This is a genomic window from Aquamicrobium sp. NLF2-7, from assembly GCF_022359935.1.
Lineage (GTDB): Bacteria > Pseudomonadota > Alphaproteobacteria > Rhizobiales > Rhizobiaceae > Mesorhizobium > Mesorhizobium lusatiense.
In genome coordinates this window covers 2056501-2517873 of the sequence record NZ_JAKSED010000001.1, presented here as the reverse complement: position 1 = coordinate 2517873, position 461373 = coordinate 2056501, and the positions used below count along the sequence as shown (strand labels likewise).

At 63.2% G+C, this 461373-nt stretch carries 421 protein-coding genes, 4 tRNA genes, 1 other RNA gene, 8 pseudogenes and 1 riboswitch (2 of these 435 cut by a window edge); of the genes and pseudogenes, 252 read left to right on the top strand and 182 right to left on the bottom strand.

Features of this window, described 5'->3' with window-relative positions:
* The 4 genes from MIC97_RS12375 to MIC97_RS12360 all read left to right on the top strand — a co-directional run.
* On the top strand, positions 1-34 hold the final stretch of the coding sequence (locus tag MIC97_RS12375) for a FecR domain-containing protein (protein ID WP_239800269.1). The gene continues 920 nt to the left of window position 1, outside the view; only the last 34 of its 954 coding nucleotides appear in the window; its start codon lies beyond the left edge, outside the window; it ends in the stop codon at positions 32-34.
* Between the two features lie 135 nt (positions 35-169).
* Entirely contained in the window at positions 170-3070 is a 2901-nt protein-coding gene (locus tag MIC97_RS12370; RefSeq protein ID WP_239800268.1) for a TonB-dependent receptor, read from the top strand.
* A gap of 191 nt (positions 3071-3261) precedes the next feature.
* Positions 3262-4407, top strand: a complete 1146-nt coding sequence (locus MIC97_RS12365) for a GGDEF domain-containing protein (protein WP_239800267.1) — start codon at positions 3262-3264, stop codon at positions 4405-4407.
* 84 nt (positions 4408-4491) lie between these two features.
* The gene (locus tag MIC97_RS12360; RefSeq protein ID WP_239800266.1) at positions 4492-4821 is read left to right on the top strand and encodes a hypothetical protein; all 330 of its coding nucleotides are present in this window, start codon (positions 4492-4494) and stop codon (positions 4819-4821) included.
* A 292-nt stretch (positions 4822-5113) separates the two neighbouring features.
* On the opposite strand, the gene hisG is transcribed toward MIC97_RS12360, so the two are convergent.
* The 4 genes from hisG to MIC97_RS12340 all read right to left on the bottom strand — a co-directional run bounded on the left by hisG (position 5114) and on the right by MIC97_RS12340 (position 9234).
* Positions 5114-5830: an ATP phosphoribosyltransferase gene (hisG, locus tag MIC97_RS12355; protein ID WP_239800265.1), complete on the bottom strand. Its 717-nt coding sequence runs from the start codon at positions 5828-5830 to the stop codon at positions 5114-5116.
* Positions 5827-6951: an ATP phosphoribosyltransferase regulatory subunit gene (locus MIC97_RS12350; RefSeq protein ID WP_239800264.1), complete on the bottom strand. Its 1125-nt coding sequence runs from the start codon at positions 6949-6951 to the stop codon at positions 5827-5829. The genes hisG and MIC97_RS12350 overlap by 4 nt, the downstream gene beginning before the upstream one ends.
* A 25-nt stretch (positions 6952-6976) precedes the next feature.
* A complete protein-coding gene (gene hisS, locus MIC97_RS12345; protein WP_239800263.1) occupies positions 6977-8482 on the bottom strand; it encodes a histidine--tRNA ligase in 1506 nt (501 codons plus the stop codon).
* A 116-nt stretch (positions 8483-8598) separates the two neighbouring features.
* Complete coding sequence (locus tag MIC97_RS12340) at positions 8599-9234, bottom strand: DNA-3-methyladenine glycosylase I (RefSeq protein WP_239800262.1); 636 nt, start codon at positions 9232-9234, stop codon at positions 8599-8601.
* A gap of 206 nt (positions 9235-9440) precedes the next feature.
* Here MIC97_RS12340 and MIC97_RS12335 point away from each other — a divergent pair, with 206 nt between their 5' ends.
* Entirely contained in the window at positions 9441-10262 is an 822-nt protein-coding gene (locus tag MIC97_RS12335) for a L,D-transpeptidase (protein ID WP_239800261.1), read from the top strand.
* A gap of 124 nt (positions 10263-10386) precedes the next feature.
* Here the strand turns inward: MIC97_RS12335 and glcF are convergent, their stop codons facing one another.
* From glcF to MIC97_RS12315, 4 genes are all read right to left on the bottom strand, one after another.
* Positions 10387-11688, bottom strand: a complete 1302-nt coding sequence (gene glcF, locus MIC97_RS12330) for a glycolate oxidase subunit GlcF (protein WP_239800260.1) — start codon at positions 11686-11688, stop codon at positions 10387-10389.
* A gap of 3 nt (positions 11689-11691) precedes the next feature.
* The gene (locus MIC97_RS12325) at positions 11692-12927 is read right to left on the bottom strand and encodes an FAD-binding protein (protein ID WP_239800259.1); all 1236 of its coding nucleotides are present in this window, start codon (positions 12925-12927) and stop codon (positions 11692-11694) included.
* Between the two features lie 2 nt (positions 12928-12929).
* Positions 12930-14426, bottom strand: a complete 1497-nt coding sequence (locus tag MIC97_RS12320; protein ID WP_239800258.1) for an FAD-linked oxidase C-terminal domain-containing protein — start codon at positions 14424-14426, stop codon at positions 12930-12932.
* 161 nt (positions 14427-14587) lie between these two features.
* Positions 14588-15862 carry a DUF3422 family protein gene (locus tag MIC97_RS12315; RefSeq protein WP_239801122.1) on the bottom strand — a complete coding sequence of 425 codons (1275 nt, stop codon included), beginning with the start codon at positions 15860-15862 and terminating at the stop codon, positions 14588-14590.
* 232 nt (positions 15863-16094) lie between these two features.
* On the opposite strand from MIC97_RS12315, the gene MIC97_RS12310 reads away from it, so the two are divergent.
* Genes MIC97_RS12310 through MIC97_RS12300 form a run of 3 tightly spaced genes read left to right on the top strand, consistent with a single transcriptional unit; the run spans position 16095 to position 18829 of the window.
* Positions 16095-16886: an FCD domain-containing protein gene (locus MIC97_RS12310; protein ID WP_239800257.1), complete on the top strand. Its 792-nt coding sequence runs from the start codon at positions 16095-16097 to the stop codon at positions 16884-16886.
* A gap of 7 nt (positions 16887-16893) precedes the next feature.
* A complete protein-coding gene (locus MIC97_RS12305; protein WP_239800256.1) occupies positions 16894-18033 on the top strand; it encodes an alpha-hydroxy acid oxidase in 1140 nt (379 codons plus the stop codon).
* Positions 18034-18037: 4 nt separating this feature from the next.
* Positions 18038-18829 carry a metallophosphoesterase gene (locus tag MIC97_RS12300; RefSeq protein WP_239800255.1) on the top strand — a complete coding sequence of 264 codons (792 nt, stop codon included), beginning with the start codon at positions 18038-18040 and terminating at the stop codon, positions 18827-18829.
* Here MIC97_RS12300 and MIC97_RS12295 read toward each other — a convergent pair.
* On the bottom strand, positions 18802-18942 hold the full coding sequence (locus MIC97_RS12295; RefSeq protein ID WP_183826522.1) for a hypothetical protein: 141 nt from the start codon (positions 18940-18942) through the stop codon (positions 18802-18804). The two genes, MIC97_RS12300 and MIC97_RS12295, sit on opposite strands and share 28 nt — an antisense overlap.
* Before the next feature lie 238 nt (positions 18943-19180).
* Complete coding sequence (locus MIC97_RS12290) at positions 19181-19885, bottom strand: type 1 glutamine amidotransferase (RefSeq protein ID WP_239800254.1); 705 nt, start codon at positions 19883-19885, stop codon at positions 19181-19183.
* Between the two features lie 105 nt (positions 19886-19990).
* Between MIC97_RS12290 and MIC97_RS12285 the strand changes: the two genes are divergently transcribed.
* The gene (locus tag MIC97_RS12285; protein WP_239800253.1) at positions 19991-20641 is read left to right on the top strand and encodes a hypothetical protein; all 651 of its coding nucleotides are present in this window, start codon (positions 19991-19993) and stop codon (positions 20639-20641) included.
* A gap of 31 nt (positions 20642-20672) precedes the next feature.
* Positions 20673-21407, top strand: a complete 735-nt coding sequence (locus tag MIC97_RS12280; RefSeq protein WP_239801121.1) for a 16S rRNA (uracil(1498)-N(3))-methyltransferase — start codon at positions 20673-20675, stop codon at positions 21405-21407.
* A 103-nt stretch (positions 21408-21510) separates the two neighbouring features.
* Here MIC97_RS12280 and MIC97_RS12275 read toward each other — a convergent pair whose 3' ends face one another.
* Positions 21511-23373, bottom strand: a complete 1863-nt coding sequence (locus tag MIC97_RS12275) for an AI-2E family transporter (RefSeq protein ID WP_239801120.1) — start codon at positions 23371-23373, stop codon at positions 21511-21513.
* A gap of 320 nt (positions 23374-23693) precedes the next feature.
* On the opposite strand from MIC97_RS12275, the gene MIC97_RS12270 reads away from it, so the two are divergent.
* Together MIC97_RS12270 and MIC97_RS12265 are read left to right on the top strand one after the other, a co-directional pair.
* The gene (locus tag MIC97_RS12270) at positions 23694-25067 is read left to right on the top strand and encodes a glutamate--cysteine ligase (protein ID WP_239800252.1); all 1374 of its coding nucleotides are present in this window, start codon (positions 23694-23696) and stop codon (positions 25065-25067) included.
* 165 nt (positions 25068-25232) lie between these two features.
* Positions 25233-26132 carry a DUF937 domain-containing protein gene (locus MIC97_RS12265; RefSeq protein WP_183826508.1) on the top strand — a complete coding sequence of 300 codons (900 nt, stop codon included), beginning with the start codon at positions 25233-25235 and terminating at the stop codon, positions 26130-26132.
* A 210-nt stretch (positions 26133-26342) separates the two neighbouring features.
* Here MIC97_RS12265 and MIC97_RS12260 read toward each other — a convergent pair whose 3' ends face one another.
* Positions 26343-26627 carry a DUF1127 domain-containing protein gene (locus MIC97_RS12260; protein ID WP_239800251.1) on the bottom strand — a complete coding sequence of 95 codons (285 nt, stop codon included), beginning with the start codon at positions 26625-26627 and terminating at the stop codon, positions 26343-26345.
* A gap of 223 nt (positions 26628-26850) precedes the next feature.
* Here MIC97_RS12260 and MIC97_RS12255 point away from each other — a divergent pair, with 223 nt between their 5' ends.
* Complete coding sequence (locus MIC97_RS12255; protein ID WP_239800250.1) at positions 26851-27804, top strand: LysR substrate-binding domain-containing protein; 954 nt, start codon at positions 26851-26853, stop codon at positions 27802-27804.
* Between the two features lie 63 nt (positions 27805-27867).
* A complete protein-coding gene (gene xseA / locus MIC97_RS12250) occupies positions 27868-29442 on the top strand; it encodes an exodeoxyribonuclease VII large subunit (protein WP_239800249.1) in 1575 nt (524 codons plus the stop codon).
* A 114-nt stretch (positions 29443-29556) separates the two neighbouring features.
* On the opposite strand, the gene MIC97_RS12245 is transcribed toward xseA, so the two are convergent.
* The 3 genes from MIC97_RS12245 to MIC97_RS12235 form a co-directional block, all read right to left on the bottom strand.
* Positions 29557-29859: a hypothetical protein gene (locus MIC97_RS12245; RefSeq protein WP_239800248.1), complete on the bottom strand. Its 303-nt coding sequence runs from the start codon at positions 29857-29859 to the stop codon at positions 29557-29559.
* Positions 29860-30156: 297 nt separating this feature from the next.
* Positions 30157-30233 (bottom strand) — tRNA-His (locus MIC97_RS12240).
* Positions 30234-30496: 263 nt separating this feature from the next.
* Positions 30497-30946, bottom strand: a complete 450-nt coding sequence (locus tag MIC97_RS12235; protein WP_183826492.1) for a phasin — start codon at positions 30944-30946, stop codon at positions 30497-30499.
* 246 nt (positions 30947-31192) lie between these two features.
* Between MIC97_RS12235 and MIC97_RS12230 the strand changes: the two genes are divergently transcribed.
* Positions 31193-34513 carry a PAS domain S-box protein gene (locus MIC97_RS12230; protein ID WP_239800247.1) on the top strand — a complete coding sequence of 1107 codons (3321 nt, stop codon included), beginning with the start codon at positions 31193-31195 and terminating at the stop codon, positions 34511-34513.
* A 538-nt stretch (positions 34514-35051) separates the two neighbouring features.
* The gene (locus MIC97_RS12225) at positions 35052-36920 is read left to right on the top strand and encodes an AsmA family protein (protein WP_239800246.1); all 1869 of its coding nucleotides are present in this window, start codon (positions 35052-35054) and stop codon (positions 36918-36920) included.
* 36 nt (positions 36921-36956) lie between these two features.
* On the opposite strand, the gene MIC97_RS12220 is transcribed toward MIC97_RS12225, so the two are convergent.
* Positions 36957-37679, bottom strand: coding sequence for a L,D-transpeptidase (locus tag MIC97_RS12220; protein WP_239800245.1), 723 nt, complete (start codon positions 37677-37679; stop codon positions 36957-36959).
* Positions 37680-37963: 284 nt separating this feature from the next.
* Here MIC97_RS12220 and asnB point away from each other — a divergent pair, with 284 nt between their 5' ends.
* From asnB to nadE, 4 genes are read left to right on the top strand one after another with little or no spacing between them, the layout of a single operon-like run.
* A complete protein-coding gene (gene asnB, locus MIC97_RS12215; protein WP_239801119.1) occupies positions 37964-39889 on the top strand; it encodes an asparagine synthase (glutamine-hydrolyzing) in 1926 nt (641 codons plus the stop codon).
* 24 nt (positions 39890-39913) lie between these two features.
* On the top strand, positions 39914-40174 hold the full coding sequence (locus MIC97_RS12210) for an acyl carrier protein (RefSeq protein ID WP_239800244.1): 261 nt from the start codon (positions 39914-39916) through the stop codon (positions 40172-40174).
* 9 nt (positions 40175-40183) lie between these two features.
* Complete coding sequence (locus MIC97_RS12205; RefSeq protein WP_239800243.1) at positions 40184-41764, top strand: class I adenylate-forming enzyme family protein; 1581 nt, start codon at positions 40184-40186, stop codon at positions 41762-41764.
* A gap of 2 nt (positions 41765-41766) precedes the next feature.
* The gene (nadE, locus tag MIC97_RS12200) at positions 41767-42747 is read left to right on the top strand and encodes an NAD(+) synthase (RefSeq protein ID WP_239800242.1); all 981 of its coding nucleotides are present in this window, start codon (positions 41767-41769) and stop codon (positions 42745-42747) included.
* 7 nt (positions 42748-42754) lie between these two features.
* Here nadE and hutC read toward each other — a convergent pair whose 3' ends face one another.
* Both hutC and MIC97_RS12190 read right to left on the bottom strand, forming a co-directional pair.
* Positions 42755-43480: a histidine utilization repressor gene (gene hutC / locus MIC97_RS12195; protein WP_239800241.1), complete on the bottom strand. Its 726-nt coding sequence runs from the start codon at positions 43478-43480 to the stop codon at positions 42755-42757.
* Between the two features lie 76 nt (positions 43481-43556).
* Positions 43557-44900, bottom strand: coding sequence for a formimidoylglutamate deiminase (locus MIC97_RS12190; RefSeq protein WP_239800240.1), 1344 nt, complete (start codon positions 44898-44900; stop codon positions 43557-43559).
* Between the two features lie 115 nt (positions 44901-45015).
* Between MIC97_RS12190 and hutI the strand changes: the two genes are divergently transcribed.
* Genes hutI through MIC97_RS12165 form a run of 5 tightly spaced genes read left to right on the top strand, consistent with a single transcriptional unit; the run spans position 45016 to position 50872 of the window.
* Entirely contained in the window at positions 45016-46242 is a 1227-nt protein-coding gene (gene hutI, locus MIC97_RS12185) for an imidazolonepropionase (protein ID WP_239800239.1), read from the top strand.
* Between the two features lie 23 nt (positions 46243-46265).
* Positions 46266-47801 carry a histidine ammonia-lyase gene (gene hutH, locus MIC97_RS12180; protein WP_239800238.1) on the top strand — a complete coding sequence of 512 codons (1536 nt, stop codon included), beginning with the start codon at positions 46266-46268 and terminating at the stop codon, positions 47799-47801.
* A gap of 1 nt (position 47802) precedes the next feature.
* Positions 47803-48606 carry an N-formylglutamate deformylase gene (gene hutG / locus MIC97_RS12175; protein ID WP_239800237.1) on the top strand — a complete coding sequence of 268 codons (804 nt, stop codon included), beginning with the start codon at positions 47803-47805 and terminating at the stop codon, positions 48604-48606.
* 14 nt (positions 48607-48620) lie between these two features.
* Positions 48621-50294, top strand: coding sequence for a urocanate hydratase (gene hutU / locus MIC97_RS12170; RefSeq protein WP_239800236.1), 1674 nt, complete (start codon positions 48621-48623; stop codon positions 50292-50294).
* An 8-nt stretch (positions 50295-50302) separates the two neighbouring features.
* Complete coding sequence (locus MIC97_RS12165) at positions 50303-50872, top strand: HutD family protein (RefSeq protein WP_239800235.1); 570 nt, start codon at positions 50303-50305, stop codon at positions 50870-50872.
* A 35-nt stretch (positions 50873-50907) separates the two neighbouring features.
* Here MIC97_RS12165 and MIC97_RS12160 read toward each other — a convergent pair whose 3' ends face one another.
* Positions 50908-51363 carry a helix-turn-helix domain-containing protein gene (locus tag MIC97_RS12160; protein WP_239800234.1) on the bottom strand — a complete coding sequence of 152 codons (456 nt, stop codon included), beginning with the start codon at positions 51361-51363 and terminating at the stop codon, positions 50908-50910.
* 142 nt (positions 51364-51505) lie between these two features.
* Between MIC97_RS12160 and MIC97_RS12155 the strand changes: the two genes are divergently transcribed.
* The 3 genes from MIC97_RS12155 to MIC97_RS12145 are packed head-to-tail and all read left to right on the top strand — an operon-like array spanning position 51506 to position 53597.
* Positions 51506-52696 carry an FAD/NAD(P)-binding oxidoreductase gene (locus MIC97_RS12155; RefSeq protein ID WP_239800233.1) on the top strand — a complete coding sequence of 397 codons (1191 nt, stop codon included), beginning with the start codon at positions 51506-51508 and terminating at the stop codon, positions 52694-52696.
* A gap of 41 nt (positions 52697-52737) precedes the next feature.
* The gene (locus tag MIC97_RS12150) at positions 52738-53163 is read left to right on the top strand and encodes a DUF1641 domain-containing protein (RefSeq protein WP_239800232.1); all 426 of its coding nucleotides are present in this window, start codon (positions 52738-52740) and stop codon (positions 53161-53163) included.
* On the top strand, positions 53160-53597 hold the full coding sequence (locus tag MIC97_RS12145) for an iron-sulfur cluster assembly scaffold protein (RefSeq protein ID WP_239800231.1): 438 nt from the start codon (positions 53160-53162) through the stop codon (positions 53595-53597). Before MIC97_RS12150 ends, MIC97_RS12145 begins: the two co-directional genes overlap by 4 nt.
* Before the next feature lie 77 nt (positions 53598-53674).
* Here the strand turns inward: MIC97_RS12145 and MIC97_RS12140 are convergent, their stop codons facing one another.
* Both MIC97_RS12140 and MIC97_RS12135 read right to left on the bottom strand, forming a co-directional pair.
* On the bottom strand, positions 53675-54544 hold the full coding sequence (locus MIC97_RS12140; protein WP_239800230.1) for a carbon-nitrogen hydrolase family protein: 870 nt from the start codon (positions 54542-54544) through the stop codon (positions 53675-53677).
* Positions 54544-55131: a GNAT family N-acetyltransferase gene (locus MIC97_RS12135; protein WP_239800229.1), complete on the bottom strand. Its 588-nt coding sequence runs from the start codon at positions 55129-55131 to the stop codon at positions 54544-54546. The genes MIC97_RS12140 and MIC97_RS12135 overlap by 1 nt, the downstream gene beginning before the upstream one ends.
* 98 nt (positions 55132-55229) lie before the next feature.
* Here MIC97_RS12135 and MIC97_RS12130 point away from each other — a divergent pair, with 98 nt between their 5' ends.
* From MIC97_RS12130 to MIC97_RS12120, 3 genes and pseudogenes are all read left to right on the top strand, one after another.
* Entirely contained in the window at positions 55230-55631 is a 402-nt protein-coding gene (locus tag MIC97_RS12130) for a ketosteroid isomerase-related protein (protein ID WP_239800228.1), read from the top strand.
* Positions 55632-55702: 71 nt separating this feature from the next.
* Positions 55703-56656: pseudogene (locus MIC97_RS12125) on the top strand (IS481 family transposase); the annotation flags it as partial.
* Positions 56657-56702: 46 nt separating this feature from the next.
* Positions 56703-56855, top strand: a pseudogene (locus MIC97_RS12120) (transposase); the annotation flags it as partial.
* 99 nt (positions 56856-56954) lie between these two features.
* Here the strand turns inward: MIC97_RS12120 and MIC97_RS12115 are convergent.
* The 6 genes from MIC97_RS12115 to MIC97_RS12090 form a co-directional block, all read right to left on the bottom strand.
* On the bottom strand, positions 56955-57776 hold the full coding sequence (locus MIC97_RS12115; RefSeq protein WP_239800227.1) for an ABC transporter permease subunit: 822 nt from the start codon (positions 57774-57776) through the stop codon (positions 56955-56957).
* A gap of 1 nt (position 57777) precedes the next feature.
* Positions 57778-58743, bottom strand: coding sequence for an ABC transporter permease subunit (locus MIC97_RS12110; RefSeq protein ID WP_239800226.1), 966 nt, complete (start codon positions 58741-58743; stop codon positions 57778-57780).
* Positions 58744-58752: 9 nt separating this feature from the next.
* A complete protein-coding gene (locus MIC97_RS12105) occupies positions 58753-59892 on the bottom strand; it encodes an ABC transporter ATP-binding protein (protein ID WP_239800225.1) in 1140 nt (379 codons plus the stop codon).
* Positions 59893-60125: 233 nt separating this feature from the next.
* On the bottom strand, positions 60126-61223 hold the full coding sequence (locus MIC97_RS12100; protein ID WP_239800224.1) for a polyamine ABC transporter substrate-binding protein: 1098 nt from the start codon (positions 61221-61223) through the stop codon (positions 60126-60128).
* 258 nt (positions 61224-61481) lie between these two features.
* A complete protein-coding gene (locus MIC97_RS12095) occupies positions 61482-62429 on the bottom strand; it encodes a DMT family transporter (RefSeq protein ID WP_239800223.1) in 948 nt (315 codons plus the stop codon).
* Positions 62430-62534: 105 nt separating this feature from the next.
* Entirely contained in the window at positions 62535-63965 is a 1431-nt protein-coding gene (locus MIC97_RS12090) for a helix-turn-helix domain-containing protein (protein ID WP_239800222.1), read from the bottom strand.
* Positions 63966-64214: 249 nt separating this feature from the next.
* Between MIC97_RS12090 and aceA the strand changes: the two genes are divergently transcribed.
* From aceA to pyrC, 4 genes are all read left to right on the top strand, one after another.
* The gene (gene aceA, locus MIC97_RS12085) at positions 64215-65504 is read left to right on the top strand and encodes an isocitrate lyase (RefSeq protein ID WP_239800221.1); all 1290 of its coding nucleotides are present in this window, start codon (positions 64215-64217) and stop codon (positions 65502-65504) included.
* Between the two features lie 44 nt (positions 65505-65548).
* Positions 65549-65788: a hypothetical protein gene (locus tag MIC97_RS12080; RefSeq protein ID WP_183826419.1), complete on the top strand. Its 240-nt coding sequence runs from the start codon at positions 65549-65551 to the stop codon at positions 65786-65788.
* Positions 65789-66027: 239 nt separating this feature from the next.
* Entirely contained in the window at positions 66028-66474 is a 447-nt protein-coding gene (locus tag MIC97_RS12075) for a response regulator (RefSeq protein WP_239800220.1), read from the top strand.
* Between the two features lie 133 nt (positions 66475-66607).
* Positions 66608-67702, top strand: a complete 1095-nt coding sequence (gene pyrC / locus MIC97_RS12070) for a dihydroorotase (RefSeq protein ID WP_239800219.1) — start codon at positions 66608-66610, stop codon at positions 67700-67702.
* A gap of 98 nt (positions 67703-67800) precedes the next feature.
* Here the strand turns inward: pyrC and MIC97_RS12065 are convergent, their stop codons facing one another.
* Both MIC97_RS12065 and MIC97_RS12060 read right to left on the bottom strand, forming a co-directional pair.
* Complete coding sequence (locus MIC97_RS12065) at positions 67801-69285, bottom strand: trimethylamine methyltransferase family protein (RefSeq protein WP_239800218.1); 1485 nt, start codon at positions 69283-69285, stop codon at positions 67801-67803.
* 137 nt (positions 69286-69422) lie between these two features.
* On the bottom strand, positions 69423-70913 hold the full coding sequence (locus MIC97_RS12060) for a PLP-dependent aminotransferase family protein (RefSeq protein ID WP_183826409.1): 1491 nt from the start codon (positions 70911-70913) through the stop codon (positions 69423-69425).
* 296 nt (positions 70914-71209) lie between these two features.
* On the opposite strand from MIC97_RS12060, the gene pgi reads away from it, so the two are divergent.
* The 3 genes from pgi to MIC97_RS12045 are packed head-to-tail and all read left to right on the top strand — an operon-like array spanning position 71210 to position 74411.
* A complete protein-coding gene (pgi, locus tag MIC97_RS12055) occupies positions 71210-72856 on the top strand; it encodes a glucose-6-phosphate isomerase (protein ID WP_275592448.1) in 1647 nt (548 codons plus the stop codon).
* A 4-nt stretch (positions 72857-72860) separates the two neighbouring features.
* Positions 72861-73568, top strand: coding sequence for an HAD family hydrolase (locus MIC97_RS12050; RefSeq protein ID WP_239800217.1), 708 nt, complete (start codon positions 72861-72863; stop codon positions 73566-73568).
* A 51-nt stretch (positions 73569-73619) separates the two neighbouring features.
* On the top strand, positions 73620-74411 hold the full coding sequence (locus MIC97_RS12045) for an Asp/Glu racemase (protein WP_239800216.1): 792 nt from the start codon (positions 73620-73622) through the stop codon (positions 74409-74411).
* Positions 74412-74471: 60 nt separating this feature from the next.
* Here MIC97_RS12045 and MIC97_RS12040 read toward each other — a convergent pair whose 3' ends face one another.
* Positions 74472-76091, bottom strand: coding sequence for a long-chain-fatty-acid--CoA ligase (locus MIC97_RS12040; RefSeq protein WP_239801117.1), 1620 nt, complete (start codon positions 76089-76091; stop codon positions 74472-74474).
* Between the two features lie 35 nt (positions 76092-76126).
* On the opposite strand from MIC97_RS12040, the gene MIC97_RS25215 reads away from it, so the two are divergent.
* The 7 genes from MIC97_RS25215 (at position 76127) to MIC97_RS12005 (ending at position 83450) form a co-directional block, all read left to right on the top strand.
* A complete protein-coding gene (locus MIC97_RS25215) occupies positions 76127-76369 on the top strand; it encodes a hypothetical protein (protein ID WP_239801182.1) in 243 nt (80 codons plus the stop codon).
* A gap of 439 nt (positions 76370-76808) precedes the next feature.
* Positions 76809-78404, top strand: coding sequence for an ABC transporter substrate-binding protein (locus MIC97_RS12030; protein ID WP_239800215.1), 1596 nt, complete (start codon positions 76809-76811; stop codon positions 78402-78404).
* A 296-nt stretch (positions 78405-78700) separates the two neighbouring features.
* Entirely contained in the window at positions 78701-79705 is a 1005-nt protein-coding gene (locus tag MIC97_RS12025; protein ID WP_183826392.1) for an ABC transporter permease subunit, read from the top strand.
* Between the two features lie 10 nt (positions 79706-79715).
* Positions 79716-80624 (top strand): ABC transporter permease subunit, encoded by a 909-nt coding sequence (locus MIC97_RS12020; protein ID WP_183826390.1) that lies wholly within the window; start codon positions 79716-79718, stop codon positions 80622-80624.
* Complete coding sequence (locus tag MIC97_RS12015) at positions 80624-81472, top strand: ABC transporter ATP-binding protein (protein WP_239800214.1); 849 nt, start codon at positions 80624-80626, stop codon at positions 81470-81472. The genes MIC97_RS12020 and MIC97_RS12015 overlap by 1 nt, the downstream gene beginning before the upstream one ends.
* On the top strand, positions 81469-82314 hold the full coding sequence (locus MIC97_RS12010; RefSeq protein ID WP_239800213.1) for a dipeptide ABC transporter ATP-binding protein: 846 nt from the start codon (positions 81469-81471) through the stop codon (positions 82312-82314). Before MIC97_RS12015 ends, MIC97_RS12010 begins: the two co-directional genes overlap by 4 nt.
* Positions 82315-82490: 176 nt before the next feature.
* Positions 82491-83450 (top strand): DUF1402 family protein, encoded by a 960-nt coding sequence (locus MIC97_RS12005; protein WP_239800212.1) that lies wholly within the window; start codon positions 82491-82493, stop codon positions 83448-83450.
* A gap of 78 nt (positions 83451-83528) precedes the next feature.
* Here the strand turns inward: MIC97_RS12005 and MIC97_RS12000 are convergent, their stop codons facing one another.
* Both MIC97_RS12000 and MIC97_RS11995 read right to left on the bottom strand, forming a co-directional pair.
* Complete coding sequence (locus tag MIC97_RS12000; RefSeq protein ID WP_239800211.1) at positions 83529-84902, bottom strand: dicarboxylate/amino acid:cation symporter; 1374 nt, start codon at positions 84900-84902, stop codon at positions 83529-83531.
* 228 nt (positions 84903-85130) lie between these two features.
* A complete protein-coding gene (locus MIC97_RS11995) occupies positions 85131-87410 on the bottom strand; it encodes an NADP-dependent malic enzyme (protein ID WP_239800210.1) in 2280 nt (759 codons plus the stop codon).
* A 147-nt stretch (positions 87411-87557) separates the two neighbouring features.
* On the opposite strand from MIC97_RS11995, the gene mutS reads away from it, so the two are divergent.
* A complete protein-coding gene (gene mutS, locus MIC97_RS11990; RefSeq protein ID WP_239801116.1) occupies positions 87558-90302 on the top strand; it encodes a DNA mismatch repair protein MutS in 2745 nt (914 codons plus the stop codon).
* 5 nt (positions 90303-90307) lie between these two features.
* Here mutS and MIC97_RS11985 read toward each other — a convergent pair whose 3' ends face one another.
* Positions 90308-91099, bottom strand: coding sequence for a crotonase/enoyl-CoA hydratase family protein (locus MIC97_RS11985; protein WP_239800209.1), 792 nt, complete (start codon positions 91097-91099; stop codon positions 90308-90310).
* Between the two features lie 86 nt (positions 91100-91185).
* Here MIC97_RS11985 and MIC97_RS11980 point away from each other — a divergent pair, with 86 nt between their 5' ends.
* Both MIC97_RS11980 and map read left to right on the top strand, forming a co-directional pair.
* The gene (locus MIC97_RS11980) at positions 91186-91773 is read left to right on the top strand and encodes a TetR/AcrR family transcriptional regulator (protein WP_239800208.1); all 588 of its coding nucleotides are present in this window, start codon (positions 91186-91188) and stop codon (positions 91771-91773) included.
* Between the two features lie 63 nt (positions 91774-91836).
* Positions 91837-92589 (top strand): type I methionyl aminopeptidase, encoded by a 753-nt coding sequence (gene map / locus MIC97_RS11975; RefSeq protein WP_239800207.1) that lies wholly within the window; start codon positions 91837-91839, stop codon positions 92587-92589.
* A gap of 31 nt (positions 92590-92620) precedes the next feature.
* Here map and MIC97_RS11970 read toward each other — a convergent pair whose 3' ends face one another.
* From MIC97_RS11970 to MIC97_RS11960, 3 genes are read right to left on the bottom strand one after another with little or no spacing between them, the layout of a single operon-like run.
* A complete protein-coding gene (locus MIC97_RS11970) occupies positions 92621-93460 on the bottom strand; it encodes an aldo/keto reductase (RefSeq protein ID WP_275592447.1) in 840 nt (279 codons plus the stop codon).
* 20 nt (positions 93461-93480) lie between these two features.
* Positions 93481-93789, bottom strand: coding sequence for a DUF1244 domain-containing protein (locus MIC97_RS11965; RefSeq protein WP_239800206.1), 309 nt, complete (start codon positions 93787-93789; stop codon positions 93481-93483).
* A 16-nt stretch (positions 93790-93805) separates the two neighbouring features.
* The gene (locus tag MIC97_RS11960) at positions 93806-94603 is read right to left on the bottom strand and encodes an N-formylglutamate amidohydrolase (RefSeq protein WP_239800205.1); all 798 of its coding nucleotides are present in this window, start codon (positions 94601-94603) and stop codon (positions 93806-93808) included.
* 304 nt (positions 94604-94907) lie between these two features.
* Between MIC97_RS11960 and MIC97_RS11955 the strand changes: the two genes are divergently transcribed.
* A complete protein-coding gene (locus tag MIC97_RS11955) occupies positions 94908-95315 on the top strand; it encodes a DUF1036 domain-containing protein (protein ID WP_239801114.1) in 408 nt (135 codons plus the stop codon).
* Positions 95312-96757, top strand: a complete 1446-nt coding sequence (gene pyk, locus MIC97_RS11950) for a pyruvate kinase (protein ID WP_239800204.1) — start codon at positions 95312-95314, stop codon at positions 96755-96757. The genes MIC97_RS11955 and pyk overlap by 4 nt, the downstream gene beginning before the upstream one ends.
* 189 nt (positions 96758-96946) lie before the next feature.
* On the opposite strand, the gene MIC97_RS11945 is transcribed toward pyk, so the two are convergent.
* Positions 96947-97540: a hypothetical protein gene (locus MIC97_RS11945; protein ID WP_239800203.1), complete on the bottom strand. Its 594-nt coding sequence runs from the start codon at positions 97538-97540 to the stop codon at positions 96947-96949.
* A 100-nt stretch (positions 97541-97640) separates the two neighbouring features.
* Positions 97641-97766: a type B 50S ribosomal protein L36 gene (gene ykgO / locus MIC97_RS11940; RefSeq protein WP_035022199.1), complete on the bottom strand. Its 126-nt coding sequence runs from the start codon at positions 97764-97766 to the stop codon at positions 97641-97643.
* Between the two features lie 266 nt (positions 97767-98032).
* Here ykgO and MIC97_RS11935 point away from each other — a divergent pair.
* A pseudogene (locus MIC97_RS11935) lies at positions 98033-98299 on the top strand (glycine zipper domain-containing protein); the annotation flags it as partial.
* Between the two features lie 197 nt (positions 98300-98496).
* Here MIC97_RS11935 and rpsP read toward each other — a convergent pair.
* The 3 genes from rpsP to ffh are packed head-to-tail and all read right to left on the bottom strand — an operon-like array spanning position 98497 to position 100880.
* On the bottom strand, positions 98497-98886 hold the full coding sequence (rpsP, locus tag MIC97_RS11930) for a 30S ribosomal protein S16 (protein ID WP_239800202.1): 390 nt from the start codon (positions 98884-98886) through the stop codon (positions 98497-98499).
* A gap of 55 nt (positions 98887-98941) precedes the next feature.
* Entirely contained in the window at positions 98942-99268 is a 327-nt protein-coding gene (locus tag MIC97_RS11925) for a chorismate mutase (RefSeq protein ID WP_239800201.1), read from the bottom strand.
* Positions 99269-99275: 7 nt separating this feature from the next.
* Complete coding sequence (gene ffh / locus MIC97_RS11920) at positions 99276-100880, bottom strand: signal recognition particle protein (RefSeq protein ID WP_239800200.1); 1605 nt, start codon at positions 100878-100880, stop codon at positions 99276-99278.
* 419 nt (positions 100881-101299) lie between these two features.
* On the opposite strand from ffh, the gene MIC97_RS11915 reads away from it, so the two are divergent.
* Positions 101300-102115: a lytic murein transglycosylase gene (locus MIC97_RS11915; protein WP_239800199.1), complete on the top strand. Its 816-nt coding sequence runs from the start codon at positions 101300-101302 to the stop codon at positions 102113-102115.
* Between the two features lie 82 nt (positions 102116-102197).
* Here MIC97_RS11915 and MIC97_RS11910 read toward each other — a convergent pair whose 3' ends face one another.
* From MIC97_RS11910 to MIC97_RS11890, 5 genes are all read right to left on the bottom strand, one after another.
* Positions 102198-103256: a sn-glycerol-3-phosphate import ATP-binding protein UgpC gene (locus tag MIC97_RS11910; RefSeq protein ID WP_239800198.1), complete on the bottom strand. Its 1059-nt coding sequence runs from the start codon at positions 103254-103256 to the stop codon at positions 102198-102200.
* A gap of 3 nt (positions 103257-103259) precedes the next feature.
* On the bottom strand, positions 103260-104108 hold the full coding sequence (gene ugpE, locus MIC97_RS11905; protein WP_239801113.1) for a sn-glycerol-3-phosphate ABC transporter permease UgpE: 849 nt from the start codon (positions 104106-104108) through the stop codon (positions 103260-103262).
* Positions 104109-104142: 34 nt separating this feature from the next.
* Positions 104143-105027, bottom strand: coding sequence for a sn-glycerol-3-phosphate ABC transporter permease UgpA (gene ugpA, locus MIC97_RS11900; protein WP_239800197.1), 885 nt, complete (start codon positions 105025-105027; stop codon positions 104143-104145).
* Between the two features lie 243 nt (positions 105028-105270).
* On the bottom strand, positions 105271-106578 hold the full coding sequence (ugpB, locus tag MIC97_RS11895) for a sn-glycerol-3-phosphate ABC transporter substrate-binding protein UgpB (RefSeq protein ID WP_183826333.1): 1308 nt from the start codon (positions 106576-106578) through the stop codon (positions 105271-105273).
* A 135-nt stretch (positions 106579-106713) separates the two neighbouring features.
* Positions 106714-107397, bottom strand: a complete 684-nt coding sequence (locus MIC97_RS11890) for a TlpA disulfide reductase family protein (protein ID WP_239800196.1) — start codon at positions 107395-107397, stop codon at positions 106714-106716.
* A gap of 32 nt (positions 107398-107429) precedes the next feature.
* Here MIC97_RS11890 and argH point away from each other — a divergent pair, with 32 nt between their 5' ends.
* The 4 genes from argH to MIC97_RS11870 all read left to right on the top strand — a co-directional run bounded on the left by argH (position 107430) and on the right by MIC97_RS11870 (position 113143).
* Positions 107430-108830: an argininosuccinate lyase gene (gene argH / locus MIC97_RS11885; protein ID WP_239800195.1), complete on the top strand. Its 1401-nt coding sequence runs from the start codon at positions 107430-107432 to the stop codon at positions 108828-108830.
* 67 nt (positions 108831-108897) lie between these two features.
* The gene (locus tag MIC97_RS11880) at positions 108898-109104 is read left to right on the top strand and encodes a lipoprotein (protein WP_239800194.1); all 207 of its coding nucleotides are present in this window, start codon (positions 108898-108900) and stop codon (positions 109102-109104) included.
* A 16-nt stretch (positions 109105-109120) separates the two neighbouring features.
* The gene (lysA, locus tag MIC97_RS11875) at positions 109121-110386 is read left to right on the top strand and encodes a diaminopimelate decarboxylase (RefSeq protein ID WP_239800193.1); all 1266 of its coding nucleotides are present in this window, start codon (positions 109121-109123) and stop codon (positions 110384-110386) included.
* 156 nt (positions 110387-110542) lie between these two features.
* Complete coding sequence (locus tag MIC97_RS11870) at positions 110543-113143, top strand: TIGR02302 family protein (protein WP_239800192.1); 2601 nt, start codon at positions 110543-110545, stop codon at positions 113141-113143.
* On the opposite strand, the gene MIC97_RS11865 is transcribed toward MIC97_RS11870, so the two are convergent.
* Genes MIC97_RS11865 through MIC97_RS11855 form a run of 3 tightly spaced genes read right to left on the bottom strand, consistent with a single transcriptional unit; the run spans position 113144 to position 114832 of the window.
* On the bottom strand, positions 113144-113527 hold the full coding sequence (locus MIC97_RS11865; protein ID WP_183826315.1) for a response regulator: 384 nt from the start codon (positions 113525-113527) through the stop codon (positions 113144-113146). It lies immediately after the preceding gene.
* Positions 113528-113586: 59 nt separating this feature from the next.
* Positions 113587-114129 (bottom strand): hypoxanthine phosphoribosyltransferase, encoded by a 543-nt coding sequence (gene hpt / locus MIC97_RS11860; protein WP_183826313.1) that lies wholly within the window; start codon positions 114127-114129, stop codon positions 113587-113589.
* Between the two features lie 37 nt (positions 114130-114166).
* The gene (locus MIC97_RS11855; protein ID WP_239800191.1) at positions 114167-114832 is read right to left on the bottom strand and encodes a hypothetical protein; all 666 of its coding nucleotides are present in this window, start codon (positions 114830-114832) and stop codon (positions 114167-114169) included.
* Between the two features lie 183 nt (positions 114833-115015).
* Between MIC97_RS11855 and ftsE the strand changes: the two genes are divergently transcribed.
* The 4 genes from ftsE (at position 115016) to MIC97_RS11835 (ending at position 118390) form a co-directional block, all read left to right on the top strand.
* Positions 115016-115675 (top strand): cell division ATP-binding protein FtsE, encoded by a 660-nt coding sequence (gene ftsE / locus MIC97_RS11850; protein WP_183826308.1) that lies wholly within the window; start codon positions 115016-115018, stop codon positions 115673-115675.
* Complete coding sequence (locus MIC97_RS11845) at positions 115668-116660, top strand: ABC transporter permease (protein ID WP_239800190.1); 993 nt, start codon at positions 115668-115670, stop codon at positions 116658-116660. Before ftsE ends, MIC97_RS11845 begins: the two co-directional genes overlap by 8 nt.
* A 119-nt stretch (positions 116661-116779) precedes the next feature.
* A complete protein-coding gene (locus MIC97_RS11840) occupies positions 116780-117457 on the top strand; it encodes a YdcF family protein (protein WP_239801112.1) in 678 nt (225 codons plus the stop codon).
* A gap of 141 nt (positions 117458-117598) precedes the next feature.
* Entirely contained in the window at positions 117599-118390 is a 792-nt protein-coding gene (locus MIC97_RS11835) for a 1-acyl-sn-glycerol-3-phosphate acyltransferase (RefSeq protein WP_239800189.1), read from the top strand.
* A gap of 64 nt (positions 118391-118454) precedes the next feature.
* Here the strand turns inward: MIC97_RS11835 and MIC97_RS11830 are convergent, their stop codons facing one another.
* The gene (locus MIC97_RS11830; protein WP_239800188.1) at positions 118455-120989 is read right to left on the bottom strand and encodes a heavy metal translocating P-type ATPase; all 2535 of its coding nucleotides are present in this window, start codon (positions 120987-120989) and stop codon (positions 118455-118457) included.
* A gap of 160 nt (positions 120990-121149) precedes the next feature.
* Between MIC97_RS11830 and MIC97_RS11825 the strand changes: the two genes are divergently transcribed.
* The 5 genes from MIC97_RS11825 (at position 121150) to MIC97_RS11805 (ending at position 128280) form a co-directional block, all read left to right on the top strand.
* The gene (locus MIC97_RS11825; RefSeq protein ID WP_239800187.1) at positions 121150-123945 is read left to right on the top strand and encodes a [protein-PII] uridylyltransferase; all 2796 of its coding nucleotides are present in this window, start codon (positions 121150-121152) and stop codon (positions 123943-123945) included.
* A 167-nt stretch (positions 123946-124112) separates the two neighbouring features.
* Positions 124113-125699 carry a murein biosynthesis integral membrane protein MurJ gene (gene murJ / locus MIC97_RS11820; protein ID WP_239800186.1) on the top strand — a complete coding sequence of 529 codons (1587 nt, stop codon included), beginning with the start codon at positions 124113-124115 and terminating at the stop codon, positions 125697-125699.
* Positions 125700-125859: 160 nt separating this feature from the next.
* The gene (trpS, locus tag MIC97_RS11815; RefSeq protein ID WP_239800185.1) at positions 125860-126927 is read left to right on the top strand and encodes a tryptophan--tRNA ligase; all 1068 of its coding nucleotides are present in this window, start codon (positions 125860-125862) and stop codon (positions 126925-126927) included.
* Between the two features lie 86 nt (positions 126928-127013).
* Positions 127014-127505 (top strand): universal stress protein, encoded by a 492-nt coding sequence (locus MIC97_RS11810; RefSeq protein WP_183826285.1) that lies wholly within the window; start codon positions 127014-127016, stop codon positions 127503-127505.
* Between the two features lie 205 nt (positions 127506-127710).
* Entirely contained in the window at positions 127711-128280 is a 570-nt protein-coding gene (locus MIC97_RS11805; protein WP_239800184.1) for a NifU family protein, read from the top strand.
* 139 nt (positions 128281-128419) lie between these two features.
* Here MIC97_RS11805 and MIC97_RS11800 read toward each other — a convergent pair whose 3' ends face one another.
* A complete protein-coding gene (locus MIC97_RS11800; RefSeq protein WP_239800183.1) occupies positions 128420-129034 on the bottom strand; it encodes a L,D-transpeptidase in 615 nt (204 codons plus the stop codon).
* A 199-nt stretch (positions 129035-129233) separates the two neighbouring features.
* Here MIC97_RS11800 and cueR point away from each other — a divergent pair, with 199 nt between their 5' ends.
* Positions 129234-129635, top strand: a complete 402-nt coding sequence (gene cueR / locus MIC97_RS11795; protein ID WP_239800182.1) for a Cu(I)-responsive transcriptional regulator — start codon at positions 129234-129236, stop codon at positions 129633-129635.
* Positions 129636-129691: 56 nt separating this feature from the next.
* On the opposite strand, the gene MIC97_RS11790 is transcribed toward cueR, so the two are convergent.
* Positions 129692-129898 carry a hypothetical protein gene (locus tag MIC97_RS11790; protein ID WP_239800181.1) on the bottom strand — a complete coding sequence of 69 codons (207 nt, stop codon included), beginning with the start codon at positions 129896-129898 and terminating at the stop codon, positions 129692-129694.
* A gap of 360 nt (positions 129899-130258) precedes the next feature.
* Between MIC97_RS11790 and MIC97_RS11785 the strand changes: the two genes are divergently transcribed.
* A complete protein-coding gene (locus tag MIC97_RS11785) occupies positions 130259-130759 on the top strand; it encodes an MmcB family DNA repair protein (RefSeq protein WP_239800180.1) in 501 nt (166 codons plus the stop codon).
* Between the two features lie 9 nt (positions 130760-130768).
* Here MIC97_RS11785 and MIC97_RS11780 read toward each other — a convergent pair whose 3' ends face one another.
* The 8 genes from MIC97_RS11780 to MIC97_RS11745 form a co-directional block, all read right to left on the bottom strand.
* Positions 130769-131332 (bottom strand): ActR/PrrA/RegA family redox response regulator transcription factor, encoded by a 564-nt coding sequence (locus MIC97_RS11780; RefSeq protein WP_183826269.1) that lies wholly within the window; start codon positions 131330-131332, stop codon positions 130769-130771.
* 183 nt (positions 131333-131515) lie between these two features.
* Complete coding sequence (locus tag MIC97_RS11775; RefSeq protein WP_183826266.1) at positions 131516-132838, bottom strand: ActS/PrrB/RegB family redox-sensitive histidine kinase; 1323 nt, start codon at positions 132836-132838, stop codon at positions 131516-131518.
* A complete protein-coding gene (locus tag MIC97_RS11770) occupies positions 132835-133341 on the bottom strand; it encodes a GAF domain-containing protein (protein ID WP_239800179.1) in 507 nt (168 codons plus the stop codon). Before MIC97_RS11770 ends, MIC97_RS11775 begins: the two co-directional genes overlap by 4 nt.
* Positions 133342-134256: a DMT family transporter gene (locus tag MIC97_RS11765; RefSeq protein ID WP_239800178.1), complete on the bottom strand. Its 915-nt coding sequence runs from the start codon at positions 134254-134256 to the stop codon at positions 133342-133344.
* 164 nt (positions 134257-134420) lie between these two features.
* Complete coding sequence (locus tag MIC97_RS11760) at positions 134421-134672, bottom strand: hypothetical protein (protein WP_183826257.1); 252 nt, start codon at positions 134670-134672, stop codon at positions 134421-134423.
* Positions 134673-134802: 130 nt separating this feature from the next.
* Positions 134803-136638: a dihydroxy-acid dehydratase gene (gene ilvD / locus MIC97_RS11755; protein ID WP_239800177.1), complete on the bottom strand. Its 1836-nt coding sequence runs from the start codon at positions 136636-136638 to the stop codon at positions 134803-134805.
* A 221-nt stretch (positions 136639-136859) separates the two neighbouring features.
* A complete protein-coding gene (locus MIC97_RS11750) occupies positions 136860-139958 on the bottom strand; it encodes an efflux RND transporter permease subunit (RefSeq protein ID WP_239800176.1) in 3099 nt (1032 codons plus the stop codon).
* On the bottom strand, positions 139955-141169 hold the full coding sequence (locus MIC97_RS11745; RefSeq protein WP_239800175.1) for an efflux RND transporter periplasmic adaptor subunit: 1215 nt from the start codon (positions 141167-141169) through the stop codon (positions 139955-139957). The genes MIC97_RS11750 and MIC97_RS11745 overlap by 4 nt, the downstream gene beginning before the upstream one ends.
* Before the next feature lie 125 nt (positions 141170-141294).
* Here MIC97_RS11745 and MIC97_RS11740 point away from each other — a divergent pair, with 125 nt between their 5' ends.
* Positions 141295-141882 (top strand): TetR family transcriptional regulator, encoded by a 588-nt coding sequence (locus MIC97_RS11740; RefSeq protein ID WP_239800174.1) that lies wholly within the window; start codon positions 141295-141297, stop codon positions 141880-141882.
* A gap of 36 nt (positions 141883-141918) precedes the next feature.
* Here the strand turns inward: MIC97_RS11740 and MIC97_RS11735 are convergent, their stop codons facing one another.
* From MIC97_RS11735 to MIC97_RS11705, 7 genes are all read right to left on the bottom strand, one after another.
* On the bottom strand, positions 141919-142155 hold the full coding sequence (locus MIC97_RS11735) for a formate dehydrogenase subunit delta (RefSeq protein ID WP_239800173.1): 237 nt from the start codon (positions 142153-142155) through the stop codon (positions 141919-141921).
* Positions 142145-143032 carry a formate dehydrogenase accessory sulfurtransferase FdhD gene (gene fdhD, locus MIC97_RS11730; protein ID WP_239800172.1) on the bottom strand — a complete coding sequence of 296 codons (888 nt, stop codon included), beginning with the start codon at positions 143030-143032 and terminating at the stop codon, positions 142145-142147. Before fdhD ends, MIC97_RS11735 begins: the two co-directional genes overlap by 11 nt.
* Before the next feature lie 68 nt (positions 143033-143100).
* Positions 143101-145974 carry a formate dehydrogenase subunit alpha gene (fdhF, locus tag MIC97_RS11725; RefSeq protein WP_239800171.1) on the bottom strand — a complete coding sequence of 958 codons (2874 nt, stop codon included), beginning with the start codon at positions 145972-145974 and terminating at the stop codon, positions 143101-143103.
* 41 nt (positions 145975-146015) lie between these two features.
* The gene (locus tag MIC97_RS11720; RefSeq protein ID WP_239800170.1) at positions 146016-146237 is read right to left on the bottom strand and encodes a DUF4287 domain-containing protein; all 222 of its coding nucleotides are present in this window, start codon (positions 146235-146237) and stop codon (positions 146016-146018) included.
* The gene (locus MIC97_RS11715; RefSeq protein WP_239800169.1) at positions 146234-147790 is read right to left on the bottom strand and encodes an NADH-quinone oxidoreductase subunit NuoF; all 1557 of its coding nucleotides are present in this window, start codon (positions 147788-147790) and stop codon (positions 146234-146236) included. The genes MIC97_RS11720 and MIC97_RS11715 overlap by 4 nt, the downstream gene beginning before the upstream one ends.
* Positions 147787-148266, bottom strand: coding sequence for a formate dehydrogenase subunit gamma (locus tag MIC97_RS11710; RefSeq protein ID WP_239800168.1), 480 nt, complete (start codon positions 148264-148266; stop codon positions 147787-147789). The genes MIC97_RS11715 and MIC97_RS11710 overlap by 4 nt, the downstream gene beginning before the upstream one ends.
* A 151-nt stretch (positions 148267-148417) precedes the next feature.
* Positions 148418-149317 (bottom strand): LysR family transcriptional regulator, encoded by a 900-nt coding sequence (locus tag MIC97_RS11705; protein ID WP_239800167.1) that lies wholly within the window; start codon positions 149315-149317, stop codon positions 148418-148420.
* Positions 149318-149499: 182 nt separating this feature from the next.
* Here MIC97_RS11705 and MIC97_RS11700 point away from each other — a divergent pair, with 182 nt between their 5' ends.
* From MIC97_RS11700 to MIC97_RS11690, 3 genes are all read left to right on the top strand, one after another.
* Positions 149500-150141 carry a DUF47 domain-containing protein gene (locus MIC97_RS11700; protein WP_239800166.1) on the top strand — a complete coding sequence of 214 codons (642 nt, stop codon included), beginning with the start codon at positions 149500-149502 and terminating at the stop codon, positions 150139-150141.
* Positions 150142-150147: 6 nt separating this feature from the next.
* The gene (locus MIC97_RS11695; RefSeq protein WP_183826225.1) at positions 150148-151152 is read left to right on the top strand and encodes an inorganic phosphate transporter; all 1005 of its coding nucleotides are present in this window, start codon (positions 150148-150150) and stop codon (positions 151150-151152) included.
* A gap of 190 nt (positions 151153-151342) precedes the next feature.
* Entirely contained in the window at positions 151343-152509 is a 1167-nt protein-coding gene (locus MIC97_RS11690; protein WP_239800165.1) for an Mrp/NBP35 family ATP-binding protein, read from the top strand.
* Positions 152510-152548: 39 nt separating this feature from the next.
* Here MIC97_RS11690 and MIC97_RS11685 read toward each other — a convergent pair whose 3' ends face one another.
* Positions 152549-153388, bottom strand: coding sequence for a transporter substrate-binding domain-containing protein (locus tag MIC97_RS11685; RefSeq protein ID WP_239800164.1), 840 nt, complete (start codon positions 153386-153388; stop codon positions 152549-152551).
* Positions 153389-153633: 245 nt separating this feature from the next.
* Here MIC97_RS11685 and MIC97_RS11680 point away from each other — a divergent pair, with 245 nt between their 5' ends.
* The gene (locus MIC97_RS11680; RefSeq protein ID WP_239800163.1) at positions 153634-154329 is read left to right on the top strand and encodes an SH3 domain-containing protein; all 696 of its coding nucleotides are present in this window, start codon (positions 153634-153636) and stop codon (positions 154327-154329) included.
* 53 nt (positions 154330-154382) lie between these two features.
* Here MIC97_RS11680 and MIC97_RS11675 read toward each other — a convergent pair whose 3' ends face one another.
* Entirely contained in the window at positions 154383-155129 is a 747-nt protein-coding gene (locus MIC97_RS11675; protein ID WP_239800162.1) for an SDR family oxidoreductase, read from the bottom strand.
* A gap of 263 nt (positions 155130-155392) precedes the next feature.
* Here MIC97_RS11675 and zwf point away from each other — a divergent pair, with 263 nt between their 5' ends.
* The 3 genes from zwf to edd are packed head-to-tail and all read left to right on the top strand — an operon-like array spanning position 155393 to position 159489.
* Positions 155393-156862 carry a glucose-6-phosphate dehydrogenase gene (gene zwf, locus MIC97_RS11670; RefSeq protein ID WP_239800161.1) on the top strand — a complete coding sequence of 490 codons (1470 nt, stop codon included), beginning with the start codon at positions 155393-155395 and terminating at the stop codon, positions 156860-156862.
* Positions 156863-156864: 2 nt separating this feature from the next.
* Entirely contained in the window at positions 156865-157602 is a 738-nt protein-coding gene (gene pgl / locus MIC97_RS11665) for a 6-phosphogluconolactonase (RefSeq protein WP_239800160.1), read from the top strand.
* A gap of 60 nt (positions 157603-157662) precedes the next feature.
* Positions 157663-159489, top strand: coding sequence for a phosphogluconate dehydratase (gene edd / locus MIC97_RS11660; protein WP_239800159.1), 1827 nt, complete (start codon positions 157663-157665; stop codon positions 159487-159489).
* 9 nt (positions 159490-159498) lie between these two features.
* On the opposite strand, the gene MIC97_RS11655 is transcribed toward edd, so the two are convergent.
* Both MIC97_RS11655 and MIC97_RS11650 read right to left on the bottom strand, forming a co-directional pair.
* Complete coding sequence (locus MIC97_RS11655; RefSeq protein WP_239800158.1) at positions 159499-160416, bottom strand: bifunctional methylenetetrahydrofolate dehydrogenase/methenyltetrahydrofolate cyclohydrolase; 918 nt, start codon at positions 160414-160416, stop codon at positions 159499-159501.
* Positions 160417-160525: 109 nt separating this feature from the next.
* Positions 160526-161482, bottom strand: coding sequence for a hypothetical protein (locus tag MIC97_RS11650; RefSeq protein ID WP_239800157.1), 957 nt, complete (start codon positions 161480-161482; stop codon positions 160526-160528).
* Between the two features lie 241 nt (positions 161483-161723).
* On the opposite strand from MIC97_RS11650, the gene MIC97_RS11645 reads away from it, so the two are divergent.
* Positions 161724-161808 (top strand) — tRNA-Leu (locus MIC97_RS11645).
* 138 nt (positions 161809-161946) lie between these two features.
* On the opposite strand, the gene MIC97_RS11640 is transcribed toward MIC97_RS11645, so the two are convergent.
* Entirely contained in the window at positions 161947-162684 is a 738-nt protein-coding gene (locus tag MIC97_RS11640) for an SIS domain-containing protein (protein ID WP_239800156.1), read from the bottom strand.
* Positions 162685-163085: 401 nt separating this feature from the next.
* On the opposite strand from MIC97_RS11640, the gene MIC97_RS11635 reads away from it, so the two are divergent.
* Positions 163086-163757: an ankyrin repeat domain-containing protein gene (locus MIC97_RS11635; RefSeq protein WP_239800155.1), complete on the top strand. Its 672-nt coding sequence runs from the start codon at positions 163086-163088 to the stop codon at positions 163755-163757.
* 39 nt (positions 163758-163796) lie between these two features.
* Here MIC97_RS11635 and MIC97_RS11630 read toward each other — a convergent pair whose 3' ends face one another.
* Positions 163797-164435, bottom strand: a complete 639-nt coding sequence (locus MIC97_RS11630; RefSeq protein ID WP_239800154.1) for a PAS domain-containing protein — start codon at positions 164433-164435, stop codon at positions 163797-163799.
* Positions 164436-164580: 145 nt separating this feature from the next.
* On the opposite strand from MIC97_RS11630, the gene MIC97_RS11625 reads away from it, so the two are divergent.
* The 8 genes from MIC97_RS11625 to MIC97_RS11590 all read left to right on the top strand — a co-directional run bounded on the left by MIC97_RS11625 (position 164581) and on the right by MIC97_RS11590 (position 173671).
* Positions 164581-165762 (top strand): amidohydrolase, encoded by a 1182-nt coding sequence (locus MIC97_RS11625; RefSeq protein WP_239800153.1) that lies wholly within the window; start codon positions 164581-164583, stop codon positions 165760-165762.
* Positions 165763-165871: 109 nt separating this feature from the next.
* Positions 165872-166843, top strand: coding sequence for an ornithine cyclodeaminase family protein (locus tag MIC97_RS11620; RefSeq protein WP_239800152.1), 972 nt, complete (start codon positions 165872-165874; stop codon positions 166841-166843).
* Positions 166844-166868: 25 nt separating this feature from the next.
* The gene (locus MIC97_RS11615) at positions 166869-167654 is read left to right on the top strand and encodes a transporter substrate-binding domain-containing protein (protein WP_183826187.1); all 786 of its coding nucleotides are present in this window, start codon (positions 166869-166871) and stop codon (positions 167652-167654) included.
* A gap of 54 nt (positions 167655-167708) precedes the next feature.
* Positions 167709-168374, top strand: coding sequence for an ABC transporter permease subunit (locus MIC97_RS11610; protein ID WP_239800151.1), 666 nt, complete (start codon positions 167709-167711; stop codon positions 168372-168374).
* A gap of 3 nt (positions 168375-168377) precedes the next feature.
* Positions 168378-169085 (top strand): ABC transporter permease subunit, encoded by a 708-nt coding sequence (locus tag MIC97_RS11605; RefSeq protein ID WP_239800150.1) that lies wholly within the window; start codon positions 168378-168380, stop codon positions 169083-169085.
* Positions 169082-169816 carry an amino acid ABC transporter ATP-binding protein gene (locus tag MIC97_RS11600; protein WP_239800149.1) on the top strand — a complete coding sequence of 245 codons (735 nt, stop codon included), beginning with the start codon at positions 169082-169084 and terminating at the stop codon, positions 169814-169816. Before MIC97_RS11605 ends, MIC97_RS11600 begins: the two co-directional genes overlap by 4 nt.
* A 12-nt stretch (positions 169817-169828) precedes the next feature.
* Entirely contained in the window at positions 169829-170791 is a 963-nt protein-coding gene (locus tag MIC97_RS11595) for a pyridoxal-phosphate dependent enzyme (RefSeq protein ID WP_239800148.1), read from the top strand.
* Positions 170792-171166: 375 nt separating this feature from the next.
* The gene (locus MIC97_RS11590) at positions 171167-173671 is read left to right on the top strand and encodes a DNA translocase FtsK (RefSeq protein ID WP_239800147.1); all 2505 of its coding nucleotides are present in this window, start codon (positions 171167-171169) and stop codon (positions 173669-173671) included.
* A 168-nt stretch (positions 173672-173839) separates the two neighbouring features.
* On the opposite strand, the gene MIC97_RS11585 is transcribed toward MIC97_RS11590, so the two are convergent.
* Positions 173840-175477: a GMC family oxidoreductase N-terminal domain-containing protein gene (locus MIC97_RS11585; RefSeq protein ID WP_239800146.1), complete on the bottom strand. Its 1638-nt coding sequence runs from the start codon at positions 175475-175477 to the stop codon at positions 173840-173842.
* A gap of 322 nt (positions 175478-175799) precedes the next feature.
* Between MIC97_RS11585 and MIC97_RS11580 the strand changes: the two genes are divergently transcribed.
* From MIC97_RS11580 to MIC97_RS11565, 4 genes are all read left to right on the top strand, one after another.
* Positions 175800-177896 carry a 3-hydroxyacyl-CoA dehydrogenase NAD-binding domain-containing protein gene (locus MIC97_RS11580; protein WP_239800145.1) on the top strand — a complete coding sequence of 699 codons (2097 nt, stop codon included), beginning with the start codon at positions 175800-175802 and terminating at the stop codon, positions 177894-177896.
* Between the two features lie 21 nt (positions 177897-177917).
* Entirely contained in the window at positions 177918-179099 is a 1182-nt protein-coding gene (locus tag MIC97_RS11575) for an acetyl-CoA C-acyltransferase (protein ID WP_239800144.1), read from the top strand.
* 100 nt (positions 179100-179199) lie between these two features.
* Positions 179200-181014 (top strand): acyl-CoA dehydrogenase, encoded by a 1815-nt coding sequence (locus MIC97_RS11570; RefSeq protein WP_239800143.1) that lies wholly within the window; start codon positions 179200-179202, stop codon positions 181012-181014.
* Between the two features lie 30 nt (positions 181015-181044).
* On the top strand, positions 181045-182199 hold the full coding sequence (locus tag MIC97_RS11565) for an acyl-CoA dehydrogenase family protein (RefSeq protein ID WP_239800142.1): 1155 nt from the start codon (positions 181045-181047) through the stop codon (positions 182197-182199).
* 72 nt (positions 182200-182271) lie between these two features.
* Here the strand turns inward: MIC97_RS11565 and MIC97_RS11560 are convergent, their stop codons facing one another.
* From MIC97_RS11560 to MIC97_RS11510, 11 genes are all read right to left on the bottom strand, one after another.
* Positions 182272-183318, bottom strand: a complete 1047-nt coding sequence (locus MIC97_RS11560; RefSeq protein ID WP_239800141.1) for a phosphotransferase — start codon at positions 183316-183318, stop codon at positions 182272-182274.
* Between the two features lie 2 nt (positions 183319-183320).
* Entirely contained in the window at positions 183321-184076 is a 756-nt protein-coding gene (locus tag MIC97_RS11555; protein WP_239800140.1) for an SDR family oxidoreductase, read from the bottom strand.
* 78 nt (positions 184077-184154) lie between these two features.
* A complete protein-coding gene (locus MIC97_RS11550; protein WP_239800139.1) occupies positions 184155-185048 on the bottom strand; it encodes a TetR/AcrR family transcriptional regulator in 894 nt (297 codons plus the stop codon).
* A 135-nt stretch (positions 185049-185183) separates the two neighbouring features.
* Positions 185184-185966, bottom strand: a complete 783-nt coding sequence (locus MIC97_RS11545; protein WP_239800138.1) for an enoyl-CoA hydratase-related protein — start codon at positions 185964-185966, stop codon at positions 185184-185186.
* 278 nt (positions 185967-186244) lie between these two features.
* Positions 186245-187180, bottom strand: coding sequence for a hypothetical protein (locus MIC97_RS11540; protein WP_239800137.1), 936 nt, complete (start codon positions 187178-187180; stop codon positions 186245-186247).
* A gap of 50 nt (positions 187181-187230) precedes the next feature.
* The gene (locus MIC97_RS11535) at positions 187231-188520 is read right to left on the bottom strand and encodes an FAD-binding oxidoreductase (RefSeq protein WP_239800136.1); all 1290 of its coding nucleotides are present in this window, start codon (positions 188518-188520) and stop codon (positions 187231-187233) included.
* Positions 188507-189265, bottom strand: a complete 759-nt coding sequence (locus MIC97_RS11530; protein WP_239800135.1) for an amino acid ABC transporter ATP-binding protein — start codon at positions 189263-189265, stop codon at positions 188507-188509. The genes MIC97_RS11535 and MIC97_RS11530 overlap by 14 nt, the downstream gene beginning before the upstream one ends.
* Positions 189266-189278: 13 nt before the next feature.
* The gene (locus MIC97_RS11525; RefSeq protein WP_239800134.1) at positions 189279-189932 is read right to left on the bottom strand and encodes an amino acid ABC transporter permease; all 654 of its coding nucleotides are present in this window, start codon (positions 189930-189932) and stop codon (positions 189279-189281) included.
* On the bottom strand, positions 189929-191518 hold the full coding sequence (locus tag MIC97_RS11520; RefSeq protein ID WP_239800133.1) for an AMP-binding protein: 1590 nt from the start codon (positions 191516-191518) through the stop codon (positions 189929-189931). Before MIC97_RS11520 ends, MIC97_RS11525 begins: the two co-directional genes overlap by 4 nt.
* 40 nt (positions 191519-191558) lie before the next feature.
* On the bottom strand, positions 191559-192566 hold the full coding sequence (locus tag MIC97_RS11515; protein ID WP_239800132.1) for a hypothetical protein: 1008 nt from the start codon (positions 192564-192566) through the stop codon (positions 191559-191561).
* 173 nt (positions 192567-192739) lie between these two features.
* Complete coding sequence (locus MIC97_RS11510; RefSeq protein ID WP_239800131.1) at positions 192740-193492, bottom strand: ABC transporter substrate-binding protein; 753 nt, start codon at positions 193490-193492, stop codon at positions 192740-192742.
* Between the two features lie 418 nt (positions 193493-193910).
* Here MIC97_RS11510 and MIC97_RS11505 point away from each other — a divergent pair, with 418 nt between their 5' ends.
* Positions 193911-195215 carry an FAD-dependent oxidoreductase gene (locus MIC97_RS11505; RefSeq protein WP_239800130.1) on the top strand — a complete coding sequence of 435 codons (1305 nt, stop codon included), beginning with the start codon at positions 193911-193913 and terminating at the stop codon, positions 195213-195215.
* An 82-nt stretch (positions 195216-195297) separates the two neighbouring features.
* On the opposite strand, the gene MIC97_RS11500 is transcribed toward MIC97_RS11505, so the two are convergent.
* On the bottom strand, positions 195298-196413 hold the full coding sequence (locus MIC97_RS11500) for an ABC transporter ATP-binding protein (RefSeq protein WP_239800129.1): 1116 nt from the start codon (positions 196411-196413) through the stop codon (positions 195298-195300).
* A gap of 173 nt (positions 196414-196586) precedes the next feature.
* Between MIC97_RS11500 and MIC97_RS11495 the strand changes: the two genes are divergently transcribed.
* The 9 genes from MIC97_RS11495 (at position 196587) to MIC97_RS11455 (ending at position 206526) form a co-directional block, all read left to right on the top strand.
* A complete protein-coding gene (locus MIC97_RS11495) occupies positions 196587-197897 on the top strand; it encodes an aspartate aminotransferase family protein (protein WP_239800128.1) in 1311 nt (436 codons plus the stop codon).
* 113 nt (positions 197898-198010) lie between these two features.
* The gene (locus MIC97_RS11490; protein WP_239800127.1) at positions 198011-198457 is read left to right on the top strand and encodes a thioesterase family protein; all 447 of its coding nucleotides are present in this window, start codon (positions 198011-198013) and stop codon (positions 198455-198457) included.
* An 84-nt stretch (positions 198458-198541) separates the two neighbouring features.
* The gene (locus MIC97_RS11485) at positions 198542-199603 is read left to right on the top strand and encodes an ABC transporter substrate-binding protein (protein WP_239800126.1); all 1062 of its coding nucleotides are present in this window, start codon (positions 198542-198544) and stop codon (positions 199601-199603) included.
* A 20-nt stretch (positions 199604-199623) separates the two neighbouring features.
* Positions 199624-200823: an ABC transporter permease gene (locus MIC97_RS11480; RefSeq protein WP_239800125.1), complete on the top strand. Its 1200-nt coding sequence runs from the start codon at positions 199624-199626 to the stop codon at positions 200821-200823.
* 76 nt (positions 200824-200899) lie between these two features.
* Positions 200900-201694 (top strand): ABC transporter permease, encoded by a 795-nt coding sequence (locus MIC97_RS11475; RefSeq protein WP_239800124.1) that lies wholly within the window; start codon positions 200900-200902, stop codon positions 201692-201694.
* Positions 201695-201710: 16 nt separating this feature from the next.
* Complete coding sequence (locus MIC97_RS11470; RefSeq protein WP_239800123.1) at positions 201711-202922, top strand: acyl-CoA dehydrogenase family protein; 1212 nt, start codon at positions 201711-201713, stop codon at positions 202920-202922.
* Positions 202923-202995: 73 nt separating this feature from the next.
* A complete protein-coding gene (locus MIC97_RS11465) occupies positions 202996-204687 on the top strand; it encodes a long-chain-fatty-acid--CoA ligase (protein ID WP_239800122.1) in 1692 nt (563 codons plus the stop codon).
* Positions 204688-204794: 107 nt separating this feature from the next.
* Positions 204795-205586 (top strand): IclR family transcriptional regulator, encoded by a 792-nt coding sequence (locus MIC97_RS11460; RefSeq protein WP_239800121.1) that lies wholly within the window; start codon positions 204795-204797, stop codon positions 205584-205586.
* 103 nt (positions 205587-205689) lie between these two features.
* Positions 205690-206526, top strand: a complete 837-nt coding sequence (locus MIC97_RS11455) for an IclR family transcriptional regulator (RefSeq protein ID WP_239800120.1) — start codon at positions 205690-205692, stop codon at positions 206524-206526.
* Positions 206527-206664: 138 nt separating this feature from the next.
* Here MIC97_RS11455 and MIC97_RS11450 read toward each other — a convergent pair whose 3' ends face one another.
* A complete protein-coding gene (locus MIC97_RS11450; protein WP_239800119.1) occupies positions 206665-206901 on the bottom strand; it encodes a hypothetical protein in 237 nt (78 codons plus the stop codon).
* A gap of 111 nt (positions 206902-207012) precedes the next feature.
* The gene (locus MIC97_RS11445; protein WP_239801111.1) at positions 207013-207222 is read right to left on the bottom strand and encodes a cold-shock protein; all 210 of its coding nucleotides are present in this window, start codon (positions 207220-207222) and stop codon (positions 207013-207015) included.
* 509 nt (positions 207223-207731) lie between these two features.
* Here MIC97_RS11445 and MIC97_RS11440 point away from each other — a divergent pair.
* From MIC97_RS11440 to MIC97_RS11430, 3 genes are all read left to right on the top strand, one after another.
* The gene (locus MIC97_RS11440) at positions 207732-208748 is read left to right on the top strand and encodes an AraC family transcriptional regulator (RefSeq protein ID WP_239800118.1); all 1017 of its coding nucleotides are present in this window, start codon (positions 207732-207734) and stop codon (positions 208746-208748) included.
* Between the two features lie 101 nt (positions 208749-208849).
* Positions 208850-210043, top strand: a complete 1194-nt coding sequence (locus MIC97_RS11435) for a serine hydrolase domain-containing protein (protein WP_239800117.1) — start codon at positions 208850-208852, stop codon at positions 210041-210043.
* Positions 210044-210125: 82 nt separating this feature from the next.
* Positions 210126-211010, top strand: a complete 885-nt coding sequence (locus MIC97_RS11430) for an AraC family transcriptional regulator (protein WP_239800116.1) — start codon at positions 210126-210128, stop codon at positions 211008-211010.
* A gap of 64 nt (positions 211011-211074) precedes the next feature.
* Here the strand turns inward: MIC97_RS11430 and MIC97_RS11425 are convergent, their stop codons facing one another.
* The 3 genes and pseudogenes from MIC97_RS11425 to MIC97_RS11415 all read right to left on the bottom strand — a co-directional run bounded on the left by MIC97_RS11425 (position 211075) and on the right by MIC97_RS11415 (position 215762).
* Positions 211075-212724, bottom strand: a complete 1650-nt coding sequence (locus MIC97_RS11425) for an NAD(P)/FAD-dependent oxidoreductase (RefSeq protein ID WP_239800115.1) — start codon at positions 212722-212724, stop codon at positions 211075-211077.
* A gap of 164 nt (positions 212725-212888) precedes the next feature.
* Positions 212889-214460: pseudogene (locus MIC97_RS11420) on the bottom strand (DHA2 family efflux MFS transporter permease subunit); the annotation flags it as partial.
* 129 nt (positions 214461-214589) lie between these two features.
* On the bottom strand, positions 214590-215762 hold the full coding sequence (locus MIC97_RS11415) for an HlyD family secretion protein (RefSeq protein ID WP_239800114.1): 1173 nt from the start codon (positions 215760-215762) through the stop codon (positions 214590-214592).
* Between the two features lie 155 nt (positions 215763-215917).
* Here MIC97_RS11415 and MIC97_RS11410 point away from each other — a divergent pair, with 155 nt between their 5' ends.
* Positions 215918-216634, top strand: coding sequence for a TetR/AcrR family transcriptional regulator (locus MIC97_RS11410; RefSeq protein ID WP_239800113.1), 717 nt, complete (start codon positions 215918-215920; stop codon positions 216632-216634).
* A 42-nt stretch (positions 216635-216676) separates the two neighbouring features.
* Here the strand turns inward: MIC97_RS11410 and MIC97_RS11405 are convergent, their stop codons facing one another.
* Entirely contained in the window at positions 216677-218059 is a 1383-nt protein-coding gene (locus MIC97_RS11405) for a glycosyl transferase family protein (RefSeq protein ID WP_239800112.1), read from the bottom strand.
* 262 nt (positions 218060-218321) lie between these two features.
* Between MIC97_RS11405 and MIC97_RS11400 the strand changes: the two genes are divergently transcribed.
* The 11 genes from MIC97_RS11400 to MIC97_RS11350 all read left to right on the top strand — a co-directional run bounded on the left by MIC97_RS11400 (position 218322) and on the right by MIC97_RS11350 (position 230874).
* Positions 218322-220490 carry a TonB-dependent receptor gene (locus MIC97_RS11400; RefSeq protein WP_239800111.1) on the top strand — a complete coding sequence of 723 codons (2169 nt, stop codon included), beginning with the start codon at positions 218322-218324 and terminating at the stop codon, positions 220488-220490.
* A 104-nt stretch (positions 220491-220594) separates the two neighbouring features.
* Positions 220595-221521, top strand: coding sequence for a siderophore ABC transporter substrate-binding protein (locus MIC97_RS11395; RefSeq protein ID WP_239800110.1), 927 nt, complete (start codon positions 220595-220597; stop codon positions 221519-221521).
* A gap of 92 nt (positions 221522-221613) precedes the next feature.
* Positions 221614-222582: an ABC transporter permease gene (locus MIC97_RS11390; protein ID WP_239800109.1), complete on the top strand. Its 969-nt coding sequence runs from the start codon at positions 221614-221616 to the stop codon at positions 222580-222582.
* A gap of 49 nt (positions 222583-222631) precedes the next feature.
* Positions 222632-223540 (top strand): iron chelate uptake ABC transporter family permease subunit, encoded by a 909-nt coding sequence (locus tag MIC97_RS11385; protein WP_239801110.1) that lies wholly within the window; start codon positions 222632-222634, stop codon positions 223538-223540.
* Complete coding sequence (locus MIC97_RS11380; RefSeq protein WP_239800108.1) at positions 223537-224295, top strand: ABC transporter ATP-binding protein; 759 nt, start codon at positions 223537-223539, stop codon at positions 224293-224295. Before MIC97_RS11385 ends, MIC97_RS11380 begins: the two co-directional genes overlap by 4 nt.
* A gap of 293 nt (positions 224296-224588) precedes the next feature.
* Complete coding sequence (locus tag MIC97_RS11375; protein WP_239800107.1) at positions 224589-224843, top strand: hypothetical protein; 255 nt, start codon at positions 224589-224591, stop codon at positions 224841-224843.
* Between the two features lie 183 nt (positions 224844-225026).
* Positions 225027-227735 (top strand): magnesium-translocating P-type ATPase, encoded by a 2709-nt coding sequence (gene mgtA / locus MIC97_RS11370; RefSeq protein WP_239801109.1) that lies wholly within the window; start codon positions 225027-225029, stop codon positions 227733-227735.
* A 96-nt stretch (positions 227736-227831) separates the two neighbouring features.
* Positions 227832-228128 carry a hypothetical protein gene (locus tag MIC97_RS11365; RefSeq protein ID WP_239800106.1) on the top strand — a complete coding sequence of 99 codons (297 nt, stop codon included), beginning with the start codon at positions 227832-227834 and terminating at the stop codon, positions 228126-228128.
* Positions 228129-228247: 119 nt separating this feature from the next.
* Positions 228248-228964 carry an MgtC/SapB family protein gene (locus MIC97_RS11360; protein WP_239800105.1) on the top strand — a complete coding sequence of 239 codons (717 nt, stop codon included), beginning with the start codon at positions 228248-228250 and terminating at the stop codon, positions 228962-228964.
* Between the two features lie 177 nt (positions 228965-229141).
* Positions 229142-230212 carry an ATP-binding protein gene (locus MIC97_RS11355; RefSeq protein ID WP_239800104.1) on the top strand — a complete coding sequence of 357 codons (1071 nt, stop codon included), beginning with the start codon at positions 229142-229144 and terminating at the stop codon, positions 230210-230212.
* Positions 230209-230874, top strand: coding sequence for a response regulator (locus MIC97_RS11350; protein WP_239800103.1), 666 nt, complete (start codon positions 230209-230211; stop codon positions 230872-230874). Before MIC97_RS11355 ends, MIC97_RS11350 begins: the two co-directional genes overlap by 4 nt.
* A 19-nt stretch (positions 230875-230893) precedes the next feature.
* Here MIC97_RS11350 and MIC97_RS11345 read toward each other — a convergent pair whose 3' ends face one another.
* A complete protein-coding gene (locus tag MIC97_RS11345) occupies positions 230894-232027 on the bottom strand; it encodes an MFS transporter (protein ID WP_239800102.1) in 1134 nt (377 codons plus the stop codon).
* A 106-nt stretch (positions 232028-232133) separates the two neighbouring features.
* Between MIC97_RS11345 and MIC97_RS11340 the strand changes: the two genes are divergently transcribed.
* From MIC97_RS11340 to MIC97_RS11325, 4 genes are all read left to right on the top strand, one after another.
* Positions 232134-232922, top strand: coding sequence for a helix-turn-helix transcriptional regulator (locus MIC97_RS11340; RefSeq protein WP_239800101.1), 789 nt, complete (start codon positions 232134-232136; stop codon positions 232920-232922).
* A gap of 208 nt (positions 232923-233130) precedes the next feature.
* Positions 233131-233364, top strand: a complete 234-nt coding sequence (locus MIC97_RS11335; protein WP_183826031.1) for a hypothetical protein — start codon at positions 233131-233133, stop codon at positions 233362-233364.
* A 430-nt stretch (positions 233365-233794) separates the two neighbouring features.
* Entirely contained in the window at positions 233795-234481 is a 687-nt protein-coding gene (locus MIC97_RS11330) for a siderophore-interacting protein (protein WP_239800100.1), read from the top strand.
* Positions 234482-234869: 388 nt separating this feature from the next.
* Complete coding sequence (locus tag MIC97_RS11325) at positions 234870-235772, top strand: DMT family transporter (RefSeq protein WP_239800099.1); 903 nt, start codon at positions 234870-234872, stop codon at positions 235770-235772.
* A gap of 100 nt (positions 235773-235872) precedes the next feature.
* Here MIC97_RS11325 and MIC97_RS11320 read toward each other — a convergent pair whose 3' ends face one another.
* From MIC97_RS11320 to MIC97_RS11295, 6 genes are all read right to left on the bottom strand, one after another.
* Positions 235873-236832: an ATP-binding cassette domain-containing protein gene (locus MIC97_RS11320; protein WP_345773558.1), complete on the bottom strand. Its 960-nt coding sequence runs from the start codon at positions 236830-236832 to the stop codon at positions 235873-235875.
* On the bottom strand, positions 236832-237740 hold the full coding sequence (locus MIC97_RS11315) for an ABC transporter ATP-binding protein (protein ID WP_239800097.1): 909 nt from the start codon (positions 237738-237740) through the stop codon (positions 236832-236834). The genes MIC97_RS11320 and MIC97_RS11315 overlap by 1 nt, the downstream gene beginning before the upstream one ends.
* Positions 237737-238558 (bottom strand): ABC transporter permease, encoded by an 822-nt coding sequence (locus MIC97_RS11310; RefSeq protein ID WP_239800096.1) that lies wholly within the window; start codon positions 238556-238558, stop codon positions 237737-237739. Before MIC97_RS11310 ends, MIC97_RS11315 begins: the two co-directional genes overlap by 4 nt.
* A gap of 5 nt (positions 238559-238563) precedes the next feature.
* The gene (locus MIC97_RS11305) at positions 238564-239499 is read right to left on the bottom strand and encodes an ABC transporter permease (RefSeq protein ID WP_183825998.1); all 936 of its coding nucleotides are present in this window, start codon (positions 239497-239499) and stop codon (positions 238564-238566) included.
* Between the two features lie 104 nt (positions 239500-239603).
* Complete coding sequence (locus MIC97_RS11300; protein WP_239800095.1) at positions 239604-241196, bottom strand: ABC transporter substrate-binding protein; 1593 nt, start codon at positions 241194-241196, stop codon at positions 239604-239606.
* A 75-nt stretch (positions 241197-241271) separates the two neighbouring features.
* Positions 241272-242900: an amidohydrolase gene (locus MIC97_RS11295; protein WP_239800094.1), complete on the bottom strand. Its 1629-nt coding sequence runs from the start codon at positions 242898-242900 to the stop codon at positions 241272-241274.
* 198 nt (positions 242901-243098) lie between these two features.
* Between MIC97_RS11295 and MIC97_RS11290 the strand changes: the two genes are divergently transcribed.
* Positions 243099-244034: a LysR family transcriptional regulator gene (locus tag MIC97_RS11290; protein ID WP_239800093.1), complete on the top strand. Its 936-nt coding sequence runs from the start codon at positions 243099-243101 to the stop codon at positions 244032-244034.
* Here MIC97_RS11290 and MIC97_RS11285 read toward each other — a convergent pair.
* The 4 genes from MIC97_RS11285 to MIC97_RS11270 form a co-directional block, all read right to left on the bottom strand.
* Positions 244021-244821: a M55 family metallopeptidase gene (locus MIC97_RS11285; RefSeq protein ID WP_239800092.1), complete on the bottom strand. Its 801-nt coding sequence runs from the start codon at positions 244819-244821 to the stop codon at positions 244021-244023. The two genes, MIC97_RS11290 and MIC97_RS11285, sit on opposite strands and share 14 nt — an antisense overlap.
* 54 nt (positions 244822-244875) lie before the next feature.
* A complete protein-coding gene (locus tag MIC97_RS11280) occupies positions 244876-245913 on the bottom strand; it encodes a P1 family peptidase (protein ID WP_239800091.1) in 1038 nt (345 codons plus the stop codon).
* 52 nt (positions 245914-245965) lie between these two features.
* The gene (locus tag MIC97_RS11275; RefSeq protein ID WP_239800090.1) at positions 245966-246832 is read right to left on the bottom strand and encodes a D-amino-acid transaminase; all 867 of its coding nucleotides are present in this window, start codon (positions 246830-246832) and stop codon (positions 245966-245968) included.
* Positions 246833-247015: 183 nt separating this feature from the next.
* Positions 247016-247459, bottom strand: coding sequence for a hypothetical protein (locus MIC97_RS11270; protein ID WP_239800089.1), 444 nt, complete (start codon positions 247457-247459; stop codon positions 247016-247018).
* 199 nt (positions 247460-247658) lie between these two features.
* On the opposite strand from MIC97_RS11270, the gene MIC97_RS11265 reads away from it, so the two are divergent.
* Both MIC97_RS11265 and MIC97_RS11260 read left to right on the top strand, forming a co-directional pair.
* Complete coding sequence (locus tag MIC97_RS11265) at positions 247659-250448, top strand: bifunctional aconitate hydratase 2/2-methylisocitrate dehydratase (RefSeq protein WP_239800088.1); 2790 nt, start codon at positions 247659-247661, stop codon at positions 250446-250448.
* A gap of 271 nt (positions 250449-250719) precedes the next feature.
* Complete coding sequence (locus MIC97_RS11260; RefSeq protein WP_239800087.1) at positions 250720-251769, top strand: biotin/lipoate A/B protein ligase family protein; 1050 nt, start codon at positions 250720-250722, stop codon at positions 251767-251769.
* 63 nt (positions 251770-251832) lie between these two features.
* On the opposite strand, the gene MIC97_RS11255 is transcribed toward MIC97_RS11260, so the two are convergent.
* From MIC97_RS11255 to MIC97_RS11240, 4 genes are read right to left on the bottom strand one after another with little or no spacing between them, the layout of a single operon-like run.
* Positions 251833-252660 (bottom strand): MetQ/NlpA family ABC transporter substrate-binding protein, encoded by an 828-nt coding sequence (locus MIC97_RS11255; RefSeq protein ID WP_239800086.1) that lies wholly within the window; start codon positions 252658-252660, stop codon positions 251833-251835.
* Positions 252657-253349: an ABC transporter permease subunit gene (locus tag MIC97_RS11250; RefSeq protein WP_239800085.1), complete on the bottom strand. Its 693-nt coding sequence runs from the start codon at positions 253347-253349 to the stop codon at positions 252657-252659. The genes MIC97_RS11255 and MIC97_RS11250 overlap by 4 nt, the downstream gene beginning before the upstream one ends.
* On the bottom strand, positions 253342-254109 hold the full coding sequence (locus MIC97_RS11245) for an ATP-binding cassette domain-containing protein (RefSeq protein ID WP_239800084.1): 768 nt from the start codon (positions 254107-254109) through the stop codon (positions 253342-253344). The genes MIC97_RS11250 and MIC97_RS11245 overlap by 8 nt, the downstream gene beginning before the upstream one ends.
* Positions 254110-254139: 30 nt before the next feature.
* Entirely contained in the window at positions 254140-254664 is a 525-nt protein-coding gene (locus tag MIC97_RS11240; protein ID WP_239800083.1) for a hypothetical protein, read from the bottom strand.
* A gap of 506 nt (positions 254665-255170) precedes the next feature.
* On the opposite strand from MIC97_RS11240, the gene MIC97_RS11235 reads away from it, so the two are divergent.
* From MIC97_RS11235 to MIC97_RS11175, 13 genes and pseudogenes are all read left to right on the top strand, one after another.
* Positions 255171-256100 carry an amino acid ABC transporter permease gene (locus tag MIC97_RS11235; RefSeq protein ID WP_239800082.1) on the top strand — a complete coding sequence of 310 codons (930 nt, stop codon included), beginning with the start codon at positions 255171-255173 and terminating at the stop codon, positions 256098-256100.
* Positions 256100-256930 (top strand): amino acid ABC transporter ATP-binding protein, encoded by an 831-nt coding sequence (locus MIC97_RS11230; RefSeq protein WP_239800081.1) that lies wholly within the window; start codon positions 256100-256102, stop codon positions 256928-256930. The genes MIC97_RS11235 and MIC97_RS11230 overlap by 1 nt, the downstream gene beginning before the upstream one ends.
* Positions 256931-256958: 28 nt before the next feature.
* Positions 256959-257864, top strand: a complete 906-nt coding sequence (locus MIC97_RS11225) for a transporter substrate-binding domain-containing protein (protein ID WP_239800080.1) — start codon at positions 256959-256961, stop codon at positions 257862-257864.
* A 60-nt stretch (positions 257865-257924) separates the two neighbouring features.
* Positions 257925-259289 (top strand): NtaA/DmoA family FMN-dependent monooxygenase, encoded by a 1365-nt coding sequence (locus MIC97_RS11220; protein WP_239800079.1) that lies wholly within the window; start codon positions 257925-257927, stop codon positions 259287-259289.
* Positions 259290-259561: 272 nt separating this feature from the next.
* Positions 259562-260185, top strand: a complete 624-nt coding sequence (locus MIC97_RS11215) for a GntR family transcriptional regulator (protein ID WP_239800078.1) — start codon at positions 259562-259564, stop codon at positions 260183-260185.
* A gap of 89 nt (positions 260186-260274) precedes the next feature.
* Complete coding sequence (locus MIC97_RS11210) at positions 260275-261306, top strand: ABC transporter substrate-binding protein (protein WP_239800077.1); 1032 nt, start codon at positions 260275-260277, stop codon at positions 261304-261306.
* Between the two features lie 82 nt (positions 261307-261388).
* The gene (locus MIC97_RS11205) at positions 261389-262219 is read left to right on the top strand and encodes an ABC transporter ATP-binding protein (protein ID WP_275592338.1); all 831 of its coding nucleotides are present in this window, start codon (positions 261389-261391) and stop codon (positions 262217-262219) included.
* Positions 262216-263058: an ABC transporter permease gene (locus MIC97_RS11200; RefSeq protein ID WP_239800075.1), complete on the top strand. Its 843-nt coding sequence runs from the start codon at positions 262216-262218 to the stop codon at positions 263056-263058. The genes MIC97_RS11205 and MIC97_RS11200 overlap by 4 nt, the downstream gene beginning before the upstream one ends.
* 113 nt (positions 263059-263171) lie before the next feature.
* Entirely contained in the window at positions 263172-264437 is a 1266-nt protein-coding gene (locus MIC97_RS11195; RefSeq protein WP_239800074.1) for an aspartate aminotransferase family protein, read from the top strand.
* A gap of 33 nt (positions 264438-264470) precedes the next feature.
* A pseudogene (locus MIC97_RS11190) lies at positions 264471-264647 on the top strand (CoA transferase); the annotation flags it as partial.
* Positions 264648-264704: 57 nt separating this feature from the next.
* Positions 264705-265664 carry an IS481 family transposase gene (locus MIC97_RS11185; RefSeq protein ID WP_239800073.1) on the top strand — a complete coding sequence of 320 codons (960 nt, stop codon included), beginning with the start codon at positions 264705-264707 and terminating at the stop codon, positions 265662-265664.
* Positions 265660-266073, top strand: a pseudogene (locus MIC97_RS11180) (TrbI/VirB10 family protein); the annotation flags it as partial. The gene MIC97_RS11185 and the pseudogene MIC97_RS11180, both read left to right, overlap by 5 nt.
* A gap of 2 nt (positions 266074-266075) precedes the next feature.
* Positions 266076-266291, top strand: a complete 216-nt coding sequence (locus MIC97_RS11175) for a DUF2274 domain-containing protein (RefSeq protein WP_239800072.1) — start codon at positions 266076-266078, stop codon at positions 266289-266291.
* Positions 266292-266322: 31 nt separating this feature from the next.
* On the opposite strand, the gene MIC97_RS11170 is transcribed toward MIC97_RS11175, so the two are convergent.
* Positions 266323-267054, bottom strand: a complete 732-nt coding sequence (locus tag MIC97_RS11170; RefSeq protein WP_239800071.1) for a DUF2971 domain-containing protein — start codon at positions 267052-267054, stop codon at positions 266323-266325.
* Between the two features lie 171 nt (positions 267055-267225).
* Here MIC97_RS11170 and MIC97_RS11165 point away from each other — a divergent pair, with 171 nt between their 5' ends.
* Complete coding sequence (locus MIC97_RS11165) at positions 267226-267519, top strand: AlpA family phage regulatory protein (protein ID WP_239800070.1); 294 nt, start codon at positions 267226-267228, stop codon at positions 267517-267519.
* On the opposite strand, the gene MIC97_RS11160 is transcribed toward MIC97_RS11165, so the two are convergent.
* The 5 genes from MIC97_RS11160 to MIC97_RS11140 form a co-directional block, all read right to left on the bottom strand.
* Complete coding sequence (locus MIC97_RS11160) at positions 267509-268765, bottom strand: integrase arm-type DNA-binding domain-containing protein (RefSeq protein WP_239800069.1); 1257 nt, start codon at positions 268763-268765, stop codon at positions 267509-267511. The genes MIC97_RS11165 and MIC97_RS11160 overlap by 11 nt on opposite strands.
* A gap of 319 nt (positions 268766-269084) precedes the next feature.
* Positions 269085-270647: a glutamine-hydrolyzing GMP synthase gene (gene guaA, locus MIC97_RS11155; RefSeq protein ID WP_239800068.1), complete on the bottom strand. Its 1563-nt coding sequence runs from the start codon at positions 270645-270647 to the stop codon at positions 269085-269087.
* 76 nt (positions 270648-270723) lie between these two features.
* Positions 270724-271380: a 5'-methylthioadenosine/S-adenosylhomocysteine nucleosidase gene (locus tag MIC97_RS11150; protein ID WP_345773548.1), complete on the bottom strand. Its 657-nt coding sequence runs from the start codon at positions 271378-271380 to the stop codon at positions 270724-270726.
* 100 nt (positions 271381-271480) lie between these two features.
* On the bottom strand, positions 271481-271939 hold the full coding sequence (locus tag MIC97_RS11145) for a PaaI family thioesterase (protein ID WP_239800067.1): 459 nt from the start codon (positions 271937-271939) through the stop codon (positions 271481-271483).
* Between the two features lie 79 nt (positions 271940-272018).
* Positions 272019-272651, bottom strand: coding sequence for an HAD family phosphatase (locus MIC97_RS11140; protein ID WP_239800066.1), 633 nt, complete (start codon positions 272649-272651; stop codon positions 272019-272021).
* A gap of 230 nt (positions 272652-272881) precedes the next feature.
* Between MIC97_RS11140 and MIC97_RS11135 the strand changes: the two genes are divergently transcribed.
* The 8 genes from MIC97_RS11135 to MIC97_RS11100 all read left to right on the top strand — a co-directional run bounded on the left by MIC97_RS11135 (position 272882) and on the right by MIC97_RS11100 (position 282048).
* Complete coding sequence (locus MIC97_RS11135; RefSeq protein ID WP_239800065.1) at positions 272882-274282, top strand: MATE family efflux transporter; 1401 nt, start codon at positions 272882-272884, stop codon at positions 274280-274282.
* 224 nt (positions 274283-274506) lie between these two features.
* A complete protein-coding gene (gene pncB / locus MIC97_RS11130; protein WP_239800064.1) occupies positions 274507-275811 on the top strand; it encodes a nicotinate phosphoribosyltransferase in 1305 nt (434 codons plus the stop codon).
* A gap of 9 nt (positions 275812-275820) precedes the next feature.
* Positions 275821-277233: a hypothetical protein gene (locus tag MIC97_RS11125; protein ID WP_239800063.1), complete on the top strand. Its 1413-nt coding sequence runs from the start codon at positions 275821-275823 to the stop codon at positions 277231-277233.
* 163 nt (positions 277234-277396) lie between these two features.
* A complete protein-coding gene (locus MIC97_RS11120) occupies positions 277397-278701 on the top strand; it encodes an ABC transporter substrate-binding protein (protein ID WP_239800062.1) in 1305 nt (434 codons plus the stop codon).
* Positions 278702-278733: 32 nt separating this feature from the next.
* On the top strand, positions 278734-279615 hold the full coding sequence (locus tag MIC97_RS11115; protein ID WP_239800061.1) for a branched-chain amino acid ABC transporter permease: 882 nt from the start codon (positions 278734-278736) through the stop codon (positions 279613-279615).
* Positions 279612-280568, top strand: a complete 957-nt coding sequence (locus tag MIC97_RS11110) for a branched-chain amino acid ABC transporter permease (RefSeq protein WP_239800060.1) — start codon at positions 279612-279614, stop codon at positions 280566-280568. The genes MIC97_RS11115 and MIC97_RS11110 overlap by 4 nt, the downstream gene beginning before the upstream one ends.
* 14 nt (positions 280569-280582) lie before the next feature.
* Positions 280583-281320: an ABC transporter ATP-binding protein gene (locus MIC97_RS11105; protein ID WP_239801107.1), complete on the top strand. Its 738-nt coding sequence runs from the start codon at positions 280583-280585 to the stop codon at positions 281318-281320.
* Positions 281317-282048 carry an ABC transporter ATP-binding protein gene (locus MIC97_RS11100; RefSeq protein WP_239800059.1) on the top strand — a complete coding sequence of 244 codons (732 nt, stop codon included), beginning with the start codon at positions 281317-281319 and terminating at the stop codon, positions 282046-282048. The genes MIC97_RS11105 and MIC97_RS11100 overlap by 4 nt, the downstream gene beginning before the upstream one ends.
* Positions 282049-282065: 17 nt before the next feature.
* Here the strand turns inward: MIC97_RS11100 and MIC97_RS11095 are convergent, their stop codons facing one another.
* The 4 genes from MIC97_RS11095 to MIC97_RS11080 all read right to left on the bottom strand — a co-directional run bounded on the left by MIC97_RS11095 (position 282066) and on the right by MIC97_RS11080 (position 285908).
* Positions 282066-282491 (bottom strand): hypothetical protein, encoded by a 426-nt coding sequence (locus MIC97_RS11095; protein ID WP_239800058.1) that lies wholly within the window; start codon positions 282489-282491, stop codon positions 282066-282068.
* Positions 282492-282510: 19 nt separating this feature from the next.
* Positions 282511-283908: a sodium:proton antiporter gene (locus MIC97_RS11090; protein ID WP_239801106.1), complete on the bottom strand. Its 1398-nt coding sequence runs from the start codon at positions 283906-283908 to the stop codon at positions 282511-282513.
* Positions 283909-283972: 64 nt separating this feature from the next.
* Complete coding sequence (gene pncA, locus MIC97_RS11085; RefSeq protein WP_239800057.1) at positions 283973-284572, bottom strand: bifunctional nicotinamidase/pyrazinamidase; 600 nt, start codon at positions 284570-284572, stop codon at positions 283973-283975.
* 85 nt (positions 284573-284657) lie between these two features.
* On the bottom strand, positions 284658-285908 hold the full coding sequence (locus tag MIC97_RS11080) for a D-amino acid dehydrogenase (protein WP_239800056.1): 1251 nt from the start codon (positions 285906-285908) through the stop codon (positions 284658-284660).
* Positions 285909-286122: 214 nt separating this feature from the next.
* Between MIC97_RS11080 and hemA the strand changes: the two genes are divergently transcribed.
* Complete coding sequence (gene hemA / locus MIC97_RS11075) at positions 286123-287400, top strand: 5-aminolevulinate synthase (RefSeq protein ID WP_239800055.1); 1278 nt, start codon at positions 286123-286125, stop codon at positions 287398-287400.
* Positions 287401-287510: 110 nt separating this feature from the next.
* Positions 287511-288326: a pyrroline-5-carboxylate reductase gene (gene proC / locus MIC97_RS11070; RefSeq protein WP_239800054.1), complete on the top strand. Its 816-nt coding sequence runs from the start codon at positions 287511-287513 to the stop codon at positions 288324-288326.
* 102 nt (positions 288327-288428) lie between these two features.
* On the opposite strand, the gene MIC97_RS11065 is transcribed toward proC, so the two are convergent.
* Both MIC97_RS11065 and MIC97_RS11060 read right to left on the bottom strand, forming a co-directional pair.
* Complete coding sequence (locus tag MIC97_RS11065) at positions 288429-289421, bottom strand: adenosine kinase (protein ID WP_239800053.1); 993 nt, start codon at positions 289419-289421, stop codon at positions 288429-288431.
* A 96-nt stretch (positions 289422-289517) separates the two neighbouring features.
* Positions 289518-290330: an isocitrate lyase/phosphoenolpyruvate mutase family protein gene (locus tag MIC97_RS11060; RefSeq protein ID WP_239800052.1), complete on the bottom strand. Its 813-nt coding sequence runs from the start codon at positions 290328-290330 to the stop codon at positions 289518-289520.
* 1012 nt (positions 290331-291342) lie between these two features.
* Here MIC97_RS11060 and MIC97_RS11055 point away from each other — a divergent pair.
* A complete protein-coding gene (locus MIC97_RS11055) occupies positions 291343-292854 on the top strand; it encodes an APC family permease (RefSeq protein WP_239800051.1) in 1512 nt (503 codons plus the stop codon).
* Positions 292855-292866: 12 nt separating this feature from the next.
* Positions 292867-293361, top strand: coding sequence for a universal stress protein (locus tag MIC97_RS11050; protein ID WP_239800050.1), 495 nt, complete (start codon positions 292867-292869; stop codon positions 293359-293361).
* 44 nt (positions 293362-293405) lie between these two features.
* Here MIC97_RS11050 and dut read toward each other — a convergent pair whose 3' ends face one another.
* Positions 293406-293888, bottom strand: coding sequence for a dUTP diphosphatase (dut, locus tag MIC97_RS11045; protein ID WP_239800049.1), 483 nt, complete (start codon positions 293886-293888; stop codon positions 293406-293408).
* A gap of 190 nt (positions 293889-294078) precedes the next feature.
* On the opposite strand from dut, the gene MIC97_RS11040 reads away from it, so the two are divergent.
* Positions 294079-295665, top strand: coding sequence for a peptide chain release factor 3 (locus MIC97_RS11040; RefSeq protein ID WP_239800048.1), 1587 nt, complete (start codon positions 294079-294081; stop codon positions 295663-295665).
* A 27-nt stretch (positions 295666-295692) separates the two neighbouring features.
* On the opposite strand, the gene MIC97_RS11035 is transcribed toward MIC97_RS11040, so the two are convergent.
* From MIC97_RS11035 to MIC97_RS11020, 4 genes are read right to left on the bottom strand one after another with little or no spacing between them, the layout of a single operon-like run.
* Complete coding sequence (locus tag MIC97_RS11035) at positions 295693-296061, bottom strand: helix-turn-helix transcriptional regulator (protein WP_239800047.1); 369 nt, start codon at positions 296059-296061, stop codon at positions 295693-295695.
* 6 nt (positions 296062-296067) lie between these two features.
* Positions 296068-296595: a Smr/MutS family protein gene (locus MIC97_RS11030; protein ID WP_239800046.1), complete on the bottom strand. Its 528-nt coding sequence runs from the start codon at positions 296593-296595 to the stop codon at positions 296068-296070.
* On the bottom strand, positions 296592-297734 hold the full coding sequence (locus MIC97_RS11025; RefSeq protein ID WP_239800045.1) for a murein transglycosylase A: 1143 nt from the start codon (positions 297732-297734) through the stop codon (positions 296592-296594). The genes MIC97_RS11030 and MIC97_RS11025 overlap by 4 nt, the downstream gene beginning before the upstream one ends.
* 21 nt (positions 297735-297755) lie before the next feature.
* On the bottom strand, positions 297756-298454 hold the full coding sequence (locus tag MIC97_RS11020) for a Tim44/TimA family putative adaptor protein (RefSeq protein ID WP_239801105.1): 699 nt from the start codon (positions 298452-298454) through the stop codon (positions 297756-297758).
* Between the two features lie 187 nt (positions 298455-298641).
* Between MIC97_RS11020 and MIC97_RS11015 the strand changes: the two genes are divergently transcribed.
* Together MIC97_RS11015 and secB are read left to right on the top strand one after the other, a co-directional pair.
* On the top strand, positions 298642-299145 hold the full coding sequence (locus tag MIC97_RS11015) for an FxsA family protein (RefSeq protein WP_239800044.1): 504 nt from the start codon (positions 298642-298644) through the stop codon (positions 299143-299145).
* Between the two features lie 111 nt (positions 299146-299256).
* Positions 299257-299757, top strand: coding sequence for a protein-export chaperone SecB (secB, locus tag MIC97_RS11010; protein WP_183825748.1), 501 nt, complete (start codon positions 299257-299259; stop codon positions 299755-299757).
* 120 nt (positions 299758-299877) lie between these two features.
* Here secB and dnaQ read toward each other — a convergent pair whose 3' ends face one another.
* Genes dnaQ through MIC97_RS10985 form a run of 5 tightly spaced genes read right to left on the bottom strand, consistent with a single transcriptional unit; the run spans position 299878 to position 303550 of the window.
* Positions 299878-300591, bottom strand: coding sequence for a DNA polymerase III subunit epsilon (dnaQ, locus tag MIC97_RS11005; RefSeq protein ID WP_239800043.1), 714 nt, complete (start codon positions 300589-300591; stop codon positions 299878-299880).
* A gap of 51 nt (positions 300592-300642) precedes the next feature.
* Positions 300643-301248, bottom strand: coding sequence for a dephospho-CoA kinase (coaE, locus tag MIC97_RS11000; protein ID WP_239800042.1), 606 nt, complete (start codon positions 301246-301248; stop codon positions 300643-300645).
* On the bottom strand, positions 301245-302087 hold the full coding sequence (locus MIC97_RS10995; RefSeq protein WP_239800041.1) for a shikimate dehydrogenase: 843 nt from the start codon (positions 302085-302087) through the stop codon (positions 301245-301247). The genes coaE and MIC97_RS10995 overlap by 4 nt, the downstream gene beginning before the upstream one ends.
* Positions 302080-302679, bottom strand: coding sequence for a Maf-like protein (locus tag MIC97_RS10990; protein WP_239800040.1), 600 nt, complete (start codon positions 302677-302679; stop codon positions 302080-302082). Before MIC97_RS10990 ends, MIC97_RS10995 begins: the two co-directional genes overlap by 8 nt.
* A 49-nt stretch (positions 302680-302728) precedes the next feature.
* Positions 302729-303550: a pyruvate, water dikinase regulatory protein gene (locus tag MIC97_RS10985; protein ID WP_239800039.1), complete on the bottom strand. Its 822-nt coding sequence runs from the start codon at positions 303548-303550 to the stop codon at positions 302729-302731.
* 403 nt (positions 303551-303953) lie between these two features.
* Here MIC97_RS10985 and hemE point away from each other — a divergent pair, with 403 nt between their 5' ends.
* The 3 genes from hemE (at position 303954) to rho (ending at position 306936) form a co-directional block, all read left to right on the top strand.
* Positions 303954-304988: a uroporphyrinogen decarboxylase gene (gene hemE / locus MIC97_RS10980; protein WP_239800038.1), complete on the top strand. Its 1035-nt coding sequence runs from the start codon at positions 303954-303956 to the stop codon at positions 304986-304988.
* Positions 304985-305518 (top strand): protoporphyrinogen oxidase HemJ, encoded by a 534-nt coding sequence (hemJ, locus tag MIC97_RS10975; protein WP_239800037.1) that lies wholly within the window; start codon positions 304985-304987, stop codon positions 305516-305518. The genes hemE and hemJ overlap by 4 nt, the downstream gene beginning before the upstream one ends.
* A gap of 152 nt (positions 305519-305670) precedes the next feature.
* The gene (gene rho / locus MIC97_RS10970) at positions 305671-306936 is read left to right on the top strand and encodes a transcription termination factor Rho (RefSeq protein ID WP_183825725.1); all 1266 of its coding nucleotides are present in this window, start codon (positions 305671-305673) and stop codon (positions 306934-306936) included.
* Positions 306937-307041: 105 nt separating this feature from the next.
* Here the strand turns inward: rho and MIC97_RS10965 are convergent, their stop codons facing one another.
* Entirely contained in the window at positions 307042-309057 is a 2016-nt protein-coding gene (locus MIC97_RS10965) for a thioredoxin domain-containing protein (RefSeq protein WP_239800036.1), read from the bottom strand.
* Between the two features lie 61 nt (positions 309058-309118).
* On the opposite strand from MIC97_RS10965, the gene mnmE reads away from it, so the two are divergent.
* From mnmE to MIC97_RS10940, 5 genes are all read left to right on the top strand, one after another.
* Positions 309119-310441 (top strand): tRNA uridine-5-carboxymethylaminomethyl(34) synthesis GTPase MnmE, encoded by a 1323-nt coding sequence (gene mnmE, locus MIC97_RS10960; protein ID WP_239801104.1) that lies wholly within the window; start codon positions 309119-309121, stop codon positions 310439-310441.
* 155 nt (positions 310442-310596) lie between these two features.
* Positions 310597-312471, top strand: a complete 1875-nt coding sequence (gene mnmG, locus MIC97_RS10955; protein WP_239801103.1) for a tRNA uridine-5-carboxymethylaminomethyl(34) synthesis enzyme MnmG — start codon at positions 310597-310599, stop codon at positions 312469-312471.
* A complete protein-coding gene (rsmG, locus tag MIC97_RS10950; protein WP_239800035.1) occupies positions 312468-313097 on the top strand; it encodes a 16S rRNA (guanine(527)-N(7))-methyltransferase RsmG in 630 nt (209 codons plus the stop codon). Before mnmG ends, rsmG begins: the two co-directional genes overlap by 4 nt.
* A gap of 39 nt (positions 313098-313136) precedes the next feature.
* Positions 313137-313937, top strand: coding sequence for a ParA family protein (locus MIC97_RS10945; protein WP_239800034.1), 801 nt, complete (start codon positions 313137-313139; stop codon positions 313935-313937).
* Positions 313938-313986: 49 nt separating this feature from the next.
* Positions 313987-314862, top strand: coding sequence for a ParB/RepB/Spo0J family partition protein (locus MIC97_RS10940; protein WP_239801102.1), 876 nt, complete (start codon positions 313987-313989; stop codon positions 314860-314862).
* A gap of 160 nt (positions 314863-315022) precedes the next feature.
* On the opposite strand, the gene holA is transcribed toward MIC97_RS10940, so the two are convergent.
* A complete protein-coding gene (gene holA / locus MIC97_RS10935) occupies positions 315023-316066 on the bottom strand; it encodes a DNA polymerase III subunit delta (RefSeq protein ID WP_239800033.1) in 1044 nt (347 codons plus the stop codon).
* Between the two features lie 351 nt (positions 316067-316417).
* Between holA and MIC97_RS10930 the strand changes: the two genes are divergently transcribed.
* From MIC97_RS10930 to lpdA, 4 genes are read left to right on the top strand one after another with little or no spacing between them, the layout of a single operon-like run.
* Positions 316418-317650: a 3-methyl-2-oxobutanoate dehydrogenase (2-methylpropanoyl-transferring) subunit alpha gene (locus MIC97_RS10930; protein ID WP_239800032.1), complete on the top strand. Its 1233-nt coding sequence runs from the start codon at positions 316418-316420 to the stop codon at positions 317648-317650.
* 3 nt (positions 317651-317653) lie between these two features.
* Positions 317654-318667 carry an alpha-ketoacid dehydrogenase subunit beta gene (locus tag MIC97_RS10925; protein ID WP_183825704.1) on the top strand — a complete coding sequence of 338 codons (1014 nt, stop codon included), beginning with the start codon at positions 317654-317656 and terminating at the stop codon, positions 318665-318667.
* 1 nt (position 318668) lies between these two features.
* Complete coding sequence (locus tag MIC97_RS10920) at positions 318669-320030, top strand: dihydrolipoamide acetyltransferase family protein (RefSeq protein WP_239800031.1); 1362 nt, start codon at positions 318669-318671, stop codon at positions 320028-320030.
* A gap of 55 nt (positions 320031-320085) precedes the next feature.
* The gene (gene lpdA, locus MIC97_RS10915) at positions 320086-321480 is read left to right on the top strand and encodes a dihydrolipoyl dehydrogenase (RefSeq protein WP_239800030.1); all 1395 of its coding nucleotides are present in this window, start codon (positions 320086-320088) and stop codon (positions 321478-321480) included.
* A gap of 30 nt (positions 321481-321510) precedes the next feature.
* Here the strand turns inward: lpdA and MIC97_RS10910 are convergent, their stop codons facing one another.
* The 3 genes from MIC97_RS10910 to MIC97_RS10900 form a co-directional block, all read right to left on the bottom strand.
* On the bottom strand, positions 321511-322167 hold the full coding sequence (locus MIC97_RS10910; RefSeq protein WP_239800029.1) for a CatB-related O-acetyltransferase: 657 nt from the start codon (positions 322165-322167) through the stop codon (positions 321511-321513).
* A gap of 105 nt (positions 322168-322272) precedes the next feature.
* Positions 322273-322349: transfer RNA gene (locus MIC97_RS10905), tRNA-Arg, on the bottom strand.
* Positions 322350-322447: 98 nt separating this feature from the next.
* Entirely contained in the window at positions 322448-323611 is a 1164-nt protein-coding gene (locus MIC97_RS10900) for a M20 aminoacylase family protein (protein WP_239800028.1), read from the bottom strand.
* Positions 323612-323802: 191 nt separating this feature from the next.
* Here MIC97_RS10900 and MIC97_RS10895 point away from each other — a divergent pair, with 191 nt between their 5' ends.
* Together MIC97_RS10895 and MIC97_RS10890 are read left to right on the top strand one after the other, a co-directional pair.
* The gene (locus tag MIC97_RS10895; RefSeq protein WP_239800027.1) at positions 323803-324918 is read left to right on the top strand and encodes a D-alanyl-D-alanine carboxypeptidase family protein; all 1116 of its coding nucleotides are present in this window, start codon (positions 323803-323805) and stop codon (positions 324916-324918) included.
* A gap of 10 nt (positions 324919-324928) precedes the next feature.
* Positions 324929-326032 (top strand): GTP-binding protein, encoded by a 1104-nt coding sequence (locus tag MIC97_RS10890; RefSeq protein ID WP_239800026.1) that lies wholly within the window; start codon positions 324929-324931, stop codon positions 326030-326032.
* 92 nt (positions 326033-326124) lie between these two features.
* On the opposite strand, the gene MIC97_RS10885 is transcribed toward MIC97_RS10890, so the two are convergent.
* The 5 genes from MIC97_RS10885 to MIC97_RS10865 all read right to left on the bottom strand — a co-directional run bounded on the left by MIC97_RS10885 (position 326125) and on the right by MIC97_RS10865 (position 330143).
* Complete coding sequence (locus MIC97_RS10885; RefSeq protein ID WP_239800025.1) at positions 326125-326358, bottom strand: sulfurtransferase TusA family protein; 234 nt, start codon at positions 326356-326358, stop codon at positions 326125-326127.
* A gap of 7 nt (positions 326359-326365) precedes the next feature.
* Positions 326366-327655, bottom strand: a complete 1290-nt coding sequence (locus MIC97_RS10880; protein ID WP_239800024.1) for a murein L,D-transpeptidase family protein — start codon at positions 327653-327655, stop codon at positions 326366-326368.
* Positions 327656-327959: 304 nt separating this feature from the next.
* A complete protein-coding gene (locus tag MIC97_RS10875) occupies positions 327960-328910 on the bottom strand; it encodes an acetyl-CoA carboxylase carboxyltransferase subunit alpha (protein ID WP_239800023.1) in 951 nt (316 codons plus the stop codon).
* 106 nt (positions 328911-329016) lie between these two features.
* Positions 329017-329994, bottom strand: a complete 978-nt coding sequence (locus MIC97_RS10870) for a site-specific tyrosine recombinase XerD (RefSeq protein ID WP_239800022.1) — start codon at positions 329992-329994, stop codon at positions 329017-329019.
* Positions 329991-330143 carry a histidine kinase gene (locus MIC97_RS10865; RefSeq protein WP_239800021.1) on the bottom strand — a complete coding sequence of 51 codons (153 nt, stop codon included), beginning with the start codon at positions 330141-330143 and terminating at the stop codon, positions 329991-329993. Before MIC97_RS10865 ends, MIC97_RS10870 begins: the two co-directional genes overlap by 4 nt.
* A 129-nt stretch (positions 330144-330272) precedes the next feature.
* Here MIC97_RS10865 and MIC97_RS10860 point away from each other — a divergent pair, with 129 nt between their 5' ends.
* From MIC97_RS10860 to MIC97_RS10845, 4 genes are all read left to right on the top strand, one after another.
* Positions 330273-330869, top strand: a complete 597-nt coding sequence (locus MIC97_RS10860; protein WP_239800020.1) for a shikimate kinase — start codon at positions 330273-330275, stop codon at positions 330867-330869.
* Positions 330866-331981 (top strand): 3-dehydroquinate synthase, encoded by a 1116-nt coding sequence (gene aroB, locus MIC97_RS10855; RefSeq protein WP_239800019.1) that lies wholly within the window; start codon positions 330866-330868, stop codon positions 331979-331981. Before MIC97_RS10860 ends, aroB begins: the two co-directional genes overlap by 4 nt.
* Positions 331981-332877 carry a transporter associated domain-containing protein gene (locus MIC97_RS10850; RefSeq protein ID WP_239801101.1) on the top strand — a complete coding sequence of 299 codons (897 nt, stop codon included), beginning with the start codon at positions 331981-331983 and terminating at the stop codon, positions 332875-332877. The genes aroB and MIC97_RS10850 overlap by 1 nt, the downstream gene beginning before the upstream one ends.
* A 107-nt stretch (positions 332878-332984) precedes the next feature.
* Positions 332985-333878, top strand: a complete 894-nt coding sequence (locus MIC97_RS10845) for a dihydrodipicolinate synthase family protein (RefSeq protein WP_239800018.1) — start codon at positions 332985-332987, stop codon at positions 333876-333878.
* Positions 333879-333890: 12 nt separating this feature from the next.
* On the opposite strand, the gene MIC97_RS10840 is transcribed toward MIC97_RS10845, so the two are convergent.
* Entirely contained in the window at positions 333891-334193 is a 303-nt protein-coding gene (locus tag MIC97_RS10840) for a BolA family transcriptional regulator (RefSeq protein ID WP_239800017.1), read from the bottom strand.
* Between the two features lie 192 nt (positions 334194-334385).
* Here MIC97_RS10840 and MIC97_RS10835 point away from each other — a divergent pair, with 192 nt between their 5' ends.
* The 5 genes from MIC97_RS10835 (at position 334386) to MIC97_RS10815 (ending at position 339490) form a co-directional block, all read left to right on the top strand.
* Complete coding sequence (locus MIC97_RS10835; RefSeq protein ID WP_183825655.1) at positions 334386-335000, top strand: J domain-containing protein; 615 nt, start codon at positions 334386-334388, stop codon at positions 334998-335000.
* A 126-nt stretch (positions 335001-335126) separates the two neighbouring features.
* The gene (gene cobS / locus MIC97_RS10830) at positions 335127-336113 is read left to right on the top strand and encodes a cobaltochelatase subunit CobS (protein WP_183825652.1); all 987 of its coding nucleotides are present in this window, start codon (positions 335127-335129) and stop codon (positions 336111-336113) included.
* A 16-nt stretch (positions 336114-336129) separates the two neighbouring features.
* Positions 336130-336477, top strand: a complete 348-nt coding sequence (locus MIC97_RS10825) for a GFA family protein (RefSeq protein WP_239800016.1) — start codon at positions 336130-336132, stop codon at positions 336475-336477.
* A complete protein-coding gene (gene cobT / locus MIC97_RS10820; RefSeq protein WP_239801100.1) occupies positions 336474-338381 on the top strand; it encodes a cobaltochelatase subunit CobT in 1908 nt (635 codons plus the stop codon). Before MIC97_RS10825 ends, cobT begins: the two co-directional genes overlap by 4 nt.
* A 107-nt stretch (positions 338382-338488) precedes the next feature.
* Positions 338489-339490, top strand: a complete 1002-nt coding sequence (locus MIC97_RS10815) for an esterase-like activity of phytase family protein (protein WP_239800015.1) — start codon at positions 338489-338491, stop codon at positions 339488-339490.
* 12 nt (positions 339491-339502) lie between these two features.
* On the opposite strand, the gene MIC97_RS10810 is transcribed toward MIC97_RS10815, so the two are convergent.
* Positions 339503-340672, bottom strand: a complete 1170-nt coding sequence (locus tag MIC97_RS10810) for an FAD-binding oxidoreductase (protein WP_239800014.1) — start codon at positions 340670-340672, stop codon at positions 339503-339505.
* A 177-nt stretch (positions 340673-340849) separates the two neighbouring features.
* On the opposite strand from MIC97_RS10810, the gene MIC97_RS10805 reads away from it, so the two are divergent.
* A complete protein-coding gene (locus MIC97_RS10805; RefSeq protein WP_239800013.1) occupies positions 340850-341728 on the top strand; it encodes a CoA ester lyase in 879 nt (292 codons plus the stop codon).
* A gap of 30 nt (positions 341729-341758) precedes the next feature.
* Positions 341759-341968 carry a DUF1737 domain-containing protein gene (locus MIC97_RS10800; RefSeq protein WP_183825634.1) on the top strand — a complete coding sequence of 70 codons (210 nt, stop codon included), beginning with the start codon at positions 341759-341761 and terminating at the stop codon, positions 341966-341968.
* Positions 341969-342067: 99 nt separating this feature from the next.
* On the opposite strand, the gene MIC97_RS10795 is transcribed toward MIC97_RS10800, so the two are convergent.
* Both MIC97_RS10795 and MIC97_RS10790 read right to left on the bottom strand, forming a co-directional pair.
* Complete coding sequence (locus MIC97_RS10795; RefSeq protein WP_239800012.1) at positions 342068-342412, bottom strand: hypothetical protein; 345 nt, start codon at positions 342410-342412, stop codon at positions 342068-342070.
* Positions 342409-342831: a metallopeptidase family protein gene (locus MIC97_RS10790; protein WP_239800011.1), complete on the bottom strand. Its 423-nt coding sequence runs from the start codon at positions 342829-342831 to the stop codon at positions 342409-342411. Before MIC97_RS10790 ends, MIC97_RS10795 begins: the two co-directional genes overlap by 4 nt.
* Before the next feature lie 172 nt (positions 342832-343003).
* Between MIC97_RS10790 and MIC97_RS10785 the strand changes: the two genes are divergently transcribed.
* From MIC97_RS10785 to MIC97_RS10775, 3 genes are read left to right on the top strand one after another with little or no spacing between them, the layout of a single operon-like run.
* Complete coding sequence (locus MIC97_RS10785) at positions 343004-343966, top strand: hypothetical protein (protein WP_239800010.1); 963 nt, start codon at positions 343004-343006, stop codon at positions 343964-343966.
* Positions 343908-345353 carry a DNA polymerase Y family protein gene (locus MIC97_RS10780; RefSeq protein ID WP_239801099.1) on the top strand — a complete coding sequence of 482 codons (1446 nt, stop codon included), beginning with the start codon at positions 343908-343910 and terminating at the stop codon, positions 345351-345353. Before MIC97_RS10785 ends, MIC97_RS10780 begins: the two co-directional genes overlap by 59 nt.
* The gene (locus MIC97_RS10775; RefSeq protein WP_239800009.1) at positions 345350-348694 is read left to right on the top strand and encodes an error-prone DNA polymerase; all 3345 of its coding nucleotides are present in this window, start codon (positions 345350-345352) and stop codon (positions 348692-348694) included. Before MIC97_RS10780 ends, MIC97_RS10775 begins: the two co-directional genes overlap by 4 nt.
* Before the next feature lie 288 nt (positions 348695-348982).
* Here MIC97_RS10775 and MIC97_RS10770 read toward each other — a convergent pair whose 3' ends face one another.
* The 4 genes from MIC97_RS10770 to MIC97_RS10755 form a co-directional block, all read right to left on the bottom strand.
* A complete protein-coding gene (locus MIC97_RS10770; RefSeq protein WP_239800008.1) occupies positions 348983-349192 on the bottom strand; it encodes a Trm112 family protein in 210 nt (69 codons plus the stop codon).
* Positions 349193-349252: 60 nt separating this feature from the next.
* Positions 349253-349927 (bottom strand): LON peptidase substrate-binding domain-containing protein, encoded by a 675-nt coding sequence (locus tag MIC97_RS10765; protein ID WP_239800007.1) that lies wholly within the window; start codon positions 349925-349927, stop codon positions 349253-349255.
* A 57-nt stretch (positions 349928-349984) separates the two neighbouring features.
* Entirely contained in the window at positions 349985-350947 is a 963-nt protein-coding gene (gene trxA, locus MIC97_RS10760; RefSeq protein ID WP_239800006.1) for a thioredoxin, read from the bottom strand.
* 97 nt (positions 350948-351044) lie between these two features.
* Entirely contained in the window at positions 351045-351542 is a 498-nt protein-coding gene (locus MIC97_RS10755) for a prolyl-tRNA synthetase associated domain-containing protein (protein ID WP_239800005.1), read from the bottom strand.
* Positions 351543-351821: 279 nt separating this feature from the next.
* On the opposite strand from MIC97_RS10755, the gene MIC97_RS10750 reads away from it, so the two are divergent.
* From MIC97_RS10750 to MIC97_RS10740, 3 genes are all read left to right on the top strand, one after another.
* Positions 351822-351896: transfer RNA gene (locus tag MIC97_RS10750), tRNA-Gly, on the top strand.
* Between the two features lie 216 nt (positions 351897-352112).
* Positions 352113-352649 (top strand): hypothetical protein, encoded by a 537-nt coding sequence (locus MIC97_RS10745; protein WP_239800004.1) that lies wholly within the window; start codon positions 352113-352115, stop codon positions 352647-352649.
* A gap of 70 nt (positions 352650-352719) precedes the next feature.
* Positions 352720-353787: a hypothetical protein gene (locus MIC97_RS10740; RefSeq protein ID WP_239800003.1), complete on the top strand. Its 1068-nt coding sequence runs from the start codon at positions 352720-352722 to the stop codon at positions 353785-353787.
* A 123-nt stretch (positions 353788-353910) separates the two neighbouring features.
* Here MIC97_RS10740 and MIC97_RS10735 read toward each other — a convergent pair whose 3' ends face one another.
* Complete coding sequence (locus MIC97_RS10735) at positions 353911-353997, bottom strand: helix-turn-helix domain-containing protein (protein ID WP_239801098.1); 87 nt, start codon at positions 353995-353997, stop codon at positions 353911-353913.
* A 243-nt stretch (positions 353998-354240) separates the two neighbouring features.
* Between MIC97_RS10735 and MIC97_RS10730 the strand changes: the two genes are divergently transcribed.
* The 4 genes from MIC97_RS10730 to MIC97_RS10715 are packed head-to-tail and all read left to right on the top strand — an operon-like array spanning position 354241 to position 357785.
* Positions 354241-355155 (top strand): metal ABC transporter substrate-binding protein, encoded by a 915-nt coding sequence (locus MIC97_RS10730; RefSeq protein WP_275592335.1) that lies wholly within the window; start codon positions 354241-354243, stop codon positions 355153-355155.
* Between the two features lie 19 nt (positions 355156-355174).
* Complete coding sequence (locus MIC97_RS10725; RefSeq protein ID WP_345773547.1) at positions 355175-356086, top strand: manganese/iron ABC transporter ATP-binding protein; 912 nt, start codon at positions 355175-355177, stop codon at positions 356084-356086.
* A complete protein-coding gene (locus MIC97_RS10720; RefSeq protein ID WP_183825605.1) occupies positions 356083-356943 on the top strand; it encodes a metal ABC transporter permease in 861 nt (286 codons plus the stop codon). Before MIC97_RS10725 ends, MIC97_RS10720 begins: the two co-directional genes overlap by 4 nt.
* Entirely contained in the window at positions 356940-357785 is an 846-nt protein-coding gene (locus MIC97_RS10715; protein ID WP_239800002.1) for a metal ABC transporter permease, read from the top strand. Before MIC97_RS10720 ends, MIC97_RS10715 begins: the two co-directional genes overlap by 4 nt.
* Positions 357786-357854: 69 nt before the next feature.
* On the opposite strand, the gene MIC97_RS10710 is transcribed toward MIC97_RS10715, so the two are convergent.
* Both MIC97_RS10710 and MIC97_RS10705 read right to left on the bottom strand, forming a co-directional pair.
* The gene (locus MIC97_RS10710) at positions 357855-359507 is read right to left on the bottom strand and encodes an AarF/UbiB family protein (RefSeq protein ID WP_239800001.1); all 1653 of its coding nucleotides are present in this window, start codon (positions 359505-359507) and stop codon (positions 357855-357857) included.
* Positions 359508-359511: 4 nt separating this feature from the next.
* Positions 359512-359904: a YkvA family protein gene (locus tag MIC97_RS10705; protein ID WP_239800000.1), complete on the bottom strand. Its 393-nt coding sequence runs from the start codon at positions 359902-359904 to the stop codon at positions 359512-359514.
* A gap of 185 nt (positions 359905-360089) precedes the next feature.
* Here MIC97_RS10705 and MIC97_RS10700 point away from each other — a divergent pair, with 185 nt between their 5' ends.
* The 4 genes and pseudogenes from MIC97_RS10700 to MIC97_RS10685 all read left to right on the top strand — a co-directional run bounded on the left by MIC97_RS10700 (position 360090) and on the right by MIC97_RS10685 (position 365651).
* On the top strand, positions 360090-361319 hold the full coding sequence (locus MIC97_RS10700; RefSeq protein WP_239799999.1) for a putative DNA modification/repair radical SAM protein: 1230 nt from the start codon (positions 360090-360092) through the stop codon (positions 361317-361319).
* 27 nt (positions 361320-361346) lie between these two features.
* A complete protein-coding gene (locus MIC97_RS10695; RefSeq protein WP_239799998.1) occupies positions 361347-362789 on the top strand; it encodes a UdgX family uracil-DNA binding protein in 1443 nt (480 codons plus the stop codon).
* Between the two features lie 123 nt (positions 362790-362912).
* Positions 362913-364805, top strand: coding sequence for a PAS domain-containing protein (locus MIC97_RS10690; protein WP_239799997.1), 1893 nt, complete (start codon positions 362913-362915; stop codon positions 364803-364805).
* Positions 364806-364892: 87 nt separating this feature from the next.
* Positions 364893-365651: pseudogene (locus MIC97_RS10685) on the top strand (IS5 family transposase).
* Positions 365652-365763: 112 nt separating this feature from the next.
* On the opposite strand, the gene metH reads toward MIC97_RS10685, so the two are convergent.
* From metH to soxR, 3 genes are all read right to left on the bottom strand, one after another.
* Complete coding sequence (metH, locus tag MIC97_RS10680; RefSeq protein WP_239799996.1) at positions 365764-369573, bottom strand: methionine synthase; 3810 nt, start codon at positions 369571-369573, stop codon at positions 365764-365766.
* Positions 369574-369827: 254 nt separating this feature from the next.
* Positions 369828-371252, bottom strand: a complete 1425-nt coding sequence (locus tag MIC97_RS10675; RefSeq protein ID WP_239799995.1) for an MFS transporter — start codon at positions 371250-371252, stop codon at positions 369828-369830.
* 64 nt (positions 371253-371316) lie between these two features.
* Positions 371317-371766 carry a redox-sensitive transcriptional activator SoxR gene (soxR, locus tag MIC97_RS10670; protein WP_239799994.1) on the bottom strand — a complete coding sequence of 150 codons (450 nt, stop codon included), beginning with the start codon at positions 371764-371766 and terminating at the stop codon, positions 371317-371319.
* Positions 371767-371978: 212 nt separating this feature from the next.
* On the opposite strand from soxR, the gene MIC97_RS10665 reads away from it, so the two are divergent.
* Both MIC97_RS10665 and MIC97_RS10660 read left to right on the top strand, forming a co-directional pair.
* Positions 371979-373415 carry an NAD-dependent succinate-semialdehyde dehydrogenase gene (locus MIC97_RS10665; RefSeq protein WP_239799993.1) on the top strand — a complete coding sequence of 479 codons (1437 nt, stop codon included), beginning with the start codon at positions 371979-371981 and terminating at the stop codon, positions 373413-373415.
* A gap of 192 nt (positions 373416-373607) precedes the next feature.
* Positions 373608-374978, top strand: coding sequence for an aspartate aminotransferase family protein (locus MIC97_RS10660; RefSeq protein ID WP_239799992.1), 1371 nt, complete (start codon positions 373608-373610; stop codon positions 374976-374978).
* Between the two features lie 81 nt (positions 374979-375059).
* On the opposite strand, the gene MIC97_RS10655 is transcribed toward MIC97_RS10660, so the two are convergent.
* Positions 375060-375323, bottom strand: a complete 264-nt coding sequence (locus tag MIC97_RS10655) for a helix-turn-helix domain-containing protein (protein WP_239799991.1) — start codon at positions 375321-375323, stop codon at positions 375060-375062.
* Positions 375324-375410: 87 nt separating this feature from the next.
* Here MIC97_RS10655 and MIC97_RS10650 point away from each other — a divergent pair, with 87 nt between their 5' ends.
* The 6 genes from MIC97_RS10650 to mnhG are packed head-to-tail and all read left to right on the top strand — an operon-like array spanning position 375411 to position 381453.
* A complete protein-coding gene (locus MIC97_RS10650; protein ID WP_239799990.1) occupies positions 375411-378326 on the top strand; it encodes a monovalent cation/H+ antiporter subunit A in 2916 nt (971 codons plus the stop codon).
* Positions 378323-378664, top strand: coding sequence for a Na+/H+ antiporter subunit C (locus MIC97_RS10645; RefSeq protein ID WP_239799989.1), 342 nt, complete (start codon positions 378323-378325; stop codon positions 378662-378664). The genes MIC97_RS10650 and MIC97_RS10645 overlap by 4 nt, the downstream gene beginning before the upstream one ends.
* The gene (locus tag MIC97_RS10640; protein ID WP_183825567.1) at positions 378664-380286 is read left to right on the top strand and encodes a monovalent cation/H+ antiporter subunit D; all 1623 of its coding nucleotides are present in this window, start codon (positions 378664-378666) and stop codon (positions 380284-380286) included. The genes MIC97_RS10645 and MIC97_RS10640 overlap by 1 nt, the downstream gene beginning before the upstream one ends.
* On the top strand, positions 380283-380768 hold the full coding sequence (locus MIC97_RS10635) for a Na+/H+ antiporter subunit E (protein WP_239799988.1): 486 nt from the start codon (positions 380283-380285) through the stop codon (positions 380766-380768). The genes MIC97_RS10640 and MIC97_RS10635 overlap by 4 nt, the downstream gene beginning before the upstream one ends.
* On the top strand, positions 380765-381046 hold the full coding sequence (locus tag MIC97_RS10630; RefSeq protein ID WP_239799987.1) for a K+/H+ antiporter subunit F: 282 nt from the start codon (positions 380765-380767) through the stop codon (positions 381044-381046). The genes MIC97_RS10635 and MIC97_RS10630 overlap by 4 nt, the downstream gene beginning before the upstream one ends.
* Positions 381043-381453 (top strand): monovalent cation/H(+) antiporter subunit G, encoded by a 411-nt coding sequence (gene mnhG, locus MIC97_RS10625; RefSeq protein WP_239799986.1) that lies wholly within the window; start codon positions 381043-381045, stop codon positions 381451-381453. The genes MIC97_RS10630 and mnhG overlap by 4 nt, the downstream gene beginning before the upstream one ends.
* 139 nt (positions 381454-381592) lie before the next feature.
* Here mnhG and MIC97_RS10620 read toward each other — a convergent pair whose 3' ends face one another.
* The gene (locus tag MIC97_RS10620) at positions 381593-382021 is read right to left on the bottom strand and encodes an Lrp/AsnC family transcriptional regulator (protein ID WP_183825555.1); all 429 of its coding nucleotides are present in this window, start codon (positions 382019-382021) and stop codon (positions 381593-381595) included.
* A 121-nt stretch (positions 382022-382142) separates the two neighbouring features.
* Between MIC97_RS10620 and MIC97_RS10615 the strand changes: the two genes are divergently transcribed.
* The 7 genes from MIC97_RS10615 to MIC97_RS10585 all read left to right on the top strand — a co-directional run bounded on the left by MIC97_RS10615 (position 382143) and on the right by MIC97_RS10585 (position 390853).
* Positions 382143-383261, top strand: coding sequence for a saccharopine dehydrogenase family protein (locus tag MIC97_RS10615; protein ID WP_239799985.1), 1119 nt, complete (start codon positions 382143-382145; stop codon positions 383259-383261).
* Positions 383262-383912: 651 nt separating this feature from the next.
* On the top strand, positions 383913-384938 hold the full coding sequence (locus MIC97_RS10610) for an ABC transporter substrate-binding protein (RefSeq protein ID WP_239799984.1): 1026 nt from the start codon (positions 383913-383915) through the stop codon (positions 384936-384938).
* A gap of 159 nt (positions 384939-385097) precedes the next feature.
* Entirely contained in the window at positions 385098-386594 is a 1497-nt protein-coding gene (locus MIC97_RS10605; RefSeq protein ID WP_239799983.1) for a sugar ABC transporter ATP-binding protein, read from the top strand.
* Positions 386594-387586 carry an ABC transporter permease gene (locus MIC97_RS10600; protein WP_239801095.1) on the top strand — a complete coding sequence of 331 codons (993 nt, stop codon included), beginning with the start codon at positions 386594-386596 and terminating at the stop codon, positions 387584-387586. Before MIC97_RS10605 ends, MIC97_RS10600 begins: the two co-directional genes overlap by 1 nt.
* Positions 387583-388539 (top strand): ABC transporter permease, encoded by a 957-nt coding sequence (locus MIC97_RS10595; RefSeq protein ID WP_239799982.1) that lies wholly within the window; start codon positions 387583-387585, stop codon positions 388537-388539. Before MIC97_RS10600 ends, MIC97_RS10595 begins: the two co-directional genes overlap by 4 nt.
* Before the next feature lie 22 nt (positions 388540-388561).
* Positions 388562-389581 (top strand): LacI family DNA-binding transcriptional regulator, encoded by a 1020-nt coding sequence (locus MIC97_RS10590; protein WP_239799981.1) that lies wholly within the window; start codon positions 388562-388564, stop codon positions 389579-389581.
* A gap of 27 nt (positions 389582-389608) precedes the next feature.
* Positions 389609-390853 (top strand): Gfo/Idh/MocA family oxidoreductase, encoded by a 1245-nt coding sequence (locus MIC97_RS10585; RefSeq protein ID WP_239799980.1) that lies wholly within the window; start codon positions 389609-389611, stop codon positions 390851-390853.
* A gap of 17 nt (positions 390854-390870) precedes the next feature.
* Here the strand turns inward: MIC97_RS10585 and MIC97_RS10580 are convergent, their stop codons facing one another.
* Together MIC97_RS10580 and MIC97_RS10575 are read right to left on the bottom strand one after the other, a co-directional pair.
* Positions 390871-391179, bottom strand: a complete 309-nt coding sequence (locus tag MIC97_RS10580) for a hypothetical protein (RefSeq protein ID WP_239801094.1) — start codon at positions 391177-391179, stop codon at positions 390871-390873.
* A gap of 102 nt (positions 391180-391281) precedes the next feature.
* Positions 391282-392163 (bottom strand): LysR family transcriptional regulator, encoded by an 882-nt coding sequence (locus tag MIC97_RS10575; protein ID WP_239799979.1) that lies wholly within the window; start codon positions 392161-392163, stop codon positions 391282-391284.
* 178 nt (positions 392164-392341) lie between these two features.
* Here MIC97_RS10575 and MIC97_RS10570 point away from each other — a divergent pair, with 178 nt between their 5' ends.
* Entirely contained in the window at positions 392342-393838 is a 1497-nt protein-coding gene (locus tag MIC97_RS10570; RefSeq protein WP_183825530.1) for a CoA-acylating methylmalonate-semialdehyde dehydrogenase, read from the top strand.
* A gap of 66 nt (positions 393839-393904) precedes the next feature.
* Here MIC97_RS10570 and MIC97_RS10565 read toward each other — a convergent pair whose 3' ends face one another.
* Positions 393905-394537, bottom strand: a complete 633-nt coding sequence (locus MIC97_RS10565; RefSeq protein ID WP_239799978.1) for a GntR family transcriptional regulator — start codon at positions 394535-394537, stop codon at positions 393905-393907.
* A gap of 68 nt (positions 394538-394605) precedes the next feature.
* Between MIC97_RS10565 and MIC97_RS10560 the strand changes: the two genes are divergently transcribed.
* Positions 394606-395082, top strand: coding sequence for an OsmC family protein (locus MIC97_RS10560; RefSeq protein WP_239799977.1), 477 nt, complete (start codon positions 394606-394608; stop codon positions 395080-395082).
* 116 nt (positions 395083-395198) lie between these two features.
* Here the strand turns inward: MIC97_RS10560 and MIC97_RS10555 are convergent, their stop codons facing one another.
* Positions 395199-395861 (bottom strand): GntR family transcriptional regulator, encoded by a 663-nt coding sequence (locus tag MIC97_RS10555; protein ID WP_239799976.1) that lies wholly within the window; start codon positions 395859-395861, stop codon positions 395199-395201.
* A 688-nt stretch (positions 395862-396549) separates the two neighbouring features.
* Here MIC97_RS10555 and MIC97_RS10550 point away from each other — a divergent pair.
* From MIC97_RS10550 to MIC97_RS10515, 8 genes are all read left to right on the top strand, one after another.
* The gene (locus MIC97_RS10550; RefSeq protein ID WP_183825519.1) at positions 396550-397452 is read left to right on the top strand and encodes a branched-chain amino acid ABC transporter permease LivH; all 903 of its coding nucleotides are present in this window, start codon (positions 396550-396552) and stop codon (positions 397450-397452) included.
* A gap of 9 nt (positions 397453-397461) precedes the next feature.
* Entirely contained in the window at positions 397462-399021 is a 1560-nt protein-coding gene (gene livM, locus MIC97_RS10545) for a high-affinity branched-chain amino acid ABC transporter permease LivM (protein WP_239799975.1), read from the top strand.
* Positions 399021-400502: an ATP-binding cassette domain-containing protein gene (locus MIC97_RS10540; RefSeq protein WP_239799974.1), complete on the top strand. Its 1482-nt coding sequence runs from the start codon at positions 399021-399023 to the stop codon at positions 400500-400502. Before livM ends, MIC97_RS10540 begins: the two co-directional genes overlap by 1 nt.
* A complete protein-coding gene (locus MIC97_RS10535; RefSeq protein ID WP_183825510.1) occupies positions 400502-401230 on the top strand; it encodes an ABC transporter ATP-binding protein in 729 nt (242 codons plus the stop codon). The genes MIC97_RS10540 and MIC97_RS10535 overlap by 1 nt, the downstream gene beginning before the upstream one ends.
* A gap of 295 nt (positions 401231-401525) precedes the next feature.
* Positions 401526-401882: a DUF6867 family protein gene (locus MIC97_RS10530; RefSeq protein WP_239799973.1), complete on the top strand. Its 357-nt coding sequence runs from the start codon at positions 401526-401528 to the stop codon at positions 401880-401882.
* 250 nt (positions 401883-402132) lie between these two features.
* A complete protein-coding gene (locus tag MIC97_RS10525) occupies positions 402133-403251 on the top strand; it encodes a branched-chain amino acid ABC transporter substrate-binding protein (protein WP_239799972.1) in 1119 nt (372 codons plus the stop codon).
* A gap of 212 nt (positions 403252-403463) precedes the next feature.
* Positions 403464-406922 (top strand): pyruvate carboxylase, encoded by a 3459-nt coding sequence (gene pyc / locus MIC97_RS10520; protein ID WP_239799971.1) that lies wholly within the window; start codon positions 403464-403466, stop codon positions 406920-406922.
* 141 nt (positions 406923-407063) lie between these two features.
* Positions 407064-407324 carry a DUF2312 domain-containing protein gene (locus tag MIC97_RS10515; protein WP_183825499.1) on the top strand — a complete coding sequence of 87 codons (261 nt, stop codon included), beginning with the start codon at positions 407064-407066 and terminating at the stop codon, positions 407322-407324.
* 95 nt (positions 407325-407419) lie between these two features.
* Here the strand turns inward: MIC97_RS10515 and MIC97_RS10510 are convergent, their stop codons facing one another.
* Together MIC97_RS10510 and MIC97_RS25095 are read right to left on the bottom strand one after the other, a co-directional pair.
* Positions 407420-408454, bottom strand: a complete 1035-nt coding sequence (locus tag MIC97_RS10510) for an aspartate-semialdehyde dehydrogenase (RefSeq protein WP_239799970.1) — start codon at positions 408452-408454, stop codon at positions 407420-407422.
* Positions 408455-408570: 116 nt separating this feature from the next.
* Positions 408571-408705, bottom strand: a complete 135-nt coding sequence (locus tag MIC97_RS25095; protein WP_275592334.1) for a hypothetical protein — start codon at positions 408703-408705, stop codon at positions 408571-408573.
* A 194-nt stretch (positions 408706-408899) separates the two neighbouring features.
* Between MIC97_RS25095 and MIC97_RS10505 the strand changes: the two genes are divergently transcribed.
* Positions 408900-410783: a DEAD/DEAH box helicase gene (locus MIC97_RS10505; protein WP_239799969.1), complete on the top strand. Its 1884-nt coding sequence runs from the start codon at positions 408900-408902 to the stop codon at positions 410781-410783.
* A gap of 124 nt (positions 410784-410907) precedes the next feature.
* On the opposite strand, the gene MIC97_RS10500 is transcribed toward MIC97_RS10505, so the two are convergent.
* The 4 genes from MIC97_RS10500 to tkt all read right to left on the bottom strand — a co-directional run bounded on the left by MIC97_RS10500 (position 410908) and on the right by tkt (position 416533).
* Entirely contained in the window at positions 410908-411933 is a 1026-nt protein-coding gene (locus MIC97_RS10500; RefSeq protein ID WP_239799968.1) for a class I fructose-bisphosphate aldolase, read from the bottom strand.
* A 138-nt stretch (positions 411934-412071) separates the two neighbouring features.
* Positions 412072-413271, bottom strand: a complete 1200-nt coding sequence (locus tag MIC97_RS10495) for a phosphoglycerate kinase (protein ID WP_239799967.1) — start codon at positions 413269-413271, stop codon at positions 412072-412074.
* 118 nt (positions 413272-413389) lie between these two features.
* Entirely contained in the window at positions 413390-414400 is a 1011-nt protein-coding gene (gene gap, locus MIC97_RS10490) for a type I glyceraldehyde-3-phosphate dehydrogenase (protein WP_183825484.1), read from the bottom strand.
* A 141-nt stretch (positions 414401-414541) separates the two neighbouring features.
* Positions 414542-416533: a transketolase gene (gene tkt, locus MIC97_RS10485; RefSeq protein WP_239799966.1), complete on the bottom strand. Its 1992-nt coding sequence runs from the start codon at positions 416531-416533 to the stop codon at positions 414542-414544.
* Between the two features lie 244 nt (positions 416534-416777).
* Here tkt and MIC97_RS10480 point away from each other — a divergent pair, with 244 nt between their 5' ends.
* The 6 genes from MIC97_RS10480 to MIC97_RS10455 all read left to right on the top strand — a co-directional run bounded on the left by MIC97_RS10480 (position 416778) and on the right by MIC97_RS10455 (position 420066).
* Positions 416778-417050: a DUF4164 domain-containing protein gene (locus tag MIC97_RS10480; RefSeq protein WP_183825478.1), complete on the top strand. Its 273-nt coding sequence runs from the start codon at positions 416778-416780 to the stop codon at positions 417048-417050.
* Between the two features lie 15 nt (positions 417051-417065).
* Positions 417066-417437, top strand: coding sequence for a cell division protein ZapA (locus tag MIC97_RS10475; RefSeq protein ID WP_183825475.1), 372 nt, complete (start codon positions 417066-417068; stop codon positions 417435-417437).
* A 167-nt stretch (positions 417438-417604) separates the two neighbouring features.
* Positions 417605-418264, top strand: a complete 660-nt coding sequence (locus tag MIC97_RS10470) for a peroxiredoxin (protein WP_183825472.1) — start codon at positions 417605-417607, stop codon at positions 418262-418264.
* A 128-nt stretch (positions 418265-418392) separates the two neighbouring features.
* Positions 418393-418911, top strand: coding sequence for a ClbS/DfsB family four-helix bundle protein (locus MIC97_RS10465; protein ID WP_239799965.1), 519 nt, complete (start codon positions 418393-418395; stop codon positions 418909-418911).
* Positions 418904-419515 carry a class I SAM-dependent methyltransferase gene (locus MIC97_RS10460; RefSeq protein ID WP_239799964.1) on the top strand — a complete coding sequence of 204 codons (612 nt, stop codon included), beginning with the start codon at positions 418904-418906 and terminating at the stop codon, positions 419513-419515. Before MIC97_RS10465 ends, MIC97_RS10460 begins: the two co-directional genes overlap by 8 nt.
* A 134-nt stretch (positions 419516-419649) precedes the next feature.
* Positions 419650-420066: a GNAT family N-acetyltransferase gene (locus tag MIC97_RS10455; RefSeq protein WP_239799963.1), complete on the top strand. Its 417-nt coding sequence runs from the start codon at positions 419650-419652 to the stop codon at positions 420064-420066.
* An 81-nt stretch (positions 420067-420147) separates the two neighbouring features.
* On the opposite strand, the gene rpoH is transcribed toward MIC97_RS10455, so the two are convergent.
* On the bottom strand, positions 420148-421059 hold the full coding sequence (rpoH, locus tag MIC97_RS10450; RefSeq protein ID WP_239799962.1) for an RNA polymerase sigma factor RpoH: 912 nt from the start codon (positions 421057-421059) through the stop codon (positions 420148-420150).
* 186 nt (positions 421060-421245) lie between these two features.
* The gene (locus MIC97_RS10445) at positions 421246-422256 is read right to left on the bottom strand and encodes an RluA family pseudouridine synthase (RefSeq protein WP_239799961.1); all 1011 of its coding nucleotides are present in this window, start codon (positions 422254-422256) and stop codon (positions 421246-421248) included.
* Positions 422257-422313: 57 nt separating this feature from the next.
* Between MIC97_RS10445 and MIC97_RS10440 the strand changes: the two genes are divergently transcribed.
* The 9 genes from MIC97_RS10440 (at position 422314) to MIC97_RS10400 (ending at position 431307) form a co-directional block, all read left to right on the top strand.
* The gene (locus MIC97_RS10440) at positions 422314-422697 is read left to right on the top strand and encodes a fimbrial protein (protein ID WP_239799960.1); all 384 of its coding nucleotides are present in this window, start codon (positions 422314-422316) and stop codon (positions 422695-422697) included.
* Between the two features lie 195 nt (positions 422698-422892).
* Positions 422893-423327: a ribosome silencing factor gene (gene rsfS, locus MIC97_RS10435; RefSeq protein WP_239799959.1), complete on the top strand. Its 435-nt coding sequence runs from the start codon at positions 422893-422895 to the stop codon at positions 423325-423327.
* A gap of 27 nt (positions 423328-423354) precedes the next feature.
* Entirely contained in the window at positions 423355-423864 is a 510-nt protein-coding gene (gene rlmH / locus MIC97_RS10430; protein WP_239799958.1) for a 23S rRNA (pseudouridine(1915)-N(3))-methyltransferase RlmH, read from the top strand.
* 142 nt (positions 423865-424006) lie between these two features.
* On the top strand, positions 424007-425293 hold the full coding sequence (locus tag MIC97_RS10425) for a murein hydrolase activator EnvC (protein WP_239799957.1): 1287 nt from the start codon (positions 424007-424009) through the stop codon (positions 425291-425293).
* Position 425294: 1 nt separating this feature from the next.
* Positions 425295-426620, top strand: a complete 1326-nt coding sequence (locus MIC97_RS10420) for a S41 family peptidase (protein ID WP_239799956.1) — start codon at positions 425295-425297, stop codon at positions 426618-426620.
* A 122-nt stretch (positions 426621-426742) separates the two neighbouring features.
* Complete coding sequence (locus MIC97_RS10415; RefSeq protein WP_239799955.1) at positions 426743-427915, top strand: divergent polysaccharide deacetylase family protein; 1173 nt, start codon at positions 426743-426745, stop codon at positions 427913-427915.
* A 122-nt stretch (positions 427916-428037) separates the two neighbouring features.
* Positions 428038-428568, top strand: coding sequence for an RNA pyrophosphohydrolase (locus tag MIC97_RS10410; protein WP_239799954.1), 531 nt, complete (start codon positions 428038-428040; stop codon positions 428566-428568).
* Between the two features lie 314 nt (positions 428569-428882).
* Positions 428883-430016 carry an alanine racemase gene (alr, locus tag MIC97_RS10405; protein WP_239799953.1) on the top strand — a complete coding sequence of 378 codons (1134 nt, stop codon included), beginning with the start codon at positions 428883-428885 and terminating at the stop codon, positions 430014-430016.
* 34 nt (positions 430017-430050) lie between these two features.
* Positions 430051-431307, top strand: a complete 1257-nt coding sequence (locus MIC97_RS10400) for a D-amino acid dehydrogenase (RefSeq protein ID WP_239799952.1) — start codon at positions 430051-430053, stop codon at positions 431305-431307.
* Positions 431308-431426: 119 nt separating this feature from the next.
* Here MIC97_RS10400 and MIC97_RS10395 read toward each other — a convergent pair whose 3' ends face one another.
* Positions 431427-431795 carry a helix-turn-helix domain-containing protein gene (locus MIC97_RS10395; protein ID WP_239799951.1) on the bottom strand — a complete coding sequence of 123 codons (369 nt, stop codon included), beginning with the start codon at positions 431793-431795 and terminating at the stop codon, positions 431427-431429.
* 91 nt (positions 431796-431886) lie between these two features.
* Between MIC97_RS10395 and MIC97_RS10390 the strand changes: the two genes are divergently transcribed.
* Both MIC97_RS10390 and MIC97_RS10385 read left to right on the top strand, forming a co-directional pair.
* On the top strand, positions 431887-432636 hold the full coding sequence (locus MIC97_RS10390; RefSeq protein ID WP_239799950.1) for an SDR family oxidoreductase: 750 nt from the start codon (positions 431887-431889) through the stop codon (positions 432634-432636).
* Positions 432621-433061, top strand: a pseudogene (locus MIC97_RS10385) (FAD-dependent oxidoreductase); the annotation flags it as partial. The gene MIC97_RS10390 and the pseudogene MIC97_RS10385, both read left to right, overlap by 16 nt.
* Before the next feature lie 70 nt (positions 433062-433131).
* Here MIC97_RS10385 and msrB read toward each other — a convergent pair.
* The 3 genes from msrB to MIC97_RS10370 all read right to left on the bottom strand — a co-directional run bounded on the left by msrB (position 433132) and on the right by MIC97_RS10370 (position 435364).
* The gene (msrB, locus tag MIC97_RS10380) at positions 433132-433536 is read right to left on the bottom strand and encodes a peptide-methionine (R)-S-oxide reductase MsrB (RefSeq protein WP_183825430.1); all 405 of its coding nucleotides are present in this window, start codon (positions 433534-433536) and stop codon (positions 433132-433134) included.
* A 136-nt stretch (positions 433537-433672) separates the two neighbouring features.
* Positions 433673-434866 carry a VWA domain-containing protein gene (locus MIC97_RS10375; RefSeq protein WP_239799949.1) on the bottom strand — a complete coding sequence of 398 codons (1194 nt, stop codon included), beginning with the start codon at positions 434864-434866 and terminating at the stop codon, positions 433673-433675.
* Between the two features lie 54 nt (positions 434867-434920).
* Complete coding sequence (locus tag MIC97_RS10370; RefSeq protein WP_239799948.1) at positions 434921-435364, bottom strand: GNAT family N-acetyltransferase; 444 nt, start codon at positions 435362-435364, stop codon at positions 434921-434923.
* 166 nt (positions 435365-435530) lie between these two features.
* On the opposite strand from MIC97_RS10370, the gene leuD reads away from it, so the two are divergent.
* From leuD to MIC97_RS10345, 5 genes are all read left to right on the top strand, one after another.
* Positions 435531-436136, top strand: coding sequence for a 3-isopropylmalate dehydratase small subunit (gene leuD, locus MIC97_RS10365; RefSeq protein ID WP_239799947.1), 606 nt, complete (start codon positions 435531-435533; stop codon positions 436134-436136).
* A 311-nt stretch (positions 436137-436447) separates the two neighbouring features.
* Entirely contained in the window at positions 436448-437290 is an 843-nt protein-coding gene (locus MIC97_RS10360) for a hypothetical protein (protein ID WP_239799946.1), read from the top strand.
* Between the two features lie 2 nt (positions 437291-437292).
* Positions 437293-437643, top strand: coding sequence for a VOC family protein (locus tag MIC97_RS10355; RefSeq protein ID WP_239799945.1), 351 nt, complete (start codon positions 437293-437295; stop codon positions 437641-437643).
* A 99-nt stretch (positions 437644-437742) separates the two neighbouring features.
* Entirely contained in the window at positions 437743-438846 is a 1104-nt protein-coding gene (gene leuB / locus MIC97_RS10350) for a 3-isopropylmalate dehydrogenase (protein WP_239799944.1), read from the top strand.
* 186 nt (positions 438847-439032) lie between these two features.
* A complete protein-coding gene (locus MIC97_RS10345; RefSeq protein WP_183825410.1) occupies positions 439033-439191 on the top strand; it encodes a DUF3309 family protein in 159 nt (52 codons plus the stop codon).
* Positions 439192-439213: 22 nt separating this feature from the next.
* Here the strand turns inward: MIC97_RS10345 and MIC97_RS10340 are convergent, their stop codons facing one another.
* Positions 439214-440395 carry an MFS transporter gene (locus MIC97_RS10340; RefSeq protein WP_239799943.1) on the bottom strand — a complete coding sequence of 394 codons (1182 nt, stop codon included), beginning with the start codon at positions 440393-440395 and terminating at the stop codon, positions 439214-439216.
* Between the two features lie 184 nt (positions 440396-440579).
* The gene (metA, locus tag MIC97_RS10335) at positions 440580-441500 is read right to left on the bottom strand and encodes a homoserine O-succinyltransferase (protein ID WP_239799942.1); all 921 of its coding nucleotides are present in this window, start codon (positions 441498-441500) and stop codon (positions 440580-440582) included.
* Positions 441501-441553: 53 nt separating this feature from the next.
* A riboswitch (SAM riboswitch) is annotated at positions 441554-441632 on the bottom strand.
* A 183-nt stretch (positions 441633-441815) separates the two neighbouring features.
* Here metA and MIC97_RS10330 point away from each other — a divergent pair.
* Together MIC97_RS10330 and MIC97_RS10325 are read left to right on the top strand one after the other, a co-directional pair.
* A complete protein-coding gene (locus tag MIC97_RS10330) occupies positions 441816-442925 on the top strand; it encodes a histidinol-phosphate transaminase (protein WP_239799941.1) in 1110 nt (369 codons plus the stop codon).
* A 4-nt stretch (positions 442926-442929) separates the two neighbouring features.
* On the top strand, positions 442930-443865 hold the full coding sequence (locus MIC97_RS10325; protein WP_239799940.1) for a prephenate/arogenate dehydrogenase family protein: 936 nt from the start codon (positions 442930-442932) through the stop codon (positions 443863-443865).
* 209 nt (positions 443866-444074) lie between these two features.
* Here MIC97_RS10325 and MIC97_RS10320 read toward each other — a convergent pair whose 3' ends face one another.
* Positions 444075-445070, bottom strand: a complete 996-nt coding sequence (locus tag MIC97_RS10320) for a DUF2125 domain-containing protein (RefSeq protein WP_183825397.1) — start codon at positions 445068-445070, stop codon at positions 444075-444077.
* A gap of 95 nt (positions 445071-445165) precedes the next feature.
* Here MIC97_RS10320 and MIC97_RS10315 point away from each other — a divergent pair, with 95 nt between their 5' ends.
* Positions 445166-445693: a gamma-glutamylcyclotransferase gene (locus MIC97_RS10315; RefSeq protein WP_239799939.1), complete on the top strand. Its 528-nt coding sequence runs from the start codon at positions 445166-445168 to the stop codon at positions 445691-445693.
* Positions 445694-445804: 111 nt separating this feature from the next.
* Here MIC97_RS10315 and MIC97_RS10310 read toward each other — a convergent pair whose 3' ends face one another.
* Complete coding sequence (locus tag MIC97_RS10310) at positions 445805-446224, bottom strand: GNAT family N-acetyltransferase (RefSeq protein WP_239799938.1); 420 nt, start codon at positions 446222-446224, stop codon at positions 445805-445807.
* Between the two features lie 213 nt (positions 446225-446437).
* On the opposite strand from MIC97_RS10310, the gene MIC97_RS10305 reads away from it, so the two are divergent.
* On the top strand, positions 446438-447388 hold the full coding sequence (locus tag MIC97_RS10305) for an aldo/keto reductase (RefSeq protein WP_239799937.1): 951 nt from the start codon (positions 446438-446440) through the stop codon (positions 447386-447388).
* A 25-nt stretch (positions 447389-447413) separates the two neighbouring features.
* Here MIC97_RS10305 and MIC97_RS10300 read toward each other — a convergent pair whose 3' ends face one another.
* Positions 447414-448226, bottom strand: coding sequence for a class I SAM-dependent methyltransferase (locus MIC97_RS10300; protein WP_345773546.1), 813 nt, complete (start codon positions 448224-448226; stop codon positions 447414-447416).
* Between the two features lie 228 nt (positions 448227-448454).
* On the opposite strand from MIC97_RS10300, the gene gloB reads away from it, so the two are divergent.
* Positions 448455-449222: a hydroxyacylglutathione hydrolase gene (gene gloB / locus MIC97_RS10295; RefSeq protein WP_239799935.1), complete on the top strand. Its 768-nt coding sequence runs from the start codon at positions 448455-448457 to the stop codon at positions 449220-449222.
* 43 nt (positions 449223-449265) lie between these two features.
* Here gloB and MIC97_RS10290 read toward each other — a convergent pair whose 3' ends face one another.
* On the bottom strand, positions 449266-450150 hold the full coding sequence (locus tag MIC97_RS10290) for an EamA family transporter (RefSeq protein WP_239799934.1): 885 nt from the start codon (positions 450148-450150) through the stop codon (positions 449266-449268).
* Positions 450151-450219: 69 nt separating this feature from the next.
* Positions 450220-451029: a DUF3108 domain-containing protein gene (locus MIC97_RS10285; protein WP_239799933.1), complete on the bottom strand. Its 810-nt coding sequence runs from the start codon at positions 451027-451029 to the stop codon at positions 450220-450222.
* Positions 451030-451288: 259 nt separating this feature from the next.
* On the opposite strand from MIC97_RS10285, the gene rpmB reads away from it, so the two are divergent.
* Positions 451289-451585 carry a 50S ribosomal protein L28 gene (gene rpmB / locus MIC97_RS10280; RefSeq protein WP_183825376.1) on the top strand — a complete coding sequence of 99 codons (297 nt, stop codon included), beginning with the start codon at positions 451289-451291 and terminating at the stop codon, positions 451583-451585.
* Positions 451586-451654: 69 nt separating this feature from the next.
* Positions 451655-452332 (top strand): queuosine precursor transporter, encoded by a 678-nt coding sequence (locus tag MIC97_RS10275; protein WP_239799932.1) that lies wholly within the window; start codon positions 451655-451657, stop codon positions 452330-452332.
* A gap of 183 nt (positions 452333-452515) precedes the next feature.
* Here MIC97_RS10275 and MIC97_RS10270 read toward each other — a convergent pair whose 3' ends face one another.
* The gene (locus MIC97_RS10270) at positions 452516-453355 is read right to left on the bottom strand and encodes a MoxR family ATPase (RefSeq protein WP_239799931.1); all 840 of its coding nucleotides are present in this window, start codon (positions 453353-453355) and stop codon (positions 452516-452518) included.
* Between the two features lie 195 nt (positions 453356-453550).
* Between MIC97_RS10270 and ssrS the strand changes: the two genes are divergently transcribed.
* The 4 genes from ssrS to MIC97_RS10250 all read left to right on the top strand — a co-directional run bounded on the left by ssrS (position 453551) and on the right by MIC97_RS10250 (position 456213).
* Positions 453551-453707: non-coding RNA, 6S RNA (ssrS, locus tag MIC97_RS10265), on the top strand.
* A gap of 109 nt (positions 453708-453816) precedes the next feature.
* A complete protein-coding gene (locus MIC97_RS10260) occupies positions 453817-454425 on the top strand; it encodes a 5-formyltetrahydrofolate cyclo-ligase (RefSeq protein WP_239799930.1) in 609 nt (202 codons plus the stop codon).
* Positions 454426-454537: 112 nt separating this feature from the next.
* Positions 454538-455362 carry a TIGR00282 family metallophosphoesterase gene (locus MIC97_RS10255; protein WP_239799929.1) on the top strand — a complete coding sequence of 275 codons (825 nt, stop codon included), beginning with the start codon at positions 454538-454540 and terminating at the stop codon, positions 455360-455362.
* A gap of 86 nt (positions 455363-455448) precedes the next feature.
* The gene (locus MIC97_RS10250) at positions 455449-456213 is read left to right on the top strand and encodes a TerC family protein (RefSeq protein ID WP_239799928.1); all 765 of its coding nucleotides are present in this window, start codon (positions 455449-455451) and stop codon (positions 456211-456213) included.
* Between the two features lie 22 nt (positions 456214-456235).
* Here the strand turns inward: MIC97_RS10250 and MIC97_RS10245 are convergent, their stop codons facing one another.
* A complete protein-coding gene (locus MIC97_RS10245; RefSeq protein WP_239799927.1) occupies positions 456236-456718 on the bottom strand; it encodes an SRPBCC domain-containing protein in 483 nt (160 codons plus the stop codon).
* A gap of 52 nt (positions 456719-456770) precedes the next feature.
* Between MIC97_RS10245 and MIC97_RS10240 the strand changes: the two genes are divergently transcribed.
* Positions 456771-457094: a metalloregulator ArsR/SmtB family transcription factor gene (locus MIC97_RS10240; protein ID WP_239799926.1), complete on the top strand. Its 324-nt coding sequence runs from the start codon at positions 456771-456773 to the stop codon at positions 457092-457094.
* A gap of 6 nt (positions 457095-457100) precedes the next feature.
* On the opposite strand, the gene MIC97_RS10235 is transcribed toward MIC97_RS10240, so the two are convergent.
* Positions 457101-457988, bottom strand: coding sequence for an MBL fold metallo-hydrolase (locus MIC97_RS10235; RefSeq protein ID WP_239799925.1), 888 nt, complete (start codon positions 457986-457988; stop codon positions 457101-457103).
* A gap of 298 nt (positions 457989-458286) precedes the next feature.
* Here MIC97_RS10235 and MIC97_RS10230 point away from each other — a divergent pair, with 298 nt between their 5' ends.
* Together MIC97_RS10230 and MIC97_RS10225 are read left to right on the top strand one after the other, a co-directional pair.
* On the top strand, positions 458287-459033 hold the full coding sequence (locus tag MIC97_RS10230; protein WP_239799924.1) for a YebC/PmpR family DNA-binding transcriptional regulator: 747 nt from the start codon (positions 458287-458289) through the stop codon (positions 459031-459033).
* Positions 459033-459329: a SelT/SelW/SelH family protein gene (locus MIC97_RS10225; RefSeq protein ID WP_239799923.1), complete on the top strand. Its 297-nt coding sequence runs from the start codon at positions 459033-459035 to the stop codon at positions 459327-459329. Before MIC97_RS10230 ends, MIC97_RS10225 begins: the two co-directional genes overlap by 1 nt.
* 81 nt (positions 459330-459410) lie before the next feature.
* Here MIC97_RS10225 and rpmE read toward each other — a convergent pair whose 3' ends face one another.
* Entirely contained in the window at positions 459411-459632 is a 222-nt protein-coding gene (gene rpmE, locus MIC97_RS10220; protein ID WP_183825350.1) for a 50S ribosomal protein L31, read from the bottom strand.
* Between the two features lie 192 nt (positions 459633-459824).
* Here rpmE and MIC97_RS10215 point away from each other — a divergent pair, with 192 nt between their 5' ends.
* Positions 459825-461373: the 5' portion of an ABC transporter transmembrane domain-containing protein gene (locus MIC97_RS10215; RefSeq protein WP_239799922.1), read on the top strand. Its footprint extends 251 nt past the window's final position; 1549 of the gene's 1800 nt are visible here — the first part of the coding sequence; the start codon lies at positions 459825-459827; its stop codon lies off the right edge, out of view.

The following is a 461373-nucleotide window of genomic DNA, read 5'->3' as shown; positions in this document are numbered from 1 at the left end:
CGGCCCGCTGATGACGGTGATTTCGCCCGTCTGAAAAAAGATCGGCAAAAAACAGAAAAAAACGCAGACCCGTTCGTAAGGCTTGAATAGGAGCTGCACCACCCGGCGATCAGGCATGTCAGCTCTCCCAATTCGAAAACGGAGTGCATAGGACATGGGGTTCGGGCCTGTGAAGAATAAAGCCGGCCGCATCGGCGGTAAAATGCTTGCTGCGGCGCTGCTGGCAACCACGGCATTGCCGCCGGGCATTGCGTTGATGTCGACCGGCAGTTTTGCCCAGTCGCGCTCGGAAACGACCTTCAACATCCCCTCAGGCTCGCTCAGCCGGGCTCTGGCCGCATTCGGCAGCCAGTCGGGAACTCAGGTCTCCTATGAAGCTTCGATCGCGGCGGGCAAATCGTCGCCCGGGATTCGCGGTGCGGCTACACGCGAGCAGGCACTGGCGCAGATCCTGCAAGGCTCCGGCCTCGTCTACACGTTCAAGGATCCGTCGAACGTTCTCATCACCGATCGTATCTCGGCGGCCCATGCCACCACACCTTCGGGCAGCTCGATGCTTCTGAGCACCATCAACGTTTCCGGACGCGGCGGCGCGCAGTCCGTCTACACCGACCCGGCGTCTTCCGTTTACATCACCGCCGAGCAGCTCGACCGCTACGGCCGGCTGTCCCCCTCGGACATGCTCAGGGGCCAGCCCGGCGTCCAGGTCGGCGACAGCCGCAACGGCGGCGGTGTCGACGTCAACATTCGCGGGCTGCAGGGCCAGAGCCGCGTTGCCGTCACCGTCGATGGCTCCCAGCAGTCGCTCAATGTCTATCGCGGCTATGCAGGCACGCAGCAGCGCAGCTATTTCGATCCGGACCTGATCAGCGACGTGACCATAACCAAGGGTCCGGGACTGACACCTTCGGCCGCAGGCGCGATCGCCGGCACCGTCAACATGACGACGCTTCGCCCCGAGGACATCATCAAGCCCGGCAAGAACTGGGGCGTGCGCCTGAAGGGCGAGTTGTGGGACAATGGCGTGAAGCAAGCCTATCGGCCCGAATATCTGGGCAGCAGCACCGAACTTGGCACCACGCCTCATGACAGCCGCCCCAACCTTTTCGATTCCAAGGCCAAGTCCGGAAGCGTGGCGGCTGCCTTCACCAGCGACCATATCGATCTGGTGGCCGCCTATGCGCGCCGCAATCAGGGCAACTACTTTGCCGGCAAGCATGGCCGTGAAAAGTACCGCGAGTTCGACAGATGGGGTTATGAGAAAAACACGGTCGCCAAGTCCTACATGGCGGGCGAAGAGGTTCTCAACACCTCGGTCAACACCGAGTCGGCCCTGCTGAAGGCCACCATCAAGCCGACCGACGAGCAGCAACTGGAACTCAGCTACCGCTATTTCGACGGCGAGTTCGGCGAGATCATGCCCTCCGACATTTTCAGGTTCGGCACCGGCGGCGTCTATCAGTATCCTGTCGGCAGCATGGTCATCAACTCGGCCTCGGCGCGCTACTCGTTCGACCCGAAGGACAACGACCTGATCGACTTCAAGGCCAATTTCTGGGCCACGGGCGCCAAGAGCGACCAGATCAACGCCACCAACGGTCCGAAGTCGCAATGGGTCTACGGCAGCAGCGACCGCAGCTGGGTGCGCATGGACAACACACGCGTCGGCGGCGATCTTTCCAACCGCTCGGAGTTCAAGACAGAGGCTGGCGCCTTCGCCCTCGATTTCGGCGGCGGATTCCAGTACGAGGACATCCGGCCGCAGGACGGAGTCGTGATCACCGAACACGACCTGAACTCCAACCGCAACCTGCGCGACGGCTACCGCACCGAAGTCAACCTCTCCGGCAAGCTCGAATACAAGCCTCGCGAGAACCTGCAGTTCTGGGCCGGCGGGCGCTATGGCCGCTACTCCTCGCACGACCGCAACGCGCCTTCGGTGGCCCGCCGTGAGAACGTCTATGGAAAGTGGGTCTCGGTCTGGAACGGCAAGGTCTTCGGCAACATGTACTGGACGCCTGACGAAAACGGCCAGTTCACCGACGCCAACGATCCGCGCCTGAACAACGGCATGGTCATTACCGACGCGAACAACCCGTTCGACGGCATACCGTTCGACGAGTTCGGCACGCCGAGCTACATGGCGGAGAGCAATCCGGGCTACACAAACATGGTGGTCGGCTTTGATCGCGGCGAGAGGATGTCGAACAGCGCCAGCGGCTTCACACCGGCCATCGGCGTCAACTACGAGATTTCGCCGCAGACCTTCCTCTATGCAAGCTATACGCAGGGCTATCGCCTGCCATCGCTGTTCGAGACGACGATCGGCACGTTGCAGGTCGACCCGGCCTCGGGACTGAAGCCGGAGCGCTCGCGCGCCATAGAGATCGGCGCCAGCACCACGCGCGAAAGCCTGATCACCGAAGGCGACGTGGCGTCTTTCAAGCTCGCTTACTTCAACAATGACGTGAAGAACTACATCGTCCGCTACTATGATCCCTTCGGCACCGGACTGATGACCTTCTCCAACGCCGACAGCTATCAGACCAGCGGTCTGGAGTTCCAGTCGAACTACGACAACGGCCGCTTCTTCGCCGAGCTTGGCGCGACCTACTATCTGCGCACCGAGACCTGCGATGCCGACTTTGCCGCCTATCTGCGCGATAAGGCGAATGCCTATGTGAAGACACAGGATGCGCCGGACTGTACCCCGGGCAGCTATGTCGGCTCCTACATCAACACCCAGAACCCGCCGAAATATGCGTTGAACCTGACCGTGGGCGGCCGCTTCTTTGAAGACAAGCTGACGGTGGGCGGTCGCATGACCTACACATCCGGTCCGACCGAAACGATCGACAAGCCATGGCAGAGCAGCGACACCACCCCGCAGCTCTACTATCACCCTGTCACCGTCTTCGACGCGTTCCTGAGCTACAAGCTGCGCGAGGACACGATCCTCAACGCCTCGGTGCACAACATCACCGATCGCTACTATCTGGACCCGCTGGCGCAGAGCTACATGCCGGCCCCCGGCCGCACCTTCAGGGCCGGCCTGACGGTAAAGTTCTGATCACTCCATTCCCCTGCCCGGCCTGAGGTCGCGGCAGGGGAACCTCGTTTTCGACCCTGTTATCCCCGGCATTGCAGGACAGGACGAGAACGCGTAACCTTCTGTTTACCCTTCTCGTAGTCGCTTTCGTATCACCTGCAGCCTTATGTTACGGGCAAGGAATCGGACCCACGGCAAGAGGCGTGACCAGAATGGGGATGGATTCGGACACGCTGTTCTTTGCAGCCGGCATCTGTGCGACCGCGCTTGCCCTGACGATGCTGAGTGTCTGGCTTCAGAACAGGATGGACCGTTTCCTGATCGGATGGTTCATCGGCATGGTGCTGCTGGGCTGCGGCGTCGTCATCTATTCGACGATCCCTTTCGAATCCACGGCCGTGATTGCTTCCGGTTTCGCGCTCCAGACGGCCGGCTTCATCGCCGTCTATGCCGCAGCAAAGCTGTTCGTCGGGAAACGAATGAACTGGCCGGCCATGGCAGCTCTGTTCGTCTGCCTCAGCTTTCCCGTAAGCGGGCTCATCGTCATGGGCTTCGAAGGGATCGGCATCGCTCTCTACAATCTGATCGCGGCAGGCCTGATCGTGCTGACCGCCCGGCTCTACTGGAATGCCCGGAGTGAGGCTCCGACTTCGATCACCGGCGTAACGGCGCTTTACCTGCTGACTTCCCTGTCGTTCCTGGCCTGCGCCGCCGTGCTCGTGCTGGACGGAAAATGGTCGCTGGAGCACCGGCCCGACAACTGGGCGGAAAACCTCAATGCCATCATGGCCATCGCCGGCATAACCGGCATCGGCGCCCTTTCGCTCGGGCTCAATCAGTCGCGTGTGGCGCGCCGGCACCGGATCGAAGCCCGGACCGACCCGCTGACCGGCACGCTGAACCGGCGCGCGCTGCTGGACAGCCTGAAGATGGATCATCTGCAACCGGGCGACGCCGTAATCGTCTTCGATCTCGATAACTTCAAGTCCATAAATGACCAGTATGGGCATCATGCAGGCGACCGCATCCTGTGCCAGTTCGCGCATGAACTGCGTTCCATCCTGAGGCGCGGGGATGTGGCTGCCAGAATGGGCGGCGAAGAGTTCGTCGTGGTGATCCGGCAGGCTTCGGTGCCGTCGTCGATTGCGATAGCCGAGCGCGTGAGATCTGCCTTCGCGGCCAACCAGATCCAGACGGATCAGGGACCAGTTCCGGCCACGGCAAGTGCCGGAATCGCGATCATGCTTCCCTCTGACGATGGCTTCGAGAGCGTCTTTCGCAGAGCCGACAGCGCGCTCTACCGCGCCAAGAACAACGGCAGGAACCGCGTCGTCACCGAATTGCAGGTGGTTGCCTGAGGCTGCATCCTGCCGGTTCGGCTTTGACAGGCGCGGTAACATGTTTCAGTTTCTCTGGCGTCATTCGCACAGAGGGAGAACAGCATGCACATACGAGGGGTGCTCACGGTGATCGCGGCCGGCGTCATGCTAGGCGGCTGCGTAACGGAATCGAGCTACAAGCAGGCGCAGGAGATCGTGCGCGGCAGCCCGGCCATGAAGCGGGACGCGATCAACAAATGCTACAGCGGCGCCTCCAGGGCCTCGCCGGCCCGCAAGGTGGAGATGGCGAAGATCATGAATGTCAGCCCGCGCAGCAATGTCGCACGCACCTATTGCACGCGCGCCTTCAACGGCATCGCCAGCGGCCGCATCACCTATGAGGATTTCCGCACCAAGAGCCCACGGTTCATCCGCGTCATTCAGGGCAGGTGACTGCCGCAGAAGGCAGGAGCCGGCGGGCCTGATGCCAGTAAGATCATGAAGCCGATCAGCTGTGGCGTGGCCACACGCTATCGCTCGGCCGGGATGCGGCCTCTTCCGGACCCCGGATGGCGGGAGCCTCGATCCCGCTGTCGTTCGGAATCAGAATGCGCCTGAAATTCTGTTCCTGTTCCTGCGGCAGCAGCCAGCCGGTCTGGCCGCTGCCGCATGAGCAACCTACCCCATATGTGAACTGAGCGATCTCAGGCGGCGGCGGCGCGTGCTCTTCCGGAACCGCCGCCGGTCAGACTGATGCGGTTTCGACCACGGAGGTACTGACGGCAGCGGCGATCTCGCGGATCAGCGCCTCGTCGGATGCCGGGCGCTCCCTGCGCGATGCAACCAGACAGGCCTGCGAGCGCAGGATCACGCCATCCCCCAGAATTTTGAGATGATTGGCACGCAGCGTCGAGCCGGTGGAAGTGATGTCGACGATGACATCGGCCGAGCCTGCCGCCGGAGCGCCCTCGGTAGCGCCGAGGCTTTCGACGATGCGATAGACCTGAATGCCGTGCTTGCCGGAAAAGAACTGCTGCGTGAGACGCCAGTATTTGGTGGCGATGCGCAGCCGCCGGCCATGGCGCTGGCGGAAATCGGCCGCCACGTCGTCAAGATCGGCCATGGTGTCGACATCGAGCCACATGTCGGGCACCGCCACCACCACGTCGGCATGGCCGAAGCCGAGGCGCGCGACGATTTCGGCGCGGCTTTCCCAGTCGGCCAGGTTCTCGCGCACCAGATCCTCGCCGGTGACGCCGAGATCGATGCCGCCGCTGCCGATCTCGCCCGAAATTTCCGAAGCCGACATGAACACGACCTCGATGTCACTGCGCCCCTCGACATGGGCATGGTAACGGCGGTCATCCTCGGGCAGGCTGACGGCAAGACCTGCCCCAGCCAGTATTTCCAGCGTCTTTTCCTTCAGGCGTCCCTTGGAGGGTATGGCCAGCGTCACGCTCATGCCCGCGCCTCCCTCAGCGCTTCCACCCGGTCGAGCCATACGGAGAAACCGACGCCGGGAATGGCGTGCTTCGCGCCGAGCAGCGTCAGCAGGCGGTCGTAGCGGCCGCCGCCGGCGAGCGGGCGACCATCGGTTCCCTCGGCCCCGATCTCGAACACCAGCCCGGTATAATAGTCGAGCGGACGCCCGAAGGCCGCATCATAGCGCACGGTCTCGGAAGCCAGCCCATGGCCGGCAATCGCCTGCGCGCGCTCCGCGAACAGGTCGAGCGCACCGCCAAGCTCCAGCCTGGCCTCGCGGGCGAAATCGCGCAGCGCGTCGGCCGCGCCGGCAAGCGGCGTGTCGATGGCCAGAAAGCTCTTCAAAGCGGCGAAGGCGTCATCGGAGAGGCGCACGCTGCGCAACTGCACCTTCTCGATCAGACGCCGCGCGATCTCGGCTGGCGTACGTCCGACAGAGAGCGGCAGTCCCGCCTGCTCCATGCACTTCGCGATCTGTGTGGTCAGCCCTTCCGCGTCGCCATCGACGGCAAGCAGCGCCACCGGCCCGGCCAACTGGCCGTTGCGCGGCGGGTTGGCGAGATCGGCAAGGGCTGCATCCAGCATCTCGTGCGAGCCGAAGGCGCGCGCCAGCCGCATGCGCCAGCCGCGCGGCAGGCCAAGCGCGGCCAGCACCGCCTCGAACACGGACTGGTCGCCGATGGTCAGTTTCAGGCTGGCCTGCGGAACCGCCTTCGCCAGCAGGTCATGCGCATCCGCCACCAGCCGCGCGTCGGCGGCGGCGGTATCGGCGTCGCCAAGATCCTCGATGCCGGCCTGAAAGAATTCGTTCGATCCGTCGCGGTGCTGGCGAAACACTTCCCCCAGATAGCCATAACGGCGCGGCGTTCCGGCCTGTGACGCGATATGATCGAGGCACACGGGAATGGTGAATTCCGGGCGAAGGCACAGCGCCTGCCCGGTCTCGCTTTCGGTGAGGAAGATGCGGCGGCGCAGATCCTCGCCGGCAATGTCGAGAAACGGATCGGCCGGCTGCAACACGCCGACTTCGACCAGATCGACGCTTTTGGCGGCGAACAGCGCTCTGACGTCGCCCGCGACGGAAGGAGAGCGCGATGTCATCGCCATTCCTCGTTCATCGCAGGGTTCATTGACCGGCCCTGTCGGCAGCCTGTGCGTCGAGGATCTTCTTCACCTCGGCGACCAGATCGCTTTCCGCAACGGTGACCTGCGCGGGCCTAGCGGCACGCCATTCGGCATTGTCGGAAATCTCGGCCGACATGCGCGCGCCTTCGATCAGGTCCTTGATCTGGACCTCGCCCTTCTCGCGCTCGTCGCCGCCCTGAATGACGGCCACCGGACAGCCGCGCCGGTCGGCATATTTGAGCTGCGCCTTCATGCCCGCGCCGCCGAGATACATCTCGGCGCGGATGCCGGCTCGGCGCAGATCCGACACCATCTTCTGATAGCGGCCGAGGCTTTCCGTATCCTTGTCCATGACCAGCACCACGACCGGCTGGATGACATCGGACATGTCAAGCTTGCCGAGGTTCTTCAGCGCCGTCATCAGGCGCGAGACGCCGATGGAGAAGCCCGTGGCCGGCACCGGCTCGCCGCGAAAGCGCGACACCAGACCGTCATAGCGGCCACCGCCGCCGACCGAGCCGAAGCGCACGATCTTTCCCTCGTCATTGGGAACCTCGGCCAGCAATTCAGCCTCGTAAACGGGGCCGGTGTAATATTCGAGGCCGCGCACCACGGAGGGATCGATTTTGATACGGCCGTCGTCGTAGCCGGCAGCGGCGACCATCGCACCGATATCGGCCAGTTCCTGCACGCCCTCTTCACCGCGCGGGGAGCCGGCAACGGCACCGCGCATTGCAGCCAAGGCGCCTGCAAGGTCGTCGCCGGTGGAAGATGTCAGCAGCAGCACGCGATCCGCCTGCGCCTCGTCCAGCCCTGCACCTTTGGTGAAGTCGCCGCTCTCGTCCAGACGGCCTTTGCCGAGCAGAGCGCGCACGCCGTCCGCCCCCACCTTGTCGAGCTTGTCCACGGCGCGCAGCACGGTGAGGCGGCGTCCCGCATTGTCCTCGCCGCCAAGACCGATGGCCTCAAGCACACCGTCCAGAACCTTGCGGTTGTTGACACGGATGACATAGTCGCCGCGCGCGATGCCCACGGCCTCCATCACGTCGGCCATCATCATTGCCATTTCGGCGTCGGCGGCCACGCCCGGCGTGCCGACCGTGTCGGCATCGAACTGCATGAACTGGCGGAAGCGCCCCGGACCGGGCTTCTCATTGCGGAACACCCAGCCCGCCCGATAGGAGCGGAAGGGCTTTGGCAGCTTCTCGAAATTCTCTGCCACGAAACGGGCCATCGGCGCGGTCAGATCGTAGCGCAGCGACAGCCACTGCTCGTCATCGTCCTGAAAGGAAAAGACGCCCTCGTTCGGCCGGTCCTGATCGGGCAGGAATTTTCCCAGTGCATCGGTGTATTCGATCAGCGGCTGGTCGACCGGCTCGAAACCGTAAAGCTCATAGACCTCGCGGATACGTGCCATCATCCTGTCGACGGCCCGGATGTCGTCGGGGCTGCGGTCGACAAAGCCGCGCGGCAGGCGTGCTTTCATCTTTTCCGGTCGTTCGGCCATGGCGGGTACTCTGCGGTTCGGCAATAGGGCGGCAGCGGGCCGGCGTGCGCCAGACCGCGCGCTGTCCTAACCGATGCCGCACCCAGCGGCAAGGGCGGCTTAAGCCGGAGTTCGGCTCAGACCGGCCTGCGGAAGCCGGCGCGCGCGGCTTCCACCCCGGCGCGACAGGCGCAGCCCTCGATATGGTCGTTGACCATGCCCATGGCCTGCATGAAGGCATAGACGGTGGTGGGGCCGACAAAGCTCCAGCCGCGCTTCTTCAGTTCCTTCGAAATGCGCGTGGAAACGGCAGTGGTTGGATTGGCCCGCAGATGGGCGAGGTCCATCACCGCCGGCCGCTCTTCCGGTGCAGGCTCGAACTTCCAGAACCACGCCGCCAGCGAGCCGGCCTCATCCACCAGCTCGCGGGCGCGGCGCGCATTGTTGATGGTGGAGACGATCTTGCCGCGATGGCGCACGATGCCGGCATTGCCGAGCAGGCGCTCGACATCGGCCTCGGTGAACTCCGCAACACGCTCGAAATCGAAACCGGCGAAGGCCTCGCGAAAATTCTCGCGCTTGCGCAGGATCGTCAGCCACGAGAGGCCTGACTGGAAGCCTTCGAGGCAGATCTTCTCGAACAGGCGGCGATCGTCCGCCACCGGGCGACCCCATTCATGGTCGTGATAGTGAATGTAATCCGGCAGGTTGCCATGCCAGAAACAGCGGTCCACCCCATCCGGGCCGGTGATGATGCCGTCTTTTTCGCTCATGTCCCAAATCCGTTAATGCAGGGTCCCGGTGCTTTACCGGCGCTTTACCAGATTCCTGAACCGCCGGATAACCATACCGAAAGCTTTACTGACAAAACGGCATTCGACGCGTCCGGGATTCACCTTTCGGTTGTCCTTCGCGCACAGGATCGCGCCATGACCGGACACGCGTTTCCGGCCGACGACCGAACCCAGGATTGCGTCACATGAAACGAGCCCTTTTCCTGTTTACCTGCCTGGCCGGGGTCCTCTCCATGGGCTTTTCGCCGGCAATGGCCAACGACCGCTACATCGAGCGCCCGCCGGTGCGGGTGAGCCCCGACCTTGCCGCGCCATGGGTGCTGCAGCTCGGCAAGGCTCCTGACAATGCGAGGCGGGACAATGTCAGGCGCGTGGAGCCTGAGCCACGCCGCGTCTACCGCACCCAGCCGGCGACGCGCACCGCGGTGCAGGCGCAGCCGCGCCAGCGCGTTGTTGTTCAGCCGCAGGCCACGCAGCAGGCGCGCCCGGCGCGCGTGCAGCAGGCGTCCGCCGCCCGCACCGTGCAGAAGCGCGCTGTGCGCCCGCAGATCAACCCGATCTACCTGCCGCAGGTCGTGAATTATGACGGCAAGCACAAGCCCGGCACTGTCGTCATCGATACGCGCGACAACTTTCTCTATCTGGTGGAAAAGGACGGCAAGGCGCGCCGCTACGGCGTCGGCACCGGCAAGCCCGGCTTCGAATGGGCCGGCACCCACAAGGTGACGTCGAAGCGCGAATGGCCCGACTGGCGCCCGCCGGCAGAAATGATCGCGCGCGAAAAGGCCAAGGGCCGACATCTGCCGACATTCGTGTCCGGCGGCATCGAAAATCCGCTCGGCGCGCGCGCCCTCTATCTCGGCTCGACGCTCTACCGCATTCACGGCACCAACCAGCCATGGACGATCGGCGCCGCCGTCTCTTCCGGCTGCATCCGCATGCGCAACGAGGACGTCGTCGATCTTTACGAACGCGTGCCTGTTGGCGCGACGGTCGTTGTCATGTAAAAGCTTTTCCCAACAACGGGGGACGGGCCGTGTCGGGGGACGTGGCCAGTCGCAGAAAAGGCAGCCGGTGAACGCCGTGCTGCCTTTTCTGTTTTCGGACACTGCCGGGCTACTGCAACTGGCTTTACTGCAATTGTCTGGGCCGTTCCCCGCCATAGGCCCAGTCGAGCAGTTCCACCGTATGCACCACGGGCAGCTTCGCGGCGGAAGCGATCTGGGTGATGCAGCCGATATTGCCGGTGGCGACGAGCGTCGCGCCCGTGGCCGTGATGTTCTTCACTTTTCGGTCGCGCAGCCTTGCCGAAATTTCCGGCTGCATGATGTTGTAGGTGCCGGCCGAGCCGCAGCACAGATGCCCCTCGCGCGGCTCCTTAACCACGAAGCCCGCTTTGGCCAGAAGCGCCTTTGGCTGGCGGGTGATCTTCTGGCCGTGCTGCATGGAACAGGCCGAATGATAGGCAATGATGAGGCCGGGTTTCGCCGCCGGTTCCGGCAGGTCGAGCGTGTCGAGATATTCGGTCACGTCCTTGGCCAGCGCCGAGACTCGCGCCGCCTTTTCCGCATAGGCCGGGTCGAGCCGCAGCATGTAGCCGTAATCCTTGATCGTCGTGCCGCAGCCGGAAGCGGTGATGATGATGGCGTCGAGCCCACCCTCGTCGATCTGGCGCGTCCAGGCATCGACATTGCGGCGGGCGAAATCCAGCGCCTCGCTTTCGCGGCCCATATGATGCACCAGCGCCCCGCAACAGCCCTCGCCCGGCGGCACCACGACCTCGACGCCAAGCCGATTGAGCAGCGAAATGGTGGCCTCGTTGATGCCGGGATCGAGCACCGGCTGGGCACAGCCGGTGAGGATGGCGACGCGTCCGCGTTTTGCGCCCTTGCCCTGATGCACGCCCGGCAAGGCCGTGGAGGATGCGCGCGGCACGCTTGCCGGGGCGAGCTTCAGCATCGCCGCCAGCGGCTTCAGCGCGCTGGTCCGTTCAAAAAGGCCGGCGAAGGGCCGGCCCAGTTTCGCCAGCTTCAGGGCGGCGCGGAACCGCGCCGGATGAGGCAGCACGGCGGCCAGAACGGCGCGGATCAGCCTGTCAGGCAGCGGGCGCCTGTAGGTTTCCTCGATATGGGCGCGGGCATGATCGACCAGATGCATGTAATTCACGCCCGAGGGGCATGTCGTCATGCACGACAGGCAGGACAGGCAACGATCGATATGTGTGACGATCTCGCGGTCGGCAGGCCGGCCGCCCTCCAGCATGTCCTTGATCAGGTAGATGCGGCCACGCGGGCTGTCCAGCTCGTTGCCGAGCGTCACATAGGTCGGGCAGGTGGAGGTGCAGAAGCCGCAATGCACGCATTTGCGCAGGATCTTTTCCGACTCCGCCACATGCGGATCGGCAAGCTGCTCAGGGGTGAAATGGGTCTGCATGTCTCAGGCAGCTCCCTTCCGGGTCATGTCGGGCGCAACCACCCGGCCCGGATTCAAAATGTTCTTCGGGTCAAATTCGGCCTTCAGCCGTGCTGACAGGGCGGCAAGCGCCGGTGGCTGCGGCTGGAAGACCGGAATTTCGGCGCGCTGTTGGGGCGTCGCGCGCACCAGCGTGGCATGGCCGCCGCCGTATTTTTGCACCAGCGAACGCACCAGCCCGGCTTCCGGGTCGCCCGCCGCCATGGCGAGCCAGACCAGCCCGCCCTGCCAGTCGTAAAACGCCTCGACCGCCACCTGCATGCGCAGGGCCATGACCATGTTGTGGCCATCCGCCGGCGGCATGGAGACCCGCCACACCGGCATATGCGGCACCGAGGCGAAGGGGATGCAATCGCGGACTTCACGCCACAAAGCGCGCGAGGCTTCCGCCTCGATTTCCTGCATCGGCCCGGCTTTTTCCAGAAGCTGACGCAGCAGCTTCACCCGGTAAGCCACCGATGGCCCGAACCCTTCGACGCGCAGCATGGTCGCCGGGTCACTGCCGAGTGACCCGGCGGCAACGCGGGTGACCGCCGGATAGGGCAGATGCGCGGCACCCGACACTTCTGCGCTCGAACCCAGCGCCAGCCCCATGGCCGCCACCGCATTGTCGTCGAGCAGGCCACTGATCACCAGCGTCGTTTCCGTTTCAGCCGCAGGCAGCACCTTGAAGGTGACATCGGTGGCCACGGCCAGCGTGCCCCAGCTATTGGCCAGCGCCTTGGAGAGATCGTAGCCGGTGACGTTCTTCACCACCCGGCCCCCGGATTTGAACGCCTCGCCCCGCCCCGAAACGGCATGGATGCCAAGAATATGGTCGCGCGCGGCGCCCGCCTTCAGCCGCCTTGGGCCGCTGAGATTGGCAGCCAACACCCCGCCGATGGTGCCGCGCCCCCGCTGCCCGCCAAGCAACGGGCCATAATCCATCGGCTCGAAGGCAAGCTCCTGCCCGCGCGCCGCCACCGCCGCCTCGATCTCAGCCAGCGGCGTGCCGGATTTGGCCGACAGCACCAGTTCCTCCGGCTCGTAGAGCGTGATGCCGGACAGGCCGGAAAGATCGATCACATGCTCCGCCGCGACCTCATTGCCAATGGCGCGTTTCGAGCCATGGCCGATGATTTCCAGCGGCTGCTCTGCGGACACCGCCCATTGCACGGCCCCCAGAACATCAGCATCCGTTTCGGGTTTGAACGCGGTCATTGTCAAAACCTCGGAATGTCCGGGAACGGCATCTGGCCGCGATGGATGTGCATGCGGCCGAGCTCGGCGCAGCGGCGCAGTTGCGGAAAGACCTTACCCGGATTGAGCAGATGCCCCGGATCGAAAGCGCATTTGACCCGCATCTGCTGGTCGAGGTCGGTCTCTGAGAACATTTCCGGCATAAGGTCGCGCTTTTCCACACCGACGCCATGCTCACCGGTCAGCACGCCACCAACCCTGACGCACAGCCGCAATATATCAGCTCCAAATGACTCGGCCTTGTCCAGTTCACCCGGCACATTGGCGTCGTAGAGAATGAGCGGATGGAGATTGCCGTCGCCGGCGTGGAAGACATTGGCGACGCGCAGGCCGTAGTGCTCCGATAGCTCACGCATGCCGGCCAGAACGCGCGGCAGCTCCTTGCGCGGAATGGTGCCGTCCATGCAGTAATAATCGGGCGAGATGCGCCCCACGGCCGGGAACGCCGCCTTGCGGCCGGCCCAGAAGCGCAGCCGCTCCTGCTCGCTCTGCGAAATGCGGCAGGATGTGGAGCCGTTGCGGATGGCGATCTTCTCGACCAGATCGATGAGGTGGTCGACCTCGACCGCCGGGCCATCCAGCTCGACGATCAGCAGCGCCTCGCAATCCAGCGGATAGCCGGCATGGACGAAATCTTCGGCCGCGCGGATCGCCGGCAGGTCCATCATCTCCATGCCGCCGGGAATAATGCCCGCCCCAATGATGTCGGCCACGCATTGGCCTCCCTCTTCACTGGTGGGAAAGCCGATGAGCAGCGCCCGCGCCGTCTCCGGCTTGCGCAATATGCGCACCGTCACCTCTGTGACGACGCCGAGCAGACCTTCCGATCCGGTCATGACGCCCAGAAGATCGTAGCCCTCGGCATCGAGATGCCGGCCGCCGAGGCGCACCACCTCGCCATTCATCAGCACCATTTCCAGCCCCAGCAGATTGTTGGCGGTGAGGCCATATTTGAGGCAATGCACGCCGCCGGAATTCTCGGCCACATTGCCGCCGATGGAGCAGGCGATCTGCGAGGAGGGATCGGGCGCATAGTAAAAACCCTCGGCCTCGACCGCATGGGTGATGCCGAGATTGGTGACGCCCGGCTGGGCGACCACGGCGCGGTTGGGATAATCGATTTCCAGAATGCGGTTGAAGCGGCTCATCACCAGCAACACCGCATCCTCCAGCGGCAGCGCGCCGCCCGACAGCGAGGTGCCGGACCCGCGCGGGACGACACGGATGTTGCGCTCACTGCAATATTTCAGCACGCGCGACACCTGGGCGGTCGTTTCCGGCAGCACCACGACCAGGGGAAGCTGGCGGTAGGCAGTCAGCCCGTCGCTCTCGAAGGCGCGCATCTCATTGACCGTCTCTACCACGCCCTCGCCCGGCACGATGGCGCGCAGGGCGGCAACGATTTCACCGCGGCGGGCAAGCGTCGCGCCATCGGGCGCAGGCATGGCAAGTCCGGACATGCGAAACAGCTCCTCCAACTGGTAAACTCCTTTTACCAGTTATCGATAGTGCCTGTAAATCGGGCAATAGTTCAAAGCAAGAGGCGAGCGCGCGCAAGACGGCCAGCGTCAATGTGACGCTGGACCGGGCGGCGCGGCGATCGGAAAGGCCGGATGGCTGACTACTCGGCGCCCGCGTGCCTCGCCGGCTCGGAATGCATACGGCGCACCCGCCGCACCGCCCACCACACGAGCAGGATAGCCACCGGCACGGAGACGGCCGTCACCACCTCGGGCGCGATGGCATGGCCGAACCATGAGGAGACGCCCTTGGCCAGATAGCCGATCAGCCCCACCACATAATAGGACACCGCCGCCACCGACAGGCCCTCGACCGTCTGCTGCAGGCGAAGCTGGAGGCGGGCGCGGTTGTTCATGGAAGCCAGCAGGTCGCGGTTCTGCTTCTCGACCTCCACGTCCACCCATGTGCGCAGCAATGTCGTGGCGCGGGTGAGCTTGCGCGACAGGTTGGCCTGCCGCTCCTCGACCGACCGGCAGGTGCGCATGGCCGGCGCCATGCGGCGTTGCAGAAAGCTGCCCCATGTCTCGTGGCCCGGCACCACGGCCTCTTCGAGCGCGTCCAGACGCTCGGTGACGATGCCGTCATAGGCGCGGCTGGCGCCGAAGCGGTAGAGGCTGGAGGCGGCATCCGCTTCCAGTTCAGCTGCAAGTTCCGTCAGGTCGGCGAGAAGCTTCTGGTTGTCGCGCGTTTCCGGCACCCGCATCTCGGCGGTGATGACGGCGAGCTTGTCCTCGATGCGCCGCACGCGGCCCGACAGCGACAGGGCCAGCGGCAGGCCGAGCATGGCCAGCGTGCGATAGGTTTCGATATCGATGAGGCGGTGCGACAGCGCGCCGGCGCGGGCTGGCGTCAGGCCGCGATCGAGAATGAGGATGCGCGTCAACCCGTCGCCGTCCTGCCGGAAATCGGTGACGATGGCCGCATTGCCGCCCTCGACCAGCGAATAGCAGAGGCTGGTCGGGTCGAAACCCTCGATCAGCTTCTCGCTGGCCGGCATCCAGTTACGGATTTCCAGCCTAATACCGGAAATGACCGTGCCGGGCGGCGAAAACCCGTTTCCGAAGGGCGAATCCTCCTGAGCGCGTCCACCTTCGGAAAGGGGGCCTTCCCACAGATAGGTGGAGAATTCGGTGTGCCGCTCCCAGCGCAGCGTGCCCTTGCCCCATTTCATGGCATGGTGGCGGGCCTGCCGGTCGGGTGCCGCGATGCCAAGGCGGCGCGACAGCTCCGACAGCACCGCCTGATCGACGACGGAGCCGCCCTCGGTCATGAAGGAAAGCTGCACCAGAACGCGCGGCGTGGTCACCAGCGGATAGGGTCTGGAGTGAACTTCGCCGAGCGCACCGGGTCGTGCCTCATGCGCCGGAAAGCCCATGACGCTGCCGGTCGGGCGCGTTTCGAACTCGGGACCGATCGGACCTTCCTGCACGGCTCATATTCCCGGAACTGGTTTGCAAATGCCGGTTTAAGGCCGTTCCGCGCCCCGCGCAAACGTTCAGTTCAACCCCAGCGAACGGAGGAAAGTCGGCAAACTGGATAAACTATTTGACCAATTTTGGCGATTGCCGTTATGTTTTGCCACCGTCGCTCCTTCATCTGGCACTCAAGTGACCGAAATCTTCACCCGGATCGAACATTCGCGCACCGCCGACGAGGTGGTGCAGCAGATCGAGAGCCTGATTCTCGAAGGCGTTCTGCGCACCGGCGACAGGCTGCCGGGCGAACGCGAACTGGCGCGGCAGTTCGAGGTTTCGCGGCCGATCCTGCGGGATGCGCTGAAGGCGCTGGAAGCGCGGGGCCTGCTCGTCACCCGCCATGGCGGCGGCACCTTCGTTGCCGACGTCATCGGGCAGGTATTCTCTCGACCGGTAATCGAGCTGATCTCCAGCCACCGCAAGGCAGCGGCCGACTATCTCGAATACCGCCGCGAGATGGAAGGCGTGGCAGCCGAATACGCGGCGCGGCGCGCAACGGCCGACGACCTCGCTTTGCTCGAAGAGATCATGGCGCGCATGGACACGGCCTACCGCGCCGACGATTTCGAGGCCGAGGCCGAGGTCGACGTGGAATTCCACCACGCCGTCGGCGAATGCGCGCACAACATCATCCTGCTGCACACGCTGCGCTCCTGCTACCGGCTTTTGTCGGAAGACGTGTTCCAGAACCGGCTTCTGGTTTTTGCGCTGCCCGGCGCGCGCGAGATGCTGCTCGAACAGCACCGCGCCATTCATTCCGCGATCGTGGCCGGGGATCCGGCTGCGGCGCGCAAAGCCGCGATGGATCACATCGCCTATGTCGAACGCACCACCGCCGAGGCCGAAAGGGCCGGAGACTGGCAGCGCGTTTCCCGGCTGCGGTTGCGCCAGCGCACCGAACCGGGCCCCCAACAGAAAGACTGAAGCAGAAATGACCGAACCGCTGACCATAGACGAACTGAAGCAGCTTGCCCGGCGGCGCGTGCCCAAGATGTTCTTCGACTACGCCGATTCCGGCTCGTGGACGGAAGGCACCTACCGCGCCAACGAAGAAGATTTCGCGAAGATCAAACTGCGGCAGCGGGTGCTGGTGGACATGACCGACCGCTCGCTGAAGACCACCATGCTGGGCGAGGATGTGGCGATGCCCGTGGCGCTGGCGCCCACCGGCATGACCGGCATGCAGCATGCAGACGGCGAAATGCTGGCGGCGCAGGCAGCCGAGGAATTCGGCGTGCCGTTCACCCTCTCCACCATGAGCATCTGCTCGATCGAGGACGTCGCCTCGGTGACGAAGAAGCCTTTCTGGTTCCAGCTCTATGTGATGAAGGACCGCGGCTTCGTGGAGAACCTGATCGAGCGCGCCAAGGCCGCCAGATGCTCGGCGCTGGTGCTCACCCTCGATCTGCAGGTTCTCGGCCAGCGCCACAAGGACCTGCGCAACGGCCTTTCGGCCCCGCCCAAATTCACGGCAAAGCACATCTGGCAGATGGCAACCCGCCCGAAATGGTGCATGGGCATGCTGGGCACCAAGCGCCACACGTTCCGCAACATCGCCGGCCACGTCAAGGGAGTCGCCGACCTGTCGTCGCTGTCTTCCTGGACGGCTGACCAGTTCGATCCAAAACTGTCGTGGGAGGATGTGGAGTGGATCCGCAAGCGCTGGGGCGGCAAGCTGATCCTCAAGGGCATTCTGGACCACGAGGACGCGGAACTGGCGGCCAAAAGCGGCGCCGACGCCATCATCGTCTCCAACCATGGCGGACGGCAGCTCGACGGCGCGCCGTCCTCGATCTCGGTGCTGGAACCGATCGCGGACAAGGTCGGTGACCGGATCGAGGTGTTCATGGATGGCGGCATCCGCTCGGGCCAGGATGTGCTGAAGGCCCTGTGCCTTGGCGCGAAGGGCGTGTTCATCGGCAGGCCCTTCCTCTACGGGCTGGGCGCTCAGGGCAGGCAGGGCGTTACCAATGCGCTGAACATCATCGCCAAAGAGCTGGACACGACCATGGCGCTGTGCGGCAAGCGCGACATCCGCGACCTTGGCAAGGACATGCTCTACAGGGGCTGACAACATGGCCGACGGCATCGATTTCAGCCATGCCCGAACGCCACCGGGCCTGCGTCTCTATGCTGTCGGCGATCTCCACGGCCGCCTCGATCTGCTCCGGGCTTTCCACCGCCATGCGGTGGCGGAATTGCAGGCCGATGCGCCGGCGGACTGGCGCATCATCTATCTGGGCGACCATGTGGATCGTGGCCCGGATTCGCGAGGCGTGCTGGAGTTTCTGGCTGAGGCGAAGGCCCGCGACCCGCGCCATGTCGTTCTGGCGGGCAACCATGATCTCGGCCTGCTCGACTTTCTGGCCAGACCCGATCCCTGCGGGATTTTCATCACGCATGGCGGCCTCGAAACGGCTGCGTCTTATGGCGTTCATGCCGCGCATTTCGGCGCCGTGGAAGAAGGCGGCGATGCCCTGCGCGCGTTCCACGCGGCGCTGGCGGCCGCGATACCGCAATCCCATCTCGCGCTGCTCCATGCGCTGGAGGCGTCGTTCGACTGCGGCGACTTCTTCTGCTGCCACGCCGGCATCCGGCCGGGCGTGGCGCTGGAGCGCCAGTCAGCTGACGATCTTGTCTGGATCCGCGGCGAATTCCATCGCCATGAAGGGCTCTATCCGAAGGTGATCCTGCACGGCCATACGCCGTCAGGCAAGGTCACGGTGAGGCCGAACCGCGTCAACCTCGATACCGGCGCCTATCGCACGGGAAGGCTGAGCGTCCTCCGCGTCGAGGACGCGCGCAAGACGATACTGACGGTGACAGAAGAAAGCGTGTTTCAGTCCAGCGCTGCGGTGACGCCGTAGCCGTCAACCGCATTGTGGCCGTTTGCCGCGTCAGCGGCATAGATGCCGAAACCACCGATGGCGAGACCGGAGAGCATGGCGAAGGTCAGAAGGGCTGCTTTCACTGAGGTCATCTCTGAATTCTGTCTGCCGCTTATCCTGCACGGATATGATTACCATTGCATTGAAACGCAGAAGTCCCGGAAGGGTTCGTCAGCAGAAAGGAAAAATCTTTCGGCCCAGCGCCATGCCTTTGCGAGCGCGTTCTAGAAGCAGGGGAAGGCCGGGCCAAGGCCTGAAAAGGTCCTCCACAGGAGTTTCGCCGCGACGTGCCAAAATTGTCACGTCCCGAGACCTGGAAGGAGGCGAGCCTCATGCCCTGATGGAGGAAACCCAGGCGCTGGCAATGGACAGGCCCGCCGCATCCGCCTGCTGCCCCCTTGTGGCCGCTTCCTCGTCCAGATCTTCTGCCCAGCCGGGGCGGCGCTCCGCGATCGTTGCCGCGAAAAGCTCGCTCCACTGCCGCACCAGGCCGGTATCAGCCTCGAAATGGAACTGGAAGCCATAGGTGGCGCGGCCGATGCGATAGGCCTGGTTCTGCGCCACCGCGCTGCCGGCAAGGCGCGTCGCGCGCTCGGGCAGCGAGAAGGTGTCGTCATGCCACTGGAAAATGGGGAAACTTTGCGGAAGCTTGCCGAGCACCGCATCGCCTTCCGCCTCGGGTGCCAGGTCGACCTGCTGCCAGCCGAATTCGCGGGCCCCGCCGATGCGGTTCTCGCCGCCGAAGGCGCGGGCGATGAGCTGGCTGCCGAGGCAGATGCCGGCAACGGCCCGGTCTCTCGCTTCGAAATCGCGGATGAGGTCGAGAAGTGCCGGGAAATAGGGGCTGACATCGTCGGCAAGCGCATTCTGCACACCGCCCAGCACGATCAGCGCGTCATGGCCCGCCGCATTTAGCGGAAGCGCCTCACCCAGATGAGCCCGGCGCATGTCGATCGCGCCGCCGGCTTCCTCGATGGCCGGTCCCATCTGGCCAAGGCCGGTATTCGCGAAATTTTCCACGACAAGAACACGCATTGACTCACCCACCCGTGACAAAGCTGTGGCGACCGATACCATGGCCGGCACAGGCAGGCCAAGCGGTGCAGGCCTGTCGCCAGCCGGCAGTTTCAGGAAAAAGCTATGCCACTGCAGAACCGGGTCGATCCCTTCGGTGCCATCCATGCGGTGGCGGAACGCGGCATGTTCACCGGCAATCGCGGCATCATCCACGATCCCGACACCAGAACCCTGCTCCCGCGCCGCTGGACGACGAAGGCATGGATCATCTGCGAATGCGATTTCGGCGAACGGCGGCGCATTCCCATGGGGCGCAATGGGGGGCACAACCGGCCCGGCGCAACAGCAGGCTGGACTGAACTGTTCTTCCTCGATGAGGTGACGGCGCTCGCGGCCGGGCACCGGCCCTGCTTCTATTGCCGGCGCGAGAGGGCAAGGGATTTTCTTGGCCGCTTCGCAACGGCCTCCGGCATTGCCGAACCACGTGCGCCGCAGCTCGACACGCGCCTGCATGGCGAAAGGCTGGCCAGCAGGGCAAAGCCGGCAATGGTAACGCCTGCGGACATCGCGAAGCTGCCGGAGGGCGCCATGTTCAGCACTGGAGCCAGCTGCTTCACCAGACGGGATAGCCGCTATCTCCAATGGTCGTTTGCCGGCTATATTTCGACTGCGGTGCCCGAAGCAGATGGCTTTGTGCTGCTGACCCCACCAACCACCGTGGCGGTGCTGCGCGCAGGCTATCGGCCCGACTGGCATGCTTCTGCGGGTGCTTGACGCGAAGGCCCGCCTGCCGCATCAAGCGCCGATGCGCGCCAATTACAAGCTCCAGAGACTTTTCGTGCCCGGCGATCTTGCGGCAGGCATGGAAATCGACGCCGATCCGCAGCAGAGCCATTACCTCGCCCATGTGCTGAGACTTGGTCCGGGCGCCGAGCTTCTCCTGTTCAACGGCCGCGACGGGGAATGGTCGGCTGCCGTTTCCGAGGTCAGGAAGAAGGTGGTGCGGCTCACCGTGAACAGCCTGCAACGCCCGCAACCGGCCCCCTGCGATCTGGTCTACTGCTTTGCCCCCCTCAAGCAGGCGCGGCTGGACTATCTGGTGCAGAAGGCTGTGGAGATGGGTGCGGGGGTGCTGCAACCCGTTCTCACCCAGCACACGCAGGTGACGAAGACCGGCTCCGACCGCCTGCGCGCAAATGTGATCGAGGCGACCGAGCAGTGCGGCATCCTTGCCGTGCCGGAGGTGCGCGAGGCGGTGCGGCTGGAACGCCTGCTGTCCGGCTGGGACAGGGAGCGACGGCTGATCTTCTGCGACGAGGACGCCGCCACCAACAATCCCGTTTCCGCGCTGCGGGCCATCGGCGAGAAGCGACTGGCGCTGCTGGTCGGCCCGGAAGGCGGCTTCTCCGAAGACGAACGCCGCATGCTACGGGCGCTCGAATTCGTCACCGCCATTCCGCTCGGGCCGCGCATATTGCGTGCCGACACGGCAGCGGTCGCCGCACTCGCCATCATTCAGGCAACGATCGGCGACTGGTAGGATCAGAGCGCCGGACCGAAAAGGAGACTCCGGTTTCCGGTTGTTCCGATGCCCTCTCGACAGTCAGGTCGTCCTTTTGCGCCCGAATGGGCCGCAGGGCGATCTAGGCGGTTTCGGCCACCGGCGTCTTCGGTCGCGTTTTCCGGCGCGTCAGGCGGGCCGTCGTTGCCTTCAACTTCACCGCCGGCTTATCGTCGAGCCCTTCCTTCACCGCCTCGGCAATGGAGAAGGCGATGAAATCCGCGCTGATGGAAGCTGCCTCGATGGATTTTTCGCCGTCGGCACGCGGCATGAGGATGCCGACCCGCAAGGCGGGCCTTGCCCGCTTCAGACGCCGCACCGCATGGCGGGCGTGGGCGAGTGACGCCGCGTTGAGGAAAGCCACGATGACGGTATCGACGTCGGCCAGCGGCAGGGAAGATACGGCGCGGCCTTCCAGAACGGCATGAGCCGCGGTGGCAACCTCCGCGCCCTGCACCTCCAGCACCTGCGCCAGCATGGCGGCCGCGGCATCGTCCAGTTCGCCGCGCCCGCCGAGGCACAGCAATGAGTGTCCTTCGCCGTCCGGCAGGTCGGGTGTTTCGATATCATCCTCGCCGGAGGGGGTGGAGCGCTTGCCAGCTTCTTCAGCGGCTTCCTCTTCCTCCTCCTCTTCCTCCTGCGCCACGTCCTCCAGATTTTCGACCAGCGCCAGCGCGCTGGCTGCGATCTGGCGGCGTTGCTCGTCGGTCATGACGCCACGCTGGCGATCGGTCTCGCCGATGAGCAGGGCGGGAATGCCGATATGGTCGTAGTAGTCGACCAGATAGCGTTCCTCCAGAAATTCCTCCGCATAATCGGTCGCCTCGTCGGGATCGCCGGCCAGCAGGCGCTGGTAGAGCCTGGCATGCGGCTCCAGCACCGGCTCGTTGCCGAGCATCACGTCCAGAAACGCGAATTGCGGCACATGGCGGCCGAGCACGACGAGACAGACCGTCAGCGGCGTCGAGATGACCAGGCCGAGCGGCCCCCACAGCCATGTCCAGAAGATCGCCGCCACGATGATGGCGAGCGACGACAGCCCGGTGCGCGACCCGTAGAGCCACGGCTCCATGATGTTGTTGGAGATCAGCTCCATAACGAGGAAAAGCCCCGCCGTCCACAGCACCATCGACCAGCCGGGCGCGACGGCCAGTGCCAGAAGCATCGGCAAGAGCATGGCGATGGCCGGCCCGATATAGGGCACGAAGCGCAGCACCAGCGCCAGCAGCCCCCACAGCAGCGCATTGGGAATGCCGATCAGCCACAGACCGATGGTTATGGGAATGGCATAGGTGGTGTTGACCACGAGCTGCATGAGCAGGTAGCGCCCGACGCGCTTGCCGGCATCCTGCAACGCCTCGGTAGTGCGGTGCAGGTCGCTGTAGCCGACAAGGCGGATGAAGCGGTCGCGCAGGTCCTCACGTTCCAGCAGCATGAAGATGACGACGACGATGATGAGGCCGGCAGTGGCGAAGGGAGCTGCCAGCGGCACGATGACGTTCTTCAGGATCTCGACGGGGTTCTGGCGCGAAACGATCTCCACCGGCAGCGGCTCACGCGCCGGCTCCTGCGGCTCTGCCTGCTCGGGCACCCGGGTTCCGCGCTGGAGCTCGGCACCCACGCGTTCGACCGCATTGCTCAACCGCTCGATGATGCCACCATTGGCCCCCACCTCCCGCAGCGACCGGACCTTTTCCAGAATGTTCGACTGATAGGTGGGAATGTTCTGCGCCAGATTGCTGACCTGCGTGGCGACGACGAAGGAAAAGAGCCCTATGGCGAGGAAGGCGAGCGTCACCGTCACCACGACCGCCGGCACCTTCGGGATCGAGCGCTTGCGCAGCGCCGACACGATGGGCGCCAGCGCGAAGGTCAGCAGGAAGGCGATCGCCAGCGGCAGGAATACCTCGCGCCCGAGATAGAGGATGGCGACGACGCCCACCATGGTGACGGCTGTGGGCACGAAGGGGCGCACATAATCGCCCGCACCGGACGCATTCGCCGGACGCTTTTCCGCTTCATCCGTTGCAGCCATGGCAGTTCCCCCTCGCCTGTGGTGATGCGCACATTACGCTACAACCGGAAATGTCGCAGCCCGCGCAAGGTTCCCGTCCCTCCCGGACGAAACATCCATGCTACGCATCCGCGCTTGCGCAGCATGAAGTTTCGTTGAAGCGTGGCTCTACAGTTTTCGCTTGATCGGGTACGGTCATATCGTCCAACTAGCCCGAAAATTTCCCGGAAAGCCCCGGCAATGAGGTATTCATGGCGCGCGATACGACCGATTTCAGCCCGATAGAGGGCATCGACGAGCTGGTGGATTACCTGTCCGATGGCTGCAAGCCGCAGGAGAAATGGCGCATCGGCACCGAGCACGAGAAGTTCCCCTTCTATGTCGATGGCCATGCGCCGGTGCCCTATGGCGGCGAGCGCGGCATCCGCTCCCTGCTGGAAGGCATGCAGGAGAAGCTGGGCTGGGACCCGATCGTCGACGCGGGACGCATCATCGGGCTTGTCGAGCCGACAGGTCAGGGGGCAATCAGCCTTGAACCCGGCGGGCAGTTCGAGCTTTCGGGCGCGCCGGTGGAAACCATTCACCAGACCTGCCGCGAGGGCAACGCGCATCTGGCGCAGCTGCGCGAGATCGCCGAGCCGCTCGGCATCCGTTTCCTCGGCCTCGGCGGCAGTCCGAAATGGACGCTGGCCGAAACGCCGGTGATGCCGAAATCGCGCTACGAGATCATGACCCGCTACATGCCGAAGGTCGGCAGCCACGGCCTCGACATGATGTACCGCACCTGTACCATTCAGGTTAACCTCGACTTCGGCAGCGAGGCCGACATGCGCCGCAAGATGCAGGTTTCGCTTAAGCTGCAGCCGCTGTCGACGGCGCTGTTCGCCAATTCGCCCTTTACCGACGGCAGGCCCAACGGCCTGCAAAGCTGGCGCGGGGAAATCTGGCGCGACACCGACAACGAGCGCTCGGGCATGCCGCGTTTCTGCTTCTCGCCCGATTTCGGTTTCGCCGATTATGTCGAATGGGCGCTGGACGTGCCGATGTACTTCGTCATCCGCGACGGGCAGTACCACGACATGACGCACATGACCTTCCGCCAGTTCATGAACGGCGCCGCCCGCAACGAACTGAGCGACGGGTTGCCGACCATGGGCGACTGGGCCAACCATCTTTCGACCCTGTTCCCGGATGTGCGCCTGAAGCGCTTCCTCGAAATGCGCGGCGCCGATGGCGGCCCATGGCGGCGCATCTGCGCCCTGCCGGCCTTCTGGGTGGGCCTGCTCTATGACGAGGAGGCGCTTGCCGCCGCCGAGACGCTGACTTCGAGCTGGACATATGAGGAAGTCGTGGCGATGCGCGATGCGGTGCCGGCTAAGGGTATCGCCACCCCGTTCCGCAACACCACGCTGCGCGAGATCGGCCGCGAGGTGCTGGCGCTCTCCCGGGTCGGCCTGAAGAACCGCGCCCGCCTCAACCGCGACGGTTACGACGAGACCTCCTTCCTGCAGACGCTGGACGAGGTGGTCGGCCGCGGCACGACGAGCGCCGAAGAGATGCTTTCGGCCTATCACACGCGCTGGGGCGGCTCGATCGAGCCCGTATTCCTCGAATACGCATATTGATCGGGCGCCTCACTGCGGCAGCAGGATTCCGGAGCCTTTTTGCCTGTCTCCCCGGGGCAGAAAGGCTTCAACCCTTTGCGTTGAGGCAATTGACAACGCAAAACCGCTTCGCACTTGCGCCGGAATTGCTATAGGTTCTTCGTACAATTTGTCGGAGACCCGCCTATGCAAAACCTGTTCGAAATGCTGACCCAGGCCCAGAACGGTCAGGGCATGGAAGCGCTCGCCCGGCAGTTCAACCTCTCGCAGGAGCAGGCGCAGGCTGCCGTTGAAGCGCTTTTGCCCGCCTTCTCGCAGGGGCTGAAGCGCAACACGGCAGATCCCTACGGCCTCGGCAGCTTTCTCAATGCGCTGTCCAGCGGCCAGCATGCGAAATATTTCGAGGATGCCAGCCGCGCCTTCTCCCCGCAGGGCGTCGAGGAAGGCAACGGCATCCTCGGCCATCTGTTCGGCTCCAAGGACCTCTCGCGTGCCGTGGCCGCACAGGCCGCACAGGCCACCGGCCTCAGCCAGCAGCTTCTGCAGCAGATGCTGCCGGTCATCGCCTCGATGGTCATGGGCGGCCTGTTCAAGCAGACCGCCGCCCAGCCACAGGCAGCCGCCGGTTTCGGCGACAACCCTCTGGGGCAGATCATCGGCGAGATGATGAAGCAGATGGGTGGCGGACAGGCCACACAGGGCCGGAGCGCGCCGCAAGGCGGCGGCAATCCCCTCGGCGACAATCCGTTCGGCAAGATCCTGACCGACATGTTCGGCGGCGGTCAGGCTGCGCCGCAGACCCGGCAGCAGACGCAAAGCCCGGCACAGAATCCGTTCGGGGATACTCCCTGGGGCAAGATTCTCACCGATATGCTGGGCGGGGCGGGGCAGGCAACACCCGAGCCGCAGACCCGGACCCAATCTCGCAAGCCGCGTCAGGCTGATTCCGGCGAAGCCGCGAAAAACCCGTATGACGATCTGTTCGGCCAGATGTTCGAGACCGGCCGAAAGCAGCGCGACGAGTACCAGAAGGGCATGGAATCGGTCTTCGACCAGTTCCTGCGCGGCATGGACCGCAACCGGTAGAGCGTTTCCAGGAAAAGTGGAACCGCTTTTCCGGTTCGGAAACGTGACAAACCAAAGACCTGAAGCCGTTCAGTGCTCCCGTGAAACACTGAACAGCGCTACGCTGGCATGAAAAAAAGCCCGGTGCCCTTCTGCCGTTGCGGCGAAAGGAACCGGGCAATGCAGGCAAGCCGGAGGGGAACCGGGCGGGAGGATGCCTGCTCGGGGAATTCAGACGGACTTCGCGGCCGCCGTCAGGCCTGCGCGCGCTTCGGCAATGGCCATCAGCCGCGCGGTGGGGTCATCTGAAAGCGAAACCTCAATCGCGGCATCGAGATCGGCGCGGGTGATGCCGATATCGGCAAGTTCCGCGTCGGTCATTTCCGAAAGCCGGCGGAATGTGCGTCGGTTCCTCCACAGCGTCACCAGCCGCAGGACAGCATGGCCAAGGCGCGTGACGGCCGAAGGCCGGACAGACAGGCGCGGCGTTTCTGCAGCGCAGTCACATGCAGTCATTTCACCGTTCTCCGACATCTGCGCGCAACAATACCCGCCATCCGTGATGACGCGTTCGTGGGCGCACTTTCCATTCATTGTTGGGTCGACACGAGGCAGGACATCGGGCGAAACGCACATCGCATCCGGCCTTGTGCAGGCATCGTCTGTTTGTCACAGGCAGATTGATTAATCCAACGAATGTTTTTAATGTTTGAGATCAATCTTGCTGATAGGTATGCCGATGAAGCCGCCCCTTGATCTCGACCAGTTGCAAACCTTCATCACCATTGCCGATACCGGCAGCTTCACGCGCGCCGCCGAAGGCGTGCATCGCACCCAGTCGGCGGTGTCGATGCAGATGCGGCGGCTGGAGGAGCGCATCGGCAAGCCGCTGTTCGAAAAGGAAGGCCGCACCAACCGGCTGACTGAAGAGGGCGAGCGGCTGCTTTCCTATGCACGGCGGCTTCTGTTTCTCAACCGCGAGACGCTGGCCGCATTCGACGACCAGCGGCTGGAAGGCACCATCCGCATAGGCACGCCCGACGATTATGCCGACCGCTTCCTGCCCGAGATCATGGCGCGCTTCTCGCGCTCCAACCCGCGCGTCGAGCTGACGGTGGTGTGCGAGCCGACACCTGGGCTGGTCGACCAGATCAGGCGCGGCCAGCTCGACATCGCGCTCGTCACCCACAGCGATGCCCGTGGCCAGTCCGAAGTGGTGCGGCGCGAACCCCTGCTGTGGGTCAGTTCCATCAACCATGCCACCCATGAGCAGGAGGTGCTGCCCATGGCCTTCGGACGGCCGACATGCGTGTGGCGGCGTGCCGCCTGCGATGTGCTCGACGGCATGAACCGCGAATACCGCATTCTGTTCACTTCCTTCTCGGCCACCGTCATCACCGCTGCCGTGCTCTCCGGTCTCGCCATTTCCGTGCTGCCGGAATGCGCGCTGCGGCCCGGCATGCGGGTTCTGGGCGAGGCGGACGGTTTCGGTCCCCTGCCCGACTGCCGCATCGGCCTGATGCGCGGCCAGACGGACCAACCCGAGATCGTCGACGCGCTGGCCCGCCACATCGCCGAAAGCCTCGACAACATCTCGGTGCCGGCGCTCGACGATGCGACCGGGCTCGGCTTTGGAGGGCAGGCATTCAACCGCGCGCGGCGCGGCGCACCGACAGTGTTGCCCGGCTGGTGAGGAAACAGCGGACAACGCCCCGCACGCCTTGACCGGGCGCGGCTGGCACGGCCCTATTGCCCCATGAACGAGACTGCATCCGAATCACGCACCAACGCCACGGAATTCAGCGTCAGCGAGATTTCCGGCGCGCTGAAGCGCACGGTCGAGGACGTGTTCGGCAATGTGCGGGTGCGTGGCGAGATTTCCGGCTATCGCGGGCCGCATTCCTCCGGCCATGCCTATTTCGCGCTGAAGGACGACCGCGCCCGGCTGGAGGCGGTGATCTGGAAAGGCACCATGTCGCGCCTCAAGTTCCGGCCGGAGGAAGGCATGGAAGTGGTGGCAAGCGGCAAGCTCACCACCTATCCGGGCTCCTCCAAATACCAGATCGTCATCGACAATCTGGAACCGGCAGGCGCAGGCGCACTCATGGCGCTGCTGGAAGAGCGCAAGCGCCGGCTGGCCGCCGAAGGCCTGTTCGATCCCGCCGCCAAGCGCCGCCTGCCCTTCATGCCCGCGGTCATCGGGGTCATCACCTCGCCGACAGGAGCCGTGATCCGCGACATCCTGCACCGCATCCGCGACCGCTTTCCGCTGCATGTGATCGTGTGGCCGGTGCGCGTGCAGGGCGAGACCTCGGGCGCGGAAGCAGCCGCAGCCGTCACCGGCTTCAACGAGCTGACCTCTGACGGGCCAATCCGGCGGCCGGACGTGCTGATCGTGGCGCGCGGCGGCGGCAGCCTGGAAGACCTGTGGGGCTTCAACGACGAGGCGCTGTCGCGCGCCGTTGCCGCCTCGCGGATCCCGGTGATCTCGGCTGTCGGCCACGAGACCGACTGGACCCTGATCGACCTTGCGGCGGACGTGCGCGCCCCGACGCCCACGGGTGCCGCCGAAATGGCGGTGCCGGTGCGGGCCGAGCTGGAAGCGACGCTGGCTGCACTGGCTTCGCGGCTGCAAGGTTGCGTCACCCGCCTTCTGGAACGCGACCGGCAGGCGGTGAGGGCGGCGGCGCGGGCCCTGCCCACGCCGGACCAGTTGCTGGGGCTGAAGCGCCACCGCTTCGACGAGGCCGAAAGCCGCCTGCAACGGGCGCTGGAAGTGGGACTTGAACGCAAGCGGGCGCGGCTGGCGGCAATCCGGCTGACGCCGGCTGCCCTTTCGCGGCGCATGAGCGAGGCGCGCCTGCTGATCGGCCGCGACATGGCGCGCGCGCAGGCAGCCCTTTTCGCCGTGGTGCGCGAACGGCGCGAGCGGTTTCGCAACAGCTCCGCGAGGCTGACGCCGATCTCCATCCTGCGACGCCAGCGACAGCAGACTGAGACACTCGCCGGACTGGCACGGCGGGGCGATCAGGCGCTGGATGTGCGGCTTGAACGGCTGCGTGCCCGGCTGACGCAGGCAGACCGGCTTCTCTCCACGCTGAAGCTTTCGGAACAGTCCATTCTTGAACGCGGCTACGCACTGGTGCTGGACGAACAGGGCGCACTGGTGCGGCGGGCGGGCGACATCGCCGCCGGCCAGACGCTGGAGCTGCGCTTCGCCGATGGCGCGGCAACGGCAATCGCGAAAGGCGGCAAACCAGTGGCCGAGCCGGCACGCGCCCGCCCCGTACCGAAGTCGAAGGACAGTGGCAGTCAGGGTTCGCTTTTCTGAACTCGGGATTTTCTCAACTGCCGCCAGCAGCATGACGCCTGACGGCCGAAGCCGCTTCAACGATATGCCAAAAAGCAGCGCAAGGTGCGAGGCTCAAAGATTGGGCCCCGCGCTTCAGTGGCTTCCGTCTGCGGCAGCCGGTGGAGCAGACTGGCCGTCCTGTCCGGCTTCGCCATTTTCGGCGTCCGTTTCGGCGGCATCTTCCAGATGCAGGGCGATCAGTTCCTGTATGTCGCCCACCTCTTCCTGAATGTCCTCAAGCGGAATGCCGGCCTGAGCGGCTTCCTCGGTGCATTCGCGCGCCAGCGTTTCGGCCTGCTCGTCGATTTTCACGGGGTCGGTGCCGACCGGTACGGAAGGGGACTGGCAATTTTCGCCGATCCATTCCTGAAGGAATTTGATCGCTTGTTCACTCATTTTCCTGCGTACCCCGTATCTGGTGATCCGGTTCCGTTACAGCCCAAGGCTGGCTAGCTTAAAAAATCGCCGGATGCTCATCACACTGCGTTGCCGCGTGTCAGAAAACGCCGCCGCCCACCGGGTCCGGACAGCATATGTGGTTGCCGCTTATGGGGGCGAGGCGATGGATCATCGTCGGGAACACCATTCCGGCAAACTTGTTCTTCGGCAGCCTCAATCTAGGCATTCACGCCTGAAGCTGCAATATGCACAAGACGACACCCACAGGCCGATACACAACGAAGGCGGGAGAGGTGGTACCGTTGGCTGGGTTCGAACCAGCGACCTCCGGATCCACAATCCGGCGCTCTAACCAACTGAGCTACAACGGCACAGGCCCGTTTCGGGCATATCCCGAACCTCACCTTCCACAGACAGCGGAACGGCTTCGGCCCGGCGAAGCGTCAATACGGTTTAATGAAGCCTAATTCAAGCCATGTGTGAGGGAAAACAACACACGAGGCGCAGAAGCTTCCACATCTTGTTCCCGAACAGGCCGGAAACGCAAAAAGGCCAGCGGGTAGAGGCCGGCCTTTCTGGTATTTTCCGAAATTCCCGGTGCCGGGTGGGAGGAGACCCGGCTGCCGGAAGCGGGTCAGGCAGCCTTGCCGGTCTTGAAGGACTTCTCGACAGCCGACTTGATCGGCTTGGAGACGTCTTCGGCAGCCTTGGCAGCAACAGACTGGAAGTCCTTGGCCTGAGCCACGGCATCTTCGAAACGCTGACGCAGGAACGAGGTCTGAAGTTCGACCACTTCCGACAGCGAACGGGCGCCGACCAGGGCTTCGAGGTGGTTGAAGCCGGCTTCTGCGTTGGCGCGCAGAGTGGAAATGGCCTTCAGCGACAGATCGCTGGAGTTCGAACGGACGGCTTCATAGGTCGACTCGAACGCCTTCTGGGCTTCTTCGGTGCCGGCCTTCAGCTTGGTGTAGGCTTCCTTCGACTGCTCGATGCCCTTTTCAGCGAAATTGCGAACGCTGTCAGCGGCCTTGGAGGCGTCAAAGGTGGGGAATTCAACGGTTTCTGCGGTTTTGGTCTTGGTCATGTCGATCCTTTCGGGGGCTGGGTCTTTGACTCAACGCCAATGTGTTCCACGGTGATGGGAGGTATATAGCATAAATTTTGTGCAATGCAATATCTTTGCTGCATCGCAACATGAAGCGCCGCGCGCGTTAACCACACAGGCAGGATTCGGCGTTATGGAAGCCTGAGGTTGTGGACGAGCGCGCGCTGGCCTTTTACTAACAAAGCGTTAATCTCAACCAGCCGACCCTGAGGGTTCGTCGAGAGCATGTCGTCTCAAGCCTACTCCTTTCTGGACGTTGCCGTACTCGATACGGTACGGCGGCGCTTTGCCGCGGGGGATGCGATGGTCATCCTGTCAACGGATCTGGAACTCGTTCTGTGGGCGAACGGTCCGGGTTCTGCCCTGTTTGGCCACGCGGGTGTCGATGATGCAATCGGTGCGGCAGCAGGCCTGCCGGCAATCGCCAGGCGCCAGATAGCGTCCACCGGCTCATTTCCCGACATCGGCACGGACCGGCCGCTTCTGGTGCGCCTCACCGCAGGCATAAGCGGTGCGAGCACTCCGCTGCTCGCCAGCAGCGTGACGATGCCGGATGGGGAGAAGGCCATCCTGCTGGCCGTACCAAAAGCGCCGGGCGATGCCGCGCCTGCCAGGCCCGATCCCGGTGCGCTGAGCGGTTTTGATGCCGACGTGCAGTTTCTGGCTTTTATCGACGGCAAGGGCCATGTCGAAGCGGATTCCGCCGGCTTTTCCGATCTGGGCATTCCCGCATCGACCCTTGCGGCACTGGTCGCGGAGGTGGCGGGAGAGCGGGACCGCATGGTCAAGCGCCTGATCCGCGCCGGTGCGCGCTCCTATCCGGCAGGCATTGCGCGTCTCACCGACGAACCGCTGCGCCATCTTCTGGTTGTGGTCGATGATGGCATGGCCGAGCCGGCAATCACGCCACGAGTGGACGGCAAACCTGCCCACGCGCCCGGTGACGAAGTGGGCAACCGGCACGACCACTGGTATTTCAGCCACGTCGACAAGCCGTCTGCCATGCAGGAGCGAAACAACCCCACCCCATCCGGCAACGGAACCCGCGATGCACATGCGGCGGCTCCGCAGGAAAACGCCCCTGCCGTGCGCTTCGTGTGGCGCACCGATGCGGAGGGACGCTTCAGCACTCTTTCCGATGAGTTCGGCGCTGCTGTCGGCGCGGAAGCGGCGAATGTCATCGGTCGCCGGTTCCGTGAAGTGGCCACGACCTTCGGCTTTGACCCCGGCGGCGAAGTTGCAGGTCTGCTGGAACGGCGCGACACATGGTCCGGCCGCTCGGTGCTGTGGCCCGTCGCCGGCACCGATCAGTGCGTGCCGGTCGATCTGGCGGCCCTGCCCGTTTACAACCGCGATCGTGAGTTTGAAGGGTTCCGCGGCTTCGGCATCGTGCGCATGGCGGAAATGCGGGCGGATCCGGAAAAGATCGGGCTGGCGCTGGTTCCCAATCCACCGCAGCCGGCTGAACATTTTCCTTCCGATGAAACGGGGCTTACAGCCGATCCGTTCAATGGCGAGGTTCCGGCGATCAGCATCGCTCCGCAACCGGAACGCCGCCTCGCCGACAAGGTCATAAGGCTTGCCGAACATCGCCCGCCGGCACAGGAACCTGCGGGCAAGGACAGGGGGCTTTCCTCGTCCGAGCGCAATGCCTTCCGCGAGATCGCGGAACGCCTGAGAAGAGACAGCACCGCCGCCGCGCCGGCCGACGAACCGAAGGCAGAGGCGCCCACCGCCGCTGAGGAGCAGCAGACGCCCCCCCTCAGATCGCCGGAACAGGTGGTGGATGTGCCTTCCCGTCGGACCAGCCGTTCGCTGCTCGACTACGCACAGGACGATGACAGTGACAGCATGGCAGATGCGGATTTCCGCGACGCCCGGCTGGATGGCGATGCCATAGAGGTGTCTTTTGTAGAAGATGCCGGGACCGGTGCAGATGAGCCGAGCGAGACGGCGCAAGCCGGCATACCGTCACAACTGCCGGAGGCCGAACCAGCGGAAAACGCGATTGCCGGCACCGTTTCCCCCGACACCACCATTCTCTCGCACCTGCCTGTGCCGCTGCTGATCCATTCCGGCGACGAGCTTCATTACTGCAACGACGAGTTCCTTGCTCTCACCGGCTATGAATCGCTCAGCGATCTCGCGGCGTGCGGCGGGCTGGAGGCCCTGTTCATCGACCATCCGCAGGAACAGGGCGCGGCAGATAGTTCCGATGAGGACCATGGTCGTCACGCCCTCTTCCTTCGCACGAAGGATGGCGGTGAATTTCCTGTCGAAGCCGTGCTGCGGTCCGTGCCGTGGCAGGAGCGCAAAGCGCTGATGCTCGTTCTTCGCCGTCTGGGCGACGATCCATCCGGCGCCGGCACCGACGCGGAGGCGATCGCCCGCGCCGCGAACGCAGCCCATCAGGCCGACATCGCCGAGCTGAAGATGCGCATCAGCGAGATGCGCACCATCATCGACACCGCCACCGACGGCGTGGTTCTGATCGGCCGCGACGGCACGATCCGCTCCATCAGCCGGCCGGCCGAGGCCCTGTTCGGCTTCGACAGCGACGAGGTGGCCGGCAAGACCTTCGCCTCGCTTTTTGCCATCGAAAGCCAGCGCGCGGCGCGCGATTATCTGGCGGGGCTGACCGAACCCGGCGTCGCCAGCGTCCTGAATGACGGGCGCGAGGTCATCGGGCGCGAAGCGCAGGGACGTTTCATCCCGCTGTTCATGACCATCGGCCGTCTGCCCAACGACAGCGGCTTCTGCGCCGTGGTGCGCGACATCACGCAATGGAAGCGCGCCGAGGAAGACCTGACCCAGGCGCGCGCGCTGGCCGAACGGGCCTCCTCGCAGAAGAGCGACTTCCTTGCCCGCATCAGTCATGAGATCAGGACGCCGCTCAACGCCATCATCGGCTTTTCCGAACTGATGGTGGACGAAAAATTCGGCCCCATCGCGAATGATCGCTACCGCGACTATCTGCGCGACATCAACCGCTCCGGCACCCATGTGCTGGATCTGGTCAACGACCTGCTCGACATTTCCAAGATCGAGGCCGGGCAGCAGGAGATGGACTACGAAGCGGTGTCGCTCAACGACACGCTTGCCGAGACCGTGGCGCTGATGCAGCCGCAGGCCAATCGCGAACGCGTCATCATCCGCTCCAGCTTCGCCTCGAAGCTGCCGGATGTGGTGGCGGATCTGCGCAGCGTGCGCCAGATCGCGCTCAACATCCTGTCGAACGCGGTCCGCTACACGCAGGCCGGCGGGCAGGTGATCGTCTCCACCGCCTACGAGCCTTCCGGCGATGTCGTGATGCGGGTGCGCGACACCGGCATCGGCATGACGCAGGCTGAGATCGAACAGGCACTGAAGCCGTTCAAGCAGGTCAACGCGCTGAAGCGCGGCCGCAGCGACGGCACCGGCCTCGGCCTGCCGCTGACCAAGGCCATGGTGGAAGCCAACCGTGCCCGTTTCACCATTACCTCGACACCCGGCGAAGGCACGCTGGTCGAAGTGGCGTTTCCTTCGGTGCGGGTGCTGGCCGGATAAAGCATGTCGCCCAAACGTGGGAATCCGGTTTCGGGCGCCATGCGCGAAAACAGGAACCTGAAGCGCAAGGAAGCGATCTGAAAGATCGCGGCACCTTTGGTCTGCGCCAGGGCTTCGGCACGGCGAGCGCAAAAAGAAAGGCGCCCGAAGGCGCCTGAAATTGAATTGTCACAACGGGCAGGGAAAATTCCATCAGGCGCGGGGGCGTTACCGGACAGGAACTCTCTTAACTCGAGCGTAACTATCGCCGCCAACCCCTTAACAAGTCCTTACCCGGATGCGGAAAAATTTACGAATCGGTTCCACATCTGAACTTTAGGTAAACTTCGTTCTTAAGCCTTCATTGACCATGTCGCGCCCTTTTTCCCGCGGTTTTCGGGGCCATAGCACAGCGGCAAGGCGCCAGACCCCTCCGGTGAAGCTCTCAGGTTTGACGGCCGGATGTGGGCAACAGGCCATCAGCAAGCCATAAAGACTTGAAAAGCGTCATCCACTGGTTACACCTTGCGCCCACCTGACATGACGCGGAAAGGGCGAGATGACGTCGAGCTGGATCCGGCGTGGCTTATGGGTCGTCGGCATCGCTGCGGTTGCCGCGGCGCTGATGGTGGCTGCCCTGCCCTATGTCGCATCCAACCGCATCGTTCGCGATCGCATCGCATGGGAAATGAGCCGCTGGACCGGTTACCGCGTCACCATCTCCGGCTCCCCACAGGTCGAGGTCTGGCCGCAACTGAGCGCCGTGCTGACGGAAGTCTCCATGTCACGATGGAGCGACCCGGAGCATACCCCCGTCATCTATGCGGAGCGGGTGGAGGTCGGTCTGGCCGCCATGGCCGCACTGCGCGGCGAGGTGTCGTTTTCATCCACCCGGCTTGTGCGCCCCACGGTCAGGGTGGAGCGCACGGCATCCGGGCTCTATCTGCCTTCCCTGCCGGAAAGCGGCAGCATCGGCTATTCCATCGAACTGGCGCGCGGCATGGTCAGATCCGGCGCGGCGGAACCTGATCCGAAGCTCGTTCCGGGAGGCGCGCTCGGCAATATCGAAATCCGCGACGGGCGCATCGTCACCGCCATCAACGGCAAGGACAGCGAGGTTCTCAGCGGCGTCAGCGCGAAAGCCAACTGGCCCGCTCCCGGTGCAGCGGCTTCCTTTTCAGCCTCGGCGATCTGGCGCGGCGAAAACGTCACCGTCGAGGCCGCCACGCAAAAACCTCTGGCGCTGGCGGCCGGCAGTTCCGCGCCGATCAGCTTCTCCGTCAAATCGGCACCGGCAAACCTGTCGTTTGAAGGCAAGGCCGGGCTCGCCGCCAATCCTTTCATCGATGGCGATGTCAAGTTCCAGTCGCCCTCCATACGCCGTGTCATGGAATGGACAGGCATGCGGATGGCGAGCGCCACCACCATCGCGGCGATGTCGGTTTCGAGCCATGTTTCGGGCGATGCGGAGCGCGTGAAACTCGACAACACCCAGATCACGCTGGGCAAGAACCCCGGCACAGGCGTGCTCGACCTTGCCTTTGGCGAACACGGCCAGCCGACCCTTTCGGGCACGCTGGCCTTCGAGACGCTGGATCTCGGGCCCTTCGTGTCGGCGTTCACGCCGCTGGCGGCACCGGCCAGCCCCGGTGCCGACGACATCGACGCGACGCTCGCCGGCTTCATCAATCTGGACCTGCGCCTTTCGGCGGCCAAGGCCACGGCGGGGCCCATTCCGCTGAATTCGCTGGCAGCAACGGCTCAGGTAAGGGATGGCCTTTCGGTGTTCGACGTTTCCGACGCCAGCGCCTTCGGCGGCAACATCCAGACCGGCATCCGCTTCGACCGCACCCCCGGCGGCACCCAGGCCGAGATGAGACTGCTGGCATCGGATATCAATGGCGCTGCGTTCGGCGAAGCCGTGGGCATGACGCGCCTGATGCCGACGGGAAAGGGCAACATTTCCGTCATCCTGAAGGGACCGGGCAAGGGCTGGAATTCCATCATGGAGAATGCCGACGGCTCCATCTCCGCCACCTTCGGACCCGGCTCGCTTTCCAGCCTCGATCTGGCGGCTTTCGTGAAACGCAATGCCGAAGGCGGCTTTTTCCCGCTCGACGAGGTCGCCAATGGCAGCGTGCCGATCGACGGCGCAGAATTCAAGGCCAATGTCGCCAAGGGTGTGGTGCGCATCGAAAAAGCGCAGGCCAACCGCGGCAATTCGCGCCTGTGGCTGACCGGCATCATGCCCTATGCCGGACGTGGCCTTGCCCTGACGGGTGGCATTTCCAGCCAGCAGCCACCGCCCGCATCCAATGGTGAGAACGGCGAGACGCCCGCTCCGCCCACGAACCAGACATGGTTCTTCGTCGGAGGAAGCTGGAGCGCGCCTTTCATATCGCCGATTTCCGGCTCGGCCCCGAACTGAGCCCATGGCAGCCGTCATCTTGCGACGGCAAATGGGTTACACGGCGAGGAGGTGCCTCTTGGAAGGATCGGGGATCACCACGATCGGGCTGCCGTCCCTGACATTGTCGTGAAGGTGGATGATGTCCTGATTGACCAGCCGGATGCAGCCGGACGACACTTCCTTGCCGATTGACCATTCCTCCGGCGAACCGTGAATGCGGTAGAGCGTGTCCTTGCCGTCCTTGTGAATATAGAGCGCCCTCGCACCGAGCGGATTGCGCAGGCCCGGCGGCATGCCGCCATTGGCGATGCTGTAGGGTTCGAGTTCCGGCTGGCGCGCCACCATCTCGTCGGGCGGTGTCCAGCGCGGCCATTCGCGCCTGTAAGCCATGATTGCGCGCCCTGCCCATGAGAAGCCATCGCGTCCGACGCCGATGCCGTAGCGGGTGGCGCGCCCGCCGGACTTTACATGGTAGAGATATTTGCCGGGCGTATCGACGATCAGCGTGCCCGGTTTCTCGGGCGTCTCATAATCTATCTCCGTGCGCCAGAACCGTTCGTCAAGTTTGGCAATGTTGACGGCCGGCACGGGAAACTGCTCGTACGGCAACGCATCGTAGATCGGCGGCCTGACAGCTTTCGGCGGAGCAGGAGCCAAATTCGGCACTATTTTTTTAGGAGGCCGGGTCGACGTGCAACCGGCAAGCGTTACCGCGCCAACTCCGATAACAAACACACGGCGCGTGACGGCGGCCGGAATTCTGCTTTGATCACCCAAGGTCCGGAGTTCCTCTTCATCATTGCCTGGGCGGCGGATGAAACCGCCCTGCCTTAAGCCCACCTTAAGGCTATCTGCGGGATGCAACCTCGCGGGGGCCGCGCTTGAGGGGTTGTTAGGAATCGCAGCCTAATTTGGCCGGTAACGGAAAGTTCATCGGGGAATGATTTGGCAAGCCACGTCCGGCCATCGCCATGGGACAGCGCAACGCTGACAACCTGCCTGCCCGCCACAGGCGTCAGGCCGGGCAAGGCCGTGCCGTGGCATATTGCCGGGAGCCGATCATGTGCGGGATAGCCGGCTATCACGGCCATCTGCCGGCTGGCGAAGCGCAGGCGCTGTTGCAGCGCATGTGCGCGGCAATCGCCCATCGCGGCCCGGACGGGCAGGGAATCCATGTCGAAAGCGAGGCGGGGTTAGGTCACCGCCGTCTCGCCATCATCGACCTGTCGGAAGACGGCGCGCAGCCGATGGCCAATGACGACGGCACCGTCCGCGTCACCTACAATGGCGAGATCTTCAACCATGTGGAGCTGCGCTCCATGCTGGAGGTGCGCGGGCGCCGTTTCCGCACATCCAGCGACACGGAAGTGCTGCTGCGGCTTTACGAGGAATTCGGCGCAGAGTGCGTGAGCCATATCAACGGCGATTTTGCCTTCGCCATATGGGACGGGGCGCGCCGCCGCCTGTTTCTGGCGCGCGACCGCATGGGTGTGCGGCCACTGTTCCACACCATGCACGAAGGCCGGTTCTATTTTGCCTCGGAGGCGAAAGCCCTGTTCGCGGTGCCGGGCATCGCGCCGGAGATCGACCCTGTGGCGCTCGACCAGATCTTCACGCTGTGGGCGCCGATCGCACCGCGCACCGCCTTCAAAGGCATTTCTGAGCTTCCGCCCGCGCATCTGATGATCGTGGAGGAAGGCAGGGCCGAGCTTCGTCCCTACTGGGCGCTTTCCTTTCCCGACGCCGGTGACGGGGACAACCGTTCACATGCAGCACTGGCCGAAGAGCTTCGTACGCTTCTGGAGGATGCAACCCGCATACGCCTGCGCGCCGATGTCGAAGTGGGTTCGCTTCTGTCGGGCGGTCTCGATTCCTCCGTCATCACGGCGCTTGCCGCGCGGCTGGCTCCGGGGCGGCTGCGCAGCTTCGGCGTCACCTTCGACGATCCCGAATTCGACGAAAGCGCGTGGCAGCAGACCATGGCGCAGGCACTCGGCGTGACCCACCATGCCGTCGCCTGCCGGGCCGGCGATATCGCCGGCATGTTCCCCGCCGTCATCCGCCATTGCGAACGCAGCGTGCTGCGCACCGCACCGGCTCCCCTTTACCGGCTCGCCCGATCGGTGCGGGAACAATCGGTGAAAGTCGTTCTCTCCGGGGAGGGCGCGGACGAAATATTTGCCGGCTATGATATTTTCCGCGAGGCGCGCATCCGCCGCTTCTGTGGACGCCAGCCCGAATCCAGAACACGACCGCATCTGTTCCGCAGGATCTATCCCTACCTGCCCTCCCTGCAGCAGCAGTCGCCCGAATATCTGGCCGCCTTTTTCGGTGTGGGCGTGGATTCACCGGAAGACCCGCTGTTCTCGCATCGGCCCCGCTTTCGCACCACGGCGGGCGCCAGGATGTTCTTTTCGCCGGAGCTGCGCTCGACGCTCGCCGGATACGATGCCGCCGGCGAACTGGCGAGCCTTTTGCCCGACGACTTCAGGCGCTGGCATCCGCTGCATCAGGCGCAATATCTGGAAACGCGCTTCCTGCTGCCCGGCTACATATTGTCCAGCCAGGGCGACCGTATGACCATGGCGCATGGCGTCGAAGGGCGCTTTCCCTTCCTCGATCACCGCATGGTGGAATTCGCCAGCCGGCTGCCACCCGAGGCCAAGCTCAACGGCCTGCGTGAGAAGCACATCCTGCGCGAGGCTGCCGCAGGCCTGCTGCCGCCCACCATCGCCAACCGGCCGAAGCAGCCCTACCGGGCGCCGGACAGCGCCTCCTTCCGGGAAGCGAACTATGCGGTGGACCTGCTTTCTCCCGTGGCGATATCGGCCACTGGCCTCTTCAATCCGGCCACGACCGCGAAGCTTCTTGAAAAGAGCCGGCGCAGCGGACTTTCCGGATTCCGCGACAATGCCGCCTTCGTCGGCATTCTCTCGACCCAGCTATTGTCGAAAGACCTCCCGAAACCAGCGCCCTCTGGCGCGTGATCGTTCATGAAAGGCCAGAATTCCATGTCAGAAACCATCTACAGCCAGATCCGCACGTTCGTGGTCGACAATTTTCTGTTCGGCGACCACAGCGCACCGCTCGCCGACGACCAGTCGCTGATCGAAAACGACGTCATGGACTCCACCGGCGTGCTGGAACTGGTGTCCTTCATCGAGGAGCGCTACGGCATCGCCATGGCGGATGCCGACATCGTGCCGGCCAATCTGGACTCGGTGGCGCGCATCGTTTCCTTCATCGAGCGCAAGCGCGAACCCGTGAACTGAGCTGACCCCGTGCGCGTCGAGACCTTCCTCAGGCAAAGTGCTGCGGCCGATCCCGACAGGATCGCGATCACGGCCGGCGACACATGCCTGAGCTATGGCGCGCTCGATGCCGCCTCCGACCGTCTCGCCGCCGCGCTGATTGCACATGGCGCGAAACGCGGCGACCGCATTGCCGTGCTGATGGAGAACGTCCCGGAAGCCGCCGTCTCGATCTTCGCGGTGCTCAAGGCCGGTGCGATCTTCTGCCCCGTAAACCCGCAGCTCAGGGCCGATGGCATCGCCTTCATCCTGCGCGACGCCCGCCCCATCGCAATCCTGACGCAGGCAAAGTTCCTGCGCGCCTGCGAGGAGGCCGCCGCCGAGCTGGACACGCGGCCGCTGCTGATTTCGACGCGCGCGCTGGCCGCCCTACCGCAAGGCGTTGTCGCATTCGACACAGCAGTGTCGGACGCAGAGCATGCGCCGCTTGCTGATCCCGGCGACGACGACGACCTCGCCATGATCCTCTACACATCGGGCTCCACCGGCCGCCCCAAGGGCGTGATGATGACGCATCGCGCCATGGATGCGGTGTCGGCCTCGATCGCGCTCTATCTGCGCAACAGCGCCGACAACGTGGTTCTGTGCGCGCTGCCGCTTGCCTTCACCTATGGGCTCTATCAGCTTCTAGTCTGCGTTCGCACCGGCGCGCGGCTGGTGCTGGAGCGCAATTTCGCGTTTCCGCAGGCAGTGCTGGACAAGGCGCGCGCCGAAGGCGTGACCGGCCTGCCGCTGGTGCCTACCATCGCCGCCATGCTGCTGTCGATGAACGACCTCGGCCCGCAGGCGCTGCCTTCGCTGCGCTATCTCACCAATGCGGCGGCGCCCCTGCCGCCTGCCCATGTCGAGGGCCTGCGCAAGCTCTTCCCGCACGCTGAGCTCTACTGCATGTACGGGCTGACCGAATGCGCGCGGGCTGCTTATCTTGAGCCGGAGGAACTGGAGCGCCGCCAAGGTTCGGTCGGCAAGGCCATACCGGGCACCGAAGCCGTGGTCGTCGACCCGCAGGGACGCGAGGCTGAACCCGGCACTGTCGGCGAACTGGTCGTGCGCGGCCCGCATCTGATGCGCGGCTACTGGGAAAACCCGGCTGCCACCGAAGCCGTGCTCCGGCCGGACCCGCAAACCGGTCTGCCGCAGCTCCATACGGGCGACCTGTTCCGCACCGATGCGGACGGCTTCCTCTATTTCGTCGGCCGCAAGGACGACATGCTGAAGGTTCGCGGCGAGAAGGTTGCCCCGCGCGAGGTGGAGGCGGCTCTTTGCACCTGCCCCGGCGTGGTCGAGGCGGTCGTCTGGGGCGTGGCGGACCCCGTTCAGGGCACATTGCTGCGTGCCGCCGTCGTCGCCTGCGACCCTGCCCTTGCCGAACGCGACCTGTTGCGCCACTGCGCCCGCATGCTGCCCGACTACATGGTGCCCCGGACGATCGGGTTCCGGGACGAATTGCCCAAGACCGCCAGCGGCAAGATCGCCCGCCGGCTGCTCATCGAAACAGATGCCCCAATCCTCGCGCCCGCCACCGGCGCGGCTGCGAAAACCGGAGACTGAGAATGTCCGACACCAAATCCTTTTCCGCGCGCACGCTGGACATCGATCCGGAAGCCGAAACCGCGCGTATCGTCGAGGCTTTGCGCATGCAACTGCGCACGGCGGTTCGGCGGCGCGGACTGGTTCTGGGGCTCTCGGGGGGTATCGATTCCAGCGTCTGCGCCGCACTTGCCGCGCGCGCCGTAGGCCCGAAAAACGCCTTCTGCCTGTTCATGCCCGAGCATGATTCCGATCCCGAAAGCCTGCGCCTCGGCCGCCTCGTCGCCGACACGTTCGGCCTTGCGGGAACCGTCGAAGACATCGGGCCGACGCTGGCCGCGATGGGCTGCTACGAGCGCCGCGACGCCTTCATCCGCGAGGTGGAGCCCGAATACGGGCCGGGCTGGAGCAACAAGATCGTGTTCGCCAACGCGCTCACCACCTCCGGCTTCAACATTTCCTCGCTGGTGGTGCAGACCCCGCAGGGCGAAATCCGCAAGCACCGCCTGCCGGCGCAGGCCTATCTCGGCATCGTCGCCGCCACCAACATGAAGCAGCGCACCCGCAAGCAGTTCGAATATTACCATGCCGACCGGCTGAACTATGCCGTCATCGGCACGCCGAACCTTCTGGAATACGATCAGGGTTTCTTCGTCAAGAATGGCGACGGCGCCGCCGACGTGAAGCCGATCGCCCATCTCTACAAGAGCCAGGTCTATCAGCTCGCCGAATATCTGGGCGTGCCGGAAGAGGTGCGCCGCCGCCCGCCGACCACCGACACCTATTCGCTGGCGCAGACGCAGGAGGAATTCTATTTCGCCCTGCCCTATGACCGCATGGACCTTTGCCTCTACGGGCTGAACCACGGCGTTCCCGCCGCAGACGTTGCGAAAGCCGTGTCGCTGACGGAGGAACAGGTGTGGCTGGTGTGGAACGACATCGCCGCCAAGCGCAAGGTAGCCCGCTATCTGCACTTGCCGCCCCAGACGGTGGTGCCTGTCTGAACGGAGATCAGGAGGCGGGCGCGAAACGGGCGACGAGCGTGTGGTTGTCGCCCGGATAGGTCAGCCGCACGAAGGTGACCGGCCCCGCATGGCTCCAGGTGCGGCGCTCGACCACGAGGCAGGGGGTGTCCTTCGGGCGGTTGAGCAGGCGGCCGATCTCTGAGGTCGCGGCCACCGCCGATATGCGGTTTTCGGCTGCGCTCCACGGCACCTGCGCGATCAGCCAGCCGCCCGGCGCATTGATCGTGAAATCGGTTTCCGTCGCCTCCGGCACGACGCCGGCATTGATGCGGCGCTCTTCCACGCAGAACGGCTTGCCGCCGGCGAAGTGCACGGCGAGCAGGTCGATCATCGGGGTGGGCTCTGCCAGTTCCATCAGGCGCTTGTCTTCCGCGTTGGAGCGGCGCTGCTTTCTGGAGATGAGCGTGTAGCTGTAGGGCAGGCCGAGCGAGCGGACTTCCGCCTCGATGTCATGAAGCTCCAGGACGGCCGACTGGGCGCGCGGCATGGTGACGAAGCTGCCGGCCTTGCGATGGCGCTCGATCAGCCCGGCCTTGGCAAGCTGGGTCATGACCTTGTTCACGGTCATGCGCGAACAGCCGTAATGTTCGGCCAGATCGACCTCGAACGGCAGGCGGAAGCCCGGCGGCCATTCGCCGGACACGATGCGGCCCTCGATCTCGTTCAGGATCGTCTGGTGGAGGGTCGCATCCTTGCCGTTACCGTTTGCCACGTCGCCTTCGCTCTTGCCGCTGCCTGAGCTTCCCTATCGTATCGACAGGCTCATCGGAATCCTTTTTCCGCAACAATCAGGTAGACAGCTCGGCCATCACCTTGGCGAAGCGCGCTGCAATCGCATCGCGCCTGCGATGGCGGCCGCCCTCGACCTGCTTCGTCCCACCGACCCAGACGCTGTCGACGCCGATGCCACGGGCGAAGACGAAATGGTCGAGCACCTTTTCCGCCGGCAGATATTGCGTGGCCGAAAGATCGAGCGCGAGAAGATCGGCCGGACGGCCTGCCTCGATGCCGCTGGTGGTGCCGAGTGCCTGCGCACCGCCCTTCAGCGCCCGTGCGTACAGGTTCAGGCCGGTGGACTGACCGGGGTCGGCCACCACATTGCGCGAGCGGCGCAGGAGGCGCTGCGAATATTCCAGCGTGCGCAGCTCTTCTTCCAGCGAGATCAGGATGTTGCTGTCCGAGCCGATGCCGAAGCGCCCGCCGGCGGCGAGGAAGTCGGGGGCCTCGAACACGCCGTCGCCCAGATTGGCCTCGGTGATCGGGCAAAGACCCGCGACCGCGCCGCTTTTCGCCATGCGCGCGGTTTCGTCAGCGGTCATGTGGGTGGCGTGGATCAGGCACCAGCGCTCGTCCATATCCATGCTGTCGAGCAGCCACTCCACCGGACGCTTACCCGACCATGCAAGGCAATCCTCGACCTCCTTCACCTGCTCGGCGACATGGATGTGGACCGGCCCGCCCTTTGCGAAGGAAATGACCTGCTGAAGCTCTTCCGGCGTGGCGGCGCGCAGGCTGTGCGGGGCGATGCCGAACACGGCACCCGGCAGGCCTGCCACGATTTCCTCAGAACGCTGCATCAGGCGGGCGAAGGCATCGACATCATGGATGAAGCGGCGCTGCCCCTCAATGGGAGCGGCTCCGCCGAAGCCGGAATGGGCATAGAAGACCGGCAGCAGGGTGAGCGCGATGCCGGTTTCCGCGCTGGCCGCACCGATACGCGCGGCCATCTCGGCCGGATCGGCATAATGCGACCCGTCCTTGTCGTGATGCAGATAGTGGAACTCGCCGACCCGGCAGAAGCCCGCCTCCAGCATCTCGACATAGAGCTGAGCCGCGACCGCCTCGACCTGCTCCGGCGTCATGGACAAGGCAGCGCGGTACATTTCCGTGCGCCAGCTCCAGAACGAGTCCGCACCCGGTCCGCGCGTCTCGGCCAGACCCGCCATGGCCCGCTGAAAAGCGTGGCTGTGCAGATTGGGCATGGCCGGAACCACGAAGCGGTGGCGCTCGTCACCGGCCTGCGCCGGCACGCCCGTTTCCACACGTCCGATGCCGGCATCGGAGAAGGTGATGCGCACATCGCGCGCCAGCCCGTCCGCCAGAAGGGCATTCTCGGCGTGAATGACTGTCATGAAGGACCTCCCGGGTCAAAGTAAGCAACATTTTTTGGCTTGCGCCGATGCGGATTAAGTATATACATAACAGCAAGGCGAACCTGACGCAACTTGCTTGTCGAGGAGATCACCAATGGCAAAAGGCGACCGCATCTGGACCAATGCGCGGCTGGCGACACTCGATCCCGCCCGGTCGGGGCTCGGTATCGTTGACAATGGCGCGATCGCCGTTCGCGACGGCCGCATCCTGTTTGCCGGCCCTGCCGCCGACCTGCCTTCCACCGAGCTGTCCGGCGCCGGGACCATTGATTGTGACGGCCGCTGGATCACGCCCGGCCTGATCGACTGCCACACCCATATCGTCCATGCCGGCAACCGGGCGCGCGAGTTCGAGATGCGGCTGGCAGGCGCTTCCTATGAAGAGATCGCGCGGGGCGGCGGCGGCATCGTTTCCTCCGTCACCAATGTGCGCGCCGCCGACGAGGACACGCTGATCGCTGAGAGCCTGCCGCGTCTCGACGCGCTGCTGGCCGAAGGCGCCACCACGATCGAAATCAAGTCCGGCTACGGCCTCACCATCGCCGATGAACTGAAGATGCTGCGCGCCGCGCGCGCACTCGCCGGCAAGCGCGACGTGGACATCGTCACAACTTATCTCGGCGCCCATGCGACGCCCGCCGAGTACAAGGGCCGCAACGGCGACTTCCTGCGCGAGGTCGTGCTGCCGGGGCTGGAAGCCGCACATGCCGCGGGCCTTGTCGATGCCGTCGACGGCTTCTGCGAAGGCATCGCCTTCTCGCCCGACGACATGCGGCTGGTGTTCGATGCTGCACAGAAGCTCGGCCTGCGGGTCAAGCTGCATGCCGACCAGCTCTCCAACCTGCATGGCGCCGCCCTTGCCGCTTCCTATGGCGCGCTTTCGGCCGACCATCTGGAATATACGGACGATGCGGGTGCTGCCGCCATGGCGAAAGCGGGGACGGTCGCGGTGCTTCTGCCCGGCGCCTTCTACTTCATCCGCGAGACGAAGAAGCCGCCGGTCGAGCTGTTCCGCAAGCAGGGCACCCACATCGCGCTCGCCACCGACAACAATCCCGGCACTTCGCCGCTGACCTCGCTGCTGCTCACCATGAACATGGGTGCGACGCTGTTTGCGCTGACCGTGGAAGAATGCATTGCCGGCATCACCCGCGAGGCCGCGCGTGCGCTGGGCAAGCTGGACACCATCGGCACGCTGGAAGCCGGCAAGCAGGCCGACCTTGCCATTTGGGACATCGCCGAGCCGGCCGAGCTTGTCTACCGCATCGGCTTCAACCCGCTGCATGCCCGCATCCGCGCCGGCCGCGACGCCACGATCTGACCCCTTCCCGGAGGAAACCACGCATGACCATCACGCTTCATCCCGGTTCCGTGCCGCTGGCCGATCTGGCCGCGATCTACTGGAATGGCGAGAATGCCGTTCTCGACCACAGCTTCGATGCCCGCATCGAGAAGGCAGCGGCCCGCATCGCCGCCATCGCCGCCGGCAACGAACCGGTCTATGGCGTCAACACCGGCTTCGGCAAGCTGGCCTCGATCAAGATCGACGCCGCCGACACCGCCACCCTGCAGCGCAACCTCATCCTGTCGCATTGCTGCGGCGTCGGCGCTCCCATGCCGGAAAATGTCGTGCGCCTGATCATGGCGCTCAAGCTGGTTTCGCTGGGCCGTGGCGCTTCGGGCGTGCGGCTTGAGCTGGTACGCCTGATCGAAGGCATGCTGGAAAAGGGCGTGGTGCCGCTGATCCCCGAAAAGGGCTCGGTCGGCGCTTCGGGCGACCTTGCCCCGCTCGCCCATTTCGCCGCCGTGATGATGGGCGAAGGCGAAGCCTTCTATCAGGGCGAGCAGCTTTCGGGCCGCGCCGCACTTGAGCGCGCCGGCCTCACCCCGGTCGTGCTCGCCGCCAAGGAAGGTCTGGCGCTGATCAACGGCACGCAGGCCTCGACCGCGCTGGCGCTGGCCGGCCTGTTCCGCGCCCACCGCGCCGCACAGGCGGCACTGATCACCGGCGCGCTCTCGACCGACGCAGCCATGGGCTCCTCCGCGCCCTTTACCGCCGACATCCACACTCTGCGCGGCCACAGGGGCCAGATCGATACGGCAGCATCCTTGCGCGCCCTGCTCGACGGATCCGCCATCCGCCAGAGCCATATCGACGGCGACGAGCGCGTGCAGGACCCTTACTGCATCCGCTGCCAGCCGCAGGTGGATGGTGCCTGCCTCGACCTGCTTCGTCAGGTCGGCCGCACGCTGGAAATCGAGGCCAACGCCGTTACCGATAACCCGCTGGTGCTTTCTGACGACAGCGTCGTCTCGGGCGGCAACTTCCACGCCGAGCCGGTGGCCTTTGCCGCCGACCAGATCGCGCTTGCCGTGTGCGAGATCGGCGCTATTGCCCAGCGCCGCATCGCACTCTTGGTCGATCCCGCCCTCTCCTACGGCCTGCCGCCCTTCCTCGCCCGTAATCCCGGCCTCAACTCCGGCCTGATGATCGCCGAAGTGACCTCTGCGGCGCTGATGAGCGAGAACAAGCAGATGTCGCATCCGGCCTCGGTGGATTCCACGCCGACCTCGGCCAATCAGGAAGACCATGTGTCCATGGCCTGCCACGGCGCGCGCCGCCTTCTGCAGATGACCGACAATCTGTTCAACATCATCGGCATCGAGGCGCTGGCCGGCACGCAGGGCGTGGAGCTGCGCGGACCGCTGACCACCAGCCCCGAACTTCAGAAGGCGATTGCCTGCCTGCGCGCTGCCGTTCCGGCTCTGGAAAACGACCGTTACATGGCGCCTGATCTTGCCGTCGCGGCAAAGCTGGTCGCCGACGGATCGCTGACCGGCAGCGTTTCGGCCGGCCTGCTGCCGGCTCTGGAGGGTTGAGATGGCTGACGTCTTTGAAGTCCGTCAGGGCACCTCGCCGGTCATTCTGGGCCTGCCGCACACCGGCACCGACGTGCCGGACGACATCCGGGTGCGCCTGAACGACAACGGTCTCAAGCTGGCCGACACCGACTGGCACATCGAGCGGCTCTATGATGGGCTGCTCGACAACGTGACCACGGTGCGCGCCACCTTCCATCGCTATTGCATCGACGCCAACCGCGATCCGGCTGGCAGCAGCCTCTATCCCGGCCAGAACACCACGTCGCTGATCCCGGAGACCGATTTCGACGGCGTTTCGATCTGGAAGGACGGCGAGGCCCCGACCGAAGCCGACACGGCCGACCGCATCGCGCGCTTCCACAAGCCCTACCACGATGCGCTGGCCGCCGAGATCGAGCGGGTGAAGGCGATCCATGGCGTGGCGATCCTCTATGACTGCCATTCCATCCGCTCGCATATTCCCTTCCTGTTCGAGGGCAAGCTGCCGGATTTCAACATCGGCACCCTCCTGGGCAAGACCTGCGACCCCGCGATCGAAGCCGCTGTCGTTGAGATCACCGGCAAGGCAGAAGGCTACACATCGGTGCTGAACGGCCGCTTCAAGGGCGGCTGGACGACACGCCACTACGGCAGGCCGGAAACGGGCGTGCACGCCATCCAGATGGAGCTTGCCCAATCCACCCATCTCGCCACCGAGGCGGTGCCCTTCAACTATGACGAGACGAAAGCCGCGCGCCTGCGCGTGCCTTTGAAAGCCATTCTCGAACGCATCGAAGAGATCGCGTCCGGGCTTAAACGCTGAGAGGAACTTAACCCATGTCAAATCCCCGTCACAACGAACGCGAAGTCCGCGCCCCGCGCGGCGACGAGCTCAACGCCAAAAGCTGGCTGACCGAAGCGCCGCTGCGCATGCTCATGAACAACCTCGACCCGGACGTGGCCGAGCGCCCGCACGAGCTGGTCGTCTATGGCGGCATCGGCCGCGCCGCCCGCACCTGGGCCGATTTCGACCGCATCGTCGCCACGCTGAAGACGCTGAATGAAGACGAGACGCTGCTGGTGCAGTCGGGCAAGCCGGTCGGCGTGTTCCGCACCCACAAGGACGCGCCGCGCGTGCTGATCGCCAACTCCAACCTCGTGCCGCACTGGGCCAACTGGGACCACTTCAACGAGCTGGATAAGAAGGGCCTCGCCATGTACGGCCAGATGACGGCCGGTTCGTGGATCTATATCGGCGCTCAGGGAATCGTGCAGGGCACCTACGAAACCTTCGTGGAAGCCGGCCGCCAGCACTATGAGGGCAACCTCAAGGGCAAGTGGATCCTCACCGGCGGCCTCGGCGGCATGGGCGGCGCACAGCCGCTGGCGGCCGTGATGGCCGGCGCCTGCTGCCTTGCCGTGGAATGCGACGAAACCCGCGCCGACTTCCGCCTGCGCACCCGCTATGTCGACGAAAAGACCCACAGCCTCGATGAGGCGCTGGCCAAGATCGACGAATGGACGAAGGCCGGTGAGGCGAAGTCCATCGCCCTGATCGGCAATGCGGCGGAGGTGTTCCCCGAGCTGGTCAAGCGCGGCGTCCGCCCCGACATCGTCACCGACCAGACCTCGGCGCACGATCCGGTCCACGGCTACCTGCCCATCGGCTGGACCGTCGCCGAATGGCGCGCCAAGCAGGAGAGCGACCCCAAAGCCGTCGAGAAGGCCGCCCGCGCCTCGATGCGCATTCAGGTCGAGGCGATGGTTGCCTTCCACGACATGGGCATCCCCACCGTCGACTACGGCAACAACATCCGTCAGATGGCGCTGGAAGAAGGCTTCGAAAACGCCTTCGCCTTCCCCGGTTTCGTGCCGGCCTATATCCGCCCGCTGTTCTGCCGGGGCGTCGGTCCGTTCCGCTGGGCGGCGCTGTCGGGCGATCCGGAGGACATCTACAAGACCGACGCCAAGGTCAAGGAACTGATCCCCGACAACGCCCACCTGCACAACTGGCTGGACATGGCGCGCGAGCGCATCGAGTTCCAGGGCCTGCCGGCGCGCATCTGCTGGGTCGGCCTCGGCGACCGCCACCGCCTCGGCCTCGCCTTCAACGAGATGGTGAAGAACGGCGAACTCAAGGCGCCGATCGTCATCGGCCGCGACCACCTCGATTCCGGCTCGGTCGCCTCGCCGAACCGCGAGACGGAAGCCATGAAGGACGGTTCGGACGCCGTGTCCGACTGGCCGCTGCTTAACGCCCTCCTCAACACCGCCTCGGGTGCGACCTGGGTGTCGCTGCACCATGGCGGCGGCGTCGGCATGGGCTTCTCGCAGCACTCCGGCATGGTGATCTGCTGCGACGGCACCGATGATGCGGCCCGCCGCATCGAGCGCGTGCTGTGGAACGACCCGGCCACCGGTGTCATGCGCCACGCCGATGCCGGCTACGACATCGCGCTGGACTGGGCAAAGCAGCAGGGCCTGCGCCTGCCGGGCATCCTCGGAAACTGAGGCAGGCCATGAAGATCGCGCGCCGCGCCGACCATAAGCGCATGGCATGGAAGAACGGGCAGGGCCTCACCGAAGAGGTGGCGGCCTTCCCGGCGGGCAGCGACACCGACAGCTTCGACTGGCGGCTGTCGATCGCCCATGTCGGCGCCGACGGACCCTTTTCGGTGTTCGCCGGCATCGACCGCACCATCGCCCTGCTCGACGGTCCGGGGCTGGCGCTCGATCTGCCTGAGGGGAAAACCGTCGAACTGCGGCCCGACGGTGCGCCCTTCGCCTTCCCGGGCGACTGGACGATTTCGAGCCGCAACACGGGCGGGCCGACCATCGACCTAAACATCATGACACGGCGTGGGCGCTGCACGCATGAGATGCAGCGCCTGACGCTCGAACCGGGCGCGCGTTTCACCACAACCGGCGCGGGCTGGGCGGTTTTCAACACCGCGGCCAGAATCGATGCCGATGGCGAGGAACTGACCATCGAGCGTTTCGATGCAATCGCGCTCGACGCAGGCGAAGGCTTCGTCAATCGCACGGAGACAGCCGCGCAAATCCTGCACATCGTCATCGCGCCGGTCTGACCGATCAGGCCGGCGCTGCGTCTCCGGCCGCCCGGTCAGTGCGTCTGCGCAGCCTCGTCGTCCGTTTCGCCATAGAAGCGCAATGCCGGGTGCGGCCCGGCGTCCACCACATATTTCAGAAACGTCTGCGGCGAGGGCATCCGGTAGAGCAGCCGCACCGCGCGGATCATCTCCTCGAAGGATTTGTCCAGCTTCACGCAGGTGCGCTGCGTGGGGCGCAGATAGGCCGAGCGGCCGTCACGCTGCCTGTAGAGAAATCCCATTTCCTCCAGTTCGCGCACCTTACGGTGTACGGTGGTGAGGGGCAGGTCCAGCACATTGGCGATGGCTGAAATATCGTAGAGCCGGCCCTGATTTTCACCCGCGATCACGGTGCGGATGATCAGGGCATGGAGCGGCCCGCCCCACATGCCCGTCTCGATCGCGTAGAACCGGTTCAGGCATTCGATGATCTGCGTTTGCACAACGGCACGGATGTGTTGATCGTCCACGTCTCGCCTCCTGCATGATACGCTGGAACAGCATGCTTCCAGATTGGAAGCATTGCCGCAACCGGCACTTAATTTCCCATGCTAGCGTGAGGTCATGACATGTTGCCGCCGACATGCAGGCGGCCGCCTGAGGGAGGCTTTCTTGACCAAGCACATACTTGTTGTGGGTGGCGGCATTGGCGGCACGATGACCGCCAACAGCATCGTGGCCAAGCTCTATCCTGAAGTGGCGCGCGACGCCGTGAAAGTCACCCTGCTTTCGGATTCGCCCTGGCACTATTACAAGCCGGCCTTCATGTATGTCGCCTTCGACATGTTCTTCGAGGGCGAACTGCGCCGCAAGCAGCAGTCGCTGCTGCGCCCGGAAATCGATTTCCGCGTCGACAAGGTCACCAGCTTCGACTTCGCCGGCTCCAAGGTGAAGACGCAAAGCGGCAAGACCATCGGCTACGACTACATCGTCGTTTCGACCGGCTGCCTGCCTGCGCCGGAGCGCATTCCCGGCCTGAAGGAAGCCGGCGATTATTTCTATCAGCAGAAGCCCGCGCTTCAGATGGCCGAAAGACTGCGGAAGTTCGAAAAGGGCCGCATCTTCATCACCGTCAATTTCCCGAAAACGCCGAACGTTCCGCATCAGTGCGGCATCGCGCCGGTGGAAACCACGCTGATGCTGGACGAATATCTGCGCCGTAAGGGCGTGCGCGACCAGGTGGAGATCGTCTACACCTATCCGACCGTTTCGCAGCTTCTGCGCAACTGCCTGTTCCTGCAGCAGGAGGTGTGCGAGGTGATGCCGGCGATCTTCGAGAGCAAGGGCATCAAATACCAGCGCGGCTTCACGCTGGCCTCGGTCGACCCCGAACGCAAGGTCGCCACCTCTGAGGAGGGCAAGGAGGAAGGCTTCGACCTGCTCATGTGCACGCCACCGATCCGTGCCGTCGACGCCGTGCTTGAAAGCGGCGTTTCGCAGGCTGCCAACAATGAAGGCTGGCTGCCCACCAACCGCCAGACGCTTCAGCTCGAAGGCTTCCCCAACGCCTATGTGATGGGTGATACGGTCGACCTGCCGATCTCCAAGGCCGGCGGCTCCTGCCACAACCAGTGCCCGATCATCGCCAACAACATCGCCGGCGACCTGCGCCTCGGCCGCACCGTGGATGTTTATGACGGCAAGGTGCAGGCGGTGGCCCAGATGGGTCTCGAGGCCGGGATGCCGCTCTGGTACGACTATGACGAGGACGTGCACCCGACCCCGCCGACGAAAGTGGGCGGGCTGCTGCGCAAGGCCTTCAACCGCGGCATCTACTGGTCCGTCGCGCGCGGCATTATCTGAACATCACGAAAAGACATGCAGCCTCCGGGGAGGACATCACCTTGAACACATCCAGTTCGGACACAGGCGCAACGCTGCCGGAAACCGCTGCCGCACTTTCGCCGCTGCTGGACGAGGCGACGGAACGCGGCCTGAAGGAGCTTCTGGAAAAGGTCGCGCCGCTCATTCAGGGCCGCCGCTTCCACAATGTCGTGGACCTGCTCTCTCTGGCCTCCGACGGCGTCGACATGTTCGACGACGCCATGGTCCAGAAGCTGATGAAGGCCTATGAGGAATCCATCGGCACCGCCTGGGCGCTGGGCAACGCCGCCCGCTATGCGCAGAACCAGGCAGCTACCCTGCCGGTGCCGACGCTGTTCGGCCTCCTGCGCACTGCCGGTAACGAGGACGTGCGCCGCGGCCTGCATTTCGTGCTGCAGTTCCTCGCCGTGCTCGGCCGCCAGATGAACAACGACGTGGAGGAATGACCACGGAGGGCGACCTCGACAGCCTCTATCAGGCGCGGGTGCGGGACTGGGCGCGCAAGGTGCGCAACGATGCCCGCCTCGTGCCAGCCGACCTCACCGTCAGCCGCACCAGCCCGCTGTGCGGCAGCACGCTCGCGCTCGACATACGCCATGACGGACGAACCGTGAACGCGCTGGGCTATAGGGCCCGCGCCTGCACGCTCGGCATGGCCTCGACGGCGGTCATGGTTGCAAAGGCGCCGGGGCGAAGTTTTGCCGAGATCGGAGAAGCGGGCGCACAGCTCGCCGCCCTGCTGACGGGCGAAGATGTGGTCTTTGCCGATCATTGGGCAGAACTCGGCATGTTCACGGCGGCACGGGCATTCCCGACCCGCCACGGCTCGATCATGCTGCCTTTCGACGCGCTTGCGGAAGCTGCCGGCAAGCTGGGCTGAGCTAGGCTGGCCTGAACGGCTGGAGCATTCTGCTTTTTCCGAATTGAAAACCGCTTCGGACCTCCGCCGGAATTGCTTTACACTCCGAACTGTTCCGGCCAGTCGCGATAAAGCGCCACCTGGCCCTCGCGCCGCATGGCGGCGACCTTTTCCAGATCGATCTCGCCGATCAGCCACTGGCTAGTTTGCGTGGCGACGGCGTCGCTTTCGGCAAAAACCCCGCTCGGCGGCATGCCGTAGTCGGCCGGCACATAGAGTGCCGCGCGACCGAAATTCTCGTCCACCGCCGGCGACCATGGCGCGAAGCCGGCGGTCGGCGACACCAGCACGGCCAACTGGTTTTCCAGTGCGCGCGCCTGCGCGCCGATGCGTACGCGATGATAGCCGGCCTCGGTGTCGGTGCAGCTTGGCGCAAGGATCAGGTCCACCCCGTCCTCCGCCAGCGTGCGGGCCAGCATCGGAAACTCATTGTCGTAGCAGATCAGGATGCCAACCCTGCCCAGCGGCGTGTCGAAGCTGCGCAAACCCTCGGTGCCGGCGGCGATGAACCATTGCTCGCGCTCGAAGCGCGTCATGATGATCTTGTCCTGATGGCCGGCAAGCCCCTGCGGCCCGAACAGAAAGGCGCGGTTGCGGTATTTGCCGTCCGGATCGAGAACGGGAGCCGAACCGGGGCAGAACCACACGCCATGGCGGCGGGCGATCGTGCCGCACAGGTCCATCCAGCGCGGAATGAACGGCTGGATCGCGGCGATCGATTTGTGCAGGTCGCCGCGATCCTCTTCCGGTAACAGCCCGGTCAGCGCCATGGCGGCATATTCGGGCAGCAGCAGCAATTGCGCTCCGGCTTCCACCGCTTCACCGGCCAGTTGCTCCAGATGCATGGCGTAGGCATCCCAGCCGTCGAACAGCTCGATGGCATATTGGCAGGAGGCAAACTTCACCATCAGCGCAGTTCCTTCATCCAGAACGACATGGGCTTGGCGCTTTCCTCATGCTCGCCAATGTCGCGCCACGAGAATTCGGTGCGAAGCTGCGGCTGATGCACGTAGCCGCGCTTGCTCCAGAAGCCGTTGAGCGGAACGTAACCGGCAGGGCGCAGCGGATGATCGGCAGGACGCTCCACCGCGCAGAAGCAGCAATGCGCGAACCGGCCAAGGCTGCGGGCATAGGCCTCCCGCTCCTCGAAGAAGCGTACGCCGATGCCCTGTCCGCGATAGGAGGAGAGCAGCACGGATTCAGCGAAATAGAAGATGCGCGAGGGGTCCCAGCCACCCTCGACAAAGGGCTTCCTGAACGCCTCGGTCTCATGATCCATGGGCATTCCGGTCGAGACGCCGACGACGCTCTCTCCGTCGAAGGCCAGCACGAACAGGCTTTCGGGCGAGTTGGCATAGGTGGCGAGATAATTCTGCTCGTAGTCCAGAGACCCTTCATAGAGATAGGGAAAAGCCCGGAACACCTCGATCCGCAACCGCGCCAGATCATCAATATGGGGGCCGATCTCCGGCCCTTGCCGAACCACGATATGCATTGTCGCTTCCAGACCCCTCCCGGACTTCAAAAGCCTGACAAGCTGCTATAGGGCTTGAAACCGGAATTGGCCATTGCGTTTGCGAACAGGGAGAGATCATGAGCGCCAAAGACATCATTTCCGCCTATTACGACGCCTTCAATCGTCAGGACATGGATGCCTTCCTTGGCCTGCTGACGGATGACGTGGCGCATGACATCAATCAGGGCGAACGCCAGACCGGCAAGGACATTTTCCGGGGCTTCATGGACAAGATGAACCGCAGCTACCGCGAGCGGCTCACCGACATCGTCATCATGGAAAGCGCCGACGGCACGCGCGGTGCCGCCGAATTCACCGTCAACGGCGAATATCTGGCGACCGACGAAGGCCTGCCGGAGGCCAAAGGCCAGAAATACGTGCTGCCCGCCGGCGCCTTCTTCGAGATCCGCGACGGCAAGGTCGCGCGCATCTCCAACTACTACAATCTCAACGACTGGATCGCGCAGGTCAGCGCCTGATCCGACCGGATTAGGTGTTTGATCCCATGGTTTAATGGTGCGATCCTTTCTTTGGAATGGAAGGAAGCCCTATGGGACAAATTCATCATGGCAGCGCCACGACTACGCACGCTGTCCGAGCAGCAATACAGCGATCGCAAGCTTCGCTCGCGCAGCTGAGCAGAGAGCTGGGCATCAATCCCAAAACGGTTGCGAAGTGGCGCAAGCGCGCGACGGTCGAGGATATGAAGACCGGGCCATCGGTGCCGCGTTCGACGATCCTGACGGAGGCCGAAGAGGCGGCCGTCGTCGCGTTTCGACGCCATACGTTGCTGCCGCTGGACGACTGCCTTTATGCCTTGCAGCCGTCCATCCCGCACCTGACACGCTCGGCGCTGCATCGGTGCCTTCAGCGCCACGGCATCTCTCGACTGCCCGACGTGGGCGGTGACAAACCGAAACGGTCGAAGTTCAAGCGCTATCCTATCGGCTTCTTCCACATCGATATTGCTGAGGTGCAGACCGCTGAAGGAAAGCTCTACCTATTCGTCGGCATCGACCGCACAAGCAAGTTCGCCGTAACCCAGCTCGTCGACAAAGCCGACAGGAAGACGGCCTGGGAGTTCCTTCAGCACATGCTCGAGGCCGTGCCTTATCAGGTCCACACCGTCCTCACGGACAACGGCATCCAGTTCGCAGAACAGCCTCGGAACCGGAACACCATCACCTCCCGTCCGATGCGCTTCGACATGATCTGCGAGGCAAACGGGATCGAGCACAGGCTGACCAAACCCAATCACCCTTGGACCAATGGCCAGGTCGAGCGGATGAACCGCACGATCAAGGAGGCCACCGTCAAACGCTTCCATTACGACAGCCACGACCAGCTACGAACGCACCTCGCCGACTTCATGGCGGCCTATAACTTTGCGCGCAGGCTCAAGACCCTCGGCGGCCTCACTCCCTATGAATACATCTGTAAAATCTGGACTTCAGAGCCAGATCGATTCATCCTAAACCCGATCCACCAGATGCCGGGACTGAACACCCGTCATCCCGCCCAATCCCACGCGCAAGAACCCACACGCCTACGACCGCGATGCCTATCGCGGCCGAAACCTCATCGAGCGCATGTTCTGTCGGCTCAAAGACTTCCGCAGAATCGCCACACGCTACGACAAACGCGCAGACATCTCCATGTCCGCCGTCTGCCTCGCCGCCGCAATCACTTGGTGGACAAATTGAGTCTCGACCCTAAAGCAGCGCCCCGCTGAAAAAGCGGGGACAGGCATAAAAAACGGGCGCCGGGAAAAACCATCGGCGTCCGTTTCGTTTCAGGTCCGCTCAGTCGAGCCGCATGGCCGCCTGCTCGTCACGCCGGCGCTGCACCTCGCGGCGCTTGTTGACGATCGAGGCGGCGATGACGCCGACCGAGACGATGGCGATCAGGATGGTGCACGCCGCGTTGATCTCCGGCGTCACGCCAAGCCGCACCTGGCTGTAGATTTTCATCGGCAGCGTCGTAGCACCCGGCCCGGAGGCGAAGCTGGCGATGACCAGATCGTCGAGGGACAGGGTGAAGGCCAGCATCCAGCCCGAGATGATGGCGGGTGCGATCACCGGCAGGGTGATCTGGAAAAAGGTTTTCACCGGCGGCGCGCCCAGATCCATCGCCGCCTCTTCCAGCGAGCGATCGAACGAGATCAGCCGCGACTGCACCACCACGGCCACGAAGCACATGGAAAAGGTGATGTGGGCGAGCGTGACGGTGAGAAAACCGCGATCGAGGCCGATGGCCACGAACAGGAGCAGCAGCGACAGGCCGGTGATGACTTCCGGCATGACCAGTGGCGCGAACACCATGCCGGTGAACAGCACCCTGCCCCGGAAGCGCGTGTAGCGGGTCAGCACCAGTGCCGCCATGGTGCCGAGCACGGTGGCGGCGGAGGCCGAGACCAGCGCCACGCGGATCGTCACCCACGCGGCATCCATCAGGCCCTGATTGCGGAACAGCGACACATACCATTGCGTCGAGAACCCGCCCCAGACCGTGACGAGGCGCGAGGCGTTGAAGGAGAAGACGACGAGAAGCACGATCGGCAGATAGAGAAAGGCAAAGCCCAGCACGATCGAGACGATGTTGAAGCGGCTCCAGGTGGCGTTCATGTCAGCGATCCTGTTCCTGGGCGCGGGCCTGCGCGTGCTGGAAGAGGACGATCGGGATGACCAGCACCAGAAGCAGGATGATGGCCACCGCCGAGGCCACCGGCCAGTCGCGGTTGGCGAAGAACTCGTTCCACAGCGTGCGGCCGATCATCAGCGTCTGCGAGCCGCCGAGCAGGTCGGGGATGACAAACTCGCCGACGGCCGGGATGAACACCAGCAGGCAGCCGGCGATGACGCCCGGCAGCGACAGCGGGAAGGTGATCTTCCAGAAGGCGCTGATCGGCGGGCAGCCAAGGTCCTGCGCCGCCTCGATCAGCGAGTTGTCCATCTTCTCCAGCGACGAATAGAGCGGCAGCACCATGAAGGGCAGGTAGGAATAGACGATGCCGATATAGATCGCCGTATAGGTGTTCATGATCACCAGCGGCGTGGAAATGACGCCGATGCTCATCAGGAACTGGTTGAGCAGCCCTTCCGGCTTGAGAATGCCGATCCAGGCGTAGACGCGGATCAGGAACGAGGTCCAGAACGGCAGGATGACCAGCATCAGCAGCGTGGGGCGGAGCGATGCCGGCGCGCGCGCCATGCCATAAGCGATCGGATAGCCGACCAGCAGCGTCAGCAGCGTGGACACGCCGGCAATCATCACGCTGGAAATATAGGCGTTGAAGTAGAGCGGGTCTTCCGTCAGCCAGACATAATTGTCGAAGCTGAGTTCCTTCAAAGCGGCCCACAGGCCCGCAATCCCCTCGCTGAAATCGATGGACGGCGCATAGGGCGGCATCGAAATGGCGCTCTGGGACAGCGAGATCTTGAAGACGATGACGAAGGGAACGAGGAAGAAGAACAGCAGCCAAGCATAAGGCACGATGATCACGAGCCGGCTGCTAATGCCGGATGCGAGGCGGTTCAGAAAGGGTTTTTGCGCAGCGGCGGCAACGGGGGCGGAAGCGGCAAGGTTCGACATGACCGCCCCCTAGCTCGTCAGCACCACGCCGGCATCAGGCCGGAAGGAGATCCAGGCGCGGTCGCTCCAGGTGAGCGGATCGTCCATGATGCGCGCCGCATTGAGAATGGAAGCCCGCACGATCTGGCCGTCATCGAGCTTCACATAGTAGGTCGTCATGTCGCCAAGATAGGCGATGTCATAGACTTCCCCTTCCAGAACGTTCACCGCATTTTCCGGCCGGCGCGACGAAATCCTGATCTTTTCCGGGCGGATGGCGAAGGCGACGTCATTGCCCTTCGCAGCATCGCCCACATTCTCGACCGTTATCTGCGCGCCGGTCCCGCCAATGATGCGCACGCTGTTGTCGGCGCGCTCGGCGACATTGCCCTCGAACAGGTTGACGTTGCCGACGAAGCCGGCGACGAAGCGCGAATTGGGTGCCTCGTAGATCTCGGCCGGCGTCGCCACCTGCATCACCTCGCCCTTGTCCATGATGGCGATGCGGTCGGCCATGGTCATGGCCTCTTCCTGATCGTGGGTAACGACCACGAAGGTCAGGCCAAGCTCCTGCTGCAGGTCCATCAGCTCGAACTGGGTTTCCTCGCGCAGCTTCTTGTCGAGCGCGCCGAGCGGCTCGTCGAGCAGCAGCACTTTCGGGCGCTTGGCGACCGAGCGGGCAAGCGCCACGCGCTGCCGCTGGCCGCCGGAAAGCTGGTGCGGCTTGCGGCTGGCGAAGCGCTCCAGCTTGACCAGCTTCAGCATCTCGGCCACGCGCCTGTCGATGTCGGCCTTCGGCATGCCTTCCTGCTTCAGGCCGAAGGCAATGTTCTTTTCCACGCTCATATGCGGGAACAGCGCATAGGACTGGAACATCATGTTGACTGGCCGCCGGTAGGGCGGGATGCCGCGGAGATCCTGTCCGTCGAGCAGAATTTTCCCGGAAGTGGGTTCCTCGAAGCCAGCCAGCATGCGCAGAAGCGTGGACTTGCCGCAGCCGGAAGCACCCAGCAGGGCGAAGAACTCGCGCTCATAGATGGACAGCGACAGGTTGTTGACGGCGGTGAAGTCGCCGAAGCGCTTGGTGACGTTCTCGAACCTGATATAGGGCTTCGCCTGCGGATCGCTCCACGGCGCGAAATCCCGGCGAATGCTGCCCAGTGACTTCATGCTTGCCTCTCCCCCGCCGCGCGGCAGACCATTTTCCCGAAAGCGTGTCGCGATCTTTCAGATTCGCTCATTACGCTTTCAGTTGTTGTTTTGACGCATGTCGTTGTCCCAAAACCGGTTCCCACTTCCGGGCGACATGCTTGAGTGGCCGTCCGGACGCTTCTCGTTCCTGTTCCGGCACCGCCCTGCAACTGAACGGAAGAAAGCCCCGGCGCGAACCGGGGCTTCCTCAATTACTGACCCGTCACCACCTTGGTCCATGTGCGGGTGAAAAGGCGCTGCGTCCTGGAATCGAGTGGCGTGTTGACGAACAGCTTGGCCATCACATCATCCGGCGGATAGACGGCGGGGTCATCATGCACGCCCTCATCGAGGAATTCCTGCGAGGCCTTGTTGCCATTGGCGTAGTACACATAGTTCGATGACTTCGCGATGACCTCCGGCTTCATCATGTAGTTGAGGAAAGCGTGGGCCTCTTCCGGATGCGGTGCATCGGCCGGGATCGCCATCTGGTCGAACCACATCTGCGTGCCTTCCTTTGGAATCACGTAGTTCAGCTCGACGCCATTATCGGCTTCCTCCGCACGATCACGCGCCTGAAACACGTCACCCGACCAGCCGACCGCGATGCAGATGTCGCCATTGGCGAGGCCGTTGATGAATTCGGAGGAATGGAACTTGCGCACGAAGGGGCGAACCTTGAGCAAGGCTTCCTCGGCCTTCGCGATGTCGTCCGGCTCGTGGCTGTCGGGATTGAGGCCGAGATAGGCCAGCGTGACCGGGATCATGTCCGTGGGAGAATCGAGGAAGTTGATGCCGCAGTCCTTCAACTTGGCGGCCTGCTCGGGATCGAACACCGTTTTCCAGCTGTCGATCTCGTCGGTGCCCAGCACCTCCTTGATCTTGGCCACATTGTAGCCGATGCCGATCGTGCCCCACATGTAGTTGATCGAATATTCGTTGCCGGGGTCGAACACCACCGTGCGCTCGCTCACCATGTCCCACATGTTCGACAGATTGGGCAGCTTCGACTTGTCGAGCTTCTGATAGACGCCGGCTTCGATCTGCCGCGCGAGGAAACTGCTGGTCGGCACGACGACATCATAGCCGCTGCCACCGGCCAGAAGCTTGGTTTCCAGAATTTCGTTGGAATCATAGACATCGTAGACGACCTTGATGCCTGTGTCCTTGGTGAAATCGTCAATGATCGAGGAATCGATGTAGTCGGACCAGTTGTAGACATTGACGACACGCTCCTGCGCCGCAGCCGCGAAGGCGAAGCCTGTCGCAAGCATTGTGGTCGCCAGAAGCACGGCTGATTTGCGCTGCATTAAGATACTCCCTTCCCAAGTATTCCCCTGCCGGCCCGCGCTCAGGCGGTTCAGCCGGACATGTATTTCAATCTATTGAGCTTTCTCAGGATCAACAAGCGACATTCGGCGTGCGCACGATGACGTTTGTGCGAAGTTTGCCGGTTCTGCGGAAAAACCCGTTCTGGCAAGATCGGCCTGTCTCATTGTTGCCTTTGGCCCAGCCTGCCTGTGGCACGGAGGCTTTGTCAATGGTCCTGTGCTGACGCTGGGGCAGGCTCAGTTGGGGGCCGGCAGACCGCTGACGCCCGGCCGGGGCGGCTGGGAATGACGCCGGAATTCGCGCGCGATATGCATGAGCAGCGCGGCGAACACGATGGCCCCACCGATCAGCGTGCGCCCCGACGGCACTTCCGCATGGGCCAGCCAGACCCAGACCGGACCCAGTATGGTCTCGAAGGTGCCGAGCAATGCGGCCATGGCGGCAGGAATCAGGCGCGCCCCGGTGGCGAAGCAGGCAAGGCCGAGGCCAAGGTTGATGACGCCAAAGGCGAACAGGAAGGCCATGTCGTGCGCCGACACGGCAAGCGAAGAGGCCTGCGTGAGCGCGATGAGGGCGGCGAAGACGGTTCCGAGGCAGGTCGCGGGCGTCATGCGCACATTGGAGAAACGACGGGTGATGACGGTGGCGGTGGCGAGCGCGCAGGTGATGGCCAGTGCCAGCCCGTCGCCGATCGGCGAGACCGATCCGCCCAGCGTTTCCGACACCATCACGCCGACCCCGACGATGACGAAGAAGATCGCGACCCATGTACTGCCGGACACGGCCTCACGCAGGGCGATCCACGCAAACAGCGCCGCGATCAGCGGAACGCCGGCCTGTATCAGCAGGATGTTGGCCACGGTGGTGTAGGAAAGAGCCACCACGAAGCAGATCGATGCCGTGGCAAAGCAGGCGGCCACGGCGAGCCCCGGCAGCCCCATGTCGCGGAACATCCGCACGGTGCCGCGCCAGCCATCGCGCCAGAGCATGTAGGCGATGAGGAAGGCCGTCGCCCACAGCGATCGCCAGAAGATCACCGCCCACGGATCGGCAGCATCGATATAGCGGGCAATCGCGCCGCCAAGGCTCCACAACAGGGCCGACAGGAAGACCAGTGCGGCGCCATATCGTGAGGTACGCGCCGGCGCTCCAGCAACGGCATCGGACGATGCAACCTCAGCCATGCTACCCTCCCAAGCGCCGCGCTGTAGTCGGGAGCACACCTAACGCACAAAGCCGTGCCGAAGAAGGTCCAGACTGCACCGAACCATTGGCCTCAGGACCAGTTCCTACTGGAAATCGAAGGCGCTGAGACCCGTCACCATCTCGTCGAGACCGAGCGGGCGCGTTACTGGCGGCGCTGCACGCGACAGGCAGCCCGGCCGCTCGCACAGCCGGCACGCCGGGCCAACCTGTGTGATTGCGCCCGAACCTGACATCGTACCCGACAGTGCCGCGCCGTAAACGACCTCGTCCTTGTAGGCGATGTCGCAGGCAAGCAGCAGCGCGGTGCGGCGCGGCCGCTCGTTGAAGGCGCCCTGCGGCCCTTCCAGCGTGCGGGCCATGGTGAGGAATTCCGCCCCGTCCGGCATTTCCACCGCTTCCACGAAAATCTGCCCCGGCTGGGTGAAGGCGGCATGTACGGCGAGCTTGGGACAGCCACCGCCGAAGCGGCTGTGCGGAAAGCCGGCGCTGCCCGCCTTGCGGAAGGGGTGGCCGGCATTGTCCACCTCCAGCATGAAGAAGGGCACGCCGGCGCTGCCCTGCCGCTGAAGCATGGTGAGCCGGTTGGCGGCCTGCTCGAACGAGACGGAAAAGCGCGAGCGCAGGACATCGACGTCGTAGCGGGCGCGCTGGGCGGCGGCGAGGAAGGCCTGATAGGGCATCATCAGCGCGTGGGCGGCGTAGCGGCCAAGCTCGAAGCGGGCCAGCCGCCGCGCCTCGTCGCTCGACAGCTTCAGCGCGGCGATCTCGGCCGCGATGGCCACCGACATGCGCATCAGGCAGGCTTCCATCGCCAGTTCACGCAGCTGATCGAAAGGCGACAGCCGCTCCGACAGGAACAGGCGCTGCGAATGCCGGTCATAGCGGCGGCGCCAGTTGGGCATGGTCGCCACCGGCAGCACGCGCACGGTGATGCCATATTCACGCTTCAGCCAGGCCTTCAGCGCACCATGGAGATCGTCGCCCGGCTCCAGCACACGAATGAATGCTTCGGCCTCCTCCTCCAGCGCGGGATAATGGTTCGGCCGCCGCTCGAACACCTCGTGCACCTCGTCCATCGGCAGGCGCGCGCCGGAAAGCGCGGTGCCCCGCCCTTCGCGCGCCAGCAGCTCGTTGAGGTCCGACAGACGTTCGGCCTGCTCGCGATAGGCGCGGTAGAGCTTGATCATCGCCGCCGCCGCATTGGGCGCGGCCTCCGCCACCTCGACCAGCTCCTGCTCGCCCGGCAGTTCGCCCGAAAGCAGCGGATCGGCGAACATTTCCCGCAGGGCCGCGATCGACCCGCCGGCCTGCGCCTGCAACTCATCCGGCTCGACCTTGTAGACGGACGCCAGCCGCAGGATGAGCTGCACGGTGAGCGGTCGCTGGTTGCGCTCGATCAGGTTGAGATAGGAGGGCGAGATGCCCAGCCCCTCGGCCATCGCCGTCTGGGTCAGCCCCTTGGCGTTGCGGATGCGACGGATGCGGGGTCCTGCAAAGATCTTCTGTTCAGCCATGGGACAGCATTTTACACGATTTTACAAAACCTGTCGGGAATTTCCCATTTATTGGGTTTTACAATTTTGACAAATTTACAACCGCAATCTGTCAAACGCAACACAGATTTTCCTTTATTTTCAGCCGAGAATCCCGGTTTTTCTCGCCTTTACCGCAGCGCAATGTAAATCAAGTCGCAGAGGCAGACGCCAATCCGGATGGCAAGGCGAATGCCGGAGACTTTCACAACCGAACTGCTGGAGCTGTAAATGACCGATTTTTACAACCTCGTCCCGTCCGCGCCGGAAGGCCGTTTCGAAGGCATCGAGCGTCCCTACACCCCGGAAGACGTGAAGCGGCTGCGCGGCTCGGTGCAGATCAAGCACACGCTGGCCGAGAACGGCGCCAACCGCCTGTGGAAGCTCATCCATGAGGAAGACTTCGTCAACGCGCTGGGCGCGCTGTCGGGCAATCAGGCCATGCAGATGGTCCGCGCCGGCCTGAAGGCCATCTATCTGTCGGGCTGGCAGGTCGCTGCCGATGCCAACACGGCATCCGCCATGTATCCCGACCAGTCGCTCTACCCGGCCAACGCCGCACCCGAGCTTGCCAAGCGCATCAACCGCACGCTGCAGCGTGCGGATCAGATCGAGACGGCTGAAGGCAAGGGTCTTTCTGTCGACACCTGGTTCGCGCCGATCGTTGCCGACGCCGAGGCCGGCTTCGGTGGTCCGCTCAACGCCTTCGAGATCATGAAGGCCTTCATCGAGGCAGGCGCCGCAGGCGTTCACTTCGAGGACCAGCTCGCTTCTGAAAAGAAGTGCGGCCATCTGGGCGGCAAGGTCCTGATCCCGACGGCGGCTCACATCCGCAACCTCAACGCCGCGCGCCTCGCCGCCGACGTGATGGGCGTTCCGACGCTGATCGTCGCCCGCACCGACGCCGAAGCCGCCAAGCTGCTCACCTCCGACATCGACGAGCGCGACCAGCCCTTCGTCGACCATGATGCCGGCCGCACCGCCGAAGGCTTCTATCAGGTGAAGAACGGCATCGAGCCATGCATCGCCCGTGCCATCGCCTATGCGCCGCATTGCGATCTGATCTGGATGGAGACCGGCAAGCCGGATCTGGAACAGGCCCGCAGGTTCGCCGAGGCCGTGCACAAGGCGCACCCGGGCAAGCTGCTCGCCTATAACTGCTCGCCGTCCTTCAACTGGAAGAAGAACCTGGACGACGCCACCATCGCCAAATTCCAGCGTGAACTGGGCGCCATGGGCTACAAATTCCAGTTCATCACGCTGGCCGGCTTCCATCAGCTCAACTACGGCATGTTCGAGCTGGCCCGCGGCTACAAGGATCGCCAGATGGCGGCCTATTCCGAGCTGCAGGAAGCCGAATTCGCGGCGGAAGCCAACGGCTACACCGCGACCAAGCACCAGCGCGAGGTCGGCACCGGCTACTTCGACGCCGTGTCGCTCGCCATCACCGGCGGTCAGTCTTCGACCACCGCCATGGGCGAATCCACCGAAACCGAACAGTTCCGCCCGGCTGCGGAATAACAGACCCGGCGGCCAGAAAGCCGTCATTCCCAGGGAGAACCAAAATGGCACCGATCACCCGAGTCAAGGAAAGGGCCGAGGAACAGTCTTCGGCCATGAACACCGACCAGCAGTCCGCGATCCGCATGCTGGCCAATGACCTGCATCGCCTTAACCAGTCCGTGATGAAGGCCGTCGAAGCCGGCGTGTCGGTCGAACTGGTCCGCTCGGCCCGCCATCACAGCGGCGAAGGCAACTGGGGCGACCTGCTCATCCCGGTGATCGTCACCCAGGCTCACAACTGAGCCGCACGCAATCCGCCACCCCGCATGCCTCGTAAGCCGGGGTGGTGGACGAACCGTGGGGACACGGTTCATCCGGGCTCCCTGCCCTGAAGTCGCCTCCGCAGCCGCTGCGGAGGCGATTTTCCTTTTTGCGGCGGTGGCACACGGAGTGCCACTTTCTATTAACTTGACAGGTGGGATGAGGTCACCCAAAAGGAGGATAGTTTCAACCCTGCATTGAGCAGACGGTGTAGGTCGACTTGTCCTCGTACTTCGATCACAACGGCAACACTGGCCTCGGACGCGGCAAGTTTGCGAACGATGGCGGCCCCGCCGATCTGTCCCGAGTCATGGTCGTCGGCAGATCGCGCATCACCCAGATCGTGGTCGCAAAGATCGTCGAGGGGCTGGGGCTGAAGCCGGTCATGGAATCCCCCGAGACTGCCGTGCGCGCACTTCGGTCTCTGTTGCCGGGCATCATCGTGCTCGACGGCGGGTCCGAAAACAGCGACTGTGATGCGCTGATACCTGTGATCGCCGCGCTGAGGCGCGCCACTGGCGGCCTGCGGCCCGCGCTTGTGCTTTTGTCAACGCGTCTTGGCGCCACCACCGACGCACTTACGCTGTCCGGTTTCTTCGACGCCGTGGTGGCCAAGCCGATCACGCCGGAACAGTTGCAGCCGGTGCTGAGTCAGTTGCTGAGCTGAGGGCGCCCTTACGGCCGTAATTTTTCGTCGCAGGCCCCCAAGCCGACTGCCTTTTTCAGCCGCCCCATGTATATCGCTCTGTCAGGGACGAGTGCGCGCATCTGCGCGTCATCACAGGTGAGAAGGAGTACCCATGTCCATTGACGCGCTTTTTGACGCCAGCGCCGATCAGAAGGCCGGGACCGTGCCCACGCTCACCATCCCCCGCCCGGACGACTGGCATGTTCACCTGCGCGACGGCGCCATGCTGACGGCGGTTCTGCCCTATACGGCGGCCCAGTTCGCGCGCGGCATCATCATGCCCAATCTGGTTCCGCCGGTTGTAACTGTGGCCGATGCGCTCGCCTATCGTGAACGCATTCTGGCGGCGCGTCCCGAAGGCTCCGCTTTCGAGCCGCTGATGACCTGCTATCTCACCGACCGCACCGATCCCGACGAAATCGAGCGCGGCTTTGCCGAACGCGTGTGGATCGCGGCCAAGCTTTATCCAGCGGGCGCCACCACCAATTCCAGCCACGGCGTTTCTGATCTTGCCGGGCTTTCACCGGTGCTGGAGCGGATGGAGAACATCGGCATGCCGGTTCTGATCCACGGCGAATCCACAGATCCGGACGTCGACATCTTCGACCGCGAAGAAGTGTTCATGGAAGGCACGCTCCTGCCGATGCTGAAGCGGCATCAGGGGCTGAAGGTGGTTGTCGAGCACGCCACCACCTCCGGAACGGTCGACATTGTGCGCGCCCATGCGCCGCGCGTGGCCGCCACGATCACGCCGCACCATCTCGTCATCAACCGCACCTCGATCTTTCAGGGGGGCCTTCGCCCGCATCTCTACTGCCTGCCGGTCGCCAAGCGCGAGAGCCATCGCCTCGCGCTTCGCAAGGCGATCACCTCCGGTGAAAGCTGCTTCATGATCGGCACCGACAGCGCCCCGCATATGCGCTCAGCCAAGCAGGCAGAATGCTGCTCGGCCGGCGTGTTCGGGGGCGTCACCGCCCTGCAGACCTATGTGCAGGTCTTCGACGAGGAAGGCGCGCTCGACCGCTTCGAGGCCTTCGCATCGCTCAATGGCGCACGCTTCCATGGGCTGGAGCCGAACAAGGGCACGGTAACGCTGGTCAGGAAACCCAGTGTCGCGGTCGCCGCCGTACCGATCGAAGACGAGGACATCGTGGTGTTTCGCGGCGGCGAAACCCTGCCGTGGTCGATCGGCGAGGTGACCGGCTGAGACAGGATCGCTCATCATCTCCACGTCGCCGTTTCGCTGGGATGATTGCCTGTTGCAACCATTTTCCAGCTTGCGGGCCTGTCCGTCCATAACAGGCCCTACCCGCCCATCGCCCCACGCGGCAGGCGAATAAGGTCGCCGAAGCGGGACCGCAGGCGGTCTTCCATCCCACGCGTGATATGGCGGGGAAAGCGCTCCGCCAGCAGGCGCTTCTTTTCGGCCACGGCATGGGTGACGATATCGCCGAGGCCGTTCTGGTCGCGCTCGCGAAACTGCCAGCGCTCCCGGCCGGGCACGGTCGTGGAGTCGTCCTGCCCCCTGCCGCTGCCCAGATAATGGCCGGGGCCACCAAGGCAGGTCCGCGCGATCAGGGATGCCGACAATTGCTCGTCGCCAGCCGCCATTCCCGCACAGCTTTGCAGGCAATGGCCCAGCATGTCGTTGTCGATGATCAGGCTTTCCAGACAAAAGCCGAGCAGCGAGCCATGCATGCCCGCCGCCTCATAGACCAGATGCGCACCGCTCAATGCGGCAAGCATGTCGGTGATGCCTTTCTCATAGCCCGACTGGCTGTCCGGCAATCCGGCATCGGTCATGCCGGCTGCCGTCGACGAAGGCAGATCGTAAAAGCGTGCCATCTGGGCGCAGGCAGCCCCGAGCAGCGCCTGCTGCGGCGACCCGCCGGCCATGGCCCCGGTGCGCGGATCGGAGGCAAAGGGCCAGGCCGCGAAGATCGCCGGATGGCCGGGCTTCAGCGCATTGACATAGACAAGGCCGGCCAGCACCTCGGCCACGGTCTGCACCACGGCTCCGGCCAGATCGGCAGGGGCGGTGATACCGGCCTGCCCCACGGACAACACCAGGATCGGCAGGCCGCCGCGCACGCATTCCTCCATCACGCCGCAGGCATCCTCGGCAAACTTCATCGGGGAAACGACGAAGCAGCTTGAGCTGGAAACGAAGGGCCGGGCGCGGAACTTGTCCTCGCCGCCGGCGATCATGTGCAGCATCTCAAGTGCCGGCTTCACGTTCTCGCGGACGGTGAAGGAGGTGCCGACATGCTTGGTGGTGCCGGTGACAGAGGCATAAAGCGTGTTGAAATCCAGCTCCAGCGGATCGGCGATATCGCGGGCGACCATGGGGCGCTGGAAGAAATGAATGTTGTCCAGCCCTTCGACAAGCCGGGCCGCGTCGTAAATGTCCTGCAGGCGCGTTTCGCGCCAGATGCGCTGCGCGGCATCGACCAGATTGACGGCGACGCCGGCCGTGCCGAAATGGACATGGCTTCCGTCAAGATGCAGGTCGTGGCGAGGATCCTGCCCATGAAGCGTGATGTTGCGGGCAGCGCGGCTGATCGTATCGCGCACAAGATTGCGCGGGAAGCGGATCCGCCCGTCCTCCCCCAGTACGGCACCGGCACCCGTCAGCGCCTCGATGCAGGAGGGGATGGCATCGGCAAAACCCACCGTTTCCAGAACGGTGAGCACAGCCTCATGGACGCGCCCGATGTCGCCTTCGCTCAGCGGCAGATAGCAGGAGCCCGCCGCCCCGGCAGCCGGCGGTTCCGGCAGGGCCTGTTTCATCACCGCATCTCCCGCTTGCAAGACCGCATCCGGGAAACATTATGCGCGCCCGATGCAGGCCAGCGATGAGCCATGGGTGTCCGGCTTCTGTGCCAAAGCATTGGCTCAATCAAGGAAGGCGATGGCAAAGCAATGGCTCAGGCAGCGGCCGGCCGGCGACCGGCTGCTGTGGCCAGTTCGCGAATGCCCGGCTCGATATGCTGCAGGGCGATTGACGAAATACCCAGCCGCACGAAGCGTGATGGCTGCTCATCGAAACCGAAATAGCGGTTGCCGGGTTCGATGATAACGCTGCGGCTGGCCGCGGCAGCGGCGAGGTCGAAGGCGTTGACACCTTGCGGTGCCTCCAGCCACAGTGACGTTCCGGCACCCGGATGCTTTGAGCGCCACTCCGGCAGGAAGGCGGCAACGGCCTGCCGCAGGCGCTTGCGGCGCTCTTCGAATGCGGTGGAAAGCCGCCGCACCAGCGCTTCATGATGGCCGAGGGACAGGAACAGCGCCACGGCGCGCTGATTGTTGGCCGGCGGGTGGCGCAGCATGAAGCGGCGCAGCGCCCGAAGCTCGGCGATCAGCCCCGCCGAAGCGACGATGTAACCAAGCCGCAGGCCGGGTGCCAGCGTCTTCGACATCGACCCGACATAGATGACGCGCCCCGAGCGGTCGCTGCTCTTGAGCGCCTGCTGCGGCGCATCGTCCATCAGCTGGCTGTCATAGCCATCCTCGATGATGATCTGGTTGTAGCGGTCGGCACGGTCGAGCAGGTCCTGACGGCGCGCCTCGGAAAGCGGCACCATGGTCGGACAGTGATGGCTCGGCGTGGCGAACACGAAACCGGCATCCGTCGGAATGCGGTCGGTGACGATGCCCGACTGGTCGACCGGCACCGGCACGGTCTCGGCGCCGGAAAGCTGGAAGATGGAGCGCGCATCGGGATAGCCGGGGTCCTCCATCGCCACTTTCGAGCCCTTGCCCATCAAAAGCGTGGCCAGCATGTAGAGCGCGTTCTGCGCGCCCAGCGTGACGATGATCTCGTCGGGATTGGCGAAGATGCCCCGGCGCGGCAACAGGCGCGCCTGGATCTGCTCGATCAGCAGCGGGTCGTCGCGGTCGACCATGTCCGAGGCCCAGTTGCGGATTTCCAGCACCGCCAGCGCCATGCGGTTGCATTCGCGCCATTCGGCGGTCGGAAACAGGCCCGGATCGAACTGCCCATAGACGAAGGGGTAGGAGGACTTGATCCAGTTCTCGTGCTTGTTCGGCGGCGGCATGTCGGATGCCGCAATGCGCCGGCGCGCCTTCCAGTCGATCTCATTCGACTGTTCCGGCGCCTTCTGCGGCTTGGCCGGCGTCGCCAGCACATCGGGGTTGACGAAATGGCCGCGCCGTTCGCGCGCGATCAGGAAGCCCTGATCGACGAGCTGCTGGAAGGCCAGCACCACGGTGCCGCGCGCGACGCCAAGCTTTTCCGCCAGAATGCGGCAGGACGGCAACGGCATGGAAGCGGCGATCTGCCGGTCAAGGATGGCGGCGACGATGGCCTGCCTGATCTGCGCCTGAAGGGTTTGCCCCGATTCCGCGGATATACGGAAAAGGCCCGACCAGATGGCCGTGTCGTTTCGCTGGGACATGATCACCTCCCCGGTGGACAGTCTTTTCTGGCTGCGTGGACCAGAGGAGTGTCGCTTGGCACAAGCAATTAAGCCAATCAATAATTCTGATCCTATAGATTTATGCCAGTGATCGATCAGGTCGACTTCACGGGTAATCCACTGATTGAATCGATTTAAATATGGTGGGATAAGAAATGCGGCGACATGCCGGGGTGGAACCGGGCAAGAGGGTGTTTCCCATGGCGGGGGAACGCTCTACATTCCCCGCGAACCGATCCGGGTGGCCGCCCACCTTGTCGCATCCACATACGGAGATGTCCGTGGACCGTTCCGCCTTAAGCCAGATTCTCGACGATCTTCGCGCGCAGCGCTTGTCCATATCCATGGATATGCGTGCTGCCTTTCAGGCCGATCCGCAGCGCTTCGACCGCTTCTCGGCCAGACAGGGCGACATGCTGCTCGACTGGTCGAAATGTGCGGTCGACGACGCCACCATGGCATTGCTCGGCAAACTGGCCAAAGCCTGCGGGATGGAAGCGCGGCGCGACGCTATGTTTGACGGCGCGCATATCAATGTCACGGAAGATCGCGCCGTTCTGCACACAGCGTTGCGCGATCCGGGCGCATCTGGACCGGCGATAGATGGACATGCGATCGGCCAGGACGTCGCCTCGGTTCTGAACGCGATGAGCACCTTCGCTGAAGCCATCCGCAGCGGCAAGGCACGCGGCGCGACCGGCAAGGCCATCACCGACATCGTCAATATCGGCATCGGCGGCTCCGATCTCGGCCCCGTCATGGTCACGCTGGCGCTGGCGCCTTATCATGACGGCCCGCGCGCCCACTATGTCTCCAATATCGACGGCGCCCATATCCACGACACGCTTGCCGGGCTCGACCCGGAAACGACGCTGATCATCGTCGCATCCAAGACCTTCACCACGGTGGAGACGATGACCAATGCACAGACGGCGAAGCGCTGGATCGCACAGGCGCTGGGCGAGAAAGCCGTGGCGCATCATTTCGCCGCCGTCTCGACGGCGCTCGATCTTGTCGCCGCCTTCGGCATCGGAGCGGACCGGGTGTTCGGTTTCTGGGACTGGGTCGGCGGGCGCTATTCCGTGTGGGGTGCGATCGGCCTGCCGGTGATGATCGCCATCGGCCCGCAGCGTTTTCGCGACATGCTGGCCGGCGCGCATGAGATGGATGAACATTTCCGTACCACCCCCCTTTCCGAAAACCTGCCCGCGCTGCTCGGCCTCGTCGGCTGGTGGCACCGCGTGGTGTGCGGCTACCCGGCCCGCGCCGTCATCCCCTACGACCAGCGCCTGTCGCGCCTGCCTGCCTATCTCCAGCAGCTCGACATGGAATCGAACGGCAAGAGCACATCGCTCGACGGCATGCCGGTCACCACGCCGACCGGGCCGCTGGTGTGGGGCGAGCCTGGCACCAATGGCCAGCACGCCTTCTTCCAGCTGCTGCATCAGGGCACCGACATCATTCCGGTGGAGTTCCTCGTTGCCGCCAACGGGCATGAGCCGGAATTGCAGCACCACCACGACCTTTTGCTGGCCAATTGCCTGGCCCAGTCCGAAGCGCTGATGAAAGGCCGCACGCTGGAAGAAGCGCGCGCGCAAATGCTTGCCGGCGGCATGGATCCGGCCAGGGTGGAAAGGCTGGCGCCCCACCGCGTCTTCTCCGGCAACCGCCCCTCGATCACCATCCTCTACAGGCTGCTCGATCCGGCAACGCTCGGACGGCTGATTGCGCTTTACGAACATCGCGTCTTTATCGAAGGGGTGCTTTACAACATCAACTCCTTCGACCAATGGGGGGTCGAACTCGGCAAGGAGCTGGCAACACGGTTGCTGCCTGTCGTTGAGGGCAAGGAAAGCGCCGCAGACAGGGATGCCTCGACGGCCGGTCTGGTGAAACAGATTTTCGACCTGAAAGAGGGGTAGAGACTTGGCCGCCATCAAGGGAATCCTGTTCGACAAGGACGGCACGCTTGTCGACTTCCATGCAACATGGTCGGCGGTAGCCGAACTGATGGCGATGGAGGCATCCGGCGGCGACAGGGACAAGGCGGACACGCTGCTCGTGGCTGCCGGCCTCGACCCGCAGACACATGCCTTCAGGGCGGATTCCGTATTCGCGGCCGGCACCAATCTCGACATAATCGAGCTGTGGTTCCCAGAACTGTCGCGGCGCGAGCAGCTCGACACGGTCGAGCACTTCAACCGGATGACCACTGACAAGGGCGCCGCCATGGCGGTCGCCCTTCCCGGCATCATCGGTGCGCTGGGCGATCTGCATGCGCAATCCTACCGGCTGGGCGTCGCGACCAATGATTCCACGATGGGCTGCGAGAAGACGCTGTCGGCGCTCGGCATCGCGCAACTGTTCGAGGCCGCCTATGGCTACGATGCGGTCGCCAATGCCAAGCCGGCGCCCGATACCGTGGTCGCCTTCTGCGACCTGACCGGCCTGAAACCTTCCGAACTGGCCATGGTTGGCGACAACCGCCACGATCTCGACATGGCGCGCGCCGGCGGCTGCGGACTGGCCATCGGCGTTCTTTCCGGCACCGGCACGCGCGAATCGCTTTCCCCTCTGGCCGATGTGATGCTGGATTCGGTCGCCGACCTACCGGCCTATCTGGCGTCGGTCTGAGCAATTTCGCGAAGCCGGCCCCCGGGATATCACCATGAGGGGAGAACGCGCATGAGCCTGCATCGACCGGTCGCTGTCTTCGACGCGGGCATCGGCAGCTATGCCATCGTGGCGGAAATCCACAAGGCATTCCCGAAGCAGGATATTCTCTACTTCGCCGACCGCGCCAGCTTCCCCTATGGCGGCAAGGAACGGGAACAGCTGCTGGCCATCATGCGCCGGACCATCTCTTTCCTCGGCCGGTATGAACCTGCCGCCATCGTCATCGCCTCCAACGCCCCCTCGATCATGGTGCTGGACGAATTGCAGCGCGACCCCGGCCCGAAGCTGTTCGGGGTGCATCCGCCGCTCGGTGCCGCACTTTCGCAGACGCGGAGCGGACGGGTTGGCATAATGGGCGTGAAATCGCTGATCGAAAGCCCGATGCTGGTGCGCTTCGTGGCGACGCACGCGACCAATCCGGATCAGGTCGCGCTCATCAACGCCTCGCCCATGGTCGAGCTGGTCGAGAACGGTTCCTTCCTGTTCGATCCGGCAGGCACCCAGCGTCTTGTCAGCACCTTCATGGAAGAAGTCCGCGACCGGCACCCCGATACAGACGTGCTGACGCTGTCGAGCACGCATCTGCCATGGCTGGCCTCATTCTTCGCTGCCGCGTGTCCCGACTGCGCGTTCATCGATCCTGCGCAGGATATTGTGGCGGCGCTTACGCCCGAACAGGGTGGCAGCGGGCGCATCATGGGGCTCGTGACCGAAAGCGAGCATTATGGCATCGCCGCCTTCAAAGCCATGCTCGACAGGCTGGGCATCGACATTCCGCTTCAGGCCGTGACCGTCACCTGAAAATGCAAAAGCCCGCAGGACGCGGGCTTTTGTGACTTTTATCGGTGCCGGGAAGGCAGATCAGGAATCGCGCAGTTCGCGCCTCAGAATCTTGCCAACCGGAGTCTTCGGCAGCTCATCGCGGAACTCGATGTATTTCGGACGCTTGTAGCCGGTGAGGTTTTCCCGGCAATAGGCGATCAGCGTCTCGGCAGTGAGGTCGGGGTCACGCCGCACCACGAACAGCTTCGGCACCTCGCCCGACTTCTCATCCGGCACGCCGACGGCAGCCACCTCCAGAACGCCCGGATGGTTGGCGACCACCTCTTCCAGCTCGTTGGGATAGACGTTGAAGCCGGACACGAGGATCATGTCCTTCTTGCGGTCGACGATCTTGGTGAAGCCCTCGGCATTCATGAACCCCATGTCGCCGGTCTTGAAGAAGCCGTCCGGCGTCATGGCCTTCTCGGTTTCCTCCGGCCGGTTCCAGTAGCCGGCCATCACCTGCGGACCGCGGATGCAGATCTCACCCACCTCGCCCAGCGCCACATCGTTGCCGTCGTCGTCGCGGATCGCCACCTCGGTCGACGGAATGGGCAGACCGATGGTGCCGGTGAACTCGGACGACGAGCATTTGTTGGTGGTGGCGACAGGAGAGGTCTCGGAAAGCCCGTACCCCTCGGTGATGTGATTTCCGGTCAGCGCCTTCCAGCGATCGGCAACCCCCTGCTGCACGGCCATGCCGCCGCCGATCGACAGCACCAGTGAGCTGAAATCCAGCTTGCGGAATTCTTCATTGTTGAGAAGCGCATTGAACAGCGTGTTCAGGCCGGGGAAAATGTTGAACTGGCGGCCGCGCAGCTCCTTCACGAATGCGGGAATGTCACGCGGATTGGGAATCAGCACATTGAGGGCGCCCTGCTCCATGCCCATCAGCGCATTCACCGTCAGCGCGAAAATGTGATAGAGTGGCAGCGCGCAGACAAAGACCAGATTTTCCGGCTTCGGCTTGACCGTGTAAGCGTCCTCAACCCAGATCGCCAGCTGCGCCACATTCGACAGCACGTTGCGGTGCAGCAGGGTGGCGCCCTTGGAAACGCCTGTCGTCCCGCCCGTATATTGCAGGAAGGCGATGTCGTCCTGCCCGACCTCGACCGGCCTCAGCTTCCTGCCCGCACCCGCTTTCAGCGCGGCGTTGAACCGGACATGGCCCGGGATCGACCAGTCGGGGACCATCTTCTTGACACGTCGCACGACCAGATTGACCAGCACGCCCTTCAGGCCGAGCAGATCTCCCATGGCGGCGATGATCACATGCTTCACCTTGGTCTTGCCGATGGCCGTCTGAAGGGTGGTTGCGAAGTTCTCCAGAATGACAATGGCTTCGGCGCCGGAATCGTTGAGCTGATGCTCCAGCTCGCGCGCAGTATAGAGCGGATTGACGTTGACGACGACGTAACCTGCCCTCAGCACCGCCATCATGGCGATGGGATATTGCAGGACATTGGGCATCATCAGCGCAACGCGGGCTCCCTTTTCAAGGCCGACCGACTGAAGATAGGCGGCAAAATTCGCCGAAAGCGTTTCCAGCTCGGCGAAGGAAATCGTCTTGCCCATGCTGGCGAAAGCAGGCTTGGCGGCAAAGCGATTGCAGGAATCGACGAGCAGCGCACCGATCGAAGATGACGTCAGCGGGCCAATTTCTGCCGGAACGCCAGCGGGATAGGTCGCAAGCCATGGCTTCGGCCGCTCTTTTCCACCGGAAGACGGTGCTTTCTGCGCCGTTGCCTTCGCAGCCGGCGCAGCCTTTTTTGCAGCACCTCTGGTTACAGGCTTTTCAGCCGCGGGCCTGGCTGCCGCAGGCGCAGCTTTGTTTGCAGACGCGCCAGCGCTCTTCTTCGCCGGCTTCTTTTCTGCAGCTTTCTCCTTCGCGGCACTGGCTGTGCCTGCGACGGCCTTACTCTTTGCTGAACCTGTAGTTGCCTTGGCCAATGCGTCCTCCCTGGTTTTAGCTTCGGGACTGCGGTCTCATACCGGCTCGCTTCCAGCCGGCAGGCACTTCTTCTCCCCGCCATGCGTCATGGAAGTGCCACCTTACCCACCCTGCATGTTTCTATCTATGGCGACAAACATCCCGCTTGCAAGCCGTGCCGCAGCGGCAGGGGCGCGCGAATCTTGCATCCGGCACGTATAGCGGCCGGTTCGGAGCCTCCCTTCAAACACAGATGTCAAGTCATAATAAATCTCTGCCAAGATCAGGGCGGATCGAAAATTTCACCAGCAAGCGAATTTGTGAAATTTTATTGAAGTGACGCTGAGGCAGATCGACAAGGAGTTCCAAAGCCGACAAATCGGTGCTTATATGCTGCCTTCGCCAGGCTGATTACACCGGCTTGGGTAAATATCAGGGAGTCCTCAATGACCAAGAAGCTGACTATTGCGGCCGCGTTGCTGGCTGCAACCGTCATGGGTGGAGCAGCCAACGCAAAAACGTTTGTATATTGCTCGGAAGGATCGCCGGAAGGCTTCGATCCCGGCATGTATACTGCTGGCACCACCTTCGACGCTGCCGCTCACACCGTCTATAACCGCCTGCTCGAGTTCAAGCCAGGCACGACCGAGACCGAGCCCGGCCTCGCCGAAAGCTGGGAGATTTCCGACGACGGCCTTGAATATACGTTCAAGCTTCGTCAGGGCGTGAAGTTCCAGACCACCGATTTCTTCACTCCGTCGCGTGACCTCAATGCCGATGACGTGGTGTTCTCCTTCGACCGCCAGCTCAACAAGAACAACCCCTGGAACCAGTATGTGGCGGGCGCCTCGTGGGAATATTCCGAAGGCATGGGCTTCCCGACGCTGATCAAGTCGGTCGAGAAGGTCGATGACCAGACCATCAAGATCATCCTGAACCAGCCGGAAGCACCTTTCCTCGCCAACCTCGCCATGCCGTTCATGTCGATCGTTTCGAAGGAATATTCCGACAAGCTCGAAGCCGAAGGCAAGAAGGAGCAGATGAACCAGATGCCGCTCGGCACCGGTCCGTACAGCTTCGTCGCCTATCAGCAGGACGCCGTGATCCGCTACAAGGCCAATCCCGACTACTGGGGCGGCAAGCAGAAGATCGACGATCTCGTCTTTGCGATTACCACCGACGCTTCGGTCCGCTACCAGAAGCTGAAGGCTGGCGAATGCCACCTGATGCCGTTCCCGAACGCAGCCGACGTCGAGGCCATGAAGGCTGATCCGAACCTCAAGGTGGTGGAGCAGGAAGGCCTCAACATCGCCTATCTCGCCTACAACACCACGCAGGCGCCGTTCGACAAGGTCGAGGTGCGCAAGGCGCTCAACATGGCCATCAACAAGAAGGCCATCGTCGACGCCGTGTTCCAGGGGGCGGCCACCGAAGCCAAGAACCCGATCCCGCCGACCATGTGGTCCTACAACGACAACATCAAGGACGACGCGTACGATCCCGAAGCGGCGAAGAAGATGCTGGAGGAAGCCGGCGTCAAGGACCTCTCCATGAAGGTCTGGGCAATGCCGGTTTCGCGTCCCTACATGCTGAACGCCCGCCGTGCTGCCGAACTCATGCAGTCCGACTTCGCCAAGATCGGCGTCAAGGTCGAGATCGTCTCCTATGAGTGGGCCGAGTATCTCGACCGCTCCAAGGCAAAGGACCGCGACGGCGCAGTGATCCTCGGCTGGACCGGTGACAATGGCGACCCGGACAACTTCCTGCACACCCTGCTTGGCTGTGACGCTGTCGGCGGCAACAACCGCGCCCAGTGGTGCAACGAGGAGTTCAACGATCTCGTCGTGAAGGCCAAGGCCACCACCGATCAGGACGAGCGCGTCAAGCTCTACGAGCAGGCACAGGAAGTCTTCAAGCGCGAAGCTCCGTGGGCAACGCTCGACCACTCGCTGTCGGTCGTGCCGATGCGCAAGGAAGTCGAAGGCTTCCACCAGAGCCCGCTCGGCGACTTCGCCTTCGAGGGCGTCGACCTCGTCGAGTAAAGCTTTCCGGTCAGGAAGGGCGCCCGCAATGCGGGCGCCCTTTGCCATACGCGACAGCTGCCAGAGCTGGCGATTTTTACCAGCCGGCAGAATATGTATGGACATAACGCCGTAAAGTACGTTACGCGATTTCCAGGATCACGTCGGCTTCAGAAGTGTGATTTCTGCAAAAGCTCGCCGCGGCTTTGCTTTTTGGGAATTATGAGAAACAAAGAGGTGGGGAATCTCCGCGTTTCGAAGAAAAGCGGAAATACTCTGGAGATTGCTCCTCCCGAAGGACAACGCGAAGGTTCGTCATGCTTCGGTTTTTTCTGGGGCGGCTTGCCGTCCTGATCCCGACTTTCATCGGGGTCTCGATCATTGCCTTTTCCTTTATCAGGCTTCTGCCTGGCGATCCGGTCGCGCTGCTGTCCGGCGAACGCGTGATGTCGCCGGAGCGTCATGCCGAAATGATGCAGAGACTGGGCTTCGACCGGCCGCTTGTCGTTCAGTATTTCGACTACATCGGCGGGGTCCTGACCGGTGATTTCGGCACGTCTATCGTCACCAAGAAACCGATACTTGATCAGTTCTTCGCGCTCTTCCCCGCCACGCTGGAACTGTCTTTGTGCGCCATCATCATCGCCGTGGTCATCGGCATTCCGGCCGGCATCATCGCCGCCACGAAGCGCGGTTCCTTCTTCGACCAGTCGGTGATGGGCGTGGCGCTGGTGGGCTATTCCATGCCGATCTTCTGGTGGGGCCTGCTGCTCATCATCCTGTTTGCCGGCATATTGCAATGGACGCCGGTGTCGGGCCGCATCTCGCTGATGTATTTCTTCCCGCCGGTCACCGGCTTCATGCTGATCGACTCTCTGCTGTCGGGGCAGAGCGGCGCCTTCAAGTCGGCACTCAGCCATCTCATCCTGCCGTCCATCGTTCTCAGCACCATTCCGCTGGCCGTCATTGCCAGGCAGACGCGTTCGGCCATGCTTGAAGTTCTCGGCGAGGACTACGTGCGCACCGCCCGCGCCAAGGGTCTGTCGACTTTCCGCGTGATCGGCATCCACTCGCTGCGCAATGCCATGATCCCGGTCATAACCACGATCGGCCTGCAGGTGGGCGTGCTGATGGCAGGCGCCATTCTGACCGAAACCATTTTTTCCTGGCCGGGCATCGGCAAATGGATGGTCGATTCGGTATCGCGGCGCGACTATGCGGTGATCCAGGGCGGACTTCTGCTGATCGCAGCCATCATCATGGTGGTCAATCTGGTCGTCGACCTTCTCTACGGCCTCATCAACCCGCGCATACGGAATTGAGGGCCGCACCATGACAGACACAACAACTGCTGCCGGCATCGGAACCGATCCTTCCCTGAAGGCCCGTTTCGCCGAATTCTGGTTCTACTTCTCCGAAAACCGCGGAGCCGTCATCGGGCTGTGGGTTTTCATCGGGCTGGTGATCGTGGCGCTGCTGGCGCCGTGGCTGGCGCCACACGGAGCCGCGGAGCAATATCGCGATGCCGTGCTGATACCGCCGGTGTGGATGGAAGGGGGCAATGCCAGCTTCCTGCTCGGCACCGATCCCGTGGGCCGCGACATTCTCTCACGCCTCATCCACGGCACCCGCTACTCGCTGTTCATCGGCACGATCGTCACCACGCTGGCGCTCACCGGCGGCATCATCGTCGGGGTCATCGCCGGCTATTGCCGGGGCTGGGTCGACACCGTCATCATGCGCCTGATGGACATCATCCTCGCCTTTCCGTCGCTGCTTCTGGCGCTCGTGCTGGTCGCGGTTCTGGGGCCGGGCCTGACCAATGCGATGATCGCCATCGCGCTGGTGCTGCAACCGCATTTCGTGCGCCTTACGCGCGCTGCGGTGATGGCCGAAAAGAACAGGGACTATGTGGTTGCCGCCAAGGTGGCAGGGGCCGGGCACCTCAGGCTGATGTTCAGAACCATTCTGCCAAATTGCCTTGCGCCGCTCATCGTTCAGGGTACGCTCTCCTTCTCCAACGCCATTCTCGACGCGGCCGCCCTCGGCTTCCTCGGCATGGGGGCGCAGCCGCCGACGCCGGAATGGGGAACCATGCTGGCCGAAGCCCGCGAATTCATCATGCGCGCATGGTGGGTGGTGACCTTCCCCGGCATCGCCATTCTCGTCACCGTGCTGGCCATCAATCTGGTTGGCGACGGTCTGCGCGACGCACTCGATCCCAAGCTCAAGAGGTCGTGATGTCACTTCTCGAAATCAGGAACCTCACCGTCTCTTTCGAGACATCCACCGGCCCGTTCATGGCCGTTCAGGGCATCGACATCACCGTCGATGCCGGAGAAGTTCTGGCCATCGTCGGTGAATCCGGCTCCGGGAAGTCGGTGTCGATGCTGGCGGTGATGGGGCTGCTGCCGAAGTCCGCCACCGTGAAAGCCGACCGCATGGCCTTCAACGGCATCGATCTTCCTGGCCTCGATGCCACCCAGCGGCGCAGGATCGTGGGCAAGGACATCGCCATGATCTTCCAGGAGCCGATCGCCAGCCTCAACCCCTGCTTCACGGTCGGCTTCCAGATCGAGGAGGTGCTGCGCTTTCACATGGGCATGGGCGGGGCCCAGCGCCGGGCCCGCGCCATCGAGCTGTTCACGCTGGTCGGCATTCCAGATCCCGAGCAGCGGCTCGGCTCCTATCCGCACCAGATGTCGGGCGGCCAGTGCCAGCGCGTGATGATCGCCATGGCGATCGCCTGCAATCCGAAGCTGCTGATCGCCGACGAGCCGACCACCGCCCTCGACGTCACCATCCAGAAGCAGATCCTCGATCTCCTGATGAAGCTTCAGGCGGAAAACGGCATGGGCCTGATCATGATCACCCACAACATGGGTGTCGTGGCCGAAACGGCGGACCGCGTCGTCGTCCAGTATCGCGGACGCAAGATGGAAGAGGCGGATGTGCTGTCGCTGTTCGAGAATCCGAAAAGCAACTACACACGCGCCCTGCTCGCCGCCCTGCCGGACAATGCCGTCGGCGATCGCCTGCCGACCATTTCCGACATGATGTTCGAGCCTGCTCCGGGAGCCGCACGATGAGCACAGAACCCACACGCACCGTCATCGTCGAAGGCCGGGACATCAGGCGCGACTACCATGTGCGCGGCGGGCTGTTCACGCCGGCCCGCACCGTTCATGCGGTCAAGGGCGTCTCGTTCAGCGTCGAGAAAGGCAAGACGCTGGCCATCGTCGGCGAGAGCGGCTGCGGCAAGTCCACGCTGGCGCGCATCATCACGCTGATCGATCCGGCAACGTCGGGCGAGCTGCTGATCGAGGGCAACAAGGTCGACATCGCCGCGGAAGCGCTGACGCCGGACATGCGCCGCAAGGTGCAGATCGTGTTCCAGAACCCGTACGGTTCACTCAACCCGCGCCAGAAGATCGGCGACATATTGTGCGAACCGCTGGTCATCAACACGAATGTGAAGGCGGATGAGCGGCGCGAACGGGCCATGACCATGCTGAAGAAGGTTGGTCTCGGCACCGAGCACTACAACCGCTATCCGCACATGTTCTCCGGCGGCCAGCGCCAGCGCATCGCCATTGCGCGCGCGCTGATGCTCAACCCGTCGCTTCTGGTGCTGGACGAGCCGGTGTCGGCGCTCGACCTTTCAGTGCAGGCGCAGGTTCTGAACCTGCTTGCCGATCTGCAGGACGAATTCGGCCTCACCTACATCTTCATCAGCCACGATCTTTCGGTGGTGCGCTACATCGCCGACGAAGTGATGGTGATGTATTTCGGCGAAGCGGTCGAATATGGCTCGCGCGAGGCGGTGTTCTCCGACCCGCAGCACAGCTACACCAAGACGCTGTTCGCCGCGACGCCGCGCGCCGACGTGGAGAGCATCAAGGCAAGGCTGGCGCGCAGGAGCGCCGCCTGAGCGATGAAATTCAGCCGGGATGGTGGGTTCCCTGCCGTCCCGGATGCCTTCCCCACTCCGCTGATTGCCACATTTATGCAACGCAACGCCTCGTCTGTGCTGTCAGCGCGCATACGGCCTCGACTTGGACGCCCTGTTTTCATAGTTTGTGCGGCATCCATCCTCAGGCAGCACGCATGAAAAAATTCATACCCGTCGCAATCGCTCTGTTGGCGGCCGCCGTCGTCCTGCCTGTGAAGGCCGCCACGCTGGTGCCCGCGGGCAACCGTTCGGTCGAACAGCCGCCCATTCCCGGCGCGTCGAGCCGGCGAACGCAGGCGACGAGCACCACCTTTCAGGCCAAGTACCGCAAGATTTATGCGCTGCTGAAGAACGATGCCGCCCTGCGAGCCAAGATAAAGCAGGTGTCGGCGGCCTATGGCATCGAGCCCATCCATGTGGTCGGCGCTATCGTCGGCGAGCACACCTACAATGTCGACGCCTATGACCGGCTGCAAACCTATTACGTCAAGGCGATTTCCTATCTCTCCAACCGCCTGACCTTCTCCTACAAGGGCGAGGACGTTTCCGACTTCGTGCAGCGGCCCGAGTTCGACGCCTGCGATGGCAAGACCGATAGCGATACGCTGTGGCAATGCCGCGAGCGGGTGTGGAACAGATCGTTCCGCGGCAAGACGGTCGGCGGCAAGAGCTTCCCGAACGACCGCTTCGGAGCCACCTTCTTCCAACCGCTCTATGCCGGACAGACCTTCGGCCTCGGCCAGCTCAACCCGCTGACCGCACTGCAGATGAGCGACATGGTGAACCGCGTCTCCGGCCTGCCGAAGCTGGATGTGCGCGACCCCAACCAGGTCTACAAGACCATCATGGATCCGGATCTGACCCTGCCCTATGTGGCGGCGGTCGTGCGCAATTCCATCGATGCCTACAAGCGCATCGCAGGCTTCGACATTTCCCAGAATCCCGGCATCACCTCCACTCTCTACAATATCGGCGATCCCGAGAGCCGGGCGCAGGCGCTGCGGGCTGAAAATGCCCGGCGCGCCGCGGCAGGCCAGTCTCCCAAGCTGCCGCAGGAGAACTACTATGGCTGGCTGGTCAACGACCGGCTGGATGAACTCAAGAACCTCTTCTGACCCCGCACCGCAGTCCTCAGCACAATAAAAAGCCGGGACGGCTCAACACCATCCCGGCTTTTTTCTGAATGAGAGGCTTTATTCAGCGGGTGCTGCTGCCGGGCTGCTGTCGGGCTCGACGATCTCGCCGCGATCATAAGCGGCCTGATCGAGAATGCCCTGACGCTTGGCGACGATGGTCGGCACCAGCGCCTGTCCGGCCACATTCACGGCCGTGCGGCCCATGTCGAGGATCGGGTCGACCGCCAGCAGGAGGCCCACACCTTCCAGCGGCAGGCCGAGCGTCGACAATGTCAGCGTCAGCATCACCGTGGCGCCGGTGAGACCGGCGGTGGCGGCGGAGCCGATGACGGAGACGAAGACGATCAGCAGATAGTCCTGAATGCCGAGATCGATGCCGAAGAACTGGGCCACGAAGATGGCCGAGATCGCCGGATAGATCGAGGCACAGCCGTCCATCTTGGTGGTGGCGCCGAGCGGCACGGCGAAGGCCGCATATTCGCGCGGCACGCCGAGATTGTTCTCCGTCACCTGTTCGGTCAGCGGCAGGGTGCCGATGGACGAGCGCGACACAAAGGCAAGCTGGATCGCCGGCCACGCGCCCTGGAAGAAGCGCAGCGGATTGAGCCCGTTGGCGCCGAGCAGCACCGGATAGACCACGAACAGCACCAGCGCGAGGCCGATATAGATGGCTGCCGAATACCAGCCGAGCTGCGCCAGCGCATCCCAGCCATAGACGGCGACTGCATTGCCGAGCAGGCCGATGGTGCCGATGGGCGTGAGGCGGATGACCCACCACAGCAGCTTGTGGACGACCTTCAGGAAGGAGCGGTTGAAGGCGAGGAAAGCATCGGCGGCCGGGCCGACGCGCAGGGCCGCCACGCCGACGGCGATCGAGATCACCAGTATCTGCAGCACGTTGAAGCTGAGGCTGGTCGAAGCGCCGCCATCGGTCACTCTGGTCGATGCCGAAAGGCCGAGGATGTTGGAGGGGATGAGGCCCTTCAGGAAGTCCAGCCAGCTCCCCGTCGAGGACGGCGCGCGCGCCGCACTTTCGGTCACGGCGGTGTGCAGGCCGGGCTGGAGGATGAGGCCGAGCGCGATGCCGATGACCACGGCGATCAGCGCGGTGATGGCGAACCAGATGAGCGTCTGCCAGACCAGCCGGGCAGCGTTGTTCAGTTCACGCAGATTGGCGATCGACGCGACGATGGCGGTGAAGACGAGCACCGGAACCAGCGCCCTGAGCAGGGAGACGAAGGACGAGCCGATGGTCGACAGCGTCACCGTCAGCCAGTTGGCGTTGCCGGCGGCATCGGGGCCCATCTGGCGGGCGACATAGCCAAACGCAAGGCCGACCACCATGGCGACAAGCACCTGGACGCCGAAGGACGCATAAAGCGGTTTGGGTTCGCGCGGGGAACGCGAAACGGATGGGGTGGAGGAAGACATGTCCGGACCTTCTTTCAGGCGTGCCGGATCGGGTCCCGGCATGCCAATACGGGATTGGCCGGAATTTACAATGGAGTGCTTCTGCGTTCACCGGATGAATTTTTGGCAAAATCAGAGATAATAGAAATTATTTCTCACTTATAAAACTTGTGAGAAAATAATTTCTTCACGCCCGGGCATTTCTCCCGAGGCAGGACGGCCGCGCAATCACGGCCGCCCTGAAGAAAATCAGCTTCCGGCGGAGAAGGCTGCGATCGCCGCCATGTTGACGATGTCGCTGTCCTTGGCATTCAGCGGCACGATCTGCACCGGCTTGTTGAGGCCGACGAGCAGGGGGCCGATAACGGTCGAGCCGCCCAGTTCCTGCAGCATCTTGGTGGCGATGGAAGCCGAGTGGAAGGCCGGCATGACCAGCACGTTCGCCGGCGCGGTCAGGCGCATGAAGGGGTATTGCTGCATGGCGGCGGGGTTGAGGGCCACATCGGCCGCCATTTCACCGTCATACTCGAAATCGACGCGGCGCTTGTCGAGAAGCTTGACCGCCTCCTGGATGCGCTCCGACCGCTCGCCCTGCGGATGACCGAAGGTAGAATAGGCGAGCATGGCGACGCGCGGCTCATAACCCATGCGCCGCGCGAAATTGGCCGCTTCCTCGGCAATGTCGGCGATCTGCTGCGCATTCGGCATGTCATGCACGGCGGTATCGGCGACGATCACCGTGCGGCCGCGCGACAGCACGATCGAGGCACCGATGACGCAATGGCCGGGCTTTGCGTCGATGACCCGGCGCACATCTTCCAGCGCCGTCGAATAGTTGCGGGTGACGCCGGTGACGATGCCGTCGGCGTCGCCCAGCGCCACCATGCAGGCGGCGAAATGGTTGCGGTCGTTGTTGATGAGGCGCTGGCAATCGCGGAACAGGTGGCCCTTCCTCTGCATGCGCTCATAGAGATAATCGGCGTAGACCGCGTTGCGGCGCGACAGGCGCGCATTGATGATCTCGATGTTGGGCTTGTTGAGGTCGATGCCGGCATTGCGGGCATTTTCCTTGATGATGTCGTCGCGGCCCAGCAGGATCGCGGTGCCCAGCCCCTGGTTGACGTAGGAGACGGCGGCGCGCATGACCTGCTCTTCCTCACCTTCGGCGAAGACGATGCGCTTGGGCTGGCGGCGCACGCGGTCGTAGATGCGCTGCAGGGTGGACGCGATCGGATCGCGGCGGGCGGAAAGCTCCTGCGCGTAGCGGTCGAGGTTGACGATGGGACGGCGCGCCACCCCGGTTTCCATCGCGGCCTTGGCCACCGCCAGCGGTATGGCGGAGATCAGGCGCGGATCGAACGGCACCGGGATGATGTAGTTGGGACCGAATTTCGGCCGGTTGCCCTGATAGGCCGCGGCCACGTCGTCGGGCACGTCCTTTCTGGCCAGATCGGCCAGCGCATAGGCGGCGGCGATCTTCATCTCCTCGTTGATCGTGGTCGCCTGCACGTCCAGCGCGCCGCGGAAGATGTAGGGGAAGCCGAGCACATTGTTGACCTGGTTCGGGTAATCCGAACGGCCGGTCGCCATGATGGCGTCGGTGCGGATGTCGGCCACTTCCTGCGGGGTGATCTCCGGGTCCGGGTTGGCCATCGCGAAGATGATGGGGTTCTTCGCCATCGATTCCACCATGGCCGGCGTCAGAGCGCCCTTGGCCGAGAGGCCGAAGAAGACGTCGGCACCGTCCATGGCCTCGGCCAGCGTGCGCGCATCCGTCTTTACAGCGTGCGCGGACTTCCACTGGTTCATGCCTTCCTGACGGCCCTGATAGACGACGCCCTTGGTGTCGCACAGGATGACGTTTTCCGGCGCGAAGCCCATCGCCTTGATCAGTTCGATGCAGGCGATGCCGGCGGAACCGGCACCGTTGCAGACGAGCTTCGTCGTCTTCATGTCGCGGCCGGTGATCTCCAGTGCGTTGATCAGGCCGGCGGCGGAGATGATGGCGGTGCCGTGCTGGTCGTCATGGAAGACGGGAATGTCCATGAGCTCGCGCAGGCGCTGCTCGATGATGAAGCATTCCGGCGCCTTGATGTCCTCCAGATTGATGCCACCAAAGGAGGGGCCGAGATAGCGCACGCTGTTGATGAAGGCGTCGGCATCCTCGGTGTCGATTTCCAGATCGATGGAATCGACATCGGCGAAACGCTTGAACAGCACCGCCTTGCCTTCCATCACCGGCTTGGAGGCCAGCGCGCCGAGATTGCCGAGACCCAGAATGGCGGTGCCGTTGGAAATCACCGCCACCATGTTGCCGCGGGCGGTGTAATCGAAGGCGCGCGAAGGATCTTCGGCGATCGCCTTCACCGGAACGGCGACGCCCGGCGAATAGGCGAGCGACAGGTCGCGCTGCGTCGCCATCGGCTTGGTCGGCATGATTTCCAGCTTGCCCGGACGGCCGCGCGCGTGGAATTCCAGCGCCTCCTCGGGGCTGACTGAGGGGCTCGCGTTCTCGTTTATGCTGGGCATGTGCTAAAGGTTTCCTCACCGATGCGGCTGTTGCTCCCGCCGCGACTTGTTTTTGTGGAGTTTGCGCAATTAAGGCTACACTTCCCCGCCGTAAAGCGCCAAGCCAATGCATATAGAAATTTTGGAAACAGTTTCTTGAACCACGACATGCCCGTGCGTCCCGACAGCGTGACACAAGCCGTGCCGGCAGCAGCCGGTGCTACGCCGATGCCCGCGCTGGCAACGGCCGGCGCAACGCCGATGATGGAGCAATATATCGAGATCAAGTCGGCGAACCCTGATTCGCTGCTGTTCTATCGCATGGGCGATTTCTACGAACTGTTCTTCGACGACGCGGAAAAGGCGGCGCAGGCGCTCGGCATCGTCCTGACCAGGCGCGGCAAGCATCAGGGGCAGGACATTCCCATGTGCGGCGTGCCGGTGCATGCCGCCGACGACTATCTGCAGAAGCTGATCGCGCTCGGCTTCCGCGTCGCCGTGTGCGAGCAGATCGAGGACCCGGCGGAGGCGAAGAAGCGCGGCTCCAAATCCGTGGTGCGGCGCGACGTGATCCGGCTGGTGACGCCCGGCACGATTACTGAAGATAAACTGCTGGCGCCGGCCGAATCGAATTTCCTGATGGCGCTCGGGCGAGTGAAGGGTGCGGCGGACCAGGCTCATGCGCTTGCCTGGATCGACATTTCCACCGGCGCCTTCCGGGTCGCGGAAACCACGCATGACCGGCTGCTGGCTGACATATTGCGCGTCGATCCGCGCGAACTGATCGTAGCCGAGCCGGTGTTTTACGATCCGGAGCTGAAACCCGTCTTCGACGTGCTGGGGCGCGTTGCCAATCCGCAGCCTTCCAGCCTGTTCGATTCCACCTCGGCGCCCGCCCGTATCGCCCGCTTCTTCGAGGTGGCGACGCCGGACAGTTTCGGCACCTTCGGCCGCGCCGAGCTGTCGGCCATTTCCGGCATCATCGCCTATGTCGAGAAGACCCAGAAGGCGGAGCGGCCTCCGCTGTCGCGGCCCGAGCGCGAGGAAAGCGGCGCGACGCTGTTCATCGACCCGGCGACGCGCGCCAATCTGGAGCTTTTGCGCACGCTTTCGGGCCATCGCGAGGGCTCTCTGTTCAAGGCCATCGACCGCACCATCACCGGCGGCGGCGCGCGCCTTCTCGCCGATCGGCTGACGGCCCCGCTGACCGATCCGGCAGCGATCGCGGCGCGCCTCGATTCGGTTTCCTTCTTCCGGTCCGAACCGCGCCCTGGCGAAGCGCTGCGGGCGGCATTGAAGGGCGTGGCGGACATGCCGCGCGCCCTGTCGCGGCTGGCGCTCAACCGCGGCGGCCCGCGCGATCTCGGCGCGTTGCGGTCGGGTCTGGCGGCGGCTTCCGCAATCGCCGACATATTCGCCGGCACCAAGGTGCCGGATGAGATCGGAGACGCTTTACGCGCCATCGCCGCCCTGCCCTCGGAGCTGGCGCAGCATCTGCAACTGGCGCTGAGCGATGAATTGCCGTTGATCAAACGCGACGGCGGCTTCGTGCGCGCCGGCTACGATGCCGAACTCGACGAGATGCGGGCGCTGCGCGACGAATCCCGGCGCGTGATCGCCGCCATGGAGCGCGATCTGGCCGAGGAAACCGGCATCCGTTCGCTGAAAATCCGGCACAACAATGTGCTCGGCTACTATATCGAGGTGACGGCCAACCATCAGGCGGTGATGAATGGCACGGACCAGGCCAAGGCCCGCTTCATCCACCGCCAGACCATGGCCAACGCCATGCGCTTCACCACCACCGAGCTTGCGGGGCTGGAGAGCAGGATCGCCAATGCCGCGGCCCGTGCACTGACCATCGAGCTTGCCGTGTTCGAGGCGCTGGTGAAGGAAGCGGTGGCCGAGGCGCAAACCATCCGCGCCGGCGCGGAAGCGCTTGCCGTGCTCGACGTCTCGGCGGCGCTGGCGCTGCTGGCGGAGCGCGAAGGCTGGTGCCGGCCGCAGGTCGATGCAAGCCTCGCCTTCGAAATCGAGGGCGGCCGCCACCCCGTGGTCGAGCAGGCGTTGCGCCGCCTCGGCGAAGGCCCGTTCGTGGCCAATGACTGCAACCTTTCGCCCGAAGGCGACGGCACGCACGGCGCGATCTGGCTGCTGACCGGGCCGAACATGGGCGGTAAATCGACCTTCCTGCGCCAGAATGCGCTAATCGCCATTCTCGCCCAGACCGGCTCATTCGTGCCGGCCACGAAGGCGCATATCGGCGTCGTCGACCGGCTGTTCTCCCGCGTCGGCGCATCCGACGATCTGGCGCGCGGACGTTCGACCTTCATGGTCGAGATGGTGGAAACGGCGGCCATCCTCAATCAGGCCGGCGAGCGCTCGCTGGTCATCCTCGACGAGATCGGGCGCGGCACCGCCACTTTCGACGGCCTCTCCATCGCCTGGGCGGCGGTGGAATATCTGCATGAGCAGAACCGTTGCCGGGCGGTCTTCGCCACCCATTTCCACGAGATGACGGCACTGGCGGAGAAACTTTCCCGCCTGCACAACGTCACCATGCGGGTGAAGGAATGGGAGGGCGACGTCGTCTTCCTGCACGAGGTGGGCAAGGGTGCCGCCGACCGCAGCTATGGCGTGCAGGTCGCCCGTCTCGCCGGGCTGCCGGAAGCCGTGGTGGCTCGTGCCCGCGAGGTGCTGCACCAGCTCGAGGCCGGCGAGGTTTCCGGCAAGGCAGAGCGTCTGATCGACGACCTGCCGCTGTTTTCGGCCGCCGTAAAGCGCGAGACGACCAAACCCGCCCCGCGCTCCGACGCGCTTTCGCAAGCGCTGGAAGCGATGCACCCCGACGAGATGACGCCGCGCGAGGCGCTGGAAGCGCTCTACCGGCTGAAGGGACTGGCGAGCGCCTGAAAGCTTTAGCTGCCGGTGTAGACTGGCGTACGACGTCCGATCCACGCATCCAGTCCTTCATGGATGTCGGATGTGGCGGCCATGCGGGCAAACTGCTCGCTTTCGATCTGCAAGCCCTCGCCGATGGTGGCGTTGAGGCCGCGCGTCACGGCCGTGAGGATGCGTGCCGAAGCCAGCGGCGAGTGACGCAGGATGCGGGCGGCCAGATCGAAGGCGGCATCCATGAGATCGTCATGCGCGACCACGCTGTTGACGATGCCGATCTCCCGCGCCCGCTCCGGCGTGAAGCTGTCGCCGGTGAGCAGATATTCCAGCGCCCGCTTGCGGCCGGCCAGACGGGGCAGGCGCTGCGTGCCGCCAAAGGTCGGCGGAATGCCGATGTTGATTTCCGGCTTGGCGAAAACCGCCCGCTCGCTGGCGATGGCCAGATGCACGGATTCGGTGATCTCGCAGCCGCCGCCATAGGCGATGCCGTTAACCGCCGCAATGACCGGCTTCGGAAATGCCTCGAGACGGCTGGTCATCGCCTGCCCCCGCCGCACGAATTCCCGCACCGCGACATCGACCCCTTCGCGTACACTCTGCGCAAACTCGTAGATGTCGCCGCCGGCCGAGAAGGCACGCCCGGCCCCGGTCAGGATGACCGCGCCGATGCCGTCATCGGTCTCGATCTCGTCCATAAGATGCAGAAGGCGGTCATTGGTGGCGTAGTTCAGTGCGTTGAGCTTTTCGGGGCGGTTGAGGGTAAGCAGGGCGACCTTGCCGCGCCGCTCGAACAGAACTGTCTGCCTGGTCATGAGGTTCTCCGTGCCGTTGCATGTCTGCGCCAGCAGGGCTAGCATCCGCTCGATCTCATCTAAACTCACTAGTCGGTATACTAAGAATGGCCCGCAGCAGCAGTGACGCGACGCGCGACAGGATCGTAAAGGCGGCCAACAGCCTGTTCTACGGCAAGGGCATCCGCGCGGTGAGCGTCGACGCCGTCGCGGAAAAGGCCGGCATCACCAAGAAGACGCTCTATTATCATTTCCGCAGCAAGGACGACCTCGTCGCGGCCTATCTCGCCTCCCGCGACCAGCCCAATCTTGACGCCTTCGCCGGCTATTTCGAAGCGGCGCAAGGGTCGCTGCCGGCGCGAATACGGGCGATTTTCACCGGCATTGCCACGGCGGCGCAGCATCGCCGCTGGAAGGGATGCGGGTTCCTGCGCATCGCAGCCGAACTGGTCGACACGCCGGGCCATCCGGCGGTGAAGGCGGCAGGCACGCACAAGAAGCGGGTGGAGGCGTGGCTGGCCAAAATCATCGCCGCCGAAGGGCTTTCCGGTGCCGACCCTCTGGCCCGGCAGATCGTGCTTCTCATGGATGGCGCCTTCTCGACCATGCTCGTCCATCATGACGTCGCCTATATCGAAAGCGCCGGCGATGCGGCCGCTACGCTGCTGGCCAACGCCGCGCGCGAAGCCCGATGAGGCTTGCCGCCAGAACGCACGAGCCCTATGTGCGGGTATCGATTGACGGAAGGCCGCAGGCGCATGACCATTTCAAACGAAGACGAGTTCGATGCGCTGAAGGAGATCGGGCGTATCGTTGCCGATACGCTCAAGGCCATGGGTGCGGCTCTCGAACCCGGCATCACCACTGCGGAACTGGATCAGCTCGGCCGCAAGCTGCTGGAGCAGGCGGGCGCACGCTCCGGTCCTGAAGTCACCTACAGCTTTCCCGGCGCGACATGCATCAGCGTCAACGAGGAAATCGCCCACGGCATTCCGGGCAACCGCCGCATTGGCAAGGGTGACCTCGTCAATATCGACGTGTCGGCGGAAAAGAACGGCTTCTTCGCCGATACCGGCGCCTCCTTCACCGTGCCGCCGGTGGCGCGCAACATCGACCGGCTGTGCCGCGACGGCAAGCGCGCCATGTGGGCCGGCATCGCGCAGGTGGGCGCAGACAAGCCGCTTTCCGGCATCGGCAAGGCAATCGGCGCCTTCGCGCAGAAGAACCGCTACACGCTGGTGCGCAACCTCGCCAGCCACGGCGTCGGCCGCTCCCTGCATGAAGAGCCCGAATCCATCGCCACATGGCCTGACCGCTCGGAGCGCCGGATCATCAATGACGGCCTCGTCTTCACCGTCGAGCCCTTCCTGTCCCTCGGGGCGGAATGGGCGGAGAACGGCGAAGACGACGACTGGACGCTCTACAGCGAGCCCCGCGCGCCGACCGTGCAGTATGAGCACACCATCGTGGCGACCCGTTCCGGCCCGGTGGTCGTGACCCTGCCGGGCTGAAGCCCGCAGGCCAAATCACAGGGGCCGGCTTTCAGATCATTTCCAGCGGACGCTTGCGGGCGGGTGGCGCGAAGGCGCGGTCGAGCTCGGCAAGGTCTTCCGCGGTCAGGGTAATGTCCAGCGCCGCAACATTCTGGCGCACATGGTCCGGCTTCACCGCCTTTGGAATGGCGATGACGCCGCCGGCGCGCATCACCCATGCCAGCGCAATCTGCGCCGGGGTCGCAGCGTGGCGGGCAGCCACGGCTGCAACCGCGCGATTGTCCGCCAGCGCACCCTGCTCGATCGGCGAATAGGCCATGACCGGCATGCTGCGCTGCCGGCTCCATGGCAGAAGATCGAACTCGATGCCGCGCCGGCTGAGATTGTAGAGAACCTGATTGGCCTGACAGTTCGCGCCGGACGGCAGGCCGGAGAGTTCTTCCATGTCGCTGGTGTCGAAGTTGGACACGCCCCAGTGGCGGATTTTTCCGGCCGCTTTCAGTTCCTCGAAGGCCGCCACCGTTTCAGCCAGCCGCACGCCACCGCGCCAGTGCAGCAGGTACAGGTCGATGCGGTCGGTGCCGAGGCGTTTGAGGCTGCGCTCGCATGCAGCAATGGTTCCGGCCCGCGAGGCATTGGAAGGCAGCACCTTGGAAACGATGAAGAGGTCGTCGCGACGCCCTTTCACGGCCTCGCCGACAACCAGTTCGGCATCGGCATACATTTCGGCCGTGTCGATCAGCGTGACACCAAGGTCGAGCCCCAGTTGCAACGCCGCCACCTCATCGGCGAAGCTGGCTTTGTGATCGCCCATCATCCATGTGCCGAGACCGAAGACCGGCACGCTCTCGCCACAGGGCAGTTTCGTGGTTGGAATGGACACTTTCAGCCTCCGTCCGGAGTTGCATTTCAGTGATCTGCGGGCCTGTTCTGCTCAAAAGCCGTTTTCTGCTGGTCGGAAGCTTCAAGCTGATAGCGCGCGCGCCACTCTTCATAGGGCATGCCATAGACGATCTCGCGCGACTCTTCCTTTGACAAAGCCGTTCCCCCGGCCTCGGCCGCCTCGCGGTACCAGTTGGCAAGGCAGTTGCGGCAGAAGCCGGCGAGGTTCATCAGGTCGATGTTCTGCACGTCCGTGCGCTCGCGCAGATGCTGGAGCAGACGGCGGAAGGCGGCCGCCTCGAAGTCGCGCTGCCTGTTCTCGTCGATCTGCGTCATGGCTGTTCCTCCTCGTTCAGACGGGTCCGGTGCGCGAGCCGAAATGGCGCACCTGATGTATATCGGGGCGACGATTGATCGCTTCAACCACGGGAGCAAGGCGCTGCGCCCAGCCGGCCGCCATGGCGGGCGTCGCGATCAGGTCCTGCCGGATCTCGATCAGCGCATGCGGATAGCCGTTGACGATGGCATGGCGGAACATGGTGTCGCCGCGGAGGGCTCCGTCATAAGGCTCGTTGTCGCCGACGACGAGCGAGGGGTCTTCCCCCAAAGCGTCTATCAGCGGCCGCGCCACGCGATCGTCGCTGTCCCACAACACGCCGACATGCCATGGCCGGATCATCCCCTGCATCACCGGCGTGAACGAGTGAACCGAAAACAGGAAAGGGGCGCGTCCCGATCTCGCGGCCACTGATGCAGTCGCTGCCGAAACGGCGTCGTGATAAGGACGGTAGAACATGTCGAGCCGGCGCTGGCGCTCGGTTGCGGAAAGCGGATAGTTGCCGGTGATGATGGTGCCGTCGTAAAGCTGGCGGATCAGGGTGGGATCGTCCTCGCCGCGGTTGGGATCGATCAGCAGGCGCGAGAAACCGGCCAGCACCGCCGGCGCGCCAAGCAGGGCCGCGAGTTCACGCGTCACCGTCTCGACGCCGATGTCGTAGGCAATGTGGCGCTCGAATTCCTCATGCGGCAGGCCGAGCGTGCCATATTCCTGCGGCAGATCGCGCCTTGCATGGTCGCAAACCAGAAGAATGCCGCGGCTGGCATCGCCTTCGACCAGATCGAAAGGGGCGAAAACTGTGGATCGGGTCATGACTGGAAGGAAAGGTCCGTTTTTCGTTCCCGGCTGGATGATAGTTTCATCCCATGAAGAGGGCATCCATGCAATGCCGTGGTTTGGACAAGGTTTTTGTCAGAAATCCGCCGCAGCCGCCAGATCGCCGCGTCCGCAATATTTAAATCGATTGGATTTTCAGGTCCGGGCGCGTTGACATGCGCCCGGACTTTGCCGAAAAGGGACCAACCACATGAAGAGATCGATGCCGAGGGGAATGAACAAGGTCCGTTCCGGCGCAGGAAAAAAAGCGCTGCTGGCAGCATTGCCGTTCGTTGCCCTGATGGTGCACGCGGCGCCTGCCCATGCCGATTTCCGGGTCTGCAACGCCACGCAGAGCCTGGTCGGGGTCGGCATCGGCTATCGCGCCAAGGCGGGCTGGATCACCGAAGGCTGGTGGCACATCGAGGCATCGAGCTGCAAGACGCTGATCGAGGGGCCTCTGTCATCACGGTTTTATTATCTCTACGCAGAAGATGCTGAACGCGGTGGCCGCTGGGACGGTCCGGTCAACATGTGCGTGGCGGAAAAAGAGTTCAAGATAGCAGGCGTGACCGACTGTGTGGCACGGGGCTTCCAGCGGGCCGGCTTTCAGGAATACGACACTGGCGAGCAGTCGAGCTGGATGGTCCAGCTGACCGAGCAGCCGACAGCTGACGGGCCGCCGGCCCCGGGAACGAATGGTCAATGAGACGCAGCCGCAAGGTAAAGATACTCGCAACGATCGGCCCTGCTTCCTCTGAACAGGCGACACTGAAAAAACTGTTTGAAGCGGGCGCGGATGTTTTCCGCATCAATATGAGCCACGCCGATCACGATCTGATGCGCACGCTGATTGGCCGCATCCGTGCCGTCGAGGCGGAGCTGGGCCGCCCCATCGGCATTCTGGCAGACCTGCAGGGGCCCAAGCTGCGCGTCGGCCGCTTTGCAAATGGTAAGGAAACACTTACCGTTGGCCAGGCCTTCACGCTGGACGACAACACCGAAGCCGGCGATGCCACGCGCGTCTATCTTCCGCATCCCGAAATTCTCAAGTCGGTCGAACCCGGCCATCGCCTGCTGATCGATGATGGCAAGCTGGAGCTGAAGGCAGTAAAATGCGACGGCCGCTCCATCGAATGCGTGGTGGTGGCCGGCACCTCGATTTCCGACCGCAAGGGCGTGTCGCTGCCGGACACCGACCTGCCGGTTGGCGCGCTGACCGAGAAGGACCGCGCCGATCTCGATGCAGCGCTCGAGGCCGGCGTCGACTGGATCGCGCTTTCCTTCATCCAGCGTCCCGAAGACCTGATCGAAGCGCGTCAGATCGCCGATGGCAGGGCGCTGCTTCTGTCGAAGATCGAAAAGCCACAGGCCGTTACGCGGCTTTCCGAGATCATGGAGCTGAGCGATGCGCTTATGGTGGCGCGCGGCGATCTCGGCGTGGAAATGCCGCCCGAAGCGGTTCCCGGCATCCAGAAGCAGATCACCCGCGCCGCCCGCAAGGCCGGCAAGCCGGTTGTCGTGGCCACTCAAATGCTGGAATCGATGATCTCGGCACCGGTTCCCACCCGCGCGGAGGTGTCCGACGTGGCAACCGCCGTGTTTGAGGGTGCTGACGCCATCATGCTGTCGGCCGAGTCGGCTGCCGGCGCCTATCCGGTCGAGGCCGTCGCCACCATGAACCGCATCGCGGAACGGGTGGAGAAGGACCCCACCTATCCGGCCATCATCAACGCCCAGCGCTCCGCGCCGGAGCCGACCGGCCCGGACGCGATTTCCTATGCGGCGCGAGAGATCGCCGAGACGCTCGAACTGGCGGCCATCGTCAGCTACACCGCCTCGGGCGCTACCGGCCTGCGCGCCGCGCGCGAGCGCCCTAAAGTTCCGATCATCGCCCTTTCACCAATCCTTGCGACGGCACGGCGTCTGTCGCTGGCATGGGGGACGCACTGCGTGGTCACCGAGGATGCCACCAATCTCGATGACATGGTCGACCGCGCCTGCCGCATCACCAGGCAGGAGGGTTTTGGCACTGATGGCGACCGCATCATCGTGACCGCCGGTGTGCCGCTCGGCACCTCGGGCGCCACCAACATGCTGCGGATCGCCAGCATAGGCGAAACTTCGGGACCGGCTGGCTCCGACAAATAAGCCACCGCGTTTCGAGCCTTGTTTCAGCCGGGCGCCTGCAAGCACGCGCCCGGCACGAAGTTTCGTCAAAAGACCTGCCTGCCTCTCTTGGAGCATTTCTGCTTTTCTCTGAATCGCAGAAATGCCCTATCTCTTTGTTTTAGCTGCATTTATGCGACGCCAGATGGTTCCATCTGGGTGCAAAATGGTCTAGGCGCTGCGGCCTGCAAGTTCCTCGGATAGCGTGGACAGGCGCTCCTGCGCCGAGCGCAGGGCCGGATAGATGTCGAGCACGCGCTGCCAGGCGTCCACGGCAGCCTCCTTGCGCTCTGTATCCGTCATGATGCGCGCAAGGCCGGAAATCGCACCGTAGTGACGGGGCTCCAGCGCCAGAGCCCGGTTTATGTCGGCCATCGATTTGGCGTAGCTCTTCATCGCATAATGGACGGTGGCGCGGCGGTTCCAGCCCTCGGCATAGTCGGGCTGCAAGGTCACCACCAGATCGAGGAAGTCGAGCGCGACATCATATTTGCCGGAGGCGGCTGCCTTCTGCGCCCATTGCATCATCAGATCGACGGAGGCGCTGCCCGACTGCGACCACTCCTGCTGGATGCGGCGGGCGATGCGATCGGCCGCTTTCGGATTGCCCTCGCGCTTCAGCTCACCAAGCAGCCTGTCCAGCTTCTGCGCGCTGGTCTCAACCACCTGATCGGCGGAAGCCGGATGAGGAAAATCCTCGGCCGCCACAAGGCCCGGGGCTGCGGCCGACAGAAAGATTATCGCGGACAGAACGACGAAGCGCATGAAAGGAAGCCTATCCCCTTCATGCGCTTCGTCAAACTGAAATTCGCGTGAGCGGCGAAACCGGACAGGCACGATCATGCCCGCCGGGATACGTCCATGCTCAGCCCTGACGGGCCTTGTAGCGCGGATCGGTCTTGTTGATGATGTAGATGCGGCCCTTGCGGCGAACCAGGCGGTTGTCGCGGTGACGTGCCTTCAGCGCCTTGAGCGAGTTCTTGATCTTCATTGTCTTGCCCGTCAATTTGGCCCTTTGCGGGCGTAACTGAAAAGCGCGCCAGAAGCGCGCCGAAGTTGTGACAGGCTCATAAACGACGACACTTGGCTCTGTCAACCTTTCGAGGGCCTGTGAAGGGCAGAATCGCATCCGTCAGATCGCATTCAGCCACCATTCATCAGCCGGCTGCCATGAATCCCCTCATCATCCCGGATCGAATCCCGCCGGTCGTTATGGGAAGTGGTAAGAGACGTGATTGTCCGCGAAAGGTTGAGACAATGAAAAAGATTATCGTGCTTATGGCGCTGCTGGTGCCGCTTGCCGCATGTTCCCAGACCGAGCAGGGCGCGACCATCGGCGGCCTTAGCGGCGCGGCGATCGGATCGGCCGTTGCCTCCCGGCATAACCGCGCCGAGGGCGCGCTGGTGGGTGGCGCAATCGGAGCTGTGGCCGGCGCGCTGATCGGTTCCGCCAATGAGCCGAACCGCTGCCGCTATCGCGACGGATATGGCCGCGTCTACACCGCGCAATGCCCGCGCGGCTATGACGACCGCTATAATTCCGGCCGCTACGACAACCGCTATCGCTATGACGATCGCTACAGCCGCAACCGCTATGACGACCGTTATTATGGTCGCCGTTACAACAACGGCTACTGATCGTCAGCAGCTGCACCGGAACCATGAAAAAAGGCCGCGCCGTGAACCGGCGCGGGCTTTTTACCTAAAGCGTAAGCTTTGGCTTACTCGGCACTGGCTTCGGCCGGGGCGGATGCGGCGGCAAGAGCGGCGGCAGCCTCTTCCTGCGCCTTCTTGACCAGAGCCTCGCGCTCCTGTGCCTTCTTGCCGGGCAGGCCCTTGGTCGGGTTCGAGCGGGCGTCGCGCTTGGCGATGCCGGCCTGATCGAGGAAGCGGGCCACGCGGTCGGTCGGCAGGGCGCCGTTGTCGAGCCAATGCTTGACGCGGTCGGCATCAACCTTCACGCGGTCGCCGTCCTTCGGCAGCATCGGGTTCCAGGCGCCCACCGTCTCGATGAAGCGGCCGTCGCGCGGGCTGCGCACGTCGGCGATGACGATGTGGTAGTAAGGACGCTTCTTGGAGCCCGCGCGGGCCAGTCGGATCTTCAGTGCCATTTTCTTTCTCCTAAAGCTCTGATGTCTTGGTCTTTGTGTATGAACCGGCCGGAAATCAGCCGGGTTGGGGGGTGCCACCGTTGGCGGCGATATGCTCGTGATGGCGGATGACCTCGCGGATGACGAAGTTCAGGAACTTCTCCGCAAAGTCGGGGTCGAGATGGGCGTCGTTGGCGAGCCGCCGCAAACGCTCGATCTGCTGGGCCTCGCGCGCCGGATCGGCTGGCGGAAGGCCATGCGTTGCCTTGAGAACACCCACCGCCTGCGTGCAGCGAAAGCGTTCGGCCAGCATATGGATGAGAGCAGCATCGATATTGTCGATCGAGGAGCGGTAGCCGGCAAGCAGCCGGCGCGCTTCATCGATGTTCTTGTCTTCGCTCATCGTCCCCTCACTTCTTCTTGCCCGGAGCGCCGAGGCCGGGCAGCTTCATGCCGCCGGGAAGGCCCGGAAGCCCGCCGCCGCCCAGACCTGGCAGACCGCCGGGCAAGCCGCCCGGAAGGGCACCGGGAAGACCTTTGCCGAGGCCGGCGGCTTCCGCCTGCTTCTTCAGCGCCTCAAGCTGTTTGGGATCCATCTTCGACAGGTCCGGCATGCCTCCCATGGGGCCGCCGCCCATCATGCCGCCGAGACCGCCCATGCCCATTTTCGAAGCCAGACCGCCCATGAGGCCGCGCATCATGCCGCCGCCCTTGCCCTTGCCGCCCATGGCTTTCATCATGTCGGCCATGCCGCGATGCATCTTGAGCAGCTTGTTGATCTCGGCTGCATCGGTGCCGGAACCGGCGGCGATGCGCTTCTTGCGGCTGTGCTTGAGAATGTCGGGATTGGCGCGCTCGGCCTTCGTCATCGAGGAGATGATGGCGAGCTGGCGGCCGAACATCCTGTCGTCGAGGCCGGCGGCGGCCATCTGGTCCTTCATCTTGCCCATGCCGGGCATCATGCCCATGATGCCGCCCATGCCGCCCATCTTCTGCATCTGGCCAAGCTGATCGGCGAGGTCGTTCAGGTCGAACTTGCCCGACTGCATCTTCTTCGCCATCGCCGCGGCTTTTTCCGCGTCGATGGTCTCGGCAGCCTTTTCCACGAGCGAAACGATGTCGCCCATGCCCAGAATGCGGTCTGCGATGCGCTTGGGGTAAAATTCCTCCAGCGCATCCATCTTTTCGCCGGTGCCGATCAGCTTGATCGGCTTGCCGGTCACGGCGCGCATCGAAAGGGCCGCGCCGCCGCGGCCGTCGCCGTCCATGCGGGTCAGCACGAGGCCGGTGATGCCGACGCGCTCGTCGAAGTTGCGGGCGAGATTGACGGCGTCCTGACCGGTCAGGGAGTCGGCGACCAGCAGGATCTCATGCGGGTTGGAAGCCGCCCTGATCTCGGCCATCTCGGCCATCAGAGGCTCGTCGATATGGGTACGGCCGGCGGTGTCGAGGATGACGACGTCATGGCCGCCGAGCTTCGCCGCCTGCACGGAGCGGCGGGCGATCTCGACCGGCGACTGGCCGGCGATGATCGGCAGCGTGGCGACCCTGGTCTGCTCGCCAAGCTGGCGAAGCTGTTCCTGCGCGGCCGGACGGCGCGTGTCCAGCGAGGCCATCAGCACCTTCTTGCCCTGACGCTCGCTCAGACGGCGCGCGATCTTGGCCGTGGTGGTGGTCTTGCCCGAGCCCTGCAGGCCGACCATCATGATGACAACCGGAGCCGGCGCATTGAGGTCGATCGGCACGCCCTCTTCGCCGAGCATGGAAACCAGCTCGTCATGGACGATCTTGACGACCATCTGGCCGGGCTTGATCGACTTGAGAACCGCAGCGCCAACCGCCTTCTCGCGCACCTTGTCGGTGAAGGAGCGAACGACATCGAGCGCGACGTCGGCCTCCAGCAGGGCGCGGCGGACCTCGCGCAGGGCAGCCGAAACATCGGCCTCCGACAGCGCGCCGCGGCCGGTGAGGCCGTTCAGGATCGAGCCAAGGCGTTCCTGCAGCGATTCAAACATGTCTCTTCCTTTTCCTGCCGTCCATGGATGGACGAAAGGTAATGCCGCTTCGCGCCTTCTCCAAACGAAAGCAAAGCCAAAAAGCACCCGGGGGCGCACCGCGCTGCCGGATGTTGGCCTCCGGGGTCGACTGGCGGGCTTCAATGGCCCATCGCCCCGGTCAGCTTTGCGAAAAGAAGACTTGTCGCAGAATTTTGCGGTGTAGACAGGAAAAACCGGCCAGAGTCAAGTTTGCCGGACCATATGGCGGCCGGCAATGCTTCCGTTCGAAGCAATCGACACCATTCCGCCACATTTAGAGCGACTTCCGCCTGCAATACCCCGCCACACACGTGCTGTTTACCGGAATGGCAATGACAAGTTCATGTTTGGCTGGCAAATTCGCACGGGGACGTGAATCAGGCACTTAGGAGACCAATATGGCAGTTGTTGCCAAAGTACGGATTTTTACCGCGGCAGCGCTAGCTGCTTTGATGAGCGCAGGCGCTGCGCAGGCAGCCGGCAAATGCGGCAATGACGCCAGCGGCTTCAATGCCTGGGTGGGCGCTTACACCGCCGATGCCAAGGCACGCGGCATCGACACGCGCCCCATGCAGGGCGTGAAGTACGATACCGGCGTGATCAAGATCGACCGGGCTCAGCACAAGGCTTTCCGGGGCAGCCTTGAAGATTTCATGCAGCGCCGCGCGCCCGCCTCCTACGTGAAGAAGGCAAAGGGCTACATGAAGTCGGAAGCGTCGCTGCTGCGCCGCATCGAACAGAAATACGGCGTTCAGCCGGAAGTACTGCTCGCCATCTGGGGCATGGAAACCGGCTTCGGCGCGAATTCAGGCAACAAGAGCGTGTTCGGACCGCTGGCGACGCTCGCCTATGACTGCCGCCGCTCGGCCTTCTTCACCAACGAGCTCGATTCGGCGCTGATCATTGCCCAGAAAGGCTACATCTCCGCCGAGCAGATGCGGGGCGCCGGCTTCGGCGAACTCGGACAGACCCAGTTCCTGCCGTCCAAATATCTGGAATATGCCGTCGATTTCGATGGCGACGGCCGCCGCGACCTCATCCGCTCGCGCGCCGACGTTCTGGCCTCGACCGCCAACTTCCTGCGCGGCCATGGCTGGCAGCCGGGCGGCGGCTACGGCCCGGGCGAGGTCAATTACAAGCACTGGAACGACTGGAACCGCGCCACCATCTACCAGCAGGCGCTGGCCGAGTTCGCCCGCCGCATCAAGAACTGATTTCTTAACTGCGATTCAGGGCGCCCGATGAATTCATCCGGCGCCCTGAAAACATGCCTGAAAACGGCAGCGGCGGCGAAATTCAGACCCGCTTGCCGTCCTTGTCGAAGAAATGCAGCCGGTCGCGTCCGGCTGTTATGTCCAGACGGTCTCCCGGACTGGCCATGCTGCGGCCGGGAACGCGCACCACGATGCGGACACCTCCTGCGGCGCAATGCAGGAAACTTTCCATTCCCACCGGCTCCACCGCCTCCACAGTTACCGGCAGCGTGAAGGCCCGCGACTGACCCTCGCCGGTGGCAATCACCACATCCTCGGGCCTGAGTCCGACTATGGCAACGTTGTCGGCGACATCGCCATCGAGGACTGCGCCAGCGACCGTCGCCCTGCCCTGCGCATCGCGCGTCAGCGCCAGCAGATTCATCGGCGGCGCGCCGATGAAGGCGGCAACGAAGGTCGAGGCCGGCTTCTCGTAGATATCCATCGGCGCGCCGACCTGCTCGATCAGACCGCCATTCATCACCACCAGCATGTCGGCCAGCGTCATGGCTTCGAGCTGGTCATGGGTGACATAGACCGAGGTGACGCCGAGATTGCGCTGCAGGTTTTTGATCTCGACCCGCATCTGGCCACGCAGCTTGGCGTCGAGGTTGGAAAGCGGCTCGTCGAACAGGAACACCTTGGGATTGCGCACGATGGCGCGGCCCATGGCGACGCGCTGGCGCTGGCCGCCGGAAAGCTGGCGCGGCTTGCGATCCAGAAGCTGGTCGAGTTCGAGCGTCTTTGCGGTCGCCCGCACGCGGGCATCGATCTCGGGCTTCGGCGTGCCGCGGTTGCGCAAGCCGTAGGCCATGTTGTCGTAGACGCTCATATGCGGATAGAGCGCGTAGTTCTGGAACACCATGGCGATGTCGCGATCGGTCGGGCCGATGCTGTTGACGACCTTGCCGTCGATGGAAATCGTGCCGGCCGAGATCGTCTCCAGACCCGCGATCATGCGCAGCAGCGTGGACTTGCCGCAGCCCGACGGCCCGACCAGCACGCACAGCGCCTTGTCGGGAATGGCGATGGAGATGCCCTTCACCGCCTCGAAGCCGCCCGCATAAACCTTGCGCACATCGTTGAGATCGACTGTCGCCATGTTCTATTTCTCCGACTCGACCAGGCCCTTGACGAACCAGCGCTGCATGGCCACCACCACCAGGATCGGCGGGATGATGGCAAGGATCGACGTCACCATGACGAGATGCCATTGCGTATCGGCATCGGCAAACGAGATCATCTTGCGCAGCGCGATGACGATGGTGTTCATGTCGTTGCTGTTGGTGACCAGAAGCGGCCACAGATATTGCGTCCATCCGTAGATGAAGAGGATGACGAAGAGGGCCGCGATGTTGGTGCGCGACAGGGGCAGCAGGATGTCGAAGAAGAAGCGCCACGGCCCCGCCCCGTCGACGCGCGCGGCCTCCACCAGTTCGCCCGGAATGGTCATGAAGAACTGCCGGAACAGCAGCGTTGCGGTGGCCGAGGCGATCAGCGGCACGATCAGCCCGGCATAGGTGTCGATGAGCCCCAGATCGACCATCACCTTGTAGGTCGGCAGGATGCGCACCTCGACGGGCAGCATCAGGGTGATGAAGATGATCCAGAAGAAGGTCATCCGGAACGGAAAGCGGAAGAACACGATCGCATAGGCCGACAGGATCGAGATGATGATCTTGCCGATGGCAATCCCCAGCGCCATCACCGTGGTGTTGATGAGCAGGGTGCCGACACCGACGCCGCCGATCTGGCGAGTGCCGCCCCACAGCGCCTGCGAATAGTTCGTCCAGAATTCCGGGCCCGGCAACAGCGGCAGCGGCGGGCGCAGGATCGTCTGCAGCGAATGGGTGGAGGCAACGAAGGTGTAGTAGATCGGAAAGGCGACGATGACCACGCCGAGGATCAGGATGGCGTGGGCAAGCCAGATGCCGGACGACGACTGGCCGATCATCAGCTTGTCGCTGCCGCTGGCCGGTGCCTTTGTATCAGCCATAATGCACCTTCCTCTCCACATAGCGGAACTGGATGGCGGTGAGCGCGATGACGATAATCATCAGGATCACCGACTGGGCGGCCGATTCGCCGAGGATCAGGTTGACGAAGCCGTCATTGTAAACCTTGTAGACCAGCGTTTCCGTCGACTTGCCGGGCCCGCCGCCGGTGACGGCATGGATGATGCCGAACGTGTCGAAGAAGGCGTAGGTGGTGTTGATGACCAGCAGGAAGAAGGTCGTGGGCGCCAGCAGCGGAAACACGATCGTCCAGAACCGCTTGACCTCCCGCGCGCCGTCGATGGCCGCCGCCTCGATCAGGCTCTTCGGGATCGCCTGAAGGCCGGCGACAAAGAACAGGAAATTGTAGCTGATCTGCTTCCATGCCGCCGCCGTCACCACCAGCACCATGGCGTCGGTGGAATTGAGCAGCGGATCCCACGCTATGCCGGCCTTGCGCATGAGCACGGCCAGCGTACCGATCGAGGGGTTGAACATGAACAGGAACAGCATGCCGGCAATGGCCGGCGCCACCGCATAGGGCCAGATCAAAAGGGTGCGGTAGAGACCACGGCTGCGCACCACCTTGTCGGCCATCACCGCCAGCAGCAAGGCCACGCCCATGGCAACGACGGCGGTGGCGACGGAGAAGATCACCGTCACATGCATCGCGTTCAGATAGGCGGGATCGGCCAGAACCTTTTTGAAATTGGCGAACCAGACGAAGCGGGAGCGCAGGCCGAACGGGTCCTCCCGCAGCATAGACTGGTACAGCGCCTGTGCGGCAGGGAGATAGAAAAAGACCAGCGTGATGGCGAGCTGGGGCGCCAGCAGCAGATAGGGCAGGACACGGTTGGGAAATACGACGCGTGGCGTCATGTCCATCTCCTCCGGCTTCTTTCGGCGCAAGCGGAACCATCGGAGCAGAAAGACCGGGCGGTTTCAAGCAGATGGTTCACGCAGGGGGACCCTTCCGTCGCAATGGCAGGCAATTCGGGACTTGCGGCGGCAAGGGGAAAACGTTGCGCCATGATGGCGACATGGTCGTGCAGAAAGCCGCGACCCCATGGAAAGACGGAGGGCCGGCAAGACGCCGGCCCTCCCTGATCCGGACACCAGCGCCTAGTTGGCGTTGGCTTCCTTGATGGCCGCATTGCCGCGCGTGACGGCAGCGTCGAGCGCCTGCTGCGCGGTCTGCTGGCCGGCGAGCATCTTCTCGAACTCCTCGTTCTGGATATCGCGCACCTGCGGCAGGTTGGCGAGACGAACGCCCTTGGAGTTCTCGGTCGGCGCCTTGCCCATCATCTGCAGGATCGGCGTTTCGCGGCCGGGGTTCTTCTCGTAGAAGTCCGACCCTTTGGTGGCTTCATAGGCCGCCAGCGTTACCGGCAGATAGCCGGACTGCTCGTGCAGGAACTGCTGCACGTCGGTCTGCGACAGATAGTTGAAGAAGGCGGCAACGCCCTTGTACTGCTCGTCCGACTTGCCGGCCATCACCCACAGGCTGGCGCCGCCGGGCGTGGTGTTCTGCGGGCCCGCGCCGTCCTCGTCATAGGGGAGCTGGCCGATGCCGTAGTTCATGCCCGACTTGACGATGTCGCCAAGGCCGCCCGACGATTCGGTGAGAATGCCGCATTCGCCGGCGAGGAAGAGCTGCTTGGCCTCCGAGGTGCGGCCGCCATACTTGAAGGTTCCGTCCTTGGCCAGATCGGCGATGGACTGGAAGTGGTTGACGTAGAGCGGAGCGTTGATCTTCAGCTCGACGTCGCCGCCGGCAAGGCCGTTCTCATTGGTGCCGTAGGAAATGTTGTTCCAGGCGGCGAAATTCTCCAGATGGATCCAGGTGAGCCAGGTCGAGGTGTAACCGCAGGCAGCCGCACCGCTGGTCTTGATCTTCTTCGCCGCTTCGAAAACCTCGCCCCATGTCTTGGGCGGGTTGTTGACGTCGAGGCCGGCTTTCTCGAACACGTCCTTGTTGTAGTAGAGGATCGGCGAGGAAGAATTGTAGGGGAAGGACAGCATGGTGCCGTCGGGCTTCGAGTAGTAGGCGACGATGCCCGGCAGATACTGGCTCTTGTCGAATTTGAGGCCGGCGCCTTCCAGCACTTCGGCGACCGGGCGGATGGCGCCTTCGGCGGCCATCATGACGCCGGTGCCGACGTCGAAGACCTGAATGATGTCGGGGGCCTGACCGGCACGGAAGGCGGCTATGCCGGCATTCAGCGTCTCGGGATAGGTTCCCTTGAACACCGGAACGACCTCATAGTCGCTCTGGCTGGCGTTGAAGTCCTTGGCGATCTTGTCGACCACTTCGGCATTGGCGCCGGTCATGGCATGCCACCAGCTTATCTGGGTGGCCGCGATGGCGGAGGCCGAGGAATAGAGGGTGAGTGCGGTTGCAAGACCTGCTGCAATACCCAGAAGCTTCATCTTCATCTCCCGATACATGATTGACCAAATGGAGTTCAGTTCCGCGGTCGGAAGTATGGGGCGAATATGACAGACAGACAACAGCGGCGTGTCGATATGATGAAAGCCGGTTAAGGAGCGTGGAAAACTCCGGCGTTACTTAACGTCATCCAGAGCGGTTTCGATGAACCTGACGGCATCTGGCGTAGACCACTCGGCCGGACCGTTCATATGGGCAAGCAGGCAGCCTTCATCATCGACCAGCACGGTGACGGGCAGGCCGAGCGCAAGGCCCTTCGCCTTCAGCTCGTTGAAAGCGCCCATGGAATGGTCGCTGTAATAGGCAAGGCTCGAAACCTTGATTTCCTCCAGAAAGGCTTTCGGCTTTTCATCTCCTCCGGAATCGACGTTGATCGCGACCACCTCGAAATTGTCGCCGCCCATTTTCTGCTGCAACTCGTCCAGAGCCGGCATTTCGGCACGACAGGGCGCGCACCACGTCGCCCACAGATTGACCAGCACCGTTTTGCCAACATGGCCGGCAAGTGTAGCCGGCTTTCCATCGGGATCGTTAAAGGCAAGGCCGGTCATCGACTGGGGTGGATCGGCCGGCAGCATGGCGGCCACATGGCCGGTCGCGGCAGCGGCAACGGTTTTCGCACGCTCCGTTTTGGCGGCACATACGCGGTCATCTCCCGCCACAACGGCAGTTCCGGCCGCTGTGTTATTGCCTTCAAGCCCGCCGCTGACATATACCGCGAGCGCGCCGGCTGCGGCACCGGCCAGGAGGGCCGCAAGAATCAGGCGCGTGGTGGGGAAAAATTTTCTGCCGTCTGCCATTTTTTCAACTGCTCCGGGCACGGGTTATAGAGATGAGCGACAAGAAGGCCAGCAACCAGATGTGGGGCGGACGATTTGCCTCGGGTCCCGCCGCGATCATGGAAGCGATCAACGCCTCCATCGGCTATGATCGCAAGCTCTACGCGCAGGATATAAGAGGTTCGATCGCCCATAGCGAGATGCTGGCCAAAACCGGCATTATTTCGGCAGACGACGACAAGAGGATCGCCGATGGCCTCGCCGCCATCCGCAGCGAAATCGAGGCCGGAAAGTTCGAGTTCTCAACCAGGCTCGAAGACATCCACATGAACATCGAGGCGCGGCTGGCTGAATTGATCGGCCCGGCCGCCGGCCGGTTGCACACGGCGCGCTCGCGCAACGATCAGGTGGCCGTCGATTTCCGGCTGTGGGTGAAGGATGAGTTCCATCGCGTCGCCGAGGCGCTGAAAGGGCTGATCGCGGCATTCGTGACGCGTGCCGAAGAACATGCGGCCACCGTCATGCCCGGCTTCACCCACCTCCAGACCGCGCAGCCGGTGACCTTCGGCCACCATTGCCTTGCCTATGCCGAGATGTTCGCGCGTGACCTGTCGCGGGTGCGCGACGCCATCGAACGCATGGACGAGAGCCCGCTCGGTGCGGCCGCACTTGCCGGCACCGGCTTCCCCATAGACCGCCACATGACGGCGAAGGCGCTGGGCTTCCGCGAGCCGACCCGCAATTCGCTCGACAGCGTTTCCGACCGCGACTACGCGCTGGAGTTCCTGTCGGTCGCCTCGATCGCCGGCACGCATCTGTCGCGGCTGGCGGAGGAGATCGTCATCTGGTCGACGCCGCAATTCGGTTTCGTGCGCCTGTCCGACAGCTTCTCCACCGGCTCCTCGATCATGCCGCAGAAGAAGAACCCGGATGCGGCCGAGCTGGTGCGGGCCAAGACCGGGCGCCTCAACGGCCATCTGATCGGCCTGCTGACGGTGATGAAGGGCCTGCCGCTGACCTATTCCAAGGACATGCAGGAAGACAAGGAAGCCGTGTTCGATGCGGCCGAGACGCTCGATCTGATGCTGGCGGCGATGACCGGCATGGTCCGCAACCTGACGGTCAACGAAGCCGCCATGAAAAAGGCTGCGGGCTCCGGCTACTCCACCGCCACCGACCTTGCCGACTGGCTGGTGCGGGAACTCGGTATTCCCTTCCGCGAGGCACACCATGTCACCGGGCGTGCGGTGGCGCTGGCCGAAGAGAAGAAATGCGGCCTCGAAAAGCTGACGCTGGAGGATCTGAAGTCCATCCATGAGGGCATCACCGCCGATATCTTCTCCGTGCTGTCGGTGCAGAATTCGGTGAAAAGCCGGCAGAGCTTCGGCGGCACCGCCCCCGCCGAGGTGCGCCGTCAGGTGCGTTACTGGAAAAAGCGACTGGCCAAGGCTTGAAGCCGGGTGCATTGATCGCCAAACTTGGATAGAACCCGGTCAAGGGTAATCACGGACGGATGAAACGATGACCGCAGGCAGACTGGTTACGATGCTGGCGCTGGTCGCCGCGATGGCGACTGTTTCAGCCTGCGGGCGCAAGTCTGGCCTCGACACACCCTATGAGGCAGCCGTCGAAGCCCGCAAGGAAGCGCAGCGCAACAAGGAGCCGCTGCCGCCGGAACCGCAGAAACCGGACAACGACAAGCCGTTCATCCTCGACAAGCTGATCTGATTTCCGGAAGCTCGCCTTGAACCATTTTGAATATCGCGACGGCATTCTTCACGCCGAGGATGTTTCGATCCCGGCGATTGCGGCTGCGGTCGGCACCCCTTTCTATTGCTATTCCACGGCAACGCTGACCCGTCATTTCAACGTGTTCAGCCAGGCTTTCGCCGGGCTCGACACGCTGGTTTGCTATGCGCTGAAGGCCAATTCCAATCAGGCCGTGCTGAAGATGCTGGCAAAGCTCGGCGCCGGAGCCGACACGGTCTCGGAAGGCGAGATCAGGCGCGCGCTTGCCGCCGGGATACCGGCCAGCAGGATCGTGTTCTCGGGCGTCGGCAAGAAGGCCGGCGAGATGGATTTCGCGCTTGAGGCCGGCATCTACTGCTTCAACGTGGAATCCGAGCCGGAGCTGGAGCTTCTTTCGCAACGCGCCATGGCGCTGGGCAAGGTGGCTCCCGTCTCGTTGCGCATCAACCCCGATGTCGATGCGCGTACCCACGCCAAGATCTCCACCGGCAAGTCGGAGAACAAGTTCGGCATTCCCATTTCCCGCGCCCGCGAGGCCTATGCCCGCGCAGCAGCCCTTCCCGGTATCAGGGTGAGCGGCGTCGATGCGCATATCGGCAGTCAGATCACCGACCTCCAGCCTTTCGACGACGCCTTCACTCTGATGGCGGAGCTGGTTAGCCAGCTCCGGGCAGACGGCCATGACCTCACCCATGTCGATATGGGCGGGGGACTTGGCGTTCCCTATCAGCACGACAATTCCCCGCCGCCGCTTCCCGTGGCCTATGCGGAGATCGTGCGCAGGCATTTCGCCGATATCGGTGCCAGGCTGGTATTCGAGCCGGGGCGGCTGATCGTCGGCAACGCCGGCATCCTCGTCACAGAGGTGATTTACCTCAAGGAAGCTGAAGCGAAGAATTTCCTGATCGTCGATGCGGGCATGAACGACCTGATCCGCCCGACGCTCTACGAAGCCTATCACGACATCCGCCCGGTGACGGAACCGGCTGCCGATGCCGAATGGCTGAAGGCCGACGTGGTCGGCCCGGTGTGCGAGACCGGCGATTATCTCGGCCTCGACCGCAACCTGCCGCGCATGGCGCCGGGCGATCTGGTCGCCGTCTACACCGCCGGCGCCTATGGGGCGGTGCAGTCGGGCACCTACAACACCCGCCCCCTCATCCCGGAAGTTCTGGTCGATGGCGACCGCTTCGCCGTCGTGCGCAGACGCCAGACCTATGAAGAACTGATCGGCCTCGACACACTTCCGGACTGGCTCTGAAAGCGGACCGGAACAGTGCGGGCCGCCGTGCCGGAGCGGCGGCGATCCGATCACGTTTTCGGGAACCCGCCTCGCCTTCGCCGTCTTTGCTGGTAAACTCGGCAAGCTATCACTGGCAAAGAGGCCATGCCTTCGTGGCCGGCAGCGGAAAGGCCGATGACTGACCGTCCCGATGCAAGCACCCCTGCGAGACTGACCCCGGGATTACCGGGGCGTCTTATTCTGAGCCGCATGGGCACCCGCGCGGCCATGATCGCGGAGCGGTTCTGGCCGCTGGTGCTGCCGCTCGTTATGGTCGCCGGGCTGTTCGTCAGCCTGTCGTGGTTCGGCCTCATGGCCCGCCTTTCCGACTGGCCGCGGGTCGCGGTGATGAGCGCGTTCGCCCTCGCCGCGCTGGTTGCGCTGTGGCCACTGCGCTTCTTCCGCCTTCCCTCGACCGCCGAAGTCGACCGCCGCATCGAAGCAGCGAACGGGCTTGCGCACAGTCCGTTGCGGGCGCTCACCGACCGGCCGAGCGGAACGCAGACGGCCTTCAGCGAAGCGCTGTGGCGCGAGCATCAGAAACGCATGGCCGGCCGGCTCGGCAATCTCGATGCCGCCCTGCCCGTTTCCAGAGTGCCGGATCGCGACCCATGGGGCCTGCGCGCCGTGGTGGCGCTGTTGCTGTTCGTATCCTACGCCTTTTCGCTCGGCCCCATGGGCGGCAGCCTTTCCGACGGTTTCCGCCCGACTGCCGTGCGTGAAGCGCTGGTGGCGCGCATCGATGCCTGGGTGACGCCGCCTGCCTATACCGGCAAGGCGCCGATGTTCCTGAATGCGGATGCCAATCGCGCTGTTTCCCTGTTCACGGTGCCGGCCGGCAGCACGGTTTCGCTGCGCGTCACCGGCGGATCGGGCTCGGAGACGCTGAGCTTCCTACCTGCCGACGGCAACGAAGCGCCGATCGAGCCGGCTTCGCCGGCAGCCGGGCCGGCAGCCGGGGATGGGAGCGGGAACATCGGTCCGGCTGCTGACGGCGTGAGGCAGTTTGCCGGAAAGCTCGGTCAGGACGGCGAACTCGTTCTGCGCTCCGGGCGCAGCGAGGTCGCGCGCTGGACCTTCGCGGTCACGCCGGACACCCCGCCGACCATTCGCTTTGCAGGCGAGCCGAAGCGGGCTGCCAACGGCACGCTCGAACTGCAATACGAGATCGAGGACGATTACGGCGCGGCCTCCGCGGTGGTAGAGTTCAGGCAGGCCGAGCCGCCGGCCGCCGGTGCGCGTCCGCTCTATGACGAGCCGGAAATGGCGCTGAACCTGCCCCGGCGCGGCTCGAAAGCCAATGCGGCGAAAACCTCGAAGAACCTCACCGAGCATGTCTGGGCCGGCCTGCCCGTCACGCTGACGCTGGCCGCCACCGACGACGCCGGACAGACAGGGCGCAGCGAGACCGTCACCATGGCGATGCCGGAAAGGACCTTCACCAATCCTCTGGCCCTTGCGGTGATCGAGCAGCGCCGGCTGCTTGGCCTCGACGCCAATGCGAAGCAGCGCGTGCTCGACCTGATGGACGCCGTGACCCTTCGCCCCGAGGACACGTTCGACAGCCCGACTGCCTATCTGGGCCTGATGAGCGCGCGCAGCCGGCTCCGGCTGGCGTCCGGCGACGATCAGCTTCGCGACGTGGTCTCCTATCTGTGGCAGGTGGCGCTCGGCATCGAGGACGGCAGCCTTTCGGATGCGGAACAGCGCCTGCGGCAGGCGCAGCAGGCTTTGCAGGATGCGCTGCAAAACGGAGCATCGGATGAGGAAATATCACGGCTGATGCAGGAACTGCGTCAGGCCATGAATGATTTCCTGCGCGAGTTCGCCCAGCGCAACCAGAACCAGAACAATGCGCGGGCGCCGCAGAACGGGCAGGAGCTGCGCCAGAGCGATCTCGACCGCATGATGGATCAGATCGAGAATCTGGCCCGCTCCGGCAACAGCGAACAGGCGCAGGAACTGCTGTCGCAGCTTCAGGAGATGATGAACAACCTCCAGATGGCGCAACCCGGCCAGCAGGGACAGGGCCAGCAGGGCGACGAGTTCAGCCAGCAGATGAACAAGCTGGGCGAGATCATGCGCCGCCAGCAGGAGATGATGAACGAGACGTTCCGCATGGACCAGATGCAGCGCGGCGACAATGGCCGGATGGGAGAGGATCAGGGCCAGATGGGAGACGACCAGCGGGAAGGGCTGGACGGCAACCAGAACCAGCAGGGACAGGGCGGCATGACGCCCGGGGAACTGGCTGACGCGCTCAGGCAGTTGCAGGAGGGGCAGGGCCAGCTCCAGAAAGACCTTCAGCAGTTCGGCAAGAATCTCGAAGGCATGGGCATGCAGCCCAACGAAGGGTTCGGGCAGGCCGGCAAATCCATGGGGCAGGCCGGCGAATCACTCGGCGAAGGCGAAGGCGACCGGGCCGTCGGCCATCAGGGCCGGGCGCTGGAAGCCCTGCGTCAGGGCGCGCGAGACATGATGCAGCAATTGCAGGCCATGCAGGGCGAGGACGGCCAGCAGGGGCAGGGCCGGCGCCAGCAAAGCGCGGACCGCGATCCGCTCGGTCGGCCGCGCGGCACGCAGGGGCCGGACTTCGGCAATTCGGTGAAGGTGCCGGACGAGATCGACGTTCAGCGCGCGCGCGAAATCCTCGACGCTATCCGCAAGCGGCTCGGAGAAGCGATGTCTCCGGACGTCGAGCGCAGCTATCTGGAAAGATTGCTGGAACTGAAGTGATCAGGCGGCGCGGGTCAACTCGACGCAAAGCGCTGCTTCGACCCGGCTGCGGATTTCCGCCAGCGAAAACGGCTTGTTGACGACATCGATGATGACGCTGCTGAGGTCGTCGGCTCGCTCGCGCTGGTCGGCATAGCCGGTCATCAGCAGGATGCGAAGGCCGGGACAGGCCCGGGCAGCGCACATCGCCATTTCGATGCCGTCCATCTCCGGCATGCGGATATCGGACACGACGAGATCGTAATCGCTGTCGGCGGCGCAGATCATGTCCAGTCCCTGCGCCCCGTCTGCGGCGACATGAATCTGGTGCCCGGCGCGTTCCAGCGCACGGGAGACGAACATACGGACGGACTCATCGTCCTCAACGATCAGAAGCTTTGCCATGGGCAGGACTCTGACCGCCAAAAGTTAATTTTGCCGAATTCGGCATGGTAAGAAAAAGGTTACGCGTCGCCCTTCACGATTCCGACGAAAGGCAGTTCGCGGAAAGCGTGGCCGACATCCATTCCGTAACCGACGACGAAGTGGTCAGGACAGTCGAAGCCGACATAATCGGCTTCCAGATCGATCTGGCGGCGCATGCGCTTGTCGAGCAGGACGGCGAGCGAACAGCTCTTCGCGCCGCGCGACAGCATCAGGTTGCGCGCGAATTGCAGCGTCTTGCCGGACTCCAGAATATCGTCGATCAGCAGCACGTCGCGCCCGGCAACCTCATTGTCGATGTCGCGCAGAACGCGCACCTGACCGCTTTCCGTGCCCGCGCCGTAGGAGGAGATAAAGATGAACTCCACCTCCGGGGCGAGCCCCGCATCATGCATGGCGCGAATCAGATCGGCGGCGAAGATGAAGGATCCCTTCAGGATCGAAATCACCAGGAGGTCGTTGTATTCGCGACCCGCTATGTCCTTGGCGAGCTCAAGGTTGCGGCGGGCGATCGCCGAAGCCGAGAACAGGACTTCAATGTCCTTGCCGCGCACGATTGGCATTTGGCAATACTCCCGCTGGGTGCTTTCTGGCTCTGTACTATCCGGTAAAGGCCACGGATACGGATGTCACTCCGCTTCTAGGCACCTCGACCCGCCCGGAAAAGCTGAATCTTTCGCCCGGGGCCAGCGAGCGCCCGGATGTCCCCAGCCTGTAGCGGGTGATGCGCCCGTCCTCGCCGGTGACGCGGATCTCCAGCGGCGGCACTTCCGTAGCACCTGCACCGTCATTTCCTGCTTCGCCATCGACGAGAAGAAGCGGCCGGGCACCCGAATCATCGACACGGGAGGTGACGGCGGAGATCGAAAGCGCTGTCTGCGGCGCATCCCTGAACATCTCCATGTCCATGACCAGCGCATGCCCGCCGCCGATCCAGAATGCGGTGCCGGCGATCAGAATTCCCGCCAGCCAGAATGCCGGCCCGCCACGTGTGGAAAAGGGTCGGGCATGCGATGGCCTGTCCTTGCGCAGCACCGCCATGCCCTGCATTTGCGCGGGTTGCAGGCCGGTGGCCGCGCTGCAGTCCTTCGCGGCGGCATCATGATGAGGGGCGCGGTGAGGCTGGGCGGACAAGGTGACGAAATCGGCATCCACGATGTCGTGCGAAAGCCCCGCCGGCAGAGGGCGCATGCCTCGCGCGTCATCTTCGTCCGGGCCGGTCATGATTTCGCCGGAAACCGGTCGTGCCATCGTCTGGGCGGCCATGCTGGTCCCCGTTCGCACTCTCGTTTTCTTCTGGTAGACGAAGAATGGTTAATGCTTCGCGACCCGAAGCCAGAGACGGGTCGGGATTGTGCCGGAATTTAACTTTCTGTTAACCACGCCTAACGATTTTCGCCGTGAGGAAACGGTCGGTGCTTCGTCCGTTCAGCATTCAGGTCGTTCAACGTGATCCGCTTCGAAAATGTCGGCCTGCGCTATGGCATGGGTCCGGAAATTCTCCGCGATATCTCCCTGCACATACCGGCGGGGTCGTTCCAGTTTCTGAGCGGGCCTTCCGGTGCCGGCAAGACCACGCTTTTGCGCCTTCTGTTCATGTCGCTGCGGCCGACGCGCGGGCTCATCACCATCTTCGGCAAGGACCGCGCCCGCATCTCACGCGCCGAACTGCCTCTGCTGCGTCGCCGCATCGGCATCGTGTTTCAGGATTTCCGCCTGCTCGACCACATGACCACCTATGAGAATGTGGCCCTGCCCTTGCGCGTGCGCGGCCGCGAGGAAGCCAGCTACCGCACCGATGTGATCGAGCTGCTGAAATGGGTGGGTCTGGGCGAGCGCATGCATGTGCTGCCGCCGGTGCTGTCGGGTGGCGAGAAGCAGCGCGCGGCGATCGCGCGCGCCCTGATAGAACAGCCCGAAATCCTGCTCGCCGACGAGCCGACCGGCAATGTCGACCCCCAGCTTGCCCGCCGCCTGCTCAGGCTGTTCATCGAGCTGAACCGGCTGGGCACGGCCGTGGTCATCGCCACTCACGATCTGGCGCTGATGGATCAGGTTGATGCCCGCCGCCTGATTCTCGCCAATGGAAGGCTGGACATCTATGATTGACGCTCCTCAGCCTCGGCCGGATGAAGAGGAAGGTTTCGAGCGCCCCGCGCCGCCCGAGCGCGCGCCGCGCAAGACCGCGCCCATCGTACCGGCGCAGAACATTGCGGGTCGTGCGCTCGTCGTGGTCATCGCCATCATGACTTTCCTGTCCTGCGTCACCTTCGGCGCAGTCACGCTGGTGCGCGATACGGCATCGGTGTGGGAAAACCAGATCTCGCGTGAAGCGACGATCCAGATCAAGCCCACCGAGGGCCTCGACATGGAGATCGCACTTGCCACCGCCGCCGGCCTCGCCGCCGAATTCGACGGCGTGAAAGGCACGCGCATCATCGACAGTGCCGCCACCATGCGCCTGCTGGAGCCATGGCTGGGGTCGGGCTTCGACATCGGGCAGCTTCCGGTGCCGCGCCTCATCATCGTCACCATCAACGAGGACAGCCCGCCCGATTTCAAGGACATGCGCGAGGCCATCACAACCGCCGTGCCCAGCGCCACGCTGGACGATCACCGCACATGGGTCGACCGGCTCGTCGCCATGGCTCATACGACGGTGACCATCGGCATTGCCGTGCTTGGTCTGATGCTGTCGGCAACGGTGATGACCGTTGTGTTCGCCACACGCGGCGCCATGGCCGGTAACGGTCACATCATCGAGGTGCTGCACTTCGTCGGCGCAGAGGCGCAGTTCATCGCGCGTCAGTTCCGCACCCGCTTCCTGTTCACCGGCATGAAGGGCGCTGCGGCCGGCGGGATCGCGGCCATCGTCGTCTTCATCCTGTTCTCATGGTGGTCTTCGCGCAACATGGCCACGCCGCAGGGCGATCAGGCCGCCGCCCTGTTCGGCAATTTCGCCATCGGCTCTGCCGGCTATCTGGGCGTTCTGATGATGGTCATCGTTATCGGCGCGCTTACGGCAGCCACCTCTCATGCCACGGTCGTCGCCTATCTCAGCGACCTCGAAGGAGGACAGACGGATGGCAGCTGAGGAAGATCACAAACCGAAATAATCGGTAATGCAATGTGTGACGATGGCTCCGCCAAAGCGCGCGAATCACGGTTTACCATACAGGCATGATTGGGAAGGAACTGGGTGTGATGGCCGATATGGTGCCAGCATCGCGCATAGGGAGGCGCGCGCGGGGTCGCGTGCGCCATGCCGTGCGCATTGCGGCCATACTCATGCTTGGTTTCGCCACCTGTTTTCTGGCCGGCTTTGGCTGGTTTTCAGGCCATGTCAGCCGCCTCAGCACGCCGGCCGACCCGCAGGCCGCCGACGCCATCATCGTTCTCACCGGTGGCCAGGCACGCCTCGATGCAGCGATGGCGCTGCTCGCATCCGGCAAGGGGGAGCGGCTGCTGATCAGCGGGGTTCACCCTGCCGCGAGCCGCAAGCAGCTTCAGATTGCCATGGGTGGCGACAGCGCCCTGTTCGACTGCTGCGTCGACATCGACCGCGCCGCGCTTGATACCATCGGCAATGCCGAGGAAAGCGCCAAATGGGTCGAGGAGCATGGCTATGGCAGCATCATCATCGTCACCAACAACTACCATATGCCGCGCAGCCTTCTGGAAATGGGGCGCCTGCTGCGCGATGCCCGGCTGGAGCCTTATCCGGTCGTGAATTCCAAGCTCGATGATGGCCGCTGGCTGGTGAAGCCACAGGCGCTCAGGGTCCTGTTCACGGAATACAACAAGTATCTGGTCGCGCTGGTGCGCAGCGTGCTGCCATTGCGGCTGCAGCATGGCGGCTTGTCGCTGGCGGATGCTTCCCTGAAGGAATGACCTGAGCCTCTGCTGGCTGTTTCCTTTTTCTGCGCAGCTGGTGTAACGAAGGCGCCTGTTTCCGCGCATTCATGCAGGTGCGGGCGCGAGGGCACCATCTTGCCTTTCCCGAACTGCTCAGATTACGGGCTTGCTCCGCCTATGCTTCAACTTCGCTCGCTGGCTTTCAATGCCGCCTTCTATGCCAGCCTGATCTTCCAGATGTTCTTCTGGGCGCCGTTCTATTTTCTGGCGCCGCGCCACAGAGCCTGGCTGGTGCCGAGGTTCTGGTCGCGTTCGAGCATGTGGCTCTACGAAAAGATCGCGCACACGCGCAGCGAGATCACCGGACAGGAGAACCTGCCGGAAGGGTCCTTCATTCTGGCCCCCAAACACCAGTCCTTCTGGGACACGATCGCGTTCTTTCCCTATCTGAAAGACCCGATCTACATTCTCAAGCGCGAGCTGATGTGGATTCCCTTCTTCGGCTGGTATCTGCTCAAGATGCGCATGATCCCGGTTAACCGGGGCAGCCGCGCCAAGGCGCTCAAGGCGGTATCCAGGGCAACGAAAGCCGAAATGGAGCGCAATCCGCGCCAGCTCATCATCTATCCCGAAGGCACAAGGCGCGCTCCGGGCGATACGCCGAACTACAAATGGGGCATCGTCGAGCTCTACACCCAGCTTGGCGTTCCGGTCGTGCCCGTCGCCCATGTGGCCGGGCTCTACTGGCCGCGCCGCAAGTTCCTGCGCTTTCCCGGAACCATCAAGGGGCGTTTCCTCAAGCCCATTCCGCCGGGGCTCGACCGGGACGAATTCATGCGCCGCCTCATTACCGAGACGGAAGCGGCCTGCGATGAACTGCTCATCGAGGCAGCCACGGCACCAAATGCGCCGCCCCTGCCGCCAACGGCCGTCAAACGGCTGAAGGAACTCGGCGTTACAATCCCCTGATAAAAAAAGAGGCGCAGCCGAAGCCGCGCCCCTTCCAGAGGCATCTCGCATAAGCGCAGACCGCTCAGAGCCTGACGGTGCGCAATCTCAGCGCATTGGCGATCACCGAGACCGACGACAGGCTCATCGCGGCTGCCGCCAGCATCGGCGACAGCAGCGTGCCGGTGACCGGATAGAGCACGCCGGCCGCCACCGGAACGCCGAGCGCATTGTAGAGGAAGGCGAAGAACAGGTTCTGCCTGATGTTCGACAGCGTCTTCTCAGCCAGATGGCGCGCCCGCACGATGCCGGTGAGGTCGCCCTTGACCAGCGTGATGCCGGCACTTTCCAGCGCCACGTCGGCGCCGGTGCCCATGGCGATGCCGACATCGGCGGCGGCAAGGGCCGGCGCATCGTTGATACCGTCGCCGGCCATGGCCACGACTGCGCCCCTGCCCTTCAGCTCCGCCACCAGATCGGCCTTGGCCTGCGGCAGCATGCCGGCGCGGATTTCGGAGATGCCGAGCTTTGCGGCGATCGCCTTTGCCGTGCGCTCATTGTCACCCGTTGCCATGACGATGCGCATGCCGGAACGGGTCAACTCGCGCAGCGCCTCGGCGGCGGTCGGCTTGATCGGGTCGGAGACGGCAACCACGCCGGCCGGCTTGCCGTCCACGGCGACGAGGATGGCCGAGCGGCCGTTTTCGCGCAGCGCATCGGCTTGCTGCGAGATCAGGGCCGCATCGATGCCATGCTCCTGCATGAACAGCGCGTTGCCAAGCACCAGCCTGCGCCCGTCGACCGTGCCGGAAACGCCCTTGCCGTTGACCGCCTCGAAATCGCCGGCGGCCGGAATGGCCAGACCGCGTGCTTTTGCACCGGCAACGATGGCCTCGGCCAGCGGGTGTTCGGATCCCTGCTCGATGGAAGCCGCCAGCGCCAGCACCTCGTTTTCCTCAAAACCTTGTTCGGCACGCACATCGCTCAGTTCCGGCCTGCCTTCGGTCAGCGTGCCGGTCTTGTCGACGATCAGCGTGTCGACTTCCGCCAGCCGCTCAAGGGCTGCCGCCTCGCGGATCAGCACGCCGGCCTGCGCGCCGCGCCCCGTAGCCGTCATGATCGACATCGGCGTCGCCAGACCGAGTGCGCAGGGGCAGGCGATGATGAGCACCGACACCGCCGAGACGATGGCGTAGACGAGGCGCGGCTCGGGGCCGAACACCATCCATGCGGCAAAGGCCAGAATGGCGATCAGAACCACCGTCGGCACGAACCAGCCGGACACGCGGTCGGCGAGGCTCTGGATCGGCGCGCGGCTGCGCTGCGCCTTGGCGACCAGTTCCACGATGCGCGACAGCGTCGTCTCCGACCCCACCTTCTCGGCGCGCATGACCAGCGTACCGTTGCGGTTCAGCGTGCCGCCGATGAGGCCGTCGCCCTCGCCCTTCTCCACGGGGATCGGCTCGCCGGTGATCATCGATTCGTCGATGGTGGAACGGCCCTGCTCGACGATGCCGTCGACCGGAACCGCCTCACCCGGACGGATGCGCAGGCGCTCGCCGGCCTTCACCTCTGCCAGCGGCACGTCGTGTTCAGAACCGTCCGCGTTCACCCGCCTCGCCGTCTTGGGTGCCAGATCCAGCAGGGCGCGAATGGCCGAACCGGTCTTTTCGCGGGCTTTCAGTTCCAGAACCTGCCCGAGGAAGACCAGCGCGATGATGACGGCGGATGCCTCGAAATAGACCGGCACCGCGTCGCCATGGCCGCGCACCTCATGCGGAAACAGATCCGGGAACAGCATCGCCACGACGCTGTAGAGATAGGCAGCCGAAACGCCGATCGAGATCAGCGTCCACATGTTGGGGCTGCGGTTGCGGATGGACGCCCAGCCGCGCCTGAAGAAAGGATAGGCCGCCCACAGCACGACCGGTGTCGCCAGCGCGAACTCTGCCCACACGGCGCCCCTTTCGCCCAGCCAGTCGCGCACCGGCAGGCCGACCATCGGGCCCATCGAGATGATCATCAGCGGAATGGCCAGCGACAGGCTGACCCAGAAACGCCGCGTGAAATCGATGAGCTCCGGATTGGGCCCCTCATTGCCGGTCGGCACGCCCATGGGCTCCAGCGCCATGCCGCAGATCGGGCAATCGCCGGGCTCGTCGCGGATGATCTCCGGGTCCATCGGGCAGGTGTATCTGGTGCCTTCCGGCATCGGCTCTGGCGCCGGGCGATCGCCCAGATATTTTTCGGGCTCCGCCTCGAATTTCTCCAGGCAGCGCGCCGAGCAGAAATAGTATTTCTCGCCCTGATGGCGCAGGAAATGGCGGGCGCTGGCGCGGTCCACATTCATGCCGCAGACGGGGTCTTTCGCGGTCAGGTAGCTTTCGGGATCGGCGGCGAACTTGGTGCGGCAGCCTTCACAGCAGAAATGATAGGTATGGCCTGCATGTTCATGGCTGGGCTTGCCCGCCTGAGGGTCTACCGTCATGCCGCAGACAGGATCGCGCACGACCGTTTCCGTCTGCGCCGGTGCGGCTCCCGAGCAGCAGGAGCCGCCCTTCTTATGGACGTGATCGCCATGATTGTGGCTGTGATTATGCGTGTGGTCGGAATGTGCCATGACCGCCTCTTTCAACTGCTTTGGCCTGAGATAGGGCTTCCAGTGACTGGAAGGTCAAGAGCTATATGCCGATGCCGGAACCTTGCAGGCAAAACCATACCGTTGCAGCATAAAACAGGATATAGGACGCTTCTCCCAAGCTGAAGGATAGCCGGCACGCATGGCAAAGATCGCGCTCAGGCTGGACGAACTCATAGATGGCGCGGCATTGCGCGACCAGCTGTCGGCGCTGGCCGGCAAGGGCGCGGTGAATTCCTCCGACACCCGCAATGCGGTGCTTGCCCTGCTCAAGCAGCAACGACAGGAAGGTCTGCGCATCGCCGAGGAGATGCTGCGCCAGGACGGCAGCGGCACGGCGTGCGCAGAACGGCTCTCCCATGTCATGGACGAGATCGTGCGGGCGCTCTACGATTTCACCGCGAGCCGCGTCTACCCGGCCGACAATCCCTCGACGGCCGAGCGCATGGCGGTGGTGGCGGTGGGCGGCTATGGCCGCGGAACCCTGGCGCCCGGCTCCGACATCGACCTGTTGTTCCTGCTGCCCTACAAGCAGACGCCTTGGAGCGAGCAGATCGCCGAATATATGCTCTACATGCTGTGGGACATGCGGCTGAAAGTTGGTCACGCCACCCGCAACATCGATGAGTGCATCCGCCTCTCCCTGTCCGACATGACGATCCGCACCGCGCTTCTGGAAAGCCGGTTCCTGTGCGGCGACGAGGCGCTGAGCCGCGAGATGGTGGAGCGGTTCGACCACGAGGTGGTGGCGACGACAGGCGCCGAGTTCGCGCAGGCAAAGCTGGCCGAGCGCGACGTGCGCCACGCCAAGTCCGGCGAAAGCCGCTATCTGGTCGAGCCCAACGTCAAGGACGGCAAGGGCGGCCTGCGCGACCTGCACACGCTGTTCTGGATCGGCAAATATTACTACCGGGTGCGCAGCGGCGCAGAGCTGGTGGGCAAGGGCGTGTTCACGCAGGGCGAATACCGGCAGTTCCTCAAGTCGGAGGATTTCCTGTGGGCGGTGCGCTGCCACATGCATTTCCTCACCGGCAAGGCGGAGGAGCGCCTGCATTTCGACATTCAGCGCGATATCGCCGAGCGCCTCGGCTACACCAGCCATCCCGGCCTGTCGGCTGTCGAGCGCTTCATGAAGCACTATTTCCTCATCGCCAAGGATGTCGGAAACCTCACCCGCATTTTCTGTGCCGGGCTGGAGGAGGAGCAGGCCAAGCAGGTTCCCGGCATGACCGGCATGCTCACCGGCTTCACGCGCCGGCGGCGCAAGCTGGCCGGCACCGGCGATTTCGTGGTCGACAACCACCGCCTCAACGTGGCCGACGACAAGGTGTTCGAGCGCGATCCGGTCAATCTGCTGCGCCTGTTCTGGTTTGCCGACCGCCACGGGCTGGAATTCCACCCGGATGCGCTGAAACTGGTGACGCGCTCGCTGCGGCTGGTCGACAAGACGCTCCGCCGCAACTCGGAAGCCAACCGGCTGTTTCTTGACATCCTCACCTCGGACCGGCATGCCGAGCTCAATCTCAGGCGCATGAACGAGGCCGGGCTGCTCGGCCGGCTGATCCCCGATTTCGGCAAGATCGTCGCCATGATGCAGTTCAACATGTACCACCACTATACGGTGGACGAGCATCTGATCCGCTGCGTCGGCATTCTGGCGCAGATCGAAAGCGGCGCTGGCGAGAAGGCGCATCCGCTGTCGCATTCGCTCATGCCGGAACTGGCAAAGCACCGCGACGCGCTTTATGTGACGGTGCTGCTGCACGACATCGCCAAGGGTCGCCCCGAGGACCACTCGACGGCCGGCGCGCGCATCGCAAGGCGCATCTGCCCGCATATGGGCTTGTCGAAAAGCGACACCGAAACAGTTGCCTGGCTGGTGGAGCACCACCTGCTGATGTCGATGACCGCGCAGACGCGCGACCTCAACGACCGCAAGACGATCGAGGATTTCGCCGCCATCGTGCAGTCGGTGGAACGGCTGAAGCTGCTTCTCATCCTGACCGTCTGCGACATTCGCGGGGTGGGTCCCGGCGTCTGGAACGGCTGGAAGGGACAGCTTCTTCGCACCCTCTATTACGAGACGGAACTGCTGCTCACCGGTGGCTTCTCGGAAATGTCGCGTTCGCAGCGCACGGCCGACGCACGTGCCGAGCTGATCAAGGCACTGGACGGTTGGACCGAGGACGAGAAGGTTGCCTATGTCGGCCTTCTTTATCCGAACTACCTGCTTACCGTTGCTCTGGCCGATCAGCTTCGCCATGCGAAATTCGTGCGCGAGGCCGATGCCGCCGGCCGCAAGCTCGACACCATGGTGCGCACCCATGAATTCGAGGCCGTGACCGAAATCACGGTGCTGGCGCAGGACCATCCCCGCCTGCTTTCGGTGATCGCGGGCGCATGCGCCGCCGCCGGCGCCAACATCGTCGATGCCCAGATTTTCACCACAGCCGACGGGCGCGCGCTCGACACCATATTGATCAGCCGCGAGTTCGAGCTGGACGAGGATGAGCGCCGCCGCGCCGAACGCGTCGGCAAGCTGATCGAGGATGTGCTGTCGGGCCGCAGCTGGCTGCCGGAGGTGATCGCAAAGCGCAGCAAGGCCAAACGCAGCGCCAAGGCCTTCCGCATCACGCCGCGGGCCGAAATCCGCAACACCCTCTCGCACCGGTTTTCGGTGATCGAGGTCAAGGGCCTCGACCGGCCCGGCCTGCTGTCGGAAATCACCGGCGCGCTGTCGGACCTATCGCTCGACATCGCATCTGCCCATATCACCACCTTCGGCGAGAAGGTGATCGACACCTTCTATGTGACCGACCTGACCGGGCAGAAGGTGGAAAACCCGGCGCGCATCACGGCAATCAGCAAGCGGCTGGTCGAGGTACTGAAAGGAAACGGGCTCACCGAGCTTTACAAAGCCCGCTCGGCGGCGGAATAGGCAGGCATGAATTTGCAGCTTCCCGTCCCTGCCCGCTCCGGGGCAAGAAATCGTTCCGTAGCCTGCGCTCCCCCCGCCTGTCCGATGGCGGTCCGGCGCCAGCCGGCCTCTGACGCAACGGCCGGATCGCCTCGCAAACACAGCCGCCTTGCAGGAGCATCGGTCCAGTGAGCCTTGTCAGGAAATTCGCGACCGTCGCTTCCGGCACATTGATGAGCCGCATTCTGGGCTTCGCCCGCGAAATGCTGATGGCGGCAGCCCTCGGCACCGGGCCGGTGGCCGGCGCCTTCTACGCCGCTTTCCAGTTCCCCAACACCTTCCGGCGCCTGTTTGCGGAAGGGGCGTTCAACAGCGCGTTCGTTCCGCTGTTCGCCAAGGAGATCGAAGCCGGCGGCATCGACGGCGCGCGCCGCTTCTCCGAAGAGGTGTTCGGCGTGCTGTTCTCGGTGCTGACCGGCCTGACCATCCTCATGGAACTGGCCATGCCGCTTCTGGTGCGCACCATCATCGCGCCGGGCTTCTACAGCGACCCGCAAAAATACCAGCTGACCGTGGCGCTCGCCACCATCATGTTCCCTTACCTGATGTGCATGTCGCTGGCGGCGATGATGGCGGGGATGCTGAATTCGCTGCGCCGCTATTTCGCGGCCGCCGTGGCCCCCGTTTTCCTCAACATCATCCTCATCGGCGTGCTCGGCCATGCCTGGTACACCGGTGCCGATGGACTCAGCACAGGCTATGCCATGGCCTGGGGCGTGATGGCGGCGGGTGTCGTGCAGCTTGCCATCGTGTGGATCGCAGCGCGCCGCGCCGGCATTTCCATCGGCTTCAGATGGCCGCGCATGACCCCCAATGTGAAGCGCCTTCTGTGGCTGGCGCTGCCGGCGGCAATCACCGGCGGCATCACCCAGATCAACACGCTGATCGGCACGGCAATCGCCTCGGGGCAGGACAAGGCCGTGCCCGCGCTCGCGCAGGCGGACCGCTTCTACCAGCTGCCGCTCGGCGTTGTCGGCATTGCCGTCGCCATCGTGCTTCTGCCTGAGCTGGCACGGGCGCTGAAATCCGGCAATCTGGTCGAGGCCGCCAGCCTTCAGAACCGCTCCGTCGAATTCGTGCTGTTCCTGACCCTGCCGGCGACCGCTGCCCTGCTTGCCATTTCCGAGCCGATCGTCAGGGTGCTTTACGAGCGCGGCGCATTCACTGCCGACGACACGCTGCTGGTGTCCTCGATCCTTGCCGTCTTCGGGCTCGGCCTGCCTGCCTTCGTGCTGATCAAGGCCTTCACCCCCGGCTATTTCGCGCGGGAAGACACGAAGACCCCGATGGTGTTCGCCGCCATCTCTGTGGCGATCAACATCACCATCGCGCTCAGCCTGTTTCCGTTCATGGGCGCGCCCGGCATTGCCGTCGCCTCCGTCGTCGCCGGCTGGGTCAATGCCACCATGCTGCTTGTCGTGCTGGTGCGGCGCGGGCACTGGGGGCATGACGCGCCGCTGATGAAGCGCATTCCACGCCTCATCCTGTCGTCGGCGCTGATGGGAGCGGCCCTTTATGGCGCGGCCAGATGGCTTGCGCCATGGCTAGCCTCATCCGCTTCGCTGCTGTCGCAGACCGGAACTCTGGCCCTGCTGTGCGGTGGCGGCGCGATCGTGTACTTCGCGCTGGCCTTCGCCACCGGCGGCGCCGACACCGCCATGATCCGCCGCAACATCAGGCGTGGCGATGCCGCACCGGCACCCATCGAAGAGTGAAGGTTCCGCAGACGATCCCCCTTGATTGTGCAGGGGGCTTCGTTCATAAGCCCGCCTCGTTGAGCCTCGTCATGCGAGGTTTGCACATGCATGATTCCACCGTCCAGCCGGGCGCTTCCGGGTCATGCCCGAACGGCCCTCCACAAGCCAGGGAGACATCATGACCACCTTCAAGCCGCTCGTTTTTTCCGGTGTCCAGCCAACCGGCAATCTGCATCTCGGCAATTATCTCGGCGCCATCCGCAAATTCGTGGCGTTGCAGGACAGCAACGACTGCATCTATTGCGTCGTCGACCTGCACTCCATCACGGCGCAACTCGTGCATGACGATCTGGCCTCCCAGACGCGCTCGATCACGGCCGCCTTTCTCGCCGCCGGCATCGATCCGAAGAAGCACATCGTCTTCAACCAGTCGCGCGTGATGCAGCATGCCGAGCTTGCCTGGGTCTTCAACTGCGTGGCGCGCATCGGCTGGATGAACCGCATGACGCAGTTCAAGGACAAGGCCGGCAAGGACCGCGAGAATGCCTCGCTCGGCCTGCTCGCCTATCCGAGCCTGATGGCGGCCGACATTCTGGTTTATCGCGCCACCCATGTTCCGGTCGGTGACGACCAGAAGCAGCATCTGGAACTGACCCGCGACATCGCCCAGAAGTTCAACAACGATTTCTCCGCACGCATCGCCGAGCTTGGGCTGGGCGTGGAGATGCAGATGGGCGACGAGACCGTCAACGGCTTCTTCCCGCTTACCGAACCGATCATCGGCGGCCCGGCGGCCCGCGTCATGTCGTTGCGCGACGGCTCCAAGAAGATGTCGAAGTCGGACCCCTCCGACCTGTCGCGCATCAACCTGACCGACGACGCCGACACGCTGTCGAAGAAGATCAAGAAGGCGAAGACCGACCCTGAGGCCCTGCCGAGCGAAGTGGACGGGTTGGCCGGCCGCCCCGAAGCCGACAATCTCGTCGGCATCTATGCCGGCCTTGCCGACACGACGCGCGAAGCGGTGCTGAAGGAATTCGGCGGCCAGCAATTCTCGGTGTTCAAGCCCGCCCTTGCCGATCTGGCGGTTCACAGGCTGGCGCCGGTTGCCGACGAAATGCGGCGGCTGATCGCCGATCCCGGCCATATCGACGCCGTGCTGCGCGACGGCGGCGAGCGGGCCGGCGCCATCGCCGAAGAGACCATGCATTCGGTACGCGACATCATCGGTCTTCTGCAGGACTGACGTTTCGTCACTGCCGGACATCTTGCCGCCGGCTTCGGCCGGTGGCAGATTGCGCCGGTTCAAAGCCAGCAAGGCGGATCACGCATATGGTATCCAAACGTCTCTCCCGCGAGGCCGGCCATCGACGCAAGTTTCTGGCGATTGTCGATGACACGTCCGAATCCGAACGGGCCGTGACCTATGCGTCCATCCGCATGCAAAGCACCAATGGCGTTCTGGTGCTGCTCTATGTGATCGACACCGAAGATTTCCAGCATTTCCTCGGCGTCGAGAAGATCATGCGTGAGGAAGCGACCGCCAACGCCCATGCGGCCCTTGATGCGCAGGCCGCGCGAATCCGCCAGAAATACGGCATCGAGCCCGAGCTGGTGGTGCGCGAGGGCGACCGGATCGAGGAAATCCACAAGCTGATCGAGGAAGATCAGGACATCGCCATCCTGGTTCTAGCTGCAGGCTCGGGCAAGGAAGGGCCCGGCCCGCTCGTCGCCTCCGTGGTCGGCAAGGGCGCGGCATTCCCCATTCCCGTGACCATCATTCCCCAGACCCTCTCCGACGAGGATATCGAAAGCCTCGCCTGAGACCAATCGTCCGGCGGCAAGGGCATGTCTTGAACCGCGCAGGCTGCGGGTTTATCTGTAGGGGAGGAATTTCCCGAAGCGTATCGCGATCTTTCACAATCGCTCCCTGCGCTTCGAGTTTTGTTTTTCGCATGTCGTTGTTCCGAAACCGGTTCCCGACTTCGGGCGATATGCTTTACGGCCGATATCGGCCATGGAGACAGCCATGTTCATCCAGACCGAGGCGACCCCGAACCCCGCCACGCTGAAATTCCTGCCCGGGCGCGAGGTTCTGCGCGAAGGCTCCGCCGATTTCCGCGACGCCGAAACGGCGCGCCAGTCCTCGCCGCTGGCCGGTCGCCTGTTCGATATTCCCGGCATCACAGGCGTCTTCTTCGGCTATGACTTCATCACCGTCTCCAAGGACGGAGCCGACTGGCAGCATCTGAAGCCTGCCGTGCTCGGCACCATCATGGAACACTTCATGTCGAACCAGCCGGTCATGGCCGGCGCCGGCCCTGCTCCCGAAAGCAGCGAGACCGAGGAGTTCTACGACAAGGAAGACGAGGAGATCGTCCTCACCATCAAGGAACTGCTCGACACGCGCGTGCGGCCGGCTGTCGCTCAGGACGGCGGCGACATCACCTTCCGTGGCTACGAGAACGGCGTCGTCTTCCTGCACATGAAGGGTGCCTGCGCCGGCTGCCCCTCCTCAACCGCGACCCTGAAGCATGGCATCCAGAACCTGCTTCGCCATTTCGTTCCGGAAGTGCAGCAGGTCGAGCAGATCGCCTGATCCGCTCGTTTCTCTTCAGATCATCGGATAACAAAAAACCGGGCTTGTGGCCCGGTTCTTCGTCGGGGACGTCCGTGTTGCCTGGACGGTCCGCATGAAATTCTCACTGCCCTGTGTGCAGGATAGTTTTGCTGCATCCCTACAGCACGACCACCTTGGCACCTTTCTCGGTGCGCTCATAGAGATCGATGATATCCTGATTCATCAGGCGGATGCAGCCGGATGACATGGCCTTGCCGATCGAGGCCCATTCCGGGGTGCCATGCAGTCGGTAACCGGTGTCACCGCCCTTGTTGTAAAGGTAAAGCGCACGCGCCCCGAGCGGATTGCCGAGGCCGGGCTTCATGCCATTGGCGTGTTTGGCCAGTTCCGGCTGACGCTTGATCATCGCCGCCGGCGGCGTCCATGTCGGCCATTCGCGCTTCATGGCAACGCGGGCGGTGCCGCGCCATTCGAAACCTTCGCGGCCAACACCGATGCCATAGCGCATGGCCTTGCCGTTTTCCTGCACGAGATAAAGGAACTTGTTGCTGGTATCGACGATGATGGTGCCCGGCGCTTCACTGGTGTCGTAACGCACGATCTGGCGGTGATATTTCCGGTCCACCTTTTCGATGGGAATGCGCGGCAGGCTGTAACCCGCATCACTGACCGCGCCGTAGCTGCTTGTGAACATCGGCATCGGGCCGATGGTGCTGCACCCTGCTACGGATGCACTGAGCGCAAGGACCGCAAGTATCGTTCTGAACCGCATCGACTGAACCTGCCTCCCGATTGTTCTTGTGAAGCCGATTCGGCTCGCGCAGTATTGATGACGGCTTTTCTTTGCCTGCCAAGCAAGCAGCTCCTATATGACGGCTGTTGATCGCGCGTAAGCTGCATACTGTTGCCATATCGCAACAGTATGTGGCCTGAACATCACATCTGATCAGAACTCCGAAAGGTCTTCATCCATGAATGTCGGAGATGCCGCCCGCCGTACCGGGCTTCCCGCCAAGACGATCCGCTACTACGAAGAGATCGGTCTGATCCTGCCGCAGCGCTCGGCCAACGGTTATCGCGACTATTCGCCCGAAGATGTGCACCGGCTGGCGTTCCTGAAGCGGGCCCGCAATCTCGGCTTCCCGATCGAGGACTGCCGCCAGCTGATGGCGCTCTACCGTGACCGCTCGCGCGCCAGCGCCGACGTGCACCGCATCGCCTCGAGCCATGTCGCGGCGATCGAGGACAAGATCCTCGAACTGCAATCGATGCGCGCCACGCTCAACAAGCTCATCCACGCCTGCCATGGCGACGACCGCCCCGATTGCCCGATCCTCGAAGAGATGGCTGGCAGCGAGGGAAGCGTCAATTAAGCTATGCGCAATGTTGAAGGGCAAATTGACCACCTGCCCTCCAACACAAGATTTTCTTAGGCGGCCTTATCCAACCGTCGAAGAGCCTCTTCATAGCTGCCGTGATGAATCTTTCCGGTTTTAACCTCGGAAATTCGTCCGGCATTAACGTCATAATCGGGAGCGATGCGACTATGAAGCTCACCCCTTAAAATACGAATTTGAACTTCTACGGCTTCTTCAAAAGTCAGCCGATGACTGGGCTTTCGGATATTCTGATCCATAGTCCTAACTTTCTTGAAAAGACCGGACAGGACTTGACTTGAGACCCAAACGGGACAATGGTCCCGGCGTGGCCACAAATTTCCGCCCTATCCGGCGGTTCTACCAAGGGTCGGCTTTTCTGGCAGGAAAAGCCGACCCATCTGTTTGGTATTTCGAATCGACCAACAGACTCACAAAGCATCGGGCGCTAGCGGTTAACCTGCAAGTCTGAATCATCGCTTTTACACCAACAAGTTGTCCTAGCTCCAAACCCTTCAAGAGAAGATGCGGTAAGTGTTTGTAAAACCTGATCTTTCCAGGACTTACGGCAATCTCTCACAACGGGTTCAAACCGTGAACAAAATCGGCGATAATGGCTGATGCCCATTGTGTCCCCGATTCTTCGCAATCCTCTTGCCGATGGCCGCCAGTCCGAGCGCGCCATGCTGGTGCGGCGCGGCGTTCAGCGCCTGCTCATGGAAATGGGTGCGCATGTGCTGCCGGAACTGTCGCTCGCCACCGGACGCCGCGCTGACCTCGTGGCGCTGACCCGGCAGGGCGACATCTGGATCATCGAGATCAAGTCGTCGGTGGAGGACTTTCGTGTCGACCGCAAATGGCCGGACTACCGGCTGCATTCGGACCGGCTGTTCTTCGCCACCCATCCGGGCGTGCCCGCCGAAATCTTTCCGCAGGACTGCGGCTTCATCCTCTCTGACGGCTATGGCGCGGAAATCATGCGCGATGCCCCGGAACACCGCATGGCGGCAGCCACGCGCAAGGCGCTGATGCTGCGAATCGCCCGCGCCGGTGCGGCACGCCTGCTGGCGGCCGAGCTTGCCGGCGTGTCCGTTCCCGTTCTGGACGGCGAAAGCGAGTGAAATCAGGCCTCAGCGCGGGGCGCGCTTGGCCAGAATGCGCTGAAGGGTGCGCCGGTGCATGTTGAGGCGGCGCGCCGTTTCCGACACGTTGCGCTCGCACATCTCGTAGACGCGCTGGATGTGCTCCCATCGCACCCGGTCCGCGGACATGGGGTTTTCTGGCGGAGCGGCGCGCTCGCCGGACTGCCGGGTCAATGCTGCAAAAACGTCATCGGCGTCGGCCGGCTTCGACAGATAGTCGACAGCGCCAAGCTTCACCGCCGTCACCGCGGTGGCGATGTTGCCATAGCCGGTGAGGATCACGGTGCGCGCATCCTCGCGCTTCTCGCGGATGGCCGCGACCACATCGAGCCCGTTGCCATCGCCGAGGCGCATGTCCACCACCGCATAGGCTGGCGGGTTGGCGCGCGCCTTGGCGACCGCTTCCTCGACACTTTCGGCCGTATCGACGACGAAGCCGCGCGTTTCCATGGCTCGTGCAAGGCGTGTGAGGAAAGGCTTGTCGTCGTCCACGACCAGCAGCGAGGTGTCGTCACCTGTCACCAGGCCACCATTGCCATCTTCGCCTGTCATGATCCTCAACCCCACTTCAATTGCACGCGACAAATCGTCCTTGTACGGAAATATATGTGTTGAGCGCCGCTGTCCAATTTTTGAGCGCGCCCGAGATCATCATTCCCCTGCCGAACGCATGATTCGCGATTTCTTGCCCTGTTTTCATGCAGAACCGGCACGAAAGACTCCGTCCGCTCCGGCTCACGCTTTTCGCAGCGGCAAGGTGGTGCTTTCCTCGGCATAGACGAAATCACTGCGCGGCCAGCGCACCCTGACCATGGCGCCTTCACCCGGCTTGTTGGAATTGCCGAAGCTGATGGTTGCGCCGGAACGCTCAAGCAGCGTCTTGGCGATGAACAGGCCAAGCCCCAGCCCGCCGCCCGGCTCCGCGCCCTGCCGCGTGGACATATAGGGCTCGCCGATGCGATCAAGCACTTCGACAGGAAAGCCCGAGCCATCGTCGAGAATGGACAGCGACACGAAATTGTCGTCCCAGCCCCAGCGTATGCTGACGCTGGTATGGGCAAAATCAACCGCGTTCTCGACCAGATTGCCAAGGCCGTAGAGCACACCCGGATTGCGGCGCCCGACCGGCTCCGGTCCAAGGCAATCGCCGGGCTGGAGGCGGATGGTGATGCCGAAATCGCGGTGCGGGGCACTGACTTCCTCGACCAAGGAGGTCAGCGGCAGACGCGCCATCTGCGGCTCGCCCTCCGAGGACAGGCTGGTCAGGCGCTTGAGGATTTCCCGGCACCGCTCGCTCTGGCTGCGCAGCAGGGTCACGTCCTCGCTGTATTTCGGATCCTTGCCGAGCGCCTTTTCCATCTCGCGCGCAACCAGAGAAATTGTGGCGAGCGGCGTGCCGAGTTCATGGGCGGCGGCAGCCGCCAGGCCATCCAGCGCCGACAGATGCTGTTCGCGCTGCAGCACCAGTTCGGTGGCGGCGAGCGCATCGGACAGGAGCCGAGCTTCCTCGGCCACCCGGAAGGCGTAAATGGCGGCGAAAGCGGTCGCCGACAGCACAGCCATCCACATGCCGGCGACATAGACGAACGGCATCATCAGTTCCGTGCCTTCGGTCCACGGCAGCGGCCGGTGGAAGAAAACCAGCAGCGAGGCAACGGCAATCACCAATACGGCCTGAAATGCGGTCAGCCTGAGTGGCAGGGAAGTGGCTGAAATGACCACCGGCACGATGAGCAGCAGCGAGAAGGGATTGGTAAGCCCGCCGGTCAGGTAGAGCAGACCGGCAAGCTGGAAGGTATCGAATGTCAGCAGCCCCATGGCGGCCAGTGGTGTGAGCCGGTGTGCTGCCGGATAGCGGAAAGCCAGCCACAGATTCATCCATGCCGAGGCGGCAATCAGCGCGAAGCACAGGCCGACCGGCAGCGGAAACTCCAGCCAGTAGGCGACGATGAGCACGGCAACGCTCTGGCCAAAAATGGCGAGCCAGCGCAGCCGGATCAGCGTGTTGAGCCGCAGGCGATAGCTTTGGCGCAGGTCCGGTGAATTCAGGCCCATCATTGCGCCCCTTCCGCCGCGCCGCAGGCGGCAAGATAGATGGCAACGAGACGCTCGACACCGGCCTGATCATCGGCATCGAAGCGGCCGGGAACCGGGCTGTCGAGATCGAGCACGCCAAGCACCGCACCGTGGCGGATCAGCGGCACCACCAGCTCGGAGCGCGAATCAGGATCGCAGAAGATGTGGTTCTCGACCTCGGTGACATCGTGGACACGGATGGAGCGCCGCTCGGCAACCGCCGTTCCGCACACGCCGCGACCTACCGGGATGCGCACGCAGGCCGGCTTGCCCTGAAATGGCCCAACAACCAGCTCCTGCGGCGAGCGCAGAAAGTAGAATCCGGCCCAGTTCAGCTCCGGCATGGACTGAAAGATCAGAGCGGCCGCATTGGCCGCATTGGCGATCTCATCGCTTTCGCCCGAAAGCAGCGCCGTCATCTGCGCCGCGAGCTCCCGGTAGAAGGAGGGTTTGTCGGTGCTGTCGATGCGGCTTGCTTCAAACATTCAGTTGACGCCTTTGGGTACGTTTTCGGGCGGCACGGTATCCTTGACGTTCTGGCGATGGAAGATGAACAGACCGGCGAGCACGACGATGGCCGCGCCGATCAGGATACGCGGACCGGGAATATCATTGAAGAAGAGAATGCCGAACACCACAGCCCACAACAGCAGCGTGTAGTGCAGGGGCGCCAGCGTCGAGGCGGGCGCCATCTTCAGAGCGCGCGTAATCATCAGATGCGCAGCACCGGAAACCACCCCGAGCAGGAGCATCGCGCCATAATCGACGGGCGCTGCATGGTGCCACTCGCCGATAGCCATGATGCCGCCGCACAGGCCGACGCCGATGGTCTGCCAGGTCACCAGCGCCGTGTCGCTGGTGCCGCGCAGCAGACGGCTCAGCACGATTGCCACGGCAAACGAGATCGATCCGATCAGCGCATAGAGCGATTCGATCGACAGGGCAGCCGTTGACGGCTTGAGCATGACCAGCACGCCGCAGAAGCCAATGGTGATGGCAAGCCAGCGGCGCCATCCGACCTTCTCGCCAAGGAACATGTGCGACAGCGCCGCGACATAGATCGGACCGGCCATGTAGAAGCTCATCACATCGGCCAGAGGCAGGTGAACGACAGCGGCGTAGAACAAAAGCGTATCGAGCGCGGTGGCGACGACACGGGCGATCTGCAGGCCGATGCGGTCGAGATTGAACAGCCGCGCAGCCCCCTGCCGCGCGATCATCGGGCCAAGGATGATAAAGGCCCCGACAGAGCGGACGAAAACCACCTGCCCGACGGAAAAGCTTGCAACCAGCCATTTGCCCATGGCGTCGTTGAGTGCAAACATGAAGTCGCCAGCCAGCATCAGAAGAATGCCGGCAACGATCAGATTGCGGTTTACGAGTCCGGACAGCCGAGACATGGCGCATTTCCCTGCAAAGGCCCATCAGGCCCATAATGCGCTGTTATCCGCGCCGCACCGATTTTGCGAGCAAATTCGACTGGTGCAGAAGAACACCAGCGCCGGGAGTTCGCTTTAACGCGATTGCGAACACATTGCGGCTTAGAACTTTCGCCGGAACTTCCTTACTTCGGCTGCACCGGCACATAGACGGGGCGGTAGATCACCCGCGGGAATGGATCCACATAGCGGTTCTCGCGTGCGGCCGCCCGCCGGTCGAGTTCCAGCCTTTGCAGGCATTCGGCAAAGGCATCGTTCTTGCGGGTGAAGCCATAGGAGCGGCACTTCTCCTCATCGGCGGTGCGCTGCTGCTCGACGGTCATGCAGCCGGAAAGAAAAAGACCGAGACCAATGACGGTTATCGTTCGCAAAAGCATCTCAAGATCCTCGAATGGTCCCTGCCCGGGAACGATTCCTATATCACCATCCGATTGTGGCAAATAGCGGATCTTCTTTGCCTACGAAGACAAAACGCCCCGCTGTATGAAAAAGCGGGGCGCTAAAACTTTATTCCGGAACGTGGCGAACAGCGCCCTTGTCGGCACTGGTGGCGAAAGCGGCATAGGCCCGAAGCGCCTGGGTAACGTTGCGCTTGCGCTTTTCGGCCGGCTTCCAGCCTTTTTCATCCTGCTCGGCGCGGCGCCGGGCAAGCTCGGCTTCGTCCACCAGCAACTCGATGCTGCGTCCGGGAATATCGATCGCGATGATATCGCCTTCGCGCACCAGCCCGATGGTGCCGCCAAGGGCTGCTTCCGGAGACACATGACCGATGGAAAGGCCCGATGTGCCACCGGAAAAGCGCCCGTCGGTCAACAGCGCACAGGCTGCGCCCAGCCCCTTCGACTTCAGGTAGCTGGTCGGATAGAGCATTTCCTGCATGCCCGGTCCGCCCTTCGGTCCCTCATAGCGGATGACGACCACGTCGCCGGCCTTGACCTCGTTGCCGAGAATGCCCTTCACCGCCGAATCCTGGCTCTCGAACACTTTTGCAGGGCCGGTGAATTTCAGGATCTTCTCATCGACGCCAGCGGTCTTCACGATGCAGCCGTCGAGCGCGATGTTGCCGCGCAGCACCGCAAGTCCGCCATCCTTCGTGAAGGGGTGCTCGACGGAGCGGATGACACCCTTTTCGCCGTCCATGTCCAGTTCGTCCCAGCGTGCCTCCTGGCTGAAGGCGGTCTGGGTCGGGATACCGCCGGGGGCAGCGCGAAAGAACGTGCGTACATTCTCGCTGGTGGTGCGGGTGATGTCCCAGCGGTCGATGGCGTCGCCCAGCGTCTCGGCATGCACTGTCGGCGTGTCGCGGTGGATGAGGCCACCGCGATCAAGCTCGCCGAGAATGCGCATGATGCCGCCGGCGCGGTGCACGTCTTCCATGTGGACGTCGGCCTTGGCAGGGGCAACCTTGGACAGGCACGGCACCCGGCGCGACAGCGCGTCGATGTCTTTCAGATCGAAGTCGATCCGGCCCTCATGCGCCGCGGCAAGAATGTGCAGAACGGTGTTGGTGGAACCGCCCATGGCGATGTCGAGCGACATGGCGTTCTCGAACGCCTTCTTGTTGGCCACCGAGCGCGGCAACACGCTGGTATCGTCCTGCTCGTAGTAGCGGCGGGCGATATCGACCACCAGATGCCCCGCCTCGACGAAAAGGCGCTTGCGGTCGGCATGGGTGGCCAGCGTCGAGCCGTTGCCCGGCAGCGACAGGCCGAGTGCCTCGGTCAAGCAGTTCATGGAATTCGCCGTGAACATACCCGAGCACGAGCCGCAGGTCGGGCAGGCCGAACGCTCGATCGCCCTGACGTCGTCGTCGGACATGTTGTCATCGGCGGCTGCAACCATAGCGTCGACCAGATCGAGGGCGTGTGTCTTGCCCTTCAGCACCACCTTGCCGGCCTCCATCGGTCCGCCTGAAACGAACACGGAAGGAATGTTGAGGCGCATCGCGGCATTCAGCATGCCGGGCGTGATCTTGTCGCAGTTGGAAATGCAGACCATGGCGTCAGCGCAGTGGGCGTTGACCATGTATTCGACCGAGTCGGCGATGATCTCGCGCGACGGCAGCGAATAGAGCATGCCGTCATGGCCCATGGCGATGCCGTCATCCACGGCGATAGTGTTGAACTCCTTGGCAACGCCGCCGGCGCGCTCGATTTCGCGCGCGACAAGCTGGCCAAGATCCTTCAGGTGCACATGGCCCGGAACGAACTGGGTGAAGGAGTTCACCACCGCAATAATGGGCTTGCCGAAATCCGAATCCTTCATGCCGGTAGCACGCCATAGCCCGCGGGCTCCCGCCATATTGCGGCCGTGGGTGGTCGTACGTGAACGATAGGGAGGCATTCGAATTTCCTTGGCTACTAGGCTACAGCGATGACGCGTCCTGACTGGCGGCAGGCAGCATAGGACCGGGGCGTCATATATGCCAATCTTTTCTGTCGCAACGTCACCGCGTCGCACCCTGCCATGCCGCTCGCCGAAAAGCAGTAAGCCCGGCGGACTGCCGGGCTTACTGGGCTTTTTCTGACCTCTACACGCCAGCGGCCGCCGGCAAGGCTGTTGCCTTAGTGACCGGCCGTAGGCTTTGCCTCCGGCGTGCCCGGCACCATGGCCGGCTCGCGGTCATAGGCATCGCCCTGATCCTTGCTGGCAAGGAAGGTGTAGAACATCGGGACCACGAACAGGGTGAACATGGTGCCGATGAGAACACCGGAGAAGATCACCAGACCCATCGAGTGACGGGCAGCGGCACCCGCTCCCTGCGCCATGATCAGCGGCACGACGCCAAGCGCCATGGCTGCCGTGGTCATCAGGATCGGGCGCAGGCGCACCTTGGCGGAAGCGATGATGCCCTCGCGCCGCGACAGACCCTGCTCGCCGCGAAGCTGGTTCGCGAACTCCACAAGCAGAATACCATGTTTGGTGATCAGGCCTATCAGCGTGATCAGGCCTACCTGCGTGTAGATGTTGAGCGTTCCAAGCCCCAGATTGAGCGGCACGATTGCCCCGAAGATCGAAAGCGGCACCGACATCATGATGATGAGCGGATCGCGGAAGCTTTCGAACTGTGCGGCCAGCACCAGATAGATGACCACCACCGCAGCCGCGAAAGCGATCATGATGGTGTTGCCCTGCTCCTTCTCCAGACGCGTCTGACCGGAGTAATCGACGAAGAAGCCGTCCGGAAGTGCCGCGCGCGTGATCTGCTCGATGGTCTCCACACCCGTGCCTGTGGTGACCCCCGGAACCGGCAGCGCCGAGATCGTTGCCGAGTTCAGCTGGTTGAACTGGTCGATCGAGGCGGGCGACGAGTTGGTCTTGATGGTGATCACCGCCGAAAGCGGCACCATCTCCCCGGTCGTCGCGCGGACGTAGAAGTCACCCAGACGTTCTGGGTTGTTGCGATACTCCTGCGGCACCTGCGGAATGATGTCATAGGACTTGGAGTCGCGGTCGAACTGCGCCACTTCAGCACCGCCGACCAGAAGACCCAGCGTCTGACCGATGGCGCTGATGGGGATGTTCATGGCCGCGGCCCGATCGCGGTCGACCGTGACCGTCACCTGCGGCGCATCGAAGGACAGCGAGTTCTGCACGATGATGAACCGGCCCGAGGCCTGGGCCTCCTGCCTGATCTTCTCGGCAACCTCATAGACCTGGCTGGCCTCGCCCGTAGACTGGATGACGACGGAGATCGGCAGACCGCCACCGGCACCCGGCAACGAGGGCGGCGCGAACACCAGCGCTTCGACGCCGGCGACCTTGCCCAGACGCCCCTGAATGTCCGCCTGAATGTCCTTTTGCGAGCGGGTGCGCTGCGCCCAGTCCTTGAACGCCCAGATGGCGAAACCGCTGTTGGTGCCGCCACCGATGCCGACCACCGAGAAGGCGGCCCGCAGTTCGGGCAGATCCTTCGTGACCTCGTAGATCTGATCAAGATAAAGGCTGGTGTAATCCGAGGTCGCGTAGCGCGGTGCGGTGACCAGAGAGAACAGCGCGCCGACATCTTCCTCCGGCGCCAGCTCGCTCGACGTCTTCATGAACATGAAGCCGGTGACCGACACCAGTGCGACGACCACCATCAGCGTCACCGGACGGTAGTTCAGCGAACCGGCAACGAGGCGCTCATAGCGATTGGCGATGCGATCGAAGGTTCTGTCGATGAAGGCCGCGAACCGGCTGTGGCTGCCGGACTTCAGCAGCCGCGCCGACATCATCGGCGTGACCGTGATGGCGACCACGCCGGAAATGACCACCGCCCCCGCCAGTGTCAGCGCGAACTCGCGGAACAGCGAGCCGGTGAGGCCGCCGGTGAAGGCGAGCGGCGCGAACACGGCAGCCAGCGTGATCGTCATGGAGACGACCGGGCCGGTGATCTCGCGCATGCCGACGAACGCGGCATCCATCGGACTGAGCCCCTCCTCCATGTGACGGTGGATGTTCTCCACCACCACGATGGCGTCGTCGACGACGAGGCCGATGGCCAGAACCATGGCCAGCAGCGACAGAAGGTTGATCGAATAACCGGCAAGGAAAAGCAGGAAGCCGACACCGATCAGCGACAGCGGAATGGTGATGACCGGCATCACAACCGAGCGCAGCGACCCGAGGAACAGCAGGATCACCAGAATAACGATGATCACCGCTTCGCCGATGGTCTTGAAAACCTCCTTGATCGACGCGCTGATCTGCTCGGTCGCGTCATAGACCAGGGTGATGTTCATGTCCTGCGGCAGGGTTTCCTGAATGGCAGGCAGTTCCTTTTCCACGGCAGACGCGGTGTCGAGCGGGTTGGCCGACGGCGTCGGGAAGATACCGATGAAGGTGCCCGGCTCACCGTTGAAGACAACGCGCGTATCGGTGCTTTGCGCGGCCAGATCGATTTTCGCGACATCGCGCAAGCGAACGATGCCGTCGCCATTGCTCTTCAGCGGCAGCGCACCGAATGTTTCGGGCGTCTGCAGCGTCGATTCCATGGTGATCGACTGCGCGACATATTCGTTTTCGGTCTTGCCCGGCGCGGCGAGGAAGTTCGAATTGTTGATCGCGCCCAGCACTTCGGCCGCGGTCAGACCATGGGCGGCGAGCCGGATCGGGTCGATCCACACGCGCATGGAGTAGTTCGCCGCGCCCAGCACCTGCACCTGCGCAACGCCCTCAATCGTGGACATGCGCGGGCGCAGCACCCGGTCGATATATTCCGTCACCTGCTCGGAGGTCATGTGCGGGCTTTGCACCGCCAGATACATGATCGCGAACTGCTGTCCGGTACCCTTGACGATGGTGGGGTCCTTAGCGCCGCTGGGCAGTTTGCTGCGCACTTCCTGCACCTTGGACATCACTTCGGTCAGGGCGGTGTCAGGGTCGGAGCCGAGCTTCATCTGCACGGTCACCACCGACGAGGACGGCATGCTCTGGGAGCTGACGTAGTCGATGTTTTCCGTGGTCGCCACCGCTTCCGCGATGGGCGCGGTGATGAACCCCTGAATCAGATCCGGGCTGGCGCCGGCATAGACCGTGGTGACGGTGATGACCGTCTCGTCGACCTTCGGATATTCACGCACCGACAGGTTGAACAGGCCCTGAAAGCCAAGCAGCAGGATCAGCAGCGCGACAACGGTGGAAAGGACCGGTCGCCTGATGAAAAGTGCGGAGAAATTCATTCGCTCTTGCTCCCGGGCTGTCCGCCCTTGGACGGATCGACCGCGTTGTCGATGAAGACGGCTGAGCCATTGTTGAGGCGGTTCTGGCCGGCAGTCACGACCTCATCGCCGGCGGAGATACCCTTGATGATCTCGACACGGCCGTCGCTGCGGCGGCCGATGGTCACGAACACCTGATTGGCGACCAGAGACTGCTTGTCATCCGCCTTGGCCGGTTCGGCAGGCTTGGCGGCGTCAGCTGGGGCGGCCTCTTCCTTGGCAGGCTCCGTTCCGGCAGCGGCAGCACCGGCCTTCCGCTCCGCGGCAGGGCGCACCACATAGACATAGTCGCCATAGAGGCTGGTGATAACGGCCGTCTGCGGCACGGCGATGATGTTTTCCTCGCTTGGCAGAACCACACGCACCTGCACGAACTGGCCGGGGCTCAGCTTGCCGTCTGGATTGGAGATTCCAGCGCGGGCCGAGGCCAGACGGCTGGCGGGATCGATCTTGGGATCTATGCCGGTGATGGCGCCCTTATAGGGCATCTCATCGCCATCCAGCCCGAACAGGACGTCACGCCCGATCTGAAGGTCGGGGAAACGCTGCTCGGCAACGCTGAAATCGGCGCGCATGGTGTCGAGGTCCTGAAGCGTCGTCACCGCGTTGCCCGGAGCCACATACTGGCCTACCTCGATGCGCGGAATGCCGATGGTGCCGGAGAAAGGCGCCTTCAGCAGCTTCTGGTCGAGAACGGCCTGCAGCTTAACAACCTGCGACGTAGAGGTCTGCCAGGCGGCGCGCGCGTTATCGAGGGTGGCATCGGTGCCGACGCCGCGCTTCTGCAGCGCCACGGCGCGGTCGAGCGCCTGCTTGTCGAGCGCTTCCTGCGTCTTCGCAGCTTCGAGGTCAGCCTTCTGAACGGCATCGTCGAGCCGCACCAGCACCTGACCCTGCTCGACCTTGTCATTGGCCTTGAACAGGATTTCCTTGACGATGCCCGTCGTTTCCACGGTCAGGTCGACGCCCTGCGCGGCCGCGACCGTGCCGATGGCCTCAAGCTTCGGCGTCCAGGTGATCGGTTCGACCTTGAAGGTCGACACAGCCACGGGATTGACCGGCATGTTGGCGAAGAAATCCTGAATCGCCTTGTCGCGGAACAGGTTGAATCCGACTATGCCGCCGCAGACGACCACAAGCAGGATGAATGCGATGATGAAGCGCTTGATCAAGGTAGTCCCTCTCGGTCGGCTGGTCTGGAACAGGCTTTCGGACAGCGTGGGGTAAATTCGGGGATCTCTACTGTACCGTCCGGACGGTATTGTCAATTGGGTTCAGGCTTCGTATGGGAAAGCTCATGAAACCCAGAAAGTCCAATTCACGCGATAAAATCCTTGCTGCAGCAGCGGATGTAGCGCGAGAAGCCGGCCCCGGCAATCTCTCGCTCGACGCTGTTGCCAGCCGTGCGGGTATATCGAAAGGCGGGCTGCTTTACAATTTCCCGAGCAAGGCAAAACTCATGCAGGCGCTTGTGGAGCAGCATTTGCAGGACTTTCAGGCTTCTCTGGAAGATGCTCACGCTGCCGATTCGCAAAAAAATCTGCTGCGCGCCTATATCCGGCTTTCGATGGAGGAATGTCGGGAGACTGAAGCTTCAGCCTCCTGGATTTTCTCCGCAATCGCCCAGGATCCTGAATTCCTGACGCCAATCAAATCCTTCAAGCGCCAGCTTTTCGAACGGCTGAAGACGAAAACGCCGGATCTGCAAGCCCTGCTTGTCGTCTATCTGGCAATCGAGGGCCTGCGCAGCATGACGCTGTTTGAATTTCACACGCTCAGCGAAGACGAGCGGCAGATCCTTCTCGATGCGCTCATCGCCATGGCGGACAGCGCCCCGAATCAAATTGGCGTGAAGGATGCTCCGGAACTGCCTCCGGCCGAATAGATCCGGGCCGATCCTTTTCCGAAATCTCCGATGGTGTCAGCCAGCGACCTTTTCGGCTGCCGGGGGCGGACGGATATGTGCGGCGGCCTCGACGACCAGATTGTCGAAACCCGCATCTCCGGCCCTGATGAGCTCGAAGAACTGGCGGCGCATGCGCGGCTCCCAGAACTTGTTGATGTGCTCGGCGATGCCGGCCACCCCCTCTTCATGCGGCTTTGAGTGAAAGAACCGGGCGATTTGATTGGCCTGGTAGACGAGCTTGTCAGGCGACATGCCGGGCACCTCCGGTAACGACGCGATCGGGATGGGTGAAGATGTCGAAATCGTCGCCGCGCACCAGCGCGATCAGCGTCATGCCAGCGGCTTCGGCGGTTCTTATGGCGAGCGCCGTCGGCGCGGAGACGGCGATGATGAAGGGCGCGCCGATGGCAGCGGTTTTCTGCACCATTTCGACGGAAACGCGCGAGGTCACGACCACCGCACCACCCTGCCCGGAAATGCCTTCCCGTGACAGCGCACCGGCCAGCTTGTCCAGCGCGTTGTGGCGACCCACATCCTCGCGGGCCATGACCACGCCCTTGCCCGGCAGATAGAAGCCCGCCGCATGAACGGCGCCCGTTTGCCGATGCATCGGCTGCAGGCCCGACAGAAGCCGCACCGCGCGCGTGACGTCGTCCGGCGTCAGCCTGAGTTGCGAGGCATCCACCTCGTCCACGCTGCGCATCGCCTCCTCGATCGATTCGATGCCGCACAGGCCGCAGCCAACCGGGCCGGCGAGCCGGCGACGCCGGGCTTCGAAGCGCCTGTTGGCGCTGTCACGCAGGCGGATCTGGATGTCGATGCCAGCCCCCAGATCCTGAACCTCCACCGCCTCGATCTCGCCGGCCGCCGCGACAATGCCTTCGGTTATGGAAAAGCCGAGCGCGAAATCCTCGAAATCGGCGGGCGAAGCCATCATCACCGCATGGGTGGTGCCGCCATAGGAGAGCGCGATCGGCGTCTCCTCCGGCACCATGCGGTCGGCGGCGGCGATACCCTCGCCACGATGGGTGATGCGCCGCGTCGCGGTGACGACAGGGCGCGGGTCTTCAACGCCATCGGACGTGGCGGGAGAACAGGCGGGGGAAAGCACAGCGTCAGAACGTGTCATGGCGCAACCATAGCATCATGCACCGTCCTGCGTCTTCCCTGCCCCGCCACACCTGTTCACCCGCTTTTTCACTCGGCAGCCGCCAGCGGCGCGATACGCCGGCTGCGGCGGGCCTGCTCCTCATACTCGACCTGCCAGTCGCTCGGACCGTTGGACGGCATGATCTGCACGGCAGTGACCTTGTATTCGGGACAGTTGGTCGCCCAGTCCGAATAGTCGGTGGTGACGACATTGGCCTGTGTCAGCGGATGGTGGAATGTGGTGTAGACCACGCCCGGTGAGACCCGGTCCGTGATCAGCGCCCGCAGCGTCGTCTCGCCGGCGCGGCTTGCCACGCGCACCCAGTCGCCGTTGCGGATGCCGCGATGCTCGGCATCGTGAGGATGGATTTCCAGCCGGTCCTCGTCATGCCACACGACATTGTCCGTGCGCCGCGTCTGCGCGCCGACATTATATTGCGACAGAATGCGGCCGGTGGTGAGCAGCAGCGGGAAGCGCGGTCCCGTCTTCTCGTCGGTCGCCACATATTCGGTGCGGATGAACCTGCCCTTGCCGCGCACGAAGCCGTCGAGGTGCATGATCGGCGTGCCTTCAGGCGCGCTGTCGTTGCAGGGCCACTGCACCGAGCCCATCTTCTCCAGCAACTCGTAGGACACATTGGCAAAGCTCGGCGTCGTGGCCGCGATTTCATCCATGATCTGCGAAGGGTGGGTGTAGTTCCAGTCGAAGCCGAGGGCGCGCGCCAGTTCCTGCGTCGCCTCCCAGTCCGCATAGCGAGCCTTCGGTTCCATCACCTTGCGCACGCGGTTGATGCGGCGTTCGGCATTGGTGAAGGTGCCGTCCTTCTCCATGAAGGTCGAACCCGGCAGGAACACATGGGCATAGTTGGCGGTCTCGTTCAGGAACAGGTCCTGAACCACCACGCATTCCATGGCCGCGAGGCCTGCGGCGACGTGGTGCGTGTCGGGATCGGACTGGAGAATGTCCTCACCCTGCACATAGATGCCCTTGAAGGTGCCGTCGACGGCGGCATCCAGCATGTTGGGAATGCGCAGGCCCGGTTCGTTGTCGAGCTTGACGCCCCACAGCTCCTCGAAGATGGCGCGGGTGGCATCGCCGGAGATGTGGCGATAGCCCGGCAATTCGTGCGGGAACGAACCCATGTCGCAGGAGCCCTGCACATTGTTCTGACCGCGCAGCGGGTTCACGCCGACGCCGCGGCGGCCGATATTGCCGGTCGCCATGGCGAGATTGGCGATGGCCATCACCGAGGTCGAGCCCTGGCTGTGCTCGGTCACGCCGAGGCCGTAATAGATCGCGCCGTTGCCGCCGGTGGCGTAGAGGCGCGCGGCCCCACGGATGTCTTCGGCAGACACACCGATATAGTCGGCAATTGCTTCAGGGCTGTTGGCTTCGTCGGCGACGAATTCGGCCCAGTCCTGAAAAGCATCCCATTCGCAGCGCTCGCGTACGAACTGCTCGTTCACCAGACCTTCGGTGACGATGACATGGGCAATCGCGGTGAGCATGGCGACATTGGTGCCGGGCCGCAGGGCCAGATGGTAATCCGCCATGATATGCGGGCTCTTGACGAGATCGGTGCGGCGCGGATCGATGACGATCAGCCGCGCGCCCTCGCGGATGCGCTTCTTCATGCGCGAGCCAAACACGGGATGCGCATCGGTCGGATTGGCGCCGATGACGACGATGACATCGCTTTCCTCGACCGAATCGAAATCCTGCGTTCCGGCCGAGGTGCCGTAGGCCTGACCGAGGCCATAGCCGGTCGGCGAATGGCAGACGCGGGCGCAGGTGTCGACATTGTTGTTGCCGAAGCCCTGACGCACCAGCTTCTGGACGAGATAGGTTTCTTCGTTCGTGCAGCGCGAGGAAGTGATGCCGCCGATGGAGGCGCGGCCGTACTGGTACTGGATGCGGCGGAACTCGCTCGCCGCGTGGCTGATTGCCTCCTCCCAGCTCACCTCGCGCCACGGATCGGAAATCCGCTCGCGGATCATCGGCTTCAGAATGCGGTCCCTGTGCGTGGCATAGCCATAGGCGAAGCGGCCCTTGACGCAGCTGTGGCCATGATTGGCCTCGCCGCCCTTGTAGGGGACCATGCGCAGCACCTCATCGCCCTTGACCTCTGCCTTGAACGAACAGCCGACACCGCAATAGGCACAGGTGGTGACCACGGAGCGCTCGGGCATGCCGTGTTCGAGAACGGTTTTTTCGCGCAGTGCATCGGTGGGGCAGGCCTGCACGCAGGCGCCGCAGGACACGCATTCGGACTCCACGAAGTCCTCGTGCATGCCGGGGGTGATGCGGGAATCGAAGCCCCGGCCATCGATGGTCAGCGCGAAGGTGCCCTGCACGTCCTCGCAGGCCCGCACGCAGCGCGAGCAGACGATGCATTGGGAAGGGTCATAGGTGAAATAGGGGTTGGTTTCGTCGCGGACCAGATAGTCGATGTTGAGCGAGCCATTGCCGGGCGCGACGTGGTTGCGCCCGTCCAGACCGTAGCGATTCTGTTCAAGCCCGACGGTGGCCGCCACCTTGTCGAACTCGCTCTGGCCGGTGCCGCGCTGTTCATTCCAGCCACTGGGATGATCGGAAACGTAAAGCTCCATCACACCCTTGCGGATGGCATCGAGCCGGTCGGAACGGGTGTGGACGACCATGCCTTCGCCCACCGGCGTGGTGCAGGAAGCGGGCGTTCCGTTGCGGCCCTCGATCTCCACCAGGCAGATGCGGCAGGAGCCGAAGGAGTCCAGCATGTCGGTGGCGCACAGCTTCGGAATCTCGACCCCCGCCTCCATCGAGGCGCGCATGATCGAGGTTCCTTCCGGAACCGTGACCGGCTTGCCGTCGACAATCAGCGTGACCTGCTTTTCGGCCCGCGATTCAGGTGTGCCGTAGTCGGTTTCGTGAACGAGACCCATGTCGAGACTCCCCTTGAAAGCAGCGCTCTTCCGGCGCCGGTTCAGTCTTTGCCTTTGCGTGCCGCGAGCGTATCAGCGACCAGCGCGTTGGCGTGGCCATGGCCGAGGCCATGCGTTTCCTTCAGCCATGCGACAAGCTCCATGTGCTTCTTGCCGGTCTGGCTTTCGATAAGGTCTTTCCAGTGTGAGATCGGCTTTCCGTACTTCTGCTCGATCGACGGAAAGTAGGAAGCCGGACCCCTGACCTTATCCTGCGTCGTCATTCAGCGGCCTCCCGCATCGGCGCCGGCCTGAAATCTTCAGGGAAGTGGGTCAGCGCACTCATCACCGGATAGGGCGTGAAACCACCGAGCGCGCAGAGCGAGCCGAACTTCATGGTGTTGCACAGGTCGGTGACGAGCTCGATCTGGGTGTCCGGCGCAATGCCGGCGGCCAGCTTGTCCAGCACCTCGACACCGCGCGTGGAACCGATCCGGCAGGGCGTGCACTTGCCGCAGCTCTCGATCGCGCAGAACTCCATGGCGAAGCGCGCCTGCTTCAGCATATCGGCACTGTCGTCGAAGACCGTGATGCCGGCATGGCCGATCAGCCCGTCCTTCGCCGCGAAAGCCTCGTAGTCGAACGGTGTATCGAACAGATCGCGCGGAAAATAGGCGCCGAGCGGTCCGCCCACCTGCACGGCCTTGACCGGGCGGCCGGTTGCGGTGCCGCCGCCGATGTCGTCGACGATCTCGCCGAGCGTCAGGCCGAAGGCGGTTTCGAACAGGCCGGGATAACGGATGTTGCCGGCGATCTGGATCGGGATGGTGCCGCGCGAGCGGCCCATGCCGAAGTCCTTATAATAGGCGGCGCCCTTGTCGAGGATGATCGGCACGGAGGCGAGACTTATGACGTTGTTGATCACCGTCGGCTTGCCGAACAGGCCCTTGTGGGCCGGCAGCGGCGGCTTGGCGCGCACCATGCCGCGCTTGCCCTCGAGACTGTCGAGCAGCGCCGTTTCCTCGCCGCAGACATAGGCGCCGGCGCCCTCGCGCACTTCCATGTCGAAGGCGCGGCCCGAGCCCATCACATCCGGCCCCAGGATTTTCGCGCGCCGCGCGATTTCCACGGCCCGGCGCATGGCGGCTATGGCATGCGGATATTCGGAACGGGTGTAGAGGAAGCCTTTGGTCGCGCCGGTGGCAAGGCCGGCGATCGCCATGCCCTCGATCAGCACGAAGGGGTCGCCCTCCATGATCATGCGATCGGCAAAGGTGCCGGAATCGCCTTCGTCGGCATTGCAGACGATGTATTTGCGCACATCATCCGTATCGAGCACCGTTTTCCACTTGATGCCGGTGGGGAAGCCGGCGCCGCCGCGCCCGCGCAGGCCCGATTCCGTCACCTCGGTCACGATCTCGAGCGGAGCCATCGCGGCAGCCTTGCGCAGGCCGGCTAGCCCGCCATGGCGCTCATAGTCCTCCAGCGAGAACGGATCGATGATGCCGCAGCGGGCGAAGGTCAGCCGCGTCTGGCGCGCGAAGAACGGGATTTTTTCCGGGTCGCCCAGCGCCAGCTCATGTGCGCCGCCGGTCAGGAAACCGGCATCGAACAGGCTCTTTACCTGAGACGGACGCACCGGACCGTAAGCGACACGGCCCGCATCGGTCCCGACCTCGACCATGGGCTCCAGAAAATAAGCGCCCCGCGAACCGTTGCGCACGATCTTCGCCTCGATGCCGCGCTCCTTCAGCTCGGCGGAAATGGCTGCCGCGACCTTGTCGGCTCCGAGTGCCAGCGCGCCTGAATCGCCGGGAATGTAGATGACTGGCTTCACCGGCGCACCTCCGCGATGATCTCGTCGACGCGCGCGGCATCGATGCGGCCGATGACCTCGCCGTCGAGCATGGCGGCGGGTGAGCAGGCGCACATGCCGAGGCAATAGACCGGCTCCAGCGTCACCCGCCCATCGGGGGTGGTCTGGTGAAAGCCGATGCCGAGCGCCTGTTTGAAACGCGCGGCGACCTCGTCAGAGCCCATCGACTGGCAGGATTCGGCCTGGCAGACCTTCAGCACATGGCGGCCGGCCGGCTCCTTGCGGTAATCGTGATAGAAGGAAACGACGCCATAAACCTCGGCGCGCGACAGGTTGAGGGCTTTGGCGATAACCGGAAGGGCTTCCTGCGGCACATAGCCGAACTCCTCCTGCACCTCGTGCAGGATGGGCAGAAGCGGCCCCTCCATGTATCTCATGCCATCGACGATCGACGCAACCTGCGCCTCGATCCCGGTACCTGCGCTCTGCATGACCATGCAGCGCCCTCCCTGAACAACAGCGATATCTCCTCGCCAGACCGTTATGCAATCAGAGAATAACGCTCTGATCAATAGTCACTTTCCGTCGAGTGATAGAAGTTTCCTATCAACAGTCAGTGAAATAACATAACTACAAGGAAATACTAGGCTATCTTTCGCGCTGAAAAAACCGGGCCAGCGCCCTCGCCTCGTCCAGCAAGCCCGAAACCAGAGGCGTGTGCGGCAGGCGTGGCCCCACGACGAGACCGACAATGTGGCTGGCATCCGGTTCCACGATGGGAATCGCCCGGATCGGCTCGGCGAAGCCAAGGGTTTCGGTGAGGGTGAGCGGCATGATCGACGACCACTTGCCGGTGCGGATATGCGAGAACAGCACGATCATGGAATTCGATTCCAGCGTGGGCCGCATCTGCACCCCGGCCTCGGCCAGATGCTGGTCGATGATGCGGCGGTTCTGCATATCGGGCGTCAGCAGACAGAGCGGCAACCGGCTAATTTCCTTCCACGTCACCTTCTCCCGCTCGGCCAGCGGATTGCCGGCCGAGGTGATGAGCTGATAGCGCTCATGATAAAGCGGCACGCTGGTCACGCGGCCAAGCGGCTCGTTGTCGAGATAGGTGATGCCGGCGTCGATCTCGAAATTGCCGAGCAGCGACAGGATTTCGATCGACGTGCGCGACATGATCGAGAACGTCACGCCCGGATGCTTTTCGCGGAACGGCGTCGTCAGGCGCGGCATCATCGCCAGCGCGGTCGGGATGGCGGCTATGCGGATGCGCCCCGACAGGCCGTGCCGTGCCGCGCGCATCTCCTCGCGCATGGCGTGTGCGTCGCCAACGATGCGGCGGGCCCACACCAACACCTGATCGCCCTCCGCCGTCAGCCCCTGGAAGCGCGAACCGCGCTTGACCAGCATGACGCCGAGCTGGTCCTCAAGCTGCTTGATCGCCGCCGACAGGGTCGGCTGTGTGACGCCGCAGATTTCAGCCGCGCGGCCGAAATGCTCCTCACGGGCAAGGGCGATGAAGAATTCCAGCTTGTCGATCATGCGAACCCGGAGCCTGACTGGCGATCTGTGCCTCTAGGGTCTGTGAAATTGCCCGGCTTCGCAAGTCACCCGGCAAAAGACGAAATTTGAGCCGAACTTCCACATTTTTCAGCCGACTATGTGTTTGCGTTCCGGCAAACCGGCGTTAAGGGGAAACATCGATAACCGACGAAAGATCCGACATGCTTGGCTGGTTCCGGAAAATGCTTCCGCGCGAGGACAAGTTCTTCGATCTCTTTGAACGTCATTCCCATGCCGTTGTCGGGGCCGCCGAAGCCCTGCAGCAACTGCTTGCCGGAAAAGATGTCGACAGGAATGCCGACGAGATCGTGCGTCTGGAGAAAGAGGCCGACCTGATCACTGCCGAGGTGATGCTGGCCGTGCGCCGCTCCTTCATCACACCTTTCGACCGCAGCGATATTCAGGATCTGATCCAGTCGATGGATGACGCCATCGACATGATGCACAAGACGGTCAAGACCGTACGCCGCTTCGAGCAGACCGAGTTCGATCCGCTGATGCAGGAAATGGGCGTCGCCGTTGTCGAAGCCGCCAGGCTCGTCGCGGAAGCCGTTCCCCTGCTCAACAAGGTCGGCCAGAACGTGCATCGCCTCAGCGAGATCGCCGAGGAAGTGGTGAAGGTGGAAGAGCGCTCAGACGATCTGTACGAGCGCGGATTGCGCGACCTCTACCGCCGCCACGCGAAGGGGGACGCACTGGCTTATTTCGTCGGCTCGGAACTCTACAACCAGCTTGAAAAGGTCGTGGACCGCTTCGAGGACGTGGCGAGCGAGATTTCCGGCATCGTTGTCGAAAACGTCTGATCCGACATGGATGCCACAATCGCCCTTCCGCTGCTGATCGGCCTGATCGGCGTCGCCCTGTTCTTCGATTTCCTCAACGGGCTGCACGATGCCGCGAACTCCATCGCGACCATCGTCTCCACGCGGGTGCTGCGGCCGCAATATGCGGTGATGTGGGCCGCCTTCTTCAACTTCATCGCCTTCCTGTTCTTCGGCCTGCATGTGGCCGAGACGCTGGGCACCGGCATCGTCGATGCCGACATCGTGACGCCCGGCGTGATCTTCGCGGCCCTTGCGGGGGCGATTGCCTGGAACATCATCACATGGCTGGCCGGCATTCCCTCGAGCAGTTCGCATGCGCTGATCGGCGGCCTGCTGGGGGCGGGCATCGCCAAGGCCGGAACCGGCGCCGTGGTGTGGACGGGTGTTCTGAAGACCACGTCCGCCATCGTGCTGTCGCCGCTCACCGGCTTCGTGCTCGCTCTTGTGCTGATCCTGATCGTGTCATGGCTGTTCGTGCGCCAGACCCCGTTCGCGGTCGACCGCTCGTTCCGCGTGCTGCAATTCATATCCGCCTCGCTCTACTCACTCGGCCATGGCGGCAACGACGCGCAGAAGACGATGGGCATCATCGCCGTACTGCTCTACTCGCAGGGCATGCTGGGCGACACCTTCTACGTGCCGCTGTGGGTGGTGCTGAGTTGCCAGGCGGTTCTGGCGCTGGGCACGCTGTTCGGCGGCTGGCGCATCGTGCACACGATGGGCTCCAAGATCACCCGGCTGAACCCGATGCAGGGGTTCTGCGCCGAGACCGGCGGGGCGATCACCCTGTTCGGCGCCACCTGGCTCGGCATTCCGGTTTCGACCACCCACACCATCACCGGCGCCATCATCGGCGTGGGTGCGGCGCGCCGCGTTTCGGCGGTGCGCTGGGGCATTGCCGGCAACATCGTGATTGCCTGGGTGGTCACGCTTCCGGCAACCGCCATCATTTCGGCCGTCACCTACTATCTGATACAGCTGGCAGGATGACGCAGCCGGCAGCGCTTGGAGCGAGCCGGCTTATGCAGTATCTCATCACTGGCTAGAGCATCGGACCGAAAAGTGGAATCCGGTTTTCGGCTATACCGATGCTCCATCAATAATTCAGATCGTCCTTTGTGCGTCCGAACGGACGCACGGCGATCTGGCGGCAACAGGCCCCAGGCATGAGGTACAAGCAATGTCCGTCACCAAGGAAGTTGTCACCGAGCGGCTGAGAAGCGTGAGCGGGCCGGATTTTTCCGGCAACATCGTCGATCTCAGCATGCTGTCGGAGATTTTCATCGCCGACGGCAAGGTGTTTTTCTCCATCACCGTTCCGGCCGAACGTGCGGACCACATGGAACCGCTGCGGGCCGCGGCTGAGCGCGTGGTGAAGGCCATTCCCGGCGTCAACGGCGCCGTGGTGACGCTGACGGCGGAGAAGAAGGGCGGCGGCATGGAAGCCGCGCCGCCTGCACGTCCGACGCTACAACCTCGCCCGACACCTTCTTCAGCGCGCGCGCCGCAGCCGGCGCCGCCGTCACGCAGCCCGGGCAAGCGCGGCGTTCCCGGCATCGAGGCCATCGTCGCCGTCGCCTCAGGCAAGGGCGGGGTCGGCAAATCGACCACGTCGGTGAACCTCGCGCTCGGCCTTGCCGCCAACGGGCTGAAGGTCGGCGTGCTCGATGCCGACATCTATGGCCCGTCCATGCCCAAACTGCTGGGAATCCACGGTCGCCCCGAGAGCGCCGACGGCAAGATCCTGAAGCCAATGCAGAATTACTGCCTCAAGGTCATGTCGATGGGTTTCCTCGTCGACGAGGAAACGCCGATGATCTGGCGCGGGCCGATGGTCGTCTCGGCGCTGACCCAGATGCTGCGCGAGGTGGAATGGGGCCAGCTCGACGTGCTGGTGGTGGACATGCCCCCCGGCACCGGCGACGCCCAGCTCACCATGGCCCAGCAGGTGCCGCTGGCCGGCGCCGTCATCGTCTCGACGCCGCAGGACCTTGCCCTGATCGACGCCCGCAAGGGCCTCAACATGTTCCGGAAAGTGGACGTGCCGCTGCTCGGCATCGTCGAGAACATGAGCTATTTCATCGCGCCCGATACCGGCAAGCGCTACGATATTTTCGGCCATGGCGGCGCGCGGCGCGAAGCGGAGCGGCTTGGTGTCGCCTTCCTCGGCGAGGTGCCGCTCGAAATGGGCATCCGCGAAAGCTCGGACGCCGGAAAGCCTGTCACCGTCAGCCGGCCGGACGGGCCGGAAGCACGCATCTACCGTGACATCGCCGCAAAGGTCTGGCAGCGCCTGCAGGAGGAAAAGAACGCCGGCTCCGGCGGCCCCGCCATCGTCTTCGAATAAAAAGTAAGCTTTTGCTTACCTAGAAAAGGCTTACGGACCTCAGTAGAAGCCGACCGGGAAATAGCGCAGGTAGAGTTCGGCAAAAGTGCCTTTCGCCGCAATGTCCTGCAATGCGTAATCCAGAGCCGCAGGCAGCAGCGCATCGCCGGCGCGGGTGGCAATCGCCAGCCCCGTGCCGAGATATTCGGGCGAGATCAGCGGGCCACCGGCAAAGCGGCAGCATTTTTCCGAAGCCGCATCGCCCAGCCAGAACGACAGGCGCATGCCGTCGCCAAAGGCGGCATCGATGCGCCCGGCCTTCAGTTCAGCCTGCAGGGCATCCTCATCCGGCAGGGCAACGACCGTGACCGCTCCAAAATAATCGCGCAGCATGCGCTCATGCGCGGAGCCCGCCACAACGCCGACCGGCCTGCCCCTGAGACTGTCCTGCACAGGCTCCGACGGAGCCCGCGACTTCTGCACCGCAAACCGCGCAGGAAACTGCAGATAGGGGCGCGAGAAGGCGTAGGCGGCTCGTGTTTCCGCTGTCGCGGCCAGCCCTGCGATGATGGCCTCGCCCTCGCCCAGTTCCAGCGCGCCCTGCAATTCGTCCCACGGAACAGCCTGTATCTGGCATTTGTCGGCAAGCTCCAGACGGGCGCAGATGGCGCGGGCAAGATCGACATGAAAACCCGACAGCCGGCCCTGACCATCGAGAAAATTGAACGGCGGAAAATCCGTCGTGGTCAGAAACCGCAGCCGCGGCAATGCGGACAGATCCGGCTTCGGCAGCCGTTCCTTTGCATCCCACAATTGCGGAATGACAGGGTCCTGCGCCTTTGCAGCCGGGAGCAAGGCGGCAAGAAAAACGACGACAACTGCGGCAAGCCGGAAACGCACGATTCGACATCCGATCGATCTGGAACTCTGCGCTTTTCCTATGAAAACGCCACGGCCACAAGTTTTGCTACGATTATGGCTGTAATTGGCATGGTTCATGCGCAGTGATGCCACAATTTACTTTAACATGAGGCCCGTACGTGATCTGTTGCAGCCAAAGCGCGGCGACATTCAGGTACATCCAGGACCGCTGCACAGGAGGACGGGGCTCTTGTGCGGACGGCCGGTTCTTTGGAGTCTGCGAAGTGAGAGGTCTACCGGTTTTCGGCAAACCGAGACGGCAGCGTTCGGTTCAGTATGGGTATAGTGCACCGCCATCCGGCTGGCACCAGATCAAGGAGCATTCGCATCTCGTCATTGCCGGGATCGGCAGCCTTGTCTTCATCGCCATTGCCGTCACTGCTTTCTGGTTCACGCTGCCCCGCGCCGAAAAGCCGGTTCTGGCCCGGGCCGCGCCGCAGGAAATAGCAGCGGAAGCAGCGCCCGTGGCCGCGCAGAACCCTGCAGCGCCGGATCCTGCCCCGCTGGCCCCCGTTGCGGTGGCCGACACGGCCCCCGAGCCCGAAATCCAGCCGCTGGCCCTGATGCCGGAGCCGAAGGTTCCCGAGATCGACCAGCAGGCCGCCGCTGCCATCATCGTCCCCGATGCCGGCCAGGACCCGGCCACGCCCCCCGAATCGGAGAGCGCCGGCACGCAGACAGCCGCTATTCCGGCAGCCCGGCCGAGCCCGCCGGCTCAGAAGGCCGCCGCTCAGAAAACGGCTGCCGGCAATGGCCGCATCATCCGCGGCGTCACCTTCCGCGCCGGCCCCGGCGGCGATGCCATCGGCACCATTCCCGGGGGAACCGAGGTCAAGGTGATCTCCTGCGATTCATGGTGCGAGATCATCCATAAGGATCAGCGCGGCTTCATCTACAAGGACTTTCTGGACCGCGACTGAGCAGGGCGACCGGCATCCATTCAAATGCCTTTTGGTGTCCGGGCTGAGATGTTTCAGACGCAGCGGCCGCCATCGACCTCCAGCGCCACGCCGGTAATCAAGGCCGCCTCGTCGGAAGCGAGCCACAGCGCGGCATTGGCGACATCGAGCGGCGTCGACAACCGTCCCAGCGGCACCGAAGCACGAAACTTCTCGCGCAGCTCCGGTGTGTCGGAGCCCATGAAGCGCTCCAGCATCGCCGTGTCACCCGCCACCGGGCACAGGCAGTTGACGCGGATATTATGCGGCGCAAGCTCCACCGCCATCGACTTGGTGGCAGTGATCGCCCAGCCCTTGGAAGCGTTGTACCATGTCAGTCCCGGACGCGGCCGCAGGCCGGCCGTCGATGCCGTGGTGAGGATGACGCCGCCACCCTGCCGCTGCATGGTCGGCACCACCGCCAGCGTGCTGTAGTAAATCGCCTTCATGTTGACCGCCGTGATCAGATCGAAGGTCGGCTCGTCGACATTCAGAAGATCGCCGTTGCGATGGGTGAAGCCGGCATTGTTGACGACGATGTCGACCCGGCCGAAGGCGTTCTTGGCAGCATAGATCATCTGCTCGACATCGGCGCGCTTGGAAACGTCGGTGGTGACGGCGATCGCGTCGTTCCCGATGTCATCGGCCAGTTCCGCCGCGCCGCGCGCATTGAGATCGGCGACAACGACTTTCGCGCCCTCTTGCGCAAACCGCCGGGCGATGCCCTCGCCAAATCCTGCTGCTGCCCCGGTCACCACCGCGACCTTGTCCTTCAATCTCATGTCCTGTTCTTTCATTCTGCCTGACGATTATTCATCGACTGCTGCACGCTGCCAATGGCGCCATGTCGCGCGTTCTCTCTGGTTCCGGCCTTGCCGCACCCTGGAATAACGGGATGACCGGATCGCGCCGGCATCCGCTATCATCGAATCCGCTCAGTGGGATTCGTAACAATCGCAGCAATGCGACGCCATGGCACTGGCCAAATTAAATCGATTAGATTATATCAGCGTCATCGCCCGACGCGAGACAGAACGGATACGTCATGACAAGTCAGATCATCCCCGTCGATCCCTTCGATTTCATCATCTTCGGCGGCACCGGCGACCTGTCGGAGCGCAAGCTGCTGCCCTCGCTCTATCACCGGCAGCGCGACCACCAGTTTTCCGAGCCGACGCGGATCATCGGCACCTCGCGCACAAAGATGAGCGACGACGAGTTCCGCACCTTCGCCCGCAAGGCCATTGAAGAGCATGTCGCGCCCGAATATATCGACAAGGCGGAGTTGGACGAGTTTCTTGCCCGCCTCTCCTATGTGGCGGCTGATGCGGTCAGCGGCGACGGCTTCGACGACCTGAAGACTGCGATCGGGGACAGCAAGACCATCCGCGCCTTCTATCTTGCGGTGGCGCCGTCCCTGTTCGGCGACATCTCGCGCAACCTGAAATCACACGACCTCATCACTCCCGCCTCGCGCATCGTGCTGGAAAAGCCGCTCGGACGCGACCTCGATTCGGCGCGGGAGCTCAACGACCTCGTCGGCGAGAACTTCCGCGAAAGCCAGATCTTCCGCATCGACCACTATCTCGGCAAGGAGACGGTCCAGAACCTGATGGCGCTGCGCTTCGCCAATGCGCTCTACGAGCCCCTGTGGAACTCGGCCCATATCGACCATGTGCAGATCACCGTGGCCGAGACGGTGGGGCTTGAGGACCGGGTCACCTATTACGACAAGGCGGGCGCGCTGCGCGACATGGTGCAGAACCATCTGCTGCAGTTGCTCTGCCTTGTCGCCATGGAGGCGCCCGCCTCGATGGAGGCCAATGCCGTGCGCGACGAGAAGCTGAAAGTGCTGCGCGCGCTGAAGCGCATCAACGGCAACGAGGCCCCAAGGCACACGGTGCGCGGACAGTACCGCGCCGGAGCTTCCGCCGGCGGCCCGGTGAAAGGCTATGTCGAGGAGCTGGGCAGCGAGAGCGGCACCGAAACCTTCGTTGCCATCCGTGCCGAGATCGAGAACTGGCGCTGGGCGGGCGTGCCCTTCTATCTCCGAACCGGCAAGCGGCTGGCCACCCGCGTCTCCGAGATCGTCATCGAGTTCAAGCCGATCCCGCATTCCATCTTCGGAGAAGGGGCGGGACCGATCTTCGCAAACCAGCTCGTCATCCGCCTGCAGCCGGACGAGGGCGTCAAGCAGTTCATCATGATCAAGGACCCGGGTCCGGGCGGCATGCGTCTGCGCCAGATTCCCCTCGACATGAGCTTCGCCCAATCCTTCAAGGGCCGCGCCCCGGACGCCTATGAGCGCCTCATCATGGATGTTGTGCGCGGCAACCAGACCCTGTTCATGCGCCGCGACGAGGTCGAGGCGGCGTGGAGCTGGATCGATCCGATCCAGCAGGCATGGGAAGGCTCGCGGCAGGAGGTGCAGGGCTACACCGCCGGCACCTGGGGTCCGTCCGCCTCCATCGCGCTGATCGAGCGCGATGGGCGCACCTGGCATGAAAGCACCTGACGATGACGGCGCAGGAGATAGCACAAGCGGCGACACAGGGCTACGACTGGACCGCCTTTTCGGACCGCGAGGCACTGGCCGAAACTCTGGCCGATCGGGTGGCGCAAACACTTAGCGCAGCCATCGAACGCCGGGGGGCTGGCTTTCTCGCCGTCTCCGGAGGCACCACGCCGGGGCGCTTTTTCGCATCGCTTTCCAGCCGCCCGATCGCATGGGACAATGTGACGGTGACGCTGGTAGACGAGCGCTTCGTGCCGCCCTCCTCGTCGCGCTCCAATGCGGCGCTGGTGGCCGATACGCTCCTGCGGAATGCGGCCTCCGCCGCCCGCTTCGCGCCGCTTTATCATGCGGCAGACAGTGCGGCCGATGCGGCAATTGCCGCCGAAGCGGAGCTCGGCCGGCTGCCATGGCCGCTTGACGCGGCCGTTCTCGGCATGGGAACGGACGGCCACACCGCGTCGTTCTTCCCCGACGCCGACACGCTTGACGACCTGCTCGACCCGCACAATGCGCGCATCGTGCTGCCGGTCGAAGCAGCCAGTGCGGGCGAGCCGCGCCTGACATTGTCCATGCCCCGGCTGACCGGCGCAGGCTTTCTCGCCCTGCACATCGAGGGCGCCGAAAAGCGCGCGGTCTTCGAAGCGGCCATGCAGGCGGCCATTCAGGGCGACGACAGAAAACCGATCCGGGCGGTGATCGAGGCATCGCCGCGCCCGGTCAACGTGTTCTGGGCCCCCTGACCGCGACAAGGGCCAGGTGCATGCCGCCGGCACAGGGCGGCCCACGAAAGGATCAATCCGATGACAGCCAGAAGCGACATCCAAGCCATCACGGACCGGATGAGGGAGCGCTCGCGCGCCAGCCGCGAGGCCTATCTCGGCCGTATCTCCGACGCAGCCGGCAAGGCCGCCAACCGTTCGGTGCTCTCGTGCGGCAACCTTGCCCACGGCTTCGCCGTCTGCAGCCCGCAGGAAAAGACTGCGCTTTCGGGCAATGCCGTTCCCAATCTCGGCATCATCACCGCCTATAACGACATGCTCTCCGCCCACCAGCCTTTCGAGACCTTTCCCGCGCTGATCAAGCAGGCGGCGCGCGAGGCCGGCGGCATTGCACAGGTGGCGGGCGGCGTGCCGGCCATGTGCGATGGCGTGACACAGGGCATGCCCGGCATGGAGCTGTCGCTGTTCTCGCGCGATGTCATCGCCATGGCAGCGGCCGTCGGCCTGTCGCACAACATGTTCGACGCCGCCGTCTTCCTCGGCGTCTGCGACAAGATCGTGCCCGGCCTGCTGATCGCGGCACTCACCTTCGGCCATCTGCCAGCCGTGTTCATTCCGGCCGGACCGATGACCTCGGGCCTGCCCAATGACGAGAAGGCACGCGTGCGCCAGCTCTACGCCGAAGGCAAAGTCGGCCGCGCCGAGCTGCTGGAAGCCGAATCGAAATCTTATCACGGGCCCGGCACCTGCACCTTCTACGGCACCGCCAATTCCAACCAGATGCTGATGGAGATCATGGGCCTGCACACGCCGGGCGCCTCCTTCGTCAATCCGGGCACGCCGCTGCGCGACGCGCTGACCAGGGAAGCGGCCAGGCGGGCGCTCGCCATCACCCGGCTCGGCAACGACTACATTCCCGCCGGGCGCATGATCGACGAGCGCGCCATCGTCAACGGCGTGGTCGGGCTGCACGCCACCGGCGGCTCGACCAACCACACCATCCATCTCATCGCCATGGCGGCGGCAGCCGGCATCCGGCTGACATGGCAGGACATTTCCGAACTTTCCGAAGCCGTGCCGCTGCTGGCCCGGGTCTATCCGAACGGGCTTGCCGACGTGAACCATTTCGCGGCCGCCGGCGGCATGGGCTTCCTGATCCGCGAGCTGCTCGACGCCGGCCTGCTGCACGAGGACGTGCAGACCGTGTGGGGCGAGGGCCTGCGCGCCTATACGGTGGAAGCGAAGCTCGGTCCCGACGGCTCGGTGGTGCGCGATCCCGCCCCGCGCGACAGCGGCGACGAAAAGGTGCTGGCCCCCTTCGCCAGGGCATTCCAGCCGACCGGCGGCCTCAAGGTTCTGGCCGGCAATATCGGCCATGCCATCATCAAGACCTCTGCGGTCAAGCCGGAGCGGCATGTGATCGAGGCGCCGGCGCGCGTCTTCGACAGCCAGCAGGGCCTCAACGACGCCTTCAAGGCCGGCGAGTTGACCGGCGATTTCATCGCCGTCATTCGCTTCCAGGGCCCGAAGGCCAACGGCATGCCGGAACTGCACCGGCTCACCACCGTGCTCGGCATATTGCAGGACCGCGGCCAGCGCGTCGCGCTCGTCACCGACGGGCGCATGTCGGGTGCTTCCGGCAAGGTGCCGGCGGCCATCCACGTCACGCCCGAGGCGCTGGAAGGCGGGGTGATCGGCAAGATCCGCGACGGCGACGTGGTGCGGCTCGACGCGACCACTGGCACGCTGGAGCTTCTGGTGTCCGCCGCCGATCTGGCACTGCGACCCGAACCGCATCCGGACCTGTCCGAAAACGAATTCGGCTTTGGGCGCGAGCTGTTTGCCGGCTTCCGGCATCTGGCCGGACGCGCCGACCACGGAGCCAGCGCCTTCGGAAACGCGGCCTGATCGGACAGATCAGAACTCCGGCCGGGCAAGCCCCGCAGCGAGACAGGCCGACACCACCGTGTTGGCCATCAGCATGGCGATGGTCATCGGGCCGACGCCGCCCGGAACCGGCGTGATCGCGCCCGCGACTTCTGCGGCTTGCGCATAGTCGACGTCGCCGACCAGACGCGTCTTGCCCTCCCCCTTTTCGGGCGCGGGAATGCGGTTGATGCCGACATCGATCACCGTGGCGCCGGGCTTCACCCAGTCGCCCTTCACCATTTCCGGCCGCCCGACCGCCGCCACCAGTATGTCGGCCGTGCGGGCAAGTGCTGCCAGATCCTTCGTGCGCGAATGTGCGACCGTCACCGTGCAATTGGCCGCCAGCAGCAGATTGGCCATCGGCTTGCCGACGATGTTGGAGCGACCGATGACGACCGCGTTCAGGCCCGACAGATCCCGGCCGCGCACGCGCTCGATCAGCAGCATCGAGCCGGCCGGGGTGCAGGGCACGAAGGCGGTCGCCGCTTCGCCGGCACCAAGCTTGCCGACATTGACGTAGGTGAAGCCGTCGACGTCCTTTTCCGGCGCGATGGCCTGAATGACCTTGCCGCTGTCGATATGGCCGGGCAGCGGGAGCTGCACCAGTATGCCGTGGATGGCCGGATCGGCGTTCAACTCGCCGATCAGCTTCAGCAGATCAGCCTCGCCCGTGTCGGCGGCCAGCGTGTGCTGCACGGAATGAAAGCCGCATTCCTTCGCGGTGCGCGACTTGTTGGCGACATAGACCTGACTGGCGGGGTCTTCGCCGACGATCACCACCGCAAGACCGGGCACCACGCCAAGACCGGGCGCGGAAAACCCTTTCGCGGCGAGATCGGCAGTCAGCGCCTTCACCTTTTCGACCACCTCGGCCGCCGTTTTCCTGCCATCGATGACTGTGCTCATGCCCTTCTCCACTGGTTCGGCCGCCGGTCGCGCCAGGATGCGGCGCGACGCAGTGCCGATGCGTCGGGGGATGCGTAAACCCGAAAGGCGTGTTTCGGAAGACCGGAAATCAGCGCGGGTCGCGCCGGCGGGCCAGATCCTGCGTCGCTGCGCGGAACTGGCGCAGGCTGGCACGGATTTCTTCCACGGAAGGCGGTTGTGCCGCGGCGTAGGCGGTCCTGCCGGATGCGTAAGGTTCGTCACCGGCCGGCTGACGGCGGAAAGCGCCCGCCAGGCCGGATGATTCGTCGTCGCCAAGAGGCAGTGGCGGCACAGATCCGGGGGAGGACGGCATGGCGGGCGCGGGCGACACGCTCAAAGGCTCTGCCTCTTTTTGCATGCCGCGCACGATTGCAAGCAGGAGCCCGGCGGCAAGGCCGATGATCACGCCCAGCAGAGGCAGAAACGCCATCAGCGCTCCATATTGCTTCCACAGCAGCACAGCACAGGTCACGCCGAGCACGGCTCCCAGCAGCGTCAGCCGATAGATTGCCGGCTTCGAGCGGGAAATGCCCTCCCTGAGGCCGATGCGCCGCACGCTCTCCGCCTGCGCCGGCGGTGGAGCGGCAGGCTCCCGAGGGGCATCGCGGTCCCCGGAATTCGGGTTTTCCGGCGCCACCCCGTCGGCGCTCTGCAGTTCGGCAACGGAGGCTTCGGAAAAAGGCTGCTTAGGAACAACTGCACCTGCGCGAAACGGTGGGACGGGCGCTTCGTGATGATGAGAACGAATCGGCTCTTCGGCATCCGCCACCGGCTGCCCGGCCTCGCTGCGGCCGGCCTCGCGCCGCAGGCGCGCCAGACGATGGCGTTCGGCAGCCATCGCGCGCCACTCGGCATCGTCTTCCATGGCCGTTTTCGCCGCCTCCGCAGGCGGAGCCATCGACAGAAGCGAACCCTTCGACAGAGGCTGCCCCTTCGACAGAACCGAACGCTCGGGGCGATCATCGTCCTCGCCACGCATGGCGCGTGCCAGCGCCGCCAGGGCGCGCTCGCGTCTCCAGTCCTCGGGGCTCAGTCGGTCACTCATCGCGCTTGCCAGTTCACGACCGTCCGCAGCGGCCGGCCAAAGGTTAAGACACGCTAAATGTACAGGGCAAATAAAAGGTTAATTTTTGACGGAACATGCTCAGGGCACCACATTCCGATGCCTGACCGGACAATCGCAGCCGACTTTGCGCATCCTTCCATCCATGTCACCGGCTAAATCTCGCCAAGGTCGAAAAAGCGCGTTGACAGGATCATCCGGCCCGCTTACATGAGCGCCACCAGCCCAGATGGCGGAATTGGTAGACGCGCACGGTTCAGGTCCGTGTGCCGCGAGGCGTGGAGGTTCGAGTCCTCTTCTGGGCACCATTCCCTTTTCAACCGAAAGGTGCGGAACTGCACCTTGAAGTGGTTGAATGTTTCTCCCGATCTTAGTTCTGAAAGACGACTGAAGGTTTCTGCCCCATAAGGGGAAAGCATTTCAGCCGAATCGCAAAGCCTTCATCCTTACAGGTGGGGATTGCGCGAGCGGTATCGCGCGATGAGGCTTTCGTTGACTTCCATCGCGCCGGGCATGTTGGCGCTGAGATAAACGGGTGCTGCCGCCTGCGCGGATTGCAGGCGCACGGAAACTTCCGCGAATACCGCATTCAGAAGCCCCGCGCCGATGGACGTGGAGATCGGCCCGACACGCAGCTTCGAGCCGGGGACGCCGACGACGGCATCGCCGGGCGGTGCGCCATTGTCGAGCACGATGTCGGCAATGTCGGCAACGCGCACGCGCCCATTTGCCGCCTGCCGGGAATAGTCCTGCGAGGTTATGGCAATGACGGTTGCCCCGCGCGCCTTGCCAATCTGGGCCGCCTCGATGGTTGCCGCGTTGACGCCGCTGTTCGACACGATGAACAGAACATCCTTCGCACCGATCGGATAGCGGCTCAGAACGGGCGCGACCGCGCCCGGCAAACGCTCCAGCGCCGTGCTGGCAACGGCCCCTTCATGCAGCATCATCGATGACGACAGGATCGGCACCGTCAGGGCAAGACCGCCCGCGCGGTAATGCGCCTCCTCGGCCAGCATATGGCTGTGGCCGGTGCCGAAAATATAGGCGAGCCCATCGGCCATCGCGGTGCGCTCCACGGCATCGGCGGCAGCTTCTATGGCATCGGCATTGAGACGCATGAGCTGCGCCATGCGCTGGGCAAGCTCGGTAAGATAGGCGGCGGCAGTCGGCGTGTTGCTCATGAAATTTCCGCGTCCGGCATTTCACGGCATAGTGTGCTGAATGGCACACGCCATCAAGAGGCGGGCGAAATCAGTTTCGCCATCTGGAGCCGGAAAAAGCAGCGGGACGGCACGGCCTCCTGAACCATCCTTCCTTGCCGGAGTTGCGCCATCACCGGAAAGGAAGCCGGCTTCCGGGCGATGATCTGCGCAAAAACAACAGCCTACGGCGTGAAGAGCGGATCTGAAGAACCGCGGGATGCTTCGATAAAAGAGAGGACGACCTGCCGGCAGCCTCTGTCATGGGAGACACAAAATAACCGGAGCGTATTCATATTTTACTGGTTTCTAATACGACTTCCGTCACATAAGCCGTTTCCGATGGCGGCTGCCGCCTTCATCCTCCCCTCACGAGGTGATTCATGCGCAAGACACTCGCCATCTGCATCGCCTTCTGCTTCGGGCTTCTGGCCTCCCCGCTTATCACTTCTGGACAATCCATGCAGGAAACTGAACTTTTCATCGCCGCCGCCGGCAACGACACGGACACCATCGACCGGCTGCTCGGACAGGACGTCGACATCGATGCGCGCGACAGCGAAGGGCGCACCGCGCTGCTGGCCGCGACCCATGCCAACGCCATCGAGGCTGCACAGGTGCTGATCGAGGCGGGCGCCGACGTCAACGCAAAGGACCGGATCGACGACAGCCCCTATCTCTATGCCGGCGCGCGCGGTCATCTGGAGATCCTCAAGATGACGCTGGTGCACGGAGCTGACCTGAAAAGCACCAACCGCTTTGGCGGCACAGCGCTTATTCCGGCGGCCGAGCGCGGTCATGTCGAAACGGTTCGCACCCTGATCGAGGCCGGCGTCGATGTCGACCATGTCAACAATCTCGGCTGGACCGCCTTGCTGGAGGCGATCATTCTCGGAGACGGAGGTCCGCGTCACCAGCAGATCCTCGACCTGCTGGTCAAGGCAGGCGCCGATGTCAACCTCGCGGACGGAAACGGCGTGACGCCGCTGCAACATGCCCGCAACGCCGGCTACCGGGAGATGGAGCAGGCGCTCGCCGCGGCGGGCGCGCGGTAGGGCAACATTGCGACTGAGGAAAAGGCCGGGACCGGCGCTTCAATTCCCGCTGTCGCGCAGATAGTTGTAGACGGTCGCCCGGCCCATCTGCAGCACCCGCGAGATATAGGCGGCCGCATGCTTGCCGCTGAAGGCGCCGTCCTGAGCCAATTCGCGCACAAGCTGCTGCTTCTGCATGCGGGTCATGTCCGCGATGGCGACGCCATGGCGGCGCGTCCAGCCGCTGACATATTCGTTGATGCGCTCGTGCCAGTCGTCCTTGAACAGCGCCGTGGGCTTGCCCTGATCGGTCGCCACGCCGGAAAATGTGCTCAGCATCTCGATGGCGGCGTGAATGTGCGACACGTCCATGTTGATGCACAAAACGCCGACCGGCCTGCCTTCCGGCGACCGCAGGACCGCGCTGATCGACTTGATGCGCCTGCCGTCCCAGTTGACCTTCTCATAGGGGCCGATCATCCGGTCTTCCGGGCGAAAGTCGATTTCCTGCAACAGTGACGGCTCGCCCAGCGCACGGCGGGAGAAGTTGTTGGCGATGTAGGCGACGGTCTCGGTGGCCAGATCATGCAGAACCACTTCGGCATGCGGCTGAAGCAGCAGCGCAAAGGCATCGCAGACAGGATGGAAGATGGCGAGATGCCCGGCCGCGTCGGAAGAAGGTCGTGGCGCTTGCGGCATGGTTCTCGTCCTGAATTCGCCCTTGCCCGCCCCGAAAGCGCTATGACATGCGGCCATAGCGGGATGGCGGACGATGCAGGCATCGGCTTGGATTTTGTACCCGTATATGCAAATTGGACAGAAAAGTACATCCGGAGTTCTTCCCGTGTCTCACCCGCCCATGTCTCACCCGCTTGCCGAAGATCGTGAAAAACTGGTCGCCATCCGCCATGCGCTTCACGCCCATCCGGAGGTCGCGCGCGAAGAGGCATGGACCGCCGCCTATGTGGCCGACAGGCTGCGTGAAGCGGGCATTCCGTTCGAGGCGAACATCGGCGGCCACGGCATCGTCGCGACGATCGAAGGACAGGGCGAAGGGCAGGCAGTGTCCCTGCGCGCCGACATGGACGCGCTGGAAATCACCGAACTGTCACAACTGCCCTATGCCTCGCAACAGGCAGGAAAGATGCATGCCTGCGGGCATGACGGCCACATGACCATATTGCTGGCGGCCGGCATGCATCTGGCGCGCAGCCGCGCCTTTGCCGGCAAGGTGCATCTGGTCTTCCAGCCCGCCGAAGAGCGTTACGGAGGCGCGCGCGAAATGGTTGCGGCCGGCATGCTCGACCGTTTTCCGGTGCAGCGCATTTTCGGGCTGCACAACTGGCCGGGGCTGACGGCTGGCGAAGTCGTGGTGCATGACGGTCCGGTCATGGCCGGCACGTCCGAGTTCACCGTCACCTTCCGGGGTGAAGGCGCGCATGGCGCGATGCCACACATGGCGGGCGACCCGCTGCTTGCCGGCGGCCACTTCATGACCGGCATCCAGCAGGCGGTGGCACGCGCCGTCGATCCGCATGAGAGCGCTGTGGCAACCGTGGGCTCGTTCCAGGGCGGCCATGCCCAGAACATCATCCCGCAGGAAGCGCGGCTGACCGGAACGCTGCGCGCCTATCGTACCGAAACGCTCAAACTTCTGCGCTCGCGCGTCGAAAGCGTCGCCGCCGCTGCCGCCGCCATTGCCGGCTGCCGCAGCGCGGTCGAATTCGATGAATTCCTGTGCCCGCCCGTGGTCAACACTGCGGCCGAGCGCGACATCATGCGGCAGGCGGCCAGCGCGGCAGGCCTCACCCTTGCACCCGGCGACACGCGCCCCAGCATGGCGGGTGACGATTTCGGCGACTTCCTCGTCCATCTGCCCGGCGCCTATGCGTGGATCGGCAACGGGCCGCTCAGACAGGATGCCGGCCTGCACCAGCCGCTCTACGACTTCAATGACGATATCATTTTGCCCGCGGCCATGCTTCTGGCGCGCTCGGCCGAACTTGCCCTGGCGCAGGCCAGATAATGGACTGAAAAATTTATTATAGACAACTCAGTCCAAGACTTGCTAGAAACTGCGTGCAAGGGAGGCATGGGCTCTGCAAGAGCCGATTTTTCAATCATCCGGGACCATCATGATCCAGCTTTCGCGCGCCGAAATCGAACACCTCGTCACGGTCGATGAAGGGGCCGTCGCCGCCGTGCGCGACGCCTATGTCGCCATCACCGACGGGCGCGGCAACGTTCCTCCTGTCGGCCACATCGCCTTCCCCGCCACCAATGGCGATTGCCACATCAAGTATGGGCACATTGCCGGCGACCCGATCTTTGCGGTGAAGATTGCCGCCGGCTTCTACGACAATCCGGCCAAAGGCCTGCCCTCCTCGACCGGCATCATCCTCGCCATCTCGGCCGAGACCGGCGAAGTGCGCGCCATCCTCAACGACGAGGGCTACCTGACCGATCTGCGCACCGGCATCGGCGGCGCGGTGGCCACGCTGGCGCTGGCGCGCGCCGATGCCGGCAACGTGCTGATCGTCGGAACCGGCATACAGGCGCGCTACCAGAGCCGTGCGCTGGCAGCCCTTGCCGGCCGGCCGCTCTCCTTCCGCATCTGGGGCCGGTCGCCCGAGAAAACCGCTGCGATCGTTGCCGAGCTGGCGCAGGACGGGCTCGATGCCGCGCCTGCCGCCGACCTCGAAGCCGCCTGCCGCGCGGCCGACATCATCGTCACCACAACCCCGTCGACCGAACCGCTGGTCAGGTCGGACTGGGTGCGGCCGGGCACCCACATCACCGCCATGGGCGCCGACGGCCCCGGCAAGCAGGAGCTGGAGACCGCGCTCGTCGCGCGCGCCGACATCCGCGCCTCCGACATGAAGACGCAGAGCCTCGGGCACGGTGAGTTTTCGCATGCCTGTTCTGCGGGTTTGATCGGCCGTGACGATTGCATCGAGCTCGGCGCCGTATTAGCAGGAACGACAGCGGGACGCCGCTCGGCAGAAGACATCACCATTGCCGACCTCACCGGCGTCGCCACACAGGATATCGCCATGGCCCGGACCGTTCTGGAACGAGCCACGGCGACGCAGCACGGTCGGAGCTGACCGACGTTTCAACAGGAACCAGATCATGAAGACGCTTGCCCTTTCTTCCCTTCTCGCCTGCCTGCTTGCCGGCACCGCGATGGCGGACAATCTGCGCGTCGGCACCAGCGCCGACTTCCCGCCATGGGAATCGGTCAATGAGGCCGGCGACGTCATCGGCTTCGACCGCGACGTGATCGATGAAGTGTGCAAGCGCATCGAAGCCGAGTGCACCGTGACCAACCAGGCGTTCGACGGCCTGCTGCCGGCCCTCCAGGTCGGCAAGTTCGACATGGTCATCTCCGGCATGTCGATCACCGAGGAGCGCGCCGAACAGGTCGATTTCTCCAGCGCCTATGCCGAGCCGCCTTACCGCTTCGCCGTTGCCGCCGGCAGCGACCTCGCCAAGATCGAAAAGCGCGAAGACCTTGAAGCAGCACTTGAAGGCAAGGTCATCGGCGTGCAGACCGGCTCGACCCACGAAGCCGTGGTGCGCACCAATCTGCCGAAGTCGGAGCCGCGCCTCTACGAGCGCAACGAGCAGATCGCCGACGACCTCAATGCCGGCCGCATCGACGCCGGCCTGCTGGAGCAGTCCGTCTGGGAACAGCTGATGGAAGCGCGCAAGGACCAGCTCTCGCTTGCCGGTCCTCTGCTGTCGAGCGCCGACTACGCCGAGTTCGGCAACGGCACTGCCATCGCCATGCGCAAGGGCAGCGACGAGCTGAAGAAGCGCGTCGATGATGCCGTGACCTCCATGCTGGCAGACGGCAAGATCGCCGAGCTGTCCAGCAAGTGGTTCGGTTACGACCTCTCCTACAAGGCCAAGTAATCCTTGCTGCCTGCGCCGCTTTCACGGCGGCGCAGGCACGGGACAGGAGCGCCGATGTCCGTCATCCTCACCTATCTGCCGCATCTTCTACAGGGCCTCGTGGTGACCCTGCAGGTTGCCGCCGGCAGCTTCGTGATCGGCCTGCTGATCGCAGTTCTCGCGGTGTTCGGCTGGAATTTCGGCCCGCGCCCGCTCAGATGGTTCATCTCCGCCTATGTCACCATTGTGCGTGGCCTGCCGGAGCTGCTGATCATCTTTCTGGTTTTCTACGGCGGCACGGTTCTGCTGAGCGGCGCCTTCGGCACCTATGTCGAGGTCAATGCGCTCACCGCCGGCATCTGTGCGCTGTCGGTGGTGTCCGGCGCCTACCTCACCGAAATCCTGCGCGGGGCGCTGCTGACGGTGCCGCAAGGCCAGTGGGAAGCCGCCACCAGCCTTGGCCTCGGCCGCATGACCGCCTTCCGCGACGTGGTGCTGCCGCAGATGCTCTCCTACGCGGTTCCGGGACTTGGCAACCAGTGGCTGGTGATCCTGAAGGAAAGCGCGCTGGTGTCGATCATCGGGCTGGAGGAACTGATGCGCAAGGGCGTGGTCGCCGCCGGCGCAACCCATTCGCCGATGACCTTCTATCTGACGGTCGGCGCGCTCTATGTCGCCATCACCGGCGTTTCCACACTGATCATCGGCGCCGCCGACCGGCGCGCGGCGAGAGGCAGGTAGACGATGTCGCCGGATATTTTCATCAAGGCCGCGCCGGTCGTCCTGCAGGGGCTGCAGCTCACCCTGATCATAACGATCGCCTCGTTCCTGCTCGGCCAACTCCTCGCCCTGCCGCTGGGGCTTGCGCGTCAGGCCAGCTCGCCGCTGCTGCGCTGGCCGGCCGCCATCTACACATTTCTCATCCGCGGCAGCCCGCTGCTGGTACAACTCTTCATCATCTATTACGGGCTCGGCCAGATTCCGGCGATCCGCAACAGCATTCTGTGGCCGATCCTGCGCGAACCGCTCTATTGCGGCATCATCGCCATCAGCCTGAACTCGGCCGCCTACATGGCCGAAGTCGTTGCCGGTGCGCTGCGCCGCGTACCCAAAGGCCAGACCGAGGCCTGCATTTCGCTCGGCATTTCACGCCGGCATCGCTTTACCGACGTGCTGCTGCCGCAGGTCTACCGGGAACTTCTGCCCAATATCGGCAATGAAATCATTCTGGTTCTGAAATCCTCGTCGCTGGCAAGCGCTGTCACCATCATGGAGATCACCGGCGTGGCGCGGGCGTTTACCGCGCGCACCTTCGCGCCGTTCGAGGTGTTCATCACCGCCGGCATTCTCTATCTCGCCATCGGCTTCGCCTTCACCTTCCTCTTCCGCCTGCTCGAACGCCGCTACGGCATAACCGGCACACGCACCCCCGCACCGGAGGCCAGCGCATGATCAAGGTCCGCAACCTCGTCAAATATTACGGGCAGACAAAGGTGCTGGACGGCATCAGCCTCGACGTCGCCAAGGGCGAGCGCATCGTGCTGTGCGGCCCCTCCGGCTCGGGCAAGTCGACACTGGTTCGCTGCATCAACGGGCTGGAACAGCGCAGCGCCGGCGACATCGAGATCGCCGGGCACGTGCTGAAGCCGGATTGCTCCAACGTGCTGGAACTCGGTGGTGATGTCGGCATGGTGTTCCAGCAGTTCAACCTGTTTCCGCACATGAACGTGCTCGACAATCTCACTCTGGCCATGCGCCGGGTGCGCGGAACACCGCGCGCGGAAGCCGAAGCGCAGGCCATGGCGATGCTGGAGCGCATGCAGCTCGGCGCGAAGGCGAAATCCTATCCGCGCGAACTGTCGGGCGGGCAGCAGCAACGCGTCGCCATCGCGCGCGCGCTGTGCATGAAGCCGAAGGTGATGCTGTTCGACGAACCCACCTCGGCCCTCGATCCGGAAATGGTGCAGGAGGTGCTGGACGTGATGACCGCCCTCTCGCGCGAAGGACTGACCATGATCGTCGTGACCCACGAAATGGGCTTCGCCCGCAACGTGGCCGACCGCATCGTGTTCATGGATGGCGGCGTGATCCTTGAGGAGGCGGCTCCCGATGCCTTCTTCGATCATCCGCAACACAACCGTACCCGCGAATTCCTCCGTCAGATCGGGCCGCGGACACACTGAAGGACCATTGAAATGACCGACATCGTTTTCGCCTCGGCGGCACGATCCATGCAGGCGCGCGCCCGCATACGCGACCACGTCTACCGCACCCCGCTGATTCCGGCGCGTGGCAGCTATGGCCCCGAAGGCACGCAGCTTCTGTTCAAGGCGGAGAATTTCCAGCTGACCGGCTCGTTCAAGATCCGTGGTGCCGCCTCGGTGATGACCGCCGCCGCGCCCGGCCAGAAGCTGGTCACCGCCTCCTCCGGCAATCACGGCATCGGCGCTTCCCGCGCCGCCCGCTCGCTCGGTCAGGAACTCGTGGTGGTGCTGCCGGAATCGGTGGTGCCGTCCAAGCTTGAGAAGATCCGCTCCTACGGCGTCGAGGTCATCCTGCACGGCGCCGAGACCGGCCTTGCGGAACTGCACGCGCAGAAACTGGCTGCCGAAAAGGGCTGGCGCTACATCTCGCCCTACAATGACGCCGACGTCATCGCCGGTCAGGGCACGATCGGCATCGAGCTGCTCGAACAATGCGCCGGCGTCGACAACGTCTTCATCGCCATGGGCGGCGGCGGCCTGATCAGCGGCATCGGCGCTGTGCTGAAAGCCTTCAGCCCGCGCACCCGCGTGTGGGGCGTGGCAGCAACCCATTCGCAGGCGCTGGCCCTTTCGATGGCGGCGGGACGCGTGGTCGAATGCGAGCATCTCGACACGCTGGCCGACGCGGTTGCCGGCGGCATCGACGACGACACGCTGACCCTGCCGATGGCGACAGCCGTGGTGGACGAGGTCGTCGCCTGCTCGGAGGACGAGATCGCGGCCGCCCTGCGCGTCATGGCACAGGAAGAAAACATGCTGGTCGAAGGCTCGGCGGCGCTGGCGCTGGCAGGCTTCAGCAAGGTGGCGGAACGCTGCGCCGGCCAGACCAGCGTGGTGCTGCTGTGCGGTGCGAATTTCGATCGCCAGACCATCCATCGTGTCGCGCTTGGCTGACCCGGACGGGATGCCGCGACGGCAGCCCGCCTGAGCATCGCAAACGTCAACCTTTTCCGAACTTGCCGGCGACGAGGCGGGCCTGACTGGCCCGCCTCTTCTGCATTTCGTGGCGGCTTGTCCCCAATCGGGACGGTCTGAGCGTCAGGACCGTCGATATTTTGCGACTGCGGGCCTCTCAGGAAGGACCTGTTAACCATCGGTTCCTATTGCTTGGGGTGCAGTCAATCGGCGAGTCTTGAAATGTCATCCATGCGTCTATCCCGGGCTAACTTTTCGAACATGGTTTCGCAGGATGAAGATCCGCAGCCCGTTCGGCAGGAACAGCGCGCGCCCGCATATCAGCAGGCCGCCCCGCAGCCGCAGGCGCCGCGCATGACCAGTCTGCACGGCACCGGCACCAGCTACGTTCAGGCGCGCGGCAACGGAGAGGTGTTCCCGACCTTCGGCGCAGCCGATGGCGAATTCGCCCGCCCCACCTATCAGAACTATTTCTTCCTCGCCCCAAATGTGCGCTTCACCCGCACGCCGGATCGTGAAATCCGGAAGATTCGCGATGACGAGGACCGCACGTACCCTGAAGCCCCCACGGCGGAGGCCCGGCAGGCCGCACCCGTCGCGGCAGCACGTGCGCCGGAGCCCCGGCCCGCACCGCAACCTTCCGCTGCGACACCTGCCGTGAACACCCGTCAGGCCGTGGCCGCCGGTCGGATCGTCGAGCCGATTCCGGACATGGCCCCGGCGCCGCAAACGGTCGCGGTGGAGCCGCAGACGCGGACTGAGCCGGAACCCACGCAGGCCAGTGTCTGGACCCATCTGTCTGACCACGCCTTCTTCGAGTTCGCAGCCGAATTCCCCGCGGGCGAAAGCACCGGCGGCACGGCAAGACCCCACGCGGCCGCACCGGCCGCGGCATCCGCTGCCCCGTTCACGCCGATGGCGCGCAGACAGCAGCCCGAACGGGCCCACATCACCGCTTCCGCGCTGCGCAATGCCGACATCACGACGCTTTATCGGGTGATCGAATGTGCGGTGACGGCCAACACGTTCAATGTTCAGTTCCAGCCGGCCGAAGCACCGGTGGAACAGGTTGCGACCCCTGCCCCGGTGGCTGTGTCCGCCGAACCCACTGCCGCGGCTCCCGCCACTGTGGAAGCGGCACCCGCATCTCCGGCCGAAGCAGCGTCGGAGCCCGCCGCGACGGCTGCCCCGCAGCCCGCAGCACCGGTGCCGGAAGCGCCGGCCCGCACACCGCGCTCGGTCGAGATCACCATGCCGGCCCCGCGCGCGCCGACGCTGCCGATGGCCGGGCGCGTGGCGCAGGCGATATCCGGCGATGTCTATGAGTTCCCTTCCGAGGATCTGCTGCAGGAAGCACCCGAGGGTCAGGGCTTCTACATGTCGCAGGAGCGTCTGGAGCAGAATGCCGATCTTCTCGAAAGCGTGCTGGAGGATTTCGGCGTGCGCGGCGAGATCATCCATGTCCGCCCCGGCCCGGTCGTCACGCTTTATGAGTTCGAACCTGCGCCGGGCGTGAAATCCTCCCGGGTGATCAATCTCGCCGAGGATATCGCGCGTTCGATGTCGGCCATTTCTGCGCGCGTCGCCGTGGTTCCCGGCCGCAACGTGATCGGCATCGAGCTGCCCAACGAAACCCGCGAGACGGTCTATTTCCGCGAAATGATCGAATCGGAAAGCTTTCGCGAGAGCAGCGCCAGGCTGGCGGTCTGCCTCGGCAAGACCATCGGCGGCGAACCGGTGATCGCCGAGCTTGCCAAGATGCCGCATCTGCTGGTCGCCGGCACCACCGGCTCGGGCAAGTCGGTGGCCATCAACACCATGATCCTGTCGCTGCTCTACCGGCTGAAGCCGGAGGAATGCCGTCTCATCATGGTCGATCCCAAGATGCTGGAACTGTCGGTCTATGATGGCATCCCGCATCTGCTGACCCCGGTCGTGACCGATCCGAAGAAGGCGGTTACGGCGCTGAAATGGGCCGTGCGCGAGATGGAAGACCGCTATCGCAAGATGGCGAAGCTCGGCGTGCGCAACATCGACGGCTACAACCAGCGTGCTGCCGCTGCCCGTGACAAGGGCGAAAGCGTGGTCATGCAGGTGCAGACCGGTTTCGAGAAGGGCACAGGCGAGCCGACCTTCGAGGAGCAGGAGATCGACCTGTCGCCAATGCCCTACATCGTCGTCATCGTCGACGAGATGGCAGACCTGATGATGGTCGCCGGCAAGGAGATCGAAGGCGCGATCCAGCGCCTCGCCCAGATGGCGCGCGCCGCCGGCATCCACCTGATCATGGCCACCCAGCGCCCCTCGGTGGACGTCATCACCGGCACCATCAAGGCGAACTTCCCGACCCGCATCTCCTTCCAGGTCACCTCGAAGATCGACAGCCGCACCATTCTCGGCGAACAGGGCGCGGAGCAGCTGCTCGGACAGGGCGACATGCTGCACATGGCCGGCGGCGGGCGCATCGCGCGCGTGCACGGCCCCTTCGTCTCCGACGACGAGGTGGAGCAGGTCGTGGCGCATCTGAAGACGCAGGGCCGTCCGGAATATCTGGAGACGGTGACCGCCGACGAAGACGAGGAAGAGCCCGAGGTCGATGAGGGCGCCGTCTTCGACAAGAGCGCCATGGGTGCGGAAGATGGCGACAGCCTGTTCGAAGAGGCGGTGAAGGTGGTGATGCGCGACAAGAAGTGCTCCACCTCCTATATCCAGCGCCGCCTCGGCGTCGGCTACAACCGCGCCGCCTCGCTGGTCGAACGCATGGAAAAGGAAGGGCTTGTCGGTGCGCCGAACCATGTCGGCAAGCGCGAGATCCTGATGGGCAAGCGTGACCATGCCGATCAGGGCGGCTTCGACTGATCCGCAACACGCTGCGAGAAACAGTTCGGCCGGCAGCGTTTCACCGCTGCCGGCCGAATTGCTTTCAGAGCATTTTGCAGTCGGACGGAAGCGTCTGACGTCGCACAAATGCGGCGGGAGAAAACAAGCTGGAGCAGCGGGGTTGCGTTCGTCAGAACGCCCGCTGCTCTAGCGGGCCGCGAGGATCATGTCGGACGCCTTTTCGGCGATCATCACCGTTGGCGCATGGGTGTTGCCGGAAACGATGGTGGGCATGATCGAGGCATCCACGACGCGCAGCCGTTCCAGCCCCCGCACCTTCAGCTGTGGATCGACCACGGCGTCGTCATCGCTGCCCATGCGCGCCGTGCCGACCGGATGGAAGATGGTGGTGGCGATGTCGCCAGCGGCGCGCCACAATTCCTCCGGCGTCGAGATATGCGCGCCGGGCTTGAACTCCTGCGGCCGGAATTCGCTCATGCGTTTCGTCGCCATCAGCCTTCGCGCCTGCTGCACGCATTGCACCGCCACTTCGCGGTCGCCATCGGTGGACAGATAGTTCGGCGCGATCCGCGGCGGCTGGCGCGGATCGGCGGAACTGATGCGCACATGGCCGCGTGATTCCGGGCGCAGATTGCACACCGAAACGGTGACCGCCGGGAAATCGTGCAACGGCTCGCCGAAGGTTTCCAGCGACAGCGGCTGGATGTGGAATTCGATGTTGGGCGTGTCGAAGCGCGGATCGGAGCGCATGAAGATGCCGTACTGGCTGGGGGCCATCGCCATTGGCCCCGAGCGCTTCAGCGCATATTCCAGCGCGATGCCGGCCTTGCCCCACAGGCTCGCCTGCCGTTCGTTCAGCGTGCGCGCGCCCTCGATGCGGAAGGCCGTGCGGATTTGCAGATGGTCCTGCAGATTTTCGCCGACGCCCGCCATCTCGTGACACACCTCGATGCCGTTGGCCTTCAGCAGCCCCGCCGGGCCGACGCCGGACAGTTGCAGAAGCTGCGGCGAGTTGATCGCGCCCGCCGACAGAAGCAGCTCGCGCCCGATGCGGGCGCTGCAAAGCCGCCCGTCGCGCCCCCGATAGAGGAGCGCCGTTGCCTTCTTGCCATCGAAGAGGATGCGCTCGGCGGCTGCATGGGTGACGATGCGCAGATTGGGCCGCTTGCGGATGGGTTTCAGGAAGGCGCGGGCGGCACTGAAGCGCACGCCGTTCTTCTGGTTGACCTCGAAATAGCCGGCGCCTTCATTGTCGCCGGCATTGAAATCGTCGCTTGCCGGAATACCGAGTTCGGCGGCGGCTTCAGTCACCGCATCGAGGATCGGCCAGCTCAGACGCTGGCGCTCGACGCGCAACGGCCCGCCACGGCCGTGGCTTGCATTGTCGTGGAGATAGTGATCCTCCGAGCGGCGAAACAGCGGCAGCACATCGTCCCAGCCCCAGCCGGAATTGCCCATCTGGCGCCAGCGGTCGTAGTCGCGCGCCTGCCCGCGCATGTAGATCATGCCGTTGATGGATGAACAGCCGCCCAGAACCTTGCCGCGCGGGTAGAGCAGCGAGCGGCCATTGAGGCCTGCCTCTTCCGCCGTGCGATAGCACCAGTCGGTGCGCGGATTGCCGATGCAGTAGAGATAGCCCACCGGGATATGCACCCAATGGTAATTGTCGCTGCCGCCGGCCTCCAGCAGCAGCACCCGGTTTTTCGGATCCGCGCTCAGCCGGTTGGCGAGCACGCAGCCGGCCGAGCCGGCGCCGACCACGATGTAATCCCATTCTCCCTGGTCGGCAGCATCGAGGCCGCCCGGCATGCGATCTGTTCCCATGCCGAATTCTTGGTCGAGAACCGATCATCGCGCAAGCCGAAGCGCAATGGAATTCAGCCGCTGGCCTACAACGGGCACCGTCTTCCGGCACCTTCATTTCTGTCCGGAGAGCAGCTTCCATATTATTTTACTTTTGGATGGTAAAATTACCATAAGGTAAGTAAACTGCGCTGAATGGCCGAAACGAGCGCGGAATTCCAGCGATCAGAAAGACCGCTCACGGCTCATATTCCACGATGCGGAATTAAATTCCGCAATATTGACGAAAAGCCGGTTCGTTTCTATAGAACCGTCTGAAGCCACAGGGAGAAGGCGAACAGCCATGGATAATCCGGTCAGTTTCGAGCGCCGCGCGCGCGTCGGCATCATCACCATCGACAGCCCGCCCGTGAACGCGCTTGGACATGCGGTGCGCGTGGGACTGGTCGCCGCGCTGGAAGAAGCCGAACGCGACCCGCAGGTCGAAGCCATCGTGCTCAACTCGGCCGGACGCATCTTCACTGCCGGGGCCGACATCCGCGAGTTCGGCAAGCCTTCGCAGACGCCGACCCTTCCCGAGGTGATCGCCGCTTTCGACCGGAGCGCGAAGCCGGTCGTGGCCGCGCTGCACGGAACGGCCTTCGGCGGCGGGCTGGAACTGCCCATGGGGTGCCACTATCGCGTGGCGCTTGCCGGCACCAAAATCGGCCTGCCCGAAGTCAAGCTCGGCCTGCTGCCGGGCGCAGGCGGCACGCAGCGCCTGCCGCGTCTGACCGGCGCGGAGCGGGCGCTGGACATGATCGTCACCGGCAATCCGGTGGAAGCGGCAGAAGCTCTTGAGCTTGGCATCGTCGATGCGGTCTATCCGGGCGGCACCGCTCTGGATGCAGCGCTCGATTTCATCGAAAAGACCGGCGTGGACAAGCTGACCGCCACGCCGGTCAGCAGCCGCACCGACAGGATCGCCAACACCGATCCGGCCGTGTTTGCCGCCGCCCGCGCAAAGCTTGCGAAGGAAAAGCCCAACCTGTTCTCGCCGCAGCGCTGCGTCGATGCCGTCGAGGCAGCCGTGCAGCTTCCCTTCACCGAGGGCCTCGCCCGCGAACGCGCCCTGTTTCAGGAATGCATGGCCTCGCCGCAACGCGCCGGCCTCATCCACGCCTTCTTCGGCGAGCGCGAAGTGGCCAAGATCCCCTCGCTGCCGGCCGGCACGCCGCTGCGCAAGGTGGAAAAGGTCGGCGTCATCGGCGCCGGCACCATGGGCAGCGGCATCGCCATGTGCTTCGCCAGCGCCGGCATTCCCGTCACGCTGGTCGATGCCAAGCCGGAAGCGCTTCAGGCCGGCCTTGCTAATGTGCGCCGCACCTATGAGGGCAACGCCAAAAAGGGCCGCATCAGTGCCGAAGAGGCGGAGCGCCGCATTGCACTGGTGCAGCCGGCGGAATCGGTCGATGCGCTGTCAGACGCGGATCTGGTGATCGAGGCCGTGTTCGAGGATATGGAGCTGAAGAAGAAAATCTTCGCCGCGCTCGACAGGGTCTGCAAGCAGGGAGCGATCCTGGCCACCAACACCTCGACGCTCGACGTCGACGCCATCGCCGAAGCCACCTCGCGTCCGCAGGACGTGTGCGGCATGCACTTCTTCAGCCCGGCCAACATCATGCGCCTTCTGGAGAACGTGCGCGGCGAAAAGACCAGCGACGACGTGATCGCCACGATCATGGACGTGGCCCGCCGCATCGGCAAGGTCGGCGTTCTGGTCGGCGTCTGCTACGGCTTCGTCGGCAACCGCATGCTGCACCAGCGCGGCCGCGAGGCGATGGCGCTGGTCGAGGAAGGTGCGGCACCCGAGCAGGTCGATGCCGTGCTCAAGGGCTTCGGCTTCCCCATGGGCCATTTCGCCATGAGCGATCTTGCCGGTGTCGATGTCGGCTGGCGCATAAGGCAGGAGCGCCGCAAGGCCGGCGCACCGGACGCCATCGCCCCCAACTGGCTGGACCGCATCGCCGAACTCGGCCGCTATGGCCAGAAGACCGGAGCCGGCATCTACCGCTACGAGCAGGGCGACCGCACGCCGCGCCCCGACCCTCAAGTGGCGAAGATATTGGAAGACTACCGCCGCGAAGCCGGCATTGCGCCGCGCCCGATCGACGATCAGGAAATTCTCGAACGCTGCCTCTACGCCATGGTCAACGAGGGGGCACGCATCCTTGAGGAAGGCGTCGCCCTGCGGGCGGTCGACATCGACGTCATCTGGCTGCACGGCTACGGCTTCCCGGCCTATCGCGGCGGACCGATGTTCTGGGCCGATCAGGTGGGTCTCGGCAAGATCCACGACACGCTTGTGGCGCTGCATGAGAAGACCGGCGAGCCGCACTGGAAGCCTTCGCCCCTGCTGGAGCGGCTTGCCAAGGCCGGCCAGACCTTCGCCTCGCTGTAACCCTCGCCGGAGCCGCATATCATGACCGAAGCCGTCATCGTTTCCACCGCCCGCACCCCGCTCGCCAAGTCGTTCCGGGGCGCGTTCAACAACACCCACAGCCTCGAACTGGGCGCGCATGTCGTCAGCAATGCCGTGGCCCGCGCCGGCATCGACAAGGATGAGGTCGAGGACCTCGTTCTCGGCGCCACCTTCCATGAGGGGCCGCAGGGCAAGAACATGGCGCGCCTGTGCGCCCTGCGCGCCGGGCTGCCCGATACCGTTGCCGGGCTCAGCATCAACCGGTTCTGCTCGTCGGGCCTGCAGGCCATCGCCATCGCCGCCCAGCGCATCATCGTCGACAAGGTGCCGGTGATGGTCGCCGGCGGCCTGGACTCGATCAGCCTCATCCAGAATGATGTCAACAAGCATCTCGGCATCGAACCGTGGCTCGGCGAACACCGGCCGGACGTCTATCTGCCGATGATCGAGACCGCCGACATCGTGGCCGAGCGCTATGGCGTGAGCCGGCAGGCGCAGGACGAATACGCCCTCGTCAGCCAGCAGCGCACGGCAGCCGCGCAGCAGGCCGGGCGCTTCGACGACGAGATCGTGCCGCTCGCCACCACCAAACTGGTGTTCGACAAGGCGAGCGGGACGACGTCGCAGCAGGAAGTCATGCTCCATCAGGACGAGTGCAACCGGCCCGACACGACCATCGAGGGTCTCGCAAAGCTGGAGCCGGTGCGAGGGCCCGAAAAATTCGTCACCGCCGGCAATGCCAGCCAGCTGTCCGATGGTGCCTCGGCCTGCGTGGTGATGGACGCGAAGCTTGCCGAGAAGCGCGGCCTGCAGCCGCTCGGCATCTTCCGCGGCTTCGCCGTCGCCGGCTGCAAGCCGGATGAAATGGGCATCGGCCCCGTCTATGCGGTCCCCCGCCTTCTGGAGCGCAACGGCCTGACGATCGACGACATCGACCTGTGGGAACTGAACGAAGCCTTCGCCAGCCAGGTCGTCTACTGCCGCGATACGCTCGGCATTCCGATGGAAAAGCTCAACGTCAATGGCGGCTCCATCGCCATCGGCCATCCCTACGGCGCCACCGGCTCGCGTCAGGTCGGCCATGTGCTGATCGAGGGCAGGCGGCGCAAGGCCCGCTATGCGGTCGTCACCATGTGCGTGGGTGGCGGCATGGGCGCGGCCGGCCTGTTCGAAGTCGCATGACAGCCGGCTAATCATGTGGGCAGGCTTACGGCCTGCCCCTTCTTCCCAAGCGACGATCCGGAACCCGAACTCGCGCCAAGGTGCGCCAGCGAGACCCTTCATGGCCCTTCAGGAAAATGCGCTGGCCGTCATGGCCGATGAACTCGAATTCCTGCTGTTCGATCTGCTCGACGTGCAGAAGCTGACGGAACGGCCGCGCTTTGCCGACCATTCGCGCGAAACCTTCGCTGCCGTGCTGCGCACCGCGCGGGATGTGGCCGGCCAGCACTTCGCCCCTCATGCCCGCAAGAGCGACGAGAACGAGCCGCGTTTCGAGAACGGCAAGGCGGTGGTGATCCCGGAAGTGAAGGAGGCGCTGCGCCATTTCGCCGAAGCCGGCTTTTCCGCCGCGACCGCCGATTACGAGGACGGCGGCATGCAATTGCCGTTCGCGGTGCATATGGGCGCCGGGGCGCTGTTCGCCGCCTCCAACATCGCCACCAAGAGCTACACCTCGCTGACGGCGGCAGCCGCCAACATCATCGCTTCCTTTGGCACGCCCGATCAGAAGCGGCTGTTCGAGCGGCCAATGCGCGAGGGCCGCTATTTCGGCACCATGGTGCTGACCGAGCCGCAGGCCGGCTCCTCGCTGGCCGATGTGCGCACCACGGCGACGCCGGCCGGTGACGGCACCTACCGGATCAGCGGCAACAAGATCTTCATCTCCGGCGGCGACCACGAGATGGGCGAGAACATCGTCCATCTGGTGCTGGCGCGCCTTCCCGATGCGCCCGCCGGCGTGCGTGGCATCTCGCTGTTCATCGTGCCGAAGACTCTGGTCAATCAGGACGGCACGCCGGGCGAACGCAACGATGTTGCGCTGGCCGGGCTGATCCACAAGATGGGCTGGCGCGGCACCACTTCGGCGATGCTGAACTTCGGCGAGAAGGGCGGAGCGACCGGCTATCTCGTCGGCGAGCCCAATCGCGGCCTCGTCTACATGTTCCACATGATGAACGAGGCCCGCATCAACGTCGGCAGCGGCGCGGCCGCTCTCGGCTATGCCGCCTACCGCCATGCGCTGGATTATGCGCGCGAACGCCGGCAGGGACGGCCGGTCGAGGCGAAGGACGCAACCCAGCCGCAGGTGCCGATCATCGCGCATGCCGACATACGCCGCATGCTGCTGGCCCAGAAGGCCTATGCCGAAGGTGCTGTAGCGCTTTGCATGTTTGCAGCGACGCTGATCGACGACAAGCACACGGCAACCTCGGAAGCTGCACGAAAGGACGCCGACGACCTGCTCGAAATCCTGACCCCGATCGTCAAGAGCTGGCCAAGCCAATGGTCGCAGGAAACCATCTCGCTGGCGATACAGGTGCATGGCGGCTACGGCTACACCCGCGAATATCCGGTCGAGCAGCTTTACCGGGAGAACCGACTCAACGCCATCCACGAAGGCACGCACGGCATTCAGGGCTTGGACCTGCTCGGGCGCAAGGTCGTGATGAATGACGGCCGGTCCTTCGAGCTTCTGTGCGCGCGCATTTCCGCAAGCGCCAACCGCGCCATTGGCACCCCGTCACTGGCGGAGGAAGGCCGGGCGCTGGTGGAGGCACTGGCGCGCGTGCGCGCCGTAACCGCGCAGCTCACCCGGCAGATGGCCGATGGCAGGCGTGCCGAAGTGCTCGCCAATGCCTCGGTCTATCTGGAGGCGCTGGGCCATGTGGTTGTCGCATGGATCTGGCTCGATCAGGCGCTCTGTGCCCGGAAGCTTCTGGATGCGGGCGATCCCCGGCAGGCGGCTCTCAACGGCAAGCTGCATGCCTGCCGGTACTTCATGCGATGGGAATTGCCGCGCATCGGCCCGCAGCTCGACAGGCTCGAAGCGGGTGACGACACATGGTCGGCCATGCCCGACGACTGGTTCCACTGACCCCGAAAACGCTTCTCACGGGAGACCCCGATGGCTCTGGACAACGAAACACTCGACCAGCTGCTCGAAACGATCAGGCGCTTCGTGCGCGAGCGGCTGGTGCCGCTCGAACATCAGGTGGCCGAGAATGATGCCATTCCCGCCGAAATCGTCAGCGCGATGCGCGAGATGGGCCTGTTCGGCCTGTCGATCCCGGAAGAGCATGGCGGCCTCGGGCTGACCATGGAAGAGGAGGTGCGCGTCGCCTTCGAACTCGGTCGCACTTCGCCGGCGTTCCGTTCGCTGATCGGTACCAACAACGGCATCGGCTCGCAGGGCATCGTCATCGACGGCACCGGAGAGCAGAAGCGCAAATATCTGCCGCGGCTGGCAAGCGGGGAACTGGTCGGCTCCTTCGCACTCACGGAACCGGAGGCCGGCTCCGACGCGGGCTCTCTGCGCACCTCGGCGCGTCGTGACGGCGACTTCTATGTGCTGAACGGCACCAAGCGCTTCATCACCAATGCGCCGGTGGCCGGGCTGTTCACGGTCTTTGCCCGCACCGATCCCGCCAGCACGGATGCGCGCGGCGTCAGCGCCTTTCTCGTCGAGGCCGGAACGCCCGGCCTGTCCTTCGGCCCGCCCGACCGCAAGATGGGCCAGAAGGGCGCACATACCTGCGACGTCATCTTCGAGGATTGCCGCATTCCGGCCGACGCCATTCTGGGCGGCAGGGAAGGACAGGGCTTCAAGACCGCCATGAAAGTGCTCGACCGCGGGCGCCTGCACATCTCGGCGGTCTGCGTGGGGGCCTCCAAACGCCTTATCGACGACAGCCTGCGCTATGCGGCCGAGCGGCGCCAGTTCGGCAAGCCGATCGCTGAATTCCAGCTCGTGCAGGCGATGCTTGCCGACAGCCGGGCCGAATCCTACGCCGCCGAGTGCATGGTGATGGAAACGGCGCGCCGAAAGGATGCCGGGCAGGACGTCTCCACCGATGCGGCCTGCTGCAAGATGTTTGCCTCGGAAATGGTGGGTCGCGTGGCCGACCGCGCCGTGCAGGTGCATGGCGGCGCCGGCTATATTGCGGACTACGGCATCGAGCGCTTCTATCGCGACGTGCGCCTGTTCCGCATCTATGAGGGCACGACGCAGATCCAGCAGATCGTCATCGCCCGCAACATGGTTCGTGAACTGACGCAATAATTCAGCGGGCAGGCGCAAAGGGAAAGGGCAGGAGATGAACTCCTGCCCTTTCTTTTGGCACTGCAACCCGGATTATTTGCCGGCTATCATGTCGGCAGCGGTTCTGGCCAGAACCTTGCGGCGGCCGGCAACGGAGATGGCATTGGCCGAGCTGGCATTGCCCTGCAGCGCGCGTGCATAGACACCCTGCAGAATGGCGATCAGGCGAAACAGCGAAAAGACGAGGTAGAAGGTCCAGTCGTCGATGGCGCTTCGCCCTGTCGCCACGCCATACGTAGCCAGCAGTTCCTCCTCATGGGGAATGCCAAGCACCTTCAGGTCCAGTCCGAGCAGACCCTTGGCATTTTCTCCATCGGCCGGCAGGTGATAAGGCAGGCAGCAATAGGCAAGATCGCCAAGCGGATCGCCAAGCGTCGAAAGCTCCCAGTCGAGCACGGCGCGCACAACCGGCTCCTGCCGGTCGAACACCAGATTGCCCAGCCGGAAGTCGCCGTGGGCCAGCGTGGTTCTCGCCTCCGCCGGCAGGTTCTTTTCCAGCCAGGCGATGATGTCCTCGACCAGCGGATCGGCATCATCGCTGGCGGAATCGCGATATTGTTTCGACCACCTGTCGAGCTGGCGCACGATGTAATTGCCCGGCCGGCCGAAATCGGCCAGCCCCGCGGCCGCCCAGTCGACATTGTGAAGAGCGGCCATTGTGGAAATCATCGCCTGATAGCAGGCGGTGCGCTCATGTGGTGCACTGTCGGGCATATGCGGCATGTCGAAGACACGACCCTCGACATAGTCCATCAGGTAGAAGGGCGTGCCGATGACCCCTTCATCCTCACACAGCAGGAAACTGCGCGGCACCGGCACAGCCGAGCCTTGCAGGGCGCTGATGACGCGGTACTCGCGCTCCACCTGATGCGCCGATTTCAACAGCGTGCCGGACGGCTTCTTGCGCAGCACCATGCGCCAGCTCTCGCCTTCCAGCAGAAAGGTCGGGTTGGACTGGCCACCCTGAAATTGCCGAACACGGAACGGGCCGGAGGCTTCAGGGAGGTTTGCGGCAAGATAGTCCTGCAGCGCAGCCTCGTCGAAGCGATGAGAGGGCAGTGGATCAACAAGCAATGACATGGTCAGGACGCCATTTCGCCGCCATCAGCCACCAGAACCTGCCCCGTGACATAGGATGACAGGTCGGAGGCGAGGAACAGAGCGACGCCGGCTATTTCTTCCGGGCGGCCGATGCGGCGCAGCGGCGTGCGGCTCTCGACCCGCGCCAGCCGCTCCGGATCCTCGATCAGCGCCTTGGCGAAATCGGTGGCGATCAGCCCCGGCGCGATGGCGTTGACGCGGACATTCGACGGCCCCCATTCCAGCGCCAGATTGCGCGCCAGTGCTGCCTCCGCCGCCTTGGACATGCCGTAGCAGCCGATAGTGGTGGTGCCACGCAGACCGGCAATGCTCGACAGCAGGATGACAGATCCGCCGCCGCGCTGCGCCATCTGCGGGATGACCATATTGCACAGCCAGAACGTGCCCTTCACATTGGCATCCATAATCTTGTCGAAAGCCTCATCGGTCAGCTCCGCCATGGTGCCGTAGACGGGATTGACCGCTGCATTGCAGACGAGAATGTCGATCGGTCCGAAATGCGCCTCGGTTGCGTCTACCAGACCCTGCAGATCCTCCTTGCGTCCGATATGACACGCATGGGCAAACGCCTTATGGCCATCAGCACGCAGCGCAGCCGCCACCTCCTCGCATGCATCGGCCTTGCGGCTGGAGACCACAACGGAAGCTCCAGCCTTCGCATACGCCTCTGCGATCGCCTTGCCAATGCCACGGCTCGACCCCGTGATGACGGCAACTTTCCCATTCAGATCAATCATGATGTTCCTGCATCGTTGGGGTGTGCTTTATCCATCGGCGCTCGGCGCGCCGCTTCAACCCGGATAAAAATCAGTGTCTTACTTAGCCGGCGTTTTATTTTCAGATTTTCCGGAAGACGATTTCCGTCCCGCCGGCGGAGCAGTGTCGGCCTTATCCGGCTTTTGCTGCGCAGCGCCTTCATCCCCCATGGAAGCGGCAAAGCCGTCGATCAGCCTGTGGCGGTCACGCTCGAATGCGCCCTGCAATTCCCTGACCTGCTCGTTCAGCGCATCCAGGCGGGCAGCCGTCTCGGCCATGGCGTCGGTGGTTTCCGCATATCGGGGCCAGGCACCCACGCGCCTGCTGCCGTCATCGATGAAACCGCGTTCCAGAATCTCGCAGACCGCTCCGGTGATTTCGTCCTTCGGGAACGGGGCGAACTTTATCCAGTGATGGACGTAGTTGCACATGCCGAACAGCGACAGCACCATGAGGCGCGTCGGCATCGGCTTGAACAGGCCGGACGCCTGACCTTCGCGCACCACAGCCTCGAATTTCTTTTCAAAGGCCCGCTTGCGGCGCAGCGTTGCCTCGTAGCTGGCGGCAGGCAGCGCATTCTGCTGGAAGTGGATCAGCGACCACATATCGGCCTGCTCGATCATCAGCCCGATATAACTGGAAACCATGCGACGCAGCCGCTCGTCGGGCGAGAAGGGCTCATCCGCGATCGGCAGCACCTCGGCCTCGGCCTTCGTGAGCATCCGGTCGTAGATCTCGACCAGTATGTCCTCCTTGCTGCGGACATAGTGATAGAGCGCAGCCTTCTGGATGCCGAGCCGCTCGCCGATATCGTCGAGCGAAGCCCCGTGATAGCCCTTGGACGAAAAAAGCTCGGCAGAGACAGTGAGGATCTGCTCCCATCGTTCCTCAGCCCTGAGGCGACGCCTTGGCTTTGGAGTCGGCTGCTCTGCCTTCCCGGCGTTTGTGGCCATGTTCCTGGTTCCCGACCTTCCGGCAGCCCCTCAGCGGGGCTGCTTCTTCCTGTGAACCGGCACAGTATCCACAGTGAAAGACTATGAACAGAACCGGCCGGTTTTTATGGGCACTTTCCCCATCGAAGGAAAGGCTCAGCGGGCAGCGTAACGCGACGGACGGCGCTCCGCCCAGGCCTTGGCACCCTCCGTCGAATCCTCGGTCAGATGGATGAGCTTGTTCAGCTCACGATAGATGCGCAGACCATCGTTGAGAGGCAGTTCGCGACCGCGCAGAACGATCTCCTTGGTCATGCGCACCGCCAGCGGCCCGTTGCGGCAGATCTCGTCGGCCAGATCGTCGACCGTCTTCTGAAGATCGGCGACCGGAACCACCCGGTTGACGATGCCAAGCCGATAGGCCTCCTGCGCATCGAAGCGGCGGCCCGTCATCAGCAGCTCCATCACCGCTCCAAGCGGCGCCGAGCGTGGCATCACCAGCGCGCCGAAGCCATGCAGCACGCTCCATTTCACCTCCGGCGCGGCAAACATTGCATTGTCGGCGGCGATGCGGATGTCGCAGCTCATCGCCAGCTCCATGCCGCCGGCGAGACAGAAGCCATGCACAGCGGCGATCACCGGCTTGGACACCTGCAGCCCCATGTCGAAGCGGTCTGCCTTGAACGGCTTCCATTCAAATGGACCCGTCGTCAGCGAGCCATGCAGGAGCTCAAGATCCGCACCCGCTGAGAACGCGCGATCGCCCGCGCCGCGCACCACGATCACCCAGATGTCGTCGTCCGCATCATATTCCTGCAAGCCGGCCGAAATCTCCTGATACATCTTGCGGGGCATGGCGTTCAGCTTGTCCGGCCGGTTGAGAGTCACATAGCCGACGCGGTCGCGCCGCTCCATCGTGATGTAGGTCTTGTCCGACATGGTCTTTCTGTCTCCGTTGGTCTGATGCCTGAGAACGCCCGCCCGCTGCCCGGGTCGCGAAGCGTCTCAAATTCTGGAAAATCACTGGAGCTATATGAAAAGCCTCTGCGCACGGAGCGCCTGGCCCCCCCACTCCTCCCGGTTAATTATTCACCTCATTAACTTACCGAATGGTAGAATAAACAAAAGCCTCAATCAACCAGCTTTTTGATAAAACCCAAATTTAAAGGATTTTTTCCGTATTCAGAGTTCTCGCAAGAGTTCTTAAATTATACAAATTACCTATCGGTAGATAATTCATGGATTTCATGCAAGGCCGAGGCCATGCCGAAGAGCCCCGCGCAACAGCCGGGATGGAACAGGACCACAGGTGCCGGTTCGCCCTTACGCGCCGGCTTTTCCCCGGCCAGCAGCCCACCCAGCTCATGATCGATCGGGAAAACGCCGGGCACCCTGCGGACCTCGATCATCTGCCGGGCCTGAAGGGCATCATCGGCGATCACCAGCAACTCGCGCGCACCTCGCCATGGCCGCAGCATGTCGACCGAGGAAAGCAGGGCATCGGGCTTCAGCCATCCGGTATCCAGAAAAGGCTCGACACCGAAGGATTCCGAGATCGAGGAAACGACGATGTCGCCGCCGCGCACCGCTTCCTGCGGATCATCGCAGATGACCGTCGCAATGCCCCGCGCGGCGGCATAGTCAGCCAGCGCCTGCGACGAACTGCGCGAGCGCGAATGCGAAAAGATCCGCTTCAGCGGAAACATCGCTGTCAGCGCATCGAGATGAAGCCTTGCCTGCAATCCCGCACCGATGAAGGAAACAGCCTCCACGGTCTCCGGCGCGAATTTCTGCGCGGCGATCAGGGTCATCACCACCGGCAGCACGCTGCTCATCATGTTGCCGTGGATGGCCAGCAGAGGCATCGCATCGCTGGACCGGAACAGCACCTGCGCCGAGCGATAGGTGGAGCGTGCGCCTTTGACCGGCTCGCGGTCCAGACCGACCAGATTGTGAAAGAAGGCGCGGTCCTGTTGTTGCCACAAGCCATGCGTGCCGATGGCATAGGCCCCGGAACCGGCCAACTGCATCCGCTTCGGTTCGACCAGCATTTCACCCAGCGCATGGGCGGCCAGCGCACGGGACACCGGCCCCGCCAGATCGATTGCCCGCACGCCAAGCGCGGCAATCGCCGCATCGTCCATCACAAGCATGTTCAAACCTCCCTCTGCGGTCCCCTGCAGTGGCCGCGCGGCCCTCGGGCCTATTTCATGTAGCGGTCGTAGACGCGGTAAAGACGGATGGCCGCGCCCAGCAGCGCCGGCCGCCTCTGCCATGCCGGCATGGAGGGCAGCGGAAGCCGGAACACGGTATCGGCGTCCGCCGCGCCCAGAATCTGACGCGCAATCTTGTGGCCGAGATAGCTCGACATGGTGATGCCGGTGCCGCAGCAGCCGATCATCCAGTGAATCCGGTCGCTGTTGCCCGTATGGGGGATGAGATCCGCCGTGATGGCAAAGCGCCCGGACCAGAAGAAGTCCATGGCGAGGCCCCGCGTTTGCGGAAACCGTCGTTCAAAGGCTTCCATGATGCGTCGTGCCTTTTCGGCGGTGCTGCCTTCCTGAAATCCGGCGCGGGCGCTGTAGACCAGTCTGGTTCCACAGGGCGACAGCGCCATGTAGTTCAGCACCTTGCGCGTATCGCCGAAGATCTCCGCCCCGCGGATCACCTTTTCCAGACGATCGGGCGGCAGCTTCTCAGTAACCACGCAGAAGGCCGGCACCGCCGCGACCGATCTTGCCAGTTGCGCCGACAGGGGCGTATCGGGCCCGGTCTCGGCATTCGTCGCCAGAACGACATGGGCAGCCGTCACCGTGCCCAGAGTTTCAAGCTCCACCTCGACACCTTCGGCAACCGGCTTCAGGCCGGTCATTCTGGTGTTCTGCAACAGCCTGGCCCCATGGGCCCGCGCCACCCGAGCAAGCCCGTACTGATAGGCGGCCGGATTGACGGTGGCCGAATCCGGAACCAGCATGCCGCCACGATAGACGTCGCTGCCGATGAAGCCGCGCAGTTCCTGTGCCGAAAGCAGCCGCGCTTCGGGAATGCGCGCCTTCATGGCCGGAAATTCCGATTGCAGGCGCCGCATCGACTTGTCGCTGTGAGCGGCCATGACGCGCGTACAGCGGCGAAGATCGCAGCCGATCGCATGGTCGGCGATGATGCGCTCGGTATGGGCGCGCGCCAGAACGGCTTCGCGATAGACGGCTTGCGCCGTCTCCTGCCCATAGCTGCCGGCAAGCTCATGCAGCCGCGCCTTCGGAACATTGGCAAGCGAGCCTGCTGCCCGCGAGGAAGCCCCGTCACCGATGCGGCGCGCCTCGACGACGAGCACATGCATCCCCTGCCGCGACAGTTCGAGCGCAGCGCTCAGGCCGCCATAACCGGCTCCCACCACCACGGCATCGAAGGCCTCGCCGGGAGAGACCGCATCGTTTTCGAGAGGATCGAAACCGGCGGACCAGAACAGGCGCTCGCGTTCAGCCATTGTCATAGCGCACCGCCTTTTCTCCTGGATGGAGCACGCGTTGCAGGAAGTCGCGGGTGCGCTCGTTCTGCGGCCGCCGGAGCAATTCGGATGGCGGGCCTTCCTCCAGAATTTCGCCGCGATCGAGGAACAGGACGCGGTTCGCCACCTCGGCCGCAAACCCCATCTCATGGGTCACCACCAGCATGGTCATGCCATCACGCGCCAGATCCTCCATGACCACCAGAACGTCGCCGACCGTTTCTGGGTCGAGTGCGCTGGTCGGCTCGTCGAACAGCATGGCCCTCGGCTTCATGGCCAGCGCGCGTGCGATGGCAATGCGCTGCTGCTGCCCGCCGGAAAGCTGGGAAGGGTAGCTGTCGGCCTTGTCTGCCAGTCCCACTTTGTGCAGCAGGGCCATGGCTTCTTCCTTTGCCGCCGCCTTCGGGCGCCTGCGCACCTGCACGGGACCTTCAATGATGTTGCCCAGCGCGGTCATGTGCGGGAACAGGTTGAAGCGCTGGAACACCATGCCGACCTCGGCCCGCACGGAACCGATCGTCTTCGATGTCGTGTCCACGGTCATGCCGTCGATGGAGATGGTGCCGGAATCGTGGCGTTCGAGCCCGTTCACGCAGCGCAGCATGGTCGATTTCCCCGAGCCCGACGGCCCGATCAGGCAAACCACCTCGCCGCGCGCCACGGTGAAGGACATGGACTTCAGGACCTTCAGCGCCCCGAAGCATTTTGAAACCTCTTTGACTTCGATCATCCGGTTTCGCCCCTCACTTCGCTGCAAATCGACGTTCCAGCCATGCGTTCAGCGCTGTCAGCGGCAAGCTCATGACCAGATAGATGAAGGCGACCAGCGTGAAGACCGTCATGTTCTTGAAGGTCGATGAAGCGATGAGCTGGCCGGCGCGGGTGATCTCCGAAACCGTGATAGTGGAGGCAAGCGACGAGTCCTTCAGCATCATGATGGTGATGTTGCCATAGGGCGGCAGCACGATACGCACCGCCTGCGGCAGGATGATGCGGCGCATGAGCTGCGCCTTGCCCATGCCGATGCTCATCGCCGCCTCATACTGGCCCTTGTCCACTGCAAGGATGGCGGCCCGGAAATTCTCGGCGTGATAGGCGCTGTAGGCGACACCGAGGCCGATCACGCTGGCCGTGAAGGCGCTGAGATCGATGCCGATCTCGGGCAGCACGAAATAGATGTACATCAGCTGCACGATGATCGGGATGCCGCGCAGACCGGTGATGATGGTCACCGCCGGTATATAGAGGACGGGCAGGCTCGACATGCGCATCAGCGCCAGCGCCAGTCCCAGCACCGATGACAGAGCAAGCGACAGGAAAGCCACCTGAATGGTGACATAGGCGCCCTGCATGAGGATCGGCATGAACTGCCATGCATCTTCAAAAAACTGTGTCATCCCCTGCCCCTTTCGCCAAGCGAATCCCAAAGCTGTTCCTGCCGGACCTCATCCTTCAGCCTGAATTTCTGCGGCTTGCCGGTGGGTGTCTTGGGCACGGCATCGATGACGGTGAGATAGCGGGGCACCATGAACTTCGGCAGCAGCGCCGCGATGCGCGCATGCAGTTCCTCCATGGCCAGATGCTGCCCCGGGCGGAAGACCACGCAGGCAAGCACCTCCTGCTCGGTGAGTTCGGAAGGCACGGCGACAACGGCCGATTCCAGAACTTCGGGAATGGCGTTGATGGCGTTCTCGACCTCTACCGAGGAGATATTCTCCCCGCGGCGGCGGATGGAATCCTTCAGCCGGTCGACGAAATAGTAGTAGCCGTCGGCGTCGCGCCGAAAGAGATCGCCGCTGTGGAGCCACAGATTGCGCCAGGCCGCCTGCGTTTCGGCCGGCCTGTTCCAGTAGCCGACCATCACGATCCAAGGCAGTTTCGGCCGCACCACGAGTTCGCCGACCTCGCCGACCGGCACCTCCTCGTCCAGTTCATCCACCAGCCGCACGTCATAGCGGTCCGTCCGTACCATGCCGCATGTCGAGGCGTTGGGTGGAGACAAGCCGGTGCCGATGACGCCATTGACCTCGGTGGAGGCATAGGAGGTACATACCTGCACCCCGAACTTGTCGCAGAACTGCACATATTCAGGGATGAGCGGCGACATCAGCACCTTCTTCAGCGATGTCCGCTTTTCGCCGGGAGTGGTGCGGAACAGCATGCTGCCCATGGCGCCGAGCATGAAGGTGGTGGTCACGCCAAACCGCTCCACGTCCGACCAGAAATCAGTGATGCTGAATTTCGGCTTCAGAACCGCCGTCGCCTCGCGAATGAGGCAGTTGTAGATGACCGCCCACTGGCCGGCGATGTGGAACAGCGGCAGGGGCGCGTAGTAGACGTCGCCCGGGCCGAGCTGGAGCGAATTGCCGCCCGCCGCATACTGATAGGCGTGCGCATGCGTCACCATCACCCCTTTCGAGGCGCCGGTGGTGCCCGACGTGTACATGATCGAGGCGACGCTGTTGTAGGCCGGGGCGGCTTCGTCCTTCAGCGGCGATCTGTCCGCCTCCTGAAGCAAGGATGCGTAGTCGATCAGCTGAGCATTGCCGGATGGCTCAGAAGCTTCCTTGCCAACCACGATCAGCGTGTCCAGCTTCGAGCCGGCCGCGCCGAGCGCTTCGGTCACGGCGTGGCGAAAGCTTTCATGGACGATGATGCGGGTGGCCCCGGAATCGCGCACCAGATGCTCCAGCATCGCGCCGAAATAGGCCGTGTTCACCGGCACCTGAATGGCCCGCAGCTTCGCCAGCGCCAGCCAGCAATCGATGAATTCGATGCAGTTCGGCAGCATCACCAGAACCGTATCGCCCGCCGAGACGCCAAGGCCGGACAGGCCGCGCGCCAGCACCGACGAGCGCCTGTCCATGTCGGCGACCGAAAACCGGCTTTCTTCCGTGACGATCCAGACGCGCTGCGGGTCTTTCGACAACTGGTCGCGCAGGACATGAACCACATTGCATTCCGAGCCGTAATAATCGGCCATTCTGAAAAACCCCGAAGAGAAAAATCTGATGCAGGCCGCGTCAGGCGCGGCAGGCGACGAGCGGAAGATCAGCCGTTGACCTGAGCCCCGGCGCGGCGGCGGCGAGCGGCCCGATGCTGTTGACCATGCGCGCCGAACTGCTGGTCATCGAGCCGGCGCCGGTCAGCACATCGCCGCTGATCTCGACCCGCATGCTGGAATTGCCGCTGAGTTCCGTCACCATTCCCGGCTCTTCTTCCGGGCCGGACGGATCAAGATAGCCGTCGACCCCCAGCGTGAGCCGGCGCTCCTCTTCGCAGATCAGCGTGACGCGGTGGCTGAAGCCGCCGACGGTTCCGGCCGCCACCCGCACATGGCGGCCCTGCCGGTCGCGTGTGGAGATGATGGGGCGCTTGTCCTCATGCTGGTCGGTCACCGCCCAGCGAAGCTCGCGGGCAACGAACCAGGCAGACTGCCACAGCGCCTTGAACAAGGTGATCTGTCCGGCCTGATTTGCCTGATCGAACGCCTGCTGGGTGAGCCCGAAGCCGTAGCGCTTCATCACGTCCGGGCCCCAGACGCTGTAGTCGGCCCGGCGCCTGAAATCGATCGAGCGCACCTGCGCGCAGCAGCCCGTCAGCATCAGCGGAACGATATCGCTGAAAAAGCCGGGAATGGCGCCAACGCCCAGAACCCGGATGCCGGCGGCACCGGCAAGAGCCCCGATTTCGGCATGAAGCTGCGGCTGCAGCTTTTCGGTGTCGACAATGCCGTTGATGGTGATCAGATTGGCGCCGGCGGAAGCTGCCGCCCGGACCACGTCGACCATATTGCCGGCATCGAACGTGGTTGCCTGAAGAATGACGTCGGGCTTCGTCTGAGAAAGACACGCCACCAGATCGGTAGCCAGTACCGGCGGTGCGGCTTGCGCGAAATCAAATTCGCCGAGATCGATGGCGTCGATCACGTCCTGCGTATCGACAATGCCCACGACCTGATGGCGCTTGTGGAGGAGCTGGCGCACATTCTCGCGCCCCACCGCCCCGAATCCAAGCTGCAGAACTCTCATGATCAACCTCTTGCGCTGTCACATTCCATAGGGGGAGCACGGTGCCGGAACTGCCTGCCTGCACCTGCCGCGGTGCGCCCGGATCAGTTGACGGGCCTCGTGAGAAAAGCCCTCATGCCAACTCCGGCCACGTGCGGGTGCCGCCAGACGCGCGCGTCCGGCGGCTGGAGGTGCTAGCGCAAGCCCCACTTGGTCTGCAGCTCCTCAAGCTTGCCGCTTTCCTTGATCTTCGCGATCCCGGCATTCAGCTTTTCGAGGAGTTCCGAATTGCCCTTCTTCACGGCCAGCGCGACCTGCCCGACATAGAAGGGCTCATAGGTCGGGACGAGCTTGATGGTCGCTGCATCGTTCTTGCTCAGCCGGTGTCGCATGATCGGTTCATCCGCAAAGCCGGCTGCGATGCGCCCCAGCTCCACGTCGCGCATGATGTCGGCAATGGCGGTATAGGTCTTGATTTCGGTGAAGCCGCCGAGCTTTTCCAGATAGTCGTAGAATGCCGTTCCACCCTGGACGCCGATGGTCTTGCCGGCGAAATCGGCCGCCTTCGTGTAAGGCGTATCATCATCCTTTTTCACGATGACGGCATCGGTGTAGGGAAAGATGGGGTCGGAGAAATCGACGATCTCGGCGCGCACCGGCGTGATGGTCACGGCGGCCGACATGATATCGATCTTGCCCCCCTGAAGGGAAGGTATCAGCGCCTCGAACGGCACCGGCTGAATGTCGACCTTGATGCCCTGATCTTCAGCGATCGCATTCATCATGTCGACCATCATGCCGTCGATCTTGTTGGTGCTGACATCGAGGAAGGTAAAGGGATTTCCGGTTGTGGTGGAACCGACCTTGTAAACAGGCTCTGCAGCCGATGCACAGACATGCAAAAGCGAAGCCAGGATCGCACCAATGAAGGCTTTTTTGGCAAACACGTCCATTCTCCCATGTTGTTTTTGTGACTGTTCAGGACGTGCGACGGCTGTCCGGCTCGCCGGAAGATCCCGCACGCTTCCCCTTGCCGCTTTGGACGGCTTTTTATCATGACCGGCGAAGCGCATCGCGCTTCAGGCGATCAGCTTCCTGCTGATGCCGGGTGCAGGCAACATCGCCCGCAACGATGTCGGGGCCTCCCTCCCGACCAGCCATCTCTCTGCCCGATGCAGCAAGTTAACTTACCAAATGGTTGGTGAAAAGCGGTTTCCTGTCAACCAGATTCTTCACATATTTGGCGAAATAATGCGATATTGGCCTAAAATTATGATTCCTCGGCGAAATCCTTCTTGTTGTTAAATTACCATATGGTAGCTTAATGCAAGCAGCAATTGCTGCGACACCAGGATCACATCGCCTATGCGCAGCAAGCAGATTTTCCATGAGAATTTCATATCCCGCCCCTATTGGTGGGACGCGGCACCACCTGTGAAGCGCAACGTCCCGCCGCCGGAAACGACGGATATCGCCGTGGTGGGCGGAGGCTATGCGGGCCTTTCGGCCGCCCTGCAGCTGGCAGGCGGCGGCACGCGGGTCGCTGTTCTGGAAGCCGGAGATTTCGGCACCGGCGCCTCCAGCCGCAATGCGGGACTTGTAAGCGGCGGCAACTATCTGGGCAAAGGGCTGAAAGGCCTTTCCGAGGCAGAGGCGGCGGCCCTGATGGGCGAGGCCTCCCGGGCGCTCGACCTCGTCGAGGAGATCATCGCCGCAGAGCGCATCGAATGCCACTATGAGCGCACCGGCCGCGTCGTCGCGGCAGCGGTGCCGGCCCACTATACGGCGCTTGCCGGCACGCTCGACCGGCTGAACCGCTTCGCCGGTTCGCAGGCCTCCATGCTGCCGCGGGAAAAACAGCGCTCGGAAATCGCAACCGAAGCCTATAGCGGCGGCATGATCGTCAACCGTACCGGCAAGCTGCACCCGGCGCTTTATCTGCATGGCTTGCTGCGCGCGGCGGAAGCGGCCGGCGCCAGCCTGCATTCGGATGTCACGGTTCAGACCATCGAAGGCAGCCGCGGCCATTTCGAGCTCTCCACGAGCCGCGGCAAGATCAGGGCGCGCGAGGTTATTATCGCCACAAACGGCTATACGGGCACGCTGACGCCGTGGCTGCGCCGGCGCGTCATTCCCGTGGCAAGCTACATGATCGCCACCGAGGCCCTTCCGCCCGATCTGGCGGCTTCGCTGCTGCCCAATGGCCGGACCCTGACGGACTCGCGGCGGGTGTTGCGGTTCGCGCGCATGTCGCCGGATGGCAGCCGGATGCTGTTCGGAGGCCGCGCCAGATTTACGCCGCAGGCACCGCAAGAAGCAGCGCCCGTCCTGTACCGCTTCATGAGCGAGGTCTTTCCCCAGCTCAAAGACTTCCGCGTCTCCCATGCCTGGTGCGGAAACGTCGCCTTCACCTTCGACTTCCTCCCCCATGCGGGGGAGCAGGACGGGCTCCACTATTGCCTTGGCTGCAATGGCAGCGGCGTGGCGATGATGACCATGCTCGGGCGCAAGGTCGCCGAGCGCATACTCGGCGCCACAAGCGCAGGTGCCTTCGAACGCCCCTCTTTCCCGACCCGACCGCTCTACCGAGGCGATCCGCGCCTGTTCCTGCCGCTGGTCGGCGGCGTCTACAAGCTCGGGGACTGGCTGGACCGGAAGCAGGCCCGCTGAAATCGGCAAGCCGCGCCCGAACGGGCGCAGACTGGCTGGATAGAGGACACTGGCTGTCTGCGAGTGTCCCTGCACCATCCTGCTATTGCGCCTCCCGCGCAGCTCTCGAATAGACGAAGGCGGCGGCGGGGTCGAAACGGATCACCGCCGGCCCCGGCCGGGCCGCTTCGAAGCCCTGCCCGGCAGGAAGCTTGCAGATCATGCTGTGGGGGCCGACCCGCAAGGTGACGCGCTGGTGATCACCCATGAACACCGCATCGCTGATGTCCACTCTGAGGCGGTTTTCATCGGCATGGGCAGCCGCGCCGTTGTTGTCTGCGGCAATCCGCAGCGCCTCCGGGCGCACCGTCAGCACGGCTTCATCGCCGGGGGCGATGCTGCAGCGCGCATTGCCGCGCACGGTCTGGCCGTCATCCAGCTGCGCCTGAGCCACGCCCTCGCTGAGCTGCGAAATGCGCACGTCGAGAGAATTGGTTTCGCCGATGAAGGTGGCGACAAAATGCGAGGCGGGGTCATTGTAGAGCGCTTCGGGATCCGCCACCTGCAACAGCCGGCCGGAATTGAACACCGCGACGCGATCCGACATCGACAGCGCCTCACCCTGATCATGGGTGACATAGACCATGGTGACGCCCAGCTCGCGCTGCAGGCGCTTGATCTCGAACTGCATGTGATGGCGCAGGTTCTTGTCCAGCGCCGCCAGCGGCTCGTCCATCAGCACCAGCCTCGGATCGAACACCAGCGCCCGTGCCAGAGCCACGCGCTGCTGCTGGCCACCGGAAAGCTGAGCCGGGTAACGTTCCGCATATTGCTCAAGCCGCACCAGTTGCAGCGCATTGCGCACACGCCCGGCAATGTCGGCCGAGGCGCATTTTCGCGCCTTCAGCGGAAAGGCCACATTCTGCGCCACGGTGAGATGCGGAAACAGGGCATAGTTCTGGAAGACGACCCCAAAATTACGGCGGTTGGCCGGCACGCTTTCGATCGACCTGCCCTGATACAGGATCGAGCCGCCACTTGGCTTGTCGAAGCCCGCCAGCAACATAAGCGCCGTGGTCTTGCCGGATCCCGAAGGGCCGAGCAGCGTCAGGAACTCGCCATTGCCGATTTCGAGGTCGATCCCGCTCAGTGCGGTAAAGGCACCATATCGCTTGGCCACATCGCGGAATTCGACAAGTGGCGTGGCCGCAGCAACCATCAGTCCTCCAGACAAACATTGAAAAGCACAACCACCCGCAACGACGGGCGCGGATCCTGTTTCCGGCTCCGGATTTTGCGCAGCGCGGATACTTGCATCTCGCATAAAGCTGCTATACGGTCAAGCCATTATCAAAATATGGGACATAATCCCAAAATACAGGACAATGAAAAATGGGTGCAGGTCTTTCGCTCAAAACCTCCGCTGCTCTTTATGAGCAGGCAAAATCCGTCCTGCCCGGCGGTTCGACGCGCGCCACCCTGTTCCGCAAGCCTCACCCGTTTTATGTCAGCCATGGCGAAGGGGCTTACATCTGGGATGCCGACGGCAACCGCTATCTGGATCTGGCCAACAACTTCATGTCGCTGATCCACGGCCATGCGAATCCCCGCATCATCGAAGCGGTTTCGGCGCAGCTGGCGCGCGGCACATGCTTCTCGATGTCGACCGAGTCCGAGATTGCGATGAGCGCGGCCCTGCAGGAGCGCGCGCCCAGCTTCGAGCGCATCTGCTTTGCCAACACCGGCACCGAGGCGGTGCTGTTCGCCCTGAAGGCGGCGCGCGCCTATACCGGCCGCACGCTCGTGGCCAAAGTGGAGGGCTGCTATCACGGCCTGTCCGATTTTGCCGAGGTCAGCGTCGCGCCGGAACCCGACGCCTGGGGCGAAACGGCACCCGCCTCGGTTCCCTACAGCATCGGCGCCCCGCAGGCGGTTCTGGACAATGTGGTGGTGCTGCCCTTCAACGATCTGGAAAAGGCCCTGTCGGTCCTCAACGAAGTCGGTGACCGGCTCGCCTGCGTTCTCGTCGACCCGGTGCCGAGCCGTGCCGGCCTGGCGCCGGCTCAGGCCGACTATCTGCAGGGGCTGCGCGATTTCTGCACCCGCTCCGGAGCCTTGCTGATCTTCGATCAGGTGATGTCCTTCCGCCTCGCCTATGGCGGTGTCGAGGAATATTTCGGCATCACACCCGACCTTTCGTGCCTCGGCAAGATCATCGGCGGCGGCTTCCCTATCGGCGCGCTTGCCGGACGCGTCGATGTGATGGACGTCTTCAATCCCGAAAGCGGCCGCCCGAAGGTGTTCTTTGGCGGCACGTTTGCCGCCAATCCGATCAGCATGACGGCGGGTCTGGTCGCGCTTGATCTCTATGGACGGCAGGAAGTCGCCCACACCAATGCGCTTGGCGACAGGCTTCGCGACGAGATGAACGAGTGGATGCGCGCCAGCGGCATCGAGGCCTGCGTGACCGGCGCCGGTTCGCTGTTCAAGTTCCATCTGGGGCGCAGCGAAGTCCGCGACTACCGGTCGGCCTGGGTGGACGTGGCGCAACGCAAGGTCACCGCAGATTTCGTCGATGCACTGGCCACGCGCGGCTTCCACATCATTCCTTCCGGGCTCGGCTGCCTGTCCACGGCCGTCACGCCGGAAGACATCGATGCGATGATCGAAGCCAGCAAGGAAGCGCTCAGGTCAATGCACTGAAACCGGATTGTCCACGCCGCACACAAGGAGGCCCGTTGGAAAAGCGATCCGCCACTTTCCATGCCCCGCCAGAGGCCTGCGATCCGGCGGAGTCGTTGCCGAGGCGCGGAGGCATGGGTTTTTGCCACCGCCTGCGGGTCCGCTTTTCGGAAGTGGATGCCCAGAAGGTCGTCTTCTTCGGCAACTATTTCACTTATTTCGATGTCGCGCTGACCGAATTCAGCCGGGCGCACGGCATCCGGTCCCTGCTCCCGCAGGACCATGAGTTTCACGTCGTGCATGCCAGCACGGATTATGTCCGGCCGATCCGGTATGATGAGGAGATCGACGTCGCCATCCAGCCGGAGCGCGTTGGAACGTCTTCCATCACCTTCCGGGCGGTCATTTCCGGCAGCAGCCGGCAGGACGTGAGAGCCCGGGGTCTGATCGTCTGGGTTCTGACCGATCAGTCTTCCGGGCGCGGGGCGCCCTTGCCTCAGCCCATAAGGCAGGCGCTGCCCGCTTCCCATCCCGCCCCTGAGCAGAGCACCGAGGGAGCAGGGCGGGATGTCCGCACTTGAAAGATAACTTTCCAAATAGTATTAAAATCAACCGAACGGTAGAAAATGGCAAAAGCCCACGTTCACCCACTCAGGGAGGAAGTCATGAAGTTCTCACTCGCAAGCTGGCTCACAGCCGCCATTGCCGGCATCACCGCTGTTTCGGCCCTGCCGGCCGCGGCCCAGCAGCAGCTCACCATCGCCTCATGGGGCGGCACGTATCAGGAAAACCAGAAGGAAGTTCTGTTCACCCCCTTCACTGCCGAAACGGGCATCGCCATCCGTGAAGACAACTACCTTGGCGGCTGGGCTCCTTTTCAGGCCATGGCTGACACCGGCACCTACAAGTGGGATGTGGTGCAGACGGAAGGCCCCGAATTGCTGCGTGGCTGCGAGGAAGGTGTCTTTCTGAAACTCGACTGGTCGAAGATCCCGAATTCGGACAAGCTTATCCCTGAAGCGAAAGGCGAATGCGGCCTCGGCGTCGTCACCATCGGCTCCATCATCATCTACAACACCGGCGCGTTCGCCACACCGCCACAAAAGATGACGGACTTCTTCGATCTGGAAAAATTCCCCGGCAAGCGTGGCATCCGCAAGGGACCGAAGATCAATCTCGAATATGCGCTGATGGCGGCAGGCGTCGACCTCAACGACATCTACAAGACGCTGAGCACGCCCGAAGGGCTGGATCTCGCATTCAGCAAGCTGGACGAGATCAAGAGCGAGCTTGTTACCTGGGAAGCGGGCGCGCAGCCAATCGACATGGTTTCCGGCGGCTCCGTCGTCATGTCCATCGCCTATAACGGACGCTTCGCCGTCGCCAAGGAAGACGGCCGCCCGATCGATGCGATCTGGGACAAGGGCACCTATTCGATGGATTACTGGGCAGTCCCGGCCGGAACGAAGGACGCGGAAGCGGCATACAGCTTCCTCAACTTCTATGCCGATGACGAGCGGCAGGCGGAGTTCGTGAAGAGGACCAATTACGGGCCGACCGCACGCGGTGCGGAAGATCTGCTCACACCGGAAAAGCGTGAGATGGTTCCGACGGTCGGCAGGCTGAAGACACATCTCTTCTCCTCCAACACGGAAGCCCTGAATTTCTGGCTCGACAACTATCCATCGCTGCTCGAACGCTGGAACGCCTGGATTTCCTCCAACTGAAATCAACTGGGACGATCGCGATGAACGGCCACCGCTCGCCATTTTCCGCCAACCCGCTGGCGGCGACCGGCTTCCTCATTCCCGCGATCGTCGCCGCGCTGCTGCTGGCGGCCCTGCCGCTCGCTCTGGTGCTGTCAAAAGCCTTCTACGACACCCAGGTGCGTGATGCATTTCCACAAACGCTTGAGGCGCTGGCCGGCTGGGAGGCTTCGGCACCGCTTCCGGACAGTGCGCCCGACGCCCTCGCTCACGACCTGAAGAGCGCCTATGCGGACCAGACGCTTGCCGGCGCCGCCACCAAGCTCAACGAACGCAGCAGTGGCCTGCGCTCGGTGATCATGGGCACCGCCCGGCGTCTGGCGCGCGAGGACGGCACGGACATCGCGGCAACCCTTCAGCAAAGCTCGCCGCTGTGGGCGGAGCCACAAATCTGGGGGACCATACAGGCGGCAGGCAAGCCGTTCAGCCTCGTCAATCTCGGTCGCGTCTTTGCCCCTTCAGTCTCAGCTGCCGACGGCGCGGCGCGGACCATCGGCGTTTACGGGGACATGCTGGTGCGCACGCTCGCCATCAGTCTCGGCGTCACCCTGCTGACCATTCTGATCGGCTATCCGCTGGCCTATACGCTGACCTTCGCCCCGCCCGGCCTCAAACGTCCGTTGTTCCTGCTCAGCTTCATTCCGCTGTGGATGTCGCTGCTCGGGCGCGCGGCGGCATGGGTCATTCTGCTGCAGAAAAACGGCGTGGTGGACACGGTGGCGCAGACGCTCGGCCTCGCCAGCGAGCCGCTCGGCCTGCTTTATTCGCGCGCCGGCGTCTACATCGCCATGACCCATGTGCTGCTGCCGTGCTTTGTCTATCCGTGCTACTCGGCCATGGCCAACATCCCGCGCAACCACGTCACCGCCGCCCTGTCGCTCGGGGCTTCCGGCTGGCGCAGCTTCCGCATCGTGTTCCTGCCGCAAACCCTTGGCGGGGTCGCGGCCGGAGCCACTCTGGTCTTCGTCCTGTCGATGGGCTTCTACCTCACGCCCGCGCTGGTCGGCGGGCCGGCGGACCAGATGCTGAGCTACATGGTTTCCGAAATCACCCTCAAGATCGGCGATGCGGGCATGGCAAGCACGCTCGCCGCGCTGCTCATCCTGACCATGCTGGTCGGCGCCCTTGCCATCCATCTGGCCGTGCATCTGCTGCGCCGCCTGCTGCTTCTGGGGGCCTGAGCACCATGAAGAGCCATACAATCATGAAACAGAGCGGTCGCAACATTCCCAAAATTGGACTTCATGGACGGCGCCCATGAAACAGGTCAACGCCATCATGGGGCTGCTTGCCGCCGGCGCCCTGCTTTTCCTGCTGATGCCGATCGTCACCATCCTGCCGATCGCGCTGTCGTCCGGCGATTACATCAGCTACCCGCTGCCCGGCCTGTCGCTGCGCTGGCTGAAGCAGGTAGCCCTTCATCCGGGGTGGCGTGAAGCGCTGGGCAACAGCATCTTCATCGCGCTGGGTTCGGCCATGCTCGCAACCCTTTTCGGCACGCTCGCCGCCGTCGGCCTTGTGCAGGCAGCGCCGCGACAGGCACGCGCCCTGCGCGGTCTGCTGATGCTGCCGGTTGCCATTCCCTCGGTCGTTTTGGGACTGGGGCTCTATTTCCTCCTCGCCCGCGCCGGGCTGCTTTCGACCTATACGGGCCTTATCCTCGCCCATGCCACTATCTCCTTCCCGCTGGTGATGGTGGTCGTCGGGGCAAGTCTGGCCACCACCGATCTGGTCGTCATCCGCGCCGCCCAGAGCCTTGGTGCGGGATGGCGGATGATCTTTCTGAACGTGCTGGTGCCGATGCTCTATCCGGCCATCCTTGCCGGCTTCATCCTGGCGTTCCTGAATTCGTTCGATGAAGTGATCGTCACGATGTTCATTGCCGGGCCGGAACAGAACACCGTGCCGCGGGTGCTGTTCGCCAATCTGCGTGACCGGCTCGATCCCTCGGTGGTCGCCGTCACCGTGCTTATGCTGCTGCTGTCGGCGTTGCTTGGCCTGTTGCTCCAGTTGCTTGCCCGCTGGACGCAACGGCGCCCCGCCGATCAATAAATCACGAGGAGGAAACATGTTCGACTATACCGAGAGGACCGCCGAGCTTCGCCAGCGCCTGCTGGCTTTCATGGATGAACATATCTACCCGAACGAGGCGGCGCTGCTCGCCCACGAGCATGGTCCGGAGCGCTGGCAGACAGCCCCCCTCATCGAAACGCTGAAGGAAAAGGCGAAGCAGCAGGGCCTGTGGAACCTGTTCCTGCCCGAAAGCGAGCTCGGCGCCGGGCTCTCCAATCTCGACTACGCGCATCTGTGCGAGATCATGGGCCGCTCGCCCTTCGCACCGGAAGTCTTCAACTGCGCCGCCCCCGACACCGGCAACATGGAAGTGCTGGCCCGCTACGGCACGGAGGAGCAGAAGCAGCGCTGGCTACTGCCCCTGCTGGCCGGCGAGATCCGTTCCTGTTTTTCCATGACCGAGCCGGCAGTGGCCTCGTCCGACGCCACCAACATCGAATGCTCGATCCGCCGCGACGGCGACGACTATGTCATCAACGGCCGCAAATGGTGGTCATCCGGGGCCATGGATCCGCGCTGCCGCATCGCCATCGTCATGGGCAAGACCGATCCTTCCGAGAAGCGTCACCGGCAGCAATCGATGATCCTCGTGCCGCTCGACACGCCCGGCGTGAAGATCGAACGGGCGCTGACCGTGTTCGGCTACGATCACGCGCCCCATGGCCATGCGGAAATCAGCTACGACAATGTGCGCGTGCCGGCATCGAACATCCTGCTTGGCGAAGGACGCGGTTTCGAGATCGCGCAGGGCCGTCTCGGGCCCGGCCGCATCCATCATTGCATGCGCACCATCGGCATTGCCGAGCGCGCGCTGGAGACGATGGTGGAGCGCGCCCGCTCACGCACCGCCTTCGGCCGCACGCTGCTGGAAATGGGGTCCGTGCGCGAGCAGATCGCACAGTCCCGCATCGAGATCGAGCAGACCCGCCTTCTCACGCTCAGGGCCGCCGACATGATGGACAGGGCCGGCAACAAGGTCGCGCGTCTGGAAATCGCCATGATCAAGGCGGTGGCGCCGGCCATGGCCTGCCGCGTCATCGACAGGGCCATTCAGGTGCATGGCGCGGCCGGCGTTTCGCAGGACACCTTCCTGGCTTCGGCTTATGCACGCGTGCGCTCCTTGCGGCTTGCCGACGGGCCAGACGAGGTTCACCTCGAAACCATCGCCAAGCTCGAAATCGGCAAGAACGCCGAACGCGCAGCCTGAGGCAACATCGCTCCCGGATTCACGCCCGGCGCTCCTGCATGTTCAGGAGTGCCGTGAGCGTTCAGGACCACACATGGCACATCTCACTCCCCCGCAAGACACCGCCCATGCAAGCTGGCTTCGCCACTGGCCGCCCGGATTGCCAGCGGATCTGCACGTTCCCGAAACGACCGTCCACTACAATCTGGAAGTATCTGCGAAGCGCTATCCCGACCTCGACTGCCTGATCTTCTGCGGTGTTCATCTCACCTATGGCGACGTGCAGCGGAAGGTGGAGAGCCTCGCCGGCTTCCTGCAGAGCGAATTTCATCTGGCGCGGGGCGAGCGGGTGCTGCTGTGCCTGCAGAACAGCCCGCAATTCGTGATCGGCTATTACGGCATATTGCGCGCCGACGCCGTGGTGGTTCCGGTCAACCCGATGAGCAAGGCGTTCGAGATCGAGCATCTGGTGGGCGACACCGGGGCCCGCATTGCCGTTGTCGCGCGCGATCTCGTGCCGGTGATCCGGCCGCTGGTCGAGGCCGGGCTGATCGACCATGTGGTGGTCGCCGACTATGCGGACTATGTGGCGCCGGGCTTCGACCTGCCGCTGCCTTTTGCCGCCGCGCCCGACCCGGCCCCGCTTCCCGAACGCATGACGGCATGGCGCGATGCGCTTTCGGCCGGCCACTTTGCCGCCCCTTCGCTTGCCGGACCCGACGATCTGGCCCTTTTGCCCTACACGTCCGGCACCACCGGCAACCCGAAGGGCTGCATGCACACGCACCGCACCGTGATGGTCACGCTGGTCGGCGGGGTGCGCTGGATGCCGGCTTCGGTCGGCGCGGTGAACCTCGCCACCCTGCCCCATTTCCACGTCACCGGCATGCAGAACTCCATGAACATCCCGATCTATGCAGCCGGAACGCTGGTCATCATGCCAAGATGGGATCGCAAGGTGGCGGCCGAGCTGGTGCGCCGTCACCGGGTCGAGCGATGGCGGCTGATCAGCACCATGGCGATCGATCTGGTCAACGATCCTGATTTCGACGGTTACGACCTTTCCAGCCTTCGCTATATCGGCGGCGGTGGCGCACCCATGCCGGAAACCGTGGCGACGAAGCTGCGCGAAAAGACGGGGCTTGCCTATATCGAAGGCTATGGCCTCTCGGAAGCCATGGCAGCCACCCACATCAACCCGACCCAGCGCCCCAAACCCCGCTGCCTCGGCATCCCGGTGTGGGGCGTCGATTGCCGCATTCTCGATGTGGACGGCGGCGCATTTCTGCCCGATGGCGAAGTCGGCGAGATCGTCATGGACGCGCCGCAGCTTTTCAAAGGCTACTGGCAGAACCCGCAGGCGACGCAGGCGGCTTTCATCGAAGCCGGCGGCAAGCGCTTCTTCCGCACCGGAGACATCGGCTATCGGGACGAGGACGGCTATTTCTTCATTGTCGACCGTTCCAAGCGAATGATCAATGCATCCGGCTTCAAGGTATGGCCCTCGGAAGTGGAAACGCTGATGCTGCGCCATCCGGCCATCGCCGAAGCCTGCATCATCTCCATGCCGGACGAAAGGCGCGGTGAAAGCGTAAAGGCGCTTGTCGTCCTGCGCCGCGATCATCATGGCAAAACGAGTGCACAGGAGATTTCGGACTGGTGCCGCCAGAACATGGCGAGCTACAAATGCCCGCGCCATATCGAGTTTCTCGACGCACTGCCGCGCTCTTCAACGGGCAAGATATTGTGGCGGGAGCTTCAGGCGCAGGAATGGGAAGGGCGCTGAAGCCGGCGCCGCGGCTCATCCCTTGTCTTGAAAGACAGCGTCCTTCGTGGGAAACGCATTGTGCAAGGTCACGCAAGGGGAACAGCCGGCCATGAACCGGTGCGCAGATGAACGCTAAGGCAGACAGGCCAGACAGATCCGTAGCCACTTCGCTGCGCAAGGCGCTGGCCATCCTCGAAGAGGTGGCAGACGCCGACGGGCCGCTGACCGGCCAGCAGATCGCCGTGCAGGTGGGCCTTTCCCGGTCGACCGCCTCGCGGCTAGCGCTGGACCTGTGCGAGCTGGGTTATCTTGCCCCCCTTTCCAACGGCCAGGGTTTCGAGCTGGGGACGGCGGCACTCAGGCTCGGCCTGCGCAAGTTCTCCAGCATCGACATTCGCAGGGTCGCGGCGCCCTTCATGCGCACCATCAGCGACGACACCGGCCTGATGGTCGATCTCGCGCTCGCCCATGGCGACGAGATGCTCTATTTCGAGGTGTCGCGCAAAAGCGGGTCCGTGGTGCTGGCGACCGAGCTGGGCAGCCGCATGCCGATCGAGAAGACCGCCGGCGGCCTTGCCGCGATCTCCGCCTTCATGCCGTTGGAGCGCGAGCAGGTGCTGGCGCGGCTGAAGATGAAATATGGCGCAGACTGGCCGCAGGTCGAAGCCAGAATCCAGCGTGCGATGGAAGAGATCGCCACATATGGCTTCTGCACCGCGATCGGCACATGGCGGCCGGATGTTTCCGCCGTCGGCCTGCCCTTTATCGACCCCAGAACCGGACGGACCTTCAGCTTCAGTTGCTCGGGCATCGGCTACACGATAGAGGAAGATCGTCTCCGTAGGGAGATCGGCCCGCGCATGGTCGAGCTGGTCCATAACGTCGCTTCTGCCATGGGAACAGCCCCAAGGCCCTGAGGCCGCAGGGACAAAGGCTCTTCCGCATCGCGCGGTCGGGGGCGGGTTCAGCCCCGCGGCAGGCAGCTTGCCGCCCTCAGCGGGCGGGTTCGTGGAGAGATAGTTGAAGAAGCGCGCCAAACAGACGGATGCCGGCACCGAGACTGATGCCTCCGCCTCCGGGGATCGCCAGTTCGTGACCGCGCTGCAGCGCGGGCTGGATATTCTGCGCTGCTTTCGTCCCACCGACGGCGCGCTCGGCAATCAGGAGCTTGCACAGCGTTGCGGCCTGCCCAACTCCACCGTCTCGCGCCTGACCTATACGCTGTCGAAGCTCGGCTATCTCGTTTATCTGGAAGACATCGGCAAATATCGTGTGGGCGTACCGGTGCTCGGCCTCGGCTATGCCTGCCTCAGCGGCCTGAAGGTGCGCGAAGTGGCACAGCCCTATCTGGACGAGCTGGCACAGCACGCCGGAAACGGCCTGCTGGTCGCCATGGGCGGGCGCGATCAGTTCAGCATGATATATGTCGCGTGCGCACGTTCGGAAGGCATCGTATCGCTGCAGCTGAATGTCGGCTCACGCATTTCACTGGCCCGTTCCAGCATGGGCCGCGCCTATCTCGCGGCGACCGCCCCGCAGGAGCGGGAGGCAATCCTGCGCGGCATCGAGGCCCGCACAGACAAGGAGCGATGGCCCCAGCTTCAGTCCGAGATCCTGCGGGCGATCGAGGAAATCAACATGCGCGGTTTCTGCCTGAATTCCGGCGAGTGGCAAGCCGATGTCAATTCGGTGGGCGTGCCGCTGGCCCCCCTGCATGGCAGCGGGCCGGTCCTTGCCCTGAACTGCGGTGGGCCGGCCTATCTGCTGCCGCGGGAGAGGCTGGAAAACGACATCGGTCCGCGCATGGTCGAGGCGGTGCGAAAAATCCGCTATGCGGGCGAAGGTGGAGGCAGGTAAGCGCATCGGTTCTGTAACCACCGCCAAGCGCATACGGAAATAACTCGGCTCATCCCCACAAAAACGGAGAGCTTCCGGCCGCAAGTCCCGAAATAAAGGTGACTGAAGACAAGAAACGGCGCTGATTGGCGCCGTCTGTCATTTCGCTTTCACGGATGGCCTGCGCTTCTTTTGCGCCACCGCATTTTCTTCCGGCTTCCCCGCCTCGATGGCCTCCATCTCCAGACGTGCGGCCTTCAGGCGCTCTGTCTTGGCATTTCGCTTCGCAACCTCGGTGTCAATGATCTGGCGCGCCACGCGGGCCGAGATATCTGCCTTCGTCTCCATCTTCGTGAGAGCGGGCCTGAAAACAGCGTTGACCGCATCATGGTTCATTTCGGTACTCCTTTACGAAAACGAAAAAGGCCGGGAAATCCCGACCTTCTCCTGTCCGCCTCAATGGTCAGTGCCAGTACATCCGTGGTCAAAGACCAGAGGCGTCATTCATCAGGCAGCCTGCAGGTTTTCAGCCGCGCTCTTGCCGCTGCGATTGTCTCTCACAACGTCGAAGCTCAGCTTCTGGCCTTCGGCGATGGTATGCATGCCGGCGCGTTCGACGGCAGAGATATGGACGAACACATCCGTGCTGCCATCCTCAGGTGCAATAAACCCGTAGCCCTTGGTGCTGTTGAAGAACTTTACGGTTCCAGTGGTCATGACGATCTCCTTATCAATCGGCACAGAAATCCAACGCCCGGCCGCATGCCGAACGTCGCAGTCGTCGAAATTGAGAGGGGAATATCGTCGGAGCGCTTCTGCGCGGAAACAAAGTTCGTCAGCAAGATCGATGCTCAATACATATGATGCAATTGTGATGAATGCAAGGCGCCACGCCAACAATTTATTTTAAGGCGAGTTAAATCCGGAACAGCCGGCAAAAGAGGCAGTTTTTATCTATCTGTACTTACCCATATCCAGATAATATTCGCAGTCATAAATCATTTGCCGAAGCGCAACCGTATCGAACCCGGTCAGTCCGTCAGTACTGCCATCCTGCCAACGGAAAAGAGATAGCAGGATGAAGACGGTGCCACCGCAGATGCGCGACCGGATTTCCCTCTCCCGACATGGAACCGAAGCCTGCGCCCCGGCCGAATCGAATTGATGCAAGAGCGGTTTCCTCATGCCATTATGTGTGCGTGCTGTGACTGAAGGAGGAGTCGGTCATGCTCGACAAAGCGCTTTTATACGACATGGCGGGGCGGCCGATCGTCCAGCATGGACGCACCACGTCTCAGGACTGGGACGAGGTGCAGGATTTTTGCCGCCGCGTTTACATGCCCTACCGGGTCAGGCCGCTGGGTCATCTGCTCAACCCCGACGCGACGATGCGGCGCGCCAATATAAGGCGCATCACGCTCACGCGTTTTTCCTATGGCGTGCCGATCCATCTCGATGAGTTCGATCCCGCCGCCGGCAATATTCTGGTGCTGAACACGCTGCGCGGTGCGCTGCGTCACAAATATACGGCTGAGGCGGATGCCATGACGGGTCCCGGCGAAAGTTTCGTCGTGGATTGCAGCCGCACCGAATACTGGCTGGACGGCGATGCCGAACACATGCAGCTCAACCTCACCATTCCCCATGACGTGATGGCGGAGGTGGCGCATCGCTGGTTCGGCTTCATTCCCGACGACCGGCTGTGGACCCGGCGCGTCGCCTTCGGGGGGGATGGATCGCGCTGGCAGGCGCTGCTCCACTATGCCTGCCAGTCGATACAGGCCAACGGGCAGGTCGCGGACAACGGCATCATGGGGCGGCATCTGGAAGAGCTGATATGTGCCGAACTACTGATGCTGTGGGCGCAGGGTGCCGGTGTGTCGCTGAAGGACGGCGCACGATCCGCCGCGCCGCACTATGTGCGCGAGGCCGAGGCCATCATGACCGAGATGGCGCAGGATCCGCCCACCATCGGCGAAATTGCCAGCCGGCTTGGCGTGTCGGTGCGCACGCTTTCGGGTGGTTTCAGGCAGTTCCGCGGCATCGCCCCGCGGGATTTTCTGCGCGAGCGGCGACTGGAAGGTTTGCGCAATGCGCTGCGCAATGCCCGGCCCGAAGAGACCGTCACCTCCATCGCCGCCGAATGGGGCTATGTGAATTTCGGAGCCATGGCCGGAACCTACAGGGAAAGGTTCGGAGAATTGCCCTCGCAGACGCTTGCCTTCGCCAGATCGCGCCACTGATCCGCTTCCGATTGCGGACAACCAATGCCGATGGCGGATAGCAGGCGCTTTCGGCAGGCCGCATTCTCGCGATAATATTCGTGTTGCCAGGGAGGATAGGCATGGGTGAGTTGAAATCGGCCTGTGATGCGGTGCTGTCGCGGGTCACGCAGGGCGACAGCCGTGTTCCGGGCGTCGTCGCCATGGTCACGGACCGCAAGCAGGACATCTATTCGGGCGCGGCAGGCGACCGGCGCCTCGGCGACGGGGCGATGAGCGAGGACACGGTTTTCGCCATTTTCTCGACCACCAAGGCGATCGCCGGAACCACCGCTCTGCAATGCGTGGAAGAAGGCCTTCTCGATCTCGATGCGCCAGCGCGCGACTATGTTCCGGCCATCGGCAAGCTGCAGGTTCTCGATGGCTTCGACAACGCCGGCAAGCCCATGCTGCGGGCGCCGAAATCGGATGTGACCACCCGCCAGCTGATGCTGCACACGGGCGGCTTCGGCTATGACTTCTTCAACGAGAAATACAGGCGCATGGCCGAGGAACATGGCCAGCCAAGCATCGTCGCCGCCACACGCGCCGCCATCGAAACACCGCTTCTGTTCGATCCGGGCGAGAAGTGGGAATATGGTTCGAACATCGACTGGGTGGGTCAGGTGGTCGAGGCCATTCGCGGCAAGCGTCTTGGCGAGGTTATGCGCGAGCGCATCTTTGCGCAGCTCGGCATGCAGGAGATCGCCTTCACCCGCACGCCTTCGATGAAGGAGCGTTCGGCCACCATCCATGCCCGCACCGCCGATGGCGACCTCAGCCCCATGGACGGCTTCGAACTGCCCGACAATCCCGAAGTCGACATGGGCGGGCACGGCCTCTATGCGACGATCCCGGAATACATGAAGTTCATCCGCATGTGGCTGAACGACGGCGACGGCCCCAATGGCCGCGTGCTGAAGCCGGAAACCGTGGCCTGGGCGGTCAAAAACGGCCTGCAGGAGCACCAGACAGTGGGCATGCTGCCAGGCGTCATCGCTTCCCTGTCGAACGATGCGGAGTTCTTCCCCGGCCTCAAAAAATCGTGGTCCTACACTTTCATGGTCAATGACGAGGAGGCGCCGACGGGTCGCCCGGCGGGCGCCATCGGCTGGGCGGGACTGGCCAACAGCTTCTACTGGATCGATCGCCAGAATGGCGTCGGCGGCTACTGGGCAACGCAGATCCTGCCCTTTGGCGACCCGGTCTCCTTCGGCGGCTATCTCGACTTCGAGACCGCTGTCTATCAGACCGTGGCCTCCGCGCGGGCGGCCTGACAGGCAGGCCCGCAACCGCTGACGCACTGACGTGCCGGGGCATTCCGCCCCGGCCCTTTCGGCACCGAAAGGAGTTGATGCAATGACGGAGCTTGTGCCTCCCGAACAGTTGCCCGACTGGGTGCCGGGACGCATCCTGCTGGCCAGCGACAAGCTTGGCTGGCGTCATGTGGCCCTGCGCGCCTATCACTACCATGGTCAGGACGTGATCGTTCCGGCCATGCGCGATTTCATGCTGGTCGGCTATCAGGCCGGCGACACGCCCATGCAGCGCCGCTTCGAGGGGCGCTGGAGCCGCGACCGGCTGGGTCCCGGCGCGGCCTCGCTGCTCACCCGGGCGCAGAAGGCGCACTGGACATGGACCGAGCCGATCGACGTCACCCATGTCTATCTGTCCGGCGCACTGGTGGCTTCCGTCGCCTCGGAGGTTATGGACTGCCACGTTTCCGACGTTCAGCTCGCCGACGTGCTGCGCACCGACGACCCGGTGATGACGGCGGCCATGCACGCCATTTCCGAAGAAGCCCGCCATCAGGCGATGGGCGGAGCGCTCTATGTGGAATCGGTGGCGCGGGCGCTCAGCGTTCACCTTCTGCGCCGCTACGCCTCGATCCGCACCAGACCGGTGTCACCTTCCAGCGGACTGGCGCCCGGCCAGATGCGCCGTATCGAGGATTTCATCGCCTCCAACCTCGGGCAATCGCTCGATCTCAGCCAGATGGCTGCGGAACTCGGGCTGACGCCCTGCCTGTTCGCACGCCAGTTCCGGCACAGTTTCGGCAAGCCGCCCTATGCCCATGTCATCGACAGGCGGCTTGCCTGCGCGCGCCATATGCTGGCCACCACGACGCTGCCGATCAAGGAGATCGCGGCCTCCTGCGGCTTCACCGATCAGGCGCATCTGACCCGGCTTTTCGCGCGCTCCTGTGGAACCACCCCCGCCGCTTTCCGCCGCAGCGCTCAATAGGGTGCCGCGCAAAAAGGGGGCCGCAGACGCAAGTCCGCGACCCCCTGTTTCAATCAGAAACGCATCACGCCATCTGCACGCCCTGATAGCCGGAGGCTGCAAGCTCGTCGCATTTCTGGCGATAGGTGCCGACACCGCCCGTATAGGACAGAACCCTGCGCGGCTTGCCCGGAATGTTGGAGCCGACATACCAGGAATTGGTGCGGGCGATCAGCGTGGCATTGGCCGTTTCGTCATGGTGCTGAACCCATTCCTCCTCCAGCTCCGCTGACGCCTCCATAACCGTCTTGCCGGAGGCGCGCATGTGCGACACCAGCGCCGAAATCCACTCGGTCTGCTGTTGCAGGCAGGTCGTCATGTTGCACAGCGCGGCCGAGGGCGAGAGCGGCGAGCCGGTGATCAGCAGGTTCGGATAGCCGTGCACCATCGTGCCGTAGGCGGTGCGGATATCGCGGCTCCAGTCATCCTTCAGCGTGCGGCCGCCCTTGCCCTTGATGTCGATGCGCGTCAGCGCACCGGAGCCCGCATCGAAGCCGGTTGCCAGAATGATGACGTCCAGCTCGTGCACGGTTCCGTCTTCCAGCCGGATGCCTTCCGGCACGACCTCGGCGATCGGATTGTCGCGCACGCTGACCGGCTCGACATTGTCGCGATGATAGACCTCCAGATAGTTGGTCTCCAGCGGCACGCGGTGGGTACCGAAGCCATAGTCGTCGGCGTTGGGAACCAGAAGGTCGATCAGCTTCGGGTCCTTCAGGCGGGCGATCATCTTGCCGCGCACGAACTCCGAAATCTCGCGCGACACATCCTCCTCGAAGAACATTTCGGAGAAGGAGGCCAGCCACAGCTTGAGCGAGCCGTCGGCATAAATTTCCTCCAGCACGGCAAGGCGTTCGTCCGGGGTCAGCTCCGCCCATTTCTTCGTGAAGTCATATTCGAAACCGCTGAAGGTGTGGGGCAGGTTCTGGCGCAGCTCGTCAAAACGCGCCTTGTAGGCCTTCGCTTCCTCGGGGCCGTATTTCGGATTCTTCATCGGCAGCACATATTGCGGGGTGCGGATGAAGACTTTCAGCTCGCCAACCCTGTCGGCGATGGTCTGAATGACCTGAATGCCGGTGGCGCCGATGCCGACCACGCCGACACGCTTGCCTTCCAGATCAAGATGCTCGCGCGGCCACCGCGCCGTGTGGAAGATCCGGCCCCGGAAACTGGACTGGCCGGGGAAACGGTTTTCCAGCGGTGCCGAGAGCATGCCGCAGCAGCCGATCAGGAACTGCGTGTCGAAATTGTCGCCGCGATCCGTGCGCACCGTCCAGCGGCCGCGTGCCTCGTCATATTCGGCGGACGTCACCGTCGTGCCGAACAGGATGTCCGGGCGCAGCTCCAGCCGGTCGGCGATGTAGTGCATCCAGCGCTCGATCTCGGGCTGGGCGGGAAAGCGCTCGCTCCACGTCCAGTCCTTGTAGAGGGCTTCGTCGAACAGATACTGGTAGATGTAGCTCTCGGAATCGAATTTGGCGCCGGGATAACGGTTCCAGTACCAGGTTCCGCCCACATCGGTGGCGGCGTCCACGGCCTGAACCTTCAGTCCCTGTTTGCGCAGCTGGTGAAGCTGATACATGCCGGCCACGCCGGCGCCGATGACCAGTGCATCCAGCACTTCCGGTTTATCTGACGGCGCGCGGCGAAGCGCGCCCTGAACGGCGATATTCATAGTGGCATTCCTCCCTTTCGGATCGCGAGGGTTCCTCCTCCCCGCCGGGGAGCCTGCGCTCCCTCGCAGAAAAGCTAGGAGAAGGGTGCCGTCACGGTCTTGTACGATCCGGAAGGAAGTCTTGTATGATCCTGACGCCGGCGCGGGCGGCCGCTGCTCAGTGCCCCCCCGCCGCCGCCAACCGTTGCGGGCGGCTTGCGGATGAACAGGGCGAAGATGGCCAGCGAGGCAAACAGCACCGTCAGCAGGTAGAACACATCCATGAAGGAGAGCAGTGCCGCCTGCTGGTGCACCATCGCCGAAAGCCTTGCAAGGGCTGCCGCCGAGCCGTCGATGCCGCCATGCGTCTCGAAATTCCGGGACAGGCTTTCGAGCTTTTCGGTGGCGGCAGGATTGCCCCACTGCACATGTTCCGACAGGCGCGCATAGTGGAAGGCGTTGCGGTGCGTGAGCATGGTGTTGATGATGGCAAGTCCCACCGCGCCCCCCAGATTGCGCGTCAGATTGAACAGGCCGGACGCATTCTTCAGCCTCTCGGGCGGCAGGGTGCCGAGCGCGATGTTGTTGATCGGCACCATGCACAGCATCATCGACACGCCGCGCAGGATCTGCGGCACGAACAGCTCCCAGAAATCCCAGTCCGCCGTCAGGTTCGTCATCTGCCAGGTGCCTGCGGCAAAACCGAGAAACCCGATCATCATCATCACCCTCGGGTCCATCCTGCGCGACAGCATGCCCGAGATCGGCGCGGTGAAGAACATGGCCAGTCCGCTGACGAACAGCGCTTCGCCGATCATCATGGAATCATAGCCGCGAATGCGTCCCAGATAGATCGGATAGAGATAGGTCAGCCCGTAAAGGCCAATGCCAATGACGAAGGAAAACAGCGAGCCGAAGGCGAAATTGACGTTGGTGAAGGCTCGCAGATCGACGATCGGCTCTTCCGCCCTGAAGGCGCGCCAGAAGAACAGCACCGCGCCCACCACCATCACCACGGTGAAGACGAACACCGTCTCATCCTGCATCCAGTCGTTGCCGGGGCCCTCCTCCAGAACATATTCGAGCGAGCCGAGAAAAGCGGCCATGCCGGCAAGCCCCCACCAGTCGAACTTCTTCCACAGGGACAGGTTGGGCTTGTCGAAATCGATCAGCGTCCAGGCGGCGCTTGCCACCAGAATGCCGGGCACGATGTTGACGAGGAACAGCCAGTGCCACGACATCGCATGGCTGATATAGCCGCCGACCGTCGGGCCGATGGTGGGCGCCAGCGTCGCCACCAGACCGATCATCGGCGAGACGACCGCGCGACGCGATGGCGGGAAGATGGTGAAGGCGGCTGCGAACACGCTGGGGATCATGCCGCCGCCGATGAACCCCTGTATCGCCCGATAGACGATCATCTGGTCGATATTGGTGGCGGTGGCGGCCAGCGCCGAGGCGGCGGTGAAACCGGCGGCCGCCGTGGTGAACAGAACCCGCGTCGACAGCATCCGCGACAGGAAGCCCGACAGAGGGATCATGATGACCTCCGCGATCAGATAGGAGGTCTGAACCCACGGAATTTCGTCGGAACTGGCGCCAAGACCCGCCTGAATCTCGGCCAGGGACGCTGACACGATCTGAATGTCCAGGATGGCCATGAACATGCCGAACACCATTGCCAGAAAGGCGATGATGCGGCGCGGCTCTATATGATCGGCGGGCCTTTCGCCGGCGGTGATCGCTGCACCTGACATCTGGAAGGCTCCCGCCGGAGCATCGGGTCGAAAAGTGAATTCCGGCTTTCGGACCGATGCTCCATCAATAGTTCAGATTGCGACTTGTGCGGCCGAACGGACGCATGGCGATCCCGTGCACGGCGCGGCTCAGCTTGCCGGGGCGGTGCGGCTGTCGACGTCCACCACCACCGAGAGCCCCGCGCGCAACTTGCCGCCTTCCAGCACCTGCGCGGGCAGATCGATGCGCACCGGCACGCGCTGCACCACCTTGGTGAAGTTGCCGGTGGCGTTTTCCGGCGGCAGCATGGAGAATACCGCGCCTGAAGCCGGCGCCAGCGACGACACCGATCCCTCGAAACCTTCGCCGCCCATCGCGTCAACGGCGATGTGGACTTTCTGGCCGGGCACCAGTGCGGCGAGCTGGGTTTCCTTGAAATTGGCGATGATATGGAGACGGTTCACCGGCACGACCACGGCGAGCTTCTGGCCGGGGCTGACGAGATCTCCCTTTTCGACCGAACGATTGCCGACCACGCCGTCATAGGGCGCGCGCATGACGGTGAAGCCAAGGTCGCGCCCGGCCTTTTGCCGGGCAAGTTCCAGCGAGGCGAGCGTGCTCGCCGTTTCGGCCTTCTGGGCTTCGAGAACGCCGACATTGGCTTTTGCGGCGGCAATCTGCGCCTCTGATCCGGCCAGGGCGGCTTTGGCCTGTTCCGCTGCGGCGCTGGCGTCGTCGAGCTGTGCCTGCGTGGCCACACGGGTCCTGAGCAGTTGCGTGGCGCGATCCTGCGTGCGCACCGCATTGTCGAAGGCTGCCTGCGCAGAGGCTTTTTGCGCTTCGGCCTGCTGAAGGGAGGCGTGAGCGGCCACGATCTGCGCGTCGATGCGCTCCAGCGTCCGCGAATGGGTGGCGATCTCGGCCTCCGCCTGCGCGACAGCGATTTTATAGTCGCCGTCATCGACCACGAAGAGCGGATCGCCTGCCTTCACATGCTGGTTCTCGGCGACCTTCACCTCGGCGATATAGCCCGAAATCTTCGGCGATATGAACGCCATGTCCGCCTGCACATAGGCATCGTCGGTCGAGATCATGAAGCGGCCGTCCGTCCAGTAGCCATAGCCGTACCAGGCGCCAGCGCCGAGAAGCAGCGCACCGATGATCGGCAACAGCATGGAACGAGCCGAGCGCCTGCGCGGCGCAGCAGAAGGCTGCGCCTGCGCCGGGGCCTCCGCGTGATGCGGCGCTTCGGCCGCAGGTGTGGCGCGGGTGGTTGGGAAAGGATGAACTTCAGCCTCGGAGGATGCTGAGCTGGACGACATGGATCATCTCTCCAAATAGAACTGAACCGTTCGGTTCGATGTTGACTTAGCGCTCCCAAAAGCCCATATCAAGAGAAAATCGAACTCATCGGTTCGATTTCTTATCATGCGCCGGCAAACGGCCGAGACGGCATAAGGGACATTCACGCGAAGAGATGAGCGGGGCCACCTCGAACAAGGACAGAACCGGGCAGTATAGTTCTGATGCCCCGACGAGCCGTCGCCGTCCCTCGGCGGGAAACGATCCGGTCAAGCGCCAGCAGATCATCGACGGCGCGCGGCGCGTGTTCATGAGGCTGGGCTTCGATGCCGCCTCGATGAACGACATCACCCGCGAGGCAGGCGTTTCCAAGGGCACGATCTATGTCTACTTCATCAGCAAGGAAGAGCTGTTCGAAGCGCTGGTCGAGGAAGAACGCACGGCCATCTTCCGCAATCTCTATGAGACGCTGGACAATCCGGGCGATCTGCGCAGCACGCTGACGCGTTTCGGAACCGGGCTCGCGCTCAGGATCACCTCCAAAAAGGTGATCCTCGCCCAGCGTGTCGTCATCGGCGCGGCCGACCGCATTCCCGAGCTGGGCCGGCGTTTTTACGAGAGAGGCCCCAAGCACGGACATGAGCGTCTGGTCGCCTTCCTGTCGAAGGCGGTGGAGCGGGAGTTGCTCGACATCAGGGACGTCACTCTGGCAGCCTATCAGTTGACCGAGCTGTGTCTGGCGGGCCTCGCGCGGCAGCGTCTGTTCGGCTTCCGCCCCGATGCCCCCGCACAGGAAGAGGTCGAGCGGATCGCAAGTGCCGGCGTCGACATGTTCCTCAAGGCCTATGGCACGGCGAAACTGGCCGCGCTGGAGCGGGCACGTGAAAGCTGACGACCCGCCCTTGCCCGGCTCCGGGAACTCAGGCTTCCCCACTCATCCTTTCATCCTGCGCCGGCGCCAAAGTGCTGCGGCTTCATCTCGCAGGTCATCGAAGGCCGTGTGTTGCGGGCGCATGCTCAGCAGAGCGGCAGCGGCGGTGTCGATGACAATTTGCCGGGGCCGCTCATCCCGCACCCGGTTTTCCCAAACGCCCTGCCAGTATTCCAGACTGGTCAGTCCGGTCGAACCATCGAGCCGGGGCTCGGGAATGGATGGAACGAAAACTTCTGAAGGCTTGCCATCGACAAGCCGGTATATCGTCGTTGGCCTGTAAGGATTGAACTCGCCGACATCACGAACACTGCCGAGAATGGCGAGATTCCGCAATCCGGCGGCATGCGCCGTATCGCGATGCAGCAACTGGTTGGCCGGTTGCGCCACGCCGAGCAGGCTGGCAGGGGCTCCAAGCGGATTGAGAAGATGCAGCATCAGGTTGACCGGCGTGCGCATCTGGAAAAGCCGGTAAAGCAAAGGCAGATGCGGCATGCGCTGCGCCATGGCCGTCAAAGGCATAAAGCCGATGCCATGCGTGTCGAGCGCCTGCGGCGCCGCCTCCATGGATGTGCAGACAGGAATGCCGATGCCATTGGCGGCAGCTTCCAGCTTGCCCTGATCAGTTTCTTTGCCAAAGCCGTGCAGCAGAACGCGAATGCCCGATTGCGCGAGCAGCTTTCCCGCCTGCATGAGCCAGGGCATGGCTGTGGAGCGCGGCGACAAATAGATCGGCAGATCCAGATCCACGATACCGGCGCCCACATCGGGCGCCTCGATATGCTGGCGACTGGCCCGCACGAAACCTGCCAGTTCTCCGGCGGTCAGGCCGCGATAGTGCATCGTTGCCAGCAGCGCGCCCGTCTGGGCCGGGTCCGCGTTACCCTCAAGGATAATGGAAAACGCTTCCTGCGCCTCGTCAGCGTCAAGGGGACGTGAACTTCCGATGCCTGCCGCAGTCGTGGCGATATGCTTGGCCAGTCTTTGCATCGGATCGGCGTTATGCCCGATACTCGCCAGCCGGCGGGCATGGTGGATGGGCAGGGGCTGGCCTTCCAGAGGGTTTTTCGGCCGATAGCCGAGAGGAACTACATCGACGATCGGCCCGGCTTTCCACTCCGGGATCTGCCGCGACAGGCGTTCCGTGACAGGGCTGGTCAGGTCTTCCGCCTCGGAAGCGACAGCCCGCACCCGCAGGCGCAGCGATTCCGCGAAAGGCGTGGGGATCATGCCCTGCGCCGTCCTGACAAGGATCTGGTCGCCATACAGCTCGCGAATCTGCTTGAGCAGCCGGCTCATGGCCGGCGCGCCCAGCCCGAGGCGCGCAGCCGCCCCGTTCACGGATTTTTCAACAAGCAGCGCATCGAGCGCAAGGATCAGCCGCAACCTGCCGAGAGGCGCCTCGGCCTGTACTTCCTTTGCGGAAGACGTCCGGCTGCCCGGAGGGTGCCCAATTTTAGCCGGTTTTGTCGTTGAATTTCCTATGATCCTGCTCCTGCAAGCGCCCGTATTTGCGCACGTCCGCGCCTTCCCTCCCCAAATTGCGTTTTTCTGAATTTAGTATCGTTCAAAAACATCGGCATTGACCCTGTGAGCGCCAGTTCTGAATAGGACTATTAAGCTCATATTTTATAAAGGGGTTATCCGCATGTGGCGAGAGGGTTCGACAGAACGCAGTTGCGAGGGCAATGCTGCGGGCTCGGTGATGCGCTGGAAACGGGCTCTTGCAGCGTGTTCCTGCCTTGTCGCGGCAGGCGCACTCAGTGCTCCAGGCACCGCTTTCGCACAGACTGCGGAAGATGAGGAGAACGGCGTTACGGTCCTCAAGCAGATCGTGATCACGGCCACCGGCTTCGAGCAGAACGTCAAGGACGCTCCTGCAAGCATCACCGTGGTTTCCCGCGAAGAACTGGAAAAAGGCTCGTTCCGCGACCTGACCGATGCGCTGCGCGAGGTTCAGGGCGTGGCGGTGACTGGCGCTGCCAATGAGAAGGACATTTTCATTCGCGGTCTTCCGGGCAGCTACACGCTTATTCTCGTGGATGGAAAGCGCCAGAGCACACGTGACGCGCGCACAAACGGCAATTCCGGTTTCGAACAGAACTTCATTCCTCCGATCAGCGCCATCGAGCGCATCGAGGTCGTGCGCGGTCCGATGTCATCGCTTTACGGATCGGATGCGATGGGCGGCGTGATTAACATTATCACGCGCAAGGTCTCGGATGTATGGTCCGGTTCCGTCACCGTTGACGGCACACTTCAGCAGCATTCCGAATACGGAAACTCTGGACAGGTTTCCTTTTACGGCAGCGGTCCGCTCATTCAGGATAAGCTCGGCCTGCAGATCTGGGGTCGCGGCCTGAAACGTGAGGAGGACAACCTTCTGGCCTCTACCAGAGGCAACCGTGAAGGTGATCTGTCAGCAAAGCTTACGTTTACTCCGAACGAAGATCATGATTTCCTCCTCGAAGGCGGGCGTACACGCGTCAAGCAGGAATCCAATCCAGGTTACACTCTGGCGGACGGCACGAACGGCACCTACAATCACAATGATCGCGATCACTGGTCTCTGACCCATGTTGGACGCTGGGGCTGGACAACATCGGAGATTTCATTCTCACAGGAATGGTCCAAGCGCAGCAGCTTCAACTGGACACCCGGACAGAATGCCTTCGTTGAACAGGCCCGCTCACCGGAAATCCGCAACTCGGTTCTGGATGCCAAGTTCACGACGCCGTTCGAACTCGGCGGCCTGCATACCATGGTCGTGGGCGGTCAGTATTTCGACGCGACGCTGACCGACCAGAACCCCGGACGCCGTACGGGTGAGGACGAGAAGTTCCAGATCGAACAGTGGGCCCTTTTCGTCGAGGACGAGTGGAAGATCAGCGATACCTTCGCCCTGACGGGCGGTCTGCGCATGGACCATCATGAAATCTATGGCGCACATTACAGCCCCCGTCTCTACGGCGTGTGGAACGCGACCGAGCAACTGACAGTCAAGGGCGGTGTTTCTACCGGCTTTCGTGCTCCTGACATTCGCTCGATTGTACCAGGATACGCGTACACAACAGGCGGAAGCGGGTGTTATTATGGTGATCAGAGTCAGCGTCCAAGTGACAAGTCTCCATGCGGTGTCATTATCGGTGGCCCCGATCTGAAGCCCGAAAAGAGCACAAGCTATGAAATTGGCGCAATCTGGGACAACTACAGCGGCTTGTCTCTTGGCGCGACCTACTTCTACACCGACTTTAAGGATAAGATTTCCAATGCGCGCGCATACGATGCGAATGGCGAATATGTACTGTGGGACGAAGACCCGTACTACACAGTATTTTACAACTATAACATCGATGACGCAGTTATGCAGGGTATCGAGCTTACAGGCGAGTGGGAGGCCACGGATACGCTGACGTTCCGTGGAAGCTATACATACACCAATTCCAAGCAAAAGACTGGTGAATACGAAGGTTTCCCGCTGGCACGTACGCCTAAGCACATGGCCAACTTGCGTGCTGACTGGAGAACTCCTATCGATGGTCTCGCGACCTGGGCGTCAATAAACTACCATGGCTCCGAAATTATTGGCGGTCTAAGAATCGGCACGAACGGCACACCTGTCGTCATAAACGGCAAAACCGGCCGCAAGTATGGCGACTACGCCACGGTCGATTTTGGTGCATCCTATGCCTTCAATGAGAATGTTGTTCTGAAGGGCGCGGTCTATAACCTCTTCGACAAGAAAGTGGATGCGACCGATTACAACACAACCATGGACGGCCGCCGCCTGTGGGTCAGCCTGACCACGAACTTCTGAGCGTCGGGGCTCTGAAACGGCTGCTTTTGCGGCAGTGAAGACACATGGTCCGGGCACGAAACCGTGTCCGGGCCAGCTTTGTATCATTTGAACGGGAACTCGGGATGAAGCTGGACAGACGCTCTATATTGTTCTCACTCGCGCTTGGTGCGCTTTCCCTGCAAATGGCTCCTGTGGTTGCCGTTGCGCAGGACATCACCGTGAAGCACACGCAGGGCGAGATTTCGCTGCCCGCGGCCCCGAAGACGGTTCTCGTCTTCGACATGGCCTCGATCGATACGCTCGATGCGCTGGGTGTGGAGATCGCGGGCGTTCCGGCGTCCAACTTCCCGCGCTATCTGGCGAAGTATGCGGGCGACGAATATGCGAAGATCGGATCGCTGTTCGAGCCCGATCTGGAAGCCGTCAATGCCGCCGATGCCGACCTGATCATCGTCGGCGGCCGTTCCAGCGCCAAATTCGCCGAACTGTCGAAGATCGCGCCGACCATCGACCTGACCGTCGACAACACCAACCTTGTCGACAGCGTGAAGTCGAACGTATCACTGCTGGGCGAAGTGTTCGGCAGGGAAAAGGAAGCCGCGGACAAGATCGCAGCGCTCGATGCGTCCATCGCCGCCGCGCGCGAGGCGGCCAGCGGCGCCGGCAAGGGCCTGCTGATCCTGACCACCGGCGGCAAGATGAGCGCCTATGGTCCGGGCTCGCGTTTCGGCATGCTGCATTCGGTGTTCGGCGTCGAGCCGGCGCGCGCAGACCTGCAGGCCGGCAACCATGGTCAGGCGATTTCCTTCGAGTTCATCCTCGAGGCCAATCCCGACTGGCTGTTCGTCATCGACCGCGACGCGGCGATCGGCCGCGAAGGATCGGCCGCACAGCAGATGCTCGACAATGATCTCGTCGGCCAGACCAATGCGTGGAAGAACGGGCATGTCGTCTATCTCGACCCCGTGAACTGGTATCTGGTCGGCGGCGGCATCACCGCGCTGAGCGCCAGCGCCGATCAGATTGCAAAGGCGTTGCGCAAGGAATAAGCCCCCGCAACAGGTTTTTTGCCCTTCATCCTGTCGATGCAGCGCTTCATTTGTTTGGGGCGCTGCATCGTCCGTTTTACAAGTTCTGTGCCATGAAAGCCTCCGGCCTCGCATTTTCCGCGCTTCTGGTCCTCGTGCTCGCCGTTGCCAGCCTGTTCGTCGGCGTCAGCGATGTTTCGCTGGCGACGCTTTTTTCGGGCGAAGCCGATGGCAGGGCGCTGCATGTGCTGCTGGCAAGCCGCCTGCCGCGCACGGTTGCGCTCATTCTGGCAGGGTCCGCCATGGCGGTGTGCGGAACCATCATGCAGATGCTGGTGCGCAACCGCTTCGTCGAACCTTCGACGGCGGGCACGGTCGAATCGGCCAGCCTCGGCTTTCTCATCATCGTGCTGGTGGCGCCCGGCCTGCCGGTGATCGGGCGCATGGCGGTAGCGGCCCTGTTCGCGCTGGCCGGCACGATGCTGTTTCTCGCCATCCTGCGCCGCATTCCACTGCGCTCCACCCTGATGGTGCCGCTGGTCGGCATCATGCTTGGCGGGGTGATCAGCGCCGTCACCTCCTTCCTTGCCTACCGCTTCGACATGCTGCAATCGCTGGGCGCATGGACCACCGGCGATTTCTCCGCCGTGCTCAGGGGCCGCTATGAGCTCCTGTGGATCGCCTTCGGCCTCACCTGTCTGGCCTATTTCGCCGCCGATCGCCTGACGGTCGCCGGCATGGGCGAGGATTTCACCACCAATGTCGGGCTGAACTATCGTCGCATCGCGCTGTTCGGGCTGTCGATCGTCTCGGTGGTCACGGCAGTTGTCGTGGTCACCGTGGGCATGATCCCGTTTCTGGGGCTGATCGTGCCCAACATCGTCTCCATGATCGTCGGCGACAATCTGAGGCGTTCGTTGCCATGGGTGGCCGTACTCGGCTCCGGCATCGTGCTGGCCTGCGACATCATCGGGCGCATCGTGCTCTATCCGTTCGAGATCCCGATCGGAACGGTGGTCGGCGTGTTCGGCAGCGCGGCATTCCTCTACCTGCTGCTGAGGAGAAACGCCCGTGTCTTCTGAGCGGCTTTCCCGGCGCAATCTTTTTGTCCTGCTCGCCCTCGCCGGAGTGATGTGCGCGGCCATCGCCGTGTTCATGACCATCGGCGCAAGGGGCCGCTGGGATTTCGTGCTGCCGTTCCGGGGCCGTAAACTCGCCGCACTGGTGCTGGTCGCCTATGCCATCGGCGTGTCGACGGTGCTGTTCCAGACCGTTGCCGCAAACCGCATCCTCACCCCGTCGATCATGGGTTTCGATGCCTTCTACGTCCTGATCCAGACAGTGCTCGTCTTCACGCTGGGCGCCGCCCGCGTCTCCACTCTCGACCCGCGACTGATGTTCCTGATCGAGGTCGGACTGATGGTGGCGTTTTCGGTGGCGCTTTATCGCTGGCTGTTTGCCAGAACCGCGCGCAGCCTGCATCTGCTGATGCTGGTCGGCGTGGTGTTCGGCGTGCTGTTCCGCAGCCTCTCAAACTTCATGCAGCGCATCATCGATCCCAACGAATTCGTGGTGCTGCAGGACCGCTTGTTCGCCTCCTTCAATATCGTCGACCAGCATTTGCTGATCAGCTCGGCAATCCTCGTCCTTATTGCCTCGGTGATCGGCTGGCGCATGCTGCCGAAGCTCGACGTGCTGGCGCTCGGCCACGACATCGCCGTCAATCTCGGCGTCGATTATCGCAGGACCGTGTCTGCGGTGCTCATCGTCGTCGCCATTCTGGTTTCGGTTTCGACCGCGCTGGTTGGTCCCGTCACCTTCTTCGGCCTGCTCGTCGCCAACCTTGCCTACCAGCTGGTGCCGGGCGGACGGCATGTCATCGTGCTGCCCGTGGCCGTGATGCTCGGCATCATCTTTCTGGTCGCCGGCCAAACCATTCTGGAACGGGTCTTCTCCTTCAACTCCGCCCTCAGCATCGTCATCGAATTCGTCGGCGGGCTGGTGTTCCTGTTCCTGCTCGTCAAAGGTGTGAAGCGATGATCGAGATCCGCGACGTTTCCAAGGACTATGGCGGCAAGCTGGTGGTGGACGGCGTGACGCTGTCGCTTCCCGCCGGTGGCATCGTGTCGGTGATCGGGCCGAACGGCGCCGGCAAGTCGACGCTGCTGTCCATGATCAGCCGGCTGATGCCGATGAGCGCCGGCTCGGTGACGGTCGACGGCATGGACGTCACAAGAACGCCGAGCGACGTTCTGGCCAAGCGCCTGTCGGTGCTGCGGCAGGACAATCAGCTGATGGTCAAGCTGACCGTGCGCGATCTGGTCGCCTTCGGCCGCTTTCCCCATTCGCGCGGCAGGATCACCGCCGAGGACGACCGACACATCCGGCAGGCGCTTGAGTTTCTGGATCTGGAAGCGCTTTCCGACCGCTTTCTCGACGAGCTTTCCGGTGGGCAGCGCCAGCGCGCCTTCGTCGCCATGGTGCTGTGTCAGGACACCGATTATGTGCTGCTGGACGAGCCGCTCAACAATCTGGACATGAAACATGCCGCAGGCATGATGCGGCTGTTGCGGCGCGCCGCGGACGAACTGGGCAAGACCGTCGTGGTGGTGCTGCACGACATCAATTTCGCGTCCTGCTATTCCGATCACATCGTCGCCATGCGCGACGGCAGGGTGGCTGCACAGGGCGCTCCCGAAGAGATCATGGAAAGCGGCATCATCCGCAGCATTTTCGGCATCGACGTTTCGATCTTCCGGGAAGAAACCGGCATCTACGCCCTGTATTACAGATGACGTCCTGCAGCTGACGCAGCGCGCTGTGTGAGCCGGGCGATATACCTTCGTATATCCGCGCGATGCCAGAATATACCAATCCCGCCCCTGAGCCTTGTAGCGTTTCAGAGCTGCTGCGGCTAATCAGACACCTGTCGGCCGCAGAGCTCAATCAGCCCGCGCCCGCACCAGAAGGAACCCCGAAACATGCCGAGCGACAGTAGTCGACAGAGAAGGCCGTCGCGGCCACAGGAACGGGTCTGACCTTGCCGTCTCACCCGTGACACGCTGCGGCGGCGTCAGTGAGGTGAGATATGAACATCACGAAATTCTTCCGTTTTCGCGCCGGAGCCCTTCCGGCCGTGCCCGCCCGCAGCGCGCAGATCGTGCGCTTCCAGCGTAAGGCAAAGCCCCATGATCCCTTTCGCCCGGTTGTGCGCTGGCGGGTCAATCCGGCAACCGGCCGGCTGGAATGCCGCTGGACGGTGATTGCCAACACGCCGGAAGCAGCTTGTGCAGCGGCGAGCGACACTACGCCTGCCCCACTCCATGAAATACAGCGGGGCTGACACGATGTCCGCGCAACGCCCGCCGGGCTGAAAATAAGCAGCGACGGACGCGCTCCGTCGCCGCCAGCCAGCCGTCCATTTTTTCGATTCAACCAACCGGCCCCGGACAGTGCATGGCGCGGGCGGCCTCGTGCGCCGCCTCGCCATTGCCGGGGCGCTCATTGAGGACCACAGGCGATGAACATGATCAACAAGCGGCCACCGGCCGCGACCACGCGGAAGGAAGACAGGAAACTGTCGATGCGGGCGGTGCGCGAGGCACAGAACAGCATCGAGACCACGCTCGCCAACACCAGAGGCAATCTGCAGGGGCTGACGGAAGCCGAAGCCCGCATCCGCCTTGTCGAGGATGGGCTGAACCAGGTTGCGCATGACAAGCGGCCATCGGCGCTCATTCAGTTCCTGCAGGCATTTCAGAACCCGTTCATCGCCGTTCTCGCCGTTCTGGCGGCAGTCAGCGCTGTCACCGACATCGTATTGCCGCTGCGCGACGGCGAGGCCGCCGACTACACCGGCGTCGGCATCATCGTCACCATGGTGGTGCTGAGCGCCCTGCTGCGGTTCTGGCAGGAATACCGGTCCGGCCGCGCCGCCGATGCGCTCAGGGCCATGGTCCGCACCACGGCCACCGTGCAGCGGCGCGCGGAGCCGGCGGCAGCGCCCACCCTGCAGGAGGTGCCGATGGCCGGGATCGTGGTGGGCGATGTCATCAGGCTTTCGGCCGGCGACATGATCCCCGCCGACATCAGGCTGCTGGAATCGCGCGACCTGTTCGTCAGCCAGGCCGCCCTGACCGGCGAAGCCTTGCCGGTCGAGAAATACGACACGCTGGGCTCCGTCGCCGGAAAATCGGCAGACGCCGTGGCAGGTGACCAGATGGACCTTCTGGAGCTGCCCAATATCTGCTTCATGGGCACCAATGTCGTCAGCGGCACCGCCACCGCCGTGGTGGTGGCCACCGGCGCACGCACCTATTTCGGCTCGCTGGCGAAAGCGATCGTCGGCTCTCGCGCCGAAACCTCCTTCGACCGTGGCGTCAACAGCGTCAGCTGGCTGCTCATCCGCTTCATGCTGGTGATGGTGCCGATTGTGCTGTTCATCAACGGCTTCACCAAGGGAGACTGGACGGAAGCGTTCCTGTTCGCACTGGCGGTGGCGGTCGGCCTGACCCCCGAAATGCTGCCGATGATCGTCTCCTCCAACCTGGCCAAGGGCGCGGTGGCGATGGCGCGACACAAGGTCGTGGTCAAGCGCCTCAACGCCATCCAGAATTTTGGCGCGATGGATGTTCTGTGCACCGACAAGACCGGAACCCTGACGCAGGACCGCATCATTCTGGAGCGTCACCTCGATCCCACCGGCACGCCCGATGAAAGGGTGCTGCGGCTGGCATGGCTGAACAGCCATCACCAGAGCGGCGTCAGAAACCTGATGGATCAGGCCGTCATCCAGTTCGCGGCGGGTACGCCCGATGTGGTGCGGCAGGCCGCCTCGTTCAGCAAGATCGACGAGCTTCCGTTCGACTTCGTGCGCCGGCGGCTCTCGGTCGTGGTCGAAGGCGATGGTGGCGAGCACCTGCTCATCTGCAAGGGCGCGGTGGAGGAGATGCTGGCCATATCCACCCATGTGCGGGAGGGAGACGCCGTGCGCGAACTGGACGAAAACGGCCGCGCCCGCCTCGCCCATCTGGCCCGGGGCTGCAATGCCGATGGCTTCCGCGTCCTCGTCGTCGCAACCCGCGAGATACCGGGCGTCCAGTCGCGAGCCAGCTATGGCGTCGCCGACGAGCGCGATCTGGTGGTGCAGGGTTTCCTCACCTTCCTCGATCCGCCCAAGGAAACCGCGCGAGCAGCCATCGCGGCACTTGCCGACTATGGCGTGGCGGTCAAGGTTCTGACCGGCGACAATGAGGTGATCACCGCCAGAATCTGCCGCGAAGTCGGCCTCGAACCCGGTCTGCCGGTGCTTGGGCGCGACATCGAGGCGATGGACGATGAGGTTCTACGCGAACTGGTCGAGGAACGCACCGTCTTCGCCAAGCTCACACCGTTGCAGAAATCGCGGGTGCTGAAAGCGTTGCAGGCGAACGGCCACACGGTCGGTTTTCTCGGCGACGGCATCAACGATGCACCAGCCCTGCGCGACGCCGATGTCGGCATCTCCGTCGACAGCGGCACCGACATCGCCAGGGAATCCGCCGACATCATCCTGCTCGAAAAGAGCCTGATGGTTCTGGAAGAAGGCGTGATCAGGGGCCGCGAAACCTTCGGCAACATCATCAAGTACCTGAACATGACTGCAAGCTCGAACTTCGGCAATGTGTTCTCGGTGCTGGTGGCAAGCGCCTTCATCCCCTTCCTGCCGATGATGGCCATCCATCTGCTCATCCAGAACCTGATGTACGATATCTCGCAGCTTGCCCTGCCATGGGACAGGATGGACAAGGAGTTCCTGCGCAAGCCACGCAAATGGGATGCGAAGAACATCGGCCGCTTCATGATCTGGATCGGGCCGACCTCCTCCATCTTCGACATCACCACCTTCGCGCTGATGTGGTACGTGTTCGGGGCCAATTCGCCGGATCAGCAGTCGCTGTTCCATTCGGGCTGGTTCATCGAGGGGCTGCTGTCGCAGACGCTGGTCGTGCACATGCTGCGCACCCAGAAAATCCCCTTCATCCAGAGCACCGCCTCGTTGCCGGTCATGGTGATGACCGTGCTGGTGTGCGTGACCGGCATCTACATCCCCTTCTCGGCCTTTGGAGCGATGGTCGGCCTGCAGCCGCTGCCGTGGGAGTACTTCCCCTGGCTGGTCGCCACGCTGCTTGCCTACTGCGTCGTCGCACAGGGCATGAAGACCATCTACATCCGCCGCTTCGGGCAGTGGTTCTGACGGGCGCGGCACAACGCTGACGCGCTCCCCGCAACCTGCAACTCAGACGGGCGGCACAAGCCGCCCGTCCTTGGTCCCCAAGACAGGAGAAACGCCATGCCCCGCAATGAACTTCCGATCCTGTTCTTCGCCCCCGATGGCCGTTTCGGTACGTCCGGTCCAGCCCGCCGCCAGAGTGGAATGCCCGGACGACGCAGAAACCCGAAACTACGCGGCCTGCCGCTGAGGCTCCTGTGCCTGTGTCTCGTGTTGCTTGGCGCCCTCATCCTGCGGCAAGCCTCGACGCTGGCCCGGCGTGGCTTCATCAACCGCCGGCAATGGTGCGCGCTTGCCCGCCGCTCTTCGGCGCTTCACGCCCGTGCGTCACGGCTCCTGCGGCGAGGGCAATGGTGAGCTCCCCGCCGCACCTGTCGGGAAACCGTCATGCTGGCGCAGGGTTTCGCTGCTAAGGCATATCGTGCGAGTACATGAACCGGCTTCATTGCCGGCACGATCCAACAGAGAATGCGCAGATGAAAGCCCTGGCCACATTCGAGCTGACAGCCTTTGCCGACACCTTTGTGGCCTTTGCGGCGGCTTTCATTCTGGGAACGCTGATCGGCGCCGAGCGGCAATATCGCCAGCGGACTGCGGGCCTTCGCACCAATGTGCTGGTGGCGGTGGGCGCGGCTGCCTTCGTCGATCTCGGCCAGCGTGTGGCGGGCGATGCGGAAGCGGTGCGGGTAATCTCCTATGTGGTGTCCGGCATCGGCTTTCTGGGCGCCGGCGTCATCATGAAGGAAGGCATGAACGTGCGCGGCCTCAACACCGCGGCAACCCTGTGGTGCTCCGCTGCCGTGGGCGCCTGCACCGGAACCGGCATGGTGGCCGAGGCCACGCTGCTGACCTGCTTCGTTCTGGCCGGCAACACATTGCTGCGGCCGCTGGTCAACATGATCAACCGCATTCCCATCGATGACCGCTCCACCGAGGCCACCTATGAGGTCAGCGTCATTTCCAGCCGCGAGGCCATGCCCCAGATGCGCGATCTTCTGGTGGAACGGCTGGAGGCTGCCGACTACCCGGTCAGCGATGTGGAGATAACCGACCGGGGCAACAACACAGTCGAGATCGTGGCGACGCTGGTTTCAACCGCCGTCGATCCGCACGAGATAGAAGCTGTGACCACCTATCTGGAACAGCAAAAGGGGGTTTCCGACGCAAGCTGGGATGGCAGCACCCGCGACTGACCGCCACCCGCCGGACAAGCCATGCGCTTTGCCCTGCGGCGTGTATAATGGGCTGGCCTCGGATCATTTCTGCTTTTCTCTGAACGGCAGGAAACGTTCTGACACATTGTTTCGACGCAAATCCAAACGCAAAGCCGCTGTGCACTTTTGCCGGAATTGCCTTAGCCACCGGATGACATGACGTTCAGGCTCTCCACCCCGCTCCGCTACAGCCAGACCCTTACCCTTGCCGCCCTTGCGGGGGTGATGGTGGCAATCTTCATTGGCGATACGGTCACGGATTACGCCATTGCCGCGGCGGTCTTCCACACCGCCGTCATTCTCATCGCCGCCCGCATCCTGCCGCCGCGTCTGGTCGTCATTCTGGCCGTCGCCTGCGTGGCGCTGACGGTGCTGAGCTTTGCGCTGACCCGCTCCGGCAGCTACGATGTCGGCATCGTCAACACCGGCATCAGCATCGTTGCCATCGGGGTCACCACCTATCTGTCGCTGAGACTGGTGGCGGCGGAAGCGGCCGCCCATGAAAGCCGCGAGCGGCTTCTGCGCATGGCGCGCGTCACCAGCCTCGGCGAGCTGACCGCCTCGATCGCCCACGAAGTGAACCAGCCGCTGGCAGCTGCTGCGACCAGCGCCGGGGCCTGTCGCAGATGGCTGGAGCAGGAACCGCCGGCAATCGACAAGGCCATCCGCGCCGCTGACCGGATGGTGGAACAGACAGAACGCGCCAGCGCGGTGATCGCGCGCGTGCGCGGACTGGCCAGCGGCAAGCCACCCCAGAAGAGCGCCTTCGATTTCAACGCGCTGGTGCATGAAATCGTCGCCATGGCGCGCGACCAGATCGAGCGCCACGACATCCATCTCAGGCTCTGTCTTCAGGAAAGCCTGCCGCTGGTGATGGCGGATCGCGTCCAGATCGGGCAGGTGGTGGGGAACCTGCTCATCAACGCCATCGAGGCGATGGCCGTCTCCACCGGGAAAGCGCGCGAACTGGACCTCATCGCCGAGGTGGACGGGCCGGGATTTATCCGCTTCTGTGTCGCCGACAAGGGGCCGGGCTTTCGTCCGGGCGAAGCGGACCATCTGTTCGATGCCTTCTGGACGACCAAGAAGGACGGGGTCGGCCTTGGTCTCACCATCTGCCGTTCCATCGTGGAAACCAATGGCGGGCGCATCTGGTCGCAGAACAACGAAGAGGGTGGCGCCATGTTTCTGGTGAGCCTGCCCGCCGCTGCGGAGACCGTTTCATGAACAGGCAAAACAGCGACGGCGAACAGGAAAAAGCCGTCGTCTATGTTATCGACGATGACCGCTCGGTGCGCGAGGCCGTGGAGGATCTTCTGTCCTCCGTGGCGCTTGAGGCCCGCGTTTTCGGCTCGGTGCAGGAATTTCTCGATCAGGATGTGGCGGATGCTCCCGCCTGCATGGTTCTGGATGTGCGCATGCCCGGCCAGAGCGGCATGGATTTCCTGTCCCATATGCAGGAGCTCGGCCTGCATATGCCCACCATCATGATCACCGGACATGGCGACATCGCCATGGGCGTGAAGGCCATGAAGGACGGCGCGATCGAGTTTCTCACCAAGCCGTTCCGCGATCAGGACCTGCTCGACGCCATCCATCACGGCATCGAAACCGACCGCGCGCGCCGAGCGCTGGAGGCCCAAGCATCGGAACTGCAAAAGCGGTGGGCGAGGCTTTCGCAGGGCGAGCGCGATGTCGCGCGGCTGGTGGCGCAGGGGCTTCTCAACAAGCAGATCGCCGGCGAACTCGGCCTCAGCGAAATCACCGTCAAGGTGCGGCGCGGCCATGCCATGCGCAAGCTGGAGGTGCGCACTCTGGCCGAGCTGGTGCGTGTGGCGGACCGCATCGAAGCCGCCACCCGCAGTCATCAGAAGCCCGCTTCATTGTGAAGCCCGCCGGCCCCGCCTGCTATCGGCGGATCAGGGAGCCGATCGCCATGACGAGGGCTGTGCACATGGCGCAGGCGACGAGCACAAGATCCAGCCTCTGGCCAAACCCGGCAGCCCCCAGCCCCAGCCCAAGCAGGTTGTAATAGAGCAGGCTGAGCACTGCCCCCGCGGTTCCGGGGCGATCCGTGTAATTGCGCAAGGCTCCCGCAAGGATGTTCGGGATCGCAAGAGCATAGGCCGTGGCGATCACCGCCATCCCGACCATGAAAACCGGGCTGGACGACCAGATGAACACGGTCCCCGCGCCGGCGGCCAGAAGGAACACCCCAAGCCTGACGAGATGACCAGCGCTCCATCCCCGTCGCAGCAAGGCGGAGTTTACCAGCGCGCCGGCCAGAGATGCGGCGGCAAGAACGAGGCCGCTTTCCCCGAATTCAAACCAGCGCGTCTTCAGCCCTTCAAACAGGAAGGGCCCCATCTGGTAATAAGCGAAAATGGTGAGGTTGAAGATCGCAATCAGCGCCGCGTTGAGCCAGATATCGCGATCCCGCAACATGTCATTCAGCGTCGGCAGAAGGCGTGCCGCCCGAGTGCCGGCGGGACGCGTCTCCGGCCAGAATACAAGGCTGAGCCCCAGAAGAGCGATCGCCAGCAGGCCAAGAGCCGCGAAAACGCCCTGATGACCGGCAAGCTTTGCGATCTCCTGCCCGGCGAACATGCCAATGGCCGGACTGATCGCCAGCGCCATTCCAAGCAAGGAAAAAACGCGGGCGAGGTCCGGTCCCCGATAGCTGTCGCGCAGCGCCGTCTGCGTGACGATCGAGCCGACTGCCGCGCCGAAGGCTGAAATCAGCCGCGCCATGAGAAGCTGGCCAAAATCCCCGGCGATCATCGCCCAGAAAGAGCCCACCGCATAAAGCGCCAGACCGCCAAGAAGTGCCGGACGACGCCCGGCAATATCGCAAAGGCGTCCCCAGGCCACCACGCCGAAGGCGAATGCGACAAACCACAGGGAGAGCGTCTGTGCCGCCTGCTGCGGCGTGGCGCGGTAGGCTGAGGCGATCATCGGCAGGGCCGGGCTGTAGATGGTTTCCACGATCTGAGGGAAACTCAGCAGCAGAATGACGAGCGGAAGGGGTGGGTGGCGGAACATGGATGCCTCAGCTTTCTGGTGAGGCTCCTGCTCTATCGCTGTCCCGTTTTGCCTGTTACAAACATAATGACAATTTATATCGAAAATCGGACAATCGGGATGAACTGTGGTCTGGCTCGCTCCCTCCGATCCCTTTGATGCCGACCTGATGGAGGCGCCGGTCGTGGGGATTGCCTCGCGACTGGTGCAACACGATTCCGGCTGGCACCGCCATGGGCGCGGGCAGTTGCTCTTTGCCTATTCCGGGTCGATCCGGATCACGCTGCCGGGCGCCATCTCGATCCTGCCTCCAATCCGCGTGGCATGGATTCCGCCCCAAACCCTGCATCGCGTCCGCATCCGCGGCGAGGTGGAGTATCGGTCGATCTATCTCGACCAGACACGCATTGCGCCACCCTTTCACGCCTCCGCCATCGTCACCATGACGCCTCTGCTGCGCGAGGTCTTCGAACGCATCAGCTTCCAGCCTTTCGATACCGATTGGACGCAAGGGCCCGCGCGTAACATGCTGGCGGTGTGCATGGATGAACTGCGGGCCGCACCGCACGAACCGATGTTGCTGCCAGTGCCGTCGGACCCGCGCCTCGCCCGGCTTGATCCCGAAGAGCTTCCTCCCGATCTCGAAACCTTGTCGCACAATGTTGGCGCCAGCACCCGCACGATCACGCGCATCTTCCGGCGCGAGACCGGCATGACCTACCAGACATGGCGGCAAAGCTGGCGGCTTTTGCGGGCGGTGGACCTGCTGGCCTGCGGGCAAAGCGCAACCAGCGTCGCCTTCGATCTCGGTTTCGCCAGCGACAGTGCCTTCGTCGCGTTCTTTCGGCAGATGACGGGCCAGACACCCCGACGGTACATAGCCGGCTCCCGCTCAACAGGCGGCAACCACGGCTGATTGGCAAACCGATTTGCGCTGGCTATGCATGCAACATGGGACTGAAGCACCCGGGTAAAAAGTCCCGAATGGTAATTTCAGCGCGATGGCATTAAAGGGCCGATATCAGCTCGATTCCCGCTGATCCGGCAGCATGCCGGCTTTCGGAAGCGGGACGCAGGCCGAACAATGTGGCAAGCGCCACCAGACCATAAAAAGGAACAAGCCGGTGAGCGAAGCGACCGTGGAAGACATCACCAACCGCATCTATGAATCACTCAAGGCCGACAATCTCGATCTCGATATTCATATCGCGGACCTCAAGGCGGCACTGAAGCGGGAAGACCTGAAGGAAGCCGTGTTCGACCCGGCCAGACTGGCGCAGAACAATCGCTCCGGAAGAAAGCTCATGCAGGCATATTTTCGCCAGCGTGGCGTATCGGTGAAATACTCGGCTTCGTAGAGCCCTCCTGCCAGTTTGCCACATTCCCGGCAAACTGGCCGCCAGCCCCTCATTAAGGTGCGGCTGGCACTCCTTCCTGCGCGACAGTTTCGGCCGTCCCGCCAAAGAGAAGTTTTCTTCTGTCGGCTGCGCGCAGGCCCCGCGCTTGCTGGCCGCAGATTTCCGTGAGCGCTCAGCCGAACCGATATTGTCCCTCAGGACGCCTCCCTGTCAGCTGCCCCGGATCGGGTCGTCGCCAACGGTACAGCTGACAGGGTCGGCTCATGTGCGCGGCGTTCAGGCAGGCGTGCATGTCGCGGCACCCCATGAAAAGCACCGGTTCCCGGCTTGCCCTGCCTATTGCAGAGGACATAAGGCCCTGCTAGGAAAAGTTGAGCCAACCGAACAGGCTCCACGCAAGCGGCCTCCTTTGCCCGAATGGACGCTGAGCGTGGTCGAAGCCTTCGATGTTACGCCGCGCATGCGCCGTGTGGTGTTCACGGGCGACAATCTGGACGAGATGACGTACCGGCCGGGCCAGGCGCTGGTGCTAGCCATGCCTCTCCCGGAGGGCGGCACCGGTCGGCGCGATTACACCATCCGCAGCTTCGACAGGAAAAAACGACAGCTTGCGATGGACTTCGTGCTGCATGGCACCACGCCTTCCCCGGAGTGGGCACGTCGCGCGGCAGCGGGCGACGAGCTGCAGGTGCGCGGCCCGCGCGGGCGCACGGTGATAGACGAAACCGCCGACTGGCATCTGTTCTGCGGCGACGAAACCTGCCTGCCCGCCATCCTGCATATGCTGGAAAGCCTGCCGGGAAACGCGAAGGTGCATGTTTTCCTTGAGGTTGGCGGCCCCGACGATCTCCAGAAGGTGCCGGAGGCGTTCGCGGCATCCGTGACATGGGTCGATCGCGGCAGCAAGGAAGCAGGGCCGAACACGCTGCTGCTCGACCGGCTGGCCGCTTTCGAACTGCCGCAAGGCCGTGGCCATGCCTACATCATCGGCGAGACCAGCAATGTGCGGGCGCAGCGCCGTCACCTTGTCGAGCGCGGCCTGGAAAAATCACAGATCTCGTCCGAAGGCTACTGGCGCCCCGGCCGCATCGGCGGTCACGATCACGTCGACGACTGAGCGGAAGGCCGAAACCTCAAACTCGCAGCGCGGAAAGTAGCTGTCCTTCATATTGCTCGTTCAGACACGCTTGCGGATCTGAACGAGCGATCTGGTCTGGCTGCAGCGACGACCACGAAGTTGCGGCAGGAGACTCTGGCCGCAGAGCAGGGTCTCTTCAGAATGAACCGCCCGTGTTCCCGCACACTGGCGTTGGCAATTCGCCTCTCCCGAGGGTGAATTGCGATGACGGCTTCTCGTTGAGCCGATCTCCGTGAACAGGGTGCCGTTTGTTGAGGAAGGCGCGCTATGCCATGCGATGCCTGCGCATGGCACACCACACAGGCCCTCTGATGGGGGAAGGTCGGCAATCGGGTTTTCATGACGGGTTTGCGGGAGAAGATTTGAAATGCCGGTAATGCCAAGACGCTGGACAGACCTGCTGGCGGTCCTGACCCTTGCCACGCTCTGGGGGCTGAACTGGCCGGCGGTGAGAGTTTCTCTCTTTGCATTTCCGCCATGGACCTTTCGCGCCATCGGAATGGGATCAGGTGCGCTTTTTCTGTTCTTCATGGCCCGTCTGTTCGGACAGCGGCTCCTGCTGAAGAGATCAGAGATGCTTCCGGTCTTCGCCGCCGGCTTCTTCACCATAACCGCGTTCAATCTCCTGCTGGCATTCGCCCAGCTGGCCGCGCCAACCTCCCGCGCGGTCATCGTTACTTTCACGCTTCCCATATGGACCGTCATCCTTGCGCGTATATTTCTGGGCGAGCAGCTGAACAGGCAACGCCTGATCGGTCTCGGATTCGGCATTGCGGGACTGGTGTCGCTGGGGTGGCCGCTGATCGTGGAAGGCACATTCTCCTTTGGCCTGTTCCTGGCTCTGCTTGCCGGTATCTCGTGGGCGTTCGGTACGATTGTCATCAAACGATTTCCCACTTCCGCACCGCCGATGAGCATCGCTGGCTGGCAGCTCGCGGCCGGTGCGCTGGCATCAGCCGTCGGGATGCTGATTTTTGAACCCTGGGTTCTGGCTCAGGGTCTGCCCGTGCAGAATTTCCAGCCACGGATATGGGTTGCTCTGACTTATCACATCGTGTTTTCGCAGGGTGTCGCTTACCTGATGTGGTACCGCATGCTGGCTCGCCTGCCGGCGGGTACGGTCAGCCTGTCAACGCTGATGGTGCCTGCAATCGGGGTTTTCAGCTCTGTTATTTTCCTTGGGGAGACGCCTTCGCTTGCCGATTTCATCGGCCTTGCGCTGATGACCGCAGCGGCCTGCGTGGTGGCGCTGCCACAGCGCAGGAGATAGGCTGGTTTTCATGGATGCTTGCGGTTCATGATTTCCGCAATCATTCACGCCGTGCAGGTGACGGCCTACAGCCCCGGCGCGTGCAACCGTAAAACCGCGTCTATAAGCGCGCCAGACGCACGAAATGGCCAGGGCTGATCTCCACCAGTTCCGAAGGTTCCGGCGCCACGGTCACATCGGGTGCGGATGAGCCGTCATCGGCGAAGATCCAGCCTGCCGGGGCCTGCGCGGGACCCTCCACGACAGCTTCCCGGCTCAGGCCCAGCACCGCACCGGGATCGGGGATGGTGCCGATCAGGCGGCGCGTGTAGGGATGGACCGGATCGGAGAAGATCGCCGACCATGGACCTGTCTCCACGATCTGGCCGAAGAACATGACCGCAACCCGGTCGCTCATATGTTCCACCACGCTCAGATCGTGGCTGATCATCAGATAGGAAAGGCCGAACTCCTCCTGAAGGTCGAGCAGAAGGTTGATGATCTGGGCGCGGATCGAGACGTCGAGCGCCGAGACGGGCTCGTCGAGCACGACGATCTCGGGTTGCAGGATGAGCGCGCGCGCAATGCCGATGCGCTGGCGCTGGCCGCCGGAAAATTCATGCGGATAGCGCTCCGCCTGCTCGGGCGTAAGCCCCACGCTGCGCATCACGCGCTCGATCCGATCCGACAGTTCCGAACGGGCCGTGACGTTGTGGAGCCGGAGCGGCTGAGCCAACGAGTGCCACACCGTCTGGCGCGGATTGAGCGAGGCATAGGGATCCTGAAACACCATCTGTGCCGCCATTGCGCGCTCCATGCGCGATGGCGCCTGCGACCCTGAAAACGGCTTGCCGCGAAACAGGATCGATCCTTCCGACGGCTCCTGCAATCCCATCACGGAGAGAGCCGTCGTTGATTTTCCGCAGCCGGATTCGCCCACGATCGACAGGCATTCGCCCTTTGCCAGATCGAGGCTCAGCCCGTTGACGGCATGCAGCATCTTTCGCCCGCGCCCGAACCAGCTACCTGAAAGCGGAAAGCGCACATGCAGGTTTTCGACAGACAGAAGCGGTGCGTCCATCATCCTGCCTCGCCGGATACCGGGTTTCGGGGGGCAATGAAACGCGTCTGGGTCAGTCGCGAGCGATCGGCGATGAAGCTGTCGATGTCGACCAGCCGCTGGCGCCCGTGCAGCCGGCGCGACCCGAGTTTCGGCAGTGCTCCCAGAAGACCGCGCGTATATTCATGCTGCGGGCTGACGAACAGGTCCCGGGTGGCGTTCTCTTCCACCAAACAGCCCGCATACATCACACCCACCCGCTGGCACATGGTGGCGATGACGCCGAGGTCGTGGCTGATGAACAGCACGGCCGTGCCCCGTTCGGCGCACAGTTCCCTGATCAGCTTCAGCACCTCCGCCTGCACGGTAACGTCGAGCGCGGTGGTTGGTTCGTCGGCGATCAGCAGGGCCGGATCGCAGGCAAGGGCCATCGCGATCATCACCCGCTGGCGCAGGCCTCCCGACATCTGGTGCGGATAGTCACGCGCGCGACGCTCGGGCGTTGGCACCCGCACGCTGGCCAGCGCCTCCACCGCCATCTTCTCCGCCTGCGCCCAGCTCCTGCCCTGATGCTGAACATACATTTCGGCGATCTGCCGCCCCACCGTCTGCAACGGGTTGAGCGCGCTCATCGGCTCCTGAAACACCATGGCGATGCGGTTGCCGCGCAGGCTGCGCATCTCGCGTCTGGGCAGTGCAAGCAGGTTGCGGCCTTCGAAGAATATCTCGCCGCCCAGTGTCTGAAGCGGCTTCTTCAGAAGCCCGATGATGGCCAGCGAGGTGACCGATTTTCCGGAGCCGGATTCGCCGACCAGCCCATAGGTCTCGCCGGGCATGATCTGGAACGAAACGCCTTTGAGGATGCGATGGGCCTGACCGCCATGACGCAGCCCCAGTTCCAGATTCCTGACGTCGAGCAGCGGTTTCACAGCTTGCGGGTCCTCATATGCGGATCGAGCATGTCGCGAAGGCCGTCGCCCAGAAGGTTGAAGCCAAGTACGGCAAAGAAGATCGCCATGCCGGGAAAGATGGCGGTCCACGGTGCGATCTGGATCATCTGGCGCGCATCGGTGAGCATCGAGCCCCAGCTTGGGAACGGCGGCTGGATGCCGAGCCCGAGAAAGGAAAGGGCAGCCTCCGACAACACCGCCGAGCCCATGCCGAGTGTTGCCATGACCAGAACCGGGCCCATGATGTTGGGCAGGATCTGCGTGAACATGATGCGCGGGTCGCTGTAGCCGAGCGTCTGCGCGGCCTGCACATAGCCGAGCGATTTCAGCGACAGCGTGGAAGAGCGCGCGATGCGGCAGGTCCAGCTCCAGTTGGTGAGGCCAAGCGCGATCAGCAGCGAAACGAGGCCGGGGCCGAGAACAGCCATAACGGCAAGCGCAAAGATCAGCGAGGGAATGGCGAGCATCACATTGGTGAGGCCGTTGACGAGGTCGTCCCACCAGCCGCCCCAATAGGCCGCCGACATGCCGAGCGCGACGCCGATGATGGTGTTGATGATCTGCGAAACGATGCCGACGGTGAGCGAAATCTGCGCCCCGTAGAGAATACGCGAATAGACGTCGCGTCCCTGCGCGTCGGTTCCGAACCAGAAGGTGGAATCGGGAGGCAGTTCCGCGCTCATCAGGTCGGCGTCGAGCACCGGATCGAAATGGGCAAGCCATGGCGCCAGCAGCCCGGCCAGAATGACCAGCGCGGTAAGCGCCCCGCCGAGAATGAGGTTGAAGCCCAGCTTCATGCCGCTCACTCCTGCTTGATGCGCGGATCGACCAGCGCATAGACGATATCGACCGCCGTATTGATGACCAGAAACCATACGACGATGACGAGGATGGTGCCCTGCACCACGGGGATGTCGCGCATCGCAACGCTGTCGACGAGCAGCGAGCCGATGCCCGGCCATGCGAAGAGCTTTTCGATCACCACAGCCTGCCCGATCAGCGAGCCGAACAGCAGGCCGACGGTGGTGATGATGAGAACCAGCGCGTTGCGAGCAACGTGCCGGCGCACCACCTGCGCCTCGCTCAGTCCCTTGGCATGGGCCGTGCGCACGAAGTCTCCGTTGAGCACGTCGAGCACCCCGGCCCGCGTCGTGCGCGCCAGAAGCGCCAGCGGCGTGACGCCCAGCGTGATGGCCGGCAAAATAAGATTGCGCAGCGAACCGTCGCCATAGCCGAAGGAAGGCAGCCAGTTCAGTTGCAGCGCAAACACATACATCAGCAGAAGGCCAAGCCAGAACTGGGGCAGCGACAGGCCGGAAACCGCCCCCACCATGGTGACGGTGTCGAGGATCGAGCCGGGCCGCAGCGCAGCCAGAAACCCCAGCGGCACGGCCACGACCACAGCAAAAATCATGGCCGCCACCGCAAGCTGGAGCGAGGCCCAGATGCGCTCGTTGATCAGTTCCAGCACCGGCCGCCGCGTTCGGAACGATGTGCCGAGATCAAGCTGCGCAAGGTCACCCACATAGGTGATGAAACGCTGATGCACCGGCTTGTCAAGGCCAAGCTGCTCGTTGAGCCGGGCCATGAGCTGCGGGTCCGGAGCCGTCTTTCCGTCGGAAAGCAGACTGGTGGCGAAACTGCCCGGCACGACTGAAAATATGACGAAGATCAGCAATGCCACGACGACGATGGTGGGAATGATCTGCAGCACCCTGCGGATGGTGAACCGAAGCATCGCTGGTCCCGATTGGTGTGAGGCTGATCCCGGATATGTCAGCCATATCCGGGAAAAGCTCTTTCGGCGGGCCGCAACCCGACCGGCGGATTACCTGCGCATCGCTATTTGCGATTGTCGGGGGCGCTGTCGTCGATCCAGATATCCTCATAAGGCTGAAGCGCCAGCTCGTTTGCATTCGGCGCCAGCCCATGCACCCATGGCTGGTAGGCCATCACCGCCTTGTTGTAGTTGAAGAACCACACCGGCGCGTCATCCTGCACAAGGTTGTTCGCCTGCCGCAGAAGATCCGTCTGCTTTGCCGGGTCGCGCTCGTCGCGCGCCGCCTCATAGAGCTTGTCGAACTCCGGGTTCGAGTAGCTTGTGTAGTTGCAGGCCGACTGTGCGGTCTTCGACCAGTAGCAGCGCATGGCCGCCAGCGGATCCGGGCCGGTCTGGTTCGACCAGATGAAGGCCTCGAAATTGTTGGTGGTCACCGCCTCGCCCAGCGCCGAGCTTTCCACCGGCTTCGGCTTGACCGTGATGCCGACCTTCTGGAGCATCGGCAGGATCGCCTCGACGATCGGCACGCCCCAGCTTTCGTTGGGGCTTGCGGTGACCTCGAACGTGAAGCCGTTTTCGTAGCCGGCCTCCTTGAGCAGTTCCTTCGCCTTGTCCGGATCGAAGGCATAAGGCGCCTTGTCCTTGTCGAAGGCGGGCGAGGAGATCGGCAGCCAGCCGCTTGCCGGATAGGCCTTGTTCTTGACGAGGCGTTCAACGATCAGCGGCGTGTTGATCGCATGGTTGATGGCCTGACGCACGCGCTTGTCCCTGAGCGCTTCCACCTTTGGATTGAAGCCGATATTGCGCGTGAAGACTTCCGCCACTTCAAGCAGGTGATCCTTCAGCGCATCGTCCTGCTGATAGGCCTGATACTGCGTGGGGCCAAGAACCGAGACGTCGATCTCCTTGTTGCGGAAGGCAACGTCACGAGCGCTGTCCTCGCTCATCAGGATGATGTTGACGCGATCCAGATAGGGTTTGCCTTCTTCGTAGAAGTCCCCGAACTTCTCAACCACAAGCTGTGAGCCGGGGATGTGTTCCTTGAAAACGAACGGACCAAGGCCAACGGGCGCCGTCGCGAAGGTCGCCTCATCCTCCACGTTGGATGGATAGATCGCCGTTGTATTCTGCATCAGGGAAAAGCCCGGATTCACCGGCGAAGCAAAGGTGATCTCCAGCGTGTTGTCGTCGACCTTCTTCAGGCCGGATATGTCTTCGCTCTTGCCGGCGGCGAAGTCGTCGACCCCCTTGATGATGGCGACATAGCTGGCGCCGGGGAAGGCGTTCTTCGGATCGGCGATGCGCTTGTAGCTATAGATGATGTCGTCAGCCGTCAGTGTCTTGCCATTGTGAAATTTCGCGTCCTTGCGCAGATGATAGGTGTAGACCAGACCATCCTCGGATTCATCAACGCTGGTCGCCAGTTCAGGAACAGGTGCGTTGTTGTTGGAATCCCAGGCGTAGAGCGAGCGGTGGATCGCCTGCGTTATGAACTCTTCCTGAATGTTGGGGCTGGCATGCGTATCGAGCGTTGCGAAGCTCGATCCATAAGGCGCGGTGAAGTTGAAAGTACCGCCCTGTCTGGGCTCCTCGGCCAGTGCAAGGCCCGAAACGCTGGCGCAAAGAAAGGCCGCGAGTGTGAATCTCCTGAACATGATGATTTTCCCCTTGTTGCATGCGCCGCCTTGAATGGTGGCCGCGTTTTTATGAGTTTTCAGCCCTCAGCCACTTCAGCTGCGGCTGTCGAAGACCACCTTTCCACCCAGAATTGTCAGAACGCAGTGTGTGTCGTTGAGTATGGTGTGCGGTGCGGCTTCCAGCAAGTTTTGATTGAAAACGGCGATGTCGGCCAGCTGGCCCGGCACCAGCCGGCCCTTCACATGCTCTGCCTTTTCCATGAAGGCGCCACCTTCCGTGTAGGCCTGCAAGACCTCGTCCGGGGCAAGGCGCTCGGCCTCGTCCATCACCGTGCCTTTCCACGTCTGGCGGGTGATCATCGCATGGATGTTCGGGAAGGGGTTGGGCGAGCAGACCGGTGAATCCGACCCCGTCGATGCGCCCAGCCCCATGCGTTTCCATGTGGCGGAAGGATAGCAGGAGCGTGCACGTTCCTCATCCATGACGCTGATGTAGCTGTCGCCGAAATCATGCACGAAAGCGAGCTGCGGGGCCGGATAGATGCCCGCCGCCTTCATGCGCTCATTGAGGCCGTCAGCCAGAAAGCCGCAATGCTCGACGCGGTGGCGGCGGTCCGGATCGGGCATCTGCGCCAGCGCCTTTTCATAGGCGGTGACGAGCTGGTCGATCGCCGCGTCGCCGATGGCGTGGCAGGCCAGCGAATAGCCGCAGCGGTGCCATTGCATGACCAGCCGCCCGACTTCCTGCGTGGGCAGCATCTGCACGCCGATATTGTCCGGCTCGTCCTTGTAGGGCCTGCTCATCCAGGCAGTACGCCCGCCCGCCGATCCGTCGAGGAACAGCTTCACGCCGCCAATGCGCATCATGTCGTCGCCCGTGCCGGTGACGAGGCCGGCGCGCCAGCAATCCTCCACGATGGAGACGCCGGGATCGCCCATCAGCGTGAGCCACACGCGCACCGGAAGCCGCCCCGCAAGCTTTGCCAGCTGGTATGCCTTCATCTCGTCGAAGCCGGTGACATGGCCGAGCGCGGCTTCCATGCAGCTTGTGATGCCGAAGGAAAGCAGATGCCTGCCGCCGCGTTCGATCGCCTCGACCAGTTCCTCCACCGTGGGGTGGGGTATGATTTTCGTGATGAGGTTCTGCGCGTTTTCGGCCAGAAAACCGTCGAGCCTGCCGTTCGCCTTGCCGATGACGCCGCCATCCGGCGCTTCCGTCCCGTCGCTTACGCCGGCCAGCGAAAACGCCATGGAATTCGCCACCGAGACGTGGCCGCAGGCGCGCGTGACGAGAACCGGATGGCCGGGAACGGCGCGGTCAAGCTCCTCGCGCGTCGGATGGCGGCCAACGTCGAGCTTGGTCTGGTCGTAGCCGCGCGCGCGGATCCATGCGCCCGGCGGCACCGCCGCGGCCCGTTCGGAAAGGCGGTCGAGCAGCACCTGCAATGTCGGCGCGGCCGCAGGCGTGACGTCCACCCAGCCCATGGTCAGGCCGGTCGAGATCAGGTGAAGGTGATTGTCGTTGAGACCCGGGCAGGCAAAGCGCCCCTTAAGGTCTATCGTTTTCGTACCGGGCCCCTTCAATGCCATCATTTCGGCATCCCGGCCGGCTGCAAGTACCTTGCCCTGCCAGACAGCAACTGCATCTGCCCAGCCATCGGTGTAGCCGCACCAGATCCGACCATTGTGAAGGATCAGATCGGCCACCGGTAGAGATGTCATTCAACCTCCCCTACACTTCTGCTCAGCCCTGCCGGCATGCAGGATCACATTGAGCGTCGTTTTCCCAAGGTGCTGGTTGAAAACCGACATGGCCAATACGGTTTTGGCAAGGTATTATGCATAATTTGCATAATACATGAAAAGTATAGAACTATACGGCTTGATGTCTGTCCGCAGACACAAGGGAAGGTACCCGGCGTGGAAATAAAGTGGCTTGAGGATTTCGTCGCGCTTGCCGATACATCAAGTTTCTCGCGCGCAGCCGAAATACGCAATGTCACGCAGCCGGCATTTAGCCGGCGCATCCGTCAACTGGAAGCATGGGTGGGCGCGCCACTGATCAACCGTGCCACGATGCCGGCAGAGCTTACACCTGCCGGGCGCAATCTTCTGCCGCTTGCCCAGGACACCATCCGCATGTTCAGCTCGGTTCGCGAAACACTGCGCCCGCCGGCCGAGCAGGGGCTGGTGCGCTTTGCCGCCCTGCACACGCTCACCGTCACCTTCTTTCCTGACTGGCTGCAGAGCCTGCAAACCCGCGCGCGCCATTTTGGCACGTCCTTCATCGCGGACCGCGGTGGCATCGAGGCCAATCTGCAGGCGCTGACGGACGGCGAGACGGATTTCTTTCTCACCTACACCCATCGTGAAGTTCCCTTTCACCTCGATCGCGAGAAGTTCGCGTCGATCGCCATCGGAACCGACCGGCTCATCCCGGTCGCCTCACCTGAATTGCGCATAGACAGGAAAATCACCCCGATGGCCGGCCTGCTGGACCGCTCCGGTTCGTCGAAGCTGGCGGTGCCGTATCTGGGTTACGGATACAGTTCCTTTTTCGGTGTCGCTCTGTGCCGCATGTTCGCGAAGAACCCTCCATTCCGGCGCTCCACCGTCCATGAAAGCACGATCAGTGCCAGCCTCAAGGAACTGGCGCTGACCGGGGCCGGCCTGTGCTGGCTGCCCCAGAGCCTCGTCGAGAAGGAGCTGGAACAGGGGCTGCTTGTGCTGTGCGCGGCAGACCCGGCATGGTCGCTCGATCTCGAAATCCGCCTTTACCGCAGCACCGGAAAGTCAGGCCCCATGGTGGAAGCGCTGTGGCGGGCGGCCGGCGAGCCGGCACTCAGGAATTCATGAAACGCAATGCCCGCTGGATCTCGAAGAAATCGGCGGAGCTGAAAGCCACCGCACGCGGGCCGCTGGGCTTCGCGCCCGGATACCAGGACGCGCGATAGGCATCGACAGGATTGTTGAACTCGATGACGACCTCGCAGCTTTGCGGAAGCGCCGGAAGATCCGGCAGGCTGGCAGCACTGAGTGCCTTTTCCACTCCCTCCGCGATTGCCGTCCGCGCAGCTGCCGGGCTCAGCGACAAGGACGCAGCGCCGAAGCCCTGAAGCGTTTCCACAGTGGCAATTCTCGGCACCATGGCGCGCGCATCGGCACAGATGCCGGCATCTCCGGAAATGAAGGCCACCGGCACGCCATGGCGCGCCGCGCACAGCGCATTGACGGTGAATTCGGAAGCAACTTCACCGTTCAGGATCAGGCGGGAAATGCGCAGGTTGGATGTGTGGGCGAGTGGATTGTCTTCCGTGCCGGCCTTGGAATGATAGCCCGTGCAGAGCGCGGCGCGGAAACCGGAATCCAGCCCGAACATCATGGAATCGGGATGGCCCGGCCAGCCCCTGACGATGCGTGCGCAGGCAGGCAAACGGTCGAGAATGATGTTGCGGCCGCTGTCATGCGCATCCTTGATGAGGATTTCGGTTGCGCCGGCGGCGCGCGCACCCTCGCAGGCTGCCACGACCTCTGCGGTCATCAGCGCGCGAAACTCGGCGTAGTCGGCATGGCTGCGCTCCGCCTCGCTCCACGTCAGAATGCCGGCAGTGCCTTCAATATCGGCCGAGATGAAGATTTTCATGGTTCCGGAACCCCTCCTGCAGACGAAATTACCATCGCATGTCAGCTTACGGGCCTATGCGTCCGGGGCAAATGCCGCAAGCCAGTCAGCGAGGGAAGGGAAGCTCCTGCCATCGCGCCCGACCGTCGCCCTGGCTGCGCACATGGCGTTGAGCACGGCTTCGGAAGTCGCTTCGGCCGCCGCCTGAAACAGCTTGTCGATCTGGTCGTCATCCAGACGCCTGATGGACTGGAAAGGCTCTTTCGGCTTGTGCGCCACATGATCTGCCGTGGTGAAGGCAATGGCAATATCGCCGCTGCCATGACCCCAGAACGAGCCCAGCGAGGCGATGCCCGCCCCTGCCCTGCGGGCCACCCGCTGCAATTGCCTGTCGCCGAGCGGAATGTCGGTGGCGAGAACGACGATGATCGATCCCTTTTCAGCCTGCGGCAGACGTTGAGGATCAGGCCGGCGCCCGTCGGGCAGGATCAGGTCGCCCGCCCTCCCGAAATTGGACAACACCAGCGCCCCGAGCACAAAGGAAGCGTCTGCGATCCCGATCTGCCGCGACGCGCTGCCGATGCCGGCCCTGAAGCCGAAGGAGGTCATGCCGCATCCCGCGCCGACGCTGCCCTGCTCCACCGGGCCGGATGCCGCGCCATCCAGCGCCGCGAAGGCATCCTGCGGCGTCACCGCCATGGCCTGAATGTCGTTGATCGCTCCGTCATTGCATTCGCAGACCAGCGCATTGACCGTGGAGGTTTCCCGCCCGATGGCCGGGTTCGCCCCGACAGCCCGCCTGATCAGCGCCTCCATGCAAGGGGCCACGGAAAAGGTGTTGGTCAGCAGAATGGGCGTTTCGATGAGCCCGAGTTCGGCCACCTGCATCAGCCCGGCCGACTTGCCGAAGCCGTTGATGATCTCCACGGCGGCCCGGACCTTGGTGCGAAACAGATCACCGCCATGCGGAAGGACCGCTGTCACGCCCGTTGCCAGACCATTGCCGGACAGCGTTCTGTGACCGACCATGACACCGGCGACGTCGGTGATGGCATTGTGCGGACCGGTGGGCAACTGCCCGACCGTAAGGCCAAAATGCCGTGCTGAGCTCATCGTGGTGACCATCCCCAATGCCGCGCCTGACAAAATGCGCGGCAGATCCGGTTCAGGCACGCGCGACCTGACCGCTGTCGTCCAGCGCAATATCGACGTAGATTTTCTGGAGACGCCGTGTCAATGGACCGGGGCTGCCCTCCCCCACCAGCTTCTCGCCGATCCTCACCACCGGCGTCACGAAGCTCGACGCCGAAGTCAGAAACGCCTCCGCCGCACCATATGCCTCATCGGGGGAGAATGCGCGCTCCTCCATCCGGATATTCTGTTCCTCGCAAAGACGCAGGACCGCGCGGCGCGTGCAGCCCGGCAAAATCGCCTGCGAGTTCGGACGGGTGACGACAGTGCCGTCATGCGTGATGATGAAGGCGCTGGCCGATGCGCCTTCGGTGATCAGCCCGTCCTCGACCAGCCAGACATCATCATAACCTTCCGCGCGCGCGGCCTGCTTGACCATGACCTGCCCGAGCAGCATCACGGTCTTGATGTCGCGGCGCACCCAGCGCGGGTCGGGAGCGAGCATGACAGCAATACCATCGGTCTGCGCTTTCGTTCCGGTCAGCTTGCGTGCGGAGGTAAAGGCAAACAGATTGGGCTTAAGATCATCGGCGTAAAGGAAGTCGCGCTTTGCAACGCCCCGCGACACCTGCATGTAAATGGTTCCCTCATCCAGCGCGTTGCGCAAAATGAGCTCGTTCTGGATGGCTTCGATGTCTTCCAGCGGCATGGGCAGCGGAATGCCGATTTCTCCCAGCGAACGGCTGAGACGCTGCAGGTGCAGATCATTGTCGACCATGCGCCCGCCGATGACGGCGGTAACTTCATAGATTGCGTCGGCGAACAGCAGCCCGCGGTCAAATATGCTGATCCTGGCTTCGCCTTCAGGCACGAAACGCTGATCACAATAGACATAGGCCATCACGGACGCTCCCAGAGAACTGCCGCGCCACCACACGGGCGCAAGGCCGAGTGATGACAATCGGCGCGCGAAAAGGCCAATTCCATTTCTGCAACTCGCGATGCCAAAATTGATATCGGAGGGCCGCTCAGTTCCCAAACAGGAGAGAACAAGCCGCGTCATCGGCAATAGCGCGGCACGAGATCAGGAATAGAGCGCTTCGTAAACTTTCGCTGCTTTTCGGTCGATCGTCTCGACAAGGCGGTCGTAGCCGGATCGGGGGATATTCTGCGCGGGGCGGATTGTCGCGCCTGCCTCTTCCAGAAGCTGCTGGAAATCTTCGACACATCGCTTTCCCATGGCATCGGTCGAGCCGATCTCGTCAAGCAACGCTTCCTCAACCGAAGTCAAAACGGCACTGTCATTTTTCGCTGTTCGTCTGTGCTGGCCGGGAAGCGTTCCGAAAAGGTCGAACAGCAACCGCAGACCATTGTACAACCGGTCATTTTTCAACAGTTGGCTCAGGCTGCTCTCAGCCTCTGTGCAAGTCGCGCCGCAAGATTGCCAGTGCCGGAAAACCGAGACGACAAATGCCTCGTCATCCGTCAGATCGGAAAATCCGAGCGGGATAAAATCACTGGCTTTCATAATTCCGGTCCGGCACCCATGCAGGCCCTTTCTAACCGCCCGAACCCGAATCCAAAGTACTATTTTTCAACCCACGGAAGACCTTGTCCGCAGGCTTGCGTTGGCGTACTCGGAAGCCATCGGATTTTTGGGCTGACTGGAGGTCCCGGTAAATGGGACCGATCATCAGCTTCACACAGTTCATGACGTTGGGGATGAGATGAAACTCTACGCGGATTATCTGGCCGAAATCAGCAACCGGAAAGATCAGGGGCTGGCCCCCAAGCCGATCGACGACGGTGCGCTCACCAGCGAGATCATCGCCCTGATCGAGGATGGCGGGAACCCGCACCGCGACGACGCCCTGAAATTCTTCATCTACAATACGCTGCCGGGCACGACCAGCGCGGCCGGCGTCAAGGCGGCCTACCTGAAGAAGATCGTGCTTCGCGAAACCGTCGTGCCGGAGATCACTCCCGACTTCGCGCTCGAACTGCTCTCGCACATGAAGGGCGGGCCTTCGGTTGCCGTGCTGCTCGACATCGCTCTCGGCGATGACGCGACCATCGCCGCCAAGGCCGGCGACGTGCTGAAGACGCAGGTCTTCCTTTACGACGCCGACATGTTCCGCCTGCGCGATGCCTTCAAGGCCGGCAATGCCGTCGCCACCGACATCCTCGAAAGCTATGCGAAGGCCGAGTTCTTCACCAAGCTTCCCGATGTCGAGGACGAGATCAAGGTCGTGACCTTCATCGCCGCCGAAGGCGACATCTCGACCGATCTTCTGTCCCCCGGCAATCAGGCGCATTCGCGCTCGGACCGCGAACTGCACGGCCAGTGCATGATCTCGCCCGAAGCGCAGCAGGAAATCGTCGCGCTGCAAAAGCAGCACCCGGACAAGCGCGTGATGATGATCGCCGAGAAGGGAACGATGGGCGTCGGCTCCTCGCGCATGTCGGGCGTGAACAACGTGGCGCTGTGGACCGGCAAGCAGGCCAGCCCCTATGTGCCCTTCGTCAACTACGCGCCGATCGTGGCCGGCACCAACGGCATTTCGCCGATCTTCGCGACCACGGTCGACGTGACCGGCGGCATCGGCATCAACCTGAAGAACTGGACCAAGAAGCTCGGCGACGACGGCAAGCCGATCCTCAACAACGACGGCAACCCCGTACTCGAGCAGCAGTTCTCGGTCGAAACGGGAACTGTCCTCAAGATCGACACGAAGAACCGGAAGCTGCGCGATGAGGACGGCACCGAGCTCGTCGACGTCGCCTCCGCCTTCACGCCCCAGAAGATGGAGTTCATGAAGGCCGGCAGTTCCTACGCCATCGTCTTCGGCAAGAAGCTGCAGACCTTCGCTGCCGCCACGCTGGGCATCGAGGCGACGCCGGTCTTCGCCCCCAACAAGGAAATCTCCGTCGAGGGCCAGGGCCTGACGGCGGTGGAGAAGATCTTCAACCGCAATGCCGTCGGTGTCACCCCCGGCAAGATCCTGCATGCCGGCTCGGACGTGCGCGTCAAGGTCAACATCGTCGGATCGCAGGACACCACCGGCCTGATGACCGCGCAGGAGCTGGAGGCGATGGCGGCGACCGTCATTTCGCCGCTGGTCGACGGCGCCTATCAGTCCGGCTGCCACACGGCTTCCGTCTGGGACAAGAAGGCGCAGGTGAATATCCCGAAGCTCATGTCGTTCATGAACAATTTCGGTGTGATCACCGCGCGTGACCCGAAGGGCGTCTATCACTCGATGACCGACGTCATCCACAAGGTGCTGAACGACATCACCGTGGACGACTGGGACATCATCATCGGCGGCGACAGCCACACCCGCATGTCCAAGGGCGTGGCCTTCGGCGCGGACTCCGGCACCGTGGCGCTGGCGCTGGCCACCGGCGAGGCGACCATGCCGATCCCGCAATCGGTCAAGGTCACGTTCACGGGCAGGATGAAGCCGTGGATGGACTTCCGCGACGTGGTCCATGCAACACAGGCGCAGATGCTCAAGCAGCACGGCGACAACGTGTTCCAGGGCCGCATCATCGAAGTGCACATCGGCACGCTGCTGGCCGACCAGGCCTTCACCTTCACCGACTGGACCGCCGAAATGAAGGCCAAGGCCTCGATCTGCATCAGTCAGGACGAGACGCTGATCGAGTCGCTGGAGATCGCCAAGTCGCGCATCCAGATCATGATCGACAAGGGCATGGACAACGCCGCCCAGACTCTCAAGGGCCTGATCGCCAAGGCCGATGCCCGCATCACCGAGATCCGCCTCGGCGAAAAGCCGGCGCTCGCCCCCGACGAGAATGCGAAATATTTCGCCGAGGTCGTCGTCGATCTCGACCTGATCGACGAGCCCATGATCGCCGATCCCGACGTCAACAATGCCGATGTGTCGCGGCGCTATACTCACGACACGATCCGCCCGATTTCCTACTATGGCGGAACCAAGAAGGTCGATCTCGGCTTCGTCGGCTCGTGCATGGTGCACAAGGGCGACATGAAGATCGTCGCCCAGATGCTGAAGAACATCGAGAAGGCCGAAGGCAAGGTCGAGTTCAGGGCGCCGCTGGTTGTCGCCGCCCCGACCTACAACATCATCGACGAGCTGAAGGAAGAAGGCGACTGGGAAATCCTGCAGCGCTATTCCGGCTTCGAGTTCGACGACCTGATGCCGAAGAGCCAGGCGCGCACCGAATACGAGAACATCCTCTATCTGGAGCGCCCCGGCTGCAATCTGTGCATGGGCAATCAGGAAAAGGCGGAGAAGGGCGATACCGTGCTTGCCACCTCGACGCGCCTGTTTCAGGGGCGCGTGGTCGAGGACACCGCCGAGAAGAAGGGCGAGTCGCTTCTGGCTTCCACTCCGGTCGTCGTGCTTTCCGCCATTCTTGGCCGCACGCCGAGCGCCGAGGAATACAGGACCGCAGTCGAGGGGATCGACCTGACGAAATTCGCGCCGCCGAAAACCACTCCGATCGATTCCCTTTCGGTCCATTTCTAGGATTCCGTCTCGTTGACCATCAAAGCAGCCTGCCGACGTGGCGGGCTGCTTCCCGTGCCTGCGCAAGTCCCTCAAAAGCTGACGGTTGTGGTTCCGCCCTTCGTCGGCCTTGTGCCTTGCGGAATCATCGGCCGGTCACCTTCGCACCGGCCGATGGTTGCATCGGCAGCCGCAGGACTATATCCGGAGGAAAAGCCAGCCACGACCTGCCTCTGTCACATCGGCCGGTCTCAGCCGTTTCTCTCAGACCCGGTTCCAGGAAGCGTAGCAGATGCATGGTGAGTACAAGGTTCCCGGCGGCAAGCTGATCGTCGCGGACATCGAAACGGCGCAGGAGCGGATCGCCTCCGCGCAGATTTCCGGCGATTTCTTCCTTGAACCCGAGGAAGCTCTCGGCGCCCTTTCGCAGGCGCTGATTGGCCTTTCCGGAACAGCTTCCGTGCAGGAGATCGCCGCCGCGATCCGTGCGGCTCTGCCGGAAGGCGCCCAGCTTTTCGGCTTCACGCCTGAAGCCGTGGCCATCGCCGTGCGCCGCGCCCTTGGTATCGCCAAGACCTGGCAGGATTTTGAGTGGAACATCATCGACGCCAAGGCGGTGACACCCGCCATGCATGTGGCGCTGGACGAGGTTCTGGCGCGTGAGGTTGCCAGCGGCAGGCGGGCGCCGACGCTGCGGTTCTGGACATGGGAGAGGTCCGCGATCATCATCGGATCGTTCCAGTCGCTGAAGAACGAGGTCGATCTGGAGGCGGCGAAAGAGCTGGGCGTCGAGGTCGTGCGCCGTGCCACGGGTGGCGGTGCGATGTTCGTCGAGCCGGGCTCCGCGATCACCTATTCGCTCTACGCGCCCGTGGATCTTGTGGCGGACATGGGGTTTGCCGATTCCTACGCCTTCCTCGACAACTGGGTGCTGAAGGCGCTGAACGCCATCGGCATCGAAGCGGTCTACAAGCCGCTCAACGACATCAGCAGCCCGAACGGCAAGATCGGCGGTGCCGCACAGAAGCGTTTTGGCAGCACCACCGTGCTGCACCACGTGACCATGGCCTATGACATGGACGCCGACAAGATGATGCGGGTGCTGCGGATCGGCCGCGAAAAGCTGTCGGACAAGGGAACGGCAAGTGCGGGCAAGCGCGTCGACCCAGTGCGCAGCCAGAGCGGCCTGTCGCGCGACGACGTCATCGCCGCGATGAAGAACACCTTCGTGGAGCTGAACGGCGGTGTTGCGGGCGATATCACCGAGGCCGAGTATCAGGCGGCAGCGGCGCTGGTGGAATCGAAATACGGCACTGAGGAATGGCTTTACAAGCTGCCCTGAGAAGAAAGCCGCACAGGGCTCTGCCCCGGGCGGCTTCTGCGCTTCATCCGAAGCGGCGGAACGCTACCGCGCCGGAACAGAAGCCCAGCCGTAGTTCTGCTTCAGGAATTCAGCCGCCGCGTCCGAGCGCAGCGCCTGCACCACAGCTTTTGTCTTCGGGTCGTCCAGATCCTTTGCATTCACCGCAAAGCTGATCGCGTAGGCATCGGTAATCCCGTTGCGCTCTTCGACATAAAGACGCTCGGCATCGCCTTCGAGTTCAAGCGAGCGGGCGAAGGTCGGATACATGACCGCAAGCTTGCGCCCCGCCTCGTCATAGGCGCCGGCAGTGGCCGTAAGAGGCGTCTGGACGAATTTCAGGTTCCGGGGATTGGCGGTGATATCGGCAGGTGAGGCTTCATAGATCGCGCCCTCGCCCAGTTCGACAAGACCCGCGCTCTGCAGCAGCAGCAGGGCGCGGGCCGTGTTCACGCCATCATTGGGAATGAAGACCGTCTCACCGTCGGGAATGGCGTCCAGACTGGAATAGGCCCCGGAATAGAGTGCAAAGGTCGCGTGATAGACCGGCTGGGCGATCGCCAGCTTCGCGCCTGTGCGGTCGTTGAATATGTCCATGTAGAGCTTGTGCTGGATCAGATTTCCGTCGATCTCCCCATTGGCCAGCGCCGGGTTGGCCTCCGCATAATTGAGAAAAACGGTCTTCTCGACCTTGTAACCCGCGGTCTCAATTTCCGGCGCGATGGCGGTGAGAATGTCCGGTTTCGTGTCGTCGGCCGAATGGAACGGAAAGAAGGACACGCCCAGCCTGATTGTCTCCTGCGCCTGCGCAGCGACTGTAAGCAGAGATAATGCGGCCAGCACGGTTGCGGCTAGTGTTGCTATGTTTTTCATGAATTCCGGGCCTTCCCTTTTCCATCGAATTTTCTGGCGAGGGCGGACCCTGAAAGCTGGATAAGTTGCACGAACAGGGTCATCAGGAGAATGATGACCCACATGAGCTGCTGGTTCCACATATAGAAACCTTCCTGCAAAGCCAGGTAGCCGATTCCACCGCCGGCAATAACCCCCACCACCGTCGAATAGGCGATCAGGCTGATGATCGCGGACGTGTAGCCCAGGATCAGCGCCGCGCGCGCTTCGACGAGAACGAATTCCGTTATCAGCTGCCAGCGGTTCGCGGAAAGGGCGTGCGCCGTGTGGTAGAGCTGCGGATTGATGTCTGCGACAGCCTGCTCGACCAGCCGTGTGACGACGGCAACCCCTACGATCGTCAGCGACACCATCGAGGCGTAGATCCCGTAGGCCGTTCCGACCAGAAACCGCGCCAGCGGGGCCACAATGATCAGCAGCAGGATGAACGGCACCGAGCGTATGAGGTTGACCGCCACCGACAGCGGAGCGGCAAGGACCGGGCTTTCCCAGATGGCGTCGCGCTGACTGAGCGACAGGAATATCCCTGCTGCCGTGCCAAGCACCGCGGCGATCGCGAAGGACACCGCGACCATGTAGAAGGTCTCGACAAACCCAGTAGCGATCTGGCCGCCGAACCGGGTCCAGGTCTGCGTGAACCAGTCAAACATCGTGCGGCGTGCCCCACAGCGCCTCGATCGGATCGACGCGGAAATCCACGGAATTTCTGATCGGGCCCATGCGCCGGACCGCACCGTCTTCAAGGTGCAGCACCCGGTCGCACATGTAGCGAACAACGTCCAGATGATGGGCCACCAGTATCATGGCCATGGAATAGTTGCGCTGCGCCTTTTTCAGAAGGTCCAGTATTTCCCTGCTGGTCTGAGCATCGAGGGCCGAGGTCGGCTCGTCCAGAAACAGCACCTGCGGATCCGTGACCAAAGCGCGGGCAATGGCCACGCGCTGCGCCTCGCCGCCGGAGAGGGTGATGGGATAAGCTTCTGCCTTCGCTTTGAGGCCGACGAAATCCAGCATCTCACGCGCCTTCTGCGTGCGTTCCGTGCGCCTCACCTTCCGCAGCTTCAAAGGCAGCGCAACATTTTCCAGAACGCTGCGATTGTAGAGCAGGCTGAACCCCTGAAATACGGTGGAGGTCCTTCGCGTTACATCGCGCACGACCGACCTGGGGGTGCTGTCTTCAATTGTGGTGGCGCCGAAATTCAGGGTGCCGCTGTCGGGGGGCATCTGCAGGCTGAGCACGCGCAGGAGCGTCGTCTTGCCCGCGCCACTCTTGCCGACGACGCCGAGAACTTCGCGCGGGCCCACCCGGAAACTGATGTCTGAGAGCGCCGCAGTCCGGCCGCCCTTGCCGGGGGCGTGGAACGTCTTTGTGAGGTTGTGAACCTCGATGACCGGATTATCGTTCAGCATCGTTACCGCTTCGGCTTTGCGCTGTATCCATCAGACCACAAGCAGATGCGGGCCGGTCGTGCCATCGTGCCTGACCTCGCGGGGAACCCCGCAGGAATGCCGGCGACCGAAATCCAGTGCGAGCGCCATCAGTTCCTCATCCATCTCGCCTTCGGTAAGATCGAGCAGGAAATCGTTGCCTGCCTCGACATGGTTCCTGCGCAACTGATGCAGGAGCAGGAGCAGCAGTCTCTCGTCGCGGGTCACCTCGGCCGCATGGGCGGTGTCTGCCATGCCCAGCGTCTGAAGCCTGTCGCCCTTCACCCGCAAAAGCGCGTCCGAAATATGGGCAAGGCCATAAGCCAGCGGAAGACCTGTTCGCACCCCCCAGCGGGCTGCAGCGGCGCGGTAGGCGAAATTCCACGAACCTCGCCCGGGATTACGACACGTTTCCACAAGTCCCCTCAAAAGCGGCAAAAGCGCCTGCTCGAACGCATCACAGCCGATGACATCGAGAGGCAGCAATTCGGCATCGCTGGGATCATGATGACAGCTGATGCCTTTTTCTCGCAGCATGGCTGGCTCCGGCTTCGGTGCAATTGTGAATAATATTCCCTTACCTTGCGATCCGGACGGCTGTCGCCTGCGGGCACGAAGCCCGGCATCTGCGCTGGGTAAAGTGGTTATAGTCCGAAACAGCGCGCGGCCATACTCCTTAAAGGCACGGCCAGACGTTTTCCGGAGTGATCCCCCCTCACGCTACTCCTCTTTCAAGTCTTCGTTCTTTGGAAACCTTCTGAAATGGGCGCTGTCCGACTCATCGGCCTCACTGATTTTCTGTCCTGATGCCTTGGGCCTGAAAGTCAGAAACCAAAAGCATTCGCGCAAACTGCAGCCATGGTGGTCATAAGCCTGTCCGTTCAAATGCCGTTTTCATCCCGGCACGATCTTTGAAATCCCATTCCTCCGGTGCCGGTCCATACGCGAAGTACGTTCTCGACCCGTGCGAGCCGCATACTCTACTAAATCCATAGATTTCAGCAGCGCAAACTGTGCAGCCGGCGCGCGCGAGGTAACGGACAATGGCTTTCACACCCCTTGAACTACGCCCTGTTGATAAGCTGGGCGCGCGCCGCCGCGCGCTGTTGCGTGGCCGCATAATTTGGGTGATTGCGCTGCTGGTCCTGACTTATGTCGTGGCCGGCATTGCCCTCAACCCTGCCATGCGCTGGGATGTGATTGCCGAGTACATTACCGCGCCGCTGATCCTGCGCGGTCTGTGGCTGACGATCTCGATCACAGCCGGCGCGGCTGCCATCGGTCTGGCGGGCGGGCTGATTGTGGCCATGGGCCGCATGTCGGAAAACCCGCTGATCCGGGTCATCGCGACCGGTTATGTCAATCTGTTTCGTGCACTTCCGCTGCTGGTCCAGATACTTATCTGGTACAATCTGGGCACATTCCTGCCGGAACTCGGCATTGGCATACCCTTTACCGACATCGGTTTCTATGCGCCGACGAATGATGTCCTGTCACCTATGGCGGCCTGCCTTGTGGCACTCGGACTGAACCAATCCGCCTATATGGGTGAGATCATCCGGGGCGGACTTCTTTCAGTCCAGCATGGGCAGATCGAGGCGGCGGTAGCGCTGGGCATGACGCGGACGAAGGTGCTCTGGCGCGTGGTGGCGCCGCAGGCGGCGCGCTCGATCATCCCGCCCATGGGCAACGACATCATCAATCTGCTGAAGGCAACCTCGCTTGTTTCCGTTGTCGGGGTCGGCGACCTGATGACCCGGGCACAAGGCATCTATGCTGCAACCTATCAGGTCATTCCGCTGCTGCTGGTCGCCAGCTTCTGGTATCTCGTGCTGACGGCACTGCTGGCATTCGCACAAAATGCCCTTGAGCGCCGCTTCTCCGCCGGCACGCAACCAGATCACCATGACACGCGCAGAAATCCGAAAGCCGAGCCGCTGCGGCTGCAGATTTCAGCGCGGGAGGCTGTGTGATGGCCGTGCCTGTGTCATTGCCGGCTGCGCAGGAAGGCTCCGCGCTCATCCGCGTTCGCTCTGTTTCGAAATTCTATGGTGGCGCAAAGGTCCTCGATGAGGTCTCGATGGATGTCCGCAGTGGAGAGGTCCGCTGCATCATCGGGCCCTCCGGTTCCGGCAAGAGCACTTTGCTGCGCTGCCTGAATGCGCTGACGGGCTTCGACAGCGGCGCCATCGTCGTTGGCGATACACGGGTCGGCTACACAGAGCGTGACGGCCGGCTGCTTCCCTGGCCCCCTCGCCAGGCTGCGGCCTTTCGCAGCCGTGTCGGTCTTGTTTCACAGCATGTGAATTTGTTCTCTCATCGTACCGTGATCGAGAACGTCATCGAAGGTCCGAAGCATGTTCTGGGTGTGCCGGCTCGCGAAGCACGCGAGCGGGCGGCGGAATTGCTGGCACGTGTCGGTCTTTCGGACAAGCATGACAGCTACCCGATCCAGCTCTCCGGCGGACAGCAGCAGCGCGCCGCCATCGCCCGCGCGCTGGCTATGCAGCCACATGTGATCCTGTTCGATGAAGCCACCAGTGCGCTGGATCCCGAGCTTGTGGGCGAAGTTCTTGCCGTCATCCGCCAGCTTGCCGCCGATGGCATGACGATGGTGCTCGTCACCCATGAAATGCGTTTCGCCGCAGAAGTGGCGGATCGTGTCGCAGTGCTGGACCGCGGCCGCCTCATTGAGGACGGCACCGCACGGCAGGTGTTTTCTGCGCCGCGCAGCGTTCGCACGGCCGAATTTCTTTCAAGTCATCTTGATCCGGGTGGCAGCCGGGCCGCCCGAAGCGCCTGATTCCTCCGGCAGCAATTGTGGAGAAACCATGAGCATGTTCACACAAATCACCCGGCGTGCGGCCTTTGCGCTCGCCCTGTTGCCCGTTTTTGTGTCGCCATCACCGGCGCAGGACCCGGCGGAGGCTGCAAGGGCGCTTCTGCCGGCAAAGTACCGCGACGCCGGCGTCATCAAAGTACAGGCCTCGACGGTGTACGCGCCGCATTCCTACTTCAAACCCGGCACCACCGAATGGGCCGGATACGAGATCGATCTTTTCAGCGAGGTGGCCGATATACTTGGTGTGAAGGTCGAATATACCGAAGCGCCGTTCCAGCAGCTTATTGCAGGCGTGAAGTCGGGTCGCGCCGATCTCTCGCTTGGCGATCTTGGCGACAATTCCCTGCGCCGCCAGGAGGTCGATTTCATCGATCATTCCCAGCTCACCTTCAACCTGCACATCAACGAGGATGACAAGGATGAGATCAAGTCCGTGTTCGATCTGTGTGGCCGGGAACTCGGCATCGTGCAGGGCACGACGAACATCGTGGCGGGAGCGCTCAGCAAATGCGAGGAAAAGGGCTTCAGGCCGGCGGTCTTCGTCGAGTTCCCCGACATCACCACCAAGGATCAGGCCATCCAGTCCGGCCGGCTGCCACGGGTCGACATAACGGCAACCGCCGTCGGCCGCTACCGTGAGGCCAATGGCTTGTCGGCCGGTCTCGTTCTGGTCCCGGCTCCCGAGATCGGCAACCTCTACATCGGCTTCATCGTTGACAAGGGCAATGACGGACTGGCGCAGGCCGTGAAGGCCGCTCTTCAGGTGCTGTGGGAGAATGGCAAATATCACGAAATCCTGGCGCGCCACCTGATCCCGGATCTCGCCATCACGGCTCCGGGTATCAACATTGGTGAAGAGGCAACCAACTGGCAGCAAGCCAGGCCGCGGTCCTGAGGCGACATGGCGGCGGCCCGGCCGCCGCCGGCCTACCATCAGATAACGAAAGTCATAAGCATGCCAGTTCCTGACCGCCAGATGCACCTTGCCGTTCTCGTTGCCGCCAATGGCAACCATCGTGGCGCCTGGCGGCGTTCGGGCAGCAACATCGAATACGCACTGACGCCGCAGTTCTATGTTGACTTCGCACGCAAGGCCGAAGCAGCGAAGCTTGACGCGATCTTCTTTGCCGACGTGCCGGTGCTCGATCCCAAGACGCTTGCCGTCGATCCTCCCTCGAATGTGCCTGAACCCATAGTTCTGAGCGCCTTCCTGGCTGCCGTAACCAGCCGGATCGGCATCGTCTCCAGTGTCTCGACCTCGTTCAGCGAGCCCTACAACGTGGCCAGACAGTTTGCCCTGCTGGACCATGTGACGGGCGGACGCGCGGGCTGGAATATCGTAACGTCGGCCATCGGGGAGAAGAACTATGGTGGCCAGCCTCTGCCGGATCAGGAAACACGCTACGCACAGGCTGCCGAGTTCGTGGAAGTGACCAAGCGCTTGTGGGACGGCTGGGCCGCCGAGACGCTGATTATCGACCGGGCGACAGGGCGTTTTGCCGATTCATCGGATATCAGGGAGACCGCGTTCCACGGCCGCTTCTTCCATGTCGACGGTCCGCTCAACATCCAGCGCCCGCCACAGGGCTGGCCGGTTCTGTTTCAGGCCGGCGCCTCGCCGATCGGAAAGCGCTTCGCTGCCGCAACGGCGGAAGCGATTTTTACAGCGGATCAGACGCTCGAGGGCAGCGTAGCGTTCAATCGCGATATGCGCCGGCTGATCGCGGCTGCCGGCCGGGACCCTTCGCGCGTCAGGATTTTGCCGGGCATCACGCCGATCATCGGCGCGACTGAGGCCGAAGCAAAAGCGGTGGAGCGCGAGTTGTCCGGCTATATTGACTTCGAAGCATCGTTGCGCCGGCTCAACTCATACATTCCCGGCGTCGACCTCAGGCAGTTCGATGTCGATAAGCCGCTGCCGCGCGAAGCGCTGCCGGAAATATCATCGGTGCAGGGACGACAGAGCCGCTATGCGATCTTCGCCGATCTTACGTGGAACCATGGATGGACGCTGCGTCAGCTGGTCGAGCTGACCGGGCGCTCCGATGGCCACTGGACGGTGACCGGCAGTCCCGAGTTCATAGCCGATCAGATGGAGCATCGTTTCCGCGCCGGAGCGGGTGACGGCTTCGTGGTGATGCCAACCTATCACCCTGAGGGTTCCGACCTCTTCTTTGAGGAAGTGGTGCCAATCCTTCGCGTACGTGGATTGTTTCGCACCGAATACGAGGGCTCTACCCTGCGGGATCATTTCGGACTGGAGATTCCTGCGCGCGGCGCACGTACTGTGAACGCCGAACCGTTCACGCAGAGCGCATGAGCGCCCTGATCGGGAACAGCCGGCTCAGGGAGTCGATCGCGGTCCGGCAGGATCATTTTCTATTCGGGACGGTGTTGCCGGACAAATGATGCTGGCGGTGAGCTCCGCAGGCCAGTTCCCAACAGCCCGATGAAACGCTATGCCTTGGCAAGGCGCTATGGAAAACAATGGCGTCGGGAGTTTGATTTCGGGGAAGTGTCTTGTCTGATCATGAGCGCGGAGCTGTCGGTCTGAAAAATAAGTTCCCGGACACGATTGTCCGTGGATCTACATTGACCGAGCAAGTCTATTTGCAGCTGCGCGAAGGACTTCTGCTGGGAATGTGGAAGCCCGGCGAGAAGCTTACCGCCCGTGGGCTGAGCCGCACACTTGGTGTCAGCCTGACACCTGCCCGCGAGGCCATAACCCGCCTGGCGACGGAAGGAGCGATCACCGTTTCCGAAACGAGGATGTATTCCATTCCCGAGCTTGACCGGGCTCAGTACGAGGAAATCACCCGGGTTCGGCTCCAGCTGGAGCCGCTGGCGACATCCCTTGCCGTGAAACATGCAAAGGCAGATTTCGCGGATCATCTCGACCATATCAACGAGAACCTCAAAGCCCGTATTCTCGCCGAGGATTTCGATGAGGGTTTGCGTCTGGATTCCGAATTTCACCTGACAATCTATGATGCCGCCGGCTCCACCGTTCTTAGGCGCATGATCGACACGTTGTGGCTGCAGATTGGCCCGACCCGCAATCTGCTGTCCGCGCCTTACCGGAAGCGACTGGTTGGATTCCAGAATCATCGCCGCGTGATAGCTGCATTTCGTGACAGGAACGAAGCAGAGGCTCATGAGGCGATGAAAGAGGATCTCACGCAGGGCGCGGCTGCGCTCATGGCCATCCTGCCATAAGGAGCATCAACCGATATTGACTGCCTCCAAAAATGATATATCATCGCTCAAATAACAAAACTAATAACGGGAACATTGAGGAGATTGTGATGATGCAACTCACGCGACGTGAGGCATTGAAGGCTGGCGCGAATCTCGGGCTGGCGACCTTCGCGGTTTCGACCGCCGGCGTTGGACCGCTGTTCGCGCAGGAAAAGAAAGCGGTGCTTGGCCATTTCGCTTCCGCGAACCAGCAGAATTACGCCAAGGCGACCGGCTCGATGCAAAAGGCAATGGGCGAAGGGGTCACCACCGAGTTCATCGGCGTGTCGAGCGGACCGCAGATACTGACCGCAATGGCCGCCGATGCGATGGACCTTTGCAACATGGGCTCCAGTCCCATGCTGGTGGGCTTCGCCCAGGACCTGCCTGTGTCGATGGTGTATGTTCACAAGATCGTCCGTGACGGCGAGGCGCTGGTGGTGCGCAATGGTTCGGGCATCGAAAAGCTGGCCGACCTGAAAGGCAGGAAGATCGGGTGCCCGTTCAACACCTCTGTTCATTTCGCGATGATGGCGGCATTGCAGCTGGCAGGTCTTTCCCCGTCGGATGTCGAGCTGGTCAACCTTCGTGCCGATGCGACGCTTGCAGCCTGGCAGCAGGAAGCAATCGACGCGGCCTACATCTGGCATCCCGTGCTCGGATCGCTGATCGAGAGCGGCGGCAGCGTCATCTTCACCACCGGAGAACTGTCATCCGAGGGCGTGCTGATCTTCGATGCCATTGTATGCCGCAACAAATTCAGGGATGAACATCCCGAACTCGTGCTCGCCTATCTGAAGGAACTGGCGCGGATCAACGAGATATACCGAAACGATCCCGGTCTGGTGGCTGACACCATGGCCCCGTTTCTTCAGATACCGCGCGAGACGGCCCTTCTGGTCGCAGAAACCACACATACAATAACTCCGCAGGAAATGATTTCCGCAGCATGGATGGGGGCACCGAGCGCGACGGATTCGGGGGTGATCACTGCGCTCGGCAAGCAGATGGATTTCCTTGTCGAGAGCGGACAGATGCCCAGGGCCATTTCGGATCTGACAAAGTTCATCGACAGCTCTTTCGTCAGCCAGCTCGCATAACAGCCGCAGATTTTGCAGACAAAGAACCAGCAATCCTAACGGCGGACGGGGGAAATTCCCCCGTTTCGGATCGGGAATTCACATGCTCGTGCCAACATCTCTCGAAACATCTCATGCAGGCCAGCGGCCGAAACTGGAGATCAGGGGTCTTTCCAAGGCTTTCAGCAGCCCTTCCGGCCCGGTTCAGGCGCTGGCCCCTTTCAGTCTTTGTCTGAACAAAGGAGATTTTCTCTGTGTGGTCGGGCCATCTGGATGCGGCAAGACAACCCTTCTCAATGTGGTGGCCGGTTTCGAAACCCCGACGACCGGCACCGCGACACTTGATGGCAAGCTCATTCGTGGCCCCGGCGCAGAGCGCGGTGTCGTTTTTCAGCAGGGCGCGCTGTTCAACTGGATGAGCGTTCTGGAAAATGTCGCTTTCGGCCCAAGATCATGCGGCATCAACGCCGCCGAGGCACGCGGGCGTGCAATGGAACTGCTGGAGCTTGTCGGCCTCGGGGCCTTTGCCGCGAAATATCCCTACCAGCTTTCAGGCGGAATGCAGCAGCGCGTGGGCATCGCGCGCGCCCTTGCCAACGACCCTGACATTCTTCTGATGGATGAGCCGTTCGCCGCGCTTGACCAGCAAACCCGCGAGTTGCTGCAGGAAGAAATACGCCGCATCTGGAAAACCACCGGCAAGACAGTGATGTGGATCACGCACTCGATCGAGGAGGCCTTGTTTCTGGCCACGCACATCATCGTCATGACATCGCGCCCCGGCCGCACCAAGGCGGCGTTTACATCGTCATTTACCCACAGCGACGATCCCTACATCGCCTCATCGCCGGAGTTTGCTGCCGCCAAACGGGTCATCGTCGGGTTGTTGCGCTCGGAGGCAAAGGAAGCCCAGCGCCTGGAGGTTGCCGAATGACCAGCGCCACACGCGATGCCCCTGCGGATATGTCGCTCCCCTCTCCCGACAGCAATCGCGAGGGTTACATGGACAGGGGTCTGTCAATACTTACCTTCGCGGTTATCCTCGCCATCTGGACGGGAGCTACGGGCTCAGGATTGTGGGAACCTCTCATAAGGCCGGTGTTCCTGCCTTCTCCGGTCACCGTGGTGAATACGTTCCTGAGCCTTGTCGAAAATGGCTATCAGGGGCGCTCACTCGCTCATCATGTGGGGGTCAGCCTCTATCGTTTCGGAGTGGCATTCTCGCTTTGCATCGCAATCGGCGTGCCGCTCGGCCTTTTCATGGGCACAAACCGGCGCATTCGGGCAATCGTGGAGCCGCCTATCCAGGCCGTGCGTCCGATTCCCAAGCTGGCCCTGCTGCCGCTGTTCCTCATCTGGTTCGGCATCGGCAACCTTTCGAAAATCGTCGTGATAGCTGCACCTGTGTTTCCGCTCATTGCAATCAGCTCAATGCAGGCGGTCCGTTCAATCAGCACCAGGAAGATTCAGGCAGCGCAGTCATTGGGGGCCTCTTCGTGGACCATCTTCTGGCGCATCCTGCTGCCGGCAAGCCTGCCGGGCATCTTCACCGGTATCCGCGTGTCGATCTCGATAGGCGTAACCATGCTTGTAGGCGCTGAACTGACCGCCACCTCTGACGGCATAGCCTGGCTGGCACTGACGGCAGCCGAATACATGCAGACGGATCTGGTTCTTGTAGGGGTGCTGATCATGGCTGCTGTGGGATATGCGCTCGATCGCGCTTTCCTGTATCTGGAAACCAGTCTCGTGCATTGGACCGGCAAGGACTGATCCAACCCTTCACAAGCGGACAATCGCCGTCTGACCAGAGGTCAGGCATGCGTCCTGTCCTTGTTTAAATCGCAACGATATATGATATAGCATTATTGCATCAGGAGGCTGACTTGACCTTACACAAGCGCAGGCAGTTCCCATCTCACGGACAGAAATGGGACGATCTGCAATCAAGGATGCGCGAGGTCACCCGCGCCGACACCGACTGGCGTCGCGGCAGGACACCGCTTTTCGTGTTCTTCAACGACCAGGAAACCTATGAGGTCGGTCGAAATGCCTTCTTCAATTTCTTCACCGAAAACGCGCTGGGCGGTGGCCGTGCCTTTTTCGGCATCGGCCAGATGGAAAAAGAAGTCATCGATTGCGGGTTGGACCTGTTTCACGCTCCCTCGGATGCCGGCGGAGCATTCACCAATGGCGGAACCGAGAGCATCTTTCTGGCCGTAAAGGCAGCGCGCGACTTCCACCGGGCGCGTCACGGCCGGCAGCGGGGCAGGCAACTCAACATCGTCATGCCGGACACGGCACATGCAGCGTTCGACAAGTCGGCAGATGTCATGGATCTCGAACTGCGCCGTGCACCGCTGGATGCCAGCCGGCGCGCCGACGTCGAGGCGATGCGCAGGCTGATAGACGACAACACCATGCTTCTGGTCGGTTCTGCCCCCTGCTATCCACATGGTGTCACGGATCCTGTGGAGGCCATATCCGATCTCGCCATGGAAACCGGTATATGGCTGCATGTCGACGCGTGCGTCGGTGGATGGATCCTGCCCTTCTTCAAGCGCAACGGGAGAGATGTTCCCGATTTTGACTTCCGCTTTCCCGGTGTCCGCTCGATTTCCGCCGACCTTCACAAATTTGGTTTCTGTCCGAAGCCGGCATCCACCGTGTTTTATCGCGACCAGACGGATATCGAACGTGCCATGTTCGTCGCCGATGCATGGCCCTCGGGCACATTCCGCACAAAAACACTGGCGGGAACCCGCCCCGCCGGCAGTGTAGCGGCAGCATGGGCAGTGCTGCACCATCTCGGAGACGAGGGCTATCGACAGGCAGCTCACAGGCTGGCCAGCATGACCGACGCCTATGTGAAAGACATCGAGAGCATCGGGGGAATGAAGCTCTGGGCCAGGCCTGATATGTCGATCATCAATTTCGGATCGGATGATTATGACATGAACGCGGTCGCCGGGCGGATGGCCGGGCGCGGCTGGCTCCCGGCACTCACCCGCAGGCCGAAGGGGATGCATCTGATGATGTCGCTTCTGCACGAACCTGTCCAGGCAGATTTCATGGCAGACCTACGCACCAGCGTCAGCGAGGTGAAAAACGGGCAGACGCCGCAGACGCAGGTGCAGGCGACATACGGCTAGAATTTCGGGTCGGAAGCAGGCGGGAGAGGCATTATGGAACTTCCACTGGAGGGGATCAGGGTTCTTGATCTTTCGCGCGTGCTAGCGGGTCCGTGGTTGACCATGTCACTCGTGGACCTGGGCGCGGATGTATGGAAAATCGAGAACACCGAAGGCGGAGATGACACCCGTGCCTGGTCGGTACCGAGCTGGAATGGCATCAGCACCTATTTGTTTGATCCCACGGTTTAATGGTGCGATCCTTTCTCTGGAATGGAGGGAAGCCCTATGGGACAAATTCGTCACGGCAGCGCCACGACCACGCACGCTGTCCGAGCAGCAATACAGCGATCGCAAGCTTCGCTCGCGCAACTGAGCAGGGAGTTGGGTATCAACCCCAAGACCGTTGCGAAATGGCGCAAGCGCGCGACGGTAGAGGATATGAAGACGGGGCCGTCAGAGCCGCGGTCCACCGTCCTCACCGAAGCCGAGGAGGCGATGGTTGTGGCGTTCAGGCGCCATACGCTTCTACCATTAGATGATTGTCTTTACGCCCTGCAGCCCTCGATCCCGCACCTGACACGATCCGCACTGCACCGGTGCCTGCAACGGCATGGCATCTCGCGCTTGCCGGATGTGGAGGGCGACAAACCTAAGCGGTCGAAGTTCAAGCGCTACCCCATAGGGTTCTTCCATATCGACATCGCCGAGGTGCAGACCGCTGAAGGCAAACTATATTTGTTCGTCGGTATCGACCGCACGAGCAAGTTCGCCGTGACCCAACTCGTCGACAAGGCCGACAGGAAGACCGCCTGGGAATTCCTTCAGCATATGCTCGAAGCCGTGCCCTACCAGGTCCATACCATTCTCACCGACAACGGTATTCAGTTCGCAGAGCAGCCTCGGAACCGGAATACCATCTACTCCCGGCCGATGCGCTTTGACATGATCTGCGAGGCCAACGGGATCGAGCACAGGCTGACCAAACCCAACCATCCATGGACCAATGGCCAAGTCGAACGGATGAACCGCACGATCAAGGAGGCCACCGTCAAGCGCTTCCATTACGACAGCCACGAGCAGTTGCATACACACCTCGCCGACTTCATGGCGGCCTACAACTTCGCACGAAGGCTCAAGACCCTCGGCGGTCTCACGCCCTACGAATACATCTGCAAGATCTGGACATCAGACCCGGATCGATTCATCCTCAATCCGATCCACCAGATGCCGGGACTGAACAACTAGGCTGATCGGTCAGTATGACAACGCGGTGCAGTTCGGTCAGCGCCGCGTGCTGCTCGCCTGGAACCGCCTCATCATGCCTAACGGGCGCTCGATTGTTCTCGAGCGCCAGCCAGGCGCCGACACGCAAGGCTATGCCGGACTGGAGGATGGCGTCGATTATCACTGGTGGGATCTCGCCAAGGCTGCCGCGCTCTCGACGCTGCTCGGCGTCGGCGCGGAACTCGCCACCGACGATAACGACCGCCTGATCCGCGCCATCCGCGACGGCGCGCAGGACACCATCAATCAGGCCGGTCAGCAGATCGTCCAGCGCCAGTTGCAGGTTGCGCCGACGCTCACCATCCGGCCGGGCTTTCCGGTCAGGATCATCGTTACCCGCGATCTTGTGTTCGAGCCGGCAGGAGATTGACCATGACCAAGCTGAAACTCGGCCCGCTACCCGACGACAAGCCGGTGAAGGTGACGGTGGAAATGCCTGCACCGCTTCAACGTGATCTCATCGCCTATGCCGAAGTGCTGGCCCGCAAGAGCGGCCAGCCCGCCGCTGATCCCGTCAGGCTCATCGTGCCTATGCTTCAACACTTCATAGCATTGGATCTCGGTTTTACCAAAGCACGGCGAAATTGATCTTACCTATAAAAACTTTTTATTTCTGCCGTTACTGAGATGTATTTATAGTTAGCTGCTCAGGCGGATCATAAAGGCTGGACCTTTTTATCTCAGATTTATATCCGAGAGATTTTATAGCTTCTATATATGATCTACGGAGATCTTCACTCATTCGTGGATCAAATAGAACTCTATCAATAGTTTTCGATACATCGATCTGGAATTCAAAAATATCTCTCTCACACTCTCCGTCTTTTCCGGAATATATTATTCTCACTTCTCTTTCATGCGAGAATTCTTTCCGTTTATAAAGAAGAGATTCTGCAATTCCAGAGCCGTCTGTTGAAAATATATTAATATTCTCAAATTTTTCCTTCATATCTTTTTTGTATATGTATTTAACTCCACCGATGAAGCACTGAACATCGGAAAATTTTCCGCATGACTTTTTTAATGACTCCAGTAATTTTCTCGGCGTCGATTTTACACGGACACCATCTTTGTTTGGAGAATAAATTCTCCACATTGCGTCGGTTTCCCTGTGCCAAGTCCAGCATTGACCATAGACCGAGTCTCTTGCTGAAACTTCAGCCAATTCTCTTCCTATCTTGAATTTTGATGATAATAGTATATTTTCAAAAGGATCGTCCCATTTTTTGGGCTTCACAAGGGTTAGATTCCCTGTTGTCAAAATCTGAATAAACCTTCCCACCGGAAATATTCGGTATATTGGTGTATCTTTTTGTTTTTCGCTTAAGTTAATATAATTCCTGTAAGTCATCGCTCCCCCCACCGACTTTCGCACAGACAGAAATCCTAAATTTAACTTGGATGATGATCAAGGGGGGGCCGCCAGCGCATAGGCGCAAACGCGGCACGCTACAGGCCGCCGACCTCGCTGCATGGTTCGCCTAGTTTCGGGAGCCTCCAGTTGCCCGGAATCCCGTTGAACATGGCTACCGAGGTTATGAAGATGAGTGATCCGACATTTGCGCCGGGTAAACGGACGATTCGCAGGCATCAACTTCGAGAACTCGTTCCCCTTGCTGACACTACAATCTACGATATGGAGCAACGGGGTGAATTTCCCCAACGGTTCTATCTGACGGCCCGGTGCGTGGTTTGGGACTTGGCCGAGGTGGAGGCTTGGCTTGAAGAACGTCGCCAAGCCTCCAGAGACAAAGCTATCAAACGTGCTCCGTCTCCTGATGTGAAGCTCAGGAAATTCCGGCCCGTCAAAGGTTAGGCTCCGGGGCCAGAAGGTCGATAGAGACCGGATAGAGCGCTGGGGTGTATTTCTGACCGCCGACCCATGCGTCGATCAGATTGCCCCATTCCTGCATCATGTGGCGGCGCTGGTGCTCATACTCGGCCTTGTTATAGACGCCGCGCGAAGAACGCCCGTCCTCGTGCGCCAGGCACTTCTCGATCCAGTCGCTGTTGAAGCCCAGTTCATTGAGCAGCGTGGAGCCCGTGCGGCGAAGATCATGCACGGTGAACGGCTCCAGCGGCAGACCTGCCTTCTTGGCTTGCACGACGACCGCCGTGGTGACGCGGTTGAAGGTCGCGCGCGACATCGGCGCATCCGCATCGTAGCGCGAGGGCAGCAGGTAGCGCGAATTGCCCGCACAGGTCTTGAGCGCGACGAGGATGTCCAGCGACTGTTCGCACAGATAGACGTTGTGCGGCTTGGAGCGTTTCATGCGGTCCTTCGGGATCGACCACACGGCATTCTCGAAGTCGACCTCATCCCACACCGCGTCCTGCAGCTCGCTCTTGCGGACCATGGTGAGCAGGATCAGCTTCAGGCCGAGCCGGATCGTCGGCAGCGTCGCCACATGCTCAAGCTGGCCGAGCATGACCCGGATTTCGGCGGGCGAGAGCGAACGGTCCTTCGGAACGAACGTCGCGATCGAGGCAGGCCCGACCTCTTCGGCGGGGTTCGACACCTTCTCCCCGTGCAGCTTCGCGAAGGCGAAAACCAGCTTCACGATGTCGCGGACATGGACCGCCGTGGCCGGCGCTCCTCGCTTCTTCACCTTGTCGCACATCGCGCGGAGATCTTCGGGCGTGATTTCCGTCAGCAGCCGATTGCGGAACGTCGGCAGGATGTCCCGCTCGTAGATCGAGCGGCGCATCGCGCGGGTGCTTTCGGCCATCCGGTGCTCTTGCAGCCAGCGTTCGCCAAACTCGCCGAAGCTCTTTGCTTCCTTGATGCGGCGCTTCTCGCGCTGTTTCTCCTGGGCGGGTGACCGCCCTTCCTGAATCGAACGCTGCGCGTCGATCAGCTTCTTCCGCGCACGGGCCAGTGAGAGGCCCGCCGGTCCGTATCGGCCGAGGGTCAAGGTCTCGCGTCGACCGTGCATACGGTAGTCATAGCGGAACACGACGGCACCCGACGGGTTCACGACGACATACATACCGTCACGGTCAGAGACCTTATATAATTTGTCCTTTGGTTTCAGTGCCTTGATTACCGCATCAGTAAGCATCGGACCCTCCTAGATCGTTCAAAAGACGCCAGAGAGCCCCTAAAAATACCGTCAGACCAAAATCGACCAATCATGACGACGAATTATCCTTTATTCTCAACGGAATAAGGTCCAAAAAAATACCGTCACGAGCTCTCTAAGCCATGACGGTATATGCAATTTTGCGATGTCACAAGACGCTCCATACCGTCAGCTCCGCCGTCGATCGCGAGGCTTGCCCGGCGATTGACGGCGAAAGACGGCGGAGAGAAATTTCTTTATTTTCAGTGTGTTATGGAGGGTAATCGGCGGTTATCGGCGGCGTTTGGCGGGGGCTGAATTATTCCCACTCGATGGTGCCGGGCGGCTTGCTTGTCACGTCGTAGACCACACGGTTGATGCCGCGGACTTCGTTGATGATGCGGGTGGCGGCGTTGGCGAGGAAGCTCATGTCATAGGGATAGAAGTCGGCGGTCATGCCGTCGACCGACGTGACGGCGCGCAGGGCGCAGACATATTCGTAGGTGCGGCCGTCGCCCATGACGCCCACCGTCTGCACCGGCAGAAGCACGGCAAAGGCCTGCCAGATGGCGTCGTACAGGCCGGCCTTGCGGATCTCGTCCAGATAGACGGCGTCGGCTTCGCGCAGGATTTCCAGCTTCTCGCGGGTCACGCCGCCGGGGCAGCGGATGGCGAGGCCGGGACCGGGGAAGGGATGGCGGCCGATGAAACTTTCCGGCAGGCCGAGCTCCTTGCCGAGCACCCGCACCTCATCCTTGAACAGCTCACGCAACGGCTCGACGAGCTGCATGTTCATGCGCTCCGGCAGGCCGCCGACATTGTGGTGCGACTTGATCGTGACGGAAGGGCCACCGGTGAAGGATACGCTTTCGATGACATCCGGATAGAGCGTGCCCTGGGCGAGGAAATCGGCGCCGCCGAGCTTCTTCGCCTCTTCCTCGAACACCTCGATGAACAGGCGGCCGATGGTCTTGCGCTTGGTTTCGGGGTCGCTCTCGCCTTCCAGCGCGCCGATGAAGCGATCTGCGGCATCGACGAGGATCAGCGGCAGATTGTAATGCTGGCGGAACATGGCCACCACATCCGCAGCTTCGTTCTTGCGCATCAGGCCATGGTCGACAAGGATGCAGGTGAGCTGATCGCCAACCGCCTCATGAACCAGCAGCGCGGCCACGGAGGAATCCACGCCGCCTGAGAGCGCGCAGATCACCTTCTTGTCGCCAACCTGCTTGCGGATCGCCTCCACGGCCTGCTGGCGGTAGGCGGACATGGTCCACTCGCCCTGCAGCCCGACGATGTTGCGCACGAAATTGGAAAGCAGGCGCGCCCCGTCCGGCGTATGGACCACCTCGGGATGGAACTGCACGGCGTAGAAGCGGCGCTTCTCATCGGCGATGGCCGCGAAGGGCGCACCACGCGAGGTGCCGACGACCCGGAAGCCATCGGGCAGGCCGGTGACGCGGTCGCCATGGCTCATCCATACCTGATGGCGGGTGCCTTTGGCCCAGATGCCGTCGAACAGCGCGCAATCGGCTTCGATCTCAAGAAAGGCGCGGCCGAATTCGCGCTCATGGCCGGCCTCGACCTGACCGCCAAGCTGGGCGCACATGGTCTGCTCGCCATAGCAGATGCCGAGCACCGGGATGCCGGCCTCGAAGACCTGCTGCGGCGCACGCGGGCTGCCGATGTCGACGGCCGAATGCGGGCTGCCGGAGAGAATAACGCCCTTCGGCCGGATGCGGTCGAAGGCTTCGCCGGCGGACTGGAAGGGCACGATCTCGCAATAGGCGCCGGCCTCGCGCACGCGCCTGGCAATGAGCTGCGTGACCTGACTGCCGAAATCGATGATGAGGATGGTGTCGGAATGATGGTTCGTCGTCATGTCGGGCCTTTAAAGAAGAACGTCTGCCGGCGCAATGGGTTTGTATGGCGTGAGATCCAATGCCGCAACAGGGCCTTTACGCGAGCGTGACAGAACCGTCCCGCAATGCCTCCTCAAGCCTCATCACGGCATGGCTGAGCTTTTCGTCGATGATGTGGAGATAAGCCGTCCAGTCATCAACATGTTTCAGCTCCGCCGCGCCGTCGGAAATGCCGCGCAGCGCCACCAGCGGCACCCCGAACAGATGGCAGGCGCGCAGGCAGGCAAAGGTTTCCATGTCCACCATGTCCTCGGCGACCGGGTCATAAGCCGCCCCTGAGACGATGGACGCGCCGGTCGAGAGGGTGGCTTCCTTCACGCCCGGAATGCGCAGCGGCAGGGGCAGCGTTGCGGGCAGGTCGAGGAAGGGCGTCACGCCTCTGGGAAAGCCAAGCGGCGAAGCATCCATATCGCGATAGGAGACCGAGACAGCCTGATAGACCTCCGCCTGCTCCAGCCTGCGTGAACCGGCAGAGCCGAGGGATACGACGAGATCGGGAAGTTCGTCGGAACATACGAGCCGCGCCAGTTCCGCGCCGAGCCGTATGCCAGCCTCGACAGGACCGACGCCAGTCATGAACGGCTTGAACAGTTTTTTCAGTGCCGGTCCGTATTCGGCCTCCGCCGCCATGACGAACAGAACCCGCCGGCCGGCAAGGGTGGCGGGGTGGGACGAAGGTCCGGTGCGTGTCACGTCATGCACCCCGACCCGAGATCCGCGCCTGAGCAACCTGCTGGCGCCCGCAGCCTTTCATCATGCCGGGTGTGGTGAATCCGCTGCGCCGGCCGGCTTTTCATCCTTCGATCCCGTCACGTCCGGCAACCGTCATCATGGTGCCGGTCATGGTGGCGATCAGGCGCGCCTCGCCGTCGGCGCCATAGGCATAGGCCTGACCGTCGGCCACGGTGATGGTGCGGCCGGGCTTGGTGACGGAGCCGCGGAACAGGAAGCGCTCGCCCCTGCCGGGCGCCAAGAGGTTCACCTTGAACTCAATGGTGAGCACGCCGGTGCTTTCCGGCATCAGCGAAAAGGCAGCATAGCCGCAGGCCGAATCCAGCGCCGTGGAAATGACGCCTGCATGCAGGAAGCCGTGCTGCTGGGCGAGCCGCCCATCGTAGGGCATCTCGATCTCGACGATGCCCGGCGTCACCAGCGTCAGCTCCGCCCCTATCGTGGCCATGACCTGCTGGCGCGCGAACGACGCACGCACGCGTTCCTCATAGTCCGGGGGCGGCACGATCTTGGCTCCCATCGCCACTGTCTCCATTGGGCTTGCCGCTTATCGCAAAGCCGTGTGCAGCAGGCAATCAGGGAAAAGAATTTAGCCGGTGCTAAAATCCCAGCTGGTGACGAAGCTCTTCGGCCGAGTTCACAACGATCGCACCGGGAGGTCCCTCCATAGGCCGCTCGGGCCAGAAGATGGTGCGCATGCCGGCGGCAAGCCCGGCGGTAGCTCCCGTCCAGCTGTCTTCGACGGCGGCGGCCTCGGTGGGATCGACGCCAACGAGATAGGCCGCGCGCAGGAACGGTTCAGCGGCGGGCTTCGGATTGAGGACATCGTTGCGGCTGATGCTGCGCATGCCGGGATGAGAAAGGCCGACCGCTCTCAGATTGGCATCCACCACCAGCCGGTCGGAATTCGACACCACGGCCTGATGAATGCCCCTCACCCGCAAATCGCCATAAATCTCCAGCGCGCCGGGGCGCGGCACCAGATCGGCGACCATCGGCATATAGTGACCGTATTTGTGCAGGATCCACTCCTCGAAGGGAAGCGATAGCCCCTTTTCGATACGCAGCATCTCGTAGAGCGGCGCAGCAGCGAGGCCTATCGCGCGCTCCTGAAGGTCTGCAGGCGGCTCGATGTTCAGTTCGCGCAGGGCTGCTTCCAGTGCCGCGTGATGCAGAGGCTCACTGTCTACGAGCGTGCCGTCCATGTCCCAGAAAACGGCCTTTTGGCGCATCGAAACCTTCCCTCGTTGCATTCCCGCGGGGACAATTGGACAGATACGCGCCGATGGCAACCCCTGCGGCAGGCCTCTGGAACCGGCTGGATCAATCGACGGAAATGGCGAGCCTCTTGCCTTGCACCGCACGTGAAGGCAAAAAGCAGCATGATTCCGGGACATTTCTCCCGGAATGCTCGTGCGGCTTCCGGACCCGGTCCGACGCGCCGCGATCGGAAAGAACAACAATGACCGCCATCGAAGCGGATGCGCAGGCATCCGGAAAACTCTGGCGCGAGGAAATCAGGGCAACGCTGGCACTGGCCTGGCCGCTGGTATTGACCAATCTCGCGCAGACGGCGATGACCGCCACCGACGTCATGATCCTCGGCCGGGTGGGGCCTTCCACCCTTGCCGCAAGCGCGCTCGGCGCCAACCTCTATTTTGCGCCGCTGATATTCGGCCTCGGCCTGATGCTGGCGACAGTGCCGATGATGGCGCGCGAGGTCGGGCGGCGGCGCAATTCGGTGCGCGACCTGCGCCGCACCGTGCGGCAGGGTCTGTGGGTGGCCGTGCTCGTTGCACTGCCGATCTGGGCGCTGTTGTGGAACGGCGAACACATTCTGCTGGCCATGGGCCAGGAACCTGCGCTCGCTGCCGATGCGGGGCACTATCTGCGCACCCTGCAATGGGGGCTTCTGCCCTTCTTCTTCTATGTGGTGCTGCGCTCCTTCATCGCCTCGCTGGAGCGGCCGGGCTGGGCCACGGTGGTCGCCTTCATCGGCGTCATCATCAATCTCGTCGGCAATCTGGTGCTGGTGTTCGGCCATCTGGGCTTTCCGGAAATGGGCATCGTCGGCTCGGGTCTGGCCACCAGCATCGCCAATTTCTCCATGTTCATCGGCATGATCCTGGTGGTGACGCTGGACCGCAGGTTCAGGCGCTACCGCCTGTTCGGACGCTTCTGGCGCGCCGATTGGCAGCGCCTGCGCCAGCTTCTGTGGCTCGGCCTGCCGATCGCGGCCATGATGGCCTTCGAGACGACCCTGTTCAACGCCGCCGCCCTGATGATGGGCCTGATCGGAGCCTCTTCGCTCGCGGCCTATGCGGTGGTGATCCAGCTCTGCTCGGTCTCCTTCATGATCCCGCTCGGCATCAATCAGGCCGCAACCGTGCGCGTCGGCATCGCCTACGGCTCCCACAACCCGGAAGCGATCGCCCGCGCTGGGTGGACCTCCTATGCCATGGGCGTCGGCTTCATGGCGCTCTCCGCGCTGGTGATGATGACGCTGCCGCGCCTTTTGCTCAGCGCCTTCATCGATGTCGACAGCCCGGCCAATGCCGAGGTGGTGATGCTGGCCACCGGCTTCCTCGCCGTGGCCGCCCTGTTCCAGATCGTCGACGGCGCACAGGCGGTTTCCGCCGGCATGCTGCGCGGGCTGCAGGACACCACCATCCCGATGATCTATGCCGCGCTCGGCTACTGGGGCATCGGCCTGCCGCTCGGCGTGGCGCTGGCATTCCATTTCGGCTTCGATGGCGTGGGCGTCTGGATCGGCCTGTGTGCGGGTCTGGCCGTCGTTGCCGTGCTGCTTCTGGCGCGCTGGCTGCGGCGCCGGCACCTGCCGGCCTTCCGCGCCATGCCCTGAGGCGGAGGACCCTGAGGCGAAATTTCGCGCTGCACGCGCGATGCGTGCAGCGCGCCCTGAAAATAGGTGCTATAGCAATTCCAGCAAAAGTGCGAAGCGGTTTTGCGTTCGGGATTGCGTGAAAACAAAAGGTTAGAGCGTTATTTTCTCCGAATCGCAGAAGCCCTCCAGGAGACGCGGCGCGGCATCTTTTCATCCGGAAGCGAAGGCAAAGCTTCAAGCACATGACCAAAACCGATATAGCGCGGCGCGTCTACAATCATACGTGGAAGCTCGATCCGATCATCCGCAGCCTGCTCGACACGGATTTCTACAAGCTGCTGATGCTGCAGATGATCTGGGGCATGTACCCAAAGGTGGACGCCACCTTCACGCTGATCAACCGCACCACCTCGGTTCGCCTCGCCGACGAGATCGACGAAGGGGCGCTGCGCGAGCAGCTCGACCATGCCCGCTCGCTGCGTTTTTCCAAGAAGGAGATGATCTGGCTGGGCGGCAACACCTTCTATGGCCGCAAGCAGATCTTCGAGCCGGAATTCCTTGCCTGGCTGGAGAATTTCCAGCTTCCCGACTACCATGTCGAAAAGCGCGACGGCCAGTATGAGCTGACTTTCGCGGGCCCGTGGATGTACACGACGCTGTGGGAAATCCCGGTGCTTGCCATCATCAACGAGTTGCGCTCGCGTGCGGCGCTGCGCGAATATGGTCCCTTCGCGCTCGACGTGCTCTATGCCCGCGCCAAGGCCAAGATGTGGGCCAAGACGGAACTGCTCAAGCAGCTTCCCGACATCAACATTTCCGATTTCGGCACCCGCCGCCGCCACTCCTTCCTGTGGCAGCGCTGGTGCGTGGAGGCGCTGAAGGAGGGCATCGGCAAATCCTTCACCGGCACCTCCAACGTCAAGCTCGCCATGGACACGGACCTGGAGGCTGTCGGCACCAACGCGCACGAACTGCCCATGGTGCTGGCCGCGCTCGCCGGCAACGAGGCGGAACTGCGGGAGGCTCCCTACCGGGTCCTGAAGGACTGGCAGCGCTACTATGGCGGCAATCTGCTGATCGTGCTGCCCGATGCCTTCGGCACGGCAGCCTTCCTGCACGACGCACCGGACTGGGTGGCCGACTGGACGGGCTTCCGCCCTGACAGCGCCCCCCCCATCGAAGGCGGCGAGCGCATCATTTCGTGGTGGCGGGACAAGGGCAAGGACCCGCGCCAGAAGATGCTGATCTTCTCGGACGGACTGGAAGCTCAAACCATCGTCGACACCTACCGGCATTTCCACGGCAAGGTGCGCATGGCCTTCGGCTGGGGCACCAACCTGACCAATGATTTCGAAGGCTGCGCGCCGGTTCCCACCACCCGGCTAAACCCGATTTCGCTGGTGTGCAAGGTCACGGAGGCCAATGGCAGGCCGGCCGTGAAACTCTCGGACAATCCCGCCAAGGCGACGGGCGACGTGGACGAGATCAACCGCTATCTGCGCATCTTCGGCAATGAGGAGCGGGTCGAGCAACTGGTCAAGGTCTGAAGTCCGCCGATGAACGCATCGGCCCGCCGGATCGCAAAAATCGCCGCCCTGCCCGCGCTGCTGGGGGCATTCATGCCGGGCGAAGCGCTGGCGCACGCATCGGAGCGCGGCCATGTGCTGCTCTTGCCGACAGGCTACTATTCCATCGGCGGCGCATTGGCGGTGGCGGCTTCCTTCCTCGTTCTGGCGCTGGTGCCGCCCCGGCTGCTGACCGGCATCTGGTCGAAAGAGCTGGTCCTGTTCCCGCTTCGCGATGAGGCGAAGATCGTGACCAGCCTGCTGTCCTTCCTTTTTTTCGCGATCCTTGTCGCCGCCGGCTTCTGGGGCAGCCGGGATCCGCTCTCCAACCCGCTGCCGCTGACCATATGGACGCTGCTGTGGGTGGCCATGGCGCTGGTGCAGGGTCTGCTCGGCGACGCATGGGCATGGCTCAACCCATGGTACGGACCGTGCAGGCTCGTGGCGCGTTTCAGGCGCAACGACGCCGTTCTCGCTTTGCCGCAACGCCTCGGCATGTGGCCGGCGGTCGTGCTTCTTCTTGCCTTTGCATGGTTCGAACTGGTCTATCCCGCCCCGGACGATCCCGAACGTCTGGCGCGCGCGGCCGGCCTCTACTGGCTGGCGACCTTTATCGCCATGCTGGTCTTCGGCCATGACCAATGGAGCCGGCGCGGCGAATTCCTGACCGTCTTTTTCCGGGTGCTGTCGCACTTCGCGCTTCTCGGACGTGACAAGCAGGGACGCCTGACCCTGAGATGGCCGGGCGCGCGGCTGCTGGAGACCGGGCCCTTGCCGAAAAGCGGCGTCGCCTTCGTGCTTCTGGCGCTGTCCAGCGTATCCTTCGATGGGCTCACGCACACCTTCTTCTGGATGGGCATTCTTGGCGTCAACCCGCTCGATTTTCCCGGCCGCACGGCCGTGATGGCGCCAAATACGATCGGCCTGCTGGCAAGCTTCGCCGTGCTCGGAGCGGTGTTCATGCTGGCGGTCCGGCTGGGCGATGCGCTCGCCGGCCACACAGGCAGGGACGACAGCGCCGGCCTTCTGGTCTGGTCTATCGTGCCGATCGCGCTCGCCTATCATCTGGCGCACTACCTCGCCGCGCTGATGGTCGACAGCCAGTATGCGCTGGTGGCCCTCTCCGATCCGTTCGCGCTGGGGTGGAACCTTTTCGGCACCGCCGACCTGCATGTCGAGGCCGCCATCACCTCCGGCGCGGGCGCGGCGTGGGTTTTGTGGAACATACAGGCCGGCGCCATCGTGGCCGGACATGTTCTGGCGGTGCTCGTCGCCCATGCTCTGGCCTGCCGCCTCTACGGCGATGCCCGGCGCGCGACCTTCAGCCAGCTGCCCCTCACCCTGCTGATGATCGGCTATACCGTGTTCGGCCTGTGGCTGCTGGCGACGCCTTCGGCAGGCTAGCTGCACCGGAACTGGCCTGCACGCTCCTTACGCAACGTAAACACGGTCTTGCATCAGCGTGCCTTTGATGATTTAGCTTGCGCGCCTAAAATTCCGTCCGAAGCAGCGAGCATGCCCCCACACGGCTCGCTATTTAGCCCCACGCAAGAACAGGAATTTCTCCATGACCGATCGGAAGACCTTTTCCGCTACCGGAACGGCTCCGCTTACCCGCCGCACAGCCCTGAAGGGCCTTGCCGCGGCAGGCGGACTGATAACGGCCCCCGGTTTCGTGCGCTATGCGCAGGCCCAGAGCTCGGCTCCGATCCGCATCGGTTTCCAGTGCCATCGCACCGGCATCGGCGCCTCCTATGGCCGCTGGTACGAGCGCACCACCGCCGCCGCCGTGAAGCTGATCAACGAGGCCGGCGGCATCAACGGCCGCCCGGTCGAGATCGTCATCGAGGATGATGGCACCGACGCCGGCCGCGGCGCCGAAGTGGTGGCCAAGCTCGCCAACCAGCATAAGGTCGACATCGTCTACGGCACCCTGTTCTCGCATGTGGTGATCGGCTCGGCACCCACCGCCGAGGAGCTGAAGATCCCCTATTACGTGGTCAGCGAGGGCTACCATGTGGCATCCGGCCAGCTGAACCGCTGGTGCCTGCAGCCCGGCATCACCGACGTGCGCGCGCAGGTTACGTCCGTCGCGCCATGGATCGCGGCGAACGCCGGCAAGAAAGTGACGATGATCTATCCCGATTACGCTTTCGGCTACGATCACCGCGACTACCTGCCGCCGGCCCTGCAACAGGCCGGAGCCGAAGTCGTGGCGAAGATCGCCATTCCGCCGACGGAAACCTCCTTCACCAAGTACTTCCCGCAGATCCCGTCCAGCACCGATGTGCTCTATCACGTCATGGTCGGTCCGGCTGTGCTCACCTTCGTCAAGGAACTGGGCGAGTTCTACGGAGCCAACGGCCCGCAGCTGTTCGGCTTCATCGATTCGCTGGAAGCCGTCGACCTCAACAGCCCCGGTCTCGACTATCTGGACGGCAGCCATTTCTGGGAAGGCTTCGCGCGTTATGCGCAGCCCACCGACACCGACGCCCAGAAGGCCTACCGCGCCGCCGTCGGCATCGATGACAACGGCGCCTCCGTCAACGATCCGCGCGACGTGTCGACCGCCGGCCACATGTTCGGTTGCTGGGAGACGCTCTACGTCATCAAGCAGGCGATGGAAGCCTGCAATTATCAGGGGCCGGAAGACCGGGCAAAGCTGGTCGAGGCGACCGAGGCGATCACCACCCTGCCGGAAGGCCCCGAGCACCCGCAGGGCGACAAGGTGTTCGACGGCAGGATCCATCAGGTCTTCGGCCATCAGTACATCTCGAAGATGGAAGGCGGCCGCCTCAACGTGGTTCACAAGACCTCCATCGAGGACAGCCGCTACGAACCGGAGGCGGACTACACGACGCAGCCGCTGTGATGCGCACATGCGGTGCGGGCAGGTAGCAGAGCATGGCTTTCGGACCTCACCTGCTGCTGGCGGTTCTTGAAGGGCTGGTCACCTCGGCAGTTCTGGCGCTGACGGCGCTCGGGCTGTCGCTGGTGTTCGGTGTCATGCGCGTCGTCAACGTCGCGCATGGCGAGTTCTTCATGCTGGGCGCGGTGCTGGCATGGGCCGTGGCCACGACGGTCGGCGCAAGCCCCGCATCCGGCTTTGCCGCGGCACTGGTCATCGCGCCGCTGATCGTGGGCGTGGTGGCTCTGCTGGCGGAGCGGCTGGTGCTGCGCCGGGTGAACTACGATCCCGAAGCCACCATCGTCGCCACCATCGGCCTGCTCTACATCCTCCAGCAGCTCGCCCTCACCTTCTACGGCGCCGACGCACGGCCGGTGCCGCCGCCGTTCAACCTGCGCATCTCGCTGCCATGGTTCGGCTATTCGGCCTACAAGCTGTCGATCATCGCGACGTCGGCCACCCTGCTCCTGCTGTCATGGCTGGTGCTGACGCGCACGCGCGCCGGCCTGATCATGCGCGCCACCCAGTACGACCGCGAGACGGCGCAGGCCTTCGGCATTCCGGTCGGGCGCGTCTATGCCGCCGTGTTCGCCATCGGCGCCATGCTTGCCGCCATTGCCGCCGTGCTGATCGTTCCGATCAGCCAGGCGCATTACCTGATGGGGCAGGACCCGCTGCTTCTGTCCTTCGCCGTGGTCATCATCGGCGGGCTGGGTTCGCTCCGCGGCACCGTGGTCGCGGCGCTGCTCATCGGCATCTCAGACGGCGTGATCTCCATGTTCTTCTCGCCGACGCTCGCCAAGCTGATCGCCACGCTGGCGGTCGCGATGGTGCTCGTGTTCCGCCCGCAGGGCCTGTTCGGCAAGGTGGCGCGGTGAAGGCGGGCGCAAGACTCTACGCCCTGCATGGCGCGGTGATCGCGGTGCTTCTGGCCCTGAACTTCCTGCTGCCTGCCTATCACCACGGGCTGATGGCGCGCATCCTCGTGCTCGCCACCTTCGCCATGGGCTACAACCTCACCTTCGGCTATGGCGGGCTGCTCTCGCTCGGCCACGCCATGTTCTTCGCCGCCGGCCTGTACGGCGCGGGGCTCTCCATCCAGCATCTGGGCTTCGGCGTGCCCGAGGCGTTCCTTGCCGCGCTTGCCTGCGGCGCCCTGCTCGCACTTGTTGTCGGCGTGCTGGCGCTGCGCACCACCGGTGTCGCCTTCATGATCGTGACGCTGATGTTCTCGCAGGCCGTCCATCTCGCCATCATCTATTTCTCCGCCTTCACCGGCGGCGATCAGGGTTTGATGCTGAGGCCGCAGCAGCGCCGCGTGGAAACGGTGCTAGGCACGCTCAATCTCACCGATCCGAACACCCGCTACCTTGTGGCGCTCGCTTTGTTCACGGTCGTGCTGTTCCTCATGCTCGCCCTCGTGCGCTCTGGTTTCGGCCGCGTCCTCGTCGCCATCCGTGAAAACGAGGAGCGCACGCGCATGCTGGGTTACGACACCTTTTCCGGCAGGCTGGCCGCGCTGGTGGTTTCGGGCACGGTGTGCGCCGCGGCCGGGGCCGCCTACGGCATTCTGTTCGGCTATGTCGGCGCGAACTTCGCTTCGGTGCAATATTCCATCCTGCCGCTGTTGTGGGTGCTGCTGGGTGGGGCCGCAACGACGCTCGGACCGCTGTTCGGCACCGTCTTCATGTATTACGTGGTCGACATCGCCAGCGGCTACACCTCCGCCTACATGCTGGTGGTGGGCGTCGTCCTCATCCTGCTGGTGCTGTTCTTCCGCAAGGGACTTTTGGGCACGGTGCGCGAGCGCTGGCTGAGGTGGTTGCCATGAGCCCCCTTCCGGAAATGAGCCCGCTTCTGGAAACACGGGCGCTGTCGCGCGATTTCGGCGGCTTACGCGCTGTCGACCGCGTCGATTTCTCCGTCGATCCGGGAGAGATCCGCGCCATCATCGGCCCCAATGGCGCGGGCAAGACAACCTTCGTCAGCCTCGTCTGCGGCCGTCTCGCGCCCTCCTCCGGCACCATCATCTTCGACGGGGCGGACATAACCGCCCTGCCCGCGCACCGGCGCGTGCGGCTCGGCATCGCCTACACGTTCCAGATCACCAGCGTCTATGCCCAGCTCAGCGTCTTCGACAACGTCGCGCTTGCCGTACAGCGCACGCTGGCGGATGGCCGCTCTCAGGACCCCTCTCGGGGCCGGCTGCGGACCGGGGTGACGGAAGCGCTGGAGCGGGTCGGGCTGGCGGACCGCGCGTCCCTGCCCGCCGGCCAGCTCGCCTACGGCCACCAGCGCCTGCTGGAAGTGGCGATGGGGCTGGCGCTCAAACCCCGCCTGATGATCCTCGATGAGCCGACGCAGGGGCTCGGCGACGGCGAGATCGAAAACTTCGTCGCGCTGGCGCGCGAGATCGCCGCGAATGCCACCGTGCTGCTCATCGAGCACAATATGGACGTCGTCATGCAGCTTGCCGATCGCATCACCGTGCTGGAGGCAGGCAGGGTGCTGGCCGAAGGCACGCCCGATGCCATCCGCGCCAACGAGGCCGTGCAGCGCGCCTATCTGGGAGGCGGCGCATGAGCGCGCTTCTGACCGTCTCCGGGCTCGACTGCTTCTATGGCGAGGTGCAGGTGCTGCACGGGCTGGAGCTTGCGCTGCACAAGGGCGAGGTGCTGTGCCTGATGGGGCGCAACGGCGCCGGCAAGACGACCACGCTGAAAGCCATCATGGGACTGTTGCGGCCCCGCTCCGGCTCCATCGTCATGAACGGCCCCGAAAACGGCCCCACGGGCAGCATCGAGCTGACGGAGCTTGCCGCGCATGAGGTGCCGAAGCGCGGCATCGGCTACGTGCCGCAGGGAAGGCGGCTGTTCGCCGAAATGACGGTGCGGGAAAATCTGGAGATCGGCCTCAACACGCGCAGAAAGGGCACCGACACGCTGGAAAGCGTGCTCGATCTCTTTCCGTTGCTGCGCGAGCGGCTGAAGCAGCAGTCCGGCACGCTTTCCGGCGGCGAGCAGCAGATGCTGGCCATGGCGCGCGCGCTTTGCCTCGAACCCGAAATCCTGTTGCTGGACGAGCCGACCGAGGGGCTGATGCCGTCGATGATCCAGAAGATCCGCGAGACGGTTCTGGCGCTGCGGCACCGCGGCGTGTCGACCATACTGGTCGAGCAGCGGGCCGAGGCCGTGCTTGCACTGGCCGACCGCGTGACCTTCGTCGAAAACGGTCACAGCCGCGAGACGGTGGCGATCGCGGAGCTGAACGCCGACCCTTCGGCGCTCAGGCGCTATGTGGGGATCGGCTGACGTGCCCGGTCGCGCCTTCAGCGCGGAACGGCTTCCCCTTCGGCATCCTCTTCGACGAACTGCTTTTGCCCGGCATCATATGCATAGCAGGTCGCCAGCGCTGAACAGACGTCCTGATAGCGCGCGCAATATTGCGCGACGACACACAGAAGGTTGCCTCTGGCCGTCATCCTTGCCGGCGGTTTGTCCTGAATGCCGCTGAACAGAAGCTGCGTCCTCTCCCCGTCATCGCGCCATGAGACCATGATTTCCGTCTCGAAATGATCGTAGCCGACACTGGCGTAACCGATGCTGTAGTCGATGGCCCCCACCGGGGCGAACTCCATCGTTCCCGAGCTCGTATCCGGCCATGTCCGGCTTTCCTGCGCGAACGACATCGTTGCCGAAACGGCAAGAACACCGGCCAGAACTGCCGCGACCGGCGATGACCGGCGCAGTTTCACCTTTCTTCCGGAAATGCCCCTACCCAAAGAAGATGAAGCTCGACAGGACGAAGATGGGCAGCAGCACCACGCCTGACCACATCATGTAGCCGAAGAAGCCCGGCATGCGGACACCCTGGTTGCGGGCGATGGCATAGACCATGAAGTTCGGCGCATTGCCGATATAGGTGTTTGCGCCCATGAACACCGCGCCGGCCGAGATCGCCGCCAGCGTGGTGGCGAAGGTGGTCATCAGCTCCTGCGGATTGCCGCCGGCCAGCTCGAAGAACACCAGATAGGTCGGCGCATTGTCGAGGAAGGACGACAGTATGCCGGTCATCCAGAAATAGGCCATGTCGTTGGGCTGGCCCGAAGCCGTCGTCACCAGCGCGACAAGCGGGGCGAGCGCTCCGTCCATGCCGGCGCGCAGGATCGCCACCACCGGCACGATGCAGATGAAGATCGCCGCGAACAGCTTCGCCACCTCGAGGATCGGCTCCCAGTTGAAGCCGTTGGCGGAGCGGTATTTTTTTGGCGACACGACCAGCGAAATCAACGCCAGCGCCACAATGATGGCGTCGCGCACGAGGTTCTGCAGCTCGACATGCACGCCCTGAACGGTGAACTCGACGCCCGGCTTCCACGCCGCCGACATGAGGATGGCGCCGATGACGCCGGCCAGCAGCGGAATATTGACGAGGCCGAGGATGCGCACTTTCGAATCCGGCGTCGGGTCCCTGATCTCCGGCGCACCCTGCTCGCGCCGGTAGAGGATGGTGTCGAGCACGAAGAAGATGGCGAGCACCAGACCGCCGACGAACAGCGTGTCGGGCAACAGATGCACGGTCGTCCAGAAGAAATCGACGCCGCGCAGGAAGCCGACGAACAGCGGCGGGTCGCCCAGCGGCGTCAGCGAGCCGCCGATGTTGGAAACGAGAAAGATGAAGAACACCACGACATGGGCGTTGAAGGACCGGTTGTCGTTCGCACGGATGATCGGCCGGATCAGGATCATTGAAGCGCCGGTGGTGCCGATCACCGAGGCGAGGATGGAGCCGACCAGAAGCAGGCCGGAGTTGAACAGCGGCGTGCCGTGGATGTTGCCGGAAATCAGGATACCGCCCGAAATGGTGAACAGCGCAAACAGGAGTATAATGAACGACATGTACTCCAGCAGCATGGCATGCAGCACCGCCTCGCCTGCCGCTGCAACGCCATAGGAAGCCGCCAGCGGTACGATCACCAGGGCGGCCCAGACGGCAGCGATCTTGCCATAGTGATGCTCCCAGAAATGGTGGAACAGCAGCGGCCCGGTGGCGATGCACAGGAGCAGGCCGGCGAAGGGCAGCGCCCACCACAGCGACATCTGCGCGCCCGGCAGCGCTTCCGCCGCAAGGGCGGGAGTGGCGGAAAGTCCCGCCAGCACGAGGACGGTCATTCGCACTGCAGCAGCGTTCACCCGGTTCTCCTTGTTCGGTGTCGGATCTGTCGGATTTCAAGCGTCAGAGCAGGGTGACGCCGGCGTCGCGCATCCTGCCGGTCATGGCGTCGAGCGAGCCATTGAGATCGATGCCACGGCATGCGGCGAGCCGCACCGTGGCGGAAAAGCCGAGCTTGACCGCATCCAGCGCCGAATAGGCGACGCAGAAATCCGTGGCGAGGCCGGCGAGCGTGATCGAGCCGATGCCCCGTTCGCGCAGATAGCCGGCAAGGCCGGTCGGCGTGGTGTGGTCGTTCTCGAAGAAGGCCGAATAGCTGTCGATGGCCGGGCGGAAACCCTTGCGGATGACAAGCTCGGCCTTTGCCCAGGCAAGGCCGGTATGGAATTCCGCGCCGCGGCTGCCCTGGATGCAGTGATCGGGCCACAGCGTCTGCTCGCCATACGGCATGGTGACGCTCTGGTAGGGCTGATGCCCCGGATGGCTGGAGGCGAAGCTGGAATGCCCGGCCGGGTGCCAGTCCTGCGTCATGATGACGTGATCGGCGCCGCGAATGAGATCGTTGACCAGCGGCACGATCTCGTCCCCGCCGGCAACCGCCAGCGCTCCACCCGGGCAGAAATCGTTCTGCAGATCGATGACGACAAGCGCTTCGTCAGCCATGGTGCCTCCTGAAACGACGGAATTCGCGAGAGCCGTAACATGACCACATGGCCACGCCCGTCAACCGAAATCGGACCTGCGGCGGTCAATTCCGGTAGAGCAGACCCTCGGTGTCGATCTCAGGCGAACGCCCGGCAACCAGATCCGCCAGCAGCCGGCCGGAGCCCGCGGCAAGTGTCCAGCCGAGATGACCGTGTCCAGTATCGAGGTAGAGGTTGCGGTAGCGCGCCCGACCCAAAACCGGAACGGATTTCGGCATCATCGGGCGCAGACCCGCCCACAGTTCGGCTTTCGCTTCATCGAAGGCACCGGGGAACAGCTCGTGCGCGGTGCGGAACATGGGCGCGAAATCCTGCTTCCGGAACGTCCGGTCGAAGCCGGTGAATTCGGCCGTGCAGGATAGCCGCAGCCGGTTGCCGAGGCGCGAATAGGCAACGTAGCGGTCCTCGTCCGCGCCGCCCATGGTCGGGCCCTTGCCCTCGTCCTCCAGCGGAATGGTCGCCGCATAGCCCTTGACCGGATAGATCGGCAGGTCGAGCCCGTGACGGCGGCCGAGCAACCCGCTTTCCGGCCCCATGGCAAGAACCACGCTGTCGGCGGTGAACGGCCCGGCATCGGTGCGCACCGCCCTCACCGCATCACCCTCAGTATCGAGCCCTTCGACCGTGGTGTTGAAGCGGAAATCGACGCCGAGTTTCTCAGTCGCATAGGTTGCCAGCCGCGTCGCGAACAGACGCGAATCGCCGGTCTGGTCGGTGGGGGAATAGACGGCGCCGACAAAATGATGCCGCGCCCCGGCAAGGCCCGGATCGATCCCGGCCATCCGCTCCGGATCGACGACCTCGATCGGCAGGCCGTGATCGGCGAGGAACCCATAGTTTCGCGCCGCCGCGTCGAGGCTTTCGCGGCTGCGCGACAGATAGAGGATGCCCTTGCGCCGGTCGTCATAGGTGATGCCGGTTTCGTCCGAGAGGGCATTGATGCTGTCGCGCGAGTAGAGGGCGAGCCGCAGCTTCGGCAGGGTGTTGGCGCGTTTGCGGGCCTGCGTGCACTGGCGCAGGAAACGCAGCCCCCAGGCGAAAAGATAAGGATCGCGGCCAAGCCGCACCCGGATGCCGAGATCGTGGTTGAATATGCCGCGCACGAAGGTCTTCAGCGCTTCCGGCGAAGCCCACGCGGTGGCGTCGCCCGGCGAGACCAGCCCGCCATTGGCGTAGCTGGTGCCGGAGGCCGGCCCGGCATGGCGCTCGATCACCGTCACCTCATGGCCGTCTCTGGCGAGATAATATGCCGCCGCCGTACCGACCGCGCCCGCCCCCAGAACCAGTATCCTCATGCCCGCACCTCTTTGGCCGCGCCCGTCACCGCAGGCGTGGCATTTTGACCGAACGGCTTGCGTGGACGCCAAAGGCCGCCGGCATTATGATCGCATCAACCTGAGCAGTCCGCTTTCCTTGAAATTGCGACACTGCCTTCCTCATTGTCATGCGCAATTCCGTACGGAAAGCCGTTTCGTTCGTTTCCCGGAATTGCTCCAACGGGACCCGAAAATGAACTATCAAAGGTTCTTCGAAGACGCCATCGACCAGTTGCATGCCGAGCGCCGCTACCGCGTGTTCGCCGATCTGGAACGCATGGTCGGCAAGTTTCCGCGCGCCCTGTGGCGCACCGGCTCCGACACGCGCGAGATCACGGTCTGGTGCTCGAACGATTATCTGGGCATGGGCCAGCATCCGGCCGTGGTCAGCGCCTTCCAGGACGCTGCCGGCCGCATGGGCTCGGGCGCCGGCGGCACCCGCAACATTTCCGGCACCAGCAATCCGCTGGTCGAGCTGGAACGGGAACTGGCCGACCTGCACGGCAAGGAAGCCGGGCTCGTCTTCACCTCCGGTTTCGTCTCCAACGAGGCGGCGATCTCCACCATCGCGCGGCTTCTGCCCAACTGCCTGATCCTGTCGGACGAGCTCAACCACGCCTCGATGATCGAGGGCGTGCGCCGCTCGGGCGCCGAAAAGCGCATCTTCCGCCATAACGACGTCGGCCATCTGGAAAGCCTGCTTCAGGCGGCCGGGCGCGAGCGCGCCAAGCTGATCGTGTTCGAAAGCGTCTATTCCATGGACGGTGATATCGCGCCGATCCGGGAGATCGCCGACCTCGCCGACAAGTACAACGCCATGACCTATATCGACGAGGTCCATGCGGTGGGCATGTACGGCCCGCGCGGCGGCGGCATCACAGAGCGCGAGGGACTGGCCGACCGCATCGACATCATCGAGGGCACGCTCGCCAAGGCGTTCGGCACGCTGGGCGGCTACATCACCGGCACCAGCGCGGTGATCGACGCCGTGCGCTCCTATGCGCCGGGCTTCATCTTCACCACCGCCCTGCCGCCGGCACTGGCGGCGGCCGCGACCGCCTCGATCCGCCATCTCAAATCCTCGCAGGAAGAGCGCGACGCCCAGCAGCGGCAGGCGGCGCGCGCCAAGCAGATCCTCGGCGATGCCGGCCTGCCGGTGATGCCGTCCGTGACCCATATCGTGCCGGTACTGGTGGGCGACCCGGAGCTGTGCAAGATGGCGAGCGACCGGCTGCTCGGCGTCCACGGCATCTACATCCAGCCGATCAACTACCCGACCGTGCCGCGCGGCACCGAGCGCCTGCGCATCACGCCGACGCCGTTCCATTCCGATGAGCTGATCCTTCAGCTGCGCGACGCGCTGGTGGAAACCTGGAATGCGCTGGGCATTCCCTATGGCACGGCCCGGAGCCCGCAGGTCAGCACCAGCGAACGCATCGTGCCGCTTCTGGTGCCCCAGTCCGGCGGTTGAAGGTCCGGCGGTTGAAGGTCTGGCGGCTGAACGTCGGGCCGTCGGGCGTCAACCGCCTTTCCAGCCGAAGCTGGCCGGGTTAAGAACGCGGGTCAGTTCGGAGGATCAGGATGACTGCAAAGCTTGTTCTCGTCGGCTGCGGCCATATGGGCCGCGCCATGTTGTCGGGCTGGATCAGTTCCGGCCGGATCGCGCCAGCTGAAGTCGTGGTGGTCGAGCCGAACGAAGAGCTGCGCAACAAGGCCACGGAACTGGGCTGCGCCACCGTGTCCGGCGCTGAAGCCTTGCCGGCAAACATCACCCCCGGGATCGTGGTAATCGCGGTCAAGCCGCAGGCGATCCGCGATGTTCTGGCCGGCTATGCGCGCTTCGGCAATGGTGCGACCACCTTCGTCAGCATCGCCGCCGGCACCAGCGTCGCCACCTTCGAGAGCATCCTCGGCGAAAAGACCCCCGTCATCCGCTGCATGCCCAACCTGCCGGCCGCCATCGGCAAGGGCATGATGGTGGTGTTCGCCAACGGCCTTGTCAGTGACAAGGCACGCGATTTCGTGGCCGGCCTGCTGGCCGCCAGCGGCGAGGTTGCCACGGTCGACGACGAGAAGCTGATGGATGCGGTGACAGCCGTTTCCGGCTCGGGTCCCGGCTATGTGTTCCACTTCATCGAAGCGCTGACCGCCGCGGCCAGAACCGCCGGCCTGCCGGCGGAAACGGCGGCACGGCTTGCTGTGCAGACCGTCTATGGCGCGGCGACCATGGCTGCGACGAGCAGCGAGGAGCCTGGTGTGCTTCGCCAGCAGGTGACGAGCCACAAGGGCACGACCGCCGCCGGGCTCGATGTGCTGATGGGCGACGAAGCCCTCACCCGCCTGATGACTGAAACTGTCGATGCCGCGCGCAGGCGTTCCATCGAGCTTGGAAGCTGATCGGAGCATCGGATCGAAAACCAGAATCCGGTTTTCGTTTATTCCGATGCTCTCGCAATAATTCAGATCGTCCTTTGCGCATCCGGATGGACGCACTGCGATCTAAAGCAGCCCGGCCTGCTCTGCCTCTTCGCGCAGGTTCTGGCGTGGGCGTGGGCCGACCTGCTGAATGACGAGCCCGGCGGCGAGCGATCCCAGCCTGCCGCTGTCTTCCAGAGACCGCCCCTGCGTGTAGCCGAACAGGAAGCCGGCGGCATAAAGATCACCGGCGCCGGTGGTGTCCACCAGTTCGCGGATCGCAATGGCATCGATCTTTACGGTTTCGTCGCCACGCACGATCACCGAACCCTGTTCGGAACGGGTGACGGCGGCGAGCCTGCAATCCCTGCGCAGGGCCTCCAGCGCGGTGTCGAAGGAGGAGGTCTGGTAAAGCGCCTTGATCTCATGGTCGTTGGCCAGAACGATGTCGACCGTGCCGCCGCGCATCAGCTCCAGAAACTCGTCGCGGTAGCGGTCGACGCAGAAGCTGTCGGAGAGCGTCATCGCCACTTCCCGCCCGGCTTCATGGGCAATCCGCGCCGCCTCGCGCATCGCTTCCTTGGCGCGCGGCGGGTCCCACAGATAGCCTTCGAAATAGACGACTTTCGAACCAGAGAGCTTTTCAGGCTCGATATCCTCCGGCCCGAACTCCACGCAGGCGCCGAGATAGGTGTTCATCGAACGCTCGCCATCGGGCGTCACGAAGATCATGCAGCGCGCCGTGGGCGGCGTGCCGGCAAGCGGCGCGGTGTCGAAGGCCACGCCAAGCGCGTGGATGTCATGCGCATAGATGCCGCCGAGATGATCGTCGGCCACCTTGCCGGAGAAGGCCGCCCTGCCGCCGAAGCTGGCAATGCCCGCCGCCGTGTTGCCGGCCGATCCGCCGGAGGCTTCCACCGCCGGCCCCATGCGTGCATAGAGCTGTTCGGCGCGTTCGGCATCGATGAGGTTCATCGCGCCCTTGATGATGCCGTTCTCGGTGAGGAAGTTCTCGTCGCTCTGGGCAATGATATCGACAATGGCATTGCCGATGCACAACACGTCATAGTCCGGCATGCAGTCCTCTCCGATGCGGGCAGATTTGTCTTCAGGCAGCCAAAGGGCTGGCCGGTGGTAGATCATCAGGATGGGTTTGCATAGCGGGTGGGGCGATCAATCGAGCGGCTGGAACATTTCCTGCAGACGGTCGAAGTCCATGGCCTCGCGGACGAAGGCGAAGGTGCCGCTTTCCAGAATTTCTCTTGCCGCCCTTTCCACAGCGCCGAAAGCGCAGGTGGTGAGCTTCGAGCCGAGCGAAATGCGTTTTGCGCCGGCATCGGCGAGAGCGGCAACGGTGAAGGCGGGATTTGCCAGCACGTTGACCGGCTTCTCCAGAGCGGCGCACAGCGTGCGCACCTGGCCGATGTCGGCGAGCCCCGGCGCGTAGAGAACATCGGCTCCCGCCTTCCCGAAAGCCTGAAGGCGCCTGATCGTATCGTCGAGATCGGGAACGCCGTGCAGGAAATTCTCGGCGCGGGCGGTGAACACGAAATCGCTTTTGAGTGCGCGCGCTGCTTCCACCGCGGCCGCCACACGCTCGACCGCATGGGAGAACTCATAGATCGGCCTGTCTTCGTCGCCGGAAAAGTCCTCCAGCGAACAGCCCGCAAGCCCCGCCGCTGCCGCCGCAAACACCGTTTCAGCGGCACTTTCGGGGCTGTTGCCCTTGCCCTTCTCCAGATCCGCCGAGACCGGCAGGTCCGTCGCCCCGACAATCTCCCGGCAGTGGGCAATCATGGCCTCGAAGCTGACGCCGCCATCCGGCAGGCCCCGCGAGAAGGCGAAGCCCGCGCTGGTCGTTGCCAGCGCCCGGAAGCCCAGCGATTGCAGAAGCGTTGCCGTCCCCACATCCCACGGATTGGGGATTACGAAGGTTGAAGCGTGCAGTTCGCGAAAAACCGCGCCCTTGTCGGAGGTATTTTCCATAGCAACGCTCGCCCGGACATGATCGGTTCAAATCGATCCTAACGGGTGAAAAACGGCACTGCAAATCAGAATTGCACTTCCTGCAACGAACGTTCTGATGCCGGCATTTCGAGCCACCGGCCTTCACCATTTAGCCGAACTCACCCAGGCTCCGGAACAGGCGGGATGCGTGTCCCCCGTTTTATGGCGAGACAAAACATATATTATATTCAGATGCTTAATCCTGATTTCATTTCGAGAAAATCCGGATTTTCCGCAACGGCAATATCCGGTTGACATCGGGGTGGCCTTGTGACCTGATTGCATCATATGAAATGTTTTTTCTTAAAATGAATCAAGAATGGAAAAACAACTTCATCCGACACATAGCGGTTCTTCGATTCATTACCCGTGGTTTGTCGAAGGGGAGGAATGAATTACGGATCGGAAGCGGACATCCGGAACCTGCCTGAAAAGGCCGTCGCACACCTTCGCGCGCAGCCCCTTTGAAAGCAGGTGAAACGGGAGCGTTCCCTTAAGGGAACCTCCGTCTGAGATCCGCCCACGGTCACATCTGCATGGCGCGTATTGCCCTGGCTGTCCAATGCCGGGATCGTATTGTTGCGACACCGGCAAGGTCGTGTTCGCGTCAGAACACGCAGACAACCAATCCGATCGGGCCGATGCATGGGAATGCCGGACTTCGCAGCTGCCAGGCGCGCTCGCAACCACGTTGGAGCGCGGGGGGCTTTTTTGCTTCGAAAACCGGTGCGGGGGCTGTGACCGGCAGCCCGGCAGACGTGTTTCTGGAGTCCCGGACCGCAGGCGCGGGAGCGCCGAACTCCAGCAGAGCAGGCAGGTAGGAACAGAAGAAAACGACCACGTACAAGTCAGGAGGAGGAGGACACTCGATGACTTTTACCGATCCACAGCATGCCATCTTCATCGCGATGGCCGGACCCATGGCGACCGCCGGATACCCGGCTCACACCAGCCCGTCGATGCGACGCCCGGACGTGAGGGAGGACGCAAGATGAGCCCGAGCGGAGGAGCCACCGACGTCCTTGAATACGAGCAGGGCAATCTTCAGACCGGCACGAACTGGTGGGGTGCCTTTGTCATCGGTCTTGCCGGAACCATCCTTGTAACCGGTGCTGCGCCGGCCTTCCTGACCGTATTCGGCGCATCCTACATTCCCTTCATCACCTTCTTCACGCTGACCGGCGTTCTGCTGTGCCTTCTGTTGGCGGAACTGTCGGCGATGATGCCGGGCCGCACCGGCGGGTCTCCATCCTATGCCTATCCGGCCTACAGGAACCGCTGGCCGCGGCTGGCGCCACATGTCAACGGCGTCACTGCCTGGATGTACTGGGTGGGATGGATGCCTGTAGCACCGCTCAACATGATCCTTGCCTCGTTCTACATCACCCACCTGTTCGGGCTGGACGCGACGCAGGGGATCACGCCGATCAGCACCTTCATTCCGTACTGGACGCTGGGCATCACGGCCGTCGGGCTGATCATCCTGTCGATTCCCGCCTATCTCGGCATCCGCTTCGGCACTTCGATGGCAACTATACTGGCGGTTCTGTCGATGATCCCGCTCACCTTCCTGTCGATCGGCTTCATCTTCAACCTTGATGCCGCCAACTGGAGCGAGCTTGCCGGTTTCCCGCATCTCGACGGATCGAGCTTCTTCGATCCCGTCGGCGGGTATCCGGCATGGATCATGTACATCGCCTATGCCTTCCCTCTGTTGTGGACCGTGATCGCCTATGAGGCGGCAGCCTGCTACATCGGCGAGTGCAGGAACCCCGGCCGCGATGCCCGCATCGCCATGACGCTCGAGGGCGGATACGGCGTGTTCGTCTACACGATGCTGCCGGTTTCGTTCGTCGTCGTGCTGGGCGCACAGGCCATCTCGGACCCTGCCCTTGTCGATCCGAAGACGATGTTCGTCACCTTCGCCAGCAACATCTTCCCCGGCGTGGCCGGAGCGGTGATGGAATGGCTGATGGCGATCATGCTGATCATCGCTCTGGTGCTGTCGGCCCTGAACTCGCTGATGGGCTGTTCACGCTCGCTCTATCAGATGTCGCTGGACGGGCAGTTTCCGCGCTTCTACCAGCATCTGAACAGGTACCACGTGCCGGACCGCGCCATGATGACCAATGTCGGCGCCAGCCTGCTTATCGCCTTCATGGGCGGGGCGATCGAGATCTATTCCTTCTCCAACGTCGGATATCTCGGTTCGTTCGTGCCGGTCCTGATCGCCTATTATCTGCTGCGCAAGGACCGTCCCAACGTGCATCGTCCGTTCCGGCTTCCGGAGTATTTCAAATACATCGCTCTGGCGCTGGCAGCGCTGTATTTCTTCGTGTGGCTGTGTGGAGGTGTCATCTACTCCTACATCGGCGGGCAGGCGATCTACTACTTCCTCGGCATAGCGGCGACGTTCATGTACCTGCCGCTCTACTGGTACCGGAAATGGGAAGACGCCCGAAACGGCTACTCAGCCGCAGAAATGGCCACCTCGGGAAGCTGAGGAGCGCAGCGCATGATCCGCACCCTTTTCAGGCGCTCGCCACAGGCGTGCGATCCGCAGGTCGCACAGCGGGTGCTGATTGCCTCGGAAGGGCGGCGGTTCAGCGCGGATGTCATCGAAACGGCCGTCCGCATGCTTCGGGATGGGGGCGGCCAGGCGCGGGTTCTGACCATTGCGCGCCTGTGGGGCACCAGCTTCGGCCTGCCCAATCCGGGCCTGCGCCCCAGCAAAAGCGAGATGGCCGAGCAGCAGGACAATGTCCACTGGGCCATCGGCGAGCTCGAGAAAGCGGGTGTGGATGCCGATGGCCACATCGTCACCACCCGCAATCCCGGCAAGAGCATCCTGAACGAGGCAAGGCGACAGAACTGCCGGGCCATCATCATGGGCACGGACCCGAAAAGGCCTTGGCTCATCCGCAGCATGATGTGGAGCCAGGAACCGTATCGCGTTTTGGCGCGGGCGCATATCCCCGTGCATCTGATCGGCCCGTCAGGGCCGATCTGAGGCTTTTTCTACAAAGCTCGCTCCGGCAATCGAACCCGGATGGCTCAGGCTGTTCCGGTGGAGCCAAACCCGCCGGAGCCGCGCGATGTATAGCTGGCCAGCGTGCGCTCCTCGGTGCGCACCTGCGTGACGGGTGCGAAGATGATCTGGGCGATGCGCATGCCGCGGCTGACGGAGAAATCCTCATCGCCGAGATTGACCAGCAGCACCTGCACCTCGCCGCGATAGTCGCTGTCGATGGTGCCGGGCGTGTTCAGGCAGGTGATGCCGTGCTTCAGCGCCAGGCCAGAGCGCGGGCGGACCTGACCTTCCATGCCCTCGGGGATTTCCATGATCAGGCCGGTCGGCACCAGCGCCCGCTTGCCGGGCAGGATAAGGATGGACCGATCCTCGGGGATCGCCGCGCGCAGATCCATGCCGGCCGCGCCCCTGCTTTCATAGGCGGGCAACGGCAGATCGGCGGCATGCGGCAGGCGCACGAAGCCAACGGTGGGGCCAATCACGGAAGCGGGCTGGGAGGAGGACATGGCGCAAATCCTATCGAGACTGATCGGGCAGGGCAGGGGTGCCGCCTCAACGGCGATACGCCCCGGCGGTTCCGCTTACAGCAGGCCTTGCGAATAGACCAGTGCCGCATATGCAGTCTACCCGAACCATTTATGTTCGACAGCCTTCTCCGTTATTGCTAGAAGCCCGCCACCAGACGGGATTCCTGACATGGCAGAGACAATTCAAGAGGCGGTGAAGCGCCGTCGGACCTTCGCGATCATCGCGCACCCGGACGCGGGCAAGACGACGCTGACGGAAAAGCTGCTGCTCTTCGGCGGCGCCATCCAGCTTGCCGGCGAAGTCAAGGCCAAGAAGGACAAGATCCAGACCCGCTCCGACTGGATGAAGATCGAACGCGAGCGCGGCATTTCGGTCGTCACCTCGGTGATGACCTTCGAATATGGCGACAACGTCTTCAACCTGCTCGACACGCCGGGCCACGAGGACTTCGCCGACGATACTTACAGAACCCTGTCGGCCGTCGATGCGGCGGTGATGGTCATCGACGCGGCGCGCGGTATCGAGCCACGGACGCTAAAACTGTTCGAGGTCTGCCGCCTGCGCGACATTCCCATCATCACCTTCGTCAACAAGATGGACCGCGAGGCCCGCGACACGTTCGAGATTCTCGACGAGATCGAGGAGAAGCTGGCCCTCGACACAGCACCCGTGACCTGGCCGATCGGGCAGGGCAAGACTTTTGCGGGCACTTATCATCTGGCGGAAAACGCGGTGCGCCGCGGCGATGCGGAAACCGAGCGCACGGCCGTGCATGGCCCGGATTCCAACCGCGCCGCCGGCCTGTTGCCGGAGAACGACCGCGCCACCTTCATCGAGGAAACGGAACTCGCGCGCGAAGCCTGCCGTCCCTTCGATCGCGACGCTTTCCTTGAAGGCCACCTCACGCCCGTCTATTTCGGCTCGGCGCTGCGCAATTTCGGCGTGCGCGACCTGATCGAGGCGCTCGGCGCCTTCGGCCCTCCGCCGCGCGCACAGGAAGCCGACACCCGCACGGTTGAGGCCACCGAAGACAAGATGACCTCATTCGTCTTCAAGATTCAGGCCAATATGGACCCGAACCACCGCGACCGCATCGCTTTCGTGCGCGTGTGCTCGGGCGTGCTTCAGCGCGGCATGAAGGCCAAGCTGGTGCGCACCGGCAAGCCGATGTCGCTGTCGGCGCCGCAGTTCTTCTTCGCGCGATCGCGCATCACCGCCGACGAGGCCTATGCCGGCGACGTGGTGGGCATTCCCAACCACGGCACGCTGCGCATCGGCGACACGCTGACCGAGGGCGAGGACATATTGTTCCGCGGCGTGCCGAACTTCGCGCCGGAAATCCTGCGCCGCGTGCGCCTTGGCGACGCCATGAAGGCGAAGAAGCTGAAAGATGCGCTTCACCAGATGGCGGAAGAGGGCGTCGTGCAGCTTTTTTCGCCGGAAGACGGCTCGCCGGCAATCGTCGGCGTGGTCGGCGCACTGCAGCTCGACGTGCTGAAGGAGCGGCTCAACATCGAATACGGCCTGCCGGTCGATTTCGAGATTTCGCGCTTTTCGGTCTGCCGCTGGATCGACGCCGATGAAAAGGCAGAGCTGAACCGCTTCGTCGAGGCGCATCGCGGCGACATCGCCCGCGACCTAGATGACGATCCGGTGTTCCTCGCCCAGCACGAGTTTTCGCTCAATTATGAGGCCGAACGCTGGAAGGCGATCCGCTTCACGGTGGTGAAGGACTATCAGATCCGCGACGCCTGATTTCCCGACCGCCAGCCGGGCGGCTGTTTACCGGCGGCGCGCCAGAACCTCGCGGATGCGGGCGGTGATGGCGCGCAGTTCCGCCTCGTCCATGCGGGCAATGTTTTCCGCCAGCAGGTTGGCGAGCTCGGTGGCGGCCGGTGACAGGCCGGAGGTGTCGACCTTCACACGCGGATGCGAAGCCTGCGCGATGCGCTGGAACTCCTCCGCTTCATCCCAGATGATGTTGAAATAGCCGATGATCTTCTGGATCAGGGTCCAGCTCGCCGCGCCGCGCCGCCCATGCTCCAGCGCCGACAGATAGGCGGGGCTGACCCCGATGGCCGCCGCCATCTCCTTCTGGCTGGCGCCGCGCTCCTGCCGCAGCTCGCGGATTTTTTCGCCCAGCGGCGTCATCTGCCCTTACCTTGTCCTGCGCAGGCGCACATAGATCGCACCCGAGCCACCATGATGACGCGCCGCATGCTCATGGCTCGACACGAACATGCGAAAGGCCGGCGTTGCCAGCCATGCCGGAACAGAACGGCGCAGCACGCCGTCGCCGCCGGACGATGACCCCTTGCCGGTGATGACCAGAACATAGCGCAGCCCTCCCGCATGGGCGCGGTGGAGGAAGGAGAACAGCAGCGAGTAGGCCTCGTCCTGCGTCATGCCATGAAGATCGACGCGCGCCTCGATCGGCAGACGCCCCCTGGCGAGCTTGTCGAGGGTGGGACGGTCGAGGCTGCGCGGTGCCGCAGGGAGGCTGGCCTTGGCCTGCGGCTGAGAAATGGGACCGGAAGGTGAGGGCACGGGAGGTGCAATCGCCGCCGGTTCCGCCACATCCATGGGCGGCGGCGCCCGGCCTTTCAGCGGCACGGCCGAGCGCGCCACCAGGCTCCACAGAACCCGGTCCTCGTCGCTCAATGTCTTTTGCGGCCGTCGCGTCATCGATTCGCATCCGTAATGGATGAGAAATGATCTGCAAGCGGCCGCGGCACAAGAGCATAAAAATCGGCCTGATGGCGCACGACCCCGGCTATCTCGCCCGCCGCATGTCCGGAACCTGTGAAAAGATCGCCTCGCGCCGGTCCGACGATGGCCGATCCGGTATCCTGCGCGATCATCAGCCGCCGGAACGGCTTTCCGTCGAAAACGGTCAGTTTCGGTGCATCGATGAAGAATGGGGTCCCGAACGTATGCAGCAGGCGGTCCACCGCGACAGAACGGCCGGGCGTCAGCGGCACCTTGGCCGCAGCGACGGGGCCGAGCTCCGGGTCGTCCACCGAAGCCTCACGGAAGAAGATATAGGAGCGGTTTTGCCACAATATCTCGTCCACCCGGCCGGGATTGCGGCGGAACCACCCACGGATCGACTGCATGGTGACTTCGGAAAGCGGAATTTCGCCGAGATCGGCCAGCACACGGCCCGCACCGGTGAAGCGCTGGCCGGATTTGGCCGCATAGGTGACGCGGACAGTGCGCCCATCCGTCATGGCAAGCCGCGCCGCGCCCTGCACATGGATGAAGAAGGCATCGACCTTGTCCTCCAGCCAGGCGATCTCGAGCCCGCGCCCCGCCAGCGCGCCCTGCTCGATTGCCGCACGGTCATGATATTCGACCGGCCCGGCCCCGGTGTCGCGCGCAAAGGCCAGATAGGTGTCCATGCCGGGCGGGCGATTGGCGTCATCGATGTCGATCAGGTCGGGCGGACGCGACAGCAGCGGCACGGTGAAGCGTCCGGTCCTGATCGGCGATGCTTCGACCTGCGGCTCATAGAAGCCGGTGACGAATCCGCGATCGCCCCCATGCCCACCGGGGTCAGGCTGCACATGAAAGGGCACGAAATGGCGCTCGAAAAAGGCGCGCGCCGCGCTGGGGCCTTCCGGTGAAAACGTGCGCGCTTCCCCGTAGGCGTCGGCGAAAGCCTCGAAGCGGATGCCGAGCGATCCGTTGCGGTAGGGCCGTGTCAGAACATGGTGGGCTGAACGGCGGAAAGCGTCGAAAGCGGCCAGATGATCGTCGGTTTGCCAGCCGGGGATTGTCCCGAAACCGGCGGGGCAGAACGAAGAGGCTTTCCTGTCGGCCACCGGACGAAATCGTCCAGCCGGTCAGTCTTCGGCTTCGGTGGCGACCAGCTTCCAGTTCGGATCGCGCGAGCGGGTGTCGCGGGCGAAGGTCCACACATCCTTGACTTCGGCAACCGTTTCCGGATCGCCATCGATGATTTCGCCGGCCTTGTCGCGCGTGGCTGAAATCAGCTCGCTGACGATGCGCAGCGTAACGTGGGCTTCGCTGCCCTTCATCTCGGCGGAAACGATCTCGGCCTTGTCGATGCCAACGAAGGAAGACTGAATCTTCTCGCCCCGTGCCTCGCGATCGGAAATGGCGGCAACGAAACCATCATAGACCTCGCGCGACAGAAGGTTCTTCAGCGCCTTGCGGTCGCCGTCGGCATAGGCCATCACGATCATCTCGTAGGCCATCCTGGCGCCGTCGACGAAGCCCTTCGGATCGAAACCGGCATCGTTGTCGCGAATTGCCCTCATGCCACGGTTCAGCTCGCTGCCGGGAGCGGCGACCGCGTCGATGGAGGCATAGGCTTCGGGAGCTGCTTCGCCGCGCTTGCGCGGCAGCGCCACCACATTGTCCCCATCGGCGGCAGCAGGCTTTTCTGCCTTGCGGGAGGAATAGGGATCGAAGGGGGGACGTTCACTGCCGGTACGGCGACCGAGCACATTGCGCAGCTGGAAGAAGATCACCACTGCCGCGATCATGAAGAAAATCGTGCCGAAGTCGAAGAATTCCATGCGCGCGCCAATCAATCCCATTTTCGGCTGTAACCAACGCACAGCACCCGTCTGGCGTCATTCTATCAAAACATATAGAACGCGAGACACAATCATTCAAATCAAAGGCACGCATACCTATGTGTAGGGTCCAGTGCCAGCGGCAAATGATGCCGCCAGCGTAAACGACCAGCAAACGGTTACAAATTTGCGTGTTTCTCTCTTTCCTCTGCTCTTTCTGTTGCTGCCGCTGGCGGAGATCGCAGGCTTTGTCGTTGTCGGCAAGCAGGTCGGAGCGCTGGCTACCGTCGGCCTTGTCATCGCGTCCACACTCGCCGGCAGCATATTGCTTCGCTATCAGGGCCTCGGCGCCATGAACAAGGTGCGCTCGGCAGTGGAAGCAGGCAAGGATCCCGGCCTGCAGCTGGCAAACAGCGCCATGGGCGTGCTCGCCGCCATCCTGCTCATCATCCCGGGCTTCATCACCTCGATCATCGGTCTTCTGGTGCTTCTGCCGCCGGTACGCGCGCTTTTCTGGCGCCTTCTGGGGCGCCGCGTCGTTGTTGCCGGCCAGTTCGGCGGGGGCCAGTTCAGCGGGGGCGGTTTCCGGCGCGAACAGGACGATCATACGATCGATCTCGACAGCGAAGACTTCAGAAGAAACGGCAAGCCGGATGAGAATTCGCCATGGCGGCGACTTCCTGACGAATAACCGCTTCGTTCCCGTTAAAAAGCCAAAACCTTGTCTTGGCTGCCCTGCCGTGATAGCCAACCCCGCGAATCCACCTCGGGGCCACACGGTCCGAAAACAGGAACAGGGCTCATGGCCGACGAGAATGAAAAGAAAGCCGGCAACGGCAATGGCACCGCAACCCAGCAGCAGCCGACGCTCAATGTGCTGGCTCAGTATGTGAAGGATCTGTCCTTCGAGAGCCCCGGTGCGCCGAATTCGCTGCGCGGCCGCGACAAGGCTCCGGGCATTGCCATCAACGTCAACGTCAACGCCAATCCGCTTTCGGAGAAGCAGTTCGACGTGCACCTGTCGCTGACCGCGAAGGCTACCGTCGACAAGGACGTGCTGTTCAATGTCGAGCTTCTCTACGGCGGCGTCTTCAACATCGACGGCTTCCCGCAGGAGCACATGCTGCCGCTGCTGTTCATCGAATGCCCGCGCCTGCTGTTCCCCTTCGCGCGCCAGATCATTGCCGACGCAACCCGCAATGGCGGCTTCCCGCCGCTGATGCTCGACCCGATCGATTTCGCGCAGATGTTCCAGCAGAAGATCGCCGAGGACCAGGCTGCTTCCAAGGTTCAGGTGAGCTAAGCCACTGCCAGAACGGAACTATCAAAAACCCGGCCTCGCGCCGGGTTTTTTTTTGTTTGCTTCACTTTTTAATTAATTAAATAAAATCAATAAGATATATGTTTTATCAGTGCATGCCGATCATGATGCGCTTCGATCCGCGGCCTGAAGCCAGAGAGCCTTTTCACCCATCGATTCAACCAGCGCGGCATGGGCGGCACGTTCGGCCTCGCTCAGCCGCGGCGGCAGGGGCGAGGGGCGGGCGCTTATCTTCACTTCGGTGGTTTCAGCGCGGACCTGCTCGACACCCGTCTTGACGGCCGTATCCAGCACGAGTGCTGCCTGCTTGCCGCCGATCAGTTCGATATAGACTTCCGCCAGCAGCTCGGAGTCGAGCAGCGCGCCGTGCTTGGTGCGGTGGCTGTTGTCGATGCCGTAGCGGCGGCACAGCGCATCCAGAGAATTCGGGCCCATCGGATGCTTGCGCTTGGCAAGCGCCAGCGTGTCGACAACCAGATCGGGCGCTACCGGCGGCTGACCGATGCGGGCCAGTTCGGCGTTGATGAAATTGATATCGAAACTGGCGTTGTGGGCCACCAGCCGCGCGCCTTCGAAAAAACCTATGAATTCGTCCGCAATGTCGGCAAAGCCGGGCTTGCCCACCAGATCCTCGGCACTGATGCCATGCACGGCCTGCGCATCAGGGTGAATCTGACGGCCCTGCGGATTGATGTAGTGGTGAAAGGTGCGCCCGGTCGGAAACCGGTTCAGCAGCTCGATACCACCGATCTCGATGATGCGATCCTCGCGTGAATCGAGCCCCGTGGTTTCCGTATCGAATATGATTTCACGCACTGTTTTGCTCTCCTGAGCCAATCCATCAAAATAGCCGGTTCGCCGACCTGTTCAGCGATCAGCCTGCCCGGCCCTGTCTCCCGCCAGTTCGTCAATGATGCGGCGGATATGGGCGCGGGTGACATCGAAACCGCTGCCGGTATCGACAACATAATCCGCAAGACGGCGTTTTTCAGCATCCGGCATCTGCTTTGCCAGAATGGACTCGAATTTTTCCGGGCGCATGCCGGGCCGCGCCAGCACCCGTTCGCGCTGGGCTTCGGCGGGTGCGGAAACGACGACAACTTTATCGACCCGCTCCCTGCCGCCGGTTTCGAACAGAAGCGGTATGTCGAGCACCGCAAGCTGCGCTCCGGCAGCACGCTGTTCGGCCAGAAACCGGTCGGCATCGGCGCGCACCAGCGGATGGACGATTTCTTCCAACCGCTTCAGGGCCGCGGGGTTGCCCAGAACCCGCTTGCCGAGTTCGGCGCGGTCGACGACACCCTTCACCGTGGTGCCCGAAAAGGCAGCCTCCACCAGAGGAGCAGCAGCCCCGGCATAGAGACGATGAACGGCCTCATCGGAATCGTGGACCGGAACGCCTTCCTCCTGAAAAATCCGCGCCGTCGCGGATTTTCCCATGCCGATCGATCCGGTCAGGCCGAGCACGATCATCGGTGGCCCGCCAGATCGGCAAGGATGAGGTTGCGCAATTCGGCCGTGACCTCGGGGCGACGGCCGAACCAGTGCTCGAAGCCCGGCACCGCCTGATGCAGCAGCATGCCGAGCCCGTCCACGCATTTCAGGCCTTGTGCCCGCGCGGTGGCCAACAGTGGCGTTTCCAGCGGAACATAGACGATATCGGTAACGATGGCCTTTTCAGGCAGACCGGCGGGATCGGCGGGCAGTCCTTCATTGCCATGCATGCCAAGCGCCGTGGTGTTCACCAGCAGGCCGGCATCATCCAGCAATTCGCTCTCCGCTGCCATTTCATGGGCGGTGATGCCGGCTCCAAAACGATCCCGCAGCTCCTGCCCACGCGACAGGGTACGGTTGACGATGCGGATATCGCGCACGCCCCGTTCCTTCAGAGCATGAATGATGGCACGCGCCGCGCCGCCGGCTCCGAGGACGACCGCAGGACCGTTTTCGGCCCAGCCCGGTGCAAATTCATCGAGATTCGCCGCAAAGCCATGCGCATCGGTGTTGCCGCCGACAAGGGTCTCACCTTCGAACCACAGCGTGTTGACCGCGCCGATCTGTTCCGCGGCAGGATCGATCCGGTCGACCAGCGCAAACACGGCCTCCTTGTGCGGAATGGTGACATTGCCTCCGCGAAACCCGTTCTTGCGCAGGCCGGCAACAAATTCCGGCAGATCGGCCGGGGCGACATCTATCGCCTCATAGCTGCCGGCAAGATCATGAGCCTTCAGCCAGTGGCCGTGAATTTTAGGCGACCGCGAATGCGCGATGGGATGGCCGATGACAAAGGCCTTGTTCATTGCTTCAGCCATCGATCGCTCCCTGCCGGCGCAGTTCGCTCAGCAGCGGCAGCAGCGGCAAGCCGACAATGGTGAAGTGATCGCCCTCGACCTTCTCGAAAAGCTGAATACCCTCGCCCTCGATCTGATAGGCCCCAACACTGGACAGGGCCTTGTCGCCGACACGCGCCAGATGCCTTCCGATAAAGGCAGGCTCCAGCTTGCGCATGGTGAGATTGGCAATGCCGACATGGCGCCACAGAACCTCGCCGTTGCGGACCAGAACCGCCGCGCTGTTCAGCTGATGGATTTTTCCAGACAGCGCCAGAAGATGACGGCGCGCGCCTTCCATGTCCGCCGGTTTGTGAAACACCTCATCGCCCAGCGAAAGCGTCTGGTCGCAACCCAGAACCAGCGCACCGGGCCGACGCTCGCTCACTTCCAGTGCCTTGGCTTCGGCAAGGATGACGGCGACGTCTTCCGGAGAAACACCGCTGTCCTGCAAAGGGGCTTCCACGGCGCGCTCATCGATCTCGGCCGGAACCGCTTCCACATCCACTCCGGCACTGACCAGCATGGCCTTGCGGAAAGGGCTGCCTGAGGCAAGAACGAGTTTTTCCGTCATCTGGATAGTCCGGCTTCGGTTTTGACGCTTCGGTTCACTATGCCAGCGATTACCGGCTCTTGTTGCGCAGGGCAAGAATGGCGGCCGCCGTCTCCTCGATCGAACGGCGGCTGACGTCGATCATCGGCCAGTTGTAGCGGGTGCAGATCTTGCGCGCATAGGCCAGTTCCTCGGTGATTGACGCCCTGTCGACATAGGTGCCGCCCTCGAAACCGGTCGTGTTGCCGAGCGTCCGGTTCTGGCGGATATGGGATATGCGCTCGGCGGTGGCGATCAGGCCCACGATCAGCGGCTTTCTGGCCTTGATCAGACTGTCAGGCACGGGAACATCCAGAACAACGGGGATATTGGCGGTCTTGATGCCGCGATTGGCCAGATAGATGCTGGTCGGGGTCTTTGACGTGCGCGAGATGCCGATCAGCACCACATCCGCATCATCCATATCGACCGGCAACTGGCCGTCATCATGCTCCATGGTGAAATTGAGCGCGTCGATGCGGCGGAAATAATCGGCATCCAGAACATGCTGAGCGCCCACCCTTCGTCCGGCCGGCGTGCCGAGATAGGACTGGAACACGGTCAGCACCGGTTCGAGTACCGAAACGCAGGGCAACCCCATCGAGGCGCAACGATCATCTATGATGCGTGCGAGCTTCTGGTCCACGACCGTATAGAGGATGATGCCCGGCTCCTCCTCGATCTCCTCGAACACCTTCATCAGCTGCTTTTCGTTGCGGATCAGCGGATAGATGTGCTCGATCGCCCGTGCATCCTTGTATTGCGCGGATGCAGCGCGGCCCGCAGCCAGAAGAGTCTCGCCCGTCGCGTCAGAAATCATGTGCAGATGAAAGAAACTTTGTGGCTTGTTCACACCATACATCCGGCTCTGTGGGCGACTGTGGACAAGAGGGGATGAATTCCGCCTCTCAGGCCGGGCGACTGTATCAGATGCCTGTTTGTCCACAATTCATGCCTGCGTGCATTTCGTTTTAGCGCTGGGGACAAAAGCGTGGAACATTCCGGAAATGAGTCTGAAATCCACAAGCCGCTGAATCATGAAACATCTGCAACAGGCTTGATTCAGCAGAATTTTCTTTTCCGATCCCCAGGCTTTTCCCGTCTGGACAAGTTTGGTCGCGACAAAATGCTGGATGGCTTTCAAATCAGGAAAACGGGAAAGATCACAATCACCGATTCCAACAGACTCATAGAATCAAAAGATTCTCTCATAAGAGAGATTTGTTTTTAGATTCAGATCCTGAAAGCGAGACGCAATGAGCGCCGACCGGAAGATGATGCGGGTTCTGAAAGGCGAGGCCGTTTTCCCGCCTCCGCTATGGATGATGCGCCAGGCAGGGCGCTATCTGCCCGAATACCGGAATTCCCGGAAGCAGGCAGGCTCCTTTCTCGACCTCTGCTACAATCCCGACCGGGCTGTCGAAGTGACCCTGCAGCCAATCGAACGCTTCGGCTTTGATGCGTCCATTCTGTTCTCCGATATTCTCGTGGTGCCTCATGCGTTGGGTCGCGATCTGCGCTTTGAAGAGGGCCGGGGACCGCTGATGACACCGATCACGGCGGCCGAAATCGAGGCGCTCGATACGCAAACGTTTCACGTGAATCTGGAACCCGTCTACGAAACGGTGCGGCGTCTGCGTCGTCAGCTGCCGGATGAAACGACGCTGATCGGTTTTTGTGGCGCGCCCTGGACCGTTGCCACCTATATGGTCGCCGGCCATGGAACCCCCGATCAGGCGCCGGCACGGCTGTTTTCCTATCGGGAGCCGGAAGCTTTCAGGAAACTGCTGGCCGTTCTCGCAGATCAGTCGGCCGCCTATCTCATCCACCAGATCGAAGCCGGTGCCGATACGGTGCAGATCTTCGATTCCTGGTCCGGCGTTCTGGACGAGGCTTCTTTTGAAGCTTTCTGCATTGAACCGGTCGCACGTATCGTACGCAAGGTTCATGAGGTTTATCCCGACATCCCGGTCATCGGTTTCCCCAAGGGCGCCGGCGCCAACTACAGCTCATATCGCCGCAAGACCGGCGTAACGGGTCTCGGGCTCGACTGGTCCGTGCCTTTGTCGCAGGCAATCGAATTGCAGAAGGGTGGAGCCGTGCAGGGCAATCTCGACCCCTTGCGTCTGGTGGCAGGCGGCACGGCGCTTTCCGAGGGCGTTTCGGCGATCCTGGACGCCATGAAGGATGGACCGTTCATCTTCAATCTCGGCCATGGCATCGTTCCCGAAACGCCAATTGCCCATGTCGAGGCGATGGTGCGTCAGGTTCGCGGAGAAACGGGCAGATGAGTGGACCCGTTCAGGCAAGCAACCGCAACGCCGCCGTGCGGGCATTGGTTGCGGTCGTCATCCTTATTGCCCTGACGGCCGTGCTTTTTTTCTATGCTTCGGAAGAGGCCTATAACTGGATCAAGGCGTTTCACGTCATCGCGGTGATTTCGTGGATGGCCGGGATGCTCTATCTGCCGCGCCTGTTCGTCTATCATGCCGATACGCAAAAGGGCTCCGCGCAGTCCGAGACCTTCAAGGTCATGGAACGGCGCCTGCTGCGTGCCATCATCAACCCGGCTATGATCGCAAGCTGGGTGTTTGGCCTGTGGCTCGCCTGGAAGGGTTTCGGATTTCAGGGGGGCTGGCTGCACGGCAAGATCGCTGCCGTCGTGGCGATGTCCGGTGTGCATGGTTATCTTTCCGGAGCGGTGCGCAGGTTTGCCGAGGACCGTAACACCAAACCGGCCAGGCACTGGCGAATCGTCAATGAAGTTCCGACCGTTTTGATGATCGTGATCGTCATTCTGGTGATCGTGAAGCCTTTCTGAGAGCCTAAAAGGCGTCTTGCTCTTTGGTGGTGGCGGCGGTAAAAGGAAGGCCCTCCTTTTAGCCATGCGCCGTTTGTTTTCTTCAGATCGACCGCGTCCGGCATCTTCATAGCATTCGCTTATTCCCCGCCAAGCACACCCAGAGTCCCGCCATGCAGGAAATGAAACTCGCAGAGTTCAAGAACAAGAAGCCGCCTGAGCTGATCGCTTACGCCGAATCGCTCGAAGTGGAGAACGCCAGCGTCATGCGCAAGCAGGAGCTGATGTTTGCCATTCTGAAAAAGCTGGCGGCGCAGGACATCGAAATCATCGGCGATGGTGTGGTGGAAGTCCTGCAGGATGGCTTCGGCTTCCTGCGTTCGGCCAACGCCAACTATCTGCCGGGTCCGGACGATATCTATATCTCGCCCTCGCAGATACGCCGTTTTTCGTTGAAGACTGGTGATACCGTCGAAGGTCCGATCCGCAGCCCGAAGGAAGGCGAGCGCTACTTCGCGCTTCTCAAGGTCAATACGATCAACTTCGACGATCCGGAGAAAATCCGCCACAAGATCCATTTCGACAATCTGACGCCGCTCTATCCGAATGAGCGGCTGAAGATGGAAATGGAAGTGCCGACAGGCAAGGATATTTCGGCGCGTGTGATCGATCTGGTCGCACCGCTGGGCAAGGGTCAGCGCGGGCTGATCGTGGCGCCGCCGCGCACCGGTAAAACCGTTCTCCTGCAGAATATCGCCCATTCGATCACTACCAATCATCCCGAGTGCTATCTGATCGTTCTGCTGATCGACGAGCGCCCGGAGGAAGTGACCGATATGCAGCGCTCGGTGAAGGGCGAGGTTGTCTCCTCGACCTTCGATGAACCGGCCGTGCGTCACGTTCAGGTGGCCGAGATGGTCATCGAGAAGGCCAAGCGCCTGGTCGAGCACGGCCGCGACGTGGTTATCCTGCTCGATTCGATCACCCGCCTTGGCCGCGCCTACAACACTGTCGTGCCGTCTTCCGGCAAGGTGCTGACCGGCGGTGTTGACGCCAACGCTCTGCAGCGTCCGAAGCGTTTCTTTGGTGCAGCACGCAACATCGAAGAGGGCGGTTCGCTCACCATCATCGCCACCGCGCTGATTGATACCGGCAGCCGTATGGACGAAGTGATCTTCGAAGAGTTCAAGGGCACCGGCAACTCCGAGATCGTGCTTGACCGCAAGGTTGCTGACAAGCGCATCTTCCCCGCCATGGACATTCTCAAGTCTGGCACCCGTAAGGAAGACCTGCTCGTCGCCCGTCAGGATCTGCAGAAGATCTTCGTGCTGCGCCGCATTCTGGCTCCGATGGGCACGACAGATGCCATTGAGTTCCTCATCGACAAGCTCAAGCAGACCAAGACCAATTCCGATTTCTTCGATTCGATGAACACCTGATCAGTCGGCAGTTTCCGCAATATCAAACGCCCGGAATGCGGATCGCTTCCGGGCGTTTTCGTTGAGAGCCGTATTTCGTGTTCGCGCGGAGCTGACTATGCCGAGTCAGTTTGTTTTCAGAGCCTGTTCCAGCTCTTCACTATCTTCTACCGGCGGAAGGCAGGTCTGTCCCTTGCACAGATAGGCGCCCGCCTCATGGGGGCTGGGAGAGATTCCTCCGGGAAGACTGATGTCTATTGGATCACCCTGGCGAATGAGGATATCCACCCGACGGGGATCGGCATGTCGATTCGCTACCGGAACGAACTGCGATTTCCGCTGACTTTCTACCATGACCAGCTTGTGCGGATCACGAAGAATTTCACAGGCATTGATGATGCCCGCCTGCCCATAAGCCTGTCTGGCAATACGGCCAGTCGCATGCTCTCCAACTTTCCATGCTTTATCATGGAGGGTAGTGTCCCCGGTTATGGACGAGAGGCGTGTCAGTGCTTCTATGATCTGACTGGTGGCTGATGGGATGGCTTCATCGACATCACCGCGAATGCGGATTGGAACATCTGCGGAGTCGGATGCACTGAGATAATAGCCGGTTTTGTCCTGATCCGCGTGCCATAACTCCAGTTGATCAACGAAATGGCGGGCGTGTTCGATGAAAGTCGCATCCCACGTTGCCTCGTAGAGCGAGATTGCGGCATTCGCCATGGCTGCATAGTCGCTGGACATGGCGGGAAATTGCGCCTTGTCACCCAGTGTGGAGTGGGGCAGGCGGCAGTTGCGAGCAGAGCAAAGAATATGGTCGAAGGCCGCGCGTGCCGCATCGATCCAGTCCTGACGTGCGAAAGAACGTCCGCATTCAGCAAGTGCCATTATGGTCAGGCCATTCCAGTCCGTCAGGATCTTGTCATCGCGACCCGGGCGGATTCTTTTTTCACTTGCGATGAACAGCTTCTGTAGCGACGGCCTTAACTCTGCGTGGCAGTTCCCGAAGCTTTTTGCCTGTTCGGCAGACTGATGCAGAATGGGCTTTCCGTGCCAGGAAGTCGGTTTGCTCAGGGTGTAGTGCCTGAAGAAGGAGGCCGAGTTTTCACCGAGAATGGCTTTAATCTCATTTTGTTCCCATGTGTAGAACAGCCCTTCTTCGCCATCGCTGTCCGCGTCGAGGCTCGACGCAAAAGCTCCGCTGTCAACGCGCATTTCGCGGAGCAGAAACCCGATCGTTTCTTCGATTCGGATCCGGAATATTTCTGTCCCGGTTTCGCCATAGGCCCAGTTTGCAAGTCTCAGCAGTTGGGCGTTGTCATAGAGCATCTTTTCAAAATGCGGCACAAGCCATTGCGCGTCGGTCGAGTACCGGGTGAGACCGCCACCGACGTGATCGTAGATACCGCCGGCAAGCATGTGGCACAGACCAGCAACGACAGCCTCCTTGTGAGCTGTATTGCCGGAGTTCAGATAGGACAGCCACAATGTGTGCATGAACGGGGCGTTTGGAAACTTCGGCGCGCCCTTGATGCCCCCCTGGTCATGGTCGATCATCCTGTAGATGTTATTTGCCAGACCGGGCAGCGCATTTGCGTCTATCATCTGGCTTGGGAGCGAGGCGCCGAGCTTGCTCTGCACATGAGCGTTCAGCGTATCGGCGCCGTGCAGAATATCAGCGCGCTTGTTGTTCCAGGCACCGGCCACCGCTTCCAGAATCTGAACGAATCCGTGACGCCCATACTGGGCGCGAGGCGGGAAGTAGGTTCCGCCCCAGAAAGGTTTTGCGTCCGGCGTCAGAAACATGGTCAGCGGCCAGCCGCCCTGATCGCCCATGGCAGTTAAGGCAGCCATATAGATCTGATCGATATCCGGTCGTTCTTCGCGGTCCACCTTGATATTGATGAACAGGCGGTTCATGACCCCTGCAATATCGGCATCCTCGAAGCTCTCATGGGCCATGACATGGCACCAGTGACAGGCGGCGTAGCCGACGGAAAGCAGGATAGGCCGCTCCAGTTGCCGGGCTTCCTCTAGTGCTGCTGTCGACCACGGCCGCCAGTGAACCGGGTTTTCGGCATGTTGCCGGAGATAGGGGCTGGCTTCTCCGGAAAGCAGATTCTGAGGCGGCAGGACCATGGCATCGCCTTTGATTGGAAGGCTCTGTGCGAGTGGTAAAGAGGAAACAGGCAGGGATCAAATGATATTCGGGGATACCATCGTCGCATTGTCCAGCGGACGCCTGCCTTCTGGGGTGGCTGTAATCCGGATTTCCGGCCATCAGACTCGATTCGTTATCGAAACGATTTGCGAACTTGTCCCGGATCCCCGCGTGGCGTCATTACAGACGCTACGGCGAGGAAAGGAAATTCTGGACCGCGGACTGGTGTTGTTTTTTCCCGCGCCGAACAGTTTCACAGGTGAGGATGTTGCCGAGTTCCAGGTGCACGGCGGCCGGGCGACAGTGTCATCCATTCTGCATGAAATAACAAGGCTGCCGAAGGTACGTCTGGCCGAAGCAGGGGAATTCACCCGGCGCGCATTCATGAACGGCAAATTGGACCTCGTCCAGACAGAAGCGCTGGCTGATCTCATCAACGCCGAAACCGAGGCGCAACGCCGATTGGCGCAGCGCAATTCCGACGGTGCGCAAAGCAGGCTCTATGCGGAATGGCGAAACAGGTTGGTCAATGCCCGGGCGCTGATCGAAGCAGACATCGATTTTTCGGACGAGGGCGATGTTCCCGGCTCTGTGGCTGATCGGGTATGGACCGATGTAGCTGCTCTGGCTGATCAGATTTCTGAACACATAAGCGGGTATTCTGCCGCCGAAATCATTCAGGACGGATTTCATGTGGTGATTTTGGGTGCGCCGAACGCTGGAAAATCGAGCCTCCTGAACGCACTTGCCCGGCGGGATGCAGCGATCGTCACGGAAGAACCCGGAACAACGCGGGATGTTCTGGAGGTTGTTCTGGACATCAACGGCCTGAAAGTCATTGTTGCGGATACAGCTGGAATTCGGGATGGCGTCGGAAAAGTTGAAAGCATCGGTATTGAAAAAGCCAAAGCACGTGGGCGGGATGCGGATCTGGTTCTGAAGCTGGAGGATCTTACCGATCCTCATCCAGTTGATACGAGCTGGGCTGCCGGCGACGTCATCAGAATAGGAACCAAGCTGGATCTGATTTCGACCTCGCACGCGCGGGCATTTGGCTACGACCATTGTATTTCAACAGTTACCGGCGAGGGCGTGGCACCCCTCGTTCAAATCGTCGGTGACATCGCTGACCGAAAAATCCGGGAGGCCGGCGACGTTCTCCCTTCCCGATTGCGACACGTTGAACTGCTTCAGGACGCACTTTCTCACATCGGCAATACACTCAGGGATGCTCATGCACCACTGGAAATCAGGGCCGAGGAGCTTCGACTTGCCACGGATCGGCTGGGCCGGATCACGGGCGCTGTAGATGTCGAGGAACTTCTCGGCGTGATATTCTCGCAGTTCTGCATTGGCAAGTGACTCAGGTGAAACACAGGCCAGCCATGACTCACGTGAAACATCGCACACTTTACCCGTGAAGGGACAACGACAACGTTTCACGTGAAACACAGAAATGATCTCTTGACATCGGCAGATTGGTTTTCGATGTGTCTTCAATGAACCCACTGTCCCCGATCACAAACACTTATGATGTCATCGTCGTTGGCGGTGGCCATGCCGGATGCGAGGCGGCGAGCGCTTCGGCACGAAGTGGCGCGCTTACCGCATTGATTACATTGGATGCCAGCAAGATTGGTGTGATGTCCTGCAATCCCGCGATTGGTGGATTGGGAAAGGGCCAGCTGGTCAGGGAAGTCGATGCCTTTGACGGCCTGATGGGCAAAGCGGCAGATCAGGCGGGCATCCAGTTTCGGATGCTCAACAGGCGCAAGGGGCCCGCAGTCAGGGGACCCCGCACTCAGGCTGACCGAAAGCTGTATCGGCTCGCTGTTCAGGACCTGCTCCGGGAGCAGGACAATCTCCATATAGTTGCCGGCGAGGTTTATGATCTGGAGATCGATAACGGCCGGGTCAGTGGCGTCATCATGGCGGATGGGGCACGCCATGCATGCGGCGCTGTTGTTCTGACCACCGGTACCTTTCTCCGCGGCCTGATTCATATTGGCGACAGAAAAATAGTAGCCGGACGCATGAACGAGCAGGCGACCAACGGACTGTCTGTGACGATGGCGCGCGAGGGCTTTGTGCTGGGGCGGCTCAAGACCGGGACGCCATCGCGGCTTGATGGGCGTACCATCGACTGGGCGTCGCTGGATATGCAAAAAGCGGACGACGATCTGGTTCCGTTTTCGTCTCTGACGGAGAAGATTACGGTACAGCAGATCGAATGTGGGATCACCCGAACCACTGCAGCTACGCATGACCTGATCCGGGCCAATCTCGACCGGTCGGCGATGTATTCGGGTTCCATTGAGGGCATTGGACCGCGCTATTGCCCGTCGATCGAGGATAAGATCGTCAAATTCGGCGATCGGGATACGCACCAGATATTCCTGGAGCCGGAGGGTCTCGATGACCATACTGTCTATCCGAATGGTATCTCGACCTCATTGCCGGAGGATGTTCAGCTCGAAATTCTGAAAACCATTCCCGGTCTTGAGAAGGCTGTCATGCTCCAGCCGGGTTACGCCATCGAATACGATCACGTCGACCCTCGCGAGCTCGAAGCAACGCTTGAAACAAGGCGCCTGAGCGGTCTTTTTCTCGCCGGACAGATCAACGGAACAACCGGCTATGAAGAGGCTGCAGGGCAGGGACTTCTGGCCGGTATCAATGCGGCGCGAAAGGCTTCCGGCTGTGAACTGCTGACGATCAGCCGTACGGAGGCGTATATTGGCGTCATGATCGATGACCTGATCAGGCGAGGCGTTACCGAGCCTTATCGGATGTTTACATCACGGGCAGAGTTCCGACTGTCGCTGCGCGCCGACAATGCGGATGAACGTCTGACTCCGCTCGCGATCCGGCTTGGCATCGTTTCTTCGCAGCGACACGTACATTTCGAGCAGTCGGTGGGCGCGCTGAATGCCGCCCGTGAGCTGGCGAAAAGTATAGAGCTGACGCCGCGTGAAGCTGCCCGCTACGGCCTCACCATCAATCAGGATGGAGTTCGGCGTTCGGCCTATGATCTTCTGAGTTATGCAGACGTTGATATATCATGGCTGCAACGCGTCGATCCGAGGTTCGGCTCGATTGATAGGAAGGCCGCAGAAGCTCTGGAAATAGAGGCGAAATATGCAGTGTATATGGAGCGGCAGAAGGTGGATGCTGCCCGGATCAAGGGGGAAGAGGCGCGGCTGATCCCTGAGGACATTGATTTCAGCAATGTCTCCGGCTTGTCCAATGAGCTGAAGCAGAAGATGCTTCAGCGGCAGCCCAGATCTGTTGCGGATGCGGAACGGATCGAAGGTATGACCCCAGCGGCACTGGCGATTATCATCGCACATATTCGCAATCATGAAAGTTCAGCCCGTAGGGGCGCAGCATGACAGATACCCGTCTGGCCTCACTTCAGAATGCAGCAGGACCCGTTTCACGTGAAACGTTTGAGGTGCTGCTCCGCTTCGAGACTGTTTTTCAGAAATGGAATCAGAGGATCAATCTTGCCGCTCCGTCTACTCTGGGAGACGTCTGGTCCCGCCATATAGTTGATAGCGCCCAACTGGCTTCACATGCTCCGGAAGCACGCAAGTGGCTGGATCTGGGATCTGGCGGAGGATTTCCCGGACTGGTGCTGGCGTTCCTGATGAAGGAAAGAGGGGGGCACATCGATCTTGTCGAAAGCAATCGCAAGAAGGCCGGTTTTCTTCAGGCAATGGTTGGCGAGTTCGGTCTGCCGGCGAGGGTTGTTCCGCGGCGTATTGAAGATGCCGCAGGAATTGTCGGTCAGCCGGATGTAGTGACCGCAAGAGCACTTGCTCCGTTGCCTCTCCTGCTGGAGCTGGCTTCGCCCTGGCTGCTGGGAGGCGCGACGGCTTTCTTTCACAAAGGTCGGGATTACCGCTCCGAAGTTGAAGAAAGCTGTAAACGTTGGTCCTTCCGTCTGGTAGAACATAGAAGTTCGACAGATTCTGAAGGGGTCCTGCTCGAGATAAGCAGTTTGAGTCATCTCTGAACGTGCCCCTCTATCGGAGTGAATTTCCGGCAGGAAAACATGATCAACAGCAAACCCCGCATCATCACCGTAGCGAATCAGAAGGGCGGCGTCGGTAAAACGACGACGACGATCAATCTTGCGACCGCGCTCGCCGCGATCGGAGAAAAGGTTTTGATTGTTGACCTCGATCCGCAGGGCAATGCCAGTACAGGCCTCGGCATCGATCGTAAGGACCGGCTGGTTTCGTCCTACGATGTACTCACCGGAGAAGCGGGCATCGATGCTGCAGCCATGCAGACAGCCGTACCTGGCCTTTCCATCGTTCCGTCGACGCTTGACCTGCTTGGCGTGGAGATGGAGATCGCTGCGGCACCGGATCGTGTAACCCGGTTGCGTGATGCGCTGCTTCACGCTTCGGGGCGCACAAACACTTTCAGCTATGTTCTGATCGATTGCCCACCCTCGCTCAATCTGCTGACGCTGAATTCCATGGCAGCGGCGGACTCGGTTCTCGTTCCGCTTCAATGCGAGTTCTTCGCGCTGGAAGGTCTGAGTCAGCTTCTGGAAACGGTTCAGCAGGTCAGAGGGTCGATCAATCCGCATCTGGAAATCCAGGGTATTGTGCTGACCATGTATGATGGTCGCAACAATCTGGCCAATCAGGTGGTGCAGGACGTGCGCGCTCATATGGGTGAGACGGTTTATGAAACCGTCATTCCGCGCAATGTGCGTGTGTCGGAGGCGCCGTCTTATGGGAAGCCGGCAATCTTGTATGATCTGAAGTGTTCGGGCAGTCAGGCCTATCTTCAGCTTGCGTCGGAGGTGATCCGCCGCGAACGTCGCCTGCGGGCTGCATGATCCGGATTGTGTCCGGGTTGATTCGGTAGTGAAACGATTCTGGTGAATGATGAGCGAAGATCCTTCAAGAAAGCGGCTGGGCCGGGGACTGGCAGCACTGATCGGTGAGATCGATCGCCCCGCGGAGCCGGAAAAGGCGGCTGCGCTGGCGGACGGCAAGGTGCCGATCGAGTTCGTTTCTCCCAATCCGCGCAACCCCCGTCGTCATTTTGGCGAAGCGGAGCTGACCGATCTGGCGCAGTCGATCCGTGAGCACGGCATTGTCCAGCCTGTCGTGGTGAGACCATCGCCGCAGCATCAGGGACACTATGAGATCATTGCCGGGGAACGGCGCTGGCGCGCCGCCCAGCGCGCCGGGCTGGTCGAAATTCCTGTCATTGTACGGGACGTGAGTGACCGGACGGCACTGGAACTGGCGATCATCGAGAACGTGCAGCGCGCCGATCTCAACCCGATCGAAGAAGCACTGGGCTATGAGCAGCTGATCGAAGAGCACAGCTATAGCCAGGCTGATCTGGGACAGGTGATCGGCAAGAGCCGCAGCCATGTTGCCAATACGCTGCGGCTGCTGAAGCTGCCGGATGCCATCCGCGAACTGGTGGTGGACGGCTCGCTGTCGGCGGGCCATGCCCGCACGCTGGTCACGGCGGAAGACCCGGCCGGCCTCGCCAGACGCATCATCGAGGAAGGGCTCTCGGTGCGGCAGGCCGAGGCGCTGGCGCAGGCTCCTGCAGCGCCGGCACGTGAATCGCGTTCGTCTGGTCCGGCGGAAAAGGATGCTGATACATTGGCGTTGGAGAAGCTTTTGACCGACACGATCGGCATGAAGGTCGCCATCGCACATAAGGAGCGCGGCGGTGAGTTGCGTATCGCGTACAAGACACTCGACCAGCTCGACGAATTGTGCCGCAAGCTGAAGCTTTGAGGAGCAGACTGATCAGAACTGAAAGGCCTGCATCATGCGGGCCTTTTTCTTATCATATTGTTTTCAAACACTTTTCCGGTTCAGAAACACGCCAAACCAAAGACCTGGAGCCGCTCAGCGATTCCGTGAAACACCGGCCGGCTCTAAGGATTTCAACGTTTCAGCGCCGCGACAGACGGGCGCTTTCCACTGCCACGCCAAGCAAAGCCTGTCGCACCAGAGCCGAACCCAGTTCCGGCCGACGCCGTGATTGCAAAACCGCTGACTGAAGACGTGCCAGAACACGTTCTACGGATTGCCGGTTCCAGCGTTCCAGTGTGCGCTCGATGAGCTTGCGACGCGAAAAGAACACCGGAGGCCGGGCGCCTGCCACCACCGAGGCGGCGGTGCGGCCGCTTTCGTCCATGTTGCCACGCATGACGTGGATGGCATGGAACTGCCGCATGGCGCCGGAAAGAGCAAGAAAGGGAGGGCTTCCGGCCTGACAGTGGCGGGCGAATGCGGTGTCGAAATCGCCGATACGCCCGTCAAGAACGGCATCGATGATGTCGTCGAGCGACTGTCCCGACACGTCTCCGGTCAGCTCGCGTACATCCTCCAGCGAGATTTCCGTCTGTCCCTGTGCGTAGAGGACAAGCTTCTGCAACTCGGCGCGGGTCGCGAGGCGATCGCCGCCGAGATTGCGGCGAAGCGCTTGCCGGGCTTCCAATGCCATGGTCATGCCCGCCTTGCGCAACTCGTCATCGATCACCGCCTCAATGTCGCGACCCTCATCCGCATAGCTCGGCAGGGCGATGGCGCCGTCGGATGTTTCGACGACAGAGCGCAACGGCGCTCCTTTTTTCAGCTCACCCGCCTCTATCAGGATGATCGCATCGCGCGGCGGTGCAGAAAGCAAGGCCTTGACCTGATCTGCCAGCCCTTTCTGGCCGGAGGCGTTGCGCACCCACAGAAGGCGGCGGTCCGAGAACATGGGAACGGTATGGGCTTCCTCAAGCAGACGGCTTTCACCGCGCTCGACTTCAGCGCCGTCCATCTTCACGACGCTGAAGGGGTCGTCCAGTGGCAGTCCCGTACGTTCCGCGAACGCCTTTCCGCGTTCCGCCACGAGCCCGCGATCGGGACCGTATATCAGGACGAGAAAGGTTTGCGGATCGGGCCGTGCCAGCCAGGAATCGACTTCGTGAGCTTTCTTCTGTGCCATGCGGTCGTTCTAAAGCATTTTGCTGGCCAACGGAAACGTCTGGCGCATGTGTCCATGCGGATGTCCCACAGAACCGCTTGGCATGCCTGATGCGGGCGGCGCGTCGGGGATTTCGCGTGAAGGTACGTTTAAGGCGAGGATGACCGCGCGGGGAGAAAAATATCCTTGCGCAGCATTCCTTAACGGAACCCGCCTGCGGCATTCGCTTTATTACTGCAGAGAGGGCTTCAAAAACGGGAAATTGCTCTGATTTCCTGCCAGTATCGCCGCATCGTCGCTGTTGATCCGCGCCGCCGCTGGTCATGTGGCGGGAATGTGCGAAGATCGGACGTGGCGACAGGAGGAGAGGTCATGACCGATACCGGAATGTTGCGTTTTCACGTGCCCGAGCCGGAAGTAAGACCGGGCGGGACACCGGATTTTTCAAATGTGACGATCCCCAAAGCGGGATCCGTGCTGCGCCCGGAGGTCGATGTCGATCCGCGCGAGATCCGCGACCTCGCCTTTTCGATCATCCGTGTCCTGAACCGGGCCGGGGAAGCCGTCGGGCCATGGGCGGGATTGCTGACCGACGAGGAACTGCTCGACGGCCTGCGTCACATGATGACGCTGCGCGCCTTCGATGCACGCATGCAGATGGCGCAGCGGCAGGGCAAGACCTCCTTCTACATGCAGCATCTGGGCGAGGAAGCCGTGAGCTGCGCCTTCCGCAAGGCGCTGGCGCCGGGCGACATGAACTTCCCGACCTATCGTCAGGCCGGCCTGCTGATCGCTGGCGGCTATCCGATGGTCACCATGATGAACCAGATCTATTCCAACGAGGCCGATCCGCTGAAGGGCCGGCAGCTGCCGATCATGTATTCCTCGAAGGAGCACGGCTTCTTCTCGATCTCCGGCAATCTGGCCACGCAGTATATTCAGGCGGTCGGCTGGGCCATGGCGTCGGCGATCAGCAGCGATTCGCGCATCGCGGCTGCGTGGATCGGGGATGGCTCCACGGCCGAATCCGACTTTCACGCTGCACTTGTGTTCGCCTCGACCTACAAGGCCCCCGTGGTGCTCAATGTGGTGAACAACCAGTGGGCGATCTCGACCTTCCAGGGCATCGCCCGTGGCGGTTCGGGCACGTTCGCGGCACGCGGCCTCGGCTTCGGCATCCCGGCGCTGCGGGTCGACGGAAACGATTACCTCGCCGTGCATGCGGTGGCGAAATGGGCGATCGAGCGGGCGCGGCGCAATCTTGGCCCGACGCTGATCGAGCACGTCACCTATCGGGCCGGCGCGCATTCGACATCGGATGACCCGTCGGCCTACCGGCCAAAGGCGGAATCGGACGCCTGGCCGCTCGGCGATCCTGTTATCCGGCTCAGGAACCATCTCATTTTGAAGGGAGTGTGGTCGGAGGAACGCCATGCGCAGGCAGAGGCCGAAATCCTCGATACGGTGATTACGGCCCAGAAACAGGCCGAGGACAACGGCACGCTGCATTCCGGCAACAAGCCTTCGACGCGCGATATGTTCGAAGGGGTCTATGAACAGATGCCGCCGCATTTGCGGCGCCAGCGCCAGCAGGCGGGGGTGTAAGCCATGGCGCGCAAAACCATGATCGAGGCCATTCGCGACGCCATGGACGTTTCCATGGGGCGCGACGAACGCGTCATCGTTTTCGGTGAGGATGTCGGCTTTTTCGGCGGCGTGTTTCGCTGTACGGCCGGCCTGCAGGCCAAATACGGCAAGAGCCGGTGCTTCGACGCGCCGATCAATGAATCCGGCATCGTGGGTGCTGCCATCGGCATGGCCGCTTATGGCCTGCGCCCTTGCGTTGAAGTTCAGTTTGCCGACTATGTTTATCCGGGCTACGATCAGATCGTGTCGGAAGCCGCGCGACTGCGCTATCGCTCCAATGGCGATTTCACCTGTCCGATCGTCATCCGCATGCCGTCCGGTGGCGGCATCTTCGGCGGCCAGACCCACAGCCAGAGCCCCGAGGCGCTGTTCACGCACGTCTCCGGCCTCAAGGTGGTGGTGCCATCCAATCCGCGCGACGCCAAGGGCCTGCTGATCGCGGCCATCGAAGATCCCGATCCGGTGATCTTTTTTGAGCCCAAGCGGCTCTATAACGGTCCGTTCGACGGGCATCATGAACGTCCGGTCACACCGTGGTCGAAGCATGAACTGGGTGAGGTTCCGGACGGGCATTACACCGTGCCGCTCGGCAAGGCGGAAATCCGCCGCGAAGGAAGCGATCTCACCGTGCTCGCCTATGGCACCATGGTCTATGTGGCGGAGGCTGCGGCGGCCGAAACCGGCATCGACGCGGAGATCATCGATCTGCGCACGCTGTTGCCGCTCGATCTCGACACCATCGTTGCCTCGGTGAACAAGACCGGGCGCTGCGTTGTCGTGCACGAGGCGACACAGACCTCCGGCTTCGGCGCCGAGCTGACGACGCTGGTGCAGGAGAACTGCTTCTATCGGCTGGAGGCGCCGGTGGCGCGCGTGGCCGGCTGGGACACGCCCTATCCGCATGCACAGGAGTGGGATTACTTCCCCGGACCGGCGCGAGTCGGCCGGGCGCTCATTGAGACGATGGAGGCTTGAGATGGGCGAGCATGTCATCAGGCTCCCGGATGTGGGCGAAGGCGTTGCCGAGGCCGAACTGGTCGAATGGCACGTCAAGGTCGGCGATATGGTCCGCGAGGACGCGGTTCTGGCCGCCGTCATGACCGACAAGGCGACGGTCGAGATCCCGTCGCCGGTGGAGGGCGAGATTCTGTGGCTGGGCGCCGAAATTGGCGAAACGGTCGCCATCGGTTCGCCCATCGTGCGGCTCAAGGTGGCCGGTGAAGGCAATGTCGGGCAAGGCGATGTCGGCCAGAGCGATGGTGGCGAGCGCGACGCCGTGGCGAAGCCGCAGGCCGCACCTGAAGCGCCTGCGCAGCCCCGCCAGCCGGCTGTCGCCGTGCAAAAACCGGCGACGCCCGCCACTGTTGTGGAGAGCAGGAAAGAAGCCGCTTCCGCACCGACAAGGCCGTCAGGCGTGCGCGGCTCCACAGGCGCGCCGCGCAAGGAAGGCGAGAGGCCGCTGGCTTCGCCGGCCGTGCGTCTGCGCGCCAGGGAAGCTGGTATCGATCTCAGGCAGGTATCCGGGAGCGGCCCGGCCGGACGCATCGGCCATGACGATCTCGGCGCCTTCATCGCGCGCGGGCCTCAGGCCGGCAAGGTGTCGGGCCTCGCGCGCAACACCAAGGTCGACGAGATCAAGGTCGTCGGGCTGCGGCGCAAGATCGCCGAAAAGATGCAGCTTGCCAAAGCGCGCATCCCCCACATCACCTATGTGGAAGAGGTTGACGTCACGGCGCTGGAAGAATTGCGCACCGGCCTCAACAAGCAGAAGCCCGCGGGCGGCGGCGTGGGAACGGAACGGCCGAAGCTGACGCTGCTGCCCTTCCTCATGCGCGCCATGGTCAGGGCTATAGCCGAGCAACCGCAGCTCAACGCGCTCTACGACGACGATGCCGGCATCATCCGCCAATATGGCGGCGTGCATATCGGCATCGCGGCGCAGACCGCAAATGGCCTCGTCGTGCCGGTGGTGAAGCACGCGGAGGCGCTCGACCTGTGGGAAAGCGGAGCGGAGCTCAACCGTCTGGCCGAGGCGGCGAAATCCGGCACCGCCACGCGCGAGGAACTTTCCGGCTCCACCATCACCATCACCTCGCTCGGTGCCATGGGCGGCGTGGTGACGACGCCGGTGATCAACTATCCCGAAGTGGCCATCATCGGCGTCAACAAGATGACGGTCCGCCCGATGTGGGACGGATCGCAGTTCGTGCCGCGCAAGATGATGAACCTGTCGTCTTCCTTCGACCACCGGGTCATCGATGGCTGGGATGCCGCGGTTTTTGTCCAGCGCATCAAGGCGCTGCTCGAAACACCCGCCATGATTTTCGTGGAGGGATGATCGTGAAAATCGCTTTAAAAAGCCGGCTAATAAAAATTATGAAGGGCGGCGCGAAATGAAGGATATTTCCTGCAAGCTTCTGGTTATCGGAGCCGGTCCGGGCGGCTATGTCTGCGCCATCCGGGCCGGCCAGCTTGGCATCGATACGGTGATCGTCGAGGTCGCAAAACCCGGCGGAACCTGCCTCAACGTCGGCTGCATCCCCTCAAAAGCGCTGATTCATGCTGCCGAAGAGTTCGAGAAGGCAAAGCTGTGGGCGGGCTCTGATGATCCGCTTGGCATTTCCGTGAAGGAGCCGGCGCTCGATTTCGGCCGCACGATCGGCTGGAAGGATAATATAGTTGGTCGGCTTAACAGTGGCGTTGCCGGGCTGCTGAAGAAAGCCCGGGTTAAATATGTGCAGGGGCGCGCCCGCTTCCGCGACGGCAAGACGGTCGAGGTCGAGACGGAGATTGGCCAGCAGATCATCCGCGCGGAAAATGTCGTCATCGCCACCGGCTCGGCGCCGGTCGAACTGCCTTCGCTGCCATTCGGGGGGCAGGTGATTTCGTCTACGGAGGCTTTGTCGCTGAGGAACGTGCCGCAGAAGCTGGCGGTCGTCGGCGGCGGCTATATCGGGCTGGAACTTGGAACTGCCTTCGCGAAGCTGGGGGCGAAGGTCACCATCGTGGAGGCGCTGCCGCGCATCCTTGCCCAGTATGATGCCGAGCTGGTGCGGCCGGTCTCCAAACGGCTTGCTGCCCTTGGCATCGACGTTCTGGTCGGCGCGAAGGCCAAGGGAATGTCTTCGAAGGGCGATGCACTGCTGGTGGAGACCGCCGAGGGCAAGGACAGGAAGATCGCTGCCGACAAGGTGCTCGTCACCGTCGGGCGCAGGCCGGTAACGGAAGGCTGGGGCCTTGAGGAGATCGACCTCGACATGAACGGCCGCTTCATCCGCATCGACGACCGCTGCCGCACCTCCATGCGCGGCATCTATGCCATCGGCGATGTCACCGGCGAACCCATGCTGGCGCACCGGGCCATGGCACAGGGCGAGATGGTTGCCGAGATCGTGGCCGGCCACCGGCGCAGCTGGGACAAGCGCGCCATTCCCGCCATCTGCTTCACAGATCCGGAGCTGGTAATGGCTGGCCTGTCCCCGGATGAGGCAAAGGCGCAGGGCGAGATCAAGATCGGCCAGTTCCCGTTCTCGGCCAATGGCCGCGCCATGACGCGGCAGGGCGAGGATGGTTTCGTGCGCGTCGTGGCGCGTGCCGACAATCATCTGGTTCTGGGCATTCAGGCGGTGGGGCAGGGCGTGTCGGAACTCTCGGCGGCCTTCGGCCTCGCGCTGGAAATGGGCGCGCGGCTGGAAGACATCGCCGGCACCATCCACGCGCATCCCACGCAGGGCGAGGCTTTCCAGGAAGCAGCACTCAAGGCGCTCGGTCTGGCGTTGCACGCCTGAACCGCCGTGGCAGTTCAGGCGTGATGAGGTTCAGGCTTTGCCGGCGTCGTAGTCGGCGGCAGCCCTGACCAGCGCGTCGATGTCGTCCGCGCACAGAACCGGTCGCAGGGCATCGAATTTTTCGCGCTCCCATGTGTAGATGCCGAGCGCCAGCAGGGCATCGGTGGTCGCATCCGGGAAACGCCGGCGCACGGGCGTGGCCGGATTGCCGGCAACGATGGTGTAGGGCGCCACGTCCTTCGTCACCATCGCGCCGGAAGCGACGATGGCGCCTTCACCAATGGTGAGGCCCGGCATGATCATGGCGCGCATACCGATCCAGGCACCGTCTGCAATGATGGTGTCACCTTTTGCCTTGTAGGCGTCGAGAATGATATCAGCGAAGGGATAAAGGCTGAACCAGTCGGTGCGGTGGGTATGGTTGCCGCCCATAAGGATGACGGCCTCGGCCCCGATGCACACATAATCGCCGATATGGAGCTGGTCGATTTCCCACTGTGGCTCCCACGCGCTCAGGCTGTAGGCGTCGCCATAGAGATAGCGCACCACGCTGTCCTCGAAGGAGCCGGTCCACGCGTTGCTATAATAGCTGTTGCGGCCGCGAATGTGGATGTTGGGATTTTTCACGGTCTCATGGAGATATTCCACGACCGACCAGTGCTTTTGCGGCAGGGTTTGGTTCGACATTGCGGTTCTGGCTTTCCTTATCGGTTCGCACCGGAACCGGCCTTCTGGTTGCGCGCCGATACGCATGCCGAACGCAAACAGTTCAGGGCATCGGGGCTGATGAGGTGGTGATCCCGGCAGGAATCGAACCTGCGACCTACAGATTAGGAATCTGCCGCTCTATCCTACTGAGCTACGGGACCACTGGCGCAGACACATAACGGTTTCAGGCCGGCTCGCCAAGGCTGGAAGCCTTCAAAAAAGCCGCGCCGGCCTGCAAAAATGCGCGAAGCCTCCGGTTTCAGCCGGCGAGGGCCTGTTCGGCCAGCTTCACCCAGTAACTGACGCCATAGGGAATGGCTTCGTCATTGAAATCATAGGCAGGGTGGTGAAGGCCGGCGCTGTCGCCATTGCCGATGAAGATGAAGGCGCCGGGACGCGCTTCCAGCATGTAGGAAAAATCCTCGCCCGCCATCAGCGGCTGCATGGCGCGGTCGACCTGGCTTTCGCCGGCAACACCGATGGCGACCGTGCCGGCGAAATCCGTTTCCTGCGCATGGTTGAAGGTCACCGGATAGTTCTGTCGGAAATCCAGCTCGATCTCGACGCCGAAGGTTGCGGCAATTCCATTGCAGACAGCTTGCAGACGCTGCTCGACCAGCGTTGCGGTCTCGCCCTTCAGCGTGCGCACGGTGCCGGCGAGCGCGACCTTTTCCGGAATGATGTTGTGGGCATCGCCGGCATGGAATTTCGTGATCGACACCACGCCCGCTTCCAGCGGGTCGACATTGCGCCCGACGATCGACTGGGTGGCGGCAACCAGATGGCTGGCGGCGACGATGGGGTCGTTGGAACGGTGCGGCATGGCCGCGTGCCCGCCGCGGCCCGAAACCCTGATGTCGAATTCGGCGGTGGCGGCAAGGATCGGCCCCTGCCGGATCGAAAACCGGCCGACGGGCAGGCCCGGCAGATTGTGCATGCCGAACACCTGTTCGATGCCGAAACGATCCATGAGGCCGTCCCTGACCATCTCGCGGCCGCCGCCGCCGGATTCCTCGGCCGGCTGGAAGATGACGACGACGGTGCCGGCGAAGTTGCGGGTCTCGGCCAGATAGGCGGCAGCACCCAGCAGCATGGCGGTGTGGCCGTCATGGCCGCAGGCGTGCATCCGCCCTTCATGGGTCGAGGCGTAAGGCTTGCCGGTGATCTCGGTGATCGGCAAGGCGTCCATGTCGGCACGCAGGCCGACGACGCGGCCATCGCCCAGCTTGCCGCGTATGACGCCGACAAGGCCGGTGCGGCCGATCCCGGTCACCACCTCGTCGCAGCCGAAGGCGCGCAGCTTGCCGGCGACGAAATCCGCGGTGGCTAGCACGTCGAAGCCGATTTCGGGGTTGCTGTGCAGATGGCGGCGCCAGCCGGCGACCTCTTCCTGCATTTCGGCGGCGCGGTTCAGAATTGGCATGACGGATATCTGCTCCAGATGGACATGTGGCACGGGCATGATGAACATCTGCCTTTTGCCATGTTGATGTCATATAGGTTAAATAGCACCGGCTGAAGCGGCCGGGGAAGAGCGCTGTCGCCATTGTTTGCGGACCTGTTTGCGGTTCCTCTGGAGCCAGACTGGCTGCGGTACAGGATATTCGGATAGAGATGATACCCACGCGTTTCGTGAAACTGGCGCTTTTTGGCGCAATCGGGCTTGCCGCCTCGTCGATGACTGCCGCCGCGAGCCCGACGCTTCTTTTCGAGCTGAACACCGGCAGGATCATTTCGCATGAGGATGCGTTCAAGCGCTGGTACCCGGCTTCGCTGACCAAGATGATGACCGCCTATGTCGCCTTCCGTGCTATCGAGGCGGGAGAGGCGGCGCTCGATTCGCCGATCCGGATGACGCGCAATGCCGTCAACCAGCCGCCCAGCAAGATGGGCTTCAAGACCGGGCAGGTGATGCGGCTCGACAATGCGCTGAAGATGATGATGATCAAGTCGGCCAACGATGTCGCCATGGCCATCGGCGAGAATATCGGCGGCACGCAGGCGGACTTTGCAAAGCGCATGAATGCCGAAGCCGCCCGTCTGGGCATGACCGGCACGCATTTCGTCAACCCCAACGGCCTGTTCTCGCCCGAGCAATATACGACCGCGCGTGACATGGCCTTGCTTGTGGCGGCCCTGCGCCGTGATTTCCCGCAGTACAATTCCTGGTACAGCATCGAGGGACTGGCCTTCGGCAAGACCAAAATTCCCAATTACAACCTTCTGGTCGGCCGTTATCCGGGCGCGGATGGCATGAAGACGGGCTTTGTCTGCGAATCGGGTTTCAATCTGGTCGGCACCGCCACCCGCAACGGCCGCACGCTGGCGGCTGTGGTGCTTGGTGAAAAGAATGGGCTGACGCGCGCCGAAGCGGTCGCCAAGCTGCTCGACATCGGCTTTGCCACGCCGGCGCAGGGAACCACCACGATCGCGACGCTCGCGCCTTATGGCGACACGCAGACATCGACCAATCTGCGCCCCGTGGTGTGCAAGCCGGCCGAGGCGAACGCCCAGTCGGAGGCCTCCACCGGGCCGAAGGAAGAAGGGCCGAAATCGATCTACCAGCAAAAGCTCACCGATCCGAAGCTGGTGGTGGTGGATCTGGGCGGGGCAACCGGGCCGGTGCCGAAAGCCATGATCGGTCGTGCGGAATTTGCCGACGTGCCGGTGCCGGGCTGGCGTCCGGACCTGCCGCCGCCGACATTCGCTACCTCGGCGCAGGGCGGCTGATCGCGTGTTCATGTCCGGCTTTCCCATTCCGGTCACGGTGCTCACCGGCTTTCTCGGCTCCGGCAAGACGACATTGCTCAATCGTCTGCTGAAGAACCCCGAGCTGAAAGACACCGCTGTCATCATCAACGAATTCGGTGACGTCGCCATCGACCATCTTCTGGTCGAGCAGGCATCCGACGGCATCATCGAATTGTCGGACGGCTGCCTGTGCTGCACGGTGCGCGGCGAGCTGGTCGACACGCTGGCCGAACTGGTCGACCGGGTGCAGACCGGCCGCATCGCGTCGCTGTCGCGCGTCGTCATCGAGACGACCGGCCTTGCCGATCCGGCGCCCGTGCTCCAGTCGATCATGGCGCATCCGGTGCTCGTTCAGGCCTTCCGGCTGGACGGCGTGCTGACGCTGGTCGATGCGGTCAACGGCGCGGCCACGCTGGACGCCCATATGGAAGCGGTGAAGCAGGCGGCGGTCGCCGACCGCATCATCGTGTCGAAACTGGATATGGTGCCGGACGAGGCGGTGCCGGCGGGGCTTCTGGCGCGGCTCGGCCGCCTCAATCCCTCCGCGCCAATCCTCGACGTCCGCAATGCAGGGCTTGCGGAGCTGTTCGGCTGCGGCCTCTACGACCCCGAAACCAAGATCGCCGATGTGCGCCGCTGGCTGGGCGAGGCGGGACATGATCATCACGATCATGGTCACCATCATCATGATGATGGCGAGCACGGCCATGCGCATCACCATCATGATTCGCGTATCCGCACTGACACGCTGGTTCATGACGGGCCGGTGCCGTTCGCTGCCATCGAGATGTTCCTCGATCTTCTGCGCTCAGGCCATGGCGAGAACCTTCTGCGCATGAAGGGCATCGTGGAACTGGCCGAGGATCCGTCGCGGCCGCTGGTGGTACACGGCGTGCAGAAGATCCTGCATCCGCCGGCACGCCTGCCAGCCTGGCCCGACGACAGGCGCGGGACGCGGCTGGTGCTGATCACGCTCGACATGCCGGGCGATTATGTGAAGCGCCTGTTCGCGGCGATCACCAACACGCCGCAGATCGACATGCCGGACCGTGCGGCACTCGAAGACAATCCGCTGGCAATACCCGGCACCTGACGCGCCGCATTCCAATCCGCGAGATGTCTTGAGCCTTCAAGCTATTGTTTTAGCATGATTTTTCAGGCTTCTGTTTTTAGGTTGGCGCTCGGCTATCTGCCACGCTCGATGAGGAAGCGATGGCCGCCGTCAATTGCGGCGGTTTCGATGACAATGTGGCCTGCTTCGTTGCAGAAAGCGGGAATATCGAGAACGGCCAGCGGGTCGGTGGTTTCCAGCCACAGGCGCGCTCCGGCTGGCAGACCCTGAAGGCGCTTGCGCGCCTTCAGCACCGGCAGGGGACAGTTGAGACCTTTCAGGTCATAGACATCCGTACTGTCGGCCAAGACGCCATCAGCCGCCGAACATGCCAAGCAGGCGCTTCTTCAGCTTCGCGGCGGCGCCGTCGTTAGCGGGAGCGCCGGACTGAGCCGCCTGAATCTCCAGCGCCTGTTGCGGCGTCTGCGCTGCAATTTCAGCAGCTTTCGCGGCCGCGGCGGTTTCCACCTTCTGCGCTTCGGCGGCCGCCTTCGCAGCGGCGACGGCCCTTGCCTTCTCTTCGGCAGCCTTCTTCTTCGCGTCCTGCTCGGCGTCGATGGCGGCCATGCGGCGGCCTTCCGCCGAATCGATGCGGCCCATGCGCTCGGTCTGGGTAATGGTCCCATCAGCGTTCAGGGATGGCGGCTCGACCGGCACGCGTTCGCCGCGGGCGCGCTTGCGCGTCCATTCCGAGACGATATGGGCTTCCTTGAGGCCGGCGATGGTCGGCTTCGGCGCGGGGGTGGAGGATTTCAGTGCGCTGTTGAAGGCTGCCTCATAGGTGCTCTGGTAGCTGGTATAGGCGACCTTCAGCGAATCGGGCTGCGAGCTGGCCGGGCAGGCGCCGGTCGGGTTGAAGGGCTGGCCGTCGACCGGAATCTGGTTGAACACATAGCGCCGCTCGCACACGTCCACCTTCGGCGGCACCTTGGTCAGCTCAAAATGATCGTAGCCGACCTTCAGCATCTTCCAGAACTCGTAGTTCGGGTCGTTGCGGTAGCGGGCCATGTTGGCGGCGGTCATGCGGAAGGGGAAGGCCTGCACCTGAAACTCGGTCTGGCCGCCCTGGAAGGCGTCACGACCGAAGGCGTAGATCTCCTCGATCTGCTGGTCGGTCATCGAATAGCAGCCGGCCGAGGAGCAGGCGCCATGGACCATCAGGTTGGACCCGGTACGCCCGTTGGCGCGGTCATAGCTGTTCGGGTAGCCGATGTTGAAAGCAAGATGATATTGCGAGTTCGGCTTCATCTGCGACGGCCGCACCGTGTAGAAGCCTTCCGGCGCCTGACGGTCGCCCTCGGTGAACTTCGGCCCGAGCTTGCCAGACCATTTGCAGATGTCATAGCTGGCGATCAGGTCGTAGCGGCCGTTGGTCTTCTGCTTCCAGATCTCCAGCTTGCCTTCTTCCTTGAAGACGCGGGCCATGACCGGCGCGGTCTTGTTCATGCCCTTGGCCTTCATGGCCTGCTGGATCTTGGGCGGAAGCTGGCGGTTGGCGTGCTGGGGCGCGAAGTCACCGATGGAGGAATCGGTACAGCCGGCAAGCGCTATGGCGCCTCCAATGGCGCCGATGAGAAGTCCGGCCCTGGCGAATCTGGTCAGCATGGACACGCTCTTCGTCTTTCTGCATTGGCCCGCCTTCCGGCGGCCTGAACGTCGATACAGGCGGAAGAGAACATTTCGCGCCATTCTCTCACGAATGGCATGGCCGCTCAATTCCACCGGAAATGGCCCCTGCGATATGCAGATCGCGGGCCTTTTCCTCAATTTGCTATAAACTCGTTAACCTTGCGAAATCCTTACCACAAGCCACCACCGCACTCCTCATGCACGCAACAGCCTTCACGGTTGCGTTATTGCGGGATGCGGCGGCATCTTTATGGCGAAAATGCGGTGGCAGCCGCAACGATCAGAGGTTGCGGCCCATTGCGAGATATTTTTCGCGACGCTGCTCGCGGAAATCGACGTTTCCTTCGCCGAATTCCTTCATGGTGCGCGCGATCAGGTCGCCGGTGGCGCTGATGACGGCTTCGGGGCCGCGATGGGCTCCGCCCAGAGGCTCGGGAATCACCGCATCGATGATCCTGAGATTGAGCAGATCCTGCGCGGTTATCTTCATGTTGGTCGCCGCATCCTTCGAGCGCGTCGTGTCGCGCCACAGGATCGAGGCGGCACCCTCCGGCGAGATCACCGAATAGATGGCGTGTTCCAGCATGTAGACCCGGTTGGCCGTCGCGATGGCGATCGCACCGCCCGATCCGCCCTCGCCGATGATGATGGAGATGGACGGCACCTTGAGGCCAAGGCCGGTCGAGGTCGAACGGGCGATGGCTTCGGCCTGGCCGCGTTCCTCGGCGCCAACGCCGGGATAGGCGCCCGCCGTATCGACCAAAGAAATGACGGGAATGCCGAAACGGTCGGCAAGCTCCATGATGCGCACCGCCTTGCGGTAGCCTTCAGGACGTGCGGAGCCGAAATTGTGCTTCAGGCGGCTGGTCGTATCGGAGCCTTTTTCCTGACCGAGGATCGCCACCGGCTCGCCGCGAAAACGGGCGAAGCCACCGATCAGCGCCTGATCCTCGCCGAAAGTGCGGTCGCCAGCCAGCGGGGTGAAGTCGGTGAACAGGCCGCGCACATACTCCAGACAGTGCGGACGGTCGGGATGGCGCGCCACCTGCACCTTCTGCCATGGCGTCAGGGCCTTGTAGAGGTCGCGCAGCGCGTCGCGGGAGCGCTTTTCAAGCCGTGCGATCTCATCGGCAACATCCACGGACTCGCCGCCTTCAGCGAGCTTTTTCAGTTCCAGGATCTTGCCTTCGAGATCGGCAACCGGTTTTTCGAAGTCGAGATAATTGTACATTCGTGATCGGACCAGTGCGCCGGAAATGGCGTTGATTGATGCCTGCGCAACCCTGAACAGAAGGTTATCAGACGCGAAATGTCGCCCTCACATAACGATATGAGGCCTAGTCGGCAAGCGGATGGTGGTCATTGACAAGGCGCATAAGCCGCTCTTCCAGAACATGGGTGTAAATCTGGGTGGTGGAGATGTCTGCATGGCCGAGAAGCTGCTGGACAGCTCTCAGATCCGCACCGTTCTGAAGCAGATGGCTGGCGAAAGCATGGCGAAGCACGTGAGGCGATATTTTTTCGGCTGAAATGCCGGCCCGGGCGGCCAGCGCCTTGAGATCGCGGGCGAAGACCTGCCGGGCCAGATAGCCGCTTTCGGATGCCGCCGGGAACAGGAACGGGTTTTCAGCGAAGGCCGGAATTTTGTTGCGTGCGGCGAGCCATGCCTGCATGGCCGCCCGCGCCTTGGGTGAAAGCGGCACCATGCGTTCCTTGTTGCCCTTGCCCCGGACCACGAAGAAGCGCTCGTCCCGCAAGGCCACCGCAACCGGCAGACCGACCAGCTCGCTCACGCGCAGGCCCGTCGCATAAAGCACCTCGACCAGCGCATGCAGGCGCAGGGCGGCAACCGCGTCGCCACCGGCGCGCAAAGGGGTAACCGCGTCGCCATCGGCGCCCAGGGCGGCAACCGCGTCGCCGCCGGCGAGTGCCGGATCGGCAGCTTCCAGCGCGGCGCGGTCGAGCAGGCGGCCGGTCTCGGCCTCGCTCATGATCTTCGGCAGCGTGGCCGCTTTCTTCGGGCTGTCCAGCGTGCCGGTGGGGTCGTCATCGCGCAGACCTTCGGCATAGAGAAAGGCGAAGAACTGGCGCAGCGCCGAAAGCCTTCGGGCCTGGGAGGAGGCCGCGAAGCCGCGCGCGGCAACGCCGTCCAGATAGCTGCGCAAGGCTGCCGTGTCGGCCTGCGCCAGCCCGGTTGTAATGATCTCGGAAGCATCTTCGAGGTCGCGGCGGTAGGACTCCAGCGTGTTCAGCGCCGCGCCGCGTTCGGCGCTCATCATTTCGAGAAAAGCCTCGATGCGGGCCGCATCCTTCATGGCTTTTGCGGGTTCAGCTTTTCGGCCGGAATGCGCACGCTGAGCTCCGCCTGCTTCGGCTCCACGAACATCACCAGTGCCACCATGGCGCCGTAAACGATGCCGGCCAGAACGGCGAGCGTGACAATGAAGCGGAAGAGTGTCGGCATGAATTTTCGCTGGTTCTTTCTCGCCGGCCCGGATTTGTTTCCTTATGAGGTGGTGTTGCGGCCATTTCAAGGGCATGCAGATGGCACCGCTGCTTGACGCAACACGCCTTTTCATGTGGATACGCCACGATGACCCAACAGCAGGCACCCGAATTGCAGCATGGCCGCGCCGCCCTCCTCGACAGGCTGGGCAAACGCTGCGTCGTGCTTGTCGGCTTGATGGGGGCCGGCAAGACCTCGATCGGGCGCAAGGTGGCGGCGGCGCTCGGACTGCCTTTCGTCGACAGCGATCTCGAAATCGAGGATGTGTCGCGCATGACCATCCCGGAACTGTTCGAAGCCTATGGCGAGCCCGAGTTCAGGGCGCTTGAACAGCGCGTCATTGCCCGCATTCTCGAAGGGGGGCCGAAGGTGCTGTCAACCGGCGGCGGCGCCTATATGAACGAGCAGACGCGCGCGGCCATCGCCAGCCATGGCGTGTCGGTCTGGCTCAAAGCCGATCTGGATCTGCTCATGGAGCGGGTGGCGAAGAAGCAGAACCGGCCGCTCCTGCGCGATCCCGATCCGCGCGGCGTTCTTCGCCGGCTGATGGATGAGCGCTATCCGGTCTATGCCCTGGCCGACGCGACGGTGGTGACGCGCGACGAGACCAAGGAGGTGATCGCCGCCGAGGTGATCGAGGCGATCAGCCGCCATATGGAACTTTCCGGCGAGGTGAACAAGTGAGCGAAGACGTAAAGGTCGAGGTCGGGCTTGGCGAGCGGGCCTATGACATATTGATCGGGCCGGGGCTGATCGCGCGTGCCGGCGAAGAGATCGGCAGGCGGCTTCCGGGCGTTCGCGTCGCCATCGTCACCGACGAGAATGTCGCGGCCACCCATCTCGAAACGCTGAAGGCGGGTCTCGATGAAGGCGGTATCGCGTCTTCCTCCGTGGTGCTGCCGGCCGGCGAAAAGACCAAGAATTTTACGGCGCTTCAGGAAGTCGTCGATGCGGTTCTGGCCGCAAGGCTGGAGCGCGGCGATGCGGTGATCGCTTTCGGCGGCGGCGTTATCGGCGACCTTTCCGGCTTTGCGGCCGGCATCGTGCGGCGCGGCATGCATTTCGTGCAGATGCCAACCTCGCTGCTGGCGCAGGTCGACTCTTCCGTCGGCGGCAAGACCGGTATCAACAGTGCGCGCGGCAAGAACCTCATCGGTGTCTTTCATCAGCCGAAGCTGGTGCTGGCCGATACCGCCGTGCTCGACACGCTGCCGGTGCGCGAGTTCCGTGCCGGCTATGCCGAGGTCGCCAAATACGGACTGATCGACAGGCCTGATTTCTTCGCCTGGCTGGAGAAGAACTGGCAGGAGGTTTTTGCAGGCGGGCCGGCCCGCATCGAGGCGATCGCGCAATCCTGCAGTGCCAAGGCCGACGTGGTGGCGCGCGACGAGTTCGAGACCGGCGATCGGGCGCTGCTCAATCTCGGCCACACCTTTGGTCATGCGCTGGAGGCGGCGGTCGCCTATGACGGCGCCCGTCTCGTGCATGGCGAAGGCGTCGCCATCGGCATGGCGCTGGCGCATCGGTTCTCGGCGCGCATGAACCTTGCCAGCCCCGACGACGCGGCGCGCGTCGAGGCGCATCTGAATGCTGTCGGCCTGCCATGGCGCATGGCCGACGTTCCGGGCGGCCTGCCGGATGCGGAGGCCCTGCTTTCCTTCATCGCGCAGGACAAGAAGGTCAGCCGCGGTGCGCTCACCTTTATTCTCACCCGCGGCATCGGCCAGTCCTTCATCGCACGTGATGTGCCGACTTCGGAGGTGCTGGCCTTCCTGAAGGAGAACCACCCCGGATGATGCAGGCCGGCTGGATCGTTGCCCTTGTGCTGGCGGTGCTTGGTGCCGCGGCACTTCTGCTGCGCCACAGGCTGGCTGAAGCCATGGGCTATGTCCGCGCCGGAGATAATGGCGGCGAGGAACTGCAGCGCGGCAACGGAACGCGCTCCGACCGGCAGTGGCTGGGCGAACGCTTCGAACTGGATGAACTCGAAGTCTCGGACGTGATGGTCCACCGCATGAATATGCGCTCGCTCAATGCGGACAACACGCCCGAGGTGATCGTGCGGGAAATCCTGCAGAGCCAGAATACGCGCATGCCCTTATGGCGCGGTTCGCTGGATAATATCGTTGGCGTGCTGCACGCCAAGGACGTGTTGCGCGCGCTCGACGAGGCGGGCAACGACCTTGCGCGCGTCGACCTCATGAAGTTCGCCGAAAAGCCGTGGTTCGTTCCCGACACCACGACCTTGCAGGAGCAGCTCAACGCCTTTCTGCGCCGCAAGGCGCATTTCGCCATCGTGGTGGACGAGTATGGCGAGGTCGAGGGACTGGTGACGCTGGGCGACATCATCGAGGAGATCGTCGGCGAGATCGCGGATGAAACCGACATCGATCTGGCCGGCGTCAAGAAGGAAGCCGACGGCTCGGTGGTGGTGGACGGCACCGTGCCGATCCGCGATCTCAACCGCGCGCTCGACTGGGACCTTCCCGATGAGGAGGCGACGACCATCGCCGGGCTCGTCATCCACGAAACGCAGTCGATTCCGGAAGAGAAGCAGGCCTTCACCTTCCACGGCAAGCGCTTCGTGGTGATGAAACGCGACAAGAACCGCATCGCGCGGCTCAGGATCAGGCCGGTTGATGAAGCGCAGGCTCTGATCGCCGTTCCGCCTGCTCTCCCACCCCGCCAGTAGGTCCGCCAGTAGAATTGGCCGCTGCACCAACGGTTCAGTGCCGCAGGCTTGCGGACATGAGGGACGCGCGCCTGTAGCATCCGGCCGGATGGCCATGGGAGTGTGCTTTGGGATTGTTTGACGGACTTTCGGCTTTTCCGCCCACGCCGGCCGATGCGCAGGGGCACGTGCAGGAGAAGCTGCTTGCCGCCCTCATCGGGCGCATCGCGGCCACGGAAGCGGATTCGATCGGGCTGCTCGGCAGCACGGGCGGCTATGCCTATCTCACGCCTTCAGAGCGGCAGCGCGCGGTTCGTGTCGCGGTCGAATGTCTGGGTGGCAAGCGTCCTCTTTTTGTCGGGGTGGGTGCGCTGCGGACCGACGACGCGCAGGCGCTGGCAATGGATGCCCGCAAAGCGGGCGCCGACGGGTTGCTGGTCGCGCCCATGTCCTACACGCCGCTGACGGAGGAAGAGGTTTTTCAGCACGTGGTGGCGGTGGCGGAGGCCGGCGAACTGCCCCTGTGCATCTACAACAATCCCGGCACCACGAAATTCACCTTCAGCGAAGACCTCATCGCCCGGCTGGCGAAGGTGCCGCACATCGTGGCCGTCAAGATGCCCTTGCCGGCCGACGGCGGTTTTGCCGGAGAGCTGGTGCGCCTGCGGGCCCGCCTGCCGCAGGATTTCACGATCGGTTACAGCGGGGACTGGGGTGCCGCCGATGCTATGCTTGCAGGCTGTGACGCATGGTTCAGTGTCATTGCCGGGCTGCTGCCTGCACCTGCACTGGCGCTGATGCGTGCGGCTCAGGCGCAGGATGAGGCCGAAGTTCGCCGGATCGATGCAAGGTTCCGGCCGCTATGGGCGCTGTTTCAGGAATTCGGCAGCTTTCGCGTCATGTATGCGGTGGCCGACAGCATCGGGCTTTATAGCCTGGCACCGCCGCGCCCGATCCTTCCGATTTCGGGCGAGGCCCGGACAAGGGTGGAAGCAGCGCTGGAGGCGCTCGGAACGCCATAGTTTCCGGGCAAGCTACCAGCGGGTTTTTTCGCCCGGTGCCGCAGGTTCCACGGCCAGCGCATGGAGGCCGCCGGCGATCTCGTCGGCCAGCGCCTCGTTGACGGCCCGGTGGCGTTCGATCCGGTTCATGCCGGCGAAGGCGGGAGAAACGATGCGCACGCGAAAATGGGTTTCGCCGGTGCCGTCGAAGGTGGCATGATGGTCGGAATCATGGTGGTGATGACCGGCATGGAGATGGCTTTCGTTGATGACGACAAGCCGCTCGGGCGCGAAAGCGCCCGTCAGCTTCTTCTCGATCCGATCCTGTCTGGACATCCACGCGGCTCCTTACCATATGGGCTCTGCTTTCCGGGATATGGCTGCCCGCCGCGGGAATTTCCATCGCGGACATCATTGCCACAGAATGCGCAAAATCGCGCGTGATCAGCCCTCTCGACGGGTTAGGGACACGAAAGCGTAAATGTCAATTCTTGTTTCGCGGCGGCGAAGGCCCCATAGAACGGTCAAATGAAAGCGTATCCCAAATATTTCGACAAGATTCGCATCCGCCGCGAGAAGGATGCGGAGGCCAAGACCACGGCGCCCGTGTGCCAGTGGGACGGCTGCTGCGAGCCCGGCACCCATCGCGCGCCGGTGGGGCGGATGCGCGAAGGCGAGTATTTCCGCTTCTGCTTCGATCATGTGCGCGAGTACAACAAGGGCTTCAACTATTTTTCCGGCGTGTCGGACTCCGAGGTCGCCCGTTTCCAGAAGGAAGCGATGACCGGCCATCGCCCGACATGGAAGATGGGCGTCAACAGCTCGGCCCGTTCGGCGCCGGATTTCGCGCAGGCCCGCTCAGGCCGCGCCGGCTATTACAACCGCGTGCGCGACCCCTTCAACATGTTCGGGACCGATCCGAACAATCCGCCGCGTCAGCGCAAGGCGCGGCCGCTGGAAACCAAGGCGCTGGAGACTCTGGGGCTGACGCCGCAGGCGACCGCCACGGACATCAAGACCCGCTACAAGGAACTGGTCAAACGCCATCACCCCGACGCGAACGGCGGCGACCGGGGATCGGAAGACAGGTTCAGGGATGTTTTGCAGGCTTACCGGGTGCTCAAGCAGGCAGGCCTGTGCTGATAAGTGACAGGGCCAGAGCGCTTTTCCAACTTTCATCCGGCCGGAAAAGGCTTTAAGACCGCCCCGGACAAACCATCATAACCGGCGAAATATAGTTTTTTCGCCTGCGGAGACGTTGGAAGCATCATGAACAAGGTGGATCGAGACATCGCCAACCTGCCGGATACGACGGTTTCGGTGAAGGACACTTTCGGTTTTGAATCGAAAATGGTCGTGCCGGCCTATGCCGAGACGAGCGAACATGTACCGGAAGTCGATCCCGACTACCTTTTCGACAGGAACACCACCCTCGCCATTCTGGCAGGCTTTGCCTACAACCGCCGTGTGATGGTTTCGGGCTATCACGGCACCGGCAAGTCGACCCATATCGAGCAGGTCGCAGCCCGCCTCAACTGGCCCTGCGTGCGTGTCAACCTCGACAGCCATGTCAGCCGTATCGATCTGGTCGGCAAGGACGCCATCGTCCTGCAGGACGGCAAGCAGGTCACGGAATTCCGGGACGGCATCCTGCCCTGGGCCTATCAGCGCAATGTGGCGCTCTGCTTCGACGAATATGATGCCGGCCGTCCCGACGTGATGTTCGTGATCCAGCGCGTGCTGGAATCGTCCGGCCGCCTGACCCTGCTGGACCAGAGCCGCGTCATCCGTCCGCACGCCGCTTTCCGCCTGTTTGCAACGGCCAACACGGTTGGTCTGGGCGACACCACGGGTCTCTATCACGGCACCCAGCAGATCAACCAGGCGCAGATGGACCGCTGGTCCATCGTTACCACGCTGAACTATCTGCCGCACGACAACGAGGTGAACATCGTCGTCGCCAAGGCCAAGCACTATCGCGACGAAAAGGGCCGCGAGATCGTCAACAAGATGGTGCGTGTCGCCGACATGACGCGCTCGGCCTTCATCAATGGCGACCTCTCCACGGTCATGAGCCCGCGCACCGTGATCACCTGGGCCGAAAACGCCGAGATCTTCGAGGATGTGGGCATGGCCTTCCGCCTGACCTTCCTCAACAAGTGCGACGAGCTGGAGCGTTCGGTGGTGGCTGAATTCTACCAGCGCGTGTTCGGCGAGGATCTGCCGGAGAGCGCGGCGAACGTCGTTCTGGGGTGAGGATCGGGAGGACGGCGTGACCTATCAGGGCGGGTGCCATTGCGGTAAGGTGCGGTTCAGCGTCGAAATCGACCTGTCGAGCCCCATCACCTGCAATTGCTCCTACTGCTCCAAACGGGGCAGCATCCTGGCCTTCACGCCGGCCGACAGCTTCTCGCTGGAAAGCGGTGCGGCTGATCTCACCGAATACCGGTTCAATTCGAAGACAATCGAGCATCTGTTCTGTAACGCCTGCGGCATGGAATCCTTTGCGCGCGGTCAGATGCCGGATGGCAGGAAGATGGTGGCGGTCAATGTCCGCTGCCTCGACGGTGTCGACCTCGATGCGCTTCAGCCGCATCAGGTTGACGGCCGCTCGCGCTGACAGGCGACAGGATCATGGCAGGCCCCGGCGACAACACACGAAACAAACCGAAGTCAGGCGCTGAGACCGATGGTTTCAAGCGCGCCATGACGGTTTGCATGCGCGCCATTTCCAATGACAGGGAAATGGAAATCTCCTTTGCCAAGGACAAGCCGGCGATGGCCGGCAACCGGGCAAGGCTTCCCGAACTGCCGAAGAAGCCGACGCTGGCCGACATCGCGGTCACCCGTGGCATCGGCGATTCCATGGCTCTGCGGCGCGCCTGTCACGATCAGCGCATCCACACAAGGCTGGCGCCCGAGGGCAAGCAAGCTCGCGCCATCTATGATGCGGTCGAGCAGGCGCGTGTCGAGGCGATCGGCGCGCGCGCCATGGCAGGCGTTGCCGGCAATCTCGACGCCATGCTGGAAGACAAATACGCCAAGGCCAATCTGGCCGAGGTGCGCGACCGGGAAGAGGCGCCGCTTGAGGAAGCCGTCGCATTGCTGGTGCGCGAACGCCTGACCGGCCAGAAGGTGCCGCCGAGCGCCGAACGCCTGGTCGATCTGTGGCGCGGCTGGATCGAGGAAAAGGCCAGCGCCGAGATTGACGGGCTGGACGGCAAGCTGGAGGACCAGCAGGCTTTCGGCCGCATCGTGCGCGACATGCTCGCCTCCATGAACATGGCCGAGGAGTTCGAGGAAGAAGAAGAGACCGAGGACTCCGAGGACGATCAGGAAGAGGAGCCGCAGGGCGGCGACGATTCCGAGGATGGCGGCGAGGAGGATTCCGGTTCCGAGGATGCGCAGGCCGAGGAAGCGGCTGCCTCCGAGGACGATGATTCACAGGCCGAGGCGGAAGCTGACGACGCCATGTCGGAAGACCTTTCCGATGATGACGACGCCGATGCCGACAATCCCGGCGAGGCGCGGCGCGGCGAAAATCCCTTCTCCAATCTGGCGAAGGAGATGGACTACAAGGTCTATACGACCCAGTTCGACGAGACCGTCGGGGCCGAGGAACTGTGCGAGGAAGAAGAGCTCGATCGCCTGCGCGCTTTCCTCGACAAGCAGCTCGCCAATCTGCAGGGCGTGGTCGGCCGGCTTGCCAACCGCCTCCAGCGCCGCCTGATGGCGCAGCAGAACCGTTCGTGGGACTTCGATCTGGAGGAAGGCTATCTCGATCCGGCGCGTCTGGTGCGCGTGGTGATCGATCCGATGCAGGCGCTGTCCTTCAAGCAGGAGCGCGACACCAAATTCCGCGACACGGTGGTGACGCTGGTGCTCGACAATTCCGGCTCGATGCGCGGCCGTCCGATCACGGTTGCCGCAACCTGCGCTGATATTCTGGCGCGCACGCTGGAGCGCTGCGGCGTTTCGGTGGAAATCCTCGGCTTCACCACCCGCGCTTGGAAGGGCGGGCAGGCGCGCGAGAAGTGGCTGAAGGATGGCAAGCCCGCCAATCCCGGCCGCCTCAACGATCTGCGCCACATTGTCTACAAGTCCGCCGATGCGCCGTGGCGGCGCGCGCGCCGCAATCTCGGCCTGATGATGCGCGAGGGCCTGCTCAAGGAAAACATCGACGGCGAGGCGCTGTTGTGGGCGCATCAGCGGCTGATGGCCCGGCCGGAGCAGCGCAAGATCATGATGATGATCTCGGACGGCGCGCCGGTCGACGACTCCACGCTCTCGGTCAATCCCGGCAACTATCTGGAACGACATCTGCGCGGCGTCATTGACCTGATCGAGACTCGCTCGCCGGTCGAGCTTCTGGCCATCGGCATCGGCCATGACGTCACCCGCTATTACCGCCGTGCCGTCACCATCGTCGATGCCGAGGAACTGGCCGGTGCCATGACCGAGCAGCTCGCCTCGCTGTTCGAGGAAGAAAGCTCCCACGGACGCGGATCGCGACGGGCATCCTGATGCCCGTCTGCGCGGCTGGAGGGTGGCCGCCTTTCCCGCAACCGCGGCAAGGCTCCGGTGATCTGACCGGCAGAAGTTTCGCTGCGCGCGTTCGCCGGAATTTTTCGATGAATCTGTGGCGTGGACTGCTGTTCGCGCTTGTCTGCCTGCTGGCATCCCCCGCCCTTGCCGAGCCGGCACCCGTCCAGCAGGCCGAGGTGTCGTCCCGCCAGATCGGCTATTTCCATATCGGCCGCAGCGCGCAGCGCTTCGGACAGTTGGAGTTCGTCGGCGGACTTGAAATGTCCTCGCCGGCGCGCGACTTCGGCGGCATTTCGTCCATGCGCTTCCTGACCCCCGGCCGCGATTTCATCGCCGTCTCGGATGTCGGCATCTGGCTGTTCGGGCGGATCGCGCGCGACGAGGCAGGCCGGCCTGCAGGCATCGAGCAGATGCGCCTGCAACAGATGGTCGATGCGACCGGCAACGCTGTCGTCGACAAGTGGGACGTCGATGCCGAAGGGCTTTCGGTGAAGAATGGCGAGGTTTTTGTCGGCTTCGAACGGCGGCACCGCATCAGCCGTTTTCGCCTCGATCCGGAGGGCATGAAGGCGGCCATCGGCACTATCGATTTTCTCGTGCCGGTCCATGAGCTGCGTCAGAACCGCGGCTTCGAGACCGTTTCCCACGCGCCGGAGGACGGGCCGCTCGCCGGGGCGCTGGTCGTCGTGACCGAAAAGAGCATCGACCGTCAGGGCAACATCTTTGCCGCGGTGACCGAAGGGCCGCGCAAAGGCATCTTCACCGTGCGGCGTTATGACGGTTTCGACATCACCGATGGCGCTTTCCTGCCCGGCGGCGATCTGCTGTTGCTGGAGCGCAGCTATACGCTGATGGGCGGAGTGCGCATGCGGCTGCGCCGCATTGCCGGCGACAGCATCGGCAAGGGCGCGCTGGTCGACGGCCCGGTGCTGCTGCAGGCCGACATGACCTTTCAGATCGACAATATGGAAGCGCTCGATGTGTGGCGGCGCGAGGACGGCGCCACCATGATCTCGATGATGTCGGACGACAATTACTCGATCCTGCAGCGCAATCTCTATCTCGAATTCGTGCTGCACGATGACTGACGTACAGATCTGTCAGATCACGTTGAGCTCGCGGAACACGCGGCCTTCCACGATCCGCTCATAGGAAAACGCCCGGCAGTCGATGGTGCGGTATTGGCCATGCACGATCAGTTCGGCCAGCGCCTTGCCGGCGGCAGGCGCCTGCTGCAAGCCATGCCCGGAAAAGCCGTTGGCGAAGATGAAGTTCGCCACCTGCGGGTGCGGGCCGATCACCGCGTTCTGGTCGAGCACGTTGTAGTCGTAGTGGCCGACCCAGGCGCGCGTCATCCTGATCGCCTCGAAGGCGGGAATGCGGGTGGCCAGAACCGGCCAGATCTCGTTCTCGAACAGGCTCCAGTCCGGCTCGAAATCGGTGGGGTCGGCCGCCTGTTCGCCGGCCTCGTCCTCGGCCCCGCCGGTGATGTAGACCGAGCCTTCCGGGCGCACATAGATGCCGGAGGGGTCGACCAGAAGCGGCATGTCCTCATAGCGCTCGCGCGCCTCGAACACGAAAACGTTGCGCTTGCGCGGCTCTACCGGCAGGTCGATGCCGGCAAGCGCCGCGACCTTGCCCGCGTTCGGACCGGCAGCGTTGACCACAAGTCCTGCGTCCAGCGTCTCGCCAGTGTCGAGCGTGACCGAGGCGATCCTGTCGCCCTGCCGGTCGATGGCCGTGACCGAGGCGGTGACAAGATCGACCTTCATGCCGCGCAGGGCCTTGCGGAAGAGGTGCAGATAGGCATGCGCGTCGAACCAGCCCTCGCCGCTCACGCCATAGGCGCCAGCGGCCACCCCCTCGCCCGACAGCCACGGGAACCGCTTCACCAGCGCGGCGGCATCCTCCAGCACGATGTCGGCGCCTTCGGCCGCCTGCACCGCATGATTGGCCTGCAGGACCGGCAGCCCCTCCTCCGTCGCCAGAATGAGATAGCCGCCTTCGCGAAAGCCGATATCGGCCTCGTCGCCGAACTCCTGCTTCAGCCGCCGGAACAGGTCGAGGGTAAAGCGCGAGAGGCGGATGTTTTCAGGTTGCGAAAACTGCTGGCGGATGGAGGCCGCCGAAAGCGTCGTGGCCGAATGGGTGAAATTCGGATCGCGTTCGACCACGGCGAGCGATCCCGAAAAGCCTTCCTTGCGCAGATAGTAGGCGAGCGACGCACCCATGATTGCGCCGCCGATGATGACGATGTCGTATTTCGCCATGATGCGATTCCCGATTTTCCTGTTCTGGTCATGATGGCTGTCGCCATCCTGCGCGCATTGCCCAACAACGCGTCTCTGATCTGATATCCGGGCGATGCCGGATACGTTTTGTCTGGCCGAAAAAAGGTCTTGCCGCAAGCTCTTGCAAGGGCCAGCCTGCCGGGTCACAAAGGCCAGATGACCGATATGCAGAACCGCCCCCGTCGCTCCGTGCTTTATGTCCCTGCCGTCAACGACAAGGCGCTGGCCAAAATCGGGCAGTTGCCCTGCGATGCGATCGTGGTGGATCTGGAAGATTCGGTTTCGCCGGACCAGAAGGTAGCGGCGCGGCAGAAGCTGGCCGGCATTTTCGCCGCCCGTCCGCAGCGCGCGCAGATGGTGGTGCGCATCAATGCGCTGTCCAGCGAATGGGGCGAGGATGATCTCGCGGCGGTCGTTGCCTGTAAACCGGATGCCATCCTGCTGCCCAAGGTCGATACGGCGCGCGATGTGCTGGAGGCAAACGACCGTCTGGACGAACTCGACGAGGATGCCGCCATCACCCTGTGGGCGATGATCGAGACGCCCCGGGGGCTGATGAACAGCGGCGCCATCGCCGAGCTCGGGCGCGATCCCGCCTCGCGGCTTTCCTGCTTCGTGATCGGAACCAACGACATCGCCAAGGAAACCGGCGTTTCGCTCACACCCGACCGGCGTTATGTGATGCCGTGGCTGATGCAGATATTGCTCGCCGCGCGCGCCGGCGGGCTCGATATGCTCGACGGCGTCTACAATGATTTCCGCGATGCCGAAGGATTTCTCGAGGAATGCGCGGAAGCGGCCAGTATGGGCTTCGACGGCAAGACGCTGATCCACCCTTCCCAGATCGAGGCCGCCAATGCTGCCTTTTCGCCGGAGCCTGCCGCCCTTGCCGCGGCGCAGGCCATCGTCGATGCCTTTGCGCATCCCGAAAACCGGGACAAGGGCGTGATCGCTCTCGACGGGCGCATGGTGGAGCGCCTGCATCTGGCGCAGGCCGAAAAACTGCTGGCGAAAGCGGCCGCCATCGCTGCATGATGGCGCCTCTGTTTCTCACAGGAAGATACGATGCGACTCTACCGTTTTCTGACCGCCGTCGATGACGCCACCTTCTGCCACAAGGTGACGGCTGCCCTGAACAAGGGCTGGCATCTCTACGGCTCGCCCACCTATGCCTATGACAAAAAGGAAAAGGTCATGCGCTGCGGGCAGGCGGTGGTGAAGGATGTCGAGGGGCAGGAGTATGAGCCCGGCGAAACGAAGCTCAGTGACTGGTAAAGGGCCCGGAGCAGCGGGCGTTCTGACGAATGCTGCTCTGGTCTTTTTCTTTGCCGTATTTATGCGACGTCAGACGATTCGGTCTGACTGCAACATGATCTAAACACCCAGCCGGGTTTTGAGCGCCTCATATTGCGCGGAAGAGGTATCCGCCATCGCCTCTTCGCGGCTTGAGGGCAGGTCCTCGAACGGGGTCGGCCGATCGAACTCGCTGATGGTGAAATCCCACTTTATCCCGCCGATCCGGTTGTAGAAGTGCGTGCCGTCCGGTGTCCGGGTCTTGAGAATGTCGCCGCCCAGCATATCCTGCGCCACAAGTGCGGTGACGCTGCACTGGCCTGTGGCTGGATTATCCGCTCGCCACCGGCTGGAACTCTCCGCGCTCCATGCCGCCATGAGCCTTGCATATAGTTCCAGTGGTGTGATTTCGCTGCCTTTCGTCATTCCGACGACGCTTCGATGCGCTCCATGTCGTCGTCGGAAAGGCCGAAATGGTGGCCGATCTCGTGGATCAGCACATGGGTGACGATGTCGCTCAGCGTTTCCTCGTTCTCGGCCCAGTAATCGAGGATGGCGCGCCGGTAGAGGGTGACGCGGTTCGGTCCCTCGCCCGTGGCCGGGTTCCAGCGTTCGGCGATGCCGCGCCCCTCGAACAGCCCGAGCAGGTCGAAAGGTGTTTCCAGCGCCAGATCATCCATGATCTCGTCGGTCGGGAACTCCGCCACCTGGATGATGATCTCGCCGGTCAGCGTGCGAAATTCCTCGGGCAGATGCGCATAGGCCTCCAGCGCCAGCATCTCCATTTCCTCCAGCGAGGGGGAGAGTTCTCCGTGCCAGGTGCGTGTCTTGTAGATGCGGGCCATGCTTCGTCCTTCTTTCCCGCGGCATATAGGCTTTTGCGCGCGGCTGGGCAAACGCTGATGCACAGGCAGGATCTTTCAAAGGAATAAATTCTTATCATGTCTGCTTGACTCCTGAGTTCGGCTCTGGAATCTATAAGAACATAACAGGAACAAATAAGAGAGATCGACCGCCATGGCGAATCGCGCCGTAGCGCGGGACGCCGTTTTTGCCCTGCGCCGGGAAATTGCGAGAATTGAAGGTGCGCTGCCGCAGCGCCTTGAAATGCCTGCGGGAGCGGAAGGCGAAGGGGAGGCCCCGCGCCTGCCCATCGGCGTCGGCAGTCTCGACAGGCTGCTCGGCGGCGGGCTCATTCGGGCGGCGCTGACCGAGATCCATGGTCGTGAAACGCGCGATGCCGGCGCGGTCGCCGGTTTTGCGCTGGCTCTGGCCGGTCTGCTGCTGGGGCAGGCGAAGGAACCGGGCCTCGTGCTGTGGGTCGGCATGTCGGGTGTGTTGCATGAGGCCGGCCTTCCCCATGCCGTGGGCGCGCAGGCGCTGTCAGGTCTTGCGCCGGAGCGGCTTCTGCTGGCGCAGGCACCGAAGCTTGCCGATGCGCTATGGGTGGCGGAGGAGGCAATTCCGCTGCAGAAGCTGGCCGCCGTGGTGGTGGAAGTGCACGGCAACCCCGAAAAGCTCGACCTCACCGCCACGCGCCGCCTGCATCGCCGCGCGCAGGCAGCCGGCCGGCCGGTGCTGCTCCTGCGTCAGGCGGCACGGCCTGAAGCCACCGCAGCTCCCGTGCGCCTTGTCGTCTCGCCGGCATCGTCCGGCATGCGCAGCACGCTTGCCGGCCCGCTCGAAGGCTCCATCGGCCTGCCTGCCTTCACCGTCTCGCTCGACAAATCCCCTGCCGCCCTGCCGGGCCTGTTCACACTGGAGTGGAATTCCGATGTTTGCCGTTTCACCGAAAGAGCAAATCCGCAAATCGGAACAGCGGATCCTGTCGCTGTGGTTTCCCTATCTGGCCGCGGAGCGGGTGCTGCGTCGGCGTCTGGGCAGGTCGTGGCGTTCCGCAGACAAGGCGCATCTGCCGCTGGTGCTGAGCCTGCAGCGTCACAACACGGTGCAGGTCGCGGCCCTCGACGCACGGGCTGAGGCGCTGGGCCTGAAGCGCGGCATGGGCCTTGCCGATGCGCGGGCCATGCATCCGGCCCTCGATGTGGTCGAAGCCGATCCGGCAGGCGAGCGCCGCCTGCTGGAAGCGCTTGCCGACTGGTGTGACCGCTACACGCCGCTGGTGGCGCTGGACGGCGAGAACGGGCTGTTTCTCGACGTCACCGGCTGCACCGCGCTGTTCGGCGGCGAGAAGCCGATGCTGGAGATGGTGCTGGCGCAATTCTTCGATCAGGGTTTTGACGTGCGCGCCGGCTTTGCCTCGACGCCCGGGGCCGCATGGGTGGCGGCGCGGTTTCAGGGAAGGCTGGTGGTCGCACCGGGAGGTGAGGCAGACCTGCTGGCACGGCTGCCGCCGCAGGCGCTGCGCCTTGACGCGCAGCTCTGCACGGGGCTCGACAGTGTCGGCCTGCGCAGCATTGGCGAGATCATGGCCGCACCGCGCGCGCCGCTTGCCCGCCGCTTCGGCCGGCACCTGATGCTGCGTCTCGACCAGGCGCTTGGCCGCATCGACGAAGCGGTGTCGCCGCGCCTGCCGGTGCCGGCGCTGGTCGTGGAACGGCAGCTGGCCGAGCCGGTCGTGCTCACCGAGGACATCGAACGGCTGGTGCAGATGCTGGCCGTTTCGCTGAAAGGCGATCTGGAGCGGCGCGGCGAAGGTGCAAGGCAGCTTGGCCTGTCGCTGTTCAGGGTCGATGGCGCGGTCAGCCGCATCGCTGTCGCCGCATCGCTGCCGCTGCGCGATCCGGACAGGATCCACAAGCTGTTTCGCGAAAGGCTGGCCGTAGCCGGCGGCGATTTCGACGCCGGCTACGGCTTCGATCTCGTGCGCCTTGCCGCCTTTTCGACCGCGCCCTTCGACATGCGCCAGACGGACCTTTCCGGCGTAGCCGACAGGGGGGATGAGGATCTCGCCCTGTTCGCGGACCGCGTGCGGGCAAGGCTGGGACGCGGGGTCGTGATGCAGCCGGTGGCGGTCGAGAGCCATGTTCCCGAGCGGGCCGTCGCCCTGCACCCCTTTGCCGGGAAGCTTCCCGAGCCCGGCTCCGCAGGCGTGTCTCGGCCCGCGCTGCCGGAGCGGCCGGTGCGCCTGTTCGGCCGGCCCGAGCCAGTCGAGGTGCCGGCCACCGAATTGCCGGAAGGCCCGCCGATGCGGTTTCGCTGGCGGCGTGCCCTGCACAGCGTGGTGTGCGCCGAAGGGCCGGAGCGCATCGCCCCCGAATGGTGGCGCAATGGCGAAGAGGTGCCGGAGCGCGACTATTACCGGGTCGAGGACAGTGAAGGCCGCCGCTACTGGCTCTACCGGCTCGGCCATCATGAAGCCGGCCAGCCGCCGCCGCGCTGGTTCATGCACGGGCTGTTCGCATGAACGCTTCTGCTGCCGGAAGCGGCGCGCCCGCCTATATCGAGTTCGGCGTGCAGTCGAATTTCTCGCTGCTGCGCGGGGCCTCGCGGCCGGAAGAACTCGTGGTGACGGCCTGCGCGCTGGGCCATGCCGGCATGGGGCTGGCGGATCGCAACACGGTGTCGGGCGTGGTGCGGGCGTGGAGCCAGTCGAAGGCGATCCGGTTTTCGGAAAAAGGCGAAGCGCATGTGCTGCCCTATCATCCCGGCTGCCGGCTGGCCTTCGCCGATGACACGCCCGACGTGCTCGCCTATCCGCAGAACCGCAGGGGCTGGGGACACCTGTGCCGGCTGCTGACGACGGGCAATCTGCGCGAGCAGAGCGAAAAGGGAGTTTCGCTGCTTTATCTGGACGATCTGCTGGACTGGGGTGACGACATTTCGCTGGCCATCCTGCCCGATCCGCTGGGGCCGGCCGCCGAAACCCTTGCCTTGCTTGCCCGGCTGAAAGAACGTTTCGGCAGCAATCTTTGGCTGGCCGTCGCGCCCGACTATCGCGGCAATGACCGCTTCCGGCTGGCGCAGGCTGAGGCCCTTGCCGATCAGGCCGGCCTGCCGCTGATGGCGACCAATGACGTGCTTTATCATGCTGCCGAACGGCGGCCCCTGCAGGACGTGCTCACGGCCATCCGGCTCAGGACGACGGTTGCTGAGGCCGGCTTCGCGCTTGATGCCAATGCCGAGCGATATCTGAAGGAACCGGCCGAGATGGCGCGGCTGTTCAGGCTGCATCCGCAGACGCTGGCCGAGACATGGCGCTTTGCCGCGACGCTGTCCTTCTCGCTGTCGGAGTTGCAGCATAACTATCCCGACGAGCCGACGCGCGACGGCGCCACCCCGCAGCAGGAGCTGGAGCGGCTGACATGGGAGGGCGCCGCCCGTTTCTACTCCGAGGGCGTGCCGGCGCATCTGGCAGCGCGAATCGGCAAGGAGCTGGCGCTGATCGAAAGGATGAATTACGCGCGCTATTTCCTCACCGTGCAGGACATCGTCCAGTTCGCACGCAGCAGGGACATATTGTGCCAGGGGCGCGGTTCGGCCGCCAATTCGGTGGTCTGCTTCCTGCTCGGCATCACCGCCGTCGCGCCGGAGCAGATCGATTCTTTGTTCGAGCGCTTCATTTCTGAAAAACGCAACGAGCCGCCCGACATCGACGTCGACTTCGAGCACCAGCGGCGCGAAGAGGTCATGGCCTATATCTATGAGAAATATCAGGAAAAGCACACGGCTCTGGCCTGTGCGGTGATCAGCTACCGGGGCCGCTCGGCGCTGCGCGAGGTGGCGAAGGCCATGGGCCTGTCGCAGGATGTGCAGGGCGCCTTGTCCGGCTCGATCTGGGGCTGGTGGACCTCCTCCATCGGCTCCGAGCAGGCGAAGGCCGGCGGGCTCGATACGTCCGATCCGGTGACGCGCCATGTGCTGGCCCGCGCCGGCGAGCTGGTGACGACCGAATGCCCGCGCCATTTGTCTCAGCATGTCGGCGGCTTCGTCATCACCCGCGACCGGCTGGACGAGATCGTGCCTATCGTCAGGACGGGCATGGAAAGCCGCAAAATGGTGGAGTGGAACAAGGACGATCTCGACGCCGTCGGCATCCTGAAGGTCGACGTGCTGGCGCTCGGCATGCTGAGCTGCATGAAGCGCGCCTTTACCTTGCTGGAGGACCACTATCGGGTGCGCGATGCGCATGGCAGGCCGATCACGCTGGCCACCATGCCGAAGGAGGACCGGATCGTCTACGACATGATCTGCCGGGCCGATACGCTGGGCGTCTTTCAGATCGAATCGCGCGCCCAGATGTCGATGCTGCCGCGCCTGAAGCCGCGCTCATTCTACGATCTCGTTATCGAGGTGGCGATCGTGCGCCCCGGCCCGATACAGGGCGACATGGTTCACCCCTATCTGCGCCGGCGCGAGGGCAAGGAAAAGGTCGAGTATTACAAACCCGAGCTGGAGGAAATTCTCGGCAAGACATTGGGCGTTCCGCTGTTTCAGGAACAGGCGATGAAGATCGCCATCAGGGCGGGCGGTTTCTCGCCGGACGAAGCGGACCTGCTGCGCCGCGCCATGGCGACTTTCCGGCGCACCGGCAAGGTCAGCCTCTATCAGGACCGCATGGTCAGCGGCATGGTTCGTAAAGGTTACCCGAAGGAATTTGCCGAGCGCTGCTTCCGACAGATCGAGGGCTTCGGCGAATATGGCTTTCCCGAAAGCCACGCCGCGTCCTTCGCCCTGCTGGTCTATGCCTCCTGCTGGTTCAAGGCTTTCTACCCGGACGTTTTTTGCGCGGCGATCCTCAACTCGCAACCGATGGGTTTTTATAAGCCCGCCCAACTCATACGCGATGCGGCCGAGCATGGCGTCGAGATCCGGCCCGTCGACATCAACGCTTCCGCATGGGAGTGCACACTGGAGAAGGCGGCTTTCGATCCGGCCCGCGTCTCGGAGCGCCATGTCGATATGCGTCGCACCATCCGCACCATGCATGCGATGCGGATGGGCTTCAACCAGATCAGGGGGCTTGCAGAAAAACGCATGCAGACTTTCGTTGCCCGCCGTGGTGACGGCTATGTCTCGGTGCGCGACGTGTGGCTGCGTTCCGGGCTGGATACGGGCGAAATCGGCAGGCTTGCCGATGCCGACGCCTTCCGTTCGATCGGGCTCGACCGGCGCGAGGCGCTCTGGGCCGTGCGCGCGCTCGATGCGAAAAGTGCGGTCGAATCCCTGCCGCTGTTCGACAGGCCGGAACTGGACCTGCCGGATCCGGAGCCCGTCACCCATCTTCCCGCCATGCAGCCGGGCGAGCATGTTGTTCACGACTATCGCAGCCTTGGCCTGTCGCTGAAGGCGCATCCGGTGGGCTTCCTGCGCGCCCGGCTCGATCGGGCCGGGGTGACGCCCAATGTGCGGCTTGGCGCGCTGGCCGATGGCGCGCGCGTCACCGTGGCAGGGCTGGTGCTGGTGCGCCAGCGGCCGGGCAAGGGCAAGGCCGTTTTCCTGACGCTGGAGGATGAAGGGGCGATCGCCAACATCATCTTCTGGCTGGGCACGTTCAACCGCTACCGGCCTGCCATCATGGGCGGGCGCTTCGTGCGCGTTACCGGCAGGCTGCAGTCCCAGTCGGGCGTCCTTCACATCGTTGCCGAACGGATAGAGGACCTTTCCTCATGGCTGGGCGATTTGCTCGATGCGCCCCAGAAACTGGTGGAGGAAAAAGGCATGCCCGGCATCCCTGCGGAAAACAGCCAGCACATGCTTGCCCGAAGCGCGCGTTCGGTCATGCCAAAGGGCAGGAATTTTCATTAGAGCATTCTACCGCTGAATGGAGACATTCGGCATCGCATGAATGATGTAAAAATAGTCACGCAAAGCATTTCAGCGGGTTGCACAAACGTGCCATCCCTCTGTGTTACGCAGTTGCACCCGCAAAACCGCGCCGCACTTTGCCGGAATCGCTGCAGCGCTTCTGACTGGAAAGCGAACCCGGCTTCCGGTCATCCGATGATGACTCAAAGTTCGGTATTCGTCGTGGTGCGCCCGAAAGAATGCGTTGCAGAGACCACCGCAGACCGGAGGCCATAGAGTCGCGCGGCTTCAGCTTTCGTCGGCGCCCAGCGCGCGCGCTTCCGAAGGCAGCATGATGGGAATGCCGCCGCGGACCGGATAGGCGAGCTTTGCCAGTCGCGAGACCAGTTCGCCGCGCTCCGGGTCCCAGCTCAGCGGCGCCTTCGTCAGCGGGCAGGCGAGAAGCTCCAGAAGCTTCGGATCGACCTGAGGTTCGTTCTTGCCGCGCTCGTTCGCCATCTGGCCGCCTTTCCCCTGTTATCGGAGTGCCCGTATTCCTGCTCTACTTGTGTCCCTGCTTTACTGGAGGCTGGTGCCGAAATCGTCATTGTCGCGCGCCAGCGCCATTTCGGTAATGGCGATCAGCGTCTCGGCGCGGGTGCGCAGGTCCGGCGCTTCCAGCAAAGCCTGTTTTTCCGCCGGGCCGTAAGGCGCCATCATCGACAGGGCGTTGACGAGCATGGCGTCGTCGGCGCGGCTGACACCTTCCCAGTCGGCCTGCAACTCATTGGCCTGCAGATAGGCGCGGAACACTTTCAGCAGGGCCGGCCGGTCGATGGCGCCGGCATCGTTGCCGCTGTCATCGAGATCGGCGAGAAAGGGCGTGATCCTTGCCTGCCGGAACGGCGTCTTTACGGTCAGCTCCTCGCCAAGGCGGAAGCGGCAAACGCCCTGCAGCGCGATCAGGTAGCGTCCGTCTCCGGTCTCGGTCATGGATGTGATGCGGCCGAAGCAGCCAACCTCGCACAGTCCGGGCTCCCCATCGGCGCGGGTGGCGCCGTCGAGGCTCGGCTGGATGAGCCCGATCAGCCGGTTCGATGCGATGGCGTGATCCACCATCTGCAGGTAGCGCGGCTCGAAAATGTTGAGCGGAAGACGGCTGCCCGGCAGAAGCAGGGCCCCCTCCAGAGGAAACAGGGCAACAGTGTGCGGCAGATCCGACTCCTGCCGATAATGAGCGTTTCCTGCCTGCATTTCCTTATTCCGTGCCCTTGTTCCCTGCGCCCGTTGTCGGGAGCCTATGCCGCCTCCTCATGAAAACAGCAGCGAGGAGAGCTTGCGCCGCGCCATGAGCGTGGCCTCGTCGGTCATGCCCCATGCCTCGAAGAACTGCAGCAATTGCGTGCGCGCCGCCTCGTCGTTCCAGCCCCGGTCGGCCCTGATGATGGCGAGCAGATTGTCGGCGGCCTCCGTCCGTTCGCCGCGGGCATTCTGGATCATGGCGAGGTCGAAGCGCGCCTGATGGTCGGCCGGATTTTGCGCCAGCCTCTTTTCCAGCTCGCCCGCATCGCCGAGTTCGGCGGCCTGCGCGGCCAGCGACAATCTGGTGCGCACGGCGGCGATCGCCGCATGGTCGCGCTTGTCCTCGGGAACGCCGTCAAGGATCGCACTGGCGCCCTCGTGATCGCCCGCCTCGAACAAAAGGTCGGCCAGTCCCGCCGCGGCTTCGGCCGAATCGGGCGCCTGCTGGAGAATGGCGCCGTAAATGTCGGCCGCCGTCTGTGAATCGCCGTGCGTGCGTGCGTCGGCAGCTGCGGCGAGGGCCTCTTCAATGGCTGCCTTGCCGTCGTCCTTGCCGCCCAGCTTGGCGATGAATTCGCTGATCTGGCTCTCGGGCACGGCGCCCATGAAGCCGTCCACCGGCTGGCCGTCGCGGAAGGCGATGACGGCCGGAATGGACTGGATTCCGAGCTGGCCGGCGATGGCCGGATGCTCGTCGATGTTCATCTTGACCATCTTCACCCGTCCGCCGGCGGCCATGACCGCCTTTTCCAGCATCGGGCCAAGCTGCCGGCAGGGACCGCACCACGGCGCCCAGAAATCCACCAGAACCGGCTGGTTGCGCGATTCCTGTATCACGTCCGCACTGAAGCTGGCCGTCGTCGTGTCCTTGATGACATCGGCCGGCGCGGGTGTCGTCGCATCGGCGCCATTGCCGAACTGGACGGTGGTTGCATACTGGCTGCCCGAGCCGAACGGATTGCTGTCACTCATTTTCTTGGTCCCAGATGTTGGAGTGCGGGGGCGAGCTGCGTGGATTTCCAGCAAGGTCTTCCCGCGTGGTCTTCCCGCGTGGTCTTCAATGTGGCGATCAGGCCGTGACTTTCAAGATAACAGGATCATGGCCCGTTGCCTTGATAAATCTGACGAGATCGGATGAACGGATCGAGGTTGTGGCCTCGTTGGTCAGTGGATGCGCGTTTATGATCTCGTTTTCCATCAGGCGCTCATCGAGAACGACCTTCACCCTGGCACCAGTGTCGTTGATCAGGCCAAAGACGGTGACCGCACCGGGAATGACGCCGAGCAGCTCCATCAGCATTTCCGGCCTGCCGAACGACACCCGGCTGGCGGCGCCGATGAGGTGGTGAACCTGCTTCAGGTCCACCTCCGCGTCCTCGTCCACCGTGACTAGAAAGAAATTGTCTTTCTTGTCTTTCAGGAAGAGGTTCTTGGTATGCGCACCGGCAATGTTGCCGCGCAGGGCCTGCGAATCGGCGACGGTGAACAGGGGCGGGTGACGCGCGGTCGAGGCATCGATGCCCATATCGGCGAGAAATGCGTGCAGATCGGTCTCGGTTTTCGGCATGTCCCCACCCGGTTCTTTCCGTTGCGGTATGGTTTAGGACCATTGGCGCGGCCAGCACAAGGGCCGCACGGTCGCGGGCGAACCGTTTCGGCTTCGCAACGGCCACACCATCGAAGCGCCGGCAGATGCTGTACATGCCTGCCTGTCGCGGGCGGCGAAAGGCTGCGGAAGCGCGTATTTGCGGCAGATATGCAAAGCGCAAAAAAAGACGCGATTTCCCTGTTGCATTCGCCTCGGTCTTCGGCCATATAGGCGCGGCTGCGGCGAGAGCCGCGCAGAGCGGGTGTAGCTCAGGGGTAGAGCACAACCTTGCCAAGGTTGGGGTCGGGCGTTCGAATCGCCTCACCCGCTCCAAGATATCCCCACCGAAAAGCCGCGGGAAACCGCGGCTTTCGTGTTTTCCGGGTGGGTGAAACCGCAAGTCACGAGAATCGCTGAAACGGCCCCGGTTATACGCAGGTTAACACTTCGTGGGATCGACGGGGTGTGAAATCGCGGCATCGAAGGGGTATGGTACTACGACGTAGGTCGCTTATCTGATGTTTAACGTCATTGTGCTACCCACAGCAGATGACTGCGACTTCACATGAAACGATATCGCCGCTGCAATCGATCGACTGGAATGTGATCTTTTCCGAGGTCAATTCTTGGCGCGGTGCGTGCATGCATCATTTCTCGATGGTTGAGTCGGCCGTGACCGAGACGCTATTTGCGTTGAGTACAGCGGCACCGAGTCAGGCAGTCGTTCGCCTGCGTCATCTCATTGGGCAAAGGTTCGAGGGCTTGGCTGCGGCGATCGGTCCGGGCGGCCCCTTTGAGAATGCGGGCAAACATGCCCTCTTGGAGCTTAGACAGTTTCGCGAAAATCACGAGGCTTTCCGCACGCTAATATGTCACGGGACGGTTAAGGTGACGGTAGAACACAATGGTCGGTGGCTCCTGCTCATCCGGACGCTCTCGATACGTTCCCGTCAGCCTGATCGTACCGTGCTGGCGCTGGAGCAATCCGAGGCCGAAACCAAGTTGGCGGCTCTAAAACGTGACGGGATCAAACTCGGGTCGCTCCTCGGTCAACTCCGCAAGGTCGTAGCCACATCAAGTCTGTAAGCGGCGATTTTACTGCCGGAAAGATATCCTCTAAGGGATTCTTAGTCCGGAATTTCGGGGAGCATCTTTTATGCCTGTTTATGAATTTACTCGCACTCAAATTGTGCCGCTTCAAAAAACCACGTTTGGTCAGATGCAGCTTCAGGAACGCCGCGATCTTCAGCGTCTCCTGCGCGAGAGCATTGATGTAATTGCACCGGATACACTGGTAATCGCAGAAGAGTTCGGCGAATGGGATGAATCTCGACGGCGCATCGATCTGCTTGGCGTTGATCGAAAGGCCAATCTGGTCGTGATCGAGTTGAAGCGGACCGAGGATGGTGGGCACATGGAGCTTCAGGCGCTCCGATATGCCGCAATGGTCTCGACCATGACCTTCGATCAGGCAGTTGATGTTTTTGCCCGCTATCTCGCCCAAATGGGCCGGGATGGACACGATGCAAGTGCCGAGCTGTTGGACCACCTTGGATGGGTCGAACCCGATCACGACCAGTTTGGTCAAGATGTGAAGATCGTTCTTGCCTCGGCGGAGTTTTCCCGGGAGCTTACAACGTCTGTGTTGTGGTTGCTCAGCCGGGACATCGACATACGATGTGTACGGCTCCAGCCCTACGATCATGGCGGTCGGGTTCTGGTCGATGTTCAGCAGATCATCCCCCTGCCGGAAGCAGCAGAGTACCAGATTCAGGTTCGTGAAAAGGCTCGGAAGGAGCGTGAGTTCGTACGCGGCAGCAACGCAGACTTCACCCGCTTCGATCTCGTGCTCGGTTCGTTAAAATATCCTGCCGTGCCGAAACGCTCGGCGCTCTATCTGACCTTCCGGCACCTCGTTGAAATGGGCCATGATCCATCAGAACTGGCAGAGCATTGCGGTCCTCGCAAAGGCAGGGCGGTTTACCACGTTGAAGGTGAGATAGGACGCGAAGATTTTTTGCGGCTCGCAGAATCCGCGATGGCATCCGGTGGGCGGACGTTCAGAGCGAAGCGGTTCTTCTGTGACGAAGAAGAGTTGTTTCGGAAAAATGGAAGGACCTACGCTTTTTCGAACCAGTGGGGCGGAGAAGACTGGCTTACAGCAATGACAAATTTGCAGACCATCTACCCAGAGGGCCATATTACCTTTACCCCAGCCCTGTAGCGTTTCCGCGTTCAACTGTGAGCTTAATGGCAAGGAAACTGTTCGCCCTATCATTTCCCCTTGTAGGTTTGAAAAAGGTAGGCGGCTCCACATCCAGCGTGGTTATCAGTCGGGCCAGAACCATCACCGTAGGATCCGGACCCCGCGCTCCACGCCGGAAACATAGGTCCGATCGAGGTTTGATCGGAAGCCAAGCTCCTCCTGCGAGATCCCGAGTTGTTCTCTTAGGCGCCTACATTTCTCCCAATGACCCGCGGGGGTTCCTCATCCGGAAAACCGCGACGCATGCCAGCAATCGCTTTCCATCAATCTTCTACTTGCAATTCATTCTCAAATGCAGAATAAAGGAAAGGGCGCGCTCGGCGACCCTTTTTGCAACTCATTTGCAATTGCAATGTTGCGGAGGGCATTCACGGGCTGCGATCGGGACAGAATCGCAAAAAGGGAATTCGCATGTTCGACAAACTCAGGCGCTCGGTTCTTGCCGGAATGGCAGGCGGTGCGCTCGCCGCACTGATGATGGCCATGCCGGCTCAGGCGGCGGAAAAATTCAAGGCGGTGACGACCTTCACCGTGATCGCCGACATGGCAAAAAATGTCGCCGGCGATGCGGCCATCGTGGAATCCATCACCAAGCCGGGCGCCGAGATCCATGAATATCAGCCGACGCCGGGCGACATTCAGCGCGCGCAGGGCGCCGACCTGATCCTGTGGAACGGTCTCAACCTCGAACTGTGGTTCGAGAAATTCTTCCAGAATCTGAAGGATGTTCCGGGCGTTGTGGTCTCCGACGGCGTCGAGCCGATGGGCATCACCGAGGGCCCCTACAGCGGCAAACCGAACCCGCACGCCTGGATGTCGCCGACATCGGCGCTGATCTATGTCGACAATATCCGTGACGCCTTCGTCAAGCACGATCCGGACAATGCCGACATCTACAAGGCCAATGCCGAGGCCTACAAGGACAAGATCAAGGCCGTGATCGATCCGATCAAGGCCGAGCTCGACGCGGTTCCCGAAGACAAGCGCTGGCTGGTCACCAGCGAGGGGGCCTTCTCCTATCTCGCCCGCGATTTCGGCCTGAAGGAGCTTTATCTGTGGCCGATCAACGCCGACCAGCAGGGCACGCCCCAGCAGGTGCGCAAGGTCATCGACGCCGTGCGTGAGAACGGCATCACGGTGGTCTTCTCCGAAAGCACCATCTCCGACAAGCCAGCCAGGCAGGTGGCGCGCGAGACTGGTGCCCGTTATGGCGGCGTGCTCTATGTGGATTCCCTGACGGAAGCCGACGGTGAGGTTCCGACCTATATCGGTCTGCTGCGGGTAACGTCCGACACCATCGCCAAGGGGCTCACTCAGGGCGACTGACCTCGAAGGAAATGATGACGTGACTACCCACATGAAAGACCTGGCCCGCCGCCCCGCATCTTCGGATGCGGGGTCCGGCATCGTGGTCCGGGAGGCAACCGTCACCTATCGCAACGGGCACACGGCACTGCGAAACGCCAGCTTCGAAATACCGACCGGCACCATCGCCGCGCTGGTCGGCGTCAACGGGTCCGGCAAATCCACGCTGTTCAAGGCCATCATGGGCTTCGTGCGGCTGGCCAAAGGCGAGATCTCGGTGCTGGGCATGCCGGTGAAGCAGGCGTTGCGCCGCAACCTCGTCGCCTATGTGCCGCAGGCCGAGGAGGTGGACTGGAACTTTCCGGTTCTGGTCGAGGATGTGGTGATGATGGGCCGCTACGGCCATATGGGCATGATGCGCATTCCGCGCCGTGCCGATCACGAGGCGGTGGCGGCCGCCCTTGCCCGCGTCAACATGGGCGAGTTCCGCAAGCGCCAGATCGGCGAGTTGTCCGGCGGACAGAAGAAGCGCGTGTTCCTTGCCCGCGCGCTGGCGCAGGACAGCCGCGTCATCCTGCTCGACGAGCCCTTCACCGGCGTCGACGTGAAGACCGAGGACCAGATCATCGCGCTTTTGCGCGAGTTGCGCGACGAAGGGCGGGTGATGCTGGTTTCCACCCATAATCTCGGCTCGGTGCCAGAGTTCTGCGACCGCACCGTTCTCATCAAGGGCACGGTGCTCGACTACGGCCTGACCAGCGAGGTGTTCACGCAGGCCAATCTGGAGCGCGCCTTTGGTGGCGTCCTGCGCCACTTCGTGCTCGGTGGCGACCATCTGCACGAGGATAACGATCGCCGCCGGCTTTCCGTCTTCACCGACGACGAGCGCCCGCTGGTCTTCTACGGCGAAAAGGACAGCATGGAGCACAAGCTGAGCGGGAGCCGCAAATGAGCCTGCTGCTCGAACCCTTCTCCTATCACTACATGGTCAACGCCATGTGGGTATCGGCGCTGGTGGGAGGCGTGTGCGCCTTCCTGTCGTGCTACCTGATGCTCAAGGGGTGGTCGCTGATCGGCGATGCGCTCTCGCATTCCATCGTGCCGGGGGTGGCGGGCGCCTACATGCTGGGCCTGCCCTTCTCGATCGGCGCCTTCTTCTCTGGCGGGCTGGCGGCGGCGGCCATGCTGTTCCTCAACCAGCGCACGAAGCTGAAGGAAGACGCCATCATAGGCCTCACCTTCTCGGCCTTTTTCGGGCTCGGGCTGTTCATGGTGTCGATCTCGCCGACCTCGGTCTCCATCCAGACCATCGTGCTTGGCAACATCCTCGCCATCACGCCGGAAGATACGCTGCAGCTCGCCATCATCGGCTTCGTGTCGCTGGCCGTGCTCATGGTGATCTGGAAGGATCTGATGGTCACCTTCTTCGACGAGAGCCATGCCCGCACCATCGGCCTGAACCCGACTTTGCTCAAGATCATCTTCTTCACGCTTCTGTCGGCCTCGACGGTCGCGGCCATGCAGACGGTCGGCGCTTTCCTCGTCATCTGCATGGTGGTGACGCCGGGCGCCACGGCCTATCTGCTGACCGACCGCTTTCCGAGGCTTCTGGCGCTGGCCGTCGCCATCGGTGCGCTGACCAGCTTCATCGGCGCCTATGTGAGCTATTTCCTCGATGGCGCCACCGGCGGCATCATCGTGGTGTTGCAAACGGCGGTGTTCCTCGTCGTGTTCCTGTTTGCGCCCAAGCACGGCATGCTGGCGGCCCGCCGCAAGGCTGCGGCCGCCCTGCGGGAGGCCGCGCCATGACCATCATGGAAACGCTCGCCTCGCCCTTCCAGTTCGACTTCATGGTCAATGCCATGGTCATCTCGGTGCTGGTGGCGATCCCGATGGCGCTGCTGTCGTGCTTCCTCGTGCTCAAGGGCTGGTCGCTGATGGGCGATGCCATCAGCCATGCCGTGTTCCCGGGCGTGGTGGTGGCCTACATCGTGGGCTTTCCCTACGCCATCGGCGCCTTCGCGGCGGGCATGTTCGCCGCCGTCGCCACCGGCTTCCTCAAGGACAACAGCCGCATCAAGCAGGATACTGTGATGGGCATCGTCTTTTCCGGCATGTTCGGGCTCGGACTGGTGCTCTACGTCAAGATCCAGTCGGACGTGCATCTCGACCACATATTGTTCGGCGACATGCTGGGTGTCTCGTGGAACGATATCGCCATGTCGGCCACCATCGCCGCGGTCACGGCAGGCATCATTCTGGTGAAGTGGCGTGACTTCCTGCTGCATGCCTTCGATCCGGCGCAGGCGCAGGCGGTGGGGCTGCATGTCAGGCTGCTGCACTACGGGCTGCTGGCGCTGATCTCGCTGACCATCGTCGGCGCGCTGCAGGCCGTCGGCATCATCCTCGCCATCGCCATGCTGATCGCGCCCGGCGCCATCGCCTTCCTGCTGGCGCGCACCTTCTCAGGCATGCTGGCGGTGTCGGTGCTGGTCGCCGTGGCGTCGTCCTTCCTCGGGGTCTATGCGTCCTTCTTCATCGACAGCGCGCCGGCGCCCACCATCGTGCTTCTGATGTCAGCCGCATTTCTTGTCGCCTTCGTTCTTGCCACACGCCGGGCCGCTCGTACGGAAGCCAGCGAGCAGGCCTGAGCGCGCACCGACATGCGTCCCGCGTCGCATGGCGGTGCTTTTTTTCAGGGTATTGGCCTGAAACAAAAATCAGCGGCGGCGCGGAACCAGAAGCCACGCCAGTCCGCCGAGAATGACGGCTATTCCAAGCAGTGCCGTAACCGGGATGCCGAACAGGGCCGGGCCGAAATCCAGCAGGCGCGGCGCAAGACCCAGCGCGAAGGCTGCGGTGACGATGGCAACCGCGATGCGCGTGGCGGCCCAGCGAATGTCGGCACCGATCCGGTCGAGACCCTTCAGCTCCACTTCGGCCGCGATCCGGCCCTGCCGCAGGCGCAGCGCCAGCAGTCGCAGCAGCGAGGGCGCTTCCGCGGCCAGTCCGGCGAAATCAAGCGCCAGCGACTTCCCCTTGCCCATGAGGGCGCCCGGCCTGTAGCGACGGATCATCTCTTCCTGGACGATCGGGCCGGCGACCGCCAGCGCGTCGAAATCGGGGTCGAGGCTGCGCATCACGCCGTCGGCGGTGATCAGCGCCTTGAACAGCAACGCAAGGTCAGCGGGCAGGGCAAGGTCGTGCTCGCGCGCCAGCGCCATGAAATCGGTGATCGCCTCGCCCAGCCGCAGCGGCGGCACGCCATGGCGGGCGACGAAGGTGTCGCAGGCGGCCTCCAGCCGCGGCAGGTCGATGTCGGCCGCCCCCGACCATTCCATGAGAAGGGCGGCAACCCGCTCGCCGCTGGTTTCCACGATGGCCGCCACCAGAATCAGCAACTGTTCGCGACGGCGCGTGCCCAACCGGCCGACCATGCCGAAATCGATGAACGCGACGCGGTTTCCGGGCAGGGCGCGCAGATTGCCGGGGTGCGGATCGGCGTGGAACAGGCCGTCGACAAGCGCCATGCGCAGGAAGGCGGCGGTGCCGGTCCGGGCAAGCTCGCGCCCGTCCAGTCCGGCGGCCTCCAGCGCTGCATGGTCGTTCGGAACGATGCCGTCGATATATTCCTGCACCAGAAGCCGCTCGGAACTCCATTCGGAGAAGATGCGCGGGATCTTTATGCGCCCCATGGGCTGGAGGTTCTGCGCCACGGCTTCGCAATTGCGGCCCTCAGCGGCGAGGTCGAGTTCCTCGCCCATCGCCGTGCCCAGATGGTGAAGGATTTCGCGCGGCCGGTAGCGGGCGAATTCCGGCCATTGCGCCTCGACCAGCCCCGCCGCATGCGACAGCAATCTGAGATCGGCCTCGACGAGTGGCCGCAGCCCCGCCCGCCGCACCTTGACGACGACATCGGTGCCGTCCTGCAGCGTGGCGCGGTGGACCTGCGCGATGGAGCCGGCGGCGAGCGCCGTGTGTGAGAAGCTCAGGAAGACGGTGTCGGGCGGTGCGCCGAGGTCTTCCTCCACCTGCGCCCGGATCGCCTTCCACGGCTCGGGCGCGACCTGGCTTTGCAGCTTCTCCAGCTCGGTGATCCACTCCGGCGACAGAAGATCTGCGCGTGTCGACAGGATCTGTCCGAGCTTGATGAAGGTCGGCCCGAGCGATTCGATGGCAAGCCGCAGCCGCTCCGGCTGCGACAGACTTTCGGAGTCCGCATGCGATCTGCGCGTGCGCCGTTTCGGCAGGAGGCCGCCGAGGCCAAGTCTGATGGCGATGTCGTCGACGCCGAAGCGCACCAGAACGGTGGCGATCTCGGCGATGCGTTTGTGGTCGCGGGCGGCGGCGAAGGTGGTTTCGAGAACGGTCATCGCGCTACCCCGCAAGCCAGCGATAGATGAGGTAGAGCAGAACCGCCCAGATGACGACGAGAATGCCCAGAATGACCGCCGCCGCCAGCAGCGGACGTTTGAACCAGCGCGCGATCCAGCGGTCGGCTTTTTCGCCGGCTTCCTGATGGACTGCGGCCGGAAGCCGCTTCGATATGAAGCCGACAGCCGCCGGCACGATGATCAGATCGTCGACGACGCCGAGCAGCGGGATGGTGAAGGGGATCAGGTCGATCGGATTGAGCAGGTACAATCCCGTGGCAAGGCTGGCGAACCGCAGCCAGCGTGGCGTGCGCGGATCGCGAAACGCATACCAGAGCACCACGGCGTCGCGGCGGAATGCAAGAAAGCGCCGCTTGAGAATGCCGAAAACAGCCAATCAGAAACCCTCCAAGCCGAGACGGAATAAGATAGGCGTCTTCACGCGATGCTCAAGGTTTTGCAGCGCGGTCTTGCCGGCGCCACGGACAGCCCTATCTGGAAACGGAATCCCGACATCGGCCCGGCCTGTTTTCCGCAGTCGGCCTTGACGGGACCGATATGGAACATATAGTGAACAAAATCATGAAGAGAACGCTGCAGCAACGTCTCGCCATTCTTTCCGACGCCGCCAAATATGACGCCTCCTGCGCATCGTCCGGCGGCCAGCGCCGGGATTCTCGGGCGGGCGGGCTGGGATCGGCCGGAGGCTCGGGCATATGCCACGCCTATGCGCCGGACGGGCGCTGCATCTCGCTGCTCAAGATCCTGCTGACCAATTTCTGCATCTACGACTGCGCCTATTGCATCAACCGCTCGTCCAGTAATGTCGAGCGGGCGCGCTTCACGCCGCAGGAGGTGGTGTGGCTGACGCTGGAGTTCTACCGGCGCAACTATATCGAAGGCCTGTTCCTGTCCTCCGGCATCATCCGCTCTTCCGACCATACGATGGAGCAGATGGTGTGCGTGGCGCGTGACCTGCGCACGGTTCACAATTTCAACGGCTACATTCACCTCAAGACGATTCCCGAGGCGTCGCCGGTCCTTGTCGAGGAGGCGGGGCTCTATGCCGACCGGCTTTCCATCAATATCGAGCTGCCGACGGAAACCGGCATGACCGAGCTTGCGCCGGAAAAGCAGACCGCCGTCATTCGCCGCGCCATGGCGGATGTGCGCCTTGGCATCGAGGATGCCGCAGACCGGACGCTGGGCGGCCGCCCGCGCCGGAAATTCGCGCCGGCGGGACAGTCGACGCAGATGATCGTCGGTGCCGATGGCGCCGACGATTCCACCATTCTCGCCAGCAGTGCCGGCCTTTACGGCAGCTACGGGCTGAAGCGGGTCTATTACTCGGCGTTCAGCCCGATCCCCGACGCCTCGTCGCGCCTGCCGCCCAAGAAGCCGCCTTTGATGCGCGAGCACCGGCTCTATCAGGCCGACTGGCTCTATCGCTTCTACGGTTTCGAGGTGGCCGAGATCACCGCGGCGAGGAGCGACGGCATGCTCGATCTCGACATCGATCCGAAGCTCGCCTGGGCGCTGGCGCATCGCGATCGCTTCCCGGTCGACGTCAACCGGGCGGGGCGGGAAATGCTGCTGAGGGTGCCGGGGTTCGGGGTGCGCACGGTGGATGCGCTCATTGCCGCGCGCCGCCATCGCCGTGTGCGGCTTGAAGATCTCGGCCGGCTGAAGGTGTCGCTGCGCAAGGTCAGGCCGTTCATCGTTGCCGAAGGGTGGACGCCGCTGCGGCTCATCGACCGGCAGGATCTGCGCGCGCTGTTCGAGCCGCCGCCCATGCAGATGTCGCTGCTGTGATGCCGGGCCTGTGATGTCGAGGTTGTGATGTACAGGATCTGCCTTTCCCGCAGGGGCAATTTTGGTGAATGGCGCGACGCGGCGCGCAGGCTGCTGCAGGCGGGCATCGCGCCTCATGAGGTGGACTGGTGCCTCGAAGGCGAGGGCGGGCTGTTTGCCGCTCCGGATCGGGCTTTGCCCGTGGCGACGCCGGCCATGCCGCGGCCCGTGGTGCCCGCGTCCTTTCCGGAACTGGCCGAAGCCATCGTCTGCCACAGCGATCCGGGATCTTTCGCGCTGCTCTACCGCCTGCTCCACCGGCTGCAGGGCGAACGGCATCTTCTGTCCGTGGCTTCCGATGAAGATGTGGTGCAGGCGTTAAGGCTGGCGAAATCCGTGCGGCGCGCCTGCCACAAGATGACGGCCTTCGTGCGCTTCCGCGAGCTTGCGCATCCGGGCGAGGGCGGCCGGCGGCGGTTTGCGGCCTGGTTCGAGCCGGATCATTTCATCGTTGCGCGCATCGCGCCCTTCTTCGCGGCGCGCTTTGCCGACATGGACTGGACGATCCTCACGCCGAAAGGGTCCGCGACCTTCGAGGCCGGCAGGTTGCGGGTGTCGGACGAGCCGGCGGCAAAGCCCGACCTTGCCGATCCGGCCGATGCGCTGTGGCTGACCTATTATGCCTCGATCTTCAATCCGGCCCGGGTGAAGGTGAAGGCGATGCAGGCCGAGATGCCGAAGAAATACTGGAAGAACCTGCCCGAAGCCGCCCTGATTCCGGAGCTGGTCGCCAGCGCGCAGGCGCGCGTGGCGGACATGGCCCGGCAGGAGGCGCTTGCGCCGCCGGCCTTTCATGCCCGGGTTCAGTCCCTGCATGAGGCGCGGCAAGCCGCCACGCCTGCCACGCCGCTGGCGGTCCTGCGCCGGCAGGCCAGCGCCTGCACCCGCTGCCCCCTGCACTGCCATGCCACGCAGACCGTGTTCGGCGAAGGGCCGGACGCGGCCGACCTGATGTTCGTGGGCGAGCAGCCGGGCGACCGGGAGGACCTTTCCGGCAGGCCTTTCGTCGGCCCCGCAGGGCAATTGTTCGACAGGACGCTGGGGGAAGTGGGCATCGATCGGGGAAGGGCCTATGTCACCAATGCGGTGAAGCATTTCAAGTTCGAGCCGCGTGGCAAGCGCCGTATCCACCGCACGCCCAATGCCGGCGAAGTCGAGCGTTGCCGCTGGTGGCTGGAGCAGGAGATCGAGGCCGTGAAGCCTCGCCTCGTGGTTGCGATGGGAGCGACCGCGCTCGGCGCGCTGACCGGCCGCAAGCAGCGGCTGGGCGATGTGCGCGGCAGGCTGCTGCCGTTCGGCAGTGGCCGGTCCCTGTTCGTAACGGTCCACCCCTCCTATCTGCTGCGCATTCCGGATCCGGTTCGCGCCGCCGGGGAGATGACGCAATTTCGCAACGATCTGGCAACCATTGCTTCCAAAACCACTGGTTGAACCGTTACAAACCCCATTCCGGCTTGCACAGAGGTGGAGAAACTGTTTTCCTCGCGGATAAAGGCCCGGCTGAAACAAATAGTGACCAACGGGGTCTGAGCAGGCAATCGCAGGAGGCTCCCGATGCCGGCTTCATTGACCACCTCTTTCGGCAAGCAATTGCCCGCGGGAATCGTTGCAAACCGGATGCTGGGCGAAGCCCTTGCTTTCGACTGGTCGAAGACAGCCGCCGGCGCCATGGATGACTGGCCCATGGCGTTGCGCGTCATGGCCCGCACCGTTCTGGGTGCATCGGCGCCGATGTCTATCCTGATCGGACGCGACGGGCTGGTTCTCTACAATGATACGGTCAGCGAGATTTTCGGCGATACCTATCTGGGGTCGATCGGCAGGCCGATCACGGAAGTGCTCACCGAAGCCGCCGATTTCTACAGACGCACGATCGATGATTGCTATTGCGGCAAGTCGCACAGCTACAAGGATCAGCCGCTGAAACTGCGGCGCAATGGCAATCTTGAAACCGCATGGTTCAATCTGGATTTCTCGCCGATCCGTGACGAATTCGGCATGCCTTGCGGAGTGTTGCTGCACTCCTTCGAAACCACGGAGCGGGTTACGGCCCTGCGGGCCAGACGCCGCGCCGACGAACGCCTGAGCATTGCGATCTCGGCGTCCGGGCTGGTCGGCATCTGGGATCTCGATGTCGCGACCCTGTCCTGTACCGGAGATCAGGGATTTGCGCTCATCTACGGGGTGGAACCGGAAGTTGCCGTGGCGGGGGTCGAAAAGGAAAGGATGACATCGGCCATCCATGCCGAGGACAGGCACGCCGTTCTGGAGACGCTGTATGAGGCGATCGAGCTGAAGCGGGAGTTCCGGTGCCAGTATCGCGTGGTCTCGCCTTGCGGCAAGGTGCGATGGGTGATGGCCTCGGGACGCCTGACCAAAGGGACATGCGGGCTCGAAACGCACATGATCGGCGTCGTTCTCGACGTCACGGAGCAGATGGAGACCGCCGCCGCGCTCGCCGAAAGCGAATTCCGGTTCGATACGCTGACCGACACGCTGCCGCAGATCGTGTGGAGCGCCACGGCGGAAGGTGTTCACGACTATTTCAGCAAGCGCTGGTTCGAGTTTACCGGCATTCCCGAAGAAGAAGCCCTGAACACCGAGAACTGGGTCGACCTTCTGCATCCCGATGACCAGGACCGGGTGATGGAAGTCTGGCGGCGCTGCCTGACGAGCGGCGATGTCTATGACATCGAATACCGGTTCCGCAGCCAGAGCGGCGAATATCGCTGGATGCGGGTGATGGCGCTGCCGCAGCGCGACGGCAGAGGCCGGCTCAAACGCTGGTTCGGCACCGCCACGGACATTCATGAATCCCGCATGGGGGTGGAGCAGCGCGATCTGATCGCCCGCGAACTCAACCACCGCATCAAGAACATCTTTTCCATTGTCGGCGGCATGATCGGCCTGTCGATGCGCGAGCGGCCGGACATGAAGGAGTTCGCGGAGGAACTGCGCGGGCGGCTGCTGGCGCTCAACGATGCACATGACTTCATCCGGCCGGACGACCGTGCGCGCACCGCGCAGCGTGTTTCTCATTCCTTCCAGAAATTGCTGCAGCGGCTGTTGAAGCCTTACGATGACGAAAACGGCCAGCGCATCTCTATAGAAGGCCCGGATGCGCGCATCGATGCCGGGGCCGCGACGCCTCTCGCGCTGGTCTTTCACGAACTGGCGACCAATTCCGCCAAATATGGCGCGCTCTCAACGCCAGGGGGCAACATTCGCGTGCGGTTCAGCCGTACGCCGGAGAGCGTCTCCATCGAATGGGCGGAGCGTGGCGGCATGGTGCGCGCGGAAGCGCCGGACCATGCCGGTTTTGGCACAAGGCTGCTGACATTGTCGGTCGAGGCACAGCTGCGCGGCAGCTTCCGCCGCCACTGGGAGCCGGACGGTGTTCGCGTCGAGATCGAGTTCCCGCTCCACATGCTGGACCGGACGGCGTGAGGAAGAGCGGCTTCTAAGGTCCGTACTCAATCATTGCTTTGATTAGGCGTTGGAATATGATTTTCTCCTGACAAAGGAGGGCATGATATGGCCAACGAGTTCTGGTTGAGCGACAAGCAGTGGGCGGCGATAGAGCCCTGCCTTCCAAGGAACCAGCCGGGCGCTCGGCGGGTTGATGACCGTCGGGTAATCTCTGGCATTGTTCACGTTCTGCGTTCGGGCTGCCGCTGGCGCGACTGCCCGCCTGTCTACGGCCCCTATACCACCGTCTACAATCGCTGGAACCGATGGTCTCGGCGCAAGGTCTGGCAGAAGCTCTTTGAAGCCTTGCGCTCGGTGTCGCCCGATGAGGACTTTCAGGCCATCGCTTCCACGACCGCCAAGGCACACCGTTCGGCCGCAGGTGGAAAAGGGGGGGCGGATGCGCAGGCGATCGGCCGCTCGCGCGGTGGCAGAATGACCAAGATCCATGCGGTCTGTGACGGCGCCGGCAGGGCCATCGCGTTCGAAGTGACGCCCGGCCAACGCGGCGATGTCCGCGTGGCCGCCGCCCTGCCCGGCCCGCTGGCGCCACCAAAGGTCTGAGCCGCCGATACGGCATATGATGCCAATGGCTTGCGTCAGTTCATGATCGAGCGCGCTACAGTGCCGGTCATTCCCAACAACCCGACCCGTAAGCGCCATCATCCTTTCGACATCGTGCTCTACAAACGCAGAAACCTCGTCGAACGCATGTTCTGCCGGCTGAAGGACTGGAGACGCATCGCGACACGATACGACAAGCTTGCCAGAAACTTCCTATCGGCCGTCACTCTCGCTGCAACAATCATATGGTGGACTGATTGAGTCCGAACCTTAGAGCGATGCCTGTTTTGATGGAATCGTCAAAAACGCTCTATCCATTTGTTTTGCCGCATTCCCGGATGCAAAGCTGCTTCGCACCTTTGCTGGGAATGCTCTACTCCGCCGCTTCGACCTTCGGGCCGGGGATGTAGTTAAGGATGGGTCCGAGCCAGCGCTCGGCGTCCTCGACGCTCATGTCCTTGCGCTGCGCGTAGTCCTCGACCTGATCGCGCTCGACCTTGGCAACGCCGAAATAGAAGCTTTCCGGGTGCGAGAAATAGAGGCCGGAAACGGAGGAGCCCGGCCACATCGCCATGCCTTCGGTGAGGCTGACGCCGGCCTGCTTTTCCGCGTCGAGCAGCCGGAAAAGCGTTACCTTTTCCGTATGGTCGGGCTGGGCGGGATAGCCCGGTGCGGGACGGATGCCCTGATAGGGCTCGCCGATGAGGTCGTCGGGCGACAGGTTCTCGTCGGGAGCATAGCCCCAGAACTCCTGCCGCACCTTCTCATGCATGCGCTCGGCAAAGGCTTCGGCAAAGCGGTCGGCGAGCGCCTTGACGAGGATCGAGGAGTAGTCGTCATTGGCGCGCTCGAAGCGCTCGGCAATCGCCACTTCCTCGATGCCGGCCGTCACCACGAAACCGCCCAGCCAGTCCGCCTTGCCGCTCTCCACAGGCGCTACGAAATCGGACAGGGCGAGGTTCGCCTTGCCGTCGCGTCTCGGCAATTGCTGGCGCAGCGTGAAGAAGGTGGCCAGTTCCTGGCTGCGGCTCTCGTCGGTGAACAGGCGAATGTCGTCGCCGACGGCGTTGGCGGGCCAGAAACCGATGACGGCTTTCGGTGCGAACCATTTTTCGTCGATGATCTTCTTCAGCATGGCCTGCGCGTCCTCGAACAGCTGGCGCGCAACGGCCCCCTGCTTTTCGTCTTCGAGGATTTTCGGGTAGCGGCCCTTCAGCTCCCATGTCTGGAAGAAAGGGGTCCAGTCGATGTAGCGCGCCAGTTCGGCCAGATCCCATGTCTCGAACACGCGAATGCCGGTGAAGGAGGGTTTTGGCGGCTCATAGGTCGCCCAGTCGATGCGATGGAGATTGGCGCGCGCCTTCGCCAGCGGCAGGCGCTGCTTCTCGCGCTCGGAGCGTTCATGCGCATCCGTGACCTTGCGGTATTCGGCGCGCAGGGCATCGACATAGCCGGGCTTGAGATCCTGCGACAACAGGCTGGAGACGACGCCAACCGCCCGGCTGGCATCCGTGACATAGACGGCCTGTCCGCGTTCGTAGCGCGGATGGATCTTCACCGCCGTGTGCACGCGGCTGGTGGTGGCCCCGCCGATCAGCAGCGGAATGTCGAAGCCTTCGCGCTCCATCTCCGCTGCCACATGCACCATCTCATCGAGCGAAGGCGTGATCAGGCCGGACAGACCGATGATGTCGACCTTTTCCGCCCGGGCCGTTTCGAGGATCTTCGCCGCGGGCACCATGACGCCGAGGTCGATGATCTCGTAATTGTTGCAGGCAAGGACCACGCCGACAATGTTCTTGCCGATGTCGTGGACGTCGCCCTTGACGGTCGCCATCAGGATCTTGCCGGCACTTTCGCGTTCGCCGCCGTCAATCCCGTTCTCGGCATTGGCGAGCTTCTCGGCTTCCATGTAGGGCAGCAGGACAGCCACCGCCTGCTTCATGACGCGCGCAGACTTGACCACCTGCGGCAGGAACATCTTGCCCGCGCCGAACAGGTCGCCGACCACGTTCATGCCGGCCATCAGCGGACCTTCGATGACATGCAGCGGACGCTCCGCAGCAAGCCGCGCCTCTTCCGTGTCGGCCTCGACGAATTCGGTTATGCCGTTCACCAGCGCATGTTCGAGCCGCTTTTCCACCGGCCATTCGCGCCATTTCAGGTCGCGTTCCTTGGCTTCCCTGGCGCCGGTGCCCTTGAAGCGCTCGGCAAGCTCCAGCAGGCGCTCCGTGGCAGAACCGCCCGCCTGCGGCTGGCGGTTGAGCACCACGTCTTCGCAGGCTTCGCGCAATTCCGGGTCGATCGTGTCATAGACCGCAAGCTGCCCGGCATTGACGATGCCCATGTCCATGCCCGCCTGAATGGCGTGGTAGAGGAACACGGCATGCATCGCCTCGCGCACCGGCTCGTTGCCGCGGAAGGAGAAGGACAGGTTGGAGACGCCGCCGGATATATGAACATGCGGCAGGGTGGACGTGATCTGGCGTGTCGCCTCGATGAAGTCGACGCCGTAATTGTCGTGCTCCTCGATGCCGGTGGCGACGGCGAACACGTTGGGATCGAAGATGATGTCCTCGGGCGCGAGCCCGGCCTTTTCCGTCAGCAGCTTGTAGGCGCGCGTGCAGATTTCAACCTTGCGCGCCTGCGTGTCGGCCTGACCCACCTCGTCGAAGGCCATGACGACGACAGCCGCGCCATACATGCGGCACAGATTCGCGTGATGCAGGAACGCCTCTTCGCCTTCCTTCATGGAGATCGAGTTGACGATCGGCTTGCCCTGCACGCATTTCAGCCCGGCCTCGATCACCTCCCATTTGGAGCTGTCGATCATCACCGGAACGCGGGCGATGTCGGGCTCGGCGGCGATCAGGTTGAGATACTCGACCATCGCCTTCTTCGAATCGATCAGGCCCTCGTCCATGTTGATGTCGATGACCTGCGCGCCATTGGCGACCTGATCGCGGGCGACGTCGAGGGCAGCGGCATAGTCACCTGAGGTGATCAGCTTGCGGAAACGGGCCGAGCCGGTGATGTTGGTGCGCTCGCCGACATTGACGAAGGGAATGTCCTTGGTGAGCGTAAAGGGTTCGAGACCCGACAGCCGCATCAGCGGCTTCACATTCGGGACGGTGCGCGGCTTGTGCCGTGAAACCGCCTCGGCGATCGCGGCAATGTGCTCGGGCGTCGAGCCGCAGCAGCCGCCCACCACATTGACCAGCCCCTCGCGTGCGAAGTCCTCGACCTGCTTCGCCATGAATTCCGGCGATTCGTCATACTGGCCGAAAGCGTTGGGCAGGCCGGCATTGGGGTAGGCGCAGGTGAAGGTATCGGCGACGACGGACAGTTCGGCCAGATGCGGGCGCATGGCGGCTGCGCCCAGCGCGCAGTTGAGGCCCACGGTGAACGGTTTGGCGTGGCGTATGGAGTGCCAGAAGGCTGTCGGCGTCTGGCCGGAAAGGGTGCGGCCCGAAAGGTCGGTGATGGTGCCGGAGATCATCACCGGCAGGTGAATGCCCTTCTCAACGAAGATTTCTTCCGCCGCGAAGATCGCCGCCTTGGCGTTCAGCGTATCGAAGATGGTCTCGATCAGGACAATATCGATGCCGCCGTCGATCAGGCCGCGCAACTGCTCGCCATAGGCGATGCGCAAATCGTCGAAGGTGACGGCGCGGTATCCGGGATTGTTGACGTCGGGCGAGAGCGAGGCGGTGCGGTTGGTGGGTCCCAGCGCGCCGGCGACGAAGCGGCGGCGGCCATCTTCCTGTTCGGCGCGGATCATGGCGCGGCGGGCAAGACGGGCGCCGTCGCGGTTCAGCTCATAGACCATCTCCTCCATGCCGTAGTCGCCCTGCGCGATCGAGGTGGAGGAGAAGGTGTTGGTTTCGACGATGTCGGCGCCTGCTTTGGCGTAGGCGTAATGGATATCTTCGATGGCCTTCGGCTGGGAAAGGATGAGCAGGTCGTTGTTGCCCTGCTGGTGACAGGCACAGCCGGTGAAGCGGTCGCCGCGGAAATGATCCTCATCGAAGCCGAGGCCCTGAATCTGGGTGCCCATGGCACCGTCGAGAACGAGAATGCGCTCACGCGCCGCGGCCTTCAGAGCGGCAAGGATTTCCGATCCGTCAGCCTTGCGGCCGACAGGTCCGAACAGGCCGTCCAGCGTTTGCGAATTCTGCGACATATCCCGGTCCCGATGTGAAGCATGCGAAATCGCATAAAGATATCTTTATGTCAACATATACAATTGCGAGCGCCCTGCTGTTCGGGAAATGAAAAACCCATCCCGTCACGCCTGGTGACGGGATGGGTGGCACGGTGCCCGAGGGGCAGGAAGGGGCAGGGGAGCGACACCTGCCCGGGCCGAAGCGCTGGCCGCCCCGGGTAAAATGACGGGGAAAGGGCGCAGGCTTTGGCGCGAGGCTCCGTGCTTCAGGGTCAGGAGCGACCCTGAATATGTGCGGCCACGAGCACGCCGATCGCGGGCGCCAGTGCGAACAGGGCGCAGACCCAGAAGGCTGCGGACGCCGCTCCCTCGACGCCGCCCGGCGTGCCGATGCCGGCGGTGTTGGAGATCATTCCGGCCAGCGCCGTGCCCATGGCGATGGCGAAGAGCTGCACCGTGGTCATGCCGCCGGTCGCCAGATCCTGCTCGTCGGCCGGGGCGCTGCGATAGACCTCGGTGACGAGGTTCGGCCAGGCGATGCCGATGCCGAGGCCCACGAGGATCAGCGCGAGGCAGATCGGGCCAAGCCACATCCAGGATCCGTTGCCCTGAACCGGCAGGCAGATGGCGAGGATGACCAGCCCGATGAAGGTGAGCGCGGGGCCAATCGTCAGCATGCCCTTGCCGCCGGACTGGCGGCGGGCGGAGAGCAGCGAGCCCAGCGTCCAGCCCATCGACATCATGGCAGCCAGATAGCCGGCCCACAGCGGCGTCTGCGCATGAAGCTGCTGGAGCATGTAGGGAACGTAGATCTCCGGCTGCATGGACAGCATCAGCAGCGCCACGCTGAGATAGAGGGGCGCGAGCGCCGAGGAGAAGCGGAACGAGCGGCGCGGCAGCAGGCGGGCGCCGGCGATCGCGTCGGTGCGCGCGATCAGCACGATCAGCACGAGCGCGCCGATCAGGCTTGCCGCGGCCCATTGCGTTTCGCTGGAGAGGCCGCCTGCCGAAACCGCCAGAACCGCCAGCGTCAGCAGGATGAGCTGGAGCACCGGCACGGGCGCGCGCTCGTTCCTGTCGCTGCTATGGCGCGGGAAGGCGAACAGCGCCAGCAGCGCGAAGCCGACGGCGAAGGGCATCAGCGACCAGAAGGCAGTGCGCCACGAGCCGCCATCGGCAAAGATGCCGCCGATGGCCGGACCGATCAGCGTGGCGATGCCGAACACGGCCGAGATGAGCCCGATCGCCCGGCCCCAGACCCGCTCTGGCAGCACGATGCGGGTCAGCGCATAGGCCAGCGCATAGAGGAAGCCACCGCCGAGGCCCTGAAGCGTACGGCCGATGAGCATGACCGACATGGTCGGCGCCATGGCGCAGGTCAGCGTGCCGGCGGCGAACAGCACCGAGGCGATGAAATAGGCACCGCGCGGACCCCACTGGCGCAGGAGATTGGCCGCCAGTGCTGCCCCCAGAATGGAGCCGACCACGAACAGCGTCATGGTCCAGGCATAGAAGTCGAGCCCGCCGATCTCCTGCACCACCGAAGGCATGACGGTGATGGCGATGTACATGTTGACGGAATAGAGCGTCACCCCGCCCGCCAGAACCAGCATCGGCATGGCGTTGCCGCCGGAAAACAGATCACCCCAGCCGGCCGGCGCCGGGGGCGAAAGGGCGGTATCGATCGAATCCTGCATTGTCGACTCCTGTTTTGGTCGACATGCCTTGTAGGACCTCAACCTTGGTTGAGGTCAAGCGCCTTTATCGCAGCTTCAGCCGGCGGGGTCCGGCCCCTTCGTCGCCCAGCACATCGTCGGGGTTGCGCAGCGGGCACTCCTCCAGAGACAGGCAGCCGCAGCCGATGCAACTGGCGATCTGATCGCGAAGCTGGAGCAGGCGGGTGATGCGGTCGTCGAGCATGCCGCGCCACTCGTCGGTGAACTTCTGCCAGTCGCGGGCATTCGGCACATGATCGTGCGGCAGATCGGTCAGCGCCTCGCGGATGCGCGCCAGCGGAATGCCGGCGCGCTGCGCGATGCGGATGATGGCGATGCGGCGCAGCACCGCGCGATGATAGCGGCGCTGGTTGCCCTGCGTGCGCCAGCCCTCGATCAGACCCTTGGTTTCGTAAAAATGCACGGTCGAGACGGCTATGCCGGAGCGCCGCGCGACCTCGCCCACCGTGAGAACGGCGGCCGGCTTTTTGGGCATGATCAAACCTCAACTATTGATGAGGTAATCATGGTATGCCGTAACGCTCAATGCAAGCCGCACTCCATGCGGCGACATGCGCGGGCGAAAGCCCTTTCCATAGACGGGTTTGATCGTCTAGAGCAGCCGGGAGCGTGCGTCAGCTCTCTTCCGAGCCGATGCGTCGCCTTCGATTTCGCAATTCCTCGACACCGGCTATGGAACGGGATGGCATGATGTATCCGCAGACAGAACTCTTCATCGATGGCGCGTGGAGCGCGGCTTCGGACGGCAGGACGATGGATGTGCTCAACCCGGCGACGGGTGAGGTGATCGGCACGGTGGCCTGCGCCACGCCGGCGGATCTCGACCGGGCACTTGCGGCTGCCGAGCGTGGTTTCCGCACATGGCGCAAGGTTTCGCCTTTCGAGCGCAGCAAGGTGCTGCGCGAGGCCGCACGCCTGATGCGCGAGCGCGCGCCGCGCATTGCCGGGCTTCTGACGATGGAGCAGGGCAAGCCGCTGGCCGAAGCGCTGACCGAGATCCACGGTTCCGCCGACATCATCGACTGGTGCGCCGAGGAAGGCCGCCGCACCTATGGCCGGGTCGTGCCGGCGCGCGCCGAAGGCATTTATCAGCTCGTGGTGAAGGAGCCGGTCGGCCCGGTTGCCGCCTTCACGCCGTGGAACTTCCCTGTCTCGCAGGCGGTGCGCAAGATTGCCGCGGCGCTGGCCACCGGCTGCTCCATCATCGTCAAGCCGCCGGAGGAAACGCCGGCCTCGCCGGCCGCCCTGGCCGATATCTTCAGGGATGCCGGCCTGCCGGACGGCGTGCTCAACCTTGTCTACGGCAACCCGCCCGACATATCGGGCTATCTGGTTCCGCATCCGGTCATCCGCAAGGTCTCGTTCACGGGCTCGGTGCCGGTCGGCAAGCATCTGGCCGCACTCGCCGGACAGCATATGAAGCGGGCGACGATGGAGCTCGGCGGTCACGCGCCGGCCATCGTGTTCGACGATGCCGATCTCGACAGGGCGGCCGACCTGCTGGCGGCATCGAAATTCCGCAATGCCGGGCAGGTGTGCGTGTCGCCCACGCGCTTCCTCATTCAGGAGCAGGCCTATCAGCCATTTCTCGACAAGTTCGTGGACCGCGTGAAATCCATCAAGGTCGGCGACGGTCTGGCCGAGGGCACGAAAATGGGCCCGCTGGTCAACGAGCGCCGGGTGCAGGCGGTCGACACGCTGATCTCCGAAGCGGTCAGCCAGGGCGCGAAGCTGGAAACCGGCGGCAAGCGCATCGGCAACAAGGGCAGCTTCTACGAGCCGACCGTGCTGTCGGGCGTGACCAGCGACATGCGTATCATGAACGAGGAGCCGTTCGGGCCGGTGGCGCTGGTCGCACCGTTCAGCGGTTTCGATGACGTCATCGCCGAGGCCAACCGCCTGCCTTACGGGCTTGCCGCCTATGCCTTCACTTCCTCGGCAAAGACGGCAACCGCGCTCGGCCAGGAACTGGAAACCGGCATGCTGACCCTAAATCATCTGGGCCTGGCGCTGCCGGAAGTGCCCTTCGGCGGCATCAAGGACAGCGGCTATGGTTCGGAAGGCGGCACCGAGGCGCTCGAAGCCTATCTCGTGACCAAATTCGTCAGCCAGTCCGGCGTGTAGGACGCTTTACCATGCATCGAAGGCCGGGTTCGTCCCGGCCTTTTCTGTTGTGAAGCCGGGGATGCCGGTCCCCCGCGTGGACCAATGCACTGACATTGACAATGCATCTGCCCGAAAACATGATGCATCAAATACCATAATGGCAGCGCTTTTCCCTGCCTGCCTGCCTGAACCCGAATGCAAGGAGCCGTCATGACAGCCCAGCCGAACTCAGTCGAAGCCCGCGATATAAGCTACCACATGCATTCCTACACCAATGCCCGCAGGCATGAGGAAATCGGGCCGCTGGTCATCGAAAAGGGCGACGGCATCTATGTCGAGGATGCATCGGGCAAGCGTTACATCGAAGCGATGGCGGGGCTGTGGAGCGTGGCGGTCGGCTTCTCCGAACAGCGTCTCGTCGATGCCGCCACGCGGCAGATGAAACAGTTGCCTTTCTATCATAATTTCACGCACAAAAGTCATGCGCCGGTGATCGATCTGGCCGAGAAGCTGGTGTCGATCGCGCCCGTGCCGATGAGCAAGGTGTTCTTCACCAACTCCGGCTCGGAAGCCAACGACACGGCCATGAAGATGATCTGGTATCGCTCCAATGCGCTGGGCCAGCCGCAGAAGAAGAAGATCATTTCGCGCAAGCGCGGCTATCACGGCGTCACCATTGCCTCGGCCAGCCTGACCGGCCTGCCCAACAACCACATTTCCTTCGACCTGCCGATCGCCAATGTGATCCACACCGGCACGCCGCATCACTATCGCGATGCGCAGCCCGGCGAGAGCGAGGAGGCTTTCGCCACCCGCCTCGCCGATGAGCTCGAACAGCTCATCCTCGCGGAAGGTCCGGATACGGTTGCCGCCTTCATCGGCGAGCCGGTGATGGGCGCAGGCGGCGTCGTCGTTCCGCCGGCCACCTACTGGGAGAAGATCCAGGCGGTTCTGGCGAAATACGACATCCTGCTGGTCGCCGACGAGGTCATCTGCGGTTTCGGCCGCACCGGCAGCATGTTCGGCTGCGAGACCTTCGGCATCAGGCCCGACATCCTCGTGATGTCGAAGCAGCTGTCCTCGTCCTATCTGCCGATCTCCGCCCTGCTCATCAACGATCGCGTCTACCAGCCGCTGGCCGACGAGAGCAACCGCATCGGCACGTTCGGCCATGGCTATACCGCCGGTGGCCATCCGGTTCCGGCGGCTGTCGCGCTCGAGAACCTCAGGATCATCGAGGAGAACGATCTGGTCGGCAATGCAAAGCGGGTCGGCGCCCACATGCAGAAGCGCCTGCGCGAGCTGGCGGATCATGAACTGGTTGGCGAAGTGCGTGGCGTCGGCCTGATCGCCGGAGTCGAGCTGGTGGCCGACAAGGCCACCAGGGCACCGTGGAAGAACGCCGGCGCGCTCGGCCTGCTGGTCAATGGCCATCTGCAGGAAAACGGCGTCATCTCGCGCAACATGGGCGATACGCTGGGCTTCTGCCCGCCGCTGATCATCACCGAGAGCCAGGTCGACGACATGGTCGCGGCGGTGAAAAAAGCTCTCGACGCCTCGCTGCCTGAAGTAAGGGGCTGACCCCCCTTCATTACGGGCCCTGCCCGTCGTGCGACTTATGGAAGCCGGCCGCCTCGAAAAGAGGGCGGCCGGTTTGCCTTTTCAGGGCCTTGCAGCGACCGGCAGGTTGCCTGCCTTTTCCATGCGCACGCCGATGCCCGCACCATCTGTGTCGAACAGCAGCTCGACGCCGCAGCGCGTGAACGCCCTGATGACCAGCTCTTCGGAGCCGCGCTGAAGCGCGTGGCGGTGGCATTCAAAATCCTTGATCGTGCTGCGCGAAACGCCGGCAGCGCTGGCGAGCCGGTCCTGTGTCCAGTTCAGAAGGCCACGCGCGGCCCGACACTGTTCGGGAAATATTTGCATCGATCAGCCCTTGCAGTACGGCGGTAGATTCAACCATAATGGATGAAATCAGGCAATATCGTCTCGACTCTATCCAAGGATCACCGCATGCTGGGCGGCGCGTCTCTCATCTGGATGATTGTGCTGCCGTTCGTGGCGAGCGCTGTCGCCGCGCTGCTGCCGTCCAATGCACGCAATGCCGAAGCATGGCTGGCCGGCGGTGTGATGCTCGTCATTTTCATCGTGGTGATGATGTCTTATCCGGACATCGCCGCGGGCAATGCGGTTCGTCAGGAAATCAGCTGGGTGCCGGAGCTGGGACTGGAGCTGGTCTTCCGTCTCGACGGCTTTGCCTGGATGTTCGCCATGCTGATTTCCGGCATCGGCTTCCTGGTGGTGATCTACACCCGCTACTACATGTCGCCGGAAGATCCCATTCCGCGCTTCTACATGTTTTTCCTTGCCTTTGCGGGGTCGATGCTGGGCGTCGTTCTGTCCGGAAACCTCATCCAGCTGGTGATCTTCTGGGAGATGACGAGCGTCTTCTCCTTCCTGCTGATCGGCTACTGGCATCACAATCCGGCGGCGCGCGATGGGGCGCGCATGTCGCTGACCGTCACCGGCATCGGCGGGCTGGCGCTGCTGGCCGGCATGCTACTGATCGGGCATGTGGTCGGCAGCTATGATCTGGACGAGGTGCTGGCCTCCGGAAATCTGTTGCGCGAGCATGATCTCTACACGCCGATCCTGATCCTCGTGCTGCTCGGCGCCTTCACCAAGAGCGCGCAGTTTCCGTTCCAGTTCTGGCTGCCGAACGCCATGGCCGCGCCGACGCCGGTTTCGGCGTTTCTGCACTCGGCCACCATGGTCAAGGCCGGCGTCTTCCTGATGACACGGATGTGGCCGGTGCTGGCGGGAACCTATGAGTGGTTCTTCATCGTCGGTCTGGCCGGCATGATCACGCTGGTTCTGGGAGCCTTCTTCTCGATCTTCCAGCAGGACATCAAGGGCCTGCTCGCCTATTCGACGATCAGCCATCTCGGCCTCATCACCATGCTGCTCAGCCTGGGAAGTCCGCTGGGCGCGGTCGCGGCGATCTTCCACATGATGAACCATGCCACCTTCAAGGCATCGCTGTTCATGGCCGCCGGCATCATCGATCATGAAACGGGAACGCGCGACATGCGCCGTCTCGGCGGGCTGCTCAGCGCCATGCCGATCACGGCGACGCTCGCCATGGTGGCGAGCGCGGCGATGGCGGGCGTGCCGCTGCTCAACGGCTTCCTGTCCAAGGAGATGTTCTTCGCCGAGGCGATCGAGCATCATGCCGATTCGTGGCTGGACACCATCGCGCCCTATGCCGCCGTCATCGCCAGCACCTTCGCCGTCACCTATTCGATCCGCTTCATTCACAGCGTCTTCTTCGGCAAGGCGCCCGAACCCCTGCCGCATGAGCCGCACGAACCGCCCTTCTTCATGCGCCTGCCGGTGCTCCTGCTGGTGCTGATCTGCCTCATCGTCGGCATCGTTCCGGGGCGCACCATCGGCCCCTACCTGCACAGCGCGGTGGTTTCGGTGCTCGGCGATTCCACGCCCTATTACAGCCTTTCCGTGTGGCACGGCTTCAACCTGCCGCTGATGATGAGCATCGTGGCGCTGGTCGCCGGCGTCCTGATGTTCCTCGTCATCCGCACCTATCTGGCGACCAGCGAAGAGGGGCCGCCCTTCTTCCGGCGGATCAACGGCCAGCGCATCTTCGAGCAGGTCATGGTCACGGTTTCCTGGCGCTGGGCGCGTTTCCTCGAAGGGTGGCTCGGAACCCGCCGTCTGCAGCCTCAGCTTCGCCTGCTGGTCGTCATCGCCTTCATTGCCGGCATCCTGTCGCTGTGGCGGGGGCCGATGCTGCCGGATGTCAAGCTGCCTGCCAGCAGCGATCTGGTCTTCTCCGCGCTGTGGCTGCTTGGAATGGCCTGCGCCATCGGGGCTGCCTATCAGGCGAAGTTCCACCGTCTGGTCGCTCTCATGCTGCTGAGCGGGGCAGGGCTGATCACCTGCATCACCTTCGTGTGGCTCTCCGCGCCCGATCTGGCGCTGACCCAGCTTCTGGTGGAAGTCGTCACCACGGTGCTGATCCTGCTTGGCCTGCGCTGGCTGCCGCAGCGTTTTCAGGAAGTCGAGACGCCGGTGCAGGCGTTCTGGGCGCAACTGCGCCGCTACCGCGACTTTGCGATGGCGATTGCCTGCGGGCTCGGCATGGCGATCATCTCCTATGCGGTGATGGCGCGCCGGCCGCCGCAGACCATTGCCGACTATTTCGTGGAGAATGCCTATACGCTGGGCGGCGGCACCAATGTCGTCAACGTGATCCTCGTCGATTTCCGCGGCTTCGACACGTTCGGCGAGATCACCGTTCTCGGCATCGTCGCCATCACCGTCTTCGTGCTGCTGCGCCGCTTCCGCCCCGCACCGGAGAGTGTCGGCTCGACCGACCAGCAGCGCAGACAGTCGGCGGATGATCCGGCCGCCAAGCCGGGCGCCGGCACCATTGCCAGCGACTATCTGTATGTGCCTTCCGTCATCATGCAATGGATGTTCCCGGTCATCATCGTTCTGTCGGCCTATCTGTTCCTGCGCGGACATGATCTGCCGGGCGGTGGTTTCGTGGCGGGCATTGCGCTGGCCTCGGCGTTCATCCTGCAATATCTGGCTGCCGGAACGCGCTGGGTGGAGGAGCGGCTGAGAGTGCTGCCGGTCAAGTGGATCGGCTGGGGGCTGCTGATCGCCGCCGCCACAGGCATGGGCTCCTGGGCACTGGGCTATCCCTTCCTGACGTCGCACGCGCAATATGTGGACCTGCCCGTGATCGGAAAAGTACCGGCCGCGACGGCCCTGTTCTTCGATCTCGGCGTCTTCGCGCTGGTTCTCGGCGCCACGGTCCTGATGCTGATCGCGCTGGCGCACCAGTCCATCCGCAAGCTCAGGGTGGCGAAGACGGCGACCCTTGCCGAGCAGGAGGTGCAATGACCGAACTGACCCTCTCGCTCGCCATCGGCGTTCTGGTCGGCTCCGGCGTCTGGCTGCTTCTGCGGCCGCGCACCTATCAGGTGATCGTCGGCCTGTCGCTGATCGCCTATGGCGTCAACCTGTTCATCTTTTCCATGGGGCGGCTGCGCAGCGGCGTGCCGCCGGTGCTGGATACGGGCGGCGTGGTTGACCCGACAGCCTATACAGACCCGGTCCCGCAGGCGCTGGTGCTGACCGCCATCGTCATCGGCTTCGCCACCACAGCGCTGTTTCTGGTGGTGATGCTCGTGGCCCGCGGTTTGACCGGAAGCGACCATGTCGACGGCAGGGAGCCGTGATGCAGCTGGCCAATCATCTCGATATAGCGCCCATCATCCTGCCGCTGGTCACAGGCGCATTCCTGCTCCTGTTCGACGAAAGGCGGCATACCTTCAAGTCGCTGGTCAATATCGCGGCCACGCTCGGCCTGCTTCTTATTGCCGGCACTCTGGTGGCTCAGGCTGATGTCGAAGGTTCGGTGGCCAGCGTCTACCTGCTGGGCAACTGGGCCGCACCTTACGGCATCGTGCTGGTGGTTGACCGGCTTTCGGCAATGATGCTTTTGCTGACCGCCCTGCTGGCGACTGCGGCGCTGGTGTTCTCGCTGGCGCGCTGGCACAAGGCCGGCCCGCATTTCCATTCGCTGTTCCAGTTCCTGCTCATGGGCCTGAACGGCGCCTTCCTCACCGGCGACCTGTTCAATCTGTTCGTCTTCTTCGAGGTTCTGCTGGCCGCATCCTACGGGCTGATGCTGCATGGGCTGGGTGTGACGCGGGTGCGTTTCGGCATGCACTACATCGCCGTCAATCTCGCCGCCTCGATGCTGTTCCTGATCGGCGTCAGCCTCATCTATGGCGTCACCGGAACGCTCAACATGGCAGACCTTGCCGTGCGCATTCCGGCCGTCCCGGCGCAGGACAGGGCGCTTCTGGAGGCCGGAACCGCCATTCTGGGCATCGCCTTCCTCACCAAGGCCGGCATCTGGCCGCTGTGCTTCTGGCTGCCCGGCGCCTATTCGGCGGCGGCGGCACCCGTTGCCGCGATCTTCTCGATCATGACCAAGGTCGGCGTCTATGCGGTGCTGCGCCTGTCGCCGCTGCTGCTCGGCGCGCGCGCCGGCGATTCCGCCAGCTTCGGCGACGTCGGCCTGCTGGTCGCCGGTCTGGTGACGATGGCCTTCGGCACCATCGGCGTTCTGGCCTCGCAGGCCATGGCGCGCCTCGTTTCCTACAGCGTTCTGGTTTCCTCGGGCACGCTGCTGGCGGCGGTGGGCATGGCCGATGCCGGCGTCACCACCGGAGCGCTGTTCTATATGGTCTCCTCCACGCTCACCATCGGCGCGCTGTTCCTGCTGGTCGAACTGGTCGACCGTTCGCAGGACCCCGCCGCCAACGTTCTTGCGGTGACGATGGAGGCCTATGGCGACGATCCGGAAGAAGAGGAGATCGACGAGGAAGTGGGCGTAACCCTGCCGGCAACGCTTGCCATTCTCGGCATCTGCTTCGTGCTGTGCGGGCTGCTCCTGTCCGGGCTGCCGCCGCTGTCGGGCTTCCTCGGCAAGTTCGCGCTGCTGTCGGCGGCGCTGTCGGCCGGCGATGACGGCGCGATTTCCGGCATGGCCTGGGCCTTCTTCGCCGTCCTCATCATCTCGGGCCTGTTTGCCATGGTGGCGATGCTGCGCGTCGGCATCCGCACCTTCTGGGCGCCGCCCATCGAGGGCGTGGTGCCGCGCGTGCTGGTGGTGGAGTTTGCGCCGGTGGCGCTGCTTCTGGCGCTGTGCGTGGTGATGACGGTCAAGGCCGGGCCGGTGATGGCCTATGTCGATGCCACCTCGCAATCGCTGCACTCGCCGGATGCCTATATCGAAGGCGTGCTTTCGGCCCGTCAGGTACCGTCGCCGAAGATGGAGGCCGGCCGATGACACGCCTGCTTCCCTATCCGCTGCTGGCCGTCTCGCTGCTGTTCATGTGGCTGCTGCTCAACGGTTTCACGGCCGGACATTTCCTGCTGGGAGCCGTCATTGCGCTGGTCGCGGCATCGACCATGTCGGCCCTGCAGCCGTCCAAGCCGCGCATCCGCCGCTGGAGCAGCATCGCCACGCTGATGGGCGTCGTCTTCGTCGACATCCTGCGTTCCAACATAGCGGTAGCTCGCATCAACCTCGGCGGCAGGAAGCTGGAGGTCGTCTCCGGCTTCGTGGCTATCCCGCTGGAAATGCGCGATCCGACCGGCCTCGCCTTCCTCGCCTGCATCATCACCAGCACGCCCGGCACCGCCTGGGTGGAATACCGGTCGACTGAAGATCTTCTGCTGATCCATGTGCTGGATCTGGTCAGCGAGGAATCGTGGAGCGAACTGATCAAGGGCCGCTACGAGGCGCTGCTGATGGAGATTTTCGAATGAGCGTCACCATTCTGTTCTGGTCCGTCACGCTGGCGCAGCTCTTCCTTGCGGCAGCGGCCCTGTGCTGCGGCGTGAGGCTGTTCAAGGGACCGCGCGCGCAGGACAGGGTGCTGGCCCTCGACGCGCTCTATGTCTGCGCCATGCTGTTGCTGATCACCTTCGGCATCCGCACCGGCTCGACGCTCTATTTCGAGGGGGCTCTGGTGATCTCCCTGCTCGGTTTCGTCTCGACCTCGGCGCTGGCGAAGTTCCTCATGCGCGGGGAGGTGATCGAATGAGCCACGCCGCCGAACTCCCGCTGTGGGCGGCGCTCATCGTCGCTTTCCTGCTGCTTCTGGGGTCGGGCCTGACGCTGCTCGGCACGATCGGGCTGGTGCGTCTCGACAGCTTCTACAAGCGCGTCCATTCGCCGACGCTCGGCACCACATGGGGCACGGGCGGCATATTGCTGGCTTCGATGCTGTTCTTTTCGGTGATCGAAAGCCGCCCGGTGCTGCACGAGCTGCTGATCGCGGTGTTCGTCACCGTGACGACGCCGGTGACGCTGATGCTGCTGGCGCGCGCGGCGCTGTTCCGCGACCGCACCGAGAAGAATCCCGAGGTTCCGACCTTTACTGCCGTTGCGGAGCGCTCGTCGGAAGTGGTGGCGCGCGGCGTCAACAATGGCGGGACGGTAGAGGGCTGATCGCGCGCGGCGGGTTCCCTGCTCAAAGGGCTCCGGACGCGTGTCGCGATTTTTCCGATGCGCTTCTTATGCTTTAAGCCCCCCTGTTTTCACGCGTGTCATTGTCCCGAAACCGGTTCCCGCTTTCGGGCGACATGCGTTAGCGCTCGATGCGCGTCGACAGGATGATCGAGGACAGGGTTCTCTCAACCCCCTCCATCGCGCCGATCTCGTCCAGAAGCGTGTCGAGATCGCTGATCGAGGGCGACTCGACCACCACGATCATGTCGAAACTGCCGCTCACCGAATGCAGCGCACGCACCGCCGGCTTTGCCCTCAGGTCCCGGACCACCTTGTCGGAGAGTTTCGGGGTGACGGTCAAAAGCACATGGGCGCGCACCAGGCCCTTCTCATAGTCCGGCGATAGCCGCACCCCGTAGCCGGTGATGACGCCGCGCGCTTCCAGCCGTTCGATGCGGCTTTGCACGGTGGTGCGCGAAACACCGAGCCTGCGGGCAAGTTCCGCTGTCGGCGCACGCGCATTCTCGCGCAGAAGGGCGATAAGCTCCTGATCGGTATTTTTCGGCATATCGTCAAACTCACATATCAGACTGCTGAAAATATAGCATCGATCTGCCTGAATGCATCCTTTCTTTCGACGCGGAAGTTGCGATGATTCCTCCCTGATTTCACCAACAGAGGGATTGGCCATGAAGGAAATCGTCGTCATCGGCGCGGGCAAGATCGGCTCCACCATTGCAGGCATGCTGGCGGGGACCGGTGACTACCGGGTCACCATCGTCGACCGTTCCGCAGAGCAGCTTGCAAGGCTGGACCGGGTGGAAGGCGTTTCGGGTCTGGAGCTGGATATCGCCGCGCCCGGCGAGCTGGAAAAGGCGCTGGACGGCAAGTTCGCCGTGCTGAGCGCTGCGCCCTTCAGCCTCACCACGCGCATCGCCGAGGCGGCCGCTGCCGCCGGCGTCCATTATCTCGACCTCACCGAGGACGTCGCTTCGACCCGCCGCGTGAAGGAACTGGCGAAGACGGCGAAAAGCACCTTCATTCCCCAGTGCGGGCTGGCTCCGGGCTTCATCTCCATCGTCGCCGCCGACCTTGCCAGCCGCTTCGACACACTGGACAGCGTGCGCATGCGCGTCGGCGCCCTGCCGCAATATCCGTCCAATGCGCTGAACTACAACCTGACCTGGAGCACGGACGGCGTCATCAACGAATATTGCGAGCCGTGCGAGGCGATCGTCGAGGGCGAACTGGTCGAGGTGCCGCCACTGGAGGAGCGCGAGGAATTCTCGCTCGACGGCGTGACCTATGAGGCCTTCAATACATCGGGCGGGCTGGGCACGCTTTGCGAGACGCTGAAGGGCAACGTGCGCACGCTGAACTACCGCACCATCCGCTATCCCGGCCATGCGGCGATCATGAAGGCGCTGCTCAACGATCTCGGCCTGCGTCACCGCCGCGAGGTGCTGAAGGACATCTTCGAAAGCGCCCTGCCGGCCACCACGCAGGACGTGGTCATCGTTTTCGTGACGGTGTCGGGCCGCAAGGATGGCCGTCTGCTGCAGGAAACCTATGCCAACAAGGTCTACAGCCGCCGCATCAACGGCAAGGTGCTGAGCGCCATCCAGATCACCACGGCCTCCGGCATCTGCGCCGTGCTCGACATGCTGGCCTCCGGCGACCTGCCGCAGCAGGGCTTCGTGCGGCAGGAAGACATCGCGCTCGACACCTTCCTCGCCAACCGTTTCGGCCGTGCCTACGCCCAGCCGGAGAACCATGGTGCTGAAAACCTGACGGGCAAGGCGGCGTAATCGCCACAGACTGCAGGGAAAACCCCGCGCCCCCGCTCCGAATCGGATGCGGGGGCGTATATGCATCAGCGTTTATGTTGCATTGCACAAAACGCAACGCAGCCATGCAAAATTGAGCCTTTCGCCGAAAGGGGGCTGCCTGTATCTATTGATCATCGAATTCCGCGGGGCCTACCTCCTCCCAGACCCAGCGGATATAGGCCAGCCATTATCCTCCTCCCGATAGCTGGCCTTCTCATACGACACCCGCCGGACCTCCTCCCCCGGCGGGTGTTGTTATTTCAGCCCCTGTTTTCTCCCTCATCACTGTTTCGGCGGCCTTGATCCTGCGAGCCGGTCTGCGCGGAAACGCCGGACCGCCGACGGGTGGCCATAGCGCATATGCAAGCCAGACGGACTTTTTAAGCGCCCCTGACAGTGCCAGCAGAGGTGCGAAGCTGCCTTGCGGTCGCAACTGCGCGAAAACAACGAACTGGAGCGTTTCTGCGGGTCGTAGAAAACGGGAATGTTCCGGGGGCGCCATGCGGCGGCGGATTTCCTGCTCCTTCCGGGCCGGATGCACGAATCGGTGAGCGCTTCCGATCCCCGTTGAAATCGATTTCATTTGTCTCTAAACTCATTCCCGAAACTGAGCTCCAGGGAGGATTTCACATGAAGAAGTCGCACATACTCTCCGCCGTTGCGGGCGTTGCACTCGCATTTTCGGCGGTCTCCGCATTCGCGCAGGATTTCAAGATCGGCCTTTCCAACGGCTGGGTCGGCTCTGAGTGGCGCACGCAGATGATCGATGAGGCCAAGGCCGCCGCCGAGGCGTGGAAGGAAAAGGGCGTCAACGTCACCGTCGAAGTGCAGAGCGCCAATGTCGACGTGCCCGGCCAGATCGCCCATGTGCGCAATTTCATCAGCGCCGGCGTCGATGCCATCATCATAAACCCGAACAGCCCGACCGCCTTCGATCCGGTGTTCGCGCAGGCCAAGGAAGCCGGCATCCTCGTCATCGCCACCGATGCCGAAGTCTCCTCGCCGGACGCAATCTATGTCGGCATCGACCAGAAGGCGTGGGGCGCTGCGGGCGCCGAGTGGCTGGCCAGGACGCTCGACGGCAAGGGCAATGTCGTCGCTATCAACGGCGTCGCCGGCCATCCGGCCAACGAGATGCGCGTCGCAGGCTACAAGGAAGTGTTCGCAAAGCATCCCGACATCAAGGTCGTCAACGAAGTGAACGCCAACTGGGATCAGGCGCAGGGCCAGCAGGCCATGCAGAACCTGCTCGCCACCTATCCCGACATCAACGGCGTGTGGGTGCAGGACGGCATGGCCGCCGGCGCCTGGAAGTCGATTATGGATGCGGGCAAGGCCGGTTCCATCGCCGCCACCGGCGAGATCCGCAAGGACTTCATCGATCTCTGGACCAAGGACAAGCTGAACTCCGGCGCGTCGGTGAACCCTCCGGGCGTCATGGCTTCGGCGCTTAACGTTGCCGTGCTGATGCTGCAGGGCAAGGAGCTGAAGGAGCCGGCGGAAGCGGGCCAGTACAAGAACGCGATGTACCTGCCGATCCCGTTCATCGACAGCTCCAATCTGGAGGAAGCAGCCAGGCAGGTCGAAGGCAAGCCCGGCTACTATTCCTACACCAGCGCGCTGTCGATCTCCGACGCAGAGGCGCTGTTCAAGTAAGCGAGCGAGCGTGCAATCCCGGTAAAACAGCATCGCGCTTTTGCCGGGATTGCACAGAACAGAAGGTGAGGGCGTTTCCGTCTTTCGAGGCAAGGCGGAAACGCTCCGGAAACGGCAGGCGGGGCTTGTCCCCCGCCACCGGATGATGACGGCAGGACCATGAGCAGGCTGCAACTCAAGAGCGTCGCCAAGAGCTATGGCGCGACGAAGGCGCTTCGCCATGCCGATCTCGACATCGGGGCCGGCGAGGTGCATGTGCTGATGGGCTCCAACGGCTCCGGCAAGAGCACGCTGTCCAAGATCGTCGCCGGCTCCGTGCGGCCCGATACGGGCGAGATCGTTCTCGACGGAAAGCCGGTTACCATCAGCGGCCCGCAGGCGGCGCGGGCGCTCGGCATTGCCATCTTCTATCAGGAGCTGTCGCTGGCCGCGCACCGCACGGTGGCTGAGAACATCTGCCTTGCCGACCTGCCGTCGCGCGGAGCCTTCGTGGACCGCAGGGCGCTGGAAGCACGGGCTGCGAAATATGCCGCGCTGTTCGAGGGTGTGACCGGCGAGGGCTTTTCGCTGGATGCGGTCGTGCAGGATCTGCGCGCCGATCAGCGCCAGCTCGTCGAGATCATGAAGACGCTGGCGGGCGAGGCGTCGGTGCTCATCTTCGACGAGGCGACCTCTGCGCTCGACCGGGCGCAGGTCGAGCGCTTCTTCGAGATCCTGCGCGATCTGAAGCGCGAAGGCCGCTCCATCATTTTCATCTCGCACCGCATGGACGAGATTTTTGCGATCGGCGACCGGGCCACCGTCATCCGCGACGGCGAGATCGTCGGCACCCGCCAGATCGCGGACACCACGCCGGCCGAGATCATCTCGCTGATGGTGGGCGCGCAGGAAGAAGCGGCAGCGCCTGCCGAAGCTGCCACCGCCCGGGCCGGCGCGGCTTCGGTGCTGTCGGTGAGACATCTCTCCGGTGCCGGCTTCTCGGACGTCAGCTTCGAGGTGCGTGCCGGCGAAATCCTCGGCTTTGGCGGCCTGCACGGGCAGGGCCAGTCGGCCGTGCTGCGGGCGCTGTTCGGCGCGAACCCGCCGGCCTCGGGCCATGTCGAACTCGGCGGCAAAGCGCTCCACCCGAACAACCCGCGCGAGACCATCCGGCAGGGCGTCGCCTATGTGTCGGGCGACCGCTCGCGCGACGGCGTGGTGACGGGCCGTCCGATCCTCGAAAACGTCATGCCGATCCATTATCTGCGCGAGCGCATGGTGCTGGCCAATCCTTCCGCGCTGGCGGCGAAGGCATTGCCCGCTTTGCAGGCGCTGAGGACCAAATTCGCGGGCCTTGGCCATCCGATCTCGTCGCTTTCCGGTGGCAACCAGCAGAAGGTGGTGATCGCGCGCTGGCTGATCGACCGCCCGGCCGTGCTTCTGCTCGACGATCCCACCAAGGGCATCGATCTCTCCGCCAAGACGGACCTGTTCACGCTGATCCGAAAGCTGGCCGCGGAAGGCATGGGCATCGTGCTCTATGCATCCGAGGACGCCGAGCTGCTCGACAATGCCGACCGCATCCTCGTGTTCAACGGAGGCTCGGTCCGGCGCGAGCTGACCGGCGCGGAGCGCACCCGCTTCAACCTCTACCAGGCCGCATACGAGGCTGCATGATGGCAAGCATCGAGGCACCCGCCCGTTCCCGCAGCAGCAGCGCCGTCAAGCGCGCGTTCGAGCGCTACCCGTTCCTGCCGGCCCTGATCATTCTTCTGGTGCTGATCGCGCTGAATGGCTGGTTCCAGCCGCGCAGCGTCTCGCTGATCGGTATGACCGGGCAGATCAAAACCTATCTGGCGCTGATGCTTCTGGCTGTCGCCCAGACCTATGTCATCTATGCCGGCGACATCGATCTTTCGGCAGGCGCGATCGTGTCGCTGGTCAATGTCGTCATCGTCGGCGTCATGGCGCAATGGGGCGGGGATGGTGTCACCATCTTCGTAGCATTGGCCATCGGGCTGGCGACCGGGCTCGCCTGCGGCATCGTCAACGGCCTTGTGGTGGCCGCACTTCGCTTGCAGGCCATCGTCGCCACCTTCGCCACGTCGATCTTCTTCACCGGGCTCGCGCTCTACATCCAGCCGGTGGCGGGAACGCCGGCGCCCACCGCCTTCTGGCGCACCTATGGCGGGCGCATTCTCGAAATTCCCTTCGTCTTCTACATGGCGGTGCTGTTCGCGATCCTGCTTGTGGTGCTGGTGCGCACGCGCCTGTCGCTGCGCTTGCTTGCCGTCGGCGACGGTCAGCAGGAGGCGTTCCAGAGCGGCCTGCCGGTCACCCGCATCCGCATGGGCGGCTATGCGCTGTGCGGCGTGTTCGCGGCACTCGCCGCCTTCTGCATCACCGGTGACACGGCGAGCGGCGATCCGCTGGTCGGCGGCAAGATGACGCTGTTCTCCATCGCCGCCGTCGTTCTGGGCGGCAGCGCCCTGTCCGGCGGCTACGGCACCGTTGTCGGCTCGGTCATCGGCGCGCTGATCATCGGCTTCATCAACTCGCTGGTGTTCTTCGTCGGCACGCCCTCGGAATGGCAGAACCTCGTTCAGGGCGCGGCCATCCTCCTGGCGCTGATGACCGGCGTGCTGGTCGGGCGGAGGGCGCGGGCATGAGCGGCGTGACCACCTTCCTCAGGCAGCCGCTGGTGGTGGCCCTGATCCTGATCGCAGCCCTTCTGTGGCTGGGCGAGACGCTGTCGCCGGGCTTCGCGTCCGGCCAGCAGATATTGCGTCTGCTGATCGTGGCGGCCCTTCTCGGCATCGTCGCGGCCGGCCAGAACCTCGTCATCCTCGGCGGACGCGAGGGCATCGACCTGTCGGTCGGCGGCGTGGTGTCGCTCAGCGCCATCATCGCCGGCAATCTGATGGCGGGCGAGAATGGCGGCATTCCGCTGGCCATCCTTGCCTGTATCGCCACTGGCGCTTTCTTCGGCCTGATCAACGGCATCGGCGTGACTTTGCTGCGCATCCCGCCGCTGGTCATGACGCTCGGCATGCTGGGTGTGTTGCAGGGCCTGCTGGTCGTGGTGCGGCAGGGCATCCCTTCGGGGCGCGCGGCACCGGCGCTGGCCGATTTCGTATCGCGCGACTTCCTGCTCGGCCTGCCCGGCATATTGTGGCTGTGGGTCGCCATCGGCCTCGTCATGGCTTTCCTGCTCAGCCGCACCGTCTTCGGCCACCGCATCTACGCCATCGGCTCCAACGAACAGGCGGCGTTCATGGCCGGCGTGCCGGTGAAGGTGATCCGCATTGCCCTGTTCGTGCTGTCGGGCGTATTCGCGGCGATCGCCGGCATCTGCCTGCTCGGCTATTCGGGCTCGTCCTTCGCCAATGTCGGCGAGCAATATATGCTGGCCTCGATCATCGCCGTGGTGTTCGGCGGCACGCCGCTGTCGGGCGGCAAGGGCGGCTATACCGGCACCATGGCGGGCGCGTTCCTGCTGGTCATCCTGCAAAGCATCCTCACCACCGTCAACATCGACGAATCCGGCCGCCAGATGGTGTTCGGGGCAACGCTTCTGGTGCTGATGCTGTTTTACGGCCGTGGCCGCTCGATGCGCGCGTAATGGGGCGGGCGTGACGAAACCCATGACAAGGCGCCCGAAGATCAAGGACATTGCCGAGCGTCTCGGCGTCTCGCCGGCCACCGTGTCGCGGGCGCTGGCCGATACCGGGCTCGTCGCTGAGCCGACGCTGACGCGCATTCGCGAGGCGGCGAGCGCGCTCGACTACCGGCCCAATGTCAGCGCCCGCAATCTGCGCACCCGCCGTTCCATGGCGGTGCTTCTGGTGGTGCGCGACATCGGCAACCCGTTCTATCTCGACGTGGTCAAAGGCGTGGAGGCGGCGGCGCGCGCCGCCGGCTATGCCGTTCTGATGGGCAATGCCGAGAACGATCCGGGGCGCGAAAGCGAATATTTCGACATGCTGCGCGACGGCCATGCCGACGGCATGATCCTGATGACCGGCTCGCTGCCCTCGACGCCGGAATTTCGCCGGCGCCTGTCGCCGAACCTGCCGGTCGTCGTGGCGCTGGAAATGATCGAGGATGTGGATTTCCCGCATGTGCAGATCGACAATGATGCTGCCGCCCGGCAGGCGATCGCGCATCTTGTCGGGCTGGGCCATGCCCGTATCGCCCATGTCTCCGGGCCCGTGCCGGAGGTGATGAGCATCCGCCGCCGCGACGGCTATCGCGCTGCCATGCATGAAGCCGGCCTGCCGATCCCGGAAGGTTATGAGCAGCGCGGCGATTACCTGCTGCAATCGGGCCGCGATGCCTGCCGCCGGCTGATGGCGTTGCCGGAGCCGCCGACCGCGATCTTTCTGGCCAATGACGAGATGGCCTTCGGCGCCATCCACGAATTGCGCCGCATGGGGCGCGACGTGCCGGGCGACGTTTCCGTGGTCGGCTTCGACGATCTCTATCTGAGCGAAGCCTTCTCCCCGCCGCTGACCACGGTGGCGCAGCCGCGCGCCGAGATCGGCCGGCGGGCGATGGGCATGCTGCTCGACATGTTCGGCGGCGGGTCAGCGCCCAAAGAGCCGGTGATCCTGCCCACCACGCTGAAAGTGCGCGGCACCACCGCCGCGCCCAAGATGTCCTGAACAACGCATTTCCTGAAAGGAGCGACCATGACGGAGTTTCCGAAAGCCACGCTGCGGGTCGGTTTCGTCGGCAGCGGCTTCATTGCCCATTTTCACCTGAAGTCGATGCTGGGCGTGCGCAATGTCGAGGTGACGGGCGTTTACAGCCGCAGCGCCGACAACCGCCAGCGCTTCGTCGATCAGGTCGCGGAACTGGGGCTTGGCGCCTGCACCAGCCATGACAGCCTTGAATCGATGCTGCGTGCCGGCGATGTCGACGCCATCTGGATCCTGTCGCCCAATCACACGCGCCTCGACATCATGCGCACCATCCATGCCGAGGTGAAGGCGGGGCGCTCCAAGGTGTTCGCCGTTGCCTGCGAGAAGCCGCTGGCGCGCACCGTGCGCGAGGCGCGCGAAATGCTGCAGCTGGCAAAAGATGCCGGGCTCAATCACGGCTATCTGGAAAATCAGGTGTTTTCCACGCCGGTGCTGCGCGGCAAGGAAATCATCTGGCGGCGCGCCGCTTCCACCACCGGGCGGCCCTATCTGGCCCGCGCGGCGGAGGAGCATGCCGGCCCGCATGAGCCGTGGTTCTGGCAGGGCGACAAGCAGGGCGGCGGCGTGCTCTCCGACATGATGTGCCATTCGGTCGAGGTCGCGCGCCATCTGCTGACTGCACCCGGCGCGCCGCGCAGCTCTCTCACCATCAAATCGGTCAATGGCACGGTCGCCAATCTGAAATGGACCCGGCCGCACTATGCCGACCAGCTGCGCGCCCGCTTCGGCACCGAGGTCGACTACCGCAACCGGCCCTCGGAGGATTTCGCGCGCGGCACCATCACGCTGGAGGACGAGGACGGCAACGAGCTGGTGATCGAGGCGACCACCTCATGGGCCTATGTAGGGGCCGGCCTGCGCATCCAGCTCGAACTGCTGGGGCCGGAATATGCCATGGAGTTCAACTCGCTTTCGACGGGACTGAAGGTGTTCATGTCGCGCGAGGTGAAGGGCTCGGAAGGCGAGGATCTCGTCGAGAAGCAGAATGCCGAGCAGGGGCTGATGCCGGTGCTGGAGGACGAGCCGGGCGTCTATGGTTACACGGACGAGAACCGCCACATGGTGGAATGCTTCCGCAAGGGCGAGACGCCGCTGGAAACCTTCGAGGACGGGCTGGGCGTGGTGGAGATGCTGATGGGTCTCTACCGCTCGGCCGAAACCGGCGAGACAGTACGTTTTCCGGCTCCGGAGCTGGAAGATTACGTGCCGGTCGTTGCGCGGCGGGGCGCGTAGAACCCGAGGAAAAAGCTTCAGGCCGAACCGGCGATGCGCATGGTGCGCAGGTCCGCCACCGGCCTGAAGCGGATCGCCGCCATCAGCGCGGTGCACAGCATGTCGGTGTCGGCGCGCTCATCCGGCCGCCAGTTGCAGGGGCAGGCGTTCGGCCCGGAGTGGCTGTCGGCGACCTCGCGGTAAACGTCGCCAACGGCGCGCGCGGCAAGACGCATGACAGCCATCGGCGGCAGGCCGCTGCGGCCCATGATCCGACAGAATTCGTTCATGAGCGTCATGCGCAGGTGCTCCTGCGCCTCATCCTGACGCCGCTCGATTTCCGCCATGTTGGTCAAGACACGCAACTCCGCTTTTATCCGATCCCGGCTGCCTTCATATTAAAGTGGATAAAAACAATCAAGATTATATTTGTTCCGGAAGCGTCGGGATCAGCAAAACAGGGCCCGTTCGCGTTCCACCACGCGCGTGATGAAACTTGCCGCCGCCTGCACGCGGCGCAGCGGCCGTACCGTTTCGTGATAGACCAGCCAGTAGGAACGGCGAATGGGAGGGATCACCTCGACCGGCACCAGTTCCGGCATGGAGCGGGCGATGAATGTGTGCAGGATGCCGATGCCGGCGCCAGCGCGCACCGCCTCCGCCTGGCCTAGCGCGGAGGAAATGGCGAAGGCTGAGCGCCAGTCCGGGCTGAACTCGGCCTCATAGTCGAGCGAGGGGCTGACGATCAGGTCCCGCACATAGCCGATCAGCGCATGCTGCGGCAGTTCGGCTGCAGTTTGCGGCAATCCGTGTTCGCGGACATAGTCGCGCGAGGCGAAGAGACCCAGCGTGTAGTCGACCAGCTTTCCCGCCACCAGCCGCCCTTCCTGCGGCCGCTCGACGGTGATGGCGATGTCGGCCTCGCGCCGCGACAGCGAGAAGGAGCGCGGCACCGGAACGAGCTGGATGGTGAGGTCGCGGTGCTGGCGCGTCAGTTCACCAAGATGTCTGGCGAGGAAAGCGACGCCGAAGCCGTCCGGCGCGCCGATGCGGACCGAGCCGGAAATGTCCTCGTCCTCATCGGCGACGGCTGAACGCGCGGCGATCACGTCGGCTTCCATGCGTTCGGCGATTTCGAGAAACCGCTCGCCGGCCGGCGTCAGCTCGCTGCCCGTGGTGAGGCGGCGAAACAGCTTGGCGCGCAACGCCTCCTCAAGCGCACCGATGCGGCGCGAGACCGTTGCGTGGTTCAGTTCCAGCCGCCGCGCTGCACCGAGAATCTGTCCCGAACGCGCCACGGCCAGAAAGATGCGTACGTCGTCCCAGTTCATATGGCTCTCCTCCCGCTGGACCAGTGGCAAGCCTTACTATGCACCAAATGAAGCGCGGTGCGAATTCGTTCTCGTAAATTTGCACAACGGATGCGTTTCCGCTCGCATTGCCAAGCTTGTCGGGACGGTGAACAATCAGGCCCACTGCAAATTCTGGCATCCATCAGGGAGAGAGACGATGATTGAATATGGTCATTTCATCGACGGCAAGCATGTAAAGGGCGCTTCCGGCCGCACGGCCGACGTGTTCCAGCCGCTCGACGGTTCGGTGCGTGCGAAGGTGGCGCTGGCCACCAAGGGCGAACTCGATGCAGCCGTTGCTTCGGCAAAGGCGGCGCAGCCTGCCTGGGCCGCCACCAACCCGCAGCGCCGCGCCCGCGTGCTGTCGAAGTTCCTCGAACTCGTCGCCCGCGACAATGACGAACTGGCCGAGCTGCTGGCCCGCGAGCACGGCAAGACCCTTCCCGACGCCAAGGGCGACATCCAGCGCGGTGTCGAGGTGATCGAGTTCATGCTGGGCGTGCCGCATCTGATGAAGGGCGAGTACACCGAGGGCGCGGGCCCCGGCATCGACCTCTATTCCATGCGCCAGCCGCTCGGCGTCGTCGCCGGCATCACCCCGTTCAACTTCCCGGCCATGATCCCGATGTGGAAGTTTGGCCCGGCCATCGCCTGCGGCAACGCCTTTATCCTCAAGCCCTCGGAGCGCGATCCGGGCGTGCCGATGCGCCTTGCCGAACTGATGATCGAGGCGGGCCTGCCGGCCGGCATCCTCAACGTCGTCAACGGCGACAAGGAATCGGTCGACGCCATTCTCGATCATGATGACATTTCGGCCATCGGCTTCGTCGGCTCGTCGTCGATCGCGCAGTACATCTATTCCCGTGGCTGCGCCAACGGCAAGCGCGTGCAGTGCTTCGGCGGCGCCAAGAACCACATGATCATCATGCCCGACGCCGACATGGACCAGACGGTCGATGCGCTGGTGGGCGCCGGCTACGGTGCGGCAGGCGAGCGCTGCATGGCCGTTTCGGTGGCTGTTCCGGTTGGCGAGGCAACCGCCAACAAGCTGATGGAGAAGCTGATCCCGCGCGTGGAAAGCCTCAAGATCGGTCCCTCGACCGATCCGAGCGCCGATTTCGGCCCGCTGGTGACGAAGCAGGCGCTGGAGCGCGTGCGCGGCTATGTCGACCTCGGCGTCGAGGAAGGCGCCAAGCTGGTGGTCGATGGCCGTGGTTTCAAGATGCAGGGCTATGAGGACGGCTTCTATCTCGGCGGCTGCCTGTTCGACAATGTCACGCCCGACATGCGCATCTACAAGGAAGAGATCTTCGGGCCGGTGCTGTCGGTGGTGCGCGCGCATGATTTCGAGGAAGCGGTGCGCCTGCCTTCGGAGCATGAATATGGCAACGGCGTCGCCATATTCACCCGCGACGGCGATGCGGCCCGCGAATTCGCCTCCCGCGTCAATGTCGGCATGGTCGGCATCAACGTGCCGATCCCGGTGCCGGTTTCCTACTACACCTTCGGCGGCTGGAAGAAGTCCGGCTTCGGCGACCTCAACCAGTACGGCCCGGATGCGGTGCGCTTCTACACCAAGACCAAGACCGTCACCTCGCGCTGGCCGTCCGGCGTCAAGGAGGGTGCCGAGTTCTCGATGCCCCTGATGAAGTAACGCTTCGTTTCCATCACAAAAAAAGCCGTCGGATCATCCGGCGGCTTTTTTCGTTCGGGGCTGATCTCAGCTCAGGCAGCGGAGGAGGAAATCGCCGGCCCGCTGGATGTGCCCGCTCAGCAATTCTGCGGCCTGGCCGGCATCGCGCCTCGCATAGGCGTCGAACATCTGCCGGTGATCTGTGAGCCATTCATTTCTGGCTTCCGGCAGCTGATCGTAGAGAGCGTTGCAGCGCTCGACCTCGGTGCGCAGCGACATGGCGAGCCGGATCTGGCGCGGCGCGGCGGCCGGCTTGTAAAGCTGCATGTGAAAGGCGCGGTCGGTCCTGATCCACTCCGGGGTGGCGGCGGTGCGCTCGGCCAGCTCAAGCGCTTCGCCAAGGGCTTCCATGTCGCTTTGGTCATGAAGGGTTGCCGCACGTTCGATCAGATCGCACTCCACCAGAATGCGCATGTGAGTAATCTCGCGGATATCCTGCGCCGTCACCTCGATGACGAAGGCTCCGCGATTGGGAAAGACGGCAACCAGCCCGTCGCGCTCCAGCCGGCGCAAAGCTTCGCGCACGGGGATGCGGCTGACGCCAAAACGCGTGGCAAGATCCTCCTGCCGCAACGGTGCGCCGGGCCTGATATCTCCGCGCATGATCTCCGCGTTCAGCTGGTCGGCGATGAGGTCGGCGGTCGTGTTCGATCTGAGCATGGTTGCCACATATCACAGGCGCTGATACATGAACACATGTAAACATGTATCCAATCTGGAGATTGATCGTGGATGGGAAGCTGCACAGATACGAAGTCAAAGTGACATGGACGGGAAATGAGGGAACGGGAACCGGCTCGTATCGCGGCTACAGCCGCAACCATGAAGTAACTGCGGGTGCAAAGCCGGCGATCGCAGGTTCGTCCGATCCTGCTTTCCGGGGAGATCCGGCCCGGTGGAACCCCGAGGATCTTCTCGTCGCCTCGCTCTCTGCCTGCCACAAGCTCTGGTATCTCGGGCTTTGCGCGCAGGCGGGCGTAACCGTGCTCTCCTATGAGGACGATGCGCTGGGCGAGATGGTGGAGGAGGCCGATGGCGCCGGTCAGTTCACGTCGGTGATGCTGCGTCCGAAGATCGTGATCGATGCTCAGTCCGACCCGGATGTTGCCGCCGCCCTGCACCACAAGGCGCACGCCATGTGCTTCATTGCCCGATCTGTCAATTTTCCGGTGGGGAACGAGCCCGAGATCACGGTTCAGGCATAAGGTTCCGAGCGTCCGTGGCTGATTGGTGAGGACGGGGCGCAGACGAGACTTCCGATCAGCGACTTCCGAGCAACCGGCGTGCAGACCGGCGCTCCTTCCGCCCAGCTTCCGGGAGGCTACCTGGTGGCGGCGTCCTCGGCCATGCCGCGCAGGAAATCCATCAACTTGTCGGCATTGACGGCGGCGTCGTTCTCGTCACCCTCAAGCACCGACTGGATCAGCGCCACATGCAGCGCGGCGCAGTCGGCCATTCCCAGATGCGCGCGGAAGCGGAACCAGCAGCGGCGGCTGTGCGATTGCAGGGCTGCCGCTGCACGGGATGCGAACATGTTGTCGGCGGCGGTTGCGAGCGCTTCGTTGATCGCCTTGTCGGCAGCGAGGAAGGCAACGACATCGGTGGCCAGAACGGCCTGCTGGATGGCAAGGGCAGCCTCATGGAACCTGCCGGCGATTTCGCGGGTGACGAAGCGTGCCGCCGATCGGGCGAGCAGTTTTTCGATGCCGCGCCGCGCGTCGATGATGCGCAGCCAGTCGCTGCCATAAAGTGGCGTGACCGTGATGCCGGCGCGGGGTCTGATCTCCAGAAGCCCATCCCACGCCAGCCGCTGAACGGCTTCGCGAACGGGCGTGCGGCCGAGGCCGATTTTCTGGATCAGCGCGCTTTCGGTGACGAAGCTTCCGGGCGCCAGTTCGAGAGTGACGACCATCCGCTCCAGCGCGTTGAAGGCTCTGGTGGTGGCGGGAACTGAGCTGTCGAAAGGTTCGGATATCACGCGCATCTCCATGCTGCGCGAAATCATATATCACCAGTTCATTTTGCAGACCGCTCGCGTCGTCCACAGATATATCTGTCGTATCTCGCTGGAAGAACAAGAGGATGCATGGTTTTTCAGAGATCGCGCGCAGGTGAGAACGACGATGTAATCCGGCAGGGCCGGAGCGTCGTTCTGCTTCACCCAGCTTGCCGAAAGTTGGAAAGTGCGTGCGGGGCAGGCCGGGGGCGGGATTCCTGGGCGCGAGGGCAAAAAGCGTCTGCGGAGGGCCTGTCATCCCGATCTGCGCCGCCTCCAAGTATCGGTGCTGGTCCGGACAAGAAAAATGACGTCAATTCTTCCGTAGCGGAATTGTGATCAGGTCTGCGTGATGGTGCCGGCCGGCATTTGCGGATGGGACTGTCGCTTCTGATATTTGCAAGAATCACCTATTATTTACTGTTATGAAGGTGATTCCTTTTCCATAAAGCTGTAATTACGGCCAAAACATCAATGACATTGCGTTGGTCCGATGATAGGTTCCGCTCTGACCTGCCAACAGGATGCACCTCCCGCGATAATGGACCGATCTCATCCCAAAGTCGCGTAAAAGAACAAAATTTGGAGTTGCAATCCGGACTTGAAACCGTACCACTAGGGGAACTACGAAAAGGAATGCGCCCGAGCCGGCGACATTCCAGGGGAGCGGCATAATATGCAATATTTCATCCAGCAGCTTATCAACGGGCTGACGCTGGGATCGATTTATGGCCTCATCGCCATCGGCTACACGATGGTCTATGGCATCATCGGCATGATCAACTTCGCACATGGCGATATCTTCATGGTCGGTGCTTTCACGGCTCTGATCGTGTTCCTGATCCTTGGTGCCATGTTCTATTCGGTACCGGTCGTTGCCGCGCTTCTGATCATGATGATCGTCTCGATGCTGCTGGTCAGCCTCTACAACTGGGTGATCGAAAAGATCGCCTACCGGCCGCTGCGCGGTTCCTTCCGTCTGGCGCCGCTGATCACTGCCATCGGCATGTCGATCGTGCTGTCGAACTTCGTGCAGGTCACGCAGGGTCCGCGCAACAAGCCGATCCCTCCCATGGTCAGCCAGGTCTACAATGTCTACGGCATCTCGATCTCGCTCAAGCAGATCATAATCGTCGTGGTTACAGCCCTGCTGCTGGTCATCTTCTGGTATGTCGTCAACAAGACCGCTCTGGGCCGCGCCCAGCGTGCCTGTGAGCAGGACCGCAAGATGGCGGCGCTTCTGGGCGTAAATGTCGACCGCACCATCTCAATCACCTTCATCATCGGCGCTTCGCTCGCGGCCGTCGCCGGCACCCTGTTCCTGATGTATTACGGCGTGGTGGTCTTCTCGGATGGCTTCGTGCCGGGCGTTAAGGCATTTACCGCGGCAGTGCTCGGCGGGATCGGCTCCATTCCGGGCGCCGTGATCGGCGGCCTCGCCATCGGCTTCATCGAGAGCATCTGGTCGGCCTATTTCTCCATCGACTACAAGGATGTGGCGGCCTTCTCGATCCTTGCCATCGTGCTCATCTTCATGCCCTCCGGCATTCTCGGCCGGCCAGAAGTCGAAAAGGTCTGACCCATGGCCATGGCTGAAACGAAAAACTCTGCTGGCAGCGCCAACATCGCTGCCGGGCTGCGCGAAGCTGTCTATGCAGCGGTGATCGCCTTCTTCATGTTCGTGCTGTTCATTGGCGTGAAGACCGAACAGAACATTCACAACGAACTGGTGCTGGTCACGCGCTGGGGCCTTCTGGCGACCGTGGTGGTGCTGGCTGCTGTCGTGCGCTTCCTTCAGGTCGTCTATCTCATGCCGTTCCTCGCATCGCAGAAGACGGTCAATGCGAAAACCGGCCTTCTGCCCACCAGCGTTGCGCTGCGCGTGTTCAGCAAGCGCAATCTGATCATCGGCGTGGTTGTGGCCGGCGCGCTGCTCCTGTTCGGCAATGCCATCCAGGAGGCCGTCGGCCCTTACTGGGGCGCCTATGTGGGTCTGCTGCGCGCTGCGGCGATCATCTTCGTGATCGCGTGGGGCATCTTCTACTTTCGCAATTTCATCAGCACCTATTCCTATTCGCTCGGCTTCATCCTGCTGGTGCTCTATCCCGTCGTGATGGTGTCGCTGTTCGGCTTCCAGGGCTCGCTGAAATGGGTCGATAATTTCGGCATCCAGATCCTCATCTATGTGATGCTGGCGTGGGGCCTGAACATCGTCGTCGGGCTCGCCGGCCTGCTCGATCTCGGCTATGTCGCCTTCTACGCTGTCGGCGCCTATTCCTATGCGCTGCTCGGCACCCAGTTCGGCTGGTCGTTCTGGATCCTGCTGCCGGCGGCCGGGGCCATGGCGGCGATGTGGGGCATCATCCTCGGATTTCCGGTGCTGCGCCTGCGCGGCGACTATCTGGCCATCGTTACGCTGGCCTTCGGCGAGATCATCCGCCTGGTGCTGATCAACTGGCGTGAAGTGACCAATGGCGCGGCCGGCATCTCCGGCATCCCGAAGGTCAGCTTCTTCGGCCTGATCTCGTTCAACGTCTCGGACCCGAACTACATCTCGAAGGTGTTCGGCATCGCCCAGTCCGGCTCCTACTACAAGATCTTCCTCTATTACCTGATCCTGGCGCTGTGCATGCTGACCGGCTACGTCACCATCCGCCTGCGCCGCCTGCCCGTGGGACGTGCGTGGGAAGCGCTGCGCGAGGATGAAATCGCCTGCCGCTCGCTCGGCATCAACACCACCACCACCAAGCTCACCGCCTTCGCCATCGGCGCCATGTTCGGCGGCTTCGCCGGCTCCTTCTTCGCCGCGCGGCAGGGATTCGTCAGCCCGGAATCCTTCATCTTCCTGGAATCGGCGATCATCCTCGCCATCGTGGTTCTGGGCGGCATGGGATCGCTTGGCGGCATCGCGGTCGCGGCGGCCGTCATGGTGGGCGGCACCGAGATCCTGCGTGAAATGCAGTTCCTCAAGCAGATCTTCGGACCGGATTTCACGCCTGAACTTTATCGCATGCTGCTGTTCGGCGCGGCGATGGTGATCGTCATGGTGTGGAAGCCGCGCGGGTTTGTCGGCAGTCGCGAGCCGACAGCCTTCCTGAAGGAGAGCAAAGCCGTCTCGGGCTCGTTTACGAAGGAAGGGCACGGCTGATGAGCGCGACGATCACCACAGAGATGCCGATCCTGCGTGTCGAGCATCTGTCGATGAAGTTCGGTGGCCTCGTGGCCATCGGTGACCTGTCCTTCGACGTCAGGCGCGGCGAGATCACGGCGCTGATCGGTCCCAACGGGGCTGGCAAGACCACCGTGTTCAACTGCATCACCGGCTTCTACAAGCCGACCGAAGGCATGATCCGCTTCACCGGGCGCGAGGGCAACGAGTTCCTGCTTGAGCGTCTGCCGGACTTCCAGATCACGGCTAAGGCCAAGGTAGCCCGCACCTTCCAGAACATCCGCCTGTTCTCGGGCATGACGGTTCTGGAAAATCTGCTCGTGGCCCAGCACAACAAGCTGATGAAGGCCTCTGGCTACACCATTCTGGGGCTGCTGGGCATCGGTGGCTATCCAAAGGCCGCCGCCGAATCGATCGAAAAGGCGAAGCACTGGCTTGAGAAGGCCGACCTGACCGATCGGGCCGACGATCCTGCCGGCGACCTGCCCTATGGCGCGCAGCGCCGGCTGGAGATCGCGCGGGCCATGTGCACCGATCCGGAACTGCTGTGCCTCGACGAGCCGGCGGCAGGCCTCAACCCGAAGGAGTCGCTGGCGCTCAACGCCCTTCTCAACGACATCAAGGCCAATACCGGCACCTCGATCCTGCTGATCGAGCACGACATGTCGGTTGTCATGGAGATTTCGGACCATATCGTCGTGCTGGAATATGGCCGCAAGATTTCCGACGGCACGCCGGAAGAGGTGCGCACCGATCCGCGCGTCATCGCAGCCTATCTCGGCGTTGACGACGAAGAGGTCGAGGAGGTGTTGATCGAGGTCGGTGACGAGGACGTCATCGAGCAACTCGATACCGGCCCCGATGCCGATCACGGCCCGGAGGCGTCGTCCTCCATGCTGGCCGGCCCGGTGAACGATACCGTGGTGCATGGCAATGGCGAGCGGGTCACGGTCGAGAAAGGCGCCGGCAAGGCCGCTCAGGTGAAGCCGAAGCAGGCTGTCAGCAGCCCTGCCGCGCGCAAGCCGGCCGCGAAGGCGGCGAAAGCGAAAGCCGAACCGGCCCCGAAGGCCGCAACGCCCGCAAAGCAGGCAGGCGCGGCAAAAGCCGCGAAGGCAAGCCCCGCCTCAAAGGCCGCTCCCGCCAGTGAAAAGCCGACCCCGGCGGCCGGTACGGGCAAGGAGGCAGGCATCTCAAACCGCCTTCCGGCAGCGCGCGGCGGCAAGGCGGACGATCTCCAGCTCATCAAGGGGATCGGACCGGTCAACGAGAAGAAGCTCAACGCCCACGGCATCTATCATTTCGATCAGATCGCAGCCTGGAAGAAGGCCGACATCGCCGCCGCTGAAGCCTATCTGGCCTTCGACGGGCGCATCGCCCGCGAAGACTGGATCAGTCAGGCGAAGGTTCTCGCCCGCAAGGCTGCATCCGCACCGGCAACCAGGCGCGGAGGGCGCAAATAATGTCCACAGCACCGCTTCTCGATGTCAGGAATGTCGAGACCTTCTACGGCAACATTCAGGCGCTCGGCGGCGTTGACGTCAGCGTTCAGCAGGGTGAGATCGTTGCGCTTATCGGCGCCAATGGTGCTGGCAAGTCGACCCTGATGATGACCATTTTCGGCACGCCGCGGGCAAGTTCGGGCAGCATCATCTTCGCGGGCACCGATATCACACGCCTTCCCACGCATGAGATCGCACGGCTGCGTATTGCGCAGTCGCCGGAAGGCCGCCGCATTTTCCCGCGCATGACGGTGCTGGAAAACCTACAGATGGGTGCCAGCCTCGATAACCTCAAATATTTCGATGAGGACGTGGAAAAGGTCTTTACCCTGTTCCCGCGCCTGAAGGAGCGTATCGCTCAGCGTGGCGGCACTCTTTCGGGTGGCGAGCAGCAGATGCTGTCGATCGGGCGCGCACTGATGGCGCGGCCGAAGCTCCTGCTGCTGGATGAGCCTTCCCTTGGCCTTGCGCCGCTGATCGTGAAGCAGATTTTCGATGCGATCCGCGAACTCAACCGGACCGAGGGCCTGACGGTGTTTCTGGTCGAGCAAAACGCCTTCGCCGCGCTCAAGCTCGCCCATCGCGGTTACGTGCTGGTCAACGGAAAGGTGACGATGAGCGGCAGCGGCAAGGATCTGCTGGCCGATCCGGAGGTGCGCGCCGCCTATCTGGAGGGCGGGCGCCATTAGAGCATGTCGTCCAAAAGCGGGAACCGGTTTCGGGACAAAGACATGCGTAAAACAGGGACTTAAAGCGTAAGGAGCGGATCTGATGGATCGCGATGCGCTTTAAGGCAATTCCGGCAGAAGCGCGAAGCGTTTTGCGGTCCGGAATTGAGAGAAACAAGGGGTGGAGCGTTTCTGCGAGTATCAGAAATGCTCCGAGCCGGGATCGGAATGCCGGAGCTTCGGCATTCTGCGGAAACCGGAAGTTTGAACTGCGACCGGAGCCGGCGGGGCTCCGGCAGAGTGCGGAGACATGATCATGCAGGGCATTCTCTACGAGGAACCCTCAATCTGGCAGTTCTTCTTCGTCACCTGTCTGCTGGGTGGCTGGGCGGCCTGGATGACCGGGCGCGCCTGCGCGCAGACCTGGCGACCGCAGCTGGCACTGTTCTTCTATCTGCTTGGGCTGGGGCTCGCCGTCCGCTTCATTCATCATGCGCTGTTCAACGGCACGATGTTCAGCCTGCAATATTACGGCGTCGACACCATCATTTTGATGGTGCTGGGCTTTCTTGGTTATCGCTACACGCGAACCAACCAGATGGTGACGCAATATGGCTGGCTCTATGAAAAGGCATCGCCGCTGAGCTGGCGCTCGAAAGACCGGGCCCAATAGGCGCACAGGACGGGCGGATGCAGCAAAGATCCATGCAGGTTCCGGCAAGGCGGCGCTTCAGGGCACCGGGCCGGAGCATGCAGGATGTCTGTCGCTGGCCGTCTGTCTTCATTGTTTCGGCGACAAGTCGTTGCAAGATGAATCAACGTGACAACTGCCTTGAAATAGGCAAGGTTGGCTTTCTGCGAGATGGGTGGGTATCGCACGAAAGTATAACTGTCGCCCACTCTGAAAAAATGGGAGCGTTTAAATGAAGAAGTCACTCTTGTCCGCAGTATCGCTTGGCGCACTGCTGGTGTTCAGCGGTTCCGCCTGGGCCGACGTGCTGCTGGGCATCGGCGCACCGATCACCGGCCCGAATGCTGCTTTCGGCGCTCAGATTCAAAGGGGTACCGAGCAGGCGGTAGCTGACATCAACGCCGCCGGCGGCATCAACGGCGAGCAGATCAAGGTGTCGATCGGCGACGACGTCTCCGATCCCAAGCAGGGCATTTCGGTTGCCAACAAGTTCGTTGCCGATGGCGTGAAATTCGTCGTCGGCCACTTCAACTCGGGCGTCGCTATCCCGGCGTCGGAAGTCTATGCCGAAAACGGCATCCTCGAAGTCACGCCGGCTGCGACCAACCCGGTCTTCACCGAGCGCGGCCTGTGGAACACGATCCGCGTCTGCGGCCGTGACGACCAGCAGGGCGAGGTTGCCGGTGCCTATATCGCGGAACACTACAAGGACGCCAAGGTTGCCGTCATCCACGACAAGACCCCTTACGGACAGGGCCTTGCCGACGAGACCAAGAAAGCACTCAACGGAGCCGGCCTGACCGAAGTGCTCTATGAAGGCGTCAATGCCGGCGACAAGGACTTCTCGGCCCTGATCGCCAAGATGAAGGAAGCCGGCGTAACCCTCATCTACTGGGGCGGGCTGCACACCGAGGCTGGTCTGATCATCCGTCAGGCCGCAGATCAGGGTCTGAAGGTGCCGCTGTTCTCCGGCGACGGCATCGTTTCCAACGAACTGGCCTCGATTGCCGGCGACGCGGTGCAGGGCACCCTGAACACCTTCGGCCCCGACCCGCGCAAGAACCCCGCCGCCGCGGAAGTGGTGGAGAAGTTCCGTGCTGCCGGCTTCGAGCCGGAAGCCTACACGCTCTATGCCTATGCCTCGACCCAGATCATCGCGCAGGCCGCTGCGGCTGCCGGCTCGAACGACCCTCAGGAAGTGGCCAAGGCGATCAAGGAAAAGGGTCCGTTCAAGACCGTTCTGGGCGAACTCTCCTTCAACGAAAAGGGCGACCGCACCGACGCCGACTATGTCGTCTACGAATGGCGCAAGGCGGACGACGGCAAGTACAACTACTTCCAGCTCGACTAAGGCATTTCGCCAGCCGGACGGCCTCGTCCGGCTGGCGCAAAATGCGCCCGGAGCAGGCTTGCCGCCTGACGAACAAAGGCCCGGCGCCCAGCGCCGGGCCTTTTTGCCTGTTTCGGGCATTTTAGCGCCTCACGCCGCGTCATTCCCGGTTGCGCCGCAGCATTTTCACGCTAATCATTCGCGCGCCTTCTTCCAGACAGCGGAGTATCCCATTGGCCATCACGAAGATCCTCGTCGCCAACCGGTCTGAAATCGCCATCCGCGTGTTCCGCGCGGCCAATGAGTTGGGCCTCAAAACCGTGGCCATCTGGGCGGAAGAAGACAAATATGCCCTGCACCGGTTCAAGGCGGACGAGAGCTATCAAGTCGGGCGCGGACCGCATCTTGCGCGCGATCTGGGGCCCATTGAAAGCTATCTGTCGATCGAAGAAGTGCTGCGCGTCGCGAAGCTTTCGGGCGCCGACGCCATCCATCCGGGCTACGGCCTGCTTTCTGAAAGCCCGGAATTCGTCGAAGCCTGCGAGGCGGCCGGCATCACCTTCATCGGCCCGAAGCCGGCTACAATGCGCCGTCTTGGCAACAAGGTCGATGCGCGCAACCTCGCCATCGAGGTCGGCGTGCCGGTCATCCCGGCCACCGAACCGCTGCCCGACGACATCGAGGCGGTGAAGAAGCTTGCCGCCGAGATCGGCTACCCGCTGATGCTCAAGGCCTCATGGGGCGGCGGCGGGCGCGGCATGCGCGTCATCCGCTCGGAGGCCGATTTGGCCCGCGAGGTCATGGAAGGCAAGCGCGAGGCCAGGGCCGCCTTCGGTAAGGATGAGGTCTATCTCGAAAAGCTGATCGAACGCGCACGCCATGTCGAGGTGCAGATTCTGGGCGACACCCATGGCAATGCGGTACATCTGTTCGAGCGCGACTGCTCGATCCAGCGCCGCAATCAGAAGGTCGTGGAACGTGCGCCCGCCCCCTATCTCAGCGACGCGCTGCGGCAGGAGCTGTGCGGCCATGCACTGAAGATCGCGCATGAGACCGACTATATCGGCGCCGGCACCGTCGAGTTCCTGCAGGATGCGGATACCGGAAAATTCTACTTCATCGAGGTCAATCCGCGCATTCAGGTCGAGCACACGGTGACGGAAGAGGTCACCGGCATCGACATCGTCAAGGCGCAGATCCACATTCTCGACGGTCATGCCATCGGCACGCCGGAATCGGGCGTGCCGGCGCAGCAGGACATCCGCCTGCAGGGCCATGCCCTTCAGTGCCGCATCACCACGGAAGACCCCGAGCAGCACTTCATTCCTGACTATGGCCGCATCACCGGCTATCGTTCGGCCGCCGGCTTCGGCATCCGCCTCGATGGCGGCACGGCCTATTCGGGCGCCATCATCACCCGCTTCTACGATCCGTTGCTGGTCAAGGTGACGGCTTCGGGGCGCACACCTGAGGAGGCGCTGAGCCGCATGCACCGCGCGCTGCGCGAGTTCCGCATCCGCGGCGTCGCCACCAATCTCACCTTCCTCGAAGCCATCATCACGCATCCGAAATTCCGGGACAATTCTTACACCACCAGGTTCATCGACACGACGCCGGAACTGTTCACGCAGGTGCGGCGGCAGGACCGCGCTTCCAAGCTGCTCACCTATCTGGCCGATGTCAGCGTCAACGGTCATCCCGAGACGCGCGGCCGGCCGGCGCCGAAGCAGGATGCCGCAGCTCCGCTGGTGCCGTGGTTCACCGGCCCGATCCCGGACGGCACCAGGCAAAGGCTGGATGCGCTGGGGCCGGAAGGCTTTGCGAAGTGGATGCGTGACCGGAAAGAGGTCCTGATCACCGACACAACCATGCGCGACGGCCACCAGTCGCTGCTGGCGACGCGCGTGCGCACCCATGACATCGCCCGCATTGCCGGCACCTATGCGCGGGCCCTGCCGCAGCTCCTGTCGCTGGAATGCTGGGGCGGCGCGACCTTCGACGTCGCCATGCGCTTCCTCACCGAAGACCCGTGGGAGCGGCTGGCGCTGATCCGCGAGGCGGCCCCCAATATCCTGTTGCAGATGCTGCTGCGCGGCGCCAACGGCGTCGGCTACACCAACTATCCCGACAATGTCGTCCAGCATTTCGTCAAACAGGCGGCCGAAGGCGGCGTAGACCTGTTCCGTGTCTTCGACTGCCTGAACTGGGTTGAGAACATGCGCGTGGCCATGGATGCCGTGATCGCAGAGGGCAAGCTGTGCGAAGCGGCCATGTGCTACACCGGCGACATCCTCGATCCGTCCCGCGCCAAATACGACCTGAAATACTATGTGTCGCTCGCCAAGGAGCTTGAGGCGGCGGGCGCGCACATCATCGCGGTCAAGGACATGGCCGGCCTTCTGAAGCCGGCCGCGGCGTGTGTTCTGTTCAGGGCGCTGCGCGAGGAGACGGACCTGCCGATCCATTTCCACACGCACGACACGTCCGGCCTGTCGGCCGCGACCGTGCTGGCGGCGGTGGAAGCGGGCGTCGATGCCGTCGAGGCGGCGATGGACGCGTTTTCCGGCAACACCTCGCAGCCCTGCCTCGGCTCCATCGTCGAGGCGCTGAAGGGCAGCGAGCGTGATCCGGGGCTGGATTCGGAGTGGATCCGCAAGATCTCCTTCTACTGGGAGGCCGTGCGCAACCAGTATGCGGCCTTCGAAAGCGACCTCAAGGGACCTGCCTCGGAAGTCTACCTGCACGAGATGCCGGGCGGCCAGTTCACCAACCTCAAGGAGCAGGCCCGTTCGCTCGGCCTTGAAACCCGCTGGCACGAGGTGGCGCAGGCCTATCACGACGTCAACCTGATGTTCGGCGACATCGTCAAGGTCACGCCGTCCTCCAAGGTGGTGGGCGACATGGCGCTGATGATGGTCAGCCAGGATCTGACCGTCGCCGATGTCGAGAACCCGGATCGCGACATCGCCTTCCCGGATTCCGTGGTGTCGATGCTGCGCGGTGATCTCGGCCAGTCGCCGGGCGGCTGGCCACAGGCGCTGCAGAAGAAGGCGCTGAAAGGTGCAAGGCCGATCACCGTGCGGCCGGGCTCGCTGCTGGACGCGGCCGATCTGTCTGCTGGCAGGAAGGAGGCCGAGGAGAAGATCGGGCGCACGCTGTCGGAGCCCGAATTCGCCTCCTGGCTGATGTATCCGAAGGTGTTCTCCGACTTCGCCGCCGCACAGGAAACCTATGGGCCCGTCTCGGTGCTGCCGACGCCGAACTATTTCTACGGCATGAAGCCGGAGGACGAGATTTTCGTCGACATCGAGAAGGGCAAGACACTGGTGATCCGCTGCCTTGCCGTCGGCGATGTCGATGAAAACGGCATGGTCACGGTGTTCTTCGAGCTCAATGGCCAGCCGCGCCGCGTTAAGGTGCCGGACCGCGCCCATGGCGCTTCGGCCGCCAGGGCGCGGCGCAAGGCGGAACCCGGCAACGAGGCGCATGTGGCCGCCCCGATGCCCGGCGTGGTCTCCACGGTCTCGGTGACGGCCGGGCAGAGCGTCAGGGCCGGCGACGTGCTCGTATCCATCGAGGCGATGAAGATGGAGACGGCGCTGCATGCAGAGCGCGACGGCACCGTGGCCGAGCTTCTGGTGCGGCCCGGCGACCAGATCGACGCCAAGGACCTGCTCATCGTTTTCGAGTGAGTGTCAGCAGATCGTTTGCGGGGCCTGATGGGCCCCACAAACTGCTTGACCCGCCCGAGCCTGTCGGGCATCGAACCGGGCTGAATTTGCGGCCGGGCTTGCGAGTCGCCGCCACCAACCGGAAAAGATACGGAGAACATCATGGCCGACGAGATCACCGAAACCAGCAATACCGTGGCCGCCGGCCAGCTGCGGGCCTTCATCGAGCGCATCGAGCGCCTCGAGGAGGAGAAGAAGACCATCGCCGACGACATCAAGGAAGTGTTCGCCGAGGCCAAGGGCACCGGCTTCGACACCAAGGCGATGCGCACCATCATCCGCCTGCGCAAGAAGGATCAGGCCGAGCGCGAGGAGGAGGAATCCATCCTCGACCTCTACAAGGCCGCTCTCGGCATGGTGTGATCGCCGCAGCCTGTAACCGGCACCGCTGCTTTCCAAAAGAAATCGCCCTGAAGTGCTGCTTCAGGGCGATTTCTTTTTAAGCGTTGTAATGCGGCTCAGGCGGCCTTCGGCTTCGGCTGGATGAGCCCACGCGCCACCAGCAGTTCGGCGATCTGCACGGTGTTGAGGGCCGCGCCCTTGCGCAGATTGTCGGACACGATCCACAGGTTCAGGCCGTTGTCGATGGTGGAATCCTCGCGGATGCGGGAGATGTAGGTGGCATCCTCGCCAGCGCTCTCGATCGGCGTGATGTAGCCGCCGTCTTCATGCTTGTCGATGACCAGGCAGCCCGGCGCCTCGCGCAGGATGTCGCGGGCCTCGTCGGCGGTGATCGGCTTTTCGAATTCGAGGTTCACGGCTTCCGAATGGCCGATGAACACCGGCACGCGCACGCAGGTGGCGGTGACCTTGATCTTCGGGTCGAGCATCTTCTTGGTTTCGGCCACCATCTTCCATTCTTCCTTGGTGGTGCCGTCTTCCATGAACACGTCGATGTGGGGGATGACGTTGAAGGCTATGCGCTTGGTGAACTTCTTCGCTTCCACCGGGTCAGCCACGAACACGGCGCGGGTCTGCGTGAACAGCTCGTCCATGCCTTCCTTGCCGGCGCCCGACACGGACTGGTAGGTCGAGACAACGACGCGCCTGATGGTTGCGGCATCATGCAGTGGCTTCAGCGCCACCAGCATCTGCGCGGTCGAGCAGTTGGGGTTGGCGATGATGTTCTTCTTCGAGAAGCCGTCGATGGCGTCGGGGTTCACTTCCGGCACGATCAGCGGCACGTCCGGATCGGTGCGGAAAGCGGAGGAATTATCGATGACGACGCAGCCCTGCTTGCCGATCTTCGGCGACCATTCCTTGGAGACGTTGCCGCCGGCAGACATCAGGGCGATGTCGGTGTCGGAAAAATCGTAGGTTTCGAGCGCCTTGACCTTCAGCGTCCTGTCGCCGAAGGACACTTCGGTGCCCTGGCTGCGGCGCGAGGCAAGCGCCACGACTTCGCTGACCGGAAAACCGCGCTCTTCCAGAATGTTGAGCATTTCGCGACCCACATTGCCCGTGGCGCCGACAACCGCAACCTTGAAGCCCATCGAAATCTATCTCCTGTCGCTCTCCGCTTGTTTTGCTTGGAGAAACCCGCCGGCCATTCGCGGGTCCCGCCTCCCTCGGGCCGGACCCGGGGAGAGGGCGAGCAGGCCAAGGGAGGTCAGACCGTGGTGGCGGTCGTTTTTTTGGCCGTGGTTTTGGTCGAAAGCAGCGACGCGATCATGCGCCCGGCGGGAGCCGGGGTCTCGCGGCTGAAAAGACCGCGTGCGAGAAGAGCCATGGTAAGGCCGCGCATGGTGGAAACGTCCTGTTCGGTGGCGCTTTTACGCGTTTTGCGTCAAGAGTCAATTGCGCGCGCTCTGTACAATGGCCGCGTTGCGCAGTAGGAGCAGCGCAGTTTCGTTTCCGGCCGTGCGGGCGTTTGCCCCCAGGAGGCCGGCTTTGCACTTAGTGAAGGCCGCGACAGGCCCTGTATTCCGAAAGACGACGATGATGGTTGATGGTATCGCGCCCGCGCTGGCCGAAGCGCTGGAAAAGCGCGGTTATTCCGAACTGACGCCCGTGCAGAAGGCCGTGCTCGATCCGGCACTGGGGCAGTCCGACGCGCTGGTTTCCGCGCAGACCGGCTCCGGCAAGACGGTGGCCTTCGGGCTGGCGCTGGCTCCGACCTTGCTTGGCGGGGCCGAGCGCTTCGGGGCGGCGGGTGCACCGCTTGGACTGGTGGTCGCCCCGACCCGCGAGCTTGCCCTGCAGGTGGCACGCGAACTTGTCTGGCTCTACGAATTCGCGGGCGCTTCGATCGCCACCTGCGTCGGCGGCATGGACATGCGCACCGAGCGGCGGGCGCTGGAACGCGGCGCCCATATCGTCGTCGGCACGCCCGGCCGTCTGCGCGATCACATCACCCGTGGCGCGCTCGACATTTCCGGCCTCGCAGCCGTGGTGCTGGACGAGGCCGACGAGATGCTCGACCTCGGCTTCCGCGAGGATCTGGAATTCATCCTCGGTTCGTCGCCGGTCGAGCGCCGCACCTTGATGTTCTCGGCCACCGTGCCGCGCGCCATCGCAACGCTGGCGAAGGAATACCAGCGCGATGCCGTGCGCATCGCCGCGGCGGGCGAGCAGAAGCAGCATCACGACATCGAATATCGCGCGCTGTTGGTGTCCCCTTCCGACCGTGACAACGCCATCGTCAACGTGCTGCGCTACTACGAGGCGCGCAACGCCATCGTGTTCTGCAACACACGCGCGGCCGTGAACCATCTCACTGCCCGGCTGAACAACCGCAATTTCTCCGTCGTCGCCATGTCGGGCGAACTCAGCCAGAACGAGCGCACCCATGCCTTGCAGGCCATGCGCGACGGGCGGGCGCGGGTGTGCATCGCCACCGACGTGGCGGCGCGCGGCATCGATCTTCCAGGCCTTGAACTGGTGATCCATGCCGACCTGCCCTCCAATCCCGACACGCTGCTGCATCGCAGCGGCCGTACGGGCCGGGCAGGGCGCAAGGGCATCAGCGCCCTGATCGTGCCGCACCCGGCGCGCCGGCGCTGCGAGCGGGTGCTGCAGGCTGCGCGCATCGAGGCCGAATGGGCGCGGCCGCCGTCCGCTGACGAGGTTGTCGCGCGTGACAATGAGCGCATGCTGGTCGATCCGGCCCTGTCGGAGCCGGTCAGCGAAGGTGAGCGCGATTTCGTTACCACCCTGCTCGACCGCTTCGGTCCAGAGCAGATGGCGGCGGCCTATCTGCGCCTCAGCCGCTCCGGACGCTCCGCGCCGGAATATCTGTCGGAAAGCGGGCCGCTGCCGGCCGCCGGCAAGGCAGGCGGCCATGCCGGAACGCCGTCGAAATCGCGGGACGATTTCGGCGACAGCGTCTGGTTCTCGCTGTCGGTCGGCCGCAAGCAGAATGCCGAGCCGCGCTGGCTGATCCCGATGCTGTGCCGCACCGCCAATCTCACCAAGCGTGAGATCGGCGCCATCCGCATGCAGCCGGAGGAAACCTTCGTCCAGATTTCCGCCGACAGCGCCGATGCATTCGTGGAAGCGCTGGGGCCGCATATGACCATTCAGGGCAACATCCGCGTCGAGGCGGTGGACGGCGAACCGGATTTTGCGCGCAGCGCCTATCGCGCCCCGCGTCCGGAAAAGAAGCCGCACCGCGGCAAGGGCGGATACGACAAAGGCAATGACGATCGTCCGGCGAAGAAGAAATTCGCTGAGGCCGGTGGCAAGCCGTGGGCAGACAAGGCGGCGGGCGATAAGCCGGGAGCTGACAAGCCATGGGCCGGCAAGAAGCCGGCCAAGCCGAAATTCGAGAAGGGCAGCGCCGCAAAGCCGGCAAAGAAGCCGAAGCGGCCGAAATCCGATTGAGGCATCAGCGCCTTCAGTTTGCCCGTCAGCTATCATGACGGGCGCTGCGCCCGTGAAGAAAAAGCCCCGGCATGACCGGGGCTTTTTTGTTCGCACAAAGGCTGCGTGCTTATGCGCGGGGCGCTCAGCCGGCCTTTTCGAGGCTGGCTTCCCACTTGCCCAGCGCTGCAAGCGAGTTCATGCGGGCGCGGTGGGTGAAGGCAGCCTGCGCGGCGGCGACGTTTTCCACCTTGCCGGACCATGCCTTCTGCGGCGCGGCCTGAAGGGCGCGGCCGTAGGAGAAGGTCAGCTTCCACGGATGCGGACCAATGGCGTTGATGGCGTTGAGGTTGGCGGTGGCCTCCTCGTCCGACTGGCCGCCCGACAGGAAGGCGATGCCCGGAACGGCAACCGGAACCGTCTCGCGGAACAGCTTGATGGTCTTTTCGGCCACTTCCTCGGGCGAGTTTTTGGTGCCCGACTTCTTGCCGGCGATGACCATGTTCGGCTTGAGGATCGTGCCTTCCAGAACCACGTCGGCAGCGTTCAGCTCGGCATAGAGCTGGAGCAGCGTGACCTTGGTGACGTCATAGCAGGTGTCGATGTCATGCGAGCCGTCCATCAGCACTTCCGGCTCGACGATCGGCACGATGCCGGCTTCCTGGCACAGCGCCGCATAGCGGGCCAGCGCATGGCAGTTGGCGTCGATGGCGTAGCCGGAGGGAACGGCCTCTTCATCGTTGATGTCGATGACCGCGCGCCACTTGGCGAACCGGGCGCCGAGCTTGTAATACTCGGCTAGGCGCTCGCGCAGGCCGTCGAGGCCTTCGGTGATGGTGTCGCCGGGGAAGCCGGCCAGCGGCTTGGCGCCGGCGTCGACCTTGATGCCGGGGATTGAACCGGCGGCGCGGATGACATCGACCAGCGGCGTGCCGTCGGCGGCCTTCTGGCGGATCGTTTCGTCGAAGAGGATGACGCCGGAGATGTACTTCGTCATCGCTTCTTCCGAGCGGAACATCAGCTCGCGATAGTCGCGGCGATTGTTCTCCGTGGATTCGACATTGATCGCGTCGAAACGCTTCTTGATCGTTCCGGAACTTTCATCGGCTGCAAGAATGCCCTTGCCGTCGGCCACCATGGCCGCCGCGATATCCTCAAGACGTTCGCTCATGTATCACTCCTCAAAAAGGTGCGGGCTGGAAAGCATGCCGGCCGCATAGCAGACCCGGCCCGGCAAAGGAATGCCGCGCCAAAGTCCTAATCGATTGAAAGTTCACCGTTTCCGCCTTTTGGGCGAAAGCTGTGGGTATCAGCGCTTCAGAACCTCGACGCCCGGCAGCGGCTTGCCTTCCATCCACTCCAGGAAGGCGCCGCCCGCGGTGGAGACGTAGGTGAAATCGTCGGCGGCCCCCGCATGGTTGAGCGCGGCCACCGTGTCGCCGCCACCGGCGACCGAGACCAGCCTGCCCTCGCGGGTGCGGCCTGCGGCATGGCGCGCGGCCTCAACCGTGGCGCGGTCGAAGGGCTCGATCTCGAAGGCGCCGAGCGGGCCGTTCCAGACCAGCGTTGCTGCACGGTCGATCCACTGATTGATCACTTCGATGCTCTTCGCGCCTGCGTCGAGGATCATGGCGTCGGCGGGTACGGCATCGATGGCGACGGTTTCGTTCGGGGCATTTGCTTTGAACTCACGGGCCACGACGCCATCGGCGGGCAGGATGACCGCGCAGCCGGCCTCGGCCGCCTCGATCATGATCTGCTTTGCCGTTTTGGCCAGATCATGCTCGGCCAGCGACTTGCCGACCTCAGTGCCGCGCGCGGCAAGGAAGGTGTTGGCCATGCCGCCGCCGATGACCAGCGCGTCGACCTTCTTCACGAGGTTCATGAGCAGGTCGATCTTGGTGGAAACCTTTGCGCCGCCAACGATGGCGACCACCGGCTTGACCGGGTTGCCAAGGCCCTTTTCCAGCGCTTCCAGCTCTGCCTGCATGGTGCGGCCCGCATAGGCCGGCAATATATGCGCCAGCCCCTCGGTGGAGGCATGCGCGCGATGGGCGGCGGAAAAGGCGTCGTTGACATAGATGTCGCCGTTTTCGGCCAGCGCCTTCACGAAATCAGGATCGTTGTTTTCTTCACCCTTGTGGAAACGGGTGTTTTCCAGAAGCAGCACGTCGCCGTCCTTCATGGCGGCAATTGCGCCCGCAGCTTTTTCGCCAATGCAGTCGCCGGCGAAGCCAACGGCGCGGCCGAGCACTTCGGCCGTCGCTTTCGCCACCGGCTCCAGCGAGAAGTCCGCGTTCGCCTCACCTTTGGGGCGGCCGAAATGGGCAAGCAGGATGACCTTCGCGCCCTTGCCGGACAGTTCGGCAATGGTCGGGCCGACGCGTTCGATGCGGGTGGCGTCGGTAACCTTGCCATCCGCCATGGGCACATTGAGATCGACGCGCACGAGCACCCGTTTGCCGGCTATGGAGCCGATGTCATCCAGCGTCTTGAAGCCAGCTGTCATGTGAAAATCACCCTCTCAAGAAATGCGCCGGAGCCCCGAGGCCGGCATTGCCATGCAAGGCTTATGACACAAAGCAAAACGCCCGGCAAAGCCGGGCGTTTCATTACGTTAATGCCGTTCAGGCGATGGTCTTGCCCAGCGCGACGGCCGTGTCGGCCATGCGGTTGGAGAAGCCCCATTCGTTGTCGTACCACGACATGACGCGCACCAGATTGCCTTCGATGACCTTGGTCTGGTCAAGCGCGAAGGTAGAGGACGCCGGGTTGTGGTTGAGGTCGATGGAGACCAGCGGCTCGTCGGTATAGGCAAGAATGCCTTTCAGCGGGCCATCGGCGGCAGCGACCAGAGCGGCATTGACCTCTTCGACGGTGACGTTGCGCTTCGGCACGAACTTGAAGTCGATGACCGAGACGTTCGGGGTCGGCACGCGGATCGACACGCCGTCCAGCTTGCCCTTGAGTTCCGGCAGCACGAGGCCGACGGCCTTGGCTGCACCGGTCGAGGTCGGGATCATGGAGACGGCAGCGGCGCGGGCGCGGTAGAGGTCCTTGTGCATGGTGTCCAGCGTCGGCTGGTCGCCGGTATAGGCGTGCACGGTGGTCATGAAGCCCTTCTCGATGCCGAAGGCGTCGTTGAGCACCTTGGCGACCGGCGCCAGGCAGTTGGTGGTGCACGAGGCGTTGGAAATGACGATATGGTCCTTCGTCAGCTTGTCGTGGTTCACGCCGTAGACGACGGTGAGGTCAGCGCCATCGGCCGGGGCCGAGACGATGACGCGCTTGGCGCCGCCGGCGAGGTGAGCCGAGGCTTTTTCCTTCGAGGTGAAGATGCCGGTGCACTCCAGCACGATGTCGACGCCAAGCTCGCCCCACGGCAGCTTCGACGGATCGCGCTCGGCGAACACCTTGAAGGAGTCGGAGCCGACCGAGATGGTGTCGCCATTGACCTTCACTTCGCTCGGAAAGCGGCCATGCACGGAATCGTAGCGCAGCAGATGCGCATTGGTTTCGACCGGGCCGAGGTCGTTGATGGCGACAACGTCGATATCCTTGCGGCCGCTCTCATAAATGGCGCGCACGATATTGCGGCCGATGCGGCCAAATCCGTTGATGGCAACCTTCAAAGTCATGTCCGTCTCCTGAAGCGGGAAAATCCCTGCCGTTCATAAGGGAGGCGGGCTCCGGAATCCATTGCCCGCCATCTGCTTCAAATCGATTAGCCAGGCTCTGGTCCACAACTTACCAGCGCCTGACTCCCGATTGCGCGAAGATCAGCCGTGCAGCCGGCCTTCCGCAGCCTTCGCCACAGCCTCGGCGGTGATGCCGAAATGCGCGTAGAGCTGCTCGATGGTGCCGCTGGCACCAAAACCGGTCATGCCGACGAAGAGGCCGTCGGTGCCGATCACAGCGTCCCAGCCCTGACGGATGCCGGCCTCGACCGCAACCTTAACCTTTGCCGTGCCGATCGTGGCGGCGCGGTAAGCCTCGTCCTGCTGCCAGAAGATGTCGAGACAGGGGGCCGAGACGACGCGGGTCGGATGGCCGTGGCCCTGCAACAGGTCGCGGGCGTTGAGGGCGATCTCGACCTCGGAGCCGGTGGCGAAGATGGTCACCGCAGCTTCACCGCCTTCGGCGGCGGCCAGCTCGTAGGCACCGCGTGCGGAGAGGTTCTCTTCCACATAGGTGGTGCGCACTGCCGGCAGGTTCTGGCGGGTCAGCGCCAGCGTCGACGGGGTCTTTTCCGTTTCCAGAGCGATCTGCCAGCACTCGGCCGACTCGGTCGCGTCGGCCGGACGGAACACATTGTGGTTGGGAATGGCGCGCAGGGCGGCCAGATGCTCGACCGGCTGGTGGGTCGGGCCGTCTTCGCCGAGACCGATGGAGTCATGGGTCATGACGAAGATGGAACGGATGCCCATCAGCGAGGCCAGACGCATGGCCGGGCGCGCATAGTCGGAGAAGCACATGAAGGTGCCGCCATAGGGAATGACGCCGCCATGCAGGGCAAGGCCATTCATGGCAGCCGCCATGCCAAGCTCGCGAATGCCGTAGTGGATATAGCGCTCGCCGTAGTTATCGGGCGTGATCGCCTTGGTCTGGCTGGTCTTGGTGTTGTTGGAGCCGGTCAGGTCGGCCGAGCCGCCGATGGTTTCCGGCAGCACGCCGTTGATGACTTCCAGCGCCATTTCCGACGATTTGCGGGTGGCGACCTTCGGCTTGTCCTCGGCCAGCTTCTTCTTGTAGTTGGCGATGGCCTTGTCGAGACCGGCCGGCAGCGCGCCTGCCATGCGACGCTCGAATTCGGCGCGCTGGCCGGCATCAACCTTGCCGAGGCGCTCTTCCCATGCAGCACGTGTCTGGGCACCGCGCGCGCCGGCGGCGCGCCAGGCGTCCAGCACGTCGGCCGGAACCTCGAACGGCTCATAGGACCAGCCGAGCGCCTTGCGGGTGGCGGCGATCTCGTCGGCGCCGAGCGGCGAGCCGTGCACCTTGTTGGTGCCTGCCTTGGTCGGGGCGCCGAAGCCGATGGTGGTCTTGGCGGCGATCAGCGTCGGGCGGTCGGATTTCCGCGCGGCTTCGATGGCGGCTGCAATCGCTTCCGGATCATGGCCGTCGATCTTCACCGTGTTCCAGCCCGAAGCGGCGAAGCGGGCCGCCTGATCGGTGTTGTCGGACAGCGTCACCGGGCCGTCGATGGAGATGTTGTTGTCGTCCCAGAAGACGATCAGCTTGTTGAGCTTCAGGTGCCCGGCAAGCGAGATCGCTTCCTGGCTGATGCCTTCCATCAGGCAGCCGTCACCGGCCAGCACATAGGTGTAGTGGTCGACCAGATCGTTGCCGAAGGCCGCATTCATGATGCGCTCGCCGAGCGCGAAGCCGACCGAATTGGCGATGCCCTGGCCGAGCGGACCGGTGGTCGTCTCGATGCCGGCGGCATGGCCGTATTCGGGGTGGCCGGCCGTGCGCGAACCGAGCTGACGGAAATTTTTGATCTCGTCGAGGGTGATATCCTCATAGCCGGTCAGATAGAGCAGCGAGTAAAGCAGCATCGAGCCGTGACCAGCCGACAGGATGAAGCGGTCGCGGTCGGCCCAGTGCGGCTTTTTCGCATCGAACTTCAGGTAGCGGGTAAAAAGCACCGTGGCGATGTCGGCGCAGCCCATCGGAAGCCCCGGATGGCCGGAATTGGCCTTCTCGATCGCATCCATGGAAAGAAAGCGGATCGCATTCGCCATCCGGTCGTGTTGTTCGCGCGAGGGCATGGTTCCTCCAGCAGGATCTGGGCAGGGAAAAGGGGTGGGGCGACACATAGCAGGCGACGCCTTGAAGTCAACAAATCGGTGCGTTTTCATGGCGTTTCGGCCGATTGGACGCAGTCCCGCGCAGCGTTAGCGGGGGACAGGATGAGAGCTTTGTTGACGCATGGTTCACCCGGAGCTTAATGTTTCGGAGATAACGCGTTCTGAACGCGTACGATTCGGTGATGCGCATAATGGGATATGAGCCATGACCGGGGACACCACGCTCAAGGAGGTCATCGCCCGTCTGGGCAAGGCCATGGAAAGCCTCGAGAACGCGGTCGCAGCCCGGCTCGAAAATGAACGCGACTATGCCGAGGCGGAAGCCGAGGTACAGCGGATGAACGCGGACCGTTCGCGGCTGGCGCAGGAACTCGACAATTCGGAAGCCCGCGCCGAGCGGCTCGAAGAAGCCAACAAGGAAGTGTCGCGGCGTCTGGTAACCGCTATGGAAACCATACGCGCGGTACTGGACAGGTAGTTCGGGAGTGTCGCAATGGCCCAGGTGACGGTTTCGATCGACGGCAAGCAATACCGAATGGCTTGCGACGAGGGTCAGGAAGAACACCTGATCGGTCTCGCCGAGCGTTTCGACCGCTATGTCCTCCATCTCAAGGAATCCTTCGGCGAAATCGGCGATCAGCGGCTGACGGTGATGGCCGGCATCATGGTGATGGACGAACTGTCGGAATTGCAGAAGCGTCTCAAAGGCATGGAAAGCGAGATCGTGACATTGCGCAAGACGCGCGATGACGCCCTCAACAAGGCCGACAAGAACGACGCAGCCCTCACCGGTGCGCTGGGCACGCTCGCCGGGCGCATGGAAATGCTGGCCGCCACACTGAACACACGCAAGGAAGAGGTCTGAAATTTCCAATCCCCCTCTATTTGGAAGTTTCTACCTTAAATCGGCGCATTTTGAGTGTGATTTTTCAGAAATCATGACCGCCCGGCATCGGCTTTCTTTCTGAAGCGGGCCATCGCGCGTTAGACTTCGTCCATCCTATTTTCAGACAACAAGGCAGGGACAAGGTCATGAGCCTTCGCATCAACGACACCGCGCCTGATTTCACGGCCGATACAACGCAGGGCGCAATCCGTTTCCATGAGTGGATCGGCGACGGTTATGCTGTGCTGTTCTCCCATCCGAAGGATTTCACGCCGGTCTGTACCACCGAACTCGGCACCATGGCCGGGCTTGAGGATGAGTTCGCAAAGCGGAATGCGAAGATCGTCGGCATTTCGGTCGATCCGGTGGAAAGCCATGAGCGCTGGAAGGATGACATCCGCACGGTGACCGGCCATGCGGTCAACTACCCCCTCATCGGCGACACCGATCTCAAGGTGGCCAAGCTCTACGACATGCTGCCAGCCGAGGCCGGCGACAGCTGCGAGGGGCGCACGCCCGCCGACAACGCCACGGTGCGCTCGGTGTTCGTCATCGGGCCGGACAAGAAGATCAAGCTGATCCTCACCTATCCGATGTCGACCGGCCGCAATTTCCAGGAGATCCTGCGCGCCATCGATTCCATCCAGCTCACCGCAAAGCATCAGGTGGCGACGCCGGCCGACTGGAAGCAGGGTGACGACGTCATCATCACCGCGGCCGTTTCCAATGAGGACGCGGTCAGGCGTTTCGGCTCCTACGAAACGATCCTGCCCTATATCCGCAAGACGAAGCAGCCGGCCGCCTGACCGGTTCGGCTCATTCTCAAACGCCGCGAAGCCGGACCGGCCTCGCGGCGTTTTTTGTTCCGGATCAAGCGGGCCCGCAAGCAGACGTGCTATGCGTGCCGGGCATCCGGATGCAGGGACATGGCATAATGGGTATTCCGCTCAGCAAGGGCGAATTGCTGAAGGCGATCAATTCGCGCTTCGACCGGGTTTTTGCCGATCTGGCGCTTGTCGATCCGGCAAAAGCCGGGGAGCGCACCATGGAGGGCCATGTGCGGGACACGCTGATGAGCGTCTGCGACCTCGTGGCCTATCTCATCGGATGGAACCAGCTGGTCCTGAAATGGCTGGAGCGGGATGCAGCCGGCCTGCCGGTCGATTTCCCGGAAACGGGTTTCAAATGGAACGAGCTTGGCCGGCTCGCCGGAAAATTCTACGCCGATTATGAAGGCATTCCCTATCCGCAACTTCTGGAGCGGCTGAAAACCGCCAAAGAGGAGATCGTTCACGCCGTCGAATTCCGGGATGACGCCGAGCTTTACGGACGCGCCTGGTATGGCAAGTGGACCATGGGACGGATGATCCAGTTCAATACGTCCTCGCCCTACGCCAATGCGCATGCCCGCCTGCGGAAATGGCGCGCGGCGGGCGGTCAGGCGCATGGCTGACCCATCTTCCCGCAATGTCATCGACCTTTACGACCGCAATGTTGCGGAATGGGAAAGCCTGCGCGGCACGACCCTGACGGAGCAGCCGTGGCTTTCGGCTTTTCTGGCGGCGATGCCCGTGGCTGGCAAGGAAGTGCTGGACATTGGCTGCGGCTCCGGCGTTCCCGTCGCGCGCTGGCTGATCGGGCAGGGGTGCCGGGTGACCGGCGTGGATGGAGCGGCGGCGCTGATCGACCGGGCGAGATCGGCTTTCCCCGATCACCGCTGGATCGTCGAGGATATGCGCACCCTTTCGTTGACGGACAAATTCCATGGGCTGATTGCCTGGCACAGCTTCTTTCACCTTCCGGCGGAAGATCAGCCGGCGATGTTCGGGCATTTTGGCCGGCTCTCGGCGCCGGGGGCGGCACTGATGTTCACCAGCGGCACGACCCATGGCGAGGCAATCGGCAGCTTTGCAGGCGGTCCGCTTTATCACGCCAGCCTCGATGCGGACGAATATCGGGCGCTGCTGGCCCGCAACGGGTTTACCCTTCTGAGGCATGTCGGGAATGATCCGGCCTGCGGTGACGCGACCGTCTGGCTTGCCAGAAGGGAAGGGTGAAGGTGACGGCCTGACTTTTCAGGCCGGTCCTTCCGCACCGGAACATTGGTGTTGTCTTGTGATGGACCGGCGTTCATGACAGGTTTCGTGTCAAAGCCGCCATTCACGCGTACGCAAATCAAAGGCAGATCAATATGGCTTCCGCCGGCTATCGGGTCGTTGCCCGGACCCCTTCCGTCGAAGATTACATGCGCCTGCGCGCCGCCGGGGGCCTGAGCGCCTTTTCCCGTGAAGCTGCCGGTGCCGGGCTGGAAGGCACCTTTTTCGCCGTTCTGGTCATGAAGGGCGACGCGGTCGTCGGCATGGGACGGCTGATCGGCGATGGGGGCTGCTTTTTTCAGATCGTCGATATCGTGGTGGAGCCTGAGCATCAGGGGCATGGGCTCGGCAAAGCCATCATGGCGGCGCTCATGGAGCATGTGAAGGCCGCACTTCCCTCATCGGCCTATGTCAGCCTGATTGCCGACGTCCCGGCAAACAGGCTCTACGAGCAGTTCGGGTTTCGCGAAACCGCGCCACGATCCCTTGGCATGGCCTTCAAGGTGCCCTGACCCGCAGACACCGGGCGGGCTTTTGCGCAAACAAAAACGGCGCTCCGGGGAGCGCCGTCTGCTTTTTCCGAATTCGGGCCGTTAGGCCGCAGGCTGCGCCTCGATAGTGCGCAGGGCCTGCAACTGACGCTTGGCCTCGGCCTTGACCGCGTCCTGCACCTTTTCGAAGGCACGCACTTCGATCTGGCGCACGCGCTCGCGGCTGATGTCGAACTCGCCGGACAGCTCTTCCAGCGTCAGCGGTTCCTCGGCAAGGCGGCGCGCCTCGAAGATGCGCCGCTCGCGGTCGTTCAGAACGGACATGGCGCCCGCCAGCATCTTGCGGCGGTTCTCCAGCTCGTCCTGCTCGATCAGCATCTCTTCCTGGCTTTCGCTGTCGTCGACCAGCCAGTCCTGCCATTCGCCGCTCTCGCCTTCGGTGGCGCGGATTGGCGCGTTGAGCGAGGCGTCGCCCGACAGGCGGCGGTTCATCGAAACCACTTCCTCTTCGGAGACGTTGAGACGCGTGGCGATCTCCGCGATCTGCTCGGGCTTCAGGTCGCCGTCGTCCAGCGCCTGAATCTTGCCCTTCACCTTGCGCAGGTTGAAGAACAGGCGCTTCTGATTGGCGGTGGTGCCCATCTTCACGAGGCTCCACGAACGCAGGATGTATTCCTGGATCGAAGCCTTGATCCACCACATGGCATAGGTGGCCAGCCGGAAGCCGCGCTCCGGCTCGAATTTCTTGACCGCCTGCATCAGGCCGACATTGCCCTCGGAGATGACCTCGCCGATCGGCAGGCCGTAGCCGCGATAGCCCATGGCGATCTTGGCAACGAGACGCAGGTGGCTGGTGACGAGCTTGTGGGCGGCCTCGGTGTCGCCATGCTCATTGTAGCGCTTGGCGAGCATGTACTCTTCCTGCGGCTGGAGCATGGGGAAGCGGCGGATTTCTTCCAGATAGCGGGTCAGGCCGCCTTCGCCGGAAACGATACTGGGTAGTGACTGGGCCATAAAGCACCCTCCTCTCTAGAGCGATGCCCCCGAAACGCGGCGGGCATGTGGCGCGGATGCCGGAATGCGCACATCCGCAGGGACAATCTATACAGGAACAAAACCAGAAACGCACGCATTTGTTCAATGCGAAACAGACTGTCACGACGAAGTGAACAAGGCGAGTCAGGTTTTTTGATGGCAGGTTCAGAGTTGGCGAAAGCCGTTCACCAGAGCGGCCATATCCGCAGGCAGCGGCGCCTCGAACGTCATCATCATATGGGTGGCGGGGTGGCGGAATGCAAGCAGGCGCGCATGCAGCGCCTGCCGCGGAAAGGCCAGAACCGCCGCCTTCAGAGCATCGGGAAGGCGGTTGGCCTTGGTGCGGAAGGCCTGCCCGTAGTCCGGGTCTCCCACCACGGGGTGACCGATATGGGCCATGTGCACCCTGATCTGGTGGGTGCGGCCGGTTTCAAGACGGCATTCGATGAGACTTGCCGGCGCATATTGTGTCTGGCCTTCGCCAAACCGTTCCTCGACCCTGTAATGGGTGATGGCATGACGGGCATCGTCGCGGGTTTGCGGCACCACGGCGCGGCGCACCCGGTCGGCTGCACGGCCGAGCGGGGCATCGACGGTGCCGGACAGGCGTTCGGGAATGCCCCAGACCAGTGCGACATAGGCGCGCTCGAGATCGCCATCGCGGCCATGGTCGGCAAAGGCTTCCGACAGCGCCTTGTGGGCGCGGTCGGTCTTGGCCACCACCAGGACGCCGGAGGTGTCCTTATCGAGGCGGTGGACGATGCCCGGACGCTTCACGCCGCCGATGCCGGAGAGGCTGTCGCCGCAATGGTGGATCAGCGCGTTGACCAGCGTGCCGGTCCAGTTGCCGGCCCCCGGATGCACAACCAGTCCGGCCGGCTTGTTGACGACGATCAGCTCGTCGTCCTCATAAAGAATGTCGAGAGGGATGGCTTCGCCCTGCGGGGTGGCAGGTTCGGGCTCCGGCATGGCGATCTCGACCTGTTCGCCGGCCGCCAGCTTGCGTTTCGGTTCGCCCGCTGCCACGCCGTCGATGAGAACCGCGCCCTGTCTGATCAGGGCCTGCACGCGGCTGCGTGAGAGGTTCGGCGCCAGCCGGGCGGCCAGCCACTGGTCGAGCCTCTGGCCGCTTGCGTCGGCATCCGCGACGAACCGTGCCTGCTCACCCTCTATCAATCCCGCATCCACTTCGTTATGACCGCCCGATCCAGAGAAACAGTTGCGGACCCTGCCATGACCCGGCCTGAAGCCGAAGAAGACGAAGACAAGCCGCTTGACCCTTCCATCGAGAAGGTACGCCGCAAGATGGTCCGCTTCATGGGCGTCAATCTCGGCATTCTGTTTCTCGCCCTTATGGTGGTGATCGCGGCCCTTGTCTACAAATCCCGGACATCCGCACCGCAGGTCGCAGCCCCGGCAGGCGACATACAGGCGCCCGCCGGGCAGGCCACGGAAGGCGACATCGTGCTTCCGGTCGGCGCGCGGATCGTGTCGCAGTCGATTTCCGGTAATCGCATTTCGCTGGATGCAGAGCTGGCCGGCGGCGAGCGCATGCTGTTCGTCTACGACATTGCCGAACAAAGGCTGGTCGGGCGTTTCACCATCAGAAACCGATAAAGCATGTCGCCCGAAAGTGGGAACCGGTTTCGGGGCAACGACATGCGTAAAACAGGAACCTGAAGCGTCGGAAGCGAATCTGAAAGATCGCGACACGCTTCAGCCCGATCACTTCTGCGCGCGCAGCGCCGGGTCGTCTTGAAACTGCAATGCGACTCTGCCTATCTTTCACCTGTCGCCTGATGTGCAGGCGGCATGGTTGTTCTTGTTGCGAAAGGAAAGACACTGAGAACAGCACTTCGGAAGAAGGCCGACATCGCGCCTTCGCCGGCCGGGATAGGCGTCAGCCAGCCCCGCGCCCTCGACATCGTCCTTGCCAGTCTGGAAGACTCCAAGGCCGAAAACATCATCCCCATCGACATTCAGGGCAAATCGAGCCTCGGCGACCACATGGTCATTGCATCGGGCCGGTCGCACCGTCATGTCGCGGCTGTTGCCGATCACCTGCTCACCGCGCTCAAGGATGCCGGCCTCGGCAATGCGCGCGTGGAGGGATTGTCCGGCGCCGACTGGGTGCTGATCGATTCGGGTGATGTCATCGTCCACATTTTCCGTCCGGAAGTTCGTGAGTTCTACAATCTGGAGAAGATGTGGCAGGCGCCGGATCTGGAGGACGGGACGCTCCACTGACAGGGCGCGTCCCGCTTTAGGGCGGGCATGAAACTCATCGTACACGCCGTGGGCCGTATGAAGTCCGGCCCCGAGAAGGAGCTTGGCGACCGCTATTACGAGCGGTTCGCCCGCAGCGGCCCTGCCGTCGGCCTCGAATTCGGCGGCATCACCGAAATTCCCGAAGGGCGCGGCCAGACCGTGGACGAGCGCCAGCGCGAGGAAGGCCATAAGCTGCTTGCCCATGCCAGACAGCCGGGGGGCCTGGCGGGAGGGCAGGCCGGCGCCGCGCTTTTGCTGCTCGACGAGCGAGGAAAAAGCTTTTCGTCGGAAGAACTCGCCCGGCGCATTGGTGCCAAGCGCGACAATGGCCGCAAGGCGCTGGTCGTCGCGATCGGCGGCCCGGACGGCCACAGCGAGGCGTTGCGCAACGAGGCGGAACTGATCGTCTCCTTCGGCGCGCTGACATGGCCGCATCAGCTGGTGCGCGTCATGCTGGGCGAACAGCTCTACCGTATAGCCACCATCCTTGCCGGACACCCCTATCATCGCTCCTGAGAATCACGGCAGATGAGGCGGCTTCGCCCGGATTTTCGCCCCATTCTGCCGTCACCAGCAGAGCCGGGCGCAGGCCGGACTGCGAAACCCGCAAACATGGTTGATGATTCGTTAACGATGCCGCCGCTACTGTCGCTCCCGCATGGATGAGCGCTCGAGACCGCAACCGGGGCCGCATGGTGCCCGCCATCTGCTGGCAGCGCTGACGCTGCTGGCATCCTGCGCTTTTGGCCACGCCGCGCCGGAGGATGCCGCGCAGGAAGCGCCTGAAATCGATGCGAAACGCAGCGAATACGAACAGGTGACGAAGGAAATCAGCCTGTCTTCCGAGCGGCTGGCAAAGCTCGCCGCCGACATCGCTTCCGTGCGCAAGGATTACGCCTCGATCACCGCAGCGCTCATCCAGTCGGCCAAGACCGAGCAGAAGCTGGGCCAGGATATCGAGGATATCGGCACCAAGCTGGAAGACCTGAAGATGCAGGATGCGCGCATCCGCGCTTCGCTGGCCGAGCGGGCCGATGTGCTGGCCGAGGTGCTTGGCGCCCTGCAGCGCATGGGCATCAATCCGCCGCCGGCCATACTGGTCCGGCCGGAAGATGCGCTGGCCTCGGTGCGCAGCGCCATTCTTCTGGGGGCCGTGGTTCCCGAATTGCGCCACGAGACCGAAAAGCTGATGGCGGACCTGAAGGAGCATTCGCGCGTCACCGCCTCCATCGAGGCCGAGCGCGCGCGGCTGACGGCCTCCGTGACCGAGCAATTGGCCGAAAAGCAGCGGCTGAACATGCTTCTGGAAGCGCGCCGGAAGTTCCAGGCCGAAACGCAGGCCGCGATCGAGGCCGAGCAGCAGAACGCGCAGGAACTGGCGGCAAAGGCCCGCAGCCTGAAGGAGCTGGTCGAATCACTCGACAGGCAGGCGAAACGCAGGGCCGAGGAGGAGGCGCGCATCGCTGCTTTGCCTGTTCCGGATGCCAATCGCCTGCTGGAGCGCATTCCATTCCGCTCGCTGCAGGGGCAGATCGCACTGCCGGTGACAGGTCAGGTAAAGCGCCGCTTCGGCGCCAATGACGGTAACGGCTCAGTGATGCAGGGCGACATGGTTGCGACACAATCGGGCGCCATCGTCACGGCCCCGGTCGACGGGGAAATACTGTATGCGGGGCCGTTCCGTTCATATGGACAACTCTTGATCCTCGATGCCGGCGGCGGCTATCATGTCGTTCTGGCGGGGATGAACAGACTGACCGTCGCGTCGGGCCAGTCCGTTCTCGCGGGCGAGCCGATTGGCGCGATGGGTGAAGCAAGGGTGGCAAGCACCTCTGCGACACAGGATGCGAAAGCCACGCGGGAGCTCTATGTCGAGTTCCGCAAGGATGGTAAACCCGTTGACCCGACCCCCTGGTGGGCGGACCGTGTTTCTGGAAGGACGTGAAATGATGCGGAAACTCTCGCTCCTGTTTGCCGGTGCGCTGATGGGCGCTTCCGCCATGAGCCTTGTCTATGGCGTTCCGGGAACGGCGGCGAATGCCGCCGGCGCGGAAACCTACAAGCAACTCGCCATCTTCGGCGACATCTTCGAGCGCGTGCGCGCCCAGTATGTGACGCCGCCCGACGACAAGGCACTGGTCGAGAACGCCATCAACGGCATGCTTACCTCGCTCGACCCGCATTCCTCCTTCATGAACGCGGAAGCCGCGCAGGACATGCGCGTGCAGACCAAGGGTGAGTTCGGCGGTCTCGGCATCGAGGTCACCATGGAAAACGACCTCGTCAAGGTGATCAGCCCGATGGACGACACGCCCGCCGCCAAGGCCGGCGTGCTGGCCGGCGACTTCATCGCCAAGATCGACGGCGAGGAAGTGCGCGGCCTGACCCTCAATGACGCCGTGCAGAAGATGCGCGGACCAGTGTCCACCCCGATCACGCTGACGATCCTGCGCGAGGGCGCCGACAAGCCGCTCGAAATAAAGATCGTGCGCGACATCATCAAGGTGCAGGCGGTGAAGTTCCGCGCCGAGGACGATGTCGGCTACATCAAGATCACCTCCTTCACCGAGAAGACCTATGACGACCTCGAGGCCGCCATTGCCTCGATCAAAAAGGACATCCCGAAGGACAAGCTCAAGGGCTATGTGCTCGACCTGCGCCTCAATCCGGGTGGCCTGCTCGATCAGGCGGTGAGCGTTTCCGACGCCTTCCTCGACCGTGGCGAGATCGTTTCGACCCGTGGCCGCGATCCCAAGGACGTGACCCGCTTCGATGCCAAGCCCGGCGATTCGATCGACGGCAAGCCGGTCGTGGTGCTCATCAATGGCGGTTCGGCCAGCGCCTCGGAAATCGTTGCTGGCGCGCTTCAGGATCTGCGCCGCGCCACCGTTGTCGGCACCCAGTCCTTCGGCAAGGGATCGGTGCAGACCATCATTCCGCTCGGCGAGAATGGCGCGCTCCGGCTGACCACGGCGCTCTATTACACGCCGTCGGGCAAGTCGATCCAGGGCAAGGGCATCGCGCCCGACATCAAGGTTGACCAGCCGTTGCCGCCGGAATTGCAGGGCCGCGACCTGACCCGTGGCGAATCGGACCTCAAGGGCCACATCAAGGGCGCCGATGAAGAGGATGCCGGTTCAGGCTCCGTCGCCTATGTGCCGCCGGAAGCCAAGGACGACATCCAGCTCAACTACGCGCTGGACCTGCTGCGGGGCAAGAAGACCGATCCGGCCTTCCCGCCGAACCCCGACAAGGCCGTCCTCAACCAGTAGGAGCGCCGGCAGTAGGGCCGGGCGGCTTCGCGGACCTGTTCATCCGCGCCATGCAATGTCATCCTGCCGGAACCGCGAGGTTCCGGCAGTTTTGATTCAGGTTTGATTCGGGGGGATGCCGCTTGCCAGATCAGAAGGACATCGACCGGCCGCTCGGGCAGGGGCAGAAACCGCGCGCCGGCGACGATTTCCGAGGCGCTGGCCGGTTCCGCATTCCGGCGGGCAGCGTGCTGGTCGGGCTGGCGGCACTGGTGGTGGTGGGCGCCTCGGCCATGATCGCATTGCGCGAGCAGCCCTTCCGCCAGCCCGAAGTGGTCGCCGTGCCCGAAAATCCGGTTCCGAACGCGCAGCCGCCCCGCACCGAAACACAGGTTACGAGGCAGCCGGGCGGGGCGCAGATCATCCGCGTGCAGCCCCGTGCCGGGGAGGGGGGCACAGCGGAGGGCGGCGGCATTGTCGTGCGCGATCCTTCCGCCCTGCAACAGGATCTGCGGGTCGCCCATCTGCCGGACCGGGCATTGGTGGAGGACAGCGAAACCGGCCCGCTGCCGCAACGCGCGGCGGACGGCAGGCGGCCCTTCGACGTCTATGCGCGGCCATGGTCCGGCGCGCGAGGCGCGCGTGTCGCCATCATCATCGGCGGTCTCGCCGTCTCGCAGACCGGCACGCAGACAGCCATCGCAAAGCTGCCGGCGGAGGTGACGCTGGCTTTCGCCTCGGGGGGCAATTCGGTCGGCCGCTGGATGCAGGAAGGACGCCGCAAGGGGCACGAAATCGTCCTGCAGTTGCCGATGGAGCCGTTCGACTATCCCAATGTCGATCCGGGCCGCAACACGCTGACCGTGGATGCCGCCCCAGACGACAATCTGCAAGCCATGCGCCGCGTGCTGTCGCGCACGACCAATTACACCACGGTGATGAACTATATGGGCGCGCGCTTTACCGCCGACGAGCAGGCACTTGGCCCCGTCATGCGCGAACTGGCCGCGCGCGGTCTCGGCTATCTCGACGACGGCTCTTCCGCCCGCAGCCGCGCGCCGGAGCTTGCCGCGCAGGAACGCATGCCGCTCGCGATTGCCGATACCCAGATCGATGCCGTGCAGGATCGCACCGCGATCCTGAAGAAGCTCGACGAGCTGGAGGCCACCGCCCGGGCCAAGGGCAGCGCCATCGGCATCGGCTCGGCTTTCGACCTGACGGTTGACGCCGTGGCCGCATGGGTCGATGAAGCGAAGATGCGCGGCATCGAGATCGTGCCCGTTTCCGCCGTCGCCAACGATCCGGAGAAACGCTGAGCATGTCGCCCGAAAGTGGGAACCGGTTTCGGGACAGCGACATGCGTAAAAAAGGAATTTGAAGCGCAGGGAGCGAATCGGAAAGATCGCGACACGCTTTAAGCCCGGAGAAAGGCCGCACCATGCCGAAGAAAAAGCTCGTCGATCCCGAAACCCTGCCATACCGCCCCTGTGTGGGCGTCATGGTGCTCAACAGCCGGGGGCTGGTGTGGGCCGGGCACCGGCTCCCTGAGCCCGATGACGAAACCACCGGCTCCGACATGCTGTGGCAGATGCCGCAGGGCGGCATCGACAAGGGCGAGGAGCCGCTGGCGGCGGCGCACCGCGAACTGTTCGAGGAAACCGGCATGAAGAGCGTCTCGCTGCTGGCCGAGGCTCCGGACTGGTTCCGCTACGACCTGCCGCCCGAACTGGTCGGGCTCGCCTTCAAGGGGCGCTATCGCGGGCAGATGCAGCGCTGGTTCGCCTTCCGCTTCGAGGGCGATGAAAGCGAGATCCGCATCAATCCGCCGCCGGCAGGAAACACTGCCGAATTCGACCGCTGGGACTGGCTTCCCATGGTCAGGCTGCCCGAGCTGATCGTGCCCTTCAAGCGCAGGGTCTATGAGGATGTGGTGAGCGCCTTCCGCCATCTGGAGCAGCGGGCGTTCTGACGAACGCAGCCCCGCTGCTCCAGTATGTTTTGCCTGGCCGCATTTGTGCCACGTCAGACGATTCCGTCTGACTGCAAAATGCTCTGGCCGCATAATCATTCCCGTATCCCCGGATGAAGGCCGGAAACCGACAGGTTTTCGGCCTTTTTGGTGAATGCAGCATTTCCGTGCGGAATCGATACTGCACGGCCTTTCTGATCGAATGATCCGCTAATATGATGCATATATTCGCAAGGAATGTGCGCATGATCGGTGTTACAAGCATTTAAGTGCGCTGTCGGCGCATATTTGCGAAAGAATACCGGGTGGAAGACATGAATCAGGTTCCGCGTGGATACAAGGCCGTTGCGACCGATCCGGCGGCCGATGCCGGCTCCGTCCTGACCATCGATCTCGGCGCAATCCGTGAGAATTATCGCCGCCTGAAGGCGAGGCTCGGCAACAGGAAATGTGCTGGCGTCGTCAAGGCTGACGGCTATGGGCTGGGCGCGGACCGTGTCGCCCGCGCCCTGATGCAGGAGGGCTGCGATACCTTCTTCGTGGCCCATGTCGGCGAAGGCATTGCATTGCGCGCCGCCATCGGCACCGGCCCCGCCATCTATGTGCTGAACGGGCTGCCTCCCGGTGCGGAGGCCGATGCGGTTGCCGCAGGCCTGATCGCCGTGCTCAACAGCACCGAACAGCTTGGCGCATGGCGTGAAGCCGCCAAAGCCGCAGGACATTCCCTGCCGGCGGCTCTTCAGGTCGACAGCGGCATGTCGCGGCTCGGCATGTTGCCACGGGAAGTCGAGGCGGTTGCAGCCGATCCAAAGGCGCTGGAGGGCATCGACCTCAGGCTGGTGATGAGCCATCTCGCCTGCGCCGACGAGCCGCATCATCCGGCCAATGAGGCGCAGCGCCGGGAATTCGACCGCCTGCGCGCCATGCTGCCGGACGCGCCTGCCTCGCTTGCCAATTCGTCCGGGATTTTCCTTGGCGAAGGCTATCATCACCAGATCGCGCGGCCGGGTGCGGCTCTCTACGGCATCAACCCGACGCCGGGTGCGGAAAATCCGATGCTGCCGGTGATCCGCCTTCAGTCCAAGGTGATCCAGACGCGCACGGTGGAGCAGGGGGCCGGGATCGGCTACGGCCACACGGCAACCGCCGCTGGCGTGCAGTGCCTCGCCACGATTTCGCTCGGCTATGCCGATGGCTGGCACCGCTGCGCGGCATCCGCCGCCCGCTTCAACAGTATCGAACTGCCTTTTATCGGTCGGGTGTCCATGGACTCGATCATCCTCGACATTTCCACCCTGCCGGAAGGCGCGCTGCGGCCCGGCGATCTGGTGGACATAATCGATGCCGACCAGACCATCGACGATGTGGCCGGCTCCTACGGCACCATCGCCTACGAGGTGCTCACCAGCCTCGGCCACCGTTTCCATCGCATTTATGTCGGCGCGTGATCCAGCCGGGCCACAGATTTTTCGGGAGTAGAGCATGAAAGTACTGGTCCTCGGCAGCGGCGTCATCGGCGTTACCACAGCGTATTTCCTCAGTGAGGCCGGCCATGACGTGACGGTCATCGACCGTCAGAGCGGTCCGGCGCTGGAAACCTCCTTCGCCAATGCGGGCGAGGTTTCGCCCGGCTATTCGTCACCATGGGCAGGGCCGGGTGTGCCGGTCAAGGCGCTGAAATGGCTGACCATGAAGCATGGGCCGCTGGTGCTGAAGCCGACGCTCGACTGGCACATGTATGCCTGGATGATGAAGATGCTGCGCAATTGCACCGATGCGCGCTACGCACTCAACAAGTCGCGCATGGTGCCGATCGCAGAATACAGTCGCGATGTTTTGAAGGATCTGCGCTCGCGCACCAACATCGCCTATGATGAACGCATGCAGGGCACGCTCCAGCTGTTCCGCACCCAGAAGCAGCTCGACGGCATCGGTGGCGATGTCGAGGTGCTGAAGCAGACCGGCGTTCCCTTCGAGGTGCTCGACCCCGAAGGCTGCATCGCCGTCGAACCCGGCCTCGGCAATGTGCGCGGCAAGTTCGTCGGCGGCCTGCGCCTGCCCGGCGACGAGACCGGCGACTGCCAGATGTTCACCGAAAGGCTGGCGGAAATCGCGACCGCAGCCGGTGTGAAGTTCGAATATGGCGTTTCCATCACCGGCATCGAGACGTCCGGCGGGAAGATCACCGGCGTCAACACCAGCGCCGGCAAGCGCAGCGCCGACAGCTATGTCATGGCGCTGGGCTCGTATTCGCCGATCTGGATGCGCAAGCTTGGCCAGCCGATCCCGGTCTATCCGGTCAAGGGCTATTCGATCACCGTGCCGATCGTCGATGCGTCACGCGCCCCGGAATCGACCGTGATGGACGAGACCTACAAGATCGCCATCACCCGTCTCGGCGACCGCATCCGCGTCGGCGGCACGGCGGAGATTTCCGGCTACAATCTCAATCTGAGCGATGCCCGCCGCGATACGCTGGTGCATTCGGTGACCGACCTGTTCCCCGGTGCGGGCGACATCAGCCAGGCGACCTTCTGGACCGGGCAGCGGCCGATGACCCCGGATGGACCGCCGATCATCGGTGCCTCGAAATACGCCAATCTCTACCTCAACACCGGCCACGGAACGCTGGGCTGGACCATGGCCTGCGGCTCGGCGCGGGTGCTGGCCGACATCATGTCCGGCCGCAAGCCCGACATCGACGCCAGCGCGCTGGGACCCCAGCGCTACGCGGCCTGATCCAGCAGGCCCACCTCAGAATCTGAACGCCCTCGCATGATGACAATCGCGGGGGCGTTTCTGCATGAATTTGTGGTCCGTCCGATCTTTGGACGTAAAAATCGTATGGGGAAGGCGCGTTAGCCGCGCAGTCTGGAACCATGAGCGTTCATCCAGCCCGCCAGAGAATCCAGCGTGCTCTGCAATGTCATGGCAAGCTCCGTTACTTCGTATTCCACACGCGGCGGCATCTCCGGATATATCGTTCTCACCACCAACCCCCGCTTTTCGAACAATCGCAGCTGACGGGTCAGCTCTTTTTGCGTGATGGGCGCCACGGCGCGCTGCAATTCGCCAAACCGGATAGGGCCGGCGGTCACGATCAGCCGGTAGAGGATCGGAATTGCCCATTTTCCCGAAACCAGATTGACGAAGTCGACCATCGGGCAGCGCTGGACGGAGTGACCCGGCTGTTCTGTTGCCCGGCTTTCGCGAATTGAATCACTCATCTCGATTTCTCTTCAGTACCGTTTTGGTGCCTACTATCATTAGGGTACCAAGCATGGCAATTCCTCTTTCCCGACAGAGAAAGGACGAACCATGTCACGATTGAAGGATAAATATGCGCTGATAACAGGCGGAACGAGCGGGATCGGGCTGGAAACGGCCCGCCAGTTTCTGGAAGAAGGCGCGACGGTCGCCATCACAGGAAGGAGCTCCGCCGGGCTTGAGCAGGCAGGTCGCGAACTCGGGTCCTCGGTGCACCTCATTCGCAACGATTCCGGCGACATCGCCGGACAAGCGAATCTGCGCAACGAGTTGGAGCGGAGGTGGCCGAGGCTGGATGTTCTCTACATCAATGCCGGAGATGTCACCCACCGCCCTATGGGCGAATGGGATGAGGCGACCTATGACCGGATCATGGCGATCAATCTGAAGGGGCCGTTCTTCCTGATCCAGAACCTTCTGCCGCTGATGCCCAATCCATCGTCGATCATCCTGTGCGGCTCTGTCAGCGCGCATATCGGCTTGCCGCAAAGCAGCATCTATGCTGCCAGCAAGGCGGGGTTGGCATCGCTGGCGCGAACCCTGTCCGGTGAGCTGATCTCACGTGGTATCCGCGTCAACGGCCTGATTCCGGGCCCGACTGAAACACCGGCTCTGGCGAAATTGGGCTTACCGCCCAAAGGGGAGCAGGCACTACGGCAGGAAATCCGCGACCTTGTTCCTGTCGGGCGCATGGGAAAGCCGTGGGAGCTGGCCCGCGCGGCCGTCTTCCTCGCATCAGACGAGTCCGGTTTTGTCGTCGGATCGGAATTGCTGGTCGACGGCGGCGTGGGCAATCTCTGAGCGGGGTGCCGATTGTCGATGCGTCACGCGCACCGGAATCGACCGTGATGGACGAGACCTACAAGATCGCCATCACCCGTCTCGGCGACCGCATCCGCGTCGGCGGCACGGCGGAGATTTCCGGCTACAATCTCAATCTGAGCGATGCCCGCCGCGATACGCTGGTGCATTCGGTGACCGACCTGTTCCCCGGTGCGGGCGACATCAGCCAAGCGACCTTCTGGACCGGGCAGCGGCCGATGACCCCGGATGGACCGCCGATCATCGGTGCCTCGAAATACGCCAATCTCTACCTCAACACCGGCCACGGAACGCTGGGCTGGACCATGGCCTGCGGCTCGGCGCGGGTGCTGGCCGACATCATGTCCGGCCGCAAGCCCGATATCGACGCCAGCGCGCTGGGACCCCAGCGCTACGCGGCCTGATTCACGGGAAACAGGACTGTTGAAATGCCCGGTCTCAGCCGGGCATTTTCATTCGCGGCGTCGTTGGCGGTCAGTCGGCCGACTTGAAGTTCAGCGCTATGCCGTTGATGCAGTAGCGCAGGCCGGTTGGCGGCGGGCCGTCCGGAAAGACGTGGCCGAGATGGCTGCCGCAGGTAGCGCAGTGCACTTCGGTGCGCAGCATGCCGTGGCTGCGGTCGGTGGTGGTGCCGACCGAACCCGGAACAGGATCGTTGAAGCTCGGCCAGCCCGTGCCGCTCTCGAATTTCAGGTTGGCCTCGAACAGTTTCGCATCACAGCCCGCGCAATGGAAGGCGCCGGCACGGTGCTCATGCAGCAGCGCGCAGCTTCCCGGCCGCTCCGTGGCGTGCTGGCGCATGACCGCATATTGTTCCGGCGAAAGCAGCGCGCGCCATTCGGCATCGCTGCGGGTGACGGGGTAGGTGGTGGTTTCCATGAAAATCTCCTGCCGTCGCGGTTCGCTTCATCGATCAGCGCGCTTGTCCTGACGCAATTCCGAACGCAAACCGCTTTGCACTTCTGCTGGAATTTCTCTTAAAGATAGGACCGCGTGGCCGGTCTGACCAGCCGCATCAATGCACGGCGCGGCCAAGCTGCTTTGTCGCCGCTTCCAGCCCGGCCAGCGTGAGCGGGTACATGCGCTGCCCGAACAACTCCTGGATAAGGCCGATCGAATAGGTGTAGCCCCAGTGCTTTTCGGCCGTGGGGTTGAGCCACACGGCGTTTGGCCACTGGGCGAGCGCGCGTTGCAGCCACACCGCCCCGGCTTCCGGGTTCCAGTGCTCGACCGAGCCGCCCGGATGGCTGATCTCGTAAGGACTCATCGCGGCGTCGCCAACAAAGATTGCCTTGTAGTCGGAACCGTATTTGTGGAGCACGTCGAAGGTCGGGATCACTTCGGCATGGCGGCGGCGATTGTCCTTCCACACGCCTTCGTAGAGGCAGTTGTGGAAGTAGAAATATTCGAGCTGCCTGAATTCCGTGCGGGCGGCCGAAAACAGTTCCTCGACCACTTTGATGTGGTCGTCCATCGAGCCGCCGACGTCGAAGAACATCAGAAGCTTCACCGCGTTGCGACGCTCCGGCCGGGTTTTCACGTCGAGATAACCATGCTCGGCGGTGGAGTGGATGGTGCCCGGCAGGTCGAGCTCCTCGGCCGCTCCGTCGCGCACCCAGCGGCGCAGGCGCTTCAGGGCGACCTTGATGTTGCGGGTTCCCAGTTCCACCGAATCGTCGAGATTGCGGAATTCGCGCTTGTCCCAGACCTTCACGGCGCGCCGGTGGCGGCTTTCGTGCTGGCCGATGCGGATGCCTTCGGGATTGTAGCCATAGGCGCCGAAGGGCGAGGTGCCGGCGGTGCCGATCCATTTCGAGCCGCCCTGATGGCGGCCCTTCTGCTCTTCCAGCCGCTCTCTCAGCGTCTCCATCAGCTTCTCGAAGCCGCCGAGTGCTTCCACAAGCCGCTTTTCCTCTTCGGAGAGATGCTTTTCGGCCAGCCGCCGCAGCCATTCCTCCGGCATATCGGTAACATCGATGCCGCCTTCGCCGGAAACCGCCTCGACGCCGCGGAAGACATGCGAAAACACCTGATCGAAGCGGTCGATATGGCGCTCGTCCTTCACCAGCGCGGCGCGCGCCAGATAGTAAAAACCCTCGACATCGTAGTCGACCAGTCCCACGTCCATGCCTTCCAGAAGCGACAGATATTCCCGGAGCGAGACGGGAATTTTTGCGGCCTTCAGTTCGAGGAAGAAGGGAATGAACATGCCGGCTTTGTAGCGTTTTTCACTGCATTGTAAAATGGCGGCAAGGCATGCCCCTTACAGCCGGTATTTGAGGAAACCCGTGTTTGTCGCCACCCGGTCATAGAGCCGGCGGGCCGTGGCGTTGCTCTCATGGGTCAGCCAGTAGACCTCGCCTGCCTGTGCTTCTTCGGCGGCCCTGCGCACCGCTTCGATCAGCGCAGCACCCACCCCGCCGCCGCGCACGGCCGGATCGACGAACAGGTCCTGCAGATAGCATTTGTCGGCCAGAGACCAGCCCGACCGGTGATACATGTAGTGGGTCAGGCCCACCGCCTTGCCATCTGCCAGCGCGAGAAAACCTTTCGGCTCATATATGCCGGGCGAAAACAGCCGCTCCCATGTGGCCGCATAGACCTCCTGCGGCAGCTCGGTCTCGTAGAATTCCAGATAGGCGCGCCACAGCCGGCGCCAGTCGTCGTGGTCGCCCTGCTGCAGCGGCCTGATGGTGATGTCGGTCATGCTCTTCTCCCTTTGCCGGGCCAGCCTAAACGGGCGGGAGGGTCCGTGCCATGGTGCAGGAGCGGGCTGTCGCCTGCGCCATGGAGAGCCCGCGCCTTCCCTTATGCGCCGGCTTTGTGTAAAGCGAAGGCCAGCAACTCCCGCAACGACACTACGGGCACAAGCCATGGACAAATTCACTCAGCTCACCGGCGTTGCAGCGCCCCTGCCGATCGTCAATGTCGACACCGACATGATCATCCCCAAGGATTATCTGAAGACGATCAAGCGCACCGGCCTCGGCAAGGGGCTGTTCGCCGAGATGCGCTACAATGAGGATGGTTCGGAAAACCCCGATTTCGTGCTCAACAAGCCGGCCTACCGCAACGCCCAGATCCTTGTCGCCGGCGACAATTTCGGCTGTGGTTCGAGCCGCGAGCATGCGCCGTGGGCGCTGCTCGACTTCGGCATCCGCTGCGTCATCTCGACCTCGTTCGCCGATATTTTCTACAACAACTGCTTCAAGAACGGCGTTCTGCCGATCACGGTCAGCCAGGAAGATCTCGACAAGCTGATGGACGACGCCTCGCGCGGCGCCAATGCCACGTTGTCGATCGATCTCGAAACCAAGGAAATCCGCGGGCCGGACGGTGGCGTGATCACCTTCGATCTTGACGATTTCCGGCGTCATTGCATGCTCAATGGCCTCGACGACATCGGCCTAACGATGGAGAAGGCAAGCTCCATCAGCACCTTCGAGCAGAAGAACGCCGAAACACGCCCCTGGGCCTGACAGGCTGGGCCTGACAGTCTGGGCCAATCCGGCCAGTCAACGGGATGCGCGCCGCAAGGTTCGCATCCCGTTTTTGTCAGGGGATTGAAATTCGCCGCCCGGTGATGTGGACACTGCGGCGCCAGCTTCCTAGAGCGACGGATGCCCGGATAAATCCGGGCTGTCGCTCTATCTATTTGTTTTAGCCGCATTTATGCGACGTCAAGTGATTCCACTTGACTGCAAAATGCTCTAGTTTTGCATGCTCCTGCCACCCCGATTCGGTTGTTCCGATCAGGCAGCGTCCAGTGCGCAACCGGAGTTTCGCAATCATGAAACTGATATTCCGTCCGTCGCTCGCGGCTCTCCTCGGTCTTGGCCTTTGCGCAAGTGCATTCGCCGAGACGGAGAAGCCGCAATCCATTGCCTTCGCAGGCGGCGCTCTCACCATCACCCAGAAGGAAGAGTATGGCGAAAAGACCCTGTCCTTCGGCGACAAGGAGCTGGCCAGCGCCTATGTGATCTATTTCGACCAGATCGCCAGGCTTGGAGACACCGAGGTCGCGCTGTTCGATGTCGGCGACGGCGGCAATGCCTGTGGCCCGGCCAAGGTTCTGGTGTGGAAGGGCGACAACGACGCCATCCAGCGCGCCAGCATCGGCGAAGAAGATTGCGGCGCGCCGGTGACGGCAGTCGCCAGTGACTGGATCTATTTCGTTCCATGGCTGATGCCGGGCACTTCCGGCGTGGTCAAGCGCTGGACCCCGCAGGATGGTTTTACGACCGCAGGCGAACTCGTCTATGCGCCCGAAGCCGGAACGACGTGGAAAGATTTCAATCCGGAAAGACTCGGCAGCATGCTCGAGGCATTCCAGAACGAGGCCGTCTATGCGCAGGCAAAGGAGCTTCTGGGCGACAGGCTCGAAGAAGTTGCAACCAGCCTTATGGTCAGCGCCGAGCCGGAAAAGACCGCCTCGGGCCTGATCTACGGCGATGGCTGCATTCCGCATGCCTGTGGCACCTACGATGGTTTCATGGCTGTCGATGCTGCCAGCCAGAAGCTCTATCTGGCTCGCCAGACCGATGGCAAGTCTCCGGAAACATGGCCTGAAGCCGGGACGTGGCCGGCCGAGCTGCGCCAGGCCATGGAAAAGGCGCTGGCAAAGAGCGAATAGCCATGAAGGTCAGGCGCATCATCGCCAACATTGCCGCCGCAGACCTTGCGGCGGCGAAGCGCTTTTATGGCGATGTGCTCGGTCTCGACCTTCTCATGGATCATGGCTGGATCGCCACATGGGGTTCGACCGAACAGATGCCGGTGCAGATTTCCTTTGCCGCGGAGGGCGGCTCCGGCACGCCGGTGCCCGATCTCTCCATCGAGGTGGATGACGTCGGAGCGGCGCTCGCCGGCATGAAGGCAGCGGGATTTGCGATCGAATACGGTCCCGCCGATGAGCCGTGGGGCGTGCGCCGTTTCTACGTGCGCGACCCCTTCGGCAGGCTGGTCAACATTCTCTCGCACCTGTAACGGGCATTCCGGGCGCCTTGTCTCGCCGCTTTCGTCTTGCGCAAGCGCGCCGGCGCGGCTAGCAAAGCTGCGGTTCAAAAATTCCCCGGGGAAATACGCATGGCTTCGAAAAAACTCTTCCTCCTCCCAGGTGACGGCATCGGTCCCGAGGCGATGACGGAGGTGAAGAAACTCATCGCCGTCATGAACGAGAACGGCGCCGCTTTCGAGACCGAGGAAGGTCTGGTTGGCGGCTCGGCCTACGACGCGCACGGACAGGCGATTTCCGAGGCCGACATGGAAAAGGCGCTGGCGGCGGACGCCGTTCTGTTCGGCGCGGTCGGCGGTCCGAAGTGGGATGACGTGCCTTACGAGGTGCGCCCCGAGGCCGGCCTGCTGCGCCTGCGCAAGGATCTCGAGCTGTTCGCCAATCTGCGCCCGGCCATCTGCTATCCGGCGCTGGCCGCGTCCTCCTCGCTCAAGCAGGATGTGGTCGAAGGCCTCGACATCCTCATCGTGCGCGAGCTGACCGGCGGCGTCTATTTTGGTGAGCCCAAGCAGATCATCGATCTCGGCAACGGCCAGAAGCGCGGCATCGATACGCAGATCTACGACACCTTCGAGATCGAGCGGATCGCAGGGGTCGCCTTCGAGCTGGCCCGCACCCGCAACAATCACGTCACCTCCATGGAAAAGCGCAACGTCATGAAGTCTGGCGTGCTGTGGAACGAGGTCGTCACCGCCACGCACAAGGCGAAGTTCAGGGATGTGAAGCTCGACCACATGCTGGCCGACGCCGGCGGCATGCAGCTCGTGCGCTGGCCGAAGCAGTTCGACGTCATCGTCACCGACAACCTGTTCGGCGACATGCTCTCCGACGTGGCCGCAATGCTGACCGGCTCGCTCGGCATGCTGCCCTCCGCCTCGCTCGGCGCGCCGGACGCGAAGACCGGCAAGCGCAAGGCGCTCTACGAGCCGGTGCATGGTTCGGCGCCCGACATTGCCGGAAAGGGCATCGCCAATCCGATCGCCATGATCGCCTCCTTCGCCATGTGCCTGCGCTATTCCTTCAACATGGTCGCGGAAGCCGACCGTCTGGAGAAGGCGATCTCGGCGGTTCTGGACGCAGGCTATCGCACCGGCGACATCATGTCGGAAGGCATGAAGAAGGTCAGCACCGCCGAAATGGGCGATGCCATCGTCGCGCAGTATCGCGCCGGCTGATATCGGTCGTTCAGGGCAAAAAGGCTGCGTGAGAACGGCCTTCAGGGAATTGCAACCCCTCGGTTCGCGGCACCAGCCCGGATCGAGGGGTTTTTGTTGCAGGGCCCGTCGTTTCGGAAACAAGGGAACACGGCGGCGGCTCGCGCATTGTGAAATGAGACAATCACAAGGCGGGAGAGTTCGACCATGCCTCTTACGACCCTTCTCATCATCGTTCTGGTGCTGATCCTGATCGGCGCCATTCCCAGCTGGCCTCATTCGCGCAACTGGGGTTATGGCCCGTCGGGCATTGTCGGCGTCGTGCTCGTCATCCTGCTGATACTGGTGCTGCTGGGCCGGGTCTGACCCGGCCCAGCGCCGGTCCCGTTTATTCGCCGGGATGGTCGGCTGTGTAGTCGGCACGGTGGGCCAGTCCCGACATCAGGAAGACGATGAACAGCAAGCCCGACAGTCCGATAAAAACCGGACCGAAGCCGATATGCTCGGCGATGAAGCCGATGGCGGAGGGCGCGACCAGAATGCCGCAATAGCCCATGGTGGTGACAACGCTCATGCCGATGCCGGAGGGAATTCCCTGCTGGTTGCCGGCGGCGGAAAAGGCGATCGGCACCATGTTGGCGATGCCCACACCGCACAGGGCGAAGCAGGCGATGGCTATCCAGGGCAGGGGCGAGAGCCCGGCACCCAGCATACCGGCGCAGGCCAGCAGCGCGCAGGCGCGCAGCGTGGTCACCGCGCCGAAACGATTGCGAACCGTGTCGCCGGCAAAGCGCATGCAGGCCATGACCCCGGAAAAGGCGGCAAATGCGAGGCTGGCCGTGGCAAGGTCGGCGCCAAGCTCCTGCTGAAGATAAATGGCTGCCCAGTCGAGCACGGCGCCCTCCGGGGTCATGGAAAACAGCGCCATCACGCCGATCAGATAGATGAGGGGGTTGCGCGGCAGGGAAAAGCGTGGGCGCTCCTGCGCGGCTGCCGGCCTGTTTTCGGTAACGACGTGACGCATGGCCAGCGAAACGCCTGCAAGCGCCACCATCGTGATGATGACCGCATGGGCGAGATGGCCGAAGGTCTGGATACCCATGCCGCCAAGGCCACCGCCCACGAAGCCGCCAAGGCTCCAGAAACCATGCGAAGACGACATGATGGCGCGGCCGAGCCGGCGCTCGACCACCACGGCATTGGTGTTCATGGCCACGTCCATCGCCCCGATCAGGCCGCCAAAGATCACCATGGCGACGGCGGCAAGGGTTACGTCCGGCGCCATCGCGACCAGAAGCAGGCCGAAGCTCGCCGCCACTGAAATGCGCCTGAGGGTGACGCCGGATCCGTACCTGGCAATGAAATGGCCGCACCATGACATGGCAACCACGGCACCCGCGCCGAACAGCAGGATCAGCAGGCCGAGGGTGAACTTGCTGATCTCCAGGCGCACGAGCAGCGTAGGGATCTGCGGAGCCCAGCTTCCGGTGATGAAGCCGTTGACGAAGAACATGGCGGCAACCGCCCAGCGGCCGCGCACGGCGATGTCCTTGTGGCCCTGATCAGTCATTGTAGCTGCCTGCAACGATGTGGTCAGCGCCTTTTAAATCGTTTTATATTGCGCGTCCAATCGCAACCTTGAACGAGTTTTGGGCCAGTACGCAACCAATGTGCGCGCTCAATGCGGATGAGCGGGCAGGGAGGCAGAATTCCATGCCTTCCCTGCGAACCCGTCGCTCCCGCTCAAGCAGGCCTCAGTTCGTGCCAATCTTGTCGAGGTCGAAGGAGGTCGACTGGTAGACCTGATTCAGCCAGTTTCCGAACAGCAGATGGGCATGGGAGCGCCAGCGGTTGAGCGGCGGCCGTGCCGGATCGTTGTCCGGATAATAATTGTGCGGCACCTCGATTGCCGTGCCGGCGGCGACATCGCGGTCATACTCCTCCTTCAACGACGTCGAATCATATTCGATGTGGTTGAACATATAGAGCCGGTTGCCCTTCTGCTCCGACAGCAGGCAGGGGCCCGTCACGTCCGATTCCATCAGCAGATCGAGCCCGCTGGATGGCGCAATGTCGGCGCTGCGCACTTCCGTCCAGCGCGACACGGGCACTGCGAAGTCGTCCGAAAACCCGGCGAGATAGGGCGAGGTCGGCGCGTTGTTGCGGTGCCGGTAGACGCCGAAGGCCTTCTTCTCCAGCGTGTATTTCGGGATGCGGTGGAAGTGCCAGGCGGCGGCCATGGCGCCCCAGCAGATGAAGAAGGACGAATGGACGTTGGTGGTCGTCCAGTTGAGTATCTGCTCCAGCTCCTTCCAGTAGTTGACCTCCTCGAAGGGCAGGAGCTCGATCGGCGCGCCGGTGATGATGAAGCCGTCGAACTTCCGGTCCCGCACTTCGTCCCATGTCTGGTAAAAGGAGATCAGATGTTCTTCCGACGTGTTCTTGGCCTTGTGATTGCCGACGCGCACCAGCGTCAGTTCCACCTGAAGGGGCGTGGCGCCCATCAGGCGCGCGAACTGCGTTTCGGTACGGATCTTGTTCGGCATCAGGTTGAGCAGGCCGATCTGGAGCGGGCGAATGTCCTGACGCATCGCGGTGCGTTCGTCCATGATGGATACACCCTCGCGCACGAGGACTTCGCGGGCAGGTAGCTGATCGGGAATCTTGATCGGCATTGCACAAGCTCCAAACAAAAAGACCGGCGGCGAAATCGCGGCCGGTCCCGACGTGCTCGTCAGCCTCGGCCTTTTTAGCGACTTCTTTAACGTGGCTGCAAGCCGACCGGCCAAATCACCACGGAACGGTTTTCTATCTATGGCCGGCTTGTGCCTGCGTCAATGCCAAGGTGCACGGGGTCACAGGGTGTAAGGGGCCAGAGATGTACGAAGCCAGAGATGCCCTGTGCCAAGCCTTCACCCTCGACATTGCTCTTCATGGCGGTTATTTCCGAGCATCTTGCCGGATGTTCCGGCGTTCAACGGATTCTGATCATGACCACGGCACAAGAAAACGCTCGTCCCCAGCCCCGCGCCGGTATTCTGGACATCGAGGCTTATGTGCCGGGTAAAAGCGCTGCTCCTGCCGGTGTGAAGCTGCACAAGCTTTCCGCCAATGAGAACCCGCTGGGTGCCTCGCCAAAGGCGATCGAAGCCGCGCGTGAAGTGGCAGGCCGGCTGGAATTCTACCCCGACGGTTCGTCAACGCGGCTGCGTGAGGCGATCGCCGAGGCGCATGGCCTGAACATGGCCAACATTATGTGCTTCAACGGCTCCGATGAGGCGCTGGCGCTGTTGTCGCGTGTCTATCTGGCTCCGGGCGACGAGGCGATCTATCCGCAATATGGCTTCCTCGCCTACCGCATCGCCATCATGGCGGCGGGAGCAACGCCGATCATCGCGCCTGAAACCAACGAGCGCGTCGATGTCGATGCCATCCTTGCCGGCATCACCGAGAACACGCGCATGGTGTTCCTCGCCAATCCGGCCAATCCGACCGGCACCTACATTCCCTTCGAGGAGGTGCGGCGCCTGCATGCCGGCCTGCCGAAGAATGTCATGCTGATCCTCGATGCGGCCTATGCCGAATATGTGCGCCGCAACGATTACGAGGCGGGCGTCGAGCTGGTGGCGGGTGCGGAGAACGTGGTCATGACCCGCACCTTCTCCAAGGCTTACGGCCTCGGCGGCGCGCGCATCGGCTGGATGTATGCGCCCACGCACATCATCGAGGCCGTCGAGCGCATTCGCGATGCCTTCAACGTGACCGCCACGGCGATCGCGGCCGGTACGGCTGCGGTGCGCGACCGCGCTCATGTCGACACGTCCATTGCTCACAATGAAACCTGGCTGCCCTGGCTGACCAGCGAGCTGACGGCGCTCGGGCTCAGGGTAACGCCCAGCGTCACCAACTTCGTTCTCTTCCATTTTCCGAAGAACGGCAGGCATTCGGCTTCGGCCGCCGACGAGTATCTGACCGCGCGAGGGTATATCCTGCGGCGCGTTGCAGGCTACGGTTTTCCCAACGCGCTGCGGATGACAGTCGGAACCGAAGAAGCCAATCGCGGCGTCGTCGCCGCACTGACCGAATTCCTGAAAAGTTGAGAAAATGTCCGAACCCATGTTTGAGAAGGTCGCCCTCGTCGGCATCGGCCTCATAGGCTCGTCGCTGGCCCGCGCGATCAGGCAGAACCATCTCGCCGGCCATGTGGCCATTTCCACCCGCAGTCCCGAGACGCTGAAGCGCGCCGAACAGCTCGGCCTCGGCGACAGCTACACCACCGATGCGGCAGAAGCCGTGCGCGATGCCGATCTGGTCATCGTTTCCGTGCCGGTGGGCGCTTCGGAAGCCGTGGCGAAGCAGATCGCGCCAGCGCTGAAGCCCGGCGCCATCCTCACCGATGTCGGCTCGACCAAGCTCTCCGTGATTGCCCAGATGCAGCCGCATGTGCCGGCAGGTGTCCACTTCATCCCCGGCCACCCGCTGGCGGGAACCGAGGATTCCGGCCCGGACTCCGGCTTTGCCGACCTGTTTCGCAATCGCTGGTGCATTTTCACCCCGCTGCCGGGAACCGATCCGGAGGCGCTGGAGAGGCTGTCGGAGTTCTGGCGGCGCTGCGGGGCCAACATCGACACGATGGACGCCGACCATCATGACCGCACGCTGGCCATCGTCTCGCACCTGCCGCATATCATCGCCTACAACATTGTCGGCACTGCCGATGATCTGCAGACGGTGACGAAGCAGGAAGTGATCAAATATTCGGCTTCCGGTTTCCGTGACTTTACCCGTCTGGCGGCCTCTGATCCGACCATGTGGCGGGACGTGTGCCTGCACAACAAGGACGCCATCCTCGAAATGCTGGCGCGGTTTTCGGAAGATCTCGCCTCGCTGCAAAGGGCGATCCGCTGGGGCGACGGGGAGAAGCTGTTCGACCTGTTCACCCGCACCCGCGCCATCCGCCGCTCGATCATCGAGGCGGGGCAGGATATCGACGCCCCGAACTTCGGCCGTCAGGTCGCGGAGCAGCCCGCCAAGCCTTGACGCATGTCGCCCGAAAGTGGGAACCGGTTTCGGGATAACGACATGCGTAAGAACAGGAACTTAAAGCGTAAGGCGCGAATCTGAAAGATCGCGACGCGCTTTAAGCGGCCGCGCAGCGGAAAAACCAGACAAGAAAAAGCGGCCGGACCCTCGGGTTCCGGCCGCTTTGCTGTTCTGCGCTTCGGGCGGGGGTCAGGTTCGGGCAGGCGTCAGGGAAGCGGCTTGATGGCGCCGAGCGGGATGAAGCCCATCATGGCATTGCCCTTGACGATCTTCAGCGGCATCGCCGGCTGTTTGCCCATCATGGCGAGTGCACCGAAGCCCTGCCTTATCTTCTTCGCCTCTTCGGGAACGGCAGTCGCCAGAACCTCGGCCACGGCCTGCGGATTGGTCAGGCGGATCATCAGGTCCGCGTCCACCAGCCCCGCTTCATCGACGGAGACAGGCCCGGATACGGAAATGCGGGCTTCGCCGGAGGACAGTTCCAGATTGGTGATGTCGAGCGCCTGCCCGCGCAGGCTTTTCGGCTTCGACTGCACGACCGCGACGCCGTTCTTCAGCCGGGCTTCGCCAAAACCGTCGAGCGATGGCACGTTGCGGCCCTGAAGCGCGTCGGCGGTGATGTCAAGCTCGGCAAAGCTGCCGCGATAGAGGATGTCTTCGCCTTCGGGCCAGAAGTCGAGTGCGATGTCGCTCAGATTGAAAAGCTGTGTGGGCTCGTCGTCCTCCGGGTCGGTCTGGCCCGAAACGCCGTTCGCGGTCAGCGTCACCTGCCGGGGCAGGGGCCAGAACAGCTTGGTGCTGACATCGAGGCTGTCCCAGTCGAGCCACAGCGGCGCCAGTCCCGGCGCCAGTGTCCTCACCGGACCGCGCAGGTTCACATCGGCCACCAAGGGTCGAAAGATGCTGGTGCTGGCCTCCAGGGCACCGGTGGTCGCGGCAATGCCTTTGGCGTCGTCCTGATAGGCGATGCCATTGCACAGGACGGCCAGACGCAGCGGATAGCCTTCGACCCGAAGTCTTGCGCAATCGGAGCGGATACCCTTCCTTGAAAGATCGGCGATGGCCTGCCGGCTCTCATCCCTGATGCGGTCGGCTGCATAGAACCAGCCGGCGCTATAGAGCCCGAACAGCACGGCGAGGAAAAGAAACAGCCATAAAAGACCGCGTCGCTTTCGTGGTTGCGCCTGATGTCTTGACGTCATGCTGCCGCTCTCGTTAACCCGTTGGTGTGAGGGAATGGACCTTCACCATGCTGCCCGGCGCGATTTTTTGCCGTGCCCGACTCTGGTCTTGCGATATGGGCGATTTTTGGGTTTTTGGCTATGGCTCTCTGATCTGGAAGCCCGGCTTCGATTATGCAGAGGCGCGCAGGGCACACCTCTATGGCTATCGCCGGGCGCTGTGCATCTACTCCTTCGTCCATCGTGGTACGCCCGAACGGCCGGGCCTCGTTCTGGGGCTCGACAGGGGCGGTTCGTGCGTGGGCATGGCCTTCAGGGTGGAGGCGGCATCGCGCGAGGCCGTGATCGCCTATCTGCGCGAGCGCGAGCAGGTCAATAACGTCTACATTGAGCGCAGCCTTCCGGTGCGGCTCGACAATGGCGAGCGTGCCGCCGCGATCGCCTATGTGGCGGATCGCAGCCACAGCCAGTATGCGGGCGCGCTGAACGAGACGGCCGCCGCTGCCATGGTGCGCGGGGCTGCCGGCCAGTCGGGCCCGAACGAGGATTATGTGGCGAATACGGTGCGCCATCTGCAGGCGCTCGGCATTCGCGATCACTGGCTGGAAGATGTGGAGCGGCGCATCGGGCTGCAGGCACAGTAACAGCCCCGGCTGGCCGCTGCTTCTCCGAAGGCGTTTTCCGGAAAATCAGCGCATCCGTTTGCTGTTGCGAAACCCGAAAATTTCTCAGCAGAGTGAATGGGAAACCAGCCCCTAAACGGCAGGGCGGTAGAAAATGATCTCCGGATCGCCTTCATCAAGGTTTTCGATGTAGCCGCTCCACCGGAACCCAAGCTTGGCAAACAATTCCTGCATGGGTTTGTTGGACATGTTCGTGGAGCTGAACAATTTCGGTTGGGTGAGTGTCGACCGGAAGTGTCTGATGATCGCCTCGCCCAGCCCCTGACGACGAAACTCCGGGGCCACCATCACCATCTCGATGAACGGCTGGCCGTAGAAATGGTGCGTCAGCACGCCATACCCCGCCACCCGGCCATCTGCCTCGGCAACACAACAGCACGCCGATTCAAGCCAGTTGCGGATCTGGTTGCGTCGCTCCACGCTTGCTCCGGCCACGGAATCGACGGCGCAAAGGGCTTCATGGTCATCGATACTGGCCTGCCGTATGCACATGGTCCGTCCTGCTAAGGTTCAATTTCCGCTGGCTGCCCCGACGTATAAATCCCAGAACCTGCAACAGTTTGTAAGCCCGGTTTTTGCAGCGACGGGGTCATGATGCCTACAAGGACGAATATGGAACCCATAGTCATTGGCAATTTGCATGCCTGCCCTATCTTCGGCGCGGCGCCGGCTTATGCTGCGGGCGATTCCTGAAGGGAGACCGACTTGCAGAAGAGAACACTGGGCCGCACCGGTCTTGAAATTGCCCCGCTGGTTTTCGGCGGCAACGTCTTCGGCTGGACGGCCGACGAAAAAACCTCCTTCGACCTGCTCGACCGTTTCGTCGATGCGGGCTTCAACGCCATCGACACGGCCGATGTCTATTCCCGTTGGGTTCCCGGCAACTCGGGCGGCGAATCCGAAACCATCATCGGCAACTGGCTGAAAGCCCGCGGCAGCCGCGACAAGGTGGTGCTCATCACCAAGGTCGGCTCCGATATCGGGCAGGGCCGGGTGGACCTGTCGCCGCTGCATATCGAGAAGGCGGTGGAGGCTTCCCTGAAGCGCCTGCAGACCGACGTCATCGACCTCTATCTGTCGCACTGGCCCGACCCGACGGTGCCGCACGCCGAGACGCTGGGGGCCTACAAGCGGCTGATCGAGAAGGGAAAGGTCCGCCATATCGGCGCATCCAACCTCGACGCCGGCCAGCTCAAGGCCGCCCTCGATGCCGCCGACCATCACGGTCTTCCCAGATATGAGGCGCTGCAGCCGGCCTACAATCTCTATGACCGCAGCGAATTCGACGGTCCGCTGCGCGACCTGTGCATGGCAAGGGGCATCGGCGTCATCAGCTACTACGGGCTGGCCAAGGGCTTCCTGTCGGGAAAATACCGCAGCAAGGCCGATCTCGGCAAAAGCACGCGCGGCAGCAGCGCCGCCTCGTATCTGAACGAGCGCGGCATGCGCATCCTCGCAGCCCTTGACGAGGTGTCGGCAGCTCACGGCGTCACTCAGGCGCAGGTGGCGCTGGCCTGGATCATGGCCCGGCCCGGAATCACCGCGCCGATCGCTTCGGCCACGTCGCTGGATCAGCTCGACAGCCTGACAGGTGCCGCATCCCTGCACCTTTCCGTCGCTGATATGAAAAGGCTGGATACGGCGAGCGCACCCTGAAAAAGTGTGGCGGCAGAAAGCGGCCTCAGGTGGCCGCGCTGCCGCCGTCCGGTCTGACAATGCCCGTTTCGGCGTCGCCGAAACGGGATGATCCGGCAAAGCGCATGCCGAGGCTCGGCGCGCCCTGTGGCGACAGCACCGGCACGAACACGCGCCGCGAGGCGCGCTGGGCGACCGGAATGCCCTGATAGAGGCGTTTTTGCGCTTCCACGGCGATGACACCTGAAAAGATCGGCCACAATCTGCGTCCGCTGCGCTCCAGCACGCTGTTGAGCTGCATCACGAATTTGCGTCGCGAGGGCGGAAAAAACAGCGCATCCGACCAGGCGGCCGGGGTGAAGTTGGCTTCCCGCAGCAATTCGCCAAGCTGGCTTCGCGAATAGGGCCGGCCGGTGCCGAAGGGGGTGTGCTCGAAGCGCGCCCACACGCCGCGCCGGTTCGGCACCACGATGACGACCCGGCCGGCCGGCGACAGCACCCGCCAGATCTCGTTAAGCGTTTCGCGCGGGTTTTCGACATGCTCCAGCGAGTGTACCAAAAGCATGCGGTCCACCGAGGACTCCATCAGCGGCAGCTCTTCCTCGAACACCAGCGCCGTGGCGGCCTTGCCCTGTGCTGGCCACACCACGGCTCCTTGCGTGGCCGGCATGAAGGCAAAGACACGCTCGGCATCGGCGCCGAAGCGTTCCAGCCATGGCAGCGCATAGCCGAGACCCACCAGCCGCTCGTTCGGCACCGGCGCCCAGATCGACGACAGCGCCATGGAGATCGAGCGCTCAGTAAGGCGGCCGAGCGGCGAGGCGTAGAACGAGCGCAGGTCGACGATGTCGGAATGCATGAAAAGCCTGTTTCGCGAGGTCAGGTCCAAAAGGTAGCCCTTGCCGGGGCTGAGTTCAACGAAGCCTCTGCCAGATCGCCTTGCGTCCACTCGGACACAAGGCGATCTGAATTTTTGACAGAGCATCGGACCGAAAACCGGATTCCGCTTTTCGGTCCGATGCTCCGGGTCGAAGGGGTGACAGGCGCGGGTGTAACTCCTATCTCTGGGGCTCAGAGGAGATTTTGCATGGCCATCGCAGTCGAACAGTTCATGTGCCGTCATGATAATTTCGGCGTGCTGATGCGCGATACGGAAACAGGCACGGTTGCGCTGGTCGATGCGCCGGAGGAAGCGCCGATCCTCGCCGCCATCGAGCGCGCCGGCTGGGTGCCCTCGCTTCTCCTGATCACCCATCACCATGGCGACCATGTCGAGGCCAATCTGGCGCTGAAGGAGCGCTTCGGGCTGCGCATCGTGGGGCCGGACGCGGAGAAGGCGAAAATTCCCGGCATCGACGAGACCGTCGGGCAGGGATCGCAGATCCCGTTCGGCAACTCGACCATCGAGGTGATCTCCACGCCCGGCCACACCGCCGGCCACGTCAGCTACCATCTGCCACGAGAGAAGATCGCATTCACCGCCGACACGCTGTTCGCGCTCGGCTGCGGGCGCCTGTTCGAGTGCCCGCCGCCGGTGATGTTCGAATCGCTGAACAAGCTGGCGGCGCTGCCCGCCGACACGCAGGTTCATTGCGGTCACGAATATACGCTCGCCAATGCCCGTTTTGCGCTGACCATCGATCCCGATAACGCCGCTCTGCAAAAGCGGGTGAAGGAAATCGAGGCGCTGCGTGCTGATGGCAAAGCCACGCTGCCGACCACCATTGGCACCGAGCTTGCCACCAATCCGTTCCTGCGCTGGGCCGATCCGGCGATCCGCAGGCATCTCGGCATGGAGGATGCCGGCAATGTCGAGGTGTTCGCGGAAATCCGCCGCCGCAAGGACAACGCCTGATCCAGATCGTCCGAAAGGGAGAAGGGGCGGATGGCGATACGCCTCAGGCGCGGGCAGGGACCTTTCTTCTGCTGAACAGCAGCGATTTGGCGGCCAGCACCGCCCCGCCGGTGATCAGAACGCAGGCGGCAAGGATGCGCCAGCTGGGTTCCGCGAAGCCGGTGACGATCAGCACCAGCGTCGACAGCAGCGGCGCGGCATAGCTGGCGGCGCCCAGCACCTGAATGTTGCCGCGCTTCACGCCGACGTCCCATGCATAGAAGGCCGCACCCACCGGCATCAGCCCGAGGCCGAGCACGGCCAGCCACTGGCCGGCATTGGCAGGCAGAACCGTTTCCTCAAGCATCAGGTGGCAGGCAAGCGACAGCACGGACGTCGCCGCGCAGAACCATGTGACGATCGTGGTCGGCACCTCCGGAAAGCGCCGCGACAGCAGCGAATAGGCCGACCATACCAGCGCGCAGACGCCGGCCATGGCGTAGCCGAAGGCGTAGTTCGCATCGAAGGACAGCCCACCGCCGCGGGTGACGATCAGGAACGTGCCGGCAAGGCCGAGCAGAGCGCCGGCGACGTGGTTCCAGGCGAGGCGTTCGCCCGGCATCAGCGCCGAGCCGACGACGATCAGCAGCGGCCACAGATAGGCGATGAGGCTTGCCTCCACCGCCGGCGCGTTGCGCAGCGCGGTGAAGTAGAAGAAGTGGTAGCCGAACAGGCCGGCGATGCCGATCACCCACACGAGCGGCGGGATGCGGACCTTCTGTTGCGGCGGTGGCATGAAGATGCGGGCGACAAGGCCGACGCAGGTGCCGATGGCGAAGGTGATGGCCGACAACAGGAACGGCGGCACTGCGCCGGAGGCATCCGTCAGAAGCGCCAGCAGCGCCCACATGGCAACCGCTGAAAAGCCGATCAGTGTCGCGCGTCCCATTCGCCTCCCCTTCCCGTTGCGCCCGCCTGCCACGGTCCGATGTGGAACAGGCAGAACCACCGCGGTCCGCTATCTGGCGGCTTCGAAGCGGTGCGCGCTGACGGTTATGGTGCCGATCTGGGTTCCTACCGTCGCATAGATGGGGGCATATACACCCGTCTCGCCAACCGGGGCAAACGTAACCATGATGCGGCTGCGGTTTTTCAGATAGTCCAGCGCCTTCTTGCCCCTGCGATACCCGGCAACCGGCTGGAAATTCATGCGGCAGGTCACGGTGGGGCCCTTGTAGCCCTTGACCGAGGTTGCGCCGCTGGATGCGAAGCTGAGCCGGAGGTCGGCCCGCAATTCGCCGTCATACATCTTCACCGTGCGCCCGCACACCTTGTCGGGGCTGTCGGCGCGCACCAGTGTTGCGGCGATCGGGTCCACGGCCCGGCGCAGATGGGTTGCATCGAGGCCGATCCAGTCGCTGCCGCGCTTTTTTGGCGCAGGCTTCACCTGCGTCGAGGCGACAGTTCCATTGGCGAACCGGATATCGACCAGAGACGGCTTTTTTGCAGAGACGTAGTCGGCCCGGAAAGAGCTTGGAGCGGGGCTGTCACCGCTAAACTGTCCCACGGCGCGCAACGTGCCCTTCGTGTCGTCGAAGATGCGGGCAAGCCCGGCGCTCGTGACGCTGCCGTCGATGCTGTAGTCATTGCCGTCATAACGGCTCTGGAAAGAGGCGCGGGCCACCGGCAGGCCGAGATAGGAGATCGTATAATCGCCATGGAAGGTTTGCGGTGAGGCAGCCGGGGCCGGAGATGCGGCCGTAAACAGGCCGGAAGCCGACAGGACAAGGGCAGGTGCGGCAAGCCGGATCGCAAGCGGAAAAGGCATGGTCGGATCGTTCCTGATGCTGGTGCGCCAACAAAAAAGTGGCATCATGTCCCTTCGAGGTTGTATATAGGGCGGATTCCGGCCTTTGTGTGAAGCTTCGGCCGCGTGACGTTTTGCCGGGTTTTGCGAGCTTGCGCTTGACGCCTTGGCCAAATGACACTATGGAACGCCGACTTTCCTTTAGGCCGCCCGCTGGAGACCGCGCGCCGTATTGCGCGGGCACATGGGTTTGGCCGGAACAAGAATTGAAGGGTGCATCATGTCCCGCGCTTGCGAACTTACCGGCAAAGGCGTCCAGACTGGCAATAATGTCAGCCACGCCAACAACAAGACCCGTCGCCGCTTTCTGCCCAATCTGGTCAATGTCACGCTCATTTCCGAGGCGCTGAACCAGAATGTGCGTCTGCGCGTTTCCGCAGCCGCCCTGCGCTCGGTCGAGCATCGCGGCGGTCTCGATGCGTTTCTGGCCAAGGCCGACGAGGCCGAGCTGTCGCAGCGCGCCCGCCTGCTGAAGAAGCAGATCGCCAAGAAGACGGCTGAACAGGCCGCCGCCTGAGCCTGATTTTTTTGCGCAGCGCCGCCGCATGGCCGGCGCTGCTCTGGTTCCATCACCCAGGTTAAAAAAATGAACTTCCTGTTTCGCTATTTGCCGTTCGTGGCCGCCATGGCGCTCGTCGTCGTGGCGTCGAACGTGCTTGTGCAGTTCCCGCTGCAGCTTGCCATCGGCGATTTTTCGCTGGCCGACGTGCTCACATGGGGCGCGTTCACCTATCCCTTCGCCTTCCTCGTCACCGATCTCGCCAACCGCCGCTACGGACCTTCCGTGGCCCGGCGCATCGTGTTCGTGGGGTTCATGGCCGCCGTGCTGTGCTCCATCGTCAGCCCGCCGCTTCTCTACAGGCTTGGCCTGATCGAATTCGACGCCGCCGCCGGAAGGCTGGTGCGGATTGCCTGCGCCTCGGGTGCTGCCTTCCTGGCCGCCCAGTTGCTCGATGTCGCCGTGTTCAACCGGCTGCGCCGGCAAAGCTGGTGGCGCGCGCCGATCTTCGGCACGCTGGCCGGTTCGGTGCTCGATACGCTGGTGTTCTTCTCGGTGGCCTTTGCGCCGGCTTTCGCCTTTCTCGGCCCGAACGAGCCCTTCGCGCTGGAGCAGGCGCCGCTGATGGGCATCTTCTCCACCGATGTGGTGCGCTGGCTGTCATGGGCGGCGGGCGACTTCACGGTGAAGCTCGCCATCGCCGTGTTCGCCCTCATCCCCTACCGGCTGATGGTGCTGCGCTGGAGCCGTCCGGCAACCGCCTGAAGCATGTCGCCCGAAAGCGGGAACCGATTTCGGGATAACGACATGCGTAAAAACAGCAACTTAAAGCGCAAGGAGCGAATCTGAAAGATCGCGACACGCTTTAGAGTCCTTCCTTGTTTCACGGAATCGCGGAACGGCTCCAAGCCTTTGGTTTGTCGCGTTTCCTGGAAACGCTCTGGCGGATCAGTTGCTGCGCCGGGCCATGAAGGCAAGGCGCTCGAACAGATGCACGTCCTGCTCGTTCTTCAGGAGCGCGCCGTGGAGGCGCGGCAGGGCCGTCTTGGCGTCGCCGCGCAGGTCTTCGGGCGAAACGTCGTCGGAGACCAGCAGGCGGATCCAGTCGAGCGCTTCCGAAGTCGAAGGCTTCTTCTTCAGTCCGGGCGTTTCGCGGATATCGAAGAATTGCGTAAGGGCGGCCTCGACCAGCCTTTTCTTGATGCCGGGATAATGCACCTCGACGATGCGTGACAGCGTGTCGACATCGGGGAAGCGGATATAGTGAAAGAAGCAGCGGCGCAGGAAGGCGTCCGGCAGTTCCTTCTCGTTGTTGGAGGTGATGATAACGATCGGGCGCTGCACGGCGCGGATCGTCTCGCCGGTCTCGTAGACGAAGAACTCCATGCGATCGAGTTCCTGCAACAGGTCGTTGGGAAACTCGATGTCGGCCTTGTCGATCTCGTCGATGAGCAGCACGACCTTCCTGTCCGAGGCGAAGGCCTCCCACAGCTTGCCGCGGCGGATGTAGTTGGCGATATCGTTGAAGCGGTCGTCGCCGAGCTGGCTGTCGCGCAGGCGGGAGACGGCGTCATATTCGTAAAGTCCCTGCTGGGCCCTGGTGGTCGACTTCACGTTCCATTCGATCAGGTCGAGGCCAAGCGCTTCGGCAACCTGCCGGGCGAGTTCCGTCTTGCCGGTGCCGGGTTCCCCTTTCACCAGAAGAGGACGCTCCAGAGCAATAGCCGCGTTGACCGCCACCATCAGATCCTTGTCGGCGATATAGGCCGAAGTTCCTTCGAAGCGCATGCTCTTCCTTCCCGTTGTGGTCGTGCCGGATCGACGTGGTGCCCCCGTCCGGGTCGTGCAGTTGTGTAGCCAATCCGCATTCGCCTGCCAAGGGAAGGTGCTTTGGGGAAGTTCCCGGCGGAAACTTTGCCGGTTTCGGTGATCAGGCGCATGCCGGTGCTGGCGCGGCGGCGCGGTTCGGCCTATATTGGGGTCGACGGTCTGCGCTTCCCGGCAGGAGAGACATATCCCCGGGGCCTTATCGATCTCGAAGGGAGCTGTCCCTGACCGGACCCGTGGGTCCGGACATATGGCGCCCACCTACTTTGTAGGTTCCCGGGATCGACTTCTTCACCGGTCGTGTGGATCGTCACCCGTGCCCTTTTCGGGCTGTGCCGTGTCCGTGTTACGAACTGTGTGTCCCCGCCACCGGTCTTCGCAACTGATGAAGACCCGCTTCGTTTTTCCGGAACAGACCGAGCATGATTTCTCTGAAGGAGCAGAAGAATTCCGTTCGCCGTGAAGCACTGGCGCGCCGCGATGCGCTGGACCAGACATGGCGTATCGAGATGTCCCTGCGCATTGCCGAGCTTGGCGCGCCGGGGATTGACATCGAGCCGGGTACGGTCGTTGCCGGATTTTTGCCGATCCGCTCTGAAATCGACCTGCGGCCCCTGATGTCGGCCCTGCGCGAAAAGGGGGCGCGGATCTGCGTGCCTGTGGTCCTCGACAAGCAAACCATCGTCTTCCGCGAGCTGGACCGGCGCGCGGAACTGATCGACAGCGGTTTCGGCACCGTGGGGCCGGGGCCTGATGCCGCCGTTCTCGATCCTTCTGTCATGCTCATGCCTCTTGCCGCCTTCGATCAGCGCGGGCATCGGCTGGGCTATGGTGCCGGTTACTATGACCGTGCCATCGCGCGTATGCATGAAAGAGGCCTGAAGCCGCGCCTCATCGGTACGGCCTTTGAATGCCAGAAGGTGGAGCGTGTGCCGGAGGAAAACCACGACGTCGCGCTTGACGAAATCCTGACGGAGCTTGGGCTGAGGCATTTCCGCAAGGCCGACAATCCCGATCTCGCGCCGGCCTGAGCGTTTGGTCTGCGAACAACCCCCGGCCACCGCTCCATGAGTTTGTTTTAGCTGCATTTGTGCGACGTCAGGTGATTCCACTTGCCTGCAAAATGCTCTAAGTAGCCTTCCCATGAGACTTCTTTTTCTTGGCGACATGGTTGGAAAAGCAGGCCGCACGGCGGTCTGGGAGCAGCTTCCCGGCCTGATTTCGGATTACCGGCTCGATTTCGTCATCGTCAATGGCGAGAACGCGGCCGGCGGCTTCGGCATTACCGAGCAGATCTTTCATGCCACCATCGAGGCGGGCGCCGATGTGGTGACCACCGGAAACCATGTCTGGGACCAGCGCGACGCGCTGAATTTCGCGCCGCGCGAGGACCGGTTCCTGCGTCCCGCCAATTTTCCCAAAGGCACGCCCGGCAAGGGCGCGGGGCTCTACGTCGCCCGCAACGGCGCGCGCGTCATGGTCGCCAACATCATGGGGCGGGTGTTCATGCATCCCGAGCTCGACGATCCGTTCCAGGCCGGCGAGCAGGAACTGGCCGCCTGTCCGCTCGGCGAGCAGGCCGATGCGGTGGTCATCGATTTCCACGCCGAAGCGACCAGCGAAAAAATGTGCTTTGCCCATTTCGTCGACGGGCGCGCCTCGCTTGTCGTCGGCACCCACACCCACCAGCCGACCGCCGATCACCAGATCCTCAATGGCGGCACCGCCTATATCTCGGACGCAGGTATGTGCGGCGACTATGATTCCTCGCTGGGGATGGACAAGGAAGAGCCGCTCAACCGCTTTCTCTCAAAGGTGCCGAAAGGGCGCTTCGAGGCCGCGAACGGGCCGGCGACGCTGTGTGGCGTCGGTGTCGATATTTCGGATCGCACGGGGCTCGCCGAGCGCGTTGCGCCATTCCGGCGTGGCCCGCGTCTGGAAGAAACGGTTCCTTCCTTCTGGGCCTGAAAGAAGAAAAAGATGGTCCGGCATTGAAGGCCGTACCTTTGTACCCTAATTTTCGTCTCCACCTTATCTGGAGACCTTAGTCTACAATGTTAGACCTCATCGCCGACCATTTCGACTGGTTGAGCAATCCAACCGCGTGGGTAGCGCTTCTTACCCTTGTCGTCCTTGAGATCGTTCTCGGCATCGACAACCTCATTTTCATCTCCATCCTGACCAACAAGCTCCCGCCGGAACAACGCGCAAAGGCCCGTGTGCTGGGCATAGGAGCTGCTCTGGTGATGCGTCTGGTTTTGCTGGCGACGATTTCCTACATCGTCAAGCTCACCACCCCGCTGTTTACCCTGTTCGATGAACCTTATTCCTGGCGCGACATCATCCTGATCACGGGCGGGTTGTTCCTTGTCTGGAAGGCAACGCGGGAAATTCACCACACCGTCGATCCCGAAACGGACAAGAGCGAAATGATCGGCCGCACGGTACAGCTTTCGCTGGGTGCGGCGATTTTCCAGATTTTGCTGCTCGATCTGGTGTTTTCGATCGACTCCATCATCACCGCCGTGGGCATGACTGATGAGATCGCGATCATGTACATCGCGGTCATCACAGCGGTGGTCGTGATGTTGCTGGCGGTGAACCCGCTCTCCGCCTTCATCGAAAAGAACCCCACCATCGTCATGCTGGCGCTGGGCTTCCTTCTGATGATCGGCATGACGCTGATCGCGGATGGCATGGGCTTCCATGTGCCCAAGGGCTACATTTACACCGCGATGGGCTTCTCGGCGCTGGTCGAGGGGCTCAACATGCTGGCAAGGCGGCGAAAGTCAAAGGTCAGGAGCGGCGGCGGGCACTGAGGCCGCGCCGCCACCCGAAACGTCAGCTGCCGTCCGGGGTCGGCAGCTCGCCGCGCATTTCGCTGGGGTAAAAACCCTCGCGCAGATTGATGCCGTATTCGACATAGGCCTTCATGCAGGACAGCATCTGCGACCAGCCCTCGCAATTGCCGTAGGAGGCCTTGCGCCCGCGTTCGTCCTCGCGCCAGCCGGATTCGGCGATGGTGACGAAAGTGCCGCCGTCCTCCAGTGGCTCGAAGCCCATCTCGATGCGGGTCTTGTAGGCCGGCTTGCCGTCTTGCACCTCGGCATCCCAGCGCAGCACGATGCGCTTGTCCGGCACCACCTCGTCGACCTCGACCGGAACCGTCTTCCACCAGGTCACCGTGGTGCCGGCCACCAGCGGGGCGCTCGCCCCGCCCAGCGTGGTGAAATAGCCGGACAGCTTGTCCGGATTGACCACGGCGTCGAACACTTCGGCGACCGGCTTGCCGATGCGCCCCGAAACGCGAAATCCGATAGCCATATCCACACCTCCTTCCCTTGCAGACAGGCATAATATGTTATAAAAACATAACATGTCAAACGAAGTGGAAGACGACCGTGTTTTCAAGGCTTTGGCGCATCCGCGCCGGCGTTCCATGCTGGATGCGCTCAAGACGGGGCCGAAGACCACCGGCGCGTTGTGCGACACGTTCGACGACATGGACCGCTGCACCGTCATGCAGCATCTCAAGGTGTTGGAAGAGGCCGGGCTGGTGGTCGCGCGGCGCGAGGGGCGCGAGCGCTGGAACCATCTAGATGCGCTGCCGATCAGGCGCATCCACGACCGCTGGATCAGCGAATATGCCGGCCACGCCATGAGCATTCTCGACCGCCTCAAGAGCGATCTCGACGGCTGATCGGTTTCAGACGCCTTTCAGCACGATGATGCTGCGCTGGCGCGGCAGGGTGCGCATCGACACGGTGAGCGAGGGGCTGTCGCGGAATTCGACGGCGAAGCCCGCTCCCATGCGGCCGGTGAAGGCGCCGATCGGCGTGGAGTGCCGGTGCATGGGCAGGACGATGGACGAACTCAGCCGCCCGGCGATCTCGCTCATGCCGTCGAGGGAGAGCGTCATGCCGCCGTCTATGGGGACCATCACCACGTCGAGCCGGCCGATCGCCGCATAGTGGGCGTCGGTCAGCCGGATGTGCAGATGGCCGAGATGGCCGATACACAGGCCCGCCACCTCGAAGATGAAGATGGAATTGGCGTCGCGCTCCAGATCGCCGCCCCATGTGCGGATGTCGGTGGGCACGTTGCGGACATAGACATCGCCGATGCCGAGCGCATGGCTTGCCGGTCCGCCCGCCGGATTCCAGCCGCGCAGCACATGGGCGATGCCTGGATCGGGCGTTTCGGTGTAGTGGGTGCGGTGCGCCTTGTTCATGGTGACCACGTCCGGCAGCGGATCGGAGCCATAGGCGCCGTTGTAGTCGGTGGCGATGCGCACGCCGCCGGGCGTCTCGACGACATAGGTCGAGTGGCCGGCATAGATGATGCGAACCTCGTCCTGCGCCCCGGCCTGCGCCGGGATGAAACTGGCCGGTGCGGGACTGGCCTGTGTGGGACTGGCCTGCGTGGGACTGGCCGGTGTGGAACTGGAAGGCGTGAAACTGGCAAAGGTGACATGCGGCAATGTCTGCGCGATGGCGAGGCAGCGCGAGGGCGCGGCCTGCTCCTGCGCCGTGACGGGGGCAGCCATGAGCCAGAAGAGGCTGAGGCAGATGAGCAGCAAGCGCGGAACCGACATTGCTCCCTCCGGGTTGGACCCTCACCAGACGGGCCCCCTTTCCGGATTGGCCTCTCCATGCAGGGCGACACAAACTACGATTGCCCGCGCCATGACCGCCAGTCACGTTTTCGCGACCGGGCAAGGCGGTTCGTCTGGACGGATTGCGTTGATTTCTTTATAAGCCGGCCATTCCGAGCATCGGTTCCCCAGGCGGAATCAGGCTTGCGGACCACCCGATGCTTTATCACACAATCAGGTCCGATCCCCGGGTACACAGGCCCGCCGCGATCCGGATACCCGAGCATCAAGGAGTCCCATGGCCGGCCATTCACAGTTCAAGAACATCATGCATCGCAAGGGCCGTCAGGACGCGATGCGCTCGAAGCTGTTTTCCAAGCTGGCGCGCGAAATCACCGTCGCCGCCAAGCAGGGCATGCCCGACCCGGCGATGAACCCGCGCCTGCGTCTCGCGATTCAGAACGCCAAGGCTGAATCCATGCCGAAGGACAATATCCAGCGCGCCATCAACAAGGCGTCCGGCGGCGATGGCGACAATTACGAGGAGGTCCGCTACGAGGGCTATGGCCCCGGTGGCGTTGCCGTGATCGTGGAGGCGCTGACCGACAACCGCAATCGCGCTGCGTCCAACGTGCGCGCGGCCTTCACCAAGGCTGGCGGCGCTCTGGGTGAAACCGGATCGGTTTCGTTCATGTGGGATCGCGTGGGCGAAATCGTCTATCCGGCCTCCGCCGGTTCCGCCGATGCGGTGATGGAGGCAGCCATCGAGGCTGGCGCCGAGGATGTGGAGTCCGACGAGGAAACCCACACCATCTATTGTGCGTTCGGGGATATGGGCGAGGTTTCCAAAACGCTCGAAAGCGCCCTTGGTGAAGCCAGCTCCGTCAAGGCGATCTGGAAGCCCCAGAACACCATTCCGGTCGATGAGGACCGTGCCCGCTCGCTGATGAAGCTGGTTGGTGTCCTTGAAGATGACGACGACGTCCAGAACGTCTACGCCAATTTCGAGGTCGACGACGAGACCATGGCCAGGCTCAGCGCCTGATGCAGGCGGATCGCGGCCCCCGCATCGTCATAACCTACTGCATGCAGTGCCAGTGGCTGCTGCGTGCGGGGTGGATGGCGCAGGAGCTGCTGTCCACCTTCGGGCCCGATCTCGGCGAAGTGGCGCTGGTGCCCGGCACCGGCGGCGTCTTTTCGATCACCTGCGGCGACACCCTGATATGGGAGCGCAAGCGCGACGGCGGCTTTCCCGATGCCGCGCGGCTCAAGCAGCTCGTGCGCGACGTCATCGACCCCGAACGCAGCCTCGGTCATTCCGACCGCAAGCCGCAGGACTGACCCAAAAGCTTGTCCCGCCGACCGGCCAATAAAAAACCCGCCTCGAAGGCGGGTTTTTTCGTTCCTGTCCGGCGAACCGGCTCAGATGCCGAGATTGGCGAACTTGTTCTTGAACTTCGACAGACGGCCACCGCGGTCGAGCAGGGTCTGCTGGCCGCCGGTCCAGGCCGGGTGCGTGGTCGGGTCGATGTCGAGGTTCATCGTGTCACCTTCCTTGCCCCAGGTCGAACGGGTCATGTACTCGGTGCCATCGGTCATCACGACCTTGATGGAGTGGTAGTCGGGATGGATATCTGCCTTCATCGCTCTCGTCCTGGCTTGGGGGGACGGCGGCCCTGCGGCGATGCGCCCCTTTTTAAAACTCGAAGCCGCAGCTATTCAAAAGCCGCGGCCTCTAAAACGGTCGGCGTGCCTATACATCAACCGAAATTGAATCACAAGGTCGTGCCGTAGCATAATGGCGGTGGCCGAAGGGCAGGGAGGACCACCGCAGACATGGCGCAACCGGAAAACGCGGAACAGCGCAGGCGTTCTCTCAGGCCGCTGAGGCGGGTCTTCCCTTACATCGGCAGCTATCGCGGCCTCGTTCTGGGCGCCATGGTCTCCCTGATTCTGGCCGCTGTGACGACGCTGGCGCTGCCGCTGGCGGTGCGGCGCATGATCGACCACGGCTTTTCCCACGCCGACACCACTTTGGTGTCCAACTATTTCACCATGCTTCTGGCCATGGCTGCAATGCTCGCGCTTGCCTCCGCCGGGCGCTATTATTTCGTCATCACGCTGGGCGAGCGAGTGGTTTCGGACCTGCGCCGCGACGTGTTTTCGCATCTGACGACGCTGTCGCCCTCCTTCTTCGACCGGGTGCAGTCCGGCGAGATCGTCTCGCGGCTGGCCGCCGACACCACGCAGATCAAGTCGGCCGTCGGTGCCACGGCGTCGGTGGCGCTGCGCAACATCATTCTGGGGTTCGGGGCGCTTGCCATGATGGTGGTGACGAGCCCCAAGCTGTCCGGTCTCGTCATCGCCGCCATTCCGCTGGTGATCGTGCCGCTGGTTGCCTTCGGCCGCTCCGTGCGCGGGCGCTCGCGCGCCGCGCAGGACATGCTGGCTGCCGCCAATGCCTATGCCGGCGAGCAGATCGGCGCGGTGCGCACGCTGCAATCCTTCACCAATGAAGGGCTGGTCACGTCCCGCTTCCGCGCGGCGGTGGAGGCCGCCTTCAACGCCGCCCGCGCCTCCATACTGGCGCGCGCCATGCTCACCTTCGTGGCGATCTTCATCATCTTCGCGTCCGTGGTGGCGGTGCTGTGGTTCGGCTCGCGCGATGTGCTGACCGGTGCGATGACACCCGGCACGCTCGGCCAATTCCTGCTCTATTCGGTGTTCGCCGCCGGCGCGCTGGGCGCGCTGTCGGAGGTCTGGGGCGAGCTTTCTCAAGCCGCGGGCGCTGCCGAGCGGCTGACCGAGCTTCTGGAGGAGGAGCCGGGCATCAAGGCCCCGGCCCATCCAAAGTCGTTGCCGGTTCCAGCACGCGGTGAAATCGCCTTCGAACATGTTTCCTTCGCCTATCCGGCCAGCCCCAATCGCTCTGCGCTGCACGATCTCAGCTTCGCCGTGCGTCCGGGCGAGACGGTGGCGATCGTCGGCCCTTCGGGTGCCGGCAAGAGCACGGTGTTCTCGCTGATCCAGCGTTTTTATGATGTCGCCGGCGGCGCGATCGCGGTCGACGGGATCGATGTGCGCGAAGCGGACCCGCAGGCGCTGCGCGCGCGCATGGCCATCGTGCCGCAGGAGGTGACGATCTTCGCCGCCAGCGTGCGCGACAACATCGCCTTCGGGCGGCCCGATGCCACCGACGCCGAGATCGAGGCTGCGGCACGGGCGGCGCAGGCGGAGGAATTCATCCTCAGGCTGGAGCGCGGCTATGATACGCAGGTGGGCGAACGCGGCGTGACGCTGTCCGGCGGCCAGCGCCAGCGCATCGCCATTGCCCGCGCCATCCTGCGCGATGCGCCGATCCTGCTGCTCGACGAGGCGACCTCGG

Coding starts and splice junctions, on each gene's coding strand:
- hemJ (WP_239800037.1), top strand. CDS start 304,985: ATGAGTGGACCCGTTCAGGCAAGCAACCGCAACGCCGCCGTGCGGGCA.
- ykgO (WP_035022199.1), bottom strand. CDS start 97,766: ATGAAGATCAAGAACTCGCTCAAGGCGCTGAAGGCACGTCACCGCGAC.
- MIC97_RS10690 (WP_239799997.1), top strand. CDS start 362,913: ATGCCGGCTTCATTGACCACCTCTTTCGGCAAGCAATTGCCCGCGGGA.
- MIC97_RS11030 (WP_239800046.1), bottom strand. CDS start 296,595: ATGACGCGACGGCCGCAAAAGACATTGAGCGACGAGGACCGGGTTCTG.
- MIC97_RS12065 (WP_239800218.1), bottom strand. CDS start 69,285: ATGAAACAGGCCCTGCCGGAACCGCCGGCTGCCGGGGCGGCGGGCTCC.
- MIC97_RS10810 (WP_239800014.1), bottom strand. CDS start 340,672: ATGGCGAAATACGACATCGTCATCATCGGCGGCGCAATCATGGGTGCG.
- MIC97_RS10640 (WP_183825567.1), top strand. CDS start 378,664: ATGCAGCTGGCCAATCATCTCGATATAGCGCCCATCATCCTGCCGCTG.
- MIC97_RS11855 (WP_239800191.1), bottom strand. CDS start 114,832: ATGGCCGCCCAGACGATGGCACGACCGGTTTCCGGCGAAATCATGACC.
- MIC97_RS10890 (WP_239800026.1), top strand. CDS start 324,929: ATGTCCGGCTTTCCCATTCCGGTCACGGTGCTCACCGGCTTTCTCGGC.
- livM (WP_239799975.1), top strand. CDS start 397,462: ATGGCTGAAACGAAAAACTCTGCTGGCAGCGCCAACATCGCTGCCGGG.
- MIC97_RS10525 (WP_239799972.1), top strand. CDS start 402,133: ATGAAGAAGTCACTCTTGTCCGCAGTATCGCTTGGCGCACTGCTGGTG.
- MIC97_RS11530 (WP_239800135.1), bottom strand. CDS start 189,265: ATGATCGAAGTCAAAGAGGTTTCAAAATGCTTCGGGGCGCTGAAGGTC.
- MIC97_RS11395 (WP_239800110.1), top strand. CDS start 220,595: ATGAAGCTGGACAGACGCTCTATATTGTTCTCACTCGCGCTTGGTGCG.
- nadE (WP_239800242.1), top strand. CDS start 41,767: ATGTCCGACACCAAATCCTTTTCCGCGCGCACGCTGGACATCGATCCG.
- gap (WP_183825484.1), bottom strand. CDS start 414,400: ATGACTTTGAAGGTTGCCATCAACGGATTTGGCCGCATCGGCCGCAAT.
- MIC97_RS10455 (WP_239799963.1), top strand. CDS start 419,650: ATGGCTTCCGCCGGCTATCGGGTCGTTGCCCGGACCCCTTCCGTCGAA.
- MIC97_RS12335 (WP_239800261.1), top strand. CDS start 9,441: ATGAAACGAGCCCTTTTCCTGTTTACCTGCCTGGCCGGGGTCCTCTCC.
- MIC97_RS11105 (WP_239801107.1), top strand. CDS start 280,583: ATGAGCCCGCTTCTGGAAACACGGGCGCTGTCGCGCGATTTCGGCGGC.
- MIC97_RS11695 (WP_183826225.1), top strand. CDS start 150,148: ATGGATGCCACAATCGCCCTTCCGCTGCTGATCGGCCTGATCGGCGTC.
- guaA (WP_239800068.1), bottom strand. CDS start 270,647: ATGACGACGAACCATCATTCCGACACCATCCTCATCATCGATTTCGGC.
- ugpA (WP_239800197.1), bottom strand. CDS start 105,027: ATGACGCCACGCGTCGTATTTCCCAACCGTGTCCTGCCCTATCTGCTG.
- MIC97_RS10245 (WP_239799927.1), bottom strand. CDS start 456,718: ATGGCTATCGGATTTCGCGTTTCGGGGCGCATCGGCAAGCCGGTCGCC.
- MIC97_RS10730 (WP_275592335.1), top strand. CDS start 354,241: ATGTTCGACAAACTCAGGCGCTCGGTTCTTGCCGGAATGGCAGGCGGT.
- MIC97_RS11620 (WP_239800152.1), top strand. CDS start 165,872: ATGATCCAGCTTTCGCGCGCCGAAATCGAACACCTCGTCACGGTCGAT.
- MIC97_RS11440 (WP_239800118.1), top strand. CDS start 207,732: ATGCTCGACAAAGCGCTTTTATACGACATGGCGGGGCGGCCGATCGTC.
- MIC97_RS11555 (WP_239800140.1), bottom strand. CDS start 184,076: ATGATTGATCTGAATGGGAAAGTTGCCGTCATCACGGGGTCGAGCCGT.
- rpsP (WP_239800202.1), bottom strand. CDS start 98,886: ATGGCACTGAAGATCCGACTGGCCCGCGCGGGCTCCAAGAAGCGTCCT.
- MIC97_RS12255 (WP_239800250.1), top strand. CDS start 26,851: ATGAAGCCGCCCCTTGATCTCGACCAGTTGCAAACCTTCATCACCATT.
- MIC97_RS12280 (WP_239801121.1), top strand. CDS start 20,673: ATGCGCGCCAATTACAAGCTCCAGAGACTTTTCGTGCCCGGCGATCTT.
- MIC97_RS11925 (WP_239800201.1), bottom strand. CDS start 99,268: ATGAGCGAAGACAAGAACATCGATGAAGCGCGCCGGCTGCTTGCCGGC.
- MIC97_RS11415 (WP_239800114.1), bottom strand. CDS start 215,762: ATGTCGTCCAGCTCAGCATCCTCCGAGGCTGAAGTTCATCCTTTCCCA.
- mnhG (WP_239799986.1), top strand. CDS start 381,043: ATGAGCCACGCCGCCGAACTCCCGCTGTGGGCGGCGCTCATCGTCGCT.
- MIC97_RS11050 (WP_239800050.1), top strand. CDS start 292,867: ATGATCCGCACCCTTTTCAGGCGCTCGCCACAGGCGTGCGATCCGCAG.
- hemA (WP_239800055.1), top strand. CDS start 286,123: ATGAACTATCAAAGGTTCTTCGAAGACGCCATCGACCAGTTGCATGCC.
- MIC97_RS11605 (WP_239800150.1), top strand. CDS start 168,378: ATGTCGCCGGATATTTTCATCAAGGCCGCGCCGGTCGTCCTGCAGGGG.
- MIC97_RS11545 (WP_239800138.1), bottom strand. CDS start 185,966: ATGTCGGACAAGACCTACATCACGATGGAGCGGCGCGACCGCGTCGGC.
- MIC97_RS11615 (WP_183826187.1), top strand. CDS start 166,869: ATGAAGACGCTTGCCCTTTCTTCCCTTCTCGCCTGCCTGCTTGCCGGC.
- dut (WP_239800049.1), bottom strand. CDS start 293,888: ATGTCCTCCTCCCAGCCCGCTTCCGTGATTGGCCCCACCGTTGGCTTC.
- argH (WP_239800195.1), top strand. CDS start 107,430: ATGAGCGACAAGAAGGCCAGCAACCAGATGTGGGGCGGACGATTTGCC.
- MIC97_RS11475 (WP_239800124.1), top strand. CDS start 200,900: ATGAAACAGGTCAACGCCATCATGGGGCTGCTTGCCGCCGGCGCCCTG.
- MIC97_RS10870 (WP_239800022.1), bottom strand. CDS start 329,994: ATGAAGGATGCGGCCCGCATCGAGGCTTTTCTCGAAATGATGAGCGCC.
- MIC97_RS11870 (WP_239800192.1), top strand. CDS start 110,543: ATGACTGACCGTCCCGATGCAAGCACCCCTGCGAGACTGACCCCGGGA.
- MIC97_RS11425 (WP_239800115.1), bottom strand. CDS start 212,724: ATGAATATCGCCGTTCAGGGCGCGCTTCGCCGCGCGCCGTCAGATAAA.
- MIC97_RS12270 (WP_239800252.1), top strand. CDS start 23,694: ATGGCGCGCGATACGACCGATTTCAGCCCGATAGAGGGCATCGACGAG.
- MIC97_RS11910 (WP_239800198.1), bottom strand. CDS start 103,256: ATGGCGACAGTCGATCTCAACGATGTGCGCAAGGTTTATGCGGGCGGC.
- MIC97_RS11590 (WP_239800147.1), top strand. CDS start 171,167: ATGACCAGTCTGCACGGCACCGGCACCAGCTACGTTCAGGCGCGCGGC.
- MIC97_RS11210 (WP_239800077.1), top strand. CDS start 260,275: ATGATGCAACTCACGCGACGTGAGGCATTGAAGGCTGGCGCGAATCTC.
- MIC97_RS10650 (WP_239799990.1), top strand. CDS start 375,411: ATGCTGGGCGGCGCGTCTCTCATCTGGATGATTGTGCTGCCGTTCGTG.
- MIC97_RS10990 (WP_239800040.1), bottom strand. CDS start 302,679: ATGACGGAAAAACTCGTTCTTGCCTCAGGCAGCCCTTTCCGCAAGGCC.
- MIC97_RS11245 (WP_239800084.1), bottom strand. CDS start 254,109: ATGCTGAACGATAATCCGGTCATCGAGGTTCACAACCTCACAAAGACG.
- MIC97_RS12010 (WP_239800213.1), top strand. CDS start 81,469: ATGAGCACAGAACCCACACGCACCGTCATCGTCGAAGGCCGGGACATC.
- MIC97_RS11865 (WP_183826315.1), bottom strand. CDS start 113,527: ATGGCAAAGCTTCTGATCGTTGAGGACGATGAGTCCGTCCGTATGTTC.
- MIC97_RS11610 (WP_239800151.1), top strand. CDS start 167,709: ATGTCCGTCATCCTCACCTATCTGCCGCATCTTCTACAGGGCCTCGTG.
- aceA (WP_239800221.1), top strand. CDS start 64,215: ATGACCGATTTTTACAACCTCGTCCCGTCCGCGCCGGAAGGCCGTTTC.
- MIC97_RS10225 (WP_239799923.1), top strand. CDS start 459,033: ATGCAGGCGGATCGCGGCCCCCGCATCGTCATAACCTACTGCATGCAG.
- MIC97_RS12275 (WP_239801120.1), bottom strand. CDS start 23,373: ATGGTGGGCGTCGTCGCCATCCTCTATCTCGGGCGCGAGGTATTCCTG.
- MIC97_RS12145 (WP_239800231.1), top strand. CDS start 53,160: ATGACCACGGAGGGCGACCTCGACAGCCTCTATCAGGCGCGGGTGCGG.
- MIC97_RS11675 (WP_239800162.1), bottom strand. CDS start 155,129: ATGAGATTGAAGGACAAGGTCGCGGTGGTGACCGGGGCAGCAGCAGGA.
- MIC97_RS11325 (WP_239800099.1), top strand. CDS start 234,870: ATGCCGGTAATGCCAAGACGCTGGACAGACCTGCTGGCGGTCCTGACC.
- MIC97_RS12095 (WP_239800223.1), bottom strand. CDS start 62,429: ATGGCTGAGGTTGCATCGTCCGATGCCGTTGCTGGAGCGCCGGCGCGT.
- MIC97_RS11525 (WP_239800134.1), bottom strand. CDS start 189,932: ATGACACAGTTTTTTGAAGATGCATGGCAGTTCATGCCGATCCTCATG.
- MIC97_RS11265 (WP_239800088.1), top strand. CDS start 247,659: ATGAAACTCTACGCGGATTATCTGGCCGAAATCAGCAACCGGAAAGAT.
- MIC97_RS10410 (WP_239799954.1), top strand. CDS start 428,038: ATGCCGAAGAAAAAGCTCGTCGATCCCGAAACCCTGCCATACCGCCCC.
- MIC97_RS10255 (WP_239799929.1), top strand. CDS start 454,538: ATGAGACTTCTTTTTCTTGGCGACATGGTTGGAAAAGCAGGCCGCACG.
- proC (WP_239800054.1), top strand. CDS start 287,511: ATGACTGCAAAGCTTGTTCTCGTCGGCTGCGGCCATATGGGCCGCGCC.
- MIC97_RS11995 (WP_239800210.1), bottom strand. CDS start 87,410: ATGCCCAGCATAAACGAGAACGCGAGCCCCTCAGTCAGCCCCGAGGAG.
- MIC97_RS10895 (WP_239800027.1), top strand. CDS start 323,803: ATGATACCCACGCGTTTCGTGAAACTGGCGCTTTTTGGCGCAATCGGG.
- MIC97_RS12130 (WP_239800228.1), top strand. CDS start 55,230: ATGAGCGCCAAAGACATCATTTCCGCCTATTACGACGCCTTCAATCGT.
- MIC97_RS10345 (WP_183825410.1), top strand. CDS start 439,033: ATGCCTCTTACGACCCTTCTCATCATCGTTCTGGTGCTGATCCTGATC.
- MIC97_RS10930 (WP_239800032.1), top strand. CDS start 316,418: ATGACCGATACCGGAATGTTGCGTTTTCACGTGCCCGAGCCGGAAGTA.
- MIC97_RS12230 (WP_239800247.1), top strand. CDS start 31,193: ATGTCGTCTCAAGCCTACTCCTTTCTGGACGTTGCCGTACTCGATACG.
- MIC97_RS10475 (WP_183825475.1), top strand. CDS start 417,066: ATGGCCCAGGTGACGGTTTCGATCGACGGCAAGCAATACCGAATGGCT.
- MIC97_RS11305 (WP_183825998.1), bottom strand. CDS start 239,499: ATGCTTCGGTTCACCATCCGCAGGGTGCTGCAGATCATTCCCACCATC.
- MIC97_RS10805 (WP_239800013.1), top strand. CDS start 340,850: ATGACCGATATGCAGAACCGCCCCCGTCGCTCCGTGCTTTATGTCCCT.
- MIC97_RS11375 (WP_239800107.1), top strand. CDS start 224,589: ATGAACATCACGAAATTCTTCCGTTTTCGCGCCGGAGCCCTTCCGGCC.
- MIC97_RS10570 (WP_183825530.1), top strand. CDS start 392,342: ATGATTGAATATGGTCATTTCATCGACGGCAAGCATGTAAAGGGCGCT.
- MIC97_RS10505 (WP_239799969.1), top strand. CDS start 408,900: ATGATGGTTGATGGTATCGCGCCCGCGCTGGCCGAAGCGCTGGAAAAG.
- edd (WP_239800159.1), top strand. CDS start 157,663: ATGACAGCCAGAAGCGACATCCAAGCCATCACGGACCGGATGAGGGAG.
- metH (WP_239799996.1), bottom strand. CDS start 369,573: ATGTCGCAGAATTCGCAAACGCTGGACGGCCTGTTCGGACCTGTCGGC.
- MIC97_RS11020 (WP_239801105.1), bottom strand. CDS start 298,454: ATGGAATTCTTCGACTTCGGCACGATTTTCTTCATGATCGCGGCAGTG.
- MIC97_RS10675 (WP_239799995.1), bottom strand. CDS start 371,252: ATGCAGGATTCGATCGATACCGCCCTTTCGCCCCCGGCGCCGGCCGGC.
- MIC97_RS10535 (WP_183825510.1), top strand. CDS start 400,502: ATGTCCACAGCACCGCTTCTCGATGTCAGGAATGTCGAGACCTTCTAC.
- MIC97_RS10700 (WP_239799999.1), top strand. CDS start 360,090: ATGAAGAGAACGCTGCAGCAACGTCTCGCCATTCTTTCCGACGCCGCC.
- pncA (WP_239800057.1), bottom strand. CDS start 284,572: ATGGCTGACGAAGCGCTTGTCGTCATCGATCTGCAGAACGATTTCTGC.
- rlmH (WP_239799958.1), top strand. CDS start 423,355: ATGAAACTCATCGTACACGCCGTGGGCCGTATGAAGTCCGGCCCCGAG.
- MIC97_RS11240 (WP_239800083.1), bottom strand. CDS start 254,664: ATGCTGCGAGAAAAAGGCATCAGCTGTCATCATGATCCCAGCGATGCC.
- MIC97_RS10660 (WP_239799992.1), top strand. CDS start 373,608: ATGACAGCCCAGCCGAACTCAGTCGAAGCCCGCGATATAAGCTACCAC.
- MIC97_RS10290 (WP_239799934.1), bottom strand. CDS start 450,150: ATGGGACGCGCGACACTGATCGGCTTTTCAGCGGTTGCCATGTGGGCG.
- MIC97_RS11945 (WP_239800203.1), bottom strand. CDS start 97,540: ATGCGCTTCGTCGTTCTGTCCGCGATAATCTTTCTGTCGGCCGCAGCC.
- MIC97_RS10945 (WP_239800034.1), top strand. CDS start 313,137: ATGATCAACAGCAAACCCCGCATCATCACCGTAGCGAATCAGAAGGGC.
- MIC97_RS10360 (WP_239799946.1), top strand. CDS start 436,448: ATGAAACTGATATTCCGTCCGTCGCTCGCGGCTCTCCTCGGTCTTGGC.
- MIC97_RS10580 (WP_239801094.1), bottom strand. CDS start 391,179: ATGGCGGAAATCGAGCGGCGTCAGGATGAGGCGCAGGAGCACCTGCGC.
- pyrC (WP_239800219.1), top strand. CDS start 66,608: ATGTCCATTGACGCGCTTTTTGACGCCAGCGCCGATCAGAAGGCCGGG.
- MIC97_RS11390 (WP_239800109.1), top strand. CDS start 221,614: ATGAAAGCCTCCGGCCTCGCATTTTCCGCGCTTCTGGTCCTCGTGCTC.
- rpoH (WP_239799962.1), bottom strand. CDS start 421,059: ATGGCCCAGTCACTACCCAGTATCGTTTCCGGCGAAGGCGGCCTGACC.
- MIC97_RS12295 (WP_183826522.1), bottom strand. CDS start 18,942: ATGACCTCAGTGAAAGCAGCCCTTCTGACCTTCGCCATGCTCTCCGGT.
- MIC97_RS25215 (WP_239801182.1), top strand. CDS start 76,127: ATGGCTTCGGCCGCTCTTTTCCACCGGAAGACGGTGCTTTCTGCGCCG.
- MIC97_RS12030 (WP_239800215.1), top strand. CDS start 76,809: ATGACCAAGAAGCTGACTATTGCGGCCGCGTTGCTGGCTGCAACCGTC.
- MIC97_RS11385 (WP_239801110.1), top strand. CDS start 222,632: ATGTGCGCGGCCATCGCCGTGTTCATGACCATCGGCGCAAGGGGCCGC.
- MIC97_RS11165 (WP_239800070.1), top strand. CDS start 267,226: ATGGCTACCGAGGTTATGAAGATGAGTGATCCGACATTTGCGCCGGGT.
- MIC97_RS10785 (WP_239800010.1), top strand. CDS start 343,004: ATGGCGAATCGCGCCGTAGCGCGGGACGCCGTTTTTGCCCTGCGCCGG.
- gloB (WP_239799935.1), top strand. CDS start 448,455: ATGGCCATCGCAGTCGAACAGTTCATGTGCCGTCATGATAATTTCGGC.
- MIC97_RS11790 (WP_239800181.1), bottom strand. CDS start 129,898: ATGGATCAGAATATCCGAAAGCCCAGTCATCGGCTGACTTTTGAAGAA.
- pgi (WP_275592448.1), top strand. CDS start 71,210: ATGTCCGTGGACCGTTCCGCCTTAAGCCAGATTCTCGACGATCTTCGC.
- MIC97_RS11345 (WP_239800102.1), bottom strand. CDS start 232,027: ATGTTCCGCCACCCACCCCTTCCGCTCGTCATTCTGCTGCTGAGTTTC.
- MIC97_RS10840 (WP_239800017.1), bottom strand. CDS start 334,193: ATGTCCAGACAGGATCGGATCGAGAAGAAGCTGACGGGCGCTTTCGCG.
- MIC97_RS11280 (WP_239800091.1), bottom strand. CDS start 245,913: ATGAGCTCAGCACGGCATTTTGGCCTTACGGTCGGGCAGTTGCCCACC.
- MIC97_RS10585 (WP_239799980.1), top strand. CDS start 389,609: ATGACGGAGTTTCCGAAAGCCACGCTGCGGGTCGGTTTCGTCGGCAGC.
- fdhF (WP_239800171.1), bottom strand. CDS start 145,974: ATGGGTCTCGTTCACGAAACCGACTACGGCACACCTGAATCGCGGGCC.
- MIC97_RS10465 (WP_239799965.1), top strand. CDS start 418,393: ATGGGTATTCCGCTCAGCAAGGGCGAATTGCTGAAGGCGATCAATTCG.
- MIC97_RS11270 (WP_239800089.1), bottom strand. CDS start 247,459: ATGAAAGCCAGTGATTTTATCCCGCTCGGATTTTCCGATCTGACGGAT.
- MIC97_RS11255 (WP_239800086.1), bottom strand. CDS start 252,660: ATGAAAAACATAGCAACACTAGCCGCAACCGTGCTGGCCGCATTATCT.
- MIC97_RS25095 (WP_275592334.1), bottom strand. CDS start 408,705: ATGCGCGGCCTTACCATGGCTCTTCTCGCACGCGGTCTTTTCAGCCGC.
- MIC97_RS12060 (WP_183826409.1), bottom strand. CDS start 70,913: ATGTCCCAGCGAAACGACACGGCCATCTGGTCGGGCCTTTTCCGTATA.
- MIC97_RS10835 (WP_183825655.1), top strand. CDS start 334,386: ATGAAAGCGTATCCCAAATATTTCGACAAGATTCGCATCCGCCGCGAG.
- ffh (WP_239800200.1), bottom strand. CDS start 100,880: ATGTTTGAATCGCTGCAGGAACGCCTTGGCTCGATCCTGAACGGCCTC.
- MIC97_RS11100 (WP_239800059.1), top strand. CDS start 281,317: ATGAGCGCGCTTCTGACCGTCTCCGGGCTCGACTGCTTCTATGGCGAG.
- MIC97_RS11495 (WP_239800128.1), top strand. CDS start 196,587: ATGGGTGCAGGTCTTTCGCTCAAAACCTCCGCTGCTCTTTATGAGCAG.
- MIC97_RS11800 (WP_239800183.1), bottom strand. CDS start 129,034: ATGCGGTTCAGAACGATACTTGCGGTCCTTGCGCTCAGTGCATCCGTA.
- MIC97_RS12110 (WP_239800226.1), bottom strand. CDS start 58,743: ATGTCGAACCTTGCCGCTTCCGCCCCCGTTGCCGCCGCTGCGCAAAAA.
- MIC97_RS11175 (WP_239800072.1), top strand. CDS start 266,076: ATGACCAAGCTGAAACTCGGCCCGCTACCCGACGACAAGCCGGTGAAG.
- MIC97_RS11980 (WP_239800208.1), top strand. CDS start 91,186: ATGGCCCGCAGCAGCAGTGACGCGACGCGCGACAGGATCGTAAAGGCG.
- MIC97_RS10610 (WP_239799984.1), top strand. CDS start 383,913: ATGAAGAAGTCGCACATACTCTCCGCCGTTGCGGGCGTTGCACTCGCA.
- MIC97_RS10695 (WP_239799998.1), top strand. CDS start 361,347: ATGTACAGGATCTGCCTTTCCCGCAGGGGCAATTTTGGTGAATGGCGC.
- MIC97_RS10755 (WP_239800005.1), bottom strand. CDS start 351,542: ATGCCGAAAACCGAGACCGATCTGCACGCATTTCTCGCCGATATGGGC.
- MIC97_RS11630 (WP_239800154.1), bottom strand. CDS start 164,435: ATGCCGCAAGCGCCACGACCTTCTTCCGACGCGGCCGGGCATCTCGCC.
- MIC97_RS10565 (WP_239799978.1), bottom strand. CDS start 394,537: ATGCTCAGATCGAACACGACCGCCGACCTCATCGCCGACCAGCTGAAC.
- MIC97_RS10515 (WP_183825499.1), top strand. CDS start 407,064: ATGGCCGACGAGATCACCGAAACCAGCAATACCGTGGCCGCCGGCCAG.
- MIC97_RS10710 (WP_239800001.1), bottom strand. CDS start 359,507: ATGACCGTTCTCGAAACCACCTTCGCCGCCGCCCGCGACCACAAACGC.
- MIC97_RS10300 (WP_345773546.1), bottom strand. CDS start 448,226: ATGCATTCCGACATCGTCGACCTGCGCTCGTTCTACGCCTCGCCGCTC.
- MIC97_RS11485 (WP_239800126.1), top strand. CDS start 198,542: ATGAAGTTCTCACTCGCAAGCTGGCTCACAGCCGCCATTGCCGGCATC.
- mutS (WP_239801116.1), top strand. CDS start 87,558: ATGCCCGTGCGTCCCGACAGCGTGACACAAGCCGTGCCGGCAGCAGCC.
- MIC97_RS11295 (WP_239800094.1), bottom strand. CDS start 242,900: ATGACATCTCTACCGGTGGCCGATCTGATCCTTCACAATGGTCGGATC.
- mgtA (WP_239801109.1), top strand. CDS start 225,027: ATGATCAACAAGCGGCCACCGGCCGCGACCACGCGGAAGGAAGACAGG.
- hutI (WP_239800239.1), top strand. CDS start 45,016: ATGGCAAAAGGCGACCGCATCTGGACCAATGCGCGGCTGGCGACACTC.
- MIC97_RS11770 (WP_239800179.1), bottom strand. CDS start 133,341: ATGTTTGAAGCAAGCCGCATCGACAGCACCGACAAACCCTCCTTCTAC.
- MIC97_RS10645 (WP_239799989.1), top strand. CDS start 378,323: ATGACCGAACTGACCCTCTCGCTCGCCATCGGCGTTCTGGTCGGCTCC.
- MIC97_RS11550 (WP_239800139.1), bottom strand. CDS start 185,048: ATGGCCACAAACGCCGGGAAGGCAGAGCAGCCGACTCCAAAGCCAAGG.
- MIC97_RS11705 (WP_239800167.1), bottom strand. CDS start 149,317: ATGATCGACAAGCTGGAATTCTTCATCGCCCTTGCCCGTGAGGAGCAT.
- MIC97_RS10925 (WP_183825704.1), top strand. CDS start 317,654: ATGGCGCGCAAAACCATGATCGAGGCCATTCGCGACGCCATGGACGTT.
- MIC97_RS10470 (WP_183825472.1), top strand. CDS start 417,605: ATGAGCCTTCGCATCAACGACACCGCGCCTGATTTCACGGCCGATACA.
- MIC97_RS11890 (WP_239800196.1), bottom strand. CDS start 107,397: ATGGCAGACGGCAGAAAATTTTTCCCCACCACGCGCCTGATTCTTGCG.
- MIC97_RS10540 (WP_239799974.1), top strand. CDS start 399,021: ATGAGCGCGACGATCACCACAGAGATGCCGATCCTGCGTGTCGAGCAT.
- MIC97_RS11355 (WP_239800104.1), top strand. CDS start 229,142: ATGACGTTCAGGCTCTCCACCCCGCTCCGCTACAGCCAGACCCTTACC.
- MIC97_RS11535 (WP_239800136.1), bottom strand. CDS start 188,520: ATGACAATGGCTGAACGCGAGCGCCTGTTCTGGTCCGCCGGTTTCGAT.
- MIC97_RS11320 (WP_345773558.1), bottom strand. CDS start 236,832: ATGGACGCACCGCTTCTGTCTGTCGAAAACCTGCATGTGCGCTTTCCG.
- MIC97_RS10715 (WP_239800002.1), top strand. CDS start 356,940: ATGACCATCATGGAAACGCTCGCCTCGCCCTTCCAGTTCGACTTCATG.
- MIC97_RS11125 (WP_239800063.1), top strand. CDS start 275,821: ATGAACGCATCGGCCCGCCGGATCGCAAAAATCGCCGCCCTGCCCGCG.
- MIC97_RS11055 (WP_239800051.1), top strand. CDS start 291,343: ATGAGCCCGAGCGGAGGAGCCACCGACGTCCTTGAATACGAGCAGGGC.
- MIC97_RS11225 (WP_239800080.1), top strand. CDS start 256,959: ATGAGCATGTTCACACAAATCACCCGGCGTGCGGCCTTTGCGCTCGCC.
- MIC97_RS10500 (WP_239799968.1), bottom strand. CDS start 411,933: ATGAGCGAACGTCTTGAGGATATCGCGGCGGCCATGGTGGCCGACGGC.
- MIC97_RS11250 (WP_239800085.1), bottom strand. CDS start 253,349: ATGTTTGACTGGTTCACGCAGACCTGGACCCGGTTCGGCGGCCAGATC.
- MIC97_RS11985 (WP_239800209.1), bottom strand. CDS start 91,099: ATGACCAGGCAGACAGTTCTGTTCGAGCGGCGCGGCAAGGTCGCCCTG.
- MIC97_RS11955 (WP_239801114.1), top strand. CDS start 94,908: ATGGTGCACGCGGCGCCTGCCCATGCCGATTTCCGGGTCTGCAACGCC.
- MIC97_RS11840 (WP_239801112.1), top strand. CDS start 116,780: ATGGTGCCAGCATCGCGCATAGGGAGGCGCGCGCGGGGTCGCGTGCGC.
- MIC97_RS10875 (WP_239800023.1), bottom strand. CDS start 328,910: ATGTACAATTATCTCGACTTCGAAAAACCGGTTGCCGATCTCGAAGGC.
- hemE (WP_239800038.1), top strand. CDS start 303,954: ATGAGCGCCGACCGGAAGATGATGCGGGTTCTGAAAGGCGAGGCCGTT.
- zwf (WP_239800161.1), top strand. CDS start 155,393: ATGACAAGTCAGATCATCCCCGTCGATCCCTTCGATTTCATCATCTTC.
- MIC97_RS11785 (WP_239800180.1), top strand. CDS start 130,259: ATGCCCATTGTGTCCCCGATTCTTCGCAATCCTCTTGCCGATGGCCGC.
- MIC97_RS10325 (WP_239799940.1), top strand. CDS start 442,930: ATGTCCGAACCCATGTTTGAGAAGGTCGCCCTCGTCGGCATCGGCCTC.
- MIC97_RS10440 (WP_239799960.1), top strand. CDS start 422,314: ATGACCCGGCCTGAAGCCGAAGAAGACGAAGACAAGCCGCTTGACCCT.
- MIC97_RS11220 (WP_239800079.1), top strand. CDS start 257,925: ATGCCAGTTCCTGACCGCCAGATGCACCTTGCCGTTCTCGTTGCCGCC.
- pncB (WP_239800064.1), top strand. CDS start 274,507: ATGACCAAAACCGATATAGCGCGGCGCGTCTACAATCATACGTGGAAG.
- MIC97_RS11160 (WP_239800069.1), bottom strand. CDS start 268,765: ATGCTTACTGATGCGGTAATCAAGGCACTGAAACCAAAGGACAAATTA.
- MIC97_RS12045 (WP_239800216.1), top strand. CDS start 73,620: ATGAGCCTGCATCGACCGGTCGCTGTCTTCGACGCGGGCATCGGCAGC.
- MIC97_RS12325 (WP_239800259.1), bottom strand. CDS start 12,927: ATGACCGCGTTCAAACCCGAAACGGATGCTGATGTTCTGGGGGCCGTG.
- MIC97_RS10495 (WP_239799967.1), bottom strand. CDS start 413,271: ATGACAGCTGGCTTCAAGACGCTGGATGACATCGGCTCCATAGCCGGC.
- MIC97_RS12320 (WP_239800258.1), bottom strand. CDS start 14,426: ATGTCCGGACTTGCCATGCCTGCGCCCGATGGCGCGACGCTTGCCCGC.
- hpt (WP_183826313.1), bottom strand. CDS start 114,129: ATGCCAATCGTGCGCGGCAAGGACATTGAAGTCCTGTTCTCGGCTTCG.
- secB (WP_183825748.1), top strand. CDS start 299,257: ATGGCCGACGAGAATGAAAAGAAAGCCGGCAACGGCAATGGCACCGCA.
- MIC97_RS11805 (WP_239800184.1), top strand. CDS start 127,711: ATGTTCATCCAGACCGAGGCGACCCCGAACCCCGCCACGCTGAAATTC.
- MIC97_RS10230 (WP_239799924.1), top strand. CDS start 458,287: ATGGCCGGCCATTCACAGTTCAAGAACATCATGCATCGCAAGGGCCGT.
- MIC97_RS11880 (WP_239800194.1), top strand. CDS start 108,898: ATGACCGCAGGCAGACTGGTTACGATGCTGGCGCTGGTCGCCGCGATG.
- MIC97_RS10375 (WP_239799949.1), bottom strand. CDS start 434,866: ATGTTCATTCCCTTCTTCCTCGAACTGAAGGCCGCAAAAATTCCCGTC.
- trpS (WP_239800185.1), top strand. CDS start 125,860: ATGACCACCTTCAAGCCGCTCGTTTTTTCCGGTGTCCAGCCAACCGGC.
- MIC97_RS12100 (WP_239800224.1), bottom strand. CDS start 61,223: ATGCAGCGCAAATCAGCCGTGCTTCTGGCGACCACAATGCTTGCGACA.
- hisS (WP_239800263.1), bottom strand. CDS start 8,482: ATGGCCGAACGACCGGAAAAGATGAAAGCACGCCTGCCGCGCGGCTTT.
- MIC97_RS10320 (WP_183825397.1), bottom strand. CDS start 445,070: ATGACGTCAAGACATCAGGCGCAACCACGAAAGCGACGCGGTCTTTTA.
- MIC97_RS10550 (WP_183825519.1), top strand. CDS start 396,550: ATGCAATATTTCATCCAGCAGCTTATCAACGGGCTGACGCTGGGATCG.
- MIC97_RS10270 (WP_239799931.1), bottom strand. CDS start 453,355: ATGCGCTTCGAAGGAACTTCGGCCTATATCGCCGACAAGGATCTGATG.
- MIC97_RS10530 (WP_239799973.1), top strand. CDS start 401,526: ATGCAGGGCATTCTCTACGAGGAACCCTCAATCTGGCAGTTCTTCTTC.
- MIC97_RS11845 (WP_239800190.1), top strand. CDS start 115,668: ATGATTGACGCTCCTCAGCCTCGGCCGGATGAAGAGGAAGGTTTCGAG.
- MIC97_RS10920 (WP_239800031.1), top strand. CDS start 318,669: ATGGGCGAGCATGTCATCAGGCTCCCGGATGTGGGCGAAGGCGTTGCC.
- MIC97_RS11350 (WP_239800103.1), top strand. CDS start 230,209: ATGAACAGGCAAAACAGCGACGGCGAACAGGAAAAAGCCGTCGTCTAT.
- MIC97_RS10790 (WP_239800011.1), bottom strand. CDS start 342,831: ATGGCCCGCATCTACAAGACACGCACCTGGCACGGAGAACTCTCCCCC.
- lpdA (WP_239800030.1), top strand. CDS start 320,086: ATGAAGGATATTTCCTGCAAGCTTCTGGTTATCGGAGCCGGTCCGGGC.
- MIC97_RS12000 (WP_239800211.1), bottom strand. CDS start 84,902: ATGTCTTCCTCCACCCCATCCGTTTCGCGTTCCCCGCGCGAACCCAAA.
- MIC97_RS10815 (WP_239800015.1), top strand. CDS start 338,489: ATGAATCTGTGGCGTGGACTGCTGTTCGCGCTTGTCTGCCTGCTGGCA.
- xseA (WP_239800249.1), top strand. CDS start 27,868: ATGAACGAGACTGCATCCGAATCACGCACCAACGCCACGGAATTCAGC.
- MIC97_RS10285 (WP_239799933.1), bottom strand. CDS start 451,029: ATGCCTTTTCCGCTTGCGATCCGGCTTGCCGCACCTGCCCTTGTCCTG.
- MIC97_RS10795 (WP_239800012.1), bottom strand. CDS start 342,412: ATGACGAAAGGCAGCGAAATCACACCACTGGAACTATATGCAAGGCTC.
- rpmB (WP_183825376.1), top strand. CDS start 451,289: ATGTCCCGCGCTTGCGAACTTACCGGCAAAGGCGTCCAGACTGGCAAT.
- MIC97_RS11285 (WP_239800092.1), bottom strand. CDS start 244,821: ATGAAAATCTTCATCTCGGCCGATATTGAAGGCACTGCCGGCATTCTG.
- MIC97_RS10615 (WP_239799985.1), top strand. CDS start 382,143: ATGAAGGAAATCGTCGTCATCGGCGCGGGCAAGATCGGCTCCACCATT.
- MIC97_RS11830 (WP_239800188.1), bottom strand. CDS start 120,989: ATGGCACATTCCGACCACACGCATAATCACAGCCACAATCATGGCGAT.
- MIC97_RS11115 (WP_239800061.1), top strand. CDS start 278,734: ATGGCTTTCGGACCTCACCTGCTGCTGGCGGTTCTTGAAGGGCTGGTC.
- MIC97_RS11520 (WP_239800133.1), bottom strand. CDS start 191,518: ATGGCCGATTATTACGGCTCGGAATGCAATGTGGTTCATGTCCTGCGC.
- MIC97_RS12350 (WP_239800264.1), bottom strand. CDS start 6,951: ATGACATCGCGCTCTCCTTCCGTCGCGGGCGACGTCAGAGCGCTGTTC.
- MIC97_RS12210 (WP_239800244.1), top strand. CDS start 39,914: ATGTCAGAAACCATCTACAGCCAGATCCGCACGTTCGTGGTCGACAAT.
- MIC97_RS11595 (WP_239800148.1), top strand. CDS start 169,829: ATGACCGACATCGTTTTCGCCTCGGCGGCACGATCCATGCAGGCGCGC.
- MIC97_RS10340 (WP_239799943.1), bottom strand. CDS start 440,395: ATGACTGATCAGGGCCACAAGGACATCGCCGTGCGCGGCCGCTGGGCG.
- MIC97_RS11430 (WP_239800116.1), top strand. CDS start 210,126: ATGACGGAGCTTGTGCCTCCCGAACAGTTGCCCGACTGGGTGCCGGGA.
- MIC97_RS12235 (WP_183826492.1), bottom strand. CDS start 30,946: ATGACCAAGACCAAAACCGCAGAAACCGTTGAATTCCCCACCTTTGAC.
- MIC97_RS11505 (WP_239800130.1), top strand. CDS start 193,911: ATGCGCAGCAAGCAGATTTTCCATGAGAATTTCATATCCCGCCCCTAT.
- MIC97_RS11915 (WP_239800199.1), top strand. CDS start 101,300: ATGGCAGTTGTTGCCAAAGTACGGATTTTTACCGCGGCAGCGCTAGCT.
- MIC97_RS11135 (WP_239800065.1), top strand. CDS start 272,882: ATGACCGCCATCGAAGCGGATGCGCAGGCATCCGGAAAACTCTGGCGC.
- MIC97_RS10400 (WP_239799952.1), top strand. CDS start 430,051: ATGAAAGTACTGGTCCTCGGCAGCGGCGTCATCGGCGTTACCACAGCG.
- MIC97_RS11470 (WP_239800123.1), top strand. CDS start 201,711: ATGTTCGACTATACCGAGAGGACCGCCGAGCTTCGCCAGCGCCTGCTG.
- MIC97_RS10330 (WP_239799941.1), top strand. CDS start 441,816: ATGACCACGGCACAAGAAAACGCTCGTCCCCAGCCCCGCGCCGGTATT.
- map (WP_239800207.1), top strand. CDS start 91,837: ATGACCATTTCAAACGAAGACGAGTTCGATGCGCTGAAGGAGATCGGG.
- MIC97_RS11200 (WP_239800075.1), top strand. CDS start 262,216: ATGACCAGCGCCACACGCGATGCCCCTGCGGATATGTCGCTCCCCTCT.
- pgl (WP_239800160.1), top strand. CDS start 156,865: ATGACGGCGCAGGAGATAGCACAAGCGGCGACACAGGGCTACGACTGG.
- MIC97_RS11145 (WP_239800067.1), bottom strand. CDS start 271,939: ATGGGAGCCAAGATCGTGCCGCCCCCGGACTATGAGGAACGCGTGCGT.
- MIC97_RS10965 (WP_239800036.1), bottom strand. CDS start 309,057: ATGGTCCTGCCGCCTCAGAATCTGCTTTCCGGAGAAGCCAGCCCCTAT.
- ilvD (WP_239800177.1), bottom strand. CDS start 136,638: ATGCCTCCCTATCGTTCACGTACGACCACCCACGGCCGCAATATGGCG.
- MIC97_RS11650 (WP_239800157.1), bottom strand. CDS start 161,482: ATGAGTGACCGACTGAGCCCCGAGGACTGGAGACGCGAGCGCGCCCTG.
- MIC97_RS11410 (WP_239800113.1), top strand. CDS start 215,918: ATGAGCGGGGCCACCTCGAACAAGGACAGAACCGGGCAGTATAGTTCT.
- cueR (WP_239800182.1), top strand. CDS start 129,234: ATGAATGTCGGAGATGCCGCCCGCCGTACCGGGCTTCCCGCCAAGACG.
- MIC97_RS10910 (WP_239800029.1), bottom strand. CDS start 322,167: ATGTCGAACCAAACCCTGCCGCAAAAGCACTGGTCGGTCGTGGAATAT.
- MIC97_RS10395 (WP_239799951.1), bottom strand. CDS start 431,795: ATGAGTGATTCAATTCGCGAAAGCCGGGCAACAGAACAGCCGGGTCAC.
- MIC97_RS10765 (WP_239800007.1), bottom strand. CDS start 349,927: ATGCAGGCAGGAAACGCTCATTATCGGCAGGAGTCGGATCTGCCGCAC.
- MIC97_RS10635 (WP_239799988.1), top strand. CDS start 380,283: ATGACACGCCTGCTTCCCTATCCGCTGCTGGCCGTCTCGCTGCTGTTC.
- MIC97_RS10900 (WP_239800028.1), bottom strand. CDS start 323,611: ATGCCAATTCTGAACCGCGCCGCCGAAATGCAGGAAGAGGTCGCCGGC.
- MIC97_RS12080 (WP_183826419.1), top strand. CDS start 65,549: ATGGCACCGATCACCCGAGTCAAGGAAAGGGCCGAGGAACAGTCTTCG.
- MIC97_RS11540 (WP_239800137.1), bottom strand. CDS start 187,180: ATGCTTGTGATGGACGATGCGGCGATTGCCGCGCTTGGCGTGCGGGCA.
- MIC97_RS10770 (WP_239800008.1), bottom strand. CDS start 349,192: ATGGCGAACGAGCGCGGCAAGAACGAACCTCAGGTCGATCCGAAGCTT.
- MIC97_RS11690 (WP_239800165.1), top strand. CDS start 151,343: ATGTCCGTCACCAAGGAAGTTGTCACCGAGCGGCTGAGAAGCGTGAGC.
- hutG (WP_239800237.1), top strand. CDS start 47,803: ATGGCTGACGTCTTTGAAGTCCGTCAGGGCACCTCGCCGGTCATTCTG.
- MIC97_RS11460 (WP_239800121.1), top strand. CDS start 204,795: ATGAACGCTAAGGCAGACAGGCCAGACAGATCCGTAGCCACTTCGCTG.
- MIC97_RS12090 (WP_239800222.1), bottom strand. CDS start 63,965: ATGGCTGAACAGAAGATCTTTGCAGGACCCCGCATCCGTCGCATCCGC.
- MIC97_RS10370 (WP_239799948.1), bottom strand. CDS start 435,364: ATGACCGACATCACCATCAGGCCGCTGCAGCAGGGCGACCACGACGAC.
- MIC97_RS10480 (WP_183825478.1), top strand. CDS start 416,778: ATGACCGGGGACACCACGCTCAAGGAGGTCATCGCCCGTCTGGGCAAG.
- MIC97_RS11065 (WP_239800053.1), bottom strand. CDS start 289,421: ATGCCGGACTATGACGTGTTGTGCATCGGCAATGCCATTGTCGATATC.
- MIC97_RS10865 (WP_239800021.1), bottom strand. CDS start 330,143: ATGCCGACACTCTTCCGCTTCATTGTCACGCTCGCCGTTCTGGCCGGC.
- soxR (WP_239799994.1), bottom strand. CDS start 371,766: ATGCCCAAAAAGCCGGCCGCCGTTCTCACGGTGGGCGAGGTCGCGCGG.
- MIC97_RS10720 (WP_183825605.1), top strand. CDS start 356,083: ATGAGCCTGCTGCTCGAACCCTTCTCCTATCACTACATGGTCAACGCC.
- MIC97_RS11060 (WP_239800052.1), bottom strand. CDS start 290,330: ATGGAAAATACCTCCGACAAGGGCGCGGTTTTTCGCGAACTGCACGCT.
- MIC97_RS10860 (WP_239800020.1), top strand. CDS start 330,273: ATGACCCAACAGCAGGCACCCGAATTGCAGCATGGCCGCGCCGCCCTC.
- MIC97_RS12015 (WP_239800214.1), top strand. CDS start 80,624: ATGTCACTTCTCGAAATCAGGAACCTCACCGTCTCTTTCGAGACATCC.
- MIC97_RS10510 (WP_239799970.1), bottom strand. CDS start 408,454: ATGGGCTTCAAGGTTGCGGTTGTCGGCGCCACGGGCAATGTGGGTCGC.
- MIC97_RS11825 (WP_239800187.1), top strand. CDS start 121,150: ATGGCAAAGATCGCGCTCAGGCTGGACGAACTCATAGATGGCGCGGCA.
- MIC97_RS11600 (WP_239800149.1), top strand. CDS start 169,082: ATGATCAAGGTCCGCAACCTCGTCAAATATTACGGGCAGACAAAGGTG.
- MIC97_RS11740 (WP_239800174.1), top strand. CDS start 141,295: ATGAAACCCAGAAAGTCCAATTCACGCGATAAAATCCTTGCTGCAGCA.
- MIC97_RS12245 (WP_239800248.1), bottom strand. CDS start 29,859: ATGAGTGAACAAGCGATCAAATTCCTTCAGGAATGGATCGGCGAAAAT.
- MIC97_RS10595 (WP_239799982.1), top strand. CDS start 387,583: ATGAGCGGCGTGACCACCTTCCTCAGGCAGCCGCTGGTGGTGGCCCTG.
- tkt (WP_239799966.1), bottom strand. CDS start 416,533: ATGCCCTCGCGCGAACAACACGACCGGATGGCGAATGCGATCCGCTTT.
- MIC97_RS11465 (WP_239800122.1), top strand. CDS start 202,996: ATGGCACATCTCACTCCCCCGCAAGACACCGCCCATGCAAGCTGGCTT.
- MIC97_RS10390 (WP_239799950.1), top strand. CDS start 431,887: ATGTCACGATTGAAGGATAAATATGCGCTGATAACAGGCGGAACGAGC.
- MIC97_RS11235 (WP_239800082.1), top strand. CDS start 255,171: ATGGCTTTCACACCCCTTGAACTACGCCCTGTTGATAAGCTGGGCGCG.
- MIC97_RS10655 (WP_239799991.1), bottom strand. CDS start 375,323: ATGCAAATATTTCCCGAACAGTGTCGGGCCGCGCGTGGCCTTCTGAAC.
- ugpE (WP_239801113.1), bottom strand. CDS start 104,108: ATGATCGGCCAGTCGTCGTCCGGCATCTGGCTTGCCCACGCCATCCTG.
- rsfS (WP_239799959.1), top strand. CDS start 422,893: ATGGTTGTTCTTGTTGCGAAAGGAAAGACACTGAGAACAGCACTTCGG.
- MIC97_RS11080 (WP_239800056.1), bottom strand. CDS start 285,908: ATGAGGATACTGGTTCTGGGGGCGGGCGCGGTCGGTACGGCGGCGGCA.
- MIC97_RS12285 (WP_239800253.1), top strand. CDS start 19,991: ATGCCACTGCAGAACCGGGTCGATCCCTTCGGTGCCATCCATGCGGTG.
- MIC97_RS11480 (WP_239800125.1), top strand. CDS start 199,624: ATGAACGGCCACCGCTCGCCATTTTCCGCCAACCCGCTGGCGGCGACC.
- MIC97_RS10800 (WP_183825634.1), top strand. CDS start 341,759: ATGCGACTCTACCGTTTTCTGACCGCCGTCGATGACGCCACCTTCTGC.
- MIC97_RS11570 (WP_239800143.1), top strand. CDS start 179,200: ATGGCCCTTCAGGAAAATGCGCTGGCCGTCATGGCCGATGAACTCGAA.
- MIC97_RS11960 (WP_239800205.1), bottom strand. CDS start 94,603: ATGACCCGATCCACAGTTTTCGCCCCTTTCGATCTGGTCGAAGGCGAT.
- MIC97_RS10995 (WP_239800041.1), bottom strand. CDS start 302,087: ATGGCTGAAGCAATGAACAAGGCCTTTGTCATCGGCCATCCCATCGCG.
- MIC97_RS12115 (WP_239800227.1), bottom strand. CDS start 57,776: ATGAACGCCACCTGGAGCCGCTTCAACATCGTCTCGATCGTGCTGGGC.
- MIC97_RS12300 (WP_239800255.1), top strand. CDS start 18,038: ATGGCCGACGGCATCGATTTCAGCCATGCCCGAACGCCACCGGGCCTG.
- MIC97_RS11120 (WP_239800062.1), top strand. CDS start 277,397: ATGACCGATCGGAAGACCTTTTCCGCTACCGGAACGGCTCCGCTTACC.
- MIC97_RS10240 (WP_239799926.1), top strand. CDS start 456,771: ATGTCAAACGAAGTGGAAGACGACCGTGTTTTCAAGGCTTTGGCGCAT.
- MIC97_RS10460 (WP_239799964.1), top strand. CDS start 418,904: ATGGCTGACCCATCTTCCCGCAATGTCATCGACCTTTACGACCGCAAT.
- MIC97_RS12140 (WP_239800230.1), bottom strand. CDS start 54,544: ATGGTGAAGTTTGCCTCCTGCCAATATGCCATCGAGCTGTTCGACGGC.
- msrB (WP_183825430.1), bottom strand. CDS start 433,536: ATGGAAACCACCACCTACCCCGTCACCCGCAGCGATGCCGAATGGCGC.
- glcF (WP_239800260.1), bottom strand. CDS start 11,688: ATGCAGACCCATTTCACCCCTGAGCAGCTTGCCGATCCGCATGTGGCG.
- MIC97_RS11720 (WP_239800170.1), bottom strand. CDS start 146,237: ATGACGACGCAGGATAAGGTCAGGGGTCCGGCTTCCTACTTTCCGTCG.
- MIC97_RS10940 (WP_239801102.1), top strand. CDS start 313,987: ATGAGCGAAGATCCTTCAAGAAAGCGGCTGGGCCGGGGACTGGCAGCA.
- MIC97_RS10355 (WP_239799945.1), top strand. CDS start 437,293: ATGAAGGTCAGGCGCATCATCGCCAACATTGCCGCCGCAGACCTTGCG.
- MIC97_RS12305 (WP_239800256.1), top strand. CDS start 16,894: ATGACCGAACCGCTGACCATAGACGAACTGAAGCAGCTTGCCCGGCGG.
- MIC97_RS10310 (WP_239799938.1), bottom strand. CDS start 446,224: ATGTGCATACGGCAGGCCAGTATCGATGACCATGAAGCCCTTTGCGCC.
- coaE (WP_239800042.1), bottom strand. CDS start 301,248: ATGATCGTGCTCGGCCTGACCGGATCGATCGGCATGGGAAAATCCGCG.
- leuD (WP_239799947.1), top strand. CDS start 435,531: ATGGACAAATTCACTCAGCTCACCGGCGTTGCAGCGCCCCTGCCGATC.
- MIC97_RS10740 (WP_239800003.1), top strand. CDS start 352,720: ATGCCTGTTTATGAATTTACTCGCACTCAAATTGTGCCGCTTCAAAAA.
- MIC97_RS11260 (WP_239800087.1), top strand. CDS start 250,720: ATGCATGGTGAGTACAAGGTTCCCGGCGGCAAGCTGATCGTCGCGGAC.
- MIC97_RS10590 (WP_239799981.1), top strand. CDS start 388,562: ATGACAAGGCGCCCGAAGATCAAGGACATTGCCGAGCGTCTCGGCGTC.
- MIC97_RS11565 (WP_239800142.1), top strand. CDS start 181,045: ATGGCTCTGGACAACGAAACACTCGACCAGCTGCTCGAAACGATCAGG.
- MIC97_RS12005 (WP_239800212.1), top strand. CDS start 82,491: ATGAAAAAATTCATACCCGTCGCAATCGCTCTGTTGGCGGCCGCCGTC.
- cobS (WP_183825652.1), top strand. CDS start 335,127: ATGAACAAGGTGGATCGAGACATCGCCAACCTGCCGGATACGACGGTT.
- MIC97_RS12135 (WP_239800229.1), bottom strand. CDS start 55,131: ATGCATATCGTGGTTCGGCAAGGGCCGGAGATCGGCCCCCATATTGAT.
- MIC97_RS10600 (WP_239801095.1), top strand. CDS start 386,594: ATGGCAAGCATCGAGGCACCCGCCCGTTCCCGCAGCAGCAGCGCCGTC.
- MIC97_RS11765 (WP_239800178.1), bottom strand. CDS start 134,256: ATGTCTCGGCTGTCCGGACTCGTAAACCGCAATCTGATCGTTGCCGGC.
- trxA (WP_239800006.1), bottom strand. CDS start 350,947: ATGAGTGACAGCAATCCGTTCGGCTCGGGCAGCCAGTATGCAACCACC.
- MIC97_RS12025 (WP_183826392.1), top strand. CDS start 78,701: ATGCTTCGGTTTTTTCTGGGGCGGCTTGCCGTCCTGATCCCGACTTTC.
- MIC97_RS12165 (WP_239800235.1), top strand. CDS start 50,303: ATGAAGATCGCGCGCCGCGCCGACCATAAGCGCATGGCATGGAAGAAC.
- MIC97_RS11640 (WP_239800156.1), bottom strand. CDS start 162,684: ATGAGCAACACGCCGACTGCCGCCGCCTATCTTACCGAGCTTGCCCAG.
- MIC97_RS10775 (WP_239800009.1), top strand. CDS start 345,350: ATGAACGCTTCTGCTGCCGGAAGCGGCGCGCCCGCCTATATCGAGTTC.
- MIC97_RS11835 (WP_239800189.1), top strand. CDS start 117,599: ATGCTTCAACTTCGCTCGCTGGCTTTCAATGCCGCCTTCTATGCCAGC.
- MIC97_RS10880 (WP_239800024.1), bottom strand. CDS start 327,655: ATGCTGACCAGATTCGCCAGGGCCGGACTTCTCATCGGCGCCATTGGA.
- alr (WP_239799953.1), top strand. CDS start 428,883: ATGAATCAGGTTCCGCGTGGATACAAGGCCGTTGCGACCGATCCGGCG.
- MIC97_RS11655 (WP_239800158.1), bottom strand. CDS start 160,416: ATGAGCACAGTCATCGATGGCAGGAAAACGGCGGCCGAGGTGGTCGAA.
- MIC97_RS11780 (WP_183826269.1), bottom strand. CDS start 131,332: ATGACAGGCGAAGATGGCAATGGTGGCCTGGTGACAGGTGACGACACC.
- rho (WP_183825725.1), top strand. CDS start 305,671: ATGCAGGAAATGAAACTCGCAGAGTTCAAGAACAAGAAGCCGCCTGAG.
- MIC97_RS10420 (WP_239799956.1), top strand. CDS start 425,295: ATGATGCGGAAACTCTCGCTCCTGTTTGCCGGTGCGCTGATGGGCGCT.
- MIC97_RS11560 (WP_239800141.1), bottom strand. CDS start 183,318: ATGTCATTGCTTGTTGATCCACTGCCCTCTCATCGCTTCGACGAGGCT.
- MIC97_RS11275 (WP_239800090.1), bottom strand. CDS start 246,832: ATGGCCTATGTCTATTGTGATCAGCGTTTCGTGCCTGAAGGCGAAGCC.
- MIC97_RS12315 (WP_239801122.1), bottom strand. CDS start 15,862: ATGGGCTTTCCGGCGCATGAGGCACGACCCGGTGCGCTCGGCGAAGTT.
- MIC97_RS11435 (WP_239800117.1), top strand. CDS start 208,850: ATGGGTGAGTTGAAATCGGCCTGTGATGCGGTGCTGTCGCGGGTCACG.
- MIC97_RS11450 (WP_239800119.1), bottom strand. CDS start 206,901: ATGAACCATGATGCGGTCAACGCTGTTTTCAGGCCCGCTCTCACGAAG.
- MIC97_RS11445 (WP_239801111.1), bottom strand. CDS start 207,222: ATGACCACTGGAACCGTAAAGTTCTTCAACAGCACCAAGGGCTACGGG.
- fdhD (WP_239800172.1), bottom strand. CDS start 143,032: ATGACACGTTCTGACGCTGTGCTTTCCCCCGCCTGTTCTCCCGCCACG.
- MIC97_RS10275 (WP_239799932.1), top strand. CDS start 451,655: ATGAACTTCCTGTTTCGCTATTTGCCGTTCGTGGCCGCCATGGCGCTC.
- MIC97_RS11300 (WP_239800095.1), bottom strand. CDS start 241,196: ATGTTCAGGAGATTCACACTCGCGGCCTTTCTTTGCGCCAGCGTTTCG.
- leuB (WP_239799944.1), top strand. CDS start 437,743: ATGGCTTCGAAAAAACTCTTCCTCCTCCCAGGTGACGGCATCGGTCCC.
- mnmE (WP_239801104.1), top strand. CDS start 309,119: ATGATATTCGGGGATACCATCGTCGCATTGTCCAGCGGACGCCTGCCT.
- hutU (WP_239800236.1), top strand. CDS start 48,621: ATGTCAAATCCCCGTCACAACGAACGCGAAGTCCGCGCCCCGCGCGGC.
- MIC97_RS11140 (WP_239800066.1), bottom strand. CDS start 272,651: ATGCGCCAAAAGGCCGTTTTCTGGGACATGGACGGCACGCTCGTAGAC.
- MIC97_RS11575 (WP_239800144.1), top strand. CDS start 177,918: ATGACCGAAGCCGTCATCGTTTCCACCGCCCGCACCCCGCTCGCCAAG.
- MIC97_RS12360 (WP_239800266.1), top strand. CDS start 4,492: ATGCACATACGAGGGGTGCTCACGGTGATCGCGGCCGGCGTCATGCTA.
- rsmG (WP_239800035.1), top strand. CDS start 312,468: ATGACAGATACCCGTCTGGCCTCACTTCAGAATGCAGCAGGACCCGTT.
- MIC97_RS11310 (WP_239800096.1), bottom strand. CDS start 238,558: ATGAAGCTGGGCTTCAACCTCATTCTCGGCGGGGCGCTTACCGCGCTG.
- MIC97_RS10260 (WP_239799930.1), top strand. CDS start 453,817: ATGATTTCTCTGAAGGAGCAGAAGAATTCCGTTCGCCGTGAAGCACTG.
- MIC97_RS10250 (WP_239799928.1), top strand. CDS start 455,449: ATGTTAGACCTCATCGCCGACCATTTCGACTGGTTGAGCAATCCAACC.
- MIC97_RS10850 (WP_239801101.1), top strand. CDS start 331,981: ATGCAGGCCGGCTGGATCGTTGCCCTTGTGCTGGCGGTGCTTGGTGCC.
- MIC97_RS11500 (WP_239800129.1), bottom strand. CDS start 196,413: ATGGTTGCTGCGGCCACGCCACTTGTCGAATTCCGCGATGTGGCCAAG.
- metA (WP_239799942.1), bottom strand. CDS start 441,500: ATGCCGATCAAGATTCCCGATCAGCTACCTGCCCGCGAAGTCCTCGTG.
- MIC97_RS12365 (WP_239800267.1), top strand. CDS start 3,262: ATGGGGATGGATTCGGACACGCTGTTCTTTGCAGCCGGCATCTGTGCG.
- MIC97_RS11635 (WP_239800155.1), top strand. CDS start 163,086: ATGCGCAAGACACTCGCCATCTGCATCGCCTTCTGCTTCGGGCTTCTG.
- MIC97_RS11515 (WP_239800132.1), bottom strand. CDS start 192,566: ATGAGAGTTCTGCAGCTTGGATTCGGGGCGGTGGGGCGCGAGAATGTG.
- MIC97_RS12190 (WP_239800240.1), bottom strand. CDS start 44,900: ATGACAGTCATTCACGCCGAGAATGCCCTTCTGGCGGACGGGCTGGCG.
- MIC97_RS10555 (WP_239799976.1), bottom strand. CDS start 395,861: ATGCGCGTGATATCCGAACCTTTCGACAGCTCAGTTCCCGCCACCACC.
- MIC97_RS12020 (WP_183826390.1), top strand. CDS start 79,716: ATGACAGACACAACAACTGCTGCCGGCATCGGAACCGATCCTTCCCTG.
- MIC97_RS11810 (WP_183826285.1), top strand. CDS start 127,014: ATGGTATCCAAACGTCTCTCCCGCGAGGCCGGCCATCGACGCAAGTTT.
- MIC97_RS10575 (WP_239799979.1), bottom strand. CDS start 392,163: ATGAACTGGGACGACGTACGCATCTTTCTGGCCGTGGCGCGTTCGGGA.
- hutH (WP_239800238.1), top strand. CDS start 46,266: ATGACCATCACGCTTCATCCCGGTTCCGTGCCGCTGGCCGATCTGGCC.
- MIC97_RS11040 (WP_239800048.1), top strand. CDS start 294,079: ATGGCAGAGACAATTCAAGAGGCGGTGAAGCGCCGTCGGACCTTCGCG.
- MIC97_RS10745 (WP_239800004.1), top strand. CDS start 352,113: ATGACTGCGACTTCACATGAAACGATATCGCCGCTGCAATCGATCGAC.
- MIC97_RS10425 (WP_239799957.1), top strand. CDS start 424,007: ATGGATGAGCGCTCGAGACCGCAACCGGGGCCGCATGGTGCCCGCCAT.
- MIC97_RS12340 (WP_239800262.1), bottom strand. CDS start 9,234: ATGAGCGAAAAAGACGGCATCATCACCGGCCCGGATGGGGTGGACCGC.
- MIC97_RS10620 (WP_183825555.1), bottom strand. CDS start 382,021: ATGCCGAAAAATACCGATCAGGAGCTTATCGCCCTTCTGCGCGAGAAT.
- MIC97_RS11490 (WP_239800127.1), top strand. CDS start 198,011: ATGGGTTTTTGCCACCGCCTGCGGGTCCGCTTTTCGGAAGTGGATGCC.
- MIC97_RS11205 (WP_275592338.1), top strand. CDS start 261,389: ATGCTCGTGCCAACATCTCTCGAAACATCTCATGCAGGCCAGCGGCCG.
- MIC97_RS11700 (WP_239800166.1), top strand. CDS start 149,500: ATGCTTGGCTGGTTCCGGAAAATGCTTCCGCGCGAGGACAAGTTCTTC.
- MIC97_RS11380 (WP_239800108.1), top strand. CDS start 223,537: ATGATCGAGATCCGCGACGTTTCCAAGGACTATGGCGGCAAGCTGGTG.
- MIC97_RS11965 (WP_239800206.1), bottom strand. CDS start 93,789: ATGACGCAGATCGACGAGAACAGGCAGCGCGACTTCGAGGCGGCCGCC.
- MIC97_RS11775 (WP_183826266.1), bottom strand. CDS start 132,838: ATGATGGGCCTGAATTCACCGGACCTGCGCCAAAGCTATCGCCTGCGG.
- MIC97_RS11400 (WP_239800111.1), top strand. CDS start 218,322: ATGTGGCGAGAGGGTTCGACAGAACGCAGTTGCGAGGGCAATGCTGCG.
- MIC97_RS11580 (WP_239800145.1), top strand. CDS start 175,800: ATGGATAATCCGGTCAGTTTCGAGCGCCGCGCGCGCGTCGGCATCATC.
- MIC97_RS12105 (WP_239800225.1), bottom strand. CDS start 59,892: ATGAAGTCACTGGGCAGCATTCGCCGGGATTTCGCGCCGTGGAGCGAT.
- hisG (WP_239800265.1), bottom strand. CDS start 5,830: ATGAGCGTGACGCTGGCCATACCCTCCAAGGGACGCCTGAAGGAAAAG.
- MIC97_RS11760 (WP_183826257.1), bottom strand. CDS start 134,672: ATGCTTTTGCGAACGATAACCGTCATTGGTCTCGGTCTTTTTCTTTCC.
- MIC97_RS11710 (WP_239800168.1), bottom strand. CDS start 148,266: ATGGTCATGCAGAGCGCAGGTACCGGGATCGAGGCGCAGGTTGCGTCG.
- MIC97_RS11090 (WP_239801106.1), bottom strand. CDS start 283,908: ATGACCGTCCTCGTGCTGGCGGGACTTTCCGCCACTCCCGCCCTTGCG.
- MIC97_RS11360 (WP_239800105.1), top strand. CDS start 228,248: ATGAAAGCCCTGGCCACATTCGAGCTGACAGCCTTTGCCGACACCTTT.
- MIC97_RS10630 (WP_239799987.1), top strand. CDS start 380,765: ATGAGCGTCACCATTCTGTTCTGGTCCGTCACGCTGGCGCAGCTCTTC.
- rpmE (WP_183825350.1), bottom strand. CDS start 459,632: ATGAAGGCAGATATCCATCCCGACTACCACTCCATCAAGGTCGTGATG.
- asnB (WP_239801119.1), top strand. CDS start 37,964: ATGTGCGGGATAGCCGGCTATCACGGCCATCTGCCGGCTGGCGAAGCG.
- MIC97_RS12225 (WP_239800246.1), top strand. CDS start 35,052: ATGACGTCGAGCTGGATCCGGCGTGGCTTATGGGTCGTCGGCATCGCT.
- MIC97_RS11170 (WP_239800071.1), bottom strand. CDS start 267,054: ATGACTTACAGGAATTATATTAACTTAAGCGAAAAACAAAAAGATACA.
- MIC97_RS12265 (WP_183826508.1), top strand. CDS start 25,233: ATGCAAAACCTGTTCGAAATGCTGACCCAGGCCCAGAACGGTCAGGGC.
- MIC97_RS10665 (WP_239799993.1), top strand. CDS start 371,979: ATGATGTATCCGCAGACAGAACTCTTCATCGATGGCGCGTGGAGCGCG.
- pyk (WP_239800204.1), top strand. CDS start 95,312: ATGAGACGCAGCCGCAAGGTAAAGATACTCGCAACGATCGGCCCTGCT.
- holA (WP_239800033.1), bottom strand. CDS start 316,066: ATGGCACAGAAGAAAGCTCACGAAGTCGATTCCTGGCTGGCACGGCCC.
- MIC97_RS12260 (WP_239800251.1), bottom strand. CDS start 26,627: ATGACTGCATGTGACTGCGCTGCAGAAACGCCGCGCCTGTCTGTCCGG.
- MIC97_RS11735 (WP_239800173.1), bottom strand. CDS start 142,155: ATGTCGCCTGACAAGCTCGTCTACCAGGCCAATCAAATCGCCCGGTTC.
- ugpB (WP_183826333.1), bottom strand. CDS start 106,578: ATGAAGCTTCTGGGTATTGCAGCAGGTCTTGCAACCGCACTCACCCTC.
- MIC97_RS10605 (WP_239799983.1), top strand. CDS start 385,098: ATGAGCAGGCTGCAACTCAAGAGCGTCGCCAAGAGCTATGGCGCGACG.
- MIC97_RS11750 (WP_239800176.1), bottom strand. CDS start 139,958: ATGAATTTCTCCGCACTTTTCATCAGGCGACCGGTCCTTTCCACCGTT.
- MIC97_RS11185 (WP_239800073.1), top strand. CDS start 264,705: ATGGGACAAATTCGTCACGGCAGCGCCACGACCACGCACGCTGTCCGA.
- MIC97_RS10235 (WP_239799925.1), bottom strand. CDS start 457,988: ATGTCGGTTCCGCGCTTGCTGCTCATCTGCCTCAGCCTCTTCTGGCTC.
- MIC97_RS11585 (WP_239800146.1), bottom strand. CDS start 175,477: ATGGGAACAGATCGCATGCCGGGCGGCCTCGATGCTGCCGACCAGGGA.
- MIC97_RS11365 (WP_239800106.1), top strand. CDS start 227,832: ATGCCCCGCAATGAACTTCCGATCCTGTTCTTCGCCCCCGATGGCCGT.
- MIC97_RS10315 (WP_239799939.1), top strand. CDS start 445,166: ATGGGCGATTTTTGGGTTTTTGGCTATGGCTCTCTGATCTGGAAGCCC.
- MIC97_RS12290 (WP_239800254.1), bottom strand. CDS start 19,885: ATGCGTGTTCTTGTCGTGGAAAATTTCGCGAATACCGGCCTTGGCCAG.
- MIC97_RS11035 (WP_239800047.1), bottom strand. CDS start 296,061: ATGACGCCGCTGGGCGAAAAAATCCGCGAGCTGCGGCAGGAGCGCGGC.
- MIC97_RS11230 (WP_239800081.1), top strand. CDS start 256,100: ATGGCCGTGCCTGTGTCATTGCCGGCTGCGCAGGAAGGCTCCGCGCTC.